The 450,771-nt window shown below is 72.7% G+C and carries 418 protein-coding genes, 1 tRNA gene and 5 pseudogenes (2 of these 424 only partly in view); 181 read left to right on the top strand and 243 right to left on the bottom strand.

Translation table 11 applies throughout. From position 1 onward, the window contains the following. Together BLV05_RS20835 and BLV05_RS20830 are read left to right on the top strand one after the other, a co-directional pair. Positions 1 to 1,995 carry the 3' portion of an ABC transporter permease gene (locus BLV05_RS20835; RefSeq protein WP_046768461.1) on the top strand. It extends 561 nt beyond the left edge of the window, so the window shows 1,995 of its 2,556 coding nt (coding positions 562-2,556); its start codon lies off the left edge, out of view; the stop codon is at positions 1,993 to 1,995. A gap of 9 nt (positions 1,996 to 2,004) precedes the next feature. Further along, on the top strand, positions 2,005 to 2,547 hold the full coding sequence (locus tag BLV05_RS20830; RefSeq protein WP_046768462.1) for a putative immunity protein: 543 nt from the start codon (positions 2,005 to 2,007) through the stop codon (positions 2,545 to 2,547). Between the two features lie 3 nt (positions 2,548 to 2,550). Here BLV05_RS20830 and BLV05_RS20825 read toward each other — a convergent pair whose 3' ends face one another. From BLV05_RS20825 to BLV05_RS20800, 6 genes are all read right to left on the bottom strand, one after another. After that, positions 2,551 to 3,642: an ABC transporter ATP-binding protein gene (locus tag BLV05_RS20825; RefSeq protein ID WP_046768463.1), complete on the bottom strand. Its 1,092-nt coding sequence runs from the start codon at positions 3,640 to 3,642 to the stop codon at positions 2,551 to 2,553. Continuing rightward, positions 3,639 to 4,637 carry an ABC transporter ATP-binding protein gene (locus tag BLV05_RS20820; RefSeq protein WP_231948575.1) on the bottom strand — a complete coding sequence of 333 codons (999 nt, stop codon included), beginning with the start codon at positions 4,635 to 4,637 and terminating at the stop codon, positions 3,639 to 3,641. The genes BLV05_RS20825 and BLV05_RS20820 overlap by 4 nt, the downstream gene beginning before the upstream one ends. A gap of 2 nt (positions 4,638 to 4,639) precedes the next feature. Next, positions 4,640 to 5,554, bottom strand: coding sequence for an ABC transporter permease (locus tag BLV05_RS20815; RefSeq protein ID WP_046768464.1), 915 nt, complete (start codon positions 5,552 to 5,554; stop codon positions 4,640 to 4,642). Positions 5,555 to 5,558: 4 nt separating this feature from the next. After that, the gene (locus BLV05_RS20810; protein WP_046768465.1) at positions 5,559 to 6,563 is read right to left on the bottom strand and encodes an ABC transporter permease; all 1,005 of its coding nucleotides are present in this window, start codon (positions 6,561 to 6,563) and stop codon (positions 5,559 to 5,561) included. A gap of 7 nt (positions 6,564 to 6,570) precedes the next feature. Further along, on the bottom strand, positions 6,571 to 8,232 hold the full coding sequence (locus BLV05_RS20805) for an ABC transporter substrate-binding protein (RefSeq protein WP_046768466.1): 1,662 nt from the start codon (positions 8,230 to 8,232) through the stop codon (positions 6,571 to 6,573). Between the two features lie 170 nt (positions 8,233 to 8,402). Next, on the bottom strand, positions 8,403 to 9,080 hold the full coding sequence (locus tag BLV05_RS20800) for an HAD family hydrolase (RefSeq protein ID WP_197683230.1): 678 nt from the start codon (positions 9,078 to 9,080) through the stop codon (positions 8,403 to 8,405). 265 nt (positions 9,081 to 9,345) lie between these two features. Here BLV05_RS20800 and BLV05_RS20795 point away from each other — a divergent pair, with 265 nt between their 5' ends. Beyond that, the gene (locus tag BLV05_RS20795; RefSeq protein ID WP_046768572.1) at positions 9,346 to 9,672 is read left to right on the top strand and encodes a hypothetical protein; all 327 of its coding nucleotides are present in this window, start codon (positions 9,346 to 9,348) and stop codon (positions 9,670 to 9,672) included. Positions 9,673 to 9,754: 82 nt separating this feature from the next. On the opposite strand, the gene metH is transcribed toward BLV05_RS20795, so the two are convergent. After that, positions 9,755 to 13,213 carry a methionine synthase gene (gene metH, locus BLV05_RS20790; RefSeq protein WP_231948574.1) on the bottom strand — a complete coding sequence of 1,153 codons (3,459 nt, stop codon included), beginning with the start codon at positions 13,211 to 13,213 and terminating at the stop codon, positions 9,755 to 9,757. Between the two features lie 237 nt (positions 13,214 to 13,450). On the opposite strand from metH, the gene BLV05_RS20785 reads away from it, so the two are divergent. Then, entirely contained in the window at positions 13,451 to 14,290 is an 840-nt protein-coding gene (locus BLV05_RS20785; protein WP_046768468.1) for a PAC2 family protein, read from the top strand. A gap of 10 nt (positions 14,291 to 14,300) precedes the next feature. Here the strand turns inward: BLV05_RS20785 and BLV05_RS20780 are convergent, their stop codons facing one another. Genes BLV05_RS20780 through BLV05_RS20760 form a run of 5 tightly spaced genes read right to left on the bottom strand, consistent with a single transcriptional unit; the run spans position 14,301 to position 18,047 of the window. After that, entirely contained in the window at positions 14,301 to 14,738 is a 438-nt protein-coding gene (locus BLV05_RS20780; RefSeq protein ID WP_046768469.1) for a GNAT family N-acetyltransferase, read from the bottom strand. 8 nt (positions 14,739 to 14,746) lie between these two features. After that, a complete protein-coding gene (gene mshC / locus BLV05_RS20775; RefSeq protein ID WP_083421352.1) occupies positions 14,747 to 15,949 on the bottom strand; it encodes a cysteine--1-D-myo-inosityl 2-amino-2-deoxy-alpha-D-glucopyranoside ligase in 1,203 nt (400 codons plus the stop codon). A gap of 21 nt (positions 15,950 to 15,970) precedes the next feature. After that, entirely contained in the window at positions 15,971 to 16,777 is an 807-nt protein-coding gene (locus tag BLV05_RS20770) for an SCO1664 family protein (protein WP_046768470.1), read from the bottom strand. 4 nt (positions 16,778 to 16,781) lie between these two features. Then, positions 16,782 to 17,342 carry a DUF3090 family protein gene (locus tag BLV05_RS20765; RefSeq protein ID WP_046768471.1) on the bottom strand — a complete coding sequence of 187 codons (561 nt, stop codon included), beginning with the start codon at positions 17,340 to 17,342 and terminating at the stop codon, positions 16,782 to 16,784. 9 nt (positions 17,343 to 17,351) lie between these two features. Then, on the bottom strand, positions 17,352 to 18,047 hold the full coding sequence (locus BLV05_RS20760; protein WP_046768472.1) for a histidine phosphatase family protein: 696 nt from the start codon (positions 18,045 to 18,047) through the stop codon (positions 17,352 to 17,354). A 187-nt stretch (positions 18,048 to 18,234) separates the two neighbouring features. Here BLV05_RS20760 and BLV05_RS20755 point away from each other — a divergent pair, with 187 nt between their 5' ends. Next, a complete protein-coding gene (locus BLV05_RS20755; protein ID WP_052762388.1) occupies positions 18,235 to 19,563 on the top strand; it encodes a M23 family metallopeptidase in 1,329 nt (442 codons plus the stop codon). A gap of 144 nt (positions 19,564 to 19,707) precedes the next feature. On the opposite strand, the gene BLV05_RS20750 is transcribed toward BLV05_RS20755, so the two are convergent. From BLV05_RS20750 to BLV05_RS20740, 3 genes are read right to left on the bottom strand one after another with little or no spacing between them, the layout of a single operon-like run. Continuing rightward, entirely contained in the window at positions 19,708 to 20,586 is an 879-nt protein-coding gene (locus BLV05_RS20750) for an aminoglycoside phosphotransferase family protein (protein WP_046768473.1), read from the bottom strand. A gap of 3 nt (positions 20,587 to 20,589) precedes the next feature. Beyond that, positions 20,590 to 21,432, bottom strand: coding sequence for an undecaprenyl-diphosphate phosphatase (locus BLV05_RS20745; RefSeq protein WP_046768474.1), 843 nt, complete (start codon positions 21,430 to 21,432; stop codon positions 20,590 to 20,592). A 29-nt stretch (positions 21,433 to 21,461) separates the two neighbouring features. Next, a complete protein-coding gene (locus tag BLV05_RS20740) occupies positions 21,462 to 22,511 on the bottom strand; it encodes an LLM class F420-dependent oxidoreductase (RefSeq protein WP_046768475.1) in 1,050 nt (349 codons plus the stop codon). An 82-nt stretch (positions 22,512 to 22,593) separates the two neighbouring features. On the opposite strand from BLV05_RS20740, the gene BLV05_RS20735 reads away from it, so the two are divergent. Next, a complete protein-coding gene (locus BLV05_RS20735; protein WP_046768476.1) occupies positions 22,594 to 23,571 on the top strand; it encodes an aldo/keto reductase in 978 nt (325 codons plus the stop codon). Positions 23,572 to 23,595: 24 nt separating this feature from the next. Here BLV05_RS20735 and BLV05_RS20730 read toward each other — a convergent pair whose 3' ends face one another. Then, positions 23,596 to 24,204, bottom strand: coding sequence for a hypothetical protein (locus BLV05_RS20730; RefSeq protein WP_152690714.1), 609 nt, complete (start codon positions 24,202 to 24,204; stop codon positions 23,596 to 23,598). A 42-nt stretch (positions 24,205 to 24,246) separates the two neighbouring features. On the opposite strand from BLV05_RS20730, the gene BLV05_RS20725 reads away from it, so the two are divergent. Then, complete coding sequence (locus tag BLV05_RS20725) at positions 24,247 to 24,477, top strand: DUF5703 family protein (RefSeq protein ID WP_046768477.1); 231 nt, start codon at positions 24,247 to 24,249, stop codon at positions 24,475 to 24,477. A gap of 33 nt (positions 24,478 to 24,510) precedes the next feature. Here BLV05_RS20725 and BLV05_RS20720 read toward each other — a convergent pair whose 3' ends face one another. The 6 genes from BLV05_RS20720 to BLV05_RS20695 form a co-directional block, all read right to left on the bottom strand. Continuing rightward, the gene (locus BLV05_RS20720) at positions 24,511 to 26,031 is read right to left on the bottom strand and encodes an LPXTG cell wall anchor domain-containing protein (RefSeq protein ID WP_152690715.1); all 1,521 of its coding nucleotides are present in this window, start codon (positions 26,029 to 26,031) and stop codon (positions 24,511 to 24,513) included. A 132-nt stretch (positions 26,032 to 26,163) separates the two neighbouring features. Continuing rightward, entirely contained in the window at positions 26,164 to 27,570 is a 1,407-nt protein-coding gene (locus tag BLV05_RS20715) for an LPXTG cell wall anchor domain-containing protein (RefSeq protein ID WP_152690716.1), read from the bottom strand. 143 nt (positions 27,571 to 27,713) lie between these two features. Further along, positions 27,714 to 29,042, bottom strand: a complete 1,329-nt coding sequence (locus BLV05_RS20710; RefSeq protein ID WP_046768480.1) for a M20/M25/M40 family metallo-hydrolase — start codon at positions 29,040 to 29,042, stop codon at positions 27,714 to 27,716. Then, a complete protein-coding gene (locus tag BLV05_RS20705; protein ID WP_046768481.1) occupies positions 29,039 to 29,746 on the bottom strand; it encodes a YqeB family protein in 708 nt (235 codons plus the stop codon). Before BLV05_RS20705 ends, BLV05_RS20710 begins: the two co-directional genes overlap by 4 nt. A gap of 20 nt (positions 29,747 to 29,766) precedes the next feature. Beyond that, the gene (locus BLV05_RS20700) at positions 29,767 to 30,555 is read right to left on the bottom strand and encodes an ABC-2 transporter permease (RefSeq protein ID WP_046768482.1); all 789 of its coding nucleotides are present in this window, start codon (positions 30,553 to 30,555) and stop codon (positions 29,767 to 29,769) included. Next, the gene (locus BLV05_RS20695) at positions 30,555 to 31,475 is read right to left on the bottom strand and encodes an ABC transporter ATP-binding protein (RefSeq protein WP_046768483.1); all 921 of its coding nucleotides are present in this window, start codon (positions 31,473 to 31,475) and stop codon (positions 30,555 to 30,557) included. Before BLV05_RS20695 ends, BLV05_RS20700 begins: the two co-directional genes overlap by 1 nt. Before the next feature lie 132 nt (positions 31,476 to 31,607). Here BLV05_RS20695 and BLV05_RS20690 point away from each other — a divergent pair, with 132 nt between their 5' ends. Together BLV05_RS20690 and BLV05_RS20685 are read left to right on the top strand one after the other, a co-directional pair. After that, a complete protein-coding gene (locus BLV05_RS20690) occupies positions 31,608 to 32,876 on the top strand; it encodes a sensor histidine kinase (RefSeq protein WP_046768484.1) in 1,269 nt (422 codons plus the stop codon). Then, entirely contained in the window at positions 32,873 to 33,547 is a 675-nt protein-coding gene (locus BLV05_RS20685) for a response regulator (RefSeq protein ID WP_046768576.1), read from the top strand. The genes BLV05_RS20690 and BLV05_RS20685 overlap by 4 nt, the downstream gene beginning before the upstream one ends. Before the next feature lie 176 nt (positions 33,548 to 33,723). Here the strand turns inward: BLV05_RS20685 and BLV05_RS20680 are convergent, their stop codons facing one another. Next, positions 33,724 to 34,290 carry a GNAT family N-acetyltransferase gene (locus tag BLV05_RS20680; RefSeq protein ID WP_046768577.1) on the bottom strand — a complete coding sequence of 189 codons (567 nt, stop codon included), beginning with the start codon at positions 34,288 to 34,290 and terminating at the stop codon, positions 33,724 to 33,726. A gap of 77 nt (positions 34,291 to 34,367) precedes the next feature. Between BLV05_RS20680 and BLV05_RS20675 the strand changes: the two genes are divergently transcribed. Then, positions 34,368 to 34,871, top strand: a complete 504-nt coding sequence (locus BLV05_RS20675) for a DUF1203 domain-containing protein (protein ID WP_046768485.1) — start codon at positions 34,368 to 34,370, stop codon at positions 34,869 to 34,871. 29 nt (positions 34,872 to 34,900) lie between these two features. Continuing rightward, the gene (locus tag BLV05_RS20670) at positions 34,901 to 35,272 is read left to right on the top strand and encodes a DUF2171 domain-containing protein (protein ID WP_046768486.1); all 372 of its coding nucleotides are present in this window, start codon (positions 34,901 to 34,903) and stop codon (positions 35,270 to 35,272) included. Here BLV05_RS20670 and BLV05_RS20665 read toward each other — a convergent pair. Further along, positions 35,254 to 35,691 (bottom strand): VOC family protein, encoded by a 438-nt coding sequence (locus BLV05_RS20665; RefSeq protein ID WP_046768487.1) that lies wholly within the window; start codon positions 35,689 to 35,691, stop codon positions 35,254 to 35,256. The genes BLV05_RS20670 and BLV05_RS20665 overlap by 19 nt on opposite strands. Then, positions 35,688 to 37,811 carry an MMPL family transporter gene (locus tag BLV05_RS20660; protein WP_052762390.1) on the bottom strand — a complete coding sequence of 708 codons (2,124 nt, stop codon included), beginning with the start codon at positions 37,809 to 37,811 and terminating at the stop codon, positions 35,688 to 35,690. Before BLV05_RS20660 ends, BLV05_RS20665 begins: the two co-directional genes overlap by 4 nt. A 157-nt stretch (positions 37,812 to 37,968) precedes the next feature. On the opposite strand from BLV05_RS20660, the gene BLV05_RS20655 reads away from it, so the two are divergent. Both BLV05_RS20655 and BLV05_RS20650 read left to right on the top strand, forming a co-directional pair. Further along, positions 37,969 to 38,751: a hypothetical protein gene (locus BLV05_RS20655; protein WP_046768488.1), complete on the top strand. Its 783-nt coding sequence runs from the start codon at positions 37,969 to 37,971 to the stop codon at positions 38,749 to 38,751. Next, the gene (locus BLV05_RS20650) at positions 38,751 to 39,896 is read left to right on the top strand and encodes a hypothetical protein (RefSeq protein WP_046768489.1); all 1,146 of its coding nucleotides are present in this window, start codon (positions 38,751 to 38,753) and stop codon (positions 39,894 to 39,896) included. Before BLV05_RS20655 ends, BLV05_RS20650 begins: the two co-directional genes overlap by 1 nt. Here BLV05_RS20650 and BLV05_RS20645 read toward each other — a convergent pair. After that, positions 39,857 to 40,522 carry a response regulator gene (locus BLV05_RS20645; RefSeq protein WP_046768490.1) on the bottom strand — a complete coding sequence of 222 codons (666 nt, stop codon included), beginning with the start codon at positions 40,520 to 40,522 and terminating at the stop codon, positions 39,857 to 39,859. The genes BLV05_RS20650 and BLV05_RS20645 overlap by 40 nt on opposite strands. Further along, complete coding sequence (locus BLV05_RS20640) at positions 40,519 to 41,646, bottom strand: sensor histidine kinase (RefSeq protein WP_046768491.1); 1,128 nt, start codon at positions 41,644 to 41,646, stop codon at positions 40,519 to 40,521. The genes BLV05_RS20645 and BLV05_RS20640 overlap by 4 nt, the downstream gene beginning before the upstream one ends. Positions 41,647 to 41,707: 61 nt before the next feature. Between BLV05_RS20640 and BLV05_RS20635 the strand changes: the two genes are divergently transcribed. Next, positions 41,708 to 43,120: a GH1 family beta-glucosidase gene (locus BLV05_RS20635; RefSeq protein WP_046768492.1), complete on the top strand. Its 1,413-nt coding sequence runs from the start codon at positions 41,708 to 41,710 to the stop codon at positions 43,118 to 43,120. Here BLV05_RS20635 and BLV05_RS20630 read toward each other — a convergent pair. From BLV05_RS20630 to BLV05_RS20605, 6 genes are all read right to left on the bottom strand, one after another. Continuing rightward, complete coding sequence (locus BLV05_RS20630) at positions 43,117 to 43,863, bottom strand: hypothetical protein (protein ID WP_046768493.1); 747 nt, start codon at positions 43,861 to 43,863, stop codon at positions 43,117 to 43,119. The genes BLV05_RS20635 and BLV05_RS20630 overlap by 4 nt on opposite strands. Continuing rightward, positions 43,860 to 44,528 carry a response regulator transcription factor gene (locus BLV05_RS20625; RefSeq protein WP_046768494.1) on the bottom strand — a complete coding sequence of 223 codons (669 nt, stop codon included), beginning with the start codon at positions 44,526 to 44,528 and terminating at the stop codon, positions 43,860 to 43,862. Before BLV05_RS20625 ends, BLV05_RS20630 begins: the two co-directional genes overlap by 4 nt. Further along, a complete protein-coding gene (locus tag BLV05_RS20620; RefSeq protein ID WP_083421351.1) occupies positions 44,525 to 45,766 on the bottom strand; it encodes a sensor histidine kinase in 1,242 nt (413 codons plus the stop codon). The genes BLV05_RS20625 and BLV05_RS20620 overlap by 4 nt, the downstream gene beginning before the upstream one ends. 29 nt (positions 45,767 to 45,795) lie before the next feature. Beyond that, the gene (locus BLV05_RS20615; RefSeq protein ID WP_046768580.1) at positions 45,796 to 46,203 is read right to left on the bottom strand and encodes a PPOX class F420-dependent oxidoreductase; all 408 of its coding nucleotides are present in this window, start codon (positions 46,201 to 46,203) and stop codon (positions 45,796 to 45,798) included. Positions 46,204 to 46,311: 108 nt separating this feature from the next. Beyond that, complete coding sequence (locus tag BLV05_RS20610) at positions 46,312 to 46,941, bottom strand: DUF3558 domain-containing protein (protein WP_046768495.1); 630 nt, start codon at positions 46,939 to 46,941, stop codon at positions 46,312 to 46,314. 62 nt (positions 46,942 to 47,003) lie between these two features. Then, on the bottom strand, positions 47,004 to 48,914 hold the full coding sequence (locus BLV05_RS20605; RefSeq protein WP_046768496.1) for an alpha/beta fold hydrolase: 1,911 nt from the start codon (positions 48,912 to 48,914) through the stop codon (positions 47,004 to 47,006). A gap of 316 nt (positions 48,915 to 49,230) precedes the next feature. On the opposite strand from BLV05_RS20605, the gene BLV05_RS20600 reads away from it, so the two are divergent. From BLV05_RS20600 to BLV05_RS20590, 3 genes are read left to right on the top strand one after another with little or no spacing between them, the layout of a single operon-like run. Continuing rightward, positions 49,231 to 50,937, top strand: coding sequence for an HNH endonuclease signature motif containing protein (locus BLV05_RS20600; protein WP_083421350.1), 1,707 nt, complete (start codon positions 49,231 to 49,233; stop codon positions 50,935 to 50,937). 42 nt (positions 50,938 to 50,979) lie between these two features. Continuing rightward, entirely contained in the window at positions 50,980 to 51,270 is a 291-nt protein-coding gene (locus BLV05_RS20595; protein WP_083421308.1) for a transposase, read from the top strand. After that, a complete protein-coding gene (locus tag BLV05_RS20590; RefSeq protein WP_083421307.1) occupies positions 51,267 to 52,148 on the top strand; it encodes an IS3 family transposase in 882 nt (293 codons plus the stop codon). Before BLV05_RS20595 ends, BLV05_RS20590 begins: the two co-directional genes overlap by 4 nt. A gap of 100 nt (positions 52,149 to 52,248) precedes the next feature. On the opposite strand, the gene BLV05_RS20585 is transcribed toward BLV05_RS20590, so the two are convergent. Continuing rightward, a complete protein-coding gene (locus BLV05_RS20585; protein WP_046769288.1) occupies positions 52,249 to 53,292 on the bottom strand; it encodes an ArsR/SmtB family transcription factor in 1,044 nt (347 codons plus the stop codon). A gap of 58 nt (positions 53,293 to 53,350) precedes the next feature. On the opposite strand from BLV05_RS20585, the gene BLV05_RS20580 reads away from it, so the two are divergent. Together BLV05_RS20580 and BLV05_RS20575 are read left to right on the top strand one after the other, a co-directional pair. After that, complete coding sequence (locus BLV05_RS20580; protein WP_197683229.1) at positions 53,351 to 54,019, top strand: hypothetical protein; 669 nt, start codon at positions 53,351 to 53,353, stop codon at positions 54,017 to 54,019. 229 nt (positions 54,020 to 54,248) lie between these two features. Continuing rightward, positions 54,249 to 56,729, top strand: a complete 2,481-nt coding sequence (locus tag BLV05_RS20575; protein WP_046769287.1) for an ATP-binding protein — start codon at positions 54,249 to 54,251, stop codon at positions 56,727 to 56,729. A gap of 256 nt (positions 56,730 to 56,985) precedes the next feature. Here BLV05_RS20575 and BLV05_RS20570 read toward each other — a convergent pair whose 3' ends face one another. Both BLV05_RS20570 and BLV05_RS20565 read right to left on the bottom strand, forming a co-directional pair. Then, on the bottom strand, positions 56,986 to 58,188 hold the full coding sequence (locus BLV05_RS20570; protein WP_046769286.1) for an endonuclease/exonuclease/phosphatase family protein: 1,203 nt from the start codon (positions 58,186 to 58,188) through the stop codon (positions 56,986 to 56,988). 64 nt (positions 58,189 to 58,252) lie between these two features. Then, on the bottom strand, positions 58,253 to 59,245 hold the full coding sequence (locus tag BLV05_RS20565) for a sugar-binding transcriptional regulator (RefSeq protein ID WP_172860679.1): 993 nt from the start codon (positions 59,243 to 59,245) through the stop codon (positions 58,253 to 58,255). A gap of 110 nt (positions 59,246 to 59,355) precedes the next feature. Here BLV05_RS20565 and BLV05_RS20560 point away from each other — a divergent pair, with 110 nt between their 5' ends. The 6 genes from BLV05_RS20560 (at position 59,356) to BLV05_RS20535 (ending at position 64,602) form a co-directional block, all read left to right on the top strand. Next, a complete protein-coding gene (locus tag BLV05_RS20560) occupies positions 59,356 to 60,345 on the top strand; it encodes a zinc-dependent alcohol dehydrogenase family protein (protein WP_046769284.1) in 990 nt (329 codons plus the stop codon). Continuing rightward, complete coding sequence (locus BLV05_RS20555) at positions 60,342 to 61,706, top strand: ABC transporter substrate-binding protein (RefSeq protein ID WP_046769283.1); 1,365 nt, start codon at positions 60,342 to 60,344, stop codon at positions 61,704 to 61,706. Before BLV05_RS20560 ends, BLV05_RS20555 begins: the two co-directional genes overlap by 4 nt. A gap of 101 nt (positions 61,707 to 61,807) precedes the next feature. Beyond that, positions 61,808 to 62,650: a carbohydrate ABC transporter permease gene (locus tag BLV05_RS20550; RefSeq protein WP_046769311.1), complete on the top strand. Its 843-nt coding sequence runs from the start codon at positions 61,808 to 61,810 to the stop codon at positions 62,648 to 62,650. After that, positions 62,647 to 63,489 carry a carbohydrate ABC transporter permease gene (locus tag BLV05_RS20545; RefSeq protein ID WP_046769282.1) on the top strand — a complete coding sequence of 281 codons (843 nt, stop codon included), beginning with the start codon at positions 62,647 to 62,649 and terminating at the stop codon, positions 63,487 to 63,489. Before BLV05_RS20550 ends, BLV05_RS20545 begins: the two co-directional genes overlap by 4 nt. A gap of 202 nt (positions 63,490 to 63,691) precedes the next feature. Further along, positions 63,692 to 64,204, top strand: coding sequence for a cysteine dioxygenase (locus BLV05_RS20540; protein WP_046769281.1), 513 nt, complete (start codon positions 63,692 to 63,694; stop codon positions 64,202 to 64,204). Then, a complete protein-coding gene (locus BLV05_RS20535; protein WP_046769280.1) occupies positions 64,201 to 64,602 on the top strand; it encodes a rhodanese-like domain-containing protein in 402 nt (133 codons plus the stop codon). The genes BLV05_RS20540 and BLV05_RS20535 overlap by 4 nt, the downstream gene beginning before the upstream one ends. Here the strand turns inward: BLV05_RS20535 and BLV05_RS20530 are convergent. Next, positions 64,574 to 65,065, bottom strand: a complete 492-nt coding sequence (locus BLV05_RS20530; protein ID WP_046769279.1) for a TetR/AcrR family transcriptional regulator — start codon at positions 65,063 to 65,065, stop codon at positions 64,574 to 64,576. The two genes, BLV05_RS20535 and BLV05_RS20530, sit on opposite strands and share 29 nt — an antisense overlap. Positions 65,066 to 65,131: 66 nt before the next feature. Between BLV05_RS20530 and BLV05_RS20525 the strand changes: the two genes are divergently transcribed. From BLV05_RS20525 to BLV05_RS20505, 5 genes are all read left to right on the top strand, one after another. Further along, positions 65,132 to 65,482, top strand: a complete 351-nt coding sequence (locus tag BLV05_RS20525; protein ID WP_046769278.1) for a VOC family protein — start codon at positions 65,132 to 65,134, stop codon at positions 65,480 to 65,482. Positions 65,483 to 65,527: 45 nt separating this feature from the next. After that, complete coding sequence (locus BLV05_RS20520) at positions 65,528 to 66,937, top strand: HAD-IG family 5'-nucleotidase (RefSeq protein WP_046769277.1); 1,410 nt, start codon at positions 65,528 to 65,530, stop codon at positions 66,935 to 66,937. Between the two features lie 680 nt (positions 66,938 to 67,617). Next, positions 67,618 to 69,102 carry a methionine--tRNA ligase gene (locus tag BLV05_RS20515; RefSeq protein ID WP_046769276.1) on the top strand — a complete coding sequence of 495 codons (1,485 nt, stop codon included), beginning with the start codon at positions 67,618 to 67,620 and terminating at the stop codon, positions 69,100 to 69,102. A 39-nt stretch (positions 69,103 to 69,141) separates the two neighbouring features. Beyond that, positions 69,142 to 69,369, top strand: a complete 228-nt coding sequence (locus tag BLV05_RS20510; RefSeq protein ID WP_046769275.1) for a hypothetical protein — start codon at positions 69,142 to 69,144, stop codon at positions 69,367 to 69,369. Between the two features lie 65 nt (positions 69,370 to 69,434). Next, the gene (locus tag BLV05_RS20505) at positions 69,435 to 70,916 is read left to right on the top strand and encodes a cation:proton antiporter domain-containing protein (protein ID WP_046769274.1); all 1,482 of its coding nucleotides are present in this window, start codon (positions 69,435 to 69,437) and stop codon (positions 70,914 to 70,916) included. A 1-nt stretch (position 70,917) separates the two neighbouring features. Here the strand turns inward: BLV05_RS20505 and BLV05_RS20495 are convergent, their stop codons facing one another. Together BLV05_RS20495 and BLV05_RS20490 are read right to left on the bottom strand one after the other, a co-directional pair. Continuing rightward, positions 70,918 to 71,442: a GNAT family N-acetyltransferase gene (locus BLV05_RS20495; RefSeq protein WP_046769273.1), complete on the bottom strand. Its 525-nt coding sequence runs from the start codon at positions 71,440 to 71,442 to the stop codon at positions 70,918 to 70,920. 10 nt (positions 71,443 to 71,452) lie between these two features. Next, positions 71,453 to 72,094, bottom strand: coding sequence for a LysE family transporter (locus tag BLV05_RS20490; protein ID WP_046769272.1), 642 nt, complete (start codon positions 72,092 to 72,094; stop codon positions 71,453 to 71,455). Between the two features lie 110 nt (positions 72,095 to 72,204). Between BLV05_RS20490 and BLV05_RS20485 the strand changes: the two genes are divergently transcribed. From BLV05_RS20485 to BLV05_RS20475, 3 genes are read left to right on the top strand one after another with little or no spacing between them, the layout of a single operon-like run. After that, positions 72,205 to 72,792: a pyridoxine/pyridoxamine 5'-phosphate oxidase gene (locus BLV05_RS20485; RefSeq protein ID WP_052762541.1), complete on the top strand. Its 588-nt coding sequence runs from the start codon at positions 72,205 to 72,207 to the stop codon at positions 72,790 to 72,792. A gap of 15 nt (positions 72,793 to 72,807) precedes the next feature. Next, positions 72,808 to 73,428: a class I SAM-dependent methyltransferase gene (locus tag BLV05_RS20480; RefSeq protein WP_046769270.1), complete on the top strand. Its 621-nt coding sequence runs from the start codon at positions 72,808 to 72,810 to the stop codon at positions 73,426 to 73,428. 8 nt (positions 73,429 to 73,436) lie between these two features. Continuing rightward, positions 73,437 to 73,997, top strand: a complete 561-nt coding sequence (locus tag BLV05_RS20475; RefSeq protein ID WP_046769269.1) for a TrmH family RNA methyltransferase — start codon at positions 73,437 to 73,439, stop codon at positions 73,995 to 73,997. Here BLV05_RS20475 and BLV05_RS20470 read toward each other — a convergent pair. Together BLV05_RS20470 and BLV05_RS20465 are read right to left on the bottom strand one after the other, a co-directional pair. Further along, the gene (locus tag BLV05_RS20470; protein WP_046769310.1) at positions 73,974 to 74,294 is read right to left on the bottom strand and encodes an AzlD domain-containing protein; all 321 of its coding nucleotides are present in this window, start codon (positions 74,292 to 74,294) and stop codon (positions 73,974 to 73,976) included. The genes BLV05_RS20475 and BLV05_RS20470 overlap by 24 nt on opposite strands. Before the next feature lie 2 nt (positions 74,295 to 74,296). Further along, the gene (locus tag BLV05_RS20465) at positions 74,297 to 74,986 is read right to left on the bottom strand and encodes an AzlC family ABC transporter permease (protein WP_046769309.1); all 690 of its coding nucleotides are present in this window, start codon (positions 74,984 to 74,986) and stop codon (positions 74,297 to 74,299) included. A gap of 70 nt (positions 74,987 to 75,056) precedes the next feature. Here BLV05_RS20465 and BLV05_RS20460 point away from each other — a divergent pair, with 70 nt between their 5' ends. The 4 genes from BLV05_RS20460 to BLV05_RS20445 all read left to right on the top strand — a co-directional run bounded on the left by BLV05_RS20460 (position 75,057) and on the right by BLV05_RS20445 (position 78,038). After that, complete coding sequence (locus BLV05_RS20460; RefSeq protein WP_046769268.1) at positions 75,057 to 75,617, top strand: helix-turn-helix domain-containing protein; 561 nt, start codon at positions 75,057 to 75,059, stop codon at positions 75,615 to 75,617. 83 nt (positions 75,618 to 75,700) lie between these two features. Beyond that, positions 75,701 to 76,438: an SRPBCC domain-containing protein gene (locus tag BLV05_RS20455; protein ID WP_046769267.1), complete on the top strand. Its 738-nt coding sequence runs from the start codon at positions 75,701 to 75,703 to the stop codon at positions 76,436 to 76,438. Continuing rightward, positions 76,438 to 76,794 carry a YciI family protein gene (locus BLV05_RS20450; protein WP_046769266.1) on the top strand — a complete coding sequence of 119 codons (357 nt, stop codon included), beginning with the start codon at positions 76,438 to 76,440 and terminating at the stop codon, positions 76,792 to 76,794. The genes BLV05_RS20455 and BLV05_RS20450 overlap by 1 nt, the downstream gene beginning before the upstream one ends. Before the next feature lie 47 nt (positions 76,795 to 76,841). Beyond that, positions 76,842 to 78,038 carry an RNA polymerase sigma factor gene (locus BLV05_RS20445; RefSeq protein WP_046769265.1) on the top strand — a complete coding sequence of 399 codons (1,197 nt, stop codon included), beginning with the start codon at positions 76,842 to 76,844 and terminating at the stop codon, positions 78,036 to 78,038. 32 nt (positions 78,039 to 78,070) lie between these two features. Here the strand turns inward: BLV05_RS20445 and BLV05_RS20440 are convergent, their stop codons facing one another. From BLV05_RS20440 to BLV05_RS20415, 6 genes are read right to left on the bottom strand one after another with little or no spacing between them, the layout of a single operon-like run. Continuing rightward, positions 78,071 to 78,850 (bottom strand): pentapeptide repeat-containing protein, encoded by a 780-nt coding sequence (locus BLV05_RS20440; RefSeq protein WP_082155286.1) that lies wholly within the window; start codon positions 78,848 to 78,850, stop codon positions 78,071 to 78,073. A gap of 26 nt (positions 78,851 to 78,876) precedes the next feature. After that, positions 78,877 to 79,527 (bottom strand): dihydrofolate reductase family protein, encoded by a 651-nt coding sequence (locus BLV05_RS20435; protein WP_046769308.1) that lies wholly within the window; start codon positions 79,525 to 79,527, stop codon positions 78,877 to 78,879. 35 nt (positions 79,528 to 79,562) lie between these two features. Then, a complete protein-coding gene (ku, locus tag BLV05_RS20430) occupies positions 79,563 to 80,420 on the bottom strand; it encodes a non-homologous end joining protein Ku (RefSeq protein WP_046769263.1) in 858 nt (285 codons plus the stop codon). 7 nt (positions 80,421 to 80,427) lie between these two features. Further along, positions 80,428 to 81,588: an epoxide hydrolase family protein gene (locus BLV05_RS20425; RefSeq protein ID WP_046769262.1), complete on the bottom strand. Its 1,161-nt coding sequence runs from the start codon at positions 81,586 to 81,588 to the stop codon at positions 80,428 to 80,430. A 33-nt stretch (positions 81,589 to 81,621) separates the two neighbouring features. Beyond that, a complete protein-coding gene (locus tag BLV05_RS20420; RefSeq protein WP_046769261.1) occupies positions 81,622 to 82,680 on the bottom strand; it encodes a DNA polymerase IV in 1,059 nt (352 codons plus the stop codon). 48 nt (positions 82,681 to 82,728) lie between these two features. After that, positions 82,729 to 84,471: a methyl-accepting chemotaxis domain-containing protein gene (locus tag BLV05_RS20415; protein WP_046769260.1), complete on the bottom strand. Its 1,743-nt coding sequence runs from the start codon at positions 84,469 to 84,471 to the stop codon at positions 82,729 to 82,731. A 160-nt stretch (positions 84,472 to 84,631) separates the two neighbouring features. On the opposite strand from BLV05_RS20415, the gene BLV05_RS20410 reads away from it, so the two are divergent. Further along, entirely contained in the window at positions 84,632 to 85,300 is a 669-nt protein-coding gene (locus BLV05_RS20410) for a DUF305 domain-containing protein (RefSeq protein ID WP_046769259.1), read from the top strand. An 8-nt stretch (positions 85,301 to 85,308) separates the two neighbouring features. Here BLV05_RS20410 and BLV05_RS20405 read toward each other — a convergent pair whose 3' ends face one another. Beyond that, entirely contained in the window at positions 85,309 to 85,776 is a 468-nt protein-coding gene (locus tag BLV05_RS20405) for a hypothetical protein (protein ID WP_046769258.1), read from the bottom strand. Between the two features lie 251 nt (positions 85,777 to 86,027). On the opposite strand from BLV05_RS20405, the gene BLV05_RS20400 reads away from it, so the two are divergent. After that, the gene (locus tag BLV05_RS20400; RefSeq protein WP_046769257.1) at positions 86,028 to 87,701 is read left to right on the top strand and encodes a purple acid phosphatase family protein; all 1,674 of its coding nucleotides are present in this window, start codon (positions 86,028 to 86,030) and stop codon (positions 87,699 to 87,701) included. A 68-nt stretch (positions 87,702 to 87,769) separates the two neighbouring features. Here the strand turns inward: BLV05_RS20400 and BLV05_RS20395 are convergent, their stop codons facing one another. The 5 genes from BLV05_RS20395 to BLV05_RS20370 form a co-directional block, all read right to left on the bottom strand. Further along, complete coding sequence (locus BLV05_RS20395; RefSeq protein WP_052762537.1) at positions 87,770 to 89,911, bottom strand: Xaa-Pro dipeptidyl-peptidase; 2,142 nt, start codon at positions 89,909 to 89,911, stop codon at positions 87,770 to 87,772. A 171-nt stretch (positions 89,912 to 90,082) separates the two neighbouring features. After that, a complete protein-coding gene (locus BLV05_RS20390) occupies positions 90,083 to 91,702 on the bottom strand; it encodes an alpha-amylase family protein (RefSeq protein WP_046769256.1) in 1,620 nt (539 codons plus the stop codon). Beyond that, entirely contained in the window at positions 91,699 to 92,670 is a 972-nt protein-coding gene (locus BLV05_RS20385) for a TIGR03885 family FMN-dependent LLM class oxidoreductase (protein WP_046769255.1), read from the bottom strand. The genes BLV05_RS20390 and BLV05_RS20385 overlap by 4 nt, the downstream gene beginning before the upstream one ends. 71 nt (positions 92,671 to 92,741) lie before the next feature. Then, positions 92,742 to 94,187, bottom strand: a complete 1,446-nt coding sequence (locus BLV05_RS20380) for an RNB domain-containing ribonuclease (RefSeq protein ID WP_197683228.1) — start codon at positions 94,185 to 94,187, stop codon at positions 92,742 to 92,744. A gap of 821 nt (positions 94,188 to 95,008) precedes the next feature. Beyond that, the gene (locus BLV05_RS20370) at positions 95,009 to 95,995 is read right to left on the bottom strand and encodes a helix-turn-helix transcriptional regulator (RefSeq protein WP_046769253.1); all 987 of its coding nucleotides are present in this window, start codon (positions 95,993 to 95,995) and stop codon (positions 95,009 to 95,011) included. A 43-nt stretch (positions 95,996 to 96,038) separates the two neighbouring features. Between BLV05_RS20370 and BLV05_RS20365 the strand changes: the two genes are divergently transcribed. Beyond that, positions 96,039 to 97,169, top strand: a complete 1,131-nt coding sequence (locus BLV05_RS20365; protein WP_046769252.1) for an epoxide hydrolase family protein — start codon at positions 96,039 to 96,041, stop codon at positions 97,167 to 97,169. A gap of 23 nt (positions 97,170 to 97,192) precedes the next feature. Continuing rightward, positions 97,193 to 97,855 carry a class I SAM-dependent methyltransferase gene (locus tag BLV05_RS36620; protein WP_052762536.1) on the top strand — a complete coding sequence of 221 codons (663 nt, stop codon included), beginning with the start codon at positions 97,193 to 97,195 and terminating at the stop codon, positions 97,853 to 97,855. Here BLV05_RS36620 and BLV05_RS20355 read toward each other — a convergent pair. Next, the gene (locus BLV05_RS20355) at positions 97,846 to 98,736 is read right to left on the bottom strand and encodes a LysR family transcriptional regulator (RefSeq protein ID WP_046769251.1); all 891 of its coding nucleotides are present in this window, start codon (positions 98,734 to 98,736) and stop codon (positions 97,846 to 97,848) included. The two genes, BLV05_RS36620 and BLV05_RS20355, sit on opposite strands and share 10 nt — an antisense overlap. 32 nt (positions 98,737 to 98,768) lie before the next feature. Between BLV05_RS20355 and BLV05_RS20350 the strand changes: the two genes are divergently transcribed. Then, positions 98,769 to 99,734 carry a DMT family transporter gene (locus BLV05_RS20350; RefSeq protein ID WP_083421349.1) on the top strand — a complete coding sequence of 322 codons (966 nt, stop codon included), beginning with the start codon at positions 98,769 to 98,771 and terminating at the stop codon, positions 99,732 to 99,734. A 14-nt stretch (positions 99,735 to 99,748) separates the two neighbouring features. After that, positions 99,749 to 100,543 carry an SDR family NAD(P)-dependent oxidoreductase gene (locus BLV05_RS20345; RefSeq protein WP_046769249.1) on the top strand — a complete coding sequence of 265 codons (795 nt, stop codon included), beginning with the start codon at positions 99,749 to 99,751 and terminating at the stop codon, positions 100,541 to 100,543. A gap of 16 nt (positions 100,544 to 100,559) precedes the next feature. Here BLV05_RS20345 and BLV05_RS20340 read toward each other — a convergent pair whose 3' ends face one another. Genes BLV05_RS20340 through BLV05_RS20325 form a run of 4 tightly spaced genes read right to left on the bottom strand, consistent with a single transcriptional unit; the run spans position 100,560 to position 104,255 of the window. Next, positions 100,560 to 101,480, bottom strand: a complete 921-nt coding sequence (locus BLV05_RS20340) for a hypothetical protein (RefSeq protein WP_046769248.1) — start codon at positions 101,478 to 101,480, stop codon at positions 100,560 to 100,562. Next, the gene (locus BLV05_RS20335) at positions 101,477 to 102,415 is read right to left on the bottom strand and encodes a hypothetical protein (RefSeq protein ID WP_152690784.1); all 939 of its coding nucleotides are present in this window, start codon (positions 102,413 to 102,415) and stop codon (positions 101,477 to 101,479) included. The genes BLV05_RS20340 and BLV05_RS20335 overlap by 4 nt, the downstream gene beginning before the upstream one ends. Then, the gene (locus BLV05_RS20330) at positions 102,412 to 103,332 is read right to left on the bottom strand and encodes a hypothetical protein (protein ID WP_046769246.1); all 921 of its coding nucleotides are present in this window, start codon (positions 103,330 to 103,332) and stop codon (positions 102,412 to 102,414) included. Before BLV05_RS20330 ends, BLV05_RS20335 begins: the two co-directional genes overlap by 4 nt. Continuing rightward, entirely contained in the window at positions 103,329 to 104,255 is a 927-nt protein-coding gene (locus tag BLV05_RS20325; RefSeq protein ID WP_046769245.1) for a hypothetical protein, read from the bottom strand. Before BLV05_RS20325 ends, BLV05_RS20330 begins: the two co-directional genes overlap by 4 nt. A gap of 89 nt (positions 104,256 to 104,344) precedes the next feature. On the opposite strand from BLV05_RS20325, the gene BLV05_RS20320 reads away from it, so the two are divergent. Further along, entirely contained in the window at positions 104,345 to 105,229 is an 885-nt protein-coding gene (locus BLV05_RS20320) for a diacylglycerol/lipid kinase family protein (protein ID WP_052762535.1), read from the top strand. 1 nt (position 105,230) lies between these two features. Here BLV05_RS20320 and BLV05_RS20315 read toward each other — a convergent pair whose 3' ends face one another. Next, the gene (locus BLV05_RS20315) at positions 105,231 to 106,856 is read right to left on the bottom strand and encodes an alkaline phosphatase D family protein (RefSeq protein WP_197683226.1); all 1,626 of its coding nucleotides are present in this window, start codon (positions 106,854 to 106,856) and stop codon (positions 105,231 to 105,233) included. Between the two features lie 33 nt (positions 106,857 to 106,889). Between BLV05_RS20315 and BLV05_RS20310 the strand changes: the two genes are divergently transcribed. The 5 genes from BLV05_RS20310 (at position 106,890) to BLV05_RS20290 (ending at position 111,347) form a co-directional block, all read left to right on the top strand. Further along, on the top strand, positions 106,890 to 107,990 hold the full coding sequence (locus tag BLV05_RS20310; RefSeq protein ID WP_082155282.1) for a DUF4232 domain-containing protein: 1,101 nt from the start codon (positions 106,890 to 106,892) through the stop codon (positions 107,988 to 107,990). A 77-nt stretch (positions 107,991 to 108,067) separates the two neighbouring features. Further along, entirely contained in the window at positions 108,068 to 108,937 is an 870-nt protein-coding gene (locus tag BLV05_RS20305; protein ID WP_046769243.1) for a helix-turn-helix domain-containing GNAT family N-acetyltransferase, read from the top strand. 81 nt (positions 108,938 to 109,018) lie between these two features. Continuing rightward, positions 109,019 to 109,633 (top strand): 5-oxoprolinase subunit B family protein, encoded by a 615-nt coding sequence (locus BLV05_RS20300; RefSeq protein WP_046769302.1) that lies wholly within the window; start codon positions 109,019 to 109,021, stop codon positions 109,631 to 109,633. Between the two features lie 8 nt (positions 109,634 to 109,641). Then, on the top strand, positions 109,642 to 110,391 hold the full coding sequence (locus tag BLV05_RS20295; RefSeq protein ID WP_046769301.1) for a LamB/YcsF family protein: 750 nt from the start codon (positions 109,642 to 109,644) through the stop codon (positions 110,389 to 110,391). Next, positions 110,388 to 111,347: a 5-oxoprolinase subunit C family protein gene (locus tag BLV05_RS20290; protein ID WP_063932560.1), complete on the top strand. Its 960-nt coding sequence runs from the start codon at positions 110,388 to 110,390 to the stop codon at positions 111,345 to 111,347. The genes BLV05_RS20295 and BLV05_RS20290 overlap by 4 nt, the downstream gene beginning before the upstream one ends. On the opposite strand, the gene clpX is transcribed toward BLV05_RS20290, so the two are convergent. From clpX to BLV05_RS20270, 4 genes are all read right to left on the bottom strand, one after another. After that, complete coding sequence (gene clpX / locus BLV05_RS20285; RefSeq protein ID WP_152690783.1) at positions 111,256 to 112,485, bottom strand: ATP-dependent Clp protease ATP-binding subunit ClpX; 1,230 nt, start codon at positions 112,483 to 112,485, stop codon at positions 111,256 to 111,258. The genes BLV05_RS20290 and clpX overlap by 92 nt on opposite strands. Positions 112,486 to 112,596: 111 nt before the next feature. Next, the gene (locus BLV05_RS20280; protein ID WP_046769242.1) at positions 112,597 to 113,250 is read right to left on the bottom strand and encodes a pyridoxamine 5'-phosphate oxidase family protein; all 654 of its coding nucleotides are present in this window, start codon (positions 113,248 to 113,250) and stop codon (positions 112,597 to 112,599) included. Positions 113,251 to 113,345: 95 nt separating this feature from the next. Next, the gene (locus BLV05_RS20275; protein ID WP_052762534.1) at positions 113,346 to 113,891 is read right to left on the bottom strand and encodes a GNAT family N-acetyltransferase; all 546 of its coding nucleotides are present in this window, start codon (positions 113,889 to 113,891) and stop codon (positions 113,346 to 113,348) included. Positions 113,892 to 113,917: 26 nt separating this feature from the next. Continuing rightward, complete coding sequence (locus BLV05_RS20270) at positions 113,918 to 114,418, bottom strand: hypothetical protein (RefSeq protein ID WP_046769241.1); 501 nt, start codon at positions 114,416 to 114,418, stop codon at positions 113,918 to 113,920. A 181-nt stretch (positions 114,419 to 114,599) separates the two neighbouring features. Between BLV05_RS20270 and glgX the strand changes: the two genes are divergently transcribed. The 3 genes from glgX to treZ are packed head-to-tail and all read left to right on the top strand — an operon-like array spanning position 114,600 to position 120,771. Beyond that, positions 114,600 to 116,741, top strand: a complete 2,142-nt coding sequence (glgX, locus tag BLV05_RS20265; protein ID WP_046769240.1) for a glycogen debranching protein GlgX — start codon at positions 114,600 to 114,602, stop codon at positions 116,739 to 116,741. Next, complete coding sequence (treY, locus tag BLV05_RS20260; protein WP_046769239.1) at positions 116,738 to 119,017, top strand: malto-oligosyltrehalose synthase; 2,280 nt, start codon at positions 116,738 to 116,740, stop codon at positions 119,015 to 119,017. The genes glgX and treY overlap by 4 nt, the downstream gene beginning before the upstream one ends. Further along, entirely contained in the window at positions 119,014 to 120,771 is a 1,758-nt protein-coding gene (treZ, locus tag BLV05_RS20255) for a malto-oligosyltrehalose trehalohydrolase (protein WP_046769238.1), read from the top strand. Before treY ends, treZ begins: the two co-directional genes overlap by 4 nt. Here treZ and BLV05_RS20250 read toward each other — a convergent pair. Further along, positions 120,757 to 121,521, bottom strand: a complete 765-nt coding sequence (locus tag BLV05_RS20250) for a sugar phosphate isomerase/epimerase family protein (protein ID WP_046769237.1) — start codon at positions 121,519 to 121,521, stop codon at positions 120,757 to 120,759. The genes treZ and BLV05_RS20250 overlap by 15 nt on opposite strands. Continuing rightward, complete coding sequence (locus BLV05_RS20245; RefSeq protein WP_046769236.1) at positions 121,518 to 122,531, bottom strand: hydroxyacid dehydrogenase; 1,014 nt, start codon at positions 122,529 to 122,531, stop codon at positions 121,518 to 121,520. Before BLV05_RS20245 ends, BLV05_RS20250 begins: the two co-directional genes overlap by 4 nt. 120 nt (positions 122,532 to 122,651) lie before the next feature. Between BLV05_RS20245 and BLV05_RS20240 the strand changes: the two genes are divergently transcribed. After that, complete coding sequence (locus BLV05_RS20240) at positions 122,652 to 123,896, top strand: hypothetical protein (protein ID WP_046769235.1); 1,245 nt, start codon at positions 122,652 to 122,654, stop codon at positions 123,894 to 123,896. Here the strand turns inward: BLV05_RS20240 and BLV05_RS20235 are convergent. From BLV05_RS20235 to BLV05_RS20225, 3 genes are read right to left on the bottom strand one after another with little or no spacing between them, the layout of a single operon-like run. Further along, complete coding sequence (locus BLV05_RS20235) at positions 123,889 to 124,479, bottom strand: dihydrofolate reductase family protein (RefSeq protein WP_046769234.1); 591 nt, start codon at positions 124,477 to 124,479, stop codon at positions 123,889 to 123,891. The genes BLV05_RS20240 and BLV05_RS20235 overlap by 8 nt on opposite strands. Continuing rightward, entirely contained in the window at positions 124,476 to 124,868 is a 393-nt protein-coding gene (locus BLV05_RS20230) for a TIGR03618 family F420-dependent PPOX class oxidoreductase (RefSeq protein WP_046769233.1), read from the bottom strand. Before BLV05_RS20230 ends, BLV05_RS20235 begins: the two co-directional genes overlap by 4 nt. Then, on the bottom strand, positions 124,865 to 125,752 hold the full coding sequence (locus BLV05_RS20225; protein ID WP_046769232.1) for a helix-turn-helix domain-containing protein: 888 nt from the start codon (positions 125,750 to 125,752) through the stop codon (positions 124,865 to 124,867). Before BLV05_RS20225 ends, BLV05_RS20230 begins: the two co-directional genes overlap by 4 nt. 167 nt (positions 125,753 to 125,919) lie before the next feature. On the opposite strand from BLV05_RS20225, the gene BLV05_RS20220 reads away from it, so the two are divergent. Then, positions 125,920 to 128,199, top strand: a complete 2,280-nt coding sequence (locus tag BLV05_RS20220; RefSeq protein WP_046769231.1) for an exo-alpha-sialidase — start codon at positions 125,920 to 125,922, stop codon at positions 128,197 to 128,199. 184 nt (positions 128,200 to 128,383) lie between these two features. On the opposite strand, the gene BLV05_RS20215 is transcribed toward BLV05_RS20220, so the two are convergent. Then, positions 128,384 to 130,384, bottom strand: a complete 2,001-nt coding sequence (locus BLV05_RS20215) for an elongation factor G (protein ID WP_046769230.1) — start codon at positions 130,382 to 130,384, stop codon at positions 128,384 to 128,386. A gap of 176 nt (positions 130,385 to 130,560) precedes the next feature. Between BLV05_RS20215 and BLV05_RS20210 the strand changes: the two genes are divergently transcribed. Both BLV05_RS20210 and BLV05_RS20205 read left to right on the top strand, forming a co-directional pair. Further along, positions 130,561 to 132,582, top strand: a complete 2,022-nt coding sequence (locus BLV05_RS20210; protein WP_172860676.1) for an HNH endonuclease signature motif containing protein — start codon at positions 130,561 to 130,563, stop codon at positions 132,580 to 132,582. Between the two features lie 25 nt (positions 132,583 to 132,607). Then, the gene (locus BLV05_RS20205; RefSeq protein WP_046769228.1) at positions 132,608 to 133,705 is read left to right on the top strand and encodes a winged helix DNA-binding domain-containing protein; all 1,098 of its coding nucleotides are present in this window, start codon (positions 132,608 to 132,610) and stop codon (positions 133,703 to 133,705) included. 24 nt (positions 133,706 to 133,729) lie between these two features. On the opposite strand, the gene BLV05_RS20200 is transcribed toward BLV05_RS20205, so the two are convergent. Genes BLV05_RS20200 through ald form a run of 13 tightly spaced genes read right to left on the bottom strand, consistent with a single transcriptional unit; the run spans position 133,730 to position 145,436 of the window. After that, the gene (locus BLV05_RS20200) at positions 133,730 to 134,980 is read right to left on the bottom strand and encodes a winged helix-turn-helix domain-containing protein (RefSeq protein ID WP_046769227.1); all 1,251 of its coding nucleotides are present in this window, start codon (positions 134,978 to 134,980) and stop codon (positions 133,730 to 133,732) included. Positions 134,981 to 135,010: 30 nt separating this feature from the next. After that, positions 135,011 to 135,964, bottom strand: a complete 954-nt coding sequence (gene ligD / locus BLV05_RS20195; RefSeq protein ID WP_197683223.1) for a non-homologous end-joining DNA ligase — start codon at positions 135,962 to 135,964, stop codon at positions 135,011 to 135,013. A gap of 26 nt (positions 135,965 to 135,990) precedes the next feature. Then, complete coding sequence (gene der, locus BLV05_RS20190; RefSeq protein ID WP_046769226.1) at positions 135,991 to 137,370, bottom strand: ribosome biogenesis GTPase Der; 1,380 nt, start codon at positions 137,368 to 137,370, stop codon at positions 135,991 to 135,993. After that, positions 137,367 to 138,020, bottom strand: a complete 654-nt coding sequence (locus BLV05_RS20185) for a lysophospholipid acyltransferase family protein (RefSeq protein ID WP_046769225.1) — start codon at positions 138,018 to 138,020, stop codon at positions 137,367 to 137,369. The genes der and BLV05_RS20185 overlap by 4 nt, the downstream gene beginning before the upstream one ends. Then, positions 138,017 to 138,721, bottom strand: coding sequence for a (d)CMP kinase (gene cmk / locus BLV05_RS20180; RefSeq protein WP_046769224.1), 705 nt, complete (start codon positions 138,719 to 138,721; stop codon positions 138,017 to 138,019). The genes BLV05_RS20185 and cmk overlap by 4 nt, the downstream gene beginning before the upstream one ends. A 44-nt stretch (positions 138,722 to 138,765) precedes the next feature. Beyond that, on the bottom strand, positions 138,766 to 139,851 hold the full coding sequence (locus BLV05_RS20175; RefSeq protein WP_046769223.1) for a prephenate dehydrogenase: 1,086 nt from the start codon (positions 139,849 to 139,851) through the stop codon (positions 138,766 to 138,768). Positions 139,852 to 139,858: 7 nt separating this feature from the next. Then, on the bottom strand, positions 139,859 to 140,224 hold the full coding sequence (gene aroH, locus BLV05_RS20170) for a chorismate mutase (protein WP_046769222.1): 366 nt from the start codon (positions 140,222 to 140,224) through the stop codon (positions 139,859 to 139,861). Beyond that, complete coding sequence (locus BLV05_RS20165; protein ID WP_046769221.1) at positions 140,221 to 140,976, bottom strand: pseudouridine synthase; 756 nt, start codon at positions 140,974 to 140,976, stop codon at positions 140,221 to 140,223. Before BLV05_RS20165 ends, aroH begins: the two co-directional genes overlap by 4 nt. After that, a complete protein-coding gene (gene scpB / locus BLV05_RS20160) occupies positions 140,969 to 141,538 on the bottom strand; it encodes an SMC-Scp complex subunit ScpB (RefSeq protein WP_231948570.1) in 570 nt (189 codons plus the stop codon). The genes BLV05_RS20165 and scpB overlap by 8 nt, the downstream gene beginning before the upstream one ends. After that, positions 141,516 to 142,358: a segregation and condensation protein A gene (locus tag BLV05_RS20155; protein WP_046769219.1), complete on the bottom strand. Its 843-nt coding sequence runs from the start codon at positions 142,356 to 142,358 to the stop codon at positions 141,516 to 141,518. Before BLV05_RS20155 ends, scpB begins: the two co-directional genes overlap by 23 nt. Further along, positions 142,355 to 143,260, bottom strand: coding sequence for a ParA family protein (locus BLV05_RS20150; protein ID WP_269149014.1), 906 nt, complete (start codon positions 143,258 to 143,260; stop codon positions 142,355 to 142,357). The genes BLV05_RS20155 and BLV05_RS20150 overlap by 4 nt, the downstream gene beginning before the upstream one ends. Positions 143,261 to 143,297: 37 nt before the next feature. Further along, a complete protein-coding gene (gene xerD, locus BLV05_RS20145; protein WP_083421346.1) occupies positions 143,298 to 144,278 on the bottom strand; it encodes a site-specific tyrosine recombinase XerD in 981 nt (326 codons plus the stop codon). Between the two features lie 42 nt (positions 144,279 to 144,320). Then, on the bottom strand, positions 144,321 to 145,436 hold the full coding sequence (gene ald, locus BLV05_RS20140; RefSeq protein ID WP_046769218.1) for an alanine dehydrogenase: 1,116 nt from the start codon (positions 145,434 to 145,436) through the stop codon (positions 144,321 to 144,323). 162 nt (positions 145,437 to 145,598) lie between these two features. Here ald and BLV05_RS20135 point away from each other — a divergent pair, with 162 nt between their 5' ends. Further along, the gene (locus BLV05_RS20135; RefSeq protein ID WP_052762531.1) at positions 145,599 to 146,267 is read left to right on the top strand and encodes a hypothetical protein; all 669 of its coding nucleotides are present in this window, start codon (positions 145,599 to 145,601) and stop codon (positions 146,265 to 146,267) included. Here BLV05_RS20135 and BLV05_RS20130 read toward each other — a convergent pair. From BLV05_RS20130 to BLV05_RS20105, 7 genes are all read right to left on the bottom strand, one after another. Further along, positions 146,183 to 146,845 (bottom strand): NUDIX domain-containing protein, encoded by a 663-nt coding sequence (locus BLV05_RS20130; RefSeq protein WP_046769217.1) that lies wholly within the window; start codon positions 146,843 to 146,845, stop codon positions 146,183 to 146,185. The two genes, BLV05_RS20135 and BLV05_RS20130, sit on opposite strands and share 85 nt — an antisense overlap. Then, positions 146,842 to 147,375: a GNAT family N-acetyltransferase gene (locus tag BLV05_RS20125; RefSeq protein ID WP_046769216.1), complete on the bottom strand. Its 534-nt coding sequence runs from the start codon at positions 147,373 to 147,375 to the stop codon at positions 146,842 to 146,844. Before BLV05_RS20125 ends, BLV05_RS20130 begins: the two co-directional genes overlap by 4 nt. A gap of 1 nt (position 147,376) precedes the next feature. Further along, positions 147,377 to 148,726, bottom strand: coding sequence for an RsmB/NOP family class I SAM-dependent RNA methyltransferase (locus BLV05_RS20120; RefSeq protein ID WP_231948569.1), 1,350 nt, complete (start codon positions 148,724 to 148,726; stop codon positions 147,377 to 147,379). After that, a complete protein-coding gene (gene fmt / locus BLV05_RS20115) occupies positions 148,723 to 149,652 on the bottom strand; it encodes a methionyl-tRNA formyltransferase (protein WP_046769215.1) in 930 nt (309 codons plus the stop codon). The genes BLV05_RS20120 and fmt overlap by 4 nt, the downstream gene beginning before the upstream one ends. 194 nt (positions 149,653 to 149,846) lie before the next feature. Continuing rightward, the gene (locus BLV05_RS35920; RefSeq protein ID WP_157524277.1) at positions 149,847 to 150,002 is read right to left on the bottom strand and encodes a hypothetical protein; all 156 of its coding nucleotides are present in this window, start codon (positions 150,000 to 150,002) and stop codon (positions 149,847 to 149,849) included. An 8-nt stretch (positions 150,003 to 150,010) separates the two neighbouring features. Further along, entirely contained in the window at positions 150,011 to 151,120 is a 1,110-nt protein-coding gene (gene bar / locus BLV05_RS20110) for a barbiturase (protein ID WP_046769214.1), read from the bottom strand. Further along, the gene (locus BLV05_RS20105; protein ID WP_046769213.1) at positions 151,113 to 152,087 is read right to left on the bottom strand and encodes a carbamate kinase; all 975 of its coding nucleotides are present in this window, start codon (positions 152,085 to 152,087) and stop codon (positions 151,113 to 151,115) included. The genes bar and BLV05_RS20105 overlap by 8 nt, the downstream gene beginning before the upstream one ends. A 112-nt stretch (positions 152,088 to 152,199) precedes the next feature. On the opposite strand from BLV05_RS20105, the gene BLV05_RS20100 reads away from it, so the two are divergent. Then, positions 152,200 to 153,303 (top strand): M48 family metalloprotease, encoded by a 1,104-nt coding sequence (locus tag BLV05_RS20100; protein WP_046769212.1) that lies wholly within the window; start codon positions 152,200 to 152,202, stop codon positions 153,301 to 153,303. Between the two features lie 85 nt (positions 153,304 to 153,388). Here the strand turns inward: BLV05_RS20100 and BLV05_RS20095 are convergent, their stop codons facing one another. Further along, on the bottom strand, positions 153,389 to 154,567 hold the full coding sequence (locus tag BLV05_RS20095) for a CaiB/BaiF CoA transferase family protein (RefSeq protein ID WP_046769211.1): 1,179 nt from the start codon (positions 154,565 to 154,567) through the stop codon (positions 153,389 to 153,391). 23 nt (positions 154,568 to 154,590) lie between these two features. Here BLV05_RS20095 and BLV05_RS20090 point away from each other — a divergent pair, with 23 nt between their 5' ends. Next, a complete protein-coding gene (locus BLV05_RS20090) occupies positions 154,591 to 155,325 on the top strand; it encodes a carbonic anhydrase (RefSeq protein ID WP_046769210.1) in 735 nt (244 codons plus the stop codon). On the opposite strand, the gene BLV05_RS20085 is transcribed toward BLV05_RS20090, so the two are convergent. Next, positions 155,289 to 156,062 carry an MHYT domain-containing protein gene (locus BLV05_RS20085; protein ID WP_231948864.1) on the bottom strand — a complete coding sequence of 258 codons (774 nt, stop codon included), beginning with the start codon at positions 156,060 to 156,062 and terminating at the stop codon, positions 155,289 to 155,291. The genes BLV05_RS20090 and BLV05_RS20085 overlap by 37 nt on opposite strands. Between BLV05_RS20085 and BLV05_RS37760 the strand changes: the two genes are divergently transcribed. After that, positions 156,010 to 156,207, top strand: coding sequence for a hypothetical protein (locus BLV05_RS37760; protein WP_231948897.1), 198 nt, complete (start codon positions 156,010 to 156,012; stop codon positions 156,205 to 156,207). The two genes, BLV05_RS20085 and BLV05_RS37760, sit on opposite strands and share 53 nt — an antisense overlap. Positions 156,208 to 156,416: 209 nt before the next feature. Here the strand turns inward: BLV05_RS37760 and BLV05_RS20080 are convergent, their stop codons facing one another. The 3 genes from BLV05_RS20080 to BLV05_RS20070 are packed head-to-tail and all read right to left on the bottom strand — an operon-like array spanning position 156,417 to position 161,397. Then, positions 156,417 to 158,285 carry a hydantoinase B/oxoprolinase family protein gene (locus BLV05_RS20080; protein ID WP_046769209.1) on the bottom strand — a complete coding sequence of 623 codons (1,869 nt, stop codon included), beginning with the start codon at positions 158,283 to 158,285 and terminating at the stop codon, positions 156,417 to 156,419. Further along, a complete protein-coding gene (locus BLV05_RS20075) occupies positions 158,282 to 160,345 on the bottom strand; it encodes a hydantoinase/oxoprolinase family protein (RefSeq protein WP_046769208.1) in 2,064 nt (687 codons plus the stop codon). The genes BLV05_RS20080 and BLV05_RS20075 overlap by 4 nt, the downstream gene beginning before the upstream one ends. After that, on the bottom strand, positions 160,336 to 161,397 hold the full coding sequence (locus BLV05_RS20070; protein WP_052762530.1) for an ArsR/SmtB family transcription factor: 1,062 nt from the start codon (positions 161,395 to 161,397) through the stop codon (positions 160,336 to 160,338). The genes BLV05_RS20075 and BLV05_RS20070 overlap by 10 nt, the downstream gene beginning before the upstream one ends. Before the next feature lie 66 nt (positions 161,398 to 161,463). On the opposite strand from BLV05_RS20070, the gene BLV05_RS20065 reads away from it, so the two are divergent. After that, positions 161,464 to 162,657 carry an MFS transporter gene (locus BLV05_RS20065; RefSeq protein ID WP_046769207.1) on the top strand — a complete coding sequence of 398 codons (1,194 nt, stop codon included), beginning with the start codon at positions 161,464 to 161,466 and terminating at the stop codon, positions 162,655 to 162,657. An 8-nt stretch (positions 162,658 to 162,665) separates the two neighbouring features. On the opposite strand, the gene BLV05_RS20060 is transcribed toward BLV05_RS20065, so the two are convergent. Then, complete coding sequence (locus BLV05_RS20060) at positions 162,666 to 163,004, bottom strand: winged helix-turn-helix transcriptional regulator (protein WP_046769206.1); 339 nt, start codon at positions 163,002 to 163,004, stop codon at positions 162,666 to 162,668. Between the two features lie 88 nt (positions 163,005 to 163,092). Here BLV05_RS20060 and BLV05_RS20055 point away from each other — a divergent pair, with 88 nt between their 5' ends. Then, positions 163,093 to 163,968 (top strand): LLM class flavin-dependent oxidoreductase, encoded by an 876-nt coding sequence (locus tag BLV05_RS20055; RefSeq protein ID WP_052762529.1) that lies wholly within the window; start codon positions 163,093 to 163,095, stop codon positions 163,966 to 163,968. Positions 163,969 to 163,972: 4 nt separating this feature from the next. On the opposite strand, the gene BLV05_RS20050 is transcribed toward BLV05_RS20055, so the two are convergent. Genes BLV05_RS20050 through BLV05_RS20015 form a run of 8 tightly spaced genes read right to left on the bottom strand, consistent with a single transcriptional unit; the run spans position 163,973 to position 171,407 of the window. Next, positions 163,973 to 164,872 (bottom strand): carbon-nitrogen hydrolase family protein, encoded by a 900-nt coding sequence (locus tag BLV05_RS20050; RefSeq protein WP_046769204.1) that lies wholly within the window; start codon positions 164,870 to 164,872, stop codon positions 163,973 to 163,975. Positions 164,873 to 164,892: 20 nt separating this feature from the next. Beyond that, the gene (locus BLV05_RS20045; RefSeq protein WP_046769203.1) at positions 164,893 to 165,279 is read right to left on the bottom strand and encodes a type II toxin-antitoxin system VapC family toxin; all 387 of its coding nucleotides are present in this window, start codon (positions 165,277 to 165,279) and stop codon (positions 164,893 to 164,895) included. Continuing rightward, entirely contained in the window at positions 165,276 to 165,533 is a 258-nt protein-coding gene (locus BLV05_RS20040; RefSeq protein ID WP_046769202.1) for a type II toxin-antitoxin system Phd/YefM family antitoxin, read from the bottom strand. The genes BLV05_RS20045 and BLV05_RS20040 overlap by 4 nt, the downstream gene beginning before the upstream one ends. Before the next feature lie 14 nt (positions 165,534 to 165,547). Beyond that, on the bottom strand, positions 165,548 to 166,192 hold the full coding sequence (locus BLV05_RS20035; RefSeq protein ID WP_046769201.1) for an SRPBCC family protein: 645 nt from the start codon (positions 166,190 to 166,192) through the stop codon (positions 165,548 to 165,550). Next, positions 166,192 to 168,579, bottom strand: coding sequence for an aerobic carbon-monoxide dehydrogenase large subunit (gene cutA / locus BLV05_RS20030; RefSeq protein WP_046769200.1), 2,388 nt, complete (start codon positions 168,577 to 168,579; stop codon positions 166,192 to 166,194). Before cutA ends, BLV05_RS20035 begins: the two co-directional genes overlap by 1 nt. Further along, positions 168,576 to 169,076: a (2Fe-2S)-binding protein gene (locus BLV05_RS20025; RefSeq protein WP_046769199.1), complete on the bottom strand. Its 501-nt coding sequence runs from the start codon at positions 169,074 to 169,076 to the stop codon at positions 168,576 to 168,578. The genes cutA and BLV05_RS20025 overlap by 4 nt, the downstream gene beginning before the upstream one ends. Continuing rightward, complete coding sequence (locus BLV05_RS20020) at positions 169,073 to 169,951, bottom strand: FAD binding domain-containing protein (protein WP_046769198.1); 879 nt, start codon at positions 169,949 to 169,951, stop codon at positions 169,073 to 169,075. The genes BLV05_RS20025 and BLV05_RS20020 overlap by 4 nt, the downstream gene beginning before the upstream one ends. Before the next feature lie 4 nt (positions 169,952 to 169,955). Further along, complete coding sequence (locus tag BLV05_RS20015) at positions 169,956 to 171,407, bottom strand: uracil-xanthine permease family protein (protein ID WP_046769197.1); 1,452 nt, start codon at positions 171,405 to 171,407, stop codon at positions 169,956 to 169,958. Positions 171,408 to 171,722: 315 nt separating this feature from the next. Here BLV05_RS20015 and BLV05_RS20010 point away from each other — a divergent pair, with 315 nt between their 5' ends. The 4 genes from BLV05_RS20010 (at position 171,723) to BLV05_RS19995 (ending at position 175,455) form a co-directional block, all read left to right on the top strand. Further along, positions 171,723 to 173,396 carry an HsdM family class I SAM-dependent methyltransferase gene (locus BLV05_RS20010; protein ID WP_046769196.1) on the top strand — a complete coding sequence of 558 codons (1,674 nt, stop codon included), beginning with the start codon at positions 171,723 to 171,725 and terminating at the stop codon, positions 173,394 to 173,396. A 41-nt stretch (positions 173,397 to 173,437) separates the two neighbouring features. Beyond that, complete coding sequence (locus BLV05_RS20005; RefSeq protein WP_046769195.1) at positions 173,438 to 173,971, top strand: hypothetical protein; 534 nt, start codon at positions 173,438 to 173,440, stop codon at positions 173,969 to 173,971. 105 nt (positions 173,972 to 174,076) lie between these two features. After that, entirely contained in the window at positions 174,077 to 174,346 is a 270-nt protein-coding gene (locus BLV05_RS20000; RefSeq protein ID WP_083421345.1) for a hypothetical protein, read from the top strand. A 71-nt stretch (positions 174,347 to 174,417) separates the two neighbouring features. After that, positions 174,418 to 175,455, top strand: a complete 1,038-nt coding sequence (locus BLV05_RS19995) for a hypothetical protein (RefSeq protein WP_231948568.1) — start codon at positions 174,418 to 174,420, stop codon at positions 175,453 to 175,455. Between the two features lie 68 nt (positions 175,456 to 175,523). On the opposite strand, the gene BLV05_RS19990 is transcribed toward BLV05_RS19995, so the two are convergent. Continuing rightward, positions 175,524 to 176,708: a LolA family protein gene (locus BLV05_RS19990; RefSeq protein WP_046769192.1), complete on the bottom strand. Its 1,185-nt coding sequence runs from the start codon at positions 176,706 to 176,708 to the stop codon at positions 175,524 to 175,526. A 135-nt stretch (positions 176,709 to 176,843) separates the two neighbouring features. Between BLV05_RS19990 and BLV05_RS19985 the strand changes: the two genes are divergently transcribed. From BLV05_RS19985 to BLV05_RS19950, 8 genes are all read left to right on the top strand, one after another. Next, positions 176,844 to 177,521, top strand: a complete 678-nt coding sequence (locus BLV05_RS19985) for a response regulator transcription factor (protein WP_046769191.1) — start codon at positions 176,844 to 176,846, stop codon at positions 177,519 to 177,521. A gap of 1 nt (position 177,522) precedes the next feature. Beyond that, positions 177,523 to 178,911, top strand: coding sequence for a sensor histidine kinase (locus BLV05_RS19980; protein ID WP_197683222.1), 1,389 nt, complete (start codon positions 177,523 to 177,525; stop codon positions 178,909 to 178,911). An 11-nt stretch (positions 178,912 to 178,922) separates the two neighbouring features. Further along, positions 178,923 to 179,504 (top strand): hypothetical protein, encoded by a 582-nt coding sequence (locus tag BLV05_RS19975; RefSeq protein WP_046769190.1) that lies wholly within the window; start codon positions 178,923 to 178,925, stop codon positions 179,502 to 179,504. Continuing rightward, positions 179,501 to 180,088: a hypothetical protein gene (locus BLV05_RS19970; protein ID WP_052762528.1), complete on the top strand. Its 588-nt coding sequence runs from the start codon at positions 179,501 to 179,503 to the stop codon at positions 180,086 to 180,088. The genes BLV05_RS19975 and BLV05_RS19970 overlap by 4 nt, the downstream gene beginning before the upstream one ends. 33 nt (positions 180,089 to 180,121) lie before the next feature. After that, on the top strand, positions 180,122 to 180,712 hold the full coding sequence (locus BLV05_RS19965; protein WP_046769189.1) for a hypothetical protein: 591 nt from the start codon (positions 180,122 to 180,124) through the stop codon (positions 180,710 to 180,712). A 70-nt stretch (positions 180,713 to 180,782) separates the two neighbouring features. Beyond that, complete coding sequence (locus BLV05_RS19960) at positions 180,783 to 181,391, top strand: hypothetical protein (RefSeq protein WP_152690780.1); 609 nt, start codon at positions 180,783 to 180,785, stop codon at positions 181,389 to 181,391. Between the two features lie 39 nt (positions 181,392 to 181,430). After that, positions 181,431 to 182,150: a DinB family protein gene (locus BLV05_RS19955; RefSeq protein ID WP_046769187.1), complete on the top strand. Its 720-nt coding sequence runs from the start codon at positions 181,431 to 181,433 to the stop codon at positions 182,148 to 182,150. Positions 182,151 to 182,216: 66 nt separating this feature from the next. Then, entirely contained in the window at positions 182,217 to 184,727 is a 2,511-nt protein-coding gene (locus tag BLV05_RS19950) for a DNA gyrase/topoisomerase IV subunit A (RefSeq protein WP_082155288.1), read from the top strand. Between the two features lie 440 nt (positions 184,728 to 185,167). Here the strand turns inward: BLV05_RS19950 and BLV05_RS19945 are convergent, their stop codons facing one another. The 3 genes from BLV05_RS19945 to BLV05_RS19935 all read right to left on the bottom strand — a co-directional run bounded on the left by BLV05_RS19945 (position 185,168) and on the right by BLV05_RS19935 (position 189,205). After that, positions 185,168 to 186,784 (bottom strand): transposase, encoded by a 1,617-nt coding sequence (locus BLV05_RS19945; protein ID WP_197683208.1) that lies wholly within the window; start codon positions 186,782 to 186,784, stop codon positions 185,168 to 185,170. A gap of 252 nt (positions 186,785 to 187,036) precedes the next feature. Next, complete coding sequence (locus BLV05_RS19940; RefSeq protein ID WP_046769478.1) at positions 187,037 to 187,636, bottom strand: TetR/AcrR family transcriptional regulator; 600 nt, start codon at positions 187,634 to 187,636, stop codon at positions 187,037 to 187,039. A gap of 6 nt (positions 187,637 to 187,642) precedes the next feature. After that, the gene (locus BLV05_RS19935) at positions 187,643 to 189,205 is read right to left on the bottom strand and encodes an MFS transporter (RefSeq protein ID WP_231948567.1); all 1,563 of its coding nucleotides are present in this window, start codon (positions 189,203 to 189,205) and stop codon (positions 187,643 to 187,645) included. Positions 189,206 to 189,446: 241 nt separating this feature from the next. Here BLV05_RS19935 and BLV05_RS19930 point away from each other — a divergent pair, with 241 nt between their 5' ends. Genes BLV05_RS19930 through BLV05_RS19920 form a run of 3 tightly spaced genes read left to right on the top strand, consistent with a single transcriptional unit; the run spans position 189,447 to position 192,461 of the window. After that, entirely contained in the window at positions 189,447 to 190,169 is a 723-nt protein-coding gene (locus BLV05_RS19930) for an LppX_LprAFG lipoprotein (RefSeq protein WP_046769477.1), read from the top strand. Continuing rightward, on the top strand, positions 190,153 to 191,916 hold the full coding sequence (locus tag BLV05_RS19925; protein WP_046769476.1) for an MFS transporter: 1,764 nt from the start codon (positions 190,153 to 190,155) through the stop codon (positions 191,914 to 191,916). The genes BLV05_RS19930 and BLV05_RS19925 overlap by 17 nt, the downstream gene beginning before the upstream one ends. Positions 191,917 to 191,960: 44 nt before the next feature. Further along, entirely contained in the window at positions 191,961 to 192,461 is a 501-nt protein-coding gene (locus BLV05_RS19920; protein ID WP_046769475.1) for a beta-class carbonic anhydrase, read from the top strand. On the opposite strand, the gene BLV05_RS19915 is transcribed toward BLV05_RS19920, so the two are convergent. Further along, complete coding sequence (locus tag BLV05_RS19915) at positions 192,458 to 193,315, bottom strand: LLM class F420-dependent oxidoreductase (protein ID WP_083421344.1); 858 nt, start codon at positions 193,313 to 193,315, stop codon at positions 192,458 to 192,460. The genes BLV05_RS19920 and BLV05_RS19915 overlap by 4 nt on opposite strands. Before the next feature lie 49 nt (positions 193,316 to 193,364). Between BLV05_RS19915 and BLV05_RS19910 the strand changes: the two genes are divergently transcribed. Continuing rightward, positions 193,365 to 193,847 carry a GNAT family N-acetyltransferase gene (locus BLV05_RS19910; RefSeq protein ID WP_046769473.1) on the top strand — a complete coding sequence of 161 codons (483 nt, stop codon included), beginning with the start codon at positions 193,365 to 193,367 and terminating at the stop codon, positions 193,845 to 193,847. Positions 193,848 to 194,173: 326 nt separating this feature from the next. On the opposite strand, the gene mnhG is transcribed toward BLV05_RS19910, so the two are convergent. The 10 genes and pseudogenes from mnhG to BLV05_RS19860 form a co-directional block, all read right to left on the bottom strand. After that, the gene (gene mnhG, locus BLV05_RS19905) at positions 194,174 to 194,521 is read right to left on the bottom strand and encodes a monovalent cation/H(+) antiporter subunit G (protein ID WP_046769472.1); all 348 of its coding nucleotides are present in this window, start codon (positions 194,519 to 194,521) and stop codon (positions 194,174 to 194,176) included. Further along, positions 194,518 to 194,790, bottom strand: a complete 273-nt coding sequence (locus BLV05_RS19900; RefSeq protein ID WP_046769471.1) for a monovalent cation/H+ antiporter complex subunit F — start codon at positions 194,788 to 194,790, stop codon at positions 194,518 to 194,520. The genes mnhG and BLV05_RS19900 overlap by 4 nt, the downstream gene beginning before the upstream one ends. Beyond that, positions 194,787 to 195,344 (bottom strand): Na+/H+ antiporter subunit E, encoded by a 558-nt coding sequence (locus tag BLV05_RS19895; RefSeq protein WP_197683221.1) that lies wholly within the window; start codon positions 195,342 to 195,344, stop codon positions 194,787 to 194,789. The genes BLV05_RS19900 and BLV05_RS19895 overlap by 4 nt, the downstream gene beginning before the upstream one ends. Then, positions 195,341 to 196,920: pseudogene (locus tag BLV05_RS19890) on the bottom strand (Na+/H+ antiporter subunit D). The gene BLV05_RS19895 and the pseudogene BLV05_RS19890 overlap by 4 nt, the downstream one beginning before the upstream one ends. Beyond that, on the bottom strand, positions 196,917 to 197,396 hold the full coding sequence (locus tag BLV05_RS19885; RefSeq protein ID WP_046769470.1) for a Na(+)/H(+) antiporter subunit C: 480 nt from the start codon (positions 197,394 to 197,396) through the stop codon (positions 196,917 to 196,919). The pseudogene BLV05_RS19890 and the gene BLV05_RS19885 overlap by 4 nt, the downstream one beginning before the upstream one ends. Further along, positions 197,393 to 200,335 (bottom strand): Na+/H+ antiporter subunit A, encoded by a 2,943-nt coding sequence (locus tag BLV05_RS19880; protein ID WP_046769494.1) that lies wholly within the window; start codon positions 200,333 to 200,335, stop codon positions 197,393 to 197,395. Before BLV05_RS19880 ends, BLV05_RS19885 begins: the two co-directional genes overlap by 4 nt. Positions 200,336 to 200,424: 89 nt before the next feature. Continuing rightward, on the bottom strand, positions 200,425 to 200,829 hold the full coding sequence (locus BLV05_RS19875) for a hypothetical protein (RefSeq protein ID WP_046769469.1): 405 nt from the start codon (positions 200,827 to 200,829) through the stop codon (positions 200,425 to 200,427). A 206-nt stretch (positions 200,830 to 201,035) separates the two neighbouring features. Next, positions 201,036 to 205,130, bottom strand: a complete 4,095-nt coding sequence (locus BLV05_RS19870) for a S8 family serine peptidase (RefSeq protein ID WP_160312755.1) — start codon at positions 205,128 to 205,130, stop codon at positions 201,036 to 201,038. A gap of 198 nt (positions 205,131 to 205,328) precedes the next feature. Then, positions 205,329 to 208,214: a helix-turn-helix transcriptional regulator gene (locus tag BLV05_RS38235; protein ID WP_152690797.1), complete on the bottom strand. Its 2,886-nt coding sequence runs from the start codon at positions 208,212 to 208,214 to the stop codon at positions 205,329 to 205,331. Between the two features lie 75 nt (positions 208,215 to 208,289). Continuing rightward, entirely contained in the window at positions 208,290 to 210,389 is a 2,100-nt protein-coding gene (locus tag BLV05_RS19860) for a DNA gyrase/topoisomerase IV subunit B (RefSeq protein WP_046769467.1), read from the bottom strand. Between the two features lie 259 nt (positions 210,390 to 210,648). On the opposite strand from BLV05_RS19860, the gene BLV05_RS19855 reads away from it, so the two are divergent. After that, positions 210,649 to 210,867 carry a DUF7455 domain-containing protein gene (locus BLV05_RS19855; RefSeq protein WP_197683220.1) on the top strand — a complete coding sequence of 73 codons (219 nt, stop codon included), beginning with the start codon at positions 210,649 to 210,651 and terminating at the stop codon, positions 210,865 to 210,867. 57 nt (positions 210,868 to 210,924) lie between these two features. On the opposite strand, the gene BLV05_RS19850 is transcribed toward BLV05_RS19855, so the two are convergent. Together BLV05_RS19850 and BLV05_RS19845 are read right to left on the bottom strand one after the other, a co-directional pair. After that, a complete protein-coding gene (locus BLV05_RS19850) occupies positions 210,925 to 211,335 on the bottom strand; it encodes an SRPBCC family protein (protein ID WP_046769465.1) in 411 nt (136 codons plus the stop codon). Next, positions 211,332 to 211,628, bottom strand: coding sequence for an ArsR/SmtB family transcription factor (locus tag BLV05_RS19845; RefSeq protein WP_082155316.1), 297 nt, complete (start codon positions 211,626 to 211,628; stop codon positions 211,332 to 211,334). Before BLV05_RS19845 ends, BLV05_RS19850 begins: the two co-directional genes overlap by 4 nt. Before the next feature lie 58 nt (positions 211,629 to 211,686). Between BLV05_RS19845 and BLV05_RS19840 the strand changes: the two genes are divergently transcribed. Further along, entirely contained in the window at positions 211,687 to 212,127 is a 441-nt protein-coding gene (locus BLV05_RS19840) for a hypothetical protein (protein ID WP_052762576.1), read from the top strand. Here the strand turns inward: BLV05_RS19840 and BLV05_RS19835 are convergent. Further along, positions 212,081 to 212,677, bottom strand: coding sequence for a rhomboid family intramembrane serine protease (locus tag BLV05_RS19835; RefSeq protein ID WP_046769464.1), 597 nt, complete (start codon positions 212,675 to 212,677; stop codon positions 212,081 to 212,083). The two genes, BLV05_RS19840 and BLV05_RS19835, sit on opposite strands and share 47 nt — an antisense overlap. A gap of 68 nt (positions 212,678 to 212,745) precedes the next feature. Here BLV05_RS19835 and BLV05_RS19830 point away from each other — a divergent pair, with 68 nt between their 5' ends. Then, entirely contained in the window at positions 212,746 to 213,423 is a 678-nt protein-coding gene (locus BLV05_RS19830; RefSeq protein ID WP_052762575.1) for a GNAT family N-acetyltransferase, read from the top strand. Here BLV05_RS19830 and BLV05_RS19825 read toward each other — a convergent pair. Together BLV05_RS19825 and BLV05_RS19820 are read right to left on the bottom strand one after the other, a co-directional pair. Then, the gene (locus BLV05_RS19825; RefSeq protein WP_046769463.1) at positions 213,420 to 214,169 is read right to left on the bottom strand and encodes an arginase family protein; all 750 of its coding nucleotides are present in this window, start codon (positions 214,167 to 214,169) and stop codon (positions 213,420 to 213,422) included. The two genes, BLV05_RS19830 and BLV05_RS19825, sit on opposite strands and share 4 nt — an antisense overlap. Before the next feature lie 33 nt (positions 214,170 to 214,202). Next, positions 214,203 to 215,513: a glycosyltransferase gene (locus tag BLV05_RS19820; RefSeq protein WP_046769462.1), complete on the bottom strand. Its 1,311-nt coding sequence runs from the start codon at positions 215,511 to 215,513 to the stop codon at positions 214,203 to 214,205. A gap of 145 nt (positions 215,514 to 215,658) precedes the next feature. On the opposite strand from BLV05_RS19820, the gene BLV05_RS19815 reads away from it, so the two are divergent. Next, the gene (locus BLV05_RS19815; protein ID WP_052762574.1) at positions 215,659 to 216,294 is read left to right on the top strand and encodes a TetR/AcrR family transcriptional regulator; all 636 of its coding nucleotides are present in this window, start codon (positions 215,659 to 215,661) and stop codon (positions 216,292 to 216,294) included. On the opposite strand, the gene BLV05_RS19810 is transcribed toward BLV05_RS19815, so the two are convergent. The 4 genes from BLV05_RS19810 to BLV05_RS19795 form a co-directional block, all read right to left on the bottom strand. Beyond that, the gene (locus tag BLV05_RS19810; RefSeq protein WP_046769461.1) at positions 216,282 to 217,796 is read right to left on the bottom strand and encodes an RNA polymerase sigma factor; all 1,515 of its coding nucleotides are present in this window, start codon (positions 217,794 to 217,796) and stop codon (positions 216,282 to 216,284) included. The two genes, BLV05_RS19815 and BLV05_RS19810, sit on opposite strands and share 13 nt — an antisense overlap. Before the next feature lie 124 nt (positions 217,797 to 217,920). Continuing rightward, positions 217,921 to 219,525, bottom strand: coding sequence for a SpoIIE family protein phosphatase (locus BLV05_RS19805; protein ID WP_052762573.1), 1,605 nt, complete (start codon positions 219,523 to 219,525; stop codon positions 217,921 to 217,923). A 5-nt stretch (positions 219,526 to 219,530) separates the two neighbouring features. After that, positions 219,531 to 220,106: an HhH-GPD-type base excision DNA repair protein gene (locus BLV05_RS19800; RefSeq protein WP_046769460.1), complete on the bottom strand. Its 576-nt coding sequence runs from the start codon at positions 220,104 to 220,106 to the stop codon at positions 219,531 to 219,533. Between the two features lie 16 nt (positions 220,107 to 220,122). Beyond that, the gene (locus BLV05_RS19795; RefSeq protein ID WP_046769459.1) at positions 220,123 to 220,533 is read right to left on the bottom strand and encodes a universal stress protein; all 411 of its coding nucleotides are present in this window, start codon (positions 220,531 to 220,533) and stop codon (positions 220,123 to 220,125) included. A gap of 115 nt (positions 220,534 to 220,648) precedes the next feature. Here BLV05_RS19795 and BLV05_RS19790 point away from each other — a divergent pair, with 115 nt between their 5' ends. Further along, positions 220,649 to 221,989, top strand: a complete 1,341-nt coding sequence (locus tag BLV05_RS19790; RefSeq protein ID WP_046769458.1) for a DNA polymerase IV — start codon at positions 220,649 to 220,651, stop codon at positions 221,987 to 221,989. Between the two features lie 92 nt (positions 221,990 to 222,081). Here the strand turns inward: BLV05_RS19790 and BLV05_RS19785 are convergent, their stop codons facing one another. The 4 genes from BLV05_RS19785 to BLV05_RS19770 are packed head-to-tail and all read right to left on the bottom strand — an operon-like array spanning position 222,082 to position 225,685. After that, positions 222,082 to 222,687 (bottom strand): response regulator transcription factor, encoded by a 606-nt coding sequence (locus tag BLV05_RS19785; RefSeq protein WP_046769457.1) that lies wholly within the window; start codon positions 222,685 to 222,687, stop codon positions 222,082 to 222,084. Further along, positions 222,684 to 223,928 (bottom strand): sensor histidine kinase, encoded by a 1,245-nt coding sequence (locus BLV05_RS19780; RefSeq protein ID WP_197683219.1) that lies wholly within the window; start codon positions 223,926 to 223,928, stop codon positions 222,684 to 222,686. The genes BLV05_RS19785 and BLV05_RS19780 overlap by 4 nt, the downstream gene beginning before the upstream one ends. 24 nt (positions 223,929 to 223,952) lie before the next feature. Beyond that, positions 223,953 to 224,753 (bottom strand): ABC transporter permease, encoded by an 801-nt coding sequence (locus BLV05_RS19775; RefSeq protein ID WP_046769455.1) that lies wholly within the window; start codon positions 224,751 to 224,753, stop codon positions 223,953 to 223,955. Further along, positions 224,750 to 225,685 carry an ABC transporter ATP-binding protein gene (locus BLV05_RS19770; protein WP_046769454.1) on the bottom strand — a complete coding sequence of 312 codons (936 nt, stop codon included), beginning with the start codon at positions 225,683 to 225,685 and terminating at the stop codon, positions 224,750 to 224,752. Before BLV05_RS19770 ends, BLV05_RS19775 begins: the two co-directional genes overlap by 4 nt. Positions 225,686 to 225,840: 155 nt before the next feature. Between BLV05_RS19770 and BLV05_RS19765 the strand changes: the two genes are divergently transcribed. Next, positions 225,841 to 228,843: a S8 family serine peptidase gene (locus BLV05_RS19765; protein ID WP_052762572.1), complete on the top strand. Its 3,003-nt coding sequence runs from the start codon at positions 225,841 to 225,843 to the stop codon at positions 228,841 to 228,843. 9 nt (positions 228,844 to 228,852) lie between these two features. Here the strand turns inward: BLV05_RS19765 and BLV05_RS38410 are convergent, their stop codons facing one another. The 7 genes and pseudogenes from BLV05_RS38410 to BLV05_RS35915 all read right to left on the bottom strand — a co-directional run bounded on the left by BLV05_RS38410 (position 228,853) and on the right by BLV05_RS35915 (position 233,499). Further along, on the bottom strand, positions 228,853 to 229,245 hold the full coding sequence (locus tag BLV05_RS38410) for a VOC family protein (RefSeq protein WP_331245869.1): 393 nt from the start codon (positions 229,243 to 229,245) through the stop codon (positions 228,853 to 228,855). A gap of 44 nt (positions 229,246 to 229,289) precedes the next feature. Beyond that, positions 229,290 to 229,807: pseudogene (locus BLV05_RS38685) on the bottom strand (SDR family NAD(P)-dependent oxidoreductase); the annotation flags it as partial. Between the two features lie 47 nt (positions 229,808 to 229,854). Further along, positions 229,855 to 230,172, bottom strand: a complete 318-nt coding sequence (locus tag BLV05_RS19755) for an SRPBCC family protein (protein WP_052762569.1) — start codon at positions 230,170 to 230,172, stop codon at positions 229,855 to 229,857. Then, positions 230,169 to 230,486: an ArsR/SmtB family transcription factor gene (locus tag BLV05_RS19750; RefSeq protein ID WP_046769453.1), complete on the bottom strand. Its 318-nt coding sequence runs from the start codon at positions 230,484 to 230,486 to the stop codon at positions 230,169 to 230,171. Before BLV05_RS19750 ends, BLV05_RS19755 begins: the two co-directional genes overlap by 4 nt. 30 nt (positions 230,487 to 230,516) lie before the next feature. Further along, positions 230,517 to 231,719: an ABC transporter permease gene (locus tag BLV05_RS19745; RefSeq protein WP_046769452.1), complete on the bottom strand. Its 1,203-nt coding sequence runs from the start codon at positions 231,717 to 231,719 to the stop codon at positions 230,517 to 230,519. After that, positions 231,716 to 232,438 (bottom strand): ABC transporter ATP-binding protein, encoded by a 723-nt coding sequence (locus BLV05_RS19740; RefSeq protein ID WP_046769451.1) that lies wholly within the window; start codon positions 232,436 to 232,438, stop codon positions 231,716 to 231,718. Before BLV05_RS19740 ends, BLV05_RS19745 begins: the two co-directional genes overlap by 4 nt. Next, a complete protein-coding gene (locus BLV05_RS35915; protein WP_046769450.1) occupies positions 232,435 to 233,499 on the bottom strand; it encodes an efflux RND transporter periplasmic adaptor subunit in 1,065 nt (354 codons plus the stop codon). Before BLV05_RS35915 ends, BLV05_RS19740 begins: the two co-directional genes overlap by 4 nt. A 92-nt stretch (positions 233,500 to 233,591) precedes the next feature. On the opposite strand from BLV05_RS35915, the gene BLV05_RS19730 reads away from it, so the two are divergent. After that, complete coding sequence (locus BLV05_RS19730; RefSeq protein ID WP_046769449.1) at positions 233,592 to 234,620, top strand: M48 family metallopeptidase; 1,029 nt, start codon at positions 233,592 to 233,594, stop codon at positions 234,618 to 234,620. 88 nt (positions 234,621 to 234,708) lie between these two features. On the opposite strand, the gene BLV05_RS19725 is transcribed toward BLV05_RS19730, so the two are convergent. Beyond that, complete coding sequence (locus tag BLV05_RS19725; RefSeq protein ID WP_046769448.1) at positions 234,709 to 235,665, bottom strand: proteasome assembly chaperone family protein; 957 nt, start codon at positions 235,663 to 235,665, stop codon at positions 234,709 to 234,711. A 112-nt stretch (positions 235,666 to 235,777) separates the two neighbouring features. Further along, complete coding sequence (locus BLV05_RS19720) at positions 235,778 to 236,293, bottom strand: SAV_6107 family HEPN domain-containing protein (protein WP_197683218.1); 516 nt, start codon at positions 236,291 to 236,293, stop codon at positions 235,778 to 235,780. 107 nt (positions 236,294 to 236,400) lie between these two features. On the opposite strand from BLV05_RS19720, the gene BLV05_RS19715 reads away from it, so the two are divergent. Further along, on the top strand, positions 236,401 to 236,901 hold the full coding sequence (locus BLV05_RS19715; RefSeq protein ID WP_197683217.1) for a YbaK/EbsC family protein: 501 nt from the start codon (positions 236,401 to 236,403) through the stop codon (positions 236,899 to 236,901). A gap of 7 nt (positions 236,902 to 236,908) precedes the next feature. Next, positions 236,909 to 238,087, top strand: a complete 1,179-nt coding sequence (locus BLV05_RS19710) for a phytoene desaturase family protein (protein ID WP_046769447.1) — start codon at positions 236,909 to 236,911, stop codon at positions 238,085 to 238,087. Between the two features lie 448 nt (positions 238,088 to 238,535). On the opposite strand, the gene metF is transcribed toward BLV05_RS19710, so the two are convergent. Continuing rightward, on the bottom strand, positions 238,536 to 239,453 hold the full coding sequence (metF, locus tag BLV05_RS19705) for a methylenetetrahydrofolate reductase [NAD(P)H] (protein WP_046769446.1): 918 nt from the start codon (positions 239,451 to 239,453) through the stop codon (positions 238,536 to 238,538). Between the two features lie 99 nt (positions 239,454 to 239,552). Here metF and BLV05_RS19700 point away from each other — a divergent pair, with 99 nt between their 5' ends. Genes BLV05_RS19700 through BLV05_RS19690 form a run of 3 tightly spaced genes read left to right on the top strand, consistent with a single transcriptional unit; the run spans position 239,553 to position 242,439 of the window. Beyond that, a complete protein-coding gene (locus BLV05_RS19700; RefSeq protein WP_046769445.1) occupies positions 239,553 to 240,356 on the top strand; it encodes a hypothetical protein in 804 nt (267 codons plus the stop codon). A gap of 13 nt (positions 240,357 to 240,369) precedes the next feature. Next, on the top strand, positions 240,370 to 241,329 hold the full coding sequence (locus BLV05_RS19695; protein ID WP_046769444.1) for an iron-siderophore ABC transporter substrate-binding protein: 960 nt from the start codon (positions 240,370 to 240,372) through the stop codon (positions 241,327 to 241,329). 12 nt (positions 241,330 to 241,341) lie between these two features. After that, positions 241,342 to 242,439: a polyprenyl synthetase family protein gene (locus BLV05_RS19690; RefSeq protein WP_197683216.1), complete on the top strand. Its 1,098-nt coding sequence runs from the start codon at positions 241,342 to 241,344 to the stop codon at positions 242,437 to 242,439. Positions 242,440 to 242,769: 330 nt separating this feature from the next. Here the strand turns inward: BLV05_RS19690 and BLV05_RS19685 are convergent, their stop codons facing one another. From BLV05_RS19685 to BLV05_RS19665, 5 genes are read right to left on the bottom strand one after another with little or no spacing between them, the layout of a single operon-like run. Next, complete coding sequence (locus BLV05_RS19685) at positions 242,770 to 243,285, bottom strand: DivIVA domain-containing protein (protein WP_052762568.1); 516 nt, start codon at positions 243,283 to 243,285, stop codon at positions 242,770 to 242,772. Continuing rightward, complete coding sequence (locus BLV05_RS19680) at positions 243,282 to 244,565, bottom strand: alpha/beta fold hydrolase (protein WP_231948563.1); 1,284 nt, start codon at positions 244,563 to 244,565, stop codon at positions 243,282 to 243,284. The genes BLV05_RS19685 and BLV05_RS19680 overlap by 4 nt, the downstream gene beginning before the upstream one ends. Further along, the gene (gene fabI / locus BLV05_RS19675; RefSeq protein WP_046769442.1) at positions 244,562 to 245,326 is read right to left on the bottom strand and encodes an enoyl-ACP reductase FabI; all 765 of its coding nucleotides are present in this window, start codon (positions 245,324 to 245,326) and stop codon (positions 244,562 to 244,564) included. Before fabI ends, BLV05_RS19680 begins: the two co-directional genes overlap by 4 nt. Continuing rightward, positions 245,326 to 246,030 (bottom strand): beta-ketoacyl-ACP reductase, encoded by a 705-nt coding sequence (locus BLV05_RS19670; protein WP_046769441.1) that lies wholly within the window; start codon positions 246,028 to 246,030, stop codon positions 245,326 to 245,328. The genes fabI and BLV05_RS19670 overlap by 1 nt, the downstream gene beginning before the upstream one ends. A 49-nt stretch (positions 246,031 to 246,079) precedes the next feature. Then, positions 246,080 to 246,289 carry a dodecin gene (locus tag BLV05_RS19665; RefSeq protein WP_046769440.1) on the bottom strand — a complete coding sequence of 70 codons (210 nt, stop codon included), beginning with the start codon at positions 246,287 to 246,289 and terminating at the stop codon, positions 246,080 to 246,082. 76 nt (positions 246,290 to 246,365) lie between these two features. Here BLV05_RS19665 and BLV05_RS19660 point away from each other — a divergent pair, with 76 nt between their 5' ends. Further along, positions 246,366 to 246,689, top strand: a complete 324-nt coding sequence (locus BLV05_RS19660) for a DUF3099 domain-containing protein (protein WP_052762567.1) — start codon at positions 246,366 to 246,368, stop codon at positions 246,687 to 246,689. A gap of 181 nt (positions 246,690 to 246,870) precedes the next feature. Here BLV05_RS19660 and moaA read toward each other — a convergent pair whose 3' ends face one another. Continuing rightward, positions 246,871 to 247,860, bottom strand: coding sequence for a GTP 3',8-cyclase MoaA (moaA, locus tag BLV05_RS19655; RefSeq protein ID WP_046769439.1), 990 nt, complete (start codon positions 247,858 to 247,860; stop codon positions 246,871 to 246,873). 57 nt (positions 247,861 to 247,917) lie between these two features. On the opposite strand from moaA, the gene BLV05_RS19650 reads away from it, so the two are divergent. Genes BLV05_RS19650 through BLV05_RS19640 form a run of 3 tightly spaced genes read left to right on the top strand, consistent with a single transcriptional unit; the run spans position 247,918 to position 251,266 of the window. Next, positions 247,918 to 248,685, top strand: coding sequence for an SURF1 family cytochrome oxidase biogenesis protein (locus tag BLV05_RS19650; protein ID WP_046769438.1), 768 nt, complete (start codon positions 247,918 to 247,920; stop codon positions 248,683 to 248,685). 10 nt (positions 248,686 to 248,695) lie between these two features. Then, positions 248,696 to 250,483, top strand: coding sequence for a glycoside hydrolase family 15 protein (locus BLV05_RS19645; protein WP_046769437.1), 1,788 nt, complete (start codon positions 248,696 to 248,698; stop codon positions 250,481 to 250,483). 21 nt (positions 250,484 to 250,504) lie between these two features. Further along, a complete protein-coding gene (locus tag BLV05_RS19640; RefSeq protein WP_046769436.1) occupies positions 250,505 to 251,266 on the top strand; it encodes an SDR family oxidoreductase in 762 nt (253 codons plus the stop codon). Positions 251,267 to 251,279: 13 nt separating this feature from the next. On the opposite strand, the gene BLV05_RS19635 is transcribed toward BLV05_RS19640, so the two are convergent. From BLV05_RS19635 to BLV05_RS19625, 3 genes are all read right to left on the bottom strand, one after another. Next, positions 251,280 to 253,163: an ABC transporter ATP-binding protein gene (locus tag BLV05_RS19635; protein ID WP_046769479.1), complete on the bottom strand. Its 1,884-nt coding sequence runs from the start codon at positions 253,161 to 253,163 to the stop codon at positions 251,280 to 251,282. 635 nt (positions 253,164 to 253,798) lie between these two features. Next, on the bottom strand, positions 253,799 to 254,020 hold the full coding sequence (locus BLV05_RS19630; protein ID WP_074946318.1) for a helix-turn-helix domain-containing protein: 222 nt from the start codon (positions 254,018 to 254,020) through the stop codon (positions 253,799 to 253,801). A 124-nt stretch (positions 254,021 to 254,144) separates the two neighbouring features. Continuing rightward, positions 254,145 to 255,743, bottom strand: coding sequence for an ABC-F family ATP-binding cassette domain-containing protein (locus tag BLV05_RS19625; protein ID WP_046769435.1), 1,599 nt, complete (start codon positions 255,741 to 255,743; stop codon positions 254,145 to 254,147). A gap of 107 nt (positions 255,744 to 255,850) precedes the next feature. Between BLV05_RS19625 and ypfJ the strand changes: the two genes are divergently transcribed. The 3 genes from ypfJ to BLV05_RS19610 all read left to right on the top strand — a co-directional run bounded on the left by ypfJ (position 255,851) and on the right by BLV05_RS19610 (position 259,408). Beyond that, positions 255,851 to 256,753, top strand: a complete 903-nt coding sequence (ypfJ, locus tag BLV05_RS19620) for a KPN_02809 family neutral zinc metallopeptidase (RefSeq protein WP_046769434.1) — start codon at positions 255,851 to 255,853, stop codon at positions 256,751 to 256,753. After that, on the top strand, positions 256,750 to 257,421 hold the full coding sequence (locus BLV05_RS19615) for an energy-coupling factor ABC transporter ATP-binding protein (RefSeq protein WP_046769433.1): 672 nt from the start codon (positions 256,750 to 256,752) through the stop codon (positions 257,419 to 257,421). Before ypfJ ends, BLV05_RS19615 begins: the two co-directional genes overlap by 4 nt. Positions 257,422 to 258,001: 580 nt before the next feature. Continuing rightward, positions 258,002 to 259,408 (top strand): IS1380 family transposase, encoded by a 1,407-nt coding sequence (locus tag BLV05_RS19610; protein ID WP_083421320.1) that lies wholly within the window; start codon positions 258,002 to 258,004, stop codon positions 259,406 to 259,408. Between the two features lie 265 nt (positions 259,409 to 259,673). Here the strand turns inward: BLV05_RS19610 and BLV05_RS19605 are convergent, their stop codons facing one another. The 14 genes from BLV05_RS19605 to BLV05_RS35910 form a co-directional block, all read right to left on the bottom strand. Continuing rightward, positions 259,674 to 261,695, bottom strand: a complete 2,022-nt coding sequence (locus BLV05_RS19605) for a primosomal protein N' (protein ID WP_052762985.1) — start codon at positions 261,693 to 261,695, stop codon at positions 259,674 to 259,676. A gap of 324 nt (positions 261,696 to 262,019) precedes the next feature. Next, complete coding sequence (metK, locus tag BLV05_RS19600; RefSeq protein WP_046771784.1) at positions 262,020 to 263,210, bottom strand: methionine adenosyltransferase; 1,191 nt, start codon at positions 263,208 to 263,210, stop codon at positions 262,020 to 262,022. A 139-nt stretch (positions 263,211 to 263,349) separates the two neighbouring features. After that, complete coding sequence (coaBC, locus tag BLV05_RS19595) at positions 263,350 to 264,555, bottom strand: bifunctional phosphopantothenoylcysteine decarboxylase/phosphopantothenate--cysteine ligase CoaBC (RefSeq protein ID WP_046771783.1); 1,206 nt, start codon at positions 264,553 to 264,555, stop codon at positions 263,350 to 263,352. Between the two features lie 15 nt (positions 264,556 to 264,570). Further along, positions 264,571 to 264,897 (bottom strand): DNA-directed RNA polymerase subunit omega, encoded by a 327-nt coding sequence (rpoZ, locus tag BLV05_RS19590; RefSeq protein ID WP_046771800.1) that lies wholly within the window; start codon positions 264,895 to 264,897, stop codon positions 264,571 to 264,573. A gap of 2 nt (positions 264,898 to 264,899) precedes the next feature. Next, positions 264,900 to 265,502 (bottom strand): guanylate kinase, encoded by a 603-nt coding sequence (gene gmk, locus BLV05_RS19585; protein WP_063932628.1) that lies wholly within the window; start codon positions 265,500 to 265,502, stop codon positions 264,900 to 264,902. Further along, complete coding sequence (gene mihF / locus BLV05_RS19580; RefSeq protein ID WP_046771782.1) at positions 265,499 to 265,813, bottom strand: integration host factor, actinobacterial type; 315 nt, start codon at positions 265,811 to 265,813, stop codon at positions 265,499 to 265,501. The genes gmk and mihF overlap by 4 nt, the downstream gene beginning before the upstream one ends. Positions 265,814 to 265,998: 185 nt before the next feature. Then, complete coding sequence (gene pyrF, locus BLV05_RS19575; RefSeq protein WP_046771781.1) at positions 265,999 to 266,865, bottom strand: orotidine-5'-phosphate decarboxylase; 867 nt, start codon at positions 266,863 to 266,865, stop codon at positions 265,999 to 266,001. Positions 266,866 to 266,968: 103 nt separating this feature from the next. Next, positions 266,969 to 268,048 carry a quinone-dependent dihydroorotate dehydrogenase gene (locus tag BLV05_RS19570; protein WP_046771780.1) on the bottom strand — a complete coding sequence of 360 codons (1,080 nt, stop codon included), beginning with the start codon at positions 268,046 to 268,048 and terminating at the stop codon, positions 266,969 to 266,971. Further along, entirely contained in the window at positions 268,045 to 271,347 is a 3,303-nt protein-coding gene (carB, locus tag BLV05_RS19565) for a carbamoyl-phosphate synthase large subunit (RefSeq protein WP_046771779.1), read from the bottom strand. Before carB ends, BLV05_RS19570 begins: the two co-directional genes overlap by 4 nt. Continuing rightward, positions 271,347 to 272,492, bottom strand: coding sequence for a glutamine-hydrolyzing carbamoyl-phosphate synthase small subunit (gene carA, locus BLV05_RS19560; protein ID WP_046771778.1), 1,146 nt, complete (start codon positions 272,490 to 272,492; stop codon positions 271,347 to 271,349). The genes carB and carA overlap by 1 nt, the downstream gene beginning before the upstream one ends. After that, on the bottom strand, positions 272,489 to 273,817 hold the full coding sequence (locus BLV05_RS19555) for a dihydroorotase (protein ID WP_046771777.1): 1,329 nt from the start codon (positions 273,815 to 273,817) through the stop codon (positions 272,489 to 272,491). The genes carA and BLV05_RS19555 overlap by 4 nt, the downstream gene beginning before the upstream one ends. Further along, the gene (locus tag BLV05_RS19550; protein ID WP_046771776.1) at positions 273,814 to 274,758 is read right to left on the bottom strand and encodes an aspartate carbamoyltransferase catalytic subunit; all 945 of its coding nucleotides are present in this window, start codon (positions 274,756 to 274,758) and stop codon (positions 273,814 to 273,816) included. Before BLV05_RS19550 ends, BLV05_RS19555 begins: the two co-directional genes overlap by 4 nt. Next, positions 274,755 to 275,336 carry a bifunctional pyr operon transcriptional regulator/uracil phosphoribosyltransferase PyrR gene (gene pyrR, locus BLV05_RS19545; RefSeq protein ID WP_046771775.1) on the bottom strand — a complete coding sequence of 194 codons (582 nt, stop codon included), beginning with the start codon at positions 275,334 to 275,336 and terminating at the stop codon, positions 274,755 to 274,757. The genes BLV05_RS19550 and pyrR overlap by 4 nt, the downstream gene beginning before the upstream one ends. A gap of 113 nt (positions 275,337 to 275,449) precedes the next feature. After that, complete coding sequence (locus BLV05_RS35910) at positions 275,450 to 275,596, bottom strand: hypothetical protein (RefSeq protein WP_157524275.1); 147 nt, start codon at positions 275,594 to 275,596, stop codon at positions 275,450 to 275,452. Positions 275,597 to 275,867: 271 nt separating this feature from the next. Here BLV05_RS35910 and BLV05_RS19540 point away from each other — a divergent pair, with 271 nt between their 5' ends. Genes BLV05_RS19540 through BLV05_RS19530 form a run of 3 tightly spaced genes read left to right on the top strand, consistent with a single transcriptional unit; the run spans position 275,868 to position 277,184 of the window. Beyond that, on the top strand, positions 275,868 to 276,200 hold the full coding sequence (locus BLV05_RS19540) for a hypothetical protein (RefSeq protein WP_046771774.1): 333 nt from the start codon (positions 275,868 to 275,870) through the stop codon (positions 276,198 to 276,200). Then, a complete protein-coding gene (locus BLV05_RS19535) occupies positions 276,197 to 276,601 on the top strand; it encodes an Imm1 family immunity protein (RefSeq protein ID WP_052762983.1) in 405 nt (134 codons plus the stop codon). The genes BLV05_RS19540 and BLV05_RS19535 overlap by 4 nt, the downstream gene beginning before the upstream one ends. Positions 276,602 to 276,647: 46 nt before the next feature. Further along, positions 276,648 to 277,184 (top strand): GNAT family N-acetyltransferase, encoded by a 537-nt coding sequence (locus BLV05_RS19530; RefSeq protein WP_046771773.1) that lies wholly within the window; start codon positions 276,648 to 276,650, stop codon positions 277,182 to 277,184. 15 nt (positions 277,185 to 277,199) lie between these two features. On the opposite strand, the gene BLV05_RS19525 is transcribed toward BLV05_RS19530, so the two are convergent. Both BLV05_RS19525 and BLV05_RS19520 read right to left on the bottom strand, forming a co-directional pair. Next, on the bottom strand, positions 277,200 to 277,601 hold the full coding sequence (locus BLV05_RS19525) for a TIGR03618 family F420-dependent PPOX class oxidoreductase (protein ID WP_046771772.1): 402 nt from the start codon (positions 277,599 to 277,601) through the stop codon (positions 277,200 to 277,202). After that, a complete protein-coding gene (locus BLV05_RS19520) occupies positions 277,579 to 277,971 on the bottom strand; it encodes a nuclear transport factor 2 family protein (protein ID WP_046771771.1) in 393 nt (130 codons plus the stop codon). Before BLV05_RS19520 ends, BLV05_RS19525 begins: the two co-directional genes overlap by 23 nt. A gap of 82 nt (positions 277,972 to 278,053) precedes the next feature. Between BLV05_RS19520 and BLV05_RS19515 the strand changes: the two genes are divergently transcribed. After that, positions 278,054 to 279,016, top strand: a complete 963-nt coding sequence (locus BLV05_RS19515; protein ID WP_046771770.1) for an RNA polymerase subunit sigma-70 — start codon at positions 278,054 to 278,056, stop codon at positions 279,014 to 279,016. Here the strand turns inward: BLV05_RS19515 and BLV05_RS19510 are convergent. After that, positions 279,009 to 280,721, bottom strand: a complete 1,713-nt coding sequence (locus BLV05_RS19510) for a PucR family transcriptional regulator (protein WP_046771769.1) — start codon at positions 280,719 to 280,721, stop codon at positions 279,009 to 279,011. The genes BLV05_RS19515 and BLV05_RS19510 overlap by 8 nt on opposite strands. Positions 280,722 to 280,797: 76 nt before the next feature. Between BLV05_RS19510 and BLV05_RS19505 the strand changes: the two genes are divergently transcribed. Genes BLV05_RS19505 through BLV05_RS19490 form a run of 4 tightly spaced genes read left to right on the top strand, consistent with a single transcriptional unit; the run spans position 280,798 to position 285,753 of the window. Further along, positions 280,798 to 281,667, top strand: a complete 870-nt coding sequence (locus BLV05_RS19505) for an oxamate carbamoyltransferase subunit AllH family protein (RefSeq protein ID WP_052762982.1) — start codon at positions 280,798 to 280,800, stop codon at positions 281,665 to 281,667. After that, positions 281,664 to 283,157 (top strand): hypothetical protein, encoded by a 1,494-nt coding sequence (locus BLV05_RS19500; protein ID WP_197683215.1) that lies wholly within the window; start codon positions 281,664 to 281,666, stop codon positions 283,155 to 283,157. Before BLV05_RS19505 ends, BLV05_RS19500 begins: the two co-directional genes overlap by 4 nt. Further along, entirely contained in the window at positions 283,150 to 284,559 is a 1,410-nt protein-coding gene (locus BLV05_RS19495) for a YlbE family protein (protein WP_046771795.1), read from the top strand. Before BLV05_RS19500 ends, BLV05_RS19495 begins: the two co-directional genes overlap by 8 nt. Positions 284,560 to 284,601: 42 nt before the next feature. Next, the gene (locus BLV05_RS19490) at positions 284,602 to 285,753 is read left to right on the top strand and encodes a hypothetical protein (RefSeq protein ID WP_046771768.1); all 1,152 of its coding nucleotides are present in this window, start codon (positions 284,602 to 284,604) and stop codon (positions 285,751 to 285,753) included. A 36-nt stretch (positions 285,754 to 285,789) separates the two neighbouring features. On the opposite strand, the gene BLV05_RS19485 is transcribed toward BLV05_RS19490, so the two are convergent. The 7 genes from BLV05_RS19485 to BLV05_RS19455 form a co-directional block, all read right to left on the bottom strand. Beyond that, positions 285,790 to 286,386, bottom strand: coding sequence for a nucleotidyltransferase family protein (locus tag BLV05_RS19485; protein ID WP_046771767.1), 597 nt, complete (start codon positions 286,384 to 286,386; stop codon positions 285,790 to 285,792). Then, positions 286,376 to 287,482 (bottom strand): XdhC family protein, encoded by a 1,107-nt coding sequence (locus tag BLV05_RS19480; RefSeq protein WP_046771794.1) that lies wholly within the window; start codon positions 287,480 to 287,482, stop codon positions 286,376 to 286,378. The genes BLV05_RS19485 and BLV05_RS19480 overlap by 11 nt, the downstream gene beginning before the upstream one ends. After that, positions 287,475 to 288,629 (bottom strand): vWA domain-containing protein, encoded by a 1,155-nt coding sequence (locus tag BLV05_RS19475; RefSeq protein WP_046771766.1) that lies wholly within the window; start codon positions 288,627 to 288,629, stop codon positions 287,475 to 287,477. Before BLV05_RS19475 ends, BLV05_RS19480 begins: the two co-directional genes overlap by 8 nt. Further along, positions 288,626 to 289,513 carry an AAA family ATPase gene (locus BLV05_RS19470; protein ID WP_046771765.1) on the bottom strand — a complete coding sequence of 296 codons (888 nt, stop codon included), beginning with the start codon at positions 289,511 to 289,513 and terminating at the stop codon, positions 288,626 to 288,628. The genes BLV05_RS19475 and BLV05_RS19470 overlap by 4 nt, the downstream gene beginning before the upstream one ends. Positions 289,514 to 289,631: 118 nt before the next feature. After that, positions 289,632 to 290,027, bottom strand: a complete 396-nt coding sequence (locus BLV05_RS19465) for a GatB/YqeY domain-containing protein (RefSeq protein ID WP_046771764.1) — start codon at positions 290,025 to 290,027, stop codon at positions 289,632 to 289,634. Next, the gene (locus BLV05_RS19460; RefSeq protein ID WP_052762981.1) at positions 290,024 to 290,899 is read right to left on the bottom strand and encodes an alpha/beta fold hydrolase; all 876 of its coding nucleotides are present in this window, start codon (positions 290,897 to 290,899) and stop codon (positions 290,024 to 290,026) included. Before BLV05_RS19460 ends, BLV05_RS19465 begins: the two co-directional genes overlap by 4 nt. Then, positions 290,899 to 291,330, bottom strand: a complete 432-nt coding sequence (locus tag BLV05_RS19455) for a helix-turn-helix domain-containing protein (RefSeq protein WP_083421342.1) — start codon at positions 291,328 to 291,330, stop codon at positions 290,899 to 290,901. Before BLV05_RS19455 ends, BLV05_RS19460 begins: the two co-directional genes overlap by 1 nt. A 186-nt stretch (positions 291,331 to 291,516) precedes the next feature. Here BLV05_RS19455 and BLV05_RS19450 point away from each other — a divergent pair, with 186 nt between their 5' ends. The 4 genes from BLV05_RS19450 to BLV05_RS19435 all read left to right on the top strand — a co-directional run bounded on the left by BLV05_RS19450 (position 291,517) and on the right by BLV05_RS19435 (position 295,884). Beyond that, positions 291,517 to 291,852: a YciI family protein gene (locus tag BLV05_RS19450; RefSeq protein WP_046771761.1), complete on the top strand. Its 336-nt coding sequence runs from the start codon at positions 291,517 to 291,519 to the stop codon at positions 291,850 to 291,852. 57 nt (positions 291,853 to 291,909) lie between these two features. After that, complete coding sequence (locus tag BLV05_RS19445; RefSeq protein ID WP_046771760.1) at positions 291,910 to 293,112, top strand: RNA polymerase sigma factor; 1,203 nt, start codon at positions 291,910 to 291,912, stop codon at positions 293,110 to 293,112. A 114-nt stretch (positions 293,113 to 293,226) separates the two neighbouring features. Continuing rightward, entirely contained in the window at positions 293,227 to 294,630 is a 1,404-nt protein-coding gene (locus tag BLV05_RS19440) for an MFS transporter (RefSeq protein WP_197683214.1), read from the top strand. A 63-nt stretch (positions 294,631 to 294,693) separates the two neighbouring features. Continuing rightward, on the top strand, positions 294,694 to 295,884 hold the full coding sequence (locus BLV05_RS19435) for an MFS transporter (protein ID WP_197683213.1): 1,191 nt from the start codon (positions 294,694 to 294,696) through the stop codon (positions 295,882 to 295,884). Positions 295,885 to 295,888: 4 nt separating this feature from the next. Here the strand turns inward: BLV05_RS19435 and BLV05_RS19430 are convergent, their stop codons facing one another. From BLV05_RS19430 to BLV05_RS19420, 3 genes are all read right to left on the bottom strand, one after another. Then, positions 295,889 to 296,377, bottom strand: coding sequence for an SRPBCC domain-containing protein (locus BLV05_RS19430; protein WP_046771759.1), 489 nt, complete (start codon positions 296,375 to 296,377; stop codon positions 295,889 to 295,891). Continuing rightward, a complete protein-coding gene (locus BLV05_RS19425; RefSeq protein ID WP_046771758.1) occupies positions 296,374 to 296,715 on the bottom strand; it encodes an ArsR/SmtB family transcription factor in 342 nt (113 codons plus the stop codon). Before BLV05_RS19425 ends, BLV05_RS19430 begins: the two co-directional genes overlap by 4 nt. A gap of 369 nt (positions 296,716 to 297,084) precedes the next feature. Continuing rightward, on the bottom strand, positions 297,085 to 297,696 hold the full coding sequence (locus tag BLV05_RS19420; RefSeq protein ID WP_052762980.1) for a hypothetical protein: 612 nt from the start codon (positions 297,694 to 297,696) through the stop codon (positions 297,085 to 297,087). Between the two features lie 273 nt (positions 297,697 to 297,969). On the opposite strand from BLV05_RS19420, the gene BLV05_RS19415 reads away from it, so the two are divergent. Beyond that, positions 297,970 to 298,584 (top strand): SH3 domain-containing protein, encoded by a 615-nt coding sequence (locus BLV05_RS19415; RefSeq protein WP_052762979.1) that lies wholly within the window; start codon positions 297,970 to 297,972, stop codon positions 298,582 to 298,584. 151 nt (positions 298,585 to 298,735) lie between these two features. Beyond that, positions 298,736 to 298,820: transfer RNA gene (locus BLV05_RS19410), tRNA-Leu, on the top strand. A gap of 460 nt (positions 298,821 to 299,280) precedes the next feature. Here the strand turns inward: BLV05_RS19410 and BLV05_RS19405 are convergent. Next, complete coding sequence (locus BLV05_RS19405; RefSeq protein ID WP_046771757.1) at positions 299,281 to 299,472, bottom strand: hypothetical protein; 192 nt, start codon at positions 299,470 to 299,472, stop codon at positions 299,281 to 299,283. 62 nt (positions 299,473 to 299,534) lie between these two features. Here BLV05_RS19405 and BLV05_RS38680 point away from each other — a divergent pair. Next, positions 299,535 to 299,645 (top strand): annotated as a pseudogene (locus BLV05_RS38680) (pyridoxine 5'-phosphate oxidase C-terminal domain-containing protein); the annotation flags it as partial. 46 nt (positions 299,646 to 299,691) lie between these two features. Here BLV05_RS38680 and BLV05_RS19395 read toward each other — a convergent pair. The 3 genes from BLV05_RS19395 to BLV05_RS19385 all read right to left on the bottom strand — a co-directional run bounded on the left by BLV05_RS19395 (position 299,692) and on the right by BLV05_RS19385 (position 303,922). Next, complete coding sequence (locus tag BLV05_RS19395) at positions 299,692 to 301,572, bottom strand: MGH1-like glycoside hydrolase domain-containing protein (protein ID WP_046771756.1); 1,881 nt, start codon at positions 301,570 to 301,572, stop codon at positions 299,692 to 299,694. A gap of 23 nt (positions 301,573 to 301,595) precedes the next feature. After that, positions 301,596 to 303,080, bottom strand: a complete 1,485-nt coding sequence (locus BLV05_RS19390) for an ABC transporter substrate-binding protein (RefSeq protein WP_052762978.1) — start codon at positions 303,078 to 303,080, stop codon at positions 301,596 to 301,598. A gap of 71 nt (positions 303,081 to 303,151) precedes the next feature. Further along, a complete protein-coding gene (locus BLV05_RS19385) occupies positions 303,152 to 303,922 on the bottom strand; it encodes a sugar isomerase domain-containing protein (RefSeq protein ID WP_046771755.1) in 771 nt (256 codons plus the stop codon). A 102-nt stretch (positions 303,923 to 304,024) separates the two neighbouring features. Between BLV05_RS19385 and BLV05_RS19380 the strand changes: the two genes are divergently transcribed. Then, a complete protein-coding gene (locus BLV05_RS19380) occupies positions 304,025 to 304,828 on the top strand; it encodes a GntR family transcriptional regulator (RefSeq protein ID WP_052762977.1) in 804 nt (267 codons plus the stop codon). A 118-nt stretch (positions 304,829 to 304,946) separates the two neighbouring features. On the opposite strand, the gene BLV05_RS38675 is transcribed toward BLV05_RS19380, so the two are convergent. Further along, positions 304,947 to 305,234, bottom strand: a complete 288-nt coding sequence (locus BLV05_RS38675) for an ROK family protein (RefSeq protein ID WP_152691006.1) — start codon at positions 305,232 to 305,234, stop codon at positions 304,947 to 304,949. 245 nt (positions 305,235 to 305,479) lie between these two features. On the opposite strand from BLV05_RS38675, the gene BLV05_RS19375 reads away from it, so the two are divergent. The 5 genes and pseudogenes from BLV05_RS19375 to BLV05_RS38970 all read left to right on the top strand — a co-directional run. Then, positions 305,480 to 305,686: a hypothetical protein gene (locus BLV05_RS19375; protein ID WP_082155675.1), complete on the top strand. Its 207-nt coding sequence runs from the start codon at positions 305,480 to 305,482 to the stop codon at positions 305,684 to 305,686. Continuing rightward, positions 305,683 to 306,275: pseudogene (locus BLV05_RS19370) on the top strand (nucleotidyl transferase AbiEii/AbiGii toxin family protein). The gene BLV05_RS19375 and the pseudogene BLV05_RS19370 overlap by 4 nt, the downstream one beginning before the upstream one ends. Positions 306,276 to 306,370: 95 nt before the next feature. After that, positions 306,371 to 306,673, top strand: coding sequence for a helix-turn-helix transcriptional regulator (locus BLV05_RS19365; RefSeq protein WP_046771753.1), 303 nt, complete (start codon positions 306,371 to 306,373; stop codon positions 306,671 to 306,673). A 115-nt stretch (positions 306,674 to 306,788) separates the two neighbouring features. After that, the gene (locus BLV05_RS19360) at positions 306,789 to 307,547 is read left to right on the top strand and encodes an SAM-dependent methyltransferase (RefSeq protein ID WP_046771752.1); all 759 of its coding nucleotides are present in this window, start codon (positions 306,789 to 306,791) and stop codon (positions 307,545 to 307,547) included. A gap of 112 nt (positions 307,548 to 307,659) precedes the next feature. Continuing rightward, positions 307,660 to 307,770, top strand: a pseudogene (locus BLV05_RS38970) (IS481 family transposase); the annotation flags it as partial. Positions 307,771 to 307,783: 13 nt separating this feature from the next. Here BLV05_RS38970 and BLV05_RS19355 read toward each other — a convergent pair. From BLV05_RS19355 to BLV05_RS19345, 3 genes are all read right to left on the bottom strand, one after another. Then, positions 307,784 to 308,875, bottom strand: a complete 1,092-nt coding sequence (locus tag BLV05_RS19355) for a glycoside hydrolase family 172 protein (RefSeq protein WP_046771751.1) — start codon at positions 308,873 to 308,875, stop codon at positions 307,784 to 307,786. Positions 308,876 to 309,337: 462 nt separating this feature from the next. Further along, positions 309,338 to 309,904 carry a dihydrofolate reductase family protein gene (locus BLV05_RS19350; RefSeq protein WP_046771750.1) on the bottom strand — a complete coding sequence of 189 codons (567 nt, stop codon included), beginning with the start codon at positions 309,902 to 309,904 and terminating at the stop codon, positions 309,338 to 309,340. A gap of 133 nt (positions 309,905 to 310,037) precedes the next feature. Beyond that, positions 310,038 to 312,854 (bottom strand): helix-turn-helix transcriptional regulator, encoded by a 2,817-nt coding sequence (locus BLV05_RS19345; RefSeq protein ID WP_046771749.1) that lies wholly within the window; start codon positions 312,852 to 312,854, stop codon positions 310,038 to 310,040. A 217-nt stretch (positions 312,855 to 313,071) separates the two neighbouring features. Here BLV05_RS19345 and BLV05_RS19340 point away from each other — a divergent pair, with 217 nt between their 5' ends. Then, entirely contained in the window at positions 313,072 to 313,920 is an 849-nt protein-coding gene (locus BLV05_RS19340; protein WP_046771748.1) for an amidohydrolase family protein, read from the top strand. 82 nt (positions 313,921 to 314,002) lie between these two features. On the opposite strand, the gene BLV05_RS19335 is transcribed toward BLV05_RS19340, so the two are convergent. Together BLV05_RS19335 and BLV05_RS19330 are read right to left on the bottom strand one after the other, a co-directional pair. After that, positions 314,003 to 318,088, bottom strand: coding sequence for a hypothetical protein (locus BLV05_RS19335; RefSeq protein ID WP_152691005.1), 4,086 nt, complete (start codon positions 318,086 to 318,088; stop codon positions 314,003 to 314,005). A gap of 13 nt (positions 318,089 to 318,101) precedes the next feature. Beyond that, positions 318,102 to 320,462, bottom strand: a complete 2,361-nt coding sequence (locus BLV05_RS19330) for a S1 family peptidase (protein ID WP_172860674.1) — start codon at positions 320,460 to 320,462, stop codon at positions 318,102 to 318,104. Positions 320,463 to 320,741: 279 nt separating this feature from the next. Here BLV05_RS19330 and BLV05_RS19325 point away from each other — a divergent pair, with 279 nt between their 5' ends. Further along, positions 320,742 to 323,465: an AfsR/SARP family transcriptional regulator gene (locus tag BLV05_RS19325; RefSeq protein WP_046771747.1), complete on the top strand. Its 2,724-nt coding sequence runs from the start codon at positions 320,742 to 320,744 to the stop codon at positions 323,463 to 323,465. 12 nt (positions 323,466 to 323,477) lie between these two features. Here BLV05_RS19325 and BLV05_RS19320 read toward each other — a convergent pair whose 3' ends face one another. Further along, complete coding sequence (locus tag BLV05_RS19320; protein ID WP_052762974.1) at positions 323,478 to 324,104, bottom strand: LUD domain-containing protein; 627 nt, start codon at positions 324,102 to 324,104, stop codon at positions 323,478 to 323,480. Between the two features lie 81 nt (positions 324,105 to 324,185). On the opposite strand from BLV05_RS19320, the gene BLV05_RS19315 reads away from it, so the two are divergent. The 5 genes from BLV05_RS19315 (at position 324,186) to BLV05_RS19295 (ending at position 329,977) form a co-directional block, all read left to right on the top strand. Further along, a complete protein-coding gene (locus BLV05_RS19315) occupies positions 324,186 to 324,800 on the top strand; it encodes a TetR/AcrR family transcriptional regulator (RefSeq protein WP_046771746.1) in 615 nt (204 codons plus the stop codon). A 255-nt stretch (positions 324,801 to 325,055) separates the two neighbouring features. Then, entirely contained in the window at positions 325,056 to 327,857 is a 2,802-nt protein-coding gene (locus tag BLV05_RS19310; RefSeq protein ID WP_046771745.1) for a helix-turn-helix transcriptional regulator, read from the top strand. 161 nt (positions 327,858 to 328,018) lie between these two features. After that, positions 328,019 to 328,228 carry a hypothetical protein gene (locus BLV05_RS19305; protein ID WP_152691004.1) on the top strand — a complete coding sequence of 70 codons (210 nt, stop codon included), beginning with the start codon at positions 328,019 to 328,021 and terminating at the stop codon, positions 328,226 to 328,228. Between the two features lie 19 nt (positions 328,229 to 328,247). Then, positions 328,248 to 329,012 carry an SDR family oxidoreductase gene (locus BLV05_RS19300; protein ID WP_046771743.1) on the top strand — a complete coding sequence of 255 codons (765 nt, stop codon included), beginning with the start codon at positions 328,248 to 328,250 and terminating at the stop codon, positions 329,010 to 329,012. Between the two features lie 98 nt (positions 329,013 to 329,110). Then, positions 329,111 to 329,977, top strand: coding sequence for a hypothetical protein (locus BLV05_RS19295; RefSeq protein ID WP_152691003.1), 867 nt, complete (start codon positions 329,111 to 329,113; stop codon positions 329,975 to 329,977). A 6-nt stretch (positions 329,978 to 329,983) separates the two neighbouring features. Here BLV05_RS19295 and BLV05_RS19290 read toward each other — a convergent pair whose 3' ends face one another. Further along, positions 329,984 to 331,492 (bottom strand): hypothetical protein, encoded by a 1,509-nt coding sequence (locus BLV05_RS19290; protein WP_046771741.1) that lies wholly within the window; start codon positions 331,490 to 331,492, stop codon positions 329,984 to 329,986. Between the two features lie 118 nt (positions 331,493 to 331,610). Then, the gene (locus tag BLV05_RS19285) at positions 331,611 to 332,507 is read right to left on the bottom strand and encodes an RNA polymerase sigma-70 factor (protein WP_083421341.1); all 897 of its coding nucleotides are present in this window, start codon (positions 332,505 to 332,507) and stop codon (positions 331,611 to 331,613) included. 168 nt (positions 332,508 to 332,675) lie between these two features. Here BLV05_RS19285 and BLV05_RS19280 point away from each other — a divergent pair, with 168 nt between their 5' ends. The 3 genes from BLV05_RS19280 (at position 332,676) to BLV05_RS19270 (ending at position 336,473) form a co-directional block, all read left to right on the top strand. Beyond that, complete coding sequence (locus BLV05_RS19280; protein ID WP_083421340.1) at positions 332,676 to 333,515, top strand: SDR family NAD(P)-dependent oxidoreductase; 840 nt, start codon at positions 332,676 to 332,678, stop codon at positions 333,513 to 333,515. A 92-nt stretch (positions 333,516 to 333,607) separates the two neighbouring features. Beyond that, positions 333,608 to 335,224, top strand: a complete 1,617-nt coding sequence (locus BLV05_RS19275) for a transposase (RefSeq protein WP_197683208.1) — start codon at positions 333,608 to 333,610, stop codon at positions 335,222 to 335,224. Between the two features lie 205 nt (positions 335,225 to 335,429). Beyond that, positions 335,430 to 336,473 carry a LacI family DNA-binding transcriptional regulator gene (locus BLV05_RS19270; RefSeq protein ID WP_046771024.1) on the top strand — a complete coding sequence of 348 codons (1,044 nt, stop codon included), beginning with the start codon at positions 335,430 to 335,432 and terminating at the stop codon, positions 336,471 to 336,473. Here BLV05_RS19270 and BLV05_RS19265 read toward each other — a convergent pair. From BLV05_RS19265 to BLV05_RS19250, 4 genes are read right to left on the bottom strand one after another with little or no spacing between them, the layout of a single operon-like run. Further along, a complete protein-coding gene (locus BLV05_RS19265) occupies positions 336,439 to 337,731 on the bottom strand; it encodes a glycoside hydrolase family 32 protein (RefSeq protein WP_082155584.1) in 1,293 nt (430 codons plus the stop codon). The genes BLV05_RS19270 and BLV05_RS19265 overlap by 35 nt on opposite strands. A 13-nt stretch (positions 337,732 to 337,744) precedes the next feature. Then, positions 337,745 to 338,635, bottom strand: coding sequence for a carbohydrate ABC transporter permease (locus BLV05_RS19260; protein WP_046771022.1), 891 nt, complete (start codon positions 338,633 to 338,635; stop codon positions 337,745 to 337,747). A 10-nt stretch (positions 338,636 to 338,645) separates the two neighbouring features. Then, positions 338,646 to 339,596 carry a carbohydrate ABC transporter permease gene (locus tag BLV05_RS19255; RefSeq protein WP_046771021.1) on the bottom strand — a complete coding sequence of 317 codons (951 nt, stop codon included), beginning with the start codon at positions 339,594 to 339,596 and terminating at the stop codon, positions 338,646 to 338,648. Continuing rightward, positions 339,593 to 340,990, bottom strand: a complete 1,398-nt coding sequence (locus tag BLV05_RS19250) for an ABC transporter substrate-binding protein (protein ID WP_046771020.1) — start codon at positions 340,988 to 340,990, stop codon at positions 339,593 to 339,595. The genes BLV05_RS19255 and BLV05_RS19250 overlap by 4 nt, the downstream gene beginning before the upstream one ends. Before the next feature lie 146 nt (positions 340,991 to 341,136). Here BLV05_RS19250 and BLV05_RS19245 point away from each other — a divergent pair, with 146 nt between their 5' ends. Together BLV05_RS19245 and BLV05_RS35900 are read left to right on the top strand one after the other, a co-directional pair. Beyond that, entirely contained in the window at positions 341,137 to 341,976 is an 840-nt protein-coding gene (locus BLV05_RS19245; protein ID WP_046771019.1) for a siderophore-interacting protein, read from the top strand. A 308-nt stretch (positions 341,977 to 342,284) separates the two neighbouring features. Continuing rightward, positions 342,285 to 342,437: a hypothetical protein gene (locus tag BLV05_RS35900; RefSeq protein WP_157524273.1), complete on the top strand. Its 153-nt coding sequence runs from the start codon at positions 342,285 to 342,287 to the stop codon at positions 342,435 to 342,437. Between the two features lie 418 nt (positions 342,438 to 342,855). Here the strand turns inward: BLV05_RS35900 and BLV05_RS19240 are convergent, their stop codons facing one another. From BLV05_RS19240 to BLV05_RS19210, 7 genes are all read right to left on the bottom strand, one after another. Beyond that, positions 342,856 to 343,242: a cupin domain-containing protein gene (locus tag BLV05_RS19240; protein WP_046771018.1), complete on the bottom strand. Its 387-nt coding sequence runs from the start codon at positions 343,240 to 343,242 to the stop codon at positions 342,856 to 342,858. Between the two features lie 13 nt (positions 343,243 to 343,255). Further along, positions 343,256 to 344,032 carry an ABC transporter ATP-binding protein gene (locus BLV05_RS19235; protein WP_046771017.1) on the bottom strand — a complete coding sequence of 259 codons (777 nt, stop codon included), beginning with the start codon at positions 344,030 to 344,032 and terminating at the stop codon, positions 343,256 to 343,258. Continuing rightward, the gene (locus BLV05_RS19230; protein WP_052762846.1) at positions 344,029 to 345,774 is read right to left on the bottom strand and encodes a dipeptide/oligopeptide/nickel ABC transporter permease/ATP-binding protein; all 1,746 of its coding nucleotides are present in this window, start codon (positions 345,772 to 345,774) and stop codon (positions 344,029 to 344,031) included. Before BLV05_RS19230 ends, BLV05_RS19235 begins: the two co-directional genes overlap by 4 nt. Before the next feature lie 2 nt (positions 345,775 to 345,776). Further along, positions 345,777 to 346,727: an ABC transporter permease gene (locus BLV05_RS19225; RefSeq protein ID WP_046771016.1), complete on the bottom strand. Its 951-nt coding sequence runs from the start codon at positions 346,725 to 346,727 to the stop codon at positions 345,777 to 345,779. Between the two features lie 132 nt (positions 346,728 to 346,859). Then, on the bottom strand, positions 346,860 to 348,452 hold the full coding sequence (locus tag BLV05_RS19220) for an ABC transporter substrate-binding protein (RefSeq protein WP_046771015.1): 1,593 nt from the start codon (positions 348,450 to 348,452) through the stop codon (positions 346,860 to 346,862). 8 nt (positions 348,453 to 348,460) lie between these two features. After that, positions 348,461 to 350,041: a hydantoinase/oxoprolinase N-terminal domain-containing protein gene (locus BLV05_RS19215; RefSeq protein ID WP_052762845.1), complete on the bottom strand. Its 1,581-nt coding sequence runs from the start codon at positions 350,039 to 350,041 to the stop codon at positions 348,461 to 348,463. Further along, positions 350,038 to 351,144 (bottom strand): DUF917 domain-containing protein, encoded by a 1,107-nt coding sequence (locus BLV05_RS19210; RefSeq protein WP_197683207.1) that lies wholly within the window; start codon positions 351,142 to 351,144, stop codon positions 350,038 to 350,040. Before BLV05_RS19210 ends, BLV05_RS19215 begins: the two co-directional genes overlap by 4 nt. Before the next feature lie 73 nt (positions 351,145 to 351,217). Between BLV05_RS19210 and BLV05_RS19205 the strand changes: the two genes are divergently transcribed. Then, complete coding sequence (locus BLV05_RS19205) at positions 351,218 to 352,750, top strand: PucR family transcriptional regulator (protein ID WP_046771014.1); 1,533 nt, start codon at positions 351,218 to 351,220, stop codon at positions 352,748 to 352,750. Between the two features lie 118 nt (positions 352,751 to 352,868). On the opposite strand, the gene BLV05_RS19200 is transcribed toward BLV05_RS19205, so the two are convergent. The 3 genes from BLV05_RS19200 to BLV05_RS19190 all read right to left on the bottom strand — a co-directional run bounded on the left by BLV05_RS19200 (position 352,869) and on the right by BLV05_RS19190 (position 355,380). Further along, on the bottom strand, positions 352,869 to 354,623 hold the full coding sequence (locus BLV05_RS19200) for an MOSC domain-containing protein (RefSeq protein ID WP_046771013.1): 1,755 nt from the start codon (positions 354,621 to 354,623) through the stop codon (positions 352,869 to 352,871). A 113-nt stretch (positions 354,624 to 354,736) separates the two neighbouring features. After that, entirely contained in the window at positions 354,737 to 355,156 is a 420-nt protein-coding gene (locus tag BLV05_RS19195; RefSeq protein WP_046771012.1) for a type II toxin-antitoxin system VapC family toxin, read from the bottom strand. After that, positions 355,153 to 355,380, bottom strand: a complete 228-nt coding sequence (locus BLV05_RS19190) for a FitA-like ribbon-helix-helix domain-containing protein (protein WP_046771048.1) — start codon at positions 355,378 to 355,380, stop codon at positions 355,153 to 355,155. The genes BLV05_RS19195 and BLV05_RS19190 overlap by 4 nt, the downstream gene beginning before the upstream one ends. A 425-nt stretch (positions 355,381 to 355,805) precedes the next feature. Here BLV05_RS19190 and BLV05_RS19185 point away from each other — a divergent pair, with 425 nt between their 5' ends. Next, positions 355,806 to 356,240: a hypothetical protein gene (locus BLV05_RS19185; RefSeq protein WP_046771011.1), complete on the top strand. Its 435-nt coding sequence runs from the start codon at positions 355,806 to 355,808 to the stop codon at positions 356,238 to 356,240. A gap of 135 nt (positions 356,241 to 356,375) precedes the next feature. On the opposite strand, the gene BLV05_RS19180 is transcribed toward BLV05_RS19185, so the two are convergent. Next, complete coding sequence (locus BLV05_RS19180) at positions 356,376 to 357,608, bottom strand: DUF1963 domain-containing protein (protein ID WP_231948862.1); 1,233 nt, start codon at positions 357,606 to 357,608, stop codon at positions 356,376 to 356,378. Positions 357,609 to 358,341: 733 nt separating this feature from the next. On the opposite strand from BLV05_RS19180, the gene BLV05_RS35895 reads away from it, so the two are divergent. Then, entirely contained in the window at positions 358,342 to 358,587 is a 246-nt protein-coding gene (locus BLV05_RS35895; protein WP_152690931.1) for a hypothetical protein, read from the top strand. A 279-nt stretch (positions 358,588 to 358,866) separates the two neighbouring features. Here the strand turns inward: BLV05_RS35895 and BLV05_RS19175 are convergent, their stop codons facing one another. The 6 genes from BLV05_RS19175 to BLV05_RS19150 all read right to left on the bottom strand — a co-directional run bounded on the left by BLV05_RS19175 (position 358,867) and on the right by BLV05_RS19150 (position 364,609). Continuing rightward, positions 358,867 to 359,994, bottom strand: coding sequence for an AbiH family protein (locus tag BLV05_RS19175; protein WP_160312787.1), 1,128 nt, complete (start codon positions 359,992 to 359,994; stop codon positions 358,867 to 358,869). A 419-nt stretch (positions 359,995 to 360,413) separates the two neighbouring features. Then, positions 360,414 to 361,217, bottom strand: coding sequence for a nucleotidyl transferase AbiEii/AbiGii toxin family protein (locus BLV05_RS19170; protein WP_046771009.1), 804 nt, complete (start codon positions 361,215 to 361,217; stop codon positions 360,414 to 360,416). Continuing rightward, a complete protein-coding gene (locus tag BLV05_RS19165) occupies positions 361,214 to 361,897 on the bottom strand; it encodes a helix-turn-helix domain-containing protein (RefSeq protein WP_046771008.1) in 684 nt (227 codons plus the stop codon). The genes BLV05_RS19170 and BLV05_RS19165 overlap by 4 nt, the downstream gene beginning before the upstream one ends. Before the next feature lie 351 nt (positions 361,898 to 362,248). Next, positions 362,249 to 362,944, bottom strand: a complete 696-nt coding sequence (locus tag BLV05_RS19160) for a DUF899 domain-containing protein (RefSeq protein ID WP_046771007.1) — start codon at positions 362,942 to 362,944, stop codon at positions 362,249 to 362,251. 350 nt (positions 362,945 to 363,294) lie between these two features. Continuing rightward, positions 363,295 to 364,068 carry a hypothetical protein gene (locus tag BLV05_RS19155; RefSeq protein ID WP_052762843.1) on the bottom strand — a complete coding sequence of 258 codons (774 nt, stop codon included), beginning with the start codon at positions 364,066 to 364,068 and terminating at the stop codon, positions 363,295 to 363,297. Between the two features lie 4 nt (positions 364,069 to 364,072). Further along, on the bottom strand, positions 364,073 to 364,609 hold the full coding sequence (locus BLV05_RS19150) for a hypothetical protein (protein WP_046771006.1): 537 nt from the start codon (positions 364,607 to 364,609) through the stop codon (positions 364,073 to 364,075). A 699-nt stretch (positions 364,610 to 365,308) separates the two neighbouring features. Here BLV05_RS19150 and BLV05_RS19145 point away from each other — a divergent pair. The 9 genes from BLV05_RS19145 (at position 365,309) to BLV05_RS19105 (ending at position 376,201) form a co-directional block, all read left to right on the top strand. Next, on the top strand, positions 365,309 to 367,252 hold the full coding sequence (locus tag BLV05_RS19145; RefSeq protein WP_046771005.1) for a helix-turn-helix domain-containing protein: 1,944 nt from the start codon (positions 365,309 to 365,311) through the stop codon (positions 367,250 to 367,252). Between the two features lie 97 nt (positions 367,253 to 367,349). After that, positions 367,350 to 368,618 carry a hydroxymethylglutaryl-CoA reductase, degradative gene (locus BLV05_RS19140; RefSeq protein WP_046771004.1) on the top strand — a complete coding sequence of 423 codons (1,269 nt, stop codon included), beginning with the start codon at positions 367,350 to 367,352 and terminating at the stop codon, positions 368,616 to 368,618. Continuing rightward, a complete protein-coding gene (locus BLV05_RS19135; protein WP_046771003.1) occupies positions 368,615 to 369,601 on the top strand; it encodes a hydroxymethylglutaryl-CoA lyase in 987 nt (328 codons plus the stop codon). The genes BLV05_RS19140 and BLV05_RS19135 overlap by 4 nt, the downstream gene beginning before the upstream one ends. After that, entirely contained in the window at positions 369,598 to 370,818 is a 1,221-nt protein-coding gene (locus tag BLV05_RS19130; RefSeq protein ID WP_046771002.1) for a CaiB/BaiF CoA transferase family protein, read from the top strand. The genes BLV05_RS19135 and BLV05_RS19130 overlap by 4 nt, the downstream gene beginning before the upstream one ends. Then, a complete protein-coding gene (locus BLV05_RS19125) occupies positions 370,818 to 372,272 on the top strand; it encodes an amidohydrolase (RefSeq protein WP_172860672.1) in 1,455 nt (484 codons plus the stop codon). Before BLV05_RS19130 ends, BLV05_RS19125 begins: the two co-directional genes overlap by 1 nt. Next, positions 372,269 to 373,087: an FAS1-like dehydratase domain-containing protein gene (locus BLV05_RS19120; RefSeq protein ID WP_052762842.1), complete on the top strand. Its 819-nt coding sequence runs from the start codon at positions 372,269 to 372,271 to the stop codon at positions 373,085 to 373,087. Before BLV05_RS19125 ends, BLV05_RS19120 begins: the two co-directional genes overlap by 4 nt. An 11-nt stretch (positions 373,088 to 373,098) precedes the next feature. Next, a complete protein-coding gene (locus BLV05_RS19115; protein ID WP_046771001.1) occupies positions 373,099 to 373,938 on the top strand; it encodes an alpha/beta fold hydrolase in 840 nt (279 codons plus the stop codon). 552 nt (positions 373,939 to 374,490) lie between these two features. Further along, on the top strand, positions 374,491 to 375,723 hold the full coding sequence (locus BLV05_RS19110; RefSeq protein WP_046771000.1) for an MFS transporter: 1,233 nt from the start codon (positions 374,491 to 374,493) through the stop codon (positions 375,721 to 375,723). Between the two features lie 43 nt (positions 375,724 to 375,766). Continuing rightward, positions 375,767 to 376,201 (top strand): VOC family protein, encoded by a 435-nt coding sequence (locus BLV05_RS19105; protein WP_046770999.1) that lies wholly within the window; start codon positions 375,767 to 375,769, stop codon positions 376,199 to 376,201. An 11-nt stretch (positions 376,202 to 376,212) separates the two neighbouring features. Here BLV05_RS19105 and solA read toward each other — a convergent pair whose 3' ends face one another. Beyond that, the gene (gene solA, locus BLV05_RS19100; protein WP_046770998.1) at positions 376,213 to 377,328 is read right to left on the bottom strand and encodes an N-methyl-L-tryptophan oxidase; all 1,116 of its coding nucleotides are present in this window, start codon (positions 377,326 to 377,328) and stop codon (positions 376,213 to 376,215) included. Between the two features lie 170 nt (positions 377,329 to 377,498). Here solA and BLV05_RS19095 point away from each other — a divergent pair, with 170 nt between their 5' ends. After that, positions 377,499 to 377,705 carry a hypothetical protein gene (locus BLV05_RS19095; protein ID WP_152690930.1) on the top strand — a complete coding sequence of 69 codons (207 nt, stop codon included), beginning with the start codon at positions 377,499 to 377,501 and terminating at the stop codon, positions 377,703 to 377,705. Here the strand turns inward: BLV05_RS19095 and BLV05_RS19090 are convergent, their stop codons facing one another. Next, the gene (locus tag BLV05_RS19090) at positions 377,706 to 378,125 is read right to left on the bottom strand and encodes a VOC family protein (protein ID WP_046770996.1); all 420 of its coding nucleotides are present in this window, start codon (positions 378,123 to 378,125) and stop codon (positions 377,706 to 377,708) included. It abuts the gene before it with no gap. A 194-nt stretch (positions 378,126 to 378,319) separates the two neighbouring features. Between BLV05_RS19090 and BLV05_RS19085 the strand changes: the two genes are divergently transcribed. From BLV05_RS19085 to BLV05_RS19060, 6 genes are all read left to right on the top strand, one after another. Continuing rightward, complete coding sequence (locus BLV05_RS19085; protein ID WP_052762841.1) at positions 378,320 to 379,021, top strand: sigma-70 family RNA polymerase sigma factor; 702 nt, start codon at positions 378,320 to 378,322, stop codon at positions 379,019 to 379,021. 29 nt (positions 379,022 to 379,050) lie between these two features. Beyond that, complete coding sequence (locus BLV05_RS19080; protein WP_046770995.1) at positions 379,051 to 380,001, top strand: alpha/beta hydrolase; 951 nt, start codon at positions 379,051 to 379,053, stop codon at positions 379,999 to 380,001. Positions 380,002 to 380,033: 32 nt separating this feature from the next. Continuing rightward, complete coding sequence (locus BLV05_RS19075) at positions 380,034 to 380,756, top strand: alpha/beta fold hydrolase (RefSeq protein ID WP_046770994.1); 723 nt, start codon at positions 380,034 to 380,036, stop codon at positions 380,754 to 380,756. 97 nt (positions 380,757 to 380,853) lie between these two features. Continuing rightward, positions 380,854 to 383,622 carry a helix-turn-helix transcriptional regulator gene (locus BLV05_RS19070; protein ID WP_152690934.1) on the top strand — a complete coding sequence of 923 codons (2,769 nt, stop codon included), beginning with the start codon at positions 380,854 to 380,856 and terminating at the stop codon, positions 383,620 to 383,622. Positions 383,623 to 384,132: 510 nt separating this feature from the next. Further along, a complete protein-coding gene (locus BLV05_RS19065; RefSeq protein ID WP_046770993.1) occupies positions 384,133 to 385,611 on the top strand; it encodes a choice-of-anchor M domain-containing protein in 1,479 nt (492 codons plus the stop codon). An 84-nt stretch (positions 385,612 to 385,695) separates the two neighbouring features. After that, positions 385,696 to 386,658 (top strand): WxL protein peptidoglycan domain-containing protein, encoded by a 963-nt coding sequence (locus tag BLV05_RS19060; protein WP_052762840.1) that lies wholly within the window; start codon positions 385,696 to 385,698, stop codon positions 386,656 to 386,658. On the opposite strand, the gene BLV05_RS19055 is transcribed toward BLV05_RS19060, so the two are convergent. The 5 genes from BLV05_RS19055 to BLV05_RS19035 are packed head-to-tail and all read right to left on the bottom strand — an operon-like array spanning position 386,606 to position 393,729. Then, a complete protein-coding gene (locus BLV05_RS19055; RefSeq protein WP_046770992.1) occupies positions 386,606 to 387,490 on the bottom strand; it encodes an anchored repeat-type ABC transporter permease subunit in 885 nt (294 codons plus the stop codon). The two genes, BLV05_RS19060 and BLV05_RS19055, sit on opposite strands and share 53 nt — an antisense overlap. Positions 387,491 to 387,493: 3 nt before the next feature. Then, positions 387,494 to 388,237 carry an anchored repeat-type ABC transporter ATP-binding subunit gene (locus tag BLV05_RS19050; RefSeq protein ID WP_046770991.1) on the bottom strand — a complete coding sequence of 248 codons (744 nt, stop codon included), beginning with the start codon at positions 388,235 to 388,237 and terminating at the stop codon, positions 387,494 to 387,496. Then, entirely contained in the window at positions 388,234 to 389,175 is a 942-nt protein-coding gene (locus BLV05_RS19045) for a choice-of-anchor M domain-containing protein (RefSeq protein ID WP_046770990.1), read from the bottom strand. The genes BLV05_RS19050 and BLV05_RS19045 overlap by 4 nt, the downstream gene beginning before the upstream one ends. Next, a complete protein-coding gene (locus BLV05_RS19040) occupies positions 389,172 to 390,761 on the bottom strand; it encodes an anchored repeat ABC transporter, substrate-binding protein (RefSeq protein WP_046770989.1) in 1,590 nt (529 codons plus the stop codon). The genes BLV05_RS19045 and BLV05_RS19040 overlap by 4 nt, the downstream gene beginning before the upstream one ends. Continuing rightward, positions 390,739 to 393,729, bottom strand: a complete 2,991-nt coding sequence (locus BLV05_RS19035; RefSeq protein WP_052762839.1) for a choice-of-anchor M domain-containing protein — start codon at positions 393,727 to 393,729, stop codon at positions 390,739 to 390,741. Before BLV05_RS19035 ends, BLV05_RS19040 begins: the two co-directional genes overlap by 23 nt. Before the next feature lie 214 nt (positions 393,730 to 393,943). Between BLV05_RS19035 and BLV05_RS19030 the strand changes: the two genes are divergently transcribed. Next, the gene (locus BLV05_RS19030) at positions 393,944 to 394,393 is read left to right on the top strand and encodes a neocarzinostatin apoprotein domain-containing protein (RefSeq protein ID WP_046770988.1); all 450 of its coding nucleotides are present in this window, start codon (positions 393,944 to 393,946) and stop codon (positions 394,391 to 394,393) included. Positions 394,394 to 394,453: 60 nt separating this feature from the next. After that, a complete protein-coding gene (locus BLV05_RS19025; protein ID WP_046770987.1) occupies positions 394,454 to 397,090 on the top strand; it encodes an HtaA domain-containing protein in 2,637 nt (878 codons plus the stop codon). An 11-nt stretch (positions 397,091 to 397,101) separates the two neighbouring features. Here BLV05_RS19025 and BLV05_RS19020 read toward each other — a convergent pair whose 3' ends face one another. The 5 genes from BLV05_RS19020 to BLV05_RS19005 are packed head-to-tail and all read right to left on the bottom strand — an operon-like array spanning position 397,102 to position 402,433. After that, positions 397,102 to 398,595 (bottom strand): sulfatase family protein, encoded by a 1,494-nt coding sequence (locus tag BLV05_RS19020; RefSeq protein ID WP_052762838.1) that lies wholly within the window; start codon positions 398,593 to 398,595, stop codon positions 397,102 to 397,104. A 38-nt stretch (positions 398,596 to 398,633) separates the two neighbouring features. Beyond that, on the bottom strand, positions 398,634 to 400,016 hold the full coding sequence (locus tag BLV05_RS19015) for an ABC transporter substrate-binding protein (RefSeq protein ID WP_160312786.1): 1,383 nt from the start codon (positions 400,014 to 400,016) through the stop codon (positions 398,634 to 398,636). Further along, entirely contained in the window at positions 400,009 to 400,656 is a 648-nt protein-coding gene (locus BLV05_RS36610; RefSeq protein ID WP_046770985.1) for a hypothetical protein, read from the bottom strand. The genes BLV05_RS19015 and BLV05_RS36610 overlap by 8 nt, the downstream gene beginning before the upstream one ends. Further along, complete coding sequence (locus tag BLV05_RS19010) at positions 400,653 to 401,501, bottom strand: carbohydrate ABC transporter permease (protein WP_152690928.1); 849 nt, start codon at positions 401,499 to 401,501, stop codon at positions 400,653 to 400,655. The genes BLV05_RS36610 and BLV05_RS19010 overlap by 4 nt, the downstream gene beginning before the upstream one ends. After that, entirely contained in the window at positions 401,498 to 402,433 is a 936-nt protein-coding gene (locus BLV05_RS19005; RefSeq protein ID WP_083421339.1) for a carbohydrate ABC transporter permease, read from the bottom strand. The genes BLV05_RS19010 and BLV05_RS19005 overlap by 4 nt, the downstream gene beginning before the upstream one ends. Positions 402,434 to 402,599: 166 nt before the next feature. On the opposite strand from BLV05_RS19005, the gene BLV05_RS19000 reads away from it, so the two are divergent. From BLV05_RS19000 to BLV05_RS18990, 4 genes are all read left to right on the top strand, one after another. Then, positions 402,600 to 403,862, top strand: coding sequence for an ROK family transcriptional regulator (locus BLV05_RS19000; protein ID WP_231948861.1), 1,263 nt, complete (start codon positions 402,600 to 402,602; stop codon positions 403,860 to 403,862). After that, a complete protein-coding gene (locus tag BLV05_RS18995) occupies positions 403,859 to 406,156 on the top strand; it encodes a sulfatase-like hydrolase/transferase (protein WP_052762835.1) in 2,298 nt (765 codons plus the stop codon). The genes BLV05_RS19000 and BLV05_RS18995 overlap by 4 nt, the downstream gene beginning before the upstream one ends. 95 nt (positions 406,157 to 406,251) lie before the next feature. After that, positions 406,252 to 406,422, top strand: a complete 171-nt coding sequence (locus BLV05_RS37060) for a hypothetical protein (RefSeq protein ID WP_197683203.1) — start codon at positions 406,252 to 406,254, stop codon at positions 406,420 to 406,422. A gap of 24 nt (positions 406,423 to 406,446) precedes the next feature. Beyond that, entirely contained in the window at positions 406,447 to 407,301 is an 855-nt protein-coding gene (locus BLV05_RS18990; RefSeq protein WP_046770983.1) for an NAD(P)H-binding protein, read from the top strand. Here BLV05_RS18990 and BLV05_RS18985 read toward each other — a convergent pair whose 3' ends face one another. Next, positions 407,302 to 407,856: a dihydrofolate reductase family protein gene (locus BLV05_RS18985; RefSeq protein WP_046770982.1), complete on the bottom strand. Its 555-nt coding sequence runs from the start codon at positions 407,854 to 407,856 to the stop codon at positions 407,302 to 407,304. 97 nt (positions 407,857 to 407,953) lie between these two features. On the opposite strand from BLV05_RS18985, the gene BLV05_RS18980 reads away from it, so the two are divergent. The 3 genes from BLV05_RS18980 to BLV05_RS18970 are packed head-to-tail and all read left to right on the top strand — an operon-like array spanning position 407,954 to position 409,978. Next, positions 407,954 to 408,313 (top strand): hypothetical protein, encoded by a 360-nt coding sequence (locus BLV05_RS18980; RefSeq protein ID WP_046770981.1) that lies wholly within the window; start codon positions 407,954 to 407,956, stop codon positions 408,311 to 408,313. A gap of 13 nt (positions 408,314 to 408,326) precedes the next feature. Then, entirely contained in the window at positions 408,327 to 409,181 is an 855-nt protein-coding gene (locus BLV05_RS18975; RefSeq protein WP_052762834.1) for a hypothetical protein, read from the top strand. Positions 409,182 to 409,189: 8 nt separating this feature from the next. Beyond that, a complete protein-coding gene (locus BLV05_RS18970; RefSeq protein ID WP_046770980.1) occupies positions 409,190 to 409,978 on the top strand; it encodes an endo alpha-1,4 polygalactosaminidase in 789 nt (262 codons plus the stop codon). Here BLV05_RS18970 and BLV05_RS18965 read toward each other — a convergent pair. Continuing rightward, positions 409,975 to 410,157, bottom strand: coding sequence for a helix-turn-helix domain-containing protein (locus BLV05_RS18965; RefSeq protein ID WP_052762833.1), 183 nt, complete (start codon positions 410,155 to 410,157; stop codon positions 409,975 to 409,977). The two genes, BLV05_RS18970 and BLV05_RS18965, sit on opposite strands and share 4 nt — an antisense overlap. A gap of 64 nt (positions 410,158 to 410,221) precedes the next feature. On the opposite strand from BLV05_RS18965, the gene BLV05_RS18960 reads away from it, so the two are divergent. Next, complete coding sequence (locus BLV05_RS18960; RefSeq protein WP_052762832.1) at positions 410,222 to 410,653, top strand: hypothetical protein; 432 nt, start codon at positions 410,222 to 410,224, stop codon at positions 410,651 to 410,653. Between the two features lie 156 nt (positions 410,654 to 410,809). Continuing rightward, entirely contained in the window at positions 410,810 to 413,452 is a 2,643-nt protein-coding gene (locus tag BLV05_RS18955; RefSeq protein ID WP_046770979.1) for a glycoside hydrolase family 78 protein, read from the top strand. A 20-nt stretch (positions 413,453 to 413,472) separates the two neighbouring features. Here the strand turns inward: BLV05_RS18955 and BLV05_RS18950 are convergent, their stop codons facing one another. Beyond that, a complete protein-coding gene (locus BLV05_RS18950) occupies positions 413,473 to 414,330 on the bottom strand; it encodes an AraC family transcriptional regulator (RefSeq protein ID WP_046770978.1) in 858 nt (285 codons plus the stop codon). A 101-nt stretch (positions 414,331 to 414,431) separates the two neighbouring features. On the opposite strand from BLV05_RS18950, the gene BLV05_RS18945 reads away from it, so the two are divergent. From BLV05_RS18945 to BLV05_RS18935, 4 genes are read left to right on the top strand one after another with little or no spacing between them, the layout of a single operon-like run. After that, positions 414,432 to 415,223, top strand: coding sequence for a phytanoyl-CoA dioxygenase family protein (locus BLV05_RS18945; RefSeq protein ID WP_046770977.1), 792 nt, complete (start codon positions 414,432 to 414,434; stop codon positions 415,221 to 415,223). 60 nt (positions 415,224 to 415,283) lie between these two features. Beyond that, positions 415,284 to 415,574: a hypothetical protein gene (locus tag BLV05_RS35885; protein WP_152690927.1), complete on the top strand. Its 291-nt coding sequence runs from the start codon at positions 415,284 to 415,286 to the stop codon at positions 415,572 to 415,574. After that, positions 415,571 to 417,529 (top strand): ADP-ribosyltransferase, encoded by a 1,959-nt coding sequence (locus tag BLV05_RS18940; RefSeq protein ID WP_052762831.1) that lies wholly within the window; start codon positions 415,571 to 415,573, stop codon positions 417,527 to 417,529. The genes BLV05_RS35885 and BLV05_RS18940 overlap by 4 nt, the downstream gene beginning before the upstream one ends. After that, the gene (locus BLV05_RS18935) at positions 417,526 to 417,807 is read left to right on the top strand and encodes a hypothetical protein (RefSeq protein ID WP_046770975.1); all 282 of its coding nucleotides are present in this window, start codon (positions 417,526 to 417,528) and stop codon (positions 417,805 to 417,807) included. Before BLV05_RS18940 ends, BLV05_RS18935 begins: the two co-directional genes overlap by 4 nt. A gap of 19 nt (positions 417,808 to 417,826) precedes the next feature. On the opposite strand, the gene BLV05_RS18930 is transcribed toward BLV05_RS18935, so the two are convergent. Together BLV05_RS18930 and BLV05_RS18925 are read right to left on the bottom strand one after the other, a co-directional pair. Next, positions 417,827 to 418,849: a zinc-dependent alcohol dehydrogenase gene (locus BLV05_RS18930; RefSeq protein ID WP_197683202.1), complete on the bottom strand. Its 1,023-nt coding sequence runs from the start codon at positions 418,847 to 418,849 to the stop codon at positions 417,827 to 417,829. Further along, the gene (locus BLV05_RS18925; RefSeq protein WP_046770974.1) at positions 418,846 to 419,649 is read right to left on the bottom strand and encodes an IclR family transcriptional regulator; all 804 of its coding nucleotides are present in this window, start codon (positions 419,647 to 419,649) and stop codon (positions 418,846 to 418,848) included. Before BLV05_RS18925 ends, BLV05_RS18930 begins: the two co-directional genes overlap by 4 nt. A 46-nt stretch (positions 419,650 to 419,695) precedes the next feature. On the opposite strand from BLV05_RS18925, the gene BLV05_RS18920 reads away from it, so the two are divergent. Then, positions 419,696 to 421,411 (top strand): IlvD/Edd family dehydratase, encoded by a 1,716-nt coding sequence (locus BLV05_RS18920; RefSeq protein WP_046770973.1) that lies wholly within the window; start codon positions 419,696 to 419,698, stop codon positions 421,409 to 421,411. Continuing rightward, on the top strand, positions 421,398 to 422,084 hold the full coding sequence (locus tag BLV05_RS18915; RefSeq protein WP_046770972.1) for an SDR family NAD(P)-dependent oxidoreductase: 687 nt from the start codon (positions 421,398 to 421,400) through the stop codon (positions 422,082 to 422,084). Before BLV05_RS18920 ends, BLV05_RS18915 begins: the two co-directional genes overlap by 14 nt. Here BLV05_RS18915 and eno read toward each other — a convergent pair. The 5 genes from eno to BLV05_RS18890 form a co-directional block, all read right to left on the bottom strand. Beyond that, complete coding sequence (gene eno, locus BLV05_RS18910; protein ID WP_046770971.1) at positions 422,059 to 423,366, bottom strand: phosphopyruvate hydratase; 1,308 nt, start codon at positions 423,364 to 423,366, stop codon at positions 422,059 to 422,061. The two genes, BLV05_RS18915 and eno, sit on opposite strands and share 26 nt — an antisense overlap. After that, positions 423,363 to 424,370: a phosphotransferase family protein gene (locus BLV05_RS18905; protein ID WP_052762830.1), complete on the bottom strand. Its 1,008-nt coding sequence runs from the start codon at positions 424,368 to 424,370 to the stop codon at positions 423,363 to 423,365. The genes eno and BLV05_RS18905 overlap by 4 nt, the downstream gene beginning before the upstream one ends. Then, positions 424,367 to 425,092: a FadR/GntR family transcriptional regulator gene (locus BLV05_RS18900; protein ID WP_046770970.1), complete on the bottom strand. Its 726-nt coding sequence runs from the start codon at positions 425,090 to 425,092 to the stop codon at positions 424,367 to 424,369. Before BLV05_RS18900 ends, BLV05_RS18905 begins: the two co-directional genes overlap by 4 nt. Positions 425,093 to 425,346: 254 nt before the next feature. Next, on the bottom strand, positions 425,347 to 425,676 hold the full coding sequence (locus BLV05_RS18895; RefSeq protein WP_046770969.1) for a DUF3817 domain-containing protein: 330 nt from the start codon (positions 425,674 to 425,676) through the stop codon (positions 425,347 to 425,349). Beyond that, a complete protein-coding gene (locus BLV05_RS18890; protein ID WP_046770968.1) occupies positions 425,673 to 426,542 on the bottom strand; it encodes an NmrA family NAD(P)-binding protein in 870 nt (289 codons plus the stop codon). The genes BLV05_RS18895 and BLV05_RS18890 overlap by 4 nt, the downstream gene beginning before the upstream one ends. A gap of 110 nt (positions 426,543 to 426,652) precedes the next feature. On the opposite strand from BLV05_RS18890, the gene BLV05_RS18885 reads away from it, so the two are divergent. Then, on the top strand, positions 426,653 to 427,645 hold the full coding sequence (locus BLV05_RS18885) for an AraC family transcriptional regulator (RefSeq protein WP_046770967.1): 993 nt from the start codon (positions 426,653 to 426,655) through the stop codon (positions 427,643 to 427,645). Positions 427,646 to 427,685: 40 nt separating this feature from the next. Here the strand turns inward: BLV05_RS18885 and BLV05_RS18880 are convergent, their stop codons facing one another. Both BLV05_RS18880 and BLV05_RS18875 read right to left on the bottom strand, forming a co-directional pair. Further along, the gene (locus BLV05_RS18880) at positions 427,686 to 429,032 is read right to left on the bottom strand and encodes a PQQ-dependent sugar dehydrogenase (protein ID WP_046770966.1); all 1,347 of its coding nucleotides are present in this window, start codon (positions 429,030 to 429,032) and stop codon (positions 427,686 to 427,688) included. A gap of 86 nt (positions 429,033 to 429,118) precedes the next feature. After that, the gene (locus tag BLV05_RS18875; RefSeq protein WP_046770965.1) at positions 429,119 to 430,048 is read right to left on the bottom strand and encodes a GntR family transcriptional regulator; all 930 of its coding nucleotides are present in this window, start codon (positions 430,046 to 430,048) and stop codon (positions 429,119 to 429,121) included. Between the two features lie 154 nt (positions 430,049 to 430,202). Between BLV05_RS18875 and BLV05_RS18870 the strand changes: the two genes are divergently transcribed. The 10 genes from BLV05_RS18870 to BLV05_RS18825 all read left to right on the top strand — a co-directional run bounded on the left by BLV05_RS18870 (position 430,203) and on the right by BLV05_RS18825 (position 439,547). Beyond that, positions 430,203 to 430,772 (top strand): GNAT family N-acetyltransferase, encoded by a 570-nt coding sequence (locus tag BLV05_RS18870; RefSeq protein WP_052762828.1) that lies wholly within the window; start codon positions 430,203 to 430,205, stop codon positions 430,770 to 430,772. Next, complete coding sequence (locus tag BLV05_RS18865; RefSeq protein WP_046770964.1) at positions 430,769 to 431,620, top strand: alpha/beta fold hydrolase; 852 nt, start codon at positions 430,769 to 430,771, stop codon at positions 431,618 to 431,620. The genes BLV05_RS18870 and BLV05_RS18865 overlap by 4 nt, the downstream gene beginning before the upstream one ends. A gap of 92 nt (positions 431,621 to 431,712) precedes the next feature. Then, positions 431,713 to 432,216: a SigE family RNA polymerase sigma factor gene (locus tag BLV05_RS18860; RefSeq protein WP_046771031.1), complete on the top strand. Its 504-nt coding sequence runs from the start codon at positions 431,713 to 431,715 to the stop codon at positions 432,214 to 432,216. After that, entirely contained in the window at positions 432,213 to 433,544 is a 1,332-nt protein-coding gene (locus tag BLV05_RS18855) for a WD40 repeat domain-containing protein (protein WP_046770963.1), read from the top strand. The genes BLV05_RS18860 and BLV05_RS18855 overlap by 4 nt, the downstream gene beginning before the upstream one ends. A 21-nt stretch (positions 433,545 to 433,565) precedes the next feature. Next, positions 433,566 to 434,561, top strand: a complete 996-nt coding sequence (locus BLV05_RS18850; protein WP_046770962.1) for a Dyp-type peroxidase — start codon at positions 433,566 to 433,568, stop codon at positions 434,559 to 434,561. Further along, complete coding sequence (locus tag BLV05_RS18845) at positions 434,558 to 435,358, top strand: family 1 encapsulin nanocompartment shell protein (RefSeq protein ID WP_046770961.1); 801 nt, start codon at positions 434,558 to 434,560, stop codon at positions 435,356 to 435,358. Before BLV05_RS18850 ends, BLV05_RS18845 begins: the two co-directional genes overlap by 4 nt. 63 nt (positions 435,359 to 435,421) lie before the next feature. Then, entirely contained in the window at positions 435,422 to 435,655 is a 234-nt protein-coding gene (locus BLV05_RS18840) for an addiction module protein (RefSeq protein ID WP_046770960.1), read from the top strand. After that, positions 435,652 to 435,948, top strand: coding sequence for a type II toxin-antitoxin system RelE/ParE family toxin (locus BLV05_RS18835; RefSeq protein WP_046770959.1), 297 nt, complete (start codon positions 435,652 to 435,654; stop codon positions 435,946 to 435,948). The genes BLV05_RS18840 and BLV05_RS18835 overlap by 4 nt, the downstream gene beginning before the upstream one ends. A 109-nt stretch (positions 435,949 to 436,057) precedes the next feature. Continuing rightward, positions 436,058 to 437,716: a multicopper oxidase domain-containing protein gene (locus BLV05_RS18830; RefSeq protein ID WP_052762827.1), complete on the top strand. Its 1,659-nt coding sequence runs from the start codon at positions 436,058 to 436,060 to the stop codon at positions 437,714 to 437,716. Positions 437,717 to 438,206: 490 nt separating this feature from the next. Beyond that, positions 438,207 to 439,547: an NAD(P)/FAD-dependent oxidoreductase gene (locus tag BLV05_RS18825; RefSeq protein WP_046770958.1), complete on the top strand. Its 1,341-nt coding sequence runs from the start codon at positions 438,207 to 438,209 to the stop codon at positions 439,545 to 439,547. On the opposite strand, the gene BLV05_RS18820 is transcribed toward BLV05_RS18825, so the two are convergent. From BLV05_RS18820 to BLV05_RS18805, 4 genes are read right to left on the bottom strand one after another with little or no spacing between them, the layout of a single operon-like run. After that, positions 439,534 to 439,965, bottom strand: coding sequence for a DUF7144 family membrane protein (locus tag BLV05_RS18820; RefSeq protein WP_052762849.1), 432 nt, complete (start codon positions 439,963 to 439,965; stop codon positions 439,534 to 439,536). The two genes, BLV05_RS18825 and BLV05_RS18820, sit on opposite strands and share 14 nt — an antisense overlap. 54 nt (positions 439,966 to 440,019) lie before the next feature. Continuing rightward, the gene (locus BLV05_RS18815; protein WP_046770957.1) at positions 440,020 to 441,339 is read right to left on the bottom strand and encodes a right-handed parallel beta-helix repeat-containing protein; all 1,320 of its coding nucleotides are present in this window, start codon (positions 441,337 to 441,339) and stop codon (positions 440,020 to 440,022) included. Positions 441,340 to 441,395: 56 nt separating this feature from the next. After that, the gene (locus tag BLV05_RS18810) at positions 441,396 to 442,097 is read right to left on the bottom strand and encodes a response regulator (protein ID WP_046770956.1); all 702 of its coding nucleotides are present in this window, start codon (positions 442,095 to 442,097) and stop codon (positions 441,396 to 441,398) included. After that, positions 442,094 to 443,680 (bottom strand): ATP-binding protein, encoded by a 1,587-nt coding sequence (locus tag BLV05_RS18805; RefSeq protein WP_197683200.1) that lies wholly within the window; start codon positions 443,678 to 443,680, stop codon positions 442,094 to 442,096. Before BLV05_RS18805 ends, BLV05_RS18810 begins: the two co-directional genes overlap by 4 nt. 165 nt (positions 443,681 to 443,845) lie before the next feature. Here BLV05_RS18805 and BLV05_RS18800 point away from each other — a divergent pair, with 165 nt between their 5' ends. Genes BLV05_RS18800 through BLV05_RS18790 form a run of 3 tightly spaced genes read left to right on the top strand, consistent with a single transcriptional unit; the run spans position 443,846 to position 447,007 of the window. Further along, entirely contained in the window at positions 443,846 to 444,850 is a 1,005-nt protein-coding gene (locus tag BLV05_RS18800) for a Bug family tripartite tricarboxylate transporter substrate binding protein (protein ID WP_046770954.1), read from the top strand. Then, a complete protein-coding gene (locus tag BLV05_RS18795; RefSeq protein WP_197683199.1) occupies positions 444,847 to 445,488 on the top strand; it encodes a tripartite tricarboxylate transporter TctB family protein in 642 nt (213 codons plus the stop codon). The genes BLV05_RS18800 and BLV05_RS18795 overlap by 4 nt, the downstream gene beginning before the upstream one ends. Next, positions 445,481 to 447,007 carry a tripartite tricarboxylate transporter permease gene (locus tag BLV05_RS18790; RefSeq protein WP_046770953.1) on the top strand — a complete coding sequence of 509 codons (1,527 nt, stop codon included), beginning with the start codon at positions 445,481 to 445,483 and terminating at the stop codon, positions 447,005 to 447,007. The genes BLV05_RS18795 and BLV05_RS18790 overlap by 8 nt, the downstream gene beginning before the upstream one ends. A 176-nt stretch (positions 447,008 to 447,183) precedes the next feature. Here the strand turns inward: BLV05_RS18790 and BLV05_RS18785 are convergent, their stop codons facing one another. Then, on the bottom strand, positions 447,184 to 447,987 hold the full coding sequence (locus BLV05_RS18785) for an alpha/beta fold hydrolase (RefSeq protein ID WP_046770952.1): 804 nt from the start codon (positions 447,985 to 447,987) through the stop codon (positions 447,184 to 447,186). A 73-nt stretch (positions 447,988 to 448,060) separates the two neighbouring features. Here BLV05_RS18785 and BLV05_RS18780 point away from each other — a divergent pair, with 73 nt between their 5' ends. Next, entirely contained in the window at positions 448,061 to 448,708 is a 648-nt protein-coding gene (locus BLV05_RS18780) for a winged helix-turn-helix transcriptional regulator (protein ID WP_052762826.1), read from the top strand. A 46-nt stretch (positions 448,709 to 448,754) separates the two neighbouring features. On the opposite strand, the gene BLV05_RS18775 is transcribed toward BLV05_RS18780, so the two are convergent. The 3 genes from BLV05_RS18775 to BLV05_RS18765 all read right to left on the bottom strand — a co-directional run. Continuing rightward, the gene (locus tag BLV05_RS18775) at positions 448,755 to 448,970 is read right to left on the bottom strand and encodes a hypothetical protein (RefSeq protein WP_046770951.1); all 216 of its coding nucleotides are present in this window, start codon (positions 448,968 to 448,970) and stop codon (positions 448,755 to 448,757) included. Positions 448,971 to 449,056: 86 nt separating this feature from the next. Further along, a complete protein-coding gene (locus BLV05_RS18770) occupies positions 449,057 to 450,379 on the bottom strand; it encodes a glycoside hydrolase family 36 protein (protein WP_046770950.1) in 1,323 nt (440 codons plus the stop codon). A 28-nt stretch (positions 450,380 to 450,407) separates the two neighbouring features. Beyond that, positions 450,408 to 450,771, bottom strand: the end of a protein-coding gene (locus tag BLV05_RS18765; protein ID WP_046770949.1) for a carbohydrate ABC transporter permease. Its footprint extends 464 nt past the window's final position; the window shows 364 of its 828 coding nt (coding positions 465-828); its start codon lies off the right edge, out of view; its stop codon occupies positions 450,408 to 450,410.

Below are 450,771 nucleotides of genomic sequence, written 5' to 3'. Positions count from 1 at the left end.
GGCGTCGTCCGGTTCGGCGAGTCCGGCAGCCTGGCCGGCGCCAGCCTGTCGGTGTTCGAGACCGGCTACGCCCAGGAGCTGTTCCTCGACGGTGAGGACGCCTTCAACCGCATCTCGGTGACGGCCGCCGACGGCGCCAGCGCCGAGGAGGTGCGCGACGAGATCAGCGCGGTCCTCCCGGACGACTTCGAGGCACTGACCGGCGCCGACGTCGACGAGGAGACCGCGTCGGCGATCGAGGAAGGGCTCGGCTTCTTCAACACCTTCCTGCTGGTGTTCGCCGCCATCGCCCTGTTCGTCGGCGTGTTCCTGATCCTCAACACGTTCTCGATCCTGGTGGCGCAGCGCGCCCAGGAGATGGCGCTGTTCCGGGCGCTGGGCGCCGGCCGGCACCAGGTGACCCGGTCAGTCCTGCTCGAGGCGCTGGTCGTCGGCATCGTCGGGTCGACGCTCGGCCTGCTGCTCGGCCTCGGCGTCGCACAGTTGCTCAAGACGGTGTTCGGAGCGTTCGGCCTGGAGCTGGCCGGCGGGCTGGTGCTGCTGCCGCGCACCATCGTCATCTCCTACATCGTGGGCATCGTGGTGACCATGGTGGCCGCGTTCATCCCGGCCCGGCGGGCGTCCAAGGTCCCGCCGATCGCGGCCATGCGCGACGACGTCGGCCAGATCGAGTCGTCCCGGCGCGGCATCCTGTGGGTCGGCGGCGTGCTGACGCTGGGTGGCGCCGCGGCCATGGCGACCGGCCTGTTCGCTTCCGTCGACGACGCCGCGCTGCTGGTCGGCGCCGGCATCTTCGCCGTGTTCATCGGCGTGGCGCTGCTGGCGCCGGTGCTGGCGACGCCGGTCCTGCGGGTCGTGGCCGGCTGGTACCCGAAGGCATTCGGCACCGTCGGCCGGCTCGCCCGCGAGAACGCGCTGCGCAACCCGCGGCGCACGGCGGCCACGGCGTCGGCGCTGATGATCGGCATGGCGCTGGTGACGGCCATCTCCATCATCGGCGCATCGGCCAACGCCACCGTCGACCGCGCGCTCGACGACGGCGTCCGCGCCCAGTTCGTGGTCTCCAACGCCGTCGGGCAGCCGTTCTCGCCGGCCGTCGCCGAGCAGGCGAGCCAGGTCGACGGCGTCTCCGAGGTGGTCGCGGTCCGGGCCTCCGGCGCGGTCGTCGACGGCGACCAGACGTTCGTGCAGGCCTTCGACCCGGTCGCGTACGGCCGGGCCGCCGACCTGCCGATGGTCGAGGGCAGCGACGACCTCAGCGGCGGCGGGTTCCTCATCGGCGAGCAGCAGGCCGAGTCCGACGGCCTCTCCGTCGGCGACACCGTCCGCATGCAACTGCCCGGTTCCGACGAGGAGATCGAGCTGGTCGGCATCTACGGCCAGTCGCCGCTGCTGTCCGGCGGCGTCGTCGTCAGCCAGCAGACGCTCGAGGACGGCGCGGTCCCGGCGCTGGACTCGCTGCTCTACGTCATCGCCGACGACGGGGCCGACCTCGCCACCGTCCACGAGGGTCTCGACGAGGTGACCGCGGACGTCCCGACGGTCACCGTCCAGGACCAGGAGGAGTACAAGGAGTCCTCCCGCGACCAGGTGAACCAGCTGCTGTTCCTGGTGTACGCGCTGCTCGGGCTGGCCGTGCTGATCGCGGTCCTGGGCATCGTCAACACGCTGGCGCTGTCGGTCATGGAGCGCACCCGCGAGGTGGGCCTGTTGCGGGCGGTCGGCATGAGCCGGCGCCAGCTGCGCCGCACCATCCGGCTGGAGTCCATCGCCATCGCCGTCCTCGGCGCCGTCCTCGGCGTCGCGCTGGGCCTGGTGTTCGGGGTGTCGCTGCAGCGCGCCATCGCAGACGACGGGCTCGAGGTGCTCTCGATCCCGGGCGGGCAGCTGGTCGTGTTCGTCGTGCTCGCCGCGGTCATCGGCGTGCTGGCCGCCGTCTGGCCGGCCCGCCGGGCCGCCAAGCTGGACGTGCTGCGCGCCATCACCACTGAGTAGGAGAACGGCATGGCGGACGACACCGCCACGATCGACCTCACGCTGAGCGAGCTGCGCCAGGTCACCGGTTACACGGTGGCCTGCGCGCAGCCCGCGCTGGCGATCTTCGAGGCCGAGTGCCCCGGCGACGAGCGCGCCGGGGCCGCACTCGACACCGCGCAGGCCTTCGCCGACGGCGCCGACCGGACCAAGCTGCTGCGCGACCACGCGTTCGCGGCGCACCGGGCTGCACAGGAGACCCGCGACGCCGGGCGGCCGGCGGCCAGCGAGGCCGCCCGCGCGTCGGCCGACTGCTGCGGCGCCGCCTACCTGCACCCACTGGCCAAGGCCACGCAGGTCAAGCACATCCTCGGCGCGGCCGCCCACACGGCGCGGGCGTTCGAGCTGGCCGCGGGCGACGACCCCGCCGTCGCCGCCGGCTACGTCGCCCGGGCCCGCGACCTCGTGGACCCCGTCGTCGTGGACGTCCTGCGCCGCTACCCGCCCGCCCCGAGCGGGGGCGGACGGGTCGGCGAGCTGATCCGTCAGCTCGACGCGCTGCTGCGCGCCTGACGATCAGGCCGCGGGGTCCGGCGCGGGATCCGGGTCGGGCTCAGCCTTGGGCTCGGCCTCGGGCTCGACGACGGCTGAGGCGACGGGCAAGATCCGCCCGGCCTCGATGTCCTCGGCCCAGTGGCAGGCCACCCGGTGCGCCTCCGGGTGTCCGGTCACCGTGCGCAGCACCGGCCGCTCGTCGGCGCAGCGGGTCTGCTGGCGGAACGGGCACCGGGTGTGGAACCGGCAGCCGGCCGGCGGGTTGGCCGGCGAGGGCAGGTCGCCCTGCAGCAGGATCCGCTGGCGGGTGTCCTCGACCTCCGGGTCCGGGATCGGCACCGCGGACATCAGCGCCTTCGTGTACGGGTGCAGCGGCGTGGCGTAGAGGTCGTCCGACGGCGCCTGCTCGACCAGCCCGCCCAGGTACATGACGGCGACGACGTCGGCGATGTGCCGGACGACGGCGAGGTCGTGCGCGATGACCAGGTAGGTCAGCCCGAGGCGGTCCTGCAGCTCCTCCAGCAGGTTCACCACCTGCGCCTGGATGGACACGTCCAGCGCCGACACCGGCTCGTCGGCGACGATCAGCTGCGGCTCCAGCGCGATCGCGCGGGCGATGCCGATGCGCTGGCGCTGGCCGCCGGAGAACTCGTGCGGGTAGCGGTTGGCCGCCGACGCCGGCAGCCCCACCACGTCGAGCAATTCGCGCACCCGCGCCTGGTGGTCGCCGCCGATGCCGTGCGCCCGCAGCGGCTCGCTGAGCACCGACTGGACGTTCTGCCGCGGGTCGAGGCTGGCCATCGGGTCCTGGAAGACCATCTGCATCTGCCGGCGCATGCGGCGCAGTTCCTCGCCGGCCAGCGACCGGACGTCGGTGCCGTCGAAGGTGATGGAGCCCGCGGTCGGCTCGACCAGCCGCAGGATCGCCCGGCCGAGCGTCGACTTGCCGCAGCCGGACTCCCCCACCAGCCCGACGGTGGCGCCGCGCGGGACGTCGAGGTCGACGCCGTCGACGGCCTTGACCGCGCCGATCTGCCGCTCGATGATGATGCCCGACCTGATCGGGAAGTGGACCTCGAGCCCGCGGACGGACAGCAGCACGTCGCCGCTCACGCCGGTACCTCCTCGGTGAGCTCCAGCGGGTTCAGGCAGCGCAGCGACCGGCCGGCCAGGTTCTCCAGCGGCGGCGGTGCCCCGACGCAGGCATCGATCTTGTTCCGGCAGCGCGGCGAGAACGCGCAGCCGCGATCCCAGCGCAGCACGTCCGTCGGCGAGCCCGGGATCGGGTGCAGCGGAGCGCCGCGCGGCGAGTCGAGCCGGGGCACCGAGGCCAGCAGCCCGCCGGTGTACGGGTGCCGCGGCTGCCCGAACAGCTCCCGCCGCCCGGCCGACTCGACCACCCGGCCGGAGTACATGACGTGGACGGTGTCGCACAGACCGGCGACGACGCCGAGGTCGTGCGTGATCATCACCAGCGACGCGCCGGTGTCCTGCACCAGTTCCTTGAGCAGCTCGATGATCTGCGCCTGGATGGTGACGTCGAGCGCCGTCGTCGGCTCGTCGGCGATCAGCAGCCGCGGCCGGCAGGCCAGCGCCATTGCGATCAGCGCGCGCTGGCGCATGCCGCCGGACAGCTGGTGCGGGTACTCCTTGAGCCGGCGCGACGGGTCCGGGATGCCGACCCGGAACAGCAGGTTCTCGGCCGCGGCGCGGGCCTGCTCGCCCTTGAGGTCCTGGTGCCGTTCCAGCACCTCGGTGACCTGGACACCGATCGGCACCACCGGGTTGAGCGACGACATCGGGTCCTGGAACACCATGGCGATGTCGCGGCCGCGGATGTCGCGCATCCGGTCGCGCGGCAGCGTCAGCAGGTCGTCGCCGTCGAACAGCACCTGCCCGCCGACCTGGACGCCGCGGCGCGCCAGCAGCCGCATGATGGCGAGCGACGTCACCGACTTGCCGCTGCCCGACTCGCCCACCAGGCCGACCGTCTCGCCCGGCGCGACGGTGAACGAGACGCCGTCGACGGCGTGCACCGTCGGCCCGCCCTTGCGGGTGAACGTGACGGACAGGTCGCGGACGTCGAGCAGGGGTTCGGAACTCGTCACACTCACCGCCGGTACTTGGGATCGATGGCCTCGCGCAGCCGTTCGCCGAGCATGGTGAAGCCCAGCGCGGCGATGACGATGGCGATGCCGGGGAAGAACGCCAGGTGCGGCGCGGAGGCCAGGTAGCGCTGGGTGTCGGCGAGCATGCGGCCCCACTCGGGGACCCGCGGGTCGGCGCTGCCCAGGCCGAGGAACGACAGCCCGGCCGCCTCGATGATCGCCGTCGCCAGCGTCAGCGTCGCCTGGACGATGACCGGCGAGATCGAGTTCGGCAGGATGTGCCCGAACACGATCGGCCGCCGCCGCACCCCGATCGACACCGCCGCCAGGACGTAGTCGGAGCCGCGCTGGGCCAGCATCTGCCCGCGGAGCAGCCGGGCGAACACCGGCACGTTGATGATCGCGATGGCGATCATGACCGACCAGAAGCTGGCACCCAGCAGCGCCGCGATGGCGATGGCCATCAGCAGGCCGGGGATCGACAGCATGACGTCGACGATCCGCATGACGACGGTGTCGACCTTGCCGCCGAACGCGCCGGCGAGGGTGCCCAGGATCAGGCCGCCGAGCATGCCGAACAACGTCGCCACGACGCCGACCAGCAGCGACTGCCGGGCGCCGTAGACGACGCGGCTGAACTCGTCGCGGCCGGACGCGTCCAGCCCGAACCAGTGGTCGGCGGACGGGCCGGGGATGTTCGTCGGCGTGATCATCCCGCGGCCGGGTTGAGCGTCCGGGGCGTACGGCGCGATCAGCGGCGCCAGGATCGCGACCAGGATGAAGAACGCGATCAGGGCGAACCCGACAAGGGCGACGGGGTCGCGCTTCAGCCGCTTCCACGCCTCCTTGCGGAGGTTGCCGGCTACCGGCTCGACCTGCTCGGACTCGGTGGTCGCCTCGATCTCGGACAGGCTCATGCGCTCACCTCACCCGGACTCGTGGGTCGATCAGACCGTACGACACGTCGACGAGCAGGTTCACGACGACGTACATCGCCGCGATCACCAGGATGAACCCCTGCAGGACGGCGTAGTCGCGCACGGTGATCGCCTCGTAGATGAACCGGCCGACGCCGTCGAAGGCGAACACCGTCTCGGTCAGGATGGCACCGGAGAACAGCAGCCCGGCCGACAGCCCGATGACGGTCGCCACCGGCAGCAGCGCGTTGCGCAGCACGTGCCGGCGGGTGATCGTCCGCTCGTACAGGCCCTTCGCCTCGGCGGTGCGCACGTAGTCCTCGTGCACGACGTCGAGCACGCTGGCCCGGGTGATGCGGACGATGATGGCCAGCGGGATGGCGCCCAGGGCGATCGCCGGCAGCACCAGGTGCATGATGGCGTCCCAGCTGGCCTCGAGATTGCCGGTGAGGATGCCGTCGAGCACGTACAGGCCCGTGGGATGGTCCGCGTCGATGCGCGGATCGTCCCGGCCCTGGGTCGGGAACCAGCCCAGCTTGACGCTGAACACGTACTTGAGGATGTAGGCCAGGAAGAACACCGGCACCGCGACCCCCAGCAGCGAGCCCGACACCGACAGGTTGTCCAGCCAGCCGCCGTACTTCTTCGCCGCGAAGTAGCCCAGCGGGACGCCGACGCCGACCGCGAAGATCAGCGCGGCCGTCGCCAGCTCGAAGGTGGCCGGGAAGGTCCGCATCATCTCCTCGGTCACCGGCCGGTTGGTGTTGGCGCTGTTGCCGAAGTCGAGCCGCACTGCTGCGGAGAGGAATTTCCAGTACTGGACGTACCAGGGTTCGTTGAGCCCGTAGAGCTCCTCGATACGAGCGACGGATTCGGCGGTCGCGCGCTCCCCCAGGAGGGCCTGGGCAGGCCCTCCCGGGAGCGCGCGCAGCCACACGAACAGCAGCACCGACAGCCCGAGCAGGATCGGAATCAGCTGGAGGAGCCGCCGTACGACGAACTTGAGCATCTAGTCGTCAATCAACCGTGACGGTCGCGAAGCTCTCGTTCTGCAGCGGGTCGGGCACGTACCCGGCGATCCCCTCCCGGAAGGCGATGGCCGGTTCGCTGTGGACGTACGGGATGCCCGGCACGAAGTCCATGATCATGCGGTTGGCCTCCTGGTACAGCTCCGTCCGTCGCTCTTCGTCGGTCTCCGCCTCCGCCTGGTTGAGCTGGTCGAAGATCTCCGGGTTGTCGAAGCTGCCGAACTGCGGGTTCACCTGCTGGAAGAACGTGCCGATGAAGTTGTCCGGGTCACCGAAGTCGCCGTTCCAGCCGAGCAGGAACATCGGCGTCCCGCCGGTCTGGGTGGCGTCCAGGTAGTCCGGGTTCCACGGCGCCGTGTTCGGCTCGATGGTGAAGCCGACCGCCTCGAGGTCCGCCGCCATCAGCTCCCAGTTGGCCTGCGGGTTCGGCATGTACGGGCGGGTGACGTCGGTCGGGTACCAGAACGGCAGCGTCAGGTCCGTGACGCCGGACTGCGCGATCAGGTCACGGGCGAGATCCGGGTCGTAGTCGTACGTCGTGACGTCGTCGGCCCAGCCGAACAGCTCGGGCGGCATGAACTGCGTCGCCCGGACCGCACCCTCGGGGTAGTTGGTCTGGATGATGTTGTCGAAGTCGATCGCGTGCGCGATGGCCTGCCGGATCTGCAGGTTGTCGAACGGCGGGACGTTCTGCTGGAACCCGATGTAGGCGACGTTGAACGCCGGGCGGCGCAGGATCTGGAAGCCGCCGGTCTCGAGCAGCTCGACGTCGGCCGGGTCGACCAGGTCGTAGCCGTCGATCTCGCCGTTCTCCAGCGCCTGCCGGCGGGCCGGGCCGTCCGGGATGACGGTGAAGATCAGCTCGTCGACCTGTGCGGGCTCCTCCCAGTAGTCCTCGTACGCCGTCAGCCGGACCTCGGAGCCGCGCTCCCAGGACTCGAACTGGAACGGGCCGGTGCCGACCGGGTGCTCGTAGCCGAAGGTCCCCTCGAACGACGGCGCCTCGCCGGTGCCGCTGACGGCGTCGGCCTCGAACTCCTGCAGCGCGGCCGGGCTGGCGATGGTGAACGCCGGCATGGCCAGGGCGGACAGGAACGCCGACGACGGACGCGACAGCGTGATGACCGCGGTGCGCTCGTCGCTGGCCTCGCAGCCGGTGTAGAGGCTCTCGCCCATGGCGGGGTCCTCGTTGACGGCGAACCCGCCCATCACGGTGCCCCAGTAGTAGGAGACCGCTGGGCTCTGCAGGACGCCGGTGAAGTTGTACCAGCGCTCGAAGTTGAAGCAGACGGCCTCCGCGTCCAGCGCCTCGCCGTCGTGGAACGTCACGCCCTCACGCAGCGTGAAGGTCCAGGTCAGGCCGTCAGCGCTGGCCTCCCACGACTCGGCCAGGGCCGGCTCGATCTCGGTGCCGCCCTCCTCGCTGCGGACCAGGCCCTCGAACACCTGGTTGATCACCCGAGTGGACTCGCCGTCGCTGACCAGCGCGCCGTCCATGATCACGGGATCGGCCGAACCGGCGAACACGAGCGTACCGCCGTCGCCGCCGCCCTCAGCGGAGCCTTCGTCGTCGTCTCCGCCACAGGCCGTGAGTCCCAGGGCCAGGGTACCGGCCACGGCTCCCGCGGCCAGCCTGCGGTTCAGGCTCATGCCACGCATGTCACACCTCACACAGCTCGACTGCCGGGCGGTGTTCCCGACCGGTTGGCCTGTGACAGTACTTCCTGCGGGTGTGATGGGCAGTCACCGAGTTGTCAGGATGACATCGCGATTTCGCAACATTCCGTCGAATCTCGACTATGTGAAATAGCTGTGTGACATTACACAGGATCGAGACGCGACTCGTCGAAGAGAGCCAGCAGGTCAGCGGCCTGGACGCCGGCCAGCGAGTCGATGACGACGAGGCCGGGCTCGGGCACCGCCGCGACGGCGTTCGGCACCGACAGCACCAGGGCGCCGGCCGCCAGCCCGGCCGCGGCACCCCGCGGCGAGTCCTCGATGACGACGCACTCGGCCGGGTCGGCGCCCAGCGCGTCGGCCGCCGTCAGGTACGGCTCCGGATGCGGCTTGCCGTTGGTCACCTCGTCGCCGGTGACGACGGCGGCGAACAGCCCGTCGGGCAGCCGGCCGACGATCGCCTCGGCCAGGCCGCGGTACGACATGGTGACCAGCGCCTGCGGCACACCCAGGGCGCGCAGCTCCGTCAGCAGCTCGTACACGCCCGGCTGCCAGGTGATGCCGGCGTCGATGCCCTTCTGCACCTCGCCCACCAGGTGCGCCACGATCTGTGGCGGCGTCATGGGGATGTCGCCGCGCTGACGGATGTAGGCGGCGGACTCGAGCAGGTCGCTGCCGACCAGCGCGAGGCTGTCGGCGTCGGTCCAGGTGCCCCCGTGGCGCAGCACGAGGGCCTCCTCGGCGCCCATCCACAGCGGTTCGGTGTCGACGAGGGTGCCGTCCATGTCCCACAGGACGGCGGCAGGCAGAGGCGAGGTCACGTACTCCATGGTCCCATGCCGCAGGTTCGCACTGATTCGGCACCTCGCTTGACGGATGGCCCGGCAGCGGGAAACGTGGGTGCTGCGAGCGGCTCGTCAACCGGCGTCTGTCGGCCGGGAGAGGATCGATAACCCGCCGTACACCACGGGCCCATCCGGCGGCCCGTCGTCCGGAGCATCGCGTCGTCGCGGTGCCGTCGCAGATCACGAAGCCCACACCGAAGAACGAGCGCGCCCGTGCGCGCCTACGGAGGTGCACCTCATCATGCTCACACTCACCCACAACGCCGCCGCGGTCATCCGCAACATCGAGGGCCGCGAGGACCTCCCCATGGGGACCGGCATGCGCATTGCGGCCAACCCCGAGGGCGGCCTCGACCTCGAACTGCGGCCCGCGCCGGAGGAGGGCGACCAGATCGTCGACGACGCCGGCGCCCGGCTGTTCCTCGACCCCGACGCCGCGATCATGCTCGACGACAAGGCGCTGGACGCGTCGGTCGACCCCGAGGGATCGGTCAAGTTCGCCGTCACCGAGCAGCCGGACGGGATGCCGTCCGACGGGCGGCCCGAGAGCAACGGCATGCCGGGTTAGTCCGGCATCACCCGACTCCGCCCGCGCCCGCCGCTCCTCCCCCTTCCGCGGCGGCGCGGGCGGCCGACCGGCCGGCCCGCTGCTAAGTCGCGTTGAAGTACTTCGCCTCGGGGTGATGGACGACCAGCGCGTCGGTCGACTGCTCGGGGTGCAGCTGCAGCTCCTCGGAGAGGTCCACCCCGATCCGCTCGGGGCGTAGCAGCCGGACCAGCTTGACGCGGTCGGCGAGGTCCGGGCAGGCGGGGTAGCCGAACGAGTAGCGCGAGCCGCGGTACTCCTGCTTGAGGATGCCGCCCAGCTCCGGGTCGTCCTCGGCGCCGAAGCCCAGCTCGTCGCGGACCCGGGCGTGCCAGTACTCGGCCAGCCCTTCGGTCAGCTGCACCGACAGCCCGTGCAGCTCCAGGTAGTCGCGGTAGGCGTTGGCGGCGAACAGCTTCGCCGTCGCCTCCGCGACGCCGGAGCCCATCGTGACCAGCTGGAACGCGACCACGTCGATCTCGCCGGACTCGCGCGGCCGGAAGAAGTCGGCCAGACACAGCCGGCGGTCGCGGCGCTGCCGCGGGAACGAGAACCGCTCCAGCTCCTTGCGGTGGTCCTCGGGGTCGAGGACGACGAGGTCGCGGCCCTCGGAGACGGCCGGGAAGTAGCCGTAGACGACGGCCGCCTCGAGGATGCTCTCGGTGTGCAGGCGGTCCAGCCACATGCGCAGCCGCGGCCGGCCCTCGGTCTCGACCAGCTCCTCGTAGGACTGGCCGCCGCGGGCGCCCTTGAGCCCCCACTGGCCCATGAACGTGGCCCGCTCGTCGAGGTACGCCGCATAGTCGGCGAGGTGCAGGCCGCGCACCACCCGAGTGCCCCAGAACGGCGGCGCCGGCACGCTGTTGCCGGTGGCGACGTCGGAGCGGACGTCGTCGCCGGCGTCGGCCTGGTCGCGGCCGGCCGCGGAGGCGCGCGAGACCCGCCGCTTGCGCAGCGCCGGCAGCACGTCGGCGAGGTCCTTGTCCGGGTCGGTGCGGACGCTGGCGACCGCGTCCATCAGCCGCAGCCCCTCGAACGCGTCGCGGGCGTAGCGGACCTCGCCCGCGTACAGCTCGGCGAGGTCGTCCTCGACGAAGGCGCGGGTCAGCGCCGCGCCACCGAGGATGACCGGCCAGCGCGCCGACAGCCCGCGCTGGTTGATCTCCTCGAGGTTCTCCTTCATCACGACCGTGCTCTTCACCAGCAGGCCGGACATGCCGATGACGTCGGCGTCGTGCTCCTCGGCGGCGTCGAGGATCGCGCTGATCGGCTGCTTGATGCCGAGGTTCACGACGGAGTAGCCGTTGTTGGACAGGATGATGTCGACGAGGTTCTTGCCGATGTCGTGGACGTCGCCCTTGACCGTGGCCAGGACGATCGTGCCCTTGGTTCCGTCGTCGCCCTCGACCCGCTCCATGTGCGGCTCGAGGTGGGCGACGGCGGCCTTCATGACCTCGGCGCTCTGCAGGACGAACGGCAGCTGCATCTGCCCTCTGCCGAACAGCTCGCCGACGGTGCGCATGCCGTTCAGCAGCGTGTCGTTGACGATGGCGAGCGCCGGCTTCTGCTCCAGCGCCTCGTCGAGGTCGGCCTCCAGGCCCTTGCGCTCGCCGTCGACGATGCGCTGCTCCAGCCGCTCGAACAACGGCAGGCCGAGCAACGCGGCGGCACGGTCCTCCGTCGTCGACGTCACGCCCTCGAACAGCTCCAGGAACCGGGTGAGCGGGTCGTAGCCGGGCGTGCGGCGGTCGTAGACGAGGTCCAGCGCGACCTGGCGCTGCTCCTCCGGGATCCGCGACACCGGCAGGATGCGCGCGGAGTGGACGATGGCGGAGTCGAGGCCGGCGGCGACGCACTCGGCGAGGAAGACGGAGTTCAGGACGGCGCGCGCGGCCGGGTTGAGGCCGAACGAGACGTTCGAGACGCCGAGCGTCGTCTGCACCTGCGGGTAGCGGCGCTTGAGCTCGCGGATCGCCTCGATGGTCTCGATACCGTCGCGGCGGGTCTCCTCCTGGCCGGTCGCGATCGGGAAGGTCAGCGTGTCGACGACGATGTCACCGATGCGTATGCCCCACTCGCCGGTGAGCTGGCCGATCAGCCGCTCGGCGACGCGCAGCTTCCACTCCGCCGTCCGGGCCTGGCCCTCCTCGTCGATGGTGAGCGCGACGACGGCCGCGCCGTGCTCCTGGATGATCGGCATCACCGTGCGGATGCGCGAGCGGGGGCCGTCGCCGTCCTCGTAGTTGACGGAGTTGACGACGCTGCGCCCGCCCAGGCACTCGAGGCCGGCCTCGATGACGGCCGGCTCGGTGGAGTCGAGCACCAGCGGCAGCGTGCTGGCGGTGGCCAACCGGGCGGCCAGCTCGCGCATGTCCGCCGTCCCGTCGCGGCCGACGTAGTCGACGCACAGGTCGAGCAGGTGCGAACCGTCGCGGGTCTGGGCACGGGCGATCTCGACGCAGTCGTCGAGCCGGCCCTCGAGCATCGCCTCGCGGAACGCCTTGGAGCCGTTGGCGTTGGTGCGTTCGCCGATGGCCAGGTACGAGGTGTCCTGGCGGAACGGGACGTGCTGGTACAGGCTGGCGGCGCCGGGCTCGTCCTGCGGGCGGCGCGGGGTCAGCTCGCGGCCGCCGACCCGCTCGACCACCTGGCGCAGATGTTCAGGCGTCGTGCCGCAACAGCCGCCGACCAGCGCGAGGCCGTACTCGGCGGTGAACAGGTCGTGCGCGTCGGCCAGCTGCTGCGGCGTCAGCGGGTAGTGCGCGCCGTCGGACGTCAACTCTGGCAGACCGGCGTTGGGCATGCAGGCCAGGCCGGTGTGCGCGTACCGCGCGAGGTGGCGCAGGTGCTCGCTCATCTCGGCCGGCCCGGTGGCGCAGTTGAGGCCGATGTGGTCGACGCCGAGTGGGGCGAGCGCCGTCAGGGCGGCCCCGATCTCCGAGCCGAGCAGCATGGTGCCGGTGGTCTCGACGGTGACGTTGACCATCAGCGCGACGTCCTCGGCGCCGGCCGCCGTCATGGCCCGTCGCGCCCCGATGATCGCGGCCTTGGCCTGCAGCAGGTCCTGCGCGGTCTCGACGAGGACGGCGTCGACGCCGCCGGCCAGCATGCCCTCGACCTGGGTGCGGTAGGCGTCGCGGAGGGTGGCGAAGTCGACGTGCCCGAGCGACGGCAGCTTGGTGCCCGGCCCGACGCTGCCGAGGACCCAGCGCGGCCGGTCGCCGGTCGACCAGTCGTCGGCGACCTCGCGGGCCAGCCGGGCGCCGGCCTCGGCCAACTCGCGGATGCGCCCGGAGATGCCGTACTCCCCCAGGTTCGCCCAGTTGGCGCCGAAGGTGTTCGTCTCGACCGCGTCGACGCCGACCTGGAAATAGGCGTCGTGGATGTGCCGGACGACGTCGGGCCGGGTGACGTTGAGGATCTCGTTGCAGCCCTCGTGGCCCTCGAAGTCGTCGAGGGTCAGGTCGGCCGCCTGCAACATGGTTCCCATCGCGCCGTCGGCCACCACGACGCGCCGGGACATGGCTTCCCTCAGGCTCCCCCGCATCACGCCAGAGTAGAGCCGTCCCGCCTGTTCACAAGGAAACGTCCGCCATACGGACGAATCGTCTCTGATATTGGGATGGGCCTCGACGCGCCTTTCGCGCGCGAGAGCCGTAGGGTTGGTCGGGAGGACGACAGTGTTGTTGGCAGCCGGCCGCAAGGTCTGACGTCAGTCCCCGATGAAGAGGCGACCCTTCCAGGCAGGGAGACGAGCGCGATGGAGAACGACGGAGCGCGGCAACTACGCAATCCTGTCCTGATCGCCGCATTCGAGGGGTGGAACGACGCCGGAGAAGCCGCGACGGCTGGTATCGAGCACCTGGAGCGCGTCTGGAACGCCGGCGCCGTGGCCGCGCTCGACCCCGACGAGTACTACGACTTCCAGGTCAACCGCCCGCTGGTCAGCGTCGACGACGACGGCAAGCGCAGCATCGAGTGGCCCACCACCCGGCTGTCCGTGGTGAGCATCGAGGAGCACGGACGCGACATCGTGCTGCTGCGCGGCATCGAGCCGAACATGCGGTGGCGGGCGTTCTGCGCCGAGCTGCTGTCCGTCGCCACCGACCTCGGCTGCGAGCAGGTCGTTACGCTCGGCGCGCTGCTGGCCGACGTGCCGCACACCCGGCCGGTCCCCGTCACCGTCACCACCAGCGACCCCGACCAGGCCGAGACGCTCGGGCTCGAGCAGTCCCGCTACGAGGGCCCCACCGGCATCGTCGGCGTGTTCCAGGACGGCGCCACCCGCGCCGGCCTCGACGCCGTGTCGCTCTGGGCGGCCGTGCCCCACTACGTCGCCCAGTCCCCGTGCCCCAAGGCCACGCTGGTGCTGCTGCAGCGGGTCGAGGACCTCCTCGGCCTGCCGGTCCCGATGGGCGACCTCGCCGAACAGGCCGAGGCCTGGCAGCACGGCGTCGACGAGCTCGCCGAGGAAGACTCCGACGTCGCCGAGTACGTCCGCCGCCTCGAAGAGGCCCGCGACACCGTCGACCTCCCCGAGGCCTCCGGCGAGCACATCGCCCGCGAGTTCGAGCGCTACCTCCGCCGCCGCGACACCTGACCGGCGCGGTTTAGGGCAGGTCGCGGAGGAAGCGCGACGACGTCCCGGCCTGGTCGGCGTAGCCGCGGCCGCGGTAGAAGGCGTGCGCCTCGTGGCGGCGGTCGGAGCTGGTGACCTCCATGCGGGCGCAGCCGTGGTCGGCGGCGAACGACTCCGCCTCGGCCACCAGCTGCGAGCCCACGCCGCGCCCGCGGGCGCGATCGGCCACGACCAGGGCGACGATGCGGGCCCATGCGCCGTCGCGCTCGAAGAACGAGCTGATGTGCACCGCGACGACGCCGAGCACGTCGCCGCCGTCGTCGGCGACGTAGGCCGCACTCGCCGGGTCGCGGGTCCAGGCCCGCAGGCGGGCCGCCGTCGCCGCGCTGCCGTCTTGCGGGTAGCCGAGCTGGTCGAGCAGTTCCGCGACGGCCTCGGCGTCGGCGGCGCGGACCGGGCGGATCAGCACGGGCGAGTTCAGAGAGCGAGCCCGAGCAGGGCGTCGGCGGTGGCGGCGACCAGGGCCGGCGCGCCCGGGTCGGTGCCGGGCGTCGCCGCCCAGCGGTCGACGGCGGCCAGCGCACCGGGCGAGTCGAGGTCGTCGGCGAGGCGGTCGCGGACCTCGGCGAGTACCGGCTCGGCGGGTGCGCCGGCACCCGCCGCGAGCGCCGTCCGCCAGCGGGCCAGCCGCAGCGTCGCCTCCTCCAGCACCGCCGGCGACCATTCGCGGTCGGCGCGATAGTGGGTTGCCAGCAGCGCCAGCCGGACGGCGACCGGCTCGACGCCGTCGGCGCGCAGGCCGGAGACGAAGACCAGGTTGCCCAGCGATTTCGACATCTTCTCGCCGTCGAGGCCGACCATGCCGGCGTGCGCGTACAGCGACGCGAACGCGCCGGCGACGACGTGGGCGTGCGAGGCGGACATCTCGTGGTGCGGGAACACGAGGTCGCTGCCGCCGCCCTGGACGTCGAACGGGACGCCGAGGTACTCCATGGCGATGGCCGCGCACTCGACGTGCCAGCCGGGGCGGCCGGGGCCGAACGGGCTGTCCCACGACGGCTCCCCCGGCCGCGCCTTCAGCCACACCAGCGGGTCGAGCGGGTCCTTCTTGCCGGGCCGGTCGGGGTCGCCGCCGCGCTCGGCGAACAGGTCGCGCATCGCCGGCTCGGGCAGCCGCGACACCGAGCCGAACGCGGGGTCGGTGCGCACGGAGAAGTAGAGGTCGCCGTCCAGCTCGTACACCGACGGCTCCATGCGCTGGATCATGCGGGTGATCAGCGGGATCGCCTCGACGGCGCCGACGTACGACGACGGCGGCAGCACCCGCAGCCAGGCCATGTCCTCGGTGTACAGCCGGGTCTCGGCGTCGGCCAGCTCGCGCCAGTCCTGCCCCGTCTCGGTGGCCCGCTCCAGCAGCGGGTCGTCGACGTCGGTGATGTTCTGGACGTAGCGGACGTCGTGGCCGGCGTCGCGCCAGGCCCGGTTGAGCAGGTCGAACGCGACGTACGTGGCGGCGTGCCCCAGGTGGGTGGCGTCGTACGGCGTGATGCCGCAGACGTACATGGTGGCGACGTGTTCCGGCCGCACCGGCCGGGCCGACCCCGTCGCGGTGTCGTGGAGACTGACGGGCAGGCCACGGCCGGGAAGGGCGGGCACGTCGGGGGCAGACCAGGCTCGCATGATGCTGCTCAGCCTAATTCGTCAGAAGACCGGCCACGGAACCGGCATCCGTCCCTCGGGACTCGGCATGGTGCCGCGGGCCAGCAGCGCGTCGATGCGCGCCGCGGTGGCCACGACCTCCTCGCCGTCCAGCAGCTCCCCCAGCGTCGCGCCCAGTGGGCCGTCGACCAGAGCTCGCAGCCGCGACAGCTCGGACCGCTCGGCCGGCGTGAGCGGCGACCCGGCCCACCCCCACAGGACGGTGCGCAGCTTCGGGTCGACGTTGAAGCAGACGCCGTGGTCGACGCCGACGACGTCGGCGGCCGACGGGGCGACGAAGTGGTCGCCGGTCAGGACGTGCCCGCCCTTGCGGTCGGCGTTGTTGACGACGGCGTCGAAGACGGCCAGCCGGCGCAGCCCGGGGTCGTCGGCGTGCACGAGCAGGACGGGCGCGCCGTCGCCGTCGACCGCCTCGAGGATCGGCAGCCACCCCTCGGCCGCCGACGCCGCGGGGACGACGTCCACCCGGCCGGCCCCGAGCTCGCCCGAGCCCTGCTCCATCCACGCCTGGCACATGCCGGCGCCGAACGGCCCCTCGGCGCGCAGGACCGTCGGCGGCACCAGGTTCCAGCCCGCCGCGGCGGACACCTCGTAGGCGGCCGCCTCGCGCGCGGCCAGCGTGCCGTCGGGGAAGTCCCACAGCGGCTGCTCGCCGCTGACCGGCTTGTAGACGCATCGCACGGACGTGTCGCCGTGCGTGACGTGCCCGAGCAGGGTGAGGTTGGACGCGACGACGAGCCTGCCTTCGACGGTCAGCTCGCCCTCGCGCAGCAGGCTCAGCAGGTCCACGGGCTCAGTCCCGCCGCCGGTAGCCGTTCTGCCGGGGGCAGACGTGCCCGGCGGGGTCGAGCGGCAGGCTGCACAGCGGGCACGGCGGGCGTCCGGCGCCGACGACGGCCTGGGCGCGCTTGACGAACGCCCGGGCCGCGGGGCCGGACAGCCGCACGACCATGACGTCGCGGTCGGACTCGTCGGGGTCGTCGGGCGGCTCGGTGTCGTCGTCGGACGCGGCGTACGCGGCGACCACGACTTCCTCGTCGTCGGTGTCCCAGCGCAGCGTCATGGCGCCGACGCGGAACTCCTCGACGATCGGCTGCTCCAGCGGGTCGAGGTCGTCGAGCTCGGGCGGCGCGACGGCCGGCACGGTGGTCAGCCCGCCGGCCCGGCGCAGGATCTCGTCGAGCATGTCGTCGACCCGCTCGGCCAGCACCGACACCTGCTCCTTCTCGAGCAGCACGCTGATCAGTTTGGTGGCGTCGCGAGCCTGGAGGAAGAACGAACGCTCACCGGGACGCCCGACGGTTCCGGCGATGAAGCGTTGGGGCTGATCGAATCTGTACACCTGCGCGGCCACCCAGAAAGCCTATCTCGCGTCGCCCGCTCCCCCACCGACCACGGCGTCGCCGCGCGTGCTGCGGCGCCGCCGCCGCGCCGGCGCCGCGAGGAAGCCGAGGTCGCCGCCGGTGTCGTTGACGCGCAGCACGAACGGCCGCCGCTCGGTGAACGAGACGACGGACACCGAGCACGGGTCGACGACCAGCCGCTGGAAGTGGTCGAGGTGCAGGCCGAGCGCGTCGGCGAGGACCGCCTTGATGACGTCGGCGTGCGAGACGGCGAACCACACGGCACCCGGCCCGTGCTCGGCGGCCAGCTCAGTGTCGCGCGTGCGGACAGCGTCGACGGCGCGCTGCTGGACGGCGCGCAGCGACTCGCCGCCAGGGAACACGACGCCGGACGGGTGCTCCTGGACGACCTTCCACAGCTTCTCGCGGCGCAGTTCGGCCAGCGAGCGGCCGGTCCAGTCGCCGTAGTCGCACTCGCTGAGGCCGTCGTCGGTGACCACCTCGCGGCCGCCGGCGATCGCCGTCGCCGTCTGGACGCACCGCTCCAGCGGGCTGCTGACGACCACCGCGGGACGGACCGGCTCGAGCCGCTGGGCGAGCGCCGCGGCGCCGGCCCGGCCGGTGTCGTCGAGGCCGACGCCGGGCGTGCGGCCGGCCAGCACTCCCGCGACATTGGCGGTGGTCCGGCCGTGGCGTACCAGGACGACTGTGGGCATGCGGGAAGCCTACGAGGCGTACCGATAGAGTGAACATCTGGCCAGAAGGTCGCGCGCGTCCGCGAAATGGGCTATCAAGTCTTCAGACATATGTCTTCGTCGCCAGGACCGTTCGGCCCATCCGGGCCACGCGCTTCGGGGCACGGGAGGGGACACGACGCCGATGCGGTTCCTCAGACGTCGCCACGTGGCGGCCCTCGCCGCCACTGCGGGCCTCGCGCTGGCCGCCGTCGGAGGGCCCGCCGTCGCGGATCCCGCGACCACCCCGCCCGCCACCCAGCCGCCGGCCCATCCGCCGTCTGATGGCGCACCCGGGGAGGCACCGCCCGACGACCTCCCGCCGGGCACCGTCGCGCCCCCGCCGGTCGAGGCTCCGCCGGCGCCCGGCGACCCCGAGTCCGCGTACGCGCAGGGCCTCGAGGGCGCCCAGACTGTCGCCGTCGCCGAGGCGCAGCGGCTGCTCGCGCAGGTGATGGCCGACCTCACCTCGGCCCAGGAGGTGTTCGCCACCGCCTCCGCGGCCGCCGACGACGCCCGCGCCAACGACGTCCACGCCCAGCAGCAGCTGAAGATCGCCACCGAGTCGGTCGCCCGCACGCAGCGGGAGCTCGACGAGCTCGACGCCCGCTCCGAGGCCACCCGCAACACCATCGGCACCATCGCCCGCGAGGCCTACCAGGGCAACAACCTCGCCGCCATGGGCGTCGTCCTCGGCGCCGAGACGCCCGACGACCTCGCCTCGCGCTACATGGGCATGCGGACGCTGCTGCGCACGGCCGACGGCGCACTCGACGAGATGGCCAACACCCAGGCCGAGCTGGCCGACACCCACGCCCGGCTGGAGGGCCAGCGGCTGCGGCTGCAGACGGTGGCCGACCAGGCCGGCCTGTCGCTGGCCGCGCTCGAGACGGCCGAGGGTGCGGCGCTCGCGGCCCGCCAGGTGGTCGACAACACCCAGACGCTGGTCGAGGGGGCGGTGCAGGCCGCGGCCGACGCCCGGCTCGAGGACTACCAGCGGTACATGGAGCTGCTGCAGCAGTCCACCGAGGTCGGCGAGCTGCTGGCGCAGGCGAGCTACGGGCCCGGCTACGGCACCGGCACGTTCATCCGGCCGGCCACCGGCCCGACGACGTCCGACTACGGCCAGCGGCTGCACCCGATCCTCGGCTACGTGAAGATGCACACCGGCCTCGACTTCGGCCGCGGCGACGGCCGCATCTACGCCGCCGACGCCGGCACCGTCATCGAGGCGCGGTGGAACAACGCCTACGGCAACATGGTCATCCTCGACCACGGCCTGGTGAACGGCCAGCGGCTCACCACCATGTACGCCCACCAGTCCGACCTCATGGTTGTGCCGGGCCAGCGGGTCGAGAAGGGCCAGTACATCGGCAACATCGGTTCGACCGGCTACTCCACTGGGCCGCACCTGCACTTCGAGGTCCGCCTCGACGGCCAGCACACCGACCCGTGGCCGTGGGTGTCCAGCGCCCCGCTGCCCGGCGGCGCGTCCTAGCGACGCCGCAGGCCGGCGTCGGCGACAGCAACCCCCCACCGTCCCGTTGATCATGGAGAAGGTCGGCCCTGGAGCGCTTCTGAGGCCGACCTTCTCCATGATCAACAACGTCCCCGAGGGGCCGGCGCGTCCTAAGGGACGCCCCTAGCCGGCGTCGGCCAGGACGCGGTCGATCGTGCCCAGGCCGGCCGGCAGCCAGGTGGGCTTGCCGCCGGGAAGGCCCTGCTCCCCCGCCCGGCCGACGCTGATCAGCCCGAGCGCGGTGCGCAGGGACCACCCACGCGCCCGCCTGACCGTCGCGTCGTCGGCGCCGCCGTAGACGGCGAAGAACCGGGCCGACGCGCCGACCGGGAGCAGCGTCCAGGCCGCGGCCAGGTCCGTCGCGGGGTCGCCGGCGCACAGCTCGCCGAAGTCGATCACGCCGGCGAGGGTGCCGTCGGCAACGGTGACGTTCGCGGGGTGCAGGTCGCCGTGCAGCCAGGTGCGCGGGCCGGCCCAGGGCGGCGCCGACGCGGCGTCGTCCCAGACCTCGCGGACCGCGGGCAGCAGCGCCGACGGGACGAGTGACCGGAAGCCGTCCTCGACCCCAGCGGCGACCACTGCGAGGTCGACGCCGCGATCCGCATTGGCCGGCGCATCGTCGGGCGCGGGCCGGTGCAGTGCGCGCAGGAATCCGGCCAGCGTCTCGGCCGCGTGGTCGCCGCGGGTGATGACGGCGCGGTCGGCCGGCTCGCCGTCGACCCAGGTGGTGACGGCCCACGGCTTCGCGAAGCGCTCGGACGGCTCGGCCCAGCGCAGCGGCACCGGGACCGGCAGCGGCAGCCGCGGCGCCAGCTCGGGCACCCACCGGTACTCCTTGCGCAGCAGGTCCGGGGCTCGCTCGGTGCGCGGGACGCGCACGGCCAGGCCGTCGCCCAGCCGCCACAGCTCGTTGTCCCAGCCGGTGGCGGCCGGCCGCACGTGCTCGCCGGCGAGATCGGGGTGCTGCTCACGCAGCAGCGTCCGCATCAGCTGCTCGTCCATGCTCTACGCGCTCCAGGTGCCGGTGGCCAGCATCGCGAACGTGAACAGGCCGAGCGCGATGCGGTAGACGATGAACGGGGCGAACGACCGCTTCTCCAGCCACGACATCAGCCAGGCGATGACGCCGAAGCCGACGAAGAACGCGACCACCGTCGCCAGGATCGTCGGGCCGGCGCCGTAGACCGACCCCTCGTCCATCGCGCTCGGCCACTCGAAGATGCCCGAGCCGAGCACGGCCGGGATCGCCAGCAGGAACGCGAACCGGGCCGCCGCCTTGCGGTCCAGCCCGAGGAACAGGCCCATGCTGATGGACGCGCCGGACCGGGACACGCCGGGGATCAGCGCCATCGCCTGCGCGAACCCGATGAGGACGGCGTCCTTGTAGGTGAGGTCGGCGGCGGTGCGCTCCTTGCGGCCGACGCGGTCGGCGATGCCCAGGATGACGCCCAGCACGACGAGGGTCGTCGCGATGATCCAGAGCGAGCGGAAGTCGTCCTCGATGACGTCCCTCAGGACGTAGCCGAGCGCGCCGATCGGGATCGTCCCGATGATCACGAACCAACCCATCCTGGCGTCCTGCGGGTCGTACGTGGCGCGCCGGCGCCGCCCGGACGAGCTCGACACGAGCGAGCGGAACCACGCACTGATGATCCGCCCGATGTCGCGGGCGAAGTACAGGATGACCGCGGACTCGGTGCCGATCTGCGTGACGGCGGTGAAGGCCGCGCCCGGATCCTCCCAGCCGAACAGCTCCGGGTAGATCCGCAGGTGGGCGCTGGAGGAGATGGGCAGGAACTCGGTCAGTCCCTGCAGCACCCCGAGCACGACGGCGTGGAACCACTCCATGTGATGCGTTCGACTCCCCTACGACCCGGTCAGGATGCCAGTCCGGCGGCGTCCAGCGCCTCGGCGACGGTGCGCAGCGCCGCCACGCGGTCCTCCAGCGACCCGGCGTGGGCCGCGACGGACAACGTCGTCACGCCGGACTCCGCGTAGGCGTGCAGGCGGTCGCGGATGCGCTCGGGCGGGCCGATCAGCGCCGTCCGGTCGACGAACTCCAGCGGGACGGCGGCGGCGGCCTCGCGGTACTTGCGGTCCAGGAACAGGTCCTGGACGGCGCGCGCGGCGTCGCCGAAGCCCATGCGCACGGCGAGCGCGTTGTAGAAGTTCTGCTGCCGGCTGCCCATGCCGCCGAGGTACAGCGCCGAGTACGCCCGCACCGGCTCGGCGCACGCCTCGAGGTCGGCGCCGACGGACACCGGGACGGTCGGTACGACGTCGAAGCCGTCCATCGTCGCGCCGGCCTTCTCACGACCGGCCCGGATGAGGTCCAGCGACCCGGCCGCGTGCTCGGGCGCGTAGAAGATGCCCAGCCAGCCGTCGGCGATCTCGCCGGTCAGCTCGAGGTTCCGCGGGCCGATCGAGGCGAGGTACACCGGGATCGACGGCCGCGCCTGGTGCACCGTCAACTGCAGGGCCTTGCCGGGGCCGTCGGGCAGCGGCAGCCGCCAGTGCTCGCCCTCGTAGGCCAGCCGCTGCCGCGACAGCGCGAGCCGGACGATGTCGACGTACTCCCGCGTGCGGGCCAGCGGGTGGTCGAAGCGGACGCCGTGCCAGCCCTCGGAGACCTGCGGCCCGGAGACGCCGAGGCCGAGCCGGAACCGGCCGCCGGACAGGCTGTCGAGCGTGGCGGCGGTCATCGCCGTCGCGGCCGGGGTGCGCGCCGGGATCTGCATGACGGCGCTGCCGACGTCGACCCGCTCCGTCTGCGCCGCCACCCAGGCCAGCACCGTGGGTGCGTCGGATCCGTACGCCTCGGCCGCCCAGACCACCGCGTAGCCGAGCCGGTCGGCCTCTTTGGCCAGCGCCAGGTTGACGTGGTTGTCGCCGCCGCCCCAGTAGCCCAGGTTCAGCCCGAGCCGCATCCGTCACCTCCCGCGAGACACTCCGGGCGACTCTACCCGCCGGAGCGGCCCGCGCCCGCGCGGCACCCGGTAGCCTCACGGCGTGGAACAGCGACGACTCGGGGGAAGCGGGCTGCACGTCTCGCGGCTGGGACTCGGCACCATGACATGGGGCCGCGACACCGACCAGCACGACGCGCGTGAACAGCTCAAGGCGTTCGCCGACGCCGGCGGCACGCTGGTCGACACCGCGGCCTCGTACGGCGGCGGCGAGAGCGAGAAGCTCATCGGCGCACTGCTCGACAGCGCGGTGCCGCGGGCGAACGTGCTGGTCGCGACGAAGGCCGGTGGCAGGCGCCCGGCCGGCCCCGGCCGCGTCGACGTCTCGCGCAAGGGCCTGCTCGACCAGCTCGACGACTCCCTCGACCGCCTCGACCTCGACTACGTCGACCTCTGGCAGGTCGACGGGTGGAGCGACGCCGCGCCCATGGAGGAGACGCTGGGCGCGCTGGAGCACGCCGTCACGTCCGGCCGGGCCCGCTACGCCGGCGTCTCCAACTACGCCGGCTGGCAGACCGCCGCGGCCGCCGTGCACCAGCGCGCGGTCGCGGGTCCGCCGGCGCCGCTGGTGTCGACGCAGGTCGAGTACTCGCTGCTGGAACGCGGCGTCGAACGCGAGGTGCTGCCGGCGGCGGAGCGGTTCGGGCTCGGCGTGCTGGCGTGGTCGCCGCTGGGGCGGGGCGTGCTGACGGGCAAGTACCGCAGCGGCACCCCGGCCGACTCCCGCGCCGCCACGACCCACTTCGCGCCGTTCGTCGACAAGTACCTCGACGGCCGCTCCGCGAAGATCGTCGACGCCGTCTGCACCGCCGCCGACGGGCTCGACGCGCTGCCGCTGGAGGTCGCGCTGACGTGGGTGCGCGACCGCCCCGGCGTCGCCTCGGCGATCGTCGGCGCCCGCACGGCCGGCCAGCTGCGCGACGTCCTCGGCTCCGACGACCTCGAGCTGCCGGCCGAGATCCGCGCCGCGCTGGACGAGGTGTCCGCCGTCGAGTTCGGCTACCCGGAGACCCGCGCCTGAGCGCGCCGGGCCGCCGTGCCCGCGTCAGTCGTCCGTGTGGATGATCTCGTCGACGCGGTACACCAGCAGCTCCTCGTCGGCGACGCCGAACGGGTCGCTGGTGAGGGTCTGCTCGTCCGCCTCGCCCAGTGCCTGCACCCACACCGTCCCGCCGCGGGGCAGCAGCCCGGCCTCCTCCGCCCGCTCGTCCAGGCCGTCGACGCCGAAGGCGTGCAGCATCTGATAGAGCGCCCGGCCCGGGTGCGACACGTCCGCGACGGCCGACTCGCGCGGGTCCTGCGGGTACAGCTCGCCGTACGCCTCGCGCCCGGCGACGATCAGCCGCTCGCTGTCGTCGATCTCGTAGTCGCGGCGGACCAGCACGCCGACCACGCCCGGCTCGGAGTCGAGGTCCTCGTACTCGACGCTCGGCGGCTCCTCTGGGAACTCCCAGGGGGTGACCTCTTCGGTGGCGTCGTAGAGCAGGTCGTCGTACCGGTCGGCGGCGATGCGCAGCTTGTTGTAGGCGGCCTGGACCACCGGGTCCGATTCACCGGTGCGCGCCAGGCACGCGTTCAGGTGAGCTTCCAGGGCGTCGGTGAGGTCGTCGAGCGCGGCCTGCAGGCGCTCGGCGTCGTGCGGCGGCATGGTCACAGTCGACGACCGTACCCGGTCCGGCCGTGGCAAGATACGTAAATGGAATGGTCGGAGGCGAGAAGCCTCGATTCCCGAGTCTCCCCCGCCGCCGAGTACGAGTTCCGGCACATATCGCTCCCCCGCACCATCTCGCGCGGCGCCGCCCGCCGCCTGCTGACCGAGCAGGCCGAGCACGGCCACTGGGAGCTCGCCCGGCTGCGCCTGTACCCCGACGGCACGCGCAACATCGTGCTCCGCCGCAAGATCATGCGGGTACGCGCGACGCTCTGACCAGCCGGGTCAGAGCGTCGCGCGGTGGTGCCGTCAGGCTCGACGGGACCGCAACGCGATGGCCGCGCCGCCGAGGAGCAACATCCCGGCCGTGACGAGCGCCAGGGTCGTGCTGCCGGCTCCGGTGTCGGGCAGGTCGTCGCCGTAGCCGCCGGACTCGGTGCCGTTCTCGGCGCCGTCGTCGTCACCGGACTCGGTGCCGCCGCTCTCCGTGCCGCCGTCCTCAGCGCCGTCGTCGCCCGAGCCGTCGTCGACCACCGTGACGACCGTCTCGGCGCCGCCGGAGCCGGCGTTGTCGCCCTCGATCTGCAGCGTCGCGACGCCCAGCTCACCGGCCGGCGCGTCGTCGTCGATGCGGATCTCGACCGTCGCCTCGGAGACGCCGTCGTAGGCCACCAGGGTGGCGTTGGTGTGGCACTCCAGCCGCTGCGGTGTGACGAGCGCGCAGCCCTCGTCGGGCCGCTCGGTGCCGTCGACGATCTCCTGGCCGACGATGCCGACCACGGTGGCGCCCTCGGGCACCTCGAAGTCGACGTTGGCGCCGACGACGTCCTCGCCGCCGACGTTCGCGACATCGGTCCGGATCTCCAGGACCTCGCCCGGCGCGCCCTCGACCTCGGGCGTCGCGCTGACGTTCAGCCAGGCCTGCGCGGGCGGGCCGACGGAGATGTCGGTCTCGACGGTGTCCTCGCCGCCGTTGTCGCCGGCCACGTGCAGGACGGCGTTGCCGAGCAGGGTGTCGTAGACGTCGTCCGGCAGCTGCAGCAGGAACGTCGCTTCGGCCGTGTCGCCTGCCGCGAGGGTCGAGTTGGTGTGGCATTCGACCCGCTGCGGGGTGACGAGCGCGCAGCCCTCGTCGGGCCGCTCGGTGCCGTCGACGAACTCCTGGCCGACGGCGCCGGTGACGGTGACGCCGTCGGGCACCTCGAAGTCGACGGTGCCGCCCACCATGTCGGCGGTGCCGGTGTTGGTGGTCGTGGCGGTGAGCTCGACCTCGGCACCGGGCGGCGCGAGGATGCCGCTCTCGAAGGCGGCCTCGAGGACGACCTCACCCTCGGGCGCGGCCGAGGAGGTGATGGTGGTCTGGGCGCTGCCCTCGCCGCCGTTGTCGCCGGCGACCGTGACGGTGGCCGCGCCGAGCTCGCCGGTCGCGCCCTCGTCGATGGTCACGAGGAAGGCGGCGGCGCTGTCGGCACCCGCGGCCAGGGTGGCGTCGGTGTGGCACTCGACCCGCTGCGGGGTCACCAGCGCGCAGCCCTCGTCCGGCCGCTCGGTGCCGTCGACGAACTCCTGGCCGTCGAGGCCGGTGACGGTGACGCCGTCAGGCACCTCGAAGTCGACGGTGCCGCCGACGAGGTCGGCCGAGCCGGTGTTGACGACGCCCGTCTCGACCCGGAGCTCCTCGCCGGGGGCTCCGGTGACCGCCTCGGTGGCCGTCACCTCGAGCACGACGGGGTCGTCCTGCGCGGCCGCCGGCGCGGCCAGGGTGGTGAGAAGAAGTGTGGTGGCCCCGATCAGGCCCATTCCATAAGAGGCGCGGGCCGCGGCCCGCACGTGGAACTCATCGAAATTCCCCAAGGGGTGTCACGCATGCGTGCCCGCGGCGCTGACGCTATCCCACGCGGCTGTCAATATGCGGCGCTCCGGGCGCTCCGGTGACAGCCCGGAGCGCCGCACATTGGTCTGTCAGGCTCGGCGCGCCCGCAGCGTCATCGCGGCAGCGCCGGCCAGCATCAGGCCCAGTGCCGCCAGCGCGACGGTGGTGCTGCTGGTACCGGTGTCCGGCAGCTCCTCGCCGTCACCGCCGTCGTCGTCGGCACCGGTAGCGCCACCGTCGTCACCGAGGTCGTAGATCGACATGAGGATCTCACCGTCGTACTCGCCGCCGTGGCCCGTGCTGGTCAGCGTCGCCACGCCCAGCTCACCGACGGGAAGGTCCGCGTCGAGCCGGAGCTCGAACTGCATGATGTCGCCGTTGCCGGTCTCGATGACGTCGCGGTAGCAGGCGGCCCGGCGCGGTGTCTCGAGCACACAACCCGATTCCGGCGGGGTGATCTCGTCCACGACGTCGTACCCCAGGACGTCGACGATCGTGACGCCGTCGGGCACCTCGAGCACGGTGCGCCGCGCCGCCGCGTAGACCGCGCCGACGTTGTCGGCCTTGAACTCGACACCGGCGACCGTGCGGCCGGCCGGGATCGACATCGACGTGGGGGCCGAGAAGACCAGGAGCTTCGTGGGGTCGATCGCGAGGCCGACCTCCGCGACGTCGGAGAAGTCGCCGCCGTTGTCACCGAACACGTGCACGTGGGTGTCGCCCAGCGAAGCGAACTCCGCTCGCTCCGGCAGCCGCAGCTGGAACGTCACCTCAGTGCTGTCACCGGCGGCCAGGGTCGCGCCTGTGTGGCACTCGGTGCGGCCGATGTCGACCAGAACGCAGCCCTCGTCGGGCCGCGCGGTGCCGTCGACAAGGTCCAGGCCGGTGATCCCGGTGATGGCCACGAGCCCGCCCGCGAAGAAGTCGAGCGAGTAGCCGACCATGTCGACCGCACCGGTGTTGGTGACCCGCGCGGTCTGCTCGAAGGTCGTGCCGGGCGCGCCCTCGTAGTCGCCCGGGTCGAGGGCAGCCTCGATGACGACCTCGTCGGCGATGGCCGTGATGGCGGTCTCGGCGCTGCCCGTGCCGCCCTCGTCGGCGGTGACGGAGAAGGTCGCCACGCCGAGCTCATCCGAAGCGTCGTCGTCCAGGGTGACCTCGAACCGGGTGTCGACGCTGTCCGCGATGGCCACGGTCGCGTTGCTGTGGCACTCGAGCCGCTGCGGCGTGATCAGCGCACAGCCCTCGTCGGGCCGATCAGTGCCGTCGAGGATCTCGCCATCCACGATGCCGGTGATCGTCACGCCGTCGGGAACGGTGAAGTCGGTGGTCCAGCCGTCCATGTCCTGGCCGCCCATGTTGGAGAAGCCCGCGTTCACCTCGAGCGTGGCTCCAGGCGGCCCGAACACCTGCGGGATGGCCGACACAGCGACGTCGACCGGCTGCTCTTCAGCAGCCGCCGGAGCGGTCAGGGCGACTGCGGTCGCCCCGATCAAGCATGCTCCGGCCAGTATGCGGACCGTGGTCCGCCCGATGAACCTCAAAGGGTGCCCCCAGAAGAATGCACGAGAGTGTGCGTCCGAAGTGTCCGCCGCAGATTACATCACGGCAGGGCATTCCAGGGAGAGCTGACTTTTTGTCAGGCGAGGTCGAGGAATCGGTCGAGCACGCGGGCGCCGAAACGCAGGCCGTCGACCGGCACTCGTTCGTCGACGCCGTGGAACATGCCGGCGAAGTCGAGGTCCGGGGGCAGCCGCAGCGGCGAGAAGCCGAAGTTGCGGATGCCGAGCAGGCTGAACGCCTTGGCGTCGGTGCCGCCGGACAGGCAGTACGGCACCGGCCGGGCGCCCGGGTCCTCGGCGCGCAGCGCGGCGCTCATGGCGTCGACGAGCGGGCCGTCGAAGGTGGTCTCGACGGCGATGTCGCGGACCAGGGCCTCGCGCTTGACGTTCGGCCCGAGGATCTCGTCGAGGGCGGCGGCGAACTCCTCTTCCTGGCCGGGCAGGTAGCGGCCGTCGATGTAGGCCTCGGCGCGTCCGGGGATGACGTTGTGCTTGTAGCCGGCCTTGAGCATGGTCGGGTTGGTGGTGTTGCGCAGCGTGGCGCCGATGATGCGGCCGACATCGCCGAGCTGCCCGAGCATGGCCTCGGGGTCGTCGGGGTCGAACTCGACGCCGAAGGCCTGGCCGGCCTCCTCGAGGAACGAGCGGACCGTCGGGGTGAGCCGCACGGGCCACTGGTACCGGCCGATGCGGGCGACCGCCTCGGCCAGCTCGGTGACGGCGTTGGCGCTGCTGACCATCGAACCGTGGCCGGCCCGGCCCTCGACCGTCAGCTTCATCCAGTCGATGCCCTTCTGGGCGGTCTCGACGAGGTAGAGCCGCAGGTCGTCGTTGACGGTGAGACTGAACCCGCCGACCTCGCTGATGGCCTCGGTGACGCCCTCGAACAGCTCGGGCCGGTGGTCGACGGCCCAGTGCGCGCCGAGCACGCCGCCGGCCTCCTCGTCGGCCAGGAACGCCAGGACGAGCGGGCGGGCCGGGCGGCGGCCGGTGCGCAGCCGGTCGCGCACGACGGACAGGATCATGGCGTCCATGTCCTTCATGTCGACGGCGCCGCGCCCCCACAGGCAGTCGTCGGCGAGCTCGCCGGAGAACGGGTCGTGCGTCCAGTCGGCGGCGTCGGCCGGGACGACGTCGAGGTGGCCGTGCATGAGCAGCGCGTCGGACCGGTCCGGGTCGGCGCCCTCGACCCGGGCGACGACGGTGGTGCGGCCGGGCTCGGAGTCGAACACGACGGGGTCGAGCCCGGCCTCGGCGAGCTTCTCGGCCACGTACTCGGCGGCCTTGCGCTCGCCCGGGCCGCTGCTGTCGCCGAAGTTCGAGGTGTCGATGCGCAGCAGGTCGCGGCAGAGGTCGACCACCTCGGCGTCGGCGGTGCTCGGCGGCTCGGTGGGGGTCTGCGTCATCCGCCTATCTTGGCACGCCTCCAGTACTGCCGCTTGTCCTGGTCACGCACCACGACCCCGAGCTTGGCGGCCTCGTCGCGCAGCTCGGCGAGGTCCTTCTGGTCGCCCTTCTCCAGCGCGCCGGCCCGGGCCTTGAGGACGGCGTTCGCGCCGGCCGGCAGCTCCGGCTCGTCGGGCACCCAGCGACGGTACTGGTCGCGGTGCGGGTCGCCGTCGGGCCGCCACGGGTAGCCCTGCTCGCTGAACGCGGCCGCCAGCCGCGCCGGCGCGAGGTCGGACTTCTCCCGGGCCAGCTCCAGCCCGGACCGCGAGACCAGCACCAGTTCCTTGCCGTCGGCGAACACCGCGGTGACGTCGCCGCGGGCGATGGTGCGGCTCGTGCCGTCGCGGGTCAGCGTGACGGCGGACGGGCCGACGCCGACGCGCAGCACCTCGCCCTCCGCCGTCAGCGCCACGACGACGCCGAGCACGACACCCGCCGCCACTGTCCCGATGGTCCCGCCCGGCTGCGGCAGCTCGGCGACGAACCTGAACGGCGCGAAGTCGGGCACCCACGAGGTGTCGAGCACCCAGTCGGCCAGCGGCCGGACGCCCAGCCCGAGCAACGCGCCCAGGACCGGGAACCCGACCCAGACCAGCACAGCTTCCCAGCCCGGGCGGCCGACCACCGTCTCGCCGCCCGGGCCGTTCGTCGTCCCACTCATCGAGCGCTCTCCCCGATCGCTTACTTGATCTCCGACCGCGTGACCCGCCAGAGGCCGAAGGCCAGCGGCACCAGCAGCCAGAGCACCAGCGACGTGCCCAGCTGCCCCCACGCCTCACCGGTGAGGTCACCGTCGATCAGCGGGGTCGTGGTGCTCTGGAGGTCCAGCCACTCGGCCGGGGTCTCGAGTGCGGAGATGGTACTGCCGAGGATGGTCCACAGGGTGGGGAGGATGAAGTACAGCACGATGGCCAGCGGCGTGCTCAGCAGCGCCAGACCGAACGCGGTGCCGATCAGCACGTTGACCGTCTGGAACAGCAGGATGCGGCCGAAACCCTCGGCGCTGAAGCTCCAGCTGCCGTCCGCGTCGGTGACCAGCGGGGCGACGACGTTGGCCAGCGCGGCCCAGGCGAGGCTCGCGACGACGACGCCGGCGGCCATCAGGACGGCGGCGGAGAGCTTGGCCGCGATGACCCGCTCGCGCCGCGGCTCCAGCGCGAACGTGCTCAGCGTGGTGCGCTGCGACCACTCGCCGGTGACCGCCAGGATGCCGACGACCGGCAGCAGGAGGCCGACCGGTAGCTGCGCGCCGCCGACGAACTCGGAGAACGTGCGGTCCTCGGCGTCGCCGGTGAACATCTGCACCAAGACCATGCCGAGCGCGGCCAGCGCGATGATCGCGAGCAGCCAGAAGCCGGCCCGGGTGTCGGTGGCCTTGCGCAGCTCGACGGAGGTGAGCCGGGCGAGCGACGGACGTGAGGTGCGGACCGGCCGGTGCGTGCCGGCGGCCGGGGTGGCGAGGGCGGACATCAGGCGGCATCCTTCGACGAGTCGGGGTTCGAGCCAAACGTGTCGTGGTTCGAGGTGAGGCGGAGGAACATCTCCTCCAGGCCACCGGAGTCGGCGGCGCGCAGCTCCAGCAGCACGACGCCGGCGGCGAGCGCGGTGCGCCCGATGGTCTCGGCGTCGGAGGCGACGCTGAAGCCGCCGTCGCGGGTCGGCTGGACGGACAGGCCGGCTTCGGTGAGCGCCTTCTCCAGCGTGGCGGGGTCGAGCCCGCGGACGTAGAGGCCGCCGGCGTGCAGCAGGTCCTCCTTGGAGCCGTCGGCGACGATCTTGCCGTTGCCGATGACGACCAGGTGGTCGGCGACGGCCTCGACCTCGCGCAGCAGGTGGGACGAGAGCATGACGGTGCCGCCGCGGTCGGCGAAGTCGCGCAGGACGCCGCGCATCCAGAAGATGCCCTCGGGATCGAGGCCGTTGGCCGGCTCGTCGAGCATGAGCACGCTCGGGTCGCCGAGCAGCGCGTGTGCGAGGCCGAGCCGCTGGCGCATGCCGAGCGAGTAGTTGCCGACGCGGCGCTTCTCGGGCGCGCCGGCCAGGCCGACCAGCTCGAGCATGGCGTCGACCCGCTTCTGGCCGACGCCGAGCAGCTGGGCCGACAGCGACAGGATCTCGCGGCCGGAGCGGCCGGCGTGCTGGGCGGACGCGTCGAGCAGGACGCCGATGTGCCGGCCCGGGTTGGGGAGGTCGCGGAACGCAACGCCGTTGACCGTGGTGGTGCCGGACGTCGGCGGCGTCAGCGCGCTGATCATGCGCATGGTGGTGGACTTCCCGGCGCCGTTCGGGCCGAGGAAGCCGGTGACGGTGCCGGGGACGCAGGTGAACGAGACGTCGCTCACGGCGGTGAAGGCGCCGTACCGCTTCGTCAGGTGCTCGACAGTGATCATGGCATCCACTCTGGCCGGGCCACCCGGCCGGCCGCTTCGGCCCGAAGGCTGCCGCCGTCGAACCAAGGTCTAGGGCGCGATCGACCTTCGTCGCTACCCGTACGGGCCGATGGGCTCGTAGCGTGGTGTCTCATGACGACCCATGCGCCCGGCCCGGCGGCCAGCAGCCCTGAGCTGCCGTCGCTGCTTCCGGGCGTGCTGCGGGTCGACCCCGACACCGCTGACCCGGCCCGCCGCGGCCGGGTGCGCCGGTCGGTGCGCGACTGGATCGTCGACACGCTCTGTTTCGTCATCGCGATCCTCATCGGCCTGACGACCTACGACAGCGCGATGCAGAACGACCCACCCGAGTTGGTCCAGCTGCTCGACCTCTGCGTCGGTGCGCTGGCTTGCCTGAGCCTGTGGTGGCGGCGACGGTGGCCGGTGCAGCTCGCGGTGGTGGTCGCGCTGCTCTGCATCGGGGTGTCGTCGGCTGCCGGCGCCGCGGTCATCCTCATGTTCACCGTCGCCGTGCACCGCCGGTGGGCCGTCGCCGTCGCCGTCGCGGCCGTCAATGTCGTCACCGGACTGCTCTTCTACGGCGTCTACCCCGACCCCGTCCTGGCCTTCCGCTGGACCATCCTGCTGACCGGGTCGCTCGTGGCCGCCGTCACCCTGTGGGGCATGCTGGTGCGCTCGCGCCGCCAGCTGGTGCTGTCGCTGCGCGAGCGGGCCTACCAGGCCGAGAACGAGGCGGCGCTGCGGGTCGAGCGGGCCCGGCACCTCGAGCGCGAGCGCATCGCCCGTGAGATGCACGACGTCCTCGCCCACCGCATCTCGCTGCTCAGCGTGCACGCAGGCGCGCTGGAGTACCGGCCCGACGCGCCGCGCGAGGACGTCGTCAACGCGGCCGGTGTCATCCGGGCCAGCGCGCACCAGGCGCTGCAGGACCTGCGCGAGATCATCGGCGTGCTGCGGGCGCCGTCGTCCGACGACGACCCCGACCGGCCGCAGCCCACGCTGGCGCAGCTGCCGCCGCTGGTCGACGAGTCGCGGCAGGCCGGCATGCGGGTCACCGTCGTGGACGAGCTGGCCGGCGACGGCGCCGAGCCACCGCCCGTCGTGGCGCGCTGCGCCTACCGCGTCGTGCAGGAGGCGCTCACCAACGTGCGCAAGCACGCCCCCGGCACCGGCGTCTACGTCACGCTGACCGGCGGTCCCGGCGGCGGACTGGCGGTCGAGGTGCGCAACCGTATGCCCGTCGGGGCGGGCGAGCCGGGCACGTCGCTGGACATCCCCGGCACCGGCACCGGGCTGATCGGGCTGGCCGAACGGGTCGAGCTCGCAGGAGGCTCGCTGGAGCACGGAATCACCCGTGACGGCGACTTCCGGGTGCATGCCTGGCTACCGTGGCCGGCATGACGTCTGTGCCGGAGCCGACGGTCACCAGGATCCTCATCGTCGACGACGACGCGCTCGTGCGCGCCGGGTTGTCGATGATGCTGGCCGGCGTGTCCGACCTCGAGATCGTCGGCGAGGCGGCCGACGGCGCCGACGTGCCCGCGATGGTCGAGTCGGCCCGGCCCGACGTCGTGCTGATGGACATCCGGATGCCGCAGGTCGACGGGCTGGCCGCCACCGAGGCGCTGCGCCGGCGCACCGACCCGCCGGAGATCGTCATTCTCACCACGTTCGACACCGACGACCACGTGCTGCGCGCGCTGCGGGCCGGCGCGACCGGGTTCCTGCTGAAGGACACGCCGCCGGCCGACATCGTCACGGCGGTCCGGCGCGCGGCGTCCGGCGAGCCGATCCTGTCGCCGTCGGTCACCCGGCAGCTGATCGCGCACGTGTCCGACGGCGACGGCGGCGGCCGGGCGCAGCGGGCCGAGACGCAGCTGGCCGGGCTGTCCGAGCGCGAGCTGGAGGTGGCGGTCGCGATCGCGCACGGCAAGTCGAACGCTGAGATCAGCGGCGAGCTGTTCATGAGCGTCGCGACGGTGAAGGCGCACGTGTCGCGGGTGCTGACGAAGCTCGGCCTGAACAACCGCGTGCAGATCGCGCTGCTCGTGCACGACGCGGGCCGAGTCTAGCGGGCGGGCACGACGGTGGCGGTCTACTGGCGCCATAGGCCCACCAAACCGCCCGCCACCGCGTGACGGCGGCCGAGAGGTCGAGCGGCTCTACGCATCACCAGGTGCGTGCAACGCCGTGCGCACCAAGTTCGCCATCGCGGCGGCCCGTTCCCACGCTCCGCACCGATCCGCACTCACTTGGTGGTGAGGGCGGCCCATTCGCGCGCCAGCATGGCGTAGTCGTACTCGCTGGCCCACTCGCCCTTGACCAGCTCGCTCTCGATCAGGTGCGCCTCGCGGCGCAGGCCGAGCCGCTCCATCAGGCCGGCCGACGCGGCGTTGGCGGCGGCGCAGCGGCCGATGACGCGGCGGAAGCCGAGGGTGTCGAACGCGAGACCCAGCATCGCCGTCGCCGCCTCGCGGGCGTAGCCGTGGCCGTGGTGCTCGGGGTGGAACGCGAAGCCGAGCTCGGCGCACTGGTGCTGCTCGCTGACGACGTGCAGGTGCACCTCGCCGACGTAGGCGCCGCCGTCGGTGCGCAGGACCGCGAGGTCGAGCGCCTGGCCGTCGGTGACGGGCACGGTCTGCTGCATGCGCTTGCCCAGCCGCTCGATCGAGACGCCCCGCGACCACGGCCCCCAGTACATGTACCGGGCGACGTCGGGGTGGGAGTGCAGGCGGTGCAGCTCGTCGAGGTCGGTCTCGACGTGGCGGCGCAGGGTCAGGCGGCCGGTGGTCAGCGGGAGCTCGAGTTCGGGCACCGAGCCATCGTAGGCGGGCCCGATGCCGCGTCCGATTCCCGCCAGCACCGGACCGGGCGTACGACGATGCTGGACCCATGACCAGGTACGACTATCGCCCGATCCCCGCCGACGTCGCTGCCCTGTTGCGCGAGCGGGACGACGCCGGGCTGACCCGCGAACCGTTCGTCGACGACGAGGGCGGCGCGCCGCTGCGCTGCTGCCTGACCCGCAGTGTGCCCGGCGACACGCTGGTGCTGGTGACGTACGCGCCGCTGCGCCGGTGGGCCGAGGAGCACGGCGCCGACCCGGGCGCCTACGACGAGACCGGCCCGGTGTTCCTGCACGCGCACCAGTGCGCCGGACCCCGCCACGACGGCTTCCCGGCCGAGGTCGCGTCGTCGCGCCGGGTGTTCCGCGGCTACGACAAGCGCGGCCACATCGTCGGCGGCCGGCTGGTCTCGTCCGCGCCGGGCCACGGCGAGGAGGTCGCCGCGGCCGCGCTGGACGACCTGTTCGCCGACCCGGGCGTCGAGGTCGTCCACGTCCGCGCGGTCGAGTTCGGCTGCTTCCACGCCGAGGTCCGCCGCCCGGCCGGTTAGCACCGCGGCCGGGCGGGTACGTGCCCGGCATGACCGACACCAGCTGGGACGACGGAGCCAACCGGCTCAGTGGCGTGCGCGAAGGTATGACGGTGGTCGACGCCCTCGGTGAGGAGCTCGGCACCGTCGCGGAGGTCAGGATGGGCGATTCCGAGGCGGTCACGACGGCGGGCCAGGAGCCCGGCCCGAGCGGCGACGACCTCCTCGGCACCGCCGCGCGAGCGGTCTGGGGCGGCCCGGACCTGCCGGAGCAGGAGGTCGCCAGGTTCCGCCGCGTCGGCTACCTGCGGGTGGACCGGACCCTCGCCAAGGATCTCTACGCCGCGGCGGACGAGGTCCACCGGGTCGACGGCGAGATGGTCCGGCTGTCCGTCCCCGCCGATCAGCTCGTCTCCGGCTGACGGGGGCCATCCTCCGCGGGAACGCCACGGGCGGTGAGCGGCGACCGGTCCCCCACCAGCCAGAGGTGCCCGAACGGGTCGACGAAGCCACCCTGGCGGTGCACGCCCCACGGCATCTGGTGGTCGCGGACGGGGTCCAGGTCGCCGGAAGCGCCGGCCGCGACAGCCCGCCGCACGAACCCGTCCGGGTCGTCGACGAAGACCTCGACCCGGACGGTGCGCGTGCCGGCCGTCGCCGGCGTGTCCCAGCCGTTGTTCTCCGGCTCGCCGAGGAAGAACGGCGCGCCGCCGACGCTGAGGCCGACCACGCTGCCGAGGTTCCACAGCTCGACGGCGCCGAGCGCCGTCGCGTACCAGCGGGCGGCCGCACCCGCGTCGGGCACCGCCAGCATCACCGAGATCACGGGGTCGTGCGTCATGGCCCGACGTTAGCGCGATCGCCGCGATCCTCCCGTTCCAGCGCGATGCGCGGCAGGACCCGGTCCAACCAACGCGGCAGCCACCACGCCCGCTCCCCCAGGAGGCTCATCACCGCCGGGACGATCAGGCAGCGGATGACGACGGCGTCGAGGAACACCGCGACCGCGAGGCCGAGGCCGAACTGCTGCAGCATCCGGTCCGGGCTGAGCAGGAACGCCCCGAACACCACGACCATGATCGCCGCGGCCGCCGTGATCACCCCGCCGGTCGTGGCCAGGCCCTCGCGGACGGCGCGGACGGCGTTGCCGGACCGGCGCCACTCCTCGTGCATCCGCGACACCAGGAACACCTCGTAGTCCATCGACAGGCCGAACACGATCGCGAAGATCATCACCGGGACGAACGCCTCGACCGGCCCGGCCGGCACGCCGAACAGTCCCTCGCCGAACACCAGCGCCACGACGCCGAGCGACGCGCCGATGCTCAGCAGGTTCAGCAGCGCCGCCTTCAGCGGCACCCAGACCGACCGGAACACCACCATCAGCAGCAGCGCGGACAGCCCGACGACGACGGCGACGAACAGCGGCAGCCGGTCGCTGACGGCGGCGGAGAAGTCCTCCGCGGCGGCCGTCGAGCCGCCGACCAGGTACCTCGCACCTGTCGACGACGCCAGCGGCGGCAGCACGTCGTCGCGCAGCCGGTGGACGAGCTCGGCGGTCGCGGCGTCCTGCGGCGCGGAGTCGGGAAACGTGACGACCATGGCGAGGTCGGTGTCCGGCAGCGGCTGCGGCGGCACCACACCCGCCACACCGTCGGCCGACTCCAGGGCGGACGCCAGCGCGGCGCCGCCGTCCGGCGCGCCCTCGGCGAGCACGATCAGCGGCCCGTTGAACCCCGGTCCGAACCCGTCGGCGAGCAGGTCGTAGGCCTGCCGGCTGGTCGACGACGTCGCCTCGTTGCCGGCGTCGGCGAACCCGAGCCGCATGCCGAGCGCCGGCGCGGACAGCGCGAGCAGGACGGCCACCGCCCCCACCAAGGCATGCAGCGGGCGCCGGCGGACCGCGTCGGCCAGCTGCCGCCACCGGGCGCCGGGCTGCCGCTTCGACCGCTGCGCGTGCGCGAGGATGCGCTTCTCGATCCGCCGGCCGAACACGGTCAGCAGCGACGGCAGCAGCGTCAGCGACGCGAGCATGGTGACCAGCACGGTCAGCGCGACGGCCAGCGCCACGCCCTGCAGCGACCCCAGGCCCAGCGCGAACAGGCCGAGCAGCGCGATGATCACGGTGCAGCCGGCGAAGATCACCGAGCGGCCGGCGGTGTCCAGCGCCACCCGGGCCGCGGCCTGGCGGTCCAGACCGCCCAGCAGCTCCGAGCGGTACCGGGCGAACACCAGCAGCGCGTAGTCGATGCCGACCCCGATGCCGACCAGCATCATCAGCGGCGCCGTGTACGTCGCGATCGTCACGACGTTGGACAGCAGCACGATGACGCCCAGCGTCGAGCCCACCGCGAACACCGCGGTGATCAGCGGCAGCGTCGCGGCCAGGAACGAGCCGAACATGAACACGAGGATCACCAGCGCGGCCAGCATGCCGGCGCCCTCGGCGGCCCCGCCGGCGGCCTCCTCGGCGCCGCGGACGGCGTCGCCGCCCAGCTCGACCTGGAGCCCGTCGCCCTCGGCTTCCTGAGCGGTCTCGATGATGTCCCTGACGGCCTCGGCCGGCACGTCCGCGGCGGTGCCGTCCAGCGTCACCGTCGCGTACGCGATCGTCCCGTCGCCGGAGATCGCGCCCGGCGACTCGAACGGGCTGGACACGTGCACGACGTGCGGCAGCATGCTCAGGTCGCCCAGCATCGCGTCGACGTCGGCCTGACGCGCCTCGACGCCGCCGTCGTCGTGCAGCACGACCTGGACGGAGTCGCCGGCCTGCGCGGGCGCGGCGTCCTCCAGCGTGTCGGACAGCTGCTGCGACTCGGTGCCCGGCAGCCCGTGGTCGTCGTGGTAGTCGTCGCCGACGCCCTGTGACAGCGCCGTCACGCCGGCCAGCACGGCCACCCACAGCCCGATGGCCAGCCAGTGATGCCGTTGCGACCAGGCGGCCAGCCGTTCCAGCCTCATGATCTCGTCCTTCCTCGTCGGTCCTCGCGGAGCATGACGAGGATCGGCTGACGGCACCGCCCAGCGCGTCCGGCTGGAGCGGACACCCCGCCTACACCAGGAGTTGCGTCCTAGGGGCGATCACGTACGCCTGGAGTTGATTTAGGATGGCTGCCCCGTGAGCACCCCCGACGCTCCCCCGCCCCCGCCGCGTCCCGGGCCGGTCACCCGGTTCCGGCACTGGCACCGCACGATGAGCCTGAGCAACCGGCTTGCCCTCTACGCGCTCGTGCTGGCTGCGGCGGGTGTCGTGACGCCGCTGGTGGCCGCGATCTGGACGGGGTCGCAGGGTCCGGACCTCGGTCTGCTGGTCGAGCAGGACAACAACGGCTGCACCTCGGTGTGGACGGTGCCGCGGGAGAGCACCGCGCTGGTCGACGACATCATCGCCAACGTCGACGTGCGGCAGCTCACCCGGTGGGAGCGCGATGGCCGCATCATGCACCGCGAGACGGTCAAGGCCCGCGTCAGCATCCGCGGCGGCGAGACGCCCGTCGAGCTGCGCGACCTGACGATCACGGTGCTGAGCCGCACCGACCCGGTCACCGGCGAGCAGTCCGAGGCGCAGGGCTGCGGCGGCGAGGACAACCCCCAGGACGAGCCCGACTTCGTCGTCGTCGACCTCGACACCCTGCCGGTCGGCACCGCCGTCCCGATCGACTACCTGCAGCAGAGCGACCAGCAGGCGGGTGCCCGGCAGCTGGCCGACGACGAGGGCGAGCAGATCACGCTGCCCCGCACCATCGACGCGCAGGACATCTACTCGTTCACGCTCATCGGCCGGTCGATGACGTACGACACCGAGTGGCAGGCCGAGATCACCTGGTGGGACGGCGAGCACCTGCACACCGACCTGCTGAACGACGACGGTGCGCCGTTCCGCGTGACGGCGCCGGGCTGATGCGCGGCCACCCGCTCCGTGCCGCACTGGCCGGCCTGGTCACGATGCTGGTCGTCGCCGCGCTGCCGGTGCAGATCGACTGGGCCGACCGGCTCGGCCGGCCGGAGCTGTTCGGCGACCGGCTCCGCTTCCTGACCGTCTCGCCGACCCTGCTGTACACCGAGCGGTCCGGCTGGCCCGCGTACCTGACCGAGCTGCTCTGGGCGGCGCTCTTCGTGGCGCTGCTGCTCGCCGCGTGCTGGCGGCTGGCGACGGCGATCGCGGACGACTGGACCCGGCCGGTCGTGCTCGCGCTGGCGCTGCCGGTGCTGGCGCCGCTGACGAACCTCACGGCGCTGCTGCTGGTCAACGCGGGCGGGCTGACGACCGACGCCGTCGGCCGGGGCGAACGGCTGGAGCGGATCCTCCTCGACGCCCAGCAGGCCTCCGGCCACGTCATGCTGGTCGCGCTGGCCGGCACGCTGGTCGTCCTCGGCGCGCATACCGACCGGCCCTGGCCGCGCGACCCCGACGGCACGGTGCGGGTCACGGCCGGGACCTTCCTCACCCTGCTGCGCGGCCCGGCGCCGACGCTCGGCCGGCGCATCGGCCTGGCCGTCCTGGCAGCGGCCGTCGCGTACCCCGCCATGCTCGTCGCCGGGGACGTGCTGGCCGCCGGGTTCGAGCCGATCGCGCGGGTGTGGTGCTCCGGTGCCCCACCCGGCGATCGCTGCGCCGACGCGCTGACCTTTCCGGTCGGGGTGACGCCGACGCAGCCGGGCGACGTGCTGTTCGACGAGGGCCGGGCGCTGCTGCTGCGGATCTACGCGATCCAGGTGTTCCTGCTGGTGTTCGCGCTGGCGTACTTCCAGGTGCACACCCAGCCGGTGCGCCCGCGGCCGGCGACGACGCTGCTGACGGTCTGGTACGCGTTCACGTTCGCGGTGGTGGCGCACGAGGGGGTCGTCGACGCGAGCATCGGGGCCGCCGACCAGCCGGGGCTGCCGGGCGTGCTCGGCCTGCTGCTGCCGCCGGACGGGCTCGCGCACACCCTGTTCGCCGCTCCCGCCGTCGCCGCCGGGTTCGCCGCCGTGCACGCCCTGGCGGCGCGGCTACGACAGCGCCGTCAGCCCAGCCAGCCCGGCGTCACCACGCCCGCCTCGTAGGCGAGCACGACCAGCTGGGCGCGGTCGCGGGCGTCGAGCTTGGTGAGGATGCGGCTGACGTGCGTCTTCGCCGTCGCCGGGCTGAGCACCAGCCGTTCGGCGATCTCGTCGTTGGACATCCCGGCCGCGACCAGGCCGAGCACCTCGCGCTCCCGCTCGGTCAGCGCGTTGAGCCGGGAGTTCGGGACCGGTTTGGCGGCCCGGCCGGCGATCTCGGAGATCAGCCGCCGGGTGATGGACGGCGCGATCAGCGCGTCGCCGCGGGCCACGACGCGGACGGCGTGGATCAGCTCCATCGGCTCGGTGTCCTTGACGAGGAAGCCGCTGGCCCCGGCGCGCAGCGCGCCGTAGACGTAGTCGTCGAGGTCGAACGTGGTGAGGATGACGACACGAACGCCTGCCAGCGCGGGGTCGGCGACGATCTGCCGGGTCGCCTCCAGCCCGTCCAGCTCGGGCATCCGCACGTCCATCAGCACGACCTCGGGGCGCAGGTCGCGGACCAGTGTGAGCGCCTCGGCGCCGTCGGCCGCCTCGCCCACGACGTCGAGGTCCGGCTCGCCGTCGAGGATGGACCGGAACCCGGCCCGGACCAGCCGCTGGTCGTCGGCCAGCAGCACCGTCGTCATGCGCCGGCCCCGTACGGCAGCCGCGCGGTCACCCGGAAGCCGCCCTCGGGCCGGTCGGCCGCCTCGAGCGTGCCGCCCAGCGCCTCGGCCCGCGACCGCATGCCGGCGATGCCGCTGCCGCCATCGACCCGGGCGCCGGCGCCCCGTCCGTCGTCGCTCACGTCCACCGTCACATCATCGCGCCCGTAGCCGATCCGGACGGCCACGCGGCCCGCACCGGCGTGCCGGGCGACGTTGGTGAGCGCCTCCTGGACGATCCGGTAGGCCGCGAGATCGACCGCCGAGGTCAGGTCGGGCGCGTCGCCGTCGGTGCTGACGTCGACGGCCAGCCCGGCGGCCCGGCTGCGCTCGGCCAGCTCCGGCAGCCGGCGCAGGCCCGGCGCGGGCGCCGTCGGAGCCTCCTCGTCGACCTGCCGGAGCACGCCGAGGGTGCCGCGCAGCTCGCGCAGCGCCTCGCGGCTGGTCTCCTTGATCGCGGTCAGCGCCTCCGCGGCCGGACCGTCGGCGCCGTCGCGCGACAGGGCGTGCAGCGCGGCGCCGGCCTGGACGTTGATCAGCGAGATGTTGTGCCCGAGGACGTCGTGCAGCTCGCGGGCGATGCGCAGCCGCTCCTCCGTCGCCCGGCGGCGCAGCGCCTCCTCGCGCTCGCGCCGCGTGCTGTGCATGAACGCCCCGATGGCGACGGCCGCGACCAGCCAGCTGACCAGCAGGAACATCCCGGCGTCGCCGAGCGGTGAGGCGTCGGTGCCGTACTCGCCGAACGCGGAGCCGACGATGGCCAGCCCACCGATCACCCCCGCCGCCACCGTCCGCCCGGCCGCCGCCAGCGTGTACAGGGCGATGATCAGCGTGACCAGCAGCGCGCCGTCGGGGTTGATCGCCGGGTAGTAGACCATCGACGCGACCAGCGTGACGACGGCGACCACCACCGGGTACCGGCGCCGGAACGCCAGCGCGCCCGACGCCACCAGCATGAGCAGCCAGCCGGTCACTGGCACCGATCGCAGCGCCACCGGGTCGCCCGTGCCGACGACCGTCGTGAGCACCACGAACAGCCCGGTCCCCGCCGCCAGCAGCACGTCCGCACGGGTGCCGTACCGCCACGGTTGCCGGTCGCCGCTCATGGAGGGCAGCTTAGATAAGGTCGGGGCTGTTCAACGTCACGTCGTCGCGAGGAGTCGCCACATGAGCACCGGCACCGGCCGCCGTTTCCCCGACGGCTTCCTCTGGGGGTCGGCGACGGCCTCGTACCAGATCGAGGGCGCGGCCAAGGAGGGCGGCCGCGGTCCGTCCATCTGGGACACGTTCTCGCACACGCCCGGCAAGACGCTGAACGGCGACACCGGCGACGTCGCCGACGACCACTATCACCGCTGGCAGGAGGACCTCGGCCACATCGCCGACCTCGGCCTGGGCGCGTACCGGTTCTCGACGGCCTGGCCGCGGGTGCAGCCCGGCGGCCGGGGCCCGGCGAACCGCGAGGGCCTCGACTTCTACTCGCGGCTGGTCGACGGCCTGCTCGAGCGCGGCGTCAAGCCGGTGCTGACGCTGTACCACTGGGACCTGCCGCAAGACCTCGAGGACGCCGGCGGCTGGGCCACCCGCGACACCGCGCACCGGTTCGCCGACTACGCCGAGATCATGGCCCACGAGCTGGGCGACCGCGTCGAGACCTGGACCACCTTGAACGAGCCGTGGTGCAGCGCCTACCTCGGCTACGCGTCCGGCGCGCACGCCCCGGGCCGCGCCGAGCCGGCCGCCGCGCTGGCCGCCGTCCACCACCTCAATCTCGCGCACGGCCTGGGCATCCAGGCGGTCCGCTCGGTGCTGCCGGCGGCCCGCGCCTCGGTGACGCTGAACCTGCACGTCATCAGGCCGGTCGACCCGTCCTCTGAGCAGGACCGCGACGCCGCCCGCCGGGTCGACGCGCTGGCCAACCGCGCGTTCACCGGCCCCATGCTGACCGGCGCCTACCCCGACGACCTGCTGGCCGACACCGCCCACGTCACCGACTGGTCGTTCGTGCGTGACGGCGACGAGGCGACCGCCCACCAGCCGATCGACGTGCTCGGCGTCAACTACTACTCGACCGGCCTGGTCCGCCGCTGGGACGGCGTCAGCCCCCGCTCCGAGGACGACGGCCACGCCGACGCGCTCGGCTCCCCCTGGGTCGGCGCCGACGACGTCGAGTTCGTCCGCCCCGAGGGCCCGTACACCGCGATGGGCTGGAACATCGACCCCAGCGGCCTCACCGAGTTGCTGCTGCGGATGCACCGCGAGCACCCCGGCGTGCCGATGATGATCACCGAGAACGGCGCCGCGTTCGCCGACACCGTCTCCTCCGACGGCGCCGTCCACGACCCGCTGCGCGTCGACTACATCGCCCGGCACCTGGAGGCCGCCGGCCAGGCGATCGACCAGGGCGCCGACCTGCGCGGCTACTTCGCGTGGTCGCTGCTGGACAACTTCGAGTGGTCGCTCGGCTACGACCGCCGGTTCGGCCTCATCCGGGTCGACTACGACACGCTGGAGCGGACCTGGAAGGACTCCGCCCACTGGTACCGCGAGGTCATCGCCCGCAACGGCCTGCCCGGCTAGTCCACGCGCTGGTCGCGGTAGTCGCACACCGCCCGGTACAGCAGCGCCGGATCCGCGGCCAGGAATCGCCCCTGGACGACCAGGTGCGGCGCGTAGGCCAGCTCCGCCTGCCGCCACGTCGACGACGTCCGGCGCACCCACCCGGTCGTGTTCGCCGCCGCGATCACCTGCACGAGCGGTCCGCGCGCGTCGCCAGGAACGACGTCGACGACGTCGTCCCACGGCAGGTACGAGTGCAGGGCCCACGAGCGGTGGTAGGTGCCGCTCGGGGTCAGCGCGACCAGTCCCGGCCCGAGCCGCCCGCGGACCAGGTCGACGGCACACCACGACAGGTACCCGACCACCAGCAGGGCGGCGGCGACCAGCACGACGTCGCCGCCGCCCCCGACGCCGGCCGCCAGCCCACCGGCGGCGATCAGTCCGAAGAACAGCAGGCAGTAGGCGCCCGCCACGACATAGGCCCAGCCGAGGGCGCGCGAGTACGCGAACACGAGCCCGCGCTCCCCCAGCTCGGCCACCTCGCGCACGGCCTGACCGGCAGTGCCCGGCCGGCGCGCCCGCGACAGGTAGACCAGCGCGGCGACGACGATCAGCAACGGGCTCCCGACCAGCAGCAGGCCGGCCCCGTCCGTCTGGAGCGTCGCCACCCCCAGTGCGAGGCCGCCGGCCCCGGACACCGCGAGCAGCACCGCCGTCACGACCCAGGACGTCCGGGGCCGGACCGGCCAGGGCTGATGCGTCACGGCTCGACGATAGAGCCGTCGCCCGCCAGGCCGTGGTCGTACGCGAAAACGATCGCGGCCGCGCGGTCGCGCAGGCCGAGCTTGGCGAGGATGTGCCCGAGATGCGTCTTCACGGTCGCCTCGCCGACGAAGAGGGCGGCGGCCACCTCGGTGTTGGTGGCGCCGCGGGCGACGTGGCGCAGGACGTCGCGTTCGCGGGCGGTGAGCTGCCCGGCCGCGGCGTCGCCGGCGGCCCGCCGCCGGGCGGTGCGCCGGTAGGCGGCCAGGACCGAACCGGTGATCTGCGGGTCCAGCCACGAGTCCCCGGCGGCGACGGCGGCCGTGGCGCGCACGATGTCCTCGCCCGGTGCGTCCTTGAGGATGAACCCGGCCGCGCCGGCGCCGAGCGCGGCCGCGACGGTGTCGTCGTCGTCGAACGTGGTGAGGACCAGGACGGGCGGCGCGTCGGCCTGCTCGCGCAGCCGCCGGGTCGCCTCGGCGCCGTCGACGCGGCGCATGCGGACGTCCATGACGACGACGTCCGGCCGGTGGCCGGCGACCGCGGCCGGCACCTGGTCGCCGTCGTCGCACTCGCCGGCCACGACGACGCCGTCCTGCGGCTCCAGGATGCGACGCAGCCCGGCGCGGACCAGCGGCTGGTCGTCGACCAGCAGGACGCGGATCACGCCCGGTCCGCCGGGACGACGGACGCGACCACGGCCGGGACCACGGCGCGGACCACCCAGCGGTCGCCGTCGGCGCCGGCCGACACCGTCCCGCCGGCCGCGGCCATCCGCTCGGCCATGCCGCGCAGCCCGTGCCCGGGCGCCGGGCCCGGCGGCGGGGCAACGGCCGGGTTCGCGGCCGGGTTCGCGACTGTGAGCGCGATGCCGCCGTCGGCCACCCGCAGGTCCACCGTCGCCGGGCCGCGGCCGTGCCGGGCGGCGTTGGCCAGCGCCTCCTGCAGGACGCGGTAGACGGCCAGCTCAGCGGCCGGCGGGCCGGCGCCGTCCAGCGACGTCGAGAGGTCGACCGGCAGGCCGGCGGCGCGGTAGCTGTGCGCCAGCGTCTCGACGTCGGCCAGCGTGGGCTGCGGCGCGGCGCCGTCGGTGCGCAGCACGCGGACCACCCGGCGCACGTCGGCGAGGCTGGCCCGGCCGTGCCGCTCGGCCTCCTGCAGCGCCTCCTCGGCGGCGCCGGACGAGCCGCGGCGTACCGCCATGCGGGCGGCGGTGACGTGCAGCATCGTGACCGACAGCGTGTGGGCGACGACGTCGTGGACGTCGCGGGCGACGGCCCGGCGCTCGTCGGCGCGGCGCTGGCGGTCGCGCGCCACCTGCGCCTCCGCCACCCGGGCGGACAGCTGGACCGTGAGCCGCACGGCGTACCCGGCGACGGCGGCCAGCGCCGCCACGGCGTGCCAGAGCAGCACCGCGGACGTCGTCGCGCCGGGCTGCCCGGACAGCCAGGCGACCACCAGCGGGCCGCCGTACGCGAGGTACGCGCCCGCCGCGAGCCCGCCCGCCATCGCGGCCGGTGCGAACGCGAGCACCATCGCGACCAGCAGCAGCACCGGCAGCGCCAGGAGGACGTGCGCCGCGCCGGCGCCCAGGCCGAGCGGCGTCGCGAACCACCACCCGGCGGACAGCACGGCGATCGGCGTCAGCGCCGCGACCCCGAACCACCACGACGGGCCCTCGTCGCCGCGCCGCAGCCAGTGCACCCACGGCACCGCGGCGACCGCGAGCAGCGCGAGGCCGAGGGGGCGGACCTCGCCGGCCAACGCGCCCGCCGCGGCGGCGGCCACCAGCACGGCCAGCACCGCGGCCGGGATGACGACGTCGAACACCGGCGACAGCCGCGGCAGCCGCACGTCGGCGCGCCGCAGGTCCTCCTCCAGCCGGCAGGCCGGATCCGGCGTCATGTCCACCATGGTGCCACCGTTCCGGCCGGTCAGGACAGGGGTGCCGGGCGGATCGCCAGGCCGACGACGACCCGGCGGCGCAGCCGGCGCTGGTAGAAGTGGATCGGGCGGTTCACCCAGTGCTTCACCTCGGTGCGCCTAATCGCGCGCTCGCCCTCCTCGCCGGACAGCACCGTCGCGACGCCGTGGTAGGTCGGCCCAGTGGGCTTGCCGCGCAGCGTGCAGTTCGCGATCGTCACGGTCGCGTCGCGGCGCAGCCGCTTCACCTTGCCGCTGTCCGCCATGGTGCTCACGTAGACGACGCCGTCCTCGACAACGTGCGCGAGCGGCGTCGCGACGGCCGTGCCGTCACGACGGAACGTGGTGAGCAGGACGCAGTCGGCGCCGGCCAGGACGTCGAAGCTGGGGACGGTCTGGACGCTCTGGATGTCGGTCATGGTCGCCTCCACGGTGGGTTCCGGTGGTCAGCGACGCTACGGACGGCTCGCGGGGCGGCACATCGCCCCGCGAGCGGGTTCCGGGTCCGACCGTGGGTGGAGGCGGAGTCAGCCCAGGACGGGCTCGAGGTTCGCGACCAGTTCCTCGGCCAGCGGGCGGAGCTGGTCCAGCGTCGCCCGCCCGGTCGTCGACACCGTCAGCAGCAGCCGCTCGTCGCCGGCGCTGCGGAGCACCACCGCGAGCACCCCGGTCGCGACCTCGGCCTGGGCGAGCATCGGATTCTCGCCGTAGCCCGCCGCCACACCGAGGTCGGGGACCTCCTCGTAGGCACCGACGGCCTCGGCCACGATGTCGGTGAACGCGCGGTCCAGGACGTCGGCGTCCGAGTCGTCCTCGTCCCACTCGGTGGCCAGGTCGGTCCCGATGCCGGGGAGTGTGTCGGTGTCGTAATCGCACGTGCGCGACAGGAAGTACGGGACGCGCATGACCGGCGCCCGGCCGCGCTCGATCCCCTCGCTGCCCTCGACGACGACGCCCAGGGCCGGCTCGATCGTCTCGGCGGAGAGCATGGTGCAGAACTCGTCGGCGGTCAGGTCTTCGAGGACGGACGTGGCGGCGGCCTCGTCCGTTGCACCCGTCTCGTCCGTTTCGCCCGCCGCGGGCGTGTCGTCGGACGAGCAGGAGGCCAGCAGCAACACGGCAGCGACGGCGGTGACGCCTCGGGCGACGCGATTCATCGATGGTTTCCTCTGGTACAGGTGTGCGCCCGGCGGCCGCCAGCCTACCGGGTCGCGGCCGGTCAGCTGGGCAGAACGACCATGATGACGAACCAGGCGGCGAACGCCAGCCAGAGCAGGCCCGCCCCGGCCAGCGCGACGCGGCCGCGGGTGGACGTCGTCCGGCGCGCGGTGAGCACGATCCCCGCCGCGCCGGCGACCAGCAGCAGGCCCAGCCACGGCACCGCCGGCGGCACGCCGACCACCAGCTGGGTCGGCAGCGCGCCCGCGGCGACCCAGATCAGCCCACCGGCGGCCAGCAGGAACACCGTCCCGGCCACTGGCGCGATGCCCGCGGTCAGGACGGCCACCACGCCGCCCGCGCCGTCCCGCCGGCGGCCGGCGACGACCGGGGCCAGCCAGCCGATCAGCCAGCCCAGGCAGAGCACGGCGAACGCCGCCGGGAGCGCGGCCGCGGCCCAGTCGCCGTCGTCGACCGCGAGCGCGGCCTGCGCCACCCTCGTCGTCGGGTGCAGGTCGCCCGCGCCGACGACGCCGTACGCGGGCGTCGCGCGGTCGCACAGCTCCGTGACGTCGGTGCCCGGGTCGGCCAGCCAGGCGGCGATGCTCTCGCGTCCGCACCGGCTGTTCAGCAGCACGGCGTGGCCGACGCCGGCGAACTCGAGGAACTGCCGGTCCGGCAGCCCGGCCGACGCCTCGTCCGCGACCGCCGCGGGCGTCACCGGGTCCTCGCCGCCGGCCAGGACCAGCGCCGGCTGCGTGAACGCGACCGGCGCCGGCGGCAGCGGCGGGGACGTCAGCCCCAGCTCGGCGCAGACCACCTCGTCGGCGACCAGCCACTCGATCAGCGGCGACGCGCGGCCGGCGCCGGCGCGGCGGAAGGGGACCTCGTCCTGGCACTGCATGACCCAGTACTGGCCGAGCGTGTGGCTGGTCAGCTCCTCGACGCCGATGTCGACCAGCGTGCTCAGGGCGCCCGTGTTCCCGTCGGCGAGGCGGTCCAGCAGGTACGGGATGACGGGCAGCAGCTCGACGTCGTAGAGGCCGGCGTGCACGAACGTCACGAGGTCGTCGCCGGTGAGCTCGAAGGTGCGCGCCCGGCCGGTGACCGGGTTGTGCCCGTCGACGGCGACCGGGTCGGCGTCGAGCAGGTCCGCGGCGGCCAGCAGGTCGGCGTACGGGTCCGGGAAGTCGCCGCCGGACCGCTCACCGAGCCGGTCCAGCGACAGCTCGAGGCCTTCGTACGCCGTCGCCGCGAAGTCGCGGTCGGGCGCGCTGAACGAGTCGAGCACGACGGCGTCGACGCCGGCCGGGTCGATGCGCGCGGCCTCGGCCATGACCTGCGTCGACCACGACAGCCCGTACACCGACCAGCTGTCGTAGCCCAGCGCCTCGCGCAGATCGCGCAGGTCCAGGGCCGATTCGGCGACCGTGTAGCCGCGTGGGTCGCCGCCCTCGGCCTCGAAGTCGTCCAGGCAGTCGCGCATCGCGATCGCGGCCGGCTCGAACTCCTCGTACGGGTCCTCGGCCGTGGTGAACGCGTCGGCCATGGCGGCGGCCGCGCCCGGGCACTGCAGCGACGGCGTGCTGCGGGCGCCGCCGCGCTGCTCCAGCACGACGACGTCGCGGGTCTCGCGCAGCCCGAGACCGTAGGAGAAGTAGCCGGCCAGCTGCAGCGAGCCCGAGCCCGGGCCGCCGTTCATGAACACCAGCGGCGGCTCGGTCGGATTGTCGGAGCGGACGTGGACGTAGGGCAGCTCGACGGTCCGGCTGCCCGGGTCGGCGCGGTACTCCGGGACGGTCAGGACGCCGCACTCGCCCCCGGTCGGGACGGCGACCAAGCAGTCGCTCGGCCGGACCTCGGCGCCGCTCGTTGTGGGGGCCGCTTCATAGCCGGCCGCCCCGGCGGCGGCCGGAACCGGGCCGAGGAGCAGCGCGGCCGCCACGAGCGCCGTCGCCGTCCGTCGCACCATCGCCCCTCCGCCCGCGCCGTTGTCGGGCGACAATCTATCCAGCGGCTGTCGCGCCCTTCCTCGCCCCCGGCACCGAGTTGCGGGCCGGACACCTGTTCGATAAGATCATCTTCAGTTGTTCGAGCCGTCACCGGGAGCGGTAGCAGTGGGTTCCCGGGCGTTGAAGCAGGGCATCACGCCAGGTGCTCTCACCTCGTCCACGGTCGCAGGCCGGTCAGTGTGCCTGCGGTCGTCCATCCCAGCCCGACCGGGCCCACGGGGTGGCCTGCGCTCTTCACACGGGAGCGTCGCATCGTGGACGAGAAGGTGATGGGTGATGTCCGATCCGATCGACTTGCTGGCCACCGCACCGCCGGGTGCCGAGCTGGCGGCCCTGCTCGCCCGGGTCGACCTCACCCGGCTGTCCCCGCACGAGCTGATCGTGGTGGCGCTGGCGCGGCAACGTCAGCTCGCCCACGACGAGGCCGCACTGTTGCGGGTGTTCGCCGAGCTGGCCACCCGGCCGCCCTACCAGCGCTGCGGCGCCCCTGACGAGTTGTCCGGCGGGCACACCCACCGGGCGGTCGAGGCCGCCGGCGACGAGGTGTCGCTGGCATTGCGGTGGACGCCGGGCCGTGCGACCGGGCGGGTCGCGCTCGCCGTCGAACTGCTCGAGGACCTCCCCGACACCTTCACCGCCCTCGCGACAGGCCTGATCGACGCGGACAAGGCACGGCTGATCGCCGAGCGCACCCGCTGCCTCACCGACCCCGCACTGCGGCGGCGGGTCGAGACCACCGTGCTCCCCGACGCCGCCACCCGCACCCGCTGGGCGCTGGACCAGCGGCTGCGCCGCGAGGTCATCGCCGCCGACCCCGCCGCCGCGGAAACCCGCCGCACCCGAGCCGCCGACCGCCGCTACGTGTCCCGGCCCGAGCCCGGCGGCGACGACGGCATGGCCACCCTCACCCTCTGCGGACCGGCCGAAGACCTCACCGCGCTGTGGATCGCCACCGACGCCGCCGCCCGCCACACCCGCACCACCGGCGACCAACGCACCCTCGACCAACTCCGCTTCGACCTGCTCACCGGCCTGGCCTGGACCGCACTGGACACCGGCCACCTCGGCTGCTGCAACCCCACCTGCACCAGCACCACCGCCCACGCCACCACACCCACCGCGCCCGCTCGCCCGCCCGACCCCGACGCACACGGCCCCGACCGCCAACCGGACGGCCTCAACGGATCCACCCCCACCGGCCCGCCAGGCCACGCCCACCCCACCGTGCCGATCCAGCACCCTCACGCAAGCAGACCCGCCGCCCACGACAGACCCACCAACACCGCCGAGCAGGACGACACCGCCGCGCCGGACCACCTCGCACGACCGGGCAGCCCGGCCGAGGCCAACGGACCGGCCGACCCAGCCGGGCACGGCGACACCGCCGGGCCGGATCACGCCGCCCGGCCAGCTCGTTCTGGCGGGCCGGTGGTTCTCGGGCGCCGCCGAGGACGCGCCGCCACGGTGCAGGTCACCGTGCCGATCACCGCGCTGCTCGGCGACGACGGCGTGCCCGGCGAGCTCGACGGATACGGACCCATCACCGCCGCCACCGCCCGCCGCATCACCGCCGACGCCACCCTGCGCCGGCTGCTCACCGACCCCGCCGACGGCCGCCTACTCGAGTACGGGCACACCACCTACACCCCACCGGCCGCGCTGGCCGCACACGTCATCGCCCGCGACCGGACCTGCCGGTTCCCCACCTGCCACCGCACCGCCACCGAAGCCGAGATCGACCACCAGACCCCCTACGCCCGCGGCGGCACCACCGCCCCCGACAACACCTGGGCACTGCACACCGGCCACCACCGGGCGAAAACCTGGCACGCCTTCACCATCACCACCGACCCACACGGCACCACCTGGTGGACCACCCCCGCCGGCCACCATTACCCGGTCGAACCCGAAGCCATCGGACCCATCCGCACCCGGTCACCTGAACACCAGCCGACCGGCGACACTCACCTGGAGGCGGTGTGAGGTTCCCCCGAAGTGTGGAGGCATCGGCTATAAGGAGTGGCGATGCCTGAGACGAGACGAAAGTTCGATCCGGAGTTCCGTGAGGGAGCTGTTCGGATCGTTCGGGAGACGAACAAGCCGATCGCGCAGGTCGCTCGTGACCTGGGGATCGGGTCGGAGACGCTGCGTAACTGGGTGAAGAAGGACCGGGTCGAGCGCGGCGAGGCCGATGGCCTGACCAGCGACGATCGGGCCGAGCTGGCCCGGTTGCGCAGCGAGGTCGCGGAGTTGCGGATGGAGCGTGACGTGCTCAAGCGATCCGTGGTCCTGTGGGTGAAGGAGGCGACGCGGTGAGCCTGGCTGCGTTCATCGCCGACCAGAGGACCAGCCACCAGGTACCGCACGCGGTGACGTGCCGGGCGTTGGAGGTGTCGCAGTCGTGGTTCTACAAGTGGCACGACCGGCCACCCACACCCAGGCAGCAGCGCCGCGACGAGCTCGACGCCGCCGTGAAGAAGGCGTTCACCGAGTCGCGTGAATTGCACGGATCGCCGCGTATTCACGCCGATCTGCGTGAGGCCGGCTGGACGGTGGGTGAGAAGACGGTCGCCGATTCGATGAAACGACAGAGCCTGGTCGCGCGGGCGAAGAAACGGCGGAAGAACACCACCCGCCCGGATAAGCGGGCGATCCCGTTCGCTGATCTGGTGAATCGTGACTTCACCGCCGAAGCACCGAACTGTCGGTGGGTCGGCGACATGACCGAGATACCCACCGACGAGGGCAAGTTGTATCTGTCCACGGCGATCGACCTGTTCTCCCGGCGGCTGCTCGGCTACGCCACCAGCCCGCACCCGGATGCCGTCCTGGCAGCTGACACCATCAAGATGGCCGTCGCTGCCCGTGGCGGGGTCGTGGCCGGGGTGGTCTTCCACACCGACCGCGGGTCCACCTACACCGCGCACGACTTCACCGAACTCTGCCGTGATCTGAAGATCACCCAGTCGATGGGAAGGGTCGGGTCGTGTTTCGACAACGCCGCCGCGGAATCGTTCTTCTCCACCCTGGAACACGAGGTATTGTCGCGGCACCACTTTACGACCCGCGACGAAGCGAAACGCGTCATTATCGACTGGGTCGTAGATTTCTATAATTGTCGTCGGCGTCACAGTTCGTGCGGCATGAAATCGCCCATCGACTACGAGAACTCCGCTATGCTGGAAGCAGCGTAAAGGGAAACCCTCCACGATTTGGGGGAAGCTCAGTGCCCTTCTGATGCGACGGACGATCAAGGGCCGGCGCCCCACCGCCACGACGACAGCGAGCGGCCGGTCATGCCGACGGGCCGAGCAGGGCGGCCGCGAGGTCGGTGCGGGTGTAGACGACGCGGCGGCCGGTGCGGCGGCGCGCCACCAGGCCGGTGCGGTGCAGGATCGCGAGGTGATACGAGACGGTCGCCGCCGACAGCGCCTCGCGGCGACCCAGCTCGGCGGTCGTACGCGGGACGTCCAGGGCGGCCAGCAGGGTCGCGCGGGTGTGCCCGATCAGCTCACCGACGTCGGCCGGCGCCGCGGACCCCGCCGCCGACCACAGGGCGTGCAGCCCGCGGGCCGGGTACAGGATCGACGGCGTCGTCGGGCGCTCGGCGTTGAGCAGCACGCCGTCGCTCAGGCCGGTGCTCGGCACCAGCAGCAGACCGTCGTGCGGCCAGTCGACCACCAGCTCGAACGGCTTGCGCACCACGATCGCACCGTCGTCCCAGCGCACCGACGGGTGGAAGTCGTCCAGCAGGGCCAGCGCGCCGTGCTGGGCCATGCGGTCGCCGCGGTAGGCGACGTCGGCGGTCAGCACGTCCAGCACGCGCGGCCAGTCCGGCGCCACCACCAGTTCGAAGTACGTCCGCATGGCGTCGGCCACCCGCGCCACGAACGCCACTGCTCCCCCGGCCAGCGCCTCGGCGACGACGGCGGGCATCGGCTGGCGCAGCTCCTCGAGCCGGGCCGGGCCGCCGACGCTCTCGGCCACGGCCGGCGGGACGGCCCGGCCGCGGAAGGCGATGTCCAGCTGGTACTCGGTGAGCTCGGCCGGCGTCGCCGCGATCGCCGCCGCCTCGTCGCCGATCGTCGTCACCGCGGCGTCCGGCGGCGGCGTCAGCAGGTCGAGGATGTACACGGTGCTGCCGGTCAGCGCGGCGAGCAGGCTCAGCGGCGCGGCCGGCACGACGTCGAGCGCCCGCGCCCGCCACCGCATCAGGTGCGGCGATCCGGGCGACGGACGGTGCAGCGCGCGCAGGCTGCCGACGACCTCGGCGCACGGCGAGATGCCGAACCGCGACCGGCCCAGCGCGTCGGCCGTCATCGGGATCCGGACCGTCACGATTCGAACGTACTCGAATTCATGGCGGCGCCGGCGCCTGCCCCGGTCGGCTGGGCCCATGACACCACCACACGAGACGCGGCCGGACCTGACCCGCCGCCGGCTGCTCCGCGCTGGCGCCACCACCGCCGCCGGCGTCACAGCTGGGCTCGCCCTCCCATCCATCGCCGACGCCAGTCCCGAGCCGGCCCAGCGCAAGGTCGTGCTCGTCGGCGCCAACCCCGGCGTCCAGCTGATCCACCGCGACGAGGTCAGCGCCTACGCGTCTGTCTGGACGGTCGACTGGTCCACCCACGGCGCCGGCGCGGCGATCGTGCTCTGGCACGACGGGGGTGTACGCGTGCTCACCGACCGCCCTGACCTCGGCTCCTGGCTGGAGCGGACGTTCACCAGGTTCTTCCCCGAGGCCGAGGGCCTGCCGTGGCCCGAGCCGCGGATCGAGCGGCGCGCCGTCCACATCGTCAACGACCTCGCCCTCGGCACCCACGCGCGGGCCGGGGACGTGACCGTGCGGATCGCGGACGTGCTCGACCGGCGGGCGTTCGCGACCGACGAGTTCGACCTCGGCGGGCGCGTGCACAGCCTCAGCTTGGTCACCGGCCCGAGCGCCGTCGCGTCCATCGAGGTGAGGGGCCGGAGGCTGCCCGGGGAGATCATCCGGGGCGGCACGCCGGAACGCCCGTCCTCCAGCGCCTTCGTCGCCGTCGCCGAGGTCTGGAGGTTCTGAGACACCAGCACAGCCGACTGCACCCAGGCGGTCGACCCGCCGAACGCCGCTCACCTGCGGTTCCACATGATCCACCGACCCAGCGGGCGCTCCGAGCGAGCCGTCAGCCGCCGAGGCGAGAAGTCCCGTTGGTGACAATCACGGAATCACTTGCTCGACCGCATCGGATACCCCCAAGATCACCCGGTACGATTTCACAGCTACCGGGTCATCTCGGAGGTAACAAGGCGTGTCGGCCAGCAATGAGATCGACGATTTCGCGAGCCTGCTGCGGCGGTACCGGCTAGCTGCCGGCCTGTCGCAGGAAGAGCTCGCGGAGAAAGCCGGTCTCAGTTCTGACGCCGTCGCCGCGCTGGAGCGCGGGCGGCGCCGCGCACCGCGCCCGTTGACGGTGCGGCTACTGGCGACCGCTCTGAACCTCTCCGACACCGACTTCGCCGTGTTCACCGAGTCGCTGCGCCGCTCCCCCACGGTCTACGCACCACAGGTCCAGGGGCCGCCGCTGCCGTCAGACACGATGATCGGCCGGGCCTCCGAGCTGGCCGAGCTGTCGTCGCTGCTGAGCCACGGCGGCGTCCGGCTGGTGACGCTCACCGGGCTGGGCGGGGTCGGCAAGACCCGCCTCGCGGTCGCGGTCGCCAACGAGGTGCGCCCGCAGTTCGAGGCCGGCATCTGCTGGGCGCCGCTGGCCGCCCGGCCGGACGGTCCCGAGGTCACCGACGCGGTCGCGGCGGCCGTCGGGCTGCGGCCGGCCTCCGACGCCGGCGCCGAGGTCGACGCGCTGGCCGAGCACATCGGCTCGCGGCAGCTGCTGGTCGTGCTCGACAACTGCGAGCACGTGGTCGAGACCTGCGCGTGGCTGTGCACCGTCCTGCTGCAGCGCTGCCCGCGGCTGACCATCCTGGCCACCAGCCGCGAGCTGCTGCGCGCGCCTGGCGAGGTGGTCCGGCAGGTGCAGCCGCTGGCCGTGCCGCCGTCCCGGGCCGAGCCGGAGGAGATCCGCGAGGCCGACGCCGTCCGGATGTTCCTGGCCCGCGCCGCCGCCCACGGCGTGCACCCGCGCGACGACCGGCTGCTGCAGGTCAGCCGGGTGTGCCGGAGCGTCCACGGCATCCCGCTGGCGATCGAGCTCGCGGCGGCCCGCGTCAACGTCCTGACCATCGAGCAGATCGCCGACGAGCTGGACTCGTCGTCGCGCATCCTCTCCGGCGGCAGCCGCACCGCGCCGCTGCGCCAGCAGACCATCGACGCCGCGCTGGACTGGAGCTACCAGCTGCTCAGCGCCGAGGAGCGGGAGTTCTTCGAGGCGGTGTCGACGTTCTCCGGCGGCTGGACGCTGACGGCCGCCGTCACGGTGTTCTGCACCGAGCAGACCGACGCCTGCCACGAGCGCGTCCTCGACCTCACCGGCCGGCTGATCGACAAGTCGCTGATCCTGGTCGACCGCGACGCCGCCGAGGCGCGGTACTCGATGTTCTCCGTCATCCGGCAGTACGCCGACCGGCGGCTCGACGACGGCGGCCGGCGCACGATCATCGAGCAGCGGCACCTGCGCTACTACGTCGAGCTGGCCGAGCGGGCCGAGCGTGCCGTCGGCACCGACCAGCAGGCCGCGACGCTGGATCACCTCGACCTCGAGCTGGACAACCTGCGGGTCGCGCTCGGGCGGGCGATCAGCCGCGAGCTGGGCGCGGAGTCGATGCGGATGGCCGCCGCCCTGTGGCGGTACTTCTACCTGCGCGGCCACTACTCCGAGGGCCGCGACTGGCTGGAGTCGGCGTTACGCATCGCCCAGGCCGGGCCGGACCCCGTCGCCCCGGCGGCGCTCGCGGGCGCGTCGCGCGGCGCCGGCTACCTCGCGTTCCTGCAGTGCGAGTACGACGTCGCCGCCGAACGGCTGGAGCAGGCGCTCGCGCTCTACCGCCGGCTCGACGACGCCGCAGGCGCCGCACTCACGCTGCGGCACCTGGGCAGCATCGCCCGCGAGCGCGCCGACTACGACGCCGCCCTCCAGCTGCACGTCGAGAGCCTGCACCTCTACCAGCAGCTGGGCGACAAGTCGGGCATCGCCTGGGCCCGGCACTACCTCGGGTTCGTCTCGTGGCTGCGGATGGACCTCGACGGCGCCCGCGACTACTCCCAGGCGGCGCTGACCCACTTCCAGCAGGCCGGCGACGGCGAGGGCATCACCTGGTCGCAGCTCAACCTCGGCGCCGTCGCGCTCTACGCCGGCGACTTCACCACCGCCGAGCGGCTGCTGCACCAGAGTCTCGGCCGCGCGCAGCGGCTCGGCTATCGCGAGGGCGTCGGCTGGTCGCTCAACCAGCTGGGGGTGGTCGCGCGCCGTCAGGGCCGGCTCGAACGCGCCATCCACCTGCTCGACGAGAGCCTGGCCGAACACCAGGAGCTCGGCGACCGCTGGCGGTCCGCGAGCGTCCTCGAGGCGCTGGCATCGGTGGCACAGGACCACGAGAACACCGCGTACGCCGCGTTCCTGCTCGGCGCCGCGGCGGCGGTCCGCGACACCATCGGCGCCCCGGCACCGCTGTGCGAGCGTCCCGACAACGAGCACACCATCAAGGCCGTCCGCGACGCCCTGGGCGAGCGCGCGTTCGCTCACGCCTGGGGTGCGGGCCAGGCCACGCCCCTGCACGCCGTGGCCGACGGTTACCCGCCCGACACCCTCAGTACCCTCGACACTCCCTGGTGATCACCGGGGAAAGGTGCCCGGCCGGCAGCGGTCTTGCCCCCCGCTAGACGCGCTGCCGGCCAAGCTGTGCGGCGCCGGCGCCTGCCATGTCCACCCACATCTGCTTCGGGTCCGGCACTCCTCCCCCCGCGGGAACAACAATGGCGTGCCGGAGTGATCCGCAACAGCTACAGCACCCTGACAACAGCCTGACAATGTGCGTCCGCCCGTACCTCCGTGGTACGGGCGGACGATGACATCGTGTCAAGCGCGCAGGTCAGCCCCGCCCGCCCGGCACCCGGACGTCCACCCAGACCAGCCGGTGGTCGCTGGTCGGGAACGGGAACTCGCCGGTCAGACGCGACAGCGGGTCCGAGCGGACCGGCCAGAAGACGCCCGCCCCGACCGGGCGCAGCTGCCGCGACGGCAGGACGTAGTCGGCGCGGAGGTTGCCCGGCGCGCCGTCGGCGAAATCGGCCGTGTCGTAGCGCGGGTCGCCCTCGTGCGACGTGTTCGCGCCACCCTGCAGGACGGCCGCCTCGGGCGCGCCGGCCGACGTGGGCAGCGGGTCGACGATGCGCGGGTTCTCCAGCAGTTGCTGGATCGAGCCCGGCACGGAGTCGCCGTCCACGGGGTCGCTGTTCTGGTCGCCGAGGATGACGAACGACGAGCCCGGCTTCAGCCCGCCGCGCGCGCCCTCGTCGTCGTAGATCCAGTTCGCCCGGCCCGGGCCCACGTACTCGGCCCAGAAGCGGATCTCGTCGTGGTTGCGGGTGCCGTTGCGGTCCTCGGGACCGTCGAACGTGGGCGGCGTCGGGTGCGAGACCAGCACGTGCACGGTCCGGCGTCCGACCTGCACGGGGACGTCCCAGTGCGACTTGCTGGACAGCCGCAGGACGTCCTGCTCCTCAGGCGAGTAGAACGCCGTCGGCAGCAGCGCGCCCGGCATGTCCTTCCAGAGGAAGTTCTGGAACGTGCGGACGTCGTCCTCCAGGATCGGGTACTTCGACAGCACGGCCATGCCGTACTGGCCCGGGAACAGGCCGAACCCGAAGGCGTCGTCGCCGCCGCCGATGGTGCCGTTGTTGTTGAGGTCGAAGCCGCTGGGGATACCGGTGTTGGACGGCGCGACGTACGCGTACGGGTACTCGATCGGGTCGGCGCCGCCCTGGCCGACCTCGAGGTAGTTGTCGCGGAACAGGTCGGCCGCGACGCCGCCCTCGACGTAGTCGAACTCGTTCAGCAGGATGATGTCGGGCCGCGTGCGCTGGATGACCTCGGCCACGGCCTGTGCCTGGGTGTCGGTGCCGCTGGACAGGTCGGCCTCGAGCTCGCCCTCGACGGCGCGGTTGAGGCTGAGGTTGTAGGTCGCGACGCGCAGCGCCGCGGCGCCGCCGCTCGCCGGTGCCGCCGCGGCCAGCGTCGCGGCGACGGTGGTCAGGGCCGCCGTCACCGCGACGGCGCGGATCGAGATGCGCATGGGTGTCCTTCCCCTGGTGGACCGGAACCGGGCAACCCTAGACCTCCCGGGCGAACATCAGGCGTCAGGACGATGACGGACCGGCCAGCTCCAGCACGCGGCGGGCCAGTGCCGCGTCGGTGACCAGCGTCGTCACGAAGCCGCCGCGCACCGCCGCCAGCGCCGCCTCGGCCCGCCGCGCGCCGTACGCGGTGGCGATGACGACGGGCGTGTCGCGCAGCTCCTGCAGCGTCACCCCGACGACGCGCTCGTCGAAGTCGCCGGTGACGTCGCGCCCCTGGCCGTCGAACAGCCGGGCGCCGGACTCGCCGACGGCGCCGCGGGCCAGCGCCTCGGCCCGTTCGGGCTCGGTGACGGCGTCCCACACGGTCGACAGCCCGGGCCCCCAGCTGCCCACCGACACGACGGCGACGTCGAGCGACCGGGACCGGTCCAGCGCGCGGGCGATCTCGCGCTGGCGCCGCAGCCCGGCCGCCGTGGCGGCGTCCTCGACCACCAGCGGCGCGTAGACGGGCAGCGCCTCGCCGCCCGCGGCGGCCGCCACCGACCGGACCACCTCGACGGTGCCGGCCGACCCGCCCTCGACGGCGATCGACCCGGCCAGCTGGACGACCGTGCACGGCGCCAGCCGCTGCAGCCGCCGCGACATCGCCTCGATGGTCCGGCTCCAGGCGAGACCCAGCACCTGTCCGGGCTGGACGCTCTCGCTGACCAGCCCGGCGACGACGGCGGCCAGCTCGTCGCGGGTGGCCGACTCGGGTTGCGACGGCGCCTCGACGACCACCGCCTCGCGCACACCGACGGCGTCGCGCAGCGCCAGCGACAGCTCGTCGTCGAGGTGCCCGGGCAGCGCGATCTCGATGCGGACCCAGCCGCGCTCGCGCGCCTCGGTGAGGATGCGCGCCACCTGGAACCGGGACAGCCCGAACTCGTCGGCGATCTCGACCTTCGACCGGCCGTCGACGTAGTGGCGGCGGGCCACGGCGCCCGCGAGCACCAGGTCGGACGGGCCCATCGGCGCAGCGCCGCCGGCCGGCGGACGGCCCCTGCGTGGCATGACAACCCCCTTGACCGTTCCAGGACACCGCGATACAACCTTCATTGTGCACATATGAGCATCTAATTCGCTCATATGAGCGCCAGTGCTGGTGTCAGCAAGGAGGCTGCATGCGCGCCGTCGTCATCGAGAAGCCGGGCGAGATCACCGTCCGCGACGTCCCCGACCCGACGCCCGCACCCGGCGGCGTGGTGGTCGCGGTGGGCGCGTGCGGCTTGTGCGGCACCGACCTGCACATCGCGGCGGGCGAGTTCCCGCCCAGCCCCTATCCCCTGGTCCCGGGGCACGAGTTCGCCGGCGTCGTCGCCGAGGTCGGCCCCGGCGTGACGACCGGCCTCGCGGTCGGCGACCGCGTCGCCGTCGACCCGTCGCTGTTCTGCGGCTACTGCCGCCAGTGCCGCCGCGGCCGCGGGAACCTGTGCGAGAACTGGGGCGCCATCGGCGACACCGTCGACGGCGCGTTCGCCGAGTACGTCGCCGTCCCGGCCGCGTCCTGCTACCGGCTGCCGGACGAGCTGACGTTCGCGCAGGGCGCGCTGATCGAGCCGGTGTCCTGCGCGGTGCACGGCCTGCGGCGGCTCGGCGCGGAGCCCGGAGAGCGAGTGCTCGTCCTCGGCGCCGGCACGATGGGCCTGATCATGACCCAGCTGCTGGCCGCGGCCGGCGCCCGAGTCAGCGTCGTCGACCTCGCCGCCGGCAAGCTGCCGCTGGCCGCCGAGCTGGGCGCGGCCGAGGTCGCGACGTCGGTGCCGGAGCTGCCGACCCAGCGCTTCGACGCCGCCGTCGACGTCACGGGCGCGGTGCCGGCACTCGAGGCGGCGTTCGGCGCGCTCGACCGCGGCGGCCGGCTGCAGGTGTTCGGCGTCGCTCACGCCGACGCGCGGCTCGCGCTGTCGCCGTTCCGCATCTACAACGACGAGATCACCGTCGTCGGCTCGATGGCGGTGCTGCACAGCTTCGGCGACGCCGTCGGGCTGGTCGCGTCCGGGCAGGTGCGCACCGACCCGCTGGTGTCGCACACCGTCGGGCTGGACGAGTTCCCGGCCGTGCTCGACCTGGTCCGGTCCGGCGGGACGGTCAAGGCGCAGGTGGCACCATGAGGCGCCGGACCGCTGCCCGCCTCGCCGCCGCGGCCGGCTCGGTGGCCGCGCTGACCGCCTGCGCCGGGGCCGGCGCGCTGACGTCCGGCTCCGACTCGGGCACGACGATCGTCGTCGCCGTGGTCTCGAACCCGCAGATGACGGATGCGATCGCGCTGGCTGACGACTTCCGCGAGGCGCACCCCGGCGTCGACGTCGACTTCGTGTCGCTGCCGGAGAACGAGTCGCGGGCGAAGATCACCGCGTCCGTCGCCACCGGCGGCGGCGAGTTCGACGTCATCATGGTCAGCAACTACGAGACCGCCATGTGGGCCGAGAACGGCTGGCTGGTCGACCTGCAGCCCTACGCCGACGCCACGGACGACTACGACACCGACGACTTCATCGCGCCGGTCCGCGAGTCGCTGTCGTACGAGGGCGACATGTACTCCGTCCCGTTCTACGGCGAGTCGTCGTTCCTGGTGTACCGGCAGGACCTGTTCGACGAGGCCGGCCTCACCATGCCGGAGCGGCCGACCTGGCCCGAGGTGCGCGACCTGGCCGCCGAGATCGAGGAGGCCAACCCGGGCATGACCGGCATCTGCCTGCGCGGGCTGGCCGGCTGGGGCGAGAACCTGGCCCCGCTGAACACCGTCATCAACACCTTCGGCGGCCAGTGGTTCGACGAGGACTGGAACGCCCGGCTCGACTCCCCCGAGGTGCGCGAGGCGGTCGAGTTCTACGTCGACCTCGTCCGCGAGCACGGCCAGGCCGGCGCCGCCACCAGCGGCTTCGCCGACTGCGCGACGCGGTACGGCCAGGGCCAGGCGGCCATGTGGTACGACGCGACGTCGATGGTGAACGTGGTCGAGAGCCCGGACGACTCCGTCACCGCCGGCAGCAACGGCTACGCTCCGGCGCCCGTCGTCGAGACCGACGCCAGCGGCTGGCTGTACACCTGGTCACTCGGCATCCCGTCGTCGTCGGACCACCCGGACGAGGCGTGGGACTTCATCGCCTGGATGACCGACAAGCAGTACCCGCACCTCGTCGCCGACGAGCTCGGCTGGGAGCGGGTGCCGCCGGGCAGCCGCAACTCCACCTATGAGATCCCCGAGTACGCCGAGGTCGCGGCCGCGTTCGCCGAGCCGACGCTGTCGTCGATGGAGGTCGCCGACCAGGAGCACACGATGACCGCGCCGGTCCCCTACGACGGCATCCAGTTCCTCGCCATCCCGGAGTTCCAGGACCTCGGCACCCGCGTCGGCCAGCAGATCTCCGCCGCCATCGCCGGGCAGATCAGCATCGACGAGGCCCTCGACCAGGCGCAGCGCTACGCCGAGACCGTCGGCGAGTCCTACCAAGAGGAGGACGGATCGTGAGCACCGACGTCGCCACCACCGCCGTCCCGCCGCGGCCGGCCGCCCCGTCGCCCGCGCCGGCCTACTCCGCGCGCCGCGAGGGCTGGCGGCGCCGGGCGCCGCTGCTGCCCGCGCTGGTCTTCGCGATCCTCGTGACGCAGATCCCGTTCCTCGTCACGCTCTGGTACTCGCTGAACTCGTGGAACCTGGTCCGCCCGGGGTCGGAACGGTTCGTCGGGCTGTCCAACTACGCCGACGTCTTCGCCGACCGGGTGTTCCGCGAGGCCGCCGTCAACACGATCGTGATCACCGCCGGCTGCGTGATCGTCGCGATGCTGCTGGGCATCGCGCTGGCGCTGCTGCTGGATCGGCGGTTCGTCGGCCGGTCGGTGGTGCGGACGCTGGTCATCACGCCGTTCCTCATCATGCCGGTGGCCAGCGCGCTGCTCTGGGGCACGATGATGTTCGACCCGGTGTTCGGCATCGTGAACTTCGTGCTCTCGCCGTTCGGCCTGGGCGACTACGACTGGACCAGCTCCGCGCCGCTGGTCTCCGTCATCACCGCGCTGGTCTGGCAGTGGACGCCGTTCATGACGCTGCTCGTGCTGGCGGGGCTGCAGAGCCAGGGCCGCGACGTGCTGGAGGCCGCGCAGGTCGACGGCGCCGGCGCCGTCCGGACGTTCCGCTCGATCACCCTGCCGCACCTGCGCCGTTACATCGAGCTGGGCGTCCTGCTGGGCGCGATCTACGTGGTCAACACGTTCGACCAGATCTACATCATGACCCAGGGCGGTCCCGGGACCGCCAGCTCGAACCTGCCCTTCTACATCTACCAGCGTGCGTTCCTCGGCTTCGACGTCGGCCAGGCCGCGGCCATGGGCGTGGTCGTCGTCATCGGCACCATCGTCGTCGCGACGCTCGCGCTGCGGCTGCTGTTCCGCTCGTTCGTCCAGGAGGACCGATGACCACCGCCGCCGTCGCCGTCACCGGCCAGCGCCGCCGGTCCGCCGGCCTGCTGACCGTGCTCACCTGGATCATCGGGATCGTCTTCTTCTTCCCGGTGCTCTGGATGGTGATCACCGCCTTCAAGCGCGAGGCCGACGCCTACACCGACCCGCCGAGCCTGTTCTTCACCCCGACGCTGGAGCAGTTCCGGGCGCTGTTCGACGCCGGCGCCTGGCCGTACTTCCTCAACTCGCTGTTCGCGACGACGATGTCGACGCTGCTCGTGCTGGCGCTCGCGGTGCCGGCGGCGTACGCGCTGGCGATCCGGCCGGTGAAGAAGACGCAGGACGTGCTGTTCTTCTTCATCTCGACGAAGATGCTGCCGGTCGTCGCCGTGATCGTGCCGATCTACGTGATCGCCGGGCAGATCGGCGCACTGGACAACGTCTGGACACTGGTCGTCCTGTACACGGCGATGAACCTGCCGATCGCGGTCTGGATGATGCGCTCGTTCCTGCAGGAGATCCCGGCCGAGGTGCTCGAGGCGGCCGCGATGGACGGCGCCTCGCTGCGCCAGACGATGCTGAAGGTGCTGCTGCCGATGGTCGCGCCCGGCCTCGCGGCGACGGCGCTGATCTGCGTGATCTTCGCGTGGAACGAGTTCTTCTTCTCCGTCAACCTCACCGCCTCGCAGGCCGCGACAGTGCCGCTGTTCCTGGTCGGCTTCATGACCAGCGAGGGCCTCTACTGGGCCCAGCTGGCCGCCGCCGCGACGCTGGCCTCGCTGCCGGTCGTCCTGGCCGGCTGGGTGGCACAGAAGCAGCTCGTCCGCGGGTTGTCGATGGGGGCGATCAAGTAGTTCGTGAGGGCCATGATCATCTCAACATCCGGACAACGCTTGATTCCTAGCGATTCACTGGGGATTATCGTCCACATGCAGGCTTCCGCGCTGGTGCTCGTCATGCGACGCCACATCGATCTGAAGCGCACCTGCACGGCCATCTGTCGCTGACCTCCGGTTCCTTCAGACCCCATTTCGGCTCGTCCACCGGAGATCGGCCATGACCATCGCCCTGCCTCGTCCCGCCCGCCTCGACGGGCCGACGCCTGTCTCGCTGCACGACCTCGTCGAGCTGACCAGCACCGTCGCCGCCGAAGTGCGGGACGGCCGGCACCCCGTCCAGTTCGACTCGGACGAGCGCTGGTCGGTGCGGCTGTCCAGCGACCCCTACACCGACGTCTGGCTGATCAGCTGGACGCAGGAGCAGTCCACCGAGCTGCACGATCACGCCGGCTCGCTCGGCGCCCTGACCGTGGTGTCCGGCACCGTCACCGAGCGGTTCTGGCGGCCGGCGGCGGCCGGGCTGAGCGAGCGGCGGCTGCGCGACGGCCGCGGCGTCGGGTTCCCGGTCGGCCACGTGCACGACGTCGTCAACACCGACCCGGCGCCCGCCGTGACAGTGCACGCGTACTCGCCGCCGCTGACCGCGATGGGCTACTACGAGGTCGACGGCGCCGGCGCGCTGCGGCGCGTGCGGACCGTCCTCACCGACGAGCCGGAGCCGGCCCGATGAGCCCGCGCGTCGAGACGCTGCTGGACACGGCCCGGTCGCGGCTGGTCCGGCTCACCCCTGAGCAGGCCGCGCACGCCGTCACCTACGAGCGCGCCCTGCTGGTCGACACCCGCCCGGCCGCCGACCGCGAGCGCTACGGCACCATCCCCGGCGCGCTGGTCGTGGACCGCAACGTGCTCGAGTGGCGGCTGGACCCGACCAGCCCGCACCGCCTCGAGCAGGCCGACGACCCGCGACGCACCGTGATCGTGTTCTGCAACGAGGGCTACGCCTCCAGCCTCGCCGCCGTGTCGCTGCGCGACCTCGGGCTGGTCAACGCGACCGACCTGATCGGCGGCTTCCACGCGTGGGCCGCCGCGGGCCTGCCGGTCACGGGTACCGCACCGACAGTGCCCTGAGCGCCGCCCGGGCCGCGCCCGGATCGACGCCGGCAGCCAGCACCGCGGCTCGCCACGCCGCCGCGAGCACCCAGCCCAGCACCGGCGAGACGCGGGCCGTATAGGCGCTGAGCAGCTCGGCCAGCCGGTCCGGCTCCCCTCCGGCGGGTGCCGCGCCCAGCAGCTGCGGGAAGCCCGCCCCGACGGCGAAGTCGAAGCCGGTCAGCAGGCCCGCCGCGAGGCCGGCGGCCCCGATCGCGCCCTCCATCCGGTCGAGCAGCCGCCGCTCGACATCCTCGTGCACGACGGCGTAGAGCCGACGCTTGCTGCCGAAGTGGTGGTAGAGCGCGCCCGTCGTGACGTCCGCCGCGGCCGCCAGCTCCCCCACCGTCACCGTGCCGAACGGACGCGCGCCGAACGCCTCGACCGCCGCGCGCACGAGCCGGCCCTTCGCCGACGTCGACACCGGAACCCACTCGTGCATGACACCATAATGCCGTTACGCTATGCTCAAATCCAGTTACGGCACTGCGTCCGAAAGGGATCCGTCATGAAGCTCGAGTTCCTGTTCGTCCCGACGTCCGACCTCAAGGCCTCGCTCGCGCTCTACCGCGACGACCTCGGCTTCGACGAGGCCTGGCGCGAGGGCGACGCCACCGTCGCACTCACCCTGCCCGGCACCGGCGTCCAGCTGATGCTCGACTCCCACGACGCCGACGCGCCGGTCGGCCCGCTGTTCGTCGTCGACAGCGTCCAGGCGTTCCACGCCGCCAAGCCCGACTCGCTCGGCGTCCTCGAGGAGCCCAACGAGATCCCCGGCGGCTTCATGGCCACCTACCAGGACCCGGGCGGCGCCGTCATCTACGTCATGGACCAGGTGAACGACCCCGCCACGACGTGACGGACCTCCCGCTGGGCGGGTGTCCCAGCCTCTAGGCTCTGGAACATGACGCCTCCGGACGGGCTGGAACGCGGTGTCTACGCCAACCGCACGCTCAACCTGCGCTCGGTGCAGGCCATCGGCTACGACATGGACTACACGCTCATCCACTACCGCACGCAGCAGTGGGAGCGGACGGCGTTCGAGCACGCCACGCGGGTGCTGGCGGCCGGCGACTACCCCGTCGCCGGCCTGGTGTTCGAGCCCGACCGGTACCTGCAGGGCCTGGTCATCGACCTCGACCTCGGCAACCTGGTCAAGGCCACCCGGTTCGGCTACGTCATCCAGGCTCAGCACGGCACCCGCCAGCTGTCCTTCGACGAGCTGCGCACCACCTACAACGGCGTCACCGTCGACCTCAGCAACCCGCGGTTCCGGTTCATGAACACGCTGTTCACCATCTCGGAGTCCGCGCTCTACGCCCAGTTCGTCGACCGCCTCGACGACGGCACCATCCCCGGCCCGCTCGGCTACGACGAGCTGTACCGCATCGTGTCGGCCGCGCTGGACGAGTCGCACACCACCGGCGCGCTGAAGGCCGAGATCGTCGCCGACCCGGACCGCTTCTGCGACATCGACCCCGACACCGCGCCGACGTTGATCGACCAGCGGCAGGCCGGGAAGCGGCTGCTGCTGATCACCAACAGCGACTGGTCGTACACGAAGGCGATGATGAGCTACGCCTTCGACCGGCACGTGCCGTCCGGGTCCTGGCGCGACCTGTTCGACATCGTCGTCGTGGCCGCCGCGAAGCCGCGGTTCTTCTCCGAGGTCGAGCCCGTCTACCGGGTGGTCGACGCCGAGCGCGGGCTGCTGCAGCCGCACTGGGGCCCGTTCAAGACCGGCGAGGTCTACCACGGCGGCTGCGCCCGCCAGGTCGAGCAGAGCCTCGGCCTCACCGGCGCCGAGATCCTCTACGTCGGGGACCACCTCTTCGGCGACGTCCACGTCACGAAGTCCGCGCTGCGCTGGCGCACCGCACTCATCATGCGCGAGCTGGAGGCCGAGATCGCCGCCGCCCAGGTGTTCGCCCCCGACGAGGCCGAGCTGCGCCGTTTCATGGTCGAGAAGGCCGTCCTCGAGGACCGCCTGGCGCACGCCCGCATGGCGCTGCTGCGCCCCGGCGCCGACGGCACCCGCGAGGCCGTCGAGGCGGAACGTGCGGCCCTGCGCGCGCTGGACGAGCGCATCGCGCCGCTCGCGCGCGCCGCCGGCGAGCTCGGCAACCCGACCTGGGGCCCGATGATGCGGGCCGGCAACGACAAGAGCCTGTTCGCCCGCCAGGTCGAGAAGTACGCCGACATCTACACGTCGCGGGTGGCCAACCTGGGGCTGCGCACACCGTTCGCGTTCCTCCGGGCGGCGCGGACGTCGCTGCCGCACGACCTCATGCCGCGCGAAATCGCACCGGAATAGACGACCACGCTCAACCGACTCAATACGGACATCCGACTGGGCTGAATTATCCACAAAAAAAAGCCCGTCCGCGTATGCCTGGGAAATCCCAGAAGCATACGCGGACGGGTTGGTGGGGAGCCGCCAAGCGCCCACCAGATGGAGAAGGGCTTACGTGCCGGTTGTCAGCCGAGCAGGCCGGTCACGGTCCCCAGAAGCTGGTTGACCAGCGCGACGATGGTGTCGAGGAGGCCGGAGAGTGCGTCCATGATCGTGACTCCTTCGGAAAGAAAAAGATCTTCGGTTGGCGAACCGCGGAGTCAAGCTCTTGTCCGGACGACCCCGTGTTCTTGACTGTGAGTCTAAGCAGAGAAAGTAGTTGCGCAAGGAGAAATGAAGAAATATTTCCCGCGTGTCGTCCCAATAAGCATTCTCGACATACAGAATGTCGTTCAAAGGCGGACATACCTGTCTTGACACGCGACATCACCTGGTTGTCACAACCTGTCGAGGCGGCCCGGCGCAGGTCACGGGTATGCTCGACGGCATGACCCAGTGCACCCAGCCGATGATGCGCCCCGTCCAGGGGTCTCTCGGCGTGCGCTGACACAAGTCACCACCCGACCAGCGAAGCCCCTGCTCAGCGGGGGCTTCTCGGTGTGTGCACTCCCCCGCCGACGCAAGGGCGAAGGGAGCTCATCATGACCACCGGCCGCTACTACGTCACCACGTCCATTCCGTACGTCAACGGCGCGCTGCACCTCGGGCACGCGCTCGAGCTGGTCCAGGCCGACGTCCTGGCTCGGCACCGGCGGCTGCGCGGATGTCCGGTCCGGTTCCTCACCGGCACCGACGACAACGCGCTGAAGAACGTCGTCGCCGCTCGCGCCGCGGGCGTGCCCACCAGGGAGTTCGTCGACGCCAACGCCGCCAGGTTCGTCGCGCTAGGCCAGTCCCTGGCGCTGTCGGTGGACGACGTCATCCGGACCAGTGCCGACCCGCGGCACCTGCCGGGCGTCAGCCAGCTCTGGGAGCGCTGTGCCGCGAACGGCGACTTCTACCGGCGCCGCTACACCGGGCTGTACTGCGCCGGCTGCGAGCAGTTCTACACCGACGCCGAGCTGACCGGCGGCGTCTGCCCGGAGCACGGCGTCGCGCCTGAGAAGGTCAGCGAGGAGAACTGGTTCTTCCGGCTGTCCCGGTACCAGGACGAGTTGCTGCGCGTCCTCGAGTCCGGCGCCGTGCGCATCGAGCCGGCCGCCAAGCGCGCCGAAGTGCTCGCGTTCGTCCGCGCCGGCCTGCGCGACATCAGCGTGTCCCGTCCGGCCGAGCGGGCCGGCGGCTGGGGCATCCCGGTGCCCGGCGATCCGTCCCAGGTCGTCTACGTGTGGTGGGACGCGGTGGCGAACTACGTGACGTCGCTCGGCTACGGCGGCGACGACGACGCGGCGCTGCGCGACTGGTGGGCGGGGTCGGCCGACCGCGTGCACGTCATCGGCAAGGGGATCGTGCGGTTCCACGCCGTGTACTGGCTGGCCCAGCTGCTCGCGGCCGGGCTGCCGCTGCCGACGGCGATCCTCGTGCACGACTACCTCACCGTCGACGGCGCCAAGATCTCCAAGAGCCGCGGCGGCACCGCCGATCCGGCCGCCATCGCCCACCGGTACGGCACCGACGCGCTGCGCTGGTGGTTCGTCCGCGAGGTGCCACGCACCGGCGACACCGACTTCACCGAACAGCGGCTGGTCGCCCGGCACGACCTCGAGCTGGCCAACGGGCTGGGCAACCTCGTGCAGCGGACGCTCACGCTGGCGCACCGGCTGCACGGCGGCGCCGTCGCCGCGCCGGACCCGGGCGGCGAGCTGGTCACTGCCGCCGACGCTCTGCCGGCCGCCGTCGACCGGGCGCTGGACGGGTTCGACCTGCGGGCCGCGACGGCCGCGCTTATCGCCGTCGCCGACCTCGGGAACCGCACCGTCGAGGCGGAGCGGCCCTGGGAACGCGACCGCCGCGGGCGCGCCGACGCCGGCGCCGTCATCGGCGCGTTGGTGTACGCGTGCCGGGTGGTGGCCGCCGAGCTGGCACCGTTCGTGCCCGGCGGCGCGGCCCGGCTGCGAGCCCAACTCGCTGAGGGTGAACGGGTCGAGCGCCCCGAGCCCTCGTTCCTGCGCCTCGCTCGACCCTAGACTCTGACACTGTTCGCCGCGGAGAGAGGACAACACACCATGGGCCAGGGCGTGCACATGCAGGAGCTGCCGGGCATCGGGAAGCGGTACGACATCGACCTGGGCAGCCCGACGCAGCGGATCTCCGTCGTCGTGCGGCACGGCGACATCCGCGACCTCTACGTCTTCACCACCAAGGGCGACGAGCCGACCGCCGTCCTCGAGCTGACCCGCGAGCAGGCGCTGAAACTCGGCGCCGTGCTGACCGGAACGTTCTTCGAGGGCTAGGCCTCCGCCGGTCGCCGACCGCGAAGGTCCGGGCGGCAGTGCGATCCGCGACGTAAGGGGAATCAGTGCACGCAGACCTCATCGGCCTGGGCGCGATCGTCCTGCTCGCCGGGCTGGCGGCCCGGCTCGGCCGCCGGTACGGCTTCCCGACCGTGCCCTGCTACATGCTCATCGGCATCGTGTTCGGCCCGGGCACGCCCGGCCCGGTGTTCGTCGAGCACCCCGAGGACCTCGCGCTGCTGGCGTCGCTGGGCCTGGTGCTGCTGCTGTTCCACCTGGGCGTGGAGTTCCCCGCCGAGCAGGTGCTGGGCAGCGGGAAGCGGCTGTTCATCGCGGCCGGCGTCTACATCGGGCTGAACGTCAGCGCCGGCCTGGCGCTCGGTTTCGCGCTGGGCTGGGGGACGTCGGAGGCGCTGGTCATCGCCGGTGCGCTGGGCATCTCGTCGTCGGCCATCGCGACGAAGCTGCTGATCGAGCTGCGCCGGCTGACGAACGCCGAGACCCCGATCATCCTCGGCATCATCGTCATCGAGGACATGTTCCTCGCGTTCTACCTGGCGCTGCTGGCGCCGGTGCTCAACGACTCAGGCTCGACCGCCGACTTCATCGTCGACCTGCTGGTCAGTTTCGGCTTCCTGGTCGCGCTGTTCGCGCTGGCCCGGTGGGGCGCGCGGGCCATCGCGCTGCTCCTGGACACCCGCGAGGACGAGCTGCTGGCCATCCTCATGGTCGGGCTGGTCGTGCTGGTGGCCGGCGTCGCGCTCGAGGTCGGTGTGTCCGAGGCGATCGGCGCGCTGATGATCGGCCTGGTGGTGTCGCGGACGACGCTGAAGGAACGGGTCGAGCAGCTGGTGCTGCCGCTGCGCGACGTGTTCGCGGCGGTCTTCTTCATCTCGTTCGGCCTGACCATCGACATCGGCGACCTCGGCGGCGTCGCGGTACCGGTCGTCATCGCCGTCTGCGTCACGCTGGTCACGAACATGACCGCCGGCATCGTCACCGCCCGCCTGTTCGGGTTCAACCAGCGGGCGGCCACGAACATCGGGCTGACGGTGCTGGGCCGCGGCGAGTTCTCGCTGATCCTGGCGACGCTGGCCATCGCGGCCGGCCTGGACGAGCGCATCGGGCCGTTCGTCGCGCTGTACGTGCTGGTGCTGGCCATCGCGGCGCCGCTGCTGGCGTCGCAGTCCAAGCACTTCGCCCGGTTCGTGTCCGACCGGCTGCTGCGGTCGCGCTGGCGGTTCGTCCAGTCCGAGACCATGAGCACAGCCTGCATGCACCAGGACCAGATGGAGGTCACCGAGACCGACATCACCGTGTGCCAGCAGTGCATCGACGACGGCGGCACCTGGGTGCAGCTGCGGCTGTGCATGAAGTGCGGGCTGGTGGCCTGCTGCGACGACTCCCCCGCCCGGCACTCGCGGGCGCACTACGAGGACGAGCACCACCCGATCATCCAGTCGCTGCAGCCGGGCGCGGACTGGCAGTACTGCTACGTCGACGAGATCCTGGTGCGCGAGCCGCTCGGCCGGTCGCGCACCGGCTGAGTCACGGGGTGACGTAGACCCACTCGAGGCCGTCGAAGCCGAGCCCGTCGAGGTGCTCGGCCCGGTTCAGCCCGGCCCGGACGGCGACCCGCTGCGAGGCGGTGTTGTCCGGCCGGATCCGGGCGACGACGGCGACGCCCGGCAGGTGCTTCGCCGCCCAATCGACGGCGGCGCGGGCGGCCTCGGCAGCCAGCCCGCGCCCCCACCAGGTGGGGTCGAAGCCGTAGAACAGATTCGTCACCTGGTCGTTGTGGAACCACATGTACTTGAGCCCGCAGAACCCGACCGGCCGGTCGGACTCGTGCCGCAGCACCGTCCAGTAGCCGAACCCCTCGGTGCGCCAGTGCGAGTCCCAGCTGTCGTACAGGCTCTCCGCGCCGTAGCGGTCGCGCAACAGGTTGGACGGGTTGTACTCGCTGGCGCGGGGGTCGCGGTAGATGTCGTAGATGATCTCGACGTCGTCGGGCTGCGGCCGTCGCAGCAGCAGCCGGTCCGTGACGAGCGTCGTGTGCCCGGCGTCTCTCACCGACGCGACGTTACCCGCCGCCGGTGACGATCATGCGAACGGCCAGCACCAGGATGACGGCGCTGGAGACGAGCGCCGTCACCAGCCGGCCGCGCGGGCCGGTGACGTACCGGCCGAGCAGCGCTCCCCCGCCGGCCAGCAGCAGTTGCCAGCTGGCCGACGCGGCGAACGCGGCGACGACGAACGCGACCGCCTCGGCGCCGCCGCCCAGCCCGCCACCACTGCCGATGACCAGGGCGGCGAAGTAGACGACGGTCATCGGGTTGATCACGGTGATGCCGGCGAACCGGACGAACGCCGAGGCCGGTGTGACGCGGTCGGCGCGGCCGTCGTCCGGGCCGGCGGCGTCGGGCCCGGCGCGGTGCCGGCGGTAGCCCGCGATCGCCCCGACGGCGGCCATGACCACCAGGACGGCGGCGGACGCCCAGCGCAGCGGCTCGGCGTACGGCTCGATGGCGCTGGCCAGCGCGGCCCCGCCGAGCACCGCTGCGATGGCGTAGCCGCCGTCGACGGCCGCGACGCCCAGGGCCGCGCCCGCGCCCACCGTCAGCGAGGTGCGCGCCGTCAGGGCCACCAGATAGGCGCCGACGGCGCCGACCGGGATCGCGATGCCGTACCCGGCCAGCAGCCCCGCGACGATCGCCGCGGTCATGGCGCTGAGGTGGTCGGCCTCCAGCCCGGGCGCGTCTGCTGCTGCGTCTTCGCCGGGCGGGCGGAGGCGGGCAGCGGGCGGGAACCGGGAGTCGAGATCATGGAGGGATGATGGCAAACGACGACGCCGTCCTCAACGGGGTTTCCGGGCCGCTGGACCTGCTCGCGCGCTGGCTGGCGGACGCCGACGCCCGGGCCTTCACGCTGGCGACGGCGTCGGCCGACGGCACCCCGCACGCGCGGACCGTGCTCGCGACCGGCGTCGACGACACGTCCGTGCGGTTCACCACGTCGCGGCCGTCGGTGAAGACCGCCGACCTCGCCGCCAACCCGCGGGCCGCCGGCGTCTTCTACTGGCCGGCGCTGCTGCGGCAGGTCACGCTGCACGGCGCCGCCGTCGAGCTGCCGCCGGACGAGGCCCGTGCGGCATACGCGGAGCGGTCGCCGAACCTGCGGGCGCTGGCCTGGGTGTACGACGAGCTGGGCGGGCAGGCGGTGGTCGACCCGGACGAGGTGCGAGCGCTCTTCGACCGCCATCGCGACCGCGACCCGGCCGCGCCGCCGCCGTCGTGGACGACGTTCGCGCTTCGCCCGGACCGCGTCGAGGCCTGGTGGATGCCCGACGGCGCCGGCGTCGCCACCCGGGTCCGCTTCGACCGCTCGGGCGGCGAGTGGACGCGTCAGTACGTCCTGCCGTGACCTACCCTGTGAGCCATGCCTGACCCGCCCGAGCACTACTACGCGAGCACGCCCGGCGTGGCCAGCTCGAGGCGGACGATCGAGGTCGAGCTGCCGGACCTGCGGCTGCGGCTGCGGCTGCTGACCGACACCGGGGTGTTCTCGCATCGCCAGCTCGACCCCGGCACCCGGGTGCTGCTGGAGAACGCGCCGCTGCCGGCGGTCCGCGGCGACCTGCTCGACCTCGGCTGCGGCTACGGACCGATCGCGCTGGCGATGGCGCACCGGCTCAAGCGCCGCCGTGTCTGGGCGGTCGACGTCAACGAGCGGGCGCTGGAGCTGGTGCGCGACAACGCCGCCGCGGCCGGGCTCGGCGGCGTGCGGGCGGCGCTGCCCGGCGACGTGCCGGCCGACGTGCGCTTCGCCGCCGTGTACTCGAACCCGCCGATCCGGGTCGGCAAGGCCGCGCTGCACGAGCTGCTGCTGCAGTGGCTGCCGCTGCTGCTGCCGGGCGGCGCGGCGTACCTGGTCGTGCAGCGCAACCTCGGCGCCGACTCGCTGGCCAGGTGGCTCGACGAGGCCGGCTTCCCGACCGCACGGCTGCTCTCCCGCGTCGGCTACCGGGTGCTCGAGGTCCAACCCAGGCGATCGGAGTAGCGAGTAGCGTGCGACAGCTCGGCGGAACGGAACTGAAGCGACTGCACCGGTCGTGGCGGCGGAAGGACTCCTTCCGGCTCTCGCTGCTGCTGGAGGACGTGCAGTCGCCGTTCAACGTGGGGTCGATCATGCGGACGGCGGCCGCGCTCAGCGTCAGCGAGCTGTACGTCGTCGGCCGCACTGCCGAGCCGAGCTCGCCCAAGGTGCAGAAGACCGCGCTGGGCACCGGCCGCTACCTGTCGTGGAGCACCCACGAGGACGTCACGACGGCGGTCCAGACAGCGCGTGCCGACGGCTACCTGGTGGTCGGGCTGGAGCTGGCCGACGAGGCCGAGCCGCTGGCCGCGCTGGACCTGCGCCGCGACGTCTGCGTCGTCCTGGGCAACGAGGACCGCGGGCTGTCGGCGACCTGCCTCTCGCTGTGCGACGCGGTCGGCTACGTGCCCCAGACCGGCCGGGTCGGCTCGCTCAACGTCGCCGCCGCGGCCGCCGTCGCCTGCTACGAGGTGCGGCGGCAGGCGTGGGCCGACGCCGGCGCCCCCGGCTCAGGGGACGCCGAGCAGGCGTAGCACGGCGGCCGTCCCGGCAGCGGCCAGCACCACGACGACGAACGGCGCCCGCCGCCAGGCCAGCACCGCGCCGACGACGACTCCGGCCGGCCGTGCGGCGCTGTCGAACTCGCCGCCGTCGAGCATCGTGGCGGTCGCGACCAGCGCGGCCAGCAGCACGACCGTCGACACCCCCAGCAGCTGTTCCACCCGCGGCGGCAGCGTCATCCGGTCGCGCAGCGCCGGGCCGGCGTAGCGGAACGCGAACGTCCCCACGCCGAGCACCAGCACGGCCGCGACCAGCGCCGTCGTCGACATCGTCATGCGGGGACCTCCACTCTCGGACGGGCCAGCGCGACCACGACGCCGGCCAGCGCCAGCAGTACCGGCAGCCCGGCCTGCAGGAACGGCGCCGTGGCCAGCGCGACCGCCACCCCGGCGCCGGCCGCCAACGCCGTCGTCCGGTCCCGCAGCGCCGGCAGCACCAGCGCCAGCAGCACGGCCGGGAACGCGGCGTCCAGCCCGAGCGCGCCCGGGTCGCCGACCACCGTCCCGATCGACGCGCCGGCCAGCACGCCGACGTTCCAGCAGACGAACAGCGCCACGCCGCAGCCCCAGTAGGCCGCGCGGCGCCGCTCCCCCGCGGGCTGGGCCAGCGCGAACGCGACCGACTCGTCGACCATGACGTGGCTGCCGGCCAGCCGCTGCCAGCCGCGCCCGACGACGTCGCCGACGGTGAAGCCGAACACGACGTGGCGCAGGTTCACCGGCAGCCCGGCCAGCACCGCGGCCACCGGGTTGCCGCCCGACGCGACCAGCCCGACGAACATGAACTGCGCCGCCCCCGCGAACACCACGACCGACAGCAGCATCGGCAGCCAGACCGGCAGCCCCTCGCCGACCGCGATGGCGCCGAACGACAGGCCGACCACCGCGTCGGCGACACACACGAGCGCGATGTCCCGCGCGAGCGCCCGATCGGCGCGTAGTGTTCGGTAGATCGAACGCATGACCACTACACTGAACGATGACAGCCACGCTCGTCAAGGCGAACGACCGACCGATGGAGCGAACGATCCGATGAGCCAGCCACCCGGCGCCCCGCTCGCCGTCGTCGCCGCGTCCCTGCAGCGCGAGCGGCGCCGTACCGGCCTGTCGCTGGCCGAGGTGGCCCGCCGCGCCGGCATCGCCAAGTCGACGCTGTCGCAGCTGGAGTCAGGCGCCGGCAATCCCAGCGTCGAGACCCTTTGGGCGCTGAGCGTCACGCTGGACGTGCCGTTCGCCCAGCTGTTCGAGCCGGCCCGGCCGCGCGTGCAGGTGATCCGCCGGGGCGAGGGTCCGGCCGTCGCGTCCGAGCGGGCCGACTACGTCGCCACGGTCCTGTCCGCCAGCCCGCCCAACGCCCGTCGCGACATCTACCTCATCGCCGCGCAGCCCGGCGAGCCGCGCGCGTCCGACCCGCACATGCCCGGCGTCGTCGAGCACGTCGTGCTGAGCAGCGGCCGGGCGCTGGTCGGGCTCACCGACGACCCGGTCGAGCTGGCGCCCGGCGACTACGTCGCCTACCCCGGCGACCTCCCGCACGTGTTCCGCGCGCTCGAGCCCGGCACCGTCGCGGTGCTCGTCTCCGAACACGTCTGAGAATTCTTCTCGGGAGTTGTCGATTCGCCCGTCGCCCGCGTGACGAGGGTATGTACGAGCCGACAACGAAGGAGGCGACAACGATGACTCAGCAGTTCCAGTTCACGTGGGACGGCGACCTGCCCGGCACGCCCGAGCAGGTCTGGGACGCCATCACCGTCCACGCCGGCGGGTGGCTCTGGCCCGTCCAGTACGAGCCCGGGGTCGGCGGTAGCGCTGCCGGCATGGGCGAGGAGGGAACGGTCACAGCCTGGGACCCGCCCCGGCATTTCGCCACCGAGAGCCCGGACCGCGGCGGCGTCAACGCGCTCGACGTCGTCCTGACGCCGGCCGACGGCGGCGCCACGACACACGTCGCCTACCGGCACCGCGGCGTGGCGGACGACGACGCCGAGGTGTCCGGCGGCCGCGAGCACACGAAGTTCTACTACCACTCGCTCGCCGAATACGTGGCGCACTTCGCCGGCCGCGAGGCCGCCTACCTCGCCGCCGACGCGCCGCCGTCGTCGGCGAAGAACGGCTTCACCACGCTCCGCCGCGCCCTCGGCATCGCCGACGACGTCGTGGCCGGCGACAGCGTCCGGCTCACCCCGTCGGGCCTGCCCGCGATCGACGGCGTCGTCGACTACGTGGCACCGGAGTTCCTCGGCGTCCGCACCGAGGACGCGCTGTACCGTTTCTACGGCCGCGACGCCTGGGGCTGGCCGGTCGGCGTCGCGCACCACCTGTTCGCCCCCGCCGCCGACGGCGTGGCCGCCGGCCGCGCGTGGCAGGCCTGGCTCGATGACCTCTACCCCACCGACACCACCGAGGAGTCCTGATGGCTCAGTACGCGATCCTCATCTTCGAGCGCGAGGCGGAGGGCGGCCAGGCGCCGGACCTGCCGCCGGAGATCCTCGAGGCGCACGGCGCGCTGCCCGGCCGCATCACCGAGAAGGGCGGCAAGGAGCTGGGCGGCATCGCGCTGGAACCCAGCGCGACCGCCACGTCGATCCGCGGCGACCTCGTCACCGACGGCCCGTTCATCGAGACCAAGGAGGCGCTGGCCGGCGTCTTCGTCATCGAGGCGCGCGACCTCGACCACGCGATCGAGCTGGCCAAGATGACGCCGATCGTCAGCGGCGGCGTCGAGGTGCGACCGCTGCTCGGGCTCGACCTCTCCGGGCTGACGTCCTGACCGTCGAGACCGCTGTCGCCGACGCGCACCGTCGCGAGTGGGCCTTCGTGCTCGCCGCGACGGTGCGCGTCACGCGCGACCTCGACGCCGCCGAGGAGGCCGTTCAGGACGCGTACGTCCAGGCGCTGACCCGGTGGGGCCGCGACGGCGTCCCGGCGAAGCCCGGCGCCTGGCTGACGACGGTCGCCCGGCGGACCGCGCTCAACAACCTGCGGCGGCAGCGGACGTTGCAGGCGAAGCTGCCGCTGCTGCTGATGGACGTCGACGACTCCGCCGGTGTCGAGGCCGTGGCGCTGGACGACGCCGCGCCGATCCCGGACGACCGGCTGCGGCTGATCTTCACCTGCTGCCACCCCGCGCTGTCGCAGGAGGCGCAGGTCGCGCTGACGCTGCGCCTGGTCTGCGGCGTCAGCACCCCCGACATCGCGCACGCCTTCCTCGTCACCGAGCCGACGATGGCCGCCCGCATCACCCGGGCGAAGAAGAAGATCGCCGCCGCGCGCATCCCGTACGCGGTGCCCGTCGCGGCCGACCTGCCCGCCCGCGTCGATGCCGTGCTGATGGTCGTGCATCTGCTCTACGCCACCGGGCACACGGCCCACTCCGGTGAGAACCTCGTCCGCGACGAGCTCACCGGCCGCGCCCTCGACCTCGCCCGCATGCTGCGCCCGCTGCTGCCGTCCGAGCCGGAGACCGCCGGGCTGCTGGCGCTGCTGCTCGTCCACCAGGCCCGCCGCGCCACCCGCACCGACGCCGGCGGGCGGCTGCTGCGGCTGGAGGAGCAGGACCGGTCGGCGTGGGACCGCTCGCTGATCGCCGAGGCGGACCAGCTGGTGGTGGGTGCGCTGCGGGCCGGGCCGCCCGGACGGTTCACGCTGCAGGCCGCGATCGCCGCGTTGCACGCCCAGGCGCCCGGCTACGCCGAGACCGACTGGCCGCAGATCCTCACCCTGTACGACGAACTGCTCCGCCGCTGGCCGTCCCCGGTGGTGGCGCTCAACCGCGCCGTCGCCGTCTCGATGGTCGACGGCCCGGCCGCCGCGCTGGCCGAGGTCGAGGCGCTGGAGCGCGACGGCCGGCTGGACGGCTACCGCTACCTGCCCGCCACCAAGGCCGACCTGCTCTCGCGCCTCGGCCGGCACGCCGAGGCGGCCGCGGCCTACCGGGCGGCGCTGGCACTGAGCGACAACGCCGCCGAACAGGAGTTCCTGCAGGACCGCCTGAGCCGTACGCTGCCGCCCTGACCGCACCCAGGCCGAGCCGGGGTGTGCGGCCGTCAGCCCGTCCAGTGCGGCGGACGATCCAGGCCGGCGGGCAGCCGGGTCGCGGCGTCGCCCACGGCGGCGGTGGCCTGCGGCTGGGTGAGGAACAGCGCGCCCGAGAGGTCCGTGCCACGCAGGTCGGCCGCCCGGAAGTCGGCCCCGATGACGTCGGCGCGGTCCAGCGTCGCGCCGCGCAGGTCGGCGCCGATGAGGTAGGCGCTGCGCAGGTCGGCGCCGGTGAGGTCGGCGCCGCGCAGGTTCTTGCCCATGAGGTCGGCGCCGCGCAGGTCGCGGGCCGGGGTGCCGGCGCGGGCCAGCCGCGACGCCTCGCGCAGCAGGACGTCCGCGTCGGCCCGCGCCGCCCCGACGTCGATCGCCGCCAGCTCCGCCGCGGGCGCCCCCGCGAGACCGGACAGCCGCACGAACAGCGCGTCCAGCGCCGGCCGCACCTTCGCCGCCGCCGCGAACCCGCGCGCCGCGTCGACGTGCCAGAGGACCTCGTGCAGCGGCCGCAGCACCTCGAACGCGGCGGTGAGCTCCGCCCGCATCGGCACCGCCCCGCCGAACGTCACCTGGACGACCTGCTGACCTGCGCCGAAGCAGTCGTACACGGTGCAGCCCGGGAAGCCGCGATCGCGCAGGGTGGCGTGGATGCCGCAGCGGAAGTCGTCGCGCAGGTTCGGGCACGGCTCCCCCGCCGGCTTGTCGATGGCGAAGTCGGCCGAGCGCGTCAGCGCCGGCACCACGCAGCACAGCCCCGCGCAGCGAGCGCAGTCCGCGCGCAGTTCGAGCACCTCCGAAGCATACGAGCGCGGCGGCGTCAGGCCGGCACGAACCCCACATGCACGGCCTTCTCACCGGCGGTGAACCCGGTGCACCGGTAGCCCGGCACGCCCACACCGTCGTCGAACAGCCGCTCGCCGCCGCCGAGCAGCACCGGCGAGATGGCGATCTCCAGCTCGTCGATCAGCCCGGCCCGCAGGTACTGCCGGATCGTCGCCGCGCCACCGGCGACGAGGACGTCCCGGCCGCCGGCCGCGGCGAACGCCTGGTCGCGGGCCGCCTCGATGCCGTCGGTGACGAAGTGGAACGTCGTGCCGCCCTCCATACGGACGGACGGGCGCGCGTGGTGGGTCAGCACGAACACGTCGTGGTGGTACGGCGGGTTCGGGCCCCACCAGCCGGTCCAGCTCTCGTCCGGCCACGACCCGCGGACCGGGCCGAACATGTTGCGGCCCATGATCGTGCCGCCGATGTTGCGCCAGTTGCGCTGGACGTACTCGTCGTCGACGCCGACCGGTGCGGCCGCGGTGGGGTCGGCGGCGTCGAAGGTCGGGGTGGCGATGGCCCAGTCGTGCAGGTCTTCGCCGCCGATGCCGAGAGGGTTCTCGAGGCTCTGGTCCGGTCCGGCTCCGTAGCCGTCGACGGACACGGAGTACATGTGGACGCGGAGCTTCTGTGTGGTCGTCATGTCCATAGGTCGGTGTCGGGTGCGGGACTTCTACATCATGCCGCCGACTTCTTCTTGGCGGCCGTCTTCTTCGCGGTCTTCTTCGCCGTCTTCTTCTTCGCCGCCGTCTTCCCGCGCGTCTTCTTCGCCGCCGCGACGCTGTCCTGCAGCGCGGTGAGCAGGTCGGTCGCGCCGGTGGCGGCGGGCGGGCTCTCGGCCACGACCTCCTTGCCGTCGCGCTTGGCCTCGACCAGCTCCTCGACCCGTTCGGTGTAGGTGTCGTGGTAGCGCTGCGGCTTCCACGGCTCGGTCATCGCCTCGACGAGGTCGACGGCCATCGTCAGCTGCTTGCCGCGTGACGCCGCCTTGGGCAGGTCGCCGAGCTCCTTCACCGGGTCGCGGATCTCATCGGCGAAGAACATCGTCTCCAGCACCAGGACCGGCCCGGACGCGCGGACGCAGGCCAGGTACTCCTTGCCGCGCATGACGAACGTCGCGACGGCCGCGCGGCCGGTCTTCTCCAGCGCCGTGCGCAGCAGCGCGTACGAGGAGGCGGTGTCGTCGTCGCTGGGGCCCAGGTAGTAGCTCTTCTGGAAGTGGATGGGGTCGATCTCGGCCAGCTCGACGAACTGCTCGATGTCCAGCGACCGGGACCGGCCCGGCGCGACCTCGTCCAGCTCGTCCCGCTCGACGATGACGTACTCGCCGCCGCCGACGTCATGGCCCTTGACGACGTCGTCGTACTCGACCTCGTCGCCGGTGCGCTCGTTGACCCGCTTGTACCGGATCCGGTCCGCCGTGCCCCGCTCGAACTGGTGGAAGTCCACCTCGTGCTCCTGCGTGGCGGAGTAGAGCCGCACCGGGATCGAGACCAGCCCGAGGCTCAGGAACCCGCTCCAGATCGACCGTGCCATGCCTCGGCTATACCCGGAACGGGCGGAAGAAGTCGCGCAGTTCCTGCGCGTACAGCTCAGGCTCCTCGAACGCCGCGAAGTGGCCGCCGCGCTCGGGCTCGGTGACGCGGACGACGTTGGCGGTGCGCTCGAGCCAGGCCCGCGGCGGCCGCACGACGTCGCCCCGGAAGATGGAGAAGCCCGACGGCACCTCGACCCGGCGGGTCAGCTGCGCCACCGGGATGGCGGAGTTGGCCTGGTACATGCGCATCGCGGAGCCGATGGTCGCGGTGAGCCAGTAGATCGTCACGTTGGTGAGGATCTCGTCCTTGCTGAACCGCTGCTCCACGTCGCCGTCGCTGTCGCTCCAGGAGGACAGCTTCTCTACGATCCAGGCGGCCAGGCCGGCCGGCGAGTCGGTCAGCCCGGCGGACGCGGTCTGCGGCTTCGTGCGCTGCATGGCGGCGTACGCGCCCTCCGTCGCGCCCCAGGCCGCGACGTGCTGCATCCACTCGCGCTCCTCCGGCGCCAGCTCGGCCGGGTCGCCGGTGAAGATCGGCAGGCCGGCGTCGGTGCGGTGCACGGCGACGACGCGGTCGGGGTGGTCGAGCGCCAGGTAGCGGCTCACATGGCTGCCGAGGTCGCCGCCGGCGGCACCGAAGCGCTCGTACCCGGCCGCCGTCATCAGCTTCGCCCACAACCCGGCGACGGCGACGGAGTCGAGCGCGCGTCCCGGGCGGTCGGAGTACCCGTACCCCGGGAGGTCGGGCACGACCACGTCGAACGCGTCGGCCGGGTCGGCGCCGTGCGCGCCCGGGTCGGTGAGCAGCGAGATGACCTTCGTGTAGCGCCAGAAGGAGTCGGGCCAGCCGTGCGTCAGCACCAGCGGCAGCACCGGCCCGGACGGCGCGACCGCACGGGCGTGCACGTAGTGGATGCCCAGCCCGTCGATCGGCACCCGGAACCGCGGCAGCCGGGCCAGCGCCGCCTCCTGCGCCGGCCAGTCGAACCCGTCGGCCCAGTAGCCGACCAGCTCGCGCAGGTAGCCGACGTCGGTGCCGAGCGACCAGCCGGCGTCCTCGGGCGCGTCGACCCAGCGGGTGGCCCGCAGCCGGGCGCGCAGGTCGTCGAGCTCCGCGGGCGTGGCCTGCGGGGCGAACGGCTCGGGACGGGGCTGGTCGTCGCTCATGCGGCTCACTTTACGAGCCGGGTCCGACAACGGTCACGCGCGCCGGACGTCCTGGTAACCGCCCTGGGGCGGGACCATCTCGGCTCGGACACCGAGCAGCCGGATCGGCCGTGCGTCGTCGAGAGCCTCCAGGAGGTCCAGCGCGGTCCGCGTGATCACCGCGGGATCGAACGTCGGCTCAGGCAGCTTGCGGATGCGGTTGTAGGTGAAGAACGGGGCGAACCGCACCTTCAGCGCCACCCTTGAGCAGGCGCGGCCGTCCTTGCCGATGTCCTCGACGACCTGGTCGGCCAGCGCACGCAGGGCCGCCGCGATCTCCTCGGGCGTGGTGAGGTCGCGCTGGTAGGTCGTCTCGCGGCCGTGTGCGCGCGGAACCCATGGGGTGTCGTCGACGATCGCGCTGCTGACGCCGCGGCCAAGCCGCCCGATGTGCGGGCCGATCGTGGGCCCGAACTCCTCGGCGAGCGGCGCCTCGGGGGCCTCAGCCAGTTCACGAACGGTCCCGATGCCCAGGTCCGCCAGCCGGGCGGCGATCCGGTTGCCGACACCCCACAACGCCGTCGTCGGGCGGTCGCCCATCACCTCCATCCACCTGTGCCGGGTCAGCCGGTACACGCCGCGCGGCTTGCCGAAGCCGGTGGCGATCTTGGCGCGCACCTTGGTGTCGCCGATGCCGATCGAGCAGTGCAGCCCGGTCACCTCGAGCACCGCGGCCTGTACGGCGCGCGCCGTCGCCTCGGGGTCGTCGACGTCGACGCCGACGAACGCCTCGTCCCAGCCCAGCAGCTCGACCACCGTTCCCGGGAAGGACCGCAGCGTGTCCATGACCTGTGCCGACGCCGCCTCGTAGACGGGGAAGTCGACGGGCAGGAACACCGCGTCCGGGCACCGGCGCGCGGCCGTCTTCAGCGGCATCCCCGACCGGACGCCGAACTCGCGCGCCTCGTACGACGCGGTCGACACGACGGCCCGTTCGGCCGGATCACCTCGCCCGCCGACGATCACCGGCCGTCCGGCCAGCTCCGGACGGCGCAGCACCTCGACCGCCGCCAGGAACTGATCCAGGTCGACATGCAGCACCCAGGCCGTCATGCCTCCATCTTCGCGGTGGTCGCCTCGTAGGTCGACGGGCTCGGTGACTCAGCTGAGCGTGTCGATCAGCTCCAGCAGCGCTTGCTCGAGTGTGGCCTGGCCGGCGGAGTCGTCGACCTGCCTGACGGCGTGGTTCAGCTGAGCCACCGCCGACCTGTTGTTTCCCTTGTCGGCCTGCTTCTCGGCCTGGTCGACAGCCTGCCGGACCCTGGCGGCGGTGTTGGCGTCGATGTCAGCGGCCCGGACCACCTGGTCGAGGTTGGCCAGCACCACGGCGAAGCTCGGCGCCGCGACCAGCTCGGACATCAGCTGGGAGTTGAACTGGTCCAGCTGTACCTCGGAGGCCGCCTCGATCTCGTTCGCCGTCAGGAGCTCGCTCGCCAGCAGCTCGTACGTGTCGAAGCCACGGGCGATCTCGGTGCCGTAGATGAAGCCGTTGTACCAGTAGGCCGACCACAAGCCACCGAGATTGAGCCCAGCAGGGTTCGGGGAGTTGATCGGGCCACGGTCGAAGAACGCGATCTCGACCGGGTTCGCGGTGTCGGTGAAGTCGACGACCGAGACGCCGCCCTGGTACCAGGCCTGGACGTAGATGTCGCGGTTGGGCACCGGGATGACCGACGAGTTGTGCGCCACGCAGTTCTCCTGCGACGTCTGCACCGCGGGCATCTTGTAATAGCTCGCGAACTCCATCTCCCCGTCGACGATGTCGAACAGTGCGTCGGCACCCCACTCCGGCAGGTCGGTCACGCGGCAGCGGGCTGAGGTGCCGCCACCCCATTCGTCGGTGAACATGACCTTGGTGCCGTCGTTGCTGAACTGGGCCGAGTGCCAGTAGGAGAAGTTCGGGTCGGAGACCGCGTCCATGCGCACCGGGTTCACCGGGTCGGAGATGTCCAGCAGGAGGCCGTTGCCCTGGCAGGCGCCGGCGAGCAGGCCGATCTCCGGGAACGCGGTGACGTCATGGCAGGTGTTGGTGTTGGGCAGCGGTGAGTAGGCCGTACCGGACGGGTGCAGCGCGCCGGAAAGGGTGTTCTGCAGGCCGTTGAAGGCGCCCGTGCCGGGGTCGGTGAAGATCCGCGGCTGGCTGACGACCTCGGCGTCCTCGGGAGCGTCCAGCGGGACCTTGATGACGTCGATGCGCCATTGCGTCGGGTTCCCGCTGGTCACCGGGTCCTGAGTGAGAGCAGCGTTCTCGCACCCCGCCAGCTCCAGCGGCGACCGCACCCCTGCGGTGCCGGAGTTGTAGACGTAGATGTTGTCCGGGTCGTCCGGGTCGGTGACCAGTGTGTGGGTGTGCGAGCCGCGGCACAGCTGCACGCCGGGCAGCTGGATCGGGTGGTCGAGGTCACTGATGTCGAAGATGCGCACGCCGCGGAACCGCTCCGGGTTCACCGCGCCGGGTGCGCCCTGCGAGCCGCAGTCGATGCGCCCACGCGTCTCCTCGACCGAGAAGAAGAGCAGGTCTCCGAACACCGAAGGGTCACCCTGCCCGCCCGGGCAGACGAACGAGCTGCGAAGGACCGGGTCGGTCCGGTCGGAGATGTCGTAGATCTGGAAGCCGTTGAAGCCGCCGACGATCGCGTTGTCGCCGGTGAATGCCAGGTCGGAGTTGACGAACCCGAAGTTGCCCGGCGGGGCGTCGAACGGCGCCACCCGCGGGTCGTTGTCGAGCAGGTCGAGATTGCTGCTGGCTTCTGACCAGGGGAAATACCCCGGCGTGAGGCCGACCCTAGGGTCGTCGTCCTGCGCGGAGGCCGCCGCGGGGAGCAGGCCGCCGAGCAGGAGCATGGCCCCGAGGACCGTGACGCCGCGGCGCCTGGTGCGCGGTTTCCGCGTGGAACCTACTGGCTTCATTGCCACGGGCTCTCCACCTCCGAGGTACCGATCCGGGCTAACCTGTTCAGACGTACTATTCTCCCATTTCGGACATTTGGGGAGATCACCGCTGATGTTGATCGCTCGCCGAACGCTCATCGCCGTGCTGGCGGTCGGCGCCGTCGCGGGGTGTACGTCCGACGACGAGGCGGACCGGCCTCCGGTCGTCCAGCTCGGCCCGCCGGGCGAGACGGGCACACCACTCACCGACGACGAGCTCACCGGGCTGGACCAGCCCCAGTACACCGATGCGGACGTCGCCTTCGTGCAGGGCATGATCCAGCATCACGCGCAGGCGCTGGTCATGACCGACCTCGTCGTCGAACGCGCCGGTAGCGACGACCTCCCCCTGATGGCCGAGCGCATGGACGTCTCCCAGCGCGACGAGATCGCCCTGCTGGAGGAGTGGCTGGAAACCCGGGGCGAGGACGTCCCCGACGCGTCCGGCGAGCACCATGAGCACGGCGAGGACGGCCAGGTGATGCCCGGCATGCTCACCGACGACGACCTGGCCAGGCTGGCGGCCGCGACCGGCCGGGACTTCGACGAGCTGTTCCTCCTGTACATGATCCGTCACCACGAGGGCGCATTGGTCATGGTCGGCGAGCTGCTCACCGCCGGTGAAGGCGGCCAGGAATCGGCGCTGTTCCAGCTCGCCCAGCACATCGACTCCGACCAGGGCATCGAGATCGCCCGGATGAAGAGCCTGCTGGCAGAGATCGCCGCATCCCCGGGCTCCTGAGCGACCGGCTACTCGGCGAGCGGCAGCACCGAGTCCTCCAGCCGGCCTTCCGGGTCGTACACCGCGCACATGATCGCGCGGTCGCCGTCGGCCCAGGTCTCGGCGGTGGGCAGGATCGGGTAGTAGTCCAGGCCGTCCCGGCCGGGCCACTGCTGCTCGAACCCCTGGCCGCACTCGTCCCAGCCCAGCTCGGCGACGGCCTCGCGGTCCCACGAGCCCTCGGGGGCCTGGACGAACATGTACGACTGGTTGTCCGCGCCGTCGACGCACGGGGTGTAGACGACGACGTCCTCGCCGGCGAAGTCGGAGTACTCGGGGTCGGAGAAGCACTCCGTCAGCTCGATGTCCAGCAGCCCCGTCACGCCGGCGTCGATGAACGCGTCGTCCTTGTGGGTCTCACCGCCGCCGCAGGCGGACAGGCCGAGCACGAGCAGCGCGGCGACGGCCAGACGGCGGGCGGCGGACGGGTCGGGCACGGCCGGATCGTAGGCATCCCCGGATGAACGCCGCCTGACGTCCGGGTGCCCGCGCGGCCGCCCGGACGTGGCCATTGGCCGTCGTGCAATGCGACCCGGTCGCAACAAGAGAATCGTTTTCAGGTGTTCATCGCCGGGACAACGTGCCGTGATCTGCCCGTTCTCGCCCTTTCCTCCTGGTCTGCGATGAATCGGATACTGCCGCGCGATCTGCCGGCAGCGTCCACGAGTGTCCTGGGAGGAGACTCAACGTGAGTGATGTGAGGAAGCGCGGGCCGTTCGGCTCCCGGCGTGCGGCCGGTGCCGCCGTCGGCGCCGTGCTGCTCGGTGGCGGCTTGATCGCGGTACCGGCCGCAGTCGGTGCCGACAGCGAGCCGCCGGTGAAGGTCCCGCCGGCCGAGATCTACGAGCCGTCGGCGGTGCCGGACCGCATCATCCTGGTCCCGACGGCGTCCCCGGCGACGTCGCAGAAGGTGTCGTGGCGGTCCGAGGTCGGCGGCGAGTACGCGCAGGCCCAGATCGTCGAGGCGCCGGTCGCGCTCGGCCAGGTCGCGCCGTCCGAGACCCTGCAGACGGTGATGGCCAGCTCGACCAACCCGGTCAACACCACGCTCGGCTACGCCTCGGTCTACCACCAGGTGGAGTTCACCGGCCTGGCGCCGAACACCCGCTACACCTACCGGGTCGGCGACGGCGTCAACTGGAGCGAGTGGATCGACTTCACCACGGCCGCCGAGGGGTTCGAGCCGTTCTCGTTCATCTACTACGGGGACATGCAGAACTACATCGACACCGCCGGGCCGCGCGTGTTCCGCCAGGCCTTCGCCGACCGCCCGGAGGCGAAGGTCATCGTCAACGCCGGTGACCTCATCGACTCGGCGAACAGCGAGGAGCAGTGGGGCCAGTGGCACGCGGCCGACGGCTTCATCAACAGCCAGATCAACAACGTCTCGATCACCGGTAACCACGAGTACAGCGGTGGTCAGCTGTCGACGTTCTGGCAGCCGCAGTTCCCGTTCCCCACGAACGGCCCGGACTTCGGCGACGACGCCACCAACGCCGCCCTGCGCAACACCATCTACTCGGTGGACTACCAGGGCGTCCGCTTCATCGGCCTGAACAGCAACGTCCAGAGCCTCGCCCCGATCATGGCCGCGCAGACCGCGTGGCTGGAGGAGCAGCTCGCTTCGAACCCGAACAAGTGGACCGTCGTCACCTTCCACCACCCGGTCTACTCGGTCGCGTCCGGCCGCAACAACCCGATCGTCCGCGCGCAGTGGGGTCCGCTGTTCGAGGAGTACGGCGTGGACCTGGTCCTGCAGGGCCACGACCACACCTACGGCCGCGGCAGCACCACCGCCTCGCGCAAGTCGGTCACCGTCCACGACAGCACCGTCTACGCGACGTCGGTGTCGGGCGGCAAGATGTACGACGCCGTCGACTCGAACTGGGTGAACAACGGCGCCGACCAGATGTCCATCGGCCAGGACATGCAGCTCTACCAGATGATCGACGTCACGGCCGACAGCATCACCTACGAGGCCCGCTACGCCAACGGCGAGCACCACGACGGCGTCGTCATCCGCAAGAACGACGCGGGTGAGCGCACCGTCCAGGAGATCCGCACGCCGGAGAACACCGTCGGCGAGCAGGTCGCGGTCGACATCACCGCCGTCGACTTCCGCGGCACGGTCAAGGCCTCGGCCTGGGGCTACGACCCGGGCGAGACGGTCAACGTCTACGTCCGCAACGTCGAGCGCGGCCAGGACGTCCTGGTCGGCGAGGCGACGGCGGACGAGCTCGGCCGCATCCTGGAGCTGCCGGTGCGCCTGCCCAGCTCCGCACGCCCGCTGAGCACGCAGCTCGTGTACCTCGAGAGCGTGAACCAGCAGATCACCAGTCCGGAGATCACGGTCAACCGCTGACCTCCACCGCGCACAGAGGCGGGCCGCCCCGATGAGGGACGGCCCGCCGCGTGCGTTGTGTGCTCCTCCTAGCCGACGTCGGACTGCGCGGCCGCGCGGACCAGCACGCCACGGTCCCGGCCGCCGATCAGCCCGGCGGCGACCAGCTGGTCGGCCAGCTGGGTCGTGTGCCGGACGAACGCGCCGTGGTTCGGCCAGTCCTCCTCGTCGAGAACGTGGTCGTTGACGGTGCAGGTGCCGGCCAGGCCGATGTTCGGGACGCCGGTGTCGACGCCGTCGATGACGACGGTGGCGCGGGTGTCCTCGGCGGCGCAGATCGGCAGCGCCAGCGGCCCGCCGACGACCGGCAGCGCGACCGTCGTGCCGGCGAGGTCGACGGACAGCTCGGTGCCCGGCTGCGGGCGCAGCGTGAACTCCGCGTCCGTCGACCAGATCATCAGCCCGATCCGCGAACCGGCCGGGATCACCTGGTCGTCCGGCTGCAGCGGCACCGTCACGTCGACGAACCGGCCCGGCGTGAGCGGCTGCTCCTCCGTCAGGGAGTCGCGGTTCAGCGGGTCGGCCCAGCCGCGGGTGATGACGCTGGTCGTCGGCCGCTGCGTGGTCGACGCGCAGGCGGAGTCGCCGGTCCACGGCAGCCGCACCAGCGCGACGGACAGGTTCGCCCGCGCCTTCGAGGCCGCCAGGCGCACCGTCACCTCCGTCACACCGGACAGGTGGACGTTCTCCGTCAGCGTCGGCGTCGAGTACAGCAGCCGGTTCGCCGACGGCGTCGTCGCCAGCAGGCCCGCGTTGCAGGCGTTCGCGCCGGCGTCGACCAGCGTCTCGGTGGCGTCGTCGGCCAGCGCCAGCGACGTGAGGCCACCCGCGTCCGCGCCGCCGGCCTGCAGGTTCAACGTCGCCGTCGCGGCCGCCGGGTTCGGGTAGTCGGCGTACGGGGTCAGCGTGCTGCCGCCGAGCTCGTTGCGCAGGACGAACGCGGTGTTCGTGTCGTCCTCGATGCCGTTGTCCTGGCCGTAGAGGTACTGCGAGAACCAGCGGTTCATCATGTCGGTGGGCGGGTTGCCGCCGTGTCCGCCCTGGTGAAAGTACTCGTGGACGGTGAGGCCCTTCTCCTCGAGCGCCTCGGAGATGCGGACGCTGTGCTCGGGCACGACGTTCCAGTCGTTGAACGCGTGCGCCATCAGCACCGCCGCGTGCACGTCGTCGAGCTGGTTCAGGTAGTCGCGGCCGGCCCAGAAGTCGTTGTAGTCGCCGGTGACGCGGTCGTGCTCGGCCTGCATGACGTCGCGGACGGTGTCGCGGCAGTACTGCCGCGTCTCCAGGTCGCCGCTGTTGATGTAGTCGAACAGGTAGTCGACGTCCTCGCCGAGCCAGCCGCCCGGGCTGCGCACCAGGCCGTTGGACCGGTAGTAGTGGTAGTACGACGTGTTCGGCGCGACCGGGATGATCACCTCGAGGCCCTCGACGCCGGTGGTCGCGGCGGCCAGCGGGAGCGTCCCGTTGTACGACGTCCCCGTCATGCCGACGCGGCCGGTCGACCAATACGCCGTCACCTCCTCGCCGCCGTCGGCGCTGGTGAAGCCGCGGGCGCGGCCGTTGAGCCAGTCGACGACCGCCTTCGGCGCCAGCGACTCGTTCGGCCCGCCGACGGTCGGGCAGCCCTCGGACAGGCCGCTGCCGGGCGACTCGGAGTGGACGACGGCGAACCCGCGCGGCACCCAGGTGTTGATCATGCTCGACGAGATGACCGGGCTGGTGCCGCCCGGCGCCCGCGCTGCCTCGGGCAGGTTGTCCGGCGACGTGCGCAACGGCGGCTGGGCGCCCAGCTCGACGTTGACATTCCAGAAGAACCGCCGGTCGGTGCTCGCCGTGCCGGAGTAGTACGGGCTGGACTCGTAGACGACCGGCACGTCCAGGCCGGCGCCGTCAGTCTCGGCCGGGCGCGTGACGTCGACGTGCATGCGGTCCAGCTCGCCGTCGCCGTCGGTGTCGAACTCGGTCTCGACCCACAGCTCGTGCCGGATGAACGGTCCGGTGAAGACCGGCTGCGCGAGCCCGTCGACGAACGCGGGCTCCGCGGGCGCGGGCGCCGGTGCGGGCGCTGGGGCGGCGGTCGCTGCGCCGTGGGCGGTGAGCAGGGCGGCGGTACAGATGCCGGCGGCGGCGAGTGCCGCGCCGGCTCTGGTCCGGTGTCCGCGCAGGGCCATGAGCGGTCCTTCCTTTGAAGGCGGGATGCTCGGACGCTGTTCTTCTTTTCCCTTGTGCGACTCACTGCGGTCTGGAACTCGCGGTCGGCATGACAGTAGAGCCGGCCCAGCGCAATGTCATCCGACAGTTGTCGCATGACGGCCGGTGTGCACCCGACAGAGTGTGGACGCTCAGCCCGGGCGGAACCAGCGGTGGCCGTACGGCTCCAGCTCGAGCTCCTCGCCGGGCGCGGCGTCGTCGGTGCCGAACTGGTCGACCAGCCGTTCCCAGCCGTCGTCGCCGGGCAGCCGCACCGTCGCTTTCGACCCGGTGAGGTTGTGGGCGGCGACGATCGTGCGGTCCTGCCAGTCGCAGCGGTGCGCCAGGACGGGCCCGGACGCCTCGAGCAGCGCCAGCCGGCCCCAGCCCAGCTCCGGGCACTCCTTGCGCCGCCGGATCAGCCGCTCCATCCAGTTCAGCAGCGAGTCCGGATCGCGCCGCTGCGCCTCCACGTTCACCGAGACGTCCGCCGGCAGCGGCCGCGCCAGCCGGGCGCCGTCGGGGGCCGGCGAGAAGCCGGCGTGCCGCTCGCCCGACCACTGCATCGGCGAGCGCACGCTGAGCCGGCCCTCGATGTCGAGGTTCTCGGACATGCCGATCTCCTCGCCGTAGAACAGCGCCGGCGTGCCGGGCAGCGAGAACATCAGGGAGTACACCAGCCGGATCCGCCGCTCGTCGCCGTCGAGCATGCTCGGCAGCCGCCGCCGGATCCCCCGTCCGTACAGCTGCACGTCCGGGTCCGGGCCGAGCGCGGCGAACACCTCGGCGCGTTCCTTGTTCGTGAGCTGGTCCAGGGACAGCTCGTCATGGTTGCGGACGAAGTTCACCCGCTGGCAGTCGTCGGGCAGCTCCGGCTGCGCCTTCAGCGCCTTGCCCAGCGGCGCCGCGTCCTCACGCACCAGCGACAGGTACAGCGCCTGGTTGACGGTGAAGTCGAAGGCCATGGTCAGCTCGTCGCCGGTCTCGCCGAAGAACTCCAGCGCCTGCTTCGGCGGCAGGTTCACCTCGCCCAGCAGCACCGCGTCGCCGCGGCGGCGGGCGAGGTAGGCGCGCAGGTCGCGGATCAGCTCGTGCGGCTCCTGCCGGCCGGCGGTCGCCCGGTCGGACTCCTCCATCATGAACGGCACGGCGTCGACGCGGAACCCGGCCAGCCCCAGTGCCAGCCAGAACCCGGCGACCTGCGCGATCTCGTCGCGGACCGCCGGGTTGGCGGTGTTCAGGTCGGGCTGCTCGGTGTAGAAGCGGTGGTAGTACCACTGCTGCGCCTGGTCGTCCCAGGCCCAGGTCGACCGCTCCTCGCCGGGGAAGACGAGGTCGGACGGCTTGTCCTCGGGCTTCTCGTCGCTCCACACGTAGAAGTCGTGGAACGGGGCGTCGCGGCCCTTGCGCGCGGAGACGAACCACGGGTGGCGGTGCGACGTGTGGTTGAGCACGAAGTCGACGATGACCCGGATGCCGCGGTCCTGCGCCGTCCGCACCATCTCGACGAACGCCCCGAGCGTGCCGAGCCGCTCGTCGATGCCGTAGAAGTCGACGATGTCGTAGCCGTCGTCGCGTTCGGGCGACGGGTAGAACGGCATCAGCCACAGGCAGGTCACGCCGAGTCCGTCGAGGTAGTCGATCCGCTCCGTCAGCCCCGCGAGGTCGCCGCAGCCGTCGCCGTCGGTGTCCAGGAAGGTCTGCACGTCCAGGCAGTAGACGACGGCGTTCTTCCACCACAGGTCGCCGGCCGCGCGGCGCCGCCGGCTCACGCCGTCACCGCCGTCAGCGCCGGCAGCACGTGCTCGCCGAACGCGTCGATGAATCCCGCCTGCTCCTGGCCGACGTGGTGGACGTAGACGGTGTCGAAGCCGAGGCCGGCGAGGTCGTGGAGGTGCTGGGCGTGGCGGCCGAGGTCGGCGCTGACGAGGACGTTCGCGCGCAGGTCCTCGGGACGGACGTACTTCGCCGCCTCGTCGAACTCCTCGACCGTCGTCAGGTCCCAGCACAGCGGCGGCGAGTACACGTTCGTCCGCCACTGGTCGTGCGCGATGGAGAGCGCCTCGTCCTCGTCCGGCGCCCAGCTGATGTGGATCTGGACGGCGAGCGGCTTGCCGTCGCCGCCGTTGGTCCTGAAGGCGTCGACGACGCGTCTGAGGACGTCAGGCGCCTGGCCGACGGTGACCAGGCCGTCGGCCCACTCCCCTGCCCAGCCGGCGGTCCGGGGGCTGACGGCGGTCGCGTAGAGCGGCGGCGGGGTGCCGGGCCGGGTCCACAGCCGGGCACGGTCCACCGTCACCAGCCCGTCATGGGTGACCTCGTCGCCGTCGAGCAGGGCCCGGATGACGTCCACGCACTCGCGCAGCCGGGCGTTGCGGGTCGGCTTGTCCGGCCAGCGCTCGCCGGTGACGTGCTCGTTGATGTTCTCGCCGCTGCCCAGCGCGACGGCGAACCGGCCCGGGAACATCTCCTCGAGCGTGGCGATCGCCTGCGCCGCGACGGCCGGGTGGTAGCGCTGACCGGGAGCGCAGACGACGCCGAACGGCAGCGCCGTCGTCGCCATGGCGGCGCCCAGCCAGGCGAAGGAGAAGCCGGACTCCCCCTGCCGGGCGCTCCACGGCGCGAAGTGGTCCGACGACCACACCGCCTGGAAGCCGGCCTGCTCGGCGTGCCGGACGTCGGCCAGCAGCCGGCTCGGCGGGATCTGCTCGTGCGACGCGTGCCAGCCGACGACGGGCATGGAGTCTTCACCTTCCGAGCGACGACGGTGTGCCCGTCGCGTACCCGGCGGCGTCGTGCCTTATGCGTGTTTTATCCCAGTTCGAAGCGGATCGTCCGGGTCCGCGGGTCGGCGGCGGCCAGCCGGGCCTGCACGTCCGTCCCGAGCGGCAGCTCACCCTGGTGGCTGATCGGCGCCTCCACCGCGGGCTCGCGGATGGTGACGTCGCCCTTGCGCGCGTCGCGGTCGTCCACCTCGACGACGACGCCGTCGAACCGCTCGCCGACGTACTCCTGCAGCACGGCGGCCTCGACGAGGTCGAGGACGGCACGCTCGTACTGGTTGGCCCGGCGGGTGGAGCCCTGCATGGTCTTCGGCAGCTCCCCCAGGCGGTCGACGACCCAGCCGGGGACGTCGTCGCCCGCGCTGAGCGCGACGCTGATCTCGAGCGCGTACCGGTCGACCAGCCGCCGCAGCGGCGCCGTCACGTGCGCGTAGTCAGCGGCGATGGCCGAGTGGCCGGTGCGCTGCGGGAGCTCTCCGGAGAAGCCGACGTAGCCGGAGCCGCGCAGCAGCCGGGTGCACGCGACCAGCATGGCGGCGTGGCTGGGCGTGGCGGGGTCGAGGGAGCGGACGAACTCGGGGTAGCTCTGGTCCTGCGGCCAGTCGATGCGCAGCGCTTTGGCCGTCCGCCGCAGCCGCTCGACGTCGCGCGGGTCGGCGGGGGCGAGCGTGCGGAGCAGGCCGGTCCTGGCCTCGACCATCATGGCGGCCGCCGTCATGCCCGTCAGCAGCGAGATCTGCGCGTTCCACTGCTCGACCGGGTGCTGCTGCCGGAACGCCAGCGACCAGTGCTCGCCGTCGATGCGGACCTCCTGCTCGGGCAGCGGCAGCGAGACGCCGCCCCGCTGGGCCTCCTGGGCGAGGCGCAGCTCACCCACCTCTTTGAGCAGGGCGAACACCGGGTCGGCCGTGCCCGCGTCGAGCTGTTCCTGCACCTCGACGTAGGACAGCTTGGCGCGGCTGCGCACCAGCGCCCGCTCGACGCGGGCCGCCACGGTGCCGCCGGCGCCGTCCAGCTCGATCGTCCACAGCAGCGCCGGGCGCACCTGGTCGGCCAGCAGCGAGGCGGCGTCCTCGGACAGCGCCTTCGGGTAGAGCGGCACCTTCGAGTCCGCGCCGTACAGCGTCTCGCCGCGCTTGTGCGCCTCCTGGTCGAGCGGGTCGCCAGGGCTGACGAACGCGCCGACGTCGGCGATGGCGTAGTAGACGGTGAAGCCGTTGTTCTTTCGTTCGAGGTGGAGGGCCTGGTCGAGGTCCTGCGCCGTGGCCGGGTCGATGGTGACGAACGGCAGCTCGGTGCGGTCGAGGCCGGGTAGGCGCGGGTTCTTCGCGGCCGCCTGCGCCGCCTGCTCGACCTCCGGCGGGAACTCCGGCGTGACCTCCAGTTCGGCCTGGATGGCCACGATCCCCGCCCGCAGCGTCTCGCCGTCGGCGGACAACACCTCGTCACGCAGCCGCACCACACGTCTGGGCACTGACGTCCTCCCCCGGGGGTCGCTCGTTCGGCCGTGCACAGCCTCTCACGGGGTGTCACGAACCGCCCGTGGAACGCACCCACAGGAGGTGTGAGCTGGCTGGCCTACGTCGACGAATCCATCCGCACCGACGACGGCGTATACGTCCTCGCCGCGGTGGCGCTCCATGCTGCCGACGCCGACGGCGTCCGCGACGCCGTGCGCTCGTTGGAGCCGCGGCCTGGACGTCGGTTCCACTGGCGCGACAAGGAACCGTTCGAGCGCCGCGATGCCGTCGAAGTGCTCGCCAGACTGCCCATCCTCCCGATCGTGGTCGTAGGCGCGCCAGTCAACGCGCGGCGTCAGGAGCGAGCTCGGCGCCACTGCCTGGAGACACTGCTGTTCCAGCTGGCCGCGGCAGGGTGGACGAGGTGCGGCTGGAGTCCCGCAACCCTGTCGCCGACCGTCGCGACCTCGACGTCATCACCGTCTACCGATCCCGGGGCGTGCTCCCGCCCACCCTTCACGTCGGACACGCACGGCCGGGTGAAGAACCGTTGCTGTGGGCGGCGACATCGTTGCCGGAGCGATCAGCGCGGCCGAGAGACGGGACTCGACCTACCGAGAGTCGATCAGCGGCGCTCTGACCGAGCACCGGATCGGGCTGGACTGACCCGTAGAAAGCGCGAAGCCGAGGTCCGGGTATGCCCCCGGGGTCCTCGGCTCACTTCTGGTCCCACCGCAGAGGGACCAGCCCACTCATGGGTATAGCAAGATCGCGCTCGGGCGTCCGCCCCCACGGATGGGTGAGCGTTTGCTGTCGCCCTGGCAACAGCAAACGCTCACCCATCAGCCGCCGGAGCCGGCGGGATCGCCCGCCGGTACCGCTCGCCGAGCACGCGGACGTGTTCGACCAGCTCCGGCGGATCGGTCACCCGGAAGTCCAGCCCGAGCATGCCGATGTAGACGGCGATGATCTCCAGGCTGTCGGCCCCGGTCACCAGGACCGACGTCGACTCGTCCACCGACTCGACGACGCCGACGGTCGGGTTGATCCGCGCCAGCACGTCAGCGGCCGGCGCGCACACCGTGATGCGCGCGTGCACCGACCACCCGGTCGAGGCGACCTCGCGCAGGACGAAGGCGGTGTAGTCCTCGCCCGGCAGCGGCGCGGGCTCGAACCGCAGCCCGGTCCGCATGCGTAGCGAGATCCAGTCGACGCGGTAGGGGCGCCATGTCCCAGCCGCCGGGTCGCGGCCGACGAGGTACCAGTGCCGCTGCCAGCTGACCAGCCGGTACGGCTCGACGGAGAGCGGCGGCCCGTCGGCAGGCGCGCCCCGGTAGTCGAACCGCACCGCCTCGTGGTCGCGGATCGCCGCCGCCAGCGTCGTGAGCACGGCGGCGTCGATCACCGGGTCCTCGACGTTGCTGCCGGTGTTCTCCGGCCCGCGCGACATCGCGTCGCCGATCGCCGTGACCTGACGGCGCAGCCGGTGCGGCAGCACTTGCTCGAGCTTGGCCAGCGCCCGTGCGCTGCTCTCCTCGATGCCGGCGACGCCGTTGCCGGCCCGCAGCCCGATCGCGACGGCGACCGCCTCCTCGTCGTCGAGCAGCAGTGGTGGGAGCCGGGCGCCGGCGCCGAGCCGGTAGTGCCCGCCGGCGCCCCGCGCAGCGTCGACCGGGTACCCCAGCTCGCGCAGCCGGTCGACGTCGTTGCGGATGGTTCGCGCGCTGACGCCGAGCCGTTCGGCCAGCTCGGAGCCGGTCCAGGCGGGCCGCGACTGCATCAGCGAGAGCAGTGCCAGCATTCGTGCGGAAGTCCCCTTCATATTAGGAAGATACCGTGCCTATTGGGCCTCTAGTGTGAGTGTCATGACGAACACCACCGCACCGATCCGCCCCTTCCGCGTCGAGATCAGCCAGGCCGACCTGGACGACCTCCAGGACCGTCTGGCCCGCACCCGGCTGCCGCGGCCCGCGCCCGGCGACGACTGGGACTACGGCACGCCGAACCACTACCTGCGCGAGACCGTCGACCACTGGCGCGACGGGTTCGACTGGCGGGCCCAGGAGGCGCGGATGAACGCCTTCCCGCACTACCTCACCGAGATCGACGGCCAGACCATCCACTTCATCCACGTGCCGTCGGCCGAGCCGGACGCGAAGGCGCTGCTGCTCGCGCACTCCTACCCCGGCTCGTTCGTGGACTTCCTCGACATGATCGGCCCGCTGACCGACCCGGTCGCGCACGGCGGCAAGGCCGAGGACGCGTTCTCCGTCGTCGTCCCGTCGATGCCGGGCTTCGGCTTCAGCACCCCGGTCGAGGACCGCGGCTGGACGATGGCGCGGGTCGCCCGCACCTACGACACGCTGATGCGCCGGCTCGGCTACGACAGCTACGGCTCGCACGGCAGCGACGGCGGCGCCATGGTGTCGCGCGAACTGGGCCTGCTGAACCCGGAGGGCTTCCTGGGCCTGCACGTCCTGCAGCTGTTCTCGTTCCCGTCCGGCGACCCGGCCGAGTTCGCGAACCTGTCCCCCGCCGACCACGCCGGCCTGCAGCACCTGGAGTGGTTCCAGTCCGTCGGCGGTTACAACGCGATCAACGGCAGCCGGCCGCAGACCGTCGCCGTCGGCGTCTCCGACTCTCCGGTCGGGCAGCTGGCTTGGAACGAGCTGTTCAACTCGTTCGGAAACGGGACCAGCCTGGTGACCGTCGACCAGATCCTCACCGAGGTCAGCCTGTACTGGTTCACCAACACCTCCGCGACGGCCGGGCGGTACCACTTCGAGGAGGCCCGCTCCGGCGCCGAGCCGGCCGTCAACCACGCGCCGACCGCGGTCGCGGTCTTCGCCGACGACTTCCGCACGATCCGCGCGTTCGCCGACCGCGACAACGACAACATCGTCCGCTACACCGAGTTCCCCGAAGGCGGGCACTACGCCTCGCTGGAGCGGCCGGACGTGCTGGTCGAGGACCTGCGGGCCTTCTTCGCCCGCTGACGGTCGCACGGTACCGTCGGGCCGTGGACACCGCACAGGACTTCGTCAGCACCGACGGCAGCCCGCTCGCCCTCTACCTCGCCATCCCCGCCGGCACCGCGCCGACCATCGTGCACGACGCGGTCCCGGCGGGGTCGTCCATTCTGGAGCTGGGCAGCGGCCCGGGCCGGCTGACCCGGGTGCTGGTCGCCTACGGCCACCCGGTCACCGCCGTCGACGACAGCCAGGAGATGCTCGACCACGTCACCGGCGCCCGCCGGGTCCGCGCCGACCTGCACGAGATCGACCTCGGCGAGACGTTCGACGTGGTGCTCGGCGCGAGCCACCTGATCAACCAGCCCGACCCGGCCGCACGAGCGGCCCTGCTGCGGGTCTGCCGCCAGCACGTCGCCGGCGACGGGGTCGTGCTGCTGGAGCGCTACCCGCGCGACTGGGCGGCGAACGCCCGCGACGCCGAGAACGAGGCCGGCCCGGTCCGCCTGACCCTCGAGGCGGGCGAGTACGCCGGCGGCGTCCGCTCGGCCGCCATGACGTACCGGCTGGGGACGCGGTCGTGGCGGCAGGAGTTCACCGCGACCGACGTCGGCGATGACCAGCTCACCGCCGAGGCCGCCGCCGCGGGCCTGGCCTTCGACGGCGTCCTCGACGACGCCGGCACCTGGGTCAGGCTGCGCCCTCAGGACTGACTGAGCACCGCCTCCTGCAGCAGGTCGACGGCGCGCAGCGCGGCCGGGTGCTGGGCGGCGGACTTGCGGACGGCGACGTGGATGCGCCGCACCGGGGTGGGGGCGACGACGCGCACCGTCGTCACGCCGGGCGGGAGGTCGCGGATGCCCAACTCGGGCACGACGGTGAGCCCGATGCCGGTCGCGACGAACGGGATGGCCGTGCGGTAGTCGTGCGTTTCGACCGCGAACTCCGGCGAGAAGCCGGCCTCGGCGCAGGCGCGCAGCAACACTCGGCGGCAGGCGCCGTCGTTGAGGTCGTTGTCGATCCAGCGCCGCGCGGCCAGCTCCGCGAGCGCCACCTCGCCCCGTCCGGCCAGCGGGTCGTCGGTGCGCACGACCGCGAGGTACGGGTCGTCGACCAGGTGCCGCACGTCGGCCCCCGGCGGCGGCGTCCACTCCGGCCGCTCGACGAAGATGTCGACGTCGGGCTCGTAGCTGTCCGGCAGCTTCACCTCCGTCATCCGCAGGTCCAGCCGCAGCTCCGGGAACTGCGCGTGCAGGGCGGCGACGACGGGCGGCAGCCAGGCCGCGCCCGCCGACGCGAAGTAGCCGATCGACAGGCTGCCGACCCGGCCGGCCCGCAGGTCGCCGACCAGCCCGTCGAGCCGGCTGAGCGCCTCGAACAGCGGCTCTGACTCGGACGCGAGCGTGCGCCCGGCGGCGGTCGGCTCGATGCCACGGCCGGCGCGGTCGAGCAGCCGCAGCCCGGTCTCGCGCTGCAGCGCGGCCAGCTGCTGGCTGACGGCGGACGGGGTGTAGCCGAGCGCGTCGGCGGCGGCCCGGACGGAGCCGGTGGCGACGACGGCGCGGAGCAGGCGGAGGCGGGGCACGTCCAGCATCTCCCGATCGTACAGCGTTGCTTAACGTTGAGATGGAAATACGTGCTTGTGCTGTCGAATCCCGCGCCGCACCATGGCAGGGTGACGCAGACCCTCCCGGCCCCCCGGCCGCGCCCCGCCTCACCGAGAGCCGCAAGGCCGCCGTCGCCGCCGCCGTCACCGTCGTGCTCTGGGCCTCGGCGTTCGTCGCCATCCGCGACGTCGGCCACACGCTGTCGGCCGCGCCGCAAGCGCTGATCCGGCTGGCCGTCGCGTCGGTGGCGCTGACCGCGATCGTGGTCGCGACCCGTGGCCGACGGGTGATCCCGGTGCCGCTGTCGCGGCGGACGTTCGGGCTGATCACGGCCTGCGGCGTGCTCTGGCTGGCCGGCTACACCGTCGCGCTCAACGCCGGCGAGCAGCACGTCGACGCCGGCACCGCGGCACTGCTGGTGAACGTCGCGCCGCTGCTCATCGCGTTCGGCGCCGGGCTGTTCCTCGGCGAGGGGTTCCCGCGTGCACTGATCGCCGGCTCGCTGGTGGGGCTGAGCGGCGTCGCGATCATCTCGCTCGGCTCCAGCGGCGACCGCGACTGGCTCGGCGTCGCGCTCTGCCTGCTCGCGGCGGTGCTCTTCTCGGCCGGCGCGCTGATCCAGAAGGTCGTGCTGCGGGTCACCGACGGCCTGACGACGACCTGGCTGGCCTGCCTCGTCGGCACCGCGGTGCTGCTGCCGTGGACGCCGCAGCTGGTGTCGGAGCTGGCCGACGCCTCGCTGAGGGCCATCCTGGCCGCGGTCTACCTGGGCCTGTTCCCGACCGCGATCGGCTTCACGACCTGGGCGTACGCGCTCAAGCGGATGGACGCCGGCCGGCTCAGCGCCACCACGTACGTCGTCCCGACGGTGTCCGTGCTGATGTCGTGGGCGCTGCTCAGCGAGGTGCCGACGGAGTTCGGCCTCATCGGCGGCGCCATCAGCCTGGTGGGCGTCGCGATCTCCCGGCGCCGGCGCCGCGCCTGAGAGAGGATCGAGGCATGCACCTCGATCTCAGCGGGCGAACAGCACTGGTCACCGGGTCGACGCAGGGTATCGGGCGGGCCATCGCGGCCGGGCTGGCCCGGTCGGGCGCGCGGGTCGGCGTCAACGGGCGCAGCGCGAGCACCGTCGACGACGCGGTCGAAGGGCTGCGGGCCGACGTTCCCGGCGCGGACGTCGTCGCGGTCCCGGCCGACGTCGCGACCGAGGAGGGCGCGGCCGCCGTCGTCCAGGCGCTGCCCGGCGCCGACATCCTGGTCAACAACCTCGGCATCTTCGAGGCGACGCCGGCGCTGGAGATCACCGACGCGGAGTGGCGGCGGTACTTCGAGGTGAACGTGCTGGCGGCGGTGCGCCTGACCCGCGCCTACCTGCCCGGCATGCGGGCCCGCGGCTGGGGCCGGGTGCAGTACATCGCCAGCGACTCCGCCGTCGTCATCCCGGCGGAGATGATCCACTACGGCATGACGAAGACGGCGCTGCTGGCGGTCTCGCGCGGCTTCGCGAAGGAGGCGGCCGGCAGCGGCGTCACCGTCAACAGCGTCATCGCCGGGCCCACGCACACCGGTGGCGTCGAGGACTTCGTCTACCAGCTGGTCGACCGCGACCTGCCGTGGGACGAGGCGCAGCGCGAGTTCATGCGCCTGCACCGGCCGCAGTCGCTGCTGCAGCGGCTGATCGAGCCCGACGAGATCGCCAACCTCGTCGTCTACCTCAGCTCGGCGCAGGCGTCGGCGACGACGGGCGCCGCTGTGCGGGTCGACGGCGGCTACGTCGACTCGATCCTGCCCTAGAAACGCCCTGGCCGCGTCAGCCGCAGACGCGGGTGACCAGGCGGACCAGCTCGACCATGGTCGCGCCGTCGAGCGGGTACCCGTCGGGCAGCTGCGTGACGCCGGACGAGACGGTGTACTCGACCCGGCCGTCGTCGCCGGTCATCGTGGCGGCGGCGGCGCAGTCGTCGACGGTCCAGGTCAGGTCGACCTGGGTGCTGCCGTGGCCGGACAGCGAGATCGGCAGCTCCGGCGGCGTGGCGGTCATGCCGGGCGCCATCGGCACCATGCGGAGCACCTGTACCGACCGGCCGGAGTAGTTGAGCAGCCGCAACGTCACGGTGAGCGAGGCATCGGTCCGCGTGAAGGACACCGGGGCGACGAACTGGGCCATGCCCGCGCCGAACTCGCACTCGGAGGTCCACAGCATCGCGATGCCGCCGTAGTCGGCCTGCTGGTCGGCCGCGACGGTGCGCTCCTCGCCGCCGGCGTCGCGGATGCGGACGAGCAGCTCCGTCGGCGGCGCGGCCTCGCAGTCGGCGACCAGCCCGTCCTGCCGGACGCTGACCCAGTCCCCCACCGGCGCCTCGACCGGCGACATCGGCTCGGTGTCCGCGGCCGCCGCGAAGCCCGCCGCCTCGATGCCGACGATCTCGACCGGCTGGGCGCCGATATTCATCAGCTGCAGCTCGATGCGGGTACCGGCCTCGCCGCCCTCGTCCGGCGTCCAGTTCTGCGCGCCGCTGACGATGCCGACGCGGGCCAGCTCGGCGGCGTCGTGCCGGGAGTCGGCGATGACCGCGCCGAGCAGCCCACCGGCCACCAGCGCCACGACGGGTATCGCCCAGCGTCGCCAGTGGCGGGCCGGCCGCTCCCCCGGCTCGTCGGGCGGCTCCGGCCCATGCCCGACGACGCCGAGGTCGAGAACGTCGTCGTCTCGACCGTCCCCTGCCGTCATTCCAGGATTGTCGCCGGACAGGACCGCCCGGACAACCGGGCCAGCGCGACGAACCCCTGCTCCGGGAGGACGATGATCTGTTCGGTCTCGGCGCCGTCGTGGAGGATGCGCACCGCCATCGACCCGCCGGACGCGCTGAGCGCCGTCTCGCAGTCGCTCACCGTCCACGTGGTCTCGACGGCGACGCTCTCGCCGGCCGGGATGGCCAGCTCCGTCGCGTCGGTGGTCAGCGCGAAGCCCGGCGCCCGGGCGGCGATGGCGCCGAGGCTGAGGTCGTCGGGCCCGTCGTTGGCCAGCTCGAGCCCCAGGACGACCTCGGCGTCGCCGGTGCGGATCACGGCGCTGTCGCGCACCTGCAGCCCGAACTGATAGGGCGCCTGGCACTGGAGGTACCAGAAGCCGCGCAGGCCGTCGTTGTTGTCCGGCGGCGCCATCTCGGTCAACTGCTCCTCACCCGACTCGGCGCGGGCGCGCACCCGCAACCCGTCGGGCAGCGCGCCGGTGCAGTCGACCTCGATCCCGCGCTGGACGTAGGTCACCCAGGCGCCGGGCTCGGCCTCCACCGGCTCGCCGGGCTCGGCGCCGTCGGCGAGCGTCATGCCCTCGACCTCGATGCCGACGATCTCGACCGCGCGGTCGCCGGCGTTGAGCACCGTGACGGTCAGCTCGCCGTCCGGCCGCTCGCCACCCAGGATCACCGGCTGCACCTGCCCGCCGAACAGCTCGACCCGCGAGTGGACGGTCGCGTCCTCGCGCGCGTCGGCCACGACCAGGCCCACCACCCCGCCGACGACGAACGCCAGCGCGACGGCGGCCCAGCGCCACCGGCCGGCCCGCCGGCCCGGCCGGTCCGGCGACGACTCCGGCGGCGGCTCCGGTGGCTGGCCGCCGCCGCCCACCACGCCCAGATCCAGTGGCTCGCCAGGCGTCGTCATGGCGCGCTCGGGCAGACGCGGTCGGTCAGCAACACCAGCGCGGCCTGCGCGGCGGCGTCCATCGAGTGGTAGTCGCGCGACGTCTGCTGACCGCTGTGCGCGTAGACGATCTCCGGGTCGGGCCACTGCCGCGCCAGCCGGCAGTCGGTGACAGTCCAGGTCAGCGGCATGGTGACGGACTCGTCGGGCGGCAGCTCGAACGGAAGCTCGGGTCCCGCGGCGGCAAGGCCCGGGGTATCGGTCTCCAGCGCGGACACCTCCATCGGCACGGTACCGGGGTTCGAGAGTCGCACTTCGATGGTGACGCTCTCGGCGGCGCTGCCCGTCACCGTGGCGGCGATCTCGGGGAACAACAGCTCGGCCGGCTGGCAGGTGTATCGCCACGCGTCGCTGACGCCGCCGTACTCGGGCATGCCGTCAGCCTCGACCACCCGCTCGGTGCCGCCCGCGTCGCGGACCCGGATCCGCAGGCCGTCGACGTCGCCGACCTCGGCCTCGCAGTCGAAGACCAGGCCGCCCTGACTCGCGGTCACCCACTCCCCGGGCGGCGCCGCGAGCGGCTCGGCCGCCTCCTCGCCGGGCACGACGGTCGTGCCGTACGGCTCCAGCCCCAGGATCTCGACCTCGTGGTCGCCGATGTTGAGCACGCTGAGCTGCAGCCGGCCGGGCGACTCCTCGTCCGCCCGCTCGGTCACGTTGGTGACCGACCCGCTGACCAGCCGGACGTCGGCGTACCCGGCCGCGTCGTCGCGGGTGTCGGCGACCACCAGCCCGAGCACGCCGCCGGCCACGAAGGCCAGCGCGACGCCCGCCCACCGCCACCGGTTCGACGACTGCCGCGGCCGCTCCGGCGGTTCCGCCGCCGACTCCGGGCCGCCCACCACGCCCAGATCCAGTGGCTCGCCTGACGCCGTCACGGCGCGTCCCCGCAGACGCGGTCGGTCAGCAGGACGAGCGCGGCCTGCGCGGGGGCGTCCAGCGGGTAGGTGCCGAGCGACGCGTCGTAGCGACCGACCCTGTAGACCACCTGCGGATCGGGCCACGTCCTGGCCAGCCGGCAGTCGGTGACGGTCCAGGTCAGCGGCACGCCTACCGACTCGCCCGGTGGCAACTCGAACGGCAGGTCGGCGCCCGCGGCGGCGGCCACCCCGGGCGTGTCAGTCTCCAGCGCGGACACCTCCATCGGCTCGGTGCCGGGGTTCGAGAGGCGCACGTCGATGGTGATGCTCTCGGCGTCGCTGGCGGTGACCATGGCGCCGATGTCGGGGTAGATCTCCGCCGCCGACTCGCACCCGTACCGCAGCGCGTCGCTGACGCCGCCGTACTCGGGCATGCCGTCGGCCTCGACCACTCGCTCGGTGCCGCCTGCGTCGCGGACGCGGATCTGCACGCCGTCCTCGGCGTCGACCTCGGCGTCGCAGTCGACGATCAGCCCGTCCTGCCGGGCGGTCACCCACTCGCCGGGCGGCGCCGTGAGCGGCTCCTCCTCCTCGGCGCCGGGCTCGACGGTCGTGCCGTGAGGCTGCAGCCCCAGGATCTCGACCTCGTGCTCGCCGAGGTTGAGCACGGTGACCTCGATCTGGCTGGGCAGCACCTCGTCCGCCTGCCCGTAGCTGCTCATGACCATCCCGCTGACCAGCCTGACGTCGGCGTACGCGGCTGCGTCGTCGCGGCTGTCGGCGACCACTAGTCCCAGCACGCCGCCGGCGACGAATGCCAACGCGAGGAACGCCCACCGCCACCGGCCGGACCCCTCGCGGGACGGAGCCTCAGCCGGCTCCAGTTGGTCCACCGCACCCACCACGCCGAGGTCGAGCGGCGCTTCGTCCCCGTGCCTCATCGATGAATTGTCTCTGGGTAACGACCTCCATCACAAGGCCGCGGGCTCGGCCTCAGAGTCCTCTCATCTCGACCTGTCACCATCGGACCGTGCCGAATCTGCTGGTCATCACGAACACACGCGCGGGCAGCGCTGGGGACGACGCGGTCGAGACGGCGCTGGGCGTGCTCCGCGCGGGCGCCGGCGAAGTCGAACTGGCCGATCTCGACCCGGACGAGCTGCCGGACGCGCTGAAGCGGCACCCGGACCACCGGCCGGTCGTCATGGGCGGCGACGGCTCGGTGCACCTGCTGGTCGCGACCGCCCTGAGCCTCGGCCTGCTGGACCGGCCGCCGTTCACATTCGGGCTGGTCCCGCTGGGGACCGGCAACGACTTCGCCCGCACGCTCGGGCTGCCGCTGGACCCGGCCCGCGCCGCAGAGGTGGTGCTGGACGGCCGGCCGCGCGACCTCGACGTGCTGACCGACGATGCCGGCGGCGTGGTCGTCAACGCGGTCCACCTGGGCGTGGGCGCCGAGGCCGGCCGGCGGGCCGTCCCGCTGAAGCCCCGGCTGGGCCGGCTGGCCTACCCGGTGGGCAGCGCGGTCGCCGGCGCGTCGACCCGCGGCTGGCCGCTGCACGTCACCGTCGACGGCGAGCTGCTGGCCGGCGGCGACCGGCGCTCGCTGATGGTCGCGCTCGGCAACGGCGCCACCATCGGCGGCGGCGCGCGGGTGACGCCATCGGCCCGCCCCGACGACGGCCGGGTCGACGTCGTCGTGTCCTTCTCGACCGGTCTGCAGGCCCGGCTCGCGTTCGCCGCCGCGCTGGTCCGCGGCCGGCACCCGGAGCGGCACGACGTGCTCGAGGCGCGCGGCCACGCGGTGACGATCGAGGGCGGGCCGGTGCCGCTCAACGCCGACGGCGAGCTGTCCGAGCTGACCGGCGCCCGGACGTGGACGGTGCGCCAGCACGCGCTGCGGGTGACCGTCTGACTCACAGGTCGGCGGTGAGCACCTCGGACATCGTCGCGGTGTCGCCGTCCACCTTGCCGGTCTCCCAGCGCACCCGGGCCGAGCCGTCGGTCAGTTCCAGCGTGGCCAGCGCGTTGTCGAACCGCGGACCGGCCTCGATGGACCAGCGCACGGGCGGCTTCGGCACCCCGGCCAGCCGGGCCAGCACCGTCCCGACGAGGCGGGCGACGGCGAACGCGGCGGCGCCGTTGAGGTAGCGCAGCGTCCGGCTCAGTGGGTTGCGCACCGGCGAGCAGACCAGCTGGTACACCCGGCTGGTCTGCGAGGTCCGGCCCGGGTAGGCCAGCCGCGCGCCGTAGGAGTAGTGCACGTCGCCGGAGAGGAAGCCGACGGTCCGCGGCCGCCGTCCCTCCGGACCGGTCGCCACCTCCGTCACCAGGTCGGCCATCGCGGTGAAGGACCGGCCGAACGCCGCCCAGTGCTCGAGGTCGACCCCCTGGCGCACCGTCTCGGCCGCCCGCGCGAACCGCGGGCCCCATGCGCCGGCCGCCGTCGCCTCGTTCCACGCCTCCAGATCGTGCAGCCCGCGCGGCAGCAGGTACGGCAGCGACGTGCCGATGAAAAGGTGCTCGACGTGCTCGGTGTCGCGGACGCGGGCGGCGATCCAGTCCCACTCGGCGTCGTCGACGATCGCCCGCTTCTCCGGGTCGAGCACCCGGCCGCAGCGCGAGTCGATCATCACCAGCCGGGCCGGGCCGATGTCGCGGGTGAAGCTCCACCGGTATGACGCCGGCTCCTGGTCGGCCCGCCAGGCGAACTCGTCCAGCACGGCGCCGGCGTCGCCGGACACCGACGTCACGGCGGCCAGCACCGGGTCGGCCGCCCGCTCCGACGGCGACAGGTTGCCGGCGTGCTGGTAGAGCCAGTACGCGGCGATGCCGCCGGTGATCCGGCGCCGCCACCACGGCTGGGCGGCCATCTTCTCCCGCCAGGCCTGCGAGGTGTTCCAGTCGTCGCGGATGTCGTGGTCGTCGAAGATCATCGCGGCCGGCACGGTCGACAGCAGCCAGCGCACCGCCGGGTCGGTCCAGGCCAGCCGGTAGAGGTGGGCGTACTCCTCGAAGTCGGCCACCTCGGTGCCGGGCGGCTCGGCGACGTCGCGCCGTTCCCGGATGAACGCCCGCATCGCCTCGGACGTCTCGTCGGCGTACACCTGGTCGCCGAGCAGCACCAGACCGTCGGGCCGCTCCGCCTCGTCCGCGCCGGCCAGCGTCAGCGCCAGGGCACGCAGCGTGTCGGTGCCGAAGCGGCGCCGGTGCTTCGCATCGTGCGGGACGCTCATTCGGCAGGAGCCGAAGGTCAGCTGCACCCGCCCGTCCCCGTGGGTGCGGATCACCGGCGGCGGGAACGGCGACCCCAGCTCCGGCCACACCGACTCGCCGTCGACCTCGACCGCATAGGGCGTCGACGTGCCCGGCTCGAGGTCGTCGACGGCGACCAGCGCGTAGTGGTGGCCGTGGACGGTGAAGGTGTGTGCGGTCGCGCCGAGGACCCGGACCGTGGCCGGGCGGTCGGTCTCGACCCAGATCAGGGCGGACGTCCGGTCCACGTGGCGCAGCATCGGCCCGAGGACGAGCGTGGCCGGCAACGGCGCCACCTCCGTGGAGTTAGGGTCTGATCCGTGCCGTCTGCCCGGATTCATACCCTGCTGGCCGTCGTTCTCACCCTCGTCCTGGCCGGTTGCGGCCAGACCGTGACGTCGACGGGCGACGAGCAGGAGATCGTCGCCGACGCCCGCGCGCTCTCGGGCGTCGACGACGTCACCGTCCACTATCTCGATCCGGACGGCGAGGAGCACGACGGCTTGCCGGACGATCCCACGGGCTGGACGCTGCGCCTCGACATAGTCCACGACGTCGCGCTGAGCGCCGGGTGGGCGGTCGAGGCGATCGACGAGCTGCTGGCGGACCGGCCGGAGCCGGCCGCGCCGCGGCTGGAGATCTGGCTGAACCCGGTCACGCCGGCCGAGGCGGAGATCGCGGTGCGCGCGTACCCGCTGCCCGCGACCGGCGACCCGGTGAGCGACGCGTACGTGTTCGCCGGCACCCCCGGTGTGGTGCGCGCGGTGTTCGACGGCGAGACCGCCGACGTGCGGGTGGCCGACGAGGCCGACCTGCCCAAGGTCGCCGACGTCGCCGCCGTCCACGGCGCCGGGGTCGACGTCGTCCGCACGCTCGACGACACCGCGGAACTGGCCGTCGCCGACGTCGCTCCGCGGCCGCCGTACCTCCCGAGCGGCGACGGCGGCGGCTGGCCCGCCGACCCCGCGGCGCCGGCCTGCGACCCGGCCGATCTGCGGCTGGAGCTGACCGGCTCGGACGCCGCGCTGGGCTCGCGGTACCTGTTGCTCGGCGCGACCAACACCGGCGCCGCGCCGTGCGCCGTCCAGGGCCACCCGTCGGCGGGCTTCCGGACGCTGACCGAGCAGCTGCTCGCCGTCGCCGTCGTCCCGTCCGTCGCCGCATCCGCGCAGGCGCCGCGGGTGGTCGTCCCGGCGGGCGGGCGCGCCGTCGCCATGCTGGACTGGAACGCGATGCCGACGGCCGGCAACCCGGACCTCACCTACGAGGTGCTGGTCGCCGCGGCGCCGGGTGGCCCGGTCACCGAGCTGCCGCTCACCTCGCTCGTCGTCGAGGGCGGCGGCACGCACGCGTACGTCGACATCGTCGACGGAGGCGAGGTCGCGGTGACGGAGTGGCGGCCCGACGGCGCATCGTTCTGACCCTGTTCCGGCCGAGGAAACCTCAGCGATACGCGAACATCACGCGCGCATCGATCGGGGTCAATAGGCTCGCAGACATGACCGCCGGCGCGCTCGCGCAACCCGATCTCCTGCCCACCGACGACGTCGCCCGCTTCGCCGAATCCTTCGCCTGCCTGGCCGACCCGACCCGGGTCCGGCTGCTGCACGCCGTCGCCACCGCGCCCGCCGGCCGGACGGTCGGCGAGCTGACCGAGCGCCTCGGCATCAGCCAGTCCACCTGCTCCCACCACGTCCGCAAGCTGGCCGAGATCGGCTTCGTCCACGTCGACCGCGAGGGCCCGTTCACCCGCGTCACGGTCAACGAGGCGTGCATCATCGGGCTGCCGCACATGGCCGACGTCGTCATGGGCGCGCTGGCCACGCGGCCGCGGCACCCCGAGGACGTCCCCGCCGGCATCGCCGTGCGCGAGCTGCGGCTGGACGACTGGCCGGCGGTGCGCCGCATCTACCAGGAGGGCCTCGACACCGGCATCGCGTCGTTCGACACGACCGTGCCGCCGAGCACCCGGCTGGCCGCCCGCTGGCTGCCCGGGCACCGCTGGGTCGCCGAGCTCGACGGCGTCGTCGTCGGCTGGACGACGGTCGCGCACGCGTCCGAGCGCGACCCGCTGCGCGGCGTCGGCGAGACATCGGTGTACGTCGATCGGGCCTACTGGGGCCGCGGCATCGGCAAGGCGCTGCTGTTCCGCCAGGTCACCGCCGCCGACCGCGCCGGGCTGTGGACGCTGCAGACGTCGGTGTTCAGCGTCAACCGGGCCGGGCTGTCGCTGCACCACCAGGCCGGCTACCGCACCGTCGGCGTCCGTGAGAAGTTCGCCCGCCGCGACGGCGCCTGGCACGACTGCATCCTATTGGAGCGGCGCGCGGCCGGCCGCGCCGTCCCACCCCAGCGGTCCACACCTTGACATGATCGGTTCGCCCTCCCTTCAATGGCCGTGGGACGCTCGGCGGCCGTGTGGAGGGGCGAGACCATGCGCACCAGTGAGCTGCACGTACTCCCCTGCGGAGACCACGCGATCCTGGTCGAGTTGGCCGGCCTCGAGGACGTCCTCGCCCTGAACGCGGCGCTGCGCGACCACGAGCCGGCCGGGCTGGTCGACGTCGTGCCGGCGGCCGAGACGCTGCTCATCATGTTCGACCCCGGGGTGACGTCGGCCGAGCGGCTCACCGCCGACCTCGCCCACCTCCCGGACGAGCGGCCGGACGCCGACGAGCCGCCGCTGGTCGAGATCCCGGTCGGCTACGACGGCCCGGACCTCGACGCCGTCGCGGCGGCCACCGGGCTCTCCGCCGCCGAGGTGGTCCGCCGGCACTCGGGCGCCACCTACACAGTCGCGTTCACCGGGTTCGCGCCCGGCTTCGCCTACCTCACCGGGCTCGACCCGCAGCTGGTACTCCCCCGCCGCGACGACCCGCGGACCCGGGTGCCGGCCGGCTCGGTCGCCATCGCCGACCGATACTCCGGCGTCTACCCGCGGTCCGGGCCGGGCGGCTGGCACCTGCTCGGGCACACCGACGCGGTGCTGTGGGACCTGGACCGGACGCCGCCGGCGGCGCTGCTGCCGGGCACCCGGGTCCGCTTCACGGACGGCCGCCCGTGACCGACCCGATCGACCTCAACTGCGATCTGGGCGAGGGCTTCGGCGCCTGGTCGATGGGCGACGACGCCGGCCTGCTCGCGGTCGTCAGCAGCGCGAACGTCGCCTGCGGGTTCCACGGCGGCGACCCGACGATCATGCGCGGGATCTGCGAGATCGCCGCCGCCCGCGGCATCACCGTCGGCGCGCACGTCGGCTACCGCGACCTCGCCGGGTTCGGCCGCCGCGAGATCGCCATGCCGGCCACCCAGCTGGCCGACGACGTGCTGTACCAGCTGGCCGCGCTCGACGGCATCGCGCGGGTCGCCGGCACCCGGGTCCGCTACGTCAAGCCGCACGGCGCGCTCTACAACACCATCGTCGGCGACGCCGAGCAGGCCGCCGCCGTCGTCGACGCCGCCCGCGCGTACGACCCGGCGCTGACGATCCTCGGGCTGCCCGGCTCGGAGGTGCTGCGCATCGCCGCCGTGCACGGGCTGCCGACCGCGGCCGAGGCGTTCGGCGACCGCGCCTACCACGCCGACGGGCGGCTGGTGTCGCGCCGCCGTCCGGGCGCGCTCGTCACCGACCCCGACGAGGTGGCCGCCCGCTGCCTGCAACTGGTCACCACCGGCGAGGTCACCAGCATCGAGGGCGAGGCGGTCGCCGTCCGGGCGCGGTCGCTGTGCGTGCACGGCGACACCCCCGGCGCCGTCGGCCTGCTGCGCCGGGTCCGCGAGGTGCTGACGGAGCACGGCATCCCGATCGCCGCCTTCGCATGACGATCGGCGACGCACCCGTGCTCGAGGTCGTCGAGCCGGGCGTACTCGCCATCGTCGAGGACCTGGGCCGGCCCGGGCTCGGCGCGCTGGGGGTCGGGCGGGCGGGTGCGGCGGACGAGGAGAGCTTCCGGCTGGCGAACCGGCTGGTCGCCAACGCCGAGCGGGCGGCCGCCGTCGAGTTCGTTCTCGGCGGGCTGGTGGTCCGGTTCCGGCGGACGGCGACGGTGGCGCTGACGGGGGCGCCGGCGGACGTGCGGGCGGGTGGGCGGGCGGCGGCGTTCAACGCGCCGTTCGCCGTCCGGGCCGGCGAGGAGCTGCGGATCGGGCGGCCGGCCCGCGGGCTGCGGTCGTACCTGGCGGTGCGCGGCGGGCTGGGCGTGACGCCGGTGCTGGGGTCGCGGTCGTGGGACACGCTGGCCGGCATCGGGCCGCCGCCGCTGCGCCCCGGCGACCTGCTGCCGCTGGCCGGCGACGTGGACGGCGAGCCGTGCGTCGACGTCGCCCCGATGCCGCCGCCGGTGCCGTCACCCGCCGGTGAGACGACGCTGCGGGTACTGCCGGGGCCGCGGGCGGACCGGTTCACGGACTCGGCGCTGGACACCCTGTTCGGCACCGCGTACGAGGTGACGGCGGACAGCGACCGGGTGGGCCTGCGGCTGGCTGGCGCGCCGCTGCGCACCCGCGACGAGGGCGAGCTGGCGCCGGAGGGCATGGTGACGGGCGCGCTGCAGGTCCCGCCCAGCGGCCGTCCGGTGCTGTTCCTGGCCGACCACCCGGTGACCGGCGGCTACCCGGTGATCGGCGTCGTGGCGGCCGCCGACCTGCCGCCGGCCGCGCAGCTGCGGCCCGGCGACGCGGTGCGGTTCAGGCCGACCGCTCCCGCCGCTGCCGGCGCGCGGCCCGGCCCCGCTGCAGCAGCGCCGGCAGCACGTTGGCATCGACCACGTCGCGGGTGATGACGACCCGGGCGACGTCGTCACGCGACGGGACCTCGTACATGACGTGCAGCAGGACCTCTTCGAGGATCGCCCGCAGCCCACGCGCGCCCGTGCCGCGCAGCAGCGCGAGGTCGGCCACCGCCTCGACGGCGTCGTCGGTGAACTCCAGTTCCACATGGTCCAGCTCGAACAGCCGCTGGTACTGCTTCACCAGCGCGTTGCGCGGCTCGGACAGGATGCGGATGAGCGCCGCGCGGTCCAGCGGCGCCACCGTCGTGATGAGCGGCAGCCGGCCGACGAACTCCGGGATCAGCCCGAACGTGAGCAGGTCGTCCGGCATCACCCCGGCCAGCGGGTTCGCCGCCGCCGGAAGCGTCGCGAGGTCCGCCCCGAAGCCGAGGCCGCGCCGCCCGGTGCGGGCGTGGATCACGTCGTCCAGCCCGGCGAACGCCCCGCCCACGATGAACAGCACGTTCGTGGTGTCGATCTGGATGAACTCCTGACCCGGGTGCTTGCGCCCGCCCTGCGGCGGCACACTGGCCGTCGTCCCCTCGAGGATCTTCAGCAGCGCCTGCTGCACGCCCTCACCGGACACGTCGCGGGTGATCGAGGCGCTCTCGCTCTTGCGGGCGATCTTGTCGACCTCGTCGATGTAGACGATGCCCGTCTCGGCCTTCTTGACGTCGTAGTCGGCAGCCTGGATCAGCTTGAGCAGGATGTTCTCGACGTCCTCGCCGACGTAGCCAGCCTCCGTCAACGCGGTGGCGTCGGCGATGGCGAACGGCACGTTCAGCATCTTCGCCAGCGTCTGCGCGAGGTACGTCTTACCGCACCCCGTCGGGCCGATCAGCAGGACGTTCGACTTGGCCACCGTCACGTCCGACGACGGCGCCCGCACCCGCTTGTAGTGGTTGTAGACCGCGACCGCGAGGGCCTTCTTCGCCGCGTCCTGCCCAACGACGTACCGGTCGAGGAACTCGTGGATCTCGCGCGGCTTCGGCGGGTCGACCAGGTCGGCTGCGTCGTCCATCGCGGGGTCGTCGGCCATCAGCTCGTTGCACAGCGCAACGCACTCGTCGCAGATACAGACGCGGGCCGGACCCGCGATCAACTTCGTCACCTGCTTCTGGCTCTTGCCGCAGAAGGCGCACGTCATCAACGCTCAGCCCCACATTTCAGATGTTCTGACCATCTGGATGGTAGGCGCTGATGGTACGGCTCCCCCTGCCGCATCCCCAGGAGCCACCCCGGCCCGGCGTGTTGGCACTCAAGAGCCCTGCTGGAGGGTCCGCTTGGCGTGCGTGCCCAGCCCGCGCGAGGCCGCCACGCCGAACGCGTCGCCGCCCTTCGCCTTGCGGTCGTCGGTGCCCCACTGGCGGTTCCGCGGCACCGGCATCAGCCGCGGGACGTGCTTGGAGCAGTGGATGTAGGCCTCCTCGACGTGCACCGTCACCCACCGCTCAGGCCGGCGGCCGGGCACGTCGGCGTCGACCGGCTCCTCGGGGTGCCGTTCGGCGAACTCCGACGGCGACAGCAGCGCCGCGCCGCCGTTGACGTGCAGGCCGACGAGGTCGCGCACGAAGTCCATGAACAGCAGCCCGACGTGACCGTTCTCGACGATGTTGCCGGCGCTGGCAATGACGCCGTTGCCGCGGTACTCCGGCCAGGCCAGCGTCCGCGGGTCCAGGATGCGGACGAAGCCCGGCGGGCCGGCGCGGAACGTGACGTCGCACTCGCCGCCGCCGTCGGCCGATCCGACGAACATCATCTCCATGCGGCCGACGAACTCGCGCATGTGGCTGTTCAGGTGGTCGCCGACCTGCTCACGGTAGAAGCGGTCGGCCCGTTCGCGGCTGCCGCTGACCTCCTGCAATGCGTGCTCGCCGGCCGATCCGGGTCGTTCCTGCGCAGCATGATCCATCTGTTCTATCCTCCACGTCCCCCGCCCCCGGGTTGTGTGACCCACCATGATCGCCCACCCACGGTGATCTTCGGTAGCCAATTGCCACAATTCGGTCACTCGGCCTCCAGGACGAGCGCGAGCAGCGGCGGCCAGCCGGGCCGCCGCCAGACCGGGCTGGCCTCGCCGGCCACCACCCAGCCGCGCGCCTCGTACCAGCTCACGACAGACGCGGCCGGGCCGATCGGGAGCACGTCGAGACACGGCGCGAGGTCACGGTCGCGCATCCAGCCGACCGCGGTGTCGAGCAGCCGCTCGCCGAGGCCCCGGCGCTGCCGGTCCGCCGCGACGAACAGTCGCCCCACGACGGCGCAGTCCTCGACCGGCCGCCCGTGCGCTGTGCTCCAGGCGTCCTGCAGCACGGTCCCGGCGCCGTGGTCGGTGGTCGCCGCCGCCCCAACGCTGACGTGCCCGGACGGCCGTCCGTCGTAGGCCTCGTCGGCGGCATCCGCGGCGACGAAGGCGACCAGGTCGGACGGCGTCGCGATCCAGGCGGCCGGGTCGTCGGGCAGGACGTAGGGGTAGCCGGTCGCCTCGTGGTCGCGGGCCAGGATGGCGGCCAGGGCCGGCACGTCGGCCGGCGTGCGGGGGCGGATCGTCACCGCCCCACCGTAAGTCGGCGCCGCTCTCACGACATCGTCACGTCACGCTCGACGACGGGGCGGCCGTGCCGGCGGCACGCGGCGGCGATCGTCCGGCCGACGTCGTGGGAGCGGCGGCCCCAGAGGCTGAGGTCCAGCCGCTCGCCACCGGCCAATTTGATCCGGATCACGCAGCGCAGCACGAACGTGTCCGTGTGGTGGCCGACCCGCACCGACGCGAACCGGTCCCAGGGCCACGTCCGCACCCCGGCCGCCGCCGACGAGTGCACCAGACCGTGCTCGCGCACCTCGACGTACTCGGCGGTCCCGGCTCGCAGCGCCTTGACCAGCAGCCGTCCACCGTACAGCCCCAGCACGGCGGCGAGCACCCAGTAGACGGCCCGGTCGATCTCGCCCTCGGCCAGCGTCATCGCCTCGACGGCGCACAGCACGCCGCCGCCGGTCACCAGCGCGCCGAGCAGCAGCCGCCACCCGTTGCGCTCGTCGTGGCGCACGAGCACGCGCCCGAGCCCCGCGTCGTGGGTCATGCCCCGAGCACACCACCGCGGGGTGACGGCCGAGGGACGGGCCGCTGAACAACGCGGGCGTGTCCGACGTCGCCACAACCGGCAGCGCCGTCCGGGTGGATTCGAACGCCTCGACCCGGGAACATGGCACCTGACTCGCGGCGTAGCGAGCTCCACACAGAACCGCGACGAAAGGCCCCCGATGACCTCTGCCGAGCCGATGCCTCAGTGGCCGGGGGCGGCCTACCCGCTCGGCGCCACCTATGACGGCTCAGGCACCAACTTCGCGCTGTTCAGCGAGGTCGCCGACGGTGTCGAGCTGTGCCTGTTCGACGCCGCCGGCGTCGAAACGCGGCTGCCCCTGACCGAGGTCGACGGCTTCGTCTGGCACGCCTTCCTGCCCGGCGTCGAGCCAGGCCAGCGGTACGGGTTCCGCGTCTACGGCCCGCACGACCCCAAGGCCGGCCACCGCTGCAACCCGTCGAAACTGCTGCTCGACCCGTACGCGAAGGCCATGGACGGCACCTTCGGGTGGCACCAGGCGCTGTTCGGCTACGACTTCGGCGACCCCGACAGCCGCAACGACGACGACTCCGCGCCGCACATGCCGAAGTCGGTGGTGATCAACCCGTTCTTCGACTGGGGCAACGATCGCTCGCCGCGCCGCGAGTACGCCGAGTCCGTCATCTACGAGGCGCACGTCAAGGGCCTGACGAAGACCCACCCGGACATCCCGGAGGAGATCCGCGGCACCTACGCGGCCATCGCGCACCCCGTCATCCTCCAGCACCTGACGTCGCTGGGCGTCACCGCGCTCGAGCTGATGCCGGTACACCACTTCGCCAACGACGCCACGCTCATCGACAAGGGCCTGTCGAACTACTGGGGCTACAACTCCGTCGGATTCTTCGCGCCCGACCCCAAGTACAGCTCGGCCGCGACACCCGGCGCACAGGTCGGCGAGTTCAAGGCCATGGTGCGGGCACTGCACGAGGCCGGCATCGAGGTGATCCTCGACGTCGTCTACAACCACACCGCCGAGGGCAACCACCTCGGCCCGACGCTGTCGTTCCGCGGCATCGACAACGCCGCCTACTACCGGCTGGTCGACGACGACAAGCGCTACTACCTCGACTACACCGGCACCGGGAACTCGCTGAACGTCGGCCATCCGCACTCGCTGCAGCTGATCATGGACTCGCTGCGGTACTGGATCACCGAGATGCACGTCGACGGCTTCCGCTTCGACCTCGCCTCGGCCCTGGCCCGCGAGTTCTACGACGTCGACCGGCTGTCGGCGTTCTTCGACCTCGTGCAGCAGGACCCGACGGTGAGCCAGGTGAAGCTGATCGCCGAGCCGTGGGACCTCGGCCCCGGCGGCTACCAGGTGGGCAACTTCCCGCCGCAGTGGTCGGAGTGGAACGGCAAGTACCGCGACACCGTCCGCGACCTCTGGCGCGGCGAGCCGGCCACGCTGGGCGAGTTCGCGTCGCGCATCACCGGCTCGGCCGACCTCTACGAGCAGTCCACCCGCCGCCCGGGCGCGTCGATCAACTTCGTCACCGCACACGACGGCTTCACCCTGCGCGACCTCGTCTCGTACAACGAGAAGCACAACGAGGCCAACCTCGAGGACAACAAGGACGGCGAGAGCCACAACCGGTCGTGGAACTGCGGCGTCGAGGGCCTGACGGATGACCCGCAGGTCAACGCGACCCGGGCCCGCCAGCAGCGCAACTTCCTCGCGACGCTGCTGCTGTCGCAGGGCGTGCCGATGATCAGCCACGGCGACGAGCTGGGCCGCACCCAGGACGGCAACAACAACGCGTTCTGCCAGGACAACGACCTCGCCTGGGTCGACTGGGAGGACGCCGACCGCGCGCTGCAGGAGTTCACCAAGCGGGTGACGGCGCTGCGTGCGGCGCACCCGGTGTTCCGGCGGCGCCGGTTCTTCAACGGCCTGCCGGTGCGGCGGCCGGGCGCCGAGGGGCTGCCCGACATCGACTGGCTGCGTCCCGACGGCAGCCCGATGACGGAGGCCGACTGGGACTCCGGGTTCGGCCGGGCCATCGCGGTGTTCCTCAACGGCAACGGCATCGCTGAGGTCGACGGCCGCGGGCGGCGGGTCGTCGACGACTCGTTCCTGCTCTGCTTCAACGCCCACCACGAGCCACTGGAGTTCACCCTGCCGGGTGCGGAGTTCGGCGCCGCCTGGGACACCGTCATCGACACCGCCGACGACGACGCCGGCGACCGTGGCGGCCCGCGGGCGGCGGGCGCGGTCGTCACCGTACAGGCGCGGTCGCTGCTGGTCCTGCAGACGCCGCGGGACAGCACGCCGTGACGCCCGCGGCGCCGTCGTCGACCTACCGGCTGCAGCTGAGCGCTGCCTTCCCGCTGGCGGCGGCCGCTGAGCTGACGGCGTACCTGCGCGACCTCGGCGCCGGCGCCGTCTACCTGTCGCCGGTGCTGCGGGCCTCCGCCGGGTCGACCCACGGCTACGACGTCGTCGACCCGACCCGGATGGACGACGAGCGCGGCGGCGAGGCGGGCTGGCAGGCGCTGGTCGAGGCGGCCCGGGCGCACGGGCTGCGCATCGTCGTCGACCTCGTCCCGAACCACCAGGGCGTCGCCGACCCGGAGCAGAACCCGGCCTGGCAGGACCTGCTGCGGCACGGCCCCGCGTCGAAGTACGCCGGCTGGTTCGACGTCGACTGGCCGGCCGGGCGGCTGCTGCTGCCGGTGCTGGGCCCGCCGGACACGATCGAGCTGGACGGCGACGCGCTGGTCGCCGGCGGTCTGCGGTACCCGCTGGCGCCGGACACCGAACCGCGGCCGGGCGACACCGCCGCCGACGTGCACGACCGCCAGTTCTACGAGCTGGCCGACGCGCGACGGGGCGAGACCGACCTCGCGTACCGGCGATTCTTCGCCGTGTCGTCGCTGGCCGGGGTGCGGGTCGAGGACCCGGAGGTCGCGGCGGCGACGCACGAGCGCATCCTCCGCTGGGTCGACGACGACGGCGTCGACGGCCTGCGGGTCGACCACCCGGACGGGCTGGCCGACCCCGTCGGCTACCTGCGCCGGCTGCGGTCGCAGGCGCCGGACGCCTGGATCCTGGCCGAGAAGATCCTGGAGCCCGGCGAGGAGCTGCCCGACTGGCCGGTCGACGGCACCACCGGGTACGACGCGCTCGCCGAGGTGGGCCCGCTGTTCGTCGACCCGGCGGCGGAACCGGCGCTGGACCGGCTCTACCGGTCGGTCACCGGCGACGAGCTCGACTGGCCCACGCATGCGCTGATCGGGAAGCGGGCGGTCGCCACCACGATCCTGCGCTCGGAGTTCCACCGGCTGGCCCGGCTGGCGCCGTCGGTCCCGCAGGCGTTCGCCGCGCTGACCGAGCTGGCGGTGTCGTTCCCGGTCTACCGCTCGTACCTGCCGTCGTCGGGCGCCGAACACCTCGACGCGGCGTTCGCGGCGGCGCGGCGCCGGCGGCCGGCGCTTGAGGCGGCGTTCGACGCGCTGGCGCCCCGGCTGACCGATCCGTCCGACGAGCTGTGCGTCCGGTTCCAGCAGACCACGGGCGCCGTCACGGCCAAGGGCGTCGAGGACACCGCCGCCTACCGCTACGCCCGGTTCGTCGCACTCAACGAGGTCGGCGGCGACCCGGCCCGGTTCGGCCTCGGCCTGGACGACTTCCACGCCGCCCAGGAGGCACGGGTGCGGCGGGCGCCGCGCTCGATGACCACGCTGTCCACGCACGACACCAAGCGCGGCGAGGACGTCCGCGCGCGGCTGGCGGTGCTGGCCGAGGTCCCGGAGGAGTGGGGCCGGCTGGTCCGGCTGCTGGCCGCCGAGGCGCCCCTGCCCGACGCCGCCGCCGGCTACCTGCTCTGGCAGACGGTCGCCGGCATCGGCCTGGACCAGCGCGACCGCCTGCACACGTACGCGACAAAGGCGCTGCGCGAGGCCGGCACGGTCACGACCTGGGCCGACCCCGACGAGGAGGTCGAGGCGGCCGTCCACGCCGCCCTCGACGCGCTGGCCGACCGGCCCGAGCTGCGGGCGGCCGTCGACGGGTTCGTCGACCTCATCCGGCCGCACGGCTGGAGCAACGCGCTCGGCCAGAAGCTCGTGCAGCTCACCATGCCCGGCGTGCCCGACGTCTATCAGGGCACCGAGGGCTGGGACGACTCGCTGGTCGACCCCGACAACCGGCGCCCGGTCGACTTCGCGCGGCTGCGGGCGCTACTGACGCAGGCCGACGCCGCCGACGCGCGGCCGCCGGTGGACGCGTCCGGCGCCGCCAAGGTGTGGGTCCTCTCGCAGGCGTTGCGGCTGCGGCGCGACCGGCCGGACCTGTTCACGGCGTACCGGCGGGTCCCGGTGCACGGCCCGGCGTCCGACCACGCCGTCGTGTTCGACCGCGGCGGCGCCGTCACCGTCGCGACGCGACTGCCCGTCGGGCTGGCCGCCCGCGGCGGCTGGGCGGACACCGTCGCCGAACTGCCGGACGGTCTCGTCGACGTGCTCACCGGCCGGCCGGTCGGCGGCGGCCCCGTCCGGCTGGCCGACCTACTCGGCCACTATCCCGTCGCGCTGCTCGCCCCACCGGCATGACGACCTTCCTGGTCTGGGCCCCGGCCGCCCGCCGCGTGCAGCTGCGGGCCGGCCGGCGCACGGCGACGGCGGTGCGGGCTCCGGGCGGCTGGTGGACGGCGCACGCTCCGGCCGCGCCCGGCACCGACTACGGCTGGCAGCTGGACGACTCCCCCGAGGTGCTGCCCGACCCGCGCGCGGCCTGGCTGCCGCTCGGCGTCAACGGCCGGGCCCGGGTGTACGACCACGCGGCGTTCCGCTGGACCGACCGCGGCTGGGCCGGTCGTCCGCTGGCCGGCGCCGTCCTCTACGAGCTGCACATCGGCACGTTCAGCCCCGAGGGCACCTTCGACGGCGCCGTCGGGCGGCTGGACCACCTGGTCGCGCTGGGCGTGACGCACGTCGAGGTGCTGCCGGTCAACGCGCTGGGCGGCGACTGGAACTGGGGCTACGACGGCGTCGGCTGGTACGCCGTGCACGAGCCGCTGGGCGGGCCGGACGGTTTCAAGCGGTTCGTCGACGCCTGCCACGCGCGCGGGCTGGCGGTCGTGCTGGACGTCGTCTACAACCACGTCGGCCCGAGCGGCAACCACCTGCCCCGGTTCGGGCCGTACCTCAAGGCCGACGCCGGCACCGCCTGGGGCGACGTCGTCAATCTTGGCGAGCCGGCCGTGCGCCGGTTCGTCGTCGACAACGCGCTGATGTGGCTGCGCGACTACCACCTCGACGGGCTGCGGCTGGACGCCGTGCACGCGCTGGCCGACCCGCTGGCCGGGCACGGACACCCGCACCTGCTGGCCGAGCTGTCCGCGGCGGTGGAGAAGCTGGCCGGCGAGCTGGGCCGGCCGCTGCCGCTGATCGCGGAGTCCGACCTCAACGACCCGATCATGATCGAGCCGCGCACGGCCGGCGGCTACGGCCTCGACGCGCAGTGGGACGACGACGTCCACCATGCGCTGCACGCGCTGCTCACCGGCGAGGGGCAGGGCTACTACGCCGACTTCGGGTCGCTGACGGTGCTGGCCAAGGTCGTGCGCGACGCGTTCCTGCACGACGGCCGGTTCTCCTCGTTCCGCGGCCGCCCGCACGGACATCCGGTCGACCGCGCCCGCACGTCCGGCCACCGGTTCGTCGTCTGCCTGCAGAACCACGACCAGGTCGGCAACCGGGCCGCGGGCGAGCGGCTGACCGAGCTGGCCTCCCCCGCGCGGCTGCGCCTCGGTGTCGTGCTGCTGCTGTCGCTGCCGTTCACGCCGATGCTCTGGATGGGCGAGGAGTGGGCGGCGGCGACCCGCTGGCCGTACTTCACCTCGCACCCCGACCCCGTGCTGGCGGCCGCGATCGGGCCGGGCCGGCTGGAGGAGTTCCGCCGGCACGGCTGGGACACCTCGGCGATGATCGACCCGCAGGACCCGGCCGCGTTCCGCACGGCGCGGCTGGACTGGACCGAGCCGGCCCGCCCCGGGCATGCGGAGATGCTGGACCTCTACCGGCGGATGATCGCGCTGCGGGCGGCCGAGCCCGAGCTGCGCGACGGCGACCTCACCGCCGTCGCGTCCGGGTTCGACGAGGACGCCGGCTGGTTCGTGCTGCACCGCGGCGCGCTGCGCGTGGTCGTCAACCTCGCCGCCGAGCCGCGCCGGGTCCCGCTGTCCGGCACTGCCGGCGACGTGCTGCTGGCGACCGGCCCGCTGACGCCCGCTGCCGACGGCGCCACGGTCGAGCTGGGCGCCGAGTCGGCCGCCGTCCTCAGGACGCGCTCAGCCACTCCCTAGCCACTCCCGCAGCGTGACGGCGTCGCGGACCAGCGCCTCAGGGTCATCGTCGGGGACGAACTCCAGCAGCGCGTAGCGCTCGGCGTCGTCGCGCTCGCGCAGGGCGCCGAGCACCGGCGCCCACAAAGGCGCGCCCTCGGCCAGCGGCAGCCGGGCGCCGTCGGCGGTCCAGGTGAACACGTGCACCGTGACCAGCCCCGGCAGCAGCGCCGTCGCCTCGTCCAGCGCCTCCGCCGGGCCGAGGCCGAGCCGCGGCTGCCAGTATGGGCGCAGCCCCGGGTGGTCCACGGCGGCGTTGAGGCCGAGCGCGGACTCCAGCGTGTCGGTGAGCGTGCCCGGGTGGTGCTCGACGGCGATCTCGACGCCGTCGCGGGCCGCCAGCTCGCTGATCCGGCGCAAATCGGCGGTGACGCGGTCGCGCCGCTCCGGCGTCGCGTCGGCCGAGCCCGCCGACCCGGCCCAGACGCGGATCCGCGGCGCGCCCAGCGCGACCGCCGTCCGCAGCACGTCGTCGAAGTCGCCGGGGTCGTGGTCGCCGGCCCGGTAGTACGAGCCGTACGCGACGACCTTGACGCCCTGGTCGGCGGACGCCTTCGCGGTCCGCGTCGCCGCCGCGACGTCGCCGGCCGGGACGTGGACGTCACCGCCCCACTCGACCGCGCCCAGCTCCGCGCGGCGCATGACGCCTAGCACCTCGTCGACCCCCAGCTGCCGGAAGGTGATCGACACCAGCCCGGTCCGCACGCTCATGCCTGCATCGCCAGGTCGGCCCGCCGCACCTCGTGCCGCAGCGGTTCCCCCGCCGCGAACCGGGCCAGCTCGTCCAGCGCCAGCGCCGCCAGCCGGCGGCACTCGGTGCCCATGGCGCCGGCGATATGCGGCGTCAGCACGACGTTGGGCAGCCGGTACAGCGGCGAGTCCGGCCGCAGCGGCTCGGGCTCGGTGACGTCGAGGACGGCGCTCAGCCGGCCCCGCTCGCACTCGGCCGTCAGCGCGGCGTGGTCGACCAGCGCGCCGCGAGCCGTGTTGATCAGCGTCGCACCGTCCCTCATCAGCGCACATCGACGCGCGTCGATGAGGTGGCGGGTCTCCGGCAGCGACGGCGCGTGCAGCGTGACGACGTCGCTGCGGCCCAGCAGATCGTTCAGCTCGACCGGCTCCGCGCCGGCGGCCGCGACCGCCACTGGGTCGGCGTACGGGTCGGCCACCAGCACCGTCAGGTCGAACGGCCGGAGCAGCTCGACGACCCGGCGGCCGATGCGGGAGAAGCCCACGACGCCGACGACCCGCCGGTAGTTCGACGCGGCTCCGACGGTGTCGCGCCAGTTCCAGTCGCCGGGGTGCGCGCGGTACCCGGCGGCGAACTCGGCGACGCGTTTCCCGGCGGCCAGGATCGCGGCCAGCGTGTACTCGGCCACCGGGACCGCGTTCGCGGCGGCGGCCGTCGCCACCGTCAGTCCGCGCTCCCAGCAGGCGTCGGTGACGTGGTGCTTGACCGAGCCGGCGGCGTGCAGGACGGCCCGCAGCCGCGGCGCGTCGGCCAGCACGTCCGCGTCGAGCGGCGGGCAGCCCCACGACGTCACCAGCACATCTGCCCGGCCGAGCGCCGCCCGGACCACCGGGCCGTCGAGCGACGCGACCGGGTCGGGCAGGACGACATCGGCCAGCGCCTCGAGCCGCTCACGCAGCTCGTCGTCGAACAGATCGCGGTACGCGGTGTCGGACATGACCAGCATGGCGCTGGGCCGCTCGGACGTCATGCGGACAGGGTAAGCGCTTTCTTGACACCACCTCCAATTGGATGAATCATCCATATTGCAACGGTTCAAGTTGTGATCTCGATCGAGAACCCGTTCGATGCCGCACGGAGGAGAGCCGAGATGACCCGTCAGCACGTCCTGCGCCGCCTCACGGCCGTCGGCGCCATCGCCGTCGTCGCCGCGGCACCGGCGCTCGTCCCCGCCGCCACCACCGCCACCGCCACCACCGCCGACGAGACGGCGCCGCTGGCCACCGTCACCTTCGCCGTCACCGGCCCGAAGGAGACCGTCTTCAACTACGGCGACGATGCGTGCGCCACCCTCGACCTGCCCGACGCCGCGGCGCGGGCGTTCCGCGACTCGTCCGGCGAGGTGCACCTCATCGCCACCCACTACCAGCACTGGGCCTCGATCGGCTCGTCGCTGAACAACGTCGGCCGCGACTGCGCCAACATGATCTACGCGGCCGGCGCCAACCCCCTGCCCGAGACGTTCGACAACCGCGGCTGGCTGGAGTCCTTCTACACGCTGGACGGCGACACGATCCACGGGCTGGTCGCGATGGACTACCACCCGGATCACTACGCCGGTCTGGACTGCTCGGTCCAGGATCAGTGCTGGTACGGCACGACCGTCCAGGCCACGTCCACCGACGGCGGCTACTCGTTCACGTCGCCGGCGACCGGCACGCCGCGGTTCGTCGCCGGACCCGACGTGCCGTTCGACGCGAACAGCCCGGACCGCGTCGGAACCTTCGTGCCGTCCAACATCGTCGAAGGGCCCGGTGCCGACCCGTATCTCTACGCGACGCTGTCCTACGACCGGCCCGGCAGCGAGGGCCACTGCCTGATCCGGACGCTGCCGCAGAACCTCGGCAACCCGGCGTCGTGGCGGGCCTGGGACGGCACCGGGTTCGGTGTCCAGTTCAAGAGCCCGTACGCCGCCGGTACCCAGCCCGGCGACAACGACTGCGCGCCGGTCGCGTCCTCGCTCGGCTGGCCGATCCGCAGCCTGATCAGGATGGAGGGTCAGGATCTCTACCTCGCGATCACGCACGGCACGGCCATCGTCGGCGGGGTGACGAAGCCGGTCGTCCGCGCCTCGACCTCGACCGACCTGCGCACGTGGACGACGCCGCAGACGGTCATGGAACTGCCACGCTACGGCCAGTTCGGCGAGAGCTGCACACCCGAACTGGAGGGCCAGGAGCGCTACCAGTATCCGTCGCTGCTGGACCCGGAGAGCACGTCGATCAACTTCAACAGCACGGGCTCGACCGCCTACGTCTACGCGACGGCGATCCGGTACTGCGAGGGCCTGGACCGCGATCTTGTCCGCTGGCCTATCAGCATCACCGTCAGCTGACCACCCGGAAGGTCAGGTGGGTGACGCCGGGTGCCTCGACCACGCCGACCCGCTCCAGCGACCGTGCGGCCGGCAGCGCGTGGAAGTACGGGGTGCCGCCGCCGAGCAGGACCGGCACCTGGTGCAGCGTGATCTCGTCGAGCAGCCCCGCCTCCAGCGCGGCCGCTGTCACGCCGGTGCCCATGAGGCCGATGTCGCGGTCGCCCGCCAGCTCCGCTGCGCGGGCGATCGCCTCCTCGATCCCGTGGGCGACGGTCTGGTGTTCGGACGCCTCGGGCACCGGGCGGTGGGTGAGCACGACCAGCGGAGCGGACGGGTGCGGGCTGCCGCCGCCGAAGCCGCTGGAGTGGTCGTAGGTCGTGCGGCCGCAGATCACCGCGCCGAGCCGCCCGGCGAGCGCGTCGAAGAACCGCTGGCTCGGCTCGGACAGCCGGAACCCCTCGAAGACCTGGCTGGGCACGTCGCCGTCGAAGTACCAGTCGAACAGCCGCTGCCCGCCGCGGCCGAGGGCCTGGTCCGGGCTCGGGTCCGGGCCGGTGACGTAGCCGTCGACGGACACGGCCAGGCCGCTGACGACGCTCATCCGATCACCACCACCCGGACCTGCTCGGGCTCGATGGCGTAGACGACCCGGTCGACGCGCGGGGCGTACGGCATGCCGATGTACGCGTCGGACATCCGGTCGATGATCTCCCACGCCGGGTCGCCCTCGATCTTCTCCACCATCCGGCCGCTGACCAGCACGGACGTGAGCTCGTTGGCGCGGTCGGTCACCGAGATCGCGACCCGCGGGTCGTTCTCGAGGTTGCGCGCCTTGCGGGTGTTCTCCGAGGTCAGGATCGTGACGCGGTCGCCGTCCAGCCCGACCCACATGGGCACGGAGTGCGGGGCGCCGTCAGGCAGCAGGGTCGCGACGTGTGCGGGGTGGCCGCCGCTCAGGAGCCGGCGGGCCTCGTCGGTGAGTTCGCTCATGAGGCGAGGCTAGGAGCGCCGCGGGCGGCGTTCTTGAACGAACCGGCCAGCTCCGCCTCGCGCAGCAGCGGCCGGAACGACGCGGAGTGGTCGTGTCCGCACGCGCACGTCTCCTCGACGCCGCGCAGGAAGACCCGCGGCGTCACGCCGGTCAGCCGGACGCACTCGCGGGTCAGGTGCGCCTGGTCGGCGTAGCCCGCGTCGACGGCGAGCCGGGCCAGGCCGTCGCCGGACGGGTCGGCGCCCGACGCCACCGCCTGCGTCATCGCGAGGAAGCCCTGGAAGCGCAGGACGCGCTGCAGCGCCTTCGGCCCGATGCCGACGCCGGCCAGGCAGTGCCGCCGGAAGCCGCGCTCGGACACGAACAGGTCGGCCCCGACGGCGCGCACCTCGGCCGCGTGCCACGGCAGCAGGCGGCGGGCCGCCTCGGCGAGCAGCGGCTCGGGCGCCGTCGCCCCGGTCCGTGCCGCGGCGGCCGCCACCAGCGCCTCCAGCGCGCCGACGGCGGCCTCGTCCGTCGTCGCGGCGGCCACCCGCTCGCCGGCCGCCACCGACATCGTCGTCCCCCACACCTCACCGGCGTCGATCACTTGACCGGTGAGGTCGGCGACCGGCCGGGCCAGGATCGCGGCCAGCGCGCCGGGCCGCAGGCGCAGCCCGACGACGGTGGTGCCGGGCGGCAGCAGTTCGACGTGCGGCCCGGTGAGCGTGCCCGCCAGCCTGGGGACGTCGCCTACCCGGCAGCGCAGCTCGACGCCGCCGGTCGGCAGGTGCCGCTGCGCATAGGCCGGCTCCCCCGCCGGGATGCGCTGCACCCACGTCGTGGCGACGAGGGCGGCCAGCCGCGCCGCCGGGGGCCGCTCGCGGTACGTCTGACCGGCCACGACTGCGAGTGTGCCAGGTCCGCCACCGTCCCGGAAGATTCAAGCGCCGGAGCATGGACATGGAACGCTCTGCCAGGCCATCATCGGCCAGCACCGTTCGACGTTCACGAGCCGCGCGACGTCAAATGGCAGATCGTTCCATGCTGTGACCGCATCTGGAGGCGCAGATGAGCTGGTTCCGCCGCACACCCGGGTCGTCGAACGGCCGCTGGGGCCTCGGGGCGCTCGCCCTGGCCCTGCTGGCCGTCGGGATCGTCATCGGATCGGCGCTCACCCCCGGCTCCTCCGGGCCCGCGTCGGCCGCGCCGCCGCCGCTGATCGACGGGGCGCCGGGCGACGAGCCGTCCTTGTCGGCCGGCGCCATGTGGTACCCGTGGGCCCCGGGCCCCGGCGAGCTCGGGGCCAACCCGCAGGCGTTCTCGATCGACCACGTCGTGGACGGCCGGACGGTCAAGAAGGTCGTCGCCTCGTGGAACCGTAACGAGGACAGCCCGAACGCCCCGCTGGTGAACACCCGCGCGGTCGGCGAGGAAAACGGCCAGGTCTTCGTGCCGTACGACGCGCTGCCGCAGGAGTACACCATGGCAGCGACGACCCGACTGCGCGACGGGACGGTGCTGACCAGCAACTTCGTGCCCAGGTCGCTCACGCCGTCGACGCCGAACCGCTTCGGCATCATGATGGCCAGCTCGACCGACCTGGCCGGCTCGTGGACCACCTGGACCGCGCCGCTGGTCGAGAACAAGTGGCGGTTGAACTGGTACCGCGTCCACCGCGACCTCATCGAGCTGGCCGACGGCACCATCCTCATGGGCGCCTACGGCCAGGGGAACATCGGCGGCGTCACCAAGGAGTACAGCCTCGTTTTTGAGTCCAGCGACGGCGGGCAGACGTTCCGGCAACGCTCGGCGGTGAACGCGGGATCGCAGTACGGCACCAACGAGCTGGGCCTTAGCCGCACCAGCGACGGCCGGCTCATCGCCGTCATGCGCGGCGCCGAGTCCGTGCCCCGGCCGCCGGCCATGCCGCTCACCGTCACCTTCTCCGACGACGACGGCCTGACCTGGGAGCCGCTGCAGCCGTACGTGCCGCCGGAGGGCTTCCCGAACAACGGCATCATGCCGAAGCTGGTGCTGCAGGCGAACGGGCAGCTGCTCATGACGTACGGCCGCCCGGACAACAACGTGGTGGTCTCGCGCGACGGCACCGGGCAGACCTGGGACGCGGGCGAGATGATCTACTCCCGCCACCCCGGTGACGACCCGCTGCGCCGCTGGCAGGGCAGCAGCGGCAACATGGATCTGGTCGCGCTGAACAACGCCTCGTCGCTGGCGTTCGGCGACACCTGCCACAACATCTGGTTCTGCCGCGAGTACGGCCACGACAACAAGGTCTGGACCCGGAAGGTCGACGCCATCGCGCCGGGCGTCGGCAAGCTCGACCTGGCCACCAAGGTCGAGGCCGGCACCGCGGTGCTCACGGGTGCGGTCGTCCCCGCCGACGCCCGGTTCGCCGAGCAGCGCATCGAGGGCGCCGTCGACGGCAGCTCCGAGTACCGCTCGGCCGCCCGGCTGACCGACGCGCAGACGCTGACCGTCGAGCTGGACCGGGTCTACACGCTGGAGCGCATCGGCCTGATGCTGGCCCGCGGCGAGGAGAACAGCGCCCGCGTCCAGGTCTCCGAGGACGGCCGGCGCTGGAGCCGTCCCGTCCTCGACACCGGCGCCCGCACCGACTACGCCATGACCTACACCGACCTCGAGCCCGTGCGGGCGCGGTATGTCCGGATCAACCGCGGCTCCGGCGGCGCGCCCCTCACCGCCGTCACCGAGCTGGAGCTGTACGCCGCCGACCTGCTGACCTTCGAGAACGACGCCGTCAGCGAGGTACCCCGGACACTGACCGACACCCGCTACGCGTTCGTCGTCAACACGATCGTCGACAGCTACGACCACTCCGCCACCCATATGGCGCTGGTCGACGCGGACATGGGCGCCCGCGCGGGTGCGACGTTCCCGGCGCCGCGCCCGGCGGCCAGCCAGCACGTCTCGTTCGGGTTCGAGGGCTACGGGTACGGCAGCGGCGCGCTCTGGGACGTCCTGGGCACGAACGCCGACGGCGAGGAGGTCGCGGCGTTCCGGCTGCACTTCGCGCCGGACTGGACGGCGAACAAGATGAAGCTCCGCGCGTGGGACGGCGACTCGTGGGTCGACGTCGGCTCCGCCGGCCCGGTGCCCGCGAACAGGACCTGGATGACCGTCACCATCGACAGCACCGGCGCGGAGACGACGGTGAGCCTCAACGGGACCGTCATGGGCACCACGTCGCTCGCGCTGGCCGACGTCGAGGAGTTCACCGGGTTCCGCGCCGAGACCGGCCTGGCCCCTGAGGACGTCGGCAACATGGAGCACGCCTACGACGATGTCCTGATCACGCCGTTGGACTGATGCGTTGACCTTGCCCTGGACATTGACCTGGGGGCAGGGCCCAGCGTTCCTGACGTGGAGGACGCGCGGCGGCTGTCCATCGGGCAGGTGGCTCGGCTGGCCGGGGTGACGCGCCTGCGCGGGATCCTCCACACCATCGACCACGCGCTGGCCTGGAGACGATCCCGTCCGCCGGGTGAGCGGCTCATACCCGGCGGACGACGTGCAGCAGGTACTCGTCGCGGTGGAGCGGGTCGTGGTCGGTGCGCGGACGGTCCGGCGGCGGGCCCGCGACCGGCTGGTACCGGTCGAACCGGGTCTCCAGGACGCCCTCGCCGCGGGTCAGCGCCGGTAGCTGCTGCTGCAGCTCGTGCGCGTGCGCCGCCGGGAGGTCACCCTCGAGGACGTACGCGCCGGCGGCGGCCGGCGACGGCGAGGGCGTGCCAGGTACCGCCCGCAGCCGGGCCAGCGCCGGGAGCACCTGCCCGAGCGTGTCGGCCGGCAGCTCCAGCTCGAACCGGTGGATCGGCTCGTGCACCCGGGTGCCCGCCCTGGTCAGCGCCGTCATCAGCACGAGCGGCGTCAGCAGCCGGAAGTCGCCGGCCGTGCTGGACATGCTCTTGTCGAACGTACCGTGCGCGTGGCTCTGCCGCGGGTAGTACTGCGACCACGTCAGCGTCACCCGGCAGTCCGGCACGTCCCACCCGGCCAGCCCCTGGTGCAGGGTCTCGCGCACCGTCTCCTCGATGGCCCGGAGGAACGCCGGCGGCAGCGACCCCAGCTCGATGGCCAGCCTGAACGTGACGCCCGACCTCACCGGCGCCGGCTCGACCCGGAGCCCGACCCCGGCGAGGAACGGGTTGGTGTCGTCCGTGATCAGCTCGATCGCCTCGCCGCTGCCGAGGAGGCGCTCGACGCAGATGGTGGTGGACTCGCGGAAGTCGACGTCGATGCCGTACTCGCTGGCCAGCGTCGCCTGGACGACCTCCTTCTGCACCTCGCCGTAGAGCGACACCGACACCTCCTGCCGCAGGTCGTCCTGACGCAGGTCGATCAGCGGATCCTGCTCGGCCAGCTGGGCCAGTGCCGCGTGCAGCGCGCCCCTCTCCCGAACGTGCCGCGGGACGACGACTGTCTCGAGAGTGGGCGGGGCGAAGTGGTGCGCCGCGGCGTCGCCGTTCGTGCCGGCCGTCGCTCCGATGGTGTCGCCGATGCGGACCGCGCCCAGCCCCCAGACCTTGGCGATCCGCCCAGCCGTCACCTCCGGCCCGGGCCGCGCGCCGCCGCCGTCGAAGACGCTGAGCGCGGTGACCTTCCCAGCCACCAGCCGGTCGCGCGTCCGCAGCGTGCCGGCAACCATGCGGACGTAGGCGATCTTCTCCCCCGCCGGGCCGCGCTCGACCTTGAAGACGGTGCCCGACGGCGGCCCCTCCGCGCCGCCGTCGCCGTCGTCGCTTGTCGAGGGCAGCAGCGACACGATGCCCGCCGTCAGCTCCTCCACACCCGCGCCGGTGATGGCCGAGCCCGCGAAGACCGGGTGCACGTCGGCCCGCCGCGACTGCCGGGCCAGCGACCGCAGCAACCGCCGGTGCGACACGCCCGCCGGGTCGTCCACGTAGTCGGCGAGCAGCGCGTCGTCGCCGTCGGCCAGGACGTCCACCAGCCGGGCGCCGAACCCGTCGTCGGCGGCGGTGAACGGGCGGAACGCGGCGTCCTTGCCGCCCGGCCGCACGGCCGCGCCCAGCGGGACGATCCGCGGGGTCAGCCGCACCCGGAGCTGCCCGACGACGGCGTCCAGGTCGGCGCCGGCGCGGTCCAGCTTGTTGACGAAGATCAGCGTCGGGATGCGAAGGCGCCGCAGCGTGCGCATCAGCACCCGCGTCTGCGCCTGCACGCCCTCGACCGCCGACACCACCAGCACGGCGCCGTCGAGCACGCTGAGCACCCGCTCGACCTCGGCGATGAAGTCGGGGTGGCCGGGGGTGTCGATGAGGTTGACGGCCGTGTCGCCGACAGTGAAGGCGACGACGGCGGACTTGATGGTGATGCCGCGCTGACGTTCGAGCGCGAGCGAGTCGGTCTGTGTGCTCCCGGCGTCGACGCTGCCTATCTCGTCGATGACCCCGGCCGCGTACAGCAGCCGCTCGGTCAGACTCGTCTTACCGGCGTCGACATGCGCGAGGATTCCCAAGTTGAGCGTACGCAATGAGCTTCGAGTCCTCTGCTCGGACGAATGGAGTCGCTGGGGTGGACCCGAAAGCTCGGCGCATGGCGCTCTCCTCTCTCGCTGGAAGGTGGGTTCAGTCGAGCAGATCCGGCCGCGGAGGGCAACCGATTTTCGCCGAGTTGATCTTGTCGGTGGGTCCGGCTAGCATCAGTTCTATGTTCGAAGAAGCCACTCACACTGCGTTGTCGCTCGGGTCCGACCCGGCGACGGCGGATCATGTGGTGTGGCATCCGGACTGGAACGAGTGGGTCCCGCTGGAGGCGTCCGACCGTCCGGCCGGGGCCCTCCCGCCCGCCCTGGAGCGCGTGCCGCCGGGGTCCGCGCTGGCCGCCATGCTGGACAGGTTCCAGCCCGACACCGCTGACGGCTGGGACCTCATCGAGGCGGCCGCGGCCTGGGGCCGGCTCGAGGCCTGGGTGGCGGCGAACAAGGCCCTCGTGCTCGCGCGGCTGACCGCGCGGCCGGAGTTGCAGCCCGACGAGACCGGGCACCCGTCGGCCAACCCCGTCACCAACACCGCCCTGGATGTCGCCGGACGGTGCCAGGTGACCGCCCGGCAGGCCGAGCACCAGGTCGGGCACTCGCTCCAGCTGGTCGAGGACTTCCCCGACACCCACGCCGCACTGGCGGCGGGACTGATCGACCTACGCCGCGCCCGGGTCATCACCGACGAACTCGGCGGCCAGGAACCGGCCGTCCGGGCGCGGGTCGAGGCGGCCGTGCTGCCCAAGGCACCCACGATGGACGCCGTCGCGCTGCGCAAGCTGATCAAACGGCTGCTGCAGGAACTGGCACCCGTCGAGGCCGCAGAACGCAACCAGCGCGCCCGCGACAACCGCTACGTCGCCATCACCCCGGCATCGGACGGCATGGCCTTCCTCGAAGCACTGATGCCCGCCGAAGACCTCACCGCGCTCAACACCGCCCTGAACGTCGCCGCCGCCGACGCCAAGCGCGCCGACGCCGCCGCCGGACTGCCCGCCCGTACCAAAGACCACCGCCGCGCCGACACCCTCGCCGACCTCGGCTGGACCGCACTCGCCGCCTGCGCCGACGGCAGCACGGCGGTCGCCGATCAGGGTGGGCGACACACGGGTGCGGCCGCGCACGCGAGCCCGGGGACAAACGCCCCCGCCAAGGCCACGACGGGCGCGTCCAGGTACCCCGGCCCCGGCACGACCGCCGCCGCCGGCCACGCCGCCACCACGCACGCCGGCGCCGGCCCGATCAGGGATGCCGCGCACGCCGACCCACCCAGGCACGCCGGCCCCGGCACGACCGCCCCCGGCAACGCCGCCACCGCGTACGCCGACGCCAGTGCGACCAGCGACGCCGCGCACGCCGGCGCGCCCACGGCGCCACGGGAGGTGGGCGCGAAGGGCGTAGCTGTCCCCCGCGTCAGCGGAACCACGCCGCATCCCGCCGCCGGCGCACCCGGCGACCCGAGCAGCGCCACCTCAGGCGCTCCTCCGCACGCCCGGCCGGCCGACAACCCAGCGGACGGGCCGCCCGGTCGCAGCGGCTCAGCCGGCGAGCGCCCACCCGCGCGACCCGACGGCCGGACCGGCGACTCCGACTCCGGCGACTCCGGCTCCGGCGGCCCCGACTCCGGCGGCCCCGACTCCGGCGGCTCCGGGTCGCGGGGAGCTACTGCCGGCAGCGGCCCGCGGCGGCGGCCGGTGAGCGTGCACGTGACCATCCCGTTCACGTCGCTGGCCGGGCTGACCGACGAGCCGGGCGAGCTGGAGGGGTACGGGCCGATCCCCGCGCACGTCGCCCGGAAGCTGGCGGCCGAGGGCGTCTGGACGTGGCTGCGCACCGATCCCGCCACCGGGCGGCTGCTCGATCACGGGCGCAAGCGCTACCGGCCGACGAAGGCGCTAGCCGACTTCGTCACCGCGCGCGACCGGTCCTGCCGCGCGCCCGGCTGTCACTTGCCGGCCCGGTCCTGCGACGTCGACCACGTCGTGCCGTTCGCCGCCGGCGGGCGGACCGATCGGGCGAACTGCCACACCCTGTGCGCACTCCATCATCGCCTCAAACACCACGGCCGTTGGGACGTCGAACGCGAGCCCGACGGGACGACCCGATGGCGCAGTCCGACCGGGCACCGATATGTCCGCGAGCCCGACCCGTGTCACGGTTCGAGGTGGGACAGTGTCGAGGACACCGGATGACCGTATTCGGGCCTACGGTGCTGACATGCACCAGCGACTCGACGGGCGGCGGCTGAACCGCGCGACGCTCGCACGGCAGCACCTGCTCGGCCGCGTCGACCGGCCGGCGCTGGACGTGGTCCGCGATCTGGTGGGGCTGCAGGGCCAGGACCCGGACCCGCCGTACGTCATGCTGTGGAACCGCATCGACGGCTTCACGGTCGCGCGGCTGACGGCGCTGCAGCTGGACCGCAGCGTCGTCCGCGCGACGCTGTTCCGCGGCACGCTGCACCTCGTCGCCACCGACGACTACCTGTGGCTGCGCCCACTGCTGCAACCGATGCTCGAGCGCTGGCAGCGCGGCGCCTGGGGCAAGGCCCTCGACGGCGTCGATGTGGAGGAGCTGGCCAAGGCTGCGGAGGACCTCCTCGACGACGGCCGGCTCACGCGCCCGCGGCTCAGCCGGGCCCTCGCCGCCCGCTGGCCGGAGCACAACCCGACGGCGCTGGCCCGCTCCGTGCAGGGGCTGCTGCCGGTCGTGCACCCGCCGCCGGACGGGCTGTGGCACCGGCACGGCCCGGCACACATCGCGCTGGCCAGCAACTGGCTCGGCCGCCCGCTCTCCCCCGGCGTCCCGCCGAGCACGCTGATCCGCCGCTACCTCGCCGCCTTCGGACCGGCCACCGTCAAGGACGTCCAGGCGTGGAGCGGGCTGACCCGGCTGCGCGAGGTCGTCGAGACGATGCGCCCGGACCTGGTCACGTTCACCGGCGAGCAGGGCGAGGAGCTGTTCGACCTCCCCGACGCGCCCCGGCCCGATCCTGACACGCCCGCGCCGGTCCGGCTGCTCGCCCTGGCCGACAACGTCGTCCTCGCCTACGCCGACCGCACCCGCCTCGTCCGGCCGGACGCCGCCGCGCGCATCGGCTGGGAGCCGGCCGTCCTGGTCGACGGCGAGGTCGCCGGCTTCTGGACCATGGCGCACGACGACGACGGCGCCACCCTGACGGCCGAGCTGCTCCGCCCGCTCACCGGCGACCAGGAGGCCGAGCTGGAGGGCGAGGCGGCCCGGCTGCTGGCGTTCGCCGCGCCCGACGCCGAGCGGCGCGACGTCCACCTGCGCGTGCCGGCCGGACGGGTCTAGCGCAGCATCACGACGAACGCAGCATCACGACGAGCGCAGCGCCCGCCGCAGCGGCTCCGCCAGCGAGCCGCGCAACCCCACCTCGACCGCGTCCAGCCCGAGCCAGCCGGCCAGCCGACGCAGCTCGTCCGCCAGCGCCGGCACAGCCAGGCCAGGATCGGCGCCGGACTCGGCGAACGCGCCGGGCACCAGCAACCGGCCGGCCGACCGATCCGCCTTGACGTCCACCCGCGCCACCAGCGCCTCACCCAGCAGGAACGGCAGCACGAAGTACCCGAACTCGCGCTTCTCGGGCTTGACGTACAGCTCGAAGCTGTGCCGGAACCCGAACAGCCGCTGTACCCGGGAGCGCTCCCACAGCAGCGAGTCGAACGGCGACAGCAGCGCCCGCGCGTCGACGGACCGCGGGATCGGGACCGGCGCCAGCCAGGCGGGGTCGGTCCACCCCTCGACCCGCACCGGGGTCAACTCACCGGACGCGACCAGCTCGCGCAGCCGGGCCCGGGTCTCGACGCCGGGGGTGCGGAAGTAGTCGGCGACATCGCGGGCGGTCGCCACGCCCAGCCCGGCCATCGCCCGGCGCACCAGCTCGCGCTGCCCGTCCTCCAGCGACGGCGTCGGCGCCGACAGCACCGGCGTGGGCAGCACCCGTGCGGGCAGGTCGTAGAGCCGCTCGAACCCGCGCCGCCCGGCCGCGGCCAGCTCGCCGGCGTCGAACAGTCCTTCGAGCGCGGACTTGCCGTCGGACCAGCGGTACCAGAGCAGCGTCGAGTCGGTGTACTTGTCGCCGAGGGCGGACCGGTCGCGCTGCGCCTTGTCGGCGAGGTCGGTGTAGGCCAGTGGCCCGCGCGCCGCGACCTCCGCCTCCAGCGCGGCCAGATACCCGGGCCGCTCCCGCTCGACCCGGTCGCGGAACCGCTGCCAGGACGCATGCTCCGCCCGCCGCGTCATCCGCCAGCGCAGCGCCGGCTGCAGCTCGACCGGCAGCAGGGAGGCCGCGTGCCCCCAGTACTCGAACCCCTGCCGCCGCCGGTACACGACGTCGTCCAGCAGCGCCGGGTCGTACGGCCCCAGCCGCGAGTACAGCGTCAGGTAGTGCGAGCGGACCAGCACGTTGACGGCGTCCAGCTGCACCGCGCCGAGCGCCCGCAGCACCGACCGCACGCGAGCTGCCGTCACGGCTCCGGCCGTCGCGGGCCCAGACGGAGGCCGGTCCAGGAGCTGCGCACGCAGCGCGACCCGGCGGGCCTGCGCGAGCGACAGCTCCTCGGTCATGCCAGCTGCCTGATCATGCCAGCTCCATGGTCATGACAGCCCGGCGATTTCGCGGACGACGTCGCGGGCCGGCTTGTCGTGCCGCAGCCCCTTGTAGGCGGGGTGGCGCAGCGTTCCGATCGCGGTCCACTCGGCGAACGCGACCTCGCAGACCAGCTCCGGGCGGACGAACACGCAGCCGGGCTTGTCGGGCTGCGCGCCGATGAACGGGCTCACGTCCGTCACCAGCGGCGCCAGCAGCGTGGCCAGCCGGTGCCGTTCGGCCAGCGTCAGCCCGGTGCCGACCCGGCCCGCGTAGCGGAACTCGCCGTCGTCGTCATACACGCCGATCGCCAGGGCGCCGAGCGAGCCGCTCAGCCCGCCCTCGCCGGGCAGCCAGCCGCCGATCACGACCTCCTGGCGGCTGACGTTCTTCACCTTCAGCCAGTCGCGCCCGCGCTTGCCGGGCAGGTACCGGCTGGCCAGCCGCTTGGCGATGACGCCCTCCAGCCGCTGCGCCTTGGTCGCCGCCAGCATCGCCGCGCCGTCGCCGGGAACGTACGCCGGCACCGTCCAGCCCGGGCCGCCGGCCGGCAGCAGCGCGTCCAGCTCGGCCCGCCGCTCCTCGTACGACGCGTTCAGGAGCGACCGGTCGTCGACGTAGAGCAGGTCGAACAGGACGTACACCGCGGGCGCGCCGGCCACGAGCGGGTCCGACAGCCCCGACACCTCGACGTTCATCCGCGACTGCAGCTTCTCGAAGCTGGGCCGCCCGGTGTCGTCGAACGCCACGACCTCGCCGTCGAGCACGGCGTCGCGCCCGCCGATCGCGCCGGCGACGCCGTGCACGTCCGGGTAGACGCGCGTGACGTCGCGCAGCGTGCGGCTGGACAGCCTGATCGCACCGTCTTGGATGTACGCGATGGTCCGGACACCGTCCCACTTCACCTCGAAGCCCCAGCCGCCGTCGTCGGCCGGGAGCTCCGGCGACAGGGTCGCCATCATCGGGGTGATGGTGTCCGGCCGCGGCATCATGACCGGGAGCGCTTCTCTCGGATCTTCATCGCGATCTCCATCGGCGTGCCCTCGAAGCCGAACTCCTCGCGCAGCCGCCGCTCGACGAACCGCCGGTACGACGGCTCCAGGAACCCCGTGGTGAACAGCACGAACCGCGGCGGCCGGGTGTCGGCCTGGGTGGCGAACATGATCCGCGGCTGCTTGCCGCCGCGCACCGGGTGCGGGTGCGCCGCGACCAGCTGGCCGAGGAACGCGTTGAGCCGGCCGGTCGAGATGCGCTGCTCCCAGCCCGCGAGCGAGGTGTCCAGCGCCTTGACCAGGCGGTCGACGTGCCAGCCGGTGCGGGCGGAGACGTTGATCCGCGGCGCCCAGGTGACCCGGCTCAGCTGCCGGTCGATCTCGCGGTCCAGCACCTCGCGGCGCTCCTCGTCGAGCAGGTCCCACTTGTTGAACGCCAGCACCAGCGCCCTGCCGGCGTCGACGACCATCGAGATGATCCGCAGGTCCTGCTCGGCCATCGGCTCACTGGCGTCGACCAGCACGACGGCGACCTCGGCCCGCTCCAGCGCCGCCGCCGTGCGCAGCGACGCGAAGTACTCGGCGCCGGTCGCCTCGTTCACCCGGCGGCGGATGCCGGCCGTGTCGATGAATCGCCACTCGCGCTCGCCCAGCTCGATCAGCTCGTCGATCGGGTCGACGGTGGTGCCGGCGACGGAGTCGACGACGACGCGGTCCTCGCCGGCCAGCTTGTTCAGCAGGCTGGACTTGCCGACGTTCGGCTTGCCGACCAGCGCGACCCGCCGCGGCCCGCCCTCGGCGCCGTCGAACGACTCGGGCGGCGCCTCGGGCAGCGCGGCGACGACGGCGTCGAGCAGGTCGCCGCTCCCCCGGCCGTGCAGCGCCGACACCGGGTACGGCTCGCCCAGCGCGAGGTTCCACAGCGCCGTGGCGTCGGCCTCGCCGCTGGCACCGTCGACCTTGTTGGCCACCAGCAGCACCGGCTTGCCGGACCGGCGCAGCAGCTTCGCGACCGCCTCGTCGGTGTCGGTGGCGCCGACGGTGGAGTCGACGACGAACATGACGACGTCGGCCGCGACCATGCCGACCTCGGCCTGCGCCGTGATGCGCGCCGCCATGCCCTTCGCCTCGGGATCCCAGCCGCCGGTGTCGAGCAGCGTGAACGACCGCCCGGCCCACGCGGCGTCGTAGGCGACGCGGTCGCGGGTGACCCCCGGCACGTCCTCGACGACCGCCTCGCGGCGGCCGAGAATGCGGTTGACCAGGGTGGACTTGCCGACGTTGGGCCGGCCGACCACGGCGACGGTCGGCGTGTAGACGTCGGCCGGCGCCTCGGCGTCGGCCTCGAGGGCCTCCGCCGGGAACTGCTCACTCACGTGTGCTCCTCGGTTCGGGACGCCACGGCTTCGCGATGAGCCACCAGGGCTTCGCGCAGCTGTTCGGTCGCCGCGTCGAGGGCCGAGCGGGTGCGCCCGCCGCCCGCCGGCAGCGTGACCGGGCGGCCGAAGACGGCCTCGACCCGGGATCGGAAGCCGGGCATCGCACCAAATGTACGTCCCCGGGACGCCGTTCCGGTAAAGACGACCGGAATGACAGGCGCGCCGGAGCGCAGCGCGAACCAGGCCAGCCCGGTCCGCAGCTCGGAGAAGTCGCCGGAACCGCGGGTTCCCTCGGGGAACACGACGAGGATCCGGCCGTCGTCGAGGACCCCGATGCCGGACTTGATCATGCTGCGGCTCGGGTCGTCGCGGTCCAGCGGGATCTGCCCGACGGCGTGCAGCAGCCAGCCGAGCGGGCCCTTGAACAGCTCCTTCTTCGCCAGTGTGTGGACCGGCCGCGGGCAGGTGCCCATGAGCAGCGGCGCGTCGAGGAACCCGGTGTGGTTGGGCGCCAGGATGACCGGGCCGGTGCGCGGCACGTTCTCGGCGCCGGTGATCTTCACCCGGTAGAGCAGCCGGGCCAGCGTGGCGGCGGCGAGCTTGCCGAAGACGGCGCCGCGGCGGGAGGGCAGGCCGGACTCGGTCACGCCCGCACCCCCGAGCGGGCCTCCACCAGCTTGAGGATGGCGTCGACGGTCTCGTCGAGCGACAGCATCGAGGAGTCGACGACGTCGACGCCGTCGGCGGCCTCGTGGAAGCTGGCGACGGTGGAGTCGTCGGCGTCGCGGCGGACCACCTGGTCGCGGGTGGCGTCGACGGCGGCGGCGTCGGCGCTGCCGTGCACCTCGAGCGCCCGGCGCGACAGCCGGACCTGCTCGTCGGCGGTCAGCAGCACCCGCACCGGCGCATCGGGCGCGACGACGGTGGTGATGTCGCGGCCCTCGATGACGACGCCGCCGACGCGGGCCACAGCCTGCTGCCGCGACACCAGCTCCGCGCGGACGCCCAGGTTGGTGGCGACGGCACTGACGGCGGCGGAGATGCGGCTGGTGCGGATGGCCGCGGCGATGTCGGTGCCCGCGACGGCCAGCGTCGGCGCGGCCGGGTCGAGCCCCTGCTCCAGCGGCAGCTCGCGGGCCAGCTGCGCCACCCGCTCGGTGTCGGCGAGGTCGACGTCGCGCTCCAGCGCCCACCAGGTGACCGCCCGGTACATGGCGCCGGTGTCGAGATAGCGCAGGCCGAGCGCCGCGGCGACGCGGCGCGCGACCGTCGACTTCCCGGAGCCGGACGGGCCGTCGATGGCGACGACGAGGTCACGAGGGCTGACGTCAGCGGGGGAATCGGGCACGCCCAGAAGATTACCGGCCGACGGCCGCACCCGTGGCCGGTCCCTCACCCACGTATGGTCCAGCCGCGTGCCCGCAACGACGCGGCCAGCTCCCCGTCCGCGCCGGGGCGGACGTCCAGCTCGACCAGGCCGAGCGGCTGGCCGGGCGCATGCTCGATGCGCACGTCCTCGACGTTGACGCCGGCCGCGCCCGCGTCGGCGAACAGCCGGGCCAGCTGGCCGGGCCGGTCTTCGACGGCCACGATGACGGTGGCGAACTCGGTGTGCGCGGCGCCGTGCTTGCCGGGCAGCCGGGACCGGCCGTCGACGCCGCCGCGGAGCAGCTCGCGCAGGACCGGCTGGCCGGCCACGGGGGCGTCCAGCGCCGCCATGAGCCGGTCGAGGTCGCCGCGCAGGCCCTCCAGCACCGGGCGGACGGCCGCCGCGTTCGCCGTCAGGATCTCCGTCCACAGCTCCGGGTCGCCGCTCGCGATGCGGGTGACGTCGGTGACGCCCGGCCCGGCCAGGCGCACCTCGTGGCCCGGCGCGCCGGCGAGCCGCCCGGCCATCAGCGCCGCGAGCACGTGCGGCGTGTGCGACACCAGTGCGACGGCGGCATCGTGCTCGGCCGCCGTCATGGTCATCGGGACGGCGCCGACCAGCCGGGCGACCGCCAGCGCTCGGGTCACCGCCTGTTGGTGGGTGCCGTCGTCGGCACAGATCACCCACGGCCGGCCCTCGAACAGGTCGGCCAGCGCGGCGCTCGGGCCGCTGATCTCGCGGCCGGCCATCGGGTGGCTGCCGACGTACCGGCCCGGGTCGGCGACCCGCTCGCGCACCTGCGTCGTCGGCAGCACCTTTACACTGGCGACGTCGGTCGCGTACTCGGCCCGGCCGCTCTCCAGCACCTCGCCGACGACGGCGGCGACGGCCTCCGGGGGGACGGCGACGACGGCGAGCGCCGCAGGCCGGTCCGCCTCGGCGGCAGGCGCGCCCGCACCCAGTGCGACCGCCTCGGCCAGCACCTCCGGCTTCGCGTCGTGCAGCCGGACGTCGACGCCCGCCCTGGTCAGCGCCAGGCCGACGGACGTCCCGACCAGCCCGGTGCCGACGACGAGGACGCCGCGGCCGCCGCCAAACGGGTCTGTCACGGGTCCATCACCGGTCCGCGAGGTCGTCGCGCAGCACCGTCGTGCCGTGCAGGTAGACGTGCCGCATCGCCGACCGCGGCTTCGTGGTCTCGACGTGCGCCATCAGCCGCACCACCCGGGGCAGCGCGCCGGAGACGGCGATCTCCTGGGCGCACATCATCGGCACGTCGGTGATGCCCAGCCGGCGCACGGCGACGGCCGGGAACGCCGAGCGCAGGTCGGGCGTGGCGGTGAGGAAGATGCTGATGACGTCGTCGGGCGTCAGCTCGTTGCGGTCCAGCACCGTGGTCATCAGCTCGGCGGTCCGCTCCAGCAGGTGCTCGGCGTCGTCGGTGTCGAGCTGGGTGGCTCCCCGTAGTGCGCGTACAGTCACAGACCGACCTCGTGGTAGAGCGCCGCGACCTCGGCCTTCGTCAGCGCACGGGTGTTGCCGGGCCGCAGGTCGCCCATCGCGACCGGCCCGACGTGCGTGCGGACCAGCCGTTTCACCGGGTGCCCGACGGACTCGAGCAGCCGGCGGACGATGTGCTTGCGGCCCTCGTGCAGCACGACCTCGACCATGACGCGGGTGCCGGACCGGCCGACCACCCGGAAGGAGTCGACCCGCACCGGGCCGTCCTCCAGCTCGATGCCGGCCCGCAGCTCACGGCCGAGGCTGGGCGCGACCGGGCCGGGCACCTCGGCGACGTAGGTCTTCAGCACCTCGTACGACGGATGCGCCAGCCGGTGCGCCAGCTCGCCGTCGTTGGTGAGCAGGATCAGGCCCTCGGTCTCGGCGTCGAGCCGGCCGACGTGGAACAGCCGCTCACGCCGGCCGCGGACGTAGCCGGTGAGGTCGGGCCGGCCCTCGGGGTCGTTCATCGTGCTGACGACGCCGGTCGGCTTGTTCAGCGCGAGGTACACCTGGCCGGCCTCGGAGGTCGTGATGCGCGAGCCGTCGACCTTGATGACGGCGGTCGCGGGGTCGACCCGGGTGCCGAGAGTCTTCACGATCTCGCCGTCGACCTCGACCCGGCCGGCCGCGATCAGCGCCTCGCTGGCCCGGCGGCTGGCCACCCCGGCCGACGCGAGCACCTTCTGCAGGCGGACGCCCTGCTCGTCGGCGCCGTCGGCGGACTCAGACATTCTCACGTTCCTCGATGGAGTCGGCGTCGGGCAGGTAGGGCGCCAGCGGCGGCAGCTCGTCGATCGAGGCCATGCCGAGGCGCTCCAGGAAGTATGACGTGGTGCGGTACAGGATCGCGCCGGACTCGGGGTCGGCGCCGGCGTCCTCGACCAGCCCACGGGCGGTGAGCGTGCGCATGACGCCGTCGCAGTTGACGCCGCGGACGGCCGACACCCTGGCCCGGCTGACCGGCTGCCGGTAGGCGACGACGGCCAGCGTCTCGAGCGCCGCCTGGGTCAGCTTCGCCTGCTGGCCGTCGAGGACGAACCGCTCGACGACGGGCGCGCAGGAGGCGTGCGTGTAGAACCGCCAGCCGCCGCCGATCTCGCGCAGCTCGAAGCCGCGGCCGGGCCGGGCGTACTCGTCGCGCAGGATCTCCAGCACGTCGCTGACCTCGCCGCGCGGCCGCTCCAGCACCTGGGCGATCGAGACGACGTCGATCGGCTCGTCGACCACCAGCAGGATCGCCTCGACCGCCGCCCGCAGGCCGGGCTCGTCGTCAGTCAGCCTCGGCTGGTTCACCAGTGCTCTCCTCATCGAACTCGGCGCCCACCGCGACGTCCTCGTCGTCGTCGCCCGTCCACCGCACCGTCAGCTCGCCCAACGCGACGACCTGCTCGAACGCGACCGCCTTCTCACGGTACAACTCCAGCAGCGACAGGAAGCGGGCGACGACGTGCAGGGTCGTCGGGCAGTCGGCGGCCAGCGTGCGGAACGTCAGGACCCGCGAGCGGCGCAGCCGGTCGACCACGACCAGTGCCTCCTCGCGGACGCTGACCCGCGGCTGGTGCAGGTGGGCCAGGCCGACCAGCGGCGGCGGCTTCGGGGTGAGCACCTTGGCCGCCAGCATGGCCAGTTCCTCCGGCCCCAGCCCGACGACCACCTCGGGCAGCAGCGAGGCGTACCGATCCTCCAGCCCGACGGCGCGCGGGAAGCGCAGCGCCTCGGCGCCGAACCGGGCCGCCAGCAGCGAGGCGACCTCCTTGTACGCCTTGTACTGCAACAGCCGGGCGAACAGCAGGTCGCGCGCCTCGAGCAGCGCGAGATCGTCCTCGTCCTCGACCTCGCCGCTGGGCAGCAGCCGGGCCGCCTTGAGGTCCAGCAGCGTGGCGGCGACGACGAGGAACTCGCTGGTCTCGTCGAGGTCCCAGTCGGCCACCTTGATATAGGTGATGAACTCGTCGGTGACCTGCGACAACGCCACCTCGGTGACGTCGAGCTTGTGCTTGGCGATCAGCGTGAGCAGCAGGTCGAAGGGGCCCTCGAAGTTCTCGAGGTGCACCTCGAACTTCGAGCTCTCGTCCTGCTCCGGCTCGATCAGCAGGGTGGGGGCGTCCGTCACGGGCGGGCCGGCTCCCAGCGTGTCAGGACCTCGCGGGCCAGCTGACGGTACGCCGACGCGCCGCGCGAGGACGGCGCGAAGCTGGTGATCGGCAGGCCGGCGACGGTGGTCTCGGGGAACCGGACCGTGCGGCCGATGACGGTGTGGAACACCTTGTCGCCGAACGCCTCGACCAGCCGCGACAGCACCTCGCGGCCGTGCACCGTCCGGGAGTCGTACCTGGTGGCCAGCAGGCCCTCGATCTCGAGCTCGGGGTTGAGGCGGTCGCGGACCTTCCCGATGGTCTCCTGCAGCAGCGCGACCCCGCGCAACGCGAAGTACTCGCACTCCATCGGCACGATGACGCCGTCGGCGGCGGTCAGCGCGTTGACCGTCAGCAGGCCCAGCGAGGGCTGGCAGTCGATCAGCATGACGTCGTAGTCGGCGACCAGCGGCTTGAGGATGCGGCCCAGCGCCTGCTCGCGGCCCACCTCGGTGACCAGCTGGATCTCGGCCGCGGAGAGGTCGATGTTGGCCGGCAGCAGGTCCATGTTCTCGATCGGCGTCTTCTGCAGGATGTCGGCGGCCCGCAGCGACGTGTCCATGAGGACGTTGTAGATCGACAGCTCGAGGTCATGCGCGTCGAGGCCGAGGCCCACCGACAGCGCGCCCTGGGGGTCGAAGTCGACCAGCAGCACCCGGCGGCCGTAGTCGGCCAGCGCGGCGCCCAGGTTGATCGTGGTGGTCGTCTTCCCGACGCCACCCTTCTGGTTGCACATGGCGACGATGCGCGCCGGGCCGTGGTGGTCCAGGCGCTTCGGCTTCGGGAACTCGACCGGGGGACGGCGAGTCGGTCCGAGATCGAGCTCAGGCTCGGTGTCGAACGGCAGCACGCCCGCGGCGTCCGGGTTCGAGGGTGCCACGTCGTTCAGAGCTCCTCGGTGGTCGTTTGTGTGCCTTCTACGCTTCGTCCTGGGACGGGAGCCTACCTCGCGCGGGCGCCGCGAAGCTGCGGGCGCGCGGGTGTGCGGCCACATAGACCTCGCGGAGCTGGTCGACCGTCACCAGGGTGTACACCTGGGTGGTCGTCACCGAGGCGTGGCCGAGGAGCTCCTGCACCACCCGGACGTCCGCGCCGCCCTCCAGCAGGTGGGTGGCGAACGAGTGCCGCAGCGTGTGCGGGGTGACCGTCGTGGACAGCCCGGCCCGAGCGGCCGCCGTCCGCAGCACCGTCCACGCGCTCTGCCGCGACAGCCGGCCACCACGGGCGTTGAGGAACAGCGCCGGGCTCCCCTTGCCGGTCCCGACCAGTGCCGGCCTGGCCCGGACCAGGTAGGCGTCGACGGCCTCCCACGCGTAGCTGCCCAGCGGGACGACGCGGTCCTTGCCGCCCTTGCCGCGCAGCAGGACGGTGCCGGACTCGGCGTCGAGGTCGTCGCGGTCCAGCCCGACCGCCTCGGAGATGCGCGCGCCACAGCCGTAGAGCACCTCCAGCAGCGCGCGGTCGCGCAGCACCCGCGGCCCCTCGCCGATGGACGCCGCCTCCAGCAACCGCTCGACCTGGGACAGCGGGATCGCCTTCGGCAGCCGCCGCGGCGGGGTCGGCGGGCGGACGGCGCCCGCCGGGTCGCCGTCGGACAGCCCTTCGCGGTGCAGGAACCGGTGCAGCCCGCGGACGGCGACGACGGTGCGGGCGGCCGAGCTGGCGCCCAGCGCGACCCTGCCTTCGTCGCCCTCGCGCAGGCTGCGCAGGAACGCCGTGACGTCCTCCTCCTCGACCTTCTCCGGCGCGTCGCGGCCGCGGTCGCGCAGGAACTCGGTGTAGCGCCGCAGGTCGCGGCGGTAGGAGGCGAGCGTGTTGGCGGCCAGCCCGCGCTCCACCGCGAGGTGGTCGAGGTAGCCGCGGACGGCCCGTCCCAGCGCGGACTCGGTGGTGTCCATCGGTGGCGGCTCCCATGGATGGTGCTGGGGCCGGCCTGCGGTTTAGTGCAGGGCCTTCTCCAGCGGGACGGACGGCAGGCCGTGCGCCTCGGCGACCGGCTCGTAGACGATAGCGCCGTCGTGCACGTTCACGCCCTTCGCCAGTGCCGCGTCGGCTCGCGCCGCGTCGCGCCAGCCCCGGTTGGCCAGCTCGACGGCGTACGGGAGCGTGACGTTCGTCAGCGCGTACGTCGACGTGTGCGGCACGGCGCCGGGCATGTTGGCGACACAGTAGAAGATCGACTCGTGCACCATGAAGGTCGGGTCGTCGTGCGTCGTCGGCCGCGAGCTCTCGAAGCAGCCGCCCTGGTCGATGGCGATGTCGACCAGCACGCTGCCGGGGCGCATGCGCGCCACCAGCTCGTCGGAGACCAGCTTCGGCGCCTTCGCGCCCGGCACCAGCACCGCGCCGATCACCAGGTCGGCGTCGACGACCGCGTTCTGGATCTCGAACAGGTTCGACGCGATGGTCTGCGCCTTGCCGCCGTACAGCTCCTCGACGTCGCGCAGCCGGGCGACATTCTTGTCCAGCACCCACACGTCGGCCTGCATGCCCATGGCGATGACGGCGGCGTTCATGCCGGCCATCCCGGCGCCGATGACGACCACCTTCGCCGACTTCACCCCCGGCACGCCGCCGAGCAGGATGCCGCGGCCGCCCTGCGCCCGCTCCAGCACGTGCGCGCCGACCTGGGTGGCCATGCGCCCGGCGACCTCGCTCATCGGCGCGAGCAGCGGCAGGTGGCCGCCGGCGGTCTCGACCGTCTCGTAGGCGATGGCGGTGGTGCCGGAGTCGAGCAGCGCCTGCGTGCACTCCAGCGACGCCGCGAGGTGCAGGTAGGTGAAGAGCACCTGGTCGCGGCGCATGCGGTGGTACTCCTCCGCGACCGGCTCCTTGACCTTCAGCACCAGGTCCGCGGCCGCCCAGACCGCGTCGGCGTCAGGCGCGATGCGGGCTCCGGCCCGGACGTACTCGTCGTCGCGCACCGATGAGCCGAGCCCGGCGCCGGCCTGCACCAGCACGTCGTGCCCGTTGCGGACGAACTCGTGCACCCCGGCCGGTGTGATGGCGACGCGGTACTCGTTGTTCTTGACCTCGGTTGGTATGCCGACCAGCACTGGGCTCCCACCCTCTCGGTACTCCCGACGACGCTGTCGGGCCGCCGCCCCGTATGGACGGGCGGGCCGAGTCTAAGTCGACTCGCGTCATGCCGTCTCGGTCCTGTCATGACAAGTGCGTGTCATGAGGAGTGAGAAGCACCACTGCTGTAGACCTCTCCCATGCGCATGTACGCCGACCGCCCGCAGCGGCGCAGACAACAGATCCTCGCCGACGTCCTCGGCCCGGTGTGGTGCATCGGGATGATCGCCGCCGGGCTGGCCATCAGGGACTCGATCCGGTCCCGCACCAGCCCGGCCACGTTCGTCGAGTCCACCGCCGGTGCACTGGCCGACGCCTTGGCCGACACCGCCGAGTCGATCACCCGTGTCCCGCTGGTGGGCGACGCGCTGGCCGAGTCACTGCAACGCGCCGCCGACGCCGCCGGCGGGATGAGCGCGTCCGGCGCCAACACAGCGGCGTCGATCGAACGGGCCGGCGATGTGATCGGGCTGGTCGTCATCGTGCTGGCGCTGGCCGCGGCGGCCTACCTCTGGGTGCGGCCGCGGGTGCTCTGGTACCGGCAGGCGTCCGACGCGCGCGCCGTCCTGGCCTTCCCCGACCGCGACGACCTGCTGTCGGCGCGGGCGCTGGCGATGGTGCGGCTGCCGCGGATCGGCGGCGGCCTGGTGGCCGGGTGGCGGGCAGGTGACGCGGCCGCCGTCCGGTCGCTGGCGCGGTCGGAGCTGGACCGGCTGGGGCTGAACTATCCCCCAGACCTGTCGGCCGCCTTGTCACCCGGCTTGTCCCCGGACGGCCACGGCGCGTCGACCGGGCGCAGCGCGTCGTAGCCGACGCCGTCGCGGGCGGCCTTGGCGGCCAGCACGCCGGCGCACAGCGTCGCGTTCTGCACGTCGCCGGCCAGCGCGGCGGCCACGAGGTCGTCGACGGGCACCCACTCGACGCCGAGGTCGGCCTCCTCGGCGACGCCGTCGAACCGCTCGTCGTCGGGCAGCGCCTCGACGCCGCGGGCCAGGAACACCCGGATCGCCTCGTCGGTCATGCCCGGCGAGGTGAGCAGGTCGATCAGCACCCGCCAGTCGGCGGCGCGGACGTGCCCCTCCTCGTACAGCTCGCGGGCGGCGGCCTCGTGCGGCGGCTCGCCGTCGACGTCGCGCAGCCCGGCCGGCAGCTCGACCGGCCGCAGCCCGACCGGGTGCCGGTACTGCCGGACGACCAGCACGCGGTCCTGGTCGTCGACGGCGACGACGGCGACCGCGCCGGGGTGCACGACGACGTCGCGGACGAACTCTGAGCCGTCGACCGGCGACCGGACGGTGTCGCTGCGCACGGCGATGACCCGCCCGTCGAAACGCTCGGCGGACGCGGTGACCGGCCAGTTCAGCGGCTCGTCCCGAGGCGCGCTCATCGGACTGGCTCCGCCAACGAGTCGAGCGAGCGCCAGCCCATCCGCACGATCGGCACCTCCGGACCGTGCTCGTCCCACACGTCGCGGCCGGCCTCCTCGCCACCGACGGCGGCGTAGAAGCGGCGGGCCGCCTCGTTGGCTTCGATCACCCACAGGTACATGCGGCTCCCGGGGACGATCACGCGCAGCCGGGCCGCGGTCTCGGCGAGCAACCGGCGCCCGATGCCCTGCCGTTTGAGGCCGGGCCGGACGTGCAGGTTGTCCAGCAGGGTGCCCCACTCGGCGTCGTCATCGAGGACGGAGTGCGCGAAGCCGGCCACCGCTCCGTCCGCGTCCCGCGCGAGGACGGTCAGCATGCCGGCGCGGTCGGCGAACCGGCGGGTCCACTTCGCCCGGCGCTCGGCCACCAGGTCACCGTCGAGGAAGTCGTCGGGCAGGATGCCGCGGTAGGTGGCGCGCCAGCTCTGCGCCTGCAGGTCCGCGACGGCCGCGGCGTCGTCGTCGGCGGCCAGGTCGTAGCTGTAGGTCATCTCACTCCGTCCGGCGCAGCAGCGCGAGATACATGGCGTCGGTGCCGTGCCGGTGCGGCCACAGCTGGACGTCCGGCCCGTCGCCGAGGTCGGGGACGCCGGGCAGGTACGGCCGCGCGTCGACCCGCTCCACGTCGTCGCGCCCGCGCAGGACGTCGTCGACGACGGTGACGGTCTCGGCCAGGTGCGGCGAGCAGGTGACGTACGCGACCAGCCCGCCGGGCCGGACCGACCACAGCGCCGAGCGGAGCAGGTCGGACTGCAGCCGCCGCAGCCCCGCGACGTCGGCCGGGCGGCGCCGCCAGCGCGACTCAGGCCGCCGCCGCAGCGCGCCCAGCCCGGTGCACGGCGCGTCCAGCAGCACGCGGTCGAAGTCGGCCTCGGGCCAGCTCGGCTGGGTGGCGTCGCCGACCAGCACCTCGTGCTCGCCCGGATCGCCGGCCAGTGCCTGCGCGATCAGCCGGGCGCGGTGCTCGTGCTGCTCGACGGCGAGCAGCCGGCCGCCGCGCTGGGTGAGCAGGCCGGCCAGCAGCGCCGCCTTGCCGCCCGGGCCCGCGCAGAGGTCGAGCCAGCGCTCGTCCGGCGGCTGGACCGGCGCCGTGGCCAGGGCGAGCGCGACCAGCTGGCTGCCCTCGTCCTGCACGCCGGCGCGGCCCTCGCGGACGGCGGCCAGCCGCGCGGGCGACCCGGACTCCAGCTCGGCGCCGTACGGCGACCAGCGGGTGGGCCGGGCGCCGGCCCCGGCCAGCTCCTCGACGGTGGCCCGCCCGGGCCGGGCCGCGAGCGTCACGCCGGCCGGCTCGTTGTCGGCCCGCAGCGCCGCCTCCAGCTCCGCCTCGTCGCCGCCCAGGGCGTCGTTCAGGGCGCGGACGATCCACGCCGGGTGGGCGTGCCGGAAGGACAGGTAGCCGGTGAGGTTCGCGTCGCGCGACGGCGCCAGCTCGGCCGCCCAGCCGTCGAGGTCGCGCTCGCCGATGCGCCGCAGCACCGCGTTGGCCATGCGCGCCGCGCCCTCGTTGACGTGCCGCCGGACGAGGTCGACGCTGGTCGACACCGCGGCGTGCGCCGGGACGCGGGTCGCGAGCAGCTGGTGGGCGCCGAGCCGGAGCGCGTCGAGCAACGGCGGGTCGAGGTCCTCGAGCGGCCGCGTCACGCAGCCCGCGACGACCGAGTCGTAGGTGCCCTGGCCGCGCAGCGTGCCGTAGGCCAGCTCCGTCGCCAGGGCGGCGTCGCGGCCGCGCAGCTCGTGCCGGCGCAGCGCGGCGGGCATGGCGAGGTTGGCGTAGGCGTCGTCGGCGGAGACCGCGCGCAACACCTCGAACGCGGCCTCGCGAGGGGAGTCGCCCTTCACGCGCCGAGCCGCTCCCCCGGCTCCGGCCGGACACCGCGCGCCCAGTCGGCGGCCGGCATCGGCTTCTTGCCCTGCGGCTGCACCTCGCCGAGCACGACGGCGTGGCTGCCGGTGCCCGCGCGGACGCCGGACTTCTCGACCACGACCTCGCCGGGCGCGAGGCCGTCGCGGCCGCGCTCGAGCTGGACGGGGCGCAGCTTCAGCCGCTCGCCCCGGAACGTCGTCCAGGCGCCGGGTGCGGGCGTGCAGCCGCGGACCACCCGGTCGACCCGCATGGCCGGGGCCGTCCAGTCGACCTGCGCGTCGTCGACGGTCAGCTTCGGCGCCAGCGACACCCCGTCGGCCGGCTGCGGCTCCGGGCGCAGCGAGCCGTCCTCGATGCCGTCGAGCGTGCGCACCAGCAGCTCCGCGCCGGACAACGACAGCCGGTGCAGCAGGTCGCCGCTGGTGTCGGTGGGCCGGATCTCCTCGGTGACCAGGCCGTACACCGGGCCGGTGTCGAGGCCCTCCTCGAGCTGGAACGTGCACGCGCCGGTGATGTCGTCGCCGGCGAGCACCGCGTGCTGCACCGGCGCCGCGCCCCGCCAGGCCGGCAGCAGCGAGAAGTGCAGGTTCACCCAGCCGTGCTTCGGGACGTCCAGCGCGGCCTTCGGGATCAGCCCGCCGTACGCGACGATCGGCGCGCAGTCGGGCGCCAGCTCGCCCAGCCGGGCCAGGAACTCGGGGTCGCGCGGCTTGACCGGCTTCAGCACCTCGACGCCGGCCTCCGCGGCGATCTCCGCCACCGGCGACGGGGTCAGCCTGCGGCCCCGCCCGGCGGGGGCGTCGGGCCGCGTCAGGACGGCGATGACCTCGTGCCGCGACCCGAGCACCGCCCGCAGCGACGGGACGGCGACCTCGGGGGTTCCGGCGAACAGCACACGCATGACCGCCGAGCCTACCTGGCCCGCTGCCCCGCCGAAGCCGGCCCTGCCGCACGGTGTCCCCGCCGCCCGCGCACCCCGTTGATCTTGGAGTAATGGCGGAATCTATCGGACTCTCCCGACCACAACTCCCCCACTACTCCAAGATCAACAAGACGGATGCGCGCCGAGCGCACTCGACCTGATCGGCCCTCGGATCACGTCCAGGCGCGCGACATCACGTCCGGATCGGCGAGATCCTCGAACACGGCCCCGAAGTGGCGGAGGTCGTCGACGGTGACCGCGGACACCGTACGTTCGCCGCCCGTGATCGAACTCGGCTGGTCTTCGGACATCGTCGCCTCCTCAGGCACCCAGGATCTCACTCGCCGACGTCGACGATCGCGGCGACCGGGCCGCCGCCGTCCGGGCCCTGGTGGGCGGCCGACACGGAGACGAACGCGGCCGGGTCGCCCGTCACCGACGCCGTGACGCCACCGACCGCGGCCTTGATCTGGCGGTGCCAGTGCACGTCGGAGTCGTCCAGCATCGCGTTGCGGCGGCCGCGCACGACGCCGTCCTGGCTGACCTCGCACTTGAGGAACACGTTGACCAGCCGGCCGTCGAGGTCGTCCGGGTGCGGGCGCTCCGGCAGCTTCAAACCGGCGTCGCGGACAGCCGCCCAGATGCCGTCGGCGTCGATGGCGTCGCGCATGACGGAGTGCCCGATGCGGTACCGCCCGCCCACCCCGCGCACGTTGCCGACCACCACGACCTGCGCCCGGTCCAGCTCGACGCCGGACGAGCAGGACGCGACGGAGGAGTACAGCGTCCGGTCGTGCAGGACTGCGGCGTCGTCCGGCATGGCGATCTCGCCCAGCGCCACGGCGACGCCGAGCCCCGTCGCGCCGTTGGAGAGGTCCATCGACTCGTGCGTGTTCTCCGTCCACACCGCCTTGCCGCGCGCCTTGGCGTCGCGGATCGTGTGGATGGTGAGCAGCGGCGTCTTCGTCTGGACGTAGTGCACGTCGGCGGGGTCGGCGATGCCGGCCCGCTCCATGCCGACGCGGACGGCGGCGGCGACCTTCTCGATCATGCCCCGGCGGCCGATCTCCTCCGGCAGGATCGGCTCGCTCATCGCGAACCCGACCGACAGTCGCGGCTCGTCCGTCGCCTCCACCGACGACGCCGGGACGGTCGCGAACACCGTCGCGTGCGGGCTCAGTACGCCGTCGGTGCCGCCGGACCACACGATCGGGATCTGCTTGACCTCTTCGGGCGTGCGGGTGCCGCGGCCGACCAGCACCTCGCGGAAGGCACGGTCGGCGATGATCCGCGTGTAGTCGTTGACCCCGCCGTTGCCCTCGGTCTTCCCGACGACGGCGATGACGCGGTCGGCCTCCATGACCCCGGCGTCGATCAGCTCGGCGAGCCCGGAGGCGTCGCTGACGTGCGTGATCGGCACCTTGCGGACCTCTATCGGCTCAGGCATGCCCGGCCACCTCTCGTGTGATGTCTGCTGGCAGTACGGTCGTCCCGGCGCCGCCCGCGTCCGCGCGGACGGCGTCGGCGATGCGGGCGAGTGAGGTGATGACGGCGCGCCGGCCGCCCTGCTCGACGAACCGGCAGGCCGCCTCGACCTTCGGGCCCATGCTCCCGGACGCGAAGTGCCCCTCGGCGGCGTACCCGCGCAGGGTGGCGACGTCGACGGTGTCCAGCGGCCGGGCCTCGGGGGTGCCGAAGCCGAGGACGGCGCCGTCGACGTCGGTCGCGATGACCAGCGCCTCCGCGCCGAGCGCCCGGCCGAGCAGCGCCGCGCCCAGGTCCTTGTCGATGACCGCCTCGACGCCGCGGATCGCGCCGTCAGGCTCGCGCACGACGGGGATGCCGCCGCCCCCGTTCGCGACGACGACGAACCCGGCGGCGAGCAGCGCTGCCGCCGCCGGCGCGTCCAGCACGTCCAGCGGCTCCGGGCTGGCGACGACGCGCCGCCAGCCGCGCGGCCCGCGGTCCTCCCAGGTCTCGCCGTGGTCGATGAGCGCGGTCGCCTCGTCGTGCGGCAGGTAGCGGCCGATCGGCTTCGTCGGCCGGGCGAACCCCGGGTCCGCGGCGTCGACCAGCGTCCGCGTGACGACGGCGGCCACCCGGCGGCGCACGCCGCGCGCGGCCAGCGCCCGCTCGAGCGCGTTGACGACGATGAACCCGATGGTCCCCTGCGTCTGCGCCCCGCACCAGTCCAGCGGCACCGGCGGCACGACGCTCGCCGCCAGCTCGTTCTTGACCAGCAGGTTCCCCACCTGCGGCCCGTTGCCGTGGGTCAGCACGACGTCGTAGCCCGCGGCCACGAGGTCGGCGACCGGCTCCATCGCGGCGGCGACCGCGGCGATCTGGTCGCCCGGCCGCGCCCGCCCGTCATCCGACGTCATGGCGTTGCCGCCCAATGCGATCAGCACCCGCACGCGCCGAGCCTACGAGTCGCCGCCGGGCGCAACGATGGTCACCTTCGCCCAATCGCCCGAGCGGGTTCGGCATGATGTGCCGTCACAGTCCCGTTCGACCCCGGAGGTCCCCATGGCCGGCACCGGCTTCCCGCCGGACACCAGGCTGACGTACCGCATCGCCGAGACCTGGCTGCTGGTCCTGCTGCTGGCGTTCGGGTACGCGACGCTGCTCGGGCTGCTGCTGCAGTGGGCCTTCGGCTGGCCGTGGTGGCTCGCGCTGTTCGCCCCGCTGGTCGGCGGCGCCCTCGTCTACCTCATCGAGGGTGGGACGGTGCTGCCGCGCAAGCTGCCGATCGCCCCCGCCGACCCCGTCGCCGACCACCGCCTCGTCGCGGCCGTCGACCGGCTGTGCGCGCTGGCCGCGATGGACCGGCCGAAGCTCAAGGTCATCGACGTGACGTGGCCCAACGCGCTGGCGCTGCGGCTGCCCGGGCGCAAGCCGACCGTCGCCGTCACCCGCGGGCTGCTCGACCAGAGCGACGACGAGCGGCTCGCCGCCGTCCTGGCGCACGAGCTGGCTCACATCGCCCACCGCGACACCGCCGCCATGACCGTCGCGCTCGCGCTGTCGACGTCGCTGGCGCTGGCCCCGATGGCGATCCTGGCGCCGCTGATGGCCGTCGAGGTCCCGCTGTGCCGGGCGGCGCGCTGGTGCGGGCGGTCATGGACCCCGGCCACCGAGGACGACGACTTCCCCATGCCGGCGCCGCGCAAGCACTCGCCGGGGCGCCTGGCGCTGCTGACGCTCACCGTCGTGCCGCTGCTCGGGCTGGTCCGGGCCGTCGAGTTCCTCCTGCTGCTCGGGCTGGGCGTGGTGCTGCTGCCGCCGATGGCGATCCTGGCGATCCCGGCCGCGGGGATCATCGCCCGGCTGGGCCGCTACCGCGAACTGGCCGCCGACCGCGGCGCGGCCGAGCTGACCGGGCAACCGGCGGCCCTCGCCGCCGCCCTCACCGCCCTGGACGCCGACGGCCCGGTCATCCCGTCGAAGGACCTGCGCGGGCTGCGCACGATGTCGTCGATGACGATCGTCGCGCTGCCGAAGGACGGCGAGGACACCGGCACCGACCGGCTCTCGCGGCTGGTCGACCGGATGATGGCGTCGCACCCGCCGCTGGCCGCCCGGCTGGAGCCGCTGGCGCAGCTGTCGCGCGACCTCGGCCGCGAGCACTGAGCCCGAGCCGAGCGGGACTGCTGGATGGTTGGCGGTTTGGTGGTGCCCTGGCGCCAGTGAACCGCCAACCACCACCCCTGCGGGTCTAGCCCTCGTCGGCCAGCCAGGCCCGCACCGACTCGTCGTGCTCGCCGAGCAGCGGTGGCGGGGCGTGGTGCTTGGGCGGCGCGTCGTCGAAGCGGACGGCGGGGCCGGGCAGGGCGACGGTGCCGAGGAGCGGGTGCTCGACGTCGACCAGGAGGCCCTGGGAGCGGGTCTGCTCCCACTCGTAGACCTCGTCGAGGCTGCGCACCTTGCCGCTCGCGATGCCCGCGGCGTCCAGCCGGGCCAGCCAGTGGTCGCGCGGGTGGGCGGCGAACGCCTTCTCGATCTCGGCGGTCAGCTCGTCGCGGTGCTGCACCCGCAGCCGGTTGGTGGCGAACCGCGGCTCGTCCGGATCGAGGCCGACCACCCCGGCGAACGCACGCCAGGACGCGTCGTTGCCGACGGCGACCTGCAAGGCCCCGTCCAAGGCGTTGAACAGCCCGTACGGCGCGATGGACGGGTGGTGGTTGCCGATGGCGTGCGGCACCTCACCGGCCGCCGTCCACCGGGTGCCCTGGAACGCGTGCACCCCGACCAGCGCCGACAGCAGGGAGACCCGCACGACCCGGCCACGGCCGGTGCGCTCGCGCTCGAGCAGCGCCGCGAGCAGGCCGGACACGCCGTACATACCGGCCAGCAGGTCGCCGATCGGGACGCCGACCTTCGTCGGGTGGCCCGGCTCGCCGGTGAGGCTCATGATGCCGGCCTCGCCCTGGGCGATCTGGTCGTAGCCGGCCCGGCCCGCCTCGGGACCGTCCGGCCCGAACCCGGTGATGGACAGCACGACGAGGCGCGGGTTGAGCTCGTGCAGCCGCTCGACGGAGAAGCCGAGGCGGTCGAGGACGCCGGTGCGAAAGTTCTCGACGAGGACGTCGGCCCGCTCGACCAGGCGGGTCAGCAGGTCCTTGCCCGCCTCGGACTTGAGGTCGGCGGTGACGGACTCCTTGTTGCGGTTGGCGGACAGGAAGTACGACGACACCGGCTGGTCGTCGGGGCCGAGGAACGGTGGACCCCAGGTGCGCGACTCGTCGCCGTGGCCGGGCGCCTCGACCTTGATGACCCGCGCGCCGAGGTCGCCGAGCATCATGCCCGCGTGCGGCCCGGCCAGCGCCCGGCTGAGGTCGACGACGACGACGCCGGCGAGCGGTCCGGCTTCGGCGAACTCCTGCGTGTCCGGCATCGTCACAGATTACGCTGACGACCATGATCAACGGCGGCCGGCTGTCCCGGCGCGACGCTCTCGGAGTGCTCGGTCTGCTCGGCCTGACGGCGACGGGGCTGGCCGGCTGCTCGTCCGGCGGGGACGACGCCGAGGCGACCGCGTCGCCCACCCCTGAGGCGGCGCCCACCAGCGCCGACGACGTCTGGGCGGCGCTCGCGGCCGGCAACGAGCGGTTCGCCGGCGGCGAGCCGCGGCACCCGCACGAGGACGAGCCGTACCGCGAGTCGCTGGTCGCCGGGCAGCACCCGATCGCCTGCGTGCTCAGCTGCGCGGACTCCCGCGTCACACCGGAGCTGGTGTTCGACCAGGGCCTCGGCGACCTGTTCACCGTCCGCTCGGCCGGCGAGGTCCTCGACGAAGCCGTCGTCGGCAGCGTCGAGTACGCCGTCGAGCACGTCGCCGTGCCGCTGGTCGTCGTGCTCGGGCACGCCGGCTGCGGCGCCGTCCAGGCCACCGTCGACGTCGTGCGCGGCGGCCCGGCGCCCGACGGCTCCATCGCCGCGCTGGTCCAGGCGATCGAGCCGGCCGTCCGCGGCGTGACGGCCGGCAGCGACGACGCCGCCTACCTCGCCGCCTGTGTCGAGGCGCAGGCCCGCAGCGCGGCGGCGGCCCTGGCGGGCGCGTCGGCGATCGTGCACGACGCGGTCGCCGCCGGCCGCACGACCGTCGTCGCCGCGGTCTACGACCTCGAGTCCGGCCTGGTCAGCCAGCTCTGAACGACCGGCGGATCGGGCTTCTCCGGATCGCTGTCCCGCCGCAGCCGGGTCGGCAGCGGCCGGGTGGTGGAGTCCGGCGGGCGCCGCATCGGCGGCAGCGACGGCGACTCCGGCGGTGCCGGCAGGCGCTGGGCCGGGCGGCGCGGCGGTGCGAACAGGTTCTCCCGCTCCTCCTCGGCCGGCTCGTCGTCATCGTCGTCCTCGCGCGGGGCGAGTTCGACCGGCGAGACGGCGATGATCGTGAATCCGGCCAGCAGCAGCGCGCCGAGCCCGATCGTGAACGGCACCAGGAACTCCGTCGCGGTCGCGCCGGTGACCGGGGCGGTGTCCGCGTTGAGCTCGGCCGACACCGCCGCCATCGCGGTGTAGTGCATGCTGCTGACGGCGATGCCCATGACCAGCGCGGCGGCGACCGCTCCCCAGATCGTGCGGACGGTGAACGCCAGCCAGAGCGCCGCGGTCGCGGCCGCGACGGCGATCGCCAGCGACGCCACCACCAGTTCGGTCCGGTAGCCGACCGAGCCGTCGATGCGCACCGAGGCCATTCCGGAGTAGTGCATGGCGGCGACGCCGATTCCGGTGCCCAGTCCGCCGAACAGCAGCGAGCGATTTCGATCTTTACCGTAGCCGACCGCCAGCACGCCGCCGCCGACGACGACGAACGCGACGATCAAACTGATCAAGGTGAGCGATACGTTGTACCGGACCGGGCTGCCGGAAACCCTGAATCCCAGCATTGCGATGAAGTGCAGCGTCCAGATCCCGGCGGCCAGCGACGCGGCCCCGGTGATCAGCCAGTTACGCCGGGTACCGCCGGTCGACTCTCTGGCCCGGACGGTGCACATCAACCCGATCACGGCCGCCATCACCATGAAGACGTAACCGATCGCTGGCGTGGTCAGACCATGGGCGAAATGATCGACATGGTTCATGGCAGACACAAGCCCCCCGTGTGTCCAACTGATCAATATCAAACGTTGATGATCACCTCAGTGATCAACTTTGTGGCGATCTCGCGGATGCCACAATGCGGAGCATGTGATATCTCACCATCTGTCGTCAATACCCGAATAGAAATAGATTGCCCGATTTCAGGAAGACTTCGGCTCCAGGTGGTCGACAGGGGCCGACGTGGCGCCGCCGGCCAGCCGCGCGTAGCCGGGTCCGCGGTCGAAGAACGGCTCGTCACCGGTCCGCGCCGCCCGTCGCTCGGCCCGCAGCGCGGACGTCGCCGCCTCGTCCGCCACCGGCTCGTCGACCGGCCCGTGCACGACCACGCCGTAGCCGTCACGCGCACCGTCGACGGTCACCTTCCGCCAGCGCACGTCGCGCAGCACCTCGTCCACCGGCCGGTCCAGCGGGTCGCCCCAGCCACCGCCGCCGGTGGTGCGGATGCGGATCACCTCGCCGGCCAGCACCGGCTCGGCGTCGGCCAGCGCGTCCACCTCGCGCTCCGCCGCGCCGCCCGGGTCGATCGTCACCGAGAACGGCCGGCCCGCCCGCCCGCCCCGCACCCCCCAGCAGGACAGGATCGACCGGTCCGCGATCGACATGAAGTGCGCGTCGCGGAGCATCCGCAGGTGCTTCTCGTAGCCGAGCCCGCCGCGGTACCGGCCCGGCCCGCCGGAGTCGGCGGCCAGCCCCAGCCGCTCGACGATGAACGGGAAGCGCGACTCGCTGAACTCCGTCGGCAGGTTCCGCGAGTCGGGCACGACGTGGATGGTGTCCTCGCCGTCGGCGTAATAGCGCCCGCCCGACCCGCCGCCCAGCACCTCGCGCATGAGGTACGGCCGCCCGTCGACGTCGTCGCCGTAGACGCCGGTGTACCGGATCGTCTCCTGGTCCGCAGGCATCCGCCCGTCCACCGCCTTGGCCAGCACGCCGGCCAGCACGCCGAGCAGCCGCAGGATCACGAACGTCCGGGCGTTCGTCGGCGCCGGGAACACCGGCGTCAGCAGCGTGCCGGGGGGCGGGAAGCGCAGCTCGATCAGCGGCACGACGCCCTCGTTGACCTCCAGCTCGGCCATCCGCTCCGGAGAGTCGGCCAGGTTGCGCAGGATCGGGGCCAGCCACTTCGTCAGGAACGCGCCGTCGGCGTAGTCGGCCGCGTGGTTGATCGGGCCCTTCGCCTGCGGCCCGGTCCCGGTGAAGTCGATCACCAACCGGCCGCCGTCGTCGTCCACCTTCGTCAGGGTGATCCGCTGCGTGTGCAGCTTCGGCTCGTCGACGCCGTCGTGCTCGGCGTAGTCCTCCCAGACGTAGCTGCCGGCCGGGATCTTCGCCAGGATCTCCCGGCGGAACGTCTGCGTCGTCTTGTCCAGGATCGCGTCGAAGCACGCCTCCACGTCGGCCCGGCCGTAGCGCTGGAACAGCTCGGCCAGCCGGCGCGCACCCATGAGGCAGGCGGCGCACTCGGCGTCGAGGTCGGCGGCCAGCGACTCCGGCATCCGCGAGTTGCGGGTCATGATCTTCAGCGCCGCCTCGTTCGGCACGCCCTGGTCCCACAGCCTGATCGGCGGGACCATCAGGCCCTCCTCGAACACGCTGGTCGCGTGCGACGGCATCGAGCCTGGGACGGTGCCGCCGATGTCGTCGTGGTGCCCGAACGCCTGCACGAAGGCGACGACCTCTCCATCGTGGAAGACGGGTGCTGTGACGCACAGGTCCGGCAGGTGCCCGATGCCGCCCTCGGAGAGGTACACGTCGTTGTGGAAGAACACGTCGCCGGGCTTCATCGTCTCGATCGGGTAGTCGCGCACCACCGGGTGCACCAGCGCCGAGTACGAGCGGCCGGTCAGCTTGCGCAGCTTCCGGTCGTGGATGCCAGCCCGGTAGTCGTGCGCGTCGCGGATCATCGGCGAGCGCGACGTGCGCCCGATGGCGGTCTCGACCTCCTTCTCGACCGACGTCAGGTAGCCCTCGACGATCTCGGCCAGGATCGGGTCCGCACTCCCGCTCATCGCGAGACCTCCCGGGTGATCAGCAGGTTCGCGTGGTCGTCGACGACGGCGCGGAAGCCCGGGTGGACCGGGACGGTGGAGCCGAACTCCTCGACGACGGCCGGCCCCGCGATGGTGTCGCCGGCGCCCAGCGCGGCGCGGTCGTAGACCGGGGTGTCCGCCCACCCGTCGCCGAAGTCGACCGGGCGGGACGTGCGCGGCGTCGCCCCCGTGCCGCGCAGCGCCACCCGCACCGCCGGGCGCGCGATCGGGCCGACGCCGGTGACCCGCAGGTTCACCCACTCGACCTCCTGCCGCGCGTCGCCGGCGAAGTCGTAGCCGTACAGCCGCCGGTGCGCCGCGTGGAAGGCGGCGGCGACGTCGTCCGCGAGCGCCGCCGTGACCGGCCCGTCCGGGACGTCGACCCGCACCTCGTAGGCCTGGCCGAAGTAGCGCAGGTCGGCCGTGCGCAGGAACCGCCGCTCCCCCGCCGCGAATCCCTCCCGCTCCAGCGCGGCGTCCGCCTCCGCCGTGAGGCCGGCGAACGTCTTGCCGACGGCGTCCGGGTCGAGCACCGCGTGCCGCGCGACCGACGTCCGCACGTAGTCGTTGCGCACGTCGACGGTGAGCAGCCCGTACGCCGACAGGTTGCCGGGGTCGGGCGGCACCAGCACGCCGGCCAGGCCGAGCACGTCGGCCAGCCGGCAGGCCAGCAGCGAGCCGGACCCGCCGAAGCTGACCAGGTGGAAGTCGCGCACGTCCAGCCCACGCGTGACGGTGACCTGCCGCAACGCGTTCGCCTGGTTCCACGCGGAGATCTCCAGGATGCCCTCGGCGCACCGCTCGGCGGTCAGCCCGAGCCGCCCCGCCAGCGCGGCGATGCCGGATCGAGCGGCGTCGATGTCCAGCGGGATCTCACCGCCGAGCAGGTGCGGTGGGATGCGCCCGAGCAGCAGGTGCGCGTCGGTGACGGTCGGCTCGGTGCCGCCGGTGCCGTAGCAGAGCGGGCCCGGATCGGCGCCGGCCGATCGGGGCCCGACCTTCAGCGTCCCCTCCGGGCTGAGCCAGGCGACCGACCCGCCGCCGGCGCCGACGGTGACGACGTCGATCATCGGGATCTTGCTCGGGTACGCGCCGACGGTGCCCTCGGTCGTCAGCGCCGGGTGCCCGTCGACGACCACCGCGACGTCGGTCGACGTGCCGCCGCCGTCGAGCGTCAGGACGCTGCCGAACCCGGCCGCCTGCGCGACGACCGCGGCGCCCAGCGCGCCCGCCGCCGGGCCGGACAGGACCGTCGAGATCGGCTGCCGGACCACCTCGTCGGCGGACAGCACGCCGCCGTTGGACTTCATGACGTAGAACGGCGGCGCGGGCTCGCGCAGCGCGGCCAGGCGGTCGGCGATCGTGCGCACGTAGCGGGCGATGCTCGGCTTCACCGCCGCGTCGACCAAGGTCGTCACGCTGCGCTCGTACTCGCGGTACTCCCGCAGCACCTCCGCCGAGATCGACACGACGGCGTCCGGGTGCTCGCGCGCGAGGACGTCGCGCATCCGCAGCTCGTGCTCCGGGTTCGCGTAGGAGTGCAGGAAGCAGACGCCGATGGTGGTGATGCCGCGGTCGCGGAAGAACCGGGCGGCCGCGACGGCGTCGTCCTCGCTGAACGGGCGCAGCTCGCCGCCGTCGTGGGTCAGCCGGCCGCCGACGGTGCGGACGAGGTCGGCGGGGACGATGCGCGGCGGCTTCACCCAGAAGTAGCTGTTGCCGTAGCCGTCCGGCACCGACTGGCGGGCGATCTCCAGCACGTGCGCGTACCCCTCGGTCGTGACGAAGCCGAGGTGGTCGACCTTCCCCTCCAGCAGCCGGTTCGTCGCGACGGTGGTGCCGTGCACGACGGCGGCGACGTCGGCTCCGTCCGCGCCGAGCAGGCCGAGGATCTTGTGCACGCCGGCCATGAACCCCTCAGCGGGGTCGGCCGGCGTCGACGGCGTCTTCGTGCTCGCCTGCCGGCCGGTCTCCTCGTCGACGGCGACGACGTCGGTGAACGTGCCGCCGGTGTCGATGCCGATACGGATCAGGGGCATGCGGACGATTCAACCGGCGGTCGCGTGGTCGGTGCGTCGGCAACTGGTGCCAACGGTCGGGCACCGACGTCGTGCAGGGCCGCCCCTAGCGCCGTCGTGCGGTAGAGGACGGACCGGCCGTGCCGCTCGCCGGTGACCAGCCCGTTCTCGCGCAGCACCCGCACGTGCTGGCCGACGGCGCTGGGCGTGACGCCGAGCGCGCGGGCGAGGTCGGTGGTCGACGCGGGCGAGCGCAGCGCGTCCAGCAGCTCGGCCCGCGCCCGCCCGAGCAGGCGGACGGTGGCGCCGGCGGGCGGGCGCCCGAGCCGTACGCTCCACAGCGCGCCGGCCCCACGGGCCGGGTACCGCACCGTCGTCTGGGTCGACGTCCGCCGCTTGATCAGCACGTACGCCGACCCGAGCAGCACCGGCATCAGCACCAGCCCGCCCGGCCCGCGGTCGACGGCGGAGTCCTCGCGCCACCGGTCGCCGCCGAGCCGCAGCCGGCCGTCGCGCCAGCTCAGGTCGGGGTGCAGGTCGGCGAAGAGGGCCGCCGCTCCCCCGCGCGCCAGCCGCCGGGCCCGGTGCGCGACGTCGGCCTCGAGGACGGCGCGGATGCGCGGCCAGTGCGGCCCGACCAGGCGGTCGTGCGCGGCGCGCAGCTCGGCGGCCAGCTCGCGCAGCCCGGCCGCGGGGTCGGCCGCGAGGTCCGCGACGGCGGCCGGCGCGGGGTCGGCGCCGAATCGGCGGCGCACGTTGGCGCGGACGGACTCGGCCGGCGTGCGGCGCAGGGCGGCGAGGTCGTCGTCGATCGAGCCGCCCGGCCCGGCCGGCGCCGGGACCAGGAACTCCGGCCAGCCGGGGGTGCCGCTGAACAGCAGCGGCCAGGTGAGCGGCAGCGCCAGCGGAGCACGGGCCAGCTCGTCCTGGGCCCAGGTCAGCCAGCGCGCGTGCACCGGCTGCCGGTCCTGCCCGGCCAGCTGCTGCAGCGCGGCCACCGTCTCGGACAGCGGCGACACCGCGAACCGGGTGGCCGCCAGCTCGTCCACCCCCAGCTCGACGGTCAGCGCCATGATCCTAGTTGTAGCAGAGCGCTACATCGTGCCGTCGCGGCGCGCGCGGCGGCGAGCATCGCCGCCATGCCCCGCTACCGCCGGTTCGCCGCCGCCACCGCTTTGACCACGGCCGGTGACGGCGTGTTCGCGGCGGCCGTGCCGCTGCTGGCCGCGACGCTGACCCGGGACCCGCGGCTGGTCTCCGCCGTCGCCGCTGCGACGTACCTGCCGTGGCTGCTGTTCTCGCTGCCGGCCGGCGCGCTGGTCGACCGGCACGACCGGGCCGCGCTGCTGTGGCGCGGGGTGGCGGTGCAGGCGGGGCTCGCCGCCGTGGTGGCGGCGCTGGCGGCGTCCGGCCGGCTGGGCGTCGCCGGGCTGGCGGCGCTGGCCTTCGGGCTCGGCGCCGGCCAGGTGGTGGCGGGGACGGCGGCGCAGGCGCTGCTGCCCTCGCTGGTCGGGCCGGAGCGGCTGCCGTCGGCCAACGGCTACCAGCAGACCATCGCCGTCGTCGGGCAGCAGTTCCTCGGCCCGCCGGTCGGCAGCCTGCTGTTCGCCGTCGCCGCCGGCCTCCCGTTCGGGGCCGACGCCGTCGTGCTCACGGTGGCGGCGGCGCTGCTGTCGACGCTGCGGGCCGCGCCCCGGGACCGGGCGACGCGGGGGCCGTCGTCGCTGCGGACGGAGATCGGGGCCGGGCTGCGCTGGCTGGCCGCGCACCGGCTGCTGCGGACGTTGACGCTGCTGGCCGCGGTGAACACGTTCTGCTTCCAGCTCGGCAACGCGACGCTGGTGCTGCTGGCGACGTCCGAGCTGGGGGTGTCGGTGCGCGGTTTCGGCCTGCTGCTGGCGACCGCCGCGGTGGGCAGCCTGGCCGGCGGCCTGGTCGGGCCGCGGCTGCTGCGCCGGTTCGGCGACCGGGCCGTGCTGCTCACCGCCCTCGCCGTCAACGCCGTCGCAGTGGGCGCGATCGGACTGGCCGGGTCCGCCGTCGCGCTGGGTGCGTTGCTGGCGGCCACCGGGCTCGGCGTGACGCTGTGGAACCTGGTCAGCATCGGGCTGCGGCAGCGGCTGGTGCCGGCCGACCTGCTGGGCCGGGTGATGAGCGTGCACCGGCTGGTCGGCTGGGGGCTGATCCCCGCGGGCGCGCTGCTCAGCGGCGTCGTGGCGCATGCGTTCGGTCTGCGGGCGCCCTACCCGCTGGCCGGCGCCGTCCGCCTGGTCGCGCTGCTGGTCGCCCTGCCGGTCCTGCTGGCCGCCTTCCGCGACGGCGACCGCGGCTAGGGATCCTTCTAGGCGTGGGTGGCCTCGATGTGGGCCATGTTGGCGTGCCCCCAGTCGCCGAGCGGGCGCAGCGCCACCTCGAGCGTCCGCCCGTAGTCGGTGAGCGAGTACTCCACCTTCGGCGGCACCTGGTGGTAGATCTCGCGGTGCACCAGGCCGTCGGCCTCGAGCTCGCGCAGCTGCTGGATGAGCATCTTCTCGGTGACCGCCGGGATGGCCCGCTTCAGCTCACCGAAGCGCAGCGGCCCCTGGTCCTCGAGCGTCCACAGCATGGTCGCCTTCCACTTGCCGCCGACGACGTCGATGGCGGCGTCGAGTCCGCAGGTGTAGGGCCGGTTCCGGGCCACGGCGGTCTCCCTTACTGACTTTTCAGTGGGTACCTGACAATATAGTCAGTACTTGATCTTCCGCAAGTGTCGGCTGACGATCGAAGGCATGACGCACCCCCGCCGTTTCGGCGTCCTGATCCTGCCCGACGCCGACGCGCCCACGCTGCTCCAGCGGTTCCGCCGGGTCGAGGAGCTCGGCTTCGACCAGCTGTTCCTCCCCGACCACATCGGCAACATCTTCGCCACCGAGCCGCCCTGGCTGGACGGCTGGACCATGACCACCGCGGCCGCCCTGACGACGTCGGCCATCCGGATCGGGACGCTGGTGAGCAACCCGATCCTCCGCCCGCCGGCGGTGCTGGCGAAGGAGGCGCTCACCGTCGACCAGCTGTCCGGCGGACGGCTCGAGCTGGGCATCGGCGCCGGCATCATGGAGTCCGATCACCACGCCACCGGCACCGAGCCGTGGACGGTCAAGGAACGGGTCGCCCGCTATCCCGAGTACGTCCGGGTGCTCGACGAGGTGCTGCGGCGCGACGGCGGGCCGTACACGTTCGAGGGCGACTGGTACACCGTCCGCGACCTGCCCACCGGCCCGCCCGCCGTCCAGCGGCCGCGTCCGCCGATCATCGTGGGCGGCAACGCTCCGACGGTGCTGCGAGTGGCGGCCGAGCGGGCGGACGTCTGGAACACCAACGGCCGCCCCGACGCGAGCCTCGACGAGAACGTCGCCCTCGCCGCGGGCTGGAGCCGCCGGGTCGACGAGTTCGCCACCGCGGCCGGCCGGGACCCGTCGGCGATCCGCCGGTCGGTGCTGTTCTGGGCCACCACCGACGCCCTGACCGGCCCGGCGACGCTGGACGAGCTGGTCGATCGGTACGCGGCCGCAGGCTTCACCGAGTTCGTCATCGGCTGGCCGCTGCCCGCCGACACCGAGCGGTTCGAGCGACTCGCGCTGGACGTGGTGCCTAAGCTGCGTTGACGGGTCAGTCGCGCGGGAACGGGCTGGCAGCCGGGCGGGTGAGCTCGTCGACGTGCCGGCGGATCAGCTCGAGGTTGCGGTCGGCCAGGTGGTCGAAGCCCTGCCCGATGCTCGACCCAGGGGTGAGTGAGCCCAGCGCCGTCGCCGGGTCCAGCCGGGCGGAGACCCAGCACTCGTGGCTGGCCGCCCGCGCGACCACCTCGGCGATCGGGGTGACGATCATCGAGTTGCCGAAGTAGAGCACGCCGGCCGGGTCGGTCCCCGTCGCGTTGGCGCCGACCACGAACACGTGGTTGTCGTAGGCGCGGGCCCGGTTCGTCAGCTCCCACAGGTCGGCCGAGCGCAGCAGGGCGGACGGGCGCAGGATCACCTCCGCGCCGCGGACGGCGGTGATGCGCGACAGCTCCGGATAGTCGCCGTCGAAGCAGATGATCATGCCGATCTTCCCGAGCGCGGTGTCGACGACACACACGTCGTCGCCGGGCGTGACCCAGCCGCCGCGCGACGCCAGCTCGGTGCAGAACGGGTGCGTCTTGCGGTAGACGCCGGCGATCTCGCCGTCCGGCCCGGCCAGCACGGCCGAGTTGTGGACGACGCCGCGCTCGGCGCCGCGCTCGTACGTCCCCCACGTCAGGTGGACGCCGAGCCGGCGGGCGGTCTCCTGGAACGGCTCGGCCAGGCCCCCCGGCACGTCGGTGACGAGGTCCCACAGCTCCTCGGCCGGCATCGCCGGGGTGAACCCGGTGGTCACCGACTCGGGCAGCACGATCAGCTCCGCGCCGGTGTCGCCCGCGCACCGTTCGACGTAGTCGAGCGCGTGCTCGACGTTCGCCTTGATGCTCTGCGTGGTCAGCGGCTCGGCCAGCGGCCGCACCTGGACCGCGGCCGCGTTGAACGCCCGCATACCGGCACCTCCTCGGTCGCCTAGGCCTTTGCGACCCGGACGTCATAATCGTTCATCGCCGAATCACGCGTGACCAGCGTCAGCTGTTCGACCCTTGCCTGCGCGACCAACATGCGGTCGAAGGGGTCGCGATGGTGCAGGGGCAGCCGTCCGGCATCGATCGCGTGCTCGAACGTGATGGGCAACTGCTGCAGGTCGCTGCGCAGGACTTCCTCGGCGAGGTCGACCTGCGCGGACAGCTTGCCCAGGCCCTGTTTGATCGCGAGCTCCCAGACGGTGGCAGAGCTGACGAAGACCTCCAACTCCTCGTCGATGGTCTCCTTCAGCTCATCCGACAGCTCGGCGTCATCCATCAGCCACCACAGGACGACGTGAGTGTCGAGCAGGAGCCGCGCACGTGTCGTCATGGCCGCATCCCGAAGTCGTCGGCGATGGTGCCATTGACGTCGCCGGAGTCCCAGTCGGCGGACAGGGTGACCTTGCCGGCGAGCGAACCCCGCTGCCGCCGCCGTGCCTTGACCGGGAACGGTACGACCTTGGCCACGGGGACGCCGGCCCGGCTGATGACGACCTGCTCGCCGCGTTCGACCCGCTCGATGATCCGCGACAGCTGGGTCTTCGCCTCGTGGATGTTGAACTGCGCTGCTGCTGGTTCACCCATGATATAAAGCTTAGCTAAGTTAGCTTAGTTCGTCGACCGGACAGCCAGCCGCCGAGGGCGACGCCCGCCAACGCGACCGCGGCGCCGACCAGGATGCCGCGGGTGAAGTCGGCCGGCGCGACGGCGGGGCGCGGCGGGGGCTCGTACACGCCTGGTACACCGGCGGCGACGGCCCCGTCCGGCGCGACGGACGCAGGGACCGCCACCGGGGCTGCGGCGACCCCCGTCAGCACGTCGTCCACCGCGGCGAAGAACTCGCCCGCCGTCTTCTTCGCGACCCCGGCGAGCATGCGCTGCCCGACACCGCCGATCATGCCGCCGACGATGGCGTCGGCGTCGTAGTCCAGCCGGGTCGACCCGTCGCCGGCGTCGTGCAGCGTCACCCGGACGTCGGCGCTCACGGTGCCCGGCGCGCCCGCACCGGACGCCGTCATGACGAACGAGGCCGGCTCCTCCTGCGAGTGCAGGCGCACGTCGCCGGCGTAGCTGCCCTTGATCGAGCCGACGCCGGCGGACACCGTCATGCGGTACTGGTCCGGGCCGGCCTCCTCCAGCCGCGAGCAGCCGGGGATCGTCCGTACCAGGACGGCGGGGTCGTTCAGCGCCTTCCACACGTCGGCACGCGCGGCGTGCAGAACGGCGGTTCCCGAAACCTTCATCACGACTCCTGAGCCAGACGGAGAGAGAACAGGTCCGACGGCGAGATCGGCATCCGCGTGATCGCGAACCCCTCGGCGTCGGAGATCGCCGACGCCAGCACGGCCGAGCCGGGGATCACGCCGGCCTCGCCCGCCCCCTTGATGCCGAGCGGGTTCAGCGGCGACGGCGTCTCCAGGTGGTCGGTCTCGATGACCGGCACCTCGGTCGAGTACGGCATGAGGAAGTCCATGAACGACGCGTTCAGCAGCTGGCCGGCGTCGTCGTAGACCATCCGCTCGTATAGCGCTCCCCCGACGCCCTGGGCGACGCCGCCGTGGATCTGGCCCTCGACGAGGCGCGGGTTGATCAGCGTGCCGCAGTCGTGGACGACGCAGTAGCGCAGGATGGTGATCTCGGCGGTCTCCGGGTCGGTCTCGACGACGGCCGCGTGCATGCCGTTGGCGAACGTCGAGCGCGGCGGCGAGTAGAACCCGGTGTCCTCCAGGCCGGGCGACTCGCCCTCGGCGACCGGCGGTTTGGAGAAGTCGACCGGGCCGCCGAACTGGGTCGCCCGCTCGGCCTCGCGGTCGAACGCGTACCGCAGCGGGTTGGCCAGGACGGCGACGGTGGCGAGCGGGATCGACGCACCCGGCGCACCGCCCGGCGACCCGATCACGCGCACCACGCCGTCGACGATCTCGAGGTCGCGCGGGTCGGCCTCCAGCGCCTCACCGGCGATCCGCAGCGCCTTGTCGCGCACCTTCCGCGCGGCCGACGCGAGCGCGTTGCCGCTCATGACGGCGGCCCGCGACGCGAACGTGCCGACGGCGTAGCCGAACCGCCGGGTGTCCCCCGTCGTCACGGAGACCCGTTCGACCGGCACCCCCAGCTCCGAGGCCACGACCTGCGCGAACACCGTCTTGTGGCCCTGGCCCTGGGTGGTCAGCCCGGTGGCCGCGACGATCGACCCGTCGGTCTCGACCTTCACCCAGCCGCCCTCGTACGGGCCGACGCCGGTGCCCTCGACGTAGCAGGCCATGCCGATGCCGACGCGCCGCCCGGCCGCCCGCGCGTCGGCCCGGAACGCCTCGAACTCGTCCCAGCCGACCAGCTTCTTCAGCTTGTCCAGCGTCGCCGGGTAGTCGCCGGAGTCGTAGATCAGCGGCCGGCCGTCCTGGAAGATCAGGCCGTGGTCGTAGGGCATCTCGTCGGGCCGGATGAAGTTGCGCTCGCGCACCACCGTCCGGTCCAGCCCGAGGTACGCGGCGATGGCGTCCATCGTCCGCTCCATCGCGAAGCAGCCCTGCGGCCGGCCGGCGCCGCGGTACGGCGTCACGCTGACGGTGTTGGTGTAGAGGCTGAAGAACTCCGCACGGTAGGCGCCCGGCTTGTACGGCCCGAGCAGCTGCGTCGTCGTGATGATCGGGACGATGATGCCGTACGGCGTGTAGGCGCCGTTGTCGTGCCAGACGGTGACGTCGAGGCCGAGCAGGATGCCGTCGTCGTCGAAGCCGACCCTGACGTGCTGCAGCTGCCCGCGCTCGTGGGTGGCGCCGACGAAGTGCTCGCGGCGGTCCTCGGTCCACTTGACCTCGCGGCCGAGCCTGATCGCCGCCCACGGCACCATGACCTCCTCCGGCCACGGGTGCACGATCTTCACGCCGAACCCGCCGCCGACGTCGGGGGCGATGACCTCGACGCGGTCAGGCGGCAGCTCCAGCCGCGCGGCCAGCGCCGCGCGCACCGACGTCGACGCCTGGGTGGACGTGTAGACGCGCAGGCTGGCGTCGTCGGCGTCCCACCGGGCGTGCACGCCCTTGCCCTCCAGCGGGGTGGATGCGCTGCGCTCGATGTCGAGGTCCAGCTCGAGGACGTGCGGCGCGGCGTCGATGGCGGCCGCGGCGTCGCCGCGGGACTGCACCATGCGGGCCGAGACGTTGCCCGGGACGTCGTCGTGCACCAGCAGCTCGCCGTCACGGGCGGCCTCGATGCCGACGACCGGGGGCAGGAAGTCGTACGTCACGACGATGCGGGCGCAGACGTCCTCGGCGACGTACCGGTCGGTGGCGACGACCATGACGATCGGCTCGCCGACGTGGTTCACCTCGTCCTTGGCCAGCGCGTAGCCCGTGCGGCCGTGCGTCAGCGTCTCGTGCGGGATGAGCAGCGGCAGCGGCTCGCCGGCCCGGCCGTCGAGGTCCTCGTGCGTGAAGATCGCGACCAGGCCCTCCACGCCGACCACGTCGGTGACGTCGATGCCGGTGATGCGGGCGTGCGCGTGCGGGCTGCGGACGAACGCCGCGGCCAGCGCGTGGTGGCCGATGTCGTCGAGGAACCGGCCCTGCCCGGTGAGCAGCCGCGGGTCCTCCAGCCGCGCGATCGGCTCGCCGAACGACCTGGTCGTCATCGGCTCGCCTCCCCCGCCCGCAGCTCGGCGGCGCGCAGCACGGACGCGACGATGTTCTGGTAGCCGGTGCAGCGGCACAGGTTGCCGGCGATCGCCTCGCGCGCCTGCTCCGCCGTCGGCGCCGGGTTCTCGTCCAGGTAGGCGGTGATCGTGGTGACGAAGCCGGGCGTGCAGAAGCCGCACTGCAGGCCGTGGCAGTCGCGGAACGCCTGCTGGACGTGGCCCAGTTCGCCGTCGGGGCGGGTGCAGCCCTCGACGGTGGTGACCTCGGCGCCGTCGACGGTGACGGCGAACTGCAGGCAGGACCGGATCGGGCGGCCGTCGACCAGCACCGTGCAGGCGCCGCAGACGCCGTGCTCGCAGCCGACGTGGGTACCGGTCAGCTCGAGGTCGTGGCGCAGGAAGTCCGACAGCAGCCGCCGCGCCGGCACCGTAGCCGACCGCGGCACGCCGTTGACGACCAGGCTGACCTCGTACAACTCCTCGGCCGAGCTCATGCCGCCGCCGCCACGCTCGCCCGGCCGGCCGCCTCACGCAGCGCCCGGGTGGTCAGCACCCCGGCCAGGTGGGTGCGGTAGGCAGCCGCCGCGTGGATGTCGTCGTCGGGGTCCAGCCGGCTCGCCGCCAGCCGCCCGGCCGCCGGCCAGTCCGCGTCGTCGAACGCGCGACCGGCGACCGCCTCGGTGAGATCGAGCACGACCGGCTCCGGGCCGGCCGAGACGTACGCCGCTCTGGCACCGGCGACCCGTAGGTCGTCGTCGAGTGTCACCACCACTCCGGTTCCGCAGACGGCGTAGTCGCCGTGCCGGCGCGCCACTTCCGTCCAGACGGCCCCGGTGCGGCCCTCCGGCACCGGGAACGTCACGGAGGTGACCAACTCGCCGGCATCGGCGCAGGTGGACAAGGGTCCGGTGAAGAAGTCGGCGGCTGTGACGGTGCGCTCGCCGCGGGCCGACCGCAGCGTCACGGTCCCCTCCAGCAGCGCCAGCACCGCGGTCAGCTCACCGGCCGGGTCGGCGTGCGCGATGCTGCCGACCGTCGTGCCGCGGTTGCGGATCGTCGGGTGCGCGACGTACCCCAAGGTGTCGCGCAGCAGCGGCAGGACGGCGTACGCGGCGTCGTCGCGCTCGACGTCGGCATGCCGGGCCAGCGCGCCGACGGTGACGCCGTCGCCGCCGACCCGGACGTAGGCGAGGTCGGACAGCCGGTTGATGTCGACCAGGTGCTCGGGCACGGCCAGCCGCATGTTCAGCAGCGGGACGAGGCTCTGCCCACCGGCCAGCACCTTGCCGGCAGGACTCACCTCGGCGAGCACCGCGACGGCGTCGTCGACGGTGGCCGGCCGGTGGTAGGTGAACCCCGCTGGCTTCACCGCATCATCCTCTCTCGTCCCGCGCCGTTTCGCTCGGCGGATCCTCCTCGACCTCGTGCACCCCCGGCGGCCCGACGGTGAGGACGGCGCCGCCTTCGCGCAGGTGCGGCGGGGCGACGGCCCTGGCCAGGTGGTACGCGCCGATCGTCACGATGGTGCCCAGCGCGATGCCGGACAGCACGAAGTCGTCGGTGATCTCCAGCGAGGTGTTGCCGATCGCGATGATGATGCCCGCCGACACCGGCACCAGGTTGATCGGGTTGGCGAAGTCGACCCGGTTCTCGATCCAGATGCGGGCGCCGAGCAGGCCGATCATGCCGTACAGCACGACGGTGATGCCGCCGAGCACCCCGCCCGGCGTGGCCGCGATCAGCGCGCCGAACTTCGGCGAGAACCCGAACAGGATCGCCACCAGCGCCGCCACGTAGTACGCCGCCGTCGAGTACACCCGGGTCGCCGCCATGACGCCGATGTTCTCGGCGTACGTCGTGGTCGGCGAGCCGCCGACCGACGTCGCGATGACCGTGCCGACACCGTCGGCGGCGATCGCCTTGCCCATGACCGGGTCGAGGTCACGCTCGACCATCTCCGCAACGGCCTTGACGTGGCCGGTGTTCTCCGCGATCAGCGCGATGACGGCGGGCAGCACCAGCAGGATGAACGTCATGCTGAAGCTGGGCAGGTGCCAGCCCGGGATCTCCACGCCCTGCCCGCTGACGAATGTCTCCTCGGGGAAGCCGAGCCAGTCGGCGTCGCGGACGCCGTCGAAGTTCACCCGGTCGCGGGTGGTCTCTTCGCCGGCCGCCGGGTCGAACGAGGTGATCTGGCCGAAGACGCGGTCGAACACCCACGACAGCGCGTAGCCGAACACCAGCCCGACGAAGATCGCGATGCGGCCGAGGAACCCGCGCAGCCCGACCGCCATGAGGATGACGGCGAGCATGACGATCAGCGCGATCCACTGGTCCTGCGGCCAGTAGGTGTTCGCCACGACCGGCGCCAGGTTGAAGCCGATCAGCATGACGACGGCGCCCGTCACCACCGGCGGCAGCACCTTGTGGAGGACGGTGGAGCCGAAGTAGTGGATCAGCACGCCGCACAGCGCCAGCACGACGCCGGCGACCAGGATCGCGCCGGTGACGTCGGCGGAGTCGCCGCCCTGCGCCCGGATCGCCGCCACGCCGCCGACGAACGACGCGCTGGTGCCCAGGTAGCTCGGCACCACGCCCTTGACGATGAGCAGGAAGCATATCGTCGCGACGCCGCTCATCATGATGGCCAGCTGCGCGTTCAAGCCCATGATCAGCGGGAACACGAACGTCGCGCCGAACATAGCGACGACGTGCTGCGCGCCGAGGCCCACCGTCCGCCCCCACGACAGCCGTTCGTCCGGCCTGACCACCGCCCCCGGCGGCGGCGTCTTGCCGTCGTAGACCACCTTCCACCGCAGGGTCACGGGGCCTCCTCACGCAGGTCGGGTGACGCAGGTCACCCGTGCGGACACGTTGCACGCAACTTAGGCACCCCACGTTTCCGCGGCATGGGCACGAAGTGCCGAGGAGATCACCTCATCGTCGGCAACGTCTGCGCTCGGCACGCTTATCTCGGCGGGGCGGCTCGGAACACCTCTGGCGATAGGCGAGGATGTGGTCATGTCCGAGCAGACCAGCGTGCCCAGCCGGACAAGGGCGGGCGGCAGGTCGCTCCAGACGCCCCTCAGCGGTCCGAGCCGGATCACGCTGTCAGTCCGGTCTCCTAGGATCGGCAGATCATGATCAGGGATGGCGACAACGAAGGACTACGCAAGGAGCGCGGGGCATTCTTCACCCCGTCCGCCATCGCGGACTTCCTCGCCGATTGGGCCGTGCTCGATCAGGCGGACGCCAAGGTCATGGATCCGACCTGTGGTGAGGCCGTCTTCCTGCTCGCTGCCGGTCGCAGGCTCAAGGCGCTGGGCCGCGACGTCAGCGACCTCGACGAGCAGTTGTTCGGCTTCGACCTTCATGACACATCTCTGGAATGGGCCGACAAGCTTCTCGACGACGAGGGTCTCGACGCACATCTGCAGCAGGGTGACTTCTTCGCCGTGCCGACACCCGACCAACTCGGTTCGCCCGTCCCGGAGATGGACGCCATCATCGGCAATCCGCCGTTCGTCCGGTACCAACGGCACATCGGCGAGGCACGCGACCGTTCCAAACAAGCGGCGCTTCGCCAAGGTGTGCGCCTCTCCAACCTCGCGTCCTCCTGGGCTGCGCTGCTCATACACGCGTGCGGCTTCCTCAAGCCGACTGGACGTCTGGCCATGGTGCTGCCCGCCGAGTTGCTCACCGTCGGCTACGCCGAACCTGTACGGGAGTGGTTGAAGAACCGGTTCGAGCAGGTCCACCTCGTTATGTTCGACAAGCTGCAGTTCCAGGGCGCCACAGAGAAGGTTGTACTGGTGCTCGCGGCGGGCGACGGCGGCTGCGACGCGTTCTCCCTCTATTACCTCAACGACGGTGAGGACCTCGCCCACGTACGTCCCATGAGCAATCACGCCGCACCAGTATCGGACAGCGGTAAGTGGACCGACCTGCTCCTGCCCAATCGGCAGCGACACCTGTTCCGGCAGGTGAGCAGCAACCTTTTCACACCGCTGAAAACCTACGGCGCCCCTGAACTCGGCACGGTGACGGGCAGCAACGCGTTCTTCGCGCTGACCGAAACCACCCGGCGCGAATTCGGTCTCAGTGAAGCTGCTGGCCAGGTGATCAAGATCTGCCCGCCGGGGACGAAACATCTCACGGGTCTGCGATTCAGCACCTCGGCATGGGCGAAGCTCCGCGACTCAGGCGAACGCGTGTGGCTGTTCCGTCCTGACGCCAACGACGTCTCGCCCTCCGTCACGGCCTACATTCACCGCGGTTTCAAGCTCGGGGTCAACCAGGCATACAAGTGCACGATCCGCCATCCCTGGTGGCGGCCGCCTGCTGTGCCGGCGCCCGATCTGTTCTTCACATACATGAGTCACCGCTATCCCCGGCTCATCACCAACAGTGCGGGCACAACCTTCCTCAACTCCATGCACGGACTGCGATTGAAGGACGACGTACCCGACGCTGCGAGGAATGCATTGCCCCTGCTCGCCTTCAACAGCGTCACCATGTTGGGCGCCGAGATCTTCGGCAGGTCCTATGGCGGCGGCATCCTGAAGATGGAACCTCGTGAGGCCGCGTCCCTCCCAGTGCCGCCTGCGGGCGCACTCTCGGCCGCTTGGGATCTGCTGGGCGGCAAGGTGCGTTCAATCGAGCGAAGCCTCCAGAACGGCCACTGGGCGAACGTCGTCACGAAAATCGATCAAGCGCTGCTCGTCGAGACGCTGGGGCTCTCGCCCGGCGACGTGAGCAGCTTGCAGCAGGCGGCTCAAACACTCCGGACACGTCGTATGGGTGCACGTGCCTGACCGCCGAGCGAACGCTCACACACATCCGAGAGAGGAGATACGTGGACGAGGTTCTGCAGGTCCGGCGGCTTGAGCAGCAGGTGGGCAATCCGGCCGATCGATGGGCAGGCCTCAAGGTGCGGATCCGGCAGGAGAACCTTCAGCGCATCTCCGAGATCCGACGCGACTTCCTCGACATCCTGTGGTGCCTCGACCTCTATCGAGTCGCCGGCGTGCCACCACGAGGCATGGGTAACCCGAACCAGACCAGCAAGAAACGCCTCGAAGGCGCGTATCGCATGAAGGGCGGCTGGTTCGCCGAACTGGTCAGCCTCATTCTGGAGAACCAGACCGAGTCGGCCCTTGCGCCACGCACCAGCGTGCAGGGCTTCTCCCAGCTCCACCAGATCGACATTGCATGGCCCGCGCGCCGCCCCCGTCCGATCCGCGACCCACTCGTATGCGTCGAGACGAAGGTGATGGGTGGGCCGGCTTATGACGGCGGCAAGGAACGCCCGGCGCGCGCCGACTGGTCGAACCGCCGGAAGGAGCTGAAGTTCCAAGCGACGGACCTCAAGCTGTACCGGCGACAGTAGGACACGCGCATCGAGCATTGGGATACCTGGCGCCGCAAGGCCGCGCCGTCGGTGTACTTCCTCTGGTGCGCACGGCTCACTGAGGGTAAGGACAATCTGGCCACGATGTTGACCGAGGTCCGAGCCTTGACCGAGACATATCTCGACGGCGCAGGCATCCTCGCGTACCGGCCGAACTCGACCAACGACGGCTACGAGCATGTACAGATTCCGTGGCCGGATCGGATCGTCGAGCTCGATGATGTCGTCCATGGTATCGCGAGTGAGATCAACGGTCTGGAACGTCCCCACGGGCGCCCGCCGGAGCCACAGATTCCCACGCGTCGAGCCGTTGACGTGACCGACCTCGATCCCGATGACGAGCAGGTCGACTGATCACCCACGCCGTAAGCTGACGGCTCCGGCCTAGCAGACGCATGACTCTATCGAGCGCGAAGGGCCGAGACTTGACCAAGACAGCACGTACCGCAGCATGGCAGCTGTTCGACCAGATCGTGCGGGATGCCGCGCTGCGGTCCGGCAACCCCTGGCAGCGGTCGGCCGGCAACGGCCCGGTGGAGTTCCGCCCCGACTACGACACGCTCAAGGCGCTGCTGGCCGTGCCGCTGCTCACCGGCGCGTCGTCGCAGTCCGGGGTGCCAGCACTGGCCCTGGACGTGTGGATCGCGTACGAACTGCGGCGCGCGGGGTTCGACCGCGACCGGGTCTGGCCGCGCGACGAAGCCCCGCGCGTATTGCCGGCAGAGGTCACGACCCTGATGGACGGACTTCCTCGTGCGTTGCAGGCAGAGGTCCGGAAGCGCGTCACCAGCGGGCAAATCACGGGCGTGACGCTCGCGGCGGCCAACCTCCTGGGCAAGAACTACGTCAAGCAGGTGGACGTCGTCATGTCCTCCTGGCAAACCGGTCCGGAGCTGATGATCTCGACCAAGCGGATGGACAGCTCGTTCGGCAAGAACGCCGCTAACCGGGTCGAGGAGTCCTACGGCGACGCCAAGAACCTCCGTCTGCGTCACCCGCTGGCCGGCCTCGGATTTTTCTACTCCCTCCGGTCGACGGCGCTGACCCAGGAACCAGACAAGGCGGAGTGGCTGATCGATCTACTGGCCAAGCTCGGCCGCGAGGACGACGCCTACGACGCCGTCGGCCTCATCGTCCCGGAGTGGGACGATGAGGCGGTCGTCGCTCCGTCCGACGAAGAGCCCGACGACAACCCGCTGGTGGCAGCCGGCCTCGAGCCGATCGACCCCGAGCAGCAGCTGGACCCCGCACCAGCCTTGATCTCCGATGCGATGGTCACCAAGGGCATCGAGACCCTGCCGCGCGTCGAGCTGCGGTTCGACGCGGTGCCACCTGAGCTGAGCCCGGGCAGGCTCCTCGGCATCATGACCGACAAGGTCCTCGCCAACAGCCCGGTGAACTTCCATCGTGAGGCCAGGCGCCTACGGCGGGAGGCCTCACCACCTAGCGATCTCACCCCGTAAACGACGAGGCCGCCGCGGGATCGCGAGTCCCGCGGCGGCCTCCGTTCCCGCCCGTGGTGGTCTGCCGGCTACGAGGCGGCCGGGTCCTGCGCGGCCTCCTCGAGGACCTCCAGCGGCACGGCGCCGGCCAGCAGGCGGCCGTCGTCGAGGAGGAGGACGGTGAACAGGTCGCTGGTCATGGCGCGGCCGGTGCCGTACGCGCCGCTGACGTCCTCGAGTTCGGCGATGAAGGCGTCGGCCATGGCGGCGGCGTCGCCCTCGAGGCCGGCGGTGAGCTGGTCGAGGTCGACGTCGCGGAGGACGACGACGCTGCTCCAGCCGGAGCCGACCACGGACACGTCGGACGGCGCGCCGGCGAGGTCCTCTTCGGTCAGCGGGTCGCCGTGCGGCTTGGCGTCGTCGAGGTCGCCGGGCTGGATCTCCTCGACCGTGGTGCCGGCCGGCGGGGCGAACTCGTACGTCGACTCGTCGGGCTCGTCGAAGGCGATCGAGGTGAAGCCGACCTCGAACGACGGCTCGGTGGCGTCACGGGCGACGACCTGCACCCGCAGCGGCATCGACGTCTCGCCGTCGATGGCCACCCGGATCGAGCCGATCAGCGACTGCTCGTCCTTGGGCCGCAGCACCAGCTCGTACGCATTGCGGCCGGCCACGGTGGCCGTGCCGTCGACGTCGACCTGGGTGGACGGCTCGATCATCGCCAGAGCGAGCGACGCGGCCGCCGTCGGGACGTCGGCCGGCAGGTCCTCGGGCAGGCCCTCGCCGCCGAACGGGTTGCCGCCGCCCCCGAACGGGCCGGCGCCGTCCCCGCTGTCGGCGTCTTCGGTCAGGACGGTGTGCGAGGCGCTCGCGCCCTCACTGCTCCAGAACCAGAGGTCCTGGCCCTCGCGGATGAGGTCGGACTCGGCCTGGTCGTCCTGCAGCGCGAGCCGGTACGTGTCGCCGTCGGTGTACCAGATGCGGGCCGTCGAGGACCCGTTGAGCAGCGACAGCGCGGCGGTCGGCAGCGACGAGGTGTCGCTGTTCGCGAGCTCGGGCAGGCCGACGTCGGCGGTCTGCACGACGGTGCCGGCGAACGGCTGGATGTCGATGGTCGCAAGCTCGACGAGCAGCTCGGCGGCCGTGCGGTCGGGCAGATCGGAGTCGGCGCCGGCGATCAGCGGACCGGCCACGGCCGCGCCGACGACCACGGTGGCGACCGTGGCCCCGGTCGCCCACCGCCTGGCCGGGGTACTGAGAAGGGAGTTCGGCATGACGTCTCCTGACGTGCTCGATGCGTTTCGGTGCGTCGGGTGTCACCCCGATGACAGCAATGTTGCCTCGCGGTCGCTGTGAGATCCCTGAGAGCCGCCGCCGGCGGCCCTGTGCGGCAGGGCATGCTTGACGACATGCGGGTGCTGGTGGTCGAGGACGAACGCGGGCTGGCCCGCGCGCTGCACCGCGGGCTGACGGCGGAGGGGTTCTCCGTCGAGCTCGCCCATGACGGCCTCGACGGCCTGCACCTGGCCCGCGAGCACACCTACGACGTCATCGTGCTCGACATCATGCTGCCGTCGCTGTCGGGCTACCGCATCTGCCAGGCGCTGCGGGCCGAGGGCAACTGGGTGCCGATCCTCATGCTGTCGGCGAAGGACGGCGAGTACGACCAGGCCGACGGCCTCGACGTCGGCGCCGACGACTACCTCACCAAGCCGTTCTCATACGTCGTGCTGGTCGCGCGGCTGCGGGCGCTGCTGCGCCGTGGCGCGCCGGCCCGGCCGGCCGTCCTCAGCGCCGGCGATCTCCGGCTCGACCCGGGCGCGAAGACGGTGCGCCGCGGCGACGCCGACCTGACGCTGACGCCGCGCGAGTTCGGCGTGCTCGAGTTCCTCATGCGCCGCGCCGACGAGGTCGTCTCCAAGCGCGACATCCTCGAGCACGTCTGGGACGCCCACTACGACGGCGACCCCAACGTCGTCGAGGTCTACGTCGGCTATCTGCGGCGCAAGATCGACACCCCGTTCGGGCGGGCGGCGCTGCAGACCGTGCGCGGCGCCGGCTACCGGCTGAGCGGCGACGGCGGCTGACGTGGCCGTGTTCGGCCGGATGAGCCTGCGGGCCCGGCTCACGCTGGCGGCCACCGCGATGGCGGCGGTCGGCCTGGGCATCGGCGGCCTGCTGCTGCTGATCGCGCTGGACCGGGCGCTGCTCGGCGCGCTGGACGAGACCGCGCAGCGGCAGGGCCAGGACATCGCGACCCTGGTCGAGTCCGACCGGCTGCCCGACCCGCTACCCGGCTTCGGCGCCGTCGTCGCGCAGGTGCTCGACTGCGAGAACCGGGTGGTCGCCTCGACCCCCGGCGGCGACCGCCTCACCCCCGTGGTCGCGGGCGACGACCTCGCCGCGGTCCGCGCCGGCGAGGCGATCGACCTCGACGGCACCCGGCTCGGCCAGCCCGAGCCGCTGCGCGTCGTCGGCGTGCCGGCCGAGACCGCCGGCGAGTCGCGGCTGGTCATCGTCGCCGTCTCGCTGGAGGAGCAGCAGCGCAGCGTCCGGTTCGCGATGATCGGCGTGGTCGCCGGCGGCCTCGCCGTCGTCACTGCGCTGGGGGTGCTGAGCTGGCTGGTCATCGTCCGCGCGCTGCGCCCGGTCGACCGGCTGCGCGGCGGCGCCGAGGAGATCACCGGCGCCGGCGGCGGACACCGGCTGCCGGTCCCGGCCGGCGACGACGAGCTCAGCCGGCTCGCCATGACCCTCAACGACATGCTCGGGCGGCTGGACGCGGCGTCGGCCCGGCAGCGCGCGTTCGTCGCCGACGCCGCCCACGAGCTGCGCAGCCCGATCGCCGCGCTGCGGACCGAGCTGGAGGTCGCGCTCGCCCACCCTGACGCCGTCGACCCGCACGACACCGCCCGCGAGGCGCTGGTCGAGGTCGAGCGGATGGCCCGGCTGGTCGACGACCTGCTGGTGCTCGCGCACCTCGACAACCCGCGGCCGGTGCGGCGCGACGAGCTGATCGACCTCGGCGAGCTGGCCATTGAGGTGGCCGAGGGCGCCGGCGGGGGCGACCGGGTGGCGGTGCGGGTCGACGCCGGCGACGACGTGTACACGCGCGGGCACCGCGACTCGCTCTCCCGGGTGCTGCGCAACCTGGTCGACAACGCCGTCCGGCACGCGTCGTCGCAGGTCGTGGTGGCTGCGTCCACCGGCGGCGGTTCGGTGCGGGTGGCCGTGGCCGACGACGGCGCCGGCGTGCGCGCCGCCGACCGCGAGCGGATCTTCGAACGCTTCACCCGCCTCGACGACGCCCGCGACCGCGACGCCGGCGGGTCCGGGCTGGGCCTGGCGATCGCCCGCGAGATCGTCGTCGCCCACGGCGGTGCGGTGGTCGTCGAGGACGCCGAGCCGGGCGCCCGGTTCGTCGTCACGCTGCCGGCCGCCAAGGCCACCATCGGCGCGCCGGAAGCCGTGTTCTAAGGTTGTCGGCCATGCCGGAGTTCGTCCTCCGTCCGTCCCTTCGACACCGTCCGCTGGTCCTGCCCGCCATCCTCATCGTCGCGCTGTGCGTCGTCGTCGGCGCCCGGTTCGGCTGGCCCGGGGTGCTGGTGGGGCTCGCGGTCGCCGCCGTCGCCATCGTCGTGCCCCTCACCGGCTACCTGAGGCGCGCGCGGATCGTCGTCACGCCGTCGCAGATCGCGGTCCGCGGGCTGGTCACGCACAAGCGGGCGGACCGCGACCAGGCCGCGTCGATCGTCCGAGCCGTGATCGTCGCGCCGCGCGCTCCGAAGAACGACACCATCTTCGTCCTGGACCGTGACGAGAAGCTGCTGCTGCGCATCCACGGGATCGACTACCCGACCGCGGACCTGGACCGGCTGGTCGAGGTCCTCGGGTTGCCGGCGACGACGGCGGACCGGCCGGTGACCGCGCCCGAGCTGGCGCAGCGCTACCCGGGCCTCGTGCCGTGGATCCAGCGGCACCCGGTCATGTTCGCGCTGGCCGCGACGCTGGTCATCGTCGTGGTGGTCATCCCGGTGGCCGTCACCATCACCCTCACCATCATCGGGTGAACGGGGCCGTGGACCTGGAGTTGCGGCCGTCGGCGCGGCGCGTGCGCACCGTCATGGTGACCGCCGGGCTGGTGTTCGGCATGTTGGTGCTGGTGGCGACGGCCGCCGGCGGGCTGCCCGGACTGTTGCTGTCGCTGGCGCTGTGCGCCGCCGGACTGTTTCTCGGGTACGCCTACCTGCGGCGGGCGCGGATCGTCGTCACGGCGACGGACATCGCGGTGACCGGATTCCGCACTCGGCGGCTGCCGCTGTCCGAGGTGACGACCGTCGTGCGGGCGAGCGTCGTGCCGGCCCGCGGCCCGGTGGCGCCGACCCTGTTCCTGCGCGGCGCCGGCGACCGCGTCGTCCTGCGGATCCGGGCCGATTACTACGAGACGGGCGACCTCGACCAGCTGGTCCGGCGTATCGGGCGGCCCGCGATCGAGCACGACCGGCCGATGACCGCGGCCCAGCTGGCCGCCGAGCACCCCGGCATCGTGCCGTGGGTGGAGCGGCGGCCGATCGCGTTCTCGTTCGCGGTCGGCTTTGGCATGGTCGTGCTGGTGATCCTGATCGCCGCCGTGATCGTGGCGCTGTCCGCCTGAGGCCGGCGGCCGTCGTGCCCTAGGGTATGTGCCGTGTCCGGAACCGACGTCCTCGTCCTGCGCCCGGCTCCGGGCCCGCGCCGCCTGGTCTACAGGATCACCACCGTCATCCCCGTCGTCCTCGTGATCGCCGGCGTGCTGGCCGAGGGGCGACCGGCCCTGATCACCGGCATCGGCCTCGCGCTGGTGTTCGCCGCCGCCATGGCCGTCTACCTGTGGCGCTCACGCATCATGGTCACCCCCACCGAGATCTCGGCGCGCGGCCTGTGGTTCCACCGCCGCCGCGACCGCGCGAACGCCGCTTCGCTCATCCGGATGACGGTGGTCCATCCCGGCGCCGCGCCCGCCGAGACCATCGTCGTCCTCGATCCGGGCCAGCGGGCCCTGCTGCGCATCAACGCCGCCCTCTACTCCGCCGCCGACCTCGACCGGCTGGTCGACCACCTCGGCCTGCCGGTCGCCGGGTCGGACCGCCCCGTCACCGCCGCCCAGTTCGCCCGTGAAGAGCCCGAGGCCGCCGGCTGGGTCCAACGGCACATGCTGGCCTTCATCCTGCTCTGCGCCTTGGGCTTCGCCGTCCTGGCGCTCGTCCTCGGCACGGTGATCGCGGCGGTGTCGGGCTGACCCGGTTCATCTGGGACTGACGTCAAACCTCGCGGTCGGCTACCGTCGTCTCACGCCTATGATGCTGGCCGTGCCCGGACCTCCGCCAGGATCGCCGCCCGGAGCCGCACTCGTGCTGCGGCCGTCGCTGCGCCGCTACCTGAGCACCGTCAAGTGGTCGCTGCTGCCGATCGTCGTGCTCCTGGCGGCGCTGCTGCTGCGCGGCGGCGGGTTCGGCGCCGTCGTCTCGCTGATCGTCATCGCGCTGACGTCCAGCATCGGACCGGCGTGGTTCCGGCGCGCCGCCCTCACCGTCACACCGTCTGAGCTCGCCGTGACCGGCCTGATCCGCACCCGCCGCGTCCCGCGCGACGCCGTCGGGTCGATCGTCACCGCGGCGCTCCCCCGCACCCACAAGAACAGCCGCAGCCTCGCCCACCTCTACGTCCTGGACCGCGGCGGCCGGCGGCTGGCCCGCCTGAAGGGCGGCCGCTGGGTCGAGGACGACATGCGCCGGCTCATCGCCACCCTCGGCGTCGAGACGTTCAAGCTCGGCCGGCTCGCCTCACCGCGCGCCCTCGCCCGCCGCTACCCGCACGCCGTCCCCCTCCTCGAGCGCTACCCCGTCCTCGCCGGCGCCCTCGTCGTCGTCCCCACGGTGGTGGCGATCTTCCTGATCTCGCGCGAGTTCTCGTCCTGATGGGCGACCTTGTCGGTGCTCGGACCTAGCATGCGGAGCATGACACGTTATGTCGACGAGGATCTGCACGGTGCGGAGTTCCGCGAGTGCGATCTGACCGGGGCGCGCCTCATCGGCGTCGTCATGCAGGACGCCGTGATCGACGGGCTCGTCACGAACCTCGTGGTGAACGGTGTCGAGGTCACCGAGTACGTCGAGGCAGAGCTCGACCGGCGTCATCCGGTGCGGGTGCTGATCCGCTCCGAGGACCCTGCCGATCTGCGCGAGGCATCGCGTCAACTCCATGCCGCCTGGGCCGCCACGATCGAGCGAATCCGCCGGACGCCCGGCATCGAGCGCCGCAGCGTGAACGACGAGTGGTCGGCGGTGCAGACGATGCGCCACCTGGTCTTCGTCCACGACTCGTGGTTCCGCCGCTGCTGCCTAGGCTCGACGGAGCTGTTCACGCCGATGGGCATCGGGACGACCGTCGAGCCCTACCGTGCAGCGCACGGGCTCGACCCATCGCTCGATCCGGCCCTCGACGAGATCGTGAGCGTGCGTGACGCCCAGGCCGCCGAGCTCGAGGCCTGGCTCGACGACGTCACCGCTGCGCAGCTCGCGGCGCGAGCGCCGGTGCCCGACGACGACGTCTGGCCACCGTACGCCCGGGGCCGCTCGGTACTGCAGTGCCTCCGGACGGTGCTCAACGAGACCTTCGAGCACCACCGCTTCTGCGTCCGCGACCTCGACCTGATCGAGGCACAGGACGCTGAGTAGGGCCGGCGACGGCGTCCTGCGGGTCGTTGCACGGCGGAGGACCCCGGCAGGGTGACAATGGTCGGCATGGCACGCCGGACCACGACACCCCCGCCTGAGGACTTCGAGGAAGTCATCCTCGACGTCGACGTCTCGGAGGAGATGCGGGGCAGCTTCCTCGAATACGCATATTCGGTCATCTACTCCCGCGCCATCCCGGACGCCCGCGACGGGCTGAAGCCGGTACAGCGCCGGATCCTGTTCCAGATGAACGAGATGGGTCTGCGCCCCGACCGCCCGCACGTGAAGTGCGGCCGCGTCGTCGGCGACGTGATGGGCAAGCTGCACCCGCACGGCGACGGCGCCATCTACGACACGCTGGTGCGCATGGCGCAGCCGTGGGCCATGCGCGTGCCGCTGGTCGACGGGCACGGCAACTTCGGCTCGCTCGATGCCGGCCCGGCCGCCTACCGGTACACCGAGTGCCGCATGAGCGAGCCGGCCATGCTGCTGGTGCGCTCGCTCGACGAGAACGTCGTCAACATGGTGCCGAACTACGACGGCCAGTTCGAGCAGCCCGAGGTGCTCCCGGCGGCGTTCCCGAACCTGCTGGTCAACGGCGCCACCGGCATCGCTGTCGGCATGGCGACGAACATGGCGCCGCACAACCTCGGCGAGGTCGTCGACGCCACCCGGCACCTGCTGGCCCACCCGGACGCGTCGCTGGACGACCTCATGCGGTTCGTCCCCGGGCCGGACCTCCCCAGCGGCGGCCGGATCATCGGGCTCGACGGCGTCCGCGAGGCGTACGAGACCGGCCGCGGCGCGTTCAAGACCCGCGCGACCGCCCGCGTCGAGAACATCACGGCGCGCCGCAAGGGCATCGTCATCACCGAGCTGCCGTACATGGTCGGCCCGGAGCGGGTCCGCGAGCGCATCGTCGAGCTCGTCCGCAACAAGAAGCTGCAGGGCGTGGCCGACGTCGTCGACTACACCGACCGCAACACCGCGCTGCGCCTCGTCATCGAGCTGAAGAGCGGGTTCGTGCCCGAGGCGGTGCTGGAGGAGCTGTACCGCCTCACCCCGCTCGAGGACTCTTTCTCCATCAACAACGTCGCGCTGGTCGACGGGCAGCCCCGGACGCTGGGGCTCAAGGAGCTGCTCGAGGTCTTCATCGCGCACCGCCTCGAGGTCGTGCGGCGGCGCAGCGAGTTCCGTCGCACCAAGGCGGCCGACCGGCTGCACCTCGTCGACGGCCTGATGGTCGCGCTGCTCGACATCGACGAGGTCATCGCCGTCATCCGGTCGTCCGACGACGCTTCGGCCGCCCGCGAGCGGTTGATGGCGGTCTTCGACCTGTCCGACATCCAGGCCCGGTACATCCTCGACACCCCGCTGCGCCGGCTCACCCGGTACGACCGGCTGGAGCTGGAGAAGGAGGGCGAGGAGCTGCGTCGCACGATCGCCGAGCTGACGGCGCTGCTGGAGAACGAGGGGCTGCTGCGGCAGGCGGTCTCCGACGAGCTGGCCGAGATCGCCGCCGCACACGCAACGCCGCGGCGCACCGTCCTGCTGGAGGAGTCCGGCGCGGTCACGCCGCGGGCCGGCGCCGCCGCGCTGGAGATCGCCGACGACCCGTGCCAGGTGCTGCTGTCGTCGTCCGGCCTGCTCGCCCGCACGGCCGGCGAGGAGCCGCTCGTCCACGGCGACAAGCGGTCCAAGCACGACGTCATCGTGTCGGTGGCCGCTTCGACGGCGCGCGGCCAGGTCGGCGTCGTCACGTCGACTGGCCGGGTGGTGCGGCTGTCCGTGCTCGACCTGCCGGCGCTCCCGCCGACGGCGGCCTTGACGCTGGCCGGCGGCGCGGCGATCAAGGAGTTCGTCGAGCTCGACCCCGGTGAGCGGGCGCTCGCGCTGACGACGTTCTCCGAGTCCTCGCCCGGCCTGGCCCTGGGGACGGAGCGCGGCGTGGTCAAGCGCGTCGTCCCTGAACACCCGGGCAAGGACACCTACGACGTCATCCGCCTCGATGACGGCGACCGCGTCGTCGGCGCCGTCGAGCTGCGCACCGGCGACGAGGACCTCGTGTTCGTCACCACCGACGCCCAGCTGCTGCGCTTCCCCGCGTCGTCGGTCCGGCCGCAGGGCCGGGCGGGCGGTGGGATCGCCGGCATCAAGCTGTCGTCCGGCGCGAAGGCCACCTTCTTCGGCTCGGTCGACCCCGGCCACTCGGGCGCCGTCGTCACCATCTCCGGGTCGTCGACGGCGTTGCCGGGGACACAGCCGGGTGCGGTCAAGGTCACGCCGTACTCGGAGTACCCGGCCAAGGGGCGGGCCACCGGCGGGGTTCGGTGTCACCGATTCCTCAAGGGCGAGGACACCTTGCTGCTGGCCTGGGCCGGCGCTGCGCCCGCCCGAGCGGCGGCCGCGAGCGGCGTGCCGATCGAGCTGCCCGACGCCACGGGCCGTCGGGACGGGTCGGGCATCGTGGTGGCGCAGCCGATCGCCGCGGTCGGTGGACCGCTCGCCGCCGGCGATGATTCCGAGCCGGCTCAGGTCGAAACGGCCACCGATGGGGAACAGTTGGCGTTGGAGTAGCAGACGTTAGCCAGCCCCCTGCTGCTCTCCATTGTCGGGGGCGCGCCCCAAGAATGGCCCCGGCCCCAAGCCTTCATGAAGGCGACCTCCGCCGGCCTCTCACCGTCGTGGGTGGCGGGGCGACCGACTCCGCTGTTGGTCACCCTCCGCTGGCCGCCTGCGGGAGATCATCACCCGCCGCATGTGCACCTCACCCGCCAGAGCGCCGCATCCGGCCCCGAACCGACCCCAATACGGCCCCCAGGCGAGTGAGGTGCACCCCAAGCGAGCGAGGTGCCCCACCAGCCCGCCGGAAAGCGCTCACCCACGCCCCGTTCCATGATCATCAAAGAAACGGTGCGCCCCGGAGCCCGTTGCTCTTTGCGGGTTGTGGGTGGCGGGCGTGGTTCTGGCTGATGGGCGCGGCTTCGTGGGCGTGTCGGGTCGGTGCTGGTGGCCTGTCAGGCGGTGGCAAGCTGGGTGGTGGTGATGCCGTTGGTGGCGATCTTGAGCAGGTTGGTGACGGCGGCGGCGAGGGAGAGTTCGGCTTGGACGGCGTCGATGCCGCGGCGGGCGAAGCCACGTCGTAGTCCGCGGCGGTCTTTGAGCCAGCCGTTGGGGGCTTCGACCATCGGGGCGCGGCGGGCGTAGAGGGCGTGCCCGTCGTCGGTGCGCAGCCGGTGGTCCATCTGTTCGCGGGTGGTGGCGTCGGGTGGTGGTGGGCCGGTGGCCGGGTCGGTGGCGGCGGCCTGGTTCAGGTCGCGTCGGGTGGCGTTGGCGATGAGCCGGTCCGGGCCGGGCGCGGTCAGGTTGGCGTGGCTGTCGTAGCCGGCGTCGCCGATCATGGTGCCCACGGCGAGGTCGTCACGGCCGGTGTGCTCGGCCAGCATGCCGGCGGTGGCGGTGACGTCGTTCATGGTCGGGACGAACTGGTGCACGTCGTTGGCGTCCTGGGTCGCGCGGGCGGAGATGATGAACCCGTCGGCGCTGGTCGCGGTCTGGCAGTTGTAGCCCTGCATCCAGCCGTTGCGGGTCTTGAGCAGCCGGGAGTCCGGGTCGGTCAGGTTCGCCCGGTGAGCGCTGGTGGTGGTGTCCGGGCCGGGTGTGGCCGGTTCGGCCTGGCGGGCCAGGGCGTCCTGGTAGGCTTGGCGCAGCCGCATCACCGTGGGGTGGTCGTCCGGTGCCGCGGTCGGGGTGCCGGGCAGCCGGTGTCCTCGTGCGGCCGCAGCGGCGGCCTTGACCTGGTAGGCGTCGAAGCGGGCCTGGGCGCGGTCGTGTTCACGCTGCCAGCGGGCCCGAGCCACCGCCACCGGGTCCGCGGCCTTCGGTGCCTGCCCCGTCGGAGCCCGGCCGGCCGGGTCACCGGCCTTCGCGACGTATTCCGCCGCCGCGGCCCGCTCGGCCTCGGTCCCGGCCTGCTCGGCGGCCCGGCGTCGTTCGATCTCGGCCAGCGCCTGGCTGATCCGCTCACCGCGGCGGGACCGGTCGGTCAGGTCCTCGGGCAGCTCGTCCCCGCGCTGGTCCTCGCCGAACAGCTCATCTTCGGCGTCATCGGTGGCCGCGGCCCGACCCAGATACTGCCGGGCGAGTTTGCGCAGGTGCGCCTCGGACCGGTTCGCTCCCATCGACGCGTTCGCGGCGATCTTGGTGCCGTCGAAGGCCACCGTCCCGAGCCGGACCATGCCCAGTTCCGTGGCCAGCAGCAGCGACGCGGTCAGCAGGTCTTCCAGCGCCTGCCCGTGGTCGCGGCGGAACCGGGCCAGCACCGTGTGGTCGGGCACATCGGAGGCGCAGATGATCCGGAACGCCACATCGGTGCCGCACAACCGTTCGATCTGCCGCGACGAGGACACCCCGTGCGCCATCGCGTAGATGAACAAGGTGAGCAGCATGTCCGGGTCGAAGCCCCGCCGGCCCACCGAGCCGAGCCTGGCCCGGGCGTGGAACGCGGTCGTGTCCATCCGCTTCACCGCCGCGATCACGAACCACACCAGATGATCACCGGGCAGCCAGTCCGTCATCGACGGCGGCAACAGAAACGCCTGGTCACGATCGACCGGCCGGTATCCCTTCGCCATGACCCGCACCATTCCAAACCATGATCAACCAGGCCAGACGCCACGCCGAGACAAAAAGCAACAGGCTCCCCGACGCCCCGAAACTTTGATGATCATGGAACGGGCGGACAGGGCCAGAGGAGGCCAGCGGACAGCGAACAGCCAGCGGACCCGAAAGCCCGGCCCACTTTCCGGAAGGCCCCTGATGGCTGTTCGAACGAGGCCGCGCCCTCGACAATCGAACAGCAGGGGGCCGAGGAACCCGGCCAACCTCTATCTCCGCGCGACTCCGTTCAACACGCCGTCGAGGAACTGCTCGAGCTGCTCCCGGGAAGGGCTGCGATCCGGGTTGTGCAGCATCCAGTGCAGCGTCGGCGCGGTGACGATCTCGGCCAGGACGTCGAGGTCGAGATCGTCGCGGAGTTCGCCGCGGTCGATGCCGCGTTGGAGGGCGGCCATGGTCACGGCGCGGCGGGGGCGGATGACCGACTCGCGGTACTGGGCGTCGAGCGCCGGGTAGCGGGCCATCTCGCCGATGAAGCAGGCGTACACCTTGCGGTTGCGCGCCGACTCGCGGCCACGCGCCGCGGCCTCGGCCAGGGTGAGCAGATCGTCGCGGATGGAGGTGCCGGGCAGCGTCGGCGGCGGGCCCTTGAGCTCCGCGACGGCGTCGCAGATGAGGTCCTCGAGGCCCTTCCACCGTCGGTAGATGGTGGTCTTGCCGACGCCGGCCCGGGCGGCGACGCCCTCGATGGTGGTGCCGGCGATGCCGGACTCCGCGAGCAGTTCGAGCGTCGCCTCGATGATCGCCCGGTCGGCGTCCTCGCTGCGCGGCCGGCCGCTGCGCCGCTCCACCCGAGCGATCCGCGTCATGTCAGATCACGTCCTCGCTGTCTCCGGCTCCGGCGTCTCCGGTGCCCCGGCCGGGACGGACGGCGCCCGCGAGGCCGACCGGCCGGGCAGGAACACCGCGACGACGACCACGCTCAGCGCCGCGACCGCGGCTCCCAAGAAGGCTACCCAGTGCACGCCGCCGATGAAGGCGTCGAACGCCGGGCCGCGGACCTGCGCGACGACGCCGGCGCGCTCGGCCGCCTGCATGGTGGTGCCGATCGACTCGCCGGCGGCGTGCCGGATGTCCTCGGGCAGCACGCTGACCGCGTCCTCCACTCCGGTGCGGTAGCGAGCGGACAGCACCGCGCCCAGGACGGCGACCCCGAGGGCGCCGCCGACCTGCCGCATCGTGTTGTTGACGGCGGAGCCGACGCCGGCCTTCTCGCGCGGGACGGCGGCCATGACGGCGGTCGTGGCGGGCGGCATGACGTTGGCGATGCCGGCGCCCTGGATGAAGAACGCGGCGAGCAGGAACCACAGCGGCGTGGTCTCGTCGATGAACCCCATCGCCACCAGGCTGAGCGCGACCAGGCTCAACCCGGTCGCCGTCACCGCGCGGATGCCGAACCGCCGCACCATCGTCTCCGACAGCGTCGAGAACACCGTCTGCGCGATCGCGAACGGCAGGAACATCAGGCCGGCCTCCAGCGGCGAGTACCCGCGGACGATCTGCAGGTAGAAGGTCATGAAGAAGAACGTCCCGAGCATGGCGAAGAAGACCAGCCCGATCGTCGTCACCGACGCGGAGAACACCGGGTTGCGGAACAGCCCGATGTCCAGGGCGGGGTGCGTCGAGCGGCGCTCGTACCAGACGAACAGCACCAGCACGGCCAGGCCGCCGGCGACCGAGCCCCAGACCAGCGGGTCGGTGACGGTGGCCCGCTCGCCGCCCTCGATGATGCCGTAGACGAGCAGCGTCAGGCCGACGATCGACAGCAGCACGCCGCCCGGGTCCAGCCGGCCCGGCGACGGGTTGCGCGACTCCGGGACGAGCCACGCGATCAGCGCCAGCCCGATGACCACGACCGGCACGTTGATGAGGAACACCGACCCCCACCAGAACCGCTCCAGCAGCGCGCCGCCGAGCACCGGCCCGAGCACGATCGAGATGCCGACGGACGCGACCCAGATGCCGATGGCCCGGCCGCGCTCCTCCGGCTCGAAGACCTGGGTGATGATCGCGAGCGTCGCCGGCATGACCGCGGCAGCGCCGATGCCCATGAACGCGCGGGCGGCGATCAGTTGCTCCGGCGACGACGCGTACGCCGACACGGCCGAGGCGATGCCGAACAGCAGCAGGCCGAACATGAGCATGCGCCGGCGGCCGAACCGGTCGCCGAGCAGGCCGAACGTGAACAGCAGTCCGGCGAAGACGAGGGTGTACGAGTTGATCGCCCACTCCAGTTCGCTCTGGGTGGCCGAGAGATCGTCCTGGATGGTACGGAGCGCGACGTTGAGCACCGTGTTGTCGAGCACGACGACGAGCAGGCTCACGACGAGGACGCCGAGAATGCTCCATCGCCGTTGGTGGATCGTCGCTTGGTCCACGATGGCGAGTCCTTCCGTGCTGAATCGCTTTCGATACGGAGCCGTCCCGTATCGGTAACGGGTCGACCGTAGACCCGTCGTGAGCGATACGCAACAGGTTCGTATCGGAATCCACGGACTCTCAGCGAAATCACAGCCGCGAGCGCGCATCGTGGCCGCGCACCGAACGTGAGGAGAGCAGTCGATGTCCAGGTCGGGTGTCGTGGGTCACGACGCAGGGAAAGGCTGGCAGACTGCCGTCATGCGCCACGCCGCTCGCCGGATCCTGCCCGCAGCGCTCGTCGTCGCCGCGCTGACGCTCACCGCGTGCAGTGACGACGGCGACGGTGGTAGCGGCGGGGGCGAGACCGACGGCGACCCGCAGGCGCAGCTGGAGACCGCCGCCGACCTGCTCAACGAGGCGTCCAGCGTCACGTTCGTGCTCGAGGGCGAGGACCTCCCCGACGACGGCACGGTCGTCGTCGGCGGCGAAGGCGTCGCGGTGCCGCCGTCGTCGTTCGAGGGCGAGATCCGCATCCGTGCGGGCGCGCTGCCGGCCACCATCGAGGTCGTCTCCGTCGACGGGACGCTGTGGGCGCAGCTGCCGCTGACCAGCGGGTTCGACGAGGTCGACGCCGAAGAGCTCGGGTTCGGCGACCCCGGCCTGCTGATCGACCCCGACCACGGCGTCAGCCAGCTGCTCACGTCCGGCACCGAGATCACCGCCGGCGAGCAGATCCGCGTCGACGGCGACGTCTACGACCAGGTCGAGTCGGTGCTGCCGGGCGAGCTGGTCGGCGAGGTGCTCACCATCGCCGACCCGTCCGCCGAGGTGCAGGCCGTGTGGGCGCTCGACGCCGAGACCGGCCAGCTGCGCCAGGCCACGCTGACCGGCCCGTTCTACGACGGCGGCGACGAGCAGACCTACACCGTCAGCCTCGACGACTACGACGAGCCCGCCGAGATCAGTGCTCCGGAGAGCTGAGCGCACCGGCCAGGCCGCGCTCGTCCTCGGGGTCGTCGGCGTCCTGCTGGCCGCCGCCGACACCTACGTCATCGTCCTGGCGCTACCGGACATGATGGTGGGCGTCGGGCTGGACGTCGACGAACTCCAGCGCGCCGCTCCCCTGGTCTCAATGTTCCTGCTCGGCTACGTGGTCGTGCTGCCGCTGGTCGGACGGGTGTCGGACGTGACCGGGCGGCTGCCGGTGCTGACCGCCTCGCTGCTGGTGTTCACCGCCGGGTCGTTGCTGACGGCGTCGGCGGACGGCGTCGCGGGCGCGATCGTGGGCCGGTTCCTGCAGGGCGCCGGCGGCGGGGCGCTGGTCCCGGTGACGCTGGCGCTGGTCGCCGACCTGTGGCCGCCGGAGCGCCGGGGTGTGCCGCTCGGGCTGGTCGGGGCCGTGCAGGAGCTGGGCTCGGTGCTCGGGCCGCTGTTCGGCGCGGCGATCCTGGCCGTGGCCGACTGGCGGGCGATCTTCTGGGTGAACTTCGTGGTCGGCGCCCTGCTGTTCGCGGGGACGGCCGCCACCCGCCGTCGGGCCGCGGCGGTCGACGCCGACGCGGACGCGGACGGCAGCGCGCCGCCGCCCGCCGGCCGGTTCGACGTCGCCGGCGCCGTCCTCGGGCTGGCCGCGCTGGCCTGCGGGGGCGTCGCCGTCACCCGGCCGTCGTCGCTGGAGCAGAGCGTCCAGTGGGGCGAGCTGCTGGTGCCCCGCTCCGAGGGCCGGGACTGGACGACGCCGCTCGCGCTGGCCGCGTTCGTGCTGGTCGTGGCGTTCGTCGCCCGCGAGCTGACCGCCCGCCATCCGTTGCTGCCGCTGCGCCGAACGCCATCGGTGCTGCGCGCGGCCGACCTGCCGGGCGCCCTGCTGCTCGGCGTCGCGCTCGGCGGCATCGTGCTGACGTTCGCCACCGCCGACCCCGCCGAGGAGCTGATGGCGCCGTCCGGACCCTGGCTGCTGGCCGGATCCGCCGTCGCGCTGGCGGCGTTCGGCTGGCGGCAGCGCCGGGCCGCAGCGCCGCTCGTCCCGCCCGCCGCGATCCGGGCCAGGCCCGCGTGGGGCGCGCTGGTCGTCAGCCTGTTCGTCGGCGCGGCGTTGGTCGCGGTCGTCGTCGACGTCCCGATCCTCGCCCGCACCGTCCTCGACGGCGCCGACCAGTTGGACGCCGCGCTGGTGCTGCTGCGCTTCCTGGTCGCGCTGCCTGTGGGCGCGCTGCTCGGCGGCTGGCTGCTGCACCGGTACGGCCCGGCGCTGCTGGCCGGCGCCGGCATGGCGCTGGGCACGGCCGGGCTCGCGGTGATGGCGACCTGGGGCGTCGGCTCACTGGACGGCATCGGCGACGACGCGGTGCTGGTGGCGGCCGGGCTCGGGTTCGGGCTGGCGATCGCGCCGGTGAACGCCGCGCTGCTCGCCGCGGCGCCGCGCGAGACCCACGGCGTTGCCAGCGCGCTGCTCGTCGTCGCCCGGATGGTCGGCATGCTGGCCGGACTGTCGGCGCTGACCGCGATCGGGCTGCGGCGGCTCTACTCCGTCCAGGCCGGCATCGAGTCGCCGACCGTCCTCTGCCCCGACTCCCCCACCGACTGCGACCCGTACGACGACGCCGTCCGGCAGGCGATCGTCGAGCAGTTGCAGGCGACGTTCACCGGCGCGGCCGTCTGCGCGGCGGCCGCCGCGGTGGGTGCCGTGCTGCTGCTGCGGCACCGGGCCCGTACCGTGGAGGCGTGACAGCGCCGTCGCGATGCCCCCGTTCCTTCGTGTAGAGGAGCCCGATGCAGACCGACGAGTTCGCCGACGTCCTGGCCGGCAACGACGACTACGCGGCCAAGTTCGCGCTGTCCGGCCTCGAGCCGGTCGCGGCACGCGGGCTGGCCGTCGTCACCTGCATGGACTCCCGCATCGAGCCGCTGGACATGCTGGGCCTGAAGCCGGGCGACGCGAAGATCATGCGCAACGCCGGCGCCCGGGTCACCACCGACGTGCTGCGCACGCTGGCGCTGGCGACGCACCTGCTCGGCGTCACGCGCATCATGGTGGTGGCGCACACCCGATGCAAGATGGCCAGCGCCACCGCCGACGAGGTGGTCGCCGCGATCGAGCAGTCCACCGGCATCGACGTCCGCAGCCTCGACTTCCAGCTCATCGCCGACCAGGAGGCCACGCTCGTCGAGGACGTCCAGAAGATCCGCTCGTGGCCGTACCTGCCCCCTACCGTCCCCGTCGGCGGCTTCCGCTACGACGTCGACACCGGCCGGCTCACCCAGCTGGCCTAGGTCAGCGCCGGGGCGAGCGCCCGCCACTCGGCCCGCGGCGGGCCGGGCCGGGCGGTGAGGACCTGGACGCAGACGTGGTCGGCGCCGGCGGTGTGGTGGTCGGCGACGCGTCGCGCGACGGTGTCGGGGTCGCCCCACGCGATCAGTGCATCGACCAGCCGCCAGCTGCCCGAGCCCGACACGTCGTCGTCGGTGAAGCCGAGGCGGCGCAGGTTGTTCACGTAGTTCGGCAGGCCGAGGTAGAACTCGACAACCGGTCCGGCGATGCGCAGCACCTCGTTCTCGTCCGTCGACAGCACGACCTTCTGCTCCGGCGCCAGCAGCGGCCCGTCGCCGAGGACCTCGCGGGCGAGGCGAGTGTGCTCGGGCGTGACGAGGTAGGGGTGCGCACCGAGGCTGCGCTCGCCCGCCAGCCGCAGTGTCCGCGGCCCGAGCGCGGCGACGGCCCGCTTCGCCGCCGGTACCCCCGCCGCATCGAGCCGGTCGAGATAGTCGGCGACCTTGCTGTACGGACGCTGGTACGTCTGGCCGCTCTGCTCGACGAACTCGGCGTGGCCCGCACCGACGCCCAGCAGCAGCCGGCCGGGGTAGGCGCCGTCGACGCGGTCGAACGCCGCGGCCACCTCGTCGGCGGGCTCCGTCCACACGTTGACGATGCCGGTGGCGGCGGTCAGCCGCGTCGTGGCGGTGAGGACCTGCTCAGGACGGAGGAGGTCGCCCTCGGCGCCCCCCAGCCAGGCCGCGCCGTAACCCAGCGCCTCCAGCTCGGCGAACGCGTCCTTCACCTCGGCCTGGTCAGCGGGCCAGTTCCGCGCCCCGACCCACACCCCTGCTCGTCCTACGTCGATCGTCATACAGTGGCCAACCGGCGAGCGGCACGGCGTCTTCCCTTACGCTCGATCCGTGCCGCAGACGTTCCGTGCCCCGACCGAAGCCGACCAGGCCGCGCTACTGCGGCTGAACAACGACCACGCCCTCGAGCTGTCCGAGCTCACCGCCGACGAGTTCCGCGGGCTGCTGAAGGTGGCCTGGCGGGTCCGGGTCACCGACGACCTCAGCGCGATGGTCATCGCGTTCGACCAGGACACCTCCCGGGTCAGCCAGAACTTCGACTGGTTCAAGGCCCGCCACCCGCGCTTCGCCTACGTCGACCGGGTCGTCGTGGCGCCGGCCGCGCGCGGGCAGGGGCTGGCGCGGGCGCTCTACGAGGACGTCATCGCGGCGGCGCGGGCCGACGGCCAGCAGTTGCTGTGCGCCGAGGTCAACCTCGACCCGCCGAACCCGGCGTCCGACGCCCTGCACACGTCGATGGGGTTCACGCCGGTCGGCTCGGCGGCGCTGGTCGGCACGGCAAAGTCGGTGCGCTACTACTCCCGGCCGATCTGAGCGCGGCGCAGTCGGCCACGCAGCGTGGGTGGCGTTGCTGTCGTGCAAGCAACAGTGCTGCCACCCAGCCGGTGCAGTGATCTCACCCGCTGGGCGCTGGGCCGGACGGTGTGCGGCCGCCTTGCAATGAGCACCGTGACGCACCACCCGCGCGCCGGGCGGAGCTTGGCACGGCCGGTCATCGCCGGCGCGTCCGGAATGTCGGCTTCAGAACGACGATCAGCAATGCCAAGCCACCATGGACGGTCGTGCCAAGGCCAGCCCGCGGCCAGGTGGTGCGTAGAGGTGCTCATTGCAAAGCACTGTGGACGGCCGGGCGGCGGGCGTCAGTCCCGGTTCTCCGCCTCCAGCGCGGGCGTCAGCTCGTCCACCAGCAGGGTGTCGCGACGGACGGCGCCGCGCCGGTAGGCGGCCCGGCCGACCATGTGCGCCGCCACCGGCGCGGTCATCAGCTGGAACAGCGCGACAGCCAGCAGCATGCCGACGTCGCTCCAGTCGCGCAGCCGCAGGCCGACGCCGACGAGGATGAGCAGCAGGCCGAGCACCTGCGGCTTGGTGCCGGCGTGCATGCGGCTGAGCAGGTCGGGGAACCGGATCAGGCCGATCGCCGCGATCAGCGACAGCGCGCAGCCGGCCACCAGGCAGACCGCGGAGGCGACGTCGAACGCGTTCACGAGCCCTCCCCCTTGTCGTCGTGCGCGGCGAAGCGGGCGACGCTGACCGAGCCGACGAAGCCGACCAGCGACAGCACGACCAGGATCGGCAACGTCGTCGCATGCCGGTTCAGCGCCGCCTCCAGGCCGAGCCCGGCCACGACGATGGCGATCAGCACGTCCATCGCGACGACCCGGTTGAGCATGGTCGGGCCGACGGCCATGCGGGTCAGCACCAGCACGGCGGCGACGCTCAGCATGGCCGCGCACACCCAGATGACGACGGTCATCGGCCCACCCCCTCGGACAGATACGCGGCCAGTTCCTCGTCCGACGCCAGCGCCCGCATGACCCGCTCCTCCTGGCGCAGCGCCCGCCGCCGCGCCTCCTCGACGTCGGCCTCGTCGCGGACGCCCAGCACGTGCAGGAACAGCGTCGACGTCGAGCGGCGGGCCTCGACGACGAGGCTGCCGGGGACGAGCGACAGCAGCTCGGCGGTGAGCGTCAGGTAGAGGTCCGAGCGGCTGCGCAGATCCACCTCGATGACGGCGTTGAGCGGCGGCCGCCCGATCCGCAGCGCCTGCCCGGCGACCTGCACGCTGGCGACGAACAGCTCGACGACGAACCAGCCGAGCAGCACGGCCAGCCCGCGCGCCCGGAGGCGGCCGCTGAACACAATGGGCGGCAGCGGGAACACCAGCGTGACGATGACGGCCACGACCAGCCCGGACAGCACGTTCGCCACGTTGACGCCGCCCCACAGCAGCACCCAGACGACGGTCAGCCCGATCAGCATCGGCCACTGCACCCCGTTCCGCCGCTCCGGCACGTCGTCGCGGCTCACGGCGCACCTTCCGGCAGGACGGCCTCGACGTACGGTGTGCGTTCGCGCAGGTCGGCGGCGGCGCGGTCGGTGAGCCCGAACAGCGGCCCGGCGAACACCGTCATGGCGACGCCGACCAGCAGCAGTACGGCGGCCGGCCCGGCCATCCCGGCCCGCAGCGCGACCTTGGCCACCTTGCTCGAGACCGGCGCCTCGGTGCGGACGGGCTTGCGGTGCAGGTCGGTCCTCGGCCCCGACGCGTCCTCCGGCTCCGCCGGAGGCGGCTGCCAGAACGCCCGGTTCCACGCCTTCGCCATCGCGTACAGCGTCAGCAGGCTGGTGACGACGCTGCCCGCGACCAGCACGTACGCCAGCCAGCCGCCGTCGTCGACGCCGGCCTGCATGAGCCCCAGCTTGCCGAGGAACCCGGAGAACGGCGGGATGCCGGCCAGGTTCATCGCCGGGACGAAGAACAGCAGCGCCAGTACCGGCGACAGCCGGGCCAGCCCGCCGAGCCGCTCCAGCGACGTGCTGCCGCCGCGGCGTTCGATCAGCCCGGCGACGAGGAACAGGTTGGTCTGGATGACGATGTGGTGGACCACGTAGTAGATGGCGCCGGACAGGCCGTCGTCGCTGGCCAGGGCCACCCCGAAGACCATGTAGCCGATGTGGCTGACCAGCGTGAACGACAGCATTCGCTTGAGGTCGTCCTGCGCGACGGCGCCGAGGATGCCGATCACCATCGTCAGCAGCGCCGCCCACAGCAGCAGATCCGACAGCGGGCTGTCCGGGAACAGCAGCGTCTGCGTCCGGATGATCGCGTAGACGCCAACCTTCGTCAGCAGGCCGGCGAAGACCGCGGTCACCGGCGCCGGCGCGGTCGGGTAGCTGTCCGGCAGCCACGCCGACAGCGGGAACACCGCGGCCTTGATCGCGAACGCCGTCAGCAGCATGAGCTGCAGCATCAGCGCCACGCCTGACGGCAACTCGTCCAGCCGCCCGGCCAGCTGGGCCAGGCTGACGGTGCCGGTGGCGGCGTAGACCAGCGCCAGCGCCGTCAGGAACACGATCGACGACGCCAGCGACACCACGACGTAGGTGCTGCCGGCCCGGATCCGGTCAGCGGTGCCGCCCAGCGTCAGCAGCACGTACGACGCGGCCAGCAGGATCTCGAAGCCGACGTAGAGGTTGAACAGGTCGCCGGACAGGAACGCGTTCGACACGCCCGCGACCAGGATCAGGAAGGTCGGATGGTAGATCGACAGCGGGGTGTCCGGCCCGTACTCCACCAAGCCCTGGCTCAGCGAGTACACCAGGACGCTCAGCGCCACGACCACCGACACCAGCAGCATCAGCGCGGACAGCCGGTCGGCGACCAGCGAGATGCCGATCGGCGCGGCCAGCCGCCGACGTGCATGACCTGCGGGCCGTCGGCGTCGGCCCGCGCCAGCAGGACGGCCGCGATGACCACCACGAGGCTGAGGACGACGACGCTGACCACCCGCTGCGCCCGGGCGGACCGGCCCAGCGCGAGCGCCAGCCCTGCGCCGAACAGCGGCAGCACGACGGGCAGCGGGACCAGGACGGACGCGTTCACGGGCGCTCCCCCTCGGGTCCGACGGCAGCAGGCTCGCCCTCGGCGGACGGTTCGTCGGCGCCTTCCTCGTCCATCGTGCCGCCCGCGCTGTCGTCGTAGCTGGACGACACCTCGTCGCGCTCGGCGCGACGGCGGATCGCGGCGTCCTCGACGTCGTCCTGGACCTCGTCGTTCCCGTTGAGCTGCCAGGCCCGGTAGGCCATGGCCAGCAGGAACGCCGTCACCCCGAGCGTGATGACGATGGCGGTGAGCACCAGCGCCTGCGGCAGCGGATCGCTCATGTCGTCGACGTCGTTGAGGCCGACGATCGGCGCCCGCCCGGCCGGCCCGGACGCCACCAGGAACAGCGTGTTGACGCCGTTGCCGATGAGGATGACGCCCACCAGCACGCGGGTCAGGCTGCGCTCGAGCAGCAGGTACACGCCGGCGGCGAACAGCACGCCGACCACGACGACCAGGACCAGGTTCGCACTCACTGACTACCCCCTGACGCCTCGCGGCGGGCCGCCGTATGCGCCTCCTCCGCGGACTCGATGGACTCACCGGACTCGGCGTCGTCGCCGGCCTGCTCGTCGATGCCGCCGCCGAGGCTGCGCAGCACGTCGAGCATCAGCCCGACGACGACCAGGTACACGCCGATGTCGAAGAACAGCGACGTCACGAAGTGCACGTGCCCGACCAGTGGTAGCTCGAAGTCGACGACGGCGCTCTGCAGGACGTCGCCGCCGAAGGCCAGCGGCACCAGCCCGCTGCCGGTCGCGATGAACAGCCCGATGCCCAGGAGCAGGCCGGCGTCGACCGGCGCGGCCTCGTCCAGCTCGTGCCGTCCGCCGGCGAGGTAGCGGACCATCAGCGCCAGCCCGGCCACCAGGCCGCCGGCGAACCCGCCGCCCGGCGCGTTGTGCCCGACGAACAGCAGGTAGATCGAGAACACGATGACGACGTGGAACGCCAGCCGGGTGACCACCTCGAACAGGATCGAGCGGCCCTCCGGCGCGACGGTGCGGCCGGCCCGCAGCCACAGGTTGCGGTGCGGACGGCGCTCCGGCGACGTCGGCGCGCTGGCGATCGCGTCGTCCGGCCGGTGCCGCCCGGTCCGGCCGGTGATGAGGAAGATCAGGCTGGCCACACCGGTCGCGGCGACGACGAGGACGGAGATCTCGCCCATGGTGTCCCACGCCCGGATGTCGACCAACGTGACGTTGACGATGTTGTGCCCGCCGCCGTACGACACGGCCGGCTCGGCGAACCCGTCCGACACCGGGTCGGCGGTGCGGGCGCCCGACGCGGCCAGTGCCAGCCCGGCCATCACCAGGCCGACGACGACCCCGAGCCCCACCCGCCACCAGCGCGACTTCGTCAGCGGCCGGTCGGAGAAGTACGGCGGCAGTCGCCGCAGCACCAGCACGAAGATCACCAGGGTGACGGTCTCGACCAGCACCTGGGTCAGCGCGAGGTCGGGCGCGCCATGCAGGATGAACAGCATCGCCATGCCGTAGCCGGTGCCGCCGGCCAGCAGCACCGCCTTGAGCCGGCGCCGCGACCGCGCGGCGATGATCGCCGAAGTGATCATGATGGCGCCCACGACGGCCTGCCCGACGCTGTCCCACGCGCGGACGCCGGGACCGTCGGCCCACAGCTGCTGGGCCACCAGCACCCCGCCAGGCACCGTGACCACCACCAGGAAGATGACGGCGAGGTAGCTGGGCAGCGAACCGCGCTGGGTGGCGCCGGTGACCTCGACGGCGAGCCGGTCGACGCCGCGCATGATCGTCCGGTACGACGTCTCGGCGTCGGTCCGCGGGGCCAGCGCCGCCTCGACCCGGTCGACGCGGTCGCGCCAGCGGAACAGCACGATGCCCACCAGCACCGACGCGATCGACAGCAGCAGCGCGGTGTTGACGCCGTGCCACAACGTCAGCTCCGGCTCGTGCGCACCCTCGGGGAACAGGTCGGCGTACGGCTGCAGCAGCTCGGTTTCGAGCGGGCCGAGGAAGCCCAGCGCCAGCCCGCCGGCCGCCAGCACGACCGGCGCGGCGGAGAACCCGGCGGTCGGGAACTTGCAGTCCTTGCGCTCCAGCGGCGGCACGTCCGGCTTCACGGCGAACGCGCCCCAGACGAACCGGATGCTGTACGCGGCGGTCAGCGCGGACCCGGCGGCCAGCCCGGCGACCAGCGCCCAGCCGGCGAACGTCCCGATGCCGGTGCCGTCGCCGGTCTGCGCGATGTCGACGGCGGCGGCGTACGCGGTCTCCTTGGCGACGAACCCGGCCAGCGGCGGGATGGCCGCCATCGACGCGGCCGCGAGGATCGACGTCCACAGCAGCACCGGCAGCCGGCGGCCCAGGCCGGACAGCTCGCGCAGGTCGCGCGTCCCCGTCGCGCGGTCGACCAGGCCGACCACCAGGAACAGCGTCGCCTTGAAGAGCGCGTGTGCCACCAGCATCGCGACGCCGCCCAGCGCTGCGGCCCGGGTCCCGGCGCCGACCAGCACGATCAGGAAGCCGAGCTGGCTCACCGTCCCGTAGGCCAGCAGCAGCTTGAGGTCGGTCTGCCGCAGCGCCCGCAACCCGCCGAGCAGCATCGTCAGGACGCCGAGGGTCAGCAGCAGCGGCCGCCACGGCATCAGCCCGGCGAACGCCGGCGCGAACAGCGCGACCAGGTACACGCCCGCCTTCACCATCGCCGCCGCGTGCAGGTAGGCGCTGACGGGGGTGGGCGCGGCCATCGCGCCGGGCAGCCAGAAGTGGAACGGGATCAGCGCCGACTTCGACACCGCCCCGATCAGCACCAGCACGACGGCGACCGTGACGGCGTCGCCGCCGGGCGGGTTCGCCAGCACCTCGGAGATCCGGTACGTCCCGGCCGCCTGCCCGATGACGATGACGCCGACCAGCATCGCCAGCCCGCCGAACGTCGTCACCATGAGCGCCTGCATCGCCGCGCGCCGGTTCGCCTTGCGCTCCGGGTTGTGCCCGATGAGCAGGTACGACAGGACCGTCGTCAGCTCCCAGAACACGTACAGCACCAGCAGGTCGTCGGCCAGCACCAGCCCGAGCATCGCCCCGGCGAACGCCGTCAGCAGCCCCGCGAACCGCGGCAGGCCGGCGTCGTCACGGCGGAAGTACGCCGCGCAGTAGGCCAGCACCAGCGCGCCCACGCCGGTGACCAGCAGCGTCATCACCCACGTGAGGGTGGTGAGCCGGAAGGACAGCTCCAGCCCGAGCGACCCGACCCAGCGGACCCGCTGCTCGACGGCGCCGCCGTGGCGGACCTCGCCGGTCATCGCGGCGGCCCAGACGAACCCGGCGGCGGGCACGAGGGCCAGCACCAGCAGCGCCCGGCGGCGCAGCCAGGTCACCAGGGCAGGCGCCAGCGCCGCGGCCACCAGGTGCGCGGCGATCAGGGCCAGCATCATGAGCGGCTCTCACGGTCGGACAAGGGAAACCCTTCGATGGTGCCGCCTGCGGCGGGTCGCAGGGGCACATTCGCGCGGACGGAAGGTCAGACGGCGCCGTGTTCAGGAGGGGCGCGGCCGTCGACCGTGCCGGCAGGCGCCGGTGCGGACGGCCGCGCCGTGGTGTCACTGACCTTGTCGGCACCGGTGCGGACCACGCCGGTGGGCAGCGTCGCGTCGCTGACGACGGCGGAGTCGGGGCCGGCGTGGTCGCCGGCCGGCGTATGCGCGTCGTCGGCGGCGTGCCGTGCGGTGTCGTCGAGCAGCTGGTGGTCGCCGTCGGTGCGCGGCAGCGCGTTGGGGGTGATCTCGGCGGCCGGGTGGATGGCCGGGCCGGCGCCGCGCACGGTGTCGCCGCCCGCGGTGACCATGGCGGCCGCCAGCACGACGAGGCCGGCGGCGAGCAGCGCGGCGACGAGGCGCCGGAGCACGGTTCGAGGCGCGGTCACCATCAGTCGCACCTCCCCCGCAGCTCGCTCGTCGCCCTTACCCTACCGGTCCGGAGGCCCGCCTCCGGACCGCGCCGGACGCCGGACACGGCCGTCACCAGGGCGGCTGCACCGGTATTCCGACCGGAAGGGTGAGGAATCTCCCAGCGCACCACCACGGCAGGCGGCAGCGGTGGTGCGCTGGGAGATCCGGTGGGGTGAGGGGCTTTTCAGCCGTTCCGGGCCGCTCTCAGGGTGTACTGGTCGACGCTGTTGCCGGCCTCGTCGGCGAGCGAGACCCGGACGCTGAGGTACTCCGCACCTCGCAGCCGCGGGAGCTCGAAGCTGGTCGAGTCACCCTTCGGCACCTGGGCGCTGCCGATCTCCTGCCAGGTGGCGCCGTCGTCACCGCTGACCCAGGCGCGGACGGTGAACTCGCCGTGCTCCCCTTCGTAGGCGACGGTACGGTCGGTTGATTCCTTGAGGCGGCGGATGGCCTCGGTGTAGTGGGCACGGACGGTCAGCTCGGCGCCGCTGCGGAGCGTTCCATCGACGTCGACGGGGAGTGACCAATCGGGGTCGACGAACGGCGCCGCCACCCTCTCGCGACCGGCCGACTCCGGCGGGGCGGTCAGGTTCGCTGTCCAGGACACCCCTAATTCTGTCGACAGCTCCGCGCCGGGGCGGGTCGCCGTCACCGTTCCGGAGTACAGGCCCGTGCCGCCCAAGGGGAAACAGCTGTCGGCGTCCCAGTCCCTCGACCCGTTCCCCCACCAGTCGTCGCAGATGACCACGCCGTCCTTCCGCACCGTCGACTCGATGTTGTCGTCGTAGAAGTCGGCGTTCTGCAGCCTCAGCGCTCCGCCGGTGAACTGGCCGTCGGCGGCGAACCACGGGTAGTACGGCGTCTCGCTGATCATGGTGCCGGAACTGTTGCGCACCACACCGGTGGCCACGAGTCGGTACGGCCCGCCGCCGAAGTGCTGCTCGATGAGCTCGCCGGGTGCCACCGCCACGGGATAGCGAAGGTCTTCGGTCGCGTGCCCCGTCCTGAACGCGGATGCGACCCAGCCGCAGATATTCGTGCCCGAACACGCGTCTTGCGTGAGGTGAGCCGGAGCCGGGCTCACATACTCCTCGCGCACGGTGCCGGCAGGAATGCCGCGGCGGTCGCCGATGGCGTTGAACGGACCGAGGAACCGGCGGTACTGGTACGGGCCGGTCCCGGCGTTGTGGTGGAAGTACGTCCGCACCGTGCCCAGATCCTGCTGCCGGACGACCACCGGCCGGCCGTCGCCGTTGTCACCCTCGACGTGCGTGACGAGCTCGTAGACGTAGGGGCTGACGGGCGTCGACGTGATCCTCGCGAAGATCTCCTGGCTACGGGTCGTGGATCGCAGCCGCTCGGCGTCCTCGTGGCTGACCACCCAGACCGGCACCTCGGGCAGGCCACGGGCGAACCGATCGATCTGTGTGCCCTCCCGGTTCTCGACCAGGATGCCAGCGGCGCCCGCATCGTGGAGTCTGTCGATCAGGGAGTCGAGCGAAGCCTGGACGAGCCATTCGCCGAATTCGCCCGACGTCGGGACGGGTTCGTCCTCGAGCGCCAGCACGATCCGGCCGCGGACGTCACCGAGGTCCTCGACGGCAGTCCTCGCCCCGACATCGAGAATGCGGACCGGACGGCTGACGTCGAACGGCGCGCACGCCCCTTCGCAGTAGATCTCTCTGCCGCGATCGTCGACATAGGTCGCCGCCTTCGGGCGCACCGTCACCGGTGACCTGCCGATCGTGGTCACCGTGAGCGGCGGTACTTCGCGATGCTCGACGACGTCGAGGCGGTAGCCGCCGGTGACGGCCGTCGTGCGGCTGGCCAGCGTACGGATCGAGTCCTCGGTCCATGCCGCGCCCGTGGACATGGCGACCAGGACCTCGCCGTCCGCGTCGGTGCGCTGCATCCGCATGGTCGTCGCGGCGTCCTGGCGCACGCTCGGCTTCGGCGTGTCAACCGTCCAGGGGCGCCCTTCGCGCGCGTCGAAGACCAGCGTGGTGTCCTCGTCCAGCACGACCTCCGGCTCGCTGCCCAGCGTTGCCGACACCGGGTCGTACACGGTGGTGTACGGCGGCTTCTCGTAGCCGGGCAGCGCGACGGTCACGGCGTAGCGTCCGGCGCGCAGCCGCGGGTCCTGCTCGGAGAACGGCAGAGTCACGTCCGACAGATGGCCGACGCCGTCGATGAAGCCGCCGATCCGGGTCGCTCCGGTGTCGAGGTCGGTCACCAGCAGCGTCCCGCCCATCCCCGGAGGCCCGGGATGCGACCCCGACGGCGCTCCGTGCTGATCGATCGCACGGGTCTCGAGCAGGTAGGACTCGGGTTCGCGGGTCCAGCTCAGCCCTGTCACCACACGCACCGTGCCGTCGGACGACGTGGCCAGGAGCTCCCCGTAGACGCTCCCCTCCGGCAGGTCGGCGAGGTGCACGGTGACCGGGACGCTCGCCGACCCGTGGGCGGGCACGGTCACGCCGTCGTCGCCCCAGACGACCGCGCCGTCTGCCGGGACGAACGGCTCACCGTCGCCGATGTAGTGCTCGGGCGCCTTGACGTAGGCCGCGTCCAGGCTGAGCTCGATCGGGCTGTCGCCGCTGTTGGTGTACGTGACCTCGCCGTGGAGCGGGAGCGGGCTCTCGGTCCAGAGCGGTGCGCCGAGGTCGAGGGTTCCGGTCGCGTGGATCTGCTGCTGGGTCGCGCGGGCCACGTCCAACGTGCCGGTGCCGCGGTGGTAGATCGGATCCGCGTTCGGCTGGGTCGTGCTCACCAGGGCGTCCTCGAGCTGTGCGGCGCTCCAATCAGGGTGCTGCTGCCGCAGCAGGGCCGCCGCACCTGCGACGTGCGGTGTCGCCATCGACGTCCCGGTCAGGGCGGTGTATCGCGGGTTCTCGGGCAGCGGGCCGGAGATGCGGTTCTGGGCGGCGTACGCGCCGATCACCTGGTGCCCGGGGGCCGTCAGCTCCGGCTTGAACGCGTGGTCGCCGCGACGAGGCCCGATGGACGACGACGGGTCGAGTTGGAAGGGCCGGCTGTCGATCAGGACGTTGCCCACCGAGAGCGCGCGGTCAGCCGTCGACGGGGTCGACGCCGTCTCGTGGTTGGCGAGTCCGTAGTACACCTCGTAGTCGCCCCAGTTGCCCGCCGCGACGACGAACAGCGCTCCGGTGGCCTCGCTGATCTCGTCGAGGGCCAGCGACATGGGGTCGGTGCCGTCGGTGGGCAGGCCGCCGAGGCTCATGTTGACGACGTCGGCATGCTGAGCCGCCCAGCCCATGCACTCGATGATCCACGATTCCAGCCCGCCGCCGTTGCCGGCAAGCGCCTTGGCGACCACCAGCTGCGCGTCCGGGGCGACCCCGGCGTACTGCCCGTCCGAGGCGGCGCCCGATCCGAGCGCCGTCGACGCGACGTGGGTGCCGTGACCGTGGTCGTCCTCGGGGCCGGCGTCCGGCACACAGGACTTCGTCTCGGCGATCCGGCCGGCGAAGTCGGGGTGGGTCGAGTCGATCCCCGTGTCGATGACGGCGATCCGCTGGCCTTCGCCGGTCAGCCCGGAGTCCCACGCGGTGGGCACACCGACCGCCTCGTTGGTGGCGTCGTCCATGGCCCGCACCGGACCGTCGAGCCAGATCCGTTCGACGCCGGAGGCCAGCGCGCTGGCCGACGGCCCTGCCGTGCGGGCCGGCGAACTCGACGCGGTGACGGCCGCGAAGAACGCGCCCGACTGCTCCTTGTCCACCGCCACGGCGGAGGATCGAATCGACGGGAGCGCCACTACGGCGTCGTCGTCGGTGCCGGGCAGGTCCACGCTGCCGCTTCGAGCCGCACTGCCGCCTGCGGCCTGCACGATCAGTGGCAGCGTGGGCCGGCTCGCGTCGTCGTAGCCGGCCTCGGCCAGCAGGGAGAGGTTGAACAGCCGCAGGTCTAGCTGTCCGCGGGCGACCAGCTCGGAGGCCACGCCGGGAAGCGCGAACACCCCGTCCTGGGTTCGAACGGTGACGATGTCGTGGAGGGGCGGCACGTCCTCGACGACGACCGCGTCGGCGTTCTCGCCCTCGCCGGTGAGCGCGACGACGTCGCCGGTGATCAGGGTGAACGTCCGGTCCGCGGCAGCGACGGGCGACTCGGCCGGCTCGGCGACGTTCGCCGCCGTCGACGCCAGCGGCGCGGCCTCGGGTGCGGACATCGCCGCGCCGGAGGACGTGACCATGAGCGGTGCGGCGGCCAAGCCGGCCATGGCCATGACCCCCGCTCGGCCGAGTCTGGCTCGCATCATGGGCACTCCTCCGGTCGCGGGGTCGATCGTGTCCAGCTGCGGATCATGCGGGAAACCAGCCGTCGTCGGCGGGGGCACGCGGCGAGTCGACGACGGATTGCTCCTGGTCGGCATCCGTGTCGTCGAGGTCATCGACGTCGTCGGCCGGGCCGGATTCACACACGATGACAGTGTGTGGCGCGGTAGATACCGCGACTATTACGGAAATCCGCCATTCTTGCTCGACTCGGCCCATTGGTGGGCAAGTGCCGTGCGCGACCGCACCCCGAGCTTGCGCATGGCCGCGCCGAGGTGCTTCTCGACGGTGTGCCGCGAGATGAACAGGTCCTCGGCGATCTCGTTGTTCGTGCGCCCGGACGCCGCCAGGGTCGCGACCTCCCGCTCGCGCGGCGACAGCAGACCGCCGTACGCGCGGCGACCGCCACGATGACGACGCGGCAGCTCGATGCCGTGGCCCTGGGCGAGAGCGGCGAGCCGGGCTCGATCTCCGGTCGCGCCCAGGCCGTCGTACATCGTCGCCGCTCCCAGAACCACGTCCGGAGCCCGGTCGTGCCCGGTGGACAGCAGCAGCGCGGCAGCCCGTTCCGTCGCCAGGGCCGCGGCGTACGGCGCGGCCGCTTCGCGGTAGGCAGCGGCCGCCGCGAGGACGACGTCGGCGGGGCCGCCCCTGCTCCCGGCAGCGAGGGCGAGCATGGCGCCGGCCTCCGCCGCGGCCGGCGCCAGTATCGGCGCCTCCATGGCGCCGAGCGCGACTCCGACCTCGTCGAGCAGGTCGGTGGCGTGATCCGTGCGATCGGCCGCGACCAGGGCCGCGACCACGTCCGGAAGCGCCCAGCCCAGCGAAGGCAGCAACGCGCCCTTCGCGCGGAGGATGTCGAGGAGGCGATCGACCTGACCGATGGCTCGGTCGATCTCGCCGTCGGCCAGTGCGGACCGCACCAATCCGGCCGTGCCGAGCGGCAGGACTTCGAGGGTGGCGGTCTCGGCCGCCGCGGCGGTCGCGCGCTCCAGCAACGCTCGACCCTCGTCCCGATCGCCTCGCGCGAGCGCCAGGCTTCCGGCGGCCAGTTCGAGGTCCATCCGGCCGTAGTGGTCCGTGACCTCGGGCCGTAGTCGCGCGATGTCCAGGTGCAGACCGTCCCACTCGCCCCGCAGGAATCGGAGGACGGCCAGCCCACTGCGGACGATCATCTCCAGCCGGCGATTGTGCTGCGTGACCGGTGCCTCGAGCGCCTTGGTCAGCAGCAGCCGAGCCGGTTCGAGCTGACCCGCGTAGGTGGCAGCAAGGCCGAGGGAGTAGTACGCGCTCGCTTCGCGGCGCTGCCGTGGCCTCTCGTCGGTGAGCCGCAGGACCCGATCGGTCAGGTCGCGCCAGGACGGGTCGCCGGTGTCGAGCAGCATCGACCCGGTCCGCCCGAGGACGAACGCCTGGAGCAGTGGGTCGTCGATCTGGTCGACCAACCCGGCGGCCTCGGTCAGCCACCGGCGATCCTCGTCGGGCGAGACCTCTGCCGTGGTGCTCACCCCGAGCCCGACCATCGCCCACGCCCGCAGGTCCGGACGATGGGCGAGGTCACCGAGCGCGGCTCGGAACAGCTCTCGCTGGCGTTCGATGTCCTGGCCCGCCTGGCCGAGAGCCATGGCCAGGAGAATCCTCAGCTCGCCGCGGATCGCGGCCGGAAGGTCCTCGTCGAGCACCTCGGTCAGCGGCTCGACGATCTCGCTCGCGTGCAACGTGTCCAACGCCGCCCAGGCCAACCTGGCCGCGACCGCTCCGCGCTGCTCCGGCGTCAGGGGCGCCTCACGAAGGACCGCACGCAGCAGCCGCACGGCCTCGTCGTCGTCACCGAGCTCGACCGCCTGCTCCGCTGCCCGCTGTGCGGCATCGGTCCATTCCGCCAGACGACCGGCCTGCCACAGATGGTGAGCCACCTGGCCCAGTGGAGGATGTCCCAAGGCCAGCAGCGCCGTGGCCGCCCTGTCGTGAAGCTGTTGCCGGCGCAGGCCACCGAGGCTGTCGAGGACGGCCTGGGCGGCGAGCAGGTGCCGGAAGCCGAGGCTTCCCTCGCGCTCGACGATGAGCCCGGAGCCGACGGCTGCCTCCAGGGCGTCGACGGGATCGGGCTCGTCGGCCACCGCGATCAGGATCCGGTCCGGCTGCGGGCTCTGCAGCACGGCCGCCGCCTCGGCGATCCGCCGGGCACCGGCCGGCAGCCGGTCGATCCTCGCCATGGTGGCATCGACGATGCGCCGCGGCACGCGGAGCTCACGCAACGCCCGGCGACTCCACTGCCCGTCGTGGTGGACGAGTTTGCCGTTCGCGCGAACCAGCGCCAACAGCTCCTCGATCGCGAACGGCAGGCCCGCCGTTCGCTCCCGGATGTAGGAGGCGAACTCGTCCGACAGACGATCGGTGTCCAGGATCGCGGCCGCCAGCTCGCCCGACTCGGCCGTCGTCAGGCCGCGCAGCACGACCTGGCCGTGAACCGGTACGGCCGACAGCACCGAACGCAGCGTCGGGTCGGCGTCCTCACGACGCAGCGTCAGCACGACCGCCAGCCGAGGCGGCGGCTCGGCCAGCAGATAGGCGAGGAAGTCGGCGGTCTTCGGGTCGGCGTACTGCAGGTCCTCCAGCACCAGGACGGCCGGGCCGGCGGCCTCGAGCACCTCGACCAGGCCGCGAAAGACCCGGTGCTGCTCGGCGGTTCGGTCGTCCAACGGCTCCGGAGGCAGCGGCAACGAGTCGGCCACCTCGGGCAGGAGCGGCCGCAGCGCCCCGGCGACCGGTCCCAGCCGGAAACCTCGAAGATCGTCGCCGAGACGGCGGACGGCCTCGACGATCGCGCCGAGCGGAAACGGTTCGCGGATCTGGTGGCAGCGCCCCACCAGGTGCCGGCGCCGGCTCACGTCGGGATGCCGCAGCACCTCCGTGACCAGCCGCGACTTACCGATTCCGGCCTCACCCTCGACCACGATCACGGCCGGCGAGCGACTCAAGGCCGCCACGACCGCCGCAAGCTCGTCGCCGCGGCCCACCATGACCGGCGAGACCACACCGCCGGTGCCAGTGCGTCCATCGATCACGGCAGCTCCCGCGGGCTCGGCGTCGGGAAGACCTTACTTCCCACGCGAAACGCGCGGATGACGCCGCGGAACGCCTCAGGCGTCGATGCGGGCGCGGTCGAGCTCGGCGGCGCCGGCGATGATGAACTCCTTGCGCGGCGCGACGTCGTTGCCCATCAGCAGCTCGAAGACGCGTTCGGCGGCCTCGGCGTCGCGGGCGTTGATGCGCCGCAGCCGGCGGTGCCGGGGATCCATGGTGGTCTCGGCCAGCTGCTCGGGGTCCATCTCGCCGAGGCCCTTGTAGCGCTGCGGGGTGTCCTTGACCCGGACGCCCTTGCGGGCGAGGTCGCGCAGCGTGCGGTCGAGGTCGGCGTCGGTGTAGGTGTAGATGTACTTGTCCTGGCCCTTCTTCGGGCTGGACAGCTCGATGCGGTGCAGCGGCGGCATCGCGGCGAACAGCCGGCCGGCCTCGACGTACGGGCGCATGTAGCGGTAGAAGAGCGTGATCAGCAGCGTGCGGATGTGCGCACCGTCGACGTCGGCGTCGGTCATCAGGATGACCCGGCCGTAGCGGGACTGGTCGATCTCGAACGTGCGGCCGCTGCCGGCGCCGAGCACCTGGATGATCGCGGCGCACTCGGCGTTCTTCAGCATGTCGGCGACGGACGCCTTCTGCACGTTGAGGATCTTGCCGCGGATGGGCAGCAGCGCCTGGTACTCGGCGTCGCGGGCCGAGCGGCCGGTGCCCAGCGCGGAGTCGCCCTCGACGATGAACAGCTCGGACTTCTCCAGGCTGTTGGACCGGCAGTCGACCAGCTTGGTCGGCAGTGAGCTGGTTTCGAGCGCGTTCTTGCGGCGGACGGTCTCTTTGTGCAGCCGCGCGGCCACCCGGGTCTTCGCCGCCGAGACGACCTTCTCGAGCAGCGCCGCCGCCTGGGCTTTGTCGTTGCGCTTCGTCGAGGTCAGGACGGCCTTCAGCTCGCGCTCGACGACGGCGGAGGCGATGGAGCGGACCGCCGCGGTGCCGAGCACCTCCTTCGTCTGGCCCTCGAACTGCGGCTCGTCGAGCCGGACGGTGACCACCGAGGTGAGGCCCTCGAGCACGTCGTCCTTCTCGATCTTGTCGTTGCCGGCCTTGAGCCGCCGGGCGTTGACCTTGACCTGGTCGCGCAGCGCCTTGAGCAGGCCCTGCTCGAAGCCGGCGATGTGGGTGCCGCCCTTCGGGGTGGCGACGACGTTGACGAACGAGCGGCCGATGGTGTCGTAGCCGGTGTCCCAGCGCAGCGCGACGTCGACCTCGCAGACCCGCTCGGTGTCCTTGCTGACCAGCTGGCCGTCGTCGTCGAGGACGGGGACGGTCTCGCGGAAGGTCTGCTCGCCGGTGAGCCGCAGGACGTCGGTGACCGCCACGCCCGGGCTGAGGAACTCGACGAACTCGCTGATGCCGCCGTCGTGCCGGAACGTCTGCTCGACGAACTCGTCGCCGCGTTCGTCGCGGACCACCAGCTGCAGCCCCGGCACCAGGTACGACGTCTGCCGGGCGCGGGAGATGAGGTCGTCCCAGGAGTAGGACGTGTCGCGCAGGAAGATCTGCCGGTCGGCGTAGAAGCGGACCCGGGTGCCGGTGACCCGCTTGGCGACCCGGCCGGTGATGCGCAGCTCGGAGTGGTCGGTGAACGGCGAGAACGCGGCCGCCGGGCCGTCGCCGTCCCAGACGCCGGGCTCGCCGCGCCGGAACGACATGGCGTGCGTGCGGCCGCCGCGGTCGACCTCGACGTCGACCCGCTCGGACAGCGCGTTGACGACGCTGGCGCCGACGCCGTGCAGGCCGCCGGTGGCCGCGTAGGAGCCGCCGCCGAACTTCCCGCCGGCGTGCAGCTTGGTGTAGACGACCTCGACGCCGGACAGGCCGGACTTCGCGTGGATGTCGACCGGGATGCCGCGGCCGTTGTCGCTGACCGAGGCCGAGCCGTCGGCGTGCAGGACGACCTCGACGCGGTCGCAGAACCCGCCCAGCGCCTCGTCGACGGCGTTGTCGATGATCTCCCAGAGGCAGTGCATGAGACCACGGGAGTCAGTGGAGCCGATGTACATGCCCGGCCGCTTGCGCACGGCCTCCAGGCCCTCGAGCACCGACAGGTGGCGGGCGGTGTAGTCGCCACCGGCGGTCAGGGCGTCGGCACGCTCGGCGGTCACGGTTCCTCCCTAGCGGTGAGCACATGCATTGTCAGCGTAAGCCCTGGCACCGACGGAACCGGCGCAGGCGCGCTGGACGGCCTCGTCCGAACGTGTTGACGAACTCGATCAGGTGACCAGTGTCACAGCGTGCCGATTACGCGCAGAGCGAACCACCGCCCGCTCGAGATGCGGGAACGCCTGGGGGTGATTACATGTTGGTACGGATGCACACCACACCGGCACCCACGGTGGACCAACGATCAGGAAGGCAGGCGACGTGACTACTACGGCTCTCGCTACCGGCCCTCTGAAGGCAACCGACCGCTGCGACAGCTGCGGCGCCCAGGCGTACGTCCGCGTCGTCCTCAAGGAGGGTGACCTGCTCTTCTGCGGTCACCACGGCCACCGGCACGAGGCCAAGCTCCGTCCCGTCGCGCTCGAGTGGCACGACGAGACCGACCGCCTCCAGCCCCAGCCCACCCCCGCCACCGACTGACTCACCCCTCATAGTCGCCTGTCGGCCGCCTCGTTCGCGAGGCGGCCGAACCATCTGCTAGTGGCCTTCGGCCACCTCTACCGCGAGGCGACGAAGGACGATACGCCACCCGACAATGGTCTCGCCGCGCAGCGTCGCCGGCAGACCACTGTGGCGCAGCGTCACGACGGTGCCGTCGACGTCGGGCGTGAGCTCGACCTCGACCCGCGAGCCGCCGGGCGCGACGTCGGGCACACCGGGCCCCGGCTCCCAGCCGAACGTGAACACCAGCCGCTCGTACGGGCGCAGCTCGACGAACTCGCCCCGCATCACCGGGTCCGGCCCTCCGTCCATCGCGACGCGCAGGAGGCCGCCGGGGCGGGCGTCCACCTCGGCGCTCCCCCACCACCGGGCCAGCTTCCCGGCGTCGGTGAAGTACGCCCACACCCGCTCGGGTGGGGCGTCGATGCGGATGGTCTGCTCGATCATTCTGTCTCCACTGCTTCCTTGAGCTTTCGCAACTGAGCCGACCACATGCGCTCGATGAACCCGGCCGCGTCGGCCAGGCCCTCCGGCCGCAGCGCGTAGAGCCGGCGGTTGCCGTCGCGGCGCACGTCCACCAGTCCCGCGTCGACCAGTACCTTGAGGTGCTGCGACACGGCCGGGCGGCTCATGCCCGGGAACCTGGCGGCGATGTCGCCGGCCGAGCGTTCACCGTCGCGCACCAGCTCCATGATCGCCCGGCGGGTCGGGTCGGCGACCGCGCGCAAGGTGTCGTCCACGTCCCCTCCGGGTAGTATGTAAGAAGTTGCTTACATAGCCTACCCGAGGAGGGACCTCATGGAACGCCTCGACCCGCTGATCGGCAGCTGGACGTCCGAGGGCGAGACGGTGGACGACCCCATCGTGCGCATCAAGGGCAGCGACGTCTACGAATGGCTGCCCGGCCGGCACTTCCTCGTCCACCACGTCGACGTGACCGTCGACGGCGAGCCCTACCAGGCGCTGGAGGTGTTCGGCGAGGACGCCGACGGCGACACCTGCGTCGCGCGGGCCTACAACAGCGACGGCACCACTGGCACCATGACCGTCCGGGTCGACGACGAAGGCGTGGTCACGCTGACCGGGCCGGACACGCGGTCGCGGCTGGTGGTCGCCGACGACGGCGCGAGCATGGCCGCACGCTGGGACCGTCTCGACGACGGCGCCTGGCGGCACTGGATGGACATGCGCTTCACGCGCGACTCTTCGTCCCGCTCCCCCGCAGCAGCCAGGCCATGAGCACACCGGCCAGCGCGCCGAACAGGTGGCCCTGCCACGAGATGCCGGGCTGGCCGGGCAGCACGCCGACCACGATGCCGCCGTACATCAGCACCACGATGACCGCGACCACCACGGCGACCGCCCGGCGGCTCAGCACGCCCCAGGCCACCAGGAACGCGGCGTAGCCGTAGACCACGCCGCTGGCCCCGATGTGCACGCTGTTGGGCGACGCCGCCAGCCAGGTGGCGAACCCGCCGACCAGCGCGACGCCGATGGTGACCGCCCAGAACCGTTGCGTCGTGATGGCGATGAGGCAGCCCAGCACCAGGAACGCGCCGGTGTTGGCGATGAGGTGGCCGAACCCGCCGTGCAGGAACGGCGCCGTGACGATGCCGACCAGCCCCTCGGGGTCGTGCGGCCGGATGCCGTACTGGTCGAGGTTCACGCCCGGGAGCGCGTCGATGATCTCCTCGACCCACATGAGCAGCACGAGGACGAACACCGGGAGGGCGGCCGTGAGGGCCGGCGGCACGGATCGACGCGGCGTGATCTGGCCCGAGGACGACATGTCGCCAGTGTATGCGGGCACGATTATTCGGTGGCTCTGGCGACGGCGGCGCCGCTAGCGTCGGTGGCATGATCATGTCCCGCCCCGACGCCCGCACGTACCTGGTGCTGCCGGGCGACGCCGGCGGGCCGCAGCTCGACGCCGTCCTGGCGGAGCACGACGGCGACCTCTACACCGAGGCCGGCGAGGACGACGGCGACCGGCTCGCCCTGCTGACCGGCCGCGGGTTCACCGTCGCGCGGCGCGAGCACGTGTACGCCGTCCCGACCGCGCCGCCGGACGGCAGCTCGTGGCCGGACGGCTTCGGCGTGGTGTCCGCGGCCGACGCCGACCTCGTCCGGCTGGCCGCTCTCGACCAGGACCTGCGCCGCTCCGTGCCGGGCGTCGACGCGTGGCGCACCGACCCGGAGGCGTTCCGGCGCGAGACCTTCGACGACCCGCAGTTCGACCCGTCGACCTACCTGATCGCGGTCGACGGCGGCAGCGGCGGCTACGCCGGGCTGGTGCGGGTGTGGATCCGGCCCTCCGTGCCACGGCTCGGTCTGATCGGCGTGCGGGCGGCGTACCGGCGGCGCGGGCTGGCCCGTGCGCTGGTGGCCCGGGTCCTTGGCATCATGCACGAACGCGGCGCCGCCGAGGTGGTCTGCGAGGTCGACGAGACCAACGACGGGTCGAACGCGCTGTTCGCGGGGTTCGGCGCCCGGCGGATCGGCGGCAACATCGAGCTGGTCCGCCGGCCGGCCTAGAACGGCAGGGCGGCGCGGACCCGCTCGGCCGCGCCCTGGCCGTCCTGGCCCTCGTGCCAGGTGCAGCCCAGGCCGACGGCGGCGACTCGTCCCGTGTCGAGCACGCGGCGGATCGCCTGGCCGACCTCGCTCGCCGACGGCCCGCCCGGCGTCGGGAACAGCAGGCCGGGCAGCTCCGCCCCGTCGACGACGTCGAGGTCGACGTGCAGGTAGACCGGGCCGAGCGGGACGCCGTCCGCGTCCAGCTCGGCGGTGAAGACCTGCCGGATGTTCGAGGCGGCCAGGTAGTCGCGCTCCGGCGGGTCCAGGTCCCGCCCGTCGACCAGCACGATGCGGTCCTCGGCGATCGGCGCCAGCCCGAGCCGGTCGGCGAGCAGCTCTGGCCGGTAGCCGGCCAGCATGCGCAGCGGCATCCCGCCCAGATATCCCGACGTCGTCGTCTCCAGCGTCTGCACGTCGCCGTGCGCGTCGAACCAGACGATCGACGGGCTTGCGCGGTCGTGCGCGCGCTGCACCCCGGCGACGACGGCCTGCGAGACCATGCAGTCGCCGGACATCACCAGCGGCACCTGCCCGCCGCGCACGTCCGCCGCCACGACGTCGGCGACCTCGGCGTACAGCCCGCCGACCCGCTCCCAGACGTCGTCGCCGGTCAGGTCGCGGCTCACCGTCACCGCCGGCTCGTACGGCACGTCGAGGCCGGGCCGGTGCTCATCGAGGTGGTACGGCACGAGAATGTGGGTCACCGTGCGATTGTGCCACCGGTCCGCGAGACGGGTTCAGGCCCGGCCGGCTCGGGCGCGGCGCTCGTCGAGGTCCTCGATGACGGCGACGAGCTCGTCCACCCCGCGCGACCGGGCGATCTGGCCGGCGATGACGGTGGCCGCCGCCCGATGACTCGACGATCCGAGCACCTCGAGCACGGCGCGCCGCACGGGGCGCGCGCGGGGCCGTCCGGTGCGGAGGTTCACGCCGGCCCCGGACCAGGCGACACGGGCGCACACCTCCGGCTTGTCCTCGGTGACACCGGCGGCGACGAGGGGCACGCCGTGGGCCAAGGCGTAGTGCACGCCGCCGTATCCGCCGTTGGTCACCATCACGTCGACCAGCGGAAGGAGCAGGTCGTAGGGCAGGAACCGCGCGACCCGCGCGTTGTCCGGCACCGGTCCGAGCTCCTCGACCGGGCGGTGTCCGGTCGTCACCACCACCAGGACGTCCTCGCCGGCGAGCCCGTCGAGGGTCGGCCGGATCAGTGCGGTGAGATCGGAATTGGCGATCGTGCCCTGGGTGACATGCACGACCGGCGTCGTCGTCCGGAGGTCGTCCCACCAGTCCGGCAGGTCCGCCGCCACGGCCGCCGTCGTCGGCCGGGTCAACGGTCCGGAGAAGTACGTGGGCACAGCGGCGCCCGGCTGCGGGTACTCGAACGCCGGCACCGAGAACTGCACGATCGCGTCGACGGTGCTGAGCCAGTTGAGGAGGAAGGCGTTCGCCGGGCGGGCGTGCACCGAGCGGTAGAGCGCGTCGACCTCGCGCTGCACCGGCCTGAAGACGACGCGCTCGACGAGGAACCGCAGCGCCCTGTTGCGGGTCGTGTCGAGGCGCCGCAGCGGGCCGCCCATCGGCTGCAGGCCGAGCCCGAACGGCGGCACATGCGGCGACGCCAGTGGCAGCGGGGTGAGCCCGCCGTAGATCACCGGAGGGCGGGCGTGCGCGGGGTGGCCGGTGAGCAGGAACGCCCCGAAGAAGGTGGGGTCGACCAGCACGGCCGTCGTGGGCTCGGCCAGCTGCGACAGCAGCGCCCGATACTGGGCCGGCGCTGGCGCGAGGAAGATCTGCCTGACGTCGAAGCGCAGGCCGGCGATCCCCCGAGGCCGGTCCTTGATCACCTCGTCGAGCCGCCGATCGTCGTAGTCCGCCTCGGCGGGGAGGGCGACGAAGGAGCTGCCGGTCTCCTCGACGAGCGACGCGAAGCGCGCCCCGGTGAGGAACCGGACCCGGTGACCGCGCTCGACGAGGCCCGCGGCGGCGGCGAGGAGCGGCGTGACGTGCCCGTGGATCGGCACACTGGCGATCAGGATGTCGGACATCGTGGCCCCCTCGGCCAGGTCGATCAGCTTGGTGCAGTATTGAGTACTATGCGATAGTGGTCAACCCATCGAGGGGGTAGTCATTTCCGTTCGCCGGTACTCGTCGACGCTCCGGGCGGAGCAGGCCGCCGCCACTCGGCGGCGGGTGATCGATGCGGCCGCCGAGCTCTTCGCGTCGCACGGGTACTCCCGCACCACCCTCGCTCGCATCGCCGAGGCGGCCGAGGTCTCGGTCGAGACCGTCCAGGCACAGGGCCCGAAGCGGAGCCTCCTGGGCGCGGCCGTCCGGCTGCGCACCTTCGGCCGCGAGGCCGACGAGTCGATTCTCGACGTGCCCGAGTCGGGCGCGCTGCTGCGTCAGGAGAGTCCCGAGGGATTCGCCCGAGCCGCCGCCCGCCTGGTGAGCGAGATCAACGCCAGGAGCAGCGGGCTCATGCGTGCGTTCGCTTCGGCCGCCGCGGACGACCCGGACATCGAGGCCGAGTGGTCCGAGGTGATCCGGCTCGTCCACGGCAACGTCCGCGACCTCGTCGCGCTGCTCAGGTCACGTGACTGGCTGCGCACCGATGTCGGGACCGACGAACTCGCTGCCAGTGTGTGGATCATGATCGACGGCGCGAACTTCGAGAAGCTCACGGCGCGGCTCGGGTGGCCGGCTCAGCGGTACGAGGACTGGCTGGCTCGGTCGATCATGGAGCTGCTCTTCCCGGCGCGGCCCGCCGACGAGGCCATGCGGGCCGGCCGGTGGCCGACCCGCACGACGGACGCTCAGTCGAGGTAGTCGCGCAGTACCTGGGAACGGGACGGGTGGCGAAGCTTCGACATGGTCTTGGACTCGATCTGCCGGATGCGCTCGCGGGTGACCCCGTAGACCTTGCCGATCTCGTCGAGCGTCTTCGGCTGGCCGTCGGTGAGGCCGAAGCGCATCGAGACGACGCCGGCTTCGCGCTCGGAGAGGGTGTCGAGGACGGCGTGCAGCTGCTCCTGCAGGAGCGTGAACGAGACCGCCTCGGCCGGGACGATGGCCTCGGAGTCCTCGATGAGGTCGCCGAACTCGCTGTCGCCGTCCTCGCCGAGCGGGGTGTGCAGCGAGATGGGCTCGCGGCCGTACTTCTGGACCTCGACCACCTTCTCGGGGGTCATGTCCAGCTCGGTGGCCAGCTCCTCCGGCGTGGGCTCGCGGCCGAGGTCCTGCAGCATCTGCCGCTGCACCCGGGCGAGCTTGTTGATGACCTCGACCATGTGCACCGGGATGCGGATGGTGCGGGCCTGGTCGGCCATGGCGCGGGTGATGGCCTGCCGGATCCACCAGGTGGCGTAGGTGGAGAACTTGAAGCCCTTGGTGTAGTCGAACTTCTCGACGGCGCGGATGAGGCCGAGGTTGCCTTCCTGGATGAGGTCGAGGAAGAGCATGCCGCGGCCGGTGTAGCGCTTGGCCAGCGAGACGACGAGGCGGAGGTTGGCCTCGAGCAGGTGGTTCTTGGCCCGGCGGCCGTCCTCGGCGATCCACTCCAGCTCGTTGCGGAGCTTCGCCGGCATGGTGTCGCCCTGCTCGGCCAGCTTCTCTTCGGCGAACAGGCCGGCCTCGATGCGCTTGGCGAGCTCGACCTCCTCGCCGGCGTTCAGCAGCGGGACCTTGCCGATCTGCTTGAGGTAGTCCTTGACCGGGTCGGCCGTGGCGCCGGCGACGGCGACCTGCTGCTCGGGCTCGTCGGTGTCGTCGTCCTCGGAGAGGATGAAGCCCTCGTCCTCGATCTTGGCTTCCTCGGCGGCCAGTTCGCCGGGGTCGGGTTCGCCGTCGGGGCCGGCGGCGCCGGCCTCCTTGGCCGGCGCGTCGGCCGCCTTGACGGCCTTCTTGCGGCCCCGGCCCTTGGGCGCCGCCGCGGCGGCCTCCTCAGCTAGGCCCGCACCAGCCGTGTCGTGGACGTCGGCCTTCGCCTTCTTCACCGCCGTTTTCACAGATCCCTCGCCTTTCCTGGCCGCCGGCTCGGTCTTCTTGGCTGCCGCGGTCGCCACCGCTGTCGAACGGGTGGACGTCGCCGCAGCGACACGCTTGCGCGGACTCCGCGAGTCCGCCGCCGCTACCTCGACGGTAATACCGGTCGACTTCAAATGCTCGACGACGAACCGGCTCTCTTTCATCGCCAGGTCGGCGGCACCGCAGGCGACCCGGACATCTTCAGCGGTGACCGAGCCCGACTTCCGTCCCTGGGTGACAAGCGCCTGGACCGACGGCAGCTCCAGGATCCGGGCGTTCTTGGTGCTGGACGAGCTCGACGACACGTACGACCTCTCGATGTCTTTGGTTAAGGGCAGCGCAGTACGCGAGGTGGCGACGGCAACACATCATTGTGGCACAGCACACGGGTCCTGTTCATCCCGAAAGGCCGCCGCCCACGCCGATGTCTCACCGCCCGGCCCACCGTAGCGCGAGAATCGTCTGATCGTCGGCGGCGCCGTCGATCTGCATGCGCCGCACGACGGCGTCGAGCAACTGCTCGAGCGGGACGCCGCGCTGTTCCTCCAGGCAGCGCAGCAACTGGGCGAAGCCTTCCTCCAGCGACCGCACCCTGGACTCGATCAGACCGTCGGTGAACGCGATCAGCACGTCGCCGGGCCACAACCGCACCGACTGCGTCGACCGCGGCTCGGTGACGCCGATCGGCGTGGTGCCGGCGCCGGCGTCGACCAGCTCGACGGCGCCGACCTCGGGGATGCGGATCAGCGGCAGGTGCCCGGCGTCGCCGACCCGGACGGTCCCGTTGACGGGGTCGACCAGGGCGTACACGACGGTGACCATCTCGACGGCGTCGTCGCGCTCGACCAGGCGGTCCAGCCCGCCGAGCACCGCCGCGGGGTCGGGGTCGGTGAGCGCCAGCGCCCGCAGCGCCGCCCGCATCTCGCCCATGGCGCTGGCCGCCGTGACGCCGTGGCCCATGACGTCGCCGACCACCAGGCCCAGCTCGCCGTCGGGCATGACCAGCGCGTCGTACCAGTCGCCGCCGACGGAGTGCTCGCCGACGTCGGTGCGGCTGCGCGCCGCCAGCTCGACGCCGGCCACCGTCGGCAGCCGCCGCGGCAGCAGCCCCTGGCTGAGCGACGCGGCCGCCGTCCGCTCCCGCTCGAACAGCCGGGCCCGGGCGAACGCCAGCGAGCACTGCTGGGCGACGGCGCGCAGGAACCGGCACTGGTCGGAGTCGAAGTCCTGCTCCGTGGCGAAGGAGAACCGGACGGCGCCGACGCAGCCCTCCTCGCCGGCCAGCGGCAGCACCGCCCAGGCGCGTTCGTCGGTGCGGTCGAGGAAATCGCCGAAGACGGGGTCGCCGGGCGCGGCCGCACGGGCGCGCTCGCGGCTGCCGAGGAACATCGGCCAGCCGCTGCGCAGCACCTCGTCGGTCGGCGTGACGGCCTGGTGCGGCCAGACGGGGACGTCCTCGCCCTCGCCGAGCCCGGTGGTGACGGGGTACGGCCGCGCGTTGGGGCCGATCAGCGTGACGGCGGTGCGCAGCGCCTGGACGTTGCGCCGGCCCAGCGCGGCGGCGCCGTCGGCCACCTCGCGCACCGTCACGGCCCGCGACAGGACGTCGGACACCTCGAGCAGCCGCGCGTTGCGGGCCCGGCTGCGGCGCAGCGACGAGATGGCGCGCTGGTGGGAGGTGTCGTCGACGACGAACATGGCGACCTCGCGGCCGCGGCCCTCGTCGACCAGGTACCAGGACGAGTGCAGGTGATAGGTGTCGGTGCGCCCCGAGACGGCCGGCTCCTCGGCCTCGACCGCCTCGCCGGTGCGCAGGACCCGCTCGATCATCTCGTCGGTGTGCGCGGCCAGTTCCGGCGGCAGCACCTCGGCCGGCGCCCGCCCGAGGTGGTCGGCGATGCCCTTGCCGGACCGCTCCGCCAGGGCGGCGTTGATGGCGAGGAACCGGTGCTCCTCGTCGAAGACGGCGAATCCCACGGGCGCGTCGACGCCGGCCAGCGCACCGAGCAGGCGCTGCGCGTCAGCCGGTCGCATTACCGCTAGGCCTTCGCCGCACGCTTGATCTCCCGCTTCGTCGCCCGCACCTGGGTCAGGGTGTCGGCGTCGACGACGTCGGCCACCGACCGGGTGGCGCCCTCGACGCCGTAGTCGCCGGCCGCCTCGCGCCAGCCGTCGGGCCGCACGCCGATCTGCTTGCCCAGCAGCGCGACCATGATCTTGGCCTTCTGCTCGCCGAACCCGGGCAGCGCCTTGAGCCGCTTCAACAGCTCAACGCCGGTGGTGGTGCCGGCCCAGATGTTCGCCGCGTCGTTGCCGTAGTGCTCGGCGACGTACGCCGCGACCTTCTGCACCCGCCCGGCCATGGACCCCGGGAACCGATGCACGGCCGGCGTGCGGGAGAAGATCTCGGCGAACGCCTCGGGATCGTGGGCGGCGATGGCCGCGGGGTCGAGGTGGTCGACGCCGCCCATGCGCTCGGCGATGACCGCCGGGCCGGAGAAGGCCTTCTCCATGGGCACCTGCTGGTCCAGCAGCATGCCGGTGAGCAGCGCGAACGGGTCGCGCGCCAGCAGCGCGTCGGCCGCGGGGTCGCCCGCTAGGTACAACGTCGTCACGTCGGGGGAACCCTTCTCAATCCACGTCCTCTGCCTTGACCGCCAAGACAGGGCACGGTGCATCCAACAGGATACGCTGGGCGTTGCTTCCCAAGATCAACTTACCGACCGGGCTGCGGCGGCGCAGGCCGATGACGATGAAATCGGCCGCGTTCTCCTCGGCCACCGCGATCAGGTCCTCGGCCACGTCCATGCCGCGCACCAGCTGGCGCACCTCGGCCTCGATGCCGGCGTCCTTGAGCTGCTGGCTGACGGTGGCCAGCTCGGCGTCGGCCTTGATGGCGTCGTCGTCGTCGAAGTCACGCCCGCCCCGGGCGGAGTTGACGACGATCAGCCGCGCGCCCCGCAGCCGCGCCTCCTCGGCGGCCCGGCGCAGTGCGGCCCGGCCCTCGGACTTGGGGACGTAGCCCACGACGATCGCGGTCATCGGAACCTTCTCTCGCCTACTCCTGACATGACGGGCCGGCGTGAACTCCGGGTCGCGGCGCAACCGTACCTCAGCCATCGGCGCGTATGTCGGTGTGGCGTGCGACGATCGGGACATGCGCGTCCTCCATCTCGACCTGGACGCATTCTTCGCCTCCGTCGAGCAGCGCGACAAGCCGTCGCTACGGGGCAAACCGGTCATCGTGGGCGGGCTGGGGGCGCGCGGCGTGGTGTCGACGGCGTCCTACGAGGCGCGCGTGTTCGGGGTCCGGTCGGCGATGTCGATGAGCGAGGCGCGGTCGCGCTGCCCGAACGCCGCCTACCTGTCCGGCCGGTTCGGCGTCTACCGGGCGGTCAGCGCGGTCGTCATGGCCCGGCTGCGAGAGTTGTCGCCGGTGGTCGAGCCGCTGTCGCTGGACGAGGCGTTCGTCGACCTCGCCGGGAGCGCCGCCGGCGTGCCGTCGTCGGCCGACGAGGTACGGGCGGTGGCCGGCGAGCTCCGATCGACCATCGTCGATGAGACCGGGGTGACGGCCTCCGTCGGCGTCGCCGCATCCAAGCTGATGGCCAAGATCGCCTCCGAGCAGGCGAAACCCGACGGCCTGGTGGTCATCGAGCCGGGCACGGAGCTCGACCTGCTGCACCCGCTGCCGATCCGCGCCCTGCCCGGCGTCGGCCCGGCGACCGCCGCCCGGCTCGCCCGGTTCGGCGTCAAGACCATCGGCGACCTCGCCCGTATCACCGAGCCCGACCTCGTCGACCTGCTCGGCGAGTCGCACGGCCGCTCCCTGCACCGGCTGTCGCTCGCCCAGGACGACCGCCCGGTCAGCACCGACCGCGAGTCCAAGTCCGTCAGCGTCGAGGACACCTTCGACCGCGACCTCACCGACCCTGCGCTGCTGGCGGCGATCGTCGCCCGGCTGGCCGAACGGGTGGCCGGGCGGCTGGTCAAGGCCGGGCTGTCCGGGCGGACGATCACCGTGAAGACGCGGCTGCACGACTTCACCACGCTGTCGCGGTCGGCCACCCTGCCGGCCCCGGCCGACGACGTGCGCGTGCTGTCCCGCGTCGCGACCCGCCTGCTGTCCGACGTCGACACCACCGGCGGCGTCCGGCTGCTCGGGGTCGGCGTGTCAGGGCTGTCCGACTGGGTGCAGGACGACCTCTTCGTCACCGACGCCGCCGAGCCACCGGCCGAGGAGGAGCCCGACGTCCAGGTCGAGGAGGCCCTGCACGAGCGCCCCTCCTGGTCCCCCGGCATGGACGTCGTGCACGCGGCGCACGGTCCCGGCTGGGTGTGGGGGTCGGGACGGGGCCGGGTCACCGTCCGCTTCGAGACCGCCTCCACCCCGCCCGGCCCCATCCACACCTTCGCCGCGGACGACCCCGACCTGGCGCCCGCTCCCCCGCCTGTCGTCCCGCCTCCCCCGCCCACCCCGAAGTTGATCTTGGAGTAAGCGGGCAATTACGGTCCGGGATGTCCGATGAATACTGGCATTACTCCAAGATCAACTTCTCGGAGGGGCGGGCGGGTGCGGGGGCGGGCCGATCAGATCCAGCCGTGGCGACGGGCGACGTGCACGGCCTCGTGGCGGTTCGCGGCCCCCAGCTTCGACGCCGCCGACGAGAGGTAGTTGCGCACGGTCCCGGGCGTCAGCGCGGCCCGGCGCGCGATCTCCTCGACCGGCGCACCCTCCGCGGCCAGCTCGAGGACGTCCGACTCGCGCGCCGTCAGCGGGCTGTCGCCGGCGCTGATCGCCTCGGCGGCCAGCTCGGGGTCGACGTACCGGCCGCCGGCGTGCACCGTCCGGACCACCTGCGCCAGCACCGAGGCCGACACCGTCTTGGGGAGGAAACCGCCCACCCCCGCGGCCAGCGCCCGCTTCAAATAGCCCGGCCGGCCGTGGCTGGTGACGATCATCGTCCGGCAGCCGGGCACCGACGCGTGCAGCTCGGCGGCCAGCGCGATGCCGTCGCGGTCAGGCAGCTGCAGGTCCAGCACCGCGACGTCCGGGGAGAACGAGCGGGCCATCGCGAGCGCCTCGTCGGCGGTGGCGGCCTCGGCGACGACCTCGATGCCGTCCTCCAGCGACAGCAGCGCCCGCAGCGCGGACCGGATCAGGTTCTCGTCATCGGCGAGTAGGACGCGGATCACGACGCCTCCCCAGCAGCGGCAACAGACGGCACCCGCGCGGCCAGCCGGAACCGGTCGCCGTCGAGCCGGTCGGCCGCCAGCGACCCGCCGAGCTCGCGCAGCCGTTCGGCCAGCCCAGACAGCCCGGACCCGGCATCCGACCTCGACTCAGCGGACAAAGCGAACGCGCCGTCGTTCTCCATCGTCAGCGTCACGCAGCCATCCTCGCGCGCCAGCGTGATGACACAGGTCGCCGCCGCGCTGTGCCGCAGCACGTTGGTGGTCCCCTCGCGGGCCACCCAGCCGAGCACGGCCTGCACGTCGGGCGGCAGCGCGTCGACCTCGCCGACCACCCGCGTCGCCACGCCGGCCGACCGCAGCACCGACCGGGCGCCGGCCAGCTCGGTCGTCAGGTCGACCTCGCGGTAGCCGCGCACGACGTCGCGGACCTCGCGCAGCGACTCCTGCGCGATGTCGCGCACGGCCATCATCTCGTCGCCCGCGTCGTCGCGGCCGCGCCGGGCCAGCGCGGCGGCCAGCTCGCTCTTGACGGCGATGACGGACAGGTTGCGGCCCAGGACGTCGTGCAGGTCGCGGGCGAACCGCAGCCGTTCCTCGGCGACGGCGAGGTCGGCCTGCACCTGCCGGGACCGGTCCAGCTCCCATACGACGCCCAGCATCCAGACCGATGCGCGGAACGCCGACCAGCCGCCGAGGTAGCCGAACAGCGCCGCGAACCCGGTGCCGAGGGCGCTCTGCCGCGGCCAGTCGCTCAGCAGCCCGGCAACGACCACGGCGCCGCCGATGACCGACGCCAGCACCATGAGCTGCGGGCTCGCGATCCGCGTGGTCAGCGCGCCGACCGCGATGCCGGCGGCCAGCACGATCGCGAAGGCCGTGACGACGCCGTCGGTGACGCCCGGTTCGGGCGGCGCGTCCCAGCCGAACACCGCGAGCGCCGCGCCCGCGGCGGCCACCGTCGCGACCAGCAGGGCGACAGTCCACCGGTACGGCCATGGCCCGCGGCCGAGGAACCACTCGAGGCCGGCCCGCAGGACCATGAACGCGACGGCGGCCTGCCCGGCCAACACGGCGATGAAGGTCAGGACGGCCGGCGCGGACGGGCCGCCGGTGCCGGCCGACGCGAGGAACAGCCCGGCCAGCGGCGAGGCGGCCAGCATGGAGTACAGCGTCCCGCGGGTGTAGAGGTCGAAGCGCTGCAGCTCGCTCCGCCGCTCCCACCACCGGGTGACCGTCGACACGGACATCAGCTTGTCACGGACCCCTCAGCTCCGCGGCTCCCACCGGAACCAGCGGCGCACCGCCCACACGCCCAGGCCGACCCACGCCACCGCGATCACGGCCGGCACCGCCGCCTCGGTCCAGCTCGCCGCGAAGTCGACGGTGTCGCCGTCGGGCGCCACCCCGCTCAGCCCGAGCCGGATCAGGTCGACGAGGGGGCTCAGCGGCAGCAGCTGCGCTACCGCCTGCACGCCCTCGGGCAGCGAGTCGCGCGGCCCGATGATGCCGGAGAAGATCATGCAGGCGAACAGCAGCGGCAACGTGCTCAGCTGAGCGGTCTCGACGTTGCGCGTGAACGTCGTCGACACCGCCGCCAGCAGCACGAACACCACGACGCCCACCAGCAGGCCGGCCAGGATCAGCACGGCGTTCACCGGCAGGTCGATGCCGAACGCCACCGCCGCGACCGCCCACGTCAGCACGATCTGCACGACCGCAACGACCACCGACGGCAGCGCGGTGCCGGCCAGGATCTCCGCGTCGGTCAGCTCGCCGACCCGCAGCCGCTTCAGCACGTGCTCCTCGCGGCGCGCCACGTACGCCGTCACCAGGTTGTAGTAGACGACGTAGAGCAGCGAGAACCCGGCCAGCATGATCACGGCCAGCGCCGCGACCGGAACGTCGCCCTCCTCGCCGATGCCGATCGCGTTGAGCCCGAGCACCGACAGCACCGGCAGCCCGACGGCGGTGAACACGGCGGTCCGGTTGCGGACCAGCAGCTTCAGCTCGGCGACCGCCAGCGACCGCACGCGGCGAGGCGTTCCGGACAACGTCAGGGCGCTCATGCCGCCACCTCCGCTCGCTCGGCCTGCGCATCGGGCTCCGAGGACGCCACCGCCAGGAACGCCTGCTCCAGCGATGCCGGCCGGGCCGACAGGTCGCGCAGCTCGACGCCGTGCTCGCGGGCCCACAGCAACAGCCCGGTGAGCGTCGCCTGCATCGTGTCGGTGTGCAGCTCGACCCGGCCGCCGTGGTCGAGGACCAACGTCCCGGGCAGCTCGGGCAGCCGGTCGCGGGTCACCGCCGGCGGCAGCGCGAACGCCACCGTCGCCGGCTGCGACGCGACCACCTCGGCGACGGTGCCGGTGCGGACGATCCGGCCGCGGTGCATGATCGCCAGCCGGTCGGCCAGCTCCTCGGCCTCGTCGAGATAGTGGGTGGTCAGCAGCACGGTGACGCCGTCCTCGAGCAGCTGACGGACCAGCTGCCAGGTGTTGCGGCGGCTCTCCGGGTCCAGCCCGGTGGTCGGCTCGTCGAGGAACAGCACGTCCGGCCGGCCCAGGACGGCCACCGCGAGGTCGAGCCGGCGCCGCTCACCGCCGGACAGCTGCTTCACCGGGACTCCGGCGCGGTGGGCGAGGTCGACCAGCTCCAGCGCCTCGGCGACCGGCCGCGGCGCGGTGAGCGTCCCCGCCCACATCACCGCCGTCTCCGTCACCGTGAGGTCGGCCGGGAAGCCGCCCTGCTGCAGCATGACGCCGATCCGCGGCCGCACCGCGGCCCGGTCGGCGTAGGGGTCGCGGCCGAGCACCCGGATCCAGCCGCCGCTCGGCCGGGCCAGCCCCTCGACCACCTCGAGGGTGGACGTCTTCCCGGCACCGTTCGTGCCGAGCAGCGCGAACAGCTCGCCGCGCGCGACGGTGAACGTCACGCCCCGCACGGCCTCGTAGTCGCCGAAGCTGCGGCGCACGTCGGAGACCTCGACAACGTCAGCCATTCCGGCCTCCTCGCGGCCCCGCGGATGGTTCGATCTCTCTCATGAACCCATCGTGGCCGGGGCACGCGGCCATGTCCGGTGGGCGATGTCACCGGCCTCGATGACCGATGCGGGGCCTGACCATGACGAATGTCACCACTCCCCGGAGGACGCCCGTGGCGCACCCGCCCCGCCGCACCCGCCTCGTCGTCGCGCTCGCGAGCGCCGCCGCCCTGGCCGCCGCCTCGACCGCCGTCGCCGCACCGGGCGGCCTGGCGCCGCCGTCGCCCCGCGACTTCGCCGACGGCTCCTATGTCGTCGTGCTGACGGGGTCGCCGGCGGCCGGCTACGAGGGCGGGGTGCGCGGGCTCGCGGCGACGGCGCCCGGTGACGGCGAGCGGCTGCGGGCCGGCGACCGCGCGGTCCGCGACTACCGGGCGCATCTCGACGCGCGGCAGGACGAGCTGGCCGACGGCGTCGGCGCCGAGCCGCTGTACCAGTACACGGTCGCGGTGAACGGGTTCGCCGCCGAGCTGACCGCGGCGCAGGCCGCCGAGCTGGCCGCCGACCCGCAGGTGCTCGCCGTCGTGCCCGACACGCCGCGCGCCGCCGACACCGTCGCCTCGCCGGAGTTCCTGGGGCTGACCGGTGACGACGGCGTGTGGGCGGCGCTCGGCGGGACGACCGAGGCCGGGCAGGGCGTCGTCGTCGGCGTCATCGACACCGGCATCTGGCCGGAGAACGCGTCGTTCACCGGGCCGGAGCTGGGCGACCGCCCCACCGGCGAGGTCGGCGTCGCCTACCGGACGTCCGACACCGGCACGGCGGTGCGCAAGGCGAACGGCGACACGTTCACCGGCGCGTGCGAGCCCGGCGAGAACTGGACCGCGGACCTGTGCAACGGCAAGCTCGTCTCGGCCCGCTACTACGAGGACGGCTTCGTCGCCAACGTGCCGCCGGAGCACGGCGACCCGAACGAGCACCTGTCCACCCGCGACGGCGACGGCCACGGCAGCCACACCGCCAGCACGGCGGCCGGGAACCACGGCGTGCCGATGTCGGTGAACGGCCGCCAGTTCGGCGCCGGGTCGGGCATGGCGCCGGGCGCGTCGATCGCGGCGTACAAGGTGTGCTGGCAGGACGACGACGCGGAGACCGGCGGCTGCTACCCGTCCGACTCCGTCGCCGCCATCGACCAGGCGATCCTCGACGGCGTCGACGTCATCAACTACTCGATCTCCGGCGCCACCGACACGCTGGTCGACCCGGTCGAGCTGGCCTTCCTCTCCGCGGCGTCGGCGAACATCTTCGTGGCAGTGTCGGCGGGGAACTCCGGGCCGGGCGCGTCGACCGTCGCGCACAACAGCCCGTGGGTCACGACCGTCGCGGCCAGCACGCACCAGATCTACGAGGGCACCATCGAGCTGGGCGACGGGCGGCGCTTCCGCGGCTCGATGATCAGCGACGCCGGCGTCCCGGAGCAGACCCCGCTGGTCTACGCGCGCGACATCGCGGCGGACGGCGTCGAGCCTGACGAGGCCGCGCTGTGCGCGCCGTCGTCGCTGGACGCCGCTGCCGCCGCCGGTGCCGTCGTGATCTGCGACCGCGGCGTCTACGACCGGGTGGCGAAGTCGGCCGAGGTGCGGCGGGCCAGCGGCGTCGGCGTCGTGCTCGGCAACCTGGACCCGGCCGAGACGCTGAACGCCGACTTCCACGCGCTCCCGACGGTGCACGTCGGGGCCGAGGACGCCGCGGCGGTCCGGGAGTACGCGGCCGCCGACGGCGCCACCGCGGCGCTGCTGACCGGCGACCGGACGGACCTGCCGCCGACGCCGAAGCCGGTGCTGGCCGGGTTCTCCGCCCGCGGTCCGGCGCTGGCCAACGGCGGCGACCTGCTCAAGCCGGACCTCTCCGCGCCGGGCGTCGACGTGCTCGCGGCGGTCGCGCCGGGGCCGCACAACGGCAACGACTTCGACTTCCTCTCCGGCACGTCGATGGCGTCGCCGCACGTCGCCGGGCTGGCCGCGCTGATCCGGGCGGAGCACCCGGAGTGGTCGGCGCCGGCGATCAGGTCGGCGATGATGACGACGGCCTACGACCTGGTCGTCGCCTCCGGCGCGCCCGACCGCGACCGGTTCCACGCCGGCGCGGGGCACGTCGACCCGGCCCGGTTCCTCGACCCCGGCCTGGTCTACGAGTCCGGCACCGCCGACTGGCTGGCGTTCCTGGAAGGCACCGGCGAGGACAGCGGCATCCCCGGCGTCGAGCCGATCGACCCGTCCGACCTCAACCAGCCGTCCATCGCGATCGGCGCGCTGGCCGGGCGGCAGACCGTCACCCGCACCGTCATCGCCGTCACGCCCGGGCTGTACCGCGCCACCGTCGACGTGCCCGGCTTCACCGCGCGGGTCACGCCGTCGGTGCTGTACTTCGGCCGGCCCGGTCAGAGCAAGACGTTCGAGGTCACGCTCACGCGCACCCGCGCGGCGCTGGACGAGTACGCGCACGGCACGCTGACCTGGAGCGGCGGCGGGACGACGGTGCGCAGCCCGATCGTGGCCCGCCCGGTCGCCGTCGCCGCGCCGGCGGAGGTGGCCGGGACCGGCGCCGACGGCTCGGTGACCTACCCGGTGACGACGTCGACGACCGGCGACGTGGACCTCACGCTGCGCGGCCTGGCGCCGGGCGACGTCACGGACGGCTCACTGACCCCGGGCGAGGCGCCCGACCCGGCCGGCAACACGTCGTCGCGGTTGGTGGAGTTCGAGGTGCCGGAGGGCACGACGCTGGCCCGGTTCGACCTCGTCGCCGCGCAGGAGTCGGCCGACTACGACCTGTACGTCTACGGTCCCGACGGCGCCGAACTGCCGGTCAACGGGGCGACCGGCGCGGCCAGCGAACGGGTCGACCTGACCGCGCCCGAGCCGGGGACCTACCAGGCCCTCGTCCACATGTTCTCCAGCCCGGACGGGTCGGCGGTCGACTTCAGCCTGCGCACCTTCGCCGTCGGAGCGGACGCAACCGGCACCGCGACGGTCTCGCCCGACCCGCTGCCGGCCCGCGCCGGCGAGCCCGCCGACGTGACGGTCGCATGGACCGGACTCGAGCCCGGCGTCCCGTACCTCGGCCTGGTCGGCTACGCCGCCACCTCCAGCACGACGGTCGTCGCCGTCGACTGACCTCGGCGGCTACTGCTCGAGGGCGAACGTGTTGCCGTCGGGATCCTTGAACCAGGCGACGCGCCCAGCACCGAAGTCGTGGACGCCCTGCGCGTCGGATGCCAGTGCGGGATCGTCGTAGCGTTCGAAGGTGACGCCGCCGGCGGTGAGCTCGGCGACCATCTCCGCAACGTCGGGCACGGTCCAGGTGGCCAGCGTCGCGGTCGCCTTGCCGGCGTGGGCGGGCGAGAGATACACGTGCAGCGAGCTGCCGTCGCCGCACGGATAGACGCGGCTCTCGTCAGGCTGCTCCTCGGCCGAGAGACCGAGCTTCGTCTCGTAGAAGCGCCGGCGCCACCGGCCTGGGCGCGTTGCGGATCCGCTCCGTGGTCGAACACCTGCTCCTGGAACCCCTCGGGCCAGGTCTCCGGGATCGCGTCCGGTCGCAGGCAGACGACGCGGACACCCGCGGGTCCGACCTCCCCGGCCAGGGTTCGGGAGAATGCCTCGATGGCCGCGCAGGCCGTTCCGAAGCCGCCGACGTGGTGATAGCGCAGGTCTCGCCCGGACAGCTGCGCCGCTGAGGTGGACAGCGTCAGGATGACGCCTGACCCCTGCTCGGTCATGTGCCGAGCCGCCGCCGTCGCCGTCACGAAATGTGCTGTGGTCCCGGTCGTGATCGGGCTGGAGAAGTCATCGAGCGACATCTGCAGGAGTGGAACTCCCTGAACGTCGCGGATCGAGATGGCGTTCAGCGAGACGTCCGGCCGGCCGTCGCCACCACCGCGTCCAGGTGCTCGTCCACCCGCTCTCGATCGAGGGCGTCGAGCTGAGCCGTCTCGGCCGTTCCGCCCGCGGCGGCGATCTCCTCGGCCACGGGTTCGAGCGAGGCGAGGGTGCGCCCGGCGAGAAAGACCCTCGCCCCCTCCCTGGCGAACGCGCGGGCAACGGCACCGCCGATGGCTCCGCCCGCTCCGTAGATCACCGCATTCTTGTTCTCGAGTAGCACGTCGTTCCTCCTGATGGGTGGGGTCAGCGGCCGAACTGCCGCCGGCCGGGCGTGTCGTCCCAGGTCCACGTGAAGGCGAGCCGATGAGGGCGGTCGATGTCGGTGAACTCGCCACCACCGCTGTTCTCCGCGCCGTCATGCGGATTGCGCATCGTGACCCGGAAGGGGCCGCCGATCCGGAGGTCCACCTCGGCCTCCGGAGTCTCCCAGTCGCGCTCGGGACGCCACCAGCGCCGCAGCACCTCCTCGCTCGTCCACGCGTCGAACACCGCCGTGGCCGGCGCATCGAAGGTCCGCACGATCCGGAGCGCTGCCGGCGCGCGGTCAGGCGAGTCGCTCATCTGCTCTCCTTGCGCTCGTCGAGGTAGTCGCCGACGACGTCGAAGAGTCGCTCCCAGCGAGTCCGCTGTGCCGCGATCCACTCGCCGGGCTCGGCGAGCTTCGTCATCTCGAGCTCGAGACGATGCGTACGCCCGTCGACCACGCGGGTCACCACGCCGGCCTCCTCGAGCACCTTGAGGTGCTTGGTGATGGCCGGCTTGGACACGTCGAAGTCGCGGGTCGCCTCACCGACCGTCGTCGACCCGCCGGCCAGTCGTTCCACGATCCCGCGCCTGATCGGATGGGCCAGCGCCCTGTACGGATCGTTAACCATAAAGTTAACAATATCGCAGCGGCGCAGGCCTCAGAAGCGGATCGCGTCGATCACCTTCACCCGGACGGCGACGGTGGCGGGGAGGATGCCCGCGAGGGCCCCGACCACCGTCGCCGCGACCAGGCCTTCGACCGCGGCGCGGACCGGGAACGCCGGCACGTCGGTGATGTTGCCGCCGCCGATGAGCTCCTCGATCGGCACGTTCCTGACGATCGCGATGGCCAGGATGACGCCGGCCAGCCCGGCGACCAGCGTCGCGAACACGCTCTCCATCATCACCGAGAAGAACACCCGGCCCGACGTCGCGCCGAAGCTGCGCCGCACGCCGATCTCGCGGACCCGGTACCGGACCGTCACCAGCGCGATGTTCAGCAGGCCCAGCGCGCCCATGCCCAGCGCGATGACGCTGACGCCGCGGATGACCCACTGCAGCTGGCTGTCGATGAGGTCGAAGTCGGACGGGTCGACGCGGTAGACGTCGACCTGCAGTTCGTCGCCCAGCATGCTGCGCAGGTCGGACGTGACCACCTCGGTCAGCTGGTCCGCGCTGTCCGGCGGCACCCACACCTCCAGCGACGGTGCGGCGGGGTACTGGCCCTGGAACCCCCACTGCGCCTGGTGCGTGTTGAGCAGGTACGCCGACTGCATCTCGTCGCTGTAGGCGTCCGGGGTGACACCGACAACGGTGGCGCGGACCGGTCGCTCGCCCCCGATCACCACGGTCGGGTTCGTGCGCAGGTCCGGCGCGCCCAGCCGCTCGTGCAGCGTCTGGTTCACCACCGCGGCCGGGGCGAACCGGCGCTCGTCGGCGTCGGTGAACCAGCGACCCTCCAGCGGCTCGATGCGGTGCATCTCACCGTAGGACCGGTCGACGAAGGTGGCCCACACGGGCTCGGTGCCGTCGGCGAACCGGAACCGCAGCTCCGAGGTGCTCAGGATCGACGAGTACTCGATCGAGTGCCGCTCGACGATCTCGCCGAAGGCCTCCGTCAGGGCGCCCTCCGGCGGCATCGAGCCGTCCAGCGGCCAGGCGCTGACCTGCAGCGTCGCGGGACGGCCGCTGGTGCGCTCGGAGTGCTCGGCGTTGGCCTGCCGGGCCATGTCGCCCAGCGCGGTGATCACCGTCATCGCGGCGACCGCGATCAGCACGCCGATCAGCGACACGATGACGCGGACCTTGTGGATGCGGACCTCTTCCCACGCCTCGGCGAACGCCGCGACCAGTCCCGTCACGACGCGACCACCTGACGGGGCGCGTCCAGCGCGGAGCGGTCCAGCGGGGTGAGCACACCGGCGTCGAGCCGGTAGTGCCGGTGCGCCCGGGCCGCCACCATCGTGTCGTGCGTGATCGTGACCAGCGTCGACCCGGTCTCGGCGGCGATGGCGTCGAGGAGGTCCATGATCTCGGTGCCGGTCTGCACGTCCAGCGCGCCGGTCGGCTCGTCGCACAGGATCACCCGCGGCCGGCGGATCAGGCTGCGCGCGATGGCGACCCGTTGCTGCTCGCCGCCGGACAGCTTCTCCGGCATGGTGTCGGCGCGCTCGCCGAGGCCGACGCGCTCCAGCATGTCGTGGGCCAGCCGGCGCCGGCTCCAGAACTCGCGGCCGCCCGCGTACAGCAGCGGCGCGGCGACGTTGGCCAGCGCCGTCCGGCCGGGCAGCAGGTTGAACTGCTGGAACACGAAACCGAACCCGGCACCGCGCAGCCGCGCCCGGCGCCGCTGCGACAGCCCGCTGGTGGGCCGGCCCTCGAGCAGGTACTCACCCTCGGTCGGGGTGTCGAGCAGTCCCATGAGGTTGAGCAGCGTCGACTTGCCCGACCCGGACCGGCCGACGATGGACACGTGCTCGCCCGCGTCGATGGCGAAGGTGACGCCGCGGAGGATCTCGAGACGCTCGCCGTCGGGCAGGATCACCGAGCGGCTGACGCCGTCCAGGTCGATGAGGCTCATCCGGCCTGGCCCATCATGTCCGGAGCGAGCTCCTCCTCGTCGGCCACACCGGGCACGAACTCGAGGATCAGGTCGCCCTCGGCCAGCCCTTCGCGGACCTCGACCAGCTCGCCGTCGGTGAGCCCGAGCGTCACCGGCGTCTCGACCGGCTCGCCGTCGGGGCCGGGCACCCAGACGTTGCCCGTCTCGAACGCGCCCTCGACCGCCGTCACCGGCACGACCAGCACGTTCTCGGCCCGTCCGGCCTCGATGACCATCGTGGCGGCCAGCCCGTCGAACACGGTGACATCGGGCGGGACGGTGCACGAGATGGCCGTGCTGGAGCCGCCGCCACCCTGGTCCGGCGCCATCGGGTCCTCGGGCGGCGCGGCGCCTCCGTCACCGCCCTCGGCGCCGCCGCCTCCGTCGTCGCCGGACGCGGACCGGCCGGTGCTCAGCTCGGTGCAGGCGAACGGGGCGGGGCCGCCGCGGGCCTGGACCTCTGCCGACGTCGGGCCGCTGACCAGGCGGTACTGCTGCTCCGCGGACAGCGAGCCGGACACCGTGAAGCCGCCGGTGGCGATGCTGCCGAGGGTGTCGCCGACCACGACGGTCTCGCCGACCAGCACGTCGTACTCGCCGACGGTGCCCGCGGTGGCCGCCTCGATGGTGCGGAACCGGCGGACCGGCTCGCCCGGCACCTCGACCTCGTTGCCCTCGTCGTCGGTCTCGGTGGTCGGCTCGCCCTCCTCCTCGAACACGACCTCGACCAGCGGGTCGCCCTCCTCGACGATGTCGCCGGGGTCGGCGAGGAACACCGTCACCTCGCCGGCGTCGGTCGCGCGGATCGGCGTCGGCGCGTCGGACGTGATGACCGCCTCGACCTCGACGGTGTTGACGACGGTGCCGATGCTGGCCGGGACCTCCGGCTGGACGATCTCGACGGACGGCACCGCCGGGTCGCCGCCGGCGGCCGACTCGTCGTCGTCGCCACCGAACGCGAGGCGGACCGCGGCCACCGCAATGGCGGCCAGCAGCAGGATCTTGATCGTCGGCAGGACGATGCGGCGGGTGACGCCCACGAACGTGCTCCCTCTGGGCTCCGGGACTCTGTGGGAGGACAGCATGCATACCGAGTATGTGCATTGTCAACAGGCCGGTCTACGATGGCTGCATGACGACCGAGCCCGATCGCAGCCGTGTCCGCTTCCCCGACCTCAGCTCGCGCGCGTACGAGCACCCCGCCGACCGCGGCGCGCTGGTCGCCCTGCGGTCGCTGCGCGGGTTCGACGTCCTGTTGCGCAAGATGTCAGGCCTGTTCAACGAGCGCAGCCTGCGGCTGCACTACCTGTCCAGCGCGGTCCGGGTCGGCGAGACCCAGTTCCGCGACGTCTACCAGGACCTCGTCGACGCCGCCCACATCCTCGACGTCGAGCGGCCCGAACTCTACGTCATCCAGGACCCCAACCCGCGGGCGATGGCCATCGGCACCGACAAGCCGTTCATCGTCGTCACGACCGGGCTGTTCGACCTGCTCGACCCCGAGGAGCGGCGGGTCGCCATCGGCCACGAGGTCGGGCACATCCTGTCCGGGCACGCCGTGTACCGCACGCTGCTGCTCATGCTGACGCGGCTGGCGCTGCGGGTCGCGTGGATCCCGCTCGGCTACGTCGGGCTGCGGGCCATCGTGTTCGCGCTCGAGGAGTGGCAGCGCAAGTCCGAGCTGTCCGCCGACCGCGCCGGGTTGCTGTCGTCACAGGACCCCGACGCCGCGAAGCGCTCGCTGATGAAGATCGCCGGCGGCTCGCGGCTGGCCGAGATGGACATCGACGCGTTCCTGCAGCAGGCCCGCGAGTACGACGCCGGCGAGGACGCCCGCGACAGCGTCATCAAGCTGATGAGCCTGATGGGCCGCACGCACCCGCAGGCCGTCATCCGGCTGGCCGAGCTGGACCGCTGGGCGGCGTCCGGCGAGTACAGCCGCATCCTCGCCGGCGACTACCCGCGCCGCTCCGACGACCGCGACGCCTCCGTCAGCCAGGAGGTCCGCAACGCGGCGAAGTCGTACCAGGAGTCGTGGAGCCGCACGTCCGACCCGCTGATCAGCACGCTGCGCGACATCTTCAGCAACGTCGGCGACGCGGGCGGCAAGCTGTTCGACAACATCACCAACCGCATGCGCCGTCCGTCCGACGATCAGTAGCGGGCTCTGCTCACCGAGCTGACCGGAGCCGGAGCGTCCTCACGACAGCCGCGCCGGTTCCGGTTTCCCGGTCCTTCCCGATGATCGGTCAGCGGTCGCCGGGGTCCTCGTCGGTGTCGTCGTCGGGGTAGGTGTCGTCCGCGTCGGGTCGGTCGTCGAGGTCGGCGAGGAACTGCTCGAGCTCGGCGCCGATCTCGTCGGCGCTGGGGACGGCCCGCTGCTCGGCGATGAGGCTGCCGCGCGCGTCGCCGCCGGCGAAGGCGTCGTACTGGTTCTCCAGCGCGTGGACCACCTTGGCGACCTGGTCGTTGCCTTCGACCTGCTCGCGGACCAGCTCGTCGGTGCGGCGCGCGGCCTCGGCCAGCTCGCCGGACGGCAGCAGCAGGCCGGTGCTGGCGCTCAGCGCCCGCAGCAACGTCAGCGACGACTGCGGGTACTCGGACTCGGCGAGGTAGTGCGGGACGCGGGCCACCAGCCCGATGGCGTCGTGGCCGGACTGGCCGAGCCGGTACTCCAGCAGCGACGCGATGTTGCCCGGCACCCGCAGCTCGACGTCGACCAGCGCGGACTCGTCGAGCAGGCCGGGGCGGTTGGCGTGGGTCAGGACGCTCAGCGGGCGGGTATGCGGCACCGGGTTCGGGATGCCGTGGACGCCGATGGACAGGCGCACGCCCAGCCGCTCGATCAGGTCGGTGACGGCGGAGACGAACGCCTCCCAGCGCACGTCCGGCTCGGGGCCGGACAGCAGCAGGAACGGCGCGCCGACGTCGTCGCGGACCAGCCGCAACGTCAGCTCGGGCGCGTCGTAGTCCTGGAACGCGCCGTCGGCGAAGCGCATCTCCGGGCGCCGGGCCCGATAGTCGATCAGTGCGTCGACGTCGAACCGCGCCACGACCTCGGTGTCGAGGGTCGCGAGCAGATGATCGACGAGACCGCCGCCGGCCCGGCCCGCGTCGACGAAACCGTCGAACCAGTAGACCAGAACGGGCGACTCCAGCCCGGACGGCTCCTCGACGAGCTCGTACAGCTCACTGCGGCTCGACATGGCGGCACTCCCGACATCGGACAGATAAGACAACTGATGTAACACGGCGGCGGCCCCAGGACTTCCCGAGCTCGCCAGGCCGCGGCATCAGCGTCGCGCCGGGCGCGGACCGTCAGGCCGCTCCGGGGACCAGCGCCACCACCGGGCCGTCGAGCGGCTCTTGGTACGGCAGCCCCAGCAGCACGCAGACCAGCCCGAGGAACGCGTCGGCCTCGCGCAGGAGGTCGTCGGCCTCGCGCGGGGTGACCGCGCCGGGCAGGCCGGCCTGGGCGGCGGCCCGCTTGCCGGCGTTGGCGCCGAAGAAGGCGGCCCACTCGGCCAGCTCGGGCGCGACGCCGGGCAGCAGGTCCCACACGTTGCGCGGGCCGTGTCCGCGCCGCCCGCGGCCGCGCCCGGATTCGGCCGGACGGGCCTTCGCCGCGAGCACGGCGGCCGCGGCCCGCAGCGCCGCCAGGTGCGCCGCGGCGAAGCGGTCGCCGGCGTGACCGGCCGACGCTGCTTCGGCGAGGCACAGGCGCGCGTGCTCGATGAGGTCGAGGGCGGCGTGACCCATCGGCGGCCGCGTCCGCCGGCCCGGCAGACCCTGGCCGCCCGCCACCCCGCTGTGCTGCTGCATCTCGACAGTCATGGCCGCCTCCGCATCTTGTTCGAACGATTGTTCGACCTATAGAGAAATGTACACCCCGCCACCGACAACGTTCGAGGACGAATCCGGAGACGGTAGGGTCGACCCCTGTGACCAGCCCTGACAGCACCGACAAGGTGCTCGCCCACCCCAACGTCGAGCGCGTCCGCGCGGCGCTCACGGCGGCAGGCGCCGCCTCCGAGATCGTCGCGCTGGCCGACTCCGCGCCGACGGCGGCCGCGGCGGCGGAGCAGCTCGGCTGCGACGTCGGCGCCATCGCCAACTCGCTGATCTTCGACTGCGACGGCGCTCCCCTGCTCGTCCTCACCAGCGGCGCGCACCGGGCCGACGTCGCGGCGCTGACCCGCGCGGCCGGCGCGACCAGGGTCGGGCGGGCCGACCCCACGTTCGTCCGCACCCACACCGGCCAGCCCATCGGCGGCGTCGCGCCGGTCGGGCACCCGGCGCCGGTGCGCACCCTGGTCGACGTCTGGCTGGCGAAGTACGACCGGGTCTGGGCCGCGGCCGGACACCCGCACACCGTCTTCCCGACGACGTTCGACGAGCTGGTCCGGGTCACCGGCGGTACCGCCGTCGACGTCACCGGCTGACGGCCGCGTGGCGCGCGTCGCGGTCGTGGGCGCCGGCCTGGCCGGGCTCTGCTCCGCCCTCGCCCTCGCCGACTTCGGTCACGACGTGACGGTGCTGGAGTCCGGCCCGGCGCCCGGCGGCCAGTTGGCGTACGGGCCACAGCCGTTCACGTTGCCGGCGGTCCTGCGCGACCTGTTCCGCAAGACCGGCCGGCCGCTGGAGCGCGAGCTCGACGTCGTCCCGGTCGACCCCGCGGCCCGGTGGGTGTTCGCCGACGGCTCCGAGGTCACCGTCCCGAACGCCAGCCCGTCCGGCGCCCGCCGCGCCCTCGACCAGGCGTTCGGCGCCGGCGCGGGCGCGCAGTGGGACGCCGTCGTCGCGCACGGCGACCGGTCCTGGCGGGAGCTGCGGCCGCTCGTCCTCGGGCACGCCGGCGCCAAGCCCGCACCGCCGGGCGGGACGCTGCGCGACGTCGCGGCATCGCTGCGGGAGCCGCGGCTGCGCGCCGTCCTGGAGTCGTACGCGACCCGCTACGGCGCCGACCCCGCGACCGCGCCCGCCGCGCTCACCGTGCTGCCGTACCTGGAGCAGACCTTCGGAGTGTGGACCGCCGATCTCGGCCGGCTGGTCGACGTCCTGGCGGGACGGGCGGCCGAGCGCGGCGCGGCGTTCCGGTACGACGAGCCGGTGGTGGGCCCGGCGCTGGACGGGAAGCGCGTTGTCGGGGTGACGCTGACCAGCGGCGAGACGGCCGACGCCGACGCCGTCGTGTGGACGGCGCCGCCGGGCCGCCTCGCCGACGACCGCCGCGGCGTCTTCAGCCGGGTCCGTGCCCGCACCGCTCGCCCGGAACCGCCCGCCGACATGGCCGACGTCGACGTCGACGTCGACGTCATCGTGATTCCCCGCGCCGGCCGGCCGGCCGCGCCCACCGCGCCGAGCGCCACTCCGTCGGTCCGCTTCCCCGCCGGCAGCGGCCCGGCGACGATCACCTACGACACGCCCGAAGGCCGGGTCCGGCGCGTCGCCCCCGACGCCGCCCACGGCGCCGCCGCCGGCCGCGTCACCGCGATCTTCCGCCGCCCGGCCAACGTCACCCGCGTCCGCGGCCTCTACCTCGCCGGCGCCGGCGCGCACCCCGGTCCGGGTATCCCCCTGGTCGCCCAGTCGGCCGCGATCGTCGCCGACCACATCGGCCGCGCCTAGTTTCGCTTGGTGTCCGAAGGTCCGACCCTCGAGCCTGGCGTTGGCCTGCCTGGCGCAACGACGTGGGATCGCTGCGTGATCGATGTGAGAACACTGTCGTGTCCGCCACAGTGATGCCGCATTGTTTCCGCAGCGATCTCACATCGATCACGACCGCGACGACAGTGCGCCCACCCCCCGGCGCGCCACCGCGTGGGATCGCTGGGTGAGATCGCTGTGCTTGCCGGGCGGCGTCACTGTCGCCAGAGCAACAGTGATCCGCCCCACCCGTCGCCAGCAGCCGTTGATCATGGAGAAAGTCGGGTTCCGGCGCGCTAGGAGCGCCCTTTCTCCATGATCAACCGCAATCACGGGGGACCCACCGGCGGGCCGGCCCGCACCGGTGAGTGCGCCCTCATTTTCCTGGCCCACACCGCCGCCGACCACACCAAGAATCGGACTCACTCAGCTAGGACAGCGCGCCGACGCCGAGGTTCTGGTAGATCTCGCGGGTCGCCGTCGACTTGTTCAGCGTGATGAAGTGCAATCCGGGGACGCCCTCGGAGAGCAGCCGCTCGCACAGCTCGGTCGCCACCTCGACGCCGATGGCGCGCACGGCCTCGGGGTCGTCCTCGACGGCGAGCAGCCGCCGCGCCAGCGGGGCCGGGAAGTCGGCGGCCGTCAGCTCGGCGAAACGCTGGATCTGCCGCACGTTCGTCACCGGCATGATGCCCGGGATGATCGGCGCCACTCCCCCGGCCGCCGCGACCCGGTCGCGCAGCCGCAGGTAGTCGTCGGCGTGGAAGAACATCTGCGTGATCGCGTAGTCGGCGCCGGCCTGGAACTTGCGGGCCAGGAACCGGGCGTCGGTGTCGAGGTCGGGCGAGCGCGGGTGCTTGTCCGGGAACGCCGCGACACCGACGCAGAAGTCGCCGTGTGTGCGGATCAGCCGGACCAGGTCCTCGGCGTACTCGAAGCCCGCCGGGTGCTTCACCCACTCGCCCCGCGGGTTGCCGGGCGGGTCGCCGCGCAGCGCGAGGAAGTTGCGCACCCCGGCGTCGGCGTACTGGCCGATGACGTTGCGCAGCTCGGCCACCGAGTGGCCGACGGCGGCGAGATGCCCGACGACGGTGAGGGTGGTGTCGCGCGCGATGCCCTCGGTGATGCGCACGGTGCCCTCACGGGTGGTGCCGCCGGCGCCGTACGTGACGGAGACGAAGGTCGGCTGCAGCCGCTCGAGGTCGCGCATGGTCTGCCAGAAGGCGACCTCGGCGGTCTCGCTCTTCGGCGCGAAGAACTCGAACGAGTACGACTTCCCGCCTGCGGCCAGCAACTCCCGGATGGTGCGCGCACCACCGGGCATCGTCGACGGAAGTCCCAGCGCCATTGGCACAGCGTAGCGGCGACGTCCGCGTTTCGGACAGATCGTCTCAGCCTTCGAGCAGGTGGCGATCTTCACCGCTGAGCATTTAGGTTAGGGATACCTATGTTCGCCCCGACTGCCACCGAGCCCCTCGATGCCGCCGCGCGCCGTCTCGAGCGGCTGCACCCGTCCTTCGGGTTCGTCACCGCGGCCGAGGGCGACGGCTGGACGCCGCTGGCCAGGGCCGCGGCCGATCCCGAGGTCGCCGGCTGGCTGGACCGCCTCGACGCCGAGGCCGGCGGCCACCGCAATGTCGCCGCGTCCTACCTGGTGCTCCGGCTGACCGGCTGCGTCGCGACGCCGCTGCTGGCCGCATATCTCGTCGAGGGCCGCAGCCTGCCGCTTGACCCGTCCACCACGCACGTGCACGTCGACGGCGCGCGGTTCGACCGCCTGGCGCTCACCGGCGGGAGCATCGACGACGACGCGGGCGCCGCGGCGGTCGCCCAGCGGCTGCACGCCGTCCTCGCGCCGGTCATCGACACCGTCGCCGGGCTGGCGCCGTACGGCGTGCGCACGATGTGGAACTCGGTCGCCGACCGCCTCGGCGGACCGGCCGTGCTCGCGGCCAACGCCGCCGGCCTCGACTCGGACGAGACCTGGCGGCGCGCCCGCGCCGTCGTCGACGAGCTGGTCAGGCTGGGCGCGCCGGTGCGCCGCCGCCCCCGGCTGCTGCACGTGCCGTGGTCCGGCGGCGTCGCGGCCGGGAGCGTCAAGGGCACCTGCTGCCTCAAGTACGTCGTCGACGAGCTGCGCCCGCGCGACGCCCAGCACGACCCCGCCTCGTTCTGCGGCGGCTGCCCCTACGTCGACGACGACGCCCGCATCGCCAAGCGCCGCGCCGCGCTGGAACGCCGTCCGTCCTGAGACCTGGAGACCCATGCGCCGCCTCGCCGCTCCCCTCGCCCTGGCCGCCGCCCTGCTCGCCGCCCTCACCGCGTGCGGGGACGACGAGCCCGCCGCCGAGACCGGCGACCAGGCCACGCACACCGTCGTCCACGCACAGGGCGAGACCGAGGTGCCCGACGACCCGCAGCGCATCGCCGTCCTCTGGCGCCCGACGCTCTCGGCGTTGACCGACCTCGGCTTCGAGCCGATCGCCGCCACGGCCGAGACGGAGGACGGCTCCGACCTCGCGACCTACCTGCCCGAGGACTTCCCCGCCGACGACCTGGAGATCGTCGGCGCCACGAACGAGCCGGACATCGAGGCGCTGGCGGTCGCCGACCCCGACCTCATCCTCGGCGTCGACATCGCCGGGCTCTCCGAGGCCTACGACTCGCTGTCGCAGATCGCGCCGACCGTGTCGCTGACCTGGGAGGGCACCGGAAGCTGGCGCTCGCACGTCACCGAGCTGGCCGACGCGCTCGGCGTGCCGGAGCGGGCCGAGGAGGTCGTCGCCGACTACGACGCCCACGTCGAGGAGGTCCGGGACGCGGTCGGCGACCCGGGCGCCGTCGAGGTGTCGCTGGTCCGCGTGCAGGCGGCGGACGTGCTGCGGCTGGAGACGCCGGCGTCGTTCCCCGGCCAGGTGCTCGACGACGTCGGCTTCGCGCGCCCGGCCGGCCAGCTGGAGCCCGATCCCGACCGCGACTTCATCGAGATCAGCCTGGAGCTGATCCCCGAGGTGAACGGCGACGTCATCTTCGTCCTCGCCAATGGGGAGAACACCAGCGCGCGCGAGACGATCACGTCGTCGGCGCTGTGGCAGAACCTGCCGGCGGCGCAGGCGGGCGCCGTCGTCGACGCCGACTACACGGTGTGGGGCAGCTCGACCTACCGTGGCGCGCACGCGATCCTCGACGACCTCGAAGCGGCCCTGGGCGGCGGCACCCCCTAGCCTGGCGGGGTGGTGAACCCTGCGCCCCTCGCGGGCCCCGACGACCCGGTCGGCCTGCTGCGGCCGCGCATCCAGCAGGCGCTCGACGCGTTCCTCGACGCGCAGCGCGACCTGCTCGGTGCGGCCAGCCCGCAGACGCTGCCGCTGGTCGACGCCGCGGCGGCGTTCCTGTCCGGCGGCAAGCGGCTGCGCCCGACGTTCTGCTACTGGGGCTGGCGGGCGGCCGGCGGCGACCCGGCCGACGATGCGCTGGTGACGATCGGGGCGGCGCTGGAGCTGTTCCAGGCGTCGGCACTGGTCCACGACGACCTCATCGACGCGTCCGACACCCGCCGCGGGCTGCCGTCCGTCCACCGCCGGTTCGCGACGCTGCACCGCGAGTCCGGCTGGCAGGGCGACCCGGACGCGTTCGGCGCGGCCGCCGCGATCCTGCTCGGCGACATGCTGCTGGCGTGGAGCGCCGAGGTGTTCGACCACGCCGCCGTCGACGGCGCCCGGCTGCGGGCCGCGCGGGCGGTGTTCGACCGCATGCGCACCGAGGTCGGCGGTGGCCAGTACCTCGACATGCTCGAGCAGGTCAGCGGCGCCGGCGCGCCGTCCGGTCAGGCGGACCGGGCCCGGACGGTGATCCGCTACAAGTCCGCCCGCTACTCCGTCGAGCACCCGCTGGTCATCGGTGGCCTGCTGGCCGGCGCGCCGGAGTCGCTGCTGGACGGCTACCGACGGTTCGGGGCGGCGCTGGGCGAGGCGTTCCAGCTCCGCGACGACGAGCTCGGCGTGTTCGGCGACCCCGCCCAGACCGGCAAGCCCACCGGCGACGACCTGCGGGAGGGCAAACGGACGCTGCTCATCGCGTACGCGCTGGAGCGGGCCTCGGCGGAGCAGGCGGCGCTGGTCGACTCGCTGCTCGGTGACCCCGGGCTCGACCTGGACGGCGTGACGGCGCTGCGCGACGTGCTGGTCGGCACCGGCGCGCTGGCCCGGGTGGAGGCGCTGGTCACCGACCTGGTGGCGGACGCCCGCTCCACCCTCGACGCCGCCGATGTCACCGAGGACGGCCGCAAGGCGCTGTCGCAGCTGATCGAGCTGACGACCGAACGGACGCACTGACGGCATCGGCCGGGCGTGTGCTCCTCGACGGCACCAGCCAGGCACCGTCGGACGCGCTGGAGCTCTGCCATCTCTTCCGACTGCAGAGCGCCATCGCGCGCGATCGAGGTCTGCCGTCCGAAGAGACTGCAGAGCGCCATCGCGCGCGATCGAGGTCTGCCGTCCGAAGAGACCGCAGAGCGCCATCGCGCGCGATCGAGGTCTGCCATCGGATGCGACGGCAGACCTCCAGCGGCTCGGACCGGTCAGCCGGGTTGGACCGGTCGGTCGGGATCAGCTCCGGGGGGCCCTTCGCTCGTGAACCGGCCGACGCCGCCGGCCGCGGCGCGGTCAGCCCTGCTCGGCAACCTGCTGGACGGCGTCGAGCCATTCGTCGACCGGCTGCATGTCGTAGCCGAGCCGCAACCGCACCGTCGTGAACTGCTTGTTCCTGACCTCGTCAGCGGTCAGCGCCGTCCCCAGCGTCCCGCGGATGTGCTCGACGAACGCGTCGACCTCGGCGAGGTCGTAGCCCTCGCGCATGCGGACCCGCGGGAAGCGCTCCCCCGCCGGCCGCTCGGCCAGCTGGAGGACGTCGTGGCGCCGGCGCACCGACTCGGTCCAGCTCGGCCCGGACGCACCGGCACTCGGCAGCCGCGCCGCCCGGTCCCGGACCCAGGCCTCGACCTCCTGCGGGTCGTAGCCGCGCAGCACGATGGTGAACACCGGGTTCACCGCCTCCTCGGCGGTGATGGCGAGGGTGCCGGCCGTGCCGGCCAGCGTCGCCTCGATGCGGGTGCAGTGGGCGTCGACCTGGGCGCGGTCGTAGCCGCGCATCGCGACGGTGAACCGGGCCGCGCCGCTCACAGCTCGCCCCGGTTCATCCGGATCAGCCGGTCGACGACGTCCTCGGTCTCGCGCAGGCCGTCGTGCTCGTGGGCGTTGGTCTCCCAGGCGCGCAGCCCGCGCACCCGCTCCACCGTGTCGCGGGACAGGCCGGCGTCGACGTACATGTCCTCGGTGTAGAGGGCGGCGGCGACAGGGACCTCGTTGGCGGCCAGCCGGTCGAGGTCGTACAACGGCCCCCACTCACGCGAGGCGAGCAGCTCCGCCGTCTCGCGCAACGGCACCAGCGCGGGGTCGTGCTCGAACATCCAGGGGTAGATCATCTCGCCGGTGAGCAGCAGCGGGTCCGCGTCGGGCGCGAACTGCGGCAGACCGGCGCCCACCCGCTGCGCCGACCACCGCGTCGACGTCTCGTGGGCGTAGCAGGCCTCGTGCAGGACGGCGTACAGCGGCGAGGTCGCGAACGACGCCGCCTGCCATGCCCCGACGAGGAAGGTGTCGGACAGCACGCCGTCGGCGGCGAACGCCTCCTCCAGCAGGTAGGCCAGCCCGGGAATGGCCGAGTTCGCGCCCAGCCCCTGCCCGACCGCCTGCAGCCGCGAGACGGTCAGCCGCGACCCGTCGGGCAACACCACGTCGTTGGCGCGGACGAACGACGCGACCGCCTCGAGCTGCGCCCGCGCGGCCGGAAACGCGGCGTGGAACGCGGCGTTCTTCCGCTCGACGGTGCGATAGGTGGCGGCGTACACGTCATCGGCGCCGACGGCGATGGGCGCGAGTCCGCCGGTCAGCATCACCGACGCCAGGCCCTCCGGCGCGAACGACAGGTAGGTCAGCGAGCAGAACCCGCCGTAGGACTGCCCCAGCACGTGCCACGGCTGGTCGTCGATCAGCGTGCTGCGGACCAGCTCAGAGTCGGCCACGATCGCGTCGGCGCGGAACTGCGCCAGGTACTCCGCCTGCGCGTCCGCGTCGCCGCGCAGGGCCAGCGTCGCCGCCGTCGCGGGCGTCGACCGGCCGGTGCCGCGCTGGTCCAGCAGCAGCACCCGGAAGTCCTTGACCGCCCGGCCTACCCAGCCCGACGCGCCGGCCGGCCGGGTCGCCTTGCCACCCGGCCCACCCTGCAGGAACAGCAGCCACGGCAGGTCGCGGTCAGGCTCGCCGGCGGCGACCGCCTCGCGCGCGTACAGCCGGATCGTCTCGCCGTCAGGACGAGCATGGTCCAGCGGCACGTCGAACCAGTGGTCGCGCAGGACCAGCCCGCCCAGCCGGACCGAGCCGTCGCGACCGGCCGGGATCACGCGCCCACCGCGTGCACGCCGCCGTCGACGTGGATGACCTCGCCGGTCGTCTTGGGGAACCAGTCGGACAGCAGCGCGACGACGCCGCGGGCGCCGGGCTCGGGGTCGGACAGGTCCCACCCCAGCGGCGCGCGGTCGTTCCAGACGCCCTCGAAGTCGGAGAACCCGGGGATCGACCGCGCCGCCATCGTCTTCACCGGGCCGGCCGAGATGAGGTTGACCCGGATGTTCCGCTCGCCCAGGTACTTGGCGAGGTACCGCGCCGTCGCCTCGAGGCCGGCCTTCGCCACGCCCATCCAGTCGTAGCCGGGCCAGGCCACCTGGGCGTCGAAGTCCATCCCCACGACCGAGCCGCCGTCGGGCATCAGCGGCAGCGTCGCCATGGTCAGCGACTTCAGCGAGTACGTCGACGCGTGCATGGCGGTCGCGACGTCCTCGAACGGCGTCTCCAGGAAGTTGCCGCCGAGCGCCGTCTGCGGGGCGAACCCGACCGAGTGGACGACGCCGTCGAGCCCGTCGACATGCTCGCCGACGCGCGCCGCCAGGCTGTCCAGCTGCTCGGTGCTGGTGACGTCCAGCTCGATGACGGGCGCGGACGTGGGCAGCCGCTTGGCGATGCGCTCGACCAGGCTCATCCGGCCGAACCCGGTGAGCACGACGGTGGCGCCCTCCTGCTGCGCGAGCTTCGCCACGTGGAACGCGAACGACGCCTCAGTCAGGACCCCGGTGACCAGGATCCGCTTGCCGTCGAGAATGCCCATCAGTGCCCCATCCCCAATCCGCCGTCGACCGGGATGACGGCTCCCGTCACGTACGTCGCGTCGTCGCTGGCCACCCAGCGCACCACCCGCGCCACCTCGTCAGCAGAGGCGTACCGGCCGAGCGGGATGCCGTCGAGGATCTCCTTGCGCCGCTCGTCGGTGAGCTCGGCCGTCATGTCGGACTCGACGAACCCGGGCGCGACGACGTTGGCGGTGATGTTGCGGCTGCCCAGCTCGCGCGCCATCGACCTGGCCAGCCCGATCAGGCCGGCCTTGCTGGCGGCGTAGTTCAGCTGCCCCGGCGAGCCGAGCAGGCCGACGACGCTGGAGATGAACACCACGCGGCCCTTCCGGGCCCGCAGCATGCCCCTGGAGGCCCGCTTGGCCACCCGGAACGCGCCGGTGAGGTTGGTGTCGAGGACGTCGGTGAAGTCGGCCTCGCTCATGCGCAGCAGCAGGGTGTCGCGGGTGATGCCGGCGTTGGCGACGAGCACCTCGACCGGCCCCTGCGCGGCCTCGACCTCGGTGAACGCCGCGTCGACCGACTCGCTGTCGGTGACGTCGCAGCGCACCCCGGCCAGTCCCTCGGGCGGCTCGCCGCTGCGGTAGGTGATGGTGACGTCGTCACCGGCCTGCGCGAACGAGCGCGCGATGGCCAGCCCGATACCGCGATTGCCACCGGTCACCAGTACGGACCGACCCACGTCCGGCTCTCCTCACTCTGGGGTGCACACGTTCGCGCCGACGCTACCGTCAGGCGTCCTCGAGCCGGAAGCCGACCTTCATCCCGACCTGGACGTGCTGGACCTCGCCGTCGACGATCTGGCCGCGGATCTCGGTGACCTCGAACCAGTCGAGGTGACGCAGCGTCTGCGCGGCCCGGCCGATGCCGTTGCGCACGGCGGCGTCCACCCCCTCGTTCGACGTGCCGACGATCTCGGTCACCCGGTAGGTGCGGTTCATGGCGTTCCCCTTTCCCCGTCGGACCATTGGGCGGCCCGGCTGCGCTGATCGGACGATTCTGGCCTACCTTGGAGGGGTGAGTGGTCACGGCGCGCGACGCAGCGACCCTGTGCCGTCGGTCACGACGGCCGCGGCGCCGCGCAGTGACGACCTCGCCAGCCGGCAGCGCCGCTATCTCGTCATGATGGGCATCCGTGTCGCGTGTCTGCCACTGGCGGTGATCAGCCAGGGCTGGCTGCGCATCGTGTTCATCCTGGGTGCGGTCGTGCTGCCTTATGTCGCGGTCGTCATCGCCAACGCGACCCGCCAGCCACGTCACAGCGCCCTCTCACCAGTGGTGCCGCCGCAGCGCCTGGAGCTTCCGCCTGCCCCGGTGACCAAAGATCGAATCGAACATTGACAGGGCCTTCCGAAGTGGTTGTGGAACGTGCAATACTCCCCAGGCGCACGTTCCGTATTCCCCCGTCGGTGCGTTGCGTACCGGCGACGTCGGGCGGCTTCCCCCGTGGCTGCCCGGCGTCGTCCTCATCTTCCGGCTGATTTGCCGACAAACCCCTGGTAGAACGGTAGATTTGCGGTTTTCAGCCGCCGATCGCGGACATCGGCCGCGACGGCTGCAGAAACCCGGGGTCATCGATGCCATGACCGGCCGCCTTGACGGCCATCGCGACCTCCCAGCGACGGGCCAGTTCGGCGTCGTCGGCACCGGAACGCATGGCGCCGCGCAGGTCGGATTCGTCACGAGCGAACAAGCAGTTGCGCACCTGACCCTCGGCGGTGAGACGGGTGCGGTCGCAGCTGCCGCAGAACGGGCGGGTCACCGACGCGATGACGCCGACGCGGGCCGGGCCGCCGCCGACCAGCCAGGCCTCGGCCGGCGCGCTGCCCCGCTCGACGTCGCCCACCGGGGTGAGGTCGAACACGCTCTGTAGCGACGCCAGGATCTCCTCGGCGGTCACCATGGTCGCGCGGTCCCAGCCGTGCTGGGCGTCGAGCGGCATCTGCTCGATGAAGCGCAGCTCGTAGCCGTGCTCCAGCGCCCACGCGAGCAACTCGGGCGCCTCGTCGTCGTTGACACCGCGCATGAGGACGGCGTTGATCTTGACCGGCTCGAGCCCGGCCTCGCGCGCGGCAGCCAGCCCGGCGAGGACGTCGTCGAGCCGGCGGCGGTGCGTCAGCGCCTCGAACCGGTCGGCGCGCAGGGTGTCCAGCGACCCGTTGACGCGGTCCAGCCCGGCCGCGGCCAGCGCGCTTGCCGTCCGGGCCAGGCCGACGGCGTTCGTCGTCAGCGACAGCTCCGGCCGCGGCTCCAGCTCGGCGCAGGCGGCGACGATGTCGACCAGGCCGCGGCGCAGCAGCGGCTCGCCGCCGGTGAACCGCACCTCGCGCACGCCCAGCCGCTCGACGGCGATGCGGACCAGCCGGACCACCTCGTCGTCGGTGAGGACGTCCTGCTTCGGCAGCCAGGCCAGCCCCTCTTCGGGCATGCAGTACGTGCAGCGCAGGTTGCACCGGTCGGTCAGCGACACTCGAAGGTCGGTGGCCACGCGTCCGTATCGGTCAACCAGCACTCATCCAGCCTATGCCCCGGGGCGCTCGGCGCGGCGCCCTCGGCGTACCGTCGTGGGGTGTACAAGTTCCTGGCGTCGCGGCGCTGGCTGGTGCGCACGCTCGCGGGAGTCCTGCTGGTGCTGCTGTGCGTCCGCCTCGGGGTGTGGCAGCTCGACCGCAACGAGCAGCGTCAGGACCGCAACGCCGTCATCGAGGCCAACGCCGGCGGCGACCCGGTCCCGGCCGGCGACCTCGTCCCGCCTGGACAGCCGCTGACCGAGGGCGACGAGTGGAGCACCGTCCAGGTCACCGGCCACTGGGACGCCGACAACGAGCTGCGGCTGCGGCTGCGCCCGGTCGACGGCACCCGGGGCGTGCACGCGCTGACCCCGCTGGTCGGCGACGACGGCACCGCGCTGCTGGTCGACCGCGGGTTCGTCGCCGCCGACGGCCTCGACGACGACGAGATCGAGTTGCCGCCGCCGCCGGACGGCGAGGTCACCGTCACCGCGCGGGTCCGGCACAGCGAGACCAGCCATGACGTCGACCCGTCGTCGGGCGCGGTGCGCGTCGTCGACGTCGAGGGGATCGCGGCCGAGCTGCCCTACCCGGTCTACGGCGCGTGGGGCGAGCTGATCACCCAGGACCCGGAGCCGGCGACGTCGCTGCAGCTGATCGACCCACCCGAGACCGAGTCCGGGCCGCACCTGTCCTACGCGATCCAGTGGTTCCTGTTCGCCGTCGTCGGCGTGACCGGGTTCGTGCTGCTGATCCGGGGCGAGGCGCGCGGCCGCGACCAGACCCAGGAGCACGACGCGCCCGCGCCGTCCGAACCCGTCGGGTAGAAAGGACGGCATGACGGGGCTGATCGAGGACCACGGCATCATCGGCGACCTGCACACCGCCGCGCTCGTCGATCGCGACGGCACCATCGACTGGCTCTGTCTGCCTCGGTTCGATTCCGCCGCCTGCTTCGCGTCGCTGCTCGGCACGGCGAAGAACGGGTTCTGGCGCATGGCCCCGATCGGCGCCGGCCAGGCCGACCGCCGCTGGTACCGCGGCGACACGCTGATCCTCGAGCACGTCTGGGACACCCCGCACGGCAGCGTCAAGGTCATCGACTTCATGCCGCAGAGCACCGGCCAGCACGACGTCGTCCGCATCGTCGAAGGGCTGTCCGGCCGGGTCCCGATGCACAGCGAGCTGCGGCTGCGCTTCGACTACGGCCGCTCGGTGCCGTGGGTGCACCGCGAGGACGGCCTCATCGTCGGCGTCGCCGGGCCCGACTCCGTCGCGTTGCACTGCGAGGTGCCCACGTACGGGCGGTCGCTGACCACGCACTCCGACTTCACCGTCGGCGAGGGCGAGACCGTCAGCTTCGTGTTGTCGTGGGGCCCGTCACACGACCCGCCCAGCCAGCCGGTCGACGCACCGCGGGCGCTGGAGGCGACGGAGAAGTTCTGGACCGACTGGGCGGCCAAGTGCACGTACGACGGCCCGTACCGCGACGCCGTCATGCGCTCGCTGCTCACCCTGAAGGCGCTGACGTACGAGCCGACCGGCGGCATCGTCGCCGCGCCCACCACGTCGCTGCCCGAGGGCATCGGCGGCGTGCGCAACTGGGACTACCGGTACTGCTGGCTGCGCGACTCCGCGTTCACGCTGGACGCGCTGATCCGCAGCGGGTACGTCGACGAGGCGCGGGCGTGGCGCGACTGGCTGATCCGGGCCATCGGCGGCGACCCCGCCGACCTGCAGATCATGTACGGCATCAGCGGCGAGCGGCGGCTGCAGGAGTACGAGCTGGACTGGCTGCGCGGGTACGAGAACTCGCGGCCGGTGCGGGTCGGCAACGCCGCCGCGGAACAGCTGCAGATCGACGTCTACGGCGAGGTCATCGACACGCTGGCCCGCGCCCACCAGCACGGCCTGACGCTGGAGCGGCACGTCTGGGCGCTGCAGGAGAAGCTGCTGCAGCACCTCGAGAGCGCCTGGGACCAGCCCGACGAGGGCATCTGGGAGATCCGCGGGCAGCGTCGGCACTTCGTCCACTCCAAGGTCATGGCCTGGGTGGCCGCCGACCGCGCCGTCGCCGCGCTGGAGGGCGACGGGGCGACGGGCCAGCCGGACCGGTGGAAGGCGCTGCGGGCGACGATCATGAACGACGTCGTCAGGCACGGCTATGACCCTGACCGCAACACGTTCACCCAGTCCTACGGCCACCCGGCGCTCGACGCCGCGCTGCTGCAGATCCCGATCGTCGGCTTCCTCCCGCCCGACGACCCGCGCGTCGTCGGCACCGTAGACGCCGTCGCCAAGGAGCTGTGCACCGACACCGGGCTGGTGCTGCGCTACCGCACCGAGCACGACATCGACGGCCTGCCCGGCGACGAGGGCGCGTTCCTGGCCTGCTCGTTCTGGCTGGTCGAGGCGCTGCACCTTACCGGGCGGACGGACCGGGCGCGGGAGCTGTTCGAGCACCTGCTGAGCCTGCGCAACGACCTCGGACTGCTGGCCGAGGAGTTCGACCCGCGGCTCGGGCGCATGGTCGGCAACTTCCCGCAGGCGCTCAGCCACATCCCGCTCGTGACGGCGGCCTACCTGCTGTCCGAGATGGGACGGCCGGCCACCGGCCACGCCTGAGTCGTCCTAGGATCGTCGACCATGGATCTCGGGCTCAAGGATCGCGTGTACATCGTCACCGGCGGCACCCGCGGGCTCGGCCGGGCCGGAGCGGAGGCCCTGGTCGCCGACGGCGCCCGGGTCGTCCTCGCGTCCCGCTCGCAGGAGGCGGTCGACGCCGCGGTGGACGACCTCGGCTCCGGCGCCGTCGCCGGGGTGGCGGCCGACAACGCCGACCCGTCCACGGCCGAACGGCTGGCCGACGTCGCTCTGGACCGGTTCGGGCGGCTCGACGGCGCCCTCGTCAGCGTCGGCGGCCCGCCCGCGGGGAAGGTCACCGACCTCACCGACGACCAGTGGCGGGCCGCCTTCGACAGCGTCTTCCTGGGCGCCGTCCGGCTGGCCCGGGTCGTCTCAGCGCGGCTGTCCGGCGGCGGCGCGCTGGCGTTCGTCCTGTCCAGCTCGGTGAAGGCGCCGATCGGCGGGCTCGCGGCGTCGAACGGGCTGCGGCCCGGCCTCGCCATGGTGATCAAGCAGCTGGCCGACGAGCTGGGCCCCGACGGCGTCCGGGCGGTCGGGCTGCTGCCCGGCAGCATCGAGACCGACCGGCTGCGCGAGCTGGCCGAGATGTCCGGCCGAGACCCCGACGAGGTCAAGGCGACGGCGTCGCGGACCATCCCGCTGCGCCGCTACGGCCGTCCGGACGAGTTCGGCAAGGTCGCGGCGTTCGTCCTCTCCCCCGCCGCGTCCTACCTCACCGGCTCCATGATCGCCGTCGACGGCGGCGCCATTCGATCCCTGTGAGCGGAGGAGCCGCTCAGGCCGTGCGGGCGTCCTGCAGGGCGAACTGGGTGCGGTAGAGCTCGGCGTAGACGCCGCCGGCGGCGAGCAGCTGCTCGTGGGTGCCCCGCTCGGCGATGCGGCCGTCGTCGACGACGAGGATGGCGTCGGCGCCGCGGATCGTCGACAGCCGGTGCGCGATGACCAGCGAAGTACGGCCCACCAGCGCGGTCTCGAGCGCCCGCTGGACGGCCAGCTCGGACTCGGAGTCGAGGTGCGCCGTCGCCTCGTCGAGCACCACGACGCGGGGCGCCTTGAGCAGCAGCCGGGCGATGGCCAGGCGCTGCTTCTCGCCACCGGACAGCCGGTAGCCGCGGTCGCCGACGATGGTCTCGAGGCCCTCGGACAACGACCGGACCAGCCCGGCGATCTGCGCCGCCTCGAGCGCCGCCCACAGCTCGTCGTCGGTGGCCCCGGGCCGGGCGTAGGCGAGGTTGTAGCGGATGGTGTCGTGGAACATGTGCGCGTCCTGGGTGACGACGCCCACGGCCTCGTGCAGCGACTCGAGCGTGACGTCGCGCAGGTCGTGGCCGCCGACCCGGACGACGCCCGCCGTCGGGTCGTAGAGACGCGACACCAGGTGCGTGATGGTCGACTTGCCGGCGCCTGACGGTCCGACCAACGCGACCAGCTGGCCGGGCGCGACGTCGAACGAGACGCCCCGCAGCACCGGCTCGGGCGGCCCCGCGGACGGCCGGGCCACCGCCTCGAGCGAGGCCAGCGAGACGTCGTCGGCGCCCGGATAGGTGAACTCGACGTCGTCGAACCGCACCGACAGCTGCTCGTCGCCGGCCGGCAGCGGCCGCGCGCCGGGCGCGTCGTGGACCATCGGCCGCAGGTCCAGCACCTCGAAGACCCGCTCGAAGCTGACCAGCGCCGTCATGATGTCGACCTGGACGTTCGACAGCGCGGTCAACGGGCCGTAGAGGCGGGTCAGCAGCGCGGCCAGCGCCACCAGCGTGCCGACCTCGAGGGTGCCGCCGACGGCCAGCCAGCCGCCCACGCCGTAGACGACGGCGGTGGCCAGCGAGGCGAGGAAGGTGAGGCCGAGGAAGAAGTAGCGCGCGTAAAGCGCCTGGACGACGCCGATGTCGCGGACCCGCCCGGCGGACTGCCCGAAGTCGGCGTTCTCGTTCTGGTAGCGGCCGAAGATCTTCACCAGCAGCGCGCCGGAGACGTTGAACCGCTCCGTCATGGTCTGGCTCATCGCTGCGTTGAGCTGCATGGCCTCGCGGCTGATGTCGGCCAGCTTCCGGCCGACGAACCGGGCCGGCAGCAGGAACAGCGGCACCAGGACCAGCACGATCAGGGTGATCTGCCACGACAGCACGATCATCGCGCCGAGCGCCAGCACCAGCGTCACGAAATTGCTGACCACCTGCGAGAGCGTGCCGGTGAACGCCTGCTGGGCGCCGATGACGTCGCTGTTGAGCCGCGACACCAGCGAGCCGGTCTGCGTGCGGGTGAAGAACGCGACCGGCTGGCGCTGCACGTGGTCGAAGACCTGGCGACGCAGGTCGTAGATGAGCCCCTCGCCGACCCGCGCGGACATCCACCGGCCGACCAGCCCGAGGACGACGTCGACGACGGCCAGCCCGGCCACCGCGAGGGCGGCCCAGACGACCACCGACCGGTCGCCGGCGCTGACGCCGCTGTCGATGAGCACCTTCAGCAGCAGCGGGACGGCGGCCGCGGACGCCGCGGCGAGGACCGTGGTGGCGAGGAAGACGGCGAGCTGACGGCGGTAGGGCCGGCCGTACCCGGCGATGCGCTTGACGGTCCCCTTCGCCAGCCGCTTGTGCGTGACCGACTGGTCGCCGGAGAACGACCTGGAGGCGCGCCAGGCGTGACCCATCCCCATCGACACCGGCGTCGACCTCCTCACGTCTGCTGGCGACATCATCCGACTCGCCGCCGACAACGTCACCCGGCCGGAGGTTCTTCCCTCGTTCGCTCTGAGCGTGCCGCCGCTGTGGATCGTCACGCACCGTGATCGTTTCGGCGCGCGGACCCGCAGGCGAATCCGTCACGCACCGTGACAGAAGCGGTCCGTACCTGGGCATGCCGACGAGCCGGCCGACATAGGCCTGGCCGACTCCGTGGGAGCGTTTCCGGGCATGCTGAAGTGCCCGATGGTCCCGCTACGCAAAGAACGCGAACGGGCACCGACTCTGCCTTCACGTCACTCTGCGTGAAAGCGACCAATTACTCGGGCAATGGCGTGAATCAAGATCAACAGTGCAGAGCGCGACCGTTTAAGCCGTCCGATATGTCGGACTTGCCGATCGGCTCCAAAAGAAGGCCCCTCGGGTTCGAGTGCGACGACTCGATAATCCGCCGAACGATTCACCGGACGGGCTGACTCGGTGATTCGCCCCCGCTCGCCTCAGGAGGCGTGCGCGCCGGGGACCGCGCGATGGGTGACGAAGCGTTTGTCGGGGTGATCGAGCTGCTGGAGGCCACCCTCCTCCGGCATCTCGACCAACTGGGGCTGATTCAGGCTTGCTTCTTCGCCTTGCCTCGTGTGGCCCCTCCACGGCCTCGTAGGTTGACACCGGACTCCGACAGAACCCGGTGGACGAACCCGTAGGAACGCCCGGTTTCGGTGGCGAGCTCGCGGATGCTCCGACCACCTTCGTACTTCTTCTTCAGGTCAGAGGCGAGCTTGTCACGCTGCCCCCCACTGATCCGCGCGCCTTTTACCAACTTCTCGGCCACGCGTCCTCCCGTTTCGTTGTCCTGCATGACAGAGGACAATGATCCGCTCCATTACGCTTTTTCGCCACTCGAAGGCTGGATCGTCCCTCCAGGGAACGAAAAAACGCAGGGTGGATCGACCTCTCTATGCGAGTGAGACGAGCTCTGCATAGTCAGGGTTCCACAGATCTTCGACTCCGTCGGGGAGCAACACGACCCGTTCGGGGCCTAGTGCCTCGACGGCGCCCTCGTCGTGGGTCACCAGGACGATCGCGCCGGCGAACGAGCGCAGCGCGGCCAGCACCTCCTGGCGGGAGGCGGGGTCGAGGTTGTTCGTCGGCTCGTCCAGGAGCAGCACGTTCGCGCTGGACACCACCAGCGAGGCGAGCGCCAGCCGGGTCTTCTCGCCGCCGGACAGGACCGCGGCCGGCTTGTCGACGGCGTCGCCGGAGAACAGGAACGAGCCGAGCACCCGCCGCGCCTCCAGCTCAGGGAGGTCCGGCGCGGTGCTGCGCAGGTTCTCGAGCACCGTGCGGGACGTGTCGAGCGTCTCGTGCTCCTGGGCGTAGTAGCCCAGCCGCAGCCCGTGTCCGGGCTCCACAGCGCCGGTGTCGGCCTTCTCGACGCCGGCCAGCAGCCGCAGCAGCGTCGTCTTGCCGGCGCCGTTGAGGCCCAGGATGACGACCCGGCTGCCGCGGTCGATGGCGAGGTCGACGTCGGTGAAGACCTCCAGCGACCCGTACGACTTCGACAGGCCCGACGCGGTGAGCGGGGTCTTGCCGCACGGCGCGGGGTCGGGGAAGCGCAGCTTGGCCACCTTGTCCGAGCGGCGCTGCTCCTCAAGGCCGGCCAGCAGCCGCTGCGCCCTGCGGTCCATGTTCTGCGCGGCGGTGGCCTTGGTGGCCTTGTAGCGCATGCGGTCGGCCTGCGCCTTGAGGGCGGCGGCCTTCTTCTCGGCGTTGGACCGCTCGCGGTGCCGACGGCGCTCGTCGGTCTCGCGCTGGGCGAGGTAGGCCGTCCAGCCGATGTTGTAGACGTCGAGGGCGGCGCGGTTGGCGTCGAGGTGGAAGACCCGGTTGACGGTCTTGTCCAGCAGCGCGACGTCGTGGCTGATGACCACCAGGCCGCCCTTGTAGGCGCGCAGGAAGTCGCGCAGCCAGACGATGGAGTCGGCGTCCAGGTGGTTCGTCGGCTCGTCCAGGAGCAGCGTCTCGGCGTCGGAGAACAGGATGCGGGCCAGCTCGACCCGGCGCCGCTGGCCGCCGGAGAGCGTCTTCAGCGGCTGGGCGAGCACGCGGTCGGGCAGCCCGAGGCTGGCGGCGATGCTGGCCGCCTCGCTCTCGACCGCGTACCCGCCGGCGGCGAGGAACTCGGCCTCGAGCCGGGCGTAGCGGCGCATGCCGCGCTCGTGCTCGGCGGGGTCGCTGGAGGCCATCTGCTTCTCGGCCGTGCGCATGCCGGCGACAACGGCGTCGAGCCCGCGGGCGCTGAGGATGCGGTCGCGGGCGATGACCTCGGGGTCGCCGGCCCGCGGGTCCTGCGGCAGGTAGCCGATCGGTCCCGTGCGGACGACGGAGCCGGCGGCCGGCTGGCCCTCGCCGGCCAGGATGCGGGTGAGCGTCGTCTTGCCGGCGCCGTTGCGGCCCACGAGGCCGACCTTGTCGCCGGGACCGATGCGGAGGCTGGCGTCGTCGAGCAGTACCTGCGCGCCTGCGCGCACTTCGAGGTGGTGAGCGGTGATCATGTCAGGGTGAACTCTCCGTGGCCTGGGAATGGGTGGGCGATCGGTCCAGCACGATCAGTCCGCCACGGGCATCATGGTGTGCAGTCTACGCGGGAGGTGAATCGGCCATGAAGTTCAACCGGCGGGCACGCCTGGATCCTTCCCAGGTGTCCGACCAGCGCGGCCGGCGCCCGGCCGGCCGCACGGCGGCGGCCGGCGGCGGCATCGGCGTGGTCGTCCTCGCGCTGATCGCACTGCTGACCGGCACCAACCCGGCCGACCTCCTCGGCGGCGAAGGCGGCGACGCGTCCGGCGTCCAGGCCGAGCCGGGGTCGGAGGGCGAGCTGGAGCGCGAGTGCCAGGTGGTCGCCGACATCGACGAGAACCCCGACTGCCGGTTCGTGCTCTACGTGAACTCGGTCCAGGCGTTCTGGGAGGAGTACTTCGCCGCGGCCGGCCAGCAGTACACGCCGGCCACGACGACGTTCTTCACCTCGTCGGTCACCACCCGCTGCGGCACGGCGTCGTCGCAGGTGGGGCCGTTCTACTGCCCCGGCGACCAGCAGATCTACCTCGACCTCGGGTTCTTCGACCAGCTGCGCACCACGTACGGCGGGCCGAGCGGCCAGTTCGCCGAGGCGTACGTGCTGGCCCACGAGTACGGCCACCACGTGCAGAACCTCACCGGCCAGATGCAGCGCGTGCGCACCCAGTCCGGGCCCGACTCCGACGCCGTCCGGCTGGAGCTGCAGGCCGACTGCTACGCCGGCATGTGGGCGCACCGCGCCACGACGGCCGACGACGAGACCGGCCAGCCGCTGATCACCGAGCTGACCGACCAGGACATCGCCGACGCGCTGGCCGCCGCCGAGACCGTCGGCGACGACTACATCCAGGAGCGTTTCCAGGGCACCGTCACGCCTGAGTCGTGGACGCACGGCTCCAGCGAGCAGCGGCAGCGCTGGTTCACGACCGGCTTCCAGACCGGCGACGTCGCCGCCTGCGACACGTTCGCCGCGTCGTCCCTGTGAGCATCGAGGTCCGGGGTGTCACGCACCGGTACGGCGACCGGGTGGTGCTGCGCGACGTCACCGTCACTCTGACGGAGCAGCGGGTCGGCGTCATCGGCGCCAACGGGTCGGGCAAGTCGACGTTCGCGCGGCTGCTCAACGGGCTGGTGCTGCCGTCGTCCGGGTCGGTGACGGTCGACGGCCGGTCGACCCGGGGCCGGTCCGGCGCGGAGGTGCGGCGGTCGGTGGGGTTCGTCTTCACCGACCCCGACGCCCAGATCCTCATGCCGACGGTCGCCGAGGACGTCGCGTTCGGGCTGCGCGACCTCCCCCGCTCCGCGGTGCCCGAGCGGGTGGCTGCGGCGCTCGACACGTTCGGCCTGGCCGGACACGCCGACCACCCGGCGCACCTGCTGTCCGGCGGGCAGAAGCAGCTGCTGGCCCTCTGCTCGGTGCTGGTGACGGAGCCGAAGGTGCTCGTGTGCGACGAACCGACGACCCTGCTGGACCTGCGCAACACGCGTCACGTGCTGAAGCTGTTGGCGGAGCTGCCGCAGCGGGTCGTCCTGGTCACGCACGACCTCGACGCCGTGCTGGCGATGGACCGCGTCCTCGTCTTCGATGACGGTCGTCTGGTGTTCGACGGTGCGCCGGGGGCGGCTGTCGAGTTCTACGTGGGGTTGGTGTAGTCAAGCGTCCCCCTGCTGCCCGTTCTTAGGCAGCTTTCAGGGGGACGGGGAAGAACCGGGCACAGCCCGCGCCCGATTTGCACCGTTGGCTTCCTGGGTGTGAGGCGCGTCCTGGGTGTGAGTCGCGCCGAACCGCCGAAACAGGCCCGGAAACGCGCCTCACACCCAGGACGCGCTCCACACCCAGGATGGTGTCCGTCGGGCTCCTGGTCTGCCGTCACGTCCTGGTCTCCAGTCACGCCACGAGCCCCGAATCCTCCGTTTCGCGTCACGGCAGACCACGACGTAACGCCAGACCAGGACCCGCCCAGCCGTCCTCGACGGCAGAAACCGTCCTCGACACACCCAGACCACGGCCCCCGACATCGAGGACGGCCGGCGCTATCGACGTCGACTCGACCTTCAGTCGGGCTGTGCCCACACTCCCCCCGTCCCCCTGATAGCTGCCCGTTCTTAGCCTCGATCCACCGACAGGTGGAGTGTCGTGGTAGGGCGTGGGAGCGTGAGAATGCGCTTCTGAGCTGGGAGGATACGACTTGTCTAAGGCACGTATCGCCAGCTCAAGAAGGGCATCTCGTAGATGCAACTCTCTCACACCCGACCGGTCGTCTCGGCGGCCTTCGATGAGCCCAACCTCGTGTCGTCGGCGGGCCTGGTCCCGGCGATGGCCCTGGCCGGCGAGGCACGGCTGCGCGAGCTGGGCGATGAGCACCTGAGCGTGCCGACGGACAAGGGCGCCAACGCCGGGCTGAAGCTGTCGGGCCTGGTCGCCGGCATGACCGCCGGCGCGGACAGCATCGACGACATGGCCCTGCTACGCCACGGCGCGATGGGGAAGGTCTTCGCCGGCATCTACGCCCCCTCCACACTTGGCTCGTTCCTGCGCGCCTTCACCTTCGGCCATGTCCGCCAAGCCGACGCGATCGCCTCTCGGTTTCTGATCAACCTGACCCAGCGCACGGCCCTGCTGGGCGAGACCGCAGACACCGCGACGGTGATGGTCGACATCGACGACACCATCGTGGAGGTACACGGCTATCAGAAGCAGGGCGCGGGGTTCGGGTACTCCGGGGTGCGGGGCCTGAACGCCGTGCTGGCCACCGTTTCCAGCCAGACCTTCGCGCCGGTGATCGCCGCCCAGCGCCTGCGCAACGGCTCGGCCGGGTCCCCACGCGGGGCGACGCGTCTGGCCACCGACGCCCTCGCCCTGATCCGCCGCACCCACCTGGCCGGCCGAGACGTGCTGGTCCGGGCGGACTCGGCGTTCTACTCCCACGCCCTGGTCACCGCAGCGTTGAAGGCCGGCGCGAACGTCTCGATCACCGTGCGGATGGACCCGGCGGTCAAACGCGCCATCGCCGGCATCGCCGAGACCGCCTGGACCACGATCAAATACACCGACGCCGTCTACGACGAGACCACCAGAACATGGAACTCTCGTGCCGAGGTCGCCGAGGTTCCCTTCACCGCGTTCACCTCCAAGAACAAGACCGACCAGGTCCCCGGCCGGCTCGTGGTCCGCCGTATCCCCGATCTCAACCCCCGCAACAGCGAAGGCCAGGACACGTTGTTCGATTCCTGGCGCTTCCACGCCTTCTTCACCACCACCGACACCACCGAGATGGACACCGTCGCCGCGGACCAGACCCACCGGGCCCACGCGGTCATCGAGAACGTCCACGCCGACCTCAAGGCCTCCGCGCTGGCCCACCTGCCCTCCGGGGTGTTCAACGCCAACGCGGCCTGGCTCGTCTGCGCGGTCATGGCGTTCAACCTCACCCGCGCCGCCGCGACCCTGACCAAGACCCCCACTCTGACCAGGGCGACCACCGCGACGATCCGCCGCAAACTCATCACCGTCCCCGCCCGGATCGCCACCTCCGCCCGGCGTCTGACCCTGCACCTGCCGACCAACTGGCCCTGGCAGACCGCGTGGTCCACGCTCTACAACGCCCTCTTCCCCCGGCCCGCCACGACACACACCTGACCACCAGCCCCCGCCGGCACGAGAAGGAACCCCAGTGGAAAGCCGGGCAGACCGGCAACTCACTCACACCCAACGTGATCACAACCACCTCGCCTGAAACCAGACGACGTCACCAAGCTGGTCGGTGGATCGAGGCTTAGACCGGGGACGCGCGGGTCAAGTCCAGAGCCCCAACCACAGACCCCCGCAACCAGCAGAGGCGCCGGACTTGAGGCGCGCGTTCACGGCTAAGACCATGGGCAGCAGGGGGACGGCCAACGATGGATCACGCGAAGTCCACGGGATCGATCCGCACACGTACCGACCCACCCGTACGACGAGCGGACCGCACCCCCGCGGCCGACCGCAGCGCAGCGGCGAGCGCCGTCCCCGCGCCACGAGGCGACCGGATCATCGCTCGCGCGCCGTCCTCCACGGGCACCGGCCCGATCACTTCCGCATCAGCAGGCAACTCGGCGTGCATGAGCAGGTCGTCCACGTCCACGACAGCGCCGGTGAGCTCCGCCACGCGCGCGGCGGGCGGCAGGTGCAGCGAGGCCCGCTCGGCCAGCTCGCGCGCGGCGAAGCCGGCCGGGTCCCAGCGGACCAGGGCCTGGACGGCCGGCGCCGAGGAGTCCGCGACGACGACGATCTCGCCGCCCATCGTGCCGGGACGGACCAGGGCGGCGGCGCGCAGCCAGCGGCGCAGCGCCTCCTCGGCAGCGCGGAGGTTCGGCCGGGCCAGCAGGGCGGTCCCGTCCAGCAGCAGCGCCGCCGTGTAGCCGCCGGTGGCGACCGGCTCCGCCCCCGGCGTGGCCACCACCAGCGCCGGCTCGGCACCGACGGACGAGCGGACGGCGTCGCCGCGGGACAGCAGCACCGGCACGCCGGGGAACGCGCGGCCCAGCTCCTCCGCCGTCCGCCGCACCCCGACCACGGTCGCCCGCAGCGACCCGTGCCCGCAGACCCCGCATTGCCACGACGGGTACGCCGTGGCGCACCAGGCGCACCGCGGCGGCTGGTCGGCCTGGCCGAGCACCAGCGGCCCGGAGCAGGCCGTGCAGCGCGCGGGCGTGCGGCACCGCGCACAGGCAACACCCGGTAGGTAGCCGGCCCGCGGCACCTGCACGAGCACCGGGCCGCGGCCGAGCCCCGCACGCGCCGTCCGCCAGGCCAGCGACGGCAGCCGGGCGCTGCGGGCGGCCTCGTCGCGGGCCTGCTCGTAGTCGTCACCGCTGGTCTGGACCCGCGGCGCGGCGGCCCGCACGGCCTGCCGCGACGGCGTCACCGGCCGGGCCCAGCCGGTCGCCAGCAGCTGCTCGGCCTCGGCGGTGCGGGCGAACCCGGCGACGACGGCGGCCGCGCCGGCCTGGTGGGCGCGCAGCAGCAGCACCTCGCGGGCGTGCGGGTACGGCGCCCGCGGCTCGGCGTGCAGGTCGTCGCCGTCGTCCCAGACGACGACCAGCCCGAGGTCGTGGACGGGCGCGAACGCGGCCGACCGCGTCCCGACGACGGCCCGCACGGCGCCGCGGCGCACCGACAGCCAGCGCTTGTACCGCGTCGACGGCCCGGCGTCGGCCTCCAGCTCCACGTGGCTGCCCGACCCCAGCAGCTCCGTCAGGGCCGACGATGCCAGCGCGACGTCGCGGCCGTCGGGCACCACGACCAGCGCGCCCCGTCCGCCGGACAGCGTCGCGGCCACCAGCCGGGCGAGGAGGTCGGGCCAGTCGGCGGCCGGTCCGGGGGTCCAGACGGCGCGCGGCGCCCCCCCGCCGGCCAGCGCGTCCAGCAGCGCGACGCCGTCGACGTGCTCGGCCCAGCCGCCGGGGTCGGGCGCGGCCGGCGGGACCGGCGGGTCGGGCGACGCGGCCTTCTCGGCGGTGGCGTGCCGGGGCGGGACGGCCAGCCGCAGGACGTCGGAGACGGTGCCGGCGTAGCGGTCGGCGACGGCGCGGGCCAGCGCGGCGATCTCCGGCGCGAGGACGGGCTCGGGCGACACCACCCGGCGCAGCCGCGCCAGCTTGCCCTCGTGGTCGCTGGCGTCCTTCCGCGCGGCGACGAAGCCGTCGTGGTCGGTGCCGGCGAACCGCACCGACACCCGGGCGCCCACGACGGCGGCGTCGGCCATCGAGGCGGGCACGAGGTAGTCGAACGGCCGGTCCAGATGCGGCAGCCCGACGTCGACCAGCACCGCGGCCACCGGCAGCTCGTCCGCGACCGGCTCAGGCTCTCGGGTGCGGAACCGGCGCCGGCCGGGCGCGGCGACCAGCGCCAACTGGTCGGACTCGGCCGGCTCGGATGCGCTCACAGACCCGTTCTACCGCACCCGCGGACCCGGCCCCGCGTTGTCCACAGGCTCACCCGAGAATACGGTCCAGATTCTCCACGACGCGCCAGCAGATCCTCGACGGTGACCGCAACGCTGACCTGCCGGTCGCCGTCAGGCGACGAGAACGCGTACGTGACGAAGCCCAGCGTGCTGCCGGTGTGGCCGTAGGCGATGCCACCCCCGGGGACGTCGAGGGCGGGCTCGTCCGCCGATCGGCAGCAGACGGCGCGCCATCACGCTACGGACGCCGCCGTACCTCCCGCTGGTCCTCGTGGACGAAGCTCCGCTCCGCCGCGAGGACGATCAACCCGCAGCCGCTCTCAGGGCTTCCACCCGGTCGGTGCGCTCCCAGGTGAAGTCGGGCAGCTCGCGGCCGAAGTGCCCGTAGGCGGCCGTCTGCGCGTAGATGGGCCGCTTGAGGTCGAGGTCGCGGATGATCGCGGCCGGCCGCAGGTCGAAGACCTCGGTGACGGCGGCCTCGATGCGCTCGACCGGCACCGTCTCGGTGCCGAAGCACTCGAGGAACAGGCCGACCGGCTCGGCCTTGCCGATGGCGTAGGCGACCTGCACCTCGCAGCGGCGGGCCAGTCCGGCCGCGACGACGTTCTTCGCCACCCAGCGCATGGCGTAGGCGCCGGAGCGGTCGACCTTCGACGGGTCCTTGCCGCTGAACGCGCCGCCGCCGTGCCGGGCCGTGCCGCCGTAGGTGTCGATGATGATCTTCCGCCCGGTGAGGCCGGCGTCGCCCATCGGGCCGCCGATCTCGAACCGGCCGGTCGGGTTCACCAGCAGCCGGAAGTCGTGGTCGTCGAGCTCGAACGCCTCGAGCACCGGCTTGACGACCTGGTTCGCGATGTCAGGGGTGAGCAGCTGCTCGAGGTCGATGTTGGCCGCGTGCTGCGTCGACACGACGACGGTGTCGAGACGGACCGGGCGGTCGCCGTCGTACTCGATGGTGACCTGCGTCTTGCCGTCGGGCCGCAGGTACGGCACGGCGCCGGACCGGCGGACCTCGGCCAGCCGCTGCGCCAGCCGGTGCGCGACGATGATCGGCAGCGGCATCAGCTCGGGCGTCTCGTCGCTCGCGTAGCCGAACATCAGCCCCTGGTCGCCGGCGCCCTGCAGGTCGAGCGGGTCGAGGTCGCCCTCGACGCGGTGCTCGTACGCGGAGTCCACACCCTGCGCGATGTCGCGCGACTGCGAGCCGATGGACACCGACACGCCGCACGAGTAGCCGTCGAAGCCCTTGGTCGACGAGTCGTAGCCGATGCCGAGGATGGTGTCGCGGACGATGCCCGGGATGTCGGCGTAACCGCGGGTCGTCACCTCGCCGGCCACGTGGACCAGCCCGGTGGTCACCATCGACTCGACCGCGACCCGGCTGTTCGGGTCGTCCTTCAGCAGCGCGTCGAGCACGGCGTCGCTGATCTGGTCGCAGATCTTGTCCGGATGACCCTCGGTGACGGATTCGGATGTGAACAGACGTAGAGACAACTCAAGCCCCCTCTTGACGCAGACCACCGTCCGCGAAGCACAACTGTAGGGGATCGTCCCACTTCATGTGCGCTGAGGTCCGGACTCTGGACACTTTTCAGCCACATACTGAGACGCGCATCGTCGTCCCGAGTGTCGCTCAGAGGCGGGCGTGGACGAGGTCCCAGACGACGTGCGCGAGCGCCGATTTCGGGCCGCTCTCCACGGTCACAGAGCTGCCGTCGGCGCCGAGGACGACCGCGGCGTTGTCCTCGGACTCGAACCCGCGGTCGGCGCCGACCTCGTTGACCACCAGCAGATCGCAGCCCTTGGAGGCGAGTTTCGCCCGGCCGTGCTCGAGCACGCTGCCGGATGCGTCGCCGGTCTCGGCGGCGAACCCGACGACGACCTGCTTCGGGTCGGGCCGGTGCGCGGCCAGGTGCGCCAGGATGTCGGTCGTCCGCTCCAGCTCGATGACCGGTGACGACCCGTCGGCCGACTTCTTGATCTTGGTGTCGGTATAGGTGGCCGGCCGGAAGTCGGCCACGGCGGCGGCCATGACGACGGCGTCGGCGCCGGCCGCGGCTGCCACCATGGCGTCGTACAGCTGGGCCGCGGAGCCGACGCGGACGACGTCGACGCCGGCCGGGTCGGGCAGCGTGACGTTCGCCGCCACCAGCGTGACCCGGGCGCCGCGGGCGGCCGCGGCCTGGGCCAGCGCGTATCCCTGCCGGCCGGACGAGCGGTTGCCGAGGAACCGGACCGGGTCGAGGTGCTCGCGGGTGCCGCCGGCGGACACGACGACGTGCCGGCCGGTGAGGTCGGGGCCGGCCTCGCCGCGGGTGAGCACGTCGGTGACGTAGGCGTAGATGTCGGCGGGTTCGGGCAGCCGGCCCTTGCCGGTGTCGGCGCCGGTGAGCCGGCCGACGGCGGGCTCGACGACGAGCGCGCCGCGCTTGCGCAGCGTCTCGACGTTGGCGACGGTGGCCGGGTGCTCCCACATCTCGGTGTGCATGGCCGGTACGAACACCACCGGCCCGCGCGCGGTGAGCAGCGTCGACGTCAGCAGGTCGTCGGCCAGCCCGGCGGCCGCCTTGGCCATCAGGTCGGCCGTGGCGGGCGCCACCAGCACGAGGTCGGCGTGCCGGCCGATGCGCACGTGCGGCACCTCGTGGACGTCGTCGAACACCTCGGTGTGCACCGGGCGGCCCGACAACGCGGCCCAGGTCGGCTCTCCGACGAAGCGGAGGGCCGACCTGGTGGGTACGACGGTGACGCCGTGGCCGGACTCGGTGAGCCGGCGCAGGACGTCAGCGACCTTGTAGGCGGCGATGCCGCCCCCGATACCGAGGACGATCTCAGCCATCAGATGTGACAGCCGTCAGCTCTGCTCGGCCGCGGGCTCGGCCTTGACCGGTGCGACCGGGTCCTCGGCGTCGATGTCGTTGGGGTCGATGTGCTCGGCGGTGAGCAGGCCGGCGTCGATCTCGCGCAGCGCGATGGACAGCGGCTTCTCCTGCACGTGCGTCTCGACGAGCGGCCCGACGTACTCGAGCAGGCCCTCGCCCAGCTGGGAGTAGTAGGCGTTGATCTGCCGCGCGCGCTTGGCCGCGTAGATGACCAGGCCGTACTTGGAGTCGGTCTTGGCCAGCAGGTCGTCGATGGGTGGGAAGGTGATGCCCTCGGCAACGCCTTGAGTTCCGGCCACGCTCATGCCTCCGGGCTCGTCAAGTGGGGGGTACGCATCAAGGTTACCAACTCTTCGCAAACCGTCTCGACATCGGTGTTCACGAGCGTGACGTCGAACTCAGCCTCCGCGGCCAGTTCCTCGCGGGCGGTGGTCAGCCGGCGCTCGCGCTCGGCCTCCGTCTCGGTGCCCCGGCCGATGAGCCGGCGGACCAGCTCGTCCCAGCTCGGCGGGGCGAGGAACACGAACAGCGCGTCGGGGATGGCCTCCCTGACCTGGCGGGCACCCTGCAGGTCGATCTCGAGCAGCACCGAGTGGCCGTTGGCGAGCGCGCGCTCGACCGGGCCCCGCGGCGTGCCGTACTTCGCCCGTTTGTGCACCACGGCCCACTCGAGGAACTCGCCCAGCTCGATCATCTTGTCGAACGTGGGGTCGTCGACGAAGTGGTAATGCTCGCCGTCGATCTCTCGCGGCCGCGGCGGCCGGGTGGTCGTGGACACGGAGATCCACAGTTCCGGATGGGCGGCGCGCAGTTTCTTGACGACGGTCGTCTTTCCTACCGCTGTCGGCCCCGACAGGACGATGACCCGCGGGGCCGACCGCGGATGGGACGTGTGCAGGCTCAACCGCCGAAACGCTCGATCAGCGCAGCCGACTGGTTCGCGCCCAGGCCACGCACGCGACGGGTCTCGGCGATGCCGATCTCCTCCATGATCTGCTTGGCGCGGACCTTGCCCACGCCGGGCATCGACTCGAGGAGGGCAGAGACCTTCATCTTGCCGATGACCTCATTGTTCGAACCTTCCTTGAGCACGTCACCGAGACGGGCTCCGGCGTTCTTCAGGCGGTTCTTGACCTCCGCACGCTCCCGGCGAGCTTCGGCAGCCTTCTCGAGAGCGGCCGCGCGCTGTTCGGGAGTCAGATTAGGGAGCGCCACGAGCGGGTCACCTCTGTTGTGTCGTTGTGTGGATGTGGGTCCGACCACCGCTTCCGGCGGCCTTGTTTCAGGAACCTAGCGAGTGAACCGCCAGGTCAGCAACGCAATCCACCGTACCTGTCCGGATGAATCCACGGTACGAGGTCCCCCGCGTGTCGCGCTGGAAGTCGCCGAACTCGTGCCGATCAGGCCTCGGCCGAGGCACGAAACAGCAGGTCACGGACATCTTCGATGGTCCGGACGGCTGCCTCGCGGAGAGCCCGCGGGTCCGGTCCGGCGGACAGGATCTCCCGCGACGCCGAAGGCACGACCTGCGGCAGGGCGGCCCCGAACACCGTCGCGAGGTCGGCGACGGTGGCTCCCTGGGCGCCGAGGCCGGGCGCGAGCAAGGGTCCGCCGACGGCGAGATCCTCGCCGTTCCCGCCGGTCGTGGCGCCCACGACGACCCCGACGCCGCCCAGCGGATCGCCGGCGGCGAGGGCGGCGGCGTTGGCGGCGCGGACGTGGTCGAGCATCGTCCCGGCGACGGTGCGGCCGTCGGCGGTCCGCGCGTGCTGGACCTCCGGGCCCTCCGGATTGGACGTCAACGCCAGCACGAACACGCCGTTGCCGTGCGCGGCCGCGGTGTCGAGCACCGGGCGCAGCGACTCGAAGCCCAGATACGGCGAGACGGTGACGGCATCAGCGCACAGCGGCGACGCCGGGTCGCAGTAGGCGTCGGCGTAGGCCTGCATCGTCGAGCCGATGTCGCCGCGCTTGACGTCCAGCAGGACCAGCGCCCCGGTGGCGCGCGCGTCGGCGACGACCCGCTCCAGCACGGCGACGCCGCGCGACCCGTGCCGCTCGAAGAACGCCGACTGCGGCTTCAGCACCGCGACCGTCTCGCCCAGCGCCTCGACGGCCGTGCGGGCGAACCGCTCCAGCCCGGTGGCGTCGTCGTCGAGCCCCCAGGCGGTCAGCAGGCCGGGGTGCGGGTCGATGCCGGCGCAGAACGGCCCACGCGCCCGCATGGCCGCATGCAACCGCCGCCCGAACGTCTCCCCGGCGCTCATCGCCGCCCCCCAGCCACGTTGATCTTGGAGTTCTTCGGGTATCTACCGGACAAATGCCCCCGCAATTGCCGAACAACTCCAAGATCAACTTGAGGGTGGGGGGTCATCGGGGGTCCTCCTCGATCAGGCGGGCCAGGTCGCGCTGCACGCGGGCCGGCCAGAACGGTCCGCCGTAGATGAACGCGGTGTAGGCCTGGACCAGCGTCGCGCCGGCCCGCAGCCGCTCGTACGCGTCGTCGGCGGTCGTGATGCCGCCGGCGGCGACCAGCGTGAGCCGCTCCCCCACGGCGCCGCGAAGCAGCCGCAGCACCTCCAGCGACCGGCCCGCGAGCGGCGCGCCGGACAGCCCGCCGGCGCCGGCCCGCTCGACCGCGATCGGCGTGGAGCGCAGCCCGTCGCGGCCGATGGTGGTGTTGGTCGCGATGATGCCGTCCAGGTCCAGCTCGAGCGCCAGCTTCGCCACCGCCAGGACGTCGTCGTCGCCGAGGTCGGGCGCGATCTTCACCAGCAGCGGCACCCGGAGTGTGGTGACGGCGTCGGCCTGTGCCCGGACGGCGCTGAGCAGCGGCCGGAGCAGCTCGACGGCCTGCAGGTCGCGCAGGCCCGGCGTGTTCGGCGAGCTGACGTTGACGACCAGGTAGTCGGCATAGGGGGCGAGCAGCCGGGTGCTGGCCTCGTAGTCGCCGACGGCCTCGGCCTCGGGCACCACCTTGGACTTGCCGATGTTGACGCCGACGACGACCGGCAGCGCGCCGCGACGGCGGCGGCGCCGGGCCAGCCGGGCGGCCACCACGGCGGCGCCGTCGTTGTTGAAGCCCATGCGGTTGACGACGGCGCGGTCGGCGACCAGACGGTGCAGCCGCGGCTTGGGGTTGCCCGGCTGCGGCCGCCCGGTGACCGTCCCGACCTCGACGAACGCGAAGCCGAGCGCGGCCAGGGCGTCGATGCCGACGGCGTTCTTGTCGAACCCGGCGGCCAGGCCCAGCGGCCCCGGGAAGTGCAGGCCGAACGCCTCGACGCCGGCGCCCGCGCTCGCACCGGACGGGCCCAGACGGCGCCGTCCGTACGATGCCAGCCCCGGCACCCGGGCGGCCAGCCGCATCGCCGCGAACGCGCCCTTGTGTGCCTTCTCGGCGTCGAGCCTCGACAGCACCCGCCGGAACAGCAGGTCGTACGCCGTCACGACCGCTGCGCCCAGGACTGCAGCGACCGGACGCCGACCGACTCGGCCCGCAGCGACTCGATGCCCTGCACCGCCGCGGCCAGCCCCTGGGTGGTGGTGATGCAGGGGATGTTGCCCTGGATGGCGGCGCGGCGGATCTCATAGCCGTCGGCGCGCGGGCTGCCGCCGGTGGTCGTGCCGCTGGGGGTGTTGATGATGAGGTCGACGTCGCCGGCGAGGATGCGGCCGATGATCGTGGGGGTGCCGTCGGGTTCGTGGCCGACCCAGCGTTTGCGGACGACCTCGGCGGTGACGCCGTTGCGGCGCAGCACCTCGGCCGTCCCGGCGGTGGCCAGGATGGTGAAGCCGAGGTCGGCCAGCCGCTTGACCGGGAAGATCATGTGCCGCTTGTCGCGGTTGGCCAGCGAGACGAAGATCGTGCCCGACGTCGGCAGCGCGCCGAACGCGGCGGTCTGGGACTTCGCGAACGCGGTGCCGAACTGCTCGTCGATGCCCATGACCTCGCCCGTCGAGCGCATCTCGGGGCCGAGCAGGGTGTCGACGGTGCGGCCGTCGGGCGTGCGGAAGCGGTTGAACGGCATCACCGCCTCCTTGACCGCGACCGGGGCGTCGGCGGGCAGGTCGACGGCGTCGCCGGTCGCGGGCAGCAGGGCCTCGTCGCGCAGCTGCTGGATGGTCGCGCCGAGCATGACCCGGGCGGCGGCCTTCGCCAGCGGCACGCCGGTGGCCTTAGACACGAACGGCACCGTCCGCGACGCCCGCGGGTTGGCCTCGAGCACGTAGAGGACGTCGCCGGCCAGCGCGTACTGGACGTTGAGCAGGCCGCGCACGCCGACGCCGCGGGCGATGGCCTCGGTGGACGCCTTGATGCGGGTCAGCTCGTCGCGGCCCAGCGTGATCGGCGGCAGCGCGCACGCGGAGTCGCCGGAGTGGATGCCGGCCTCCTCGATGTGCTCCATGACGCCGCCGAGGTACAGCTCGTCGCCGTCGAACAGCGCGTCGACGTCGATCTCGACCGCGTCGTCGAGGAACCGGTCGACCAGCACCGGGTGCTCGGGGCTGGCCTGGGTGGCCCGGCCGATGTAGTCGGCCAGCGTGTCATCGTCGTAGACGATCTCCATGCCGCGCCCGCCGAGCACGTACGACGGCCGCACCAGCACCGGGTAGCCGATGGTGTGGGCGATGTCGCGGGCCTCTCCGAACGAGCTGGCCGTGCCGTGCTTGGGCGCGGGCAGCCCGGCCTCGCCGAGCACCCGGCCGAACGAGCCGCGGTCCTCGGCGAGGTCGATCGCGGCCGGCGACGTGCCCACGATCGGGACGCCGGCCTCGGCCAGCGCGGCCGCCAGCCCGAGCGGCGTCTGCCCGCCCAGCTGCACGATGACCCCGGCGACGGGGCCGGCCTGCCGCTCGGCGTGCACGACCTCGAGCACGTCCTCCAAGGTCAGCGGCTCGAAGTACAGCCGGTCGGAGGTGTCGTAGTCGGTGGACACCGTCTCGGGGTTGCAGTTGACCATGACGGTCTCGTAGCCGGCCTCGTGCAGCGCCATCGCGGCGTGGACGCAGGAGTAGTCGAACTCGATCCCCTGCCCGATGCGGTTCGGCCCGCTGCCGAGGATGATCACCGCGTCCTTGTCGCGCGGGCGGACCTCGGTCTCCTCGTCGTAGGACGAGTAGTGGTACGGCGTGCGCGCGGCGAACTCGGCGGCACAGGTGTCGACGGTCTTGAACACCGGCCGGATGCCCAGCGCGTGCCGGACCCCGCGGACGACCTCGGCGGACGTGCCGCGCAGCGCCGCCAGCTGGACGTCGGAGAAGCCGTGCCGCTTCGCCTCGCGCAGGATGTCGGGGGTGAGCTGAGGCGCCGCGCGGACGTCGTCGGCGACCTCGGTGAGCAGCAGCAGCTGGTCGAGGAACCACGGGTCGATACGAGTGGACTCGTACAGCTCGTCGACGGTGGCGCCGGCGCGCAGGGCGTCGACGACGTCGCGCAGCCGCCCGTCGTAGGGCCGGGCGACGCGTTGCACCAGCTCGGCCTTGTCGCCCAGCGCGGACGCGAAGTCGAGCGCGCCGTCGGACTTCTCCAGCGACCGCAGCGCCTTCTGCAGCGCCTCGGTGAAGTTGCGGCCGATGGCCATGGCCTCGCCGACGCTCTTCATGTGCGTGGTCAGCGTGGAGTCGGCGGCCGGGAACTTCTCGAACGCGAACCGCGGCGCCTTGACCACGACGTAGTCGAGCGTCGGCTCGAACGACGCCGGCGTGCTGTGCCCGTCGTCGCGGGTGGTGATGTCGTTCGGGATCTCGTCAAGCGTGTAGCCGAGCGCGACCTTCGCGGCGATCTTCGCGATCGGGAAGCCGGTCGCCTTGCTGGCCAGCGCGCTGGAGCGGGAGACCCGCGGGTTCATCTCGATGACGATGAGCCGGCCGTCGGCGGGGTCGACGGCGAACTGGATGTTGCAGCCGCCGGTGTCGACGCCGACCGCGCGGATGATCGCGATGGCCTGGTCGCGCATGATCTGGTACTCACGGTCGGTCAACGTCAGCGCCGGCGCGACCGTGACGGAGTCGCCGGTGTGCACGCCCATCGGGTCGACGTTCTCGATCGAGCAGACGATGACGACGTTGTCGGCGCCGTCGCGCATGACCTCGAGCTCGTACTCCTTCCAGCCGAGGATCGACTCCTCCAGGAGCACCTCGGTGGTCGGCGACGCGTCGAGCCCGGCCCCGGCGATGCGGCGCAGGTCGTCCTCGTCGAACGCCATGCCCGAGCCCGCGCCGCCCATGGTGAACGACGGCCGCACGACGACCGGATAGCCCAGGTTCTTCACCGCGGTGAGGCAGTCGTCCATCGAGTGGCAGATCTCCGAGCTGGCGGTCTCGCCGCCGACCTCCTCGACGATCTTCTTGAACGACTCTCGGTTCTCGCCGCGCTCGATGGCGTCGATGGACGCGCCGATCAGCTCGACCCCGAACCGCTCCAGCACGCCGCGCTCGTGCAGCGCGACGGCCGTGTTCAGCGCCGTCTGCCCGCCCAACGTCGCCAGCAGCGCGTCGGGCCGCTCCAGCGCGATGACCTTCTCGACGAACTCCGGAGTGATCGGCTCGACGTAGGTGGCGTCGGCGATGTCGGGGTCGGTCATGATCGTCGCCGGGTTGCTGTTGACCAGCACGACCCGCAGGCCCTCGGCCCGCAGCACCCGGCAGGCCTGCGTCCCGGAGTAGTCGAACTCGCAGGCCTGGCCGATGACGATCGGGCCCGAGCCGATGACCAGGACGCTGTCGATGTCGGTGCGCCTGGGCATCAGGCCTCCTTCGCGGCGGACCGGGCCGCCGACATGACGTCGATGAACCGGTCGAACAGGTAGGCGGCGTCGTGCGGGCCGGCCGCGGCCTCGGGGTGGTACTGGACGGAGAACGCCTTGAGCGCGCCGTCGCTCGCCCGCAGGGCCAGGCCCTCGACGACGTCGTCGTTGAGGCAGACGTGGCTGACCTCGGCGGCGCCGTACGGCGTCGTGGTGGTGCCCTCCAGCGGCGCGTCGACCGCGAAGCCGTGGTTGTGCGCCGTCACCTCGACCTTGCCGGTACCGCGGTCCTGCACCGGCTGGTTGATGCCGCGGTGGCCGTAGCCCAGCTTGTAGGTGCCGAAGCCGAGCGCGCGGCCGAACACCTGGTTGCCGAAGCAGATGCCGAAGAACGGCAGGTCGCGCTCGAGCGCCGCCTGGACGACGCGCATGGGCGCGTCCGCCGTCGCTGGGTCGCCGGGGCCGTTGGACAGGAACAGGCCGTCGGGCTCGTGGGCGAGGACGTCGTCGATCGTGGCCGTCGCGGGGAGCACGTGCGTCTCGATGCCGCGCTCGGCCATGCGCCGCGGCGTCATCGTCTTGATGCCGAGGTCGAGCGCGACGACGGTGAACCTTCGCTCGCCATTGGCCTGGACGACGTAGGGCTGCTGCGTGCTGACCTCGGCGGCGAGGTCGGCGCCGAGCATCTCCGGGCTGTCCAGCACCCGCTGCCGCAGCGCGTCGGCGTCGGTCTCGACGCTGGAGATGCCGACCCGCATGGCGCCGCGTTCGCGCAGGTGGCGGGTGAGCGCGCGGGTGTCGATGCCGCTGATTCCGACGACGCCCTGAGCGGCCAGCTCGTCGTCGAGGCTGCGCCGGCTGCGCCAGGACGACGCACGGCGGGCGGGGTCGCGGACGACGTAGCCGGCCACCCAGATGCGGCCGGACTCGGGGTCGTCGTCGTTCACCCCGGTGTTGCCGATGTGCGGCGCCGTCTGCACCACGACCTGGCGGTGGTAGGACGGGTCGGTCAGCGTCTCCTGGTAGCCGGTCATGCCGGTGGCGAAGACGGCCTCGCCGAACGTCTCACCGGGCGCGCCGTACGAGCGGCCGCGGAACGTCCGGCCGTCCTCGAGCACGAGCAGCGCCGGTTGGCTCGTCGTCATGCCTGTCCCCCTGGGGTGTGGTGCGTCTGGAGCGTGTGGTGCGTGGGCCGGCCGCGCAGGAACGTCGCGACGACGGTGCCTGGCAGCTTCATGCCCTCGTACGGCGTGTTCCGCGACAGCGACGCTGACGTCGACGGGTCGACCGTGGTGGTGGTGCTCGGGTCGATGAGCGTGAGGTTGGCCGGCTCGCCGGCGGCGACGGGGCGTCCGTGCGGCCGCTCGCCGGTGTCGCAGCGGCCGATGCGGGCCGGCGCGAACGACATGCGGTCGGCGACGCCGGCCCAGTCGAGCAGGCCGGTGTCGACCATGGTGTGCTGGACGACCGACAGCGCCGTCTCGAGGCCCAGCATGCCGAAGGCGGCGGCGTCCCACTCGCAGTCCTTCGCCTCGACCGGGTGCGGCGCGTGGTCGGTGGCGACGATGTCGATGGTGCCGTCGGCCAGCGCCTCGCGCAGCGCGGCGACGTCGGCGGCCGAGCGCAGCGGCGGGTTGACCTTGTAGCGCGGGTCGTAGCCGGCCACCAGCTCGTCGGTGAGCAGCAGGTGGTGCGGCGTGACCTCGGCCGTCACCGGCAGCCCGCGCTCCTTGGCCAGCCGGACGATCTCGACCGAGCCGCGCGTCGACAGGTGGCAGATGTGCACGCGCGAACCGACGTGGGCGGCCAGCAGCACGTCGCGGGCGACGATCGCCTCCTCGGCGACGCTCGGCCAGCCGCGCAGGCCCAGCCGACCGGACAGCTCGCCCTCGTTCATCTGCGCGCCCTGGGTGAGCCGCGGCTCCTGCGCGTGCTGGGCGATGACGCCGTCGAACGCCTTCACGTACTCCAGCGCGCGGCGCATCAACATGGCGTCGTGGACGCAGATGCCGTCGTCGGAGAAGACCCGCACGCCGGCGGCCGACTCGGCCATGGCGCCCAGTTCGGCCAGCCGCTCGCCCTTCAGGCCGATGGTGACCGCGCCGACCGGGCGGACGTCGGCGTGGCCGGCCTCGCGGCCCAGCCGCCAGACCTGCTCGACGACGCCGGCGGTGTCGGCGACCGGGTCGGTGTTGGCCATCGCGTGGACGGCGGTGAACCCGCCTCGTGCCGCCGCCTTCGTCCCGGTGTCGACGGTCTCGGCGTCCTCGCGGCCGGGTTCGCGCAGGTGCGTGTGGAGGTCGACCAGGCCGGGCAGCGCGATCAGCCCGGTCGCGTCGACGACCTCGGCTCCCTCGCCGGCCTTCGCCGCCGCCTCGGCGCCGAGGGCGACGATGACGCCGTCGTCGATCAGCAGATCCTGCGGGTCGCCGCCGAGGACGCGCGCGTTGGTGATCAGGGTGCCGCTCATGCCGCCTCCTCGGTGGTGGTGTTGGTGCCGGCCAGCATCAGGTAGAGGACGGCCATGCGGACGTAGACGCCGTTGGTGACCTGCTCGACGATGACCGAGCGGGCGCTGTCGGCGACCTCGGCGGTGATCTCCATGCCGCGGTTCATCGGGCCCGGGTGCAGCACCAGCGCCTCGGGCGGCATCAGCGCCTGGCGGCGGGCGTCGAGGCCGTAGCGGCGGCTGTACTCGCGCGCGGACGGGAAGAAGGCGTCGTTCATGCGCTCGTTCTGGACGCGGAGCATCATGGCGGCGTCGGCGCCGGTCAGCGCGTCGTCGAGGTCGTAGCTCGTGGCGCACGGCCATCGTTCGACGCCGTTGGGCAGCAACGTGGGCGGCGCGACCAGCGTGACGTCGGCCCCGAGCGTCGCCAGCAGCAGGACATTGCTGCGTGCGACCCGGCTGTGCAGCACGTCGCCGACGATGACGATGCGCTTGCCGGCGAGGTCGCCGAGGTGCCGGCGCATGGTGAACGCGTCGAGCAGCGCCTGCGTCGGGTGCTCGTGGGTGCCGTCGCCGGCGTTGACCACGCACGCGTTGATCCAGCCCGACGTCGCCAGCCGGTACGGCGCACCGCTCGACGAGTGCCGCACGACGACGCCGTCGGCGCCCATCGCCTCGAGCGTCAGCGCGGTGTCCTTGAGGCTCTCGCCCTTGGACAGGCTGGACCCCTTCGCGGAGAAGTTGATGACGTCGGCCGACAGCCGCTTCGCCGCCAGCTCGAAGGACGTGCGGGTGCGGGTGGAGTCCTCGAAGAACAGGTTCACGACGGTGCGCCCGCGCAGCGTCGGCAGCTTCTTCACGGCGCGGCCCTCGGTGAGCCGGGCCATCTCGTCGGCGGTGTCGAGCACCAGCGTGGCGTCGTCGCGCGACAGGTCGCCGGCGGACAGCAGGTGACGGATCACGGGGTGGCCTCCTGCTGTTCGTCGGTGCGCCCCGGCTTGTCGAGGAGGACGCCGTCGTGGCCGTCGGTCTCGGTGAGCCGGACCTTCACGCTCTCGGCGAGGCTGGTCGGGATGTTCTTGCCCACGTGGTCGGCGCGGATCGGCAGCTGCCGGTGCCCGCGGTCGACGAGGACGACCAGCCGGACGGCGCGCGGCCGGCCGATGTCCTCGAGCGCCGTCAGCGCCGCCCGGATGGTCCGGCCCGAGAACAACACGTCGTCGACCAGCACCACGATGCGGTCGTCGACCCCGCCGTTCGGGATGTCGGTGTGCTCGAGCGCCCGGGCCGGCCGCAGCCGCAGGTCGTCCCGGTACATCGTGGTGTCGAGCGCCCCGACCGGGACCTCGACCCCCTCGACGGCGGAGATGCGTTCGGCCAGCCGGTACGCGAGCGGCACGCCGCGTTTCGGGATACCGAGCAGGACGAGGTCGGCGGCGCCCTTGTTGCGCTCGACCACCTCGTGCGCGATACGCGTCAGTGCCCTGGCGACGTCGTCGCCGTCGAGCACTTCGCGTGCGCCGGAAAGGTCGCGAGACATGCTTCGCAGGACCTCCTTCCCCGCCTCACGGGACGGGACTTAAAGGATGTCGGTCGATTGCGAGAATATCAGCGGCCTCCGGCCCTCCCCGCCGCGACGCGCTGTCGGCCCCGTCACACCCGCGCCGGCTGCCCGGCCTCGCCTCCCTCGCCCCTCTCGTCCACCTCGCCTTCTTCGTCGTCCTCGGCGTCATAGGCCTCGCGCAGCTCGTCGCGGACCTCTTCGGCCGGCTGCTCGGTCTGGCGGCTGTCGGTCTGCATGTCGGCTCCTCTCCCCTGCGGCCCCGGTTGGACCGCTCACTTCCTATGGGTCGTTTCCGAAGCCCGAATGTGACAGCGCGTCGGGATCTTCTCCGGACGGCCGGCGCCTTGGCACGGCTGAACGTCGCGCCAATACCGACATTCCGGACGCGCCAACGACGCCCAGCCGTGCCAAGCGCGGCGCTCAGGCGTGCCAAGGCGCCGAACGCCGCCGCAAAATCGCGTGCGGCCGGCCGGGACCGGCGCCTACCGTGACCGACATGGAGCTGCGATGAGCATGCCGAGTGCCGCGCTGCTCGATCACCTCCGCGGCCTGACCAGCAGCGACACGGCCGCCCGCCAACTGGCGGCCGACGTGATCACCGACGTCTACGCCGGATTCGACGAGACGGACGTGCTGATCGTGTCGTACGTGCTGGTCAGCCTTGCGTCCGTGGAGGCGGAGGCGGACTGCCTGGAGGCCCAGCTGAACGCACTCGGAGCCATCACCGAGCGGCACCTGCTCCCCGACGCCACGCTGGACCGGCTGGAGACCATCGACCGGGACTCGCTGCCGGCAACGCTCGGCGAGTACTACGACGACCTGCTCTCGGAACGGCGATGAACGGCGTCACAGCCGGAATGAGCCTCTGCTGGGACGACGGTCCGAGCGAGAACGAGGCGCCGCTGACGGACGTCGGCGAGGTCCGGCGCCGGCTCACCGCACTCGACGGCGAGCACCGGACGATCGTGACGATCGCGGCCGACGGCGAGGCGCACCTGGGCTGCGGTGGCGACAACCGGCTCGGCCTCGTGCTGTACGTGACCGCTGACAACCAGGTCTTCCACACTCTGATCAACGAGACAGCCGCCTCCGGGGCCGACGACGTCGTGATGGTGGCCGGCGGCCAGCCGGGTCGCTATCCCGCCAGGCAGGTCGTGCCACTGGAGGTCGCGGTCGCAGCGGCGGAGTACTACGCGACGCATCGGGACATCTCCCCCGAGCTGGCGTGGGACACGACCTGAGAAAACCCCGTGCGGCCGGCCGGCACGGCCACCTACGGTGACCGCCATGGAGCTGCGCCCGGAGGAACCCGCCGACCAGGAGGCCGTGGACGACGTGCACCGGCAGGCGTTCGGCGACGACGGCGAGCACGTCGCGAACCTCAACCACGACCTCCGCGGCCTGGTCGAACCCGGCAACGGCCTCTCCCTGGTCGCCGTCGACGACAAGAAGATCGTCGGGCACGTGCTGCTCACCCGCAGCCTGCTCGACGCGCCCGCAAAGCTCGTCGACGTGCTGGTGCTGAGCCCGGTCGGGGTGCTCCCCTCACACCAGAACCGAGGCATCGGCGGAAAGCTGATCACCCAAGGCCTGGACCTGGCCGACGAGCAGGGGGCGCCCGCGGTGTTCCTGGAGGGCTCGCCGGGCTACTACCCGAGGTTCGGGTTCGAGCCCGGCGAGCCGCTCGGGTTCCGCCGGCCGTCGCTGCGCATCCCCGACGCCGCGTTCCAGGTCCGGACGCTCAGCGCGTACGAGCCGTGGATGACCGGCACGCTCGTCTACTCGGAGATCTTCTGGCGCCACGACGCCGTCGGGCTGCGCTGACGGTGAAGCGACCACTCAGCGCTCGGCGAACTTCCCCCAGCCGTGCCAGCGGTCGACCTCGATCCAGGCGCTGACGCGGCGGCGGTGGCGCACGCCGTAGGCGTGGCCGAGGTAGTGCCGCGACAGCCGGTCGATGTCGGCCAGGTCCTCGTCGTCGACGATCTCGACGACGCGGCCCTGGACGCTGACGTGCGTGTACCAGTCGGCGGCGAGCGCCGTGAGGCTGACCCGCGGGTCTGCACGCAGGTGCTCGACCCGCTTGCGGGACTCGTCGAGGTTGATGAGGATGCGCCCGTCCTCCCAGATGTACCAGGTCGCGACGGAGACCGGACCACCCGGGCCGATGGTCGCCATGACGGCGGGGTTGGGCTTGGCGAGGAACTCGCTGATGTCGTCAGGGAGCGGGGGCTTGGGCATCCACCGATCCAACCACGGCCTCCCGGGCGACCATGAACGGGGCGCGGTCGAAGACGAACCAGCTGTGCACGATGCGCCCACCGGCGACGCGGACGCACTCGGCGCCGGGCGCCTGCGCCACCAGCCGGGTCGCCGAGTCGTACATGACGAGCGCGGTCTCGTCGTCGCCGAACGCGGCGATCAGCGACGCGCTGACCAGCTCCGTCACGTACGGCTCCAGGAACGCGCGATAGGCGTCGACGCCCTCCAGGCGGCCTGGCGGTGCCTCGCAGACGACGTCGTCGGCGATGTAACGGAGCGCGGCGTCCAGGTCGCCGCCGGCCCACGCGTGGTGGTAGGCGAGCGCGACGTCCAGGGCGGCACGAGTCATGATCGTTCCTCTCTCGAAGGGACCTTCCCCCGTACAGACACCGGCGCGCCACGGAACGGAACGGTCGTGCGACGATGCGTCGGTGACCTCGGCGCTGCTCACTCGCGCGCGAGCCGGCGACCAGGACGCGTTCGCCGAGCTCGTCGACCCCTATCGCCGGGAGCTGCACCTGCACTGCTACCGGCTGCTCGGCCGGCTGCCCGACGCCGAGGACGCGGTACAGGAGACGCTGCTGGCGGCGTGGCGCGGGCTGCCCGGGTTCGAGGGCCGGTCGTCGGTGCGCGGCTGGCTGTACCGCATCGCGACGAACCGCTGCCTCAACGCGATCCGCGACGCGGGACGCCGGCCGCCGCTCGCGCCGGTGCCGCCGTTCGACGCGCCGGAGCCGACACGGCACAACGAGGTCCCGTGGGTGCAGCCCTACCCCGACGTCCTGCTGCCCGAGTCCGCCTACCTGCGCCGCGAGCAGGTCGAGCTGGCCTTCGTCGAGGCGCTCCAGCAGCTGCCGCCGCGGCAGACCGCCGCCCTGGTGGTCTGCGACGTGCTCGGCTTCCCGCTGGCGGAGGCGGCGGTCGTTCTCGACACGACATCGACGGCGCTCAAGGGGGCGTTGCAGCGGGCCAGATCGACCCTGCGCTCGCCGGCCACGCGGCCGCCGGCCACCCAGCCGCCGGCGCACGGCTCGGCCGGCGAACGCAGCCTCAGCCGACGGTTCGCCGCCGCGTTCGTCGCCGACGACGTCGAGGCCGTGATCGCGCTGCTCACCGACGACGCCTGGCTGGCCATGCCGCCGGCGCCGCACCAGTACGTCGGCACTGCCGCGATCGCCGGCTTCCTCCACGCCAGCGCGACCTGGCGCGACGGCCGGCGGTACGCACTGCTTCCCACCAGGGCCAACGCTCAGCCCGCGTTCGGCTGCTACCTCGACGCGGCGCCCGCCGGGCTCGTCGTCCTCACCCTCGACGGCGACCGGATCGCCCGGGTCACCCGATTCATGGACGACACCCTGTTCCCCGCGTTCAGCCTGCCCCGCGCCTTCAGCTGAGCCCGCGCATCTGCAGCACCTTGAGCGCCAGCGCAAGGTCGAGCCGCAGCTCGGGGTCGGTGGTGAACGGGCCGAGCATGCGCTCCAGCTTGCTGATGCGGTACCGCAGCGTGTTGTAGTGGAAGTGCAGCTGCCGGGCGGCCTCGGCGACGTTGAGGTTGGTGTCGAGCAGCACCTTGAGGGTGTGCCGCAGGTCCTCCATCTCCGGGTCGTCGTCGGCGGCGAGGCCGTGCAGGGTCTCGCGGACGAAGCCGCGCAGCTCGTCGCGGTCCTCGATCTGGCTGAGCAGCCGGAACGAGCCGAGGCTGTCGAAGTGCGCCAGTGACCCGCGGCCGTTCATCTGCCGCCCGACGTCGACGGCGCGGCGGGCCTGCTCGTACCCGACGGGCAGCCGCGAGGGGTCGTCGACGACGCGGCTGACGCCGGTGGAGAACGAGCGGCGCCCGCCGCCACCGTCGCCGGAGACCTGGCGGACGACGTCGCGGACGGACGACTCGGGGTCCGGGCGCGCGCCCACCGGCAGCAGCGCCACCACCTCCTGCGCGAACCCGACGACGGCGGCCCGCGGGTCGCGCCGCTGCACGACCGACTGCCAGGCGACGGTGAACCGCTCCTGCACCGGCCGCAGCTGCAGCCCCGCCGACCCGGCCGGCCCGCTCTCCGGGTCCAGCTCGGCCACGACGACGACGAGGTCGCGGCCGACGTCCCAGCCCAACGACTCGCAGTGCGCCACGATCCGGTCCCGGTCGCCGGCCCGGCCGGACAGCACGTCCCGCAGGAAGTCGCCGCGGTACTTGCTCTCGACGGCGGTGACGGCGAGCTGCTTGTTCACCGCCAGCGCGGCGACCGTCGCGGCCCGTTCCAGCACGTTGACGTCGGCGTCGTCGAGGGCGCGGTGCCGGGCGAACGCCACGATGCGCCCGTGGTCGACCCGCCCGGCGACGATCGACACGACGGCGTGCCAGCCGGGCACGTCGACATGGGAGTGGACGCCGCCGGGCTCGTACTCGGTGCGGAATCGGCCGGACGTGTCGAAGCACGGCGTGTGCCGCCAGGACGCGAGGTCGTCGAGGTTGCCGCCCTCGGCGAGCACCCGCCCGTCGGCCGTCGTCACCATGACCGGCACGCCGAGCACCGCGGACGTCTTCGTGACCAGCTCGGTCAGACCGCCGCCCTCGAGCACCACCGACAGCAGCGCGTGGTGCACCTCCCACGACCGCTCCAGCGCCGCCGCCTGCTTGTTCAGCACGCCGGTGAGCACCTGGTTGAGGATGTCGTCGAACCCGACCGCGTCGGGCAGCAGCAACAGCGGCAGCCCGAGCCGGTCCGCCTCGTGCACCATCTCGTCGGGCAGCGCGTCGAGGTAGCGATGCAGCTTGACGGCGAGCGCGGCCAGCCCGCGCGCGTCCAGCTCGGCGACGAGGCCGGGCAGCCCCTGCGGGGTGTTGCGCAGCGGGTACCCGGTCGTGAGCAGCAGTTCGTGCGGCTTCACCCACGGCAGGATGTCCGGGACCTCCATGATGTTGGCGCGCTGGACGACGCGATCGAGGCCGTCCTCCCCCGCCAGCAGCCGCGCACCGGCCAGCGCGGGGATCTCCATCGCCTTGCGCACCGTCAGCCCCGCCACGGCGCGGGACGGCCACTTGCCGCCGGCCGCTGGCAACTCCGGCGAACCCGGGGCCGGATCGTTGGCAAGTTTGCCCATGCGACGACGGTAGCGGTCCCGGCTACGTTCGTGGCAGTCCCAGTTCAGGTGATCTTGGACGGAACGGAGGCTGCGAGTGCCGGCACCGACGGTCCCGACCGGGGTCCGGGCCACCCGGCCGTGGCCGGGTGACGCGTCACGGCAGGTGCTGCCGGGCGCCGCGAGCACCACCGTTGCCGCCCTCGTGGGGGGCCCACGACTCGCCGGGGAGGTCGTGGCCGCCACCCGCACGCTCACCGCCGTCCTGGTCGACCACGGCGCCGGGCCGGTGCTGCTCTGCCTCACCGGTCCGGCCGCCGTGCGTCTGCCGTGCGCGGTCGTCACGCCGTGGCCGGTGGCGGGGCTGCGGCCCGGCCAGCGCGCGCTGGTGGGCGAGGGCGAGCTGCGCATCGGCGACGACGACGGCGCGGTCGTCACCGTCGCGCGGTGGTGGCGGGCGCGCGCGGCCGTCATCGGCGACATCGGGCTGGCCCGCCGCCGCACCGCCGGGCAGACCGACCAGCCGGCGCTGGACGGCGCCGTCGTCGCGGCCGCCGGGCGGCTCGGCCTGGCGCTGCTGTGCGGCGACGGCGACGAGCTCGCCGAAGCGGTCGACGGGCTGCTGGGGCTCGGCCCCGGCCTGACTCCGGCCGGTGACGACGTCCTGGCCGGCGCGCTGGTGGTCGCCACCGCCGTCGGACCCCGCGCCGCCGCCCGCCTGGCCGACGCCGTCGAGGCCGCCGGGCCGCTGCACCGCACCACGGCCGTCTCCGCCGGCCTGCTCCCCTACGCCGCCCGCGGGCTGGCCGTCCCGCAGTTCACCGCCTATCTGGCCGCGCTCGGCTCGGCCCGCGGCGACGTCGACGCGACCGAGCGGCGGCTGCTCGCCGTCGGGCACACGTCAGGCGCGGCGATGCGGCTGGGCGCCCGGGTCGCGCTGGCCGCGCTCGCGGGGGCCACCCGGTGATCCGCCACGTCGAGGTGCGCGCCGGCACCTACCACGATTCGGTGACGTTGATGCAGGTCAGCCAGGCGGTCCGGGGCGAGGACGGGGTCGGCGGCGCGCTGGTCGCGATGGCCACCCAGCTGAACCTCGACCTGCTCGGCGGCATGGGCTTCGACGTCCCCGCGGCGAGCCCGAACGACCTCGTCGTCGGCGTGACGGCGGACGACGACGCCGCACTCGGCCGGGCGCTGGCGCGGATGGAGTCGGCGCTGGCCGCCCGTCCGTCCGGCGACGACGGCGGCGGCTTCGGCGCCACCGCCCCGCCGCGCACCGTCGGCTCGGCCGCCCGCCGCGACGGCGGCACCGTCGCGTTCGTCTCGACGCCCGGCCGGTACGCGTTCGCCGACGCGATGGACGCGCTGCAGCACGGCCTGCACGTCGTCGTGTTCTCCGACAACGTGCCGGTCGAGCAGGAGGTCCGGCTCAAGCAGGAGGCCCGCGAGCGCGGCCTGCTGGTGATGGGCCCGGACTGCGGGACGGCGGTGATCGGCGGCGTCGGCTTCGGGTTCGCCAACGTCGTGCGGCCGGGGCCGGTCGGCGTCGTCGCCGCGTCCGGTACCGGCGCGCAGCAGCTGCTCGGCCTGGTCGACGGCGCGGGCGTCGGCATCAGCCACTGCATCGGCGTCGGCGGGCGCGACCTGTCCGCCGCGGTCGGTGGCGCGTCGACGCTCGCGGCGCTGGACCTGCTGGCCGACGACGACGCGACCGAGGTGGTCGTCGTCGTGAGCAAGCCGCCCGCGCCGGAGGTCGCCGAGGCCGTCCGGGAACGGGCGGAGAAGCTCGGCAAGCCGGTCGTGCTCGCGCTGCTCGGGCCCGGCCTCCCCGACCTCACCGCCGTCGCGGAGACCGTCGTGACCACCGCCGGCGCCGAGTGGCGCGCGCCGCGGTCGTGGCCGTCGACGGCGCCCGCGACCGGTCCGTACCCTTACATCCGCGGCCTGTACGCCGGCGGCACGCTCTGCGACGAGGCGATGCTGCTGGTCAGCGCGGAGTTCGGGCCGGTGCGCTCGAACATCCCGCTGGAACCGTCGTGGACGCTCGGACCCGGCCTGTGGGCCGAGGGCCACGCGATGATCGACTTCGGCGACGACGAGCTGACCCGCGGCCGGCCGCACCCGATGATCGACAACTCGCTGCGGACCGAGCGGCTGCTGGCCGAGGCGCGCGACCCGTCCTGCGGCGTCGTCCTGCTCGACGTCGTGCTGGGCCACGGTGCGCACCCGGACCCGGCCGCCGAGCTGGCGCCGGCGATCGTCCGCGCCCGCAACGTCGCCGGAGCGCGCGGCCGCGACCTCGCCGTCGTCGTCGCGCTGATCGGCACCGCCGACGACCCGCAGGGTCTGGAGTCGCAGGCGCGGGCGCTGCGCGACGCGGGCGCGTCGGTGCACCTGTCCAACGCCACGGCCGCCCGCGGGGCGATCGCGCTGGTCAACCGGGGTGCCGATGACTGACCTGCTGCGCGAGGAGCCGCGCGTCGTCAGCGCCGGCGTCGACCTGTTCGCGGCCGCGCTGACCGCCCAGGCGGTGCCCGTCACGACGGTCGACTGGCGGCCGCCGGTGGCCGGGACGGAGGACGACCTCGCCCGGGTGCTCGCCGACCCACGCCGGCCGGACGCCAACGCGCTGGCGCTGTCGCGGATGCTGGCGGCGGGAGCGGAGCTGGTGGACGTCCGGCCGGCCCGCGAGGTGCTCGGACTCGAGCCCGGGCAGTTCCTGCACGCCGGGCCGCCGATCACGTGGGAGCGGGCATCCGGGCCGCTGCGCGGCGCGCTGATCGGGGCGATGCTGTTCGAGGGCCTGGCGTCGTCGCCGTCCTCGGCCGAGGCCCTGCTCGCCGCGGGCGATGGGGTGGAGTGGTCGCCGTGTCACGACCGCGGCGGCGTCGGGCCGATGGCCGGGGTCGTGTCGCCGTCGATGTGGCTGTTCGAGCTGCGCGATCCGGCCACCGACACGACCGCGTGGTGCTCGCTGAACGAGGGCCTCGGGGCGGTGCTGCGCTACGGCGCGTACGGGCCGGACGTACTCGAGCGGCTGCGCTGGATGGCGTCGGTGCTGGGACCGCTGTTGCAGGCCGCCGTCCGGCGGGGCGGGCCGGTGGACGTCAAGGCGATCGTCGCGCAGATGGTCCAGATGGGCGACGAGGGCCACAACCGCAACCGCGCCGGCACCCTCATGCTGCTGCGCGACCTGCTGCCCGCCCTGATCGACAGCGGCGCGCCGTCGTCGGACGTCGCCGCGGTGGCGTCGTTCGTCGGCGGGAACGACCACTTCTTCCTCAACCTCGTCATGCCGGCCGGGAAGCTGGAGACCGCGGCCGCCGCCGACCTCCCCGGCTGCACCGTCGTCACCGCGATGGCTCGCAACGGCACCGACTTCGGCCTGCAGATCTCCGGGACGGGCGGCCGGTGGTTCACGGCGCCGGCGAACACGCCCGCCGGGCTGTACCTGGGCGCCTACGGCCCGGACGACGCGAACCCTGACATCGGCGACTCCGCGATCACCGAGACGATCGGCCTCGGCGGGTTCGCGATGGCGGCCGCGCCGGCCATCGTCCGGTTCGTCGGCGGGTCGGTGCCGGACGCGCTGGCCACCAGCCGGCTGATGTACGAGATCACCGTGGGTGAGAATCCGGCGTACGCGATCCCGATCCTGGAGTTCCGCGGCGCCCCGACCGGCATCGACGTCACGCTGGTGGCGCGGACCGGGGTGCTGCCGCAGATCAACACCGGCATCGCCGGCCGGGTCGCCGGCACCGGCCAGGTCGGCGCGGGGTTGGTCCAGCCGCCGATGGACTGCTTCACCTCGGCGCTGTCGGCGCTGTCGGCGCTCGCCGCCGCCGCTCCCCCGCTCTGACCCGCCCGGTTAGCATGGTCGATCGACCGACCGGGAGGCACTGTGGCGGACGCCGCGTCTGGGCAGCTCACCTTCGACCCAGAGGAGGAAGAGTCGCTCGGCGGACTCTTTCTCGGGGTCGGCGCGACCACGACCATGCGCGAGGACCGAACGCGAGACGGCATCCCCATGCCGCCGGCGGCGGCGCCACTGCTGACGACCAGGATCATGCTGCCCGGCCGCCCGGTGAAGCCGTCGCGGTTCGCCGACGGCGGCACCGTGCTCGGCCAGACGTTCGACCAGATCCTGGAACGCGCCCGCGACAACACGCTGGGGCTCGAGATCGGGTTCGAGCAGCACCGCCGGTTCGCTCGCGGCGTCCAGGTGACGGGGTCGCGACTCTCGGGCCTGCTGGCGGTTCCCGAGGTCTTCGAGCCCCATCGAGCGAAGGTCGACGGCGAACTGCTCGTCTTCGCGCCCACGTCGCGAGACATCGCGCTCGTCGGGTCGCAGGAGCCCGAGCTGTGGGTCGCGTGGAGCTACGCGGTGATCGAGTACGCGGCAGCGCTGCCACCTGGGCTCAGCCCGCTTCTCTACCGGGTCGTGCAGGCCGACGATGCCGGCTCGGCCCGCCTCGAGGCGTGGGTTCCAGCGGCCGACGCGGCGGCGCGCAAGCTCTACGAGCGCGCCCGGCTGACGCAACTGGAGAACACCTACGGTCCGATGATGCAGGACGCGCTCGCCGATCAGTACAGCTATCGCGATGGGCCGGCCACGGTAGCGAGGCCGTTGGCCGCCTACAACGCCGATCTCGATGCCGTGCTCTCGTACGCCGTCTGGAACGTCCAGGATCCGCTGCCGTGCCTCGTCGCGCCCACCGACTCGATCGCCATCGACGTCTCGGGCACCGGCGAGGCGCCGCAGTTCTGGATCTCGCCAGACGACCTGAGCAGGGTGCCAGGCGTGCGGCTGACCGAGACTCGCGAGTTCGGGCCACCGGTCCGGGTGGCCGAGCTCACCGAGCGAACCGCGTCCGACGAGCTCGGAGGCCTTGTCGAAAGGCTCATCGAACACGGCGCCCGCACCGCCGCCGAACTCGGCGGCCTCGGCGAACCGGCGTCGATCCTCGACTGGGTGCCGAGTAAGAACGGCTGGTACGGCAAACGAGCGAAGACGGCCACCACCTTCCCCACCCTGCAGTGGCCACACCGATGAGTGAGCGCCTGCTGTTGCCAGGGCGACAGTAGACGCTCACCCATCCCGAACTCGCCGGGGCAACGCCGGGTGCTCGAGGTCGGCGGGGGTGTCGACGTCGGCGGGGAGGCCGGTGCCGGTGCAGTCCACCGCCGTGATCAGGTCGCGGTGGGCCGTCATGAAGGGGCGGGCGCCGACGTCGCCCTCGGCCAGGGCGGCGACCTCGGGCCAGACACTCCGGGACAACAGGACGGGGTTGCCGCGGCGGCCGTCGTAGGTGGCCACGGCGACCGACACCGAGCCGGACGCCCACGCGGCCCGCAGCCGCGTCACCGCCTCGGCGCCGACCCAGGGCTGGTCGACCAGGGCGACCACCACCGCGTCGGCCGCCGACCAGCTCAGCGCGCGCAGGCCGGCCCGCAGCGACGACCCCATGCCGGTCGCCCAGCCGGGGTTGTGCACGACGATCGCGCCGGCCACGCTCAGCGGCACGGCGCCGGACACCACGAACACCGGGTCGCAGCCGCCGGCGGACAGCAGCCGCACAGCACGGTCGACCAGGCGCGACCCCTCGTACTCGACCAGCGCCTTCGGCCCGCCGTACCGGGAGCCCGACCCGGCGGCCAGCACCAAGCCGGCGACGTCAGAGGGCATCGGCGGCGAGCGGTTCGCGGTGGATCGGTCCGCTGGTGTCGCGCAGCCGCCGGCCGGACCCGCCCCACCGCGCCGCGATGATCTCGGCGGCGATCGACACCGCCGTCTCCTCCGGCGTCCGGGCGCCGATGTCGAGGCCCAGTGGCGACGCCAGCCGCGCCAGCTCGGCGTCGGTGACCCCCTCGGCGCGCAGCCGCTCCAGCCGGTCGTCGTGGGTGCGCCGCGACCCCATGACGCCGATGTACGCGGCCGGTGTGCGGACCGCGGCGGCCAGCAGCGGCACGTCGAACTTGGGGTCGTGGGTGAGGACGCAGATCACGGTGCGCTCATCGACGTTCGTCGATGCGAGGTAGTCGTGCGGCCACTTGACCACGACCTCGTCGGCGTCGGGGAACCGCCGCGGCGTCGCGAACACCGGCCGCGCGTCGCACACCGTCACGCGGTAGCCGAGGAACCGGCCGACCCGGACCAGCGCGGCGGCGAAGTCGATCGCGCCGAACACCAGCATGCGCGGCCGCGGCGCGAACGACTGCACGAACACCTCGAGATCGTCCAACCTGCGCTCCCCCGAAGCGCCGTAGCGGCGGATGCCGGTCATCCCCTGGTCGAGCATGCCGCGCGCGTCGTCGGCGACGGCGTCGTCGAGCCGCGCGCCGCCCAGCGATCCCGCGACGCGGTCCGGCCAGACGACGAGGTGCGCGCCGACGTCGCCTGGCCCGGCGACGACGGTGGCGACGGCGACCGGCGCCGACGCGTCGATGCTCGACGCGACCTCGGCCAGCGCCGGGAACGTCGACCGGTCCACCGCCTCGACGAACACATCGATGATCCCGCCGCAGGTCAGCCCGACCGCGAACGCGTCGTCGTCGCTGACGCCGTAGCGCTGCAGCAGCGGCGGCCGGCCGGCCATGACCTCTTGCGCCAGCTCGTACACCGCGCCCTCGATGCAGCCGCCGGAGACGCTGCCGACCGCCTCGCCTGACGCGGTGACGGCCATCGACGCGCCCGGCTGGCGGGGCGCGGACTTGAACGTGCTGACGACGGTGACCAGGCCGGTCCGCTCGCCGTCGCCGGCGGCGCTCACCAGCTCACGCATGACCTCCTGCACGGTCACCACCCCTCCTGGACGGCTCGCGACCGCCGAGCAGCCTGGCCAGCTCCTCCATCGCGCCCAGCGAGTGACCGGCGACGAGCCGGTCGACGTGCGGCAACGCCGCCCGCATGCCGCCGGTGCTTGGACTGTATCCTTTATACCCTCGGTGCGGGTTCACCCATACGATGCGCCGGGCCAGCCGCGCCAGCCGGGCCATCTGGGCTGCCAGCAGCGCCGGGTCGCCGCGCTCCCAGCCGTCGCTGCCGATGACGACGACGGCGCCGCGGGCGGTGCCGCGCTGCCCCCAGCGGTCGAGGAACTCCTTCAGCTCGTCGCCCAGCCGGGTGCCGCCGCTCCAGTCGTCGATGGCCGCCGACGCCGCCGCCAGCGCCACCGCCGGGTCGCGTCGCCGCAGCTCACGGGTGACGCGGGTGAGTCGCGTGCCGACGGTGAACACCTCGGTCCCCGGACGGACGCGGCAGGCGGCGTGGGCGAAGCGCAGCAGCGTCTCGGCGTACGCCGCCATCGATCCACTGACGTCGACGAGGAAGACCACCCGCCGCTGCCGCCGTCCGTGCCGGTGCCGCCGCAGGTCGACCGGCTCGCCGCCGTGGCGGAGCATGCTCCGGACCGTCCGCCGGGCGTCGACCGGCCCCGACGGCGACGGGCGCAGCCGGCGGGTGGTGCGGTCAGGGGCGGCCGGCAGCAGCGCGCTGACGTAGAGGTCGACCTCGGCCCGGTCCGCCGCGCCCAAGGTCGTCACGTCGCGGTGACGGAGCACCTCGATGCGGCTGGCGGTGGCGACCCGCTGCCGGTCAGGATCGGCGTCGTCGCCGTCGCGGGCGCCGCCGGGGTCGTCGGGCAGCGCGACCAGTCGGGCGACGGGCGGGACGGTGACGCGCCGCGGCGGGCGGTCCGGCTGCCGGCTGAAGTAGGCGGCGAACACGCGGTCGTACCGCTCGACGTCCTCCGGCGACGCGCACAGGGTCGTCCGCCCGGACCAGTAGACCGACCGCAGCGACGCCGCACCCAGCACGTCGAGCGCCTCGAGCATGGCGTGCACGCGGGTGGGCGGGACGTCGACGCCGGCGGCAGCGAGCCGCCGGGCGAACCCGAGGACCTCTTCGGCGACCGCCGGCGCCTCGTTCATGGCCGGCCGGCCAGCTCCGCGACCTCGCCCATGATCCGCTCGGTGTCCTCCTGGTACTTGAGCACCGCGCCGAGCGTCCGGGTCGCGAGGTCGGCCGACAGCTCGGTCGCGCCGAGCGCCGTCAGCGCCGTCACCCAGTCGATCGACTCGGCCAGCCCGGGCGGCTTCAGCAGGTCGGCGCCGCGCAGCCGCTGCACCGCGCGGGCGACGTCATCGGCCAGCCGCTCGCTCACGCCGGGCAGCCGCCGCCGGATGACCGCGACCTCGCGCTCGAACGTCGGGTGCGCCAGCCAGTGGTAGAGGCAACGCCGCTTGAGCGCATCGTGCACCTCGCGGGTGCGGTTGCTCGTGACGACGACGACCGGCGGCGTCTCGGCGCGGACGGTGCCGAGCTCGGGGATCGAGATGGTGAAGTCGGACAGCACCTCGAGCAGGAACGCCTCGAACTCGTCGTCGGCGCGGTCGACCTCGTCGACCAGCAGCACCGACGGCGTCGTCTCCAGCGCCCGCAGCAGCGGCCGGGCCAGCAGGAACCGGCGGTCGTACAGCTCGTGCTCGAGCTGGTCGACGTCGGTGACGCCGGCCGCCTCGGCCGCGCGCAGGTGCAGCAGCTGGCGTGGGAAGTCCCAGTCGTACAGCGCCTGCGCGGCGTCGACGCCCTCGTAGCACTGCAGCCGGATCAGCGGCGCGCCGAGCACCTCGGCCAGCGCCTGGGCGAGCGACGTCTTGCCCACCCCGGCCTCGCCCTCGAGGAACAGCGGCCGGCCCATGCGCAACGCGAGGAACGCCGCCGTCGCCAGCCCGTCGTCGGCCAGGTATCCGGCGGCGTCGAGCCGCCGGGCCAGGTCGCCGGGCGTGGACGCGGCGCTGTCGGTATCCGCCATGACTCAACGCTACGCCGTCCTAGCTCCTGGATGTCGTCGTGCCGGGCATGGTCGCAGGTACGGTCACCCTGGCTCGGCGTCTCGAACCGACGACGTCGAAGAGGCCTCCGGCCCCCTCTCATCGCCGGTCTGCCCGGCCCTCCTGGGACCCGAGGTACGGGACCAGCGCGTCGGCCTCGCGGCGGAGCCGGTCGGCGGCGTCGTGACGGCCGTGCGCGTCGTACCGCTCGGCCTCGGTACGCCGCTCGCTCACCTGCGCCCGCAGGATCGACCGGACGTCGCCGGCGGTCAGCTCGCGCCGCTCCGCCTCGGCCGCGCCGAGCCCGGTGTGGGCGCCGGCGACGTGCTCGCTGGTGGCCGCGCTCGGCTGCTCGCTCGGGGCGACGGCCTCAGCGTTGTCGACGGCGGCCAGGGCGGTCCGCAGCGCGGTGACGACGTCGGGCCTGCGCGCCTTCATCGCGGCGGTGAGGTCGGCGCGGAGCCGGTCGCGCAGCGCCTGGACCTCGCTGGTCATCGTGGGTCTCCGTTCGTGAGGAAGTGGTGGACGGACTCCGTGTAGCCCGCGGGGACGTGGCCGAGGCCGGGCAGCAGCGTGACTGTGGCGCCGGCGATCAGCCGCCGGACCCGCCGGGCAGTGTGCCGCGCGTCGAGCATGCGATCCTTCGCCCCGGCGACGACCAGCACCGGCACGTCGATGCCGCGCAACTGCTCGTCGGTGAACGTCGGCAGGCGATCGAGCCGGTACCGGAAGCCGCGCTGGATGAGCATCAGGTGGTCGCCGAGCGCCCGCAGGGTCGCGTCGTCGCCGTCGCCAGCGCCGAGGGGAGCGCGCGGGCCGAGCACGAGAGCGACGGCCGCCCGCTGGCCGCGCCGGCCGAACGGCAGCAGCGCGAGCGACGCCAGCACCGCGGCGTGCTTCTGCCGCCCGAGGCCGCCCGGGACCAGCAGCGCCAGCCGTTCCACCCGGTCCGGCCGGCGCACCGTGAAGTCGACCGCCAGCCAGCCGCCCAGCGACGCGCCGACGAACGGCGCCCGGGCGACGCCGAGCCCGTCGAGCACGTCGTCGAGCCACTCGGCGTAGGCGGCGGAGGCCAGCGGCGGGCGGACCGGCGCGCTGAGCCCCGCCTCGCCGAGGACGTCGACGGCGTAGAGCCGGTGGGTGCGCGCCCACAGCGCCGCGTCGCCCGTCCACGCCGCCGAGTTGAAGCCGGCGCCGTGCAGCAGCACCACCGGCGGGGAGTCGTCGGGGCCGCTGGCGAGGACGAACGTGTCGCCGTGGCGGGTGGGCAGCGTCGTCCGCATCGCCGGCACGGGCCAGCGGTCGAGGAGCGCCCGGTAGCCCTCCTCGACGGCGTCGCGCGCGGCGTCGGACCGGTAGATCGACATCACAACTCCGAGTCGGTGAACGTGCCGACGAGGCCGACCAGCGCCGCGGTGTCGCCGGGGCTGCCGATGGCCACGATCTTCAGGCTGTGCCGGTGCGGGTCGTACACGGTCTGGACGTGCAGCCGCGCGCCGCCGGACCGGCCGCCGGCCGCGGCCGTCACGAGCGTGGTGAGGCGGTCGACGGTCGACCGGTCGACGCCGTCGAGCTGCACGATGGCCGACACCTCCACCCGCGGCGACGTCGCCGCCGGCTCGGGGCGGGCCGCGGCGGTGCGGCCGCCCGTCAGCGCGTCGACGTCCTCGGCCGCGATGCGGTACTGCTTGCCGATGCGTACCGCCGGCAGCCGGCCGTCGCGCACGTAGCCGCGCACCGTGCGGACGTGCAGCCCAAGGAGCTCGGCGACGTCCTCGGCGGAGTAAAGCGCGCTCATACTCCCTATCATTCCGTAAACATCTCCATACGCCAAGTCATTTACGGAATGATAGGGTAGTGCGGCTGGTCGTCGAGGCCAACCCGCGGTTCGCGACGTGCCAGGCCAATAGTGAGCGTCAATGCCCGGTCATCCGGCTCACCGAGGCCTGACGACACGCCGCCCGAGCGGTGCCAGACTCGGTCCATGAAATACGTGCTGCTGATCAGTGACGACGAGTCGAGGTCGCCGAGCAACGAGGAGATGGACGCCGACCCTGTCCACCAGGCGTGGGAGGCCGACCTGCGGCGCCGCGGCGCCGAGCGGTTCGGGGTGCGGCTGCGGCCGGTCGCGTCGGCCACGACGGTGCGGTTCCGCGACGGCGAGACGCTGGTCTCGGACGGGCCGTTCGCCGAGACCAAGGACTTCGTCGGCGGCGTAGTGCTCATCGAGTGCGCCGACCTGGACGAGGCGATCGCGATCGCCGCCGGTCACCCGTACGCGCGGTGGGGCGGCGTCGAGATCCGCCCGGTCTGGGAATGACGGCGGACGTCAAGGAGGTTGCAGCCGACCGTGTGGTCTGACGTCAGTCCCGATGAGATGGTGCGGGCCGCGGTCGACGCGGCCTACCGGGACGAGTGGGGCCAGGTCGTCGCGACGCTCATCGGGCAGACCCGCGACTGGGACCTGGCCGAGGACAGCGCGCAGGAGGCGTTCGCGACGGCGCTGACGGCGTGGCGGCGCGACGGCGTCCCGGACCGGCCGGGCGCCTGGCTCACCACGACGGCCCGGCACCGCGCGACCGACCGGCTGCGCCGTGACGCCGCCGGAAAGGCCAAGCTGCGCCAGCTGGCCGTGCTGGCGCGGGAGCCGGACGAGTCGACCGCCGAGGAGATCCCGGACGAGCGGCTCCGGCTGATCTTCACCTGCTGCCACCCGGCGCTGCCGTTCGAGGCCAGGGTCGCGCTGACGTTGCGGACGCTGGCCGGGCTGAGCACGGCCGAGATCGCCCGGGCGTTCCTCACCGCCGAGCCGACCATGGCGCAGCGGATCGTCCGGGCCAAGCGCAAGATCGCCGAGGCCGGCATCCCGTACCGCGTCCCGCCGGCCGAGCTGCTGCCCGAGCGGCTGGCGTCGGTGCTGGCGGTGCTCTACCTGATCTTCAACGAGGGCTACGGCGAGCACGACGCCAGCCGCGCGCTGACCGCTGAGGCGATCCACCTCGCCCGGGTGCTGGGCCGGCTGCTGCCGGACGAGCCGGAGCCGCGCGGCCTGCTCGCACTCATGCTGCTGCACGAAGCCCGCCGGTCGACCCGCGTCGACGACGGCGTCCTCGTCCCGCTGGAGCGGCAGGACCGGTCCCGATGGGACCGCGCGCTGATCGACGAGGGCGTCGCCGTCCTGGATGAGGCCCTGACGCTGCGCCGCGGCGGGCCGTACCAGGTGCAGGCCGCGATCGCCGCCTGCCACGCCACCGCGCCCGACGCTGCCGGCACCGACTGGCCGCAGATCGCCGCGCTCTACGCGGAGCTGGGCCGGCTGGCGCCGTCGCCGGTGGTGGAGCTGAACCGGGCCGTCGCGGTCGCGATGGCCGACGGCATCGCGGCCGGCCTCGCGCTGGTGGACGAGCTCGCGGCGTCCGGCCGGCTGGACGGCTACCACCTGCTGCCTGCGACCCGCGCCGACCTGCTGCGCCGCGACGGCCGCACCGCCGAGGCCCGCGCGGCGTACGAGGAGGCGCTGCGGCTGGCGGCCTCCGACGCCGACCGCCGCTATCTGACCGGCCGGCTCGACGCACTCTGACCTGCGGCGACGCACTCTTCTTCGAATTTCTTCGGATTTCTTCGGCGCGGATGTCGATCCGCGGGCGGCGTCTTCGTCGGTGGGGCGACGAACCCTCCTGACGAAGGACCGACGATGTCGCACACCGAGACTCTGACTAGCACCTCCACCGACGGCGAGACGGCGCGGCGGAGCAAGCCGGCGCTCGTGCTCGCGCTCACCTGTGCCACCACGGCGATGGTGGGCCTGGACACCGCCATCGTGAACGTGGCGCTGCCGTCGATCCAGCGCGACATCGGCGGCGGCTACGGCGCTCTGCAGTGGGTCGTCGTCGCCTATGGCCTGCTGCTCGGCGGATTCCTGCTGCTCGGCGGCCGGCTGGCCGACCGGCTGGGCCGCCGGCGGATCCTCGTCGCCGGGCTGGCCCTGTTCACAGTCGCGTCGCTGGCCGCCGGCGCCGCCCACGACCCCGGCCTGCTGATCGCGGCCCGCGCCGCGCAGGGGCTCGGGGCCGCGCTGCTCGTGCCGGCCGCCCTCTCGCTGCTGGCCGTCACGTTCCCTGAGGGACGTGAGCGGCACCGTGCGCTCGCGGTGGTCGCCGCCGTGGACGGCGCGGCCGGGGCCGTTGGCGTGGTGCTGAGCGGCCTGCTGACCGCCGGCCCGGGCTGGCGCTGGGCGTTCCTGATCAACGTCCCGGCCGGTCTGCTGCTCATCACACTGGCGACGGTGTTCCTCGTCGCCGACCGGGTCGCCGAGCGCAGCGGGCGGCTGGACGTCGCGGGCGCGACGACGGTGACCGGCGCGCTGCTGCTGTTCGTGTACGCGCCGCACCACGCCACCGGCCACGGCTGGACGGCGGCGTCGACGCTGGCGCTGTTCGCTGCGGCCGCCGCGCTGCTGGCGGCGTTCGTGCTGATCGAGCGCCGCTCCCCCGACCCGCTGCTGCCGCTGTCGACGCTGCGCAACCGGCCGCTCGTCGCCGCCAACCTCACCGGGTTCCTGGCGTTCGGCGCGCTCATGGCCTTCATCTTCATCGGCTCGCTGCTCATGCAGCAGATCCTCGGCTACTCGCCGGCGATGACCGGGCTGGCCTGGCTGGCGACGACGGTCACCATCGTCGCCGTCGCGATGGCCGGTGAGGGGCTGGTCGCCCGGGCCGGCGTGCGGGTGTCGCTGGTCATCGGCCTGCTGCTGCTCGCCGTCGGCGCCCTGTGGCTGGCCCGGGTGCCCGCCGACGCCTCGTACGTCACGGACGTGCTGCCCGCGTTCCTGCTCGCCGGGGTCGGGTTCGGGCTGTGCGGGCCGGCGGTGCAGATGGGCGCCCTGACCGGCGTGGACCAGTCCGCTGCGGGGCTGGCGTCCGGCCTGATCGAGACCGCGCGCGAGGTGGGTGGCGCCGCCGGCGTGGCCGCCGTGTCCGCCGTCCTCGTCGCCGGGTCGGGGCTCGACGGGTTCCGCGCCGGCTTCGCCTTCGTCGCCATCCTGGCCGTCCTCGGCGTCGTCACCGCGGTCGTCGGCTTCGGCCGCCGCGCGCGATAACCGCCTTGTGCCCGCGCCACCCGATGACCCATCCTCGTCGTCGTGCGGACCGACGGTGGGACCTTGTTGAGACGCGACGCCGCCTTCCGCTCGCTGTTCGCGGCGCGCACCATCTCCTTCCTCGGCGACTCGCTGAGTCTGGTCGCGCTGATGCTGTACGTCGCGGACACCGCCGGCCAGGCGATCGCGATCGCGCTGCTCCTGCTGGTCGGCGACCTCGCGCCGGCGCTACTCAGCCCGCTGGCCGGTGCGGTGAGCGACCGGTGGGACCGGCGCCGGGTGATGATCGTCTGCGAGCTGGTGCAAGCCGGCCTGCTGGCCGCGATCGCGCTGTCGCTGCCGCCGTTGCCGCTGCTGCTGGTGCTGGTCGGCGTGCGGGCGGTGGCCGGCCACGTGTTCCTGCCGGCGTCGCGAGCGGCCGTGGCGACGATCGTGCCGCAGCGCGACCAGGCGGCGGCGAACTCGGCGCTCGGGCTGGCGACGAACGGCGGCGAGGCGCTCGGCCCGCTGGTCGCGGCCGCGCTGTTCCCGCTGGTCGGCGTCCGGGGCGTGCTGCTCGTCGACGCGGCGACGTTCCTGCTGTCGGCGCTGCTGCTGGTCCGGCTGCCGACGCTGCCGCCGTCGTCGCCCGAGGAGGGGCGCGGCGGCTCGCTGCTGGCCGACGCCCGGGAGGGGCTCGGGCAGCTGTGGCGGGTACCGGCGCTGCGGATCATCGCGCTGGGCTTCTGCGCCGTCGTCGCGTTCAACGGCATCGACGACGTCGCACTGGTGGTGCTGGCCAAGGACACCTTCGACGCGGGCGACTCCGCCGCCGGGATCCTGCTGGCCGGCGTCGGCATCGGACTGTTCGCCGGGTACGCGCTGCTCGCCCGCTGGTCGGCGCGGGCCTCGATGCTGTGGCTGCTGGTCGCCGGATTCGCCGTCAGCAGCGTCGGCAACCTGCTCACCGGTCTGGCGTGGGCGGTCGCGGCGGCGTTCACGCTGCAGACGATCCGCGGCCTCGGCATCGCCGCCATGGACGTCGCCACCAACACGCTGCTGCCGCGGCTGGTGCCCGACGCGATGCTCGGGCGGGTGTTCGGCAACCTCTACGGGGCGATCGGGCTGGCCGCCGGCCTGTCCTACGTGGCCGGCGGCCTGCTGCTGGACGCGACGTCGGCGCCGACGACGTTCATCATCGCCGGAGCGGGCGGCACGCTGGCCACCATCGCCGTCGCCGTCACGCTCCCCCGCGCGCTGCGCCGTCAGTCCTGAGCCGTCAGTCCTGAGCCAACAGCCCGGCCAGCCGCTCGAACTGCTCGAGGATGCCCAGCGTCATGCCGGTGCCGACGGCGAAGTCCAGCACCTCGGGCGACGGGAACGTCGTCACCCAGTGCACCCGGGTGCCGCCGTCGACCTCCTCGAACGTGATGGTCTCGACGGCGGGCGGGCCGCCGGCCGGCTCCATGTCCGGCGCCGTCGTGCGCACCAGCCGCTTCGGCAGGTCGACCTCGAGGTACTCCCCGTGGAAGGCGACCTCGCCGTCGTCGGTCCGGTTGATCCACCTCCACCGGCCGCCGGGGCGCAGGTCGAGCTCGACCACCTCGGTAGTGGTGCCGTGCGGGCCGATCCAGTGCGCCAGGTGCTTCGGCACCGTCATGGCGGCCCACACCAGCTCACGCGGCGCGGCGAACACGCGCTCGATGAGCAGTTCCGATCCCTCGGCGACGACGGTGGTGGCGGCGTCGCCCAGTTCGCGTCGGGTCATGACCGATCTCCCTTCTGCAGGTCCGTCAGGTACTCGTCCAGCCGGTCGAAGCTGTCGCCCAGGAAGTCGCGGTACTGCGTCATCCACGTGACGAGGTCGCGCAACGGTTCCGGGCGCAGCCGGCAGGACCGCCACTGCGCGCGTCGCGTCTGCTCGATCAGCCCGGCCTTCTGCAGCACCTTCACGTGCTTCGAGATGGCCGGCAGCGACACGTCGAACGGCTCCGCGAGCTGCCCGACGGTCGCCTCGCCCCGGGTCAGCCGGGCCAGGATGGCGCGGCGGGTCGGGTCGGCCAGCGCGGCGAACGTCGCGGTGAGCGCATCGGTGTCGACCGTCATTTTCTCCTCCAGTTAATTAACTACACAGGAAAGTACGAATCTCGGCCGGAATTGTCAAGCGATCGTGTGAACCGGACGGCATCGCCACGCGTCATACAGTCACGGGCCGGATCGGCGAAGGGCGCCGACCCATGCGGGGTCCGTGACCGTAACGATGATGCTCCCGACGTTGGGCGGCTGCGGGCTCAGCGATCGTTGGCAGCACACAGTGACCGCCTGTGCGGCGCCGGTCACCACGGTCACGCCTTCGCCGTCCGGCCCGGCCAGAAGGCCGGCCCCGTGATCGCAGGCGTTCGGCCCCGCCACCCGCCGAGTTGATCATGGAGAAGGGCGGCCGTCGAGCGCCTCGAGAGCCGCCCTTCTCCATGATCAACTTCTGCGGCGGGGCGGGCGGGGCGGCGCCAGTCGTCGGACGAGGCGGGCGAGGCGCGTGCGCCGGACAGGTCGCGGCGGCGGGTCCACCATCAGCGGACCGGCCAGCCAGCCGTCCGCGTGGCCGGGCGACGGCCGTCCGGCCAGGAACGCCTCCGCCTCGTCGTACGTCCACCGGTCCAGCTGGCCGAGGTCGTGCCCCTCGTCCGCCCACACGTAGTAGACGTCGTCGAGGTGCACGAACGGCTGGGCGTCGGCATGGCCGCCGTGACCGAGGCGGGCGTGCGCCCACGCCGCCAGCTCGCGCGGGCCGATCCGGCCGGCCGTCAACCGGCGCAGCATCGCCGCCAGCGCCGCCCGCTCGGCGTCGCCGTCGACGACATGGGCCAGGCCGAGTTCGCGCATCGTGTCGTCGACCAGCGCCTCGAGCTCGTACGTCGTCGCAGTCGCCGGTTCGCCGGCCAGGATCCCCAGGCTCGGCGAATCGAGCCCCGCGACCAGAGCGTCGGTCGCCGCGTCGATGACGTCCTTCGACGCAGCCGGGGTGATGCGCCACAGACTCACGGCGTCGGCCAGGGCGTCGAGGGCGTCCCGCGCTGCGTCTGTCATCGGGAATCAGGCGCTCGCGCCGGGGACATAGGAAGGCCGCTCCGCCAGTTGGGGGGCAAGAGGCGGAGCGGCCCCCGTGTACTCCCATAGTAGCCGAGCGTGACCGGCTTGTCGCACATAGTGATGGTACGTCCGTGACCTGCACTGATACGGACCACCTCGATCACCGGAATCTCGGGCACCGCATGCAACCGCGCGGCACGCTGAGGAGTGATTAACGGTGAGAGCCGATACCCGGTCGCACCGTCCGGGACGGCAGTCAGGAGGTCCACCATGATCATCCGGCAACGGCTCCGGCGAACGGCGACCGCGCTCGCCACGGCCATCATCGTTCCGCTCGGCCTGCTCGCGACGGGCACGACCGCCTCGGCCGCCGAGCCCACTGACTCCGCCGACTCCGCGGCCACGGCCGCCGCCGCGACCTACAAGGGCCGCGTCACGGCGGGCATCAACGTCCGCAGCGCCCCCACGTCGGCCGCCAGCAAGGTCGGCTCCTACGCCGCAGGCGCTGTCATCACCATCCAGTGCAAGGTGTACGGCCCGTCGGTCAGCGGCAACAGCCTCTGGTACAAGCTCGCGACCGGCCGCTGGGTGAGCGCCCGCTACGTCGCGAACATCGGCACCGCGCCGCGCTTCTGTGGCGACGGCAAGGAGTACACCGGCCGCGTGTCGTCGTCGACGGCCCTGGCCGTGCGCAGCGGCCCGACGACGGCCAACGCCAAGGTCAGCTCGATCCCGAGCGGCGCGAGGATGTCCATCGTCTGCAAGGTCGACTCGCAGAACGTCTCCGGCAACCGGCGCTGGTACCAGCTGTCCGGCGACGGCGGCGGCCAGTGGGTGTCGGCCCGCTACGTGACGAACATCGGCGCGGCCCCGCCGTACTGCTGATCCCTCCCCCACGACCACGGCGCCGCCCGGCCCCCATCCGGGCGGCGCCGTTCGTTCTCGAGACGGCTGCGGTCGCACCCCGAGTTGGACAGAGGGCCCCGCGGGTTTGGTATGGTTACCCGGCCGCTGGCGCTCCATGAAGCGCCGCAGAGTCCGGGTGGCGGAATAGGCAGACGCGCTAGCTTGAGGTGCTAGTCCCCGTCAAGGGGGTGGGGGTTCAAGTCCCCCCTCGGACACTCAGAGGTGTACCCCTCTCACAATGCGAGGGAGGCTCCGCCGACCGAGTTCCTCGTCGGTTCTCGGTCGAACACCCGCTGACCTGGACTCTTGCTCGAAGTCTGGGTCCTCTGCGTCATCCACCGTACGCCAATATCTTGCCTGCCTCGGGCATTCTCGCCTTGCCTGGGTCCGTGAGGTGGTGAGTTTCTGGGGAGTGCCCGAGGCCGACTCCACCTGCTGCCATCAGTCCAGCGACGACTCAGGCCCCAGACAATCCGTGCGACCGGATTCTGGACCCATCTGGGCGCCGGATCGGTCCCCGCCAGTTGATCAGATCGGGCTAAGCGAACCCGGGCGCCGCAGGCGGGCAGGTGCTCGGTGCTGCCAGCTCCGGGCCCAGCCGTGTCGTGTCAACCGACGGTCGAGCACATCGGATCGTTACGAGCGCGCCTTGGCTCTGCCGACCACCCGAAGCGCTCAGCCGCCGAGCGGCACCTTGTAGTCGTGGGCGTCCGCCGATGGAGCCGGCTCGCTCGTCGGCCGTTCGTCGTCGAGGACGCGGCGGGCGCGAGCGTTCGCCTCGCGAGCAGCGGGCGACACGACTGGCCAGCGCAGGTCGAGGCCTTGGATGGTCTCGAGCATGACGGCACCGAAGCCGACCTGCACCACCGCGCCCGCTCCCTCACCGAGGCCAGCCAGCCGCTCCCCGCCCCGACGGCTGGGCCGGCTGCCGGCTGGTGCCACGGGAGCTGGACTTCTGGTATGGCAGCCCGACCCGCCTGCACCGCGGACTGCTCTACACCCGCCCGCCGGCCACTCCGATACCTGGTCTGCAGCCCTGACGCGGTTCGGTTCAGCCGGCGTCGCCGCCCGGCCCAGAGCGCGGTCTCAGCCGTGGCGGGCGAGGCCGTCTCCGCCGTCCGTCAGCGCGAACCCGCCCGCCGCGTCGAGGCCGGCAAGCGCGGTGAGGCTCAGCAGCGCGCCCCAGGAGTGGAACGGCTCGCTGTTGGCCGCGTCGCAAGGCCGGTCGTGTTCGCTGGAGTAGTTCTCGTGGATGTGCCGGTTACGGCGCCAGTCGTCGAGGATCAGCTCACCTGAGCGCTCGGCCAGCCAGGTCGCCTCGGCGTCCAGGCCGGCGCGGCGCAGCCCGAGGAAGACAAGGAAGTTGATCGGCGGCCAGGCCCGCCCGATCCAGTAGCTGTGCTCGCCCGGGGCCGGCGCGGGTTCGGACCGGGGTGACGACGGCAGCGCCCGCGGCCCGCCGAACTGGCGCGGGTCCTGCAGGTACCGGTCCGCCATGGCCTTCGCCCGCCCGTCCAAGCCGATCCCGGCCAGGAGCGGGAAGAAGCTCATGGGCGCCAGCCAGGCGGTCGGCTTCCCAGTGGCGGTGAAGTGGCTGCGGTAGATCTGCCCTTCGTCGTCCCAGAGGCGCTCGTCGACGAGGCGGGCCACGGCCCTGCCGCGTTCGATGACCTCCGCGGCCTCGGCTGTGCGGCCGAGCGTCTCGGCGATCTGCGCCAGCGCCTCGCAGTCCATGACGTACTCGGCGTTGAGGCCGACGTCGTCGATGTCGAGCAGCCCGGTGGCCGGGTCGAATCCGGCGTCGCGCAGGACGGGGTGGTCGTCGGCGCCGGTCTCACAGGTCGCCCCGAAGTGCTTCCCGATCCGCGGGATGTCCTGCGGCGACGGATACTCCGGCGTGAAGGTCGTGGACCCCGGGCTGAGCATGACCCCGTTGTGCCGGGCCTTCCACCACCAGCGGTTCCAACTCAGCAGGACCTCGAACACCTCCTCGAGGAACCAGCGGTCGCGGTGGCGGAGGTAGAGCTCCCAGCACACCATCGAGCCGACCGGTGGCTGCGAGCCGTCGAAGGTCTTGCGCCCGGTGCCCTGCGCGACGTTGGGCACAAAGCCGTCCGGCGTGACCTCGCGGCACATCTCGACGGCGTTCGCGTATGCCAGCTCGGTGGAGCTCACGTCGGCGAGCAGGGCGTTGAAGAACGCGTCCCAGCAGAACAACGCGTAGCCGCCGCGCTTGCCGACGTTCCACAGCCGGCTCACCGTCGTGACGACGCGGTCGCCGGCGGGCTCGTAGACGGTGTTCCAGGCGATCGAGTCGCGGACGATCTCGCGGTGCTCGTCGGCCACGGACTCCGGCGGCGGGCAGTGGGCCGCGCGGGCCTGCCGGACGATCTCGTCGATCTCCTCGACGGTGCGCGGGGTGCCGGTGCTCACCCCGACGAGCTCGGCGAGCTCGACGGCCAGGTAGGGCCCGACGACGTCGGCGTAGGGGTCGTCGATCGGCTCACCGGTCACGTGGATCGGGGTGACCGTCTCGCCGGAGGTGGCGGCGAGGACGCCGTCGTCGCGGCGGACCACGCCGTCTCGGTTCCACAGGTAGCCGGCGCCCACGGTGAGGATGCCGGGCCGGTGCCGGTGGTCCAGCGGGGTGACCAGCAGGACGAGATCGTCGCCGGTCCGGGCGGCGGCCACGCGGATGGTGAGGTCGGCCCAGGTGACCGTGACCTCCGAGAAGTCACCGCGGATGGCGTGGGGCCCGAGCGCGACCTCCTCGGCGCCCTCTTCACGCCGGCCGATCTGCACGGTCTGCAGGCTGGTGCCGCGGTACAGCTCGTGCAGGCCGAGCGTCAGCCCGAGCCCGTCGGGCAGCCTGACGTGGCGCAGCAGGCTGCGGGTGTCCCAGGTGTTCCAACCCTCGGACAGGGAGCGCTGCAACTCCAGGTACTGGAGCGACGCCGGTGCGATCATGTCCGTCCTCTCGTCACGTCCGGCTATTCGACGCCGGCGTCGCGGAAGTCGGGGAGCCCGACTCGATCCAGGGTGAAGCCGCTGACGCTCGCGCCCCAGGCGTAGGACATCTTGACGAACATCGGGTACATACCCACGGCGTCGGTCCAGATGATCTGCGAGGCCTGGGCGTAGACCTGCTCGCGCTCCGCCGGGTCCGGGGTCTGCCCGGCCTGCGCCAGCAGCGCGTCCAGCTCCGGGTTGCAGTAGCCATTGCGGCCGGCGGCGCAAGGGTAGAGGCGGCCGAGGTTGGTGGCGGCATCGAAACCCGCGGTGCCGATCTGCTGCATGTTGATGTCCCAGTTCAGGGCGAGCAGGTCCTCGATGAAGACGGCCTGCTCCTTCTCGAGCGGCTCCACCTGCACGCCGATCTCCGCAAGGTCGGAGACGACCGCCTCGACGAACGACCGGAACTGCGACTGGAACTGCAGGCGCAGCACGGTGTCGAAGTCGAAGCCGGCCGCCGCCAGCGCGGCGCGGGCCGCATCGGGGTCGTAGACCATGGGCTCCTGGGTGGCGTGACCGAGCACCGGCGGAGCGATGGGGGCGTCCGCGAGCGTGCCGGTCTCGGGGTAGAGCTGGGCGACGATGGTCTCGAAGTCGACCGCCTGCCAGATGGCGCGCCGGACGGCCGGGTCGGCCAGGGCCGGCGTCGTCGAGTTGAACCACATCGTGAAGGTGGCGTCGCTCTCCACCGCATCGATCTCGATGCTCTCCTCGGAGCGCAGCAATGCCATCTGGTCGTCCGGGACGCCCCAGATCACGTCCACCTCACCGGTCCGCAGAGCGGTGAGCCGGGCGGCAATCTCCGGGATGGTGCGGAAGGTGAGCTTGGCGAGCGACGGCGCACCGCCGAAGTAGTCGTCGTTCCGGCTGAGAACGACCTCGGCGCCCGGGGCGAACTCGTCGACGACGAACGGCCCGGAACCGACCGGCGGCTGCCCGCCGGCGCTCTGCGTGGCCGGGGTCTCCTCCGCCACGACGTAGACGGCGGTGAGCTTGGCCGGCAGGGCCGCGTCGGGGGCGGCGGCGGTGAACGTCACGGTGGTGGCGTCCGGCGCCGTCGCCGTGACGTCGGGGAAGTTGCCGGCGATCGGGCTCTCCAGCGCGAGCAGCCGCTCGAAGGAGGCGACCACGTCGGACGACGTCAGCTCCGAGCCGTCGGAGAACCTCACGCTGTCGCGCAGCTGGAACGTCCACGTCGTGCCGGTGTCGTCGGCCGACCACTCTTCGGCGAGGTCGCCGGTGAGCTGCCCGTTCGCGTCGATCTGGACCAGCCGGGAGAAGATGTGCTTGGCCACCAGTTCCATGCCCAGCGATCCGCCGACGGGCGAATGGGGATCCAGGTTCTCGATCGGGAACTGGCCGCTGGCGACGATCTCGTCGGAGCCCGATCCCGAGCCCGTCTCGTCGCCGGCCGACGTCGTCGAGCAGGCGCCGATCGCCAGGGCCGCGAGAATGACCGCCACGCGTGTGGCTGTGCTGTTCGTTCGCATGTAGCGCCTCCGCAGTGAGGTGACATGTGCCGATGGGGGACGGGTCAGGCGACCGGAGCGGCCGAGGTGCCCTGGTCGAGTGCCCTGCTGGCCCGCCGGGCGTGCTCGTGGAACGCGGCCTCGAAGAGCTCGCGCGAACGCTCCGCGCCCATCCGAACCGCCGACGTGATGACCGGTGGCTGGCAGCCCCGGGCCACCAACCGGGCCGCGGTGCGGACCTTGATCTCATTGACCACGACCGTGTACAGCAGGGTCGACACCGGCCCGACCGGCGTGTCGAGCCCGTCGATGTCGACCGCCGCATCGCCGGGCGGAGCCTGCAGGTCGACGACGAGGTCGGCATGCGCCGCCATGGTGCCGCCCATGGCCAGGTTCGTGACGGCGATCGTCTTGATCCCGCGAGCCCGCGCTCCGGCCATCATCTCGACCGGCAGTGCGCTGGACCCGCCGACGGAGAAGCCCATGTAGAGGTCGTGGCCGGCGAACGTGTAGTTGCGCAGCACCATCTCAGCCAGCCCCGGCACCCGCTCGATGAACATCGCCTGGCGCATCCCGTTGGCACCCGCCACCTGGGTGTGGAAGGTGGTGGAGAGCTCGACGATCGGGTGAAAGCCCGGGTAGGAGCCGTAGCGGGGGAACATCTCCTCGACCGGTATACGGGAGTGGCCGGAACCGAACACGTGCACCAGGCCGTCCGCGGCGATGGTGTCGGCCGACCAGTCCGCCGCCGTCTCCAGAGCGTCGCCCTGGCTCTCCAGCAGCCGGTCGGTCGACGCCAGGGCAGCCCTGGTCCAGGCGCCTGCGTAGCTCTGCATCCGTCCTCCATATCCTCCGTGGTGTGCCTCAGCATTGCACGATGGCCGCCCAAATGTATAGACATCTGATTCGTATTAATCGCTCTATGCGACGATGAGCCCGTGACGAAGGCACCCGGTCCAGCGCGCTACAGGGTCATCGAGAGGTGGCTGCGCGAGCGGTGCGCCACGCTGCCCGCCGGCTCCCTGCTGCCGGCGGAGTCCGAGCTCGCCGAGCGCTTCGACGTGAGCCGCATGACGGCGAGGCAGGCGCTGCAGAATCTGGCCGCCGAGGGCCTCATCGAGCGCCGGCGCGGGGCCGGCACATTCGTCGCGCCGAAGCCCCTGCACCGGGCCGACTCCGTCCTGCTCTCCTTCACCCAGGACATGCAGCGGCGCGGCATGACGGCGTCATCGCGCATCGTCTCCGCGGGACTGATCACCTCGCCCGCCGAGGCAGTCCAGCTGGGCCGTCGCCCGGACACCTGGGTGGTCCGCATCGACCGCATCCGCCTGGCCGACGGCATCCCCGTCGCCCGCGAACGGGCGACGCTGCCCGAGGAGTTCAAGGCGGTCCTCGACCACGACCTGGCGACGGGATCCCTGGACGCCGCGCTGAGGAAGCTCGGCCGCCAGTGGGGCAAGGCGTCGGGGTACGTGTCCGCGCGGCTGGCCTCCGAGGACGACGCCCAGGCGCTCGAGCTGGAGATGCCGGCCGCGTTGCTGGTCGAGTCGCGCCTGGTTTACGACGTCGAGGGCCGGCCGGTCGAGCGGACCGAGACGGCGTACGTAGCCTCGCGGTGGGTCATCGACACCGGCCTGTACGTGCCGGCCCAGCCTTATGAGGCCGGCTCGGCCGGTGCGGCCGATAGCGCCGCGCCCACAGCGCCGGCCCAGGGCCCGAACGCCGCGCCGGTGACCCGGTAGCTGCCCGCGGGATCGGGGCGCGCGCCGTCGCGGCGCCTCTCGGAGCAGGGTCGAACAGGGCGTCCCTGACCGCGCGAAACCCGGCCACCCTTGGCGGCGAGTTCCGGGCCGAGGAGGTTTAGCCTGTTGGCCAGGGCGATGGCGAGTCAGTCGGCGGTCTGCAGCGGCGCCGCGCGAGCCTGCGGTGGCCGGCGCGGCCGCCCCGGATCGCAGCGGCGGTGTCGGCGAATCCGGCCAGTTCGGCGAAGACGGCGACCGTTTCCAGGCACCCGGTGCCGCCACAGCCGCAGCGCGACCCGCTGCGTGGCTGGACAACGGTGTGGCCGATCAGCTCGGCGACGCCGGCGGCCCCAGTGCAACAATGAAACGCGACGCTCAGGACCTCGCAGGATGCGGATCTACGCACAAGACGAACCGAGCGTTGCGGAGACTGGGGTGGACCACGCCGTCGGGACTCTGCCTAAACCGGTTGTGCGCAGCGTCGCCGACCGCTCTAGGCTCTCGTCGTGTCTCCTGACCTGTCCTGGCTGCCCGCCCGGCATCTCGCCGTCGTCGCGACCCTTGCCCAGCGTTCACATCGCCCGACATTCCTAGTTGTCGATCCGGCCTCGCGTTCCGTCGCGCACGGGCTGAGTTGGCTAGGCTTGCGGCATGAGCGATTCGGCCGCGGCACGGCGAGTACGTGGCGTGCTCGACATGTACGAGTTCGGTGAGCTCATGTACCGAGCCAAGCTGCGTCGCGAACATCCCGACGCAACGAAAGCCGAGATCGAGGCGCTGGTCAACGCATGGCGTATCGACCGCCCAGGTGCCCCGATGGGTGACGCAGCGGGCCGGCTCTCCCGACGATTCGGATGAACCAACTCGAGGCAGCGCTGAGGCGCGCCGCGAAGGACCTCACCCGCCTCGGCGCGGGTTGGGCGCTGATCGGTGGCTTCGCCGTATCGGCTCGGACCGAGCCGCGATTCACCCGTGACGTCGACACGCCGTCGCGGTCGACGACGATACCGCCGCCGAAGATCTCGTCAGGTCGCTCCTGGCCGACGGCTACCGACTGTTGGCAACGATCGACCACGACGTGACCGGACGACTCGCCACGGTCCGACTTGCATCACCGCTAGCCGGCGACGTCAATGTGGTCGTCGATCTGTTGTTCGCCAGCTCGGGAATCGAACGAGAGATCGCCCAGGCAGCCGAGCGAATCGAGATCATCCCGGGCTTGACCCTTCCGGTCGCAACGGCCGGGCATCTCATCGCACTGAAGTTGTTGGCGCGAGACGACGAGCGGCGACCGCGTGACGCGGCCGACCTGCGAAATCTCGCCGAGGTCGCATCCACGGAGGACAGAGACGTAGCTCGCAAGGCCGTCGAGTTGATCACGGCGCGAGGTTTCGGCCGCGACCGTGACCTGCCACAGGCCCTGGACTCGCTCGGCATCCCCGACTGAACTGGTCGACCGCGCGCTCATTTCGGTGACAGTTTGCGCGACTTCGTCGACATCGAGGGAAGACCGCGTCAAGTACTCGGCGTAGCCGGGCACGGATGCCCATCAAGAAAGCGCAGGTCAGGTGCATAGGTCGAGTTGAGCCCGCGGAGGGAAGATTCTCGTCGTCGCACCTGACCCGGCTCTTCCATGACCACATCGGCATGTCGCCGATGCAGTACGTCACCCGGCAACGCCTGACCAGGGCGGCGGCGCTGCTCGAGGTCAGCACGTTGAACATCGCCGAGAACGCCCGCTCCGTCGGGTACTCCGACCCGTACCACTTCTCCCGGAGATTCAAGCAGGTCACGGGATACGCGCCCACGCACTACCGCGCCGCGCGCCGCGGCGACACGCCCTAGTTGTGGCTATGGCGTTCACGCTGATCGAGTCCGCCCAGCACCGGTGGCGAGCGGTCAACGCACCTCACTCTGGAATGCCTCGGCCTCGGTTGAGTCTGCTTGTAGCGTTGCTGAAGTGGAGCGCTCCGAGATCTTCGACATTGCCCACCTGCGCCATCCGATCGCGGCCCCGGTGGCGCCCCAGCGGCTACGCGAACTGGTCGGCTGGCTGCGCCCAAGCGACGGCGCCCGCGCCGTCGACCTCGGGTGCGGAGAGGGCGAGTGGCTGCAAGAGCTGCTGCTCACCTACCCCGGGATCACTGGCGTAGGGATAGACCACATGCTCCCGGCCTCTGCCGTCAGGCGTGCCGGCGAGCGGAGGCTGAGCGACCGGGTGCGCTGGGTCGAAACGGATGCCGCCACCTGGGACGACGGGGCGTTCGACGTGGTGCTGTGCGTCGGTGCGAGCCACGCCTTCGGCGGGCTAAAGGACATGCTGGTCGCTGTCCGGCGGCATCTGCGCCCCGGCGGCCAAGCGCTGATCGGCGACAGCATCTGGGAGAGCCCCCCGTCGGCCTCTGCGCTGGCGGCGCTTGAGGTTTCTGCCGACGCCTATCCCGACCTCGCCGGCTTCGTGCGAGCCATCCGTGAGCACGGGTTCGAGCCGTCGTACGGGCACGTAAGCACGTTGGCCGAGTGGGACGACTACCAGTTCAGTTGGAGTGGGTCGCTCGTCGACTGGGCCGTGCGGGAGGCCTCGACGACGGAGGATCGCGACCAGGCGCTTGCCGTTGCACGTGAGCATCTCGAGGCCTGGCTGAGCGGCGCGCGACGCGAGCTGGGGTTCGCCACCTTCGTCCTGCACGACGCCGCCGCCGCTGGCGCGCGCGACTGATCGGCGTTCACGTTGCTGCCAACGTCACGGCGGCCAGCTCGTCGAGTGATCCGGCAAGACGTCAGAAGGGCAAGTCGTACGACACGCCGATCCACAGGTCTTGACTATTCCTCACGACGAACGAGCAGCCGCACTTGCACCCTGGCTCGAGCACTACGACGCTGAACGCCGCCACAACGCACTCGGAGGACACCCACTGACCAGCCGGCTGCTACCAGCGTGATGGCCGGGTACACCTAGTCCACTTCCATGGTGCGCAGGTCCGGCGCCGGTGGCCGCGAACAGCTGGGTGCGTCGAGATAGAAGAACACCGTGGACGCGATGTCGTCGCTGGTCTGCCGGAACCGACTGCGCAGGCCGTTGTGGTGCCCCGGCCCGATACCCAGGCTCTGCACCGTGACCCGGAGGTCTTCGGCGAACCGGATCGGGTCCAGAATGTGCCAGCGGTACATCCCGAACCGTTGCTGGCTCGCGTAGAGCCCGTCCGGCGGCAGCACCTGGTTGAGACCCAAGTATGGCGTGGTGTAGGCCGTGTACCCCTGACCTGGGACGTCGAAGTTCCACGCACCGCCGAAGTAGTCCTCGGTGCCGGTGCCGCAGATGGTCGGGAACGCGTCGTCGCCGTCGAGATAGAACTTCACCTCGCCCTCGCCCCACCAGCCCGGGCTGTTGACCCCCCAGGCCAGATAGCTCCCGACGTAGTGGCCCGCCCCCTCGACCCGGTCGAGAAGCGTGTGCACCTCGCCGAGCGGCACCGGGTGACTGCGCCGCCACTGGGCGTGGAAGTATGCGGCGGCCGGCGGAACCTCGGCCAGTTCGTAGTCGATCTGGTAGTAGAGCACGACCTCCTCGGCAGAGACGTTCTCCACAGTGATCTCAGCCGCGCTGCGAAACGGCATCTCCCAATAGCAGTTGAAGCCCCCGTTCGGGTTGACGGCGACGACCGCGGACGAGACGTGGCTGTACGCGTTCCAGCCGTTGCAGAAGAAGTCACCGAGCGGCACCTCGACCGCGGGCTCGGCGCTGTCGTCCCAATGGAATCGCAGGATGGTCCCTCGCCACGCACGATGCGGCGCGGTGGTGCACCACACGTGGGTGATGGTGCCGGAACCCTCGATCCGGCCGAGCACGACGGTCTCTCCGGGCGCGATCTTGACGCTGGGCGAGATCTTCCAGCCCTGGCCGAGGCTGCCCGCCGCCTGAGCGCCGGTGCCGTCGACCGCTCGCCCACCGGCGCCCTTGCCGCCCGTGACGTTCTCGGCGCTGATCGATCGGCTCACCGCTGCCGTCCGGTTGGACAGACCCCGGATGCCCTCGCCCATGCTCATCTCCTCGACGTCGAATTCTCCGAAAGCAGTGGAGCTTGATGGGCTGACCGCAGGTAGGCGCACCTGCTCGCGATGCCCTCAGTAATCGATTGCTTGACGTCGCCATCGGGGCCTCATAGTCTCACGTGCCGCCTCAGGTGATGCGGCCGTGCACCCATGTCCGCGCAGGGCTGCCCGCCACGCTCAAGGAGCCGCTGCATGGCCGTCGAACCCTCCCGACCCGATCGTCCGTACTACGCCGGGCGCGGCGACGGCTAGGGCGTGTCTCCCAAGTCTCGGCCGTAGCGAGCGGCGTCCAGGTGGATGCCTCGCAAGGCCGAGGAGGGAGACATAGCGGGGTTCTATGACGACTGACGAGAACGCAGCGAGGCGCCGCCTGGGCGTCGCGCAGTAGGCCATGGACTTGGGAGACACGCCCTAGTGCGCCGCGCCCCCGCTGCCGCGGACGTAGCAGAGCCGCGGCTATTTCTTGATCTCGTAGCGCAGAATCACCACGCCGTTGTCGAGCGCGGTGGCCTCCACCGGCTTCAGGTCTTGCCGATCCTCGAAAAGGCGTGTTCCGCTACCGCGTGACACCGGGCAGACGAGCAGGGTGATCTCGTCGACGACGCCGGCGCCCAGCAGGGAGCGCATGAGGGTCAAGCTCCCCCACAGCCAGATGTCCTTGCCGTCCTGCTCCTTGAGCTCCCGGATGGTGGCGGCCGGGTCGCGCGTCACGGTCGCGGCGGGAAAGTCGCCCCAGGGGGCGGCATCCAGCTTCGACGAGGCGACGAGCTTCGTGAGGTTGTTGAGCTTCTCGCCGTACTCGCCCTGGTCGTCGGCGTACGGCCAGTAGTCCTTGGTCTGGGCGTAGGTGTTCGCGCCGAGGATCAACGTGTCGACCGAGTCGACGAACCCCATCATCTTCGCCTTGAACGCAGGGTTGGTCGCATCGGAGAAGGGCTCCCCCGACACGAAGCTGAGCCCGCCGTCCTCCTCCGCGGCGATGTTGTCGACGGTCACCCACTGCTGGACTACGAGGTTGCGCATGGTGGTCCTCCTTCGTCGTCATGCGGCCGGTCGTGGCCGCTGATGTCCCTGGGACGGAGCCGGCGCCACATTCTCGACATCCCGAAGCGGTGGACTCGAGTGGCCCGAGGACCTGGAGAACGGCGCGCGATCGTCAGGCGACGGGCCGGCCCAGGGCGTCGCCCAGCTGACGGCGGCTGCTGACGTCGAGCTTCGCGAACACTTTCCGCAGGTGCCATTCCACCGTGTGCCGGCTGAGGTAGAGCGCGGCCCCGATCTCGGGGTTGGTGCGTCCCTCCGCGGCCAGGCGGGCGATGTGCAACTCCTGGGCGGTGAGTTCCTGGCGGGTGTGAGCGGCCCGCCCGCGCACGGTCTCGCCGGTGGCGGCCAGTTCCCGGCGGGCCCGTTCGGCGAAGGCGTTCACGCCCATCGCCGTCAGCGAGGCGTGCGCGGGCCGCAGGAACTCCCGCGCCTCCGTGCGGTGGCCCGACCGGCGCAACCACTCGCCGTAGAGCAGCTGGGTCCTTGCCAGGTCCACCCGCGCGCCGGCACGCTCGAGCCGGTCGACGGCCTCGCGGTAGAGGTCCTCGGCCCGGCTGTCGTCGTGCAGCTGTGCGGCGCACCGTGCCGACACGCCGAGCGCCCAGTCCGTGCCGCTGGCGTCGGCCACCTCACCGAGCCGCTCGGCCGCCGCGGCCGCGGTCGCGGCGTCGTCGCACCGGCTGGCCGCCTCGACCAGTTCGGCCAGCGCCCAGCTGCCGGGCTGGGTTCCGGCCGGCGGCAGCGTCACCCGTCCGTCATGCACGGCCGGGTCGAGGAGCTCGAGGCAGTGTGCCAGCGCGGCCGGGTAGTCGCCGTTGCCGTTGCCCACCATGGCGCTGGCCCAGAGGGAGAGCGCCACGACCACCCCTTCACCGCGAGCGGCGGCGTCGGACCTCGCCGCGGCGATCAGCGGTCCCGAGTGCTCCTGGTCGCCGCGGAACGCGGCCAGGCCGATCTCGCTGTACGGCGGCAGTGCCCTTCCGGCGACCTCGGCCAGGGCGGTGGCCTCGTCGAGCAGTGCGGAGGCGGTGGCGACGGCACCGGTGAAGAGGCTCTTGTAGAGCACGTTGGACAGCGCGAACTGCGCCACGTGCAAGGCGCCGGACTCGCGGGCGAGCCCCAGCTGCCGGTGGCACAACGAGACCCACCCGGGCAGGTCCCACAGGTAGATGGCGATCTCGCTCCCGAGTGTCAGGAAGCGCAGCGCCTCCTCGACGGGGATGTCGTCGGTGTCGAACGATTCGACGACCCGTCGCATCTGGGGCGCCGCGGCGACGTAACCCTCGTCCTGGAGCACGGCGATCGCCTGGAGGAACAGATCGCTCTGCCGCGTGCGCAGCGGACGCGGCGCCGATCGCGCCGCCCGGGCGACCTCGACGACCACGGGTTCGCCCATCCGCAGTCCGGCGAACATGGTGGCCTCGAGGGCGTTGACGTACGTGTCGCGCGCGAGCTCGAGATCGAGCGGCTCCAGCCGGCGAGCGGCGGCCAGCAGCAGCTGAAGGGCCTCACGGCCACGGTTCGAGACGAACGCGATCTGGGCCTGGAGCTCCTCGGCGCGGGCGCGCTGCAGCTCGGTCGGGGACCGGTGGTCGAGCCGCCCGAGCAGGCGCAGCGCGTCCTCGACGGCACCGGCGTGCATCATGGTCTGGGCCGCCTTGAGCTCGCGCTCGACGCGGTCGGCGTCGTCCGGGGTGAGCCGGGCGGCCCGTTCCAGCAGGGCGGCGCCGGCAGCCAGGCCGCCGTGAGCCAGCGCGCGGTCGGCCGAGCGCTCCAGCTCGGCGGCCACGCCCTCGTCCGGGTCGGTGGTCGCCTGGGCGCGGTGCCAGGCCCGCCGGTCCGGGTCGCGATCGGCGTCGGTGACGTCGGCGAGCACGCGGTGTGCCGCCTGCCGGTCCGGCACTGTCGCGGAGTGATAAACCGCGGAGCGCACGAGCGGGTGCCGGAACCGGACCGCGTCCCAGACGTCGATCAGGCCCGCGGCCTCGGCCGGGGTGGCGGCGTCCATGGTGAGACCGAGACGCTCGGCCGCGCGCCGGAGCAGGTGGACGTCGCCGAGCGGTTCGGTCGCCGCCACGAGCAGCAGCCTGCGGGTGTCGTCGGGCAGCGTGTCGAGCCGGCGGCGGAATCCGTCCTCGATGCGGCTGGTCACGGTCCCGGCGGCCGGCGATGCGGGACCGAACACCAGCTCGGCCGACGACATCGACCGGGGCAGCTCCAGCAGCGCCAGCGGGTTCCCCCGGGTCTCGGCCAGGATCCGGTCGCGCACCCGCCGGTCCAGTGGCGTCGTCACGACCGACTCCAGGACGGCGACGGCGTCGGCCTTGGGCAGCCCGAGCACCGCCAGCCGGGGCAGGCGCGCCCACGCCTGCTCGTCGCCGCCCGCCCTGGCCGCGAACACCATGAGGATCGGCTCCGCGGCAAGCCGGCGGGCGACGAACGTCAGGATCTCGACCGAGGCCCGGTCGAGCCACTGGGCGTCGTCGATCACACAGACCAGAGGACGGTCGTCCGCGTGCTCCGAGAGCAGGCTCAGGACCCCCAGCCCGATGAGGAAGTGGTCCGGCGGCCGGCCGGTCCGCAGGCCGAACGCCGTCCCGAGCGCCTCCGCCTGGGGCGCCGGCAGGCCGTCCAGTCCGTCCAGTCCGTCGCGCCCGTCGCGCCCGTCGAGCAGCGGGCTGCACAGCTGGTGGAGGCCGGCGAACGCGAGCTCGATCTCCGACTCGACGCCGGCGGCACGCAGCACCCGGCACTGCGTCGCCGCGTCGACGAGGAAATCGAGCAGGGCCGTCTTGCCGATGCCGGCCTCACCCTGCACCATGAGCACGCCGCTGGTGCCCATCCGCGCCGCACGCAGCAGGTCGAGCAACGTCCGGCACTCCTCGTCACGCCCTCGTAGCCGCCGTGACGGGCGCGAGCCGAACTCCACGACTGCCTCCTGCGGACGAGAGGTCCAGCCGCGCGGGTGCGGGCGCGCCGGCCAGAGCGGATCACTCAGACTCGCACTCTCGTTTGCTCCTTACAAGACCCCGGCGGCATAGCTCAGCACGAGAACACGGGCCTGGCCACGCGGACTCCTGAGCTGTGAAGTACGTCTTGGACACGAACCGCAGTCCCTACACTCTGGCCAGGAGGTCGATCACCGGATGAGAGTCGTCGACGCACATCAGCACTTCTGGGACCTCGATGCGGTCGCCTACCCCTGGCTCACGCCCGCCGACGGCCCCATCTACCGCACGTTCGACTGGCCGGACCTCGAACCCGAGCTGACCGCCGCGGGGGTCGACGCCACCGTGCTGGTGCAGGCGGCGAACTCCGTCGAGGACACCGAGGCGATGCTGACCCAGGCCGACCGACACCCGGAGGTGGCCGGCGTGGTCGGCTGGGCCGACCTCACTGACGCCGCGGCCGCGACGGCGGTGCTCGACCGGTTCGCGGCCGACCCCCGGTTCGTCGGCATCCGGCACCTCATCCATGACGAGCCCGACCCGGACTGGCTGCTGCAGGACGCCGTACTCGACACCCTCGGGCTGCTGGCCGAGCGCGACCTCGCCTTCGACGTGGTGGCGGTGCTGCCGCGGCACCTCGAGCACGTCGCCACGCTGGCCGAGCGGCATCCCGGCTTGCGGCTGGTCATCGACCACCTGGCCAAACCGCCGATCCGCGACCGCGGCTGGGAGCCCTGGGCGTCGCTGCTGCGCCGCGCGGCGGAGTACCCGAACGTCCACGCCAAGGTGTCCGGGCTCAACACGGCGGCGGACTGGGAGACGTGGCAAACCGCCGACCTCGCGCCGTACGTCGAGCACGCCCTCGAGCTGTTCGGTCCCGGCCGGTTGATGTTCGGCGGCGACTGGCCGGTCAGCGTCCTGGCCGGCGGCTACCAGCCGGTGTGGCGGGCGACCCTCGAGCTGCTGGAGCCGCTCGCCCCCGACGACCGCGCCCAGGTGCTCGGCGGCACCGCGACGGCGTTCTACCGGCTGCCGGAGGTGCGCTGAATGCTCGACGTCCTGCGCCGTAAGGCCCGCACCCGCTGGGACGGCGCGGCCGGCGCCGTCCCAGCGGGCGTGGCGGAACGGCTCAGTCCAGCCAGGTGCCGACGCCGCGGACGGTGACTTCCAGGAGTTCTCCCGGGTTCTCCGGGTCGGGGTAGTAGATGATCATGGTCGTGCCGGCCGGCAGCAGCATCTTGATGGCCTGGACGCACCCCGCCACCACCTGCCGCTGGTCATCGGGCCGCGTCTCGGGCGGCACCGCGTCGCAGACACCGCCCGGGTTGTTCATGACCAGCCGCAGCGTGTTGTTGCGCAGCGCCACCTCACGCGTGGCCACACGATGTGCGAGCTGTGTCTCGAGCTGCCAGGTCGGCGGCGCCATGGGCAGACCGAACGACTGCCTGAACAGGAGTCCGATGCGTTGCTCGAGGGCCGCCAAGTCCTCGTGCAGGCCGCTCTCGACCGTATACCTCGCCCATTCCTCGAGATCGTCGATCGGCGGGAGACTCGCGACGGGCAGACCGTTCGCGTCGAGCACCCGTCCGGACTCGTCGACGAGATAACCCTGGTTGTTCTCCGGCCTGATCGACTCACTCAGCCTCTCGAGCTGCCACGCGGTCGCCTGCTGGGGGCACGTGTCACCCTCGAGCACGCACGCGGCCGGAAGGATGCGCAGCAGTGAAGTGGCGAGCTCGGTCTCATGAATCGAGAGGAGGATGGCCTGATCGTTGATGTTGTGGAGCAGGTACATTCTTCCCAAGATCGAGTTGTACTGGGCGAAGCGGAGTTCCTCGGGGACGAGCGATCCGATGAAGGTTCCGTTCCACTGGCTCGAGTGCTGGTCCCAGTCGGGATTCTGGACGATGTCCCAGATCCCGCTGACACATTCGCCGAAGCTGTACGCGGCACCTGGACCGCTGCTGGGATGGGCGTCCCGGCAGTCGTTGATCACGTCGATCTGCGAGAGACCCTCGTACAGATCCCGTGCGGTCAGCAGCACGTATTCGTCGGCGAGACGGTGGCCGGCCATCTCACGGCTGGCGATCCCGTTGAGCGCGTATTTGAACAGCGGGCTCAGGACGAGGGACAGGCAGGTGTCCAGAGCCCCGCCGGCGAACTGGTCATTGCAGCGCCTGGTGTTGTCCGCGGCGTAGCCGTCCGGGTTGTGCAGCGGCCCGTTGGGGTCGTTGATCTCCTGGTTGATGTATTGGTCGCAGTTGTGGAATCCGGGCATGTCGATGTCCAGGGGCCCCATCCTGCAGTGCACCTCCGAGGCGGCCCTGAAATCGCCCAGACGGTGCCGTGCCTGTTCCAGATAGTCCTCGAACACCTCGACGGCGATGCGAGCGGCTTCGGACGCGTCCTGATGGGCCTCGAACTGCGCGTTGTAAGCGACGTCGTAGGCGGCGAACGCGCTGGCCGCGTCCTGCGCCGCCGCCACGGCCGAGGCGCGTGCCGCGCCGGCCGAGAGGGACGCCCGCCGGGCCGACAGCTGGGCCTGCTGCGTGGCGGCCGCAGCGGTGCGGACGGACTGCGCCGCTCGCTCGGCGGATCCGGCGGCGTCCTGTGCGTGGGCGACGGCCTGGGTGGCGAACGCCTGCGCCCGTCCGGCCGCCGCACCGGCGTCGTTCGCGTAACCGACGGCCTGCTCCGCCGCGCCGCGGGCATCCGCCGCGGCGGCCTGCGCGGTGCGCGCCAGTTGGACGGCCTTCTCGGCGATCTGCGCCGTCTCGATCACCAAGGAGGTGGCGATGTAGTTGTGGGTCGCGGTCGCGTAGTCGCGTTCGGCCGCGCGGTGCTGCTCCACCTCCAGGAAGTCGACCTGCATGGACGTCGTGCCCGCGAGAGCGACCTGGGCGCCGTTGCGCACCTCGGTGCCGTAGGACTCGTCGCCGGCGATCGCGCCGACCTTCGCCCGGACGTCGATCGTGCGAGCGGTGTTGTGTGTCGTCGCCAGGAACACCTCGAGTGCGGCCGGATCCTCCGAGCGCAGGGCGATGTTCGCCGCCTCCTCGGTCTCGACGTTCCCGGCGCTGCGGGCCTCGGACAGGATTCGGTTGACCCGCGCGCGTTCTTCGGCCGCTCGCTCGGGATAGTCCGGGTCGTCGAGGAACGCGATGACGTCGGGCCAGCCGGCGTCGAGGGCGGCCTGCGCGGCGGCCTTCATGGCCGGGGTGCCGGTGACCATGAGACCCGTCAGCGTCGTGCGATCGTCCTGTTCCTCGGCGAGGGCCAGCCCGCTGCGGACGAACTCGAGCACACGGTCGTCGTCCTCGCCGAGAGCGGCCACAGCCGCCGAGCTGGTCCACGTGCCGGGCACGACCGCGAAGTACCGTGCGACCTCCCGCGCATGGCCCACCGCCACCGCCCGGTCGGTCTCATCGTCGACGGCCTCGGCGATCAGGGCATCGACCTGCGGATCGTGATAGTCGCGCATCGGCACGTCGAAGCTGCGAACGTCCTCCCAGCGGACCTCGGCCGCTTCCGCGCTGACATGCCGGGCCAAGGACAACTCGGTCTCCAGCTCGTCCTGGAGCCGTTCGGCGTCGGCCAACCGCGCCGACGTATAGATGGTCTGAGCGAGCTCCGCCGCATCCAACGCGTCCTCCGCCGCGCGGTAGGCGTTGTTCGCGTGCTCGGTCGCCAGCTGGGCCGCGTTGACGGCACTGCCGGCGTGCTCGGCCGCACTCGCCGCCGCCCTCCCCGCCGCCTCCGCATAGGACACCGCCCGCGTGGCGGCGTCGCGCGCCTGGCCGGCCGCGTCCTGGGCGACGTTCGCGTGCCGGACCGTCTCCGCAGTGGCGCGCCGCGCCCGTTCAGCGCTGGTTCGTGCCCGCCCGGCCGCGGCGAACGCGGCCCTGGCCTCGGCGCTCGCGTCCCCGGCATGATGGCCGGCAGCCTCAGCCGCGCGCCCGGCGACCTCGGTGTTCGCCCGCGCCGACTCGGCGGCGTCGGCCGCGGCGAACGCCCGAGCGGCGACTGCCGCGATCTGATCGATGGGTGCGCGCCAGTCAGAGATCTGCGCACCGACCTCCTGCATTCGCCGGTTGTGAGCCAGCGCCGCGGCAGCAGCGCCGGCGTCCAGCTCTGCCGCCGTCGCGGCCGCCCACGCCTCGTCAGAGGACGTGTGGGCCCGCGCTGCCGCGGTCGCCGCGCGTCCGGCGGCCCCCGCGGCGGCGCGCGCGGCGTCGGCCGCGGCCCGCGCCGCTTGGACAGCGACGTTGGCGGCCGCCGCGGCGCGGTCGGCAGCCTCGGCGGCCTGTTGCGCGTAAGTCCGGGCAGCTGCGGACTCCCGTCCGGCCGCCAGGGCGAGACGTTGTGCCTCTTCCGCATCGTTCCTGGCCGCCAGGGACTCGGCCTCCGCCCGGTCGGCCTGTGCGACCGCCGAGATCGTCTCGAAGGCCGCCAGGCGGGTCGCCTCGGTGGCGCTCGCCCGGAGATCGTTCAGCGTCTGAGCCTCGTTGTCGCGGGCCTGGGCCACGCCCCAGTCGATCTGGACGAACCGCTCCTGCATCTCCTGACTGCCGTCCTGGAGCGCCCGGTTCGCCGCGGCCCGCACCTGCGGGCCACCTTGGGACATCGCACGATTGACGGTCGCCCGGAGATCCATCCGGTACGGCACCAGCCAGCCCGAATCGACGAACTGCCCCAGCGCTTCACGCGAGCCGTTGCGCAGCACCGCGTTCGCGGCGGCCCGGACCTCCGGTCCACCCGCCGACTTCATCTCGTTCACCCTGGCGCGCAGGTCGATCTGGCGAGCAAGCTCCCAGCCGCCATCGAGAAACGCCTCCACGGCGCCCTCGTCGTCCGACCTCAGAGCCGCGTTGGCGGCGGCGGCCACCTCAGGGCCTCCGCCGGACTTGACGCGGTTGACCTGCTCACGGTCGTCCTGCGCCGCGAGCCGGGGAAGCCGGTCGAGGAAGGCGCAGATCGCCGCGTCATCTCCGAGCAGGGCCTCCTCCGCCGCCGGAGCGACGTTCAGACCGCCTGTGACCCAGGCGTCCAGTACCACCTGGCGTTCGCAGGCCGGGGCGGCGGGTGGATCCGCCTCGGCCGCCGCGGCCCGGTCGTCGGCCGTGGGGCTGCCCACGAGAAGCAACGAGAGCACAGCACCGGCCACCGTCATCGTCTGCCATGGCGCCCGCTCGCGCCACACGCGCATCGCCTTCATCGCCGTCACTCCCTCAGTCGACGATCCGCAGTTCGAGCAGGGTCTCGTTGCAGACGTCGGGGAAGTCCGGATGGCTCTCATCACAGTTCGCGTCCACGTGTCCGAACTGCTCGCTCTGGTCCCGCTCGACGCGCTCGGTCCGCTCATCGCCGGACGTCAGGTTCACCACCGTCGCGTCCAGGTCATGGCCGGCCCCCGGTGAGCGGCTGTCGCCCTGGACCTCGAGGACGCTCGGGACCCGAAGCTTCACGTACCCCGATGATCCGAGCACCTTGAAGCACACCGCCGTCTGGCCGAGGTGCGGCTCACCGACCTCGTCCTCACCGTTCAACAAGCGTGGGAACACCTTGACCACGCCGACTCCGTCCTCCGGGGCCGTGCTGCACGAGACCCAGATGATCCCGCCGTCGCCGGAGAGCAGTTCGAAGTTCATCGCCTCGGCCTCGTCCGTGCCCCAGTCGACGCGACCGGACGTACCGGTGAACTCGTGCTGGAAGTCCACGGGATAGTCGAAGGTCTCCACGATCGAGTCGGCGCCGGCCGGCCGGGTGACCGTGATGGCGGCGTCACCGCGTTCGACCTGGCGTCCGAGCACCCAGGCGGTGCGCGACCCCGGCCGGTAGGCGACGAGATCGGTGGGCGAACCCCGGTGGTTGTTGTCGTAGGCGACCAGCCGGTCCTGGGGTTGGGCCAGGTTGTAGCCGCCGATCCCGACCGTGCTGGAGTACACGGCCGGGCCCGCCGCCCAGGTACCGCCCGCACCGCTGCGCCAGGGCAGCACCGTCACCAGGCGTCCGCCGGGCCGGTAGAAGACCAGGTGGTCCATGAGCCCGGACCCGTCGTAGTCGTAGGCGATCAGCTGGTCGGAGGTCGCGTTGAGCTGGCCGAGCACTTGCCGGGACACGGTGCGGTAGGTGCCGTCGGCGGCCCGTTCGATCACCCGGTAGGCCGAGCTCTCGCCGTCCGACGCGACCACACCCGGCCGGTAGCCCACGAGGCAGTCCTCGCGCCCGGAGCGGTGGCAGTCGAACGCGATCATCCGGTCCCGCGCCTGGTTGACGCCGAAGCCGCCGATCCCCGCGCTCTCCGTCGTGTAGACGTCCGGCCCGGACGTCCACGCCTCGGTGTCGTCGTCGAAGATCCAGGAGCGGATCGTGACCAGGCCGGCACCGGGCCGGTAGAACACGAGGTGCTGGCCCGCCGCTGCTCCGTGGTCGTCCAGCGCCAGCATCTGGGTTGACGCCGCGTTCAGCCGGGCCGGCTTGTGGCGGAAGACCACCTCGTACCCGCCGTCCGGATCGCGTTCGAAGACGCTGTACGAACCGCTCTCGCTGTCGCCGCTGACCACACCCGGGCGGTAGACGACGATGCAGTCCTGCTTGCCGGACCGATGGCAGTCGAACGCGAAGACCCGGTCGCGGGCCTGGCCGAGCATCACGGTCCCGCCGGTCGGCACCGGCCCGATGCCGGCGTCGGCGTTCTGGAACACCCGCTCGAACGACCCGTCGGCACGACGCTTGACCACCCAGTACTTCTTCTGTGCACCCGGTCGGTAGATCAGCAGATGATCCAGTCGCCCGGTGCCCTCGTAGTCGACGGCGACGATCTGATCGTTGGGGTCGGCGAGGTTGTAGCCGCCGATGCCGTCGAGGTGCCCGTCGCCGTCGGCGTCCGAGGTGGTGTACGACGCGACGAACGCGTTGCGATACCAGACCGTGTTCCGGTCGATCCAGTCCGCCAGGACGTCGGCGCGGACGGCCCGCGCCGTGCTCTCCCCGTCGCCCGGGGCGACGAGGCAGCCGTTCTTGGCCGAGCCGACGACGACGCCGACGATCTGCACCGCGCCGTTCACGGACCGGGTCACCGGGGCGCCGGCGTCGCCCTCGCATGCCCCCGCCGACGACTCGGCGGGAGCGCTCAGCCCGATCGACACGTCGGTGACCTCACTCGCCGTCACGGTGGCCGCCTGCAGGTCGTCAGGTGCCCACACGCCTTCGGTCCGGCCGAAGCCGCTGATCGCCAGCGCCTCGCCGGCCGACGCGGGAGCGTCGGCGATCGGCCACGGCGCGATGTCCACACCCAGCGTCAGCCGCGCCAGCGCCACGTCCTGGTCCGGGTGCGGCACGACCCAGTCGACACCGCGCACGAACCCGTCCGCCGTGGACCGGTCCGGCCGCCCCACGGTCGCCGTCGTTCCTGCTGGAGCCGCACCCGTACGCACCTCGTCGGAAGCACCATCGGCCGTGAAGCAGGACGCCGCGGTGAGCACCCACTGCGGTGCGACCAGAGCCCCGGAGCACGCCTGCTCCTCGCCCACCTCGATCCGGACCTGCGGTCGCGCCCAGTCCGGGCTCACCGTCCCGCCACCGGTCACCGCCGGCGCCGGTAGGGCCAGACCCGCCCCGGCAACGACTGACGCGATGATCGCGGCGCAAACGCCTCGCAGCCGCAGAACCCTGAAATCGCCGTAGTCCGCCATACCCGCCCCTTCGGCCTAGCAGAACCGTCACCCTGGGGTCCCCAGTTGGGCGAATGATCACAGCGGACGTCTTCACAACGTCTTCACTCCGGCGTCATCGCACGTAGCAGGCCATTTCGGCACAAATCGCCATGGCTGTTGCGCACGCAAATACCGGCCCTCTATGGTGCCCGCGTGAGCACATCGCGGCCGGCCCTCCGGCTGTTGGGGCCCCTGGAACTGGAGATCGACGGCCGTCGCGTCGAGCCGGCGACGGGCCGGCTGCGGGCTCTGCTCACCGCGCTGGCCGTGGCCGGCGAGCGCGGTGCGTCCGTCGAGGATCTGGCGCTGGTCCTCTGGCCGGACGAGGAACCGGCGCATCCGCGACGCAGCCTGCAGACCTACGTCGTCCGGTTGCGGCAGGTGCTCGGCCGCGACGCCATCGCCACCACCGTGCACGGCTACGCGCTGCGCCTCGGCGACGACGAGGTCGACGTGCGGAGGTTCGAGCGGACGCTGGACCGGGCCGACGAGCTGGCGGGCGCGCCGGACGAGCGCGCCGCGCTCGAGCAGGCGCTCGCGCTCTGGCGGGGCATCCCGTTCGACGACGTCGAGACGTCGGGGCTGCAGGCCGAACGGGACCGGCTGAGCGAGCGGTACGCCGGCGCGCTGGAGCGGCGGATCCGGCTGGACCTCGAGGCCGGGCGGCAGGCCGAGCTCCTCCCTCAGCTGCGTGAGCTCACCGCGCGCCATCCGCTGCGCGAGCCGCTGTGGGCCCTGCTGCTCACCGCGCTGGAGCGATCCGGCCGGCGCGCCGAGGCGTTGGAACAGTACGAGCGGGTCCGTTCCCGGATAGCCGACGAGCTGGGCGCCGACCCCGGGCCGCAACTGCGCGCCGTCCACACCGCCCTGCTCCGGGAACGACCGGCCCACGACCGCGACGTCGCCCCGCCGGTCCCGCACCAGCTCCCGCCGGCCGCGGCCGGGTTCGCCGGCCGCGACGAGGCGCTCGCCGAACTGGACCGGCGGCTGGTGCCCGACGGAGACCCGCCGGCCTGCGTGGCGATCACCGGGACCGCGGGCGTCGGGAAGACCGCGCTGGCCGTGCAGTGGGCGCGGCGGTCGGCGTCCGCGCGGTTCCCCGACGGGCAGCTCTTCCTCGACCTGCGCGGCTTCGCACCCAGCGGCCGCCCGCTGGCGCCCGAGGACGCCGTGCGCACGCTGCTCGAAGCGCTTCAGGTGCCGGCGGCGCGCATCCCGGCGACGGCCGACGCACAGCTCGGGCTGTACCGGAGCCTGCTGGCCGGCCGCCGGATGCTCGTCGTGCTCGACAACGCCCTCGACGCCGCGCAGGTGCGGCCGCTGCTGCCCGGGTCACCGGGCTCGGCGGCGCTGGTCACCAGCCGCCGGCGGCTGACGGGCCTGAACGCGACGGCGGGCGCGCACCTGCTCGCGCTGGACCTGCCCTCGGCCGAGGAGGCCCGCCGGCTGCTGCTGGGCCGCCTCGACGCCCGGGTGACGGGGGACGTCGAGCCCGCGGTCGACGAGCTGGTCGAGGCGTGCGCCCGGCTGCCGCTGGCGCTCACCGTCGTCGCGGCCCGGATCAACACGACGCCCGGCTCGCCGCGAACGGTGGCCGCCGACCTCCGCGTGGCGCGCACCCGGCTGGACGCCCTCGCCGACGACGACCAGGCCATCGACCTGCGCTCGGTGTTCTCGTGGTCGTATGCCGGGCTCGGCCCGGCGGCCGCGCTGCTGTTCCGGCGGGCCGGCCAGGCGCCCGGAGCGGACCTGGACGTCCCCGCCGCGGCGGCGCTCGGCGGCGTGGGGCGGGTGGAGGCCGGTGGCCTGCTCGGCGAGCTCACCCGAGCCCACCTCGTCGTCGAGCGCACGCCCGGCCGCTTCAGCCTGCACGACCTGCTGCGCGAGTACGCCGCGGAGCTGGCCGCCGGCGACGACCCGGCGGATGTCGCGGCCGCCGCGGACCGCCTGGTGGAGCATCGGGCCCGCTCGGCCGTCGCCGCGGTGACGACGTTCCGCCCGGCCCACGAGGCGCCACGCCTGAGCGCGGCCCATGCCGACGACGGCCACGCGTTCGGGTCCGAGGCCGAGATGCTGGCCTGGTTCGACTCCGAGCGGGACGCGCTGCTCGCGACCGTCGAGGCGGCCGCGACGACCGGACCGGCCGGGATCGTCTGGGAGCTGGCCGCGGCCGTCATGGTGCTCGTGGACCGGCAGGGCCGCTGGCCCGACGCCGCACACCTGGCCCGCACGTGCCTGCGGATCGCCGACCGGCTCGGCGACGACGGGCTCAGGGCGGCCTCACACCGCTGGCTCGGGCGCGCGCTCGGCCGGCAGGGCCGCCCGGACGACGCGCTGGCCGAGCTGCGGGCGGCCCTGGAGCTGTGGGCGCGGGCGGGCGACCGGCCGAGCCAGGCGCGGGCGCTGCGCAGCATCGCGATCATCCTCGAGGACCTCGGACGGGCCGACGAGGTGCTCGCGCACAACCGTGAGGCGCTGGCGCTGTTCCGGGCCGCGGGCGACCCTCCGGGCGTGGCGGACGCGCTCAACGCGGTCGGCTGGGCCCACGTCCTGCGCGGCGAGTACGAGCAGGCACTGGTCTGCTGCCGGGAGGCGCTGGAGCTGGTGACCGCCCTCGACGACACGTTCTACCGCGCCGTCACCTGGGACAGCATGGCCGCCGCCCACCGCGGCCTGCGCGACTGGCCGGCCGCCGTCGAGGCGTACGAGCAGGCGGCCGGGCTGTTCGCGTCAGTCGGCGGGTTCTACGACCAGGCGGTGTCGCTGACCAGCCTGGCGGACTGCCTCGACGACGCCGGCGACGGGAACGGCGCCGCGGCGGCGCGGGTACGCGCGGCCGCGGCCCAGGCCCGGGTGGACCAGCCGCCGGCGCCCTGAGGCGTACGCGGGCTAGAAGCCGACCGGCTGCCGGGTGAGGATGATGTGGATGCGGCCGGGGAGTTCCTGGTGGATCTCGAGGACCTTTCCGACGTAGCTGTGCTGGCCGTAGGCAGCCTGGGCACGGGCGTCCTCGAGCTTCAGACTGTGCTGGTAGACGCGTTCGTGCGCCGCGTCCAGCGTGGGGACGAGCTTCTGCGCGCCGACGACGAAGATGACGTTGGCCGCACCCCAGGCGTAGGTGGCGAGCTGGCTGCCGGAGGCCGAGGCGATGACGAGCGTTCCGTCGCCGGTGACCGCGTGGACACTGCCCAGGGCGTAGTCGGGCTGACCGGCGATCACCTTCATGTCCTGCGCCTGCGTCTGGAAGTCGAGCGCCAGCATCTTGTTGCGCGCCGACTCGTACGGACCACCGCCGTTGACCGCGTCCTCGATACCGGTCTCCTGCAGCGTCACCGACGTGTTCGTCATCACCGTGGAGCCCTCGGGAATGCGGGCCAGGGCCGCCCGGCGCGCGTCGGCGAGGTCGTCGACGATCTCGACGCTGAATCCGTGCTCCTCGAGAGCGACGACGGTCGCCGCGAGCGTCGCCTCATCAGGCAGCGCGGTGAAGCGCTCCGTTGTCTCGGTCGTGGTCATAGCTGCTCCTCGTTCATGGGGTTGTCGATAGCGTAACCGGACTTTACCCCGCTTAATTCCACGCCGGTAGAGTGAATCTCCGTGGACCAGCCCGTCGTGTCGTGGGGAGCACCGCACACCGAGCGCGCCGACGCGGCACGGAACCGGCTGCACCTGGTGGCCACGGCCCGCGAGATGATCGCCGAGCTCGGCGTCGACCGGCTGACCATGGACGCGTTGGCAGAACGGTCGGGATTGGGCAAGGGCACGGTGTTCCGGCGGTTCGGCACCCGCGCGGGGATCTTCCAGGCGCTGCTGGACGATGGCGAGCGCGCCTTCCAGGAGCGGGTGCTGGCCGGGCCGCCACCGCTGGGCCCGGGCGCCGCACCACTGGAGCGCTTGATCGCCTACGGCCGGGCCCGGGTGGGCTTCATGCTGGAGTACCGCGAGGTCGCCCGGGCCGCGCTGGACGGCCGCCAGCCCATACCGGCGGGGGCGCAGACGCCCCTCTCCCAGACGCACATCCGCATGCTGCTCGGCCGGCTGGACCTCGGATCCGTCAACCTCGACATCCTGTCCATCCAACTCACCGCGGCCCTGGACGGCCCGCTCCTGCTCTACCTGTCGGCAGCGGACCTCGAGCCCGGCGCCGCCGGGACCGAGCAGCGACTCGCGCAGAGCTGGCAGGACCTCGTACAACGCGTCTGCCACCCATGATGCAGTCCGCCGATGCCACGGAGACGATATGGATACGCCGCCCGCACGCCCGAACGGATTCCGCCGGATGCGCTCGTACTTCATCATCCTCGGAGTGCTGTTCCTGGTTCTCATCGGCCTGGCGGTGTTCGCTCTGACGCCATGATCGCCCTCCGGCACCGGCGCCCAGGTCTTGTCCGGAGGGAACCGCGAGTGCGAGTCTGATGGATCGGCTCTGGCCGCGCGCCCGCATCGGCCCGGCCGCACCTCGACCGCATGGAGGCAGTCGTGCAGCTCGGGCCGCGCCCTCCACGGTGGTTACGAGGGCGGGACAAGGAGTGCGGAGTACTGCTCGACCTGCTCCGAGCGGCGCGGTCGGGCCATAGCGCCGTGCTCGTGATGCAGGGTGAGGCGGGCATCGGCAAGACGGCGCTGCTGGACTACCTCGTCGATGCGGCGTCGGACTGGCGGGACCTGCGGGTGGCGGGTGTCGAGTCGGAGATGGAGCTCGCGTTCGCCGGCCTCCATCAGCTGTGTGCGCCCCTGCTCGACGGGCTGGAAGGGGTGCCGGCGCCGCAGGCCGAGGCCCTGGGCACGGCGTTCGGCCTACGCACCGGGAGGCCGCCGGATCGGTTCATGATCGGGCTGGGCGTCCTGACCCTGCTCTCCGAGCACGCGGGCGATCAGCTCCTGGTGTGCGTGATCGACGACGCGCAGTGGCTCGACCAGGCCTCCGCGCAGATTCTCAGTTTCGTCGCGCGCCGGCTGGCCGCGGAGTCGATCGTCATGGTCGTCGCGGCCCGGGCGAGCGAGGACGAGCAGGCCTGGGCCGGCCTGCCGCTGCTGACGGTGCACGGGCTGAACAAGGCCGACGCCGTGGCGGTGCTGGAGTCGGTGGTCACAACGCCGCTGGACAGCCGGGTGCGCGAACGGATCCTCGCGGAGACCCGCGGGAACCCCCTGGCGTTGGTGGAGCTGCCGCGGTGGTTGTCGTCGGCGGAGCTGACGTTCGGGCCGGAGCAGGCAGCCGGCGGCAGCGTGTCCGGCCGCATCGAGGAACGGTTCCGGCGCCGGCTCGAGCCGCTGCCCGACGAGACCCGGCGCCTCCTGCTGATCGCGGCGGCCGAGCCGCTCGGCGACGCCGGTCTGCTCTGGCGCGCGGCCGAGCGCCTGGGCCTCGGCATGGACGCGGCCAGCCCGGCCGAGGCGGCGGAGCTGATCGACGTGTGGGACACGGTGCGGTTCCGTCACCCGCTCGTCCGCTCCGCGGTCTACCGCTCGGCCGGGCAACGGGACCGGCAGGCGGCGCACCTGGCCCTCGCCGACGCCACCGACGCGGACCGCGACCCGGACCGGCTGGCGTGGCACCGCGCGCACGCCGCCTCCGGCCCGGACGAGACGGTGGCCGCGGAGCTGGAGCGCTCCGCCGACCGAGCGCTGGCACACGGTGGCCTCGCCGCCGCGGCCGCGTTCCTCGAACGGGCGGCCAGGCTGACCCCGGACGAGGCCGAGCGCGTCGAGCGTGAGCTCAAGGCGGCGCAGACCATGGTGCACGCCGGTGCGTTCGAGCGCGCTCTGCAGCTGCTCGCACTGGCCGGGCGCCGTCCACTGAGCGAGCTGCAACGCGCTCGCGCCGAAGTGCTCCGGGCCCAGATCGCCTTCGCCTCGAACCGCGGCCACGAAGCCGTGCCGCTGCTGCTGGCCGCCGCTCGCCGGCTGGAGCCGCTCGATCTCGAGCTCGCGCTCGACACCTACGTGACGGCGCTCGAAGCCACCCTGTTCGCCGCACGGCGCGTGGGCGAGCCCGGGGCGGTCGAGGTCGCGCGGGCGGCCCGGAACGCGCCGGTTCCGCTCCGCCCGCGTCGAAGCGACCTGCTCCTGCAGTGCATGGCAGTGCTGCAGGTGGACGGCCTCGCCGCCGCCGCGCCGTTGATGAGACGGGTCGTCGAGACGTACCGAGCCGAAGAGCTCCCGGTCGAGGAAGGGCTGCGGTTCCTGGTGCTCGCCGGCGCGCTCGCCTGCGACGGATGGGACCTGCCCGGCTGGAGCGCACTGGCCGGCCGGCACCTCGAGTTCGCGCGCGAGGCCGGCGCTCTGAACGCCCTCCAGTTCGCGCTGAACAGCGTGGTCTACCCGCACATCTTCGGCGGCGATCTCGTCACTGCCGGCGCCCTGCTCGACGAGGCCGACGCACTGGCCGAAGTGGCCGGCACGACGCTGCATCCGTACGCCGCCATCGGCCTGGCAGCGCTGCGCGGCGACGTCGAACACGGCGAACCGCTGATCGCGGCCGCGAAGGCCGATGCCGTCGCCCGTGGCGAAGGGCTGGTCATCGCGCTGACGTCCTGGGCGAACGCGGTGCTGTGCAACGGCAACGGCGACTATGCGGCGGCGCTCGCGCACTGCCGGGAGTTTCTCGGACCGGTCGAGGACGACGGGCGAATGACGCTGCTTCCCGTCGGGACCCAGCCGGGTGGCTGGACGCTGGCCGAGCTGGTCGAGGCGGCGACGCGGTGTGACGACCTCGCGACCGCGGTCGCCGCGGCCGAACTGCTCACCGAGACGGCCGAGATCTGCGGCACCGATTGGGCGCTGGGCGTCGCGGCCCGATCCGAGGCGCTGCTGCGGGACGGCAGCCGGGCCGAGGAGCTCTACCGTGAGGCGATCGACCGCCTCGGTCGCGTCGGCCTGCGCGTCGAGCTGGCGCGGGCGCAGCTGCTCTACGGCGAGTGGCTGCGCCGGTCCGATCGCCGCGCCGACGCACGCCCGCATCTTCGGCACGCCCACGACTCGCTCACGGCCATGGGCGTCGAGGCGTTCGCCGAGCGGGCCCGCCGTGAGCTGGCCGCCACCGGCGAGACGGTGCGCAGGCTGACGGCCGACACCCGCAAGGAGCTCACCGCCCGGGAGCTGCACATCGCCCGTCTGGCGGCAGACGGACGCACCAATCCCGAGATCGGCTCCGAGCTCTACCTCAGCCGCCACACCGTGGAGTGGCATCTGCGCAAGGTCTTCACGAAGCTCGACGTCACCAGCCGCCGGCAGCTGCGCACCGCCCTGGCGCGGCCCGCCCCCTGACGAGGCACGTCGCCACGGGGCGCCACCGGGGCACCCCGGCCGGCCACGGACGTCGCCACGCAACGGCCACGCACTCTCAACGGTGCGGCACCGCTCACGGGGACGGGAGGGTGCTGTCACCGGCGCCGCCGGGGGCAGCGATCCGAACCGTGGAGGCGACCATGACGACGCGACTACTGGGCGCAGGCGCGCTGGACCTGACCTCGTGCCCCGAGTGCGGCGCGGCCGCCGAGGTCCAGTGGCGCCTGGTCATGGAGAGCAGCGACGGCCCAGTCGAACACGTCCGCGTCCTCTGCGTCCACCGGCACTGGTTCCTGCTGCCGGCTGTCACAACCGGCGCCTTGGCCCGGTCCTCTGGAGCAGAACGTTGACCGAGAGCGGAGGCCGGCCATGAGGATCGTCGTGATCGGCGGCACCGGACTGATCGGGACCGCGGCCATCGCCCTGCTGCAGCGGCAGGGCCACGATGCCGTACCGGCGTCGCCGTCGACCGGGGTCGACACCCTCACGCGCGCGGGCCTGGACGGTGCGCTCGCCGGCGCGTCGGTGGTGATCGACGTCGCCGATGCGCGGTCGTTCGACGGCGACGCGGCCCTGCGCTTCTTCGAGACGTCCACGCGCCACCTGGTCGCCGCGGAGGCGGCCGCGGGCGTCGGGCATCACGTCGCCCTGTCGGTCGTGGGTGCCGACCGGCTCGCCGACATCGGCTACTTCCGCGCCAAGCTGGCGCAGGAGAACCTCGTCTCGAGCTCGTCGATCCCCTTCACCATCGTCCGGGCGACGCAGTTCTTCGAGTTCCTCATGCGCATCGTCGACGCCGCGACCGACGACGAGGCGGTGCGGGTCGCTCCGGTGCTGATCCAGCCCGTCGCCGCCGACGACGTCGCCGCGGAGGTCGGACGGCTCTCGGCGGGGCCGCCGGCGAACGGCGTCGTCGAGATCGCCGGGCCGCAACGGTTCCGGTTCGACGAGCTCGTCTGGGACGACCTGTCCGCCCGCGACGATCCGCGCACGGTGGTCACCGACGAGCGAGCCCGCCACTACGGCGCCCTGCTGAGCGAACGTTCGCTCCTCCCCGATGACGGCGTGCGGCTGGGCCCCACGCGGTTCGCGGACTGGCTCCGGCACCGGAGGACCGCCGTCACGCAGGCGTGATCATTGCCGGCTCTGCGCCGGCCGGCGTTGGAGCATCGGCAATCGAGCCGTCATGTCCGGCCCACCCTGCGTTCGCCCGGCCGCCCTAGCGTCGCCCCATGAAGCCTCGCGTGCTGGTGAGCACCCTCTGCGCTCTCGGCGTCCTCGCCGCGTCGGCTCCCGCGGTGGCGAGCCCGCTGCTGGACCGTCGCATCCCGCCCGCCGCGGTCATGCCCAGGCCGGTCCTCGTCGACGCCGCGCCCGCCGAGGTGACGTACTCGCGGCAGGCCAGGTCGGAGTGGCAGCTGACGCGCTACGACGGCGCCGCGAACTCCGTCCTCGCCACCCACGCCCCAAGCGGGATCACCGTCGCGATCGACTACGACGACCCCGGCGACGACCGGCACGCCGCCGGCATCTCGCCCGACACCGGCTGCGGCCCGATGGAGGGCCGGTTCTGGGGCTCGACCACGCCGCTGCTCTATCCGATCCTCGAGCCGGACACCCACGTCATCGAGGACGTCACGGTGGCGATGGACGATGGCGAACTGCGGGTGCGGATGTCCGGCGGCGCCTACGACCTGGTCGAGCCGGGCGCCGGGGACGAGCCGCTGTTCATGGACGCGGTGTTCACGGTCGAGGACGGCCGGCTGCGCGCCCACACCAGCGGCCTGCACTACGTCCTGCCGTCCAAGGACCCGGCGACGACCGTCGACCTGACGCTCGCCGACGGCACCCGGGTCAGCCGGACGTTCACCATGGCGAACCCGACCGGCCGCGAGTACCTCGACGACGTCCGCCTCGTCGAGGTGACCGACGGCCGCTACGGGCAGTTCTCCTGGACGACGGACATCGAGCGGCTGCAGTTCGACCTCAACACCAGCCCGCTGCTCGACGTCTTCGAGATCGACGCCGACCACGCCCTGAAGGACCTCGGCCAGCGCGTCGTCACGAACGACTTCACGTTCGCGGCGGCCTGCGGCTGAGCGCCGTCACACCGTCAGGTACAGCACGGCCGGGCCGTCGAACGGTGCGGCGAAGGTGACGGGTCCGGCCTCGTCGACCTGGGCCGCGGGCGCGTCGGCCGCGACCCGCTGCTGGACGTCGAACCACTCCACCCGCCAGCGGCCCGGTGTGAGGTCGACGGTGAACGGGGCGCCGCCGGTGGCGTCCAGCACGAGCACCTCGCGGCCCTCGTCGACCAGCGCGTACCCGGTCGACGCGGTGTCGGCGCGCGGCTCGGTGTCGGCCAGCGAGAGCCGTTCGGCGTAGCGGCGAGTGTCACCCATCGCGTAGCGGGCCGCCTCGTAGTGCTCGAACGGCGGGACGCCGGCCTCCGGGTCGGCGACGCCGGTCGGCTCGAGGCCGGCGATCAGGCCGAAGTCCATGAGGATCGGGTGGTGGCCGCGCAGGAACGACTTCCACGCCCACAGTGGGTCGGCGCTGCCGGGCGCGTAGTGGTCGGTGTCGCTGATCACGACCTTGCGCCCGTCGGCGACCGGCGGGTCGGCGAGCCAGCGCGACGGCTCGGCGCCGGGCGCCATCGGGTGGCCGCCGCCGGCGAACCGCTCGTCGTCGTAGCCAGGCGAGATCCACTCGGCCCGGCTGGCCAGCAGCGGCTCGTTGACCTTCGTCTGGTCGCGGACCGGGAACTGCATGGTCATCCCGATCGGGTGCGGGTCGTAGCCTCGCTCCCGCTCGTGCCGCTGGACGACGTCGATCACCCAGTACTGCCAGGCGGTCGAGTCACCCCACGACGGCGGCTCGTCCATCCCGAGGAAGTCGGCGAACTCCTGGCTCACCGCGCCGTCGCCGGTGGACTCGTTGGACACCTCCCACAGCACGTTCGGCAGCTCGTGCAGGGTGTCGACGACCTTGGTGACGAACGCCCGCTGAATCGCCTCGACCTGCGGGTCCAGCGGCAGTACCTGCAGGTCGTCGATCGACGTCGCGGACACCCCGTTGACGTTGTTGAGCGCGTGGAACGGGTGCCCCTCGATGTGGTCCGGCGCCGGACTGAGGTGCAGTGCCCACCCGTCGAACAGCAGCACGTCGACGTAGACGCCGGCCGCACCGGCCTGCTCGACCCGCTGCCGCAGCCGGGCGAAGAACGCCTCGTCGAACCGCTCGAGGTCGAACCGCGGCCTGCCGTCCTTGGCGGCGCCCGGCCCCGTGCGGGCCCACGGCTGCGGCGACATGTCGAGGTGGTAGCTCCCGCCGGCCGCCTGGGACCGGAACTGCTCCCAGCGCCACAGCCGGATCAGGTTGTGGCCGCGCTCGGTGAGGAAGCGCAGGTACGCCTCGAAGTCCAGCCGCTCCGGCTCGTCGGGGGCGTCCGGGCCCGGCCCCATGCCGTCCTGCAGGTTGTTCCAGATGTGCGATCCGGTCAGATAGACGGCCCGGCCGGTGTCGTCATCGCGGTGCGCGAAGTACCGCGGGTTTCTGGACGACACGACGAGCGGGCCGGGGCCGATTCGGGTGGTCGGGGGTTCGGCGGTCATCGGATGCTCCTTGGCACGGACTCGAGACGGGTTCTCGAGGTCGCTGCGACCAGCGTCGACCAGCCCGCCGTCCAGAACATCTGCCAGGTGGCCGATGGTTCGGCGGCCGATGGCTGTTTCAGCGGCTCACCGCGGTCTCGCGCTCCACCCGCGAGAGCTTGTCGGGGTTGCGCACGTAGTAGAGCCCGGTGACGAGGCCGTCCTCGACCCGCACCGCGACGACGCCGTCGAGCTCGCCGTCGACCCGCACGATCAGGCCGGGGTAGCCGTTGACCTGCGCCGGCTCGGCCGACATGGCGGCACCGAGCCGGTTCAGGCCGGTCGCCCACAGGCGAGCCACCTTGTCAGCACCCACCGTGGGCCGCTGCATCGACTGCTTGACGCCGCCGCCGTCGCTCATAGCGACGACGTCCGGCGCGAGGATGTCGAACAGGATCCGCAGGTCGCCCGTCTCGATCGCACGCTGGAAGGCTGCGAGCGCGGCCCGGGTCTCGGCGGAGCTGACCGTTCCGCGCGGCCGGCGCGCGGCGACGTGCGCCCGCGCGCGGTGGGCGATCTGGCGCACCGCGGCGGGGTTCTTGTCGACGGCCGCAGCGATCTCGTCGTAGGCCAGGTCGAACACGTCGCGCAGCACGAACACGGCCCGCTCAGTCGGGGTGAGCGTCTCCAGGACCAGCAGCATCGCCATCGACAGGCTATCCGCCAGCTCGACGTCGTCGGCGACGTCGGGCGCGGTCAGCAGCGGCTCGGGCAGCCACGGGCCGATATAGGTCTCCTTGCGCCGGCCGACGACGCGCAGCCGGGCGAGCGCCTGCCGGGCGGCGATCCGGACCAGATAGGCGCGCTGGTCCCGCACCGTGCTCAGGTCGACGCCGGCCCACCGCAGCCACGTCTCCTGCAGCACGTCCTCCGCGTCGGCGGCCGAGCCGAGCAGCTCATAGGCGACGGTGAAGAGCAGGTTGCGGTGGGCGACGAACACCTCGGTCGCGGCGTCCGCCCCGCCGTCGTCGCCCATGGGTCTCCCGTCTCGCCGCGCTTCGCCATCACTCACAAGATGCCGCGCGCCATCGGTTTGTGACATCACCGCGGCGATGACCCGCGTCACAGTGCCGTGCCTGTCACACCCGGCCGGGTGCGGGCATCTCATGACCGGCAATGACAACGGCGACGAGCGGAGTGACGGATGACGGAGCCAGGGCCGGCCTCGCTGGCGGGACGGGTCGCGGTCGTGACCGGGGCCGGGTCCGGGTCCGGAATCGGCGCGGCGACGGCGGTGACGCTGGCAGCGCTGGGCGCGCGGGTGTGCTGCGCCGGACGTCGTGCCGACAGCGTCGAGCGGACGGCCGAGCGGATCACGGCCGCGGGCGGCGAGGCCTTCGGGCTGCGCGTCGACGTGGCGTCGCCGGAGGACAACGCGGCGATGGTGCGCGAGACGGTGGCCCGCTACGGCGCCGTGGACATCGCGCACCTCAACGCCGCGACGGGGCACTGGGCCGGCGTCCTGGACTACCCGCTGGAGGAGTGGGACCACACGATGGCGGTGAATCTGCGTGGTGTGCTGCTCGGTCTGCAGACGGCGGGACAGGCGATGCGCGCCGCGGGCGGTGGCTCCGTCGTGGTCACGGCGTCAGCGGCAGGACTGACCGGTGTGCGGATGTCGGCGGCGTACTCCGCGTCCAAGCACGGCGTGATCGGGCTGGTGAAGTCGGCCGCACTGGAGCTGGGGCCGGTGGGAATCCGGGTCAACGCGATCTGCCCGGGCTTCATCGCCAGCAACGAGCTGCTACGGAGGATGGGCGAGGAGCTCGACGTCAGCAGCCGGTTCCCGCTGGGCCGGCCCGGGCAGGCCGACGAGGTCGCCCACCTGGTCGCGTTCCTGGCCGGCGAGAACGCCTCGTTCATCACCGGCAGCGTCTTCACCATCGACGGCGGCTGGCTGGCCGGTGGCATCGAACTGCGAAGCGAGGCCGACGACGACCGGATCGCCGCTCTCGCCAACACCTCCACCCCGACTGGAGCATGATCATCCAAGAAATGGGGCGTCCGGGAGCCTGTTGCTTTTTGTCTCGGCGTGGCGTCTGGCCTGGTTGATCATGGTTTGGAATGGTGCGGGTCATGGCGAAGGGATACCGGCCGGTCGATCGTGACCAGGCGTTTCTGTTGCCGCCGTCGATGACGGACTGGCTGCCCGGTGATCATCTGGTGTGGTTCGTGATCGCGGCGGTGAAGCGGATGGACACGACCGCGTTCCACGCCCGGGCCAGGCTCGGCTCGGTGGGCCGGCGGGGCTTCGACCCGGACATGCTGCTCACCTTGTTCATCTACGCGATGGCGCACGGGGTGTCCTCGTCGCGGCAGATCGAACGGTTGTGCGGCACCGATGTGGCGTTCCGGATCATCTGCGCCTCCGATGTGCCCGACCACACGGTGCTGGCCCGGTTCCGCCGCGACCACGGGCAGGCGCTGGAAGACCTGCTGACCGCGTCGCTGCTGCTGGCCACGGAACTGGGCATGGTCCGGCTCGGGACGGTGGCCTTCGACGGCACCAAGATCGCCGCGAACGCGTCGATGGGAGCGAACCGGTCCGAGGCGCACCTGCGCAAACTCGCCCGGCAGTATCTGGGTCGGGCCGCGGCCACCGATGACGCCGAAGATGAGCTGTTCGGCGAGGACCAGCGCGGGGACGAGCTGCCCGAGGACCTGACCGACCGGTCCCGCCGCGGTGAGCGGATCAGCCAGGCGCTGGCCGAGATCGAACGACGCCGGGCCGCCGAGCAGGCCGGGACCGAGGCCGAGCGGGCCGCGGCGGCGGAATACGTCGCGAAGGCCGGTGACCCGGCCGGCCGGGCTCCGACGGGGCAGGCACCGAAGGCCGCGGACCCGGTGGCGGTGGCTCGGGCCCGCTGGCAGCGTGAACACGACCGCGCCCAGGCCCGCTTCGACGCCTACCAGGTCAAGGCCGCCGCTGCGGCCGCACGAGGACACCGGCTGCCCGGCACCCCGACCGCGGCACCGGACGACCACCCCACGGTGATGCGGCTGCGCCAAGCCTACCAGGACGCCCTGGCCCGCCAGGCCGAACCGGCCACACCCGGCCCGGACACCACCACCAGCGCTCACCGGGCGAACCTGACCGACCCGGACTCCCGGCTGCTCAAGACCCGCAACGGCTGGATGCAGGGCTACAACTGCCAGACCGCGACCAGCGCCGACGGGTTCATCATCTCCGCCCGCGCGACCCAGGACGCCAACGACGTGCACCAGTTCGTCCCGACCATGAACGACGTCACCGCCACCGCCGGCATGCTGGCCGAGCACACCGGCCGTGACGACCTCGCCGTGGGCACCATGATCGGCGACGCCGGCTACGACAGCCACGCCAACCTGACCGCGCCCGGCCCGGACCGGCTCATCGCCAACGCCACCCGACGCGACCTGAACCAGGCCGCCGCCACCGACCCGGCCACCGGCCCACCACCACCCGACGCCACCACCCGCGAACAGATGGACCACCGGCTGCGCACCGACGACGGGCACGCCCTCTACGCCCGCCGCGCCCCGATGGTCGAAGCCCCCAACGGCTGGCTCAAAGACCGCCGCGGACTACGACGTGGCTTCGCCCGCCGCGGCATCGACGCCGTCCAAGCCGAACTCTCCCTCGCCGCCGCCGTCACCAACCTGCTCAAGATCGCCACCAACGGCATCACCACCACCCAGCTTGCCACCGCCTGACAGGCCACCAGCACCGACCCGACACGCCCACGAAGCCGCGCCCATCAGCCAGAACCACGCCCGCCACCCACAACCCGCAAAGAGCAACGGGCTCCCGGACCCCCCGTTTCTTGGATGATCATGAGGGCTGACGCCCCGGCGTGGTGCCGCACGCGTCGCGCCAACGGCCGTACACTGGCCTGACACGTGACAGGCGGGAGGGGCCGTGGTCGACCATCGTCCGACGAGTGCTGACGTGGCGCGGCGGGCCGGCGTGTCACGCACGGCCGTGTCACTCGTCCTCAACGGCCGCGGCGACGGCAACATCTCGACGGAGAACGCGGACCGGATCCGGGCGGCCGCGCGCGAGCTCGGCTATCTCCCCAACCATGCGGCGGTCAACCTGCGCCGGCGGTCGACGTCGACGGTGGGGGTGGTGACGGACGAGATCACGACCAGCCCGTTCGCCGGCCAGCTGCTGGAGGGGGCGCGGGCGGTCGCGCTGGCGCGCGGGTTCGTCACCATCGTCGCCGACTACGGGCTCGACGACGACCGCGAGCGCGAGATGGTCCGCGTGCTGCGGGCCCGCCAGGTCGACGGCTTCCTGCACGCCGCGATGTCGATGCGCGAGGTCGAACCCGACCCGGCCATGGTCGAGGTCCCGACCGTCCTCGCGAACTGCTACGCGCCGTCCGGCCCGGCGGGCGTGCTCGCCGACGAGGAGGCGGGCGGCTATGCGGCGGCGCGCTGCGTGTTCGACCGCGGTCACCGCCGGGTGGTCATGCTCGCGGGCCGGAATGCGCGCGACGTCGAGTACATCCCGGCGACCCGGCGCCGCGTCGCCGGGTTCGAGCGCGCGGCGCGGGAGGCCGGGGCCGGCGAGGCGCGCGTCGTCGACGCCGGGTGGCACATCGACACCGGGGTCGAGTACGCGCTCGACCTGCTCTCCGCGCCCTCCGACGTCCGGCCGACGGCGATCGTGTGCGCGCGCGACCGGGTCGCCGTCGGCGTCGTCCTCGGCGCGGCCCGGCTCGGCCTGCGGGTGCCGGACGACGTCTCGGTGGTGGGCTACGACGACGAGAGCGAGATCGCCGCCGAGATGTCGCCGCCGCTCACCACCGTCGACCTCCCGCACCGGCGCATCGGCGAGCGGGCGATGGAGCTGCTGCTCGCCCGCGTCGTCGACGGCGACCCGCTGCCCGAACGCGACCAGCTGGTCCCGTGCGAACTGATCGTCAGGGGCTCGGTGGGCCCAGCTCCCACGCGCTGACCGGCACACCGTCGTCCACCCGGACGGTCCAGGTCTCCCCCGGCGCCGGGTACGCACGCAGCGTGCTCGCCGCTCCCCCGGCGAACGCCTCGACGACCGAACCGTCGACCAGCACGCGGACGTCGCCGGCGGCGCGCCAGATCTCGCGCGACCCGTCCGGCCCGTCCAGCGACACGACGACCGCGCCCTCGGCGACGACCTCCCAGGCCGGCACCGCCAGGCGCAGCACCGGGCCGTCGACGACACACTCCGCACGCCGGAGTCCGACGAGCTCCCGGGCCGGCGCCGACGTCACCCGTCCGTCGCGCAGCGCCAGCTCGCGCGGGAACGTCAGCGCACCGGCCCAGCCCGAGGCCGCGACGTCAGCGGTGGAGCGCCCGCGGCCCTCCCACGTCCAGCCCCACAGCAGGACGCGGTCGCCGGCGTCGTAGGCCTGCGGCGCGTAGAAGTCGGGGCCGTCGTCGAGCGGGTGGCCGGAGCGGGGCACGAACCGCGGGTGGTCGCCGGTGACGTCCAGCTCGCCCACCAGGGCGGTGACGCCGCGCAGCTGGTGGTCGCCGCCGGACTGCCAGCGCGAGACGATCAGCGCCCACGACGAGTCGGAGTCGCCGCCGAGCCGGACCAGCGACGGGCACTCCCAGATCCCCGCCGGCGCGAGCGCTCGCACGGCCGGGTCGGCGCCGTCGAGCAGCCGCCCGAGCAACTGCCAGCGATCGAGGTCGGTGGCGTCGTAGATCAGCACGAGCGGCGACCCGTCCGTCCGCCCGGAGCCCAGGATGCCGTAACGACGCCCGCCGATCCGCAGCACGAACGGGTCGCGGACGTCGCGGATGCGGTCCATGCCCAGTGGCGGCGCGGCGAACCGGTCGCCGGGCGCCCACTCGCCGCCGGGGCGCCGCCGCGCGACGGCCACACCGGCGTTCGCGGCGTCGTCCGGGACCGCCGTGTAGACCAGGACGGGTGCGCCGTCGTCGTCGGTCGTCGCGACCCCGCTCCACACCCCGGCGGCGTCGATCGTGCCGGGCCGCGGCTGCAGCGCGACGCCCTCGTCGCGCCAGGTCAGCAGGTCCGCCGAGCTGGCGTGCCCCCAGCAGATCGCGTCGTGCACGGGCGCGTCCGGGTTGTGCTGGTAGAAGACGTGCCACCGGCCGTCCCAGTGGCCGATGCCGTTCGGGTCGTTCACCCAGCCCCGCTCGGGGCGGATGTGCAGCCGGGGAAACGGGTGGAGCGCGACGGCATCCGCCACAGGTCGATTCACGTGCTGGCTCCGTTCACTTGCTGACTCCGGCGGTGAGACCCGCGCGCAGCGGCCGCTGACCGACCACGAACACGATAAGCGCGGGGATCATGGACAGGACGACACCGGCGAGCACGACCGAGATCGAGCCGGTGCCGAGGTTCCCCTGGAGCGAGACGAGCCCCAGCGGAAGCGTGTTGTTCTCCTCGCTGATCGAGAAGATCAGCGGCCGGAAGAACTCGTTCCAGTGGAAGTTGAACGCGAGGATGCCGACGATCGCCATCCCCGGCAGCGCGAGCGGCGCATAGACGGAGCGGAACGTCCGCCACAGCCCGGCGCCGTCGATCGCGGCCGCCTCGCCCAGCTCGGCAGGCAGGCCGAGGAAGTACTGCCGCATGAGGAACGTGCCGAAGGCGGTCGGTATCGCGGGCAGGATCAGCGCGAGCAGCGTGTCCGACAGCCCGATGCCGCGGACCAGCATGAACACCGGCACGATCGTGACCTGCACCGGCACCATCATCGTGGCGAGCACGACGGCGAACCACAGCCCGCGGCCCTTGAACTCCAGCCGGGCGAACGCGTAGCCGGCCAGCGCCGCCGTCAGCATCTGGCCGACGGCGATGATGCCGGTCACGAGCGCCGAGTTCAGCGTCAGCAGCACCATGTCGACCTGCTCGAACACCTGCCGGTACGGCGACAGGTCGGGGTCGGACGGGATCAGCTGCGGCGGCAGCGTGAACGACTCGGCCGGGCTGCGCAGCGACGTCGACAGCGTCCAGATCACCGGGCCGAGGGTCAGCGCGGCCGCGACCAGCAGGACGAACCCGCGGGCCGAACCGGACGGCGTCGGGCGGAGGCGGCGCCGGATGCGGGCCGGCCGGCGCGTGGGCGGGGCGGTGGCCGGATCGAGCGTGGTGGCGGTCATCGCGGCCTCCTCACTGGTAGAAGACGAATCGCCGGGACAGGCGGAACTGGAGGGCGGTGACGCCCATGATCAGCGCCATGAGGACGACGCCGACGGCGCTCGCGCGGCCGAACTCGAGCTGCCGGAACGCGGACTCGTAGATCACCATGACGGCCGTGCGCGTGCTGTCGCCCGGGCCGCCGCGCGTCAGGACCCACGGCTGGTCGAACACCTGCAGCGCGGAGATCACGCTCATCACGCACGCGACGAGCATCGTCGGCGACAGCAGCGGCAGCGTAATCGTGCGGAACTGCCGCCAGCCGGTGGCGCCGTCGATCGCGCTGGCTTCGTAGACGTCGTTCGGGATGCTCGCCAGCCCGCCGATGAACAGCAGGAACGTGAAGCCGAACTGCTGCCACACATAGACGAGCACGACGACGACCGCGGACCACCCGCTGGTCAGCCACGGCACGGCGGGCAGCCCGACCAGCCCGAGCAGCCAGTTGACGACGCCGAACTCCTCGTTGAACAGGTACCGCATGACGACGGAGACGCTGGCCGCGGACAGGATGAGCGGGAAGAAGAACACCGACCGGAAGAACGTCCGCACCCAGCCCGGCATCCGCTGGCCGACGAGGACGGCGAGGCCGAGCGACACCGCGAGCTGCAACGAGACGGCGGCGAACACGAACAGGATGGTGTTGACGAACGACCGGCGGACGGTGGGGTCGACGGCGACGTCGGCGAAGTTGCTCAGGCCGGCGAACTCGGGGTCGGTGATGATGTCCCAGCGGAAGAACGCCAGCACGATCGAGGCGACGATCGGCAGCAGCGTGAACACGCCGATGCCGATGATCGTCGGGGCGAGGAAGAGGCCGACGACGGTGCGGCGCCGCCAGGCCGGGCCGCGCGCGGACCCGCCGGCCGCCGGGGGCGGCGGCGCCTCGGCCGGCGGCGCCACGGGGTGGGCCGTGGTCGTCATGGCTGCCTCCTCAGTGCTTGAGTGAGGTCGCGTTGCAGGGTGTCCAGCGCGCGCGGAACGCCGCCGGCGCTGCCGCTCACCGCGGCGGAGATGTTCTTGATCAGGGCGGTCTCGACGGCGGCCTGCTGCGGCGGCGCCGGGATGGGACCGGTCGTGGGGAACCGGTCGAGGGTGTCGTAGAAGACCTGCCAGTGCGCCGGTCCCGTAGTGCCGTACCGGGCCTCGTTCAGCATCGACCGGCGGGTGGGCGTCGTGGTCGGCAGCGGATAGGCCAGCTCCATCGCCTCGCGCGACGCGGTGAACCGCACCCACTCCCACGCCTCGTCCTTGCGCGGCGACGTCGACATGATCGCGTAGCCGGCGGCGCCGAACTGGTGCCGCTGGGTCCGCCACCGCGGGAAGAACTGGACGTCGAAGCCGTCGGCCGTCATCCCGGCGTCGTTGAGCCCCTGGACCCAGTAGCCGCCGGCCGGCGTCGTGCCGATGCGCCCGGACGCGAACAGGCCGACCAGCGCCCCGCCGCCACCCTCCTCCGGGCGGGTGCCGAGACCCTCGGCGACCAGCTCGCGCAGGAACTCCACCGACTCGGCGACCTGCGGGTCGTCGGCGTTCGGCTCCAGCCAGCGGTAGCCGCCACTGCGCCGCTCGCCCGGGTAGAAGCGGTCCCAGAACCACTGGCCGCCGTCCGCCTTCGACTCGACGAGGAAGCTGGTGTCGTTGACGTAGAGCCACGGGACGAGGCCGCCGAAGAGCCGGTTCGTCCAGAAGTACGGGACGAAGTCCGCCGTGTTCGCCGAGCGCATCGCGCGGAGCATCGCCACGAAGTCGTCGCGGGTCCAGTCGTCGGGCGGACGCTCGAGCCCGGCCAGCTCCAGCGCCTCGGTGTTGTAGTACATGTTCGCGGCGTTGAAGTCGGTCGGGAGCTGGAACAGGCTGCCCTCGTACATGAACGCCTCGAGCAGCGTGGGGTGGACGTCGTCGAAGAAGTCCCGCAGCTCGTCGGCGTCGCGCAGCACGTACTCGTCCAGCGGCTCGGCCATGCGCGACGCGAACAGCTGCGTGCCTTCGGTGGCGACGTTGACGACGTCGGGCGGGATCCCGGCCGCGATCATCGTGAGGATCTTGGAGAAGAAGTCGCCCCAGTCGTTCCCTTGGATCGCCTGGATGCGGACCCGGATGCCGGGGTGGCGCTCGTGGAAGGCGTCCACCAGTCCCTGGCGGGCCGCCTCGTCCTGAGCCGTCCCGAGGATCGCGATCGTGAGGACGTCGTCGCCGCGGCCCGGGATGTCCTGGGCGGTGAGCCGCGGCCAGGCGAACCCGAGGCCCGCCAGTCCCCCGGCTCCGAGGATCCCCAGCGCGGCGCGGCGGCTGATCTCGGCATCGATTCGGGGCATCGTTGCTCCCTCCGGCCTGACACGTGTTAGGTGACACGTGTCAGGTAGGATGGACCTCCCTCGCGCGAGTGTCAAGGGTCACGGACCGGACGGGCTGAGGGCGGCCTGAGGCCGGTCGATCCGATCGCGCGACTACCATCGGCACCGTGACCACGCCCGCTCCCCGCCGCCGCATCGGCGCCCAGACCGTGCTGACGGTCGAGGACGGCTGGTGGCTCAGTCCCCGGCTGCGCCGCATCGTCGCCGGTGGGCCGGGGTACGCCTCGATCGTCGGCAACGACTTCACCGACGCCTACACGAAGCTGTACTTCGCCCACCCCGAGTCCGGCCTGACGCCGCCGTACGACCTCGCCGAGCTGCGCCTGACGCTGCCGCCGGAGCGCCTGCCCAGCATGCGCACGTACACGGTGCGGCGCCTCGACCCGACCGCCGGCCAGGTCACCATCGACTTCGTCGTGCACGGCGACGAGGGCATCGCCGGCCCGTGGGCGGCCACGGCCGAGAAGGGCGACCTGCTGGCGATGTCGGGCATCGGCGGCGGGTACGCGCCGGACCCGGCGGCCGACTGGCACCTGCTGGCCGGCGACGACGCCGCGATCCCGGCCATCTCCCGGGCGTTGGAGGCCATGCCGCCCGACGCCCGCGGCGTCGCCCTCATCGAGGTCGACGGCGACGACGACCACCTGCCGCTCACCGCCCCGCCCGGCGTCGGCGTCGAGTGGCTACACCGCGACGGCGCCCATCCCGGCACCACGACCCTGCTCGCCGATGCCCTCCGCGACGTCGCCTGGCGCGACGGTCACGTGCAGGTCTTCGCCCACGGCGAGCGCGGCGCGATGAAGTCGCTGCGCCCGTACCTGACGACCGAGCGCGGCCTGGACCGGTCGCAGCTGTCGCTGTCGGCGTACTGGGCGCACGGGCGCGCCGAGGACACCTTCCAGGCCGAGAAGCGCGAGCCCGTCGGCCAGATCTTCGACCCAGCCTGACCCATGATCATCGGCGATCGCTGGTGTCAGAGAGCCTGTTGCTTTTTGAAAGATGAGAACGATGTTCATCCACGGGGCAACTTGGCCGCTGCAAAGGCGCTGGTCAGCGAGGTGGGCTTTCGCCATTTGATCAAGGGCCCTCCACTTGGGCCTATTTTCAGCCCGTTTTCGCGTTGTTTCCCCCCACCTCGCCTGGACGGAGCCTCATTCAGCAACAGGCTCCAGAGCGCCAGCAATCGCCGGTAGTCCTGACTGTCCACAGGCTGGCTGCACCAGGCGACCACCACCGGTCACCGGCGACCACTGGCGTGAGGGAGCCTGTTGCGCTTTCGGCGGTCGACGCGCTGAAGCCGGAGATCTTCCTGCCCGCGTCACGCGCCGACGACCCGGTGCCGCCCTTGGCAAGGCTGGTCGTCGTGCCGGCGCCCGATATGCCCGACCTGGTGCAGCGACCAGGCTAGCCAAGGCGGTGCGGGCGTCGCGACGAGAACGGCGGCCGCCGAAGGTTCTTCGGCAACGCCCGCACCGCGCCATTCCGCACTGGCGCCGGGGCGCCAGCGATCGCCGGTAGTAGACCACCACCGGCCCACTCAGCGCTCGGCAGCCGACCACCCCTTGCCCGCCCCTGTGGACACCACCGGTCACCGGCGATCGCTGGTGTCAGGGAGCCTGTTGCTTTTTGAAAGATGAGAACGATGTTCATCCACGGGGCAACTTGGCCGCTGCAAAGGCGCTGGTCAGCGAGGTGGGCTTTCGCCATTTGATCAAGGGCCCTCCACTTGGGCCTATTTTCAGCCCGTTTTCGCGTTGTTCCCCCCACCTCGCCTGGACGGAGCCTCATTCAGCAACAGGCTCCAGGGCGCCAGCAATCGCCGATGATCATCGGAGCAGGTTGCCGTCGGGCGGGCCGAAGAGGAGGACGAGCTCGGCCGGGGCGTCGGACTCGTTCCGAACCCCGTGCGCGACCCCTTGCGGGACGTACACGGCGTCGCCCGGGCGCAGCACGGCCTCTTCGTCCGCGACGGTCATGACGACCTCGCCGGCCACCACCAGGTACAGCTCGTCCTCGCTCAGCTCCGAGCAGCTGGCCGGGTCGCCGGCCAGGTGCAGGTGCGAGCCCTCCTCGGCGCCGGGCTCGAGGTGGTAGAGCATCACCGACGTCGGCAGCTCGGTCCGCTCGCGGAAATACCACTCGACGCCGACCGGACCGCGGCCCTCGTAGAGGGACCAGTCGTGATGGTCGTCGCCACGGCGCTGCACCAGCATCCGAACCTCCCGGTCAGACGTCCTCGAACTCCATCCGGCGGCCGAGCACCGGCACGGCCTTGAGCAGCTCCCGCGTGTACGGGTCGGCCGGGTCGCGCAGCAGCGCCTCGGTCTCGCCGGCCTCGACGATCCGCCCGTGCCGCATGACGCAGATCTCGTCGCTGATGTAGCGCACGACGGCGAGGTTGTGCGAGATGAACAGGATCGACAGGTCGAGGTCGCGCTGCAGCTCGCGCAGCAGGTTGAGGACGGCGCCCTGCACCGACACGTCCAGCGCCGACGTGACCTCGTCGGCGATCAGCACGGCGGGCTCGCCGGCCAGCGCGCGGGCGATGGTGATGCGCTGGCGCTGACCGCCCGAGAACGCCGCCGGCAGCTCGTTCGCGCGGGCCGGGTCGACGTGGACCTGGCCCAGCAGCTCGCGGACGCGGGCGGCCTTCGCCTCGCGCGACCAGCGCCGCCCGGTCGCCCGGGTCGCCTCGGCGATCGAGGCGCCGACGGGCATCAGCGGGTCGAGGGCCGAGAACGGGTCCTGGAAGATCAGCTGCGTGCGCCGCCGCGCGCGGGTGACGGTGGCGCCGCGGCCGGTGACGCTCGCGCCGCCGACGCGGATGTCGCCGGACGAGGGGCGCACCAGGCCGACGACCGCGTTCGCGATCGAGCTCTTGCCCGAGCCCGACTCCCCCACGAGCCCGACGGTCCGGCCCTGCGGCACGGCCAGCGACACGCGGTCGACGGCCAGCTCGCGCCGGTACCGCACCGTGAGGTCGTCGATCTCGAGGGCGTTCATGCCGTGCTCCCGTCCCCGGCGATCACCGGCAGCGGCCGGCTGCGGTCCGAGCTCATGTCGGGCAGGCAGGCCACCAGCGCCCGCGTGTACGGGTGCTGCGCGTCCTGTCGGATCCGCCCGGCGTCCAGCTCCTCGACCACCAGGCCGTCCTTCATGACGACGACGCGGTCGCAGAACGCCGAGACCAGCGCGATGTCGTGCGAGATGAACACGATGGCCGCGCCGGAGTCGCGCTGGGCCCGGCGCAGCACGGCCATGACCTGCCGCTGGACGGTGACGTCCAGCGCGGTGGTCGGCTCGTCGGCGATCAGCAGCGTCGGCCGACCGGTCAGCGCCATGCCGATCATCGCGCGCTGGCGCATGCCGCCGGAGAACTCGTGCGGGTAGCGGCGCAGCCGGCGCTCCGGCTCGGGAATGCTGACGACCCGCAGCGCCTCCGCGGCGCGCTCGCGGGCCTGGGACCGCGACATCCCGAGGTGCACCTCGGGAACCTCGGTCAACTGCCGGCCGATCGTGAGCGCGGGGTTGAGCGAGGTCAGCGGGTCCTGGAACACCATGCCGAGCCCGGCGCCGACCCGGCCGGCGTCGGCGCGCGACAGCGGGCGGGCCAGGTCGATGCCGTCGAACGTGCGCGTGGCGGCGGTGACGACGGCGGGCCGCGCCAGCAGCCCGGCCAGCGCCAGCGCCGTCAGCGACTTCCCCGAGCCCGACTCCCCCACGATGCCGACGGTCTCGCCCGGCGCGACGGTCAGGTCGACGCCGCGGACGCGCTCGACGAGGCCGCCGTCGCCGTCGGGGAACGCGACCCGCAGGCCGCGCACCTCGGCGACCGGCCGCGCCCGGTCCGGGGCGGGGGCGGCGTCCGGGACGTCGTCCACCGGGATGCCCGCCGCGGCCTTCGCCAGCCGGGCGAGGGCGCGTACGCCGTGACCGCGCCGGCTCGCCAGCGCCTCGCTGGCCAGCGTGAACACCAGGCCGGCGAGGACGATCGCGAGGCCCGGCCCGATCGCCGCCATCGGGTTCAGGTAGATGCGGGCGATGCCCTCGCGCAGCAGCCGCCCCCAGTCGTACTCCGGCGCCTGCACGCCCAGGCCGAGGAAGGACAGCCCGGCGAACGACAGCAGCGTGACGCTCGCGGTCGCCGCCGTGTTCACCAGCAGCGGGCCGCGGATGTTGGGCAGCACGTGCCGGCCCAGCACCCCCAACGGGCCGACGCCGGCCACGCGCGCGGCCCGGACGAAGTCGCGTCCGGACAGCGACGAGGCCATCGTGTAGACCAGCCGGGCGATGGACGGGACACCGGCGAAGCCGATCGCCAGCATCGCGCCGACCGCGCTGGCGCCCCAGATCGCCGAGAAGAACAGCACCAGCAGCAGCCACGGGAACGCGAGCAGGATGTCCATGAAGCCGGTGACCAGCCGGCGCGCGACGCGCGGCAGCACCGCCGCAACCAGCCCCAGGACGACGCCGCCGGCCATCGTGATCGCGGTCGCGCCGAGGGTCAGGACGAGCGACAGCCGCGCCGCGGCCAGCACGCGAGCGAACAGGTCGCGGCCGAGCTCGTCGGTCCCGAACGGGTGCGCCACCGACGGCCCCAGCATCCGGTCGGCCACCGACGTCGCCTCGGCCGGCGACCCCCACACGACCGGGCCGAGCACGGCCACCGCGGCCAGCACGAGGGTGCCCACCAGGGCGGCGACGGCGGTCGGCGTGCGCAGCCGGGAACGCTTCGAGGCGGGCATGGTCACCCTTCCGCGATCGAGGAACGGGGGTCCACGGTGATGAGGATCAGGTCGACGACGAGGTTCACGCCGAGCACCGTGAGGGCGTACACGAGCACGACGCCCTGGATCATCGGGTAGTCCTTGCCGCCGACCGCCGCGACGGTCACCTCGCCCAGCCCCGGGATGGCGAAGACCATCTCGACCAGGACGGTCGCGGCCGTCAGCCCGCTGAGGATGAGGCCGCCGACGGTCAGCGAGGCGGTGACGATGTTCGGCAGCGCGTGCCGCAGGTACACCAGCCGGGCGGGCAGCCGCTTGCTGCGCGCCGTCGTCATGTAGGTGGAGTCGAGGACGGTGAACATCTCGACCTGCACGATCCGCGCCAGGTACGCCATCGGCCCGAGCGCCAGCGTGAGCACCGGCAGGACCAGATGCTGCGGATCCCCCCAGCCGGCGACGGGCAGCAGCCCCAGCGAGACGCTGAACACCGCGATCATCCCGACGGCGAGCAGGAAGCTGGGGATCGCGATCAGCATGCCGAGCACGCTCGACACGACGCCGTCGACGACCCCGTGCCGGCCCGACCGCGCCGAGATCGCCGCGGCGACGCCGATCGGCAGCGCGCCGACGACGGTGACGACGAACGCCAGCACCGCGAGCGTCAGCGTGCTGGGGAACCGCTGCGCGATCGTCTCGCCGACCGGGCGCTGGGTGCGGATGGAGACGCCGAAGTCGCCGCGCAGCAGCCCGGCGACATAGTCGGTGAACTGCTGCAGCAGCGGCTGGTCCAGCCCCAGCTCGGCGCGCGTCGCCGCGACCAGCTCAGGCGTCGCGCTCGGCCCGAGCGCCGCCCGGACCGGGTCCCCCGGCACGAGGTGGACGATGAGGAACGTCGCCACCACCACGACCGCGAGCGACACGGCGAGCCGTCCCAGCCGGCGCAGCAGGAAGGCGAGCCGCGGCGACAGCATCGGCCAGTCGCGGCGGTCGCGCGGCCGCGCCGGCGGCGGTGTTCCGCCGTCGGTCGCGGGCCGCGCGAGCGGGGATACGGCTGCCCCATTCGGGACTGACGTCAGACCTCGCGGTCGGCTGTCAACCACCTGTCAGCCCAGCATCCGGATGGTCGTCGGCATGATGAAGTTCGGCATCTCGAACGTCGCCCCGCTCATGTACGTCGGGAGGATGTTGTCGGCGACCGGGAACACGTCGAACCGCTCGATCAGCTCCGCCTCCGCCTGCTGCCACAGGTCACAGGTCTGCTCCGGGCTCGCCTCCTTCGCCTGGGCGACGAGCGCCTCGTACTCGGGGTTGTCGACGAACATGAAGTTGAGGCCGCCCTCGTCGGGCGTCGCGCCGGCGAAGAAGGTCGACAGCACCACCGGCCCGCCGGGCGCCACCTGCACCCAGCCGGTGTCCCAGTCGAAGGTCTGGTAGAGCTGCTCGGACCACGCGGCGGCGTCGTTCGCCGACAGCTCGGTCGTGACGCCCAGCTGGTCCCAGGTCTGCTTGACCAGCTCCGCGGCGGGTGCGTGCGTCGGGGTCGGCGCGTCGTAGATGAACTTGACGGTGAGCGGCTCACCGTCCTTGTACCGCAGCCTGTCCTCCGCGAGCGCCCAGCCGGCCTGGTCGAGCAGCTCGCCGGCCCGTTCCAGGCTGGTCTCGGGCAGCGTCCAGCCCGCCTCGTCCGGCACGCAGAGCAGCGGGTTGCGCACGACCAGCGACACCGACGGGATCGCCTCGCCGTCGGCGATGACGGTGCCCACCTCGTCGCGGTCGATCGCGGTGGCCAGCGCCTCTCTGACCAGCGGGTCGGCGACGGCGCGGTCGGCGCGCTCGTTGAACATGATCTCGCCGACCGGGTTGCGGACGCCGGCGAACTCGAGCCCGGCGGCGTCGACGCGGACCCGGTCGGCGCCGCTGATGCTGGACGCGTTGATCTCGCCCGAGAGCAGCAGGTTGGCCGCCGTCGACTCGTCGCCGATGACCCGCAGCTCGACGGCGTCGGGCTGGCCCTCGGTGTCGCTGGTGACGCCGTCAGGCCCCCAGGTGTAGTCGTCGCGCCTGGTGAACCGGTACGACGCGCCAGGCTCGGCCTCGGTGAGCGGGAACAGGCCGGTGCCGTCCGTGGTCTCGGACAGCGCCGTGGGGTCGGTCAGTCCGGTGTCGCACACCATGAGGATCGTGCCGACGTTGGCGACGAGGAACGGGTCGTTGGCGGCGCTGGTGACGGTCAGCGTGTTGCCGTCGGCGGTCGCGGTGACCGCCTCGGTGACCTGCGAGCCGTAGTAGAAGGTCGCGTTGGCCGGGTCGGTGTTGTAGGCGAGGTTCGCCGCCGCGGTCTCGGCCGTGAACGGCGTGCCGTCGGCGCAGGTGATGCCGTCCTTCAGGGTGAAGACGACCTCGGTGCCGGTCTCCGTCCACTCCTCGGCGAGCCACGGCTCGAGCTCGCCGTCGGGGTTGACGTACACCAGCGCCTCGTAGGCCATCCCGATGACCTCCCAGGTGTCGAACGTGACCGCCTGCATCGGGTTCAGGTCGCCCGGGTCGCCGGCGATGGACTTGACGAACGTGCCGCCGGAGACCACGTCCGTGCTGGCCTCGTCGCCGTCGTCGCCGGCGCCGGAACAGGCGGCCAGCGCGACGGCCAGTGTGATCGCGAGGATGACCGTGGTCACCGATGTGGTGCTGCGTCTCATCTCTCTCCTCAGGTGCGTGAGGCGGCCGTCGCGCGCAGGTCCGCGAGTGGCCCAGCGGCCTTCACGGAGACCCGCACGGTGGGCCGTGTGGTGTAGGAGATCGGGGTCTCGACGACGTCGACGACGTCGACCCGCAGCGGGTCGGCCCCGGCCTGGATGGCTCGTTCGATCGCCGCCTTGGAGGCGGTGTCGAGAGCGGCGTCGCGGTCCTCGACGTCGCTGAGCTGATCGGCGCGGCCGCCCGCGAGCGAGATGGCCGCGCCCACGGCATTGGCGACGTCGCCGTGGCCGGGCCGGACGATCGCCCCGGCCCCGGGCAGCCCGTCCGGCACCAGGAAGCCGGCCCCGCCGACGACGACCAGGGGCAGGTCGGCCCGGCCGAGCGACAGCCGCTCGACCGCCACCTCGAGCCGTTCGCGGGCGTGGTCGAGCGCCCGGCGCAGCGCCGTCTTGTCCGCGCCGGGCAGGCTCGGCAGCGTCCGGCCGTCGATCGACGCGCCCTCCAGCGCCGCGGCGTCGGTCAGCGTCGGCGTCGCGCCGCCGAACAGCAGCGCCTCCCGCTCGATGCTGTAGCCGACCGAGCCGGGTCCGACGGCGCCGGTGGCGAGGTCGACGGTGGTGCCGCCGCCGATGCCCAGGCTCAGGATGTCGGGCATGCGGAAGTTCGTGCGGACGCCGCCGATCTCGCGCGGCAGCGTCGACTCGCGCGGGAACCCGTTCAGGAGCACGCCGAGGTCGGACGTGGTGCCGCCGACGTCGACGACGATCGCCTCGTCCGCACCGGACAGGAAGGCGGCGCCGCGGATGGAGTTCGCCGGGCCGGACCCGATCGTGAGCACCGGGTACTGCACGGCGTAGTCGAGCGACATCAGCGTGCCGTCGTTCTGCGCGAAGTACGTCACCGCGTCGAGTCCCTGCTCGTCGACGACGGTGCGCAGCGCCCGTGTCACGCCGCGCGCGATGCCGTGCAGCGCGGCGTTCAGCACGGTCGCGTTCTCGCGCTCCAGCAGCCCGGCCGGGCCGATGTCCTGGCTGAGGAACACCCGGACGTCGGGGCCGAGCCGGTCGCGCAGCAGGGCGGCGACCTCCTGCTCCTGCTCGGGGTACGAGGGCGCGAAGATCCCGGTGACGGCGACGGCGTCGAACGCGCCGAGGCCGTCGAGGAAGCGGAGGATGCCGTCGCGGTCGAGCGGCGCGATCGGGGCGCCGTCGACCATGTGCCCGCCACGCACCATGGCGGTGCCGGCGATCCCGGCCGCGGTGAGGTCGTCCGGCCAGCCCGTGACCGGCGGGTACTCGGTCGCCGCCGGCGCGCCGAGGCGGATGACGGCGACGCGTTCGAGGCCGCGGCGGCTGACGATCGCGTTCGTCGCGTGCGTCGTGCCGAGCATCACCCGCGACACCCGGGCGCGGTCGTCGCCGAGCCGGTCCAGCACGTGCGCGATGCCGTGCCGGATGCCGCCCGTGACGTCCGGGGTGGTCGGCTGCTTCGTGCTGGCCAGCACGGTGCCGGCGCCGTCGAGCACGACGGCGTCGGTGTTCGTGCCGCCGACGTCGACCCCGACCGACAGGTCCCGGGCCGCCGTCACCGCGGGCCGCCCTCGAACGGCACGTACGGCAGGTCGTAGCCGAACGCGCGCGGCCCGGCCAGCTCGAGTCCGCGCGGTGTCCGCCAGAGCGGGTCGCAGGCCCAGGCCAGCACCGCGACGCGCTGGCCGAAGGCGAGCAGCTCGGTCGAGATCGCGTGGCCGGTCTCGGCGTCGACGATCGTGACGAGGTCGGGCACGCTCACCAGCACCTCGCCGTCCTCGAGCACGACGAGGTTCTCGTTCTGCAGTTCGATGCGTTGCAGCCGGCCGCGGTCGGCGCCGGTGCCGGCGATGGTGACCGAGCCGCGGACGAAGCCGCCCTCGGTGCGGCGGGCGACGTCGACGACCTTGCCGGTGAGCAGCACCGCGGCGGCCAACTCGGCGGCGACGGCGGCGACCGGCTCGGTCGCGGCGAGCAGCGCCCGGCCGACCGCGACGGCGCGGCTGACGGTGCCCGCGATGACCGCGCCCGGCGCCGTCTCGGCGGTGAGCAGGTAGTGGGCGCCGAGGCAGACCCCGCCGCTGGACACCGTGATGGCCCTTGCGTGGCGTTCCAGCCAGCGCAGGTCGACGGTCCGGAGCACGACGACGTTGCCGATGACGTCGCCCATCACCGAGAAGTCGCAGGGCACGCCGACGACGTTCGGCGCGATCATCGTCGCCTCCGGGAACGCGCGGCCCATGCCGTCGGCGTCGAGCACCTTGAGCCCGAGGCGTGCGGCCCAGCCGATCGGGCTGACGCCGTTGCTGCCGCCGATCTCCGCCGGCATGAGCGCGGTGATCGGGCGGCCCGCCACGACCTCGGCCTCGCGCATGATCGCCTCGACCTGCGTCGCCGACGACAGCATCTCGATGCCCACGGTGGGCGCGCCGATGCCGGACATCATGATGACGGCGTCGTCGGCTGTGAGGTCGTCCAGCGAGAGCAGCGGGACCGGGCCGTGCCGCTGGAGCGCGTGCTCGGCGGCGAGCTGGGCGGTCTGCACCGCGCCGCCCCCGCCGGTGCCGAAGATGGCGGCGCCGGCGGCCAGCGCGGAGACGTCGGCTGCGGAGACCACCGCGAGCGCCTCACGAGGCGGTGCGACGGACGTGGGGGTGACCATGTGCCGACGCTAGGGGGCACGTGAGTGAGCCGCAATGTGTTGATCGCCCAGAGAATCCGGCATGATTGTGCTCATGGCACAGTGGTCCGTGGCCGACCTCCTCGCTCACGCCGACCGGCTCGGGCTGCACCCGATCGCCGGGCCCGTCACGGGCGCCCGCGTCGAGCGCGTGGACATCGCCGAGCTCGGCGGGCTCGACGCGCTGGAGGCCGGCACGCTCGCCATCGTGCCGGCGCACGAGAACCCGGCGCCGTACCTGGTGGACGTCGCGCTGCGGCGGGCGAGCGCGCGCGGGGTGGCCGGCCTGGTCTTCACGACCGACCTCACGCTCGCCGAGACGGCGGTCTCGCTGGCCGAGCGCGGCGGCGTCGCCGTCCTGTCGGCGCCGGCGGCGAAGCTGTCCGACCTGGCCGTCGCGATCGACCGGCTGCTGTCCGGCGGTGCGTCGGAGACGATGACCCGCGCCGCGTACGCGATCGAGCGGGCGACGGCGGCGGCGGGCCTTGCTGACGCGTCGGTCGACGACGTCCTGCTGGCCGCGAGCCAGGCGCTCGGCGTGCCGTTCTCCCTCGTCGACGACCCGGCCGTGACCTGGGCCGACAACGACGCCGTGTGCGTCGGCGAGGTGCCGATCGGCCGGCTGGTGGCCGCGGCACCGTCCGGCGTGGCTGCGCCGGACGGCGTGGCGCCGGAGGGGGCTGCGCCGGACGGGGCGACCGCCCTCGTCGGGCCGGTGGTGGCGTCGCTGGCCTCGCGGGTGGCGCAGCGGCATGTGCGCGACCGGTTCGCGCCGACCCGGTCGCGCGCCGACCTGATCGTGGAGCTCGTCCTGGCGGAGTCCGCCCGGGTGGACGGGTTCGTCGGGCAGGCGGCCCAGCTGGGGTTCCCGCTGCAGCTCTCCCACGTCGTCGGGTGGCTCAAGCCGACCGGCCTGACCGACCCCGACGCGCGCCCGCCCCGCAGCGTCGAGCCCGCGCTCGAGCTGTTCGCGCTGGAGCTGGTGGCCGCACGCGAGGAGATGTGGCACATCGCGTTCATCCAGGACGACCTGCTGATCGTCAGCACCGAGTCGCACGGCGCCGGCGACCACCAGCGCCGGCTGCGCGAGGTCGCCACCCGGATCCAGCGGCACGCCGGCACGCTGGCCGGGCCGGACTGGGCCTACACGCTGGGCCTCGGCACCCCGCAGCTCGGCGCCGCCGGGCTGCGTCAATCGGCTGCCGAGGCGCGCATCGCGGCGGAGTCGGCCGTCGCCGCGGGCCGGCCGGGCGACGTCGAGCTCACCGACGTGACCGGCCTGCGCCGCGTGCTGCTGGACCTGTACGCGTCGCCGATCAGCCGCAACCTGCTGGGCGACATCCTGGCGCCGCTCGACGCGCTCGGCCCGGAGCGCTCGGCGACGGCGGTCCGGACGCTGCTGTCGTACCTCTCCCACCGCAACTCGCTCGCGCAGGCGGCCCGCGAGCTGAACCTGCACCCCAACGCCGTCGGCTACCGGCTCAAGCGCATCCGCGAGGTGCTGCAGCTCGACCTCGACGACCCGGACACCCGGTTCTCCGTCGAGCTGGCCTGCCGGGTGCGGCTGCTCGGCGCCAGCCGCCACTGACCGCGCGCCCCTTCGAGTTGATCATGGAGAAGGTGGGCTCTGGATCGCGCTCAGGGCCGACCTTCTCCATGATCAACAGGGTCGGGCGCGGGCGGGCGGGCGTCGGAGCCGGGCGCGGTCAGGGTGGTGGCGGCTCGACCTCCACCCGGTCCGACCGCGGGTAGCTCGTGCACAGCAGCACCCGCCGCTCGCCGCCGGGCGTCATCGTCACGGGTCCGTCGACGTCGCCGCAGAGCAGGCGCGACTCGCAGGTGCGGCAGCTGCCGGCACGGCAGTCGTAGGGCAGCTCCAGTCCGTGGTCCTCGGCGAGCTCGAGCAGGCTCCGCTCCCGTTCGGCGACCCAGGTCACCTCCAGGTCGCGGGAGCCGAACCGCACCGTCGCGTCCGTCCGGCGAGTCGGCAGGCCCGGCGCGGCGGCCGCGGCGAAGTCCTCGGCGCGGACGAGGTCGGGGTTGGCGCCGGCCTCGATCAGGCCGCCGCGCACCGATGCGGTGAACTCGGCGGAGCCGCAGACGTAGACGTCGCTCTCGAACCAGGGGATGCCGGCCCGGCCGTCCGCCGTCCGGAGGTAGTTGCCGCGCAGGACGCCCACGACCCGCTCGGCGGTGATCCGGCTGTGGTGGACGGTCGCGCCACCCGCCGGCGGCCCGGCGGCCGACCCCGTCCGCGAGTGGAAGTAGTGCAGGTGGAGGTCGTCGTGCCGGGCGAACAGGTCGTCGAGGTAGCCGCGGAAGGCGGTGCGGTCGCGGTCCGGCGCACCGTACAGCAACCACAGCGGCGGCACGTGCCCGTCGCGGTCGAGGTGGGCCTGGATCATCGCGATCATCGGCGTGATCCCGATGCCGGCGGCGACCAGCACGACCGGCCGGAACGTGCCACGGTCCAGGCGGAACTCCCCCGCCGGCGCGCGCAGCTCGACCGACAGATTGCCGGCAGGCGCCCGCGCCAGCGCCGCGCCGCCCCGTCCGCCGGGACGTCGGCTGACCGTGATCCGATACCGGCCGGGGTCGCGCTCGTAGCTCGACAGACTCCACGTCCGCACGACCGGCTCCCCGCCGGGCTCGGTCAGCCGGACGACGACGTGCTGGCCGGCCCGGAACCCGGGCAGCTCGCCGCCGTCGGCCGGCCGGAGGAGGTACGAGGTCGCCTCGGCCGTCTCCGCGACGACGTCGTCGATCTCGAAGCGCCGCCAGCCGGGCCAGCCGCCGCCCGCCGCGCTCGCGTCGCGTTCCAGGTTCGCGACCTTCAGCGTCAACGCGCCGCGGGCGGTCGGGCTCAGGTGCTCCGACGCCAGCGCGCGGTCGATCAGGCCCCGCTCCTCCGCGGTGATGCGCGTGCTCGAATCGCACAGTCGCGACAGCGCCGCGACGGTCGGAGCGCCGTCGTCCCGGCCGATCGGCGTGAACCGGTCGCCCGGCCGCACGACGCCCGGCTCGAGCACGCCGAAGTACGCGCCCGACCGGCCGGACAGCCGGAACCGGCGCATGAACGTCTTCGGCTGCCCGAGCCGCCAGGTGAGCTTCCAGCACGGGACCCGCGGGCCGGTCACCACGAGGACCGCGGTGCCGACGCGGAAGGTGTCGCCGACCCGCAGCCCCGACTGGTCCAGCGTGTCGAGCGTCAGGTTCTCCGCGAACCAGCCGTCGGTCCAGGTCTCGCGTGGGACGCCCAACTCCTCGGCCCAGTGGTCGTAGCTCGCCCGGTCGAAGGCGTACAGGTGGTCGCTGTGCGCGGCGACCTCGTCACCGCGTGCGCCGGTCGGCGTGATCACCCACGGCTCCGGCATTGGCTCCTTCACGTACGCGGTGCGGACCCGTTCACCGTCGATCAGCTGGGTGCGGATCCGGCCCGCGTTGAAGCCGAGGAGCCGCATGCCGCCGACGCTAGGCGCGTTGGTGGCCACTCACAATGTGGCGGCGGCACTGAGCTTGCGGCAGAACTGTGGTCCGGGCACAGCCCGCCTGCCAGCTCGGGCGTCAGCCATCTTCACTCCGCGGCCAGGAATGGGTTGAGGCATCCGACGCCGAGGGGTTCGAAGTGCTTGGTGTTGCGCGTCGCGACGGTCATCTCGCAAGCTAGTGCGATGGCGGCGATGAGCGCGTCATCGAACGGCGCGTGCTCGGGAACCCGGTAGGTGGCAAGGACCCGCGCGGCCGCCAGGTCGAACGGCAGCACGCGGTCCGCGAACGTGGGCAACACCTGCTCGTCGAACCACCGGCGCAAGATCTCTCCTTGCGCTGGGTCGGATCGCTCCTTGGCGACGACTCCGCGCTCGATCTCGGCGACGGTCGTAGCCGTCACGAACTGGTCGGCCACGGGCACCGACGCCGCCCAGGCTTCCACCGACCGATGGCGTCCTCGGACGCGCAGCGCGGACACCACGTTCGTGTCCAAGACATACTTCACAGCTCAGGAGTCCGCGCGGCCAGGCCCAAGCGCTCGGGCTCGAACTCGATATCGGCACCCTCGTCCATGCCCAGCAGGTCGACAATCGTGACGGGCTCACGCTCGAGGCCGTCGGCGAGAATCTCGCGGGCCTCCGCCTCGACCGACCGGTGATGCTGCTGGGCGCGTGCGCGAAGCGCGGCCTTGGTCCCGACCGGAAGGTTGCGGATCAAGATCTGCTCCATGGTGACCACCTCCGATATCATCTCCATGATATCACTCCAGGGATGTGGCTACCACCGACGCGCTTACGACGCGCCTCCAGAACATCAGGCCTTGGGCGCTGCCGGCTGGATCGACTCCAAGAACTCCTCGACCTCGCGTGAGCGGACGTGGCCTTCGGGCACGTCGCGACGCTCGAGACGCGCACTGGCCGCAGCGGCACGCAGAGCCCACCGCCGGATCGCAGTCGCGTCAATCGTGCGCGTCGCCATCATCCCTCCCGTGATCAACCAGCACGATCCAGTCTAGGCGGGTGGGCGGCACGCCGGGGGCCCGTTCTGACAGCGTCCAGTCGCGGCGGAAAGACCCATCTCCGCGACCGCGCGGATCGCGGCAGATGCGTGCAATTCGCTGTCGCTCGACCCGGCGCTGTTCGTAGAGTCCAGACATGGACCGCCTTGCGCTGGATGTCGTGCAGATCCAATACGGACAGCACACCTACAGGGCCCTCGGGATTCTGATCAACGGCGAGCGCATCGAGGATCTGGCTCGGGTCGTCGAGAAGCCTCACGCCGTGGCTGAGAACAACCCGAAGCTGGCCGGCGATTACGCGCCTCTTGCGCTCTCCGACATCGACTCAGACCGGAATCACTTCCTTGGCCATCCAGTTGCGACATGGTTCGAAGACGGCGACACGGTCCTGATGGGCTGCCCTTGCGGCGAGTGGGGTTGCTGGCCGCTCACAGTCCGGGTCGAGGTCAACAGTTCGACGGTTCGCTGGCATGGCTTCCGAAACGGTCACCGCGAGTGGGACCTGAGTGCGCTCGGCCCGTTTGAGTTCGATCGACCGGAGTACGAGGCCGCGCTCAAGGCGCTCGCCTAGCCTGGCCTCTGATCTGTGGGCACCCCACACCGGCATAACAGGCAGATCCGTATGACGCTGGCGCTCGATGATTCGCGGTAAGACGTTGCTCCTTGACGTCGGGACCGTGTGAAGCGCTGCCGGATCGGTGTCGGCTTAACCGCACTGCCAGGTGAAGAGCGCTTCGCCTGGTCGTTCCACGTCGGAGACCAGGTAGTAGAGCTGGCCGACGTCGCCCCACATCATGTTAGCGTCGTCGTCGGACGCGAGTTGCAGCAATAGCTGCCAGGTGGAGGCGGCTGATTGGAGCTCTGGGTCGTCCCACGCGAACGGCTCGCCACCCAGTCCGCGGCGCAGTTGTTCGACCTCCATCTCGACCGGCCCTTGCTGCGGGCATGGATGGCCGCCGATCTGGTGGGTGTTGTATCCGGCGCCGGGCAGTTTCCAGAGAGCGTCGTAGAGCGCTCGGACTGGTTCTGACGGGCGCGCGCTTCCCTCTTTCACGAGGCCGTGCTTCATCCACACGGCCTGTGTCATCGGGGTTTCGTCCGACGGCCAGGTCAGGGTGCGTATCGCCGTCAGCGCGATGGGCGCGATGGGCGCGAAGGGAGTGAGGCCGGGCGGCACGGGCGTGGCGGCGTCGGTGATGTGGGCACGGGTGCTGTTCTCAGGGTGCAGGTGGAGGACGCGGAATCCAGGGCTCGTTGAGGGGTCCCAGGTGCCGACGGTGCTCTGGTAGTCGTCGTATGCGCCGTCGAAGTAGAAGAAGGCAAGGCGGCCATCGTGTGGTATGCCCAGCTCAGGCAGCAGCTCCGTGACCGGTGCACAGTCGAAACTGAGCACGTGGCTGAGCGTGCCATGGCCATCCCAGACGGGCCAGGAGTTGATCGGGAGTGTCGGCAAGCCGCCGAGCTGGGCGATCACGGGGTCGCCTTCGCCCGCGTGGACGAGCCTCAGAGCGGGGCGAAGCATGGCCAGGAAGTCCTCTGCCGCTGGCGCTGGCAGATGCTCCCGAGCGAGCGCGGCCACGTGGCGGATGCGTTCCTCGGTCTCGTCGAGTGACCGGGCCGGCGATGCGGCCGCGGAGCCTTTGTCGGATGGCTGAACGACTTCGATACTGCCGCCGGCCTCGGCGCGAAGGACGACCTGTGTCTCAACTCCATGCGCATCGCGCAGCCTGATCGTTGCGGTGAGTGTTCCGTCACGACCCAGCAGGATGCCGTCGCTGGAGCCTCCGAACGTCTGTGCAGGCCCACCGATTGGTAGCTGCTCCATGATCGAGCGTTGATGCTGGTCGATCCGTCGCTGGATCTCCTCCCGAAGCGCGGCTTGGCGGGCCATCAACTCGTCGTACCGATCTGTCCGCTCACCTCGTTTTGCTCCGAACACGACCGTCAACCTAGCCGCGCCTGATGCACGTGACCAGGAGGACTGCAGTCGTCGGCAGAACCAGGCGCTTCATCAACGCCATCACGCGGCGGGAAGACGCACCTCACTGGCCATGAGCAGTCGGCAGCGGCAGAGTCGAGCCATGGAAGACGAAGTTGCCCTGCCGACGCTGGTTGATCGTGTCTCGCAAGTAACCGACGTGACATACGGCGATCTAGCCCTAATTGGCGCCGCCCTGCTGTCGACCGTGTCCTCCGTAAGTCTTCACGGTTGGGCGTCGCCCGGAAGTAGCCTGGACTACACGAGAGGCGATGCTGGCCCACACGCGACCATTGTTCGCGACTTCGTGGCATGGACTGCGCACAGGAAGCAACTTGCAGACGGTTGCGAGGAACGCTTGCGTTCGTATGTAGAAGAGAGCGGATGGACACACCATCTTCAAGTCCGATTGGGCGAAATGCTCATGCCCGGGTCGGCGTTGGATAATGGCCCGAATGATAAACTCGAGGCGGCCATTAAATGTCAAATAGCGAACGCGGCGGAATGACACGGCACGGCCTGCATCCCAAACCGCATGAGTAGATCGAAAGTCAGCGCCTTCGTCTGCGTCGAAGGTCTGTCGCCGAAGGGATGAGGCCAGACGCCAGTGACGCGTCCCTGACATCGTCGCCCCCGTGGGGACCCCTCATTTGTATCGGCGACACGGAGGCAGACCGCGAGGCCAAGACCGTCGATGAGTGTCACCTTTGGTCCGGACGAGACCTTTTTGCATGCGCAAGCGGGCCACGTTTGGCAAGTTCGGCTCAAGACACTTCAGACAGTTGTTGTCGACGTCGGACTGGCGAATGGCGGTGCCGCGCCGATTGCTGCTGAATTCGATCCGAACGTCCTCGTCCTAACACACTCAGACGATGACCGCGTCGGTGAAGTGGATGCCTTCTTTCAGTTACCCCCAGAGCCCCAATTGTCTGAAGTGTGAGTGTCGTACGAGTGGGGCCTCCTCGCAGGCAACCTCGCTATGGCCGCAGACACGCGTCAGCCATAACAGGACAACTGAGAGTTCACTCCTCGTGACATTGAGGCCGCCGTGACAGGAAGACCGCACTCGGCCCTCTTGGTGAGCCCGTCCGGTTGGCGAACGCGACGACCCGAGCCCGAGAACCGCGAGAATTCGCGTACGGCGACGCTCGTTGTGGAGCGCTCACAAGCCTCGATGTATCAGATCCGTAACCACGCCTGTCGTGAGCCGAGGGTGTCATCAAGTGGCCAGCCAGGTCGGCGGCTCGTGGTCGGTGTATACGACGACGTGGATGCGGTCCTGTATGCGCTGGCGAATGGGGTCGTCGACATCGACGCCTGCTCCACGAAAGAACTTTTCGACGATATCGACACTCGACGTAGTCGCATGCCCGCTGCTCCACCAATATATGACGAGCTCGCTCGCCAGACGGTCGCCTAGGCCCAATACGATGCGACGCCACCACCATCCGTCAGTGATGCCCAGGGAGCATCCGAAGATAATGAACAGCCGCACATCGGAGAAGAGATGACCGTACTCGATGCTGTTCATGGCCCAATAAGGCTTCATTAACTTACGATGAGGATGTATTCCCGGATTGAAGTTGTCCGGAGCGTCGATTCCGAAGAGCAAAGAGCGAGGAATGGCCTGCTGCCCGTGTGGGTGGACAACCTCAGTTCGGAGGTAGGTTGACCACCCGGTGTCCTTATTGCCGTGACCGCTAGGATGGTCTGACGGGTTTGGGTAGAATGTGAAGTTTCTATCCGCCCACTTATGCTGGCGGGGCTGCCACTGTTCTTGGTCTCTGTAAATATAGTCGTCCAGCAGCGGCGTGTAGTTGAAATTAACGAAAAAGAAGTTGAAGAGGTGGTAGTGGTTTGTTTCTTTCGGGAATGTGAAGCCTTCGAAGGTCGAACTCCTAGCGACGTCTCCAATGAATTTCGACATTGAAGTGATTGCGAGGGCCTGGGAGGATGAGTCCCGTCCGACAGCGGCCAGTAGATCCGGAGGAGCAACGAGCTCCAGGTACTCGGAGAATGTAGCTTGAATGGCCACGGTCGCCTTGTAAATATCCTCTGGGTCCGCTGAGGTTCCAGAACCAGATATCAGCATCTCGATGGCTTGCTCAACGTCACTCCAGTTGCTCCTCCCTTGCTCCTTAAGAGTGGCCATCTGCTGAACGATCAGGTTGGTCGAGTCGAACTCGCGTGCACGAAGATAATGGAAAAAGGCGGCATAGCGAGGCGAGAACCGGGTCCGGTGTTGCCGGGTGACCTGTATATCGAACCCGTTCCCAACTAGCGCCATAATATTGTGCTGCGCCGCCAGCATTTCATATTCGCTGGTTGTGAACTGTCGGAAACCCATGATTGCCATCCCGATCGCCGCCCGCGCGGACCGTTGGTCTGTGAAGATCTGGAGACACGATACCGGCGCAGTCCCTCCCGGGTGGCTTCGCGGCGCACCAGGAGCGAATGGCCAGTTGTCTGCGATCACGCGACTCGGCACACCGCCAATGCTCAAGAGTCCAAGGTAGCCCGAAGTGACCTGTCTGCCTTGCGCGATGGCAGGCTTCGATCGACCGGGAAGGCGCGTTGAGTCGGATCAGAGACGACTTGCGGCTCGTCATATCTGCGCCTGCCTCGGTGGAGGTCGACGCGAAGGTGCCGCGAGGCGAGCGGACCCGCCGCGGGATGACCCGCGGCGCACGCTATTTGCGGCGGTACGACGTTCTCGAGGAGGCTGCGGGTCGCAGCGGGAGTGGGGCGGCCGGCCTGTCATTCGAGTCAGGCGGGCGCGCAGAGGATTCGCAGTGCCGCTGCGGCGTTGGCACGGCCGCGTTCGGGGAGTTGCCGCCAGGCCGGGTGATGCCGTGGCAGTGCCCTTTCCAGCGTGGCGAGACGGGTGCGGTCGGAGCCGGCGAAGTTGTCTCGCTCGGCGAATGGGTCCGTGATGCAGGTCAGCAAGGCTGCCGCGTCGAACAGGTGACGGTCGCGGTCGCGGGAGTCGGTGGTGTAGGCGGCGGCCTTCAAGATGAGTGCACCGAATGGGCGAGGCACCGAGACGGTGGTGACGGTGCCGGGCTCTATCTCCAGGCGAGCGTTGATGGTGCGACGCAGCGCCTGGGTGCCGCCTTCGATGCGGACCATGTCGCGTCCGCGGAGCCGTTCGACGACCTTCGGGGCCGGGTGGTCGGAGATGAGCACGTCGACGATCTCATCGTCGGCCGCACCGGTGACCAGGTCGACTGTGCTGGTGCCGCGCACGAATCGGTGGGCGGTGTTGTTGCGCGGGTCGATGGTGTCCTGGAGCTCGTAGCCGATGGCCTCCAGTGCTGTCGCGGTGGCGTGAGGGACGCCCCGGCCGGTTTCTATATGCAGGACGATGTCGACGTCGTTGGTCGGCCGGACGACTCCCAGTCCGTGGTGCACGGTGTGCAACTGTGTCATCAGACCGCCGACGAGGGTCCACCTGTCAGCGGGGAGCACGGAGGCGAGTTCAGCGACGTTGGGCCATGGTGGCGGCCAGCCGCCGACGGCGGTGTCGACGTCGATAGTTGGGCGCGCCCGCTCAGAGGGCCGGTCAGTCATCGGCGGTACCTGTCCAGGATCTCAGTGATTGCACGCTCCCCGACGCCGCGGACGCGGGGATCGAGGGACGTGGCAGCGTCGAGCGCAGCGACGGTCGCACTGCGTGAAGCGAGGTGGGTGACGACGTCGAAGTCGAACCCGGTGGCGCGCACGACGACGTTGCCGTCGGGGTCCTTACGCAGGCCGAGGTACCGGACCGTGGCGTCGAGTGTGTCGGCGGCGAGGTATCCCTCAGCGGTGCCGGGTTCGATCGGACCGATCGCGAGCCCGAGCGCAGCCTGGTCGGCGACGGCCATCATCTCTGTCAGTCGGTTGACTGCGGCGGGGTGCCCAGTGAACGTGTGTACCTTGGCCCGGCCACGGGTACGGACGACGAGATCGGCAGGATCGGTGACCGCACGCAGCGCGCTGCGCAGACGCGAGGCCTGCACCCGTCCAAGCCAGGAGGAGGTGTCCCCGCTCAGGAGCGCGATCGCCCCCCATGCGGTGTGCTCGGCCCACACTCGGGTGCGGCCTCCCTGGCGTTCGGTGAGGAAGCGGTCGAGGGAGGACCGGTCGATCAGGCCTCGAGCGATCCTGGTCACCTCACCGGAGTCTGCGAGCCTGCGAACGTGCTGGACCGTCACGCCGAGGATGCGTGCTGCCTCCTCGGTGCTGACGAACTCTCCGCTCGACGGCATAACAGATAATGTTCCATTTCGCGCCTAATTTGTAAACCACACGAGCGCCCGAAGGCGCTGTGTAGTGGCGGATGACGCACACCATCGGGTCCACATGAGGCGGAATGACGCACAGTCAGCCAGTCGCAGAGTCCCGAGTTCCGTGACGACACGTGGTGTGCGTGGCTCGTCGCTCGCGGCGGGAGAGTCGCATGATCAGGGCGCAGGCCGACGAGCGGATTCGGTGTAATCTGACCTACCCTGAGGCGTGCCGCGCGTGTCCGGGGTACCACGGGTCCACGTCCCTGGAACCCGACGCTGTCGGCGGCACGAGGACGCGGCCATGGCAACGGCAGACTGCCACGACGGCGATTACGCGGGTTTGCCGTACGCGTCGTGGTAGTTCCACCACCCGTATGGTGGGGTCTGCGGATAGCCCTCCGGTGAGTCCTCCCATTCCTCCTGGCGGCCGAGTGCGGTGATGTCCAGGTAGCTCCAGGTGCTTCCCATCGCCTCATCGCCGCGGCTGTCGACGAAGTAGGTGCGGTAGATGCGCTCGCCGTCGCGGATGAAGGCGTTGGTTCCGTGCCACTCGTCGACTCCGAAGTCTTTGTCAAAGTCGTCGGTGATCGTGTACCACGGGATCAGCTCCCAGCCCATGCGCTCCTTCAGGCCCTGGATCTCGGGCTGGGGAGCCCGCGAAACGAACGCGAGCGTGGTGTCGCGCGCGTTCAGGTGGGCGGGGTGCGCGACCTGGTCGGCGAGGAATGAACAGCCCACGCAGGCTCGCTCCGGGTATCCGCCGCCCCCCTCCGGGTACGTGGTGACGTCCGGCGCGTAGAAGGCGCGGTAGACGATCAGCTGGCGGCGACCCTCGAACAGGTCGAGAAGGCTCAACGGGTCCTCCGGCCCGTCGAAGCTGTACTCCTTGTCCACAGCCATCCACGGCATCCGGCGGCGCTTGGCGGCCAGCGCATCGCGGGCGCGGGTCAGCTTCTTCTCCTCGACCAGCAGCTCCCCGCGGGCGGCATCCCACTCCTGCGCTGACACAATCGGCGGAGTCTTCATCGTGGCCGGTCCTCCTTCGGAACTCGACGACGTCGCACAGGCAGCCCTACAGGGCGCGCATACGATCCATCCAGTCCGCCGCTTCGCTCAGCACGCCGGGCTGGATCAACAGCCGGTGCGTCTGACCTTCGATCGTACGCCGCATACGCCGGCTCCTCGAGCACCCGCAGGCGCTTCGCGATCGCCGGCCTAGACACCCGAAACGGCGGTCGCCTCGCCCACGACCTTCGCGGTTCACTCTCCACGGCTACTCCGATGAACGAAACGCCTGACCTTGAGCAGCGAAGCCGCTGCTCGCGCCTCTAGACACGCTGCCGCTGTCGCGGCGGAATGACGCGGGTCGGAAGACGTCACGCACCTTGCTGGACCAGCTCTTCGGCAGCCGTCACGCCCGGGGGCAGCAACGTCACAGTGCGCTTATCGACGTCGTAGTCGATCAGGCGGGCCTTGTGCAGCGCCTTCAGGACGTCCTTGCGGAAACTCGGGAGCCCCGGGTGCTCAAGCCACCTGAAGAGGTTGGTCTCAGCGACCTCCCCGGCCTCCGTCAGCAGCAGCACGAGCGCTTGCTGCTTCCAGGTCATGCCAGTGCGCAGAACCCGCTTCTTGTTGCCCCGGGTCCACACCCAGGCGACCTCGCGTTCGATGAGTGCATCAACGATGGCCGTGGCCTCGTCAATGTGCAGCGTGTGCAGCAGGCGGACCAACTCGGCCATGAGCCACTTCGCCGTATAGAGCACGACGGTCGCGTCCATGTGGTTCGGGTCCACCTCGGCCCCGGCGTGGCCGACCCCGCGGTTGTTCCGGATGTCGTACAGGCCGACCATCATGCGGGGGATCAGGATCCGGGGCGACCGGCTGTCGGGGACCTGCGCGTACTTCTGCTCCAGTCCCAGGCAGGTCTGCGGGAAGCGGTTGGGCTTCCTCGCGCGGGCCGGATACTTCCCGCCATCCAGCCACCCGACGACGACCGTGTAGACCGCCTCGCACAACTTGCCGCCGTTCAGTTCCGACGGCTCCCACTTGTGCTCGCGGTAATTCTTGACGATCTCGTTGAAGGCGTCGAGGAGGTCATCCCGCAGCGTGGTGGGCAGGACGGAGAACGCGTCCTGGGGCGCCAGTCCCACGGCGTCAGCCGCCGTGGCCGAGCATGCCCTGCACGTAGACGAGACCCTCGCGAGTCACCTTGTACGTCTTGCGCGCCTGCCGTGCGCTGCCCGACTTCTGCAACTGAATGACGCGCTGGGGGCGCTTCCGGATATTGCTTGTCAGAGCGTCCGTGATGTTCGGGATCGCGTGGCCGAGGTTGCGCAGGTCCTTCTGCAGCGCGGTGGACTGCCACTTCTCCTCGCCCTCGTGGACCTGCCGCCAGTACGCAGCCAGGAGCGCCTTGTCCTCGTTGGTCTTCGGGTCCGCCGCCGCGAAGAGGTCGCCGAAGTCCGCGAAGTCCGGGTCCTCGGACGTGATCTCGTCCTGGGTCACGCCCTCGTCATCGCCGCCGCTGTCCTCGGCCGCCCCGTCGGAGGAGCCGCGCCCGACCCCTCCCTTCGGGAGCGCGACGCTGTAGCGCTCGGCCGCCCAGCGGAGTACTCGGCCTCGCTGGTCCTCCTCCAGGTCGGCGATCGCGGTCGCCACCGCCGACATTGCGTCGATCTCTGGGTCGCTCATGCGAACCTCCTCATACTTTCGATGTACCTCAAGAGTACACCGAGTGTAAGGGCAGCATGAGAAGCAAGACTGTGCCAGTGTCTCGGCGCATGTCGGCACTGCCGCACCGGGAAATACTGAGTCGTCCGCCCGCCGCGGGGAGCAGCAGCCGAACGAGTTTCCTTTACTCCAGGGCTGGCCGAGGCCCGCGAGTATGCGAGCGGTCTCGCCTGCGTCTTCGTGGGCGAACTGACGTCGTGCTCAAGTCAGAGGCCGGCCCGCCGTAGGGATGCTGCGCTGCGAGGATCGCGGTTCAACACCGAGGTACACCACCGGGCCTCGCAGTTGGGCGGCGGCACGGGTGTCGAAGCGGCATACACCGGTCGATCTCAACCGGATCTCGTCAGCCATCCGGAGGACGATCCGACCAAGGCAGACGATCCGCGAGCGTCTGGACAAGTGGATCGCGGCCTTCGTCGAAGCGGCGTGGCCAGCCGCCGGCCAGGGGCGGCGGGCGACGAGATGCCGGCCCCACCCGCGGTGCGCGAGTGGGTCAGGGAGCTGAACCGCAAGATCGAGAACCCCGTCCTTGGCGATGTATCCGGGGCATTGGCGAACGAGACGAGTCCGCGGACCGGCTCAGCCGCCTCACAGACAGCAACCGTCGCCGACACCAAGCGCGCGTCGTATGGTGGCGCCACCCATATCGAGGAGGGGCTGGTGGACGAATCCTCCACGGTGCAGGCGGTGGCGACCATCGTCTCCGCGGTCATCGACGACGTCGGGGCGGGGCCGCGGGAGCTGACGCAAGCGTTCGAGCGGCTCGGTCTGCGCGAGGACGAGTCGGCCCGGGCGGCCGACCTGGTGCACCGGGCGCACGGCGAGAGCGTGCGGCTGCGCCGCCGCGAGCACGAGATCGCCGCACTGTTCTCCAGCGCCCGCGAGCTGGCCGAGGTGCGCGACGGCGACCTGCTGCTGGACCGGCTGGTGAACCGCGCGCACGACATCATGGGGTGCGACGTCACGTACCTCTCGGTGCTCGACCCGGCGACGCGTGAGCTGCGGGTGCGCACGACGATCGGGGCGGTCAGCCCGGAGTTCCAGCACCTGCTGGTGCCGGCCGGCCGCGGCCTGGTCAGCGAGATCGTCGAGTCGCGCACGGCCCGGTGGGTGGGCCGCTACGGCACCTACCCGAAGCCCCGCCACGAGCCCACCGTCGACCGCGCCGTCGAGGCAGAGGGGCTGGTGTCGCTGCTGGGCGTGCCGATGCTCACCGGCGACGACGTGCTCGGCGTGCTGTTCGTGGCGACGCGGCGCGAGTCGGTCTTCACGCCGGAGCAGATCTCGGTGCTGTCCGCGCTCGCCGACCACGCGTCGGTCGTCCTGCAGACGGCGGACATGCTGCACCACCTGCGCCGATCCGAGGACGAGGCGCGCCGGGCGCTCAGCCGGCTCACCGAGCACCTCGCCGAGCGCGACCGCGCCAACACGGTGCACCAGGAGCTGGTGCAGGCGGTGTTGCGCGGCGGCGGCGTCAGCCAGATCGCCGGGACGCTGGCGGCCGCGCTGTCGCGCACCGTCACGATCGTCGACGCCGAGGCGCGCGTCGTCGCCGACTCGGCCGGCGCGGCCGCCAACACCACCGTCGCGCTGGGCCGCGAGACCGCCGCCGCGATCGAACGGAGCCGGGCCTCGGGCCCGTGCGTCGTCGTCGAAGACGGCGCCGTTGCAGCCGTCACCGCGGGCTCGGAGGACCTCGGCGCGCTGCTCCTCGGGCCTGGCGACTTCGAGCTCGGGCCGGTCGACCGGCGCACCGTCGAGCGGGCCGCCCAAGTGTGCGCGCTGGTCGAGCTGCAGCTCAAGGCCGTCGCCGACACCGAGCGACGGCTCCAGTCCGGGCTGGTCGCCGACATCCTCGAGGCGTGGCGGGAGCGCGGCGACGACATCGCCCGGCGGGCCCGTTCCTTCGACGTCGTGCCCGCCGACCTCGACACCGTGCACGTCTTCGCCGTCGACGGTGGCGCCCGCGCCGGTGCCGAGCGCGTCCTCATGCGGCTGCTGCGCGGGCACGGGCTGGTCGGCGAGTGCCGCGGCTACGTCACCGCGATCGTCGACTCGTCCCGGACGGCGATCGACGCCGGCACGCTGCGCGACCGGATCGCCCAGCACACGGCGCACCCGGTGCTCGGCGTCACCGCCGCGCCGGCGGCCTCGCCGGCCGAGCTGGGCGGACGGTTCACCCTGGCCACGCGGACGGCGCGGCTGCTGGAGGCGATCGGCGTGACCGGCCGCTCGGTGAGCACCGACGAGTATCTGCCCTACGCCTCGGTGTTCGACGCCGACGCCGCCACGCTGACGGCGTTCCTCGACGCCACCATCGGCGCCGTCCGCGCCTACGACGCCGAGAAGGGCACCGAGCTGCTCGCCACCTTGCGCGCGTTCGTGCGGTGCAACGCCAGTCCGACGCGGACCGCGCGGCTGCTGCGCTTCCACACCAACACCGTGCTCCAGCGGCTGGACCGCATCGCGACCATCCTCGGTGCGGACTGGCGCGACGACGAGCGGCTGTTCCGCATCTCGCTGGCCGTCAGGCTGGACGAGCTCGCCCACGGCCTGGCCGGCGGACAGGCTAACCACCCACGCCCAGGGCGTGATCGTGGGTGATCGTCCCATACCCGCACCACACGGCGGCCCCTAGCGTGGACGCGCGGACACCAGCGACCGACGGAGGTGGCCGCCCGCCGGGAGCGAGGGAGCGTTCATGGCCGTGACGAGCCGGATTCCGGGCCTGCGGGATCACAGCGTCGAGGACCGGCGCCGCCTGGTGGCGGAGCACGCCGAGGTCGCCGCCGACGACCTGGCCGTCCTCGACCCCGTTCGCGGCCTCGGCCTCGACCAGGCCGACCATCTGATCGAGAACGTCGTCGGCGCCATCGCCGTCCCGGTCGGCGTCGCCACGAACTTCATCGTCAACGGGCGCGACCGGCTGGTTCCGATGGCCACCGAGGAGCCGTCGGTCGTCGCGGCGGCCAGCAACGCCGCCCGGATGGCCCGCGGGCAGGGCGGCTTCCACACGTCGAACACCGGCTCGGTGATGATCGCCCAGGTGCAGCTGGTCGACGTCGTCGACCCGCATGGCGCCCGGGCGCGCATCCTCGAGGCCGGGCCGGAGATCATGACGCTGGCCGACGCGCAGGACCCGCTGCTCGCCTCACTCGGCGGCGGCATGCGCGGCGTCGACGCGCGGGTGCTCGGCACCCGCCTGGGCGACCAGGTGATCGTCCATCTGACGGTCGACGTGCGCGACGCGATGGGCGCCAACGCCGTCAACACCATGGCCGAGGCGGTCGCGCCCCGGCTGGCCGAGCTGGCCGGCGGGCGCCCGCTGCTGCGCATCCTCAGCAACAAGGCCGAGCTGCGCCTCACCCGGGCCCGCGCCGTGTTCGACGCCGAGCTGCTCGGCGGCCCCGGCGTCGTCGACGGCATCGTGCTCGCCTCCGCGTTCGCCGAGGCCGACCCGTACCGGGCCGCCACCCACAACAAGGGCATCATGAACGGCGTCACCGCCGTGGTGCTCGCGACCGGCAACGACACCCGCGCGGTCGAGGCGGGCTGCCACTCGCACGCCGTCCGCGACGGCCGCTACTCGGCGCTGTCGCGGTTCGAGAAGGACGCCGACGGCAACCTCGCCGGGTCGATCGAGCTGCCGCTCGCGGTCGGACTGGTAGGCGGCGCAACCCGGGCCCATCCGGTCGCCCGCGCCGCCCTGGCGATCCTCGGCATCGAGACCGCCACCGAGCTGGCCGACGTCATCGCGTCCGTCGGCCTCGCGCAGAACCTCGCCGCCTGCCGAGCGCTGGCCACCGAGGGCATCCAGCGCGGCCACATGACGCTGCACGCCCGCACGATCGCCGCCTCCGCCGGCGCGCTCCCCCACGAGGTGACGGCGGTCGCCGGCCGGCTGGTCGCCGACGGCCGGATCCGGGTCGAGCACGCGGAGCAGGTGCTCCGCGAGCTGAGGGCGTCATGACGGCCCGGTGGTCGCCGCGGCCGCTGGTCGCCGGCGCGGGCGGGCTGCCGCCGAAGGTGACGGTGTACGAGGTCGGCCCGCGCGACGGGCTGCAGGCCGAGTCCGCCGTCGTGCCGACCGCGGTGAAGGCGGAGTTCTGCCGCCGCCTCGCCGCCGCCGGCGTCCGGAACCTGGAGGTGACCAGCTTCGTGCCGCCCGGCGTCATCCCCGCGCTCGCCGACGCCGAGGACCTGCTGACTGAGCTGGACGGCGACCTGGGCGGCGTCCGCACGGTCTGCCTGATCCCGAACAAGCGCGGGCTCGACCGCGCGCTCGCGGCCGGTGTCACCGAGGTCGCCGTCATCACCAGCGCGACGGAGTCGTTCGCGCGGGCGAACCTCAACACCGGCCGCGACGCCGCCGCGCGCAAGGCGGCCGAGGTCACCGCGGCGGCACGGCGCGCGGGGCTGGCGGCCCGCGGCTACGTGTCGATGGCCTTCGGCGACCCGTGGGAGGGCCGGGTCGAGCCCGCCGCCGTCGCCGGGATCGCGGCCGACCTGCACGCCGCCGGGTGCGCGACGATCTCGCTGGGCGACACCATCGGCGTCGCCACACCGGGCCAGATCGGGACGGTCATCGGGGCGCTCGGGGCGGCCGGCGTGCCGCGAGAGTCGATCGCGCTGCACGGCCACGACACCTACGGCCAGGCGCTGGCCAACGTGCACGCGGCGCTGCTCGCCGGCGTCACCGAGTTCGACGCGTCGACCGGTGGCCTGGGACGATGCCCGTACGCGCCCGGCGCGACCGGTAACCTCGCGACCGAGGACCTCGTGTGGATGCTGCACGGCCTCGGCATCGAGACCGGCCTCGACCTCGACGCCCTCGTCCGCACCAGCGCCTGGATGGCCGAGCGGCTGCGCCGGCCCGCCGTCGCCTCCCGCGTCGCCACGGCCCTGCTCGCCGCGGCGGCCGACACCGACCGACCCTCGGGAGTTCTCACGTGACGCTGCCGCACCGCACCGGCGCCCTCGCGGGCGTGGTCGTCCTCGACCTGTCCCGGGTCCTGGCCGGGCCCTACTGCGCGGAGATCCTCGCCGACTTCGGCGCCACCGTCATCAAGATCGAGAACCCGCGCGACCCCGACGTGACCCGCGGCTTCCCGCCGTACCTGCGCCACGGCGACGAGGAGCTGAGCGGCTATTTCGCGCAGTACAACCGCGGCAAGCTCGGCATCACCCTCGACCTCTCCACCGAGGCGGGCCGGCAGGCGCTGATCGACCTAGCGAAGCGCGCCGACATCGTGATCGAGAACTTCCGCCCGGGCACGATGGACAAGCTCGGCGTTGGCTACGACGTGCTGCACGAGGCCAACCCGCGACTGGTGTACACCGCGATCTCCGGCTACGGGCAGACCGGCCGCAACCGCACCAAGCCCGCGTTCGACAGCACCGCGCAGGCCGCCGGCGGGCTGTGGTCGATGAACGGCGCGCCCGGCGGCGTCCCCGTCCGGGTCGGCACCGTGATCGGCGACCTCGCCGCCACCCTCTTCGCGGTGACGGGGACGCTCATGGCGCTGCGGCATGCCGAGCGCACCGGCGCCGGCCAGCTGGTCGACGTCGCCCAGGTCGACAGCGTCGTCGCGCTCACCGAGAACGCCGTCGTCAACTACACCGTCGACGGCGTCGTCGCCACGCACACCGGCAACCAGCACCCGTGGGTGCGGCCGTACGAGCTGTTCCCCTGCGCCGACGGCTTCGTCTTCTTCGGCGGCTACACCGACAAGTTCTGGCGGCTGAGCTGCGAGCTGTTCGGGACGCCAGAACACGCGGCCGACCCGGAGATCGACTCGATGCGCAAGCGGTTCGAGCAGGACGTCTACGAGCGGCGGGTGCGCCCGATCGTCCTCGGCTGGTTCGCCGACCGGACGAAGGCCGAGCTCGAGGCGCTGGCCGGCGACACCGTCCCGCTCACCGCCGTCAAGAGCGTCGGCGAGGTCGTCGACGACCCGGCCACGGCCGAGCGCGAGATGGTCGTCAGCGTCGACCACGAGGAGTTCGGGCAGGTGCGCATGTTCGGCCAGCCGGTGAAGCTCAGCGAGACGCCGGCCGACACGACGCTGCGGGCCGGCGGCCTCGGCGAGCACACCGAGCTGGTGCTGACGGCTCTGGCCGGCTACGACGCGGACGCCGTCGCGGCGCTGCGCGAGGCGGGGGCGATCTGATGGCGCTGCTGCTGCGCGGCGGGCGCCGCTACGGCGGCGAGCCCGTCGACGTGCTGGTCGAGGACGGCCGGCTCGCCGCGGTCACCCCGGCCGGCACTCCGGTGCCGGCGCCGCGCGACGCGGAGGTCGTCGACCTGGACGGCCGGTTCGTCGGCCCCGGCCTGTGGGACGCACACGTCCACTTCACCCAGTGGGTCGCCGCCCGCGACCGCTTCGACCTGGCCGCGGCCAAGAGCGCCGCCGACGCCGCCGCGATGGTGCGCACCCGGCTGGCCGCCGGCGCCGCGGCCGGTGTGCTGATCGGCTACGGGTTCCGCGACGCGCTCTGGCCGGACGAGCCGTCGGTCGCGCTGCTCGACGACGCCGCCGCCGGCACCCCGGTCGTGCTGGTCAGCGGCGACCTGCACTGCGGCTGGCTGAACACCGCCGCCTCGCGCAGGTACGGTCTGCCGGTGCCGCCGTCGGGGCTGCTGCGCGAGACGGACTGGATCGGGACGCTGCAGCGCATCGACGCGGAGGCGGGGCAGGACGTCGACGCCGTCCGCGCGTCCGCCGACGCCGCTGCCGCGAGGGGTGTCGTCGGCATCGTCGACTTCGAGAACGACGACCTCCTCGCGCTCTGGCCCGAACGGGTCGCGGCGGGCGTCACGTCGCTGCGGGTCGACGCGGCCGTCTGGCCGGCCCGGCTCGACGCCGCGATCCGCGCCGGGCACCGCACCGGCGACATGCTGGACGAGCACGGCCTGGTGCGCGTCGGCCCGCTCAAGGTCGTCGCGGACGGCTCGCTCAACACCCGCACGGCGTACTGCTGGCAGCCCTACCCCGGCACCGGCGACCACGGCGTCCAGAGCGTCGGCCCGGCCGAGCTGCGCCGGCTGCTGCGCTCGGCCACGGGGAACGGCATCGACGCCGCCGTGCACGCGATCGGCGACCGCACGAACACCGAGGTCCTGGACGCGTTCGAGGAGCTGGGCGTCCCCGGTACGATCGAGCACGCGCAGCTGGTCCGGCCACAGGACGTGCCCCGGTTCGCCCGGCTCGGGGTGGTCGCCAGCGTCCAGCCCGAGCACGCCATGGATGACCGCGACGTCGCCGACCGGCACTGGGCCGGCCATGCGGAGCACGCCTTCGCCTACGGGTCGCTGCACGCCGCCGGCGCCGTCCTCCGGCTGGGCTCCGACGCGCCGGTCGCGCCGCTGGACCCGTGGGTGTCGGTCGCTGCAGCCGTCCACCGGCACCGCGACGGACGCGCGGCGTGGCATCCCGAGCAGCGGCTGCCGGTCGAGGCGGCGCTGGCCGCGAGCGCCCGCGGCCGCACCGCGCTCGCCGCCGGCGAACCGGCCGATCTCGTCGTCGTCGAGGCCGATCCATCGACGCCGGACGAGCCCGGCCTGCGCGGGATGACCGTCGCCGCGACGCTGCTCGGCGGCCGCTGGACCTGGAGGTCGCTGTGACCAGCCGCACCGACACGATCCGGCGCGAGCCGGCCCGCGCCTACCGCGACACCTTCGCGCCCTCCGACCCCGCCGAGCCCGACGCGCTGCCGCCGGGCTGGCACAAGCTGTACTTCACCGCCGCACCGCGGCTGGACGAGCTGCGCCCCGACGGCACCCCCGGCCGCGACGGCGTCGTCCCGGACATCGCGCTGCCGCGCCGCTTGTACGCCGGCGAGGAGCTGACCTTCCACCGGCCGATCCGGTTCGGCGAGACGCTCGAGCTGACGACGACGCTCGGCGACGTGAAGGAGAAGACCGGCGGCAGCGGGCCGCTGGTGTTCGTCACGCTGGAGAGCACCATCCGGTCCGGCGCCGAGGTCGTGACGTCCATCCGGCAGCGCGACGTGTTCCTCGGCGAGGCCCCGCCCGGCAGCGCGCCGCGGCCGGTCGCCGGTCCGGCCGAGGCTGAGTGGACGTGGACCGGCGAGCTGACCGTCACCCCGGTGCAGCTGTTCCGGTTCTCGGCGCTCACATTCAACAGCCACCGCATCCACTACGACCGCGACTGGGTGCGCGACGTCGAGGGACAGCCGGACCTCATCGTCCACGGGCCGCTGCTCGAGCTGTTGCTGCTCGACTTCTGCGTCCGCAACGCGCCTGACCACCCCGTCGCCCGCTTCTCGATGCGCGCGATCGCGCCCGCCTACGTCGACACCCCGATCCGGCTGGCCGGCGTGCCGCAACCGGGCGGCGCCCGGGTCTGGGCGCTCGACGACAAGGGCGACGTGCTCTCGACCGGCGAGGCCGCCTGGGCCGCGCCCGACGCCGACTGACGGAGGACCCGATGCCGCACGCGAACACCGACGGGATCGAGATCTTCTACGAGGTCGCCGGCGCGCCGGACGACCCCGTCCTCGTGCTCGTCGCCGGCGGCGGCGCGCAGCTGATCGCCTGGCCGGACGAGTTCGTCGCGCTGCTGGTCGCCGAGGGCCTCCGCGTGGTGCGGATGGACAACCGCGACACCGGTTACTCGCAGCGCTTCGGCGGGCCCGAGGACGTCGACGGCGGCTACGAGCTGTCCGACCTCGGCGAAGACATCGTCCGCGTCCTCGACCACGTCGGCGCGCCGTCCGCCCACCTCGTCGGGCACTCGATGGGCGGGATGATGGCGCAAGTGGTCGCGCTCGACCATCCGGAGCGGGTGCGCAGCCTCGGGCTGCTCAGCACGATCCCCGGGCAGGACCCGCGGTACATCCTGCACGGCGAGCGCGAGGAGCTGCTGTCCGCTCCCCCGCGGCTGACCCGCGAGCAGGCGGTCGTGTTCGCCGTCGAGGCGGTGACGCCGGACCGCCCGCAGCGCTACGACCCGCGGGTGGAGTGGCACGCCTGGGCGGCGGGGCTGGCCTACGACCGCGGCTACGCGCCGGAGGGTTTCGCGCGCCAGTGGGCCGCGCTGCGCCGGGCGCCCGAGCGGCTCGAGCGTCTGCGCAGCGTGACGGTGCCGACGCTCGTGCTGCACGGCCGCGACGACGACGTCCTGCACTGGTGCGCGGCGGTGGACATCGCGGCGGCGATCGGCGGCTCCGAGCTGCGGGTGTACCCCGACATGGGCCACCTCACCCCGTGGGAGCTGTGGCCGGACCTCGTCGCCGCGATCGTGGGCACCGCGCGCCGCGGTACCTAGCTTCGCCGGGGTGCTGGCGATCCACCCAACCGTCCGCGGTGCTTTGCAATGAGCACCTCTACGCACCACCCGTCCGCGGCAGGGCCGGGCCTTGGCTCGGCTGACCATCGCCTTGGCACGGCTGGTCACCGCCCCGACGCCCGAAATACGCAGTTCCGAGCGGTGACCAGCCGTGCCAAGCTGCGCCCGGCCGCGGGTGGTGCGTCACGGTGCTCATTGCAAAGCGCCACACACCACCCAGGACCGGCCGATGCCCAGGTCAACGGCGAGTACCCGATATTCCGACGAGCGCAGGCCCGATCCGGGCGGCATCCGACGGATGCTCGGGTAGCCGCCGGTTCGACGACCATCACGGGACCGCACTCGTCCCCGTCGCCAACGTCAGCAGCAGGAGAGCCTCATTTCTGGCAGGGTCCGGCAGAGCTCAGCTGGAACGTGGTGCGGCAGGGAACTTCGCTCGGTTGAGGTGCACGTCACTCGGCTGGGGTGGGGCAGCGCTCGGCGGGCTGGGGGCGGCGGGGCAAGGCTGGTGGCGTGCGGCAGAGTGGGCGGGTGAGTGCCGAGCCGCCGTTCCCGCCGCCGGGGTTCCGGCGGTTCTGGGCCGGCGAGGCCGTCTCGGGACTCGGCAGCTACGTCACGCTGCTGGCGCTGCAAACGCTCGTGGTGCTCGACCTGGACGGCGGCGCCACGGAGGTCGGGTGGGTGAGCTCGGCCCGCTGGCTGCCCTACCTCCTGGCCGGGCTGGTGGTGGGCGCGCTCGTGGACCGGGTGCGGCGGCGGCCGGTCATGATCACCAGCGACCTGGCCCGGGCCGCGGTGCTGCTGATGATCCCGGCCGCGTGGGCCGCCGACCTGCTGACGCTGCCGCTGCTCGTGGTCCTGGTGGCGTGCTTCGGCGCTGCCTCCCTGGTGAACGACGCCGCCTCGATGGCGTTCCTGCCGCGGCTCGTGCAGCGCGTTCACCTGCAACGGGCGCACGCGCGCATCGACGGCGCCGATGCCGTGGCGCAGACGGCCGGTCCCGCGCTCGGCGGGCTGCTGGTCCGGTTGATCGGGGCGCCGCTGGCGGTCCTCGCCGACGCTGTCACCTACGTGTTCTCGGCGGTCATGGTCGCGACGACCCGGGTGGACGAGCCGCGCGACCGGGCCGGCGGACCGGTGCCGAGCCTGCGGCGTGAGATCTCCGAGGGGGTCCGCTGGGTGTACGGCGGGTCCGGGCTGGCGCGGCTGGCCGTCGCGACCCACGTGTGGTTCGCCGCGAACGCGATGGTGCTGGTGGTGCTCCCCGTCTGGGCGTTGGTGGAGCTCGGGCTGTCCCCGTCCACCTTCGGCCTCACGACCGCCGCGGCCGGCGTGGGCGCTCTGCTGGGTGCGTCGGTGAGCACGGCCGCCGGCCGCCGGTTCGGCACCGGCGGGGCGATCATCGCCGCCCACGCCGTCATCACCGTCGCCGTCGTTGTGGTGGCGACGGCCGGGGCGGGGACCGGGACCGTCCTCGCCCCGGTGCTCCTCGGCGTGGGCCAGGGGCTGTACGGCCTCGCGATGGGGCTCAGCAACTCGCACGAGATGACCTTCCGGCAGGCGCTGACTCCGGACGCCCTGCAGGCGCGGACGAACACGACGATGCGGTCCTTCAACCGGGGCGTGGTCGTGGTCGCGTCGCCGCTCGCGGGGCTGCTCGCCGACCGGCTGGGGCTGGCGTCCGCGCTGGTGATCGCCGCGGTGATCTTCGCCGGTACCGTGCTGATGCTGCTGGCGTCGCCGTTCCGCCACGCCCGGATCTAACCTCGGGATCTCGGCGGCCGGCGCGCGCCGTTAGGGTGGGCCGATGACGTCGGTCAGGCAGGTCCAGGTCACCTTCGACTGCGCGGAACCCGAGCGCCTCGCTCGCTTCTGGTGCGAGGTGCTCGGGTACGTCGTCCAGCCGCCACCGGACGGGTACGCCGGCTGGGACGACTTCGAGCGCACGCTGCCGCCCGAGCAGCAGGGCTCGGCGTTCGCCTGCGTCGACCCCAACGGGGTGGGCCCGCGGCTGTACTTCCAGCGCGTCCCCGAAGGCAAGGTCGTCAAGAACCGGGTGCACCTCGACGTGCGGGTCGGCACCGGACTCGTCGGCGACGAGCGCCTCGCCGCCCTCCAGGCCGAGAGCGCCCGGCTGGTCGCGCTCGGCGCGGTCGAAGTGCGGGTCCTGCTCGCCGACGAGGACAACGAGTCGTGCATCCTCATGCAGGACATCGAGGGCAACGAGTTCGACCTCGACTGAGGGCGCCCGGGTCAGGCCGGCGCGGCGAAGCCGGAGATGTCGTCGGCGGTCCCGCCGTCGATCGCCAGTTCGGCGAGGATCCGCCCGATCGCCGGGGTGAACTTGAACCCGTGCCCGGCGGTCAGCGCGACGAGGACGTCCGGGTGCTCGTCCAGCGGCCCGAGGACGAACTCGCGGTCCGGCGTCAGCGCATACTGGCAGGTGACAGTGCGCAGCGGCACGCCGCGGCCCGGGACGATGCCGCCCAGGAACGACGTGAGCTGCTCGACCAGCTCGGGTGCGGGCACGAAGGTGCGCTCCTCCGGCGTCATCAGGTGGTCCGAGACGTCGCGCGCGGCCTTGATCGTCGGCTCGCCGTAGGCCGGGAACCCGTAGAAGCAGTGCGTGTCCTCCCAGATCCAGACCGGGAAGCGCGCGGGGTCGAAGGCCGCCGGGTCGTCCGGCTTGAAGTAGGTGACCTGCTCCTGCATCGTGACCAGCGGGATGGCCGCGCCCAGCGGCTCCAGCAGCCGGTTCGTCCAGGCGTCGGCCGCCACGACCACCTTGCGCGCCCGCACGTCGCCCGTCGCGGTGTGGACGACGACGCCGGCGCCGTCCGGGCGGAGCCGCTCGACCGGCGTGCGGTCGCGGATGACCGCGCCGTGCACGCGCGCCTGCAGCTGCAGCGTCGCGACCGTGCGGGCGGCGTGGACGATGCCGGTGTCCGGCGTGTAGACGGTCTCGACGTTCCCGGCGAGCGTGAACTGCGGCCAGCGCGCACTCACGTCGTCCGGGCCGAGCAGGTCGTACGGCACACCTGCGGCGTCGAGGCTGGTGCTGAAGTCGGCGGCGTCGTACGGGCCGTCCGTCGGCAGGAAGACGACGCCGCCGGTGACGGTGAGGAACCGCTCGCCGGCGACCTGTTCGAGGTCGGCCCAGTCGCGGTACGCCGACTGCGCCAGGCGCACGTACCGCTCCTCCCCGTAGGACGTCCTGACGATGCGCGACGTGTCATGCGAGGCGCCGCGCACGTGCCCGAGCTCGAACTGCTCGAACGCGACGACGGCGGCGCCCTTCCGGGCCAGGTGGTAGGCGGCAGCGCTGCCCAGCGCGCCCAGGCCGACGACGGCCACGTCGAACGTCTCCATGTACGCCAGGCTCCCGGACGCCGCCGGGCGCCGGCCATGGAGCGATCGCCCACTGTTCCGGCGCGGGAGTGTGGCACCGCTACGGCGCCGAGCCACCGTTGCATGCGATCGCTGTCACGGACGGCGCCGGTGTCCGGTCGTACCTGACATCCAGATCGAACGGAGCGGTGATGACGGAGTCCGTGGACAGGCCGGAGCTGGAACGCGAGGTCCGTGAGGAGCTGAGGCAGGTCGAGTCGAGCCACCCGGAGGAGGCCATGGAGGAGCCGATGGCGCAGTGGCGGTTCGACCCGGTCGAGGCCGAGGAGTACGAGACGATGCTGCGCGGCGTCCTCGCAGCGGCGGAGAACGCCGACGACGAGCAGGCGGGCGCCTGATCAGTACCAGAACACCTCGGCCGGGATGCGCTCCGGCACGTCGTTCTCGCCGTCGTGGTGCAGGAAGACCAGGCGCTGCCCCTCGGGATCCCACACGTTCAGCACCGTGATGGCGTCCTCGGCGAGCAGGTGCCTGGTGGTCTGCGCCGACAGGTCCTCCGCCCGCCGCTCGAGATCGTCGAGCAGGTCGATGGTCGCCAGGCGCCAGACCAGCGCCTGCACGATGCGGTCCGTGACGTGCTGGACGTGGCGCTCGCGCATCGCGATGGTCGAGGTGCCGGCCGGGGTGGCGAGGAGTGCGGCGTCCGGCGAACGGCGCGCCACCTCCAGGCCCAGCAGCCGCGTGTAGAACGCGGTCGCGCGGTCCACGCTGCCCACGTGCAGGACCGCCGCCTGCAGCCGCACGTCTGCGTCGCTCATGGTCACCTCATCCGGTCGCCGGTGTTCTCACCCCTTCGACCGAGCGGGACGGCGATCCGTGACACCCCGTGCCCACGCACCCACCACGGACCGGCCCACGGCCTTTCCAGGGCGCGGCCACGCGGTCCGGACCGGGAGGTTGGTTCTGGTGGCGTCATCGCGACGCGCGCCGGGGGCACTCACGGGGAGGCGCAGTGGACACGCAGCTGCTGGAGGCCGGTCGGGACCTGGACCGGGCGACGTCGATCTTCATGGGGCAGCGGCCGCGGTTGTTCACGATCGCGTACCGGGTCCTCGGCAGCGCCCCCGAGGCGGAGGACGTCGTGCAGGAAGCCTGGATCCGGTGGCAGCGCACCGACCGGACGGTCGTCCTCGACCACGGGGCGTTCCTCTCCACCACGGTGGTCCGGCTGGCCATCAACGTCCGCCAGTCCGCCCGGAGGCGGCACGAGCTGGACGTCGGCCCGGAGTTGCCGGAGCCGCCGGAGTCGCCCGACGACCGGAACGGCCCCGACGTCCAGGCGGAGCGGCGCGAGGCGGTGGAGCTGGCGGTCCAGCTGCTGATGGAACGTCTGACGCCGGCCGAGCGGGCGGCGTACGTGCTGCGCGAGGGGTTCGCCTACCCGTACCGCCGGATCTCCGACGTGCTGCAGCTCCGCGTCGCCCACGCCCGGCAGCTGGTACGGCGCGCGCGGCAGCGGCTCTCGTCCGGGCGGACGGCGCCGGTCGACCCGGCCGGCCGGCGGCGCCTCGTCGAGGCGTTCCTCGCGGCCGCCCGGGCCGGCGACCTCACCGTGCTGGAGGGCGTCCTCGTCTCGGAGGCCGCCGTCGAAAGCGGACGGCGCGACGCCCCGCGGGTGTCACGCCCCGCACCGCTGCCCGGTCGTACGCGGTGAACCGATCTCTCGCAGAAGGGCACAGAGCCATGAGCAACCCCGTCCTCGAACCGGCCGCTCAGGCATTCGCCGACGCCGCCGCCACCCCGCCCCCGCTGTACGAGCGCGGACCCGAGGGCGCCCGCAAGGTGCTCGACGACGTCCAGGCCGCGCCCGTCGAGCTGCCCGACGTCGACGAGAAGTGGATCACCGTCCCCGCCGACGTCGGTGACGTCCGCGTGCGCCTCGTCCGGCCTGCCGGCGCAGGCGGGCCGCTGCCCGCGGTGCTGTACGTCCACGGCGGCGGCTGGATCCTCGGCAACGCGGGCACCCACGACCGCCTGGTCCGCGAACTGGCCGTGGGCGCACAGGCCGCGCTCGTGTTCGTCGAGTACGACCGCTCCCCCGAGGTCCGCTACCCGGTCGCGATCGAGCAGGCCTACGCCACCGCGCGCTGGATCACCGCGCACGGCGCCGGCGAGGGCCTCGACGCCTCGCGGCTCGCCGTCGCCGGCGACTCCGTCGGCGGCAACATGACCGCGGCGCTGACGATCCTCGCCAAGCGGCGCGGCGACGTGACGTTCGTCCACCAGTCGCTGTACTACCCGGTCACCGACGCCGGGCAGGACACGGCCAGCTACCGCGAGTTCGCCGGCGGCCCGCACCTGACGGCCAAGGCCATGGAGTGGTTCTGGGACGCCTACCTGCCGGAGAAGGACAAGCGCGACGAGATCACCGCGTCGCCGCTGCGGGCGACGCTCGAGGAGCTGGCCGGGCTGCCCGAGACCTTCCTGGTCGTCGACGAGAACGACGTCCTGCGCGACGAGGGCGAGGCGTACGGCCGCAAGCTGACCGCGGCCGGCGTCCGCATCACCAGCGCCCGCTACAACGGCACGCTGCACGACTTCATGATGCTCAACCCCGTCCGCGGGACGGCCGCCTCCACCGCCGCGGTCGAGCAGGCGATCCACGTCCTGCGCAAGGCGCTCGGCCGCGACTAGCGCGCCGGGACCTCACGAGAAGAGAAGGACCCATGTCCGAGCAGCAGCCCACCATCGTCCTCGTCCACGGCGCCTTCGCCGAGTCCGCGAGCTGGTCCGGCGTCGTCGAGCGCCTGCGGGAGCGGTCGCTCGACGCCGTCGCCGTCGCCAACCCGCTGCGCAGCCTGTCCGGCGACGCGGCCTACGTGCGCGACGTCCTCGCGTCCATCGACGGCCCCGTGGTGCTGGTCGCCCACTCCTACGGCGGCATGGTGATCACCGAGGCCGCCGCCGGCAGCACCTCCGTGGCCGCCCTCGTCTACGTCTGCGCGTTCGCGCCCGACCAGGGCGAGTCCGCGTTCGGGCTGTCGACGAAGTTCCCCGGCAGCACGCTCGGCGAGGCGTTGAACGCGTACCCGGTCTCGACCGGCGGCAACGATCTCGCCATCCGGCCGGACGCCTTCCACCACCAGTTCTGCGCCGACGTCCCGGCCGCCCAGGCCGCGGTGATGTGCGCGACCCAGCGCCCCGCCACCGAGGCCGCGCTCACCGCAGAGCTGGCCACCGGCACGCCGGCCTGGCGGACGATCCCGTCGTGGTTCGTCTTCAGCGACCAGGACCTCAACATCCCGGTCGCGCTGCACCGCTACCTGGCCGAGCGGGCGGGCGCCAAGGCGACCCGGGAGATGCAGGGCGCGTCGCACGCGCTCAGCGTCTCCGAGCCCGACGCCGTGACGGCCTCGATCCTGGAGGCCGTCGACGCCGTGACGACGTAGCGGGGCCCGGTTCCAGCGGCGTGGCCCCGCCCGTCCGGGGTCACGCCGTTGCCACGGCCACGGGGCCTCAGTAGGCTCGCCAGGGGCGATGCCGATGATGGATCCGGCGCTCGGGCTACGCGGCCGGCACGGCGAGTGCGACGTCCTGGACGGGCTGCTCCTCAAGGCCCGAGCCGGTCAGAGCGCCGTCCTGGTCCTGCGCGGTGAGGCCGGCATCGGCAAGTCCGCGCTCCTCGACCACCTGCTCGGGCGGGCCGCCGGCTGCCGCGTCGCGCGGGCCGCGGGCAGCGAGTCCGAGATGGAGCTGGCCTTCGCCGGGCTGCACCAGCTGTGCCTGCCGTTCCTGGACCGGCTCGACCGGCTGCCGGCGCCGCAGCACGACGCGCTGGTCACGGCGTTCGGCCTGAGCGCGGGCCGGCCGCCGGAGCGGTTCCTCGTGGGGCTGGCGGTGCTCAGCTTGCTAGCCGACGTCGCCGCCGACCGGCCGCTCGTCTGCGTCGTCGACGACGCCCAGTGGCTGGACCAGGTGTCGCTGCAGGTCCTGGCGTTCGTCGCGCGCCGGTTGGCCGCCGAGCCGGTCGCGATGGTGTTCGCGGTCCGCGATCTCGACGCGCACCTGGAGCTGGCCGGTCTGGCGGAGCTGACGGTCGGCGGCCTCAGCGACGCCGACGCCCGGGCGCTGCTGGACTCCGCCGTTCCCGGACGGCTGGACGAGCACGTTCGCGACCGGATCGTCGCCGAGACGCGCGGGAACCCGCTCGCGCTGCTGGAGCTGCCGCGCGGCGTGACGGCGGCGGAGCTGGCCGGCGGGTTCTGGCGCCCGGACGCGGGCCCGCTGCCGGGGCGCATCGAGCACAGCTTCCTGCGCCGGGTGCGGTCGCTGCCGCCGACGACGCAGCGATTCCTCCTCGTCGCCGCTGCCGAGCCGGTCGGCGACGTCTCGCTGCTGCTGCGCGCGACGACGCTGCTGGAGCTGGGCGCCGACGCCGCCGGGGCCGCCGAGACGGCCGGCCTGATCGAGCTCGGCGCCCGGGTCCGGTTCAGGCATCCGCTGGTGCGCTCGGCGGCCTACCGGGCGGCCGGCAGCGGCGACCGCCGCGAGGTCCACCGCGCGCTGGCCGAGGCGACCGACCCCGACGCCGACCCGGACCGGCGCGCCTGGCATCGCGCGCAGGCCGCGGCCGGGCCGGACGAGGCGGTGGCGGCCGAGCTGGAACGGTCCGCCGGACGGGCACAGAGCCGCGGCGGCGTGGCGGCCGCGGCGGCCTTCCTCGAGCGGGCCGCGGAGCTGACGCCTGACCCCGTCCGGCGCGGCGTCCGGGCGATCGCGGCGGCGCGGGCCAAGCTCCGTGCCGGTGCGCCCGACACCGCGCACGCGCTGCTCGCCACGGCGCAGCTGGGTCCGCTCGACGAGCTGCACCGGGCGCAGGTGGCACGGCTGCGCGCGCAGATCACGTCCGTCCGGCGGCGTGGCGGCGACGCCGTCGCGCAGCTGCTCGACGCGGCCCGCCGGCTCGAGCCGCTGGATCGGGCCGCGGCCCGGGAGACCTACCTCGAGGCGCTCGGGGCCGCGTTCTTCGCCGGCCGCCTGGGCACCGGGCTCCCGGCCGCCGCCGCGGCCGCCCGGGCGGTCCCGTCCGGACCGCGGCCGCCGCGGCCCACCGACCTGCTGCTCGACGGCGTCGCGACGCGGCTCGCCGACGGCTACGCGGCCGGCGTGCCGGCGCTCACCCGCGCCCTCCAGGCGTTCCGGGGCGACGACGCCGACGACGCCGTCATGAGCTGGCTGTGGCTGGCCTGCCCGGTCGCGCCGGAACCCATCGCGCCGGACCTGTGGGACGACGACGCCTGGCACGACCTCGCCACGCGCGCCGTCCGGCTGGCCCGCGGCGCCGGCGCCCTCACCGTCCTGCCGGTCGCGCTCAGCTACCGCGCGGGCGTCCACCTGCATGCGGGCGAGTTCGCGGCGGCGGCGACGCTGATCGAGGAGTCCGAGGCCATCGCGGCGGCCACCGGCAACCCGCCGCTGCGCTACACGCCGATCCTGCTGGCCGCCTGGCGCGGCGACGAGACCGCTGCGCGGGCCGCGATCGACGCCGCCGTCCACGAGGCGGAGGCCAGGGGCGAGGGCCGCGCCCTCGGGCTGGCCGGCTACGCGACCGCGGTGCTCGACAACGGCCTGGGCCACTACGGGGCTGCCCTCGCGGCGGCCCGGACCGCCTGCGACTACGAGGACCTGGGGTTCTACGGCTGGTCGCTGGCCGAGCTGGTCGAGGCCGCCGTCCGTGCCGGCGCCCCCGCCGAGGCCGGAGCGGCGCTGGAGCTGCTCCTGGAACGCGCCGGTTCCAGCGGCACCGATTGGGCACTGGGCGTCGGCGCCCGGTCGGCGGCGCTGCTCGCCGACGGTGAACGGGCCGACGCCCTCTACCGCGAGGCGATCGAGCGGCTCGGCCGCAGCCGGGCCGCCGTCCAGCAGGCCCGTGCCCGGCTGCTGTACGGCGAGTGGCTGCGCCGCGAGAACCGCCGTGCGTCCGCCCGCGAGCAACTGCGCGCCGCCCACGAGACGTTCGCCCGCATCGGCGCCGAGGCGTTCGCCGAACGTGCCCGCCGCGAGCTCCAGGCCACCGGCGAGACCGTGCATCGGCGCTCGACCGGCTCGGGCCTCGCGCTGACCACGCAGGAGGCGCAGATCGCGCGCCTGGCCGGCGACGGGCTGACCAACCCGGAGATCGGAGCGCAGCTGTTCATCAGCCCGCACACGGTCGAGTGGCACCTGCGCAAGGTGTTCGCGAAACTCGACATCAGCTCCCGGCGGCAGCTCCGGACCGCCCTGCCGGCCGGCGTGCGAGCGGGCGCACCGGTCTAGTCGGGTCGGGGCGCCTCAGTTGGGCGTCCCCCCACTGCCCATTCTCTTAGCCGCGCAGCCGCGCTTCAAGCGGACTAAGTGGCCGTGCGCCGTTGGGTGCACCTGACTCGTGTCGATCATGGAGAAGGTCGGCTCTGGAGGCGCTCGGAAGCCGACCTTCTCCATGATCAACTCGGCGCCGGGGGCGGCGGAGGGCGGACCCGGCGAGTACTGGCGACGGGTGGGACCAGCCGCAGTCTGCTTGACGCGTACCCCCAGGCCCTGGACCCCGGGGCCGTCTGAAACCCGGTCTCCCGCTCTTGTCTCGCGGCTCGACCAGTGCTCGCCGACACCAATATGACCGATCCGCCGGCCGAAGTGTGACGGGTCGGTCCGGCGTCTGGATGCTGCCCACCCTCTCAGACGCGCCGTCGTCGCACCTCCCACTCGGGGCCGGCGAATCGCCTATTGTTAATCATAACGATTCTCATTAGTGTGCGAGGCACAGCCTTCCGACTGGAGAGGAACACGATGAGAACCCTGCTCTCAGGGGGCGCCAAGTCGCTGGCCGTCCCTGTCGTCGCGGGTGCGCTGCTGGCGGCGAGCGCCACGGCCACCGCGGCGGCCGGCGAGTTCGAGCTGGTGCTGGACTCCGGGCACATCGACGCGTTCACGATGACCTGGCAGGACGACACCCTGGGCGTCGTCCTGCAGGAGGACGTCACCGGGCACCACGTCCCGCATGCGCCCGAAGACGTGCTGCTGCAGGTCAAGCCCGAGGCGGCGATGGTGCTGCCGGACCCCGTGCCGCCGAGCCTGAGCTTCCTCGGCGACGCGGGCGACACCGTGTACTACCTGCCGCAGACCCAGGACCCGGAGCTGATCTGGCCGGGCTGGAGCACGGAGCAGATCCCGGCGGGCGTGTTCACCAACCCGCTGCGCATCGAGGTCACCGACGTCCAGGGACCCGGCGACGTGTTCCTGTGGCAGACCGGCTCGTTCGGCGAGCCGATCTCCGTGCTCGGCGGCGGCTTCCAGCTGCCCGGCACGATCTCGCCGAACGCCAACGTCCACGCCCACGCGAACTGGGCGTTCACGGAGACCGGCCGCTACACGCTGACCGTCCGGGGCAGCGGGACGCTGGCGGGCGGCGGCACCGTCACCAGCGCGCCGGTCACCTACACGTTCCAGGTGGGCGACGCCGAACCGGCGCCCTCGACCACGCTCGGCATCTCGGGCCTGGCCGGCCACTACCACTCCGGCGACATCGTCACGCTCACCGCGGTGCAGGACCCGCCGACCGGGCTGGACCACTACCACTGGTTCACCCGCGTACCGGGCGCGAGCGAGTGGGTGGTCGTGCCCGACGCCGGCACCGGCGAGTACAGCTTCACCGCCACCGCCGACCACAACGGTGTCGCGGTCATCGTCCGGCTCTACGACGCGGACCACGCCGTGGTGGCGGAGTCCGCGCCGGTCACGATCGTCGTCGACGACCACGGCGAGCCGGAGCCGCCGGGCGACCTCGCGCAGCGGATCGTGGCCACCCTGCCGGAGGACGAGGGCGCGCTGGTCGCCAGCGTGGACCCGGACGACGCCGAGGTCGTGATGAGCGACTTCGAGCTCGGGGCGGCGGCCGACCGGTGGACGTCCACCGGCGACCTGCGCCCGGTCACGGTCACCGACACCCGCGCCGCGACGCCCGGCTGGGTGGTGTCCGGCCAGGTCGGCGACTTCACCTCTGACGGCGGGGACGTCCTCGGCGGCGGCCACCTGGGCTGGACGCCGCTGGTCGCCGAGCAGCCCGGCGGCGGCGGGGTCACGGCCGGCGGCAGCGTCGCGCCGGGTCCGGACACCGGCGACGGCCTCTCCGTCAGCCGGCCGCTGGCCGCCGCGGCGGCCGGTGACGGAGCCGGCACCAGCCGGCTCGGCGCCGGCCTGCTGATCGAGGCGCCGACCACGCTCGTCGCCGGCACCTACGAGGCGACGATCACCTTCACGGCCATCTGAGTCACCACCGCATGACGTGTCGGCGCGACCGGTCCGCCCTGGCCGGTCGCGCCGGCCGCTGCCCGGACCCATCGGAGCCCATCCGTGCGACCCACCGGCCCGCTCGCGGCCCTCCTCCTGACCGTCGCCGCCGGCCTCGCCGCGGCGCCGGCAGCAGCCGACTCGCCACCCGTGACCTGGGGCATCGTGCCATCCGGTCCGGACGGTCCGGGCGAGCGCGCGGCGTTCGAGCACACCGTCGACCCCGGCGCGGTCGTGAGCGACGTCGTCGCCGTGTCCAACTACACCGAGCAGCCGCTCACCCTCGCCCTGTACGCGAGCGACGCCGTGCGCAACACGCAGGGCGGCTTCGACCTGCTGCCCGCCGCCGAGGCGCCCACCGGGGTCGGCTCGTGGGTCGACCTGGGCGAACCGACTGTCACGATCCCGGCCCGCTCGCGCGTCGACGTGCCGTTCCGCATCGCCGTCCCGGCGGACGCGACGCCCGGCGACCACGCCGGCGGTATCGTGGCCGGCCTCACCACCCGCGCCGCGACCGGCGAGGGGCAGGTCGCCGTCGACCGGCGGGTCGGCGCCCGCATCTACCTGCGGGTGACCGGCACCCTCCGGCCGGGGCTCACCGTCGACGACGTCCGCCTCGTGTTCGACGGCCCGCCGCTCGGCCAGCCCGGCGCCGTCCGGGTGGAGTACACCGTGCGCAACGAGGGCAACGTGCGCCTCGCCGGCCGGCCCGCCGTCCGTGTCGCTGGGCCGTTCGGGCTGGGCGAGCGCGGCTGGACCGGCGAGCCGCTGCCGGAGCTGCTGCCCGGCGACTCCGTCGCCGGCTCCGCCGTCGTCGGGGGTGTCTGGCAGCTCGGGCCCATGGACGTCGACGTCGAGGTCCGGCCCGAGACGTCCGGCGGCCGGGCGCTCGAGCCGATGCCGCCACCGGACGTCGCCGCCGCCCGCCTCTGGGTCGTGCCGTGGCTCGCGCTGGCGGGGCTCGCCGTCGTCGTCACCGCGCTCGTGCTGCGACGACGTCGCCGGCGGCGCCGCGCCAGCGTCTAGCCACCAGGCCGTGCCGCGGCGCGAACGTCCAGGCCAGCAGGAAGACGGCGGCCAGCACCAGCACGATGGTGCCGCCGACCGGGAGGTCGTAGCTCCACGACAGGTACAGCCCGACGACCGCGCCGGACCCGCCGATCGCCGGGGCGAGCAGCATCATCGCGCCGAGCCGGTCGGTCAGCAGCCGGGCGGCGGCGGCCGGCGTGACGAGCAGGGCGAGCACCAGGATGTTGCCGATGGTCTGGACCGAGATGACGATCGCGACCGTCACCAGCACATACAGCGCGATGTCGAGCCAGAACACCCGCAGCCCGACCGCGCGGGCCAGCTCGCGGTCCAGGCTGACGGTGACGAACTGCTGGTGCAGGAGCAGCACGACGGCCAGCAGCAGCACGCCGGTGACGGCCGCGGTGTAGAGGTCCTCGTCCGGGATGCCGGTGATCGAGCCGAACAGGAACTGCTGCAGCGACCCCGCGTACCCGGGCGCCCGCGAGATGATCACGACGCCGAGCGCGAACGAGGCCACGTAGAAGACGCCGATGACGGAGTCCTCCTTGACGCGGCGGTTCTGCGCGAAGACGGCCACCAGCACGGCCGTGACGACACCGGCCACCGCTCCCCCGGCGACGAGGCTGCCCTGCAGCACGAACGCGATCGCCAGGCCCGGGAAGACGGCGTGCGCGACGGCGTCGCCGATGAACGCCATGCCGCGCAGCACGACGTAGCAGCCGACGACGCCGCAGACGACGCTCGACATCACCGCGATCAGCAGCGCCTTCGGCAGGAACGCGAGGTCGGGGTTGGTGAGGTCGGCGATGAACTCGGGGATCGACACGGCTCACATCACCTTCAGGATCTTCAGCAGCGGGCTGTTCTCCCCCACGCCGAACGCCCGCATCCAGGGCTCGGGGTCGAGCAGCTCGCTGGGCGGCGCGTCGGCGACGATGGTCCGGTTGAGCAGCGCGATCCGGGTGCAGGTGTCGAGGGCGCCGACGAGGTCGTGGGTGGTCATCAGCACCGCATGGTCCTCGCCGGCCAGTTCGCGGAACAGGGCGGTGAGCAGCTCCTGGGTGGGCAGGTCCAGGCCGGTGAACGGCTCGTCCAGCAGCAGCACCCGCGGCTGCAGCGCCAGCGCCCGGGCGACCAGCACCCGCTGCCGCTGCCCGCCGGAGAGCTCGCCGACCGGCCGGCGGGCCAGGTCGCCCATGCCCACCCGCTCCAGGGCCGCGCCCACGGCGCGCCAGTCGTCCACCCCGGGCCGGCGGAGCAGCCCGATGCGCCCGCTCCGGCCGGTCATGACGGCGTTCTCGACCGAGATCGGGAAGTCCCAGGCGAACTCGTGCCGCTGCGGCACGTAGCCGACCGGCGCGCGCCGCGGCCGGACCGGGCGGCCGTCGACCAGCACGCTCCCGGCGCTCACCCGCACGAGGCCCAGGACCGCCCGCAGCAGCGTCGTCTTGCCGGCGCCGTTCGGGCCGATCAGCCCGGCCAGCTCGCCGAGCCCGACGGACAGGTCGACGTCGTGCAGCACCGTGCGCCCGCCCAGGCCGACCGTCACGCCGCGGACCTCGAGGACGCTCACGGCGCGCCGTCGGCCCGGGCCCGGCGCTTCGCGCTCCGGCCGCGCAGCGCGGCGACCACCGCGACGGCAACGAGGAGGACGGCCGCGCCGGCCACCCCGGCCAGCAGCGGCGGCGCCTCGCCGTCGTTGACAGGATCCTCCGCCGCGGCGGGCGAGCCGGTCGCGTCCGGTGCGGGCGCGTCGGTCGCTTCGGGCGCGGCGGCGTACTCGGTGGCGAACGCCTCGTCCGTGCTGGTGGCGTCGCCAACGGAGAACCGGAGGACCTGCGTGTCCGCCTCGGCCGCGCCCGAGACGAGGTCGGCCGAGACCTCGACCTCGACCAGGTAGACGCCCGGTTCGGCGAAGACCCAGTTGGCGTGCGTGTGGGTGTTCACCTCGACCCAGACGTCCTGCGGGTACGGCTCCCGGCTGTCCCACAGCACTTCAGGCTCGCCCAGCGTGCCGCTCTGCAGGAACATCACCACGTCACCCGGGCCCTGCACACCGCGCAGGGTGAGCGTCGCCCCGCGGTCGACGCTGTCCATGACCGTGGGGTCCTGCGTGTTCCAGCCCACCCAGATCACGTCCGGCCGCTGCGCCTGCGGCACGACGTGCACCTCGGTGCCCGGCTCGGCGGGCAGGAAGGCGTAGTCGGGGTTGTCCGGCACCGGCGTCAGGGCGGCGTCGCCGACCTGGAACACGGTGGCCGGCACGGTGCGCCAGGTCGGCGGGGCGGCGTGGTCGTCGTGGACGAGCAGCGTCCAGGCGCCGTCGACGTAGCGCGGGCCGATGTCGACGTGGCCGTCGCTCAGCACCGCCTGATCGGTGGCGACGGGCTGGTCGGCGTCGATCTCCTGGTCCAGGTCCGGGTCGCCGGTGGCCGCCGCGCCGGCGGCCGCCGTCATCGTCAGCAGGCCCGCCCCCAGCAGGGGCACGAGTCGTCGCGTCATCGTCCTCATTCCGCTGGTTCGGTCAGACAGGTGCGCAGCGACTCGGCGTTGAATCGCATCATCTCGACGTAGCCGGTGACCTCGTCGTCGAAGGTGTCGCCGTAGATCGGGCAGACCCGGACGCCGAGGTCGTCGGCGACCTCGGTGAGCGTCGACGACCGGGTGACCAGGTTCGGCTCGAGGAAGACCGCGGGGATGCGCAGGTTGCGGATGGTCTCGGCCAGCTTGCGGCGGTCGGCCAGGCTGGGCTCGGCGGCCGGGTTGGGGGTGACGAACCCGGAGATCCGCACGTCGTAGGCCGCGGCCAGGTAGCCGAACGCGTCGTGCGTGGTCACCAGGTGCCGCCGCGACTCCGGGATCGCCGCGATGGTGTCGCGAACGTACGCGTCCAGCCGCTCCAGCTCGCCGATGTAGCGCGCGGCGTTGTCCCGGTACTCCCGCGCGCCGTCCGGGTCGACGCCGATCAGCGTGTCGCGCATCAGCTCGACGTAGGAGATCGCGTTGCCGACGTCCTGCCACAGGTGCGGATCGATCTCGCCGTGCACGTGCCGGCCGAGCACCGCCTGCGGCAGCTGGAAGATCGGGTCGCCGGGACGGCCGAGGAACCGGAAGTCCTCGCCGGCCGGGATCTCGTGCAGGGCCTTGTTCGGCACCTCGATCACCGTCGTCGCGGGGTCGTACACCTGCTGATGGGCGTCGCCGCCGCCGTGCGGGTCGGCCAGCAGGTACAGATCGCCGGTGTCGATGTCGACGGTCAGGTCGGCATGCCCCGCGTCCAGCACCTCCACCCCGTCCATGCCCGGCACCGAGTGCGGATCGACCCCGACGGCGAACGTGAACGTCCGCTCCCCCAGGGCGACCGGCCGCTCGTCCGGCGCGACGGCCAGGCTCGCCCCCATCGACAGCTGGTACACACCGGGCTCGGTGAACGCCCAGCTCATGTGCGTGTGCGCGTCGGGCGGCAGGGTCGCGGTGTCGTCGCGGTACCCGTCGGCGGCGTCGAACCCGTCGGTCGAGTCGACGTAGAACTCCGGGTTCCCGAACGACTCCGTCAGGTACGCGACCAGGTCGCCCGGGCCCTCGACGGCGGTGCCGCTGAGGTACACGTCCGAGGCACGGTTCGCCCGGTACTGCTCGCCGGTCCCCCGCACCCGCAGGCCGAGCCAGACGGTGTCCAGCGCGACGTTCTCGACCAGCGGGATGATCTCCGCCGCGTACTTCACCGCGCCCTCGGCCAGCGAGATGTTCGGCGCGTCCGGGTCGAGGTTCGCGTCCAGCGCCTTGATGACCGACTGCTGCTCGAGCAGGAGGTAGTTGCTGAACGCGACGTCGGCGTAGACCACGTTGCGGACGTCGCGCAGGCTCGGCTCGTACGAGTGCGGGTCGGCCTCGTCGGGCACCAGTGAGCCGACGTTCACCCGGTCCCCACCCACGTGGCGGACGAGGTCGGCCAGCAGCCCGGTGGTCGTGATCACCTGCACCCGGTCGTCGCTCGCGCTGAGCGTCTCCGGTGCGGCGCACCCGGTCACGGCGAGCGCGACGGCGACGGCGACGGCCGGTGCGGCCGCCGCCCTACCCGCGAGCCGCACGGCGATCGCGCCAGTACGCCGCCGTCGCGACCGCTCCGGCCGCGACGAGCAGCCCGCCGAGCACCGTCAGCCCCGGCGTCGCCGACGTGCCCGTGCTCGCCAGGTCGCACTCGTCGCCGGACGACGTGGCGGACGGGGTGGCGGACGGGGTGGGCGTCGGCGACGGGCTCGGCGTGGCGGTGGCGGTGGGCGTGGGCGAGGCGTTGCGGGCGCCGGACGACTCGCCGACCACGAACGCGTACTCCACCGGGCCGGTCGTGAGCGTCTCGCCGGCGGCCGTGGTGCCGGACACCTCGAAGGTCAGCGTGTAGTCGCCTTCCGCCGAGAACGCCCAGTTCGCGTGCACGTGCTGGCCGACGCTCTGCTGCCGGGCGGGCAGCGACTCCTCCGAGCTGAAGATCCGGGCGATGTCGCCGAACCCCGTCGTCTGGAAGACCTCCACCGCGCCCGGGCCCTCCGCGCCGACCAGCCGCAGGTCGACGGCGTCGCCGGCGAAGGTGCCGGCCGCGAGCTCCTCCGTCGACCAGCCGGCCCACACCACCTCGGGGTTCTGCGTCTCCGGGATCAGCCACAACGGCGCCCCGGCCGTGCCTAGGAAGGCGTACGCGTCGCCGCCGGGCACGGTGCTCTCGGCGGCCGGGAGCACCTGGACCAGCACGTGGGCGGGGTCGTAGAACGTGTGGTCGGCCGCCGAGCCCACCTTGGCCCGCAGGCCCAGCGCACCGGACTCGAAGACCGGCGCGAGTAGGTCGACGTGCTCGGTGGTGAGCACCACCGGGTCGCCCGAGGTACCGCCCGGTGCCGATGGAGCGCCCGGAGCCGGGGTGGTGGCGCTCGGCCGCGGCACGCACACCTCGGCGGTGGGGGTGGTCGTCGGCCGGGTGGTCGGATCCGGCGTGGTGCCGCCGGCGTCGCCCGCGTCGGCGCCGCCGGTGCTGCCCGTGTCGGTGCCGCCGTCCCCACCGGTCACGTCCCCGCCGGTCGCGTCACCACCACCCTCGTCGGAGCCGGACTCGTCGCCGCCCGACGCGTCGCCGCCCGACTCGTCCGCGCCGTTCTCGTCGCCGGGCTGACCGGGGTCGCACTCGGGGTCACCGACGACGACGGCGTAGCCGACCTCGCCCGTCGTGACCGTCGCGCCGCTCGGCAGCGTGCCGGTGACCTCGAACGTCAGCGTGTACTCGCCGAGCTCGGTGAAGGCCCAGTTCGCGTGCACGTGCTGCCCGACGCTCTGCTGCCGGGCCGGCAGGGAGTCGGCCGAGCTGAAGATCCGCGCGGGCGGCGCGCCGAGTCCGGTGGTCTGGAACACCTCGACCTCGCCGGGGCCGGTGGCGTCGACCAGAGTCATGTCGACGACGTCGCCCTGCAGCTCACCGGGAGCCAGGTCCTCGGTGGACCAGCCCGCCCAGACGACGTCCGGGTTCTGCGTCTGAGGGATCATCCAGAGCGGGTCACCCGCGTCGCCCAGGAACTCGAACCCGGCGCCGGCGGGGACCGTGCCGGCCGCCTCGGGATCCTTCACCTGGACCAGCAGGTCCGCGGGGTCGTAGTAGGTGTGGTCGGCGGCGGTGCCGACCTTCGCGCGCAGCTCGAGCCGGTCCCCGTCGAGCGCGGGCGCGAGCAGGTCGGCGTGCTCGTCGGTGAGCATGGTGCGCGGGTCCTCGCACTGCCCCGGTGGTTCGGCATCCTGGACGGCCAGCGTGTAGGGCGCGGAGTACGCGACGTGCACCCCGTCGTCGGTGTACAGGGCGGCGCGGTACTGCCGACCGTCGTCGGCCGCGGCCGGCGTGACGGTCAGCGTGCCGGTCGTGGCGCCGTCGACCGGGTCGAAGGCCAGCCCGCCGGGCGCGCGGGTCGACCACCGGTACGCCGTCAGACCGGTCGGCGGGTCCTGCGTCGCCGTCAGCGTCAGCGGCTCGCCCGCGGGGACGGCGCCGTCCGGACCGGAGACGGTCAGCGTGGTCGCCGGCGGCTCGACGTCGCCGTCCTCGACCGTGACGGTGACCGGCTCGGCCGTGGCCGGCGCGTAGAACTGCGGCTCCTGCGACGTGTACGTGGCCGTGACGGCGTGCTCGCCCGGTTCGGTGAGGGTCACCGGCAGCTCGGCCCGGCCCTCGGCGAGCGGCGCCCAGCCCAGGGCGGTGTCGCCGTCGTGGAACTCGACCCACCCGCCGGGTGCCGGCGGCGCGCCGGAACCGGGATCGGTCGTCACGTCCGCCTCGAGCAGCACCTCCTCGCCCACGACGGCGGTCTGCGGAGCCTGGACGGTGATGGCGGACGGCGCCGGCGCGGGCAGTGCGCCGTCCTCGCCGCCGACCACCCAAGTGTAGTCGACCGGACCGGACGTCACCGGCTCCCCGTCGACGGCCGCCGCCACCGTGAACGTCACGGTGTAGACGCCGGGCTGCGTGAACGCCCAGTTGGCGTGCACGTGCGCGTTCACCGCCTGGCGCAGCGTCTTGTGGTCCTCGTCCGAGCTGAAGACGCGGATCGGCTCACCGAACGGGCCGGTCTGGAACACCTCGAGGTCGCCCGGTCCGCGCACGTCGGTGAGGGTGATCTCCACGGCATCGTCGTCGACGACCCCGGCGGCGAGCCCCTCGGTGCTCCAGCCCGCCCACAGCACGTCCGGGTTCTGCGTCTGCATGATCACCCAGGCGGTGTCGGCGCCGATGAACTCCGCGTACTGCTCGGGCAGTCCTTCGACCCGCCCGAGGTCGGACAGCTGGAACACCAGGTCGTCCACGGCGACGTGCTCGACCGGCGGGCTGATCTTCGAGTCGACCGTCAGTCGTTCACCGTCGAACCCGACATTGATCGCGTCGACGTGCTCGGTCGTGAGCACGCGCCGCTCCTCGGCGGGCGGCAGCGTGCCCGGCTCGGCGGCCGCCGGGTGGCTCGCGGCGACGGCCGCCGCGACCAACCCGGCGCTGCCGGCCACAGCCACGATCTTCCGGACCAGGGAACGGTGCATGACGCGATCGGCTCCTGTCAGTCGCTGGCGGGGCGTGAGTCACTATAGATAACGATTCTCACTTTTGCCAGAGCCATGTCAGTGGCGGCTCCCGATCCGAACTGCCCGATCTGCGTTGACTTAGGTTAGCCTTACCTGATAGCACTGTACGTGGCGCTGCGGCCGCATCCGCCGGGAATCCGCCCTGTCCGACCCCTTCAGAGAGGTCCTCAGCATGCGCACAGCCCGCGCGCTCGTCTCCCTGCTCGCCCTCCCCGCCGTCCTGCTGGCCGGCGCCGGCTCAGCGTCCGCGTCGACCATCACCACGCCGAGCGGCCCGATCTCGGTGACGAACAACCAGGTCGTCGCCGTCAGCGGCACCGGCACGCCCGGCAACGCCGTCACCGTCGCGGTCTGCAACTCGACCGTCGGCGGCCTGAACGGCACGCACTGCGACGGCACCAACGTCGTCGCGCCGATCATCGTGTCGGCATCCGGCACCTGGAGCACCACGATCACCGTCCACCGGACCTTCACGAACGTGAACCTGTCCGGCGGCCCCAGCTCAGGCACGACGGTGTGCTCGGCCGGCGGCGTGCAGTGCCAGATCCAGACGTCGGAGTACACGAGCTGGCCGCCCACCGGCGGCCCGGTCGGCGTCGACGGCGTGAACATCAACTTCTGATCCGGTCGCGGGCGGCCCGGCGACGGCCGGGCCGCCCGCCCCTCACAGAACGGTCTCCCGATGCCTCGTCCGCTCCGTTCGCCCGGCCGGGTCCTGGCCGCGCTGCTCCTGCTGCTGGCCGCCGTCCTGGTGCCGGCGGCGGCCGCGACCTCCGGCACCGAGCCGCCTGACGGCATCGGCGACGGCGCGCTGACCTGGGAGGTGCGCCGCTCGTTCAACGACTACGTGGGCGCCGAGAACATCACCACCGGCGACGGCGCCACGCGCGAGGCCGGCGGGCGGTTCGTGTTCCCCCTCCAGGACGGCACCTTCGACCCGGCCACGGGCTCGACCGAGCTGCGCCTCGACGGGTTGGTCCACTACGCCACGTACTGCGGGTTCTTCCCCGGCTGGGACGACGACGAGTGCGCGCTGGACCTGTCGCTGAGCGAGCTGCGGCTGGTGATCGACCCCGGCGAGCAGACGCTCTACGCCCGCGTGGTCAGCCGCCCGCTGACCAGCGGCGCCGACGTCCCGGCCGTCATCGACCACGGCGTCATCCCGCTGGTCCGGCTGGACGTCGCCGATGCCGGCCTGGAGGTGTCCGGCGGCACGACGGCGTGGACGGACCTCGCGACCGGCCTCGCCGCGGAGGCGGTGCCGGCGTTCGGCAACTACCCGGCCGGTGCGCCGTTCGCGCCGATCGACGTGACCTACGACGGCCCCGGCGGGCGGCCGGTCGTCGACGAGCAGTGGACGCCGCCCTGGACGCCGGTGTACGAGGAGGCCGGCCGGTGGCTCAACCCGACCGCCGGCTCGGTCGTCCACGGCGTGCACGTCGACACCACTGGCGACGTCGCCTACGTCGTGGCCGGCCCGGCGACGCCGCAGCTGGCGCCGTACGTCCAGGCGGTGGACGCCACCTCGCTGGCGCCGCTGGGCGGGTACGCGCCGGCCGGGCTCGGGTCGACGCAGTTCGCCGGCGCCTTCGACCCTGGCACCGGGATGCTCTTCCTGCCCCAGCAGTCCAGCCTGCGCGCGGTGCGCTGGGACGCGGCCGCCGGAGCGTTCGCCGGCGACGTCGTGGGCGAGCTGCCCGCGGGGCACACGCTGCAGGCGAACCCCGTCTGGGACGCCGCGACGAGCACTCTGCACACGCTCACGGCCGACGCGGCCCAGGCCGCGACGCTGGTCTCGTGGACCCGCGCGGACGACGGCTGGACCAGCGCCGTTCGCCCGCTGCCGCCGCACGAGGGCTGGCTCTCGTACTGGTACAGCCCCGGCAGCGTCAACGACTCGCTCGCCGTCACGCCGTCCGGTGACCTCGTGCTGGCCCGGGCGAACGGGCTGGTCATCGACGACACCTTCGAGCACGTGCTGGACCAGCCGGCGGCGCTGCTGCTCACCGTGACCGGCGACGAGGTGGAGGCCGCGGAGATCCCCGGCACCGGGACCAGCGCGCCGGTGCCGCTCGGCGACCCGACCCGGGCGTGGTCGCAGGTCTACGCCGGGCCGGACGGCCAGCTCGCGTTCACCAGCTCCGACTTCACCGCCGCGCCGTCGACCGGGGTGCTCACCGCCACGGCCGGCGACGGCGGCGTCAGCGTCGCGGCCGAGCCGGTGGTGCTGGACGAGTCCGCCGGGCTGACGCTGTCCGGCTCGTTCGACGCGGGCAGCGCGACGTTCTGGGCGAAGGACGCCGCGTCGGGCCGGCACTGGGCGGTCGCCGGCGACGCCGTGCTGACGACGTTCGTCCCGGCCGACGCCGCGACGTATCCGCGGCTCGCCGCCGGTGCCGACAGCGCGCTCTACTCCGCCGTCCGCACCGCCGACCGGCAGGCCGGGCTCGCGCGGCTGGCCGTGACGGCCATGTCGCCCGCGGTCACGACCCAGCCCGCCGACACCACGGTCGCGATCGTCCCAGGCGCGACCACCGCCACCGCCGTCCTCACCGCCGCGGCGACCGGCGCCCCGGACCCCGGCGTGCGCTGGCAGCGCAGCGATCCCGGCTCGCTCACCTTCACCGACGTCCCCGGCGCGACGACGCCGGAGCTGCGGCTCGAGGCGGCCGCCGGCGACAGCGGCACGCGGTACCGGGCGGTGTTCGGCAACGCCGCCGGCGAGCTGGCCACCGAGGCCGCCACGCTCACCGTCCACACCGCGCCCGTTGTCGTCGTCGGCGCACAGGACGTCACCGTCGCCGCGGGCGAGCCGGCCACCTTCACCGTCATCCCCGGCGGCGACCCCACGCCCGACGTGACCTGGCAGCATGAGCGCGACGGCGCCTGGGTGGACCTCACGACGGACGACGGCTACGAGGTCAGCACCGGCTCGCTCACCGTCCCCGCCGCCGGCGCCGGCCACGACGGGCTGCGGGTCCGGGCCCGGCTCAGCAACGCGGTCGCCACGGTGGACACCGAGCCCGCCACGCTCACGGTCGAGGGCACCGGCACGCCTACGCCGACCCCGACGCCCATTCCGACCCCGACGCCCACGCCGACTCCGACCGAGACGCCGACGGCGTCGCCGTCACCCACGTCGTCACCGTCGCCGACCGGCAGCGCGTCGCCCACGCCGCCGTCGTCCGGTGACGGCGGGTCCGGCCCGGGCGACGACGATCTCCCGGACACCGGCCTGTCGCTCGGCGTGCTGGTGGCCGTGGCCGCGGCGCTGCTGCTGGCCGGCCTCGGCGGCGCCGTCGTCCGGCTCCGCTCCTGAGGAGGTGCCGGTCATTCTCCGGCCGGGTCGCGCCGCAGCTCGGCGAGGTCGGTCCAGACCGGGTACTGGCGACCCCGGCCGCGCACGTCCCGGTCGTGGTAGGGCGGGCGCGGGCCGGGCCGGGGGAACCGTCGCCAGCCGTCGCCGTCGAGCGGCCGGCGGTAGCCGTCGCGCGAGAGCTGGTCGAGCAGGGCGTCGCGCAGCTTCGTCAGCTCGGCGTCGTGCCGGCCGTCGCCGGCCAGGTCGGCGGTCTCGTCGCCGCCCACCTCGTAGAGGCTCTCGCGGTCGTCGGCCGCACTGTAGGTGTACTTGTGCCGGGCGTTCATCGCGAGGTAGAGCGCCTCCGCGCCGACGTGGTACTGGCCGAGCAGGACGTCGCGCACAGTCTCCTGTCCCCCGGTCGCGACAGGGAGCAGGTCGAGGCCGTCCGGGTCGAGCCCGGCCGGGTCCGCGCCGGTGGCGGCGAGCACCGTCGGCGCGACGTCGGTCAGACCGGCCAGGGCCGGCCGGGCCGCGCCCGCCGGCAGCGTCGCGGGCCGGCTCAGCACCAGCGGGATGCGGGCCGCCGCGTCGTGGTAGCCGCGTTTGCCGAACGCCCAGTGGTCGCCGAGGTACTCGCCGTGGTCGGCGGTGAAGATCACCAGCGTGTTCTCGCGCAGCCCGCTCTCGTCGAGCTGGTCGAGGATCCGGCCGATCTCGGCGTCGACGTGCGAGACACAGGCGTAGTAGTACGCGCGCAGCACCCGGATGCGGGTGAGGTCGAACCGCGGGTGCGTCCACTTCACCCGGTGCTGGTTGTGGATGTGGTAGCCGAGCCGGTCCAGTTCCTCGTCGGCCCGGACCGGATCGGGCATGTCGAGCGGGTCGTACCAGAGGTAGTACGGGTACGGCGGGTCGAACGGCGGGTGCGGCTTGATGAACGACGTCCAGCAGAAGAACGGCGCGTCGCCGGGCGTGCGGGCGGCGAGGAACTCGCGGGTCCGGCGTCCGGTCCAGGCCGTGGTGTGCAGGTGCGCCGGGAGCTGCGAGGGCTGCGGCGAGTAGTACAGCTCGTGCCTGACGCCGTGCGGCTCGAGCACGTGCTCGGCTCCGGACGCGAGCAGGTCGGTGAGGTACTCGTCCTCCTCCGGCGCGGCCGGGATCTCCTCCGACAGCCACAGCCGGTCGAAGCCGTGGCCGGCCCGCACCGGCGTGAAGTGCATCTTGCCGATCGCCTGGGTGTCGTAGCCGGCCGCGGCCAGTGACCGCACCACCGTCGGGGTGCCGTCGGCCAGCGGCGTCGTGTTGCTGGTGATGCCGTTGCGGTGCGGCAGCTGCCCGGTCAGCAGGCCGGCCCGGGCCGGGACGCACACCGGCGACTCCGCGTAGGCGCGCTGGAACGTGACACCCTCGCGCACGAGCCGGTCCAGATTCGGCGTGCGGACGTGCGGGTTGCCGTGCGCGGCGATCGCGTCGAAGCGGAACTGGTCGGCGGTGATGAGCAGGACGTTGGGCCGGCAGGTCACAGTGGGGAACCTCGTGTCGGTGGATGGCGGGCCGTGGCTCAGGCGCGGAACTCGTCGGGGTCGATCTCGCCGTTCTCCACGCCGGTCTCGAACGCCCGCTGGTACCGCTCGGAGAGGTCGGCCAGTGTCGACCCGACGTCCAGCGACGGGTCGAGCACGAGCTTGGTGACCGTCGTCGTCGCGTCCTCGCCCTCGACCGCGACCAGCGAGCCGGGCTTCTTCGGCCACTGCGTGTCGAGGTCGTCCGGCCGGAACAGCTGCAGCCGCTCGTTGCCGGCCGCGCTGCCGGAGTCCCACGCCTCGGCGCTCAGCGGCGGCACCCCGCCGTCGGCCAGCGCCTGCTGCATGTCCGCGCCGACCAGCGCCTCGAAGACGGCCGCGACGGACTCCTCGTCGTCGATGGTGGACGAGACCGAGTACGGGAAGCCGGCGTTCATCGGCGACTGCTGCAGCGTCTCGCCGTCGGCCACCGGGATCGGGCCGACGCCGAAGTCGAGCTGCTGCGCGCCCAGGCTCTGCATGGCGCCGACGATGCTGCCGCTGGCGAGGTACATGCCGATCCGGCCCTCGGCGAAGGCGCCGAGCACGGTGTCGCTGTTCAGCGTCTCGGCACCCGGGAAGGCGATCTCCTCCTGGACCAGCGTCCGGTACAGCTCGACGACGGGCTGGTAGCGCTCGCTCGCGAACTCGCCGCTGCCGAGGTCGAACAGGCCGAGTTGGGTGAGGCCGGGATTGGACGCCAGCACGGGCGGGTCGACGATCCAGGCCAGGAACCCGACCCAGGCGGTGGGCAGCGCGATGCCGAACGACTCGCCGCCGCCTGCCGCGGTGATCGCCCGGGCGGCGTCGAGCACGCCGGAGAACGTCGCCGGCGGGTCGTCCGGGTCGAGGCCGGCCGCCTGGAACAGCCCGCGGTTGAGGCACATGCGGATGGTGAACGTGGTGGTCGGCACGCCGAACGGCTCGCCGCCCCACACCAGCTCGCTGCTGTCCTGCAGGTAGGCGTCGGCGTTCGCGAGCACGTCGTCGCCGATCAGGCCGCGCAGCGGCTGGATCCAGCCGGCGGTGGCGAACTGGCCGAGGATCGAGCTCGGCCCGTGGAAGATGTCCGGCCCGCGCTGGGTCTGGAAGGCGGTGCGGACGATCTCTTCGTACTTCTCGGTGGCCTGCGGCTCGTAGCGGACGGTGATGCCCAGCTCGGCGCCCTGGCTCTGGTTCCATGCGGTGAGGAACTCCTGCCGGGCGGTCGCCTCGGCGCCGGCGCGGTCCCAGACGACGACCGTGCGGGTGTCGCCGTCGCCGCTGGTGCCGTCGCCGCCGTCGCCGCAGTTCGAGAGCAGGGCCGGGCCGCCGACCCCGAGCGCGGCCGCCGCGGCGGCGCGTTCGAGGAACATGCGGCGGGTGAGTCCTTCGCTAGCCATGGGGATCCTCCTCGATCGTGGGCGCGCTCGGCGCCCGGACGGAGACGCCCGCGCGCCGGCACGTGACGGTGACGGCGAGGGCGCAGAGAGCTGGTGCGGTGAGCCAGTACGGGAACCAGACCGCCGCCGGCAGGGCGAGGCCGACGGCCACGACCGCGGCGCAGGCGAGCACAGCGGCGAGCGCCAGTTCGGGCCGCCGGACGACGCGCAGGTAGGCATAGCGCATGGCGTTCCACGCGCCGTCGTGCCGCTGTTCGAGCACCGCGAGCGCCCAGGTGCTCACCATGGCCCACATCGCGGCGGCGGGGACGATCACCAGCGGGAGCACGGCGCCCCACGCGCCGCCCGGTGACGGCCCGAGCAGCGCGGTGACGGTCACGAAGGTGCCGGCCGCGAGCAGCGCGGCCAGCCGGAGGGCGGGCCCGAACGCCCGCCGGGTCGCCCGCCAGGACTCGCGCAGCGTCGGCGTGGGCGCGCCGGCGGCGATCGTGTGCATCGTGCGCAGCAGGACGACCGTCGCCGCGGGTGCGGTGACGACGGGCAGGCACAGCAGCAGCCAGACGGCGCCGGCCCGCAGGAAGGCCGTCCATCCCGCGAGCACCCGGTACAGCGGGCCGTCGACGGCGAGCAGGTGTGTCATCCCTTCACCGCACCTTCGGTCCAGCCGCGGACGAAGAACCGCTGCAGGACGACGAACACGACGATGATCGGGACGAGCGCCATGGTGGCGCCGGCCAGGACGGTGTTGTAGGCGGACATGCCCTCGACGGCGTCGTACTGCAGCGCCGAGACGCCGACGATCAGCGTGCGCAGGTCGGCCTCGGCCAGCGAGAAGACCAGCGGCACCTGGTAGTTGTTCCACGACGCCTGGACGCCGAGCACGACGGTGGTGACGAGGATCGGCGTCATCAGCGGCAGGGCGATGCGCCGGTAGGTGCCGAAGAAGCCGCAGCCGTCGACGCGGGCGGCGTCCTCGACCTCGATGCCCATGCCCTGGACGAACGCCTTGATCAGGTAGACATGGATGATCATGATGCCGGCGTACTCGACCATCGACACACCGAGCAGGTTGGCGATGCCCAATGAGCGGGCGATCTGGTACTGCGGGTAGAGCATCGCGGTGGTCAGCCCGATGAACAGCGTCAGCATGAACACGATCTCGAGGAACCGCTGGCCGGGCAGGTGTTTACGGGCCAGCACGTACCCGGTCATGCTCGACGCCAGCGTGTCGACGACCACGACGACGAGCGTGACGACGACGCTGTTGAGGAAGTAGCGGGCGAAGTCGGCCCGAGTCCAGGCGTCGGCGTAGTTCGACCAGTCCCAGCTGTCCGGCAGCAGGCCGGGGTCGCTGCTGACGATCTGCCGCAGCGGCGACACCGAGGCGAGGAAGCCGAACACCAGCGGCGTGAGCATGACCACGGCGAGCCCGATCAGCAGCACCGCCAGCACGACACGGCGCAGCACCGGCGTCGTCCCCCTCATGCGTCGGCCCTCCGGACGACCCGCAGGTACGCGACGGAGACGATGCCGACCACGACGCTCGCGGCGACGCCCAGCGCGGCCGCGTAGCCGATCTGCGGCACGGTCTCCGGCTCGAAGAAGAATCGGTAGATGTAGGTGAACATGACGTCCGTCGCGCCGGTCGGCCCGCCGTCGGTCAGCGTCTTCACCAGATCGAACGAGCGCAGGATGCCGATGATCGAGATCAGCACCACCACGCGGCCCACCGGCAGCAGCATCGGCAGCACCACGTGGCGGAACGTCTGCCACTCGCCGGCGCCCTCGACCGCCGCGCTCTCGGTCAGCTCGCGCGGGATCGTGATCATGCCGGCGAAGAACAGCAGCATGTTGACGCCGACGTGCGCCCACACCCCGACGCTGATGAGGCTGAGCAGCGCGTTGGTCGCGTCGCCGAGGAAGTCGATCGGCGTGCCGATCAGCGACAGCCCCATCAGGATCTGGTTGAACTGCCCGCCCACCTCCCGGAACAGGAAACCGAAGATGATCCCGACGATCGCCGGCGACAGCACGTACGGCAGGAAGTAGATCGTGCGCAGCAGCGTCTCGCCGCGCACGCCGCGGAAGAACACGTACGCCAGCGCGAGCGCGACCGGGATCTCCAGCACCAGCCGACCGGCGGTGAACTGCAGGGTGGTGACGACCGACTCCCACCACTCGCCGTCCCGCGCCACGCGCTGGTAGTTCTCCAGCCCCACGAACGTCGGTTCGGTGAAGCCGTTCCACCGGAAGAAGCTGTAGTAGACCAGCCACCCGATCGGCACCAGTGCGAACGCGATGTACGGCAGCAGCGACGGCACCAGCATCGCGTACGCCGAGGCGTTCTCGCGCCGCCGCCAGCCGCGCTGGTCCGCCGGCGCCGAGCGGCCCGCGGCCGCGACCGAGACTCTCTTCACCACACCTCCCTGACGGCGCTGCCGGGGTTGTTGAATAATTAAGTGAGCTGACTTTAAAATAGCGGTCGAAGGGTGTCAACAGCCGGTCCCGGCGCCGCGGCGATGGCGGTAGCGTGCGGACCTCGACCCGCGCACGCGGCGCTGAAAGGAGGACGTCACGGTGAACATGTCCGCCGACCCGCCGCTGCCCCGCTTGGACCAGGTGTGGCCGCCCCCCCACCCGGTCGAGCCGCGTTCCTGGCAGGGCACCACCCTGCGCCGGCAGAACTACGCCGCGGTGCTGCGCACGGTCCTCACCGACGGGCCGATCTCGCGGGTCGACATCGCCCGCCGGGTCGGGTTGACGCCGACCGCGATCACCAACATCGTCGCGTCGCTGCTGCGGGCCGGTCTGGTCCGCGAGGTCGAGCCGCCCAGCCTGGGCCGCGACCGCGGCCGGCCGAAGGTCCCGGTCGGCATCGACCCGGCCGGGCTGACCGTGCTGGGCATCTTCATCGGCGGCACGCAGACGAGCATCGGCCTGATCGACCTGGCCGGGCAGCTCATCGCCGAGACCGACATCGAGCAGACGAGCGAGTCGGCGGACGAGCTGATCGAGCAGACCGCCGCCGCGGCTCGCGAGCTGATCACCGCCGTTCCCCTCCCCACTCCGGTGCTCGGCGTCGGCGTCAGCATCGGGGGCTGGGTCGACACCGAGCGCGGCACCGTCCGCGACCACGTCCACCAGCACTGGATCGGCGCGCCGCTGCGCGACCGGCTGGCCGAGCGCATCGGGCTGCCGGTCGTGCTCAACAGCAACGCCCGGGCGATGGCACTGCTCGAGTCCTGGCTGGGCGCGGCCAAGGGGGTACGCGACTTCATCTACGTGTCGATCGGCGCGCTGGTCGGGGCCGCGCTGGTCATCGACGGCAAGGTCTACGACGGCGCCGGCTCGGCGTCGGGCAACATCGACCACCTCTCGGTCCGGGTGCGCGCGCAGGAGCGGTGTTTCTGCGGCCGGCGCGACTGCCTGCACGTCATGGTCAGCGACGACGCGACGCTGCGGCTGGCCCACCAGGCCGGCGTCGACCCGTCCGTCGCGTCGGTGCGGGCGCTCGCCGAGGTCGCCCGGGCCGGCGACGCGGCCGCCCAGCGGGTGTTGCGCAATCGGGCGCGGCACACCGGCACCGCCGTCGGCCAGCTCGCCGACCTGCTGAACCCGGAGCTGATCCTGCTCGGCGGCTCCATCCTCGACGCCCCCGAGTACCTCGACGACGTCCGGCGGCGGGCGGCGGCCGGGGCGCACGCCGCGCCGAGCGTCGCCGACATCGTCCGTCCCAGCGTGTTCGGCCTGCACGCGCTGTCCCGGGCGTCGGGCGCGCTGGTGCTGAACCAGTACTACGGCGACCCGCTGGCCCACCCGCCGCTGGCCCTGGGCGCCGGCGCGTGAGCGGGCCGAACCTGCTGTTCGTCTTCGCCGACCAGCACCGCTGGTGCGACCTGGGCTGCTACGGGAACGCCGAGGTGTCGACGCCGCACCTCGACCGGTTCGCCGGCCAGGCGCTGCGGTTCGAGCAGTGCGTCTCGAACACGCCGTTGTGCGTGCCGGCGCGGGCCGCACTGCTCACCGGGACGTTCGGGCGCACCCACCGGGCGGTCGCGAACGACCTGCCGATCGACCCGCGGGTCGAGAGCATCGCCGGCGTCCTCGCCGCCGCGGGCCATCGGACGGGTTACATCGGCAAGTGGCACCTCGCCGGCGTCCCGCGCGACCGGACGGTCCCCGCACACGCGCGGCTGGGGTTCCAGGAGTGGAAGGCGCACAACTGCCACCACGACTACGACGCCGCCGGCTACCACGACGAGGACGAGGCTCCGCACCGGCTGGCCGGCTACGAACCCGCCGGACAGACCGATCTGGCGATCGACTTCATCGACCGGCACCGCGACCGGCCGTGGGCGCAGTACCTGTCGTGGGGACCGCCGCACGACCCGTACGACACCGCGCCCGCGGCGCACCGCGACCGCTACTCCGGCCGCGACCTCGCCCTGCGCCCGAACGTGCCCGAGCACGTCGCCCCGACCCGGTCCACCCGGCTGACCCGCGACGACGTCAGGCGCGACCTCGCCGGCTACTACGCGCACATTTCCGCGCTCGACGAGCAGTTCGGCCGGCTGATCGAGGCGCTGGAGCGCACCGGGCAGCGCGACGACACGATCGTCGTCTACACGAGCGACCACGGCGACCTGCTCGGCAGCCAGGGACGGACCGGCAAGCAGCTGCCGTACGAGGAGTCGGTCCGGATCCCGCTGCTGGTGTCGTGGCCCGGTGTGGTGCGCACCGGCGCGACGGCCGAGCCGATCGGCCAGGTCGACCTGCCCGTGACGCTGCTGGGCCTGCTGGGCCGGCGGTTCAGCAGCCCGGTCGACGGCGCCGATCTCCACCGGCTCCTCGTCGACGAGACCGCGGCCGGCCGCGACGCCTGCTACCTCGCCAACCCGGTCCCCTGCCACCAGGCCGAGGACCGCGGCGACCGCGAGTGGCGGGCGATCCGCACCCGCCGGCATACGTTCGCCCGCTCTGCCGGCGACGACGGCCACCTGCTGTTCGACAACGTCGAGGACCCGTACCAGCTGACGAACCTCGTCGACGACCCGGCGCACGCCGCGGTCCGCGCGGAGCTGCGGGCGGCGCTGGACGACCTGATCCTCGAGCACGACGTGCTGCTGCCGTGGGAGGACTACGTCCACCACCTGGGCCTCACCGACGCGTGGAACGCGAGCCAGGCGCACTTCGGCCGGCCGACGCTGACCCGGCGCGGCGCCCGGAATGCCCGCTCCTCCGAAGAGCGCACGTCCGGCGGCGAGACCAGGTCGATCACGGGCGCGCTCGGGACCATCGAGGTACCCGCCTCGCCGCAGCAAATCGTCTCCGTCGGCCAGTACCGCGACACCGACGCCGCCATGGCGCTCGGCGTCGTGCCGCTGCTCAGCCCGGACCTCAGCCAGTTCATCCCGGGCGGCATCGCGCCGTGGGTGCAGCCGGAGCTGGACGGGCAGGAGCTGAACATCGTCGACGTCACCGAGATGCCGTTCGAGGCGATCGCCGAGCTCGCGCCCGACCTCATCCTCGCCACCGACCGCAACCGGCTCGAGGAGGAGTACGAGCAGCTGAGCCAGATCGCGCCCACGCTGTCCTACGCCGAGGGCTACAACCAGGACGACTGGACCACGACGACGACGCGCATCGGCGAGGCGCTGGGCCGCCCCGACGACGCTGAGCGGGTGATCGCCGAGACCAACGAGGCGATCGAGGCGGCGAAGAGCACGTACCCGCAGCTCGCCGGGCTGACGTTCACGCTCGGGCCGGTCACCGGCGACGGCACCGTCAACACCATCAACAGCACCGCCGACGCGTCCGCGGAGTTCCTCGCCCAGCTGGGCATGGTGCTCTCCCCCGCCGTCACCAGCCTGCCCAGCTCCGGCATCCCCGGCCGCGCGATCATCAGCCCGGAGGAGCTGGAGCTGCTCGACGCCGACGTGCTGCTGCTGACCTTCAACACCCCCGACGCGCAGACGACGCTGGAGGCGAACGAGCTGTTCCAGCAGATCCCGGCGGTGCAGCAGGGCCGCTACGTCGCCCTCGACCTGCCGACCGCGCTGGCCATCGGGTTCCCGTCGGCGCTCAGCATCCGCTACGGCCTGGACCAGGTGCTGCCGAAGGTCGCGGCGGCGCTGGCCTGACGTCGCGGCGTGGCGGCCACAGGTGCCGCAGGCCACACCGCCCGAGTGGGTGGAACCCCTTCGCCCGGACCATCGACGCGGCGCCGAAGTGCGTCGTGTCGAGCACCCTCGAGCAGCCCGACTGGAACGCCCTGCTCCTGCGCGGCGACCTGGGCGAGGCCGTCCGCCAGCTCAGCAGGAGCGGGGCGACGGACTGTACGTCGCGCCTCCGGCTCTCGCTCGCGTTGGCCGAGCTGCGACGCGACCACTCGTCCGCGCCTGGATAGGGTCGGGCGCGGAGAGGGGTGCGCATGGAGCGACCTGCAGGTGAAGGCGTCGGGTACGCGGTGGCGGGCGCGACCGGCAACGTCGGCAGTGAGGTCGTCAAGGCGCTGGCAGCGGCCGGGCATCGGGTGCGCGCCCTGGTCCGGACGCCGGACCGCGCCGTCGCCGGCGCCACGCAGACGGTCGTCGCCGATCTGAACGACCCGGAGTCGCTGGGCCCCGCGCTCGAGGGCGTCGGCGGCGTCTTCCTGCTGCCGGGCTACGCGGCCATGGACGAGTCGCTCGCGCGGGCGAAGACGGCGGGGGTCGGCCGGGTCGTGCTGCTCAGCAGTCCGGCCGCCGCGAACGGTGCCGGCGGCAACGCCGTGGCCTCATACATGGCGGCCTCGGAGACCGCGGTCCAGGGGTCGGGCATTCCGTGGACCATCGTCAGGTCCTGCATGTTCGCGACGAACGCGCTCGAGTGGTCGGCGCAGCTCCGCGCCGGCGACACGGTCCGGGCGCCGTTCCCGGACGTCCGGGCGGCGGTGATCCACCCCGCGGACATCGGCGCGACCGTCGCCGCGGTGGCGACCGGCGAGGAGCACGACGGGCAGACCTACCGCATCTCCGGCCCGGCGGCGACCACACCCGCCGAGCGGCTCGCCGTGCTCGGCGACGTCCTCGGCCGGCGGCTGACGTTCGCCGGGCTGACCGACGACGAGGCCCGGACCGAGTTGCACGCGTCGATGCCGCAGCAGTACGCCGACGCGTTCCTCGACTTCTACGTCGCCGGGTCGCTCGACGAGTCACCGGTGCTGCCCACGGTCGAGCGGCTCACCGGGCGGCCGCCGCGCACGTTCCGGGACTGGGCCCGCGAGCACGGCGACCGCTTCCGCTGATCAGGCGCTCCCAGGACGGTAGCGCAGCCACACGACGCCGGAACGGTAGGGCGTCGCGGAAACGAGACGGAGGCGGACCGGGCCGACGCCGTCGAGCATGCGGGGGCCGGTCGGCCAGATGTGCGGGTGGATCCAGAACCAGAACTCGTCGACGAGGCCGAGCTGGGTCAGGTTGTGGGCGAACTCGCCGCACCCGGTGACGATCAGCCGGCCCTCGTGGCGCTCCTTCAGCGCCGGGACGGCCTGCTCCAGCTCGCCCTCGATGAGGGTGGCGTTCCACTCCAGCGGCCCGGTCAGCGTCCGCGACGCGACGTACTTGGGCATCGCGTTGATCCGGCCCGCGGACTTGCCCATGGCCGGGTCCTCGGTGAGTTGCGGCCAGACCGCCGACAGACCCTCGTAGACCGGCCGGCCCATCAGCAGGGCGTCGGCCAGCACGAGCTGGTCGAGGCCGTCGTCAGTGCTGTCGTTGTCCAGTTCCAGCCAGTTGGCCGGCGACGGCGACTCGAAGGCGGCGTTCACGCTGAGTGCGTTGTGCACGATGAGGTTTCCCATGACGATGACGGTAGGAAGCGCGGGCGACCGGTCGCATCTGTCGAACGACTGGTGCGAGGGTGCATACTGAGCCCGGCTTCCCGACGAAGGAGACCACATGGCCAGGCCGCTGGGCGCCCCCGGATCCCCGCCCCCGCCGCGCAACTCGTCCGTCGGCGAAGACGCACTGAGTACCTGGCTGCACGAGGACGACCGGGCCGACGACGACGCCGATCCGGAGACGACGTCCGCCGTCCCCCGGCTCGAGGTCGACAGCCAGGAGCTGTTGAAGGCCATCGCATCCGCCGACGAGGCCCGCCCTTCCACGGTCAGTGACCTGCGGGCGCGGATGAGCATGAGCCAGGTGCAGGTCGGCATCGCCCTGCACCGGCTGCGCGACGCCGGCGTCATCAGCATCGAGGGCGCGCCGGGCGAGGAGGTCGTGCACAAGCTCGACGCCGCGGCCGACGGCGACTGAGCCGAGGGGATCCATGTCCGACACGTTCACCGCGGCGGTCGTCGCGCTGCTCCTGGGTGTGCTCGTCGCCGCGGCGGAGCTGGTGTCGAGGTACCGCGACGATCCGGCCCGGGCCGTCATGTCGCTGCCGGCCGCCGCCTACGTCACCGTCAACGCCGCCGCGTCGGCCGCGGCATTCGGGCTGATCCGCGCGTTCGAGTGGGATTTCGGCGCGAGCGGCACGCAGAAGCTGGTCACGCAGGTACTGGTCGCGGGGTTCGGCTCGGCCGCGCTGTTCCGCAGCTCGCTGTTCAACATCACCGCCGGCGACCAGGTCGTCGGCGTCGGCCCGAGCGCGGTGCTGAACGTCATCCTCAGCGCGGCCGACCGCGCGGTGGACCGGCAGCGGGCCAGCTTCCGGGCGCAGAATACGACCGCGGCCATGAAGGACGTCTCGTTCGAGCGCAGCGCCGACTCGCTGGCGGTCTTCTGCTTCGGCGCCATGCAGAACGCCTCCAACGAGGAGGTCAAGGCGATCGACGACCGCATCAGCATCCTGCGCGACTCGAAGAACAGCCACCTCCCCGACCAGGTCAAGTCGTACGTCCTCGGCCTGGCCCTGGCCACCGTCGTGGGCGACAAGGTGCTGGCCGAGGCGGCCGCGCACATCAAGGCCGTCACGCAGCCGCTGCCTCCGCCCGACCCGGACGCCGCGGAGACGCGGATCATCGAGGCGCTCATGGGCGGCCCGGTGCCGACGATGGAGCTGCAGGTGCGGGCCGGCGTCGACATCGCGTCGTTCGGCACGCTCATGCGTGACCTCGTCACGTCCCGAGTCGTCGCCATCAGCGGCTCCGGCGACACCGAGCTGGCCGAGCTGGTCACCTGACGCCCTCGATGCGCCGGGTCCTGCTGATCGCGGTCGTCCTCATCTCGGCGTGCGGCGGCGATGACGACGAGGTCGCGCTCCCGCCGGCGGGCGGGCGGGTGGACTACCAGCTCGGCGGCGCCCATCCCCCGGCCGACGGTGCCGAGATCGTCGTCCGCGACGTCACCGCGGAACCGGCGCCGGACCGGTACGGCGTCTGCTACGTCAACGCGTTCCAGACTCAGCCCGGCACACTGGACCGGTGGCTGGCCGAGCACGGCGAGCTGCTGCTGCGCGACGACGGCGAGCTGGTCACCGACCCGGACTGGCCGGACGAGGTGCTGCTGGACACGTCCACCGAGGCGAACCGGACCGCGCTCGCCGAGATCGCCGGACGCGACCTCAGCCGCTGCGCCGAGGCAGGGTTCGACGCCGTCGAGCCGGACAACCTCGACTCCTGGACTCGCTCGCACGGCCTGCTGGACGACGGCGACAACGTCGCCCTCGCGGCGCTGCTGGCCGAGCGGGCGCACGACCACGGCCTGGCGATCGCGCAGAAGAACGCACCGGAGCTGGGCGAGGCGGGCCGCGACGCCGGCCTCGACTTCGCCGTCGCGGAGGAGTGCGAGGTGCACGCCGAGTGCGACGCCTACACCGAGGTGTACGGGCGGCACGTCATCGAGATCGAGTACACCGACAACGGACGCGACGCGTTCGCCGCCGCCTGCGCCGCCCGCGGCGACGACATCTCGGTGCTGCTGCGCGACCGCGACGTCGTCCGCGCCGATGCCGCCGGCTACGTCTCGGAATGGTGCTAGGGGACGTACTTGCGCTGCATCGCGCGGCGGAACCGCTCCGGTGACGTGCCGTACGCACGGCCGAAGCAGCGGATGAAGTAGGACTGGCTGCCGAAGCCGCAGCGCACCCCGATGCGCGTCACCGTCTCGCCGGTGGTCGACAGCAGCGCCGCCGCGTGCTCCAGCCGCAGCGTCGTCACGTACCCGGGTCGGGCTGGCGTCGTAGTGGCGGCGCATGCTGCGGGCCGGGTGGGCGGGGCTGACGTGGGCCAGCTCGACCATCCGCGGTACGCCGGCGCACAGGTTCTCCTCGCGCCGCATCGCCGCGCAGGCGGCCGCCAGCCATTCCGGCGTGCCCTTGGCCGCCGGCCGGTTCTCGAACGGCGGCGGGGCGACGGGGCACAGCGTCGCGGTCAGCGCCGTCCAGAACCCGACGAGGTCGAGCATCGTCGTCCCGGCCAGGAACTTCCGGGCCAGTGTCTCGGACGCGCGCAGTACCGTCTCCAGGCCGGCCGCGTCGGGGCGGACCAGCTCGAGCCGGCGCTGCCGTGGCTGGCCGGCGCCGGCGCGACGGCCGCCGTCCGCTACCCGCGCGACCTGCCGACGGACCTGGACTGGGACGACCCCACCGGCACCCTGACCGTCGGCCTGCCGGCCCTGAACGCGGCCCGGCTGATCGAGCTGCGCCGCCCCTGATCACCACCCGGCCGCCGGTGGACAGGGGACCCGAGTTGATCATGGAGAAGGTCGGCCCTGGAGGCGATCGGAAGCCACCTTTCTCCATGATCAACAACGTCCGCGCCGCGGCACCACGGGTTGACCGGACCGTGATTGAAACGATTTAGTACCACTATGAAGGTGACCTCCATCCGGTTCGAACACCATCGGGAGCCGCTGGGCATCGGCGAGCCGAGGCCGCGGCTGTCCTGGCTGACCGGCACTGACGTGCCCGGCTGGCGGCAGGCGGCCTACGAGGTCGAGCTGGCCGGCGACGCGACGGGCGGCGAGCCGGCCGGCACCTGGTCGTCCGGACGGGTGGACTCCGGCGAGTCCGTCCTGGTGCCGTGGCCCGCGGCGCCGCTGCGGTCGCGCGAGCGGCGCCGGGTCCGGGTCCGCGTCTGGGGCGGCGACGGCGACACGGCGGAGCCGTCCGGCTGGAGCGACTGGCACGCCGTCGAGGCCGGGCTGCTCGACGCCGCGGACTGGTCGGCGGAACCGATCGGCCCGGACTGGGACGAGGCGCCGGACCGCTCGCATCCGCCGGTGCTGCTCAGGCGCGCGTTCGAGCTGCCCGGGCCGGTCGCGGCGGCCCGGCTGTACGTCACCGCGCACGGCGTCTACGAGCTCGAGCTCAACGGCGCCGTCGTCGGCGACCAGCTGCTCGCGCCGGGCTGGACCAGCTACCACCACCGGCTGCGCTACCAGACCCACGACGTCACCGAGCTGCTGCGCGAGGGACCGAACGCGCTCGGCGGCACCGTCGCCGAGGGCTGGTTCCGCGGCCGGCAGACCTGGCACGAGACCAGGCGCAACGTCTACGGCGACCGCGCGGCGCTGCTGGCCCAGCTCGAGGTCCGCCTCGCCGACGGCCGCACCGTCGTCATCGGCACCGACGAGACCTGGCGGTGCGCCACCGGCCCGATCACCGCGGCGAGCCTGTACGACGGCGAGACCTACGACGCCCGGCTGGAGCGGCCCGGCTGGTCCGCGCCCGGGTATGACGACACCGGCTGGACCGGCAGCCGTGCCGCGCCGGTCGACCGGTCCCGCCTGGTCGCGCCGACCGGCCCGCCGGTGCGCCGGACGCAGCTGCTGCGACCGGCCGCCATCGTCACGTCGCCGTCCGGGCGCACCATCGTCGACTTCGGGCAGAACCTGGTCGGCCGGGTCCGGCTGCGGGTCGCCGGCCCGGCCGGCCACACCGTCACGCTGCGCCACGCCGAGGTCCTGGAGGACGGCGAGCTGTGCGTCCGCCCGCTGCGCACGGCCCGCGCCACCGACAGCTACACGCTGGCCGGGCGCCCGGACGGAGAGGAGTGGGAGCCGCGGTTCACCTTCCACGGGTTCCGCTACGCCGAGGTCACCGGCTGGCCCGGCACCCTGACCGACGACGACGTCGTCGCCGTCGTCTGCCACACCGATGTCGAACGCACCGGCTGGTTCGAGGCGTCCGAGCCGCTGCTGGAACGGCTGCACGAGAACGTCGTGTGGAGCCTGCGCGGCAACCTGGTCGACGTCCCCACCGACTGCCCGCAGCGCGACGAGCGGCTCGGCTGGACGGGCGACCTCCAGGTCTTCGCCCCGGCGGCGAGCTACCTGTTCGACTGCGCCGGCCCGCTGACGTCCTGGCTGCGCGACCTCGCCGCCGAGCAGCTCGCCTCACCCGACCGGCTGCCGCCGGTGGTCGTCCCCAACGTGCTCGACGGCAAGAACGACGCCGCCGCGTGGGGCGACGCGACCGCCGTCGTGCCGTGGGTGCTGTACCAGCGCTTCGGCGACCTCCAGCTGCTGCGCGACCAGTTCGCCAGCATGACCGCCTGGGTCGACGGCATCGCCGGGCGGGCCGGCGAGCGGGGCGTGTGGGACGGCGACTGGCAGTACGGCGACTGGCTCGACCCCAGCGCGCCGCCCGACGACCCCGCCGCCGCCCGCACCGACCCCGGCCTGGTGGCCACCGCCTACCTGGCCCGCTCCGCGGCGATCGTCGCCGACGTCGCGGCCCTGATCGGCGACGACGCGGCGTCGGACCGGTACGCCGCCCTGGCCGCGCGCATCCGCCGCGCGTTCGCCGCCGAGTACGTCACCCCGAGCGGCCGGCTGGCCGGCGACACCCAGACCGCGTTCGCGCTGGCCTTGCAGTTCGCCCTGCTCGAGACCCCGGAGCAGCGCGACCGGGCCGGGCGCCGGCTGGCCGAGCTGGTGCACGACGGCCGCTACCGCATCGGCACCGGCTTCGTCGGCACGCCGCTGATCGCCGACGCCCTGTGCACCGCCGGCGCGACCCAGGTGGCGTACCGGCTGCTGCTGGAGACGTCGTGCCCGTCGTTCCTCTACCCGGTGACCATGGGCGCCACGACCATCTGGGAGCGCTGGGACAGCATGCTGCCCGACGGCAGCGTCAATCCCGGCTCGATGACGTCGTTCAACCACTACGCGCTCGGCGCCGTCGCCGACTGGCTGCACCGGACGGTCGCGGGCCTCGCCCCCGGCGCGCCCGGCTACCGCCACCTCGTCGTCGCGCCCCGGCCCGGTGGCGGGCTGACCAGCGCCGGCGCCGTCCACGACACCCCGTACGGACGCGCCACGGTGCGCTGGCGCCAGGATGGCGACGCCTTCACGCTCGACGTCGCCGTGCCGCCGAACTGCACGGCCACCGTCACGCTGCCCGGCGGCGCAGTCCACGAGGTGGCCGCGGGCTCGCACCGGTTCGACGTCCACCACGAGCCGTCGCCGTACCCGCCGGTCGTCCCACGTCCACAGGTCGTGCAGGTCTGACCGGTGGTCGGCGTGTCCGTTCAGGGTCTCATGCTGCGGCGGCGGTACTCCGAGGGCGACAGTCCGACGAGCGCGCGGAACCGCCGGGCGAAGTACGTCGGATCGTCCCACCCCACGCTCGCGCCCACCCGGCCGGCGGGCAGATCGGTGCGGGCCAGCAGACCCGCGGCGCGCTCGGCCCGGACGCGCGCGAGGTAGCCCAGCGGCGTCACGCCCATGTGCTTGCGGAACAGCCGGCCGAGGTAGGCGGGGTCGACGTTCGCCGCGCCGGCGAGGTCGTCGAGCCGCCAGGGCCGCTCGGGCGCCGTCTCCAGGCTCGACACGGTGACGGCGACCGCCGGGTGCACGGCCGGCGTACGAGCCTCCTCCGCACGCCGGCCGTCGGCGAGGATGCCGAGCACCGTGGCGACGTGCCCGAACACCCGCCCCTCGACGTTCCGGCCGCCGGCGAGATCGTGCTCGAGCAAGCCGATCGCGGCGAGCGCGTCGCTGGCGACCTCGCGTCCCACCGACGTCACCACCAGGCCGTGCGAACCGGCGGCGACAGGCTCGGTCCACAACAGCCGGTTGAACATCGGCACCTCGAGCAGCACGGCGAGCCCGCCCCGCAGCGCCTGCGCAGAGATGCAGCAGTTGCCGACGACGAGGTCGCGGCAGCGCCGGAAGCCGTGCCACGCGCCGGGCCGCAGAACGATGACGTCGCCGTGGCGCACCGGCCGTTCGCCCTGGCTGGTGACGTGCCGCCCGCGCCCGGTGCCGACGACGGCGATCTCGACGAAGTCGTGCGCATGCGGCTCGACGTCGGCGGACAGGCGGTGGATGCCGCCGAGCACCTGGTGGCCGGCGAACAGCGAGTGCTCGCGGAACGTCGCCAGCATGTCGGTATCGTACTAGCACAGGTCGCGATCGGGCTAGCCGCCGCGGCGAGCGTCCGGCCACTCTGGATGCGCAGAGTTAGTCGCATCCGAGGAGGCCAGACATGACCAGCACCACCACCGACGAGAAGGTGTCCGACGTCTACGCCGGCGGCCGCGTGCCCGAACAGGTCGTCACCGACTACCGCGAGAACGGATTCGTCCGAGTTCGCGGTGTCCTCGGCGCCGACGAGATCGTCCGGTTCAAGGCCGCAGCCGAGGCGTACCTCGAGGCGCACCGCGCCGAGAGCCTGGAACAGCAGGGCGTGTTCAGCCAGCTCGTCAACGTCTGGCAGCACGACGAGACGCTGCGCGACCTCACGTTCCACCGGCGGCTGGGCCGGGTCGCCGAACAGCTCGCGGGCTTCCCACTGCGGCTCTGGCACGACCAGATGCTGGTCAAGGAGCCGCACAACGGCGCCGCGACGGAGTTCCACCAGGACCGGCCGTTCTGGCCGCATGCCGACGACCGGCTCTCGCTCTCGGCGTGGATCGCGCTGGTCGACGTGCCGCCGGAGCGCGGGTGCATGACCTTCCTGCCCGGCACCCAGGCCGTCACCGGGCTGCGGCCTCAGGACGTGCGCGACGAGGACGACCTGTTCGTCGCCGACCCGTCGCTGCGCTGGATCCCGCGGGTCACGGTGCCGCTGCGGGCCGGCGACTGCACGTTCCACAGCAGCCGGACCGGGCACATGGCGCTGCCCAACCGCACCGACCTGGCCCGCCTGGCGCACGTCACCATCTTCATGGACGCGGCCACGACGTTCTCCGGCACGGCGCACCCCGTGACCGATCCGCTAGGCCTGACCGAAGGCGACCGCCTCGACGGCGACCCCTTCCCCCGTCCCTGGGCCTGAGCGCACCTGGCATGATGGGCGGCCCACGACGGATCGACCCGGGCGGGAGTGAATCTGCCGGTGACCGACCAGGTGCCCAACCCCTATCGTGCCGCCATGACCGCGAATCGCGGCGATGCCCGGCCAATCTCCGACGATCTCAAGACCGACCTGAACGCCGCCGTCCAGGCCATGGACAACGGCGCCTGGCAGAGTCGCGTCGCCGACACGTTCTACACCGAGCTCACGGGCCACAAGACGACGCTCACGACCGCCGCCGAGGGCGTCATGACGGAGTTCGACGACGCCATCGAGGGGCAGGAGCCGATGGTCGACCGGGACGCGTGGCAGGTGCGCTGGAGGAACCTGTGAGCATCGCCTCCATCGACCTCGCCGAGATGGCGGGGCTCGTCACCGCGATGGAGAACGCGGCGCAGGACATCTCCGACCGGCGCGGCCGGCTCAACGGCGAGCTGACCGGCGTCTACCTGTCCACCGACGAGCTCAACCGGCTCGACGGGGTCGAGTCGTGGATCGAGGACGAGCTGCCGGGTCTACGACGCCGGCTGGCCCTGGCCAGGCACATCGAGGCCCAGGCGCCCGGGCTGCAGGCCTACGTCCAGCTGGACGAGTCGACGATCCCGACCACGACGCCGGAGGAGGCCCGCGAGCGCGCCGACGAAGCCGCGGACCTGATCGAGGAGTACGACGACGGCGAACCGCCGCAGGAGCTGGTCGACCTGCTGGCCGAGAACGCGACCGACCCGTACTTCGCCCAGCAGCTCGCCACCAGGGTGTCGCCCGAGGAGCTCGCCGACTTCATCACCGGCGCCTCGTCGACCCGGCGTCAGATGGCCGGCGCGACGATGTCCAGCGACGTCGAAGAGGTCGAGAGCTTCGACACGGCCTACGAGGCGACCCTGGACGGCCTCGGCATCGCGTTCGGCACGGCCACCCAGAGCACCGGCGACCTCGCCCTGCCCGACGACTACGCCGCCTCGTGGTCGTCGGCCATCATGGAGGAGTCGCCCGAGGTGCTCGGGCAGGCCAGCGCGCTCGGCCTGGTCATCTCGCGCGGCACGTTCTCCGCCGACTTCCTCACCACCGTCGCCACCGACGTGTACCAGTACGAGCAGGCGCTCGACGAGGACGACATGTGGTGGAAGCGGGCCCACTCGGAGATGGGCGGCGACGGCTATGGCGCGATCGACCCCGTGCACGGCGACGACGAAGGCGCGCCCACCGGCTACACCGAGTACTACGACCCGCTGGCCGGCATCATGGCCGCGGTGGGGCGTACCCCCGAGGCCGGCCACAACCTGTTCGGCTCCGGCACGGTCACCGAGATCGAGGCCGGCGACGAGTCGGGCACCGTCAACGAGTTCCTCGACTACGTCCTCGCCCGGCGACGCTGGCCGGTGGACGACGGCGCCGGCGCCGACGCGGCCATCGCGGCGGCCATCACCCCGTTCGAGGGCGGCAGCACCATCAGCGCCGACATCGCCGGCGACGCCCACGAGATCCTCACCGTCAAGGCCGCCGAGATCGAGGAGCGCCGCGAGGACTCCAACCCGTTCTCCGACATCGGCCACCTGGTCCTCGACGGCCTCGGCCTGATCCCGGTCCTCGGCGAGCCCGCCGACGCCATCAACGCCCTCTGGTACGCGGCCGAGGGCAACGTCGTCGACGCCGGCCTGTCCGCCGCCGGCATGCTCCCGTTCATGGGCTGGGGCGCCACGGGCGGCCGCTGGGTGCGGCGGGCACTCAACGCCGACGAACTGGCCGCCCTGCGCCAGGCCGACGGGCTGGACGAGATCCCCGAGGGCATGGACGGCATCGCCCGCGCCGACGACCTCGAGATCAAGCTGAGCGACACCGATAGGCTGGCCCTGACCGACTACACCGGGCCTGGATATCGAGATATGAACAACGCGCTGCGCAACACCGACGCCGACATCCCCGCCGACCTGCAGGCACGCATCGACAGGGTCTCCGCCGCACTGGCCAACCTGCCGGCCCACCCCGGCACGACCTACCGCGGCGTCGACCTGCCCGACGACGTCCTCGCGCGCTACCAGCCCGGCGAGACCGTACCGGAGCGCGGGTTCACCAGCACGAGCACCGACCCCAGCGTCGCCGAGGGCGCCTTCGACGGCAACGTCATCTTCATCGTCGAGGGTCGCACCGGCCGCGATGTGGCGCCGTACTCCGAGTTCCCGAACGAGGCCGAGATCCTCTACAACGCCGGGACGGAGTTCGAGGTCATGGACCGGGTGTTCGACGAAGACATGGGCAAGTGGGTCATCCGGGTCAGGGAGGCGACATGACGACGGACCAGCCGGACGACGTCCCCGCCGAGGAGCGGGAACGGACGAACGACGCCATCGCGAAGCTCAAGCGCGACCTCGCGGCGGCGAAGGGGCGGCCGCGCCCGCGTGGGGTGAACTACGAGAAGTTCCAGGGCGCCATCGGTCTCGACGACGACGGCAACGTGCAAGCGCCGCTGACCCCCGAGGAGCGCCGGCGCAAGGAGGAGTGGCTGCGGCGCGCCAAAGGCCCCCGCGGCTCCGAGCCCGGCACGGATTCCGGCCCCGAGTCCGAGTGATCGACGCCGCGACGACGTCCTAGTCCAGCCGCGGGTCGACGTGGACCTTCGGCGCGGGTCCGGCCGGGTACGCCCCGGCCAGGACGGCCGCGACGTCGGACAGGCCGACGGTGGCGCCGACCAGCGGCCGCGGGTCGACCGCTCCGCTCGCGTACGCCTCGATCGTCGCGGCCAGGCCGGGCGACGCGGACAGGATGCCGACCGCCGTCACGTCGTCGAGCACCAGCGTGCGGGTGTCGAGCGTGCTCGGGGTGGCGGACAGGCCGATGTAGACCACGCGGCCGCCCGGCTCGACCAGGTCGGCGGCCAGCGCCGGCAGCCGCGCCGCGTTGGTGGCGTCGACGACGGCGTCGTACGGCAGGTCCGGCAGCTCGTCCTCGGTCCAGGCGTGGGCGAACCCCAGCGAACGGGCGAACCGCAGCGACTCCTCGCTGCGGCCCATGAGGTGCACCTCGGCGCCGGCGGCGCGGGCAAACATCGCCACCATCAGCCCGATGGTGCCCGGCCCGAACACCAGCAGCCGGTCGCCGTCGCCCACCGCCGCGGCATTGGCCGCCCGCAGCGCGTTGCCGCCCGGCTCGACCAGCGCCCCCAGGACCGGGTCGACGGAGTCGGGCAGCGCGTGCAGCGACGACGCCGGGACGGCCAGCTGCTCGGCCAGCGCGCCGGGCCGGCCGTCGCGCACGCCGACCTCCTGCCGCGCCTCGCACACGTGCTGGCGGCCGCGACGGCAGCGGCGGCAGGTCCCGTCGCCGATCATGGTGTCGCCCATGACCCGCCGGCCCAGCCACGCCGGGTCGACGCCGTCGCCGACGGACGAGACGACGCCGGCCCACTCGTGGCCGGGCCGCAGCGGGTACGTCGTGTGGCCGGACCGCAGGTAGGCCATGTCGCCGCTGAAGAACTCCGCGTCGGTGCCGCAGACGCCAGCCCGCTCGACGTCGACCACGACCTCGCCCGGTGCCGCGACCGGCCGCGGCACCTCCTGTACCCCGCCCGCGCCGGGTCCGGTCAGCACGAACGCCCGCATCGTCCCGCTCATGACCCCTCTCCCAGCCGGCCGAGCACGCCGCGAACCTCGTCGACGGCCTCGACCAGCGTCGAGAGCGGCGTGCGGTAGGTCAGTGCGCTGATGCTGAGCGCGCCCGACGGCGTGCCCGGCGCCAGCGCGTACACCGGCAGCGCCAGGCAGGCGACACCGGTCTCGTTCTCCTCGTCGTCGACCGCGTAGCCCCGCGCCCGGATGGCCGCCAGCTCGCCGGCCAGCGCCGCCGCCGTGGTGAGCGTGTTGGCCGTGCGCCGTTCCATCGGCCGATCGCCGGCCCATGCGGCGACGTCGTCGCGCGTCGTCAGCCGGTAGGCCAGCAGCAGCTTGCCGACGCCGGTGGAGTGTGCCGGGTTGCGCCCGCCGACGGTGGACGTGAGCCGGGCGGCGCCGCTGGGCGGGTCGACCTTGGCGCGGTAGACGACCTCGCGGCCGTCGAGCACGGCGTAGTGCGTGGTCTCGCCGAACCGGGCCGCCAGCGACTCCAGCACCGGCCGCAGCCGGACGTGCTCGGGCCGGGCCTCGTGGTGGGCGAAGGCCAGCCGCAGGAACTCGTCGCCCAGCAGGTAGTGTCCGCGGGCGTCCTGACCGGCCAGGCCGGCCCGGCGCAGCGACCTCAGCGCGCGGTGCACGGTGGGCTTCGGGCTGCCGACCACGCGGGTCAGCTCGTCCAGCCCGACGCCGCCGGGGTGTGCGGCCAGTTCTTTGAGCACGACGAGCACGCGGTCGGAGCCGACCAATCGACCGGCCCCTTGACCCGGACGGGCCCTGCCCGCCACGATGTCTGCGTCCCGCATGTTTCCAGATAGTAGATCGTCGTATCGATAACCGGAAGGGAGCGCCGTGCCGGAGCTCCGCAGCGCGCAGTGGTACGGCGGCGACGGCCGCGACGCCTACATCCACCGGGCCTGGATGCGCCGCGGCCTGCCCGACGACGCGTTCACCGGCCGGCCGCACATCGCCATCGCGAACACCGCGTCCGACCTCGCGCCGTGCAACCGGCACCTCAGCGAGGTGGCCCGGTCGGTCCGCGACGGCGTGCACGAGGCCGGCGGCATCCCGCTCGAGCTGCCGGTCATCTCGCTCGGCGAGACCCAGCTGCGGCCCACCGCGATGCTGTGGCGCAACCTCGCCGCCATGGCCACCGAAGAGCTGCTGCGCGGCAACCCGGTCGACGGCGTCGTGCTGCTGGGCGGTTGCGACAAGACGATCCCGGCGCTGCTCATGGGCGCGGCGTCGGTCGACCTGCCGGCCGTCGTCGTGCCCGGCGGGCCGATGCTCACCGGCACCTTCAAGGGCATCCCGCTGGGCTGCGGCACAGACGTGTGGCGGCTGTCCGAGGAGGTGCGCGCCGGCACCCTGTCGCGGGAGGAGTTCACCCGCTCGGAGTCGGCGATGATCCGCAGCCGCGGGCACTGCAACACCATGGGCACCGCGTCGACGATGGGCCTGCTGGCCGAGGCGCTGGGCATGGTCGTCCCGGGCGTCGCCGGCACCCCGGCGCCGGACAGCCGGCTGCTGGTCGCCGCGCACGGCACCGGCCGGCTCGCCGTCGAGCTGGTCGCCGCCGGCCGCCGGCCCAGCACCGTCCTGACGAAGGCGTCGTTCCACAACGCGATCGTGGCGCTCGGCGCCATCGGCGGCTCGACCAACGCGGTCGTGCACCTGCTCGCCATCGCCGGCCGCCTGGGCATCGACCTCACGCTGGACGACTTCGACCGCATCGGCTCGCGTGTCCCGGTGCTGGTCGACCTGCTGCCGGCCGGCCGGTTCCTGATGGACGACCTGCACCGCGCCGGCGGCCTGCTGGCGGTGCTGCGCGAGGTCCGCGACCTGCTCGACCCCACGGCGCTGACGGTCACCGGCCGGCCGCTGGTCGACTACCTCGACGACGCGCCGATCTGGGACACCGAAGTGATCCGGCCGCGGTCGGCGCCGCTGGTCGACGAGGGCGGCATCGCGGTGCTGCGCGGCAACCTGGCGCCCGGCGGTGCGGTGATCAAGCCGGCCGCCGCCTCGCCGGAGCTGCTGACGCACCGCGGCCCGGCCGTCGTGTTCGACAGCATCGAGGACCTGCACGCCCGCATCGACGACCCCGACCTCGACGTGACGGCCGACTCCGTCCTGGTGCTGCGCGGCTGCGGCCCGAAGGGCTACCCCGGCATGCCGGAGGTGTCGAACCTGCCGATGCCGAAGAAGCTGCTGGCCCAGGGCGTGCGCGACATGGTGCGGGTGTGCGACGGCCGGATGAGCGGCACCGCCTACGGCACCGTCGTGCTGCACGTGACGCCCGAGGCGGCGGCCGGCGGTCCGCTGGCGCTGGTGCGCACCGGCGACATCGTCAGCCTCGACGTCGCCGCCCGCCGCATCGACGTCGAGGTGCCCGACGACGAGCTGGCCGCGCGCTCCCCGAACCAGGCCACCGTCGACGGCTTCGCCCGGCCGGCCCGCGGCTGGGAACGGCTCTACGTCGACCACGTCCGCCAGGCCGACACCGGCGCCGACCTGGACTTCCTGCTCGGCTCCAGCGGATCGGAGGTCAGCCGTGAATCGCACTGACAGCAGGACGGCGGTCGTCACGGGCGGTGGCAGCGGACTCGGCGCCGCGGCGGCCGAGCGGCTGCGGGCCGACGGCGTCGCCGTCACCACCCTCGACCTGCGCGGCGCCGACGTCGCGGCCGACGTCACCGACGAGGCGGCGCTGGCGGCGGTCGCGGCCGAGCTGGGCCCGGTGGACGTGCTGGTGAACTCGGCCGGCATCGTCGGGCCGAACCGGCCGCTGGTCGAGACGACGGCCGACGAGTGGCGCGGCGTCTTCGAGGTCAACGTCATCGGCACCGTGAACACCATGCGGGCGTTCGTCCCCGGCATGCGCGAGCGCGGCTGGGGCCGGGTCGTCAACGTCGCCAGCATGGCCGGCAAGGACGGCAACCCGAACCTGTCGGTGTACTCCGCGTCGAAGGCCGCCGTCATCGGCCTCACCAAGTCCGCCGGCAAGGAGCTGGCCACCAGTGGCGTCCTGGTCAACGCGATCGCGCCGGCCGTCATCGCCACCCCGATGAACGACAACACCGCGCCCGACGTGCTCGCGCACATCACCGGCCTCATCCCGATGAAGCGGGTCGGCCGGCCCGAGGAGGTGGCCGAGCTGATCGCGTGGCTCTGCTCCGATCGCGTCACCTTCTCCACCGGCGCGGTGTACGACATCAGCGGCGGCCGGGCGACCTACTGAGCGCGGCGGCGCCGGCGAACTGGGCGTCCGGCGACGTCGCCTCGATCTCCAGCAGCCGGTTCCACTTCGCCGTCCGCTCCGAGCGCATGGTGCTGCCGACCTTGATCTGGCCGGTGCGCCAGCCGACGGCGAGGTCGGCGAGCCAGCTGTCCTCGGTGTCGCCGGAGCGTGCCGAGATGACGGTGGCGTAGCCGGCCGCGCGGGCCAGCTCGGTCACCCGCCGGGCCCGGCTGACGGTGCCGGCCTGGTTCGGCTTGACGAGGACGGCGTTGGCGACGCCGCCGTCGATGCCCTGCCGCAGCCGCGCGGCGTTGGTGGCGAACAGGTCGTCGCCGAGCAGCTGGCGGTCCGTGCCGAGCGGCGGCGTGGCGGCGGCCCAGCCGGCCCAGTCGTCCTCGGCCAGCACGTCCTCCAGCGAGACGACCGGGTAGTCGCGGCACCACTGCTCCAGCCGGCGCAGCCAGGAGGCCGGGGTGAGCGTCACCCCGTCCCGGTCCAGCCGGTAGCCGGCGCCGTCGTAGAGCTGGTTGGCTGCGATGTCGATGGCGAGCGCGACGTCGTCGCCGGGGGTGAGCCCGGCATGCTCGACGGCGTCGGTGACCAGCGCGAGCGCCGCCTCGTTGTCCGTCAGCCCGCCGGCCAGTCCGCCCTCGTCGGCGACCAGCGCGGTCGTCGTCCCGCCGCGCCGGGCCAGCAGCTCGGCCGTGGCCGCACGGACCCGGGCGGCCCACTCCAGCGCCTGCGCGAAGCTGGTCGCGCCGACCGGGACGGCGAGGACGTCCTGGATGTCCAGCGCGCGGCCGGCGTGGGCGCCGCCGGAGACGATGTTGACCATCGGCAGCGGCAGCAGCGGGGCGGTGTCGCCGTCGGTCGAGACGTGCTGCCACAGCGGCCGTCCCGACGCGGCCGCCGCGGCCAGCAGGGTCGCCAGCGAGACCGCGAGGACCGCGTTGGCGCCGGCGGTGCCGAGCAGCGGGTCGTCGTCGGCGGACTCCAGCGCGGCGTCGGCCGCCTCCTGGTCCGCCGCGTCCAGGCCGGTGACCAGCGGCGCGAGAGTGGTCGTCACCGACGCCACCGCGTCGCGCACGCCGTAGCCGTCGTAGCGGCCCGGGTCGGCGTCGCGCAGCTCGCGGGCCTCGTGGCCGCCGGTCGACGCGCCGGACGGGACGATCGCCCGGCCGCTCGCGCCGCCCGCGAGGCCGACGCGGCAGCCGACCGTCGGCCGGCCGCGGGAGTCCAGCGCCTCCCACGCCACCACGTCGGTGATCGTCGTTCCCGTCATCGCCCCTCCGTCAGCCGGGTGCACAGGTCGTCGGGGCCGGCGACGGCGCCGGTCACCAGGTCCACGCCGAGCCGCCACGCCGTCTCGCGCTCGGCCGCGGTGAGGTACTCCGCCGGCGACGCGCCGCGGACGCGGGCCAGCGTCAGGCAGCCGGTGTGCCGCAGGACGTGCGGCCAGTCCGGCGTCAGATCGGGCCCGGCCCCGCGGGCGTAGGCGCCGGCGAACGCCGTCGCGCACTCCGCGTAGCCGGCCGCCGACGCCGGCCGGTGTACCGCCTTCAGCGACAGGTGGCAGAGCAGGAAGGCGAGGTCGAAGGCCGGGTCGCCGTGGTGGGCCACCTCGAAGTCGATCGCCCACAGGTCCGGGCCGTCCGGCGCGACCAGTACGTTCTTCGGCGAGAAGTCGCCGTGCACGAAGCAGGTGTGCCGGGCCGCCATCGCGTCGGCCGTGGCCAGGATCCGGTCGCCCAGTGACCCCGGCACCTGCGCGGCGACGCGGCGGTAGAACGGTTCGACCCGCAGCCGCTCGAACGCGTCGCCGCCGTCGAGCACCCGAGGCGGCAGCGCAGCAGGGTCCGTCGTCGCCGTGTGCCAGCGGGCCAGCACGTCGCCCAGCCGGGCCGCGACCGCCGCGTCGGCCGTCCCGCCGAGCAGGTCGGCCTTCCAGTCCCGCCAGCCGGCCGGCGCCCGCTCCAGCACCAGGACGTTCCGCTCGTCGTCGCGGTCGACCACGGCGGGGACGGCGCCTGGCGTCACTGCGGCGGTCAGCACCAGTGCGTCGGCCTCGGTGAGCGTGCGGTCGGTCGGCGCCGTCCACTCGGCCTCGACCCGCAGCCGCGGCAGCGCCTGCTTGACCACCAGCGCCCGCCGCCCGTCGTCGACCGCCAGCACGACGTTGCTCACCCCGCCGCCGAGCGCGCTCACCGTCACCGGGCCGGAGCCGACCAGGCCGCGCCCGCGCAGGTGCGCCACGACGGACGTCTCGTCCAGCAGCGCCACGCTCATCGGGCCGCTCCCCCGGCGGCGAGGTCGATCGCGGTCCGCAGGTCGCGCTCGACCTGCCGCAGGTGCGCCCGCATGGCCTGCTCGGCGGCCGGCACGTCGTGCGCCCGGACGGCGTCGACGACGGCCCGGTGCGCGGCCAGCACCTCGTCGAACGTGCCGCCGCGGGCGAAGTGGCCGCGGTAGCTCGCGGCGAAGCTGCGGTGCAGCGCCTCCTCGAACCCGTCGAGGACGAACGCCAGCATGCGGCTGCCCGCGGCCAGCGCCAGCGCCTGGTGGAAGGCGGCGTCGGCGTCGTTGAACCGGCGCTCCCGCTCCGGCTCGTCCAGCGCGACCGCGGCGGCCATGCGCTCCACCGCCGTCTCGAGCACGGCGACCGAGGCCCGGCCGGCCCGCCCGGCCGCCTTCCCGGCGGCCAGCGCCTCCAGCGACTGACGAATCTCGCACAGCTCCAGCAGCGCGTGCGGGTCGCGTCGCATGGCCAGCGCGAAGTGGCCGGACAGCACCGAGCCGTCCGGCTCGCGCACCGTCGGGCGGCGGCCGCGGCCCAGTTCCAGCAGCCCGCGGCCGGCCAGCACCTTGAGCGCCTCGCGCACCGTCAGCCGGCTCACCCCGAACCGCTGCGCCAGCTCGGCCTCGCCCGGCAGCCGGGCGCCCGGCGCGAACTCGTCGACGACCAGCCGCTCCGTCGCGGCGACCGCCTTGTCCAGCGCGGTGGGCACCATTCGGCGAAGGTATCAGCTACCTTCGCCCGCGCCTAGATGAGTGAGTCCGATTCCGCGTGCCGGCCGCGTCCGCCCACGCCGTGGGTCGAGTGGTGGCCCGCCGACAGGCCCCCTCACTGTTGATCATGGAGAAACGAGGGTCTCCGGCGCTCCAAACCCCGACTTTCTCCATGATCAACGGCTGCTGGCGACGCCATGATGGCGCCAACGGTTGATGATCACGGGATCTCGAGCGGACTCACTCACTACAGTGCTCAGGCCGCGCCGACCGCGGCAGAGGTATCAGACACCGCGGCGGCTCGCTCGCGTACGACGCGGCGCTCGAACCAGACCGTCATGAACGGCGGGATGGCCGAGGCGAGGCCCAGGATCGTCGTCGTGAAGGTCCAGCGCTCGGCCCGCCAGGCGGCCAGCACGGTGACGAGGTAGACGAGGAAGATGCCACCGTGGATCGGGCCGAAGATCTGCACGCCGATCTCGTTCTCGACGACGACATACTTGAAGAACATGCCGGCCAGCAGGCCGGCCCAGGAGATGCCCTCGGCGATGGCGGCGACACGGAACCAGCGATACGCAGAACTCACGCGCCCACCCTACGGGGCGCCACCAGCTCCCGAAGCGTCGCCTCGATCGGCGTCGTGCAGGGCAGCCGCCGGCCACCACCGCGCGGCCGCAGCAGGCCCTGGTCCGTGGCCTCGTAGAGCTCGATCAGCTCGGCGGCCAGTGCGGCCGGCACGCCGGCGTCGCGCAGGGCGTCCGGCCAGGCCGGACGCGGCACGGTGACCACCTCGACCGGCCGGTCCAGAACCGCGGCCAGCGCCGCGGCGACCTGCCGCTCGGTGTAGGCGGGCGGGTCCAGGTCGACGATCTCGGAGGCGAGCGGCGGGTGCTCGAGCGCCGCGGCGACGGCGGCGCCGACGTCGCGGGTGGCGACCATCGGGATCTCGACGTCGGCGGACCCGAATACCGGGAAGGTGCCGCTGCCGGTGACGGCGGGAAGCACGTCCACGACCTTCTCCTGGAAGTGTGCCGAGCGGATCGCCGTCACCACCACGCCGGTGTCGCGCAGGCCGTTCTCGAGCTGATGCAGCCAGCGCACCGGCCCGGTGCCCTCGGGCAGGTCGGCGCCGACCGACGACAGCATGACGACGTGCAGGACACCGCTGCGGGCGACGCCTTCGACGATCGAGTCGGCCAGCCGCCGGTGGCTCTCGTCCGTGCCGGCGAGGTCGGTCGGCAGCATGACGAAGGCGCCGCGGCAGCCGGCGATCGCGTCGGCCAGCGCGGCCGGGTCGGCGAGGTCCGCGACGGCGACGTCGGCCCCGCGGCGCGACCACGGCCGGCCCTTGGCCGCGCTGCGGACCACGGCCCTGATCTGGTCCCCCTGGGCGAGCAGCGTGTTGGCGGCGGCGCCGCCGACGTGCCCGGTGATCCCGGTGATGGCGTACATCGGTCTCTCCTTCTGTCGGGTTCCGATGCACTCCAGTAGAGCCGGGACGAGCGAGACGATCCATATCTGGTCTGGTCGATTCCATGTCTCATCGTCTAGGGTCATGGGTCATGGATGCGCTCGCTGACGTGCTCGACGGCGTCCGTGCGCGCTCGGCGGAGTTCTGCCGGGCGGTGCTGGAGCCCCCGTGGGCGCTGCGCATCGCCGACGGCTCGGCCCTCGCCCTGGTGACCGTGCTGCGCGGGCAGGCGTGGGTGGTGCCCGACGCCGCGGCGCCGGTGCCGATCCGTCCCGGCGAGGTCGCCGTGGTCCGCGGCCCGCACCCGTACACCGTCGGCGACGACCCGGGCACGGCGCCGACGATCGAGGTGCTGGCCGGCGGCCGGCTGCGCACCACGGACGGCGCCGACCTCGCCGCCGACGTCCTGGGCGGGCGCCCCGGCGGACCCGAACCCGACGGCGCGACCGTCCTCGCCAGCGGCACCTACCAGGTCAGCGGCGACATCGGGGCGCGGCTGCTGGCGGCGCTACCCGAGGTGGTGCACGTCCCCCGTCATGCCGACGTCGCGCCCGTCCTCGACCTGCTCGCCGCCGAGCTCCAGCGCAACCAGCCCGGCCAGCAGGTGGTGCTCGACCGGCTGCTCGACCTCGCACTGATCGCGACCCTGCGCGCCTGGTTCGCCCGCCCCGAGGCCGAGGCGCCGGGCTGGTACCGCGCCCTCGGCGACCCCGTCGTCGGCCCGGTGCTGCGGCTCGTCCACGACGACCCCGCACACCCCTGGACCATCGCCGAACTGGCGGCGCGCGCCGGCGCCTCCCGGGCCGCCTTCGCCCGCCGCTTCTCCGAGCTGGTCGGTGTGCCGCCGATGGCGTACGTCACCGGCTGGCGGCTCACGCTGGCCGCCGACCTGCTGCGCCAGACCGACGCCACCATCGACACCATCGCGCGGCGGGTCGGCTACGCGAACGCCTTCGCGCTCAGCGTCGCCTTCAAGCGCGTGCGCGGCATCACGCCGCGCCACCACCGCCTCGGCCCGGCGACCGCCGGTCACCTGACGGTGAGCGGCGGCGCCGGTCCGGAATGGGTCCACGGCGACGGGTGAGGGATCGGCGCCGCCCTGCGACGCCGATCCCCCGTTGCCCTCAGGGGGCTGTCGCCGCCGCGAACGTCAGACGGTGGATCTCGCCGAGGCCCGGCGCCACCGTGTCGGTGACGAAGTAGACCTCGCCCTCGTCGTCCGCGCCGAACGACGTGATCCGCGGCGGCAGCATGCCGATCGCGTCGTTGGCGACGTGCCGGCCGCGGCGGTCCTGCTGGATGCCGAACGCCTGGCCCGTGCAGTAGTCGGCCGCCACGTAGGTGCCGTCGGCGATGTCCTCGAACTCCTCGCCGCGGTACACGAAGCCGCCCATCACGGCGCACCGGTCGTTGTCGGCCAGGCCGTAGGTGAAGACCGGGTCCTCATAGTCGGCACGCGGGTTGCAGCGGATGTCGATGAACGGGTCGGGGCCCTCCCCGGCGTTCGCGGGCTGACGGTGGATGTCGTCGCCCTCACGGCAGGACCAGCCGAAGTTCCAGCCGTCGCGGGGCTGGTCGTCGTCGTCGATGGAGACGTGGTTGACCTCTTCCCAGCGGTTCTGGCCGACGTCGCCGATCCAAATCGAGTCGCTTTGCTGGTCGATGGAGAACCGCCACGGGTTGCGCAGGCCGTAGGCCCAGATCTCCGGCCGGCCGATCGAGCTGCGGGCGAACGGGTTGTCGCGCGGGATGCAGTAGAGCCGGCCGTCGCACTCGCGCATGGCGTCGATCCGGACGATCTTGCCCAGCAGGTTGCTGAGGTTCTGCGCGCCGTACAGCGGGTCGTCCGCGCTGCCGCCGTCGCCGGTGCTCCAGTACAGGTAGCCGTCGGGACCGAACATCAGGTCGCCGCCGTTGTGATTGCCGTTGAGGTTGTGCTGCTGACGGAGCACCCGCTCCTCGGTGGCGGGGTCGACGACGGCCTGGTCGGCGCTGTCGAGCACGAACCGCGACACCGTCAGGGCGCCGTTCTCGACGCCGGTGCCGAGTGCCGTGTAGGAGACGAACAGCGTGTGCGTGCGCTCGAAGTCCGGCGACGGCGCCACGCCGAGCAGGCCGCGCTCGTTGCCGGCGGTGCTGACCCGGCTGGTGAGGTCGAGCAGCGGCTGCGGGTCGACGACGCCGGTGTCCGGGTGGAACACCATGATCCGGCCGGCCTTGTCGACGATGAACAGCCGCCCGCTGTCGTCGTCGGGCGTGCCGATCGCGGCGAGCCGGAGCCCGGTCGTCGCGACGACCTCGCTGCCGACCTGGAGCTGGGATACGGGTAGGGGGCGGTCTCGGTGGTCTCGGTCGCGGTCGTCGCTGTCGGACTGCGCCGCGGCCGTGGTCGCCACGGTGGCGACCAGGACGAGCGGCAGCACGAGGGCGACCCGCAGTCTGCGGACGAGCTGGCGGGGTGTAGCGGACATTGCATCTCCCCAAGGACGATGGGTGTTCGCTAGGGCGCGCGGTAATACGTCACACGGCCCCCGATGGATTGCCCGCGATGCGGTCTCTAATGTCGCGGCTGCTCGAGCAGGACGGCGAAGCCGTCGAGATGGCGGGCCAGACCGTACTCGAACAGCCCGTCGAGGTCCGGCGCGACGTCGACCGGCGCGGCCGCCAGCAGCGGGAACCGTCCGTCGAGCAGCTCGCCGGTGCGCTGCTGTTGCGCCTGCCGCCAGCGGTCCAGCGTCACGCCGGTCTCGTGCTCGGCCTCGATCTCGTCTGCCAGCGACGCGCCGACGTTGATGACCAGCGCGTGCAGCGTCAGCGCCTCGCGCAGCCGCGTCCGCGGCGAGAGCCCGAGCCCGTCGAGTGCGCGCAGCGTCCATTCCGTGTAGGCCGCGAGGCCCGGTATGAGCAGCGGGCGGGTGAACGAGATGGCCCGCGGCAGCCACAGGTGCCGGCGGCACAGCGCCCACTGCCGCCGCGCCACCAGCTCGAGCTTGGGCCGCCAGCCGTCCGGCCCCGGGTCGGGCAGTTCGGCCGCGCGGACGACGTCGTCGACCATGTGGTGCACCAGCTCGTCCTTCGTCGCGACATGCCGGTACAGCGACATCGGGCCGACGCCGAGGTCGGCGGCCACACGGCGCATCGTCACGGCGTCGAGACCCTCGCGGTCGGCGATGGCGACGGCGGCGCGCAGGAGGTGCGCCCGGGTCAGCGTTGGCGGGAGCGGGCCGGTCCGGCGGGTGGGCGTTCGCGCCGACACGGCCGGGCGGGCGCCGCGGGCGACGACGGCGCCGGAGCCGACCCGGGTCTCGGCCAGGCCCTCGTCGCGCAGCGTCGCCATGACCCGCGTGGCGGTGGCGGCCGCGACGCCCCACCGCTGGGCGATCTGCCGGACCGACGGCAGCCGCTCCCCCGGCCGCAGCTCGCCGGCCAGGATGCCGGCCCGCAGCTCGGCGGCGATGCGCCGGTACGGCGGCTCGGGCGTTGGCATGACGTCGAGTGTACTAGTTCGGTTGCCCGGCGGTCAGGACACTTCACGACCGTTAGCTGCACGTTCGTGGTCGGCACGTTCCTAGGCTGGCAGCATGCGAACTGATACAACGTACGCACCGATTCGCCGGATTGGTGCCGATGATCACGAGGTCGTGGCCGACGTCCTCATCGAGGCGTTCCGCGACGACCCGTTCGTCGAGTGGCTCTTCCCGGAGCCGACCGGCCGGGCCGACCGGCAGGCCGGGTACTACCGGTCACTGCTCGCCCACCCCGCCGCCGAGGCCTACCTGTCCGGCCGCGACGGCGCCGCGGTGTGGATCGCCTCGGATGGTGACGGACCGGGCACTTCGGCGAGCGGTTCGGCGAGTGGTTCGGCGGGCGGCGACCTGCTGTCGGCCGTCGGCGCGGCCCTGGCCGAGCGGCACCCGTCCGACCGGCCGCACCTCTACCTGCCGGTCATGGGGGTCGTCGCCCGCCGGCGCGGTGCCGGGCTCGGCTCGGCGCTGCTGCGGCACCGGCTGCTGCGGGCCGCCTACGACGGCGTCGGCGCCTATCTGGAGGCGGCCTCGCCTCGCAGCCGCGCCCTCTACCTGCGGCACGGGTTCGAGGACTTCGGCCCGCCGGTCCAGGTGGCCGGCGGCCCGCCTCTGTCTCCGATGTGGCGCCCGGCGACCGCCCGGACCCCGTCCCTTCCCACCCAGCAGAGGAGCACCCGCCCATGACCACGCCCACCCTGATCTTCGTCCACGGCACCCACTCGGCTGCGCACAGCTGGTCCGGGCTGATCGGCGAGCTGGCGCTGCGCGGCCACCGCGCGATGGCCGTCGACCTGCCCGGCCACGGCATCGACGGGTTCTTCCCGCGGTCCTACCAGGCGCCGCAGGACCTCGCGGCGCTGGCCACCGAGCCGTCACCGCTGGCCGGCTACACCCTGGACGACTACGTCGCGCGCGTCGTCGACGCCGTGCGCCGGGCGCGCGAGTACGGCCCGGTCGTCCTGGCCGGCGCCAGCCAGGGCGGCGTCACCGTCAGCCGGGTCGGTGAGGAGGTCCCGGAGCTGCTCGACCGCGTCGTCTACGTCGCCGCCTACTGCCCCGTGGAGCTTCCCAGCATGGCCGCCTACTTCGCGACGCCGGAGAACGCGGACAGCCTGGTCGGCCTGGTCACCGCGGCGGTCGCCGGCGACCCGGCGTCGCTGGGGGTGGCGCGCGTGAACTGGCGGACGGCCGACCCGGAGCTGATCCACGGCATCCGCGAGTGCCTGGCCGGCGGCTTCACCGACGCCGAGACGACCCGGCTGCTCAGCCAGTTCCAGCCGGACGAGCCGGTCGCGATCCCGGCGGCGGAGATCCGGGTCAGAGCCGCGGGGTGGGGCCGGATCCCGCGGACGTACGTCCGGTTCACCGCGGACCGGCTGATCCCGCCGGCGCTCCAGGACCGGTTCATCGCCGAGGCCGACCGCCTCACCCCGGACAACCCGACCGACGTGCACAGCGTCGCCGCCCCGCACGTCGGGCCGCCGCACCTGCCTGAGGTGGTGGAGATCTTCGCCGATCTGGTGGTGCGCTGACCCTCGATGCAACTCGGCGTCGCCCACTCGCGTCTTCAGGGATGAACCGAGGGGGTGTGATGGACATCGACGCTGATGCGACAGTCGTCGCGATGGATCGGGACAGTGCCTTCGAGCAGTACGTCGAGGTGCGGCAGGCGGCCCTGCTGCGCCTCGCCTACCTGCTCACCGGCGAGCAGCATGCGGCGGAGGATCTCGTGCAGACCGCGCTGGCCAAGCTCTACCTGGCCTGGAACCGGCTGGAGCGGGCCGGCTCCGTCGACGCGTACGCGAAACGGATCATGATCAACGAGCACTCCAGCTGGTGGCGACGGGCGTGGCGGCGGGCCGAGACCACCACCGACAACGTCCCCGAGCGGCCGGTCGCCGCGGACTTCGGCCACGCCCTCGCCGAGCGCGACGCGCTGTGGACGGTAGTCCAGGGACTGCCGCCGCGGCAGCGGGCCGCCGTCGTCCTCCGGTTCTACGAGGACATGAGCGAACAGGACGTCGCCGCCACCCTCGGCTGTTCGGTGGGCACGGTGAAGTCGCAGACCAGCCGGGCGCTGGCGACCTTGCGGAAGCGGCTCCAGGAGCGAAGGGGGAACGACCGATGAACGAGTTCGACGATCTCGAGAACACGCTGGCAGCGGAGCTCCGCCGGCGCTCCGGCGAGGTGCTCGGCACTGACGACCTCGCCGCCCGCGCCCGCCGCAAGGCCCGCGTCGTCCGCCGCCGTCGCGCGGTCGCCGTCGCCGGCGTGACCGCGGTCGCCCTGGCCATCGCCGTCCCGGCGGCGCTGTCCCTGCGCAGCGTTCCGCAAACGTCCGCCCCGCCGGTGGACCGTCCGACCACGTCTGAGACGGAAAGCATCGAGGTGCCCGATCCCGGCCCCGACACGTCGTTGCCGGAGGAGCCGTCGACGACCGAGACCCAGTCACCGCCGGGCGAGCCGCCTGACGACACCGGGCTCGAAACGCCGGGTCGTGGCGGGACGACCGAGCTGGTGCTGGACGGCCTGCCCACCGGTGCGCCCCCGGCCATCGGCTGGATGGAGGGTACGACCTTCCATCGCGCCGACGGCCGCTCGGTGCAGCTCCCGAGTACGCAAGCCTTCGAGCCCTTCCAGAACGTGCTGGAGCTCCCCAACGGCTTTCTGGCCACCGACTTTGCGGAGGTCGCCGACCTGGACGCCACCGGCACCGTGACCGCCACCCGCGCCGGGGCCGGCATCGTGATGTCCTCGGACAGTGCTCTGGTCGCCTACTACGACCAGGACGCCGGCACGATCCAGGCCGCGCAGGCCGACGGCGGCGGCACCGGGCCGGGCAGCCGGGACGTGCCGGCCGGTCAAACGCTCCACCCGATCGGCTTCCTCGGCGACTACCGTCTGGTGTCGAACGTCGTGACCGAGTACGAGACGGCGGGCGTCCGGGTCGACGACTTCGGTCCGTCAGCCGGCGGCGACACGCCGCCGACGACGCCGCCGTGGGATCTCCTGAGTGTCAGTGCGGTGTCGGAGTCCGCCGGACTGGTCGTCGGGTACACCGAGTTCGACGAGACGGAGGCTTGCTCGGCGGTGTACGAAGCCGACGCCGACCAGCGGCTCTGGGGTACCTGCGAGTACTCCTTCTTCCCCCACTTCAGCCCTGACGGACGGTATCTCGTCGGGTCGCCACCGTGGGACGGCGAGGGCATGGAGGCGGTCGTCGTGGTCGACGCCCGCACCGGCGAGCTGGTCCACACCTACACCGGCTCGTTCATCTGGGACTTCACCTTCGAAGACGAGGAGCACGTCCTCATCAACGTGCGCATCGTCGACGACGCCGAGCGGCAGGCGGCGCTGGTCCGATGCGACTTCGAAGGTGCGTGCGAGCTGGCCACCCCGGTCGTCCAGATCGACCAGGCGGAGGACGCGTACACCATCGGGCTGCAGCGCTGGTGAGCCACGGGGGATAATGCGTCGGTGACCGAAGCCGCGACTCCACAGTCCGTGCTGGTGCCGTTGACCGAGGCCGCGATCTTCCTCGTCGTCACGGTCGACGAGGGTGGCGAGGACGTCGCGCGCGAGCTGCTGGCCGACCTCTCGGGGCTGACCCGGGCGGTCGGCTTCCGCAGCCTCGAAGACAGCCTGACCTGCGTCGCGGGCATCGGCGCCGGTGCGTGGCCGCGGGTGGTCGGCGGCGATGCGCCGTCCGGGCTGCACCCGTTCCGGGAGATCGCCGGCCGCAAGCACACCGCCGTCGCGACCCCCGGTGACCTGCTGTTCCACCTGCGGGCGCGGCGCATGGACCTGTGCTTCGAGCTGGCGACGCTGATCAGCGGGCGGCTGGCCGGCGCCGTCACCGTCGTCGACGAAGTGCAGGGGTTCCGCTACTTCGACCAGCGCGACCTGCTGGGCTTCGTCGACGGGACGGAGAACCCGACCGGCGCCGGGGCCGCGGCCGCCGTCCTCTCCGACGAGCCGGGCTTCGAGGGCGCCAGCTACGTCATCGTCCAGAAGTACCTGCACGACATGGACGCCTGGAACGCGCTGCCGACCGAGGAGCAGGAGCGTGTCATCGGCCGCCGCAAGTTGTCCGACGTCGAGCTGTCCGACGCCGAGCAGCCGGCCAACTCGCACGTCGCGCTGACCACGATCACCGACGACGACGGCGAGGAGCGCGAGATCCTGCGCGACAACATGCCGTTCGGGCGGCCCGGCGCCGGCGAGTTCGGCACGTACTTCGTCGGCTACGCCGCCCACCCCGACGTCACCGAGCAGATGCTGGTGAACATGTTCGTCGGCCGGCCGCCCGGCAACTACGACCGCATCCTCAACTTCTCCGTCGCGGTCACCGGCGGCCTGTTCTACGTGCCCACGGTCGATGCGCTCGACGGCCTCGCCGACCCACCGAGCCCGACGCCCGCGACCGACGCCAGTCTGAACGTCGGCAGTCTCAGGAGGAGCGACGCCTCATGAACAACCTGCACCGCGAACTCGCACCCGTCTCGGCGGCCGCCTGGGCCGACATCGAGGCCGAGGCGCGCCGCACGTTCGTCCAGTACGTCGCCGCCCGCCGCGTCGTCGACGTCATCGGGCCGGGCGACGACGTCCTGCACGCGGTCGGCACCGGTCATCTGCGCGCGCTGGACGGCCCGAGCGACGGCGTGCTGGCGCGCAGCCGCGAGGTCAAGCCGGTGGTCGAGCTGCGCGTCCCGTTCACCGTCGACCGCCAGGCCGTCGACGACGTCGAGCGCGGCGCGAAGGACGCCGACTGGCAGCCGGTGAAGGACGCGGCCAAGCGCATCGCCTACGCCGAGGACCGCGCCATCGTCGCCGGCTTCGCGGCGGCCGGCATCGAGGGCGTCGTGGCCGGCACCACCAACGCGGCGATCGCCCTGCCCACCGACATCCGCGACCTCCCTGACGTCGCCGCCCAGGCCCTCACCACCCTCCGCCTCGCCGGCGTCGGCGGCCCGTACAGCCTGCTGCTCTCGGCCGACGTCTACACCGCCGTCGAGGAGACCACCGACCACGGCTACCCCATCCGCGAGCACGTCGCCCGCGTCCTGCACGACGGCGAGATCATCTTCGCCCCCGCCATCGACGGCGGCCTGCTGCTGTCCGCCCGCGGCGGCGACTACGAGCTGCACCTCGCCCAGGACCTCTCCATCGGCTACCTCTCGCACGACGCCGACACGGTGCAGCTGTACTTCGAGGAGGCCTTCACCTTCCTCGTCCAGACCGGCGAATCCGGCGTCGCCCTGAACGGGTAGCGATTGTCCACAACCCCTTGCTTCGGCCGCCCCTGCAGCCGGGTCACTGCTTAGACTGATGCCATGACGAGCCAGGCCGAGGAACTGCTGCGCGCAGCACTGGCGCTCCCCCGCAGCGACCGTGCCGACGTCGCGGCTGAGCTGCTGGCCAGCCTGGACGATGCCGACGACGCAGATCGACAGGCTGTCGAAGCCTCCTGGGCTCGCGAGATCGAGCGGCGAGCGCGCCGCGTACTGTCGGGTGGTTCCGATGGTGAGGACTGGGGCGCCGTCCGAGCTCGCCTCACCGATCGGTGACTCGCAAGGTTCGCATCGAGCCGGAGGTCGCGGCCGAGCTCGAGGGCGCGATCCGCTGGTACGACCGGCAGAGCCACGGCCTCGGCGCTGACTTCCTCGCTGCCGTCGACGACACCATCGCTCACGTGAGCCACTGGCCCGAGGCCGCGGCGACCGTGCCAGGCATCGCCGCAGACATCCCGGCGCGGAAGGCTCCGGTGCCGCGGTTCCCGTATGCGATCGTCTACCTCCTCGTCGACGACACGATCTGCGTACTCGCCGTCGCCCACGAGAAACGCAGACCCGGCTACTAGCGTCGCGAGCCGCCCGAGCGCTGAGCGACACCGCGCGGCCGTCCCGGGATTCCGGCCAGCCGGCGGCCCGGGGCTCGACGACGGGGCCGAGGTCCGCCATCGTCGGTCCATGGACCACTCCGGCCACCACGCACACCACGCGTCCACACCGTTCCCGACCGACCCGACCGGCCTGCCCGAGGCCACCCCGCCCACCACGCTAGAGCCCGGCGACGACGGCACCGTCGAGCTCGCCGTCGCACCCGTCGCGAAGCGGCTCGGCGACGCCACCGTGCGCATGCTCGCCTACAACGGCTCCGTCCCCGGCCCCCTGCTCGTCGTCCGGCAGGGCAGCGAGCTGACCGTCGACGTCACGAACCAAGGCGACCTGGAGACGACCGTGCACTGGCACGGCCTGCGCCTGGACAACAGCAGCGACGGCGTCCCGTACGACACGCAGGCGCCGATCGCCATCGGCGGCGAGCACACCTACCGGCTGCGCTTCCCCGACCCCGGGCTGTACTGGTACCACCCGCACCTGCGCGAGGACTACACGCAGGAGCTCGGCCTCTACGGCACCATCCTCGTCCGCCCCGCCGACGACGGCTACTGGCCGCCGGCGCAGCGCGACATCGTCATGACGCTGGACGACCTGCTGCTGGAGGACGGCCGCATCGCGCCGTTCAGCCCGGCCGAGACGACGCACGCGGCGATGGGGCGGTTCGGCAACGTCTACCTGGTCAACGGCGAGCTGGCGCCGGCGGCGCTGACAGCGGACGCCGGCGAGGTGGTGCGGTTCTGGCTGGTCGACACCGCGAACACCCGGGTGTTCAACGTGCGGATCCCGGGCGCGCGGCTGAAGCTGGTCGGCGGCGACTCCGGCCGCGTCGAGCACGACGAGTTCGTCGACGAGGTGCTGATCGCGCCGTCCGAGCGGGCCGTCGTCGACGTGCTGTTCCCGGCGCCCGGCGAGTACGCGCTCGAGCACCACTCCCCCGCCGGCACGCAGCGCCTGGCGACGATGACCGTCGGCGGCGAGCCGCCCACGCCGGAGCGTACGGCGCGGTTCGAGACGCTCCGCGGCGCGGCCGACCTCGCCGCCGAACGGGCCGGGCTGGACCCCTGGCTCGCGGCCGAGCCGGACGAGGTCCTCTCGCTGGTCGCCGAGATGAACCTGCCCGCGGCCCACCACGACGGGCCGGTGACGTACACGTGCCCGATGCATCCCGAGGTCACCAGCGCCGAGCCGGGCCACTGCCCGCACTGCCGCATGAAGCTGCTGCCGGCGGCGACGGTCGCCGAGGCCCAGCACGAGCACGGCGACCACGATGAGCACAGCGAGCACGCCCACCACGACGACCACGCGCACGACCACGGCGCGCCCACGACCTCCGGCGGCATCGAGTGGGAGGACGACATGGTCGAGGTCAACCGCATGACGACGCCGGCCACGATGCGCTGGCGGTTCGTCGACCCGGCCACCGGCGGCGAGCCGGACTGGCGCTTCACGGTCGGCCAGCGGGTGAAGATCCGGCTGGTCAACGAGCTGGAGTCGGACCACCCGATGCACCACCCGTTCCATCTGCACGGCGCCGGCCGGTTCCTCGTCCTCGCCCGCGACGGAGCCACCGAGCCGAACCTCGTGTGGAAGGACACCGTGCTCATCCGCACCGGCCAGACCGTCGACATCCTGTTCGACGTCACCAACCCGGGCCGCTGGATGGCGCACTGCCACATCGCCGAGCACATGGAGAGCGGCATGATGTTCGGCTTCACCGTCGACGCCTGACGCAGGCACACGACCGATGGTTGGCAGTTTGGTGGTGTCATAGGCCCACCAAACTGCCAACCATCGCGGCGAGCGAGCGGCGAGCGGGCGGCGAGGCGGGAATGCGCCTCACCGCGCTGACCGGGTATGTCACGACCAGGTGTTGACACGGTTGCGGTTCGATTCGCCGAGGCAGCCGGGGGATGGTTGAGCGATTCAGGCTGCCATGGCGACCCGGATCCCTCAACCATCCACCTCGTCGATGGGTGAGCGCCTGCTGTGCCCAGAGCGACAGTAGGCGCTCACCCATCCCGCCAATCCGCCCAGCACAAAGTTGATCTTGGAGTTGTTCGGCCTTTGTGGTCCGATTCGCCCGATGGATACCCGAACAACTCCAAGATCAACTTCGTGTTGCGGTGAGATGCTGTTCCGCCGGTCACATCGGGGCCAGAATCTGTCACGAAACCACCCCTCTGCACCGTCGTCCGGGTGAGAGCAAGAGGAGGCAGCGATGCGCAGGATCCTGATCGTCGGCGGCGGGTACGCCGGGTTCTACACCGCGTGGAAGCTGGAGAAGAAGCTGCGCCCACACGAGGCGGACGTGACGATCGTCGACCCGCGGCCGTACATGACGTACCAGCCGTTCCTGCCGGAGGTGACGGCCGGCTCGGTCGAGGCCCGGCACGTGGCGGTGTCGCTGCGGCGGCACCTGCGCCGCACCCACATCATCGCCGGAAGCGTCGTCAAGATCGACCACGCGAACCGGACGGCGACCGTCCAGACCCCGGACGCCCCGGACCGCGAACTGGCCTACGACACCATCGTCGTGACGGCGGGCGCGGTCACCCGGACGTTCCCGATCCCGGGCGTCGCCGACGAGGCGATCGGCCTCAAGCACGTCGAGGAGGCCGTGGCCATCCGCGACCGGCTGCTGACGGCGTTCGAGCGAGCGGCCGCGCTGCCGCCCGGGCCGGAGCGGCGGCGGCTGCTGACGGTGACGGTGGTCGGCGGCGGCTTCACCGGCGTCGAGGGGTTCGGCGAGCTGTTGTCGCTGGCCACGGCGCTGCTGAAGCGGTACCCGGAGCTCAGCTTCGACGACCTCGCGTTCCACCTGGTGGAGGTGCGCGACCGCATCCTCCCCGAGGTCACCGACAAGCCCGGGCGCTGGGTGGTCGAGCACCTGGAGAAGCGCGGCGGCCACGTCCACCTCGAGACCAAGCTGGTCTCGGCCGCGGACGGCCACATCGTCCTCTCGGACGGCTCGGAGTACGACAACCACCTGCTGATCTGGACCGCCGGAAACCAGAGCAACCCGGTCATCGCGCGGCACACGGATCTGCCGGTGAACGAGCAGGGCCTGTTCCGGGTCCGCGCCGACATGCGGGTCGGGACCGACGACGCGCCGGTGCCGGACGCATGGGCGGCCGGCGACAACGCGGCCGTGCCGGACCTCGCATCGGACGTGCCCGGCGCGACCGTCGTCCCGAACGCGCAGCACGCCGTCCGGCAGGGCAAGCGGCTGGCCAAGAACCTCGTCGCCGACCTGCGCGGCCGCAAGGTGAAGCCATACGTGCACCACAGCCTCGGCACGGTCGCGACGCTCGGCCTGGGCAAGGGCATCTTCCAGTACCGCCGCATCGTCATCAAGGGGCTGCTCGGCTGGCTGATGCACCGCGGCTACCACGTGCTGGCGGTCCCGACGTGGGAGCGCAAGGTCCGCGTGTTCCTCGTCTGGGTGGCGGCGCTGTTCTACGGGCGCGACATCGTGTCGCTGCTGTCGGTGCAGCACCCGCGGGCCGCATTCGTGGCGGCGACGCTCGGCGAACGCGACCGGCAGGTCACCCGGCGGTGATGTCGCGGCCGTGGACGGTCAGCGCCCAGACGACGCTGACGGCCACCGCGATGATCACGACGGACCAGATCGGGTAGTATGGCAGCCACGCGAACGCCGCCAGCATGCTCAGCGCCGCGAGCACCACGCCCACCGCACGGGCCGCGACGGACCCGGTGAGCAGGGCGGCGCCCGCGATGACCAGCACGATGCCGAGGATCAGGTGGATCCAGCCCCACGTCGTCTGGTCGAAGTCGAAGACGTACTCCTGCACCTGGGTGAAGAAGTCGTCGTCCACCAGCGCCACCACGCCGGCGATCGCGTGGAACGTCCCGATCATCGCCATCATCACGGCGGCGAACACGGTCCACCCGACGGCCCACGCGGACGGCTCGCGGCGGTCCGGCGGTGCGTCGATCGGCGTCTCGATGTCGGTCATGGACCGACGGTCCCGCGCGACGGCGCCGCGGCACATCACCCGGGTCGGGTGAGGTCAGAGCGCTGAGCGGTCGGCGAGCAGGGCGGCGTCGGGGACGGGAAGCGAGTCCGTCGCGGGCCGCTCGGGGGTGTCGGGCAGCGGTTCGGGGACGGCGCCGAGGTCGCCCTCCAGCCCCGGTTGCGGCCCGGGCAGCGTGACGTCCAGGAACGGCACCCCCGGCGGCGCGACCGGCACGTCCGTCAGCGCGACCCCGGAGATGTCCGGCGTCCCGGCCGGGCACACCGCCGTCGCGATCGCCTCGGGCAGCACCGACGCGAACCCGTTGCCGTCCAGGCAGGTCCCGTTCGACGGCGCCCGCTCGGTCGAGACGTCGGCGATGTCGACCCGGTTGGCGCTGAACGTGTTGGCCACGAACCGGTTGCCCAGCGACGGCACGTCCTCGGCGCTGCTGATCAGCGTCCCGGCGGTGGTGTTGCCGCCGATCAGGTTGCGCTCGATCACGTTCTGCTGGCCGCCGGCGATGCCGATTCCGACGCCGAACCCGCCCTCGGCCTGCGCGGGCGAGTCGGCCTGGACGTTGTCGGTGATGACGTTGCCGACGACGAGGTTGTCGCGCTGCGGGACGAACGCCTCCTGGTAGTCCGACGTCAGGGTCAAGCCGACCCGGTTCCCGGCGAGCCGGTTGCCGGTGATCAGCACCCCGCCGGAGGCGTTGGCGTTCTCGAACCCGACGGCGTTGCGCTCGGCGACGTTGCCGGTGACGACGGCGTCGCAGTCCTCGCACTGGCCGAGGTAGAACCCCGAGTCTGCGCCGCCGGAGGCGTAGCTGTCGACGATCGCGCCGTGCTGGGCGTGGAACGCGTAGATCCCGTACAGCCCGTTGTTCGTCGCGGTGACGTTGCGCACCTCGTACCGCTGCAGCAGCTCCGCCTCGGGCGCCTCGCTCGTGTACCCGTCGCCGGGCACGTTGCCGGTCTCGTCGTGCACGCCGGAGATCAGCACGCCGGCCAGCGTGTGCCGGGTCGCGGTCAGGTTCTGCACCCGCACGCCGTCGGCGATCCCCAGGATCCCGATCGCCCGTTCACCCTCGCCGTCGACGATGACGGCATTGCGGTCGGCGCCGCGGACGGTGACGCCGGGCTTGTCGACGACCACGGCCTCCGGGTAGGTGCCGGCCTCGATCAGCACCAGGCCGCCCTCGGCCACGGCCGCGACCGCCTCGCTGATCGTCGCCGCGTCCGCCGGCACCCGCACCACCTCGGCGCCGCCGCCGGCCGGGGTTGTCTCGGACGAGGCGGGCTCGTCGTCGCCGGAGCAACCGGCCACGAAGAGGGCAACGACCAGCAGGGCCGCGAAGCGGAAACGTGGGCTCACCGCCGCACGGTAACCGGGCCGCGACTGCGCCCGCGGCCGATTTCGTCGGAATGTGATCAGTACGGCACCCAGCGGTAGCCGTGCTCCGGCCGGCCCGCCGAGCCGTACCGCGGCGCCACCGTCGCCCGGCCGGAGGCGGCCAGGTGCTCCAGGTAGCGCCGCGCGCTGATCCGCGACAGCCCCACCCGTTCGGCCAGCTCCGACGCGGACAGGTCGCCGCCGGCGCCGGCCAGCTCGGACGACACCAGCTCCAGCGTCCGCTCGGACAGCCCCTTCGGCAGCCGCACGGCGGCACCGCCGCCGGGGCTGCGCAGCAGCGCGTCGACCTGGTTCTGGTCCAGCCGCCCGCCGTCGGCCCGGGCCGCGGTGCGGCGCAGCTGCTCGCGTCGGGCCAGGTAGGCGTTCATCCGGTCGGCGAACACGTCCAGCGTGAACGGCTTGACCAGGTAGTCGACGACGCCGCCGGCCATCGCCGCACGGACGGTGGCCAGCTCGCGCGCCGCGGTGATCGCGATGACGTCGACCTCGGGCGCGGACCGGGCCCGCAGCCGGTTGAGGAACTCGATGCCGGAGATGTCCGGCAGGTAGATGTCGAGCAGGATCAGCTCCGGCGCCAGCTCCTCCACGGCGCGCAGCGCGTCGGCGCCCAGGTGCACCTCGCCGACGACGCTGAACCCCGGCACCGCCTCGACGAACCCGCGGTGGATCGCGGCCACGGCGAAGTCGTCGTCGACGACCAGCGTGCGCACGTCGCTCAAGGGCCCACCACCATCGGCGCCGGCACCCGCGCGGGCAGCACGACCTCGAACTCCGCTCCCCCGGCGGCCGCGTCGCGCACCGTCACGCTGCCGCCGCGGCGCCGCACGATGCGGTGTACCAGCGCCAGCCCGATGCCGCGCCCGCCGCCGCCGGGCGACGCGGCCTTCGACGTGAATCCGGCAGCGAAGATCAGCGTCCGCCGCTCCACCGGCACGCCCGGTCCGTCGTCGGCGACGACGATGCGCACGCCGCCGTCGGCGGACTGGTCGATGCGGACGTCGACGGTGCCGCCGTGGCCGGTCGCGTCGGCGGCGTTGTCGACCAGGTTGCCGAGGATCGTCACCAGCTCGTCGCCGTCGTCGTCCAGCCGCGACTCCGGGTCGACCCGCAGCGTGAGGCCGCGCTCGCGGCAGGTCGCGGCCTTCGCCAGCAGCAGCGCCGACACCGCGGGCGCCGTCACCCCGGCGGCGACGGTGCGCGTGACCGTCCCGCCCCGCCCGACCCGGTCGATGAACGACACCGCGTCGTCGGTGCGGCCCAGCTCCAGCAGCCCGGACACCACATGCAGGTGGTTGGAGAACTCGTGCGCCTGCGCCCGCAGCGCCTCGGTCAGCGACCGCGCGCCCTCCAGCTCGCGCAGCGCGTCGTGCAGCTCGGTGCGGTCGCGCAGCGTCAGCACGACGCCCACCGGCCGGCCGTCGGACGTCGCGGAGCGCCGGTTGACGACCAGGATCCGCACGCCGGCCAGCACCAGCCGGTCGGTGACGTCGGCGTCGTCGGTCGCCACCGCGGCCAGCGTCGGCTCCAGCACGTCGGCGGCGGGCCGGCCGGTGACGTCGCCGCCGAGGTCGAGCAGCCGCCGCGCCTCGTCGTTGACCAGCGCGATCCGCCCCGCGTCGTCCAGCGCGACCACCCCCTCGCGGATGCCGTGCAGCATGGCGTCGCGGGTCTCCAGCAGCGTCGCGATCTCGTCCGGCTCCAGCTTGAAGATGCGCCGCCTGACGACGTGCGTCACCCACGTGGCGCCGAGCGTCCCCAGCACGGCGGCGCCGGCCAGCCAGGCCAGCAGCGCCGGGATGTCCTCGAGCAGGTCGTCCTGCAGCTCCGACTCCAGCGTGCCCACCGACACCGTGCCGATGACCGTCCCGCCGGCGTCGAACACCGGCACCTTCACCCGCCACGACCGGCCCAGCGTCCCCGTCTGCGTCCCGACGTAGACCTCGCCGGACAGCGGGACGCTCGGGTCGGTCGAGACCGGCTCGCCGATGCGCTCCGGATCCGGATGCGAGTAGCGGATGCCGGCCTCGTCGGTGACTACGACGTACGTGACGTTCGAGGCCTCGCGGATCAGCTCGGCCAGCGGCTGGATGGTGGCCGACGGGTCGGGGTCGTCGAACGCGTCGAGCACCGACGGCAGCCCGGCGACGCTGTCGGCGACCGCGATCATGCGGTCCTGGTAGCTGTCGCGGATCTGCTCGGACTGCAGCCACGCGGCCAGCCCGCCCGCGGAGACGACCGTGACGAGCACGATCGCCAGCTGCAGCGCGAGCAGCTGCACCCGCAGCGAGACCGACCGGAGCATGGGCATCAGTGTGCACCGAGCCGCCACCGGACCGAAACACGACCGAAATGATCAATACGACCAGTACGACCGGAGGGTTCCGGCCGCCCGGGGCGCGCTCCTAGCCTCCAACGTCACCACGCCGGTGTGGCGTGCACCACAGACACCGCATCACCAGGAGGAGACATGCGAGGTCCCATGCGGATCGCGATCGGCGCGCTGGCGCTGGCGACGGTGCTGGCCGCGTGCGGCGGCAGCGACGACGGCGGTTCGTCGTCCGACTCCGGTTCCGGCGTCGACGACCTGTCCATCATGGTCCCGGCCGACCCCGGCGGCGGCTGGGACCAGACCGGCCGCGCGTTCCAGAAGGCGCTCGACGAGAGCGGCCTGGCCGGCGGCGTCGAGGTGACGAACGTCGGCGGCGCCGGCGGCACCGTCGGGCTGGCGCAGCTGGCCAACCAGCGCGGCGGCGGCACGACGCTGATGGTGACCGGCCTGGTCATGGTCGGCGCCGTCGAGACGAACCAGTCGCAGGCCCGGCTCGAGGACACCACGCCGGTGGCCCGGCTGACGTCGGAGGACCTCATCGTGGTCGTCCCGGCCGACTCGCCGTACGAGACCGTCACCGACCTCGTCGACGACATCGTCGCCACCGGCAAGGACGTCGCCGTCACCGGCGGGTCGGCCGGCGGCGCCGACCACATCCTGGCCGGGCTGCTGCTCAAGGACGCCGGCGTGGCGGCCGACGAGCTGATCGACACGCTCAACTACATCGCCTACTCCGGCGGCGGCGAGTCGCTGGCGGCGCTGCTCGGCGGGCAGGTCGACGCCGGCATCTCCGGCATCGGCGAGTACGCGGAGCAGGTCGAGGCCGGCGAGCTGCGGGCGCTCGCTGTGTCCGGGCCGGCGCGCGTCGAGGGGATCGACGCGCCGACGCTGACCGAGGCCGGCTACGACGTCGAGCTGACGAACTGGCGCGGGCTGGTCGCGGCCGGGGACATCTCCGACGAGGACCGCGCGGCGCTGGTCGACCTCGTCACCCAGGTGAGCGAGTCCGACGAGTGGCAGGCGGAGCTGGACCGCGCCGGCTGGGGCGACACCTTCCTCCCCGGCGAGGAGTTCGACGCGTTCCTCGGCGAGGAGATCACGTCCGTGCAGAACGTGCTCCGCGACATCGGGCTGGTGCAGTGAGCACGTCCGCCACGGGCGGGCCGGTGCCGTCCGCGAGCGGCACCGGCGAGACCGGCCGGCCGGCCCCTGACGACCAAGGGGCCGGCCGGTTGAACTCCGACGGGCCGGACTCCGCTGGTTCCGCCCTCGGGGCCGGCCGGTCACTGCTCTCGCGGGCCGAGGAGTACGTCATCGGCGCGCTGGTCGCCGGGCTGGGTGTCTTCGTCCTCGTCGACACGGCGACGATCGCGGTGCCCGGGTCGGCGAACGCGATGGGGCCGCGGACGTTCCCGTACGTCGTCGGCGCGCTGCTGGTCGGCGCCGGGGTCGCGGTGCTGGTGGCGACGGCGCGGGGGCGGGTGGGGGCGGCGGAGGACGGCGAGGACGTCGACCCGAACGCCGGCACCGACTGGCGCACCGTCGTCCTGCTGGTCGCGGTGTTCCTCGCGCACGCCTGGCTGATCGAGCGGGCCGGCTGGCCGCTCGCCGTCGCCGTCCTGTTCGCCGGGGCGGCGTGGACGCTCGGCGCGCGGCCGTGGTGGCGGCCCGTCGTCGTCGGTGTGCTGCTCGGGCTGCTGCTGCAGGTGGTGTTCGGGACCGGTCTCGGGCTGTCGCTGCCGGCCGGCTGGCTGGAGGGGGTTCCGGTCATCGATGGCTGACGCGACCGCCGTGCTGGACGGCTTCTCCAACGCCCTCCAGCCCATGTACCTCCTGTATGCGCTGCTCGGCGTGTTCGTCGGGACGGCCGTCGGCGTACTGCCCGGCATCGGCCCGGCGATGGCCGTCGCGCTGCTGCTGCCGCTGACCTACGAGCTGGACGTCACCGCCGCGATGATCGTGTTCGCCGGCATCTACTACGGCGGCATGTACGGCGGCTCGACGACGTCGATCCTGCTCAACACGCCCGGCGAGTCCGCGTCGATCGTCACCGCCGTCGAGGGCAACAAGATGGCCCGCGCCGGGCGCGGGGCCGCCGCGCTGGCGACGGCCGCGCTGGGCTCGTTCGTCGCCGGGACGATCGGGACGCTCGCGTTGACGCTGCTGGCGCCGGTGATCGCCGACTGGGCCGTGCAGCTGGGCCCGGCCGACTACGTCGCGCTGATGGTCGTCGCGTTCGTGACGGTGGGCGCGCTGCTCGGGTCGTCGGTCGCGCGCGGGCTGGCGTCGCTGTCGCTCGGCCTGTTCGTCGGGCTGATCGGCACCGACACGCTCACCGGCCAGCAACGCTTCACCTTCGGCGTCCCGCTGCTCGCCGACGGCGTCGACGTCGTGGTCGTCGCGGTGGGCGTGTTCGCGGTCGGCGAGGCGCTGTACGTCGCGTCGCGGCTGCGGCACGGGCCGGTCGAGGTGATCCCGGTGCCACGCGGCTGGCGGACGTGGATGTCGCGGTCGGACTGGTCGCGGTCGTGGCGGCCGTGGCTGCGCGGGACCGCGATCGGCTTCCCCGTCGGCACCATCCCGGCCGGCGGCGCCGACGTCTCCACCTTCCTGTCCTACGCGACGGAGAAGAAGCTGGCCAAGGGCCGCCACCGCGACGAGTTCGGCCACGGCGCCATCGAGGGCGTCGCCGGGCCGGAGGCGGCCAACAACGCCGCGGCCGCCGGCGTGCTGGTGCCGCTGCTGACCCTCGGCCTGCCGACGACCGCGACCGCCGCGGTGATGATCGCGGCGTTCCAGACGTACGGCATCCAGCCCGGCCCGCTGCTGTTCGAGAACCAGTCCGCGCTGGTGTGGACGCTGGTCGCGAGCCTGTACATCGGCAACCTCATGCTGCTGGTGTTCAACCTGCCGCTGGTCGGGCTGTGGGTGAAGGTGCTGCAGATCCCCCGTCACTACCTCTATGCGGGCATCCTCACCTTCGCCGCGCTGGGCAGCTACGCCCTCAACTTCTCCCCCGTGGACCTGCTGTTGCTGCTGGGCATCGGCGTCGCCGGCTTCTTCATGCGCCGGCACGGCTACCCCGCCGCCCCGCTCGTCGTCGGCATGATCCTCGGCCCGATGGCGGAGGAGCAGGTCCGCCGGACGCTGGCGATCAGCCAAGGCGACCTCTCCGCCCTGGTCACCAGCCCGTTCGCGGCGGCGGCGTACGCGCTGCTGCTGGTGCTGCTCGGGCTGGCGCTGTGGGCCAAGCAGCGCGAGCGGCGGCTGAACGAGAAGGAACCCGCCGCGCTGTCGTGACGGCTCCGCCGACGCTCCTCCCCCTTGTCCAGCTCACTGCCCAGCCGCCCCTCGGACCGAGTTGATCATGGAGAAAGGGGGCTTCCGGCCCGCAAATTGCCCGACCTTCTCCATGATCAACTTTGCCGGAAGGGGAGGACAGGATGCGCGGCGTGGGGCGGAGTGGCGGCGTGCGCTCAGGCGTAGAAGTCCGCCAGCCGGGGCGCGAGCAGCGCCGGGTCGGCGACGTGGCCGGCGATCTCGACGGTCAGCCGCTGGGCGTCGGGCAGGAGGGCCGCGGCAACATCGGCGGCGGCGCCGAAGAAGTCGACCGGCAGCCCGGCGGAGTGCGGATCGACCATCGCGCCGGTCGAGAGCAGGACCGGTTGCGTGACCTTCGCCAGTAGTTCCGCCGGCGGAGCACCGTCGCCGAGGCAGGCGGCGTCGTAGCGCAGCGTCGGCGCCAGCTCGAGCAGCGCCGGCCAGACCGGCGCCGCCTCCGCCCCGGCGATCGCCTCGTCCGGAGACCCGGCCAGTCGCATGAACAGCCGCAGCGCCTCGGCCCGATCGCCGGCGTCCAGGGCCGCCCCGAGGTCGGTGACGTACTGACGCCAGGCCGCGACCATCGGCTCGCCGACCAGGTACGGGACCTCGTGTACGGCGATCCGGTCCACCGGCAGCCCGGCGGCCGCCGCCTCGAGCGCCAGCGCCCCACCCGACGACGCGCCGAACAGGTGCGCCTGCCCGCCGGCCGCCTCGATGACCGCGGCGAGGTCCTCGACCTCGCGCTCCACGGCGTACGGCTCGGTGTCGCCGCTGTCGCCCCGGCCGCGGCGGCGATAGTTGACGACGGCGAACCCGGCGGCAGCCAGGTGCTCGCCGAGCGGCACGTTCTCACTGCCGTCGTCGAGCCCGCCGCCGACGAGCACCAGCGCCGGCCCGTCATCGCCGAGGCGGTCGTAGCCGATGGCGGTACCGTCGGCCGAGTTCACGTGCGGCATCTTCGTCTCCCTGCGTCGGTGATACTCCTAATCTAGGAGTAAATACTCCTGGAAGGGAAGTAGAATCTCATCCATGCGGAGCTATCAGGACATGTGTGGCATCGCCCGCGCGCTCGACGTCGTGGGTGAGCGGTGGTCGCTGCTGGTGGTGCGCGAGCTGCTGTACGGGCCGAAGCGCTTCGCCGACCTGCACCGCGGCCTGCCGGGCCTGAGCCAGAACGTGCTGACCCAGCGGCTGCGCGACCTCGAGGAGTCCGGCGTGCTGGCGCACCGAAGCGCGCTGCCGCCGATCGCCGGCCAGGTCTACGAGCTGACCGAACGGGGCCGCGCGCTCGAATCCGTCCTGCTCGCACTGGGCCAGTGGGGCAGCCCCCTGCCGCCGAAACCCGGGTCGGCGACCGAGCTCAGCGCCGACGCGCTGGTGGTCGCGTTGCGCACGACGTTCCTGCCCGAGGCGATGGAGGGCGTCCGCGCCAGCGTCCAGCTGCGGCTGCCCGGCGACGCGTTCCACCTGACCATCGGCAGCGAGGGCCTCGTCGCCGCGCGCGGCGACATGCCCGCCGACGCCGTCCTGACCTGCGCCGTCCGCATCGTCCAGGATCTGGTCTTCGCCGGGCGGCCGCTCGACGCCGTGGTCGAGGCCGGACTCGCGACGGCCGACGGCGACACCGTCCTGCTCCGCCGCCTCCTCACCGCGTTCGACGACGGACGGACCGGCTAGCCGGCCTCCTCGGCCCGGCGCCGGCGGTCGTCCTGCCACTCGACCATCAGCTGCGGCAGCCGCGTCCGAGGTAGTCGAAGAAGTCGATCATCTCGTCGACGCGGTCGCGGGCCGGCCCGGCCGGCAGGGTCGCCGCGGCCGCCGTGATGGAGGCGGCGTACTGGTGGAACTGCCCGGGCCGGCTGAGCGTGGCGGTGTACCAGGGCCGCTCGGGCAACACGTAGACGTGCTTGCGGGTGCCGGGGACGGTGGCGGTGCGCACGTAGCCGTGAAAGACGTAGACACCATGATCATGTTCCCTGGCGGCGTCTCAGCGACCGCCAGGGGACATGATCATGGTGACGTCGGTCAGCGGGTGAGCAGCCGCCGGGTGGTCTCGAGGCCCCACTCGTCCAGCCCGACGAGACGGTCGCTGCTGACCACCGCTCCCCCGACCTTCTCGACGTGCGCGGCCCACGACTCGCGGTTCTCGATCTTGGGGCCGACGATGAGGCAGTCCGGGTCGTTGGCGAAGAACACGCCGTTCATGAACTGGCGGCCGTCGGCACTCAGGATCGCCGCCTCCTGGCTGGGCGAGCACATGTCGCCGTCCTCGGGGGCGAACGTGTGGCCGGTGTCGGCGCTGACGCGGATCGAGTCGACCAGGCCGACGGACGGGAGCACCGGCGCGCCGCAGCCGAGGATGTGCGCCGACGGCCCCACGGAGTCACGGATCAGAGCGAGACCCTCGCGATACGCCGTCACCGGGTCGGCGCCCGAGTGCCGCAAGCCCGGTATCGCCCCCGCCGCGATGAAGTCGATCTTGAAGTAGTCGATCCCCCACCCCGCCAGCGTCGAGAACACGGTCCGGATCCACTCCGCCGCGCCGGGGTGCGACATGTCGACGGAGTAGAGGTCCTGGTTCCAGTTGTGCCCGGCGTGCAGCGGGCCACCGTGCGGGTGCCGCAGCAGCCAGTCGGGGTGCTCGGCGGCCAGCCGCGACCGCGCGCCGGCGAAGAACGGCGCCAGCCAGACCCCGGCCCGGCGGCCCTCGCTGCGGATCGTCTCGACCAGGCCGCGCAGGTCGGAGAAGTGGTCCGACGGGGTCAGCCAGTCGCCGATCTCGGCAGAGTAGCCGTCGTCGATCTGGACGACGTCGACCGGCAGGTCCAGCGTCCGCATCGCCTCGAGGTTCTCCACGACGTCCTCGCGGCGCACGTCGCCCCAGTACTCGTACCAGGAACACCAGGCGGTCGGTGCCGGCCGAGCCGCCGGCAGCCCGGCCGCCGCGGCGGCGTCAGAAGCCCACCCAGGCAGCGCCGACTGCACGGACGACCCCTCGACGACCGACACCCGCACGGGCCCGTCCGCGCCGACCACCACGGACGACCCGGACACCGACGCCTGCAGCCGCACCCCCGTCGTGAACGGGTCGGCCGCCGCCACCACGTGCACCGAGCCCGACCCGTCAGCGACCGCGAGCACGCCCTCGCTGAAGTAGCCGTCCGCGCCAGGGTGCGAGGACTGCCGGTAGTTGAGCATCCGGTTCCGCTCCGACCTAGGCCGGTGCGGACGGGCGCCCAGCGCGTAGGCGGTGGTCGGGCTGAAGGACTGCCAGCCGTGCTCGAAGACCTCGGCCCCGGCGGAGGCGGTCAGCTCGTGCACGACGTCGAAACCTGGCGAAAGAGGCATGAGGAAGGAGCTTTCGTGTAGGGGGCCGTCAGGCCTTGATTCCGGACATCGCGATGCCGCGGATGAACTGTTTCTGCAGCAGGACGAAGACCAGCACCATCGGCAGAATCGTCAGCAGCGAACCCGCCATCAGGACGGGGTAGTCGGTGCCCTGGGCGCCCTGCAGCGTGGCGAGGCCGACCGGCAGCGTCATCCGGTCCGGGACCGTGTTGACGATCAGCGGCCACAGCAGGTCGTTCCAGGAGAACAGGGACGTGAGGATGGTCAGCGCGGCCAGCGCCGGCCGGCACAGCGGCAGGATGATCCGCAGGTAGATCTGGAACGGGTTGGCGCCGTCCATCCGGGCCGCCTCGTCCAGCTCCTGCGGCAGCGTCCGCATGAACTGGTAGAGG

Source organism: Jiangella alkaliphila (assembly GCF_900105925.1).
Lineage (GTDB): Bacteria > Actinomycetota > Actinomycetes > Jiangellales > Jiangellaceae > Jiangella > Jiangella alkaliphila.
This window is presented reverse-complemented; position numbering and strand designations above follow the sequence as displayed.

Excerpts from the sequence above, each read along its gene's own strand:
- BLV05_RS20830 (WP_046768462.1), top strand. The coding sequence starts at position 2,005 with ATGGCGGACGACACCGCCACGATCGACCTCACGCTGAGCGAGCTGCGC.
- BLV05_RS20815 (WP_046768464.1), bottom strand. The coding sequence starts at position 5,554 with ATGAGCCTGTCCGAGATCGAGGCGACCACCGAGTCCGAGCAGGTCGAG.
- BLV05_RS20810 (WP_046768465.1), bottom strand. The coding sequence starts at position 6,563 with ATGCTCAAGTTCGTCGTACGGCGGCTCCTCCAGCTGATTCCGATCCTG.
- BLV05_RS20805 (WP_046768466.1), bottom strand. The coding sequence starts at position 8,232 with ATGAGCCTGAACCGCAGGCTGGCCGCGGGAGCCGTGGCCGGTACCCTG.
- BLV05_RS20795 (WP_046768572.1), top strand. The coding sequence starts at position 9,346 with ATGCTCACACTCACCCACAACGCCGCCGCGGTCATCCGCAACATCGAG.
- metH (WP_231948574.1), bottom strand. The coding sequence starts at position 13,213 with ATGTCCCGGCGCGTCGTGGTGGCCGACGGCGCGATGGGAACCATGTTG.
- BLV05_RS20785 (WP_046768468.1), top strand. The coding sequence starts at position 13,451 with ATGGAGAACGACGGAGCGCGGCAACTACGCAATCCTGTCCTGATCGCC.
- mshC (WP_083421352.1), bottom strand. The coding sequence starts at position 15,949 with ATGCGAGCCTGGTCTGCCCCCGACGTGCCCGCCCTTCCCGGCCGTGGC.
- BLV05_RS20760 (WP_046768472.1), bottom strand. The coding sequence starts at position 18,047 with ATGCCCACAGTCGTCCTGGTACGCCACGGCCGGACCACCGCCAATGTC.
- BLV05_RS20750 (WP_046768473.1), bottom strand. The coding sequence starts at position 20,586 with ATGGACGAGCAGCTGATGCGGACGCTGCTGCGTGAGCAGCACCCCGAT.
- BLV05_RS20745 (WP_046768474.1), bottom strand. The coding sequence starts at position 21,432 with ATGGAGTGGTTCCACGCCGTCGTGCTCGGGGTGCTGCAGGGACTGACC.
- BLV05_RS20740 (WP_046768475.1), bottom strand. The coding sequence starts at position 22,511 with ATGCGGCTCGGGCTGAACCTGGGCTACTGGGGCGGCGGCGACAACCAC.
- BLV05_RS20725 (WP_046768477.1), top strand. The coding sequence starts at position 24,247 with ATGGAATGGTCGGAGGCGAGAAGCCTCGATTCCCGAGTCTCCCCCGCC.
- BLV05_RS20710 (WP_046768480.1), bottom strand. The coding sequence starts at position 29,042 with ATGACGCAGACCCCCACCGAGCCGCCGAGCACCGCCGACGCCGAGGTG.
- BLV05_RS20705 (WP_046768481.1), bottom strand. The coding sequence starts at position 29,746 with ATGAGTGGGACGACGAACGGCCCGGGCGGCGAGACGGTGGTCGGCCGC.
- BLV05_RS20700 (WP_046768482.1), bottom strand. The coding sequence starts at position 30,555 with ATGTCCGCCCTCGCCACCCCGGCCGCCGGCACGCACCGGCCGGTCCGC.
- BLV05_RS20695 (WP_046768483.1), bottom strand. The coding sequence starts at position 31,475 with ATGATCACTGTCGAGCACCTGACGAAGCGGTACGGCGCCTTCACCGCC.
- BLV05_RS20690 (WP_046768484.1), top strand. The coding sequence starts at position 31,608 with ATGACGACCCATGCGCCCGGCCCGGCGGCCAGCAGCCCTGAGCTGCCG.
- BLV05_RS20685 (WP_046768576.1), top strand. The coding sequence starts at position 32,873 with ATGACGTCTGTGCCGGAGCCGACGGTCACCAGGATCCTCATCGTCGAC.
- BLV05_RS20675 (WP_046768485.1), top strand. The coding sequence starts at position 34,368 with ATGACCAGGTACGACTATCGCCCGATCCCCGCCGACGTCGCTGCCCTG.
- BLV05_RS20670 (WP_046768486.1), top strand. The coding sequence starts at position 34,901 with ATGACCGACACCAGCTGGGACGACGGAGCCAACCGGCTCAGTGGCGTG.
- BLV05_RS20665 (WP_046768487.1), bottom strand. The coding sequence starts at position 35,691 with ATGACGCACGACCCCGTGATCTCGGTGATGCTGGCGGTGCCCGACGCG.
- BLV05_RS20660 (WP_052762390.1), bottom strand. The coding sequence starts at position 37,811 with ATGAGGCTGGAACGGCTGGCCGCCTGGTCGCAACGGCATCACTGGCTG.
- BLV05_RS20650 (WP_046768489.1), top strand. The coding sequence starts at position 38,751 with ATGCGCGGCCACCCGCTCCGTGCCGCACTGGCCGGCCTGGTCACGATG.
- BLV05_RS20645 (WP_046768490.1), bottom strand. The coding sequence starts at position 40,522 with ATGACGACGGTGCTGCTGGCCGACGACCAGCGGCTGGTCCGGGCCGGG.
- BLV05_RS20640 (WP_046768491.1), bottom strand. The coding sequence starts at position 41,646 with ATGAGCGGCGACCGGCAACCGTGGCGGTACGGCACCCGTGCGGACGTG.
- BLV05_RS20635 (WP_046768492.1), top strand. The coding sequence starts at position 41,708 with ATGAGCACCGGCACCGGCCGCCGTTTCCCCGACGGCTTCCTCTGGGGG.
- BLV05_RS20620 (WP_083421351.1), bottom strand. The coding sequence starts at position 45,766 with ATGACGCCGGATCCGGCCTGCCGGCTGGAGGAGGACCTGCGGCGCGCC.
- BLV05_RS20615 (WP_046768580.1), bottom strand. The coding sequence starts at position 46,203 with ATGACCGACATCCAGAGCGTCCAGACCGTCCCCAGCTTCGACGTCCTG.
- BLV05_RS20610 (WP_046768495.1), bottom strand. The coding sequence starts at position 46,941 with ATGAATCGCGTCGCCCGAGGCGTCACCGCCGTCGCTGCCGTGTTGCTG.
- BLV05_RS20605 (WP_046768496.1), bottom strand. The coding sequence starts at position 48,914 with ATGGTGCGACGGACGGCGACGGCGCTCGTGGCGGCCGCGCTGCTCCTC.
- BLV05_RS20600 (WP_083421350.1), top strand. The coding sequence starts at position 49,231 with ATGTCCGATCCGATCGACTTGCTGGCCACCGCACCGCCGGGTGCCGAG.
- BLV05_RS20595 (WP_083421308.1), top strand. The coding sequence starts at position 50,980 with ATGCCTGAGACGAGACGAAAGTTCGATCCGGAGTTCCGTGAGGGAGCT.
- BLV05_RS20580 (WP_197683229.1), top strand. The coding sequence starts at position 53,351 with ATGACACCACCACACGAGACGCGGCCGGACCTGACCCGCCGCCGGCTG.
- BLV05_RS20570 (WP_046769286.1), bottom strand. The coding sequence starts at position 58,188 with ATGCGCATCTCGATCCGCGCCGTCGCGGTGACGGCGGCCCTGACCACC.
- BLV05_RS20565 (WP_172860679.1), bottom strand. The coding sequence starts at position 59,245 with ATGCCACGCAGGGGCCGTCCGCCGGCCGGCGGCGCTGCGCCGATGGGC.
- BLV05_RS20560 (WP_046769284.1), top strand. The coding sequence starts at position 59,356 with ATGCGCGCCGTCGTCATCGAGAAGCCGGGCGAGATCACCGTCCGCGAC.
- BLV05_RS20555 (WP_046769283.1), top strand. The coding sequence starts at position 60,342 with ATGAGGCGCCGGACCGCTGCCCGCCTCGCCGCCGCGGCCGGCTCGGTG.
- BLV05_RS20545 (WP_046769282.1), top strand. The coding sequence starts at position 62,647 with ATGACCACCGCCGCCGTCGCCGTCACCGGCCAGCGCCGCCGGTCCGCC.
- BLV05_RS20540 (WP_046769281.1), top strand. The coding sequence starts at position 63,692 with ATGACCATCGCCCTGCCTCGTCCCGCCCGCCTCGACGGGCCGACGCCT.
- BLV05_RS20535 (WP_046769280.1), top strand. The coding sequence starts at position 64,201 with ATGAGCCCGCGCGTCGAGACGCTGCTGGACACGGCCCGGTCGCGGCTG.
- BLV05_RS20530 (WP_046769279.1), bottom strand. The coding sequence starts at position 65,065 with ATGCACGAGTGGGTTCCGGTGTCGACGTCGGCGAAGGGCCGGCTCGTG.
- BLV05_RS20525 (WP_046769278.1), top strand. The coding sequence starts at position 65,132 with ATGAAGCTCGAGTTCCTGTTCGTCCCGACGTCCGACCTCAAGGCCTCG.
- BLV05_RS20520 (WP_046769277.1), top strand. The coding sequence starts at position 65,528 with ATGACGCCTCCGGACGGGCTGGAACGCGGTGTCTACGCCAACCGCACG.
- BLV05_RS20515 (WP_046769276.1), top strand. The coding sequence starts at position 67,618 with ATGACCACCGGCCGCTACTACGTCACCACGTCCATTCCGTACGTCAAC.
- BLV05_RS20510 (WP_046769275.1), top strand. The coding sequence starts at position 69,142 with ATGGGCCAGGGCGTGCACATGCAGGAGCTGCCGGGCATCGGGAAGCGG.
- BLV05_RS20490 (WP_046769272.1), bottom strand. The coding sequence starts at position 72,094 with ATGACCGCGGCGATCGTCGCGGGGCTGCTGGCCGGGTACGGCATCGCG.
- BLV05_RS20485 (WP_052762541.1), top strand. The coding sequence starts at position 72,205 with ATGGCAAACGACGACGCCGTCCTCAACGGGGTTTCCGGGCCGCTGGAC.
- BLV05_RS20480 (WP_046769270.1), top strand. The coding sequence starts at position 72,808 with ATGCCTGACCCGCCCGAGCACTACTACGCGAGCACGCCCGGCGTGGCC.
- BLV05_RS20470 (WP_046769310.1), bottom strand. The coding sequence starts at position 74,294 with ATGTCGACGACGGCGCTGGTCGCGGCCGTGCTGGTGCTCGGCGTGGGG.
- BLV05_RS20465 (WP_046769309.1), bottom strand. The coding sequence starts at position 74,986 with ATGCGTTCGATCTACCGAACACTACGCGCCGATCGGGCGCTCGCGCGG.
- BLV05_RS20460 (WP_046769268.1), top strand. The coding sequence starts at position 75,057 with ATGAGCCAGCCACCCGGCGCCCCGCTCGCCGTCGTCGCCGCGTCCCTG.
- BLV05_RS20455 (WP_046769267.1), top strand. The coding sequence starts at position 75,701 with ATGACTCAGCAGTTCCAGTTCACGTGGGACGGCGACCTGCCCGGCACG.
- BLV05_RS20450 (WP_046769266.1), top strand. The coding sequence starts at position 76,438 with ATGGCTCAGTACGCGATCCTCATCTTCGAGCGCGAGGCGGAGGGCGGC.
- BLV05_RS20435 (WP_046769308.1), bottom strand. The coding sequence starts at position 79,527 with ATGACGACCACACAGAAGCTCCGCGTCCACATGTACTCCGTGTCCGTC.
- ku (WP_046769263.1), bottom strand. The coding sequence starts at position 80,420 with ATGGCACGGTCGATCTGGAGCGGGTTCCTGAGCCTCGGGCTGGTCTCG.
- BLV05_RS20425 (WP_046769262.1), bottom strand. The coding sequence starts at position 81,588 with ATGAGCGACGACCAGCCCCGTCCCGAGCCGTTCGCCCCGCAGGCCACG.
- BLV05_RS20420 (WP_046769261.1), bottom strand. The coding sequence starts at position 82,680 with ATGACGGCCTGGGTGCTGCATGTCGACCTGGATCAGTTCCTGGCGGCG.
- BLV05_RS20415 (WP_046769260.1), bottom strand. The coding sequence starts at position 84,471 with ATGCTCCTGCTCGGCGGCCTGCTCCCCGCGGCGGCCTCCGCGCAGGAC.
- BLV05_RS20410 (WP_046769259.1), top strand. The coding sequence starts at position 84,632 with ATGTTGATCGCTCGCCGAACGCTCATCGCCGTGCTGGCGGTCGGCGCC.
- BLV05_RS20395 (WP_052762537.1), bottom strand. The coding sequence starts at position 89,911 with ATGGCCCTGCGCGGACACCGGACCAGAGCCGGCGCGGCACTCGCCGCC.
- BLV05_RS20385 (WP_046769255.1), bottom strand. The coding sequence starts at position 92,670 with ATGCCCGTCGTCGGCTGGCACGCGTCGCACGAGCAGATCCCGCCGAGC.
- BLV05_RS20370 (WP_046769253.1), bottom strand. The coding sequence starts at position 95,995 with ATGAAGGGGACTTCCGCACGAATGCTGGCACTGCTCTCGCTGATGCAG.
- BLV05_RS20365 (WP_046769252.1), top strand. The coding sequence starts at position 96,039 with ATGACGAACACCACCGCACCGATCCGCCCCTTCCGCGTCGAGATCAGC.
- BLV05_RS20355 (WP_046769251.1), bottom strand. The coding sequence starts at position 98,736 with ATGCTGGACGTGCCCCGCCTCCGCCTGCTCCGCGCCGTCGTCGCCACC.
- BLV05_RS20350 (WP_083421349.1), top strand. The coding sequence starts at position 98,769 with ATGGAAATACGTGCTTGTGCTGTCGAATCCCGCGCCGCACCATGGCAG.
- BLV05_RS20345 (WP_046769249.1), top strand. The coding sequence starts at position 99,749 with ATGCACCTCGATCTCAGCGGGCGAACAGCACTGGTCACCGGGTCGACG.
- BLV05_RS20340 (WP_046769248.1), bottom strand. The coding sequence starts at position 101,480 with ATGACGGCAGGGGACGGTCGAGACGACGACGTTCTCGACCTCGGCGTC.
- BLV05_RS20335 (WP_152690784.1), bottom strand. The coding sequence starts at position 102,415 with ATGACGACGCCTGGCGAGCCACTGGATCTGGGCGTGGTGGGCGGCGGC.
- BLV05_RS20325 (WP_046769245.1), bottom strand. The coding sequence starts at position 104,255 with ATGAGGCACGGGGACGAAGCGCCGCTCGACCTCGGCGTGGTGGGTGCG.
- BLV05_RS20305 (WP_046769243.1), top strand. The coding sequence starts at position 108,068 with ATGACCGCCGGCGCGCTCGCGCAACCCGATCTCCTGCCCACCGACGAC.
- BLV05_RS20290 (WP_063932560.1), top strand. The coding sequence starts at position 110,388 with ATGACGATCGGCGACGCACCCGTGCTCGAGGTCGTCGAGCCGGGCGTA.
- clpX (WP_152690783.1), bottom strand. The coding sequence starts at position 112,485 with ATGACGTGCGCCTTCTGCGGCAAGAGCCAGAAGCAGGTGACGAAGTTG.
- BLV05_RS20280 (WP_046769242.1), bottom strand. The coding sequence starts at position 113,250 with ATGGATCATGCTGCGCAGGAACGACCCGGATCGGCCGGCGAGCACGCA.
- BLV05_RS20270 (WP_046769241.1), bottom strand. The coding sequence starts at position 114,418 with ATGACCCACGACGCGGGGCTCGGGCGCGTGCTCGTGCGCCACGACGAG.
- glgX (WP_046769240.1), top strand. The coding sequence starts at position 114,600 with ATGACCTCTGCCGAGCCGATGCCTCAGTGGCCGGGGGCGGCCTACCCG.
- treZ (WP_046769238.1), top strand. The coding sequence starts at position 119,014 with ATGACGACCTTCCTGGTCTGGGCCCCGGCCGCCCGCCGCGTGCAGCTG.
- BLV05_RS20250 (WP_046769237.1), bottom strand. The coding sequence starts at position 121,521 with ATGAGCGTGCGGACCGGGCTGGTGTCGATCACCTTCCGGCAGCTGGGG.
- BLV05_RS20245 (WP_046769236.1), bottom strand. The coding sequence starts at position 122,531 with ATGACGTCCGAGCGGCCCAGCGCCATGCTGGTCATGTCCGACACCGCG.
- BLV05_RS20240 (WP_046769235.1), top strand. The coding sequence starts at position 122,652 with ATGACCCGTCAGCACGTCCTGCGCCGCCTCACGGCCGTCGGCGCCATC.
- BLV05_RS20235 (WP_046769234.1), bottom strand. The coding sequence starts at position 124,479 with ATGAGCGTCGTCAGCGGCCTGGCCGTGTCCGTCGACGGCTACGTCACC.
- BLV05_RS20230 (WP_046769233.1), bottom strand. The coding sequence starts at position 124,868 with ATGAGCGAACTCACCGACGAGGCCCGCCGGCTCCTGAGCGGCGGCCAC.
- BLV05_RS20220 (WP_046769231.1), top strand. The coding sequence starts at position 125,920 with ATGAGCTGGTTCCGCCGCACACCCGGGTCGTCGAACGGCCGCTGGGGC.
- BLV05_RS20210 (WP_172860676.1), top strand. The coding sequence starts at position 130,561 with ATGTTCGAAGAAGCCACTCACACTGCGTTGTCGCTCGGGTCCGACCCG.
- BLV05_RS20205 (WP_046769228.1), top strand. The coding sequence starts at position 132,608 with ATGCACCAGCGACTCGACGGGCGGCGGCTGAACCGCGCGACGCTCGCA.
- BLV05_RS20200 (WP_046769227.1), bottom strand. The coding sequence starts at position 134,980 with ATGACCGAGGAGCTGTCGCTCGCGCAGGCCCGCCGGGTCGCGCTGCGT.
- ligD (WP_197683223.1), bottom strand. The coding sequence starts at position 135,964 with ATGATGGCGACCCTGTCGCCGGAGCTCCCGGCCGACGACGGCGGCTGG.
- BLV05_RS20165 (WP_046769221.1), bottom strand. The coding sequence starts at position 140,976 with ATGTCTGAGTCCGCCGACGGCGCCGACGAGCAGGGCGTCCGCCTGCAG.
- xerD (WP_083421346.1), bottom strand. The coding sequence starts at position 144,278 with ATGGACACCACCGAGTCCGCGCTGGGACGGGCCGTCCGCGGCTACCTC.
- BLV05_RS20135 (WP_052762531.1), top strand. The coding sequence starts at position 145,599 with ATGCGCATGTACGCCGACCGCCCGCAGCGGCGCAGACAACAGATCCTC.
- BLV05_RS20130 (WP_046769217.1), bottom strand. The coding sequence starts at position 146,845 with ATGAGCGCGCCTCGGGACGAGCCGCTGAACTGGCCGGTCACCGCGTCC.
- BLV05_RS20125 (WP_046769216.1), bottom strand. The coding sequence starts at position 147,375 with ATGACCTACAGCTACGACCTGGCCGCCGACGACGACGCCGCGGCCGTC.
- fmt (WP_046769215.1), bottom strand. The coding sequence starts at position 149,652 with ATGCGTGTGCTGTTCGCCGGAACCCCCGAGGTCGCCGTCCCGTCGCTG.
- bar (WP_046769214.1), bottom strand. The coding sequence starts at position 151,120 with ATGCCTGAGCCGATAGAGGTCCGCAAGGTGCCGATCACGCACGTCAGC.
- BLV05_RS20100 (WP_046769212.1), top strand. The coding sequence starts at position 152,200 with ATGGCCGGCACCGGCTTCCCGCCGGACACCAGGCTGACGTACCGCATC.
- BLV05_RS20095 (WP_046769211.1), bottom strand. The coding sequence starts at position 154,567 with ATGCCGGACACGCAGGAGTTCGCCGAAGCCGGACCGCTCGCCGGCGTC.
- BLV05_RS20090 (WP_046769210.1), top strand. The coding sequence starts at position 154,591 with ATGATCAACGGCGGCCGGCTGTCCCGGCGCGACGCTCTCGGAGTGCTC.
- BLV05_RS20085 (WP_231948864.1), bottom strand. The coding sequence starts at position 156,062 with ATGCTGGGATTCAGGGTTTCCGGCAGCCCGGTCCGGTACAACGTATCG.
- BLV05_RS20080 (WP_046769209.1), bottom strand. The coding sequence starts at position 158,285 with ATGAGCGGGAGTGCGGACCCGATCCTGGCCGAGATCGTCGAGGGCTAC.
- BLV05_RS20075 (WP_046769208.1), bottom strand. The coding sequence starts at position 160,345 with ATGCCCCTGATCCGTATCGGCATCGACACCGGCGGCACGTTCACCGAC.
- BLV05_RS20070 (WP_052762530.1), bottom strand. The coding sequence starts at position 161,397 with ATGGCGCTGACCGTCGAGCTGGGGGTGGACGAGCTGGCGGCCACCCGG.
- BLV05_RS20065 (WP_046769207.1), top strand. The coding sequence starts at position 161,464 with ATGCCCCGCTACCGCCGGTTCGCCGCCGCCACCGCTTTGACCACGGCC.
- BLV05_RS20055 (WP_052762529.1), top strand. The coding sequence starts at position 163,093 with ATGACGCACCCCCGCCGTTTCGGCGTCCTGATCCTGCCCGACGCCGAC.
- BLV05_RS20050 (WP_046769204.1), bottom strand. The coding sequence starts at position 164,872 with ATGCGGGCGTTCAACGCGGCCGCGGTCCAGGTGCGGCCGCTGGCCGAG.
- BLV05_RS20045 (WP_046769203.1), bottom strand. The coding sequence starts at position 165,279 with ATGACGACACGTGCGCGGCTCCTGCTCGACACTCACGTCGTCCTGTGG.
- BLV05_RS20040 (WP_046769202.1), bottom strand. The coding sequence starts at position 165,533 with ATGGGTGAACCAGCAGCAGCGCAGTTCAACATCCACGAGGCGAAGACC.
- BLV05_RS20035 (WP_046769201.1), bottom strand. The coding sequence starts at position 166,192 with ATGAAGGTTTCGGGAACCGCCGTTCTGCACGCCGCGCGTGCCGACGTG.
- cutA (WP_046769200.1), bottom strand. The coding sequence starts at position 168,579 with ATGACGACCAGGTCGTTCGGCGAGCCGATCGCGCGGCTGGAGGACCCG.
- BLV05_RS20025 (WP_046769199.1), bottom strand. The coding sequence starts at position 169,076 with ATGAGCTCGGCCGAGGAGTTGTACGAGGTCAGCCTGGTCGTCAACGGC.
- BLV05_RS20010 (WP_046769196.1), top strand. The coding sequence starts at position 171,723 with ATGATCAGGGATGGCGACAACGAAGGACTACGCAAGGAGCGCGGGGCA.
- BLV05_RS20000 (WP_083421345.1), top strand. The coding sequence starts at position 174,077 with ATGTTGACCGAGGTCCGAGCCTTGACCGAGACATATCTCGACGGCGCA.
- BLV05_RS19990 (WP_046769192.1), bottom strand. The coding sequence starts at position 176,708 with ATGCCGAACTCCCTTCTCAGTACCCCGGCCAGGCGGTGGGCGACCGGG.
- BLV05_RS19985 (WP_046769191.1), top strand. The coding sequence starts at position 176,844 with ATGCGGGTGCTGGTGGTCGAGGACGAACGCGGGCTGGCCCGCGCGCTG.
- BLV05_RS19975 (WP_046769190.1), top strand. The coding sequence starts at position 178,923 with ATGCCGGAGTTCGTCCTCCGTCCGTCCCTTCGACACCGTCCGCTGGTC.
- BLV05_RS19955 (WP_046769187.1), top strand. The coding sequence starts at position 181,431 with ATGACACGTTATGTCGACGAGGATCTGCACGGTGCGGAGTTCCGCGAG.
- BLV05_RS19950 (WP_082155288.1), top strand. The coding sequence starts at position 182,217 with ATGGCACGCCGGACCACGACACCCCCGCCTGAGGACTTCGAGGAAGTC.
- BLV05_RS19945 (WP_197683208.1), bottom strand. The coding sequence starts at position 186,784 with ATGGCGAAGGGATACCGGCCGGTCGATCGTGACCAGGCGTTTCTGTTG.
- BLV05_RS19940 (WP_046769478.1), bottom strand. The coding sequence starts at position 187,636 with ATGACGCGGATCGCTCGGGTGGAGCGGCGCAGCGGCCGGCCGCGCAGC.
- BLV05_RS19930 (WP_046769477.1), top strand. The coding sequence starts at position 189,447 with ATGCGCCACGCCGCTCGCCGGATCCTGCCCGCAGCGCTCGTCGTCGCC.
- BLV05_RS19920 (WP_046769475.1), top strand. The coding sequence starts at position 191,961 with ATGCAGACCGACGAGTTCGCCGACGTCCTGGCCGGCAACGACGACTAC.
- BLV05_RS19915 (WP_083421344.1), bottom strand. The coding sequence starts at position 193,315 with ATGACGATCGACGTAGGACGAGCAGGGGTGTGGGTCGGGGCGCGGAAC.
- BLV05_RS19900 (WP_046769471.1), bottom strand. The coding sequence starts at position 194,790 with ATGACCGTCGTCATCTGGGTGTGCGCGGCCATGCTGAGCGTCGCCGCC.
- BLV05_RS19880 (WP_046769494.1), bottom strand. The coding sequence starts at position 200,335 with ATGCTGGCCCTGATCGCCGCGCACCTGGTGGCCGCGGCGCTGGCGCCT.
- BLV05_RS19875 (WP_046769469.1), bottom strand. The coding sequence starts at position 200,829 with ATGGTGACCGCGCCTCGAACCGTGCTCCGGCGCCTCGTCGCCGCGCTG.
- BLV05_RS19870 (WP_160312755.1), bottom strand. The coding sequence starts at position 205,130 with ATGATGCGAGCCAGACTCGGCCGAGCGGGGGTCATGGCCATGGCCGGC.
- BLV05_RS19850 (WP_046769465.1), bottom strand. The coding sequence starts at position 211,335 with ATGATCGAGCAGACCATCCGCATCGACGCCCCACCCGAGCGGGTGTGG.
- BLV05_RS19840 (WP_052762576.1), top strand. The coding sequence starts at position 211,687 with ATGGAACGCCTCGACCCGCTGATCGGCAGCTGGACGTCCGAGGGCGAG.
- BLV05_RS19835 (WP_046769464.1), bottom strand. The coding sequence starts at position 212,677 with ATGTCGTCCTCGGGCCAGATCACGCCGCGTCGATCCGTGCCGCCGGCC.
- BLV05_RS19830 (WP_052762575.1), top strand. The coding sequence starts at position 212,746 with ATGATCATGTCCCGCCCCGACGCCCGCACGTACCTGGTGCTGCCGGGC.
- BLV05_RS19820 (WP_046769462.1), bottom strand. The coding sequence starts at position 215,513 with ATGTCCGACATCCTGATCGCCAGTGTGCCGATCCACGGGCACGTCACG.
- BLV05_RS19805 (WP_052762573.1), bottom strand. The coding sequence starts at position 219,525 with ATGCGACCGGCTGACGCGCAGCGCCTGCTCGGTGCGCTGGCCGGCGTC.
- BLV05_RS19795 (WP_046769459.1), bottom strand. The coding sequence starts at position 220,533 with ATGACCGCGATCGTCGTGGGCTACGTCCCCAAGTCCGAGGGCCGGGCC.
- BLV05_RS19790 (WP_046769458.1), top strand. The coding sequence starts at position 220,649 with ATGCGCGTCCTCCATCTCGACCTGGACGCATTCTTCGCCTCCGTCGAG.
- BLV05_RS19775 (WP_046769455.1), bottom strand. The coding sequence starts at position 224,753 with ATGAGCGCCCTGACGTTGTCCGGAACGCCTCGCCGCGTGCGGTCGCTG.
- BLV05_RS19770 (WP_046769454.1), bottom strand. The coding sequence starts at position 225,685 with ATGGCTGACGTTGTCGAGGTCTCCGACGTGCGCCGCAGCTTCGGCGAC.
- BLV05_RS19755 (WP_052762569.1), bottom strand. The coding sequence starts at position 230,172 with ATGAGCGACTCGCCTGACCGCGCGCCGGCAGCGCTCCGGATCGTGCGG.
- BLV05_RS19750 (WP_046769453.1), bottom strand. The coding sequence starts at position 230,486 with ATGGTTAACGATCCGTACAGGGCGCTGGCCCATCCGATCAGGCGCGGG.
- BLV05_RS19740 (WP_046769451.1), bottom strand. The coding sequence starts at position 232,438 with ATGAGCCTCATCGACCTGGACGGCGTCAGCCGCTCGGTGATCCTGCCC.
- BLV05_RS19730 (WP_046769449.1), top strand. The coding sequence starts at position 233,592 with ATGACGACCGAGCCCGATCGCAGCCGTGTCCGCTTCCCCGACCTCAGC.
- BLV05_RS19725 (WP_046769448.1), bottom strand. The coding sequence starts at position 235,665 with ATGTCGAGCCGCAGTGAGCTGTACGAGCTCGTCGAGGAGCCGTCCGGG.
- BLV05_RS19720 (WP_197683218.1), bottom strand. The coding sequence starts at position 236,293 with ATGACTGTCGAGATGCAGCAGCACAGCGGGGTGGCGGGCGGCCAGGGT.
- metF (WP_046769446.1), bottom strand. The coding sequence starts at position 239,453 with ATGGCGCTGGGACTTCCGTCGACGATGCCCGGTGGTGCGCGCACCATC.
- BLV05_RS19700 (WP_046769445.1), top strand. The coding sequence starts at position 239,553 with ATGTTCGCCCCGACTGCCACCGAGCCCCTCGATGCCGCCGCGCGCCGT.
- BLV05_RS19695 (WP_046769444.1), top strand. The coding sequence starts at position 240,370 with ATGCGCCGCCTCGCCGCTCCCCTCGCCCTGGCCGCCGCCCTGCTCGCC.
- fabI (WP_046769442.1), bottom strand. The coding sequence starts at position 245,326 with ATGGGCATTCTCGACGGCAAGCGGATCCTGGTCACCGGGGTCCTGACT.
- BLV05_RS19665 (WP_046769440.1), bottom strand. The coding sequence starts at position 246,289 with ATGAACCGCACCTACCGGGTGACCGAGATCGTCGGCACGTCGAACGAG.
- BLV05_RS19645 (WP_046769437.1), top strand. The coding sequence starts at position 248,696 with ATGACGGGGCTGATCGAGGACCACGGCATCATCGGCGACCTGCACACC.
- BLV05_RS19640 (WP_046769436.1), top strand. The coding sequence starts at position 250,505 with ATGGATCTCGGGCTCAAGGATCGCGTGTACATCGTCACCGGCGGCACC.
- BLV05_RS19635 (WP_046769479.1), bottom strand. The coding sequence starts at position 253,163 with ATGGGGATGGGTCACGCCTGGCGCGCCTCCAGGTCGTTCTCCGGCGAC.
- BLV05_RS19625 (WP_046769435.1), bottom strand. The coding sequence starts at position 255,743 with ATGATCACCGCTCACCACCTCGAAGTGCGCGCAGGCGCGCAGGTACTG.
- ypfJ (WP_046769434.1), top strand. The coding sequence starts at position 255,851 with ATGAAGTTCAACCGGCGGGCACGCCTGGATCCTTCCCAGGTGTCCGAC.
- BLV05_RS19610 (WP_083421320.1), top strand. The coding sequence starts at position 258,002 with ATGCAACTCTCTCACACCCGACCGGTCGTCTCGGCGGCCTTCGATGAG.
- coaBC (WP_046771783.1), bottom strand. The coding sequence starts at position 264,555 with ATGGCTGAGATCGTCCTCGGTATCGGGGGCGGCATCGCCGCCTACAAG.
- pyrF (WP_046771781.1), bottom strand. The coding sequence starts at position 266,865 with ATGAGCGCCGGGGAGACGTTCGGGCGGCGGTTGCATGCGGCCATGCGG.
- carB (WP_046771779.1), bottom strand. The coding sequence starts at position 271,347 with ATGCCCAGGCGCACCGACATCGACAGCGTCCTGGTCATCGGCTCGGGC.
- carA (WP_046771778.1), bottom strand. The coding sequence starts at position 272,492 with ATGACGACGAGCCAACCGGCGCTGCTCGTGCTCGAGGACGGCCGGACG.
- BLV05_RS19555 (WP_046771777.1), bottom strand. The coding sequence starts at position 273,817 with ATGAGCGGCACCCTGATCACCAACGCGCGCGTCCTCGGCGGCGACCCG.
- pyrR (WP_046771775.1), bottom strand. The coding sequence starts at position 275,336 with ATGTCTCGCGACCTTTCCGGCGCACGCGAAGTGCTCGACGGCGACGAC.
- BLV05_RS35910 (WP_157524275.1), bottom strand. The coding sequence starts at position 275,596 with ATGCAGACCGACAGCCGCCAGACCGAGCAGCCGGCCGAAGAGGTCCGC.
- BLV05_RS19540 (WP_046771774.1), top strand. The coding sequence starts at position 275,868 with ATGAGCATGCCGAGTGCCGCGCTGCTCGATCACCTCCGCGGCCTGACC.
- BLV05_RS19535 (WP_052762983.1), top strand. The coding sequence starts at position 276,197 with ATGAACGGCGTCACAGCCGGAATGAGCCTCTGCTGGGACGACGGTCCG.
- BLV05_RS19530 (WP_046771773.1), top strand. The coding sequence starts at position 276,648 with ATGGAGCTGCGCCCGGAGGAACCCGCCGACCAGGAGGCCGTGGACGAC.
- BLV05_RS19525 (WP_046771772.1), bottom strand. The coding sequence starts at position 277,601 with ATGCCCAAGCCCCCGCTCCCTGACGACATCAGCGAGTTCCTCGCCAAG.
- BLV05_RS19520 (WP_046771771.1), bottom strand. The coding sequence starts at position 277,971 with ATGACTCGTGCCGCCCTGGACGTCGCGCTCGCCTACCACCACGCGTGG.
- BLV05_RS19510 (WP_046771769.1), bottom strand. The coding sequence starts at position 280,721 with ATGGGCAAACTTGCCAACGATCCGGCCCCGGGTTCGCCGGAGTTGCCA.
- BLV05_RS19495 (WP_046771795.1), top strand. The coding sequence starts at position 283,150 with ATGACTGACCTGCTGCGCGAGGAGCCGCGCGTCGTCAGCGCCGGCGTC.
- BLV05_RS19485 (WP_046771767.1), bottom strand. The coding sequence starts at position 286,386 with ATGCCCTCTGACGTCGCCGGCTTGGTGCTGGCCGCCGGGTCGGGCTCC.
- BLV05_RS19480 (WP_046771794.1), bottom strand. The coding sequence starts at position 287,482 with ATGCGTGAGCTGGTGAGCGCCGCCGGCGACGGCGAGCGGACCGGCCTG.
- BLV05_RS19475 (WP_046771766.1), bottom strand. The coding sequence starts at position 288,629 with ATGAACGAGGCGCCGGCGGTCGCCGAAGAGGTCCTCGGGTTCGCCCGG.
- BLV05_RS19470 (WP_046771765.1), bottom strand. The coding sequence starts at position 289,513 with ATGGCGGATACCGACAGCGCCGCGTCCACGCCCGGCGACCTGGCCCGG.
- BLV05_RS19465 (WP_046771764.1), bottom strand. The coding sequence starts at position 290,027 with ATGACCAGCGAGGTCCAGGCGCTGCGCGACCGGCTCCGCGCCGACCTC.
- BLV05_RS19460 (WP_052762981.1), bottom strand. The coding sequence starts at position 290,899 with ATGTCGATCTACCGGTCCGACGCCGCGCGCGACGCCGTCGAGGAGGGC.
- BLV05_RS19455 (WP_083421342.1), bottom strand. The coding sequence starts at position 291,330 with ATGAGCGCGCTTTACTCCGCCGAGGACGTCGCCGAGCTCCTTGGGCTG.
- BLV05_RS19450 (WP_046771761.1), top strand. The coding sequence starts at position 291,517 with ATGAAATACGTGCTGCTGATCAGTGACGACGAGTCGAGGTCGCCGAGC.
- BLV05_RS19445 (WP_046771760.1), top strand. The coding sequence starts at position 291,910 with ATGGTGCGGGCCGCGGTCGACGCGGCCTACCGGGACGAGTGGGGCCAG.
- BLV05_RS19440 (WP_197683214.1), top strand. The coding sequence starts at position 293,227 with ATGTCGCACACCGAGACTCTGACTAGCACCTCCACCGACGGCGAGACG.
- BLV05_RS19430 (WP_046771759.1), bottom strand. The coding sequence starts at position 296,377 with ATGACCCGACGCGAACTGGGCGACGCCGCCACCACCGTCGTCGCCGAG.
- BLV05_RS19425 (WP_046771758.1), bottom strand. The coding sequence starts at position 296,715 with ATGACGGTCGACACCGATGCGCTCACCGCGACGTTCGCCGCGCTGGCC.
- BLV05_RS19420 (WP_052762980.1), bottom strand. The coding sequence starts at position 297,696 with ATGACAGACGCAGCGCGGGACGCCCTCGACGCCCTGGCCGACGCCGTG.
- BLV05_RS19415 (WP_052762979.1), top strand. The coding sequence starts at position 297,970 with ATGATCATCCGGCAACGGCTCCGGCGAACGGCGACCGCGCTCGCCACG.
- BLV05_RS19395 (WP_046771756.1), bottom strand. The coding sequence starts at position 301,572 with ATGATCGCACCGGCGTCGCTCCAGTACCTGGAGTTGCAGCGCTCCCTG.
- BLV05_RS19385 (WP_046771755.1), bottom strand. The coding sequence starts at position 303,922 with ATGCAGAGCTACGCAGGCGCCTGGACCAGGGCTGCCCTGGCGTCGACC.
- BLV05_RS19375 (WP_082155675.1), top strand. The coding sequence starts at position 305,480 with ATGAGCGATTCGGCCGCGGCACGGCGAGTACGTGGCGTGCTCGACATG.
- BLV05_RS19365 (WP_046771753.1), top strand. The coding sequence starts at position 306,371 with ATGCCCATCAAGAAAGCGCAGGTCAGGTGCATAGGTCGAGTTGAGCCC.
- BLV05_RS19355 (WP_046771751.1), bottom strand. The coding sequence starts at position 308,875 with ATGAGCATGGGCGAGGGCATCCGGGGTCTGTCCAACCGGACGGCAGCG.
- BLV05_RS19350 (WP_046771750.1), bottom strand. The coding sequence starts at position 309,904 with ATGCGCAACCTCGTAGTCCAGCAGTGGGTGACCGTCGACAACATCGCC.
- BLV05_RS19340 (WP_046771748.1), top strand. The coding sequence starts at position 313,072 with ATGAGAGTCGTCGACGCACATCAGCACTTCTGGGACCTCGATGCGGTC.
- BLV05_RS19335 (WP_152691005.1), bottom strand. The coding sequence starts at position 318,088 with ATGAAGGCGATGCGCGTGTGGCGCGAGCGGGCGCCATGGCAGACGATG.
- BLV05_RS19320 (WP_052762974.1), bottom strand. The coding sequence starts at position 324,104 with ATGACCACGACCGAGACAACGGAGCGCTTCACCGCGCTGCCTGATGAG.
- BLV05_RS19310 (WP_046771745.1), top strand. The coding sequence starts at position 325,056 with ATGGAGGCAGTCGTGCAGCTCGGGCCGCGCCCTCCACGGTGGTTACGA.
- BLV05_RS19305 (WP_152691004.1), top strand. The coding sequence starts at position 328,019 with ATGACGACGCGACTACTGGGCGCAGGCGCGCTGGACCTGACCTCGTGC.
- BLV05_RS19300 (WP_046771743.1), top strand. The coding sequence starts at position 328,248 with ATGAGGATCGTCGTGATCGGCGGCACCGGACTGATCGGGACCGCGGCC.
- BLV05_RS19295 (WP_152691003.1), top strand. The coding sequence starts at position 329,111 with ATGAAGCCTCGCGTGCTGGTGAGCACCCTCTGCGCTCTCGGCGTCCTC.
- BLV05_RS19290 (WP_046771741.1), bottom strand. The coding sequence starts at position 331,492 with ATGACCGCCGAACCCCCGACCACCCGAATCGGCCCCGGCCCGCTCGTC.
- BLV05_RS19285 (WP_083421341.1), bottom strand. The coding sequence starts at position 332,507 with ATGGGCGACGACGGCGGGGCGGACGCCGCGACCGAGGTGTTCGTCGCC.
- BLV05_RS19280 (WP_083421340.1), top strand. The coding sequence starts at position 332,676 with ATGACGGAGCCAGGGCCGGCCTCGCTGGCGGGACGGGTCGCGGTCGTG.
- BLV05_RS19275 (WP_197683208.1), top strand. The coding sequence starts at position 333,608 with ATGGCGAAGGGATACCGGCCGGTCGATCGTGACCAGGCGTTTCTGTTG.
- BLV05_RS19260 (WP_046771022.1), bottom strand. The coding sequence starts at position 338,635 with ATGACCGCCACCACGCTCGATCCGGCCACCGCCCCGCCCACGCGCCGG.
- BLV05_RS19255 (WP_046771021.1), bottom strand. The coding sequence starts at position 339,596 with ATGACGACCACGGCCCACCCCGTGGCGCCGCCGGCCGAGGCGCCGCCG.
- BLV05_RS19250 (WP_046771020.1), bottom strand. The coding sequence starts at position 340,990 with ATGCCCCGAATCGATGCCGAGATCAGCCGCCGCGCCGCGCTGGGGATC.
- BLV05_RS19240 (WP_046771018.1), bottom strand. The coding sequence starts at position 343,242 with ATGCTGGTGCAGCGCCGTGGCGACGACCATCACGACTGGTCCCTCTAC.
- BLV05_RS19235 (WP_046771017.1), bottom strand. The coding sequence starts at position 344,032 with ATGAACGCCCTCGAGATCGACGACCTCACGGTGCGGTACCGGCGCGAG.
- BLV05_RS19230 (WP_052762846.1), bottom strand. The coding sequence starts at position 345,774 with ATGCCCGCCTCGAAGCGTTCCCGGCTGCGCACGCCGACCGCCGTCGCC.
- BLV05_RS19225 (WP_046771016.1), bottom strand. The coding sequence starts at position 346,727 with ATGCTGTCGCCGCGGCTCGCCTTCCTGCTGCGCCGGCTGGGACGGCTC.
- BLV05_RS19220 (WP_046771015.1), bottom strand. The coding sequence starts at position 348,452 with ATGAGACGCAGCACCACATCGGTGACCACGGTCATCCTCGCGATCACA.
- BLV05_RS19210 (WP_197683207.1), bottom strand. The coding sequence starts at position 351,144 with ATGGTCACCCCCACGTCCGTCGCACCGCCTCGTGAGGCGCTCGCGGTG.
- BLV05_RS19205 (WP_046771014.1), top strand. The coding sequence starts at position 351,218 with ATGGCACAGTGGTCCGTGGCCGACCTCCTCGCTCACGCCGACCGGCTC.
- BLV05_RS19200 (WP_046771013.1), bottom strand. The coding sequence starts at position 354,623 with ATGCGGCTCCTCGGCTTCAACGCGGGCCGGATCCGCACCCAGCTGATC.
- BLV05_RS19190 (WP_046771048.1), bottom strand. The coding sequence starts at position 355,380 with ATGGAGCAGATCTTGATCCGCAACCTTCCGGTCGGGACCAAGGCCGCG.
- BLV05_RS19185 (WP_046771011.1), top strand. The coding sequence starts at position 355,806 with ATGGACCGCCTTGCGCTGGATGTCGTGCAGATCCAATACGGACAGCAC.
- BLV05_RS35895 (WP_152690931.1), top strand. The coding sequence starts at position 358,342 with ATGAGTGTCACCTTTGGTCCGGACGAGACCTTTTTGCATGCGCAAGCG.
- BLV05_RS19175 (WP_160312787.1), bottom strand. The coding sequence starts at position 359,994 with ATGGGTTTCCGACAGTTCACAACCAGCGAATATGAAATGCTGGCGGCG.
- BLV05_RS19170 (WP_046771009.1), bottom strand. The coding sequence starts at position 361,217 with ATGACTGACCGGCCCTCTGAGCGGGCGCGCCCAACTATCGACGTCGAC.
- BLV05_RS19165 (WP_046771008.1), bottom strand. The coding sequence starts at position 361,897 with ATGCCGTCGAGCGGAGAGTTCGTCAGCACCGAGGAGGCAGCACGCATC.
- BLV05_RS19160 (WP_046771007.1), bottom strand. The coding sequence starts at position 362,944 with ATGAAGACTCCGCCGATTGTGTCAGCGCAGGAGTGGGATGCCGCCCGC.
- BLV05_RS19150 (WP_046771006.1), bottom strand. The coding sequence starts at position 364,609 with ATGAGCGACCCAGAGATCGACGCAATGTCGGCGGTGGCGACCGCGATC.
- BLV05_RS19140 (WP_046771004.1), top strand. The coding sequence starts at position 367,350 with ATGGCCGTGACGAGCCGGATTCCGGGCCTGCGGGATCACAGCGTCGAG.
- BLV05_RS19135 (WP_046771003.1), top strand. The coding sequence starts at position 368,615 with ATGACGGCCCGGTGGTCGCCGCGGCCGCTGGTCGCCGGCGCGGGCGGG.
- BLV05_RS19125 (WP_172860672.1), top strand. The coding sequence starts at position 370,818 with ATGGCGCTGCTGCTGCGCGGCGGGCGCCGCTACGGCGGCGAGCCCGTC.
- BLV05_RS19115 (WP_046771001.1), top strand. The coding sequence starts at position 373,099 with ATGCCGCACGCGAACACCGACGGGATCGAGATCTTCTACGAGGTCGCC.
- BLV05_RS19105 (WP_046770999.1), top strand. The coding sequence starts at position 375,767 with ATGACGTCGGTCAGGCAGGTCCAGGTCACCTTCGACTGCGCGGAACCC.
- solA (WP_046770998.1), bottom strand. The coding sequence starts at position 377,328 with ATGGAGACGTTCGACGTGGCCGTCGTCGGCCTGGGCGCGCTGGGCAGC.
- BLV05_RS19095 (WP_152690930.1), top strand. The coding sequence starts at position 377,499 with ATGACGGAGTCCGTGGACAGGCCGGAGCTGGAACGCGAGGTCCGTGAG.
- BLV05_RS19090 (WP_046770996.1), bottom strand. The coding sequence starts at position 378,125 with ATGAGCGACGCAGACGTGCGGCTGCAGGCGGCGGTCCTGCACGTGGGC.
- BLV05_RS19080 (WP_046770995.1), top strand. The coding sequence starts at position 379,051 with ATGAGCAACCCCGTCCTCGAACCGGCCGCTCAGGCATTCGCCGACGCC.
- BLV05_RS19075 (WP_046770994.1), top strand. The coding sequence starts at position 380,034 with ATGTCCGAGCAGCAGCCCACCATCGTCCTCGTCCACGGCGCCTTCGCC.
- BLV05_RS19070 (WP_152690934.1), top strand. The coding sequence starts at position 380,854 with ATGGATCCGGCGCTCGGGCTACGCGGCCGGCACGGCGAGTGCGACGTC.
- BLV05_RS19065 (WP_046770993.1), top strand. The coding sequence starts at position 384,133 with ATGAGAACCCTGCTCTCAGGGGGCGCCAAGTCGCTGGCCGTCCCTGTC.
- BLV05_RS19045 (WP_046770990.1), bottom strand. The coding sequence starts at position 389,175 with ATGAGGACGATGACGCGACGACTCGTGCCCCTGCTGGGGGCGGGCCTG.
- BLV05_RS19035 (WP_052762839.1), bottom strand. The coding sequence starts at position 393,729 with ATGCACCGTTCCCTGGTCCGGAAGATCGTGGCTGTGGCCGGCAGCGCC.
- BLV05_RS19030 (WP_046770988.1), top strand. The coding sequence starts at position 393,944 with ATGCGCACAGCCCGCGCGCTCGTCTCCCTGCTCGCCCTCCCCGCCGTC.
- BLV05_RS19025 (WP_046770987.1), top strand. The coding sequence starts at position 394,454 with ATGCCTCGTCCGCTCCGTTCGCCCGGCCGGGTCCTGGCCGCGCTGCTC.
- BLV05_RS19015 (WP_160312786.1), bottom strand. The coding sequence starts at position 400,016 with ATGGCTAGCGAAGGACTCACCCGCCGCATGTTCCTCGAACGCGCCGCC.
- BLV05_RS36610 (WP_046770985.1), bottom strand. The coding sequence starts at position 400,656 with ATGACACACCTGCTCGCCGTCGACGGCCCGCTGTACCGGGTGCTCGCG.
- BLV05_RS19010 (WP_152690928.1), bottom strand. The coding sequence starts at position 401,501 with ATGAGGGGGACGACGCCGGTGCTGCGCCGTGTCGTGCTGGCGGTGCTG.
- BLV05_RS19000 (WP_231948861.1), top strand. The coding sequence starts at position 402,600 with ATGTCCGCCGACCCGCCGCTGCCCCGCTTGGACCAGGTGTGGCCGCCC.
- BLV05_RS18990 (WP_046770983.1), top strand. The coding sequence starts at position 406,447 with ATGGAGCGACCTGCAGGTGAAGGCGTCGGGTACGCGGTGGCGGGCGCG.
- BLV05_RS18985 (WP_046770982.1), bottom strand. The coding sequence starts at position 407,856 with ATGGGAAACCTCATCGTGCACAACGCACTCAGCGTGAACGCCGCCTTC.
- BLV05_RS18980 (WP_046770981.1), top strand. The coding sequence starts at position 407,954 with ATGGCCAGGCCGCTGGGCGCCCCCGGATCCCCGCCCCCGCCGCGCAAC.
- BLV05_RS18975 (WP_052762834.1), top strand. The coding sequence starts at position 408,327 with ATGTCCGACACGTTCACCGCGGCGGTCGTCGCGCTGCTCCTGGGTGTG.
- BLV05_RS18970 (WP_046770980.1), top strand. The coding sequence starts at position 409,190 with ATGCGCCGGGTCCTGCTGATCGCGGTCGTCCTCATCTCGGCGTGCGGC.
- BLV05_RS18955 (WP_046770979.1), top strand. The coding sequence starts at position 410,810 with ATGAAGGTGACCTCCATCCGGTTCGAACACCATCGGGAGCCGCTGGGC.
- BLV05_RS18950 (WP_046770978.1), bottom strand. The coding sequence starts at position 414,330 with ATGCTGGCGACGTTCCGCGAGCACTCGCTGTTCGCCGGCCACCAGGTG.
- BLV05_RS18945 (WP_046770977.1), top strand. The coding sequence starts at position 414,432 with ATGACCAGCACCACCACCGACGAGAAGGTGTCCGACGTCTACGCCGGC.
- BLV05_RS18935 (WP_046770975.1), top strand. The coding sequence starts at position 417,526 with ATGACGACGGACCAGCCGGACGACGTCCCCGCCGAGGAGCGGGAACGG.
- BLV05_RS18930 (WP_197683202.1), bottom strand. The coding sequence starts at position 418,849 with ATGAGCGGGACGATGCGGGCGTTCGTGCTGACCGGACCCGGCGCGGGC.
- BLV05_RS18925 (WP_046770974.1), bottom strand. The coding sequence starts at position 419,649 with ATGCGGGACGCAGACATCGTGGCGGGCAGGGCCCGTCCGGGTCAAGGG.
- eno (WP_046770971.1), bottom strand. The coding sequence starts at position 423,366 with ATGACGGGAACGACGATCACCGACGTGGTGGCGTGGGAGGCGCTGGAC.
- BLV05_RS18905 (WP_052762830.1), bottom strand. The coding sequence starts at position 424,370 with ATGAGCGTGGCGCTGCTGGACGAGACGTCCGTCGTGGCGCACCTGCGC.
- BLV05_RS18900 (WP_046770970.1), bottom strand. The coding sequence starts at position 425,092 with ATGGTGCCCACCGCGCTGGACAAGGCGGTCGCCGCGACGGAGCGGCTG.
- BLV05_RS18890 (WP_046770968.1), bottom strand. The coding sequence starts at position 426,542 with ATGTACGCCATCACCGGGATCACCGGGCACGTCGGCGGCGCCGCCGCC.
- BLV05_RS18885 (WP_046770967.1), top strand. The coding sequence starts at position 426,653 with ATGGATGCGCTCGCTGACGTGCTCGACGGCGTCCGTGCGCGCTCGGCG.
- BLV05_RS18880 (WP_046770966.1), bottom strand. The coding sequence starts at position 429,032 with ATGTCCGCTACACCCCGCCAGCTCGTCCGCAGACTGCGGGTCGCCCTC.
- BLV05_RS18875 (WP_046770965.1), bottom strand. The coding sequence starts at position 430,048 with ATGCCAACGCCCGAGCCGCCGTACCGGCGCATCGCCGCCGAGCTGCGG.
- BLV05_RS18865 (WP_046770964.1), top strand. The coding sequence starts at position 430,769 with ATGACCACGCCCACCCTGATCTTCGTCCACGGCACCCACTCGGCTGCG.
- BLV05_RS18860 (WP_046771031.1), top strand. The coding sequence starts at position 431,713 with ATGGATCGGGACAGTGCCTTCGAGCAGTACGTCGAGGTGCGGCAGGCG.
- BLV05_RS18855 (WP_046770963.1), top strand. The coding sequence starts at position 432,213 with ATGAACGAGTTCGACGATCTCGAGAACACGCTGGCAGCGGAGCTCCGC.
- BLV05_RS18845 (WP_046770961.1), top strand. The coding sequence starts at position 434,558 with ATGAACAACCTGCACCGCGAACTCGCACCCGTCTCGGCGGCCGCCTGG.
- BLV05_RS18840 (WP_046770960.1), top strand. The coding sequence starts at position 435,422 with ATGACGAGCCAGGCCGAGGAACTGCTGCGCGCAGCACTGGCGCTCCCC.
- BLV05_RS18830 (WP_052762827.1), top strand. The coding sequence starts at position 436,058 with ATGGACCACTCCGGCCACCACGCACACCACGCGTCCACACCGTTCCCG.
- BLV05_RS18825 (WP_046770958.1), top strand. The coding sequence starts at position 438,207 with ATGCGCAGGATCCTGATCGTCGGCGGCGGGTACGCCGGGTTCTACACC.
- BLV05_RS18820 (WP_052762849.1), bottom strand. The coding sequence starts at position 439,965 with ATGACCGACATCGAGACGCCGATCGACGCACCGCCGGACCGCCGCGAG.
- BLV05_RS18805 (WP_197683200.1), bottom strand. The coding sequence starts at position 443,680 with ATGCTCCGGTCGGTCTCGCTGCGGGTGCAGCTGCTCGCGCTGCAGCTG.
- BLV05_RS18800 (WP_046770954.1), top strand. The coding sequence starts at position 443,846 with ATGCGAGGTCCCATGCGGATCGCGATCGGCGCGCTGGCGCTGGCGACG.
- BLV05_RS18790 (WP_046770953.1), top strand. The coding sequence starts at position 445,481 with ATGGCTGACGCGACCGCCGTGCTGGACGGCTTCTCCAACGCCCTCCAG.
- BLV05_RS18785 (WP_046770952.1), bottom strand. The coding sequence starts at position 447,987 with ATGCCGCACGTGAACTCGGCCGACGGTACCGCCATCGGCTACGACCGC.
- BLV05_RS18780 (WP_052762826.1), top strand. The coding sequence starts at position 448,061 with ATGCGGAGCTATCAGGACATGTGTGGCATCGCCCGCGCGCTCGACGTC.
- BLV05_RS18770 (WP_046770950.1), bottom strand. The coding sequence starts at position 450,379 with ATGCCTCTTTCGCCAGGTTTCGACGTCGTGCACGAGCTGACCGCCTCC.